The organism is Rhizobium zaerense, assembly GCF_051810725.1.
GTDB lineage: Bacteria > Pseudomonadota > Alphaproteobacteria > Rhizobiales > Rhizobiaceae > Rhizobium > Rhizobium leguminosarum_I.
In genome coordinates this window covers 3,564,673-4,010,460 of record NZ_CM132690.1, presented here as the reverse complement: position 1 = coordinate 4,010,460, position 445,788 = coordinate 3,564,673, and the positions used below count along the sequence as shown (strand labels likewise).

General features: G+C 61.4%; 435 protein-coding genes, 2 tRNA genes and 12 pseudogenes (2 of these 449 cut by a window edge). 228 read left to right on the top strand and 221 right to left on the bottom strand.

Features of this window, described 5'->3' with window-relative positions; genetic code table 11:
- The 7 genes from ACS4RR_RS19645 to ACS4RR_RS19615 form a co-directional block, all read left to right on the top strand.
- On the top strand, positions 1-246 hold the end of the coding sequence (locus ACS4RR_RS19645) for a putative glycosyltransferase family protein (RefSeq protein WP_456189172.1). It extends 1,854 nt beyond the left edge of the window; only the last 246 of its 2,100 coding nucleotides appear in the window; its start codon lies off the left edge, out of view; the stop codon is at positions 244-246.
- Positions 243-1,130 (top strand): DUF6492 family protein, encoded by an 888-nt coding sequence (locus ACS4RR_RS19640; protein ID WP_456189171.1) that lies wholly within the window; start codon positions 243-245, stop codon positions 1,128-1,130. The genes ACS4RR_RS19645 and ACS4RR_RS19640 overlap by 4 nt, the downstream gene beginning before the upstream one ends.
- Positions 1,127-1,957: a hypothetical protein gene (locus ACS4RR_RS19635; RefSeq protein ID WP_260110420.1), complete on the top strand. Its 831-nt coding sequence runs from the start codon at positions 1,127-1,129 to the stop codon at positions 1,955-1,957. The genes ACS4RR_RS19640 and ACS4RR_RS19635 overlap by 4 nt, the downstream gene beginning before the upstream one ends.
- Positions 1,950-2,951: a glycosyltransferase family 2 protein gene (locus tag ACS4RR_RS19630; protein WP_162119573.1), complete on the top strand. Its 1,002-nt coding sequence runs from the start codon at positions 1,950-1,952 to the stop codon at positions 2,949-2,951. The genes ACS4RR_RS19635 and ACS4RR_RS19630 overlap by 8 nt, the downstream gene beginning before the upstream one ends.
- A gap of 2 nt (positions 2,952-2,953) precedes the next feature.
- The gene (locus ACS4RR_RS19625) at positions 2,954-4,333 is read left to right on the top strand and encodes a hypothetical protein (RefSeq protein WP_170263332.1); all 1,380 of its coding nucleotides are present in this window, start codon (positions 2,954-2,956) and stop codon (positions 4,331-4,333) included.
- A gap of 16 nt (positions 4,334-4,349) precedes the next feature.
- On the top strand, positions 4,350-5,531 hold the full coding sequence (locus ACS4RR_RS19620) for a glycoside hydrolase 5 family protein (RefSeq protein ID WP_170263330.1): 1,182 nt from the start codon (positions 4,350-4,352) through the stop codon (positions 5,529-5,531).
- Positions 5,532-5,962: 431 nt separating this feature from the next.
- Complete coding sequence (locus tag ACS4RR_RS19615) at positions 5,963-6,466, top strand: hypothetical protein (RefSeq protein WP_170263328.1); 504 nt, start codon at positions 5,963-5,965, stop codon at positions 6,464-6,466.
- A 14-nt stretch (positions 6,467-6,480) separates the two neighbouring features.
- Here the strand turns inward: ACS4RR_RS19615 and ACS4RR_RS19610 are convergent, their stop codons facing one another.
- Positions 6,481-7,455, bottom strand: coding sequence for a quinone oxidoreductase family protein (locus ACS4RR_RS19610; protein WP_170263327.1), 975 nt, complete (start codon positions 7,453-7,455; stop codon positions 6,481-6,483).
- A gap of 69 nt (positions 7,456-7,524) precedes the next feature.
- Here ACS4RR_RS19610 and ACS4RR_RS19605 point away from each other — a divergent pair, with 69 nt between their 5' ends.
- Complete coding sequence (locus tag ACS4RR_RS19605; protein ID WP_260298884.1) at positions 7,525-8,391, top strand: LysR family transcriptional regulator; 867 nt, start codon at positions 7,525-7,527, stop codon at positions 8,389-8,391.
- Positions 8,392-8,496: 105 nt separating this feature from the next.
- Here ACS4RR_RS19605 and ACS4RR_RS19600 read toward each other — a convergent pair whose 3' ends face one another.
- The gene (locus ACS4RR_RS19600) at positions 8,497-8,910 is read right to left on the bottom strand and encodes a GFA family protein (protein ID WP_456189170.1); all 414 of its coding nucleotides are present in this window, start codon (positions 8,908-8,910) and stop codon (positions 8,497-8,499) included.
- 612 nt (positions 8,911-9,522) lie between these two features.
- Positions 9,523-9,903: a hypothetical protein gene (locus tag ACS4RR_RS19595; protein ID WP_456189169.1), complete on the bottom strand. Its 381-nt coding sequence runs from the start codon at positions 9,901-9,903 to the stop codon at positions 9,523-9,525.
- Between the two features lie 513 nt (positions 9,904-10,416).
- Here ACS4RR_RS19595 and ACS4RR_RS19590 point away from each other — a divergent pair.
- A pseudogene (locus tag ACS4RR_RS19590) lies at positions 10,417-10,798 on the top strand (TetR-like C-terminal domain-containing protein); the annotation flags it as partial.
- Between the two features lie 230 nt (positions 10,799-11,028).
- Here the strand turns inward: ACS4RR_RS19590 and cysN are convergent.
- From cysN to ACS4RR_RS19575, 3 genes are all read right to left on the bottom strand, one after another.
- Positions 11,029-12,525, bottom strand: a complete 1,497-nt coding sequence (gene cysN / locus ACS4RR_RS19585; RefSeq protein ID WP_017963421.1) for a sulfate adenylyltransferase subunit CysN — start codon at positions 12,523-12,525, stop codon at positions 11,029-11,031.
- A gap of 1 nt (position 12,526) precedes the next feature.
- On the bottom strand, positions 12,527-13,480 hold the full coding sequence (gene cysD, locus ACS4RR_RS19580) for a sulfate adenylyltransferase subunit CysD (RefSeq protein ID WP_003546395.1): 954 nt from the start codon (positions 13,478-13,480) through the stop codon (positions 12,527-12,529).
- 151 nt (positions 13,481-13,631) lie between these two features.
- Positions 13,632-14,390 carry a phosphoadenylyl-sulfate reductase gene (locus tag ACS4RR_RS19575; protein WP_222282062.1) on the bottom strand — a complete coding sequence of 253 codons (759 nt, stop codon included), beginning with the start codon at positions 14,388-14,390 and terminating at the stop codon, positions 13,632-13,634.
- Between the two features lie 420 nt (positions 14,391-14,810).
- Here ACS4RR_RS19575 and ACS4RR_RS19570 point away from each other — a divergent pair, with 420 nt between their 5' ends.
- The 3 genes from ACS4RR_RS19570 to ACS4RR_RS19560 all read left to right on the top strand — a co-directional run bounded on the left by ACS4RR_RS19570 (position 14,811) and on the right by ACS4RR_RS19560 (position 16,235).
- Entirely contained in the window at positions 14,811-15,257 is a 447-nt protein-coding gene (locus ACS4RR_RS19570; protein WP_170258683.1) for an RrF2 family transcriptional regulator, read from the top strand.
- A gap of 95 nt (positions 15,258-15,352) precedes the next feature.
- Positions 15,353-15,739 (top strand): DUF6152 family protein, encoded by a 387-nt coding sequence (locus ACS4RR_RS19565; RefSeq protein ID WP_456189168.1) that lies wholly within the window; start codon positions 15,353-15,355, stop codon positions 15,737-15,739.
- A gap of 22 nt (positions 15,740-15,761) precedes the next feature.
- Positions 15,762-16,235 (top strand): DUF6644 family protein, encoded by a 474-nt coding sequence (locus ACS4RR_RS19560; RefSeq protein WP_456189167.1) that lies wholly within the window; start codon positions 15,762-15,764, stop codon positions 16,233-16,235.
- Between the two features lie 15 nt (positions 16,236-16,250).
- Here ACS4RR_RS19560 and betA read toward each other — a convergent pair whose 3' ends face one another.
- From betA to betI, 3 genes and pseudogenes are all read right to left on the bottom strand, one after another.
- Positions 16,251-17,903, bottom strand: coding sequence for a choline dehydrogenase (gene betA, locus ACS4RR_RS19555; protein WP_222282065.1), 1,653 nt, complete (start codon positions 17,901-17,903; stop codon positions 16,251-16,253).
- Between the two features lie 216 nt (positions 17,904-18,119).
- Positions 18,120-19,583 carry a betaine-aldehyde dehydrogenase gene (gene betB / locus ACS4RR_RS19550; protein ID WP_162119596.1) on the bottom strand — a complete coding sequence of 488 codons (1,464 nt, stop codon included), beginning with the start codon at positions 19,581-19,583 and terminating at the stop codon, positions 18,120-18,122.
- 120 nt (positions 19,584-19,703) lie between these two features.
- Positions 19,704-20,207 (bottom strand): annotated as a pseudogene (gene betI, locus ACS4RR_RS19545) (transcriptional regulator BetI); the annotation flags it as partial.
- Positions 20,208-20,361: 154 nt separating this feature from the next.
- Between betI and ACS4RR_RS19540 the strand changes: the two are divergent.
- The 4 genes from ACS4RR_RS19540 to ACS4RR_RS19525 all read left to right on the top strand — a co-directional run bounded on the left by ACS4RR_RS19540 (position 20,362) and on the right by ACS4RR_RS19525 (position 24,420).
- Complete coding sequence (locus ACS4RR_RS19540; RefSeq protein WP_456189166.1) at positions 20,362-20,910, top strand: HdeD family acid-resistance protein; 549 nt, start codon at positions 20,362-20,364, stop codon at positions 20,908-20,910.
- A 218-nt stretch (positions 20,911-21,128) separates the two neighbouring features.
- On the top strand, positions 21,129-21,368 hold the full coding sequence (locus tag ACS4RR_RS19535; RefSeq protein ID WP_017963432.1) for a ribbon-helix-helix domain-containing protein: 240 nt from the start codon (positions 21,129-21,131) through the stop codon (positions 21,366-21,368).
- A 112-nt stretch (positions 21,369-21,480) separates the two neighbouring features.
- Complete coding sequence (locus tag ACS4RR_RS19530) at positions 21,481-23,343, top strand: GGDEF domain-containing protein (protein ID WP_456189165.1); 1,863 nt, start codon at positions 21,481-21,483, stop codon at positions 23,341-23,343.
- A 78-nt stretch (positions 23,344-23,421) separates the two neighbouring features.
- On the top strand, positions 23,422-24,420 hold the full coding sequence (locus tag ACS4RR_RS19525) for an NAD(P)H-quinone oxidoreductase (protein WP_456189164.1): 999 nt from the start codon (positions 23,422-23,424) through the stop codon (positions 24,418-24,420).
- Here the strand turns inward: ACS4RR_RS19525 and ACS4RR_RS19520 are convergent.
- On the bottom strand, positions 24,401-25,828 hold the full coding sequence (locus tag ACS4RR_RS19520; protein WP_456189163.1) for an MFS transporter: 1,428 nt from the start codon (positions 25,826-25,828) through the stop codon (positions 24,401-24,403). The two genes, ACS4RR_RS19525 and ACS4RR_RS19520, sit on opposite strands and share 20 nt — an antisense overlap.
- Before the next feature lie 101 nt (positions 25,829-25,929).
- On the opposite strand from ACS4RR_RS19520, the gene ACS4RR_RS19515 reads away from it, so the two are divergent.
- Positions 25,930-26,553: a helix-turn-helix transcriptional regulator gene (locus ACS4RR_RS19515; RefSeq protein ID WP_260298357.1), complete on the top strand. Its 624-nt coding sequence runs from the start codon at positions 25,930-25,932 to the stop codon at positions 26,551-26,553.
- 320 nt (positions 26,554-26,873) lie between these two features.
- Here the strand turns inward: ACS4RR_RS19515 and ACS4RR_RS19510 are convergent, their stop codons facing one another.
- Positions 26,874-28,085 carry an MFS transporter gene (locus ACS4RR_RS19510; RefSeq protein ID WP_222386143.1) on the bottom strand — a complete coding sequence of 404 codons (1,212 nt, stop codon included), beginning with the start codon at positions 28,083-28,085 and terminating at the stop codon, positions 26,874-26,876.
- 398 nt (positions 28,086-28,483) lie between these two features.
- Between ACS4RR_RS19510 and ACS4RR_RS19505 the strand changes: the two genes are divergently transcribed.
- Together ACS4RR_RS19505 and ACS4RR_RS19500 are read left to right on the top strand one after the other, a co-directional pair.
- Entirely contained in the window at positions 28,484-29,491 is a 1,008-nt protein-coding gene (locus ACS4RR_RS19505) for an asparaginase (RefSeq protein WP_222386144.1), read from the top strand.
- A gap of 129 nt (positions 29,492-29,620) precedes the next feature.
- Positions 29,621-30,361, top strand: a complete 741-nt coding sequence (locus tag ACS4RR_RS19500; protein ID WP_456189162.1) for a hypothetical protein — start codon at positions 29,621-29,623, stop codon at positions 30,359-30,361.
- On the opposite strand, the gene ACS4RR_RS19495 is transcribed toward ACS4RR_RS19500, so the two are convergent.
- Positions 30,336-31,091, bottom strand: a complete 756-nt coding sequence (locus ACS4RR_RS19495; RefSeq protein WP_456189161.1) for a DeoR/GlpR family DNA-binding transcription regulator — start codon at positions 31,089-31,091, stop codon at positions 30,336-30,338. The two genes, ACS4RR_RS19500 and ACS4RR_RS19495, sit on opposite strands and share 26 nt — an antisense overlap.
- Before the next feature lie 140 nt (positions 31,092-31,231).
- Between ACS4RR_RS19495 and ACS4RR_RS19490 the strand changes: the two genes are divergently transcribed.
- Together ACS4RR_RS19490 and ACS4RR_RS19485 are read left to right on the top strand one after the other, a co-directional pair.
- Positions 31,232-31,588 (top strand): hypothetical protein, encoded by a 357-nt coding sequence (locus tag ACS4RR_RS19490; RefSeq protein WP_003546432.1) that lies wholly within the window; start codon positions 31,232-31,234, stop codon positions 31,586-31,588.
- A gap of 374 nt (positions 31,589-31,962) precedes the next feature.
- Positions 31,963-32,583 carry a glutathione S-transferase family protein gene (locus ACS4RR_RS19485; protein ID WP_222386147.1) on the top strand — a complete coding sequence of 207 codons (621 nt, stop codon included), beginning with the start codon at positions 31,963-31,965 and terminating at the stop codon, positions 32,581-32,583.
- On the opposite strand, the gene ACS4RR_RS19480 is transcribed toward ACS4RR_RS19485, so the two are convergent.
- The gene (locus ACS4RR_RS19480) at positions 32,568-32,933 is read right to left on the bottom strand and encodes an MmcQ/YjbR family DNA-binding protein (RefSeq protein WP_222386148.1); all 366 of its coding nucleotides are present in this window, start codon (positions 32,931-32,933) and stop codon (positions 32,568-32,570) included. The genes ACS4RR_RS19485 and ACS4RR_RS19480 overlap by 16 nt on opposite strands.
- Positions 32,934-32,971: 38 nt before the next feature.
- A complete protein-coding gene (locus ACS4RR_RS19475) occupies positions 32,972-33,172 on the bottom strand; it encodes a hypothetical protein (RefSeq protein ID WP_017963445.1) in 201 nt (66 codons plus the stop codon).
- Positions 33,173-33,346: 174 nt separating this feature from the next.
- Between ACS4RR_RS19475 and ACS4RR_RS19470 the strand changes: the two genes are divergently transcribed.
- Positions 33,347-34,243, top strand: coding sequence for a LysR substrate-binding domain-containing protein (locus tag ACS4RR_RS19470; protein WP_456189160.1), 897 nt, complete (start codon positions 33,347-33,349; stop codon positions 34,241-34,243).
- Positions 34,244-34,246: 3 nt separating this feature from the next.
- Here ACS4RR_RS19470 and ACS4RR_RS19465 read toward each other — a convergent pair whose 3' ends face one another.
- Entirely contained in the window at positions 34,247-34,912 is a 666-nt protein-coding gene (locus ACS4RR_RS19465) for a glutathione S-transferase family protein (protein WP_222386150.1), read from the bottom strand.
- A gap of 98 nt (positions 34,913-35,010) precedes the next feature.
- Positions 35,011-36,378 carry a TIGR03808 family TAT-translocated repetitive protein gene (locus tag ACS4RR_RS19460; protein WP_222386151.1) on the bottom strand — a complete coding sequence of 456 codons (1,368 nt, stop codon included), beginning with the start codon at positions 36,376-36,378 and terminating at the stop codon, positions 35,011-35,013.
- Between the two features lie 252 nt (positions 36,379-36,630).
- On the opposite strand from ACS4RR_RS19460, the gene ACS4RR_RS19455 reads away from it, so the two are divergent.
- On the top strand, positions 36,631-38,928 hold the full coding sequence (locus ACS4RR_RS19455) for a sensor domain-containing protein (protein WP_456189159.1): 2,298 nt from the start codon (positions 36,631-36,633) through the stop codon (positions 38,926-38,928).
- A 3-nt stretch (positions 38,929-38,931) separates the two neighbouring features.
- On the opposite strand, the gene ACS4RR_RS19450 is transcribed toward ACS4RR_RS19455, so the two are convergent.
- The gene (locus tag ACS4RR_RS19450) at positions 38,932-39,903 is read right to left on the bottom strand and encodes a glycerophosphodiester phosphodiesterase family protein (RefSeq protein WP_260110439.1); all 972 of its coding nucleotides are present in this window, start codon (positions 39,901-39,903) and stop codon (positions 38,932-38,934) included.
- A 111-nt stretch (positions 39,904-40,014) separates the two neighbouring features.
- On the opposite strand from ACS4RR_RS19450, the gene ACS4RR_RS19445 reads away from it, so the two are divergent.
- The 14 genes from ACS4RR_RS19445 to ACS4RR_RS19380 all read left to right on the top strand — a co-directional run bounded on the left by ACS4RR_RS19445 (position 40,015) and on the right by ACS4RR_RS19380 (position 51,154).
- Positions 40,015-40,845: an alpha/beta fold hydrolase gene (locus ACS4RR_RS19445; protein ID WP_456189158.1), complete on the top strand. Its 831-nt coding sequence runs from the start codon at positions 40,015-40,017 to the stop codon at positions 40,843-40,845.
- Between the two features lie 215 nt (positions 40,846-41,060).
- Entirely contained in the window at positions 41,061-42,419 is a 1,359-nt protein-coding gene (locus tag ACS4RR_RS19440) for a class I SAM-dependent methyltransferase (protein WP_456189157.1), read from the top strand.
- A 197-nt stretch (positions 42,420-42,616) separates the two neighbouring features.
- Positions 42,617-43,627 (top strand): ligase-associated DNA damage response exonuclease, encoded by a 1,011-nt coding sequence (locus ACS4RR_RS19435; RefSeq protein ID WP_222386155.1) that lies wholly within the window; start codon positions 42,617-42,619, stop codon positions 43,625-43,627.
- 229 nt (positions 43,628-43,856) lie between these two features.
- Positions 43,857-45,482, top strand: coding sequence for a cisplatin damage response ATP-dependent DNA ligase (locus tag ACS4RR_RS19430; protein WP_260110442.1), 1,626 nt, complete (start codon positions 43,857-43,859; stop codon positions 45,480-45,482).
- On the top strand, positions 45,479-45,649 hold the full coding sequence (locus ACS4RR_RS19425) for a hypothetical protein (protein ID WP_260111137.1): 171 nt from the start codon (positions 45,479-45,481) through the stop codon (positions 45,647-45,649). The genes ACS4RR_RS19430 and ACS4RR_RS19425 overlap by 4 nt, the downstream gene beginning before the upstream one ends.
- Positions 45,646-46,566, top strand: a complete 921-nt coding sequence (locus ACS4RR_RS19420) for an alpha/beta hydrolase family protein (protein WP_260110443.1) — start codon at positions 45,646-45,648, stop codon at positions 46,564-46,566. The genes ACS4RR_RS19425 and ACS4RR_RS19420 overlap by 4 nt, the downstream gene beginning before the upstream one ends.
- An 80-nt stretch (positions 46,567-46,646) precedes the next feature.
- Positions 46,647-46,850 (top strand): hypothetical protein, encoded by a 204-nt coding sequence (locus ACS4RR_RS19415; RefSeq protein WP_246726254.1) that lies wholly within the window; start codon positions 46,647-46,649, stop codon positions 46,848-46,850.
- Between the two features lie 55 nt (positions 46,851-46,905).
- Entirely contained in the window at positions 46,906-47,706 is an 801-nt protein-coding gene (locus tag ACS4RR_RS19410) for a nucleotidyl transferase AbiEii/AbiGii toxin family protein (protein WP_456189156.1), read from the top strand.
- Entirely contained in the window at positions 47,703-48,509 is an 807-nt protein-coding gene (locus tag ACS4RR_RS19405; RefSeq protein ID WP_260110446.1) for a L,D-transpeptidase, read from the top strand. The genes ACS4RR_RS19410 and ACS4RR_RS19405 overlap by 4 nt, the downstream gene beginning before the upstream one ends.
- A gap of 177 nt (positions 48,510-48,686) precedes the next feature.
- Complete coding sequence (locus tag ACS4RR_RS19400) at positions 48,687-49,421, top strand: L,D-transpeptidase family protein (protein ID WP_456189155.1); 735 nt, start codon at positions 48,687-48,689, stop codon at positions 49,419-49,421.
- Between the two features lie 326 nt (positions 49,422-49,747).
- Complete coding sequence (locus tag ACS4RR_RS19395) at positions 49,748-49,957, top strand: cold-shock protein (RefSeq protein WP_003546468.1); 210 nt, start codon at positions 49,748-49,750, stop codon at positions 49,955-49,957.
- Positions 49,958-50,121: 164 nt separating this feature from the next.
- On the top strand, positions 50,122-50,406 hold the full coding sequence (locus ACS4RR_RS19390; RefSeq protein WP_017963461.1) for a hypothetical protein: 285 nt from the start codon (positions 50,122-50,124) through the stop codon (positions 50,404-50,406).
- Positions 50,407-50,480: 74 nt separating this feature from the next.
- Positions 50,481-50,720 carry a 30S ribosomal protein S21 gene (rpsU, locus tag ACS4RR_RS19385; protein ID WP_003546477.1) on the top strand — a complete coding sequence of 80 codons (240 nt, stop codon included), beginning with the start codon at positions 50,481-50,483 and terminating at the stop codon, positions 50,718-50,720.
- A gap of 209 nt (positions 50,721-50,929) precedes the next feature.
- The gene (locus ACS4RR_RS19380; protein WP_170258767.1) at positions 50,930-51,154 is read left to right on the top strand and encodes a hypothetical protein; all 225 of its coding nucleotides are present in this window, start codon (positions 50,930-50,932) and stop codon (positions 51,152-51,154) included.
- A 38-nt stretch (positions 51,155-51,192) separates the two neighbouring features.
- Here the strand turns inward: ACS4RR_RS19380 and ACS4RR_RS19375 are convergent, their stop codons facing one another.
- Entirely contained in the window at positions 51,193-51,681 is a 489-nt protein-coding gene (locus tag ACS4RR_RS19375) for a MarR family winged helix-turn-helix transcriptional regulator (protein WP_456189154.1), read from the bottom strand.
- 335 nt (positions 51,682-52,016) lie between these two features.
- Here ACS4RR_RS19375 and ACS4RR_RS19370 point away from each other — a divergent pair, with 335 nt between their 5' ends.
- Positions 52,017-52,439 (top strand): organic hydroperoxide resistance protein, encoded by a 423-nt coding sequence (locus ACS4RR_RS19370; protein ID WP_003546481.1) that lies wholly within the window; start codon positions 52,017-52,019, stop codon positions 52,437-52,439.
- Between the two features lie 343 nt (positions 52,440-52,782).
- On the opposite strand, the gene ACS4RR_RS19365 is transcribed toward ACS4RR_RS19370, so the two are convergent.
- The gene (locus ACS4RR_RS19365; RefSeq protein ID WP_170258763.1) at positions 52,783-53,229 is read right to left on the bottom strand and encodes a MarR family winged helix-turn-helix transcriptional regulator; all 447 of its coding nucleotides are present in this window, start codon (positions 53,227-53,229) and stop codon (positions 52,783-52,785) included.
- 88 nt (positions 53,230-53,317) lie between these two features.
- On the opposite strand from ACS4RR_RS19365, the gene ACS4RR_RS19360 reads away from it, so the two are divergent.
- From ACS4RR_RS19360 to ACS4RR_RS19350, 3 genes are all read left to right on the top strand, one after another.
- The gene (locus ACS4RR_RS19360; RefSeq protein ID WP_170279163.1) at positions 53,318-54,046 is read left to right on the top strand and encodes a DUF899 domain-containing protein; all 729 of its coding nucleotides are present in this window, start codon (positions 53,318-53,320) and stop codon (positions 54,044-54,046) included.
- 30 nt (positions 54,047-54,076) lie between these two features.
- Complete coding sequence (locus tag ACS4RR_RS19355) at positions 54,077-54,544, top strand: DUF1579 domain-containing protein (RefSeq protein ID WP_170280350.1); 468 nt, start codon at positions 54,077-54,079, stop codon at positions 54,542-54,544.
- Between the two features lie 77 nt (positions 54,545-54,621).
- Positions 54,622-55,401, top strand: a complete 780-nt coding sequence (locus tag ACS4RR_RS19350) for a VOC family protein (RefSeq protein WP_407766868.1) — start codon at positions 54,622-54,624, stop codon at positions 55,399-55,401.
- Between the two features lie 193 nt (positions 55,402-55,594).
- On the opposite strand, the gene ACS4RR_RS19345 is transcribed toward ACS4RR_RS19350, so the two are convergent.
- Positions 55,595-57,115, bottom strand: coding sequence for an ABC-F family ATP-binding cassette domain-containing protein (locus ACS4RR_RS19345; RefSeq protein ID WP_456189153.1), 1,521 nt, complete (start codon positions 57,113-57,115; stop codon positions 55,595-55,597).
- A gap of 477 nt (positions 57,116-57,592) precedes the next feature.
- On the opposite strand from ACS4RR_RS19345, the gene ACS4RR_RS19340 reads away from it, so the two are divergent.
- Complete coding sequence (locus tag ACS4RR_RS19340) at positions 57,593-58,255, top strand: helix-turn-helix domain-containing protein (RefSeq protein ID WP_312858842.1); 663 nt, start codon at positions 57,593-57,595, stop codon at positions 58,253-58,255.
- A complete protein-coding gene (locus ACS4RR_RS19335) occupies positions 58,248-58,664 on the top strand; it encodes a hypothetical protein (protein ID WP_456189152.1) in 417 nt (138 codons plus the stop codon). The genes ACS4RR_RS19340 and ACS4RR_RS19335 overlap by 8 nt, the downstream gene beginning before the upstream one ends.
- Positions 58,665-58,766: 102 nt before the next feature.
- On the opposite strand, the gene ACS4RR_RS19330 is transcribed toward ACS4RR_RS19335, so the two are convergent.
- The gene (locus ACS4RR_RS19330; RefSeq protein ID WP_456189151.1) at positions 58,767-60,362 is read right to left on the bottom strand and encodes an ABC-F family ATP-binding cassette domain-containing protein; all 1,596 of its coding nucleotides are present in this window, start codon (positions 60,360-60,362) and stop codon (positions 58,767-58,769) included.
- Between the two features lie 313 nt (positions 60,363-60,675).
- Positions 60,676-62,241 carry a helicase HerA-like C-terminal domain-containing protein gene (locus ACS4RR_RS19325; protein WP_456189150.1) on the bottom strand — a complete coding sequence of 522 codons (1,566 nt, stop codon included), beginning with the start codon at positions 62,239-62,241 and terminating at the stop codon, positions 60,676-60,678.
- A gap of 224 nt (positions 62,242-62,465) precedes the next feature.
- On the opposite strand from ACS4RR_RS19325, the gene ACS4RR_RS19320 reads away from it, so the two are divergent.
- From ACS4RR_RS19320 to ACS4RR_RS19310, 3 genes are all read left to right on the top strand, one after another.
- Positions 62,466-62,858 (top strand): hypothetical protein, encoded by a 393-nt coding sequence (locus tag ACS4RR_RS19320; protein WP_003546502.1) that lies wholly within the window; start codon positions 62,466-62,468, stop codon positions 62,856-62,858.
- Between the two features lie 97 nt (positions 62,859-62,955).
- Positions 62,956-63,411 carry an NUDIX hydrolase gene (locus tag ACS4RR_RS19315; RefSeq protein WP_456189149.1) on the top strand — a complete coding sequence of 152 codons (456 nt, stop codon included), beginning with the start codon at positions 62,956-62,958 and terminating at the stop codon, positions 63,409-63,411.
- Between the two features lie 130 nt (positions 63,412-63,541).
- Complete coding sequence (locus tag ACS4RR_RS19310) at positions 63,542-63,829, top strand: hypothetical protein (RefSeq protein WP_456189148.1); 288 nt, start codon at positions 63,542-63,544, stop codon at positions 63,827-63,829.
- 34 nt (positions 63,830-63,863) lie between these two features.
- On the opposite strand, the gene zwf is transcribed toward ACS4RR_RS19310, so the two are convergent.
- From zwf to ACS4RR_RS19295, 3 genes are all read right to left on the bottom strand, one after another.
- The gene (gene zwf / locus ACS4RR_RS19305; RefSeq protein WP_456189147.1) at positions 63,864-65,372 is read right to left on the bottom strand and encodes a glucose-6-phosphate dehydrogenase; all 1,509 of its coding nucleotides are present in this window, start codon (positions 65,370-65,372) and stop codon (positions 63,864-63,866) included.
- A gap of 318 nt (positions 65,373-65,690) precedes the next feature.
- Entirely contained in the window at positions 65,691-66,461 is a 771-nt protein-coding gene (tam, locus tag ACS4RR_RS19300) for a trans-aconitate 2-methyltransferase (RefSeq protein ID WP_260110454.1), read from the bottom strand.
- Positions 66,462-66,574: 113 nt separating this feature from the next.
- Positions 66,575-67,849: a hemolysin family protein gene (locus ACS4RR_RS19295; protein ID WP_260110455.1), complete on the bottom strand. Its 1,275-nt coding sequence runs from the start codon at positions 67,847-67,849 to the stop codon at positions 66,575-66,577.
- Positions 67,850-68,501: 652 nt separating this feature from the next.
- On the opposite strand from ACS4RR_RS19295, the pseudogene ACS4RR_RS19290 reads away from it, so the two are divergent.
- A pseudogene (locus ACS4RR_RS19290) lies at positions 68,502-70,882 on the top strand (methyl-accepting chemotaxis protein).
- A 131-nt stretch (positions 70,883-71,013) separates the two neighbouring features.
- Complete coding sequence (locus ACS4RR_RS19285) at positions 71,014-71,529, top strand: P-loop nucleotide/nucleoside kinase family protein (protein ID WP_456189146.1); 516 nt, start codon at positions 71,014-71,016, stop codon at positions 71,527-71,529.
- 54 nt (positions 71,530-71,583) lie between these two features.
- On the opposite strand, the gene ACS4RR_RS19280 is transcribed toward ACS4RR_RS19285, so the two are convergent.
- Positions 71,584-72,051: a cupin domain-containing protein gene (locus ACS4RR_RS19280; protein ID WP_222386175.1), complete on the bottom strand. Its 468-nt coding sequence runs from the start codon at positions 72,049-72,051 to the stop codon at positions 71,584-71,586.
- 428 nt (positions 72,052-72,479) lie between these two features.
- Here ACS4RR_RS19280 and ACS4RR_RS19275 point away from each other — a divergent pair, with 428 nt between their 5' ends.
- Positions 72,480-73,298 (top strand): sugar phosphate isomerase/epimerase family protein, encoded by an 819-nt coding sequence (locus ACS4RR_RS19275; RefSeq protein ID WP_260057785.1) that lies wholly within the window; start codon positions 72,480-72,482, stop codon positions 73,296-73,298.
- Between the two features lie 250 nt (positions 73,299-73,548).
- Here ACS4RR_RS19275 and ACS4RR_RS19270 read toward each other — a convergent pair whose 3' ends face one another.
- On the bottom strand, positions 73,549-74,592 hold the full coding sequence (locus ACS4RR_RS19270) for a zinc-dependent alcohol dehydrogenase family protein (protein WP_456189145.1): 1,044 nt from the start codon (positions 74,590-74,592) through the stop codon (positions 73,549-73,551).
- 249 nt (positions 74,593-74,841) lie between these two features.
- Here ACS4RR_RS19270 and ACS4RR_RS19265 point away from each other — a divergent pair, with 249 nt between their 5' ends.
- On the top strand, positions 74,842-75,729 hold the full coding sequence (locus tag ACS4RR_RS19265) for a branched-chain amino acid aminotransferase (RefSeq protein ID WP_017963482.1): 888 nt from the start codon (positions 74,842-74,844) through the stop codon (positions 75,727-75,729).
- 280 nt (positions 75,730-76,009) lie between these two features.
- Here ACS4RR_RS19265 and ACS4RR_RS19260 read toward each other — a convergent pair whose 3' ends face one another.
- Positions 76,010-76,912: a LysR family transcriptional regulator gene (locus ACS4RR_RS19260; RefSeq protein ID WP_130661227.1), complete on the bottom strand. Its 903-nt coding sequence runs from the start codon at positions 76,910-76,912 to the stop codon at positions 76,010-76,012.
- Positions 76,913-77,050: 138 nt separating this feature from the next.
- Here ACS4RR_RS19260 and ACS4RR_RS19255 point away from each other — a divergent pair, with 138 nt between their 5' ends.
- The 4 genes from ACS4RR_RS19255 (at position 77,051) to nadE (ending at position 82,446) form a co-directional block, all read left to right on the top strand.
- Positions 77,051-78,325 carry an HlyD family secretion protein gene (locus ACS4RR_RS19255; protein WP_456189144.1) on the top strand — a complete coding sequence of 425 codons (1,275 nt, stop codon included), beginning with the start codon at positions 77,051-77,053 and terminating at the stop codon, positions 78,323-78,325.
- A gap of 98 nt (positions 78,326-78,423) precedes the next feature.
- Entirely contained in the window at positions 78,424-80,043 is a 1,620-nt protein-coding gene (locus tag ACS4RR_RS19250) for an MDR family MFS transporter (protein ID WP_456189143.1), read from the top strand.
- Positions 80,044-80,073: 30 nt separating this feature from the next.
- The gene (locus ACS4RR_RS19245) at positions 80,074-81,279 is read left to right on the top strand and encodes an adenylate/guanylate cyclase domain-containing protein (RefSeq protein WP_456189142.1); all 1,206 of its coding nucleotides are present in this window, start codon (positions 80,074-80,076) and stop codon (positions 81,277-81,279) included.
- A gap of 333 nt (positions 81,280-81,612) precedes the next feature.
- Positions 81,613-82,446, top strand: a complete 834-nt coding sequence (nadE, locus tag ACS4RR_RS19240; RefSeq protein ID WP_017963487.1) for an NAD(+) synthase — start codon at positions 81,613-81,615, stop codon at positions 82,444-82,446.
- Between the two features lie 41 nt (positions 82,447-82,487).
- Here nadE and gstA read toward each other — a convergent pair whose 3' ends face one another.
- Positions 82,488-83,171 carry a glutathione transferase GstA gene (gene gstA / locus ACS4RR_RS19235; RefSeq protein ID WP_260110460.1) on the bottom strand — a complete coding sequence of 228 codons (684 nt, stop codon included), beginning with the start codon at positions 83,169-83,171 and terminating at the stop codon, positions 82,488-82,490.
- A 117-nt stretch (positions 83,172-83,288) separates the two neighbouring features.
- On the opposite strand from gstA, the gene ACS4RR_RS19230 reads away from it, so the two are divergent.
- A complete protein-coding gene (locus ACS4RR_RS19230) occupies positions 83,289-83,903 on the top strand; it encodes a TetR/AcrR family transcriptional regulator (RefSeq protein ID WP_222386179.1) in 615 nt (204 codons plus the stop codon).
- Here the strand turns inward: ACS4RR_RS19230 and ACS4RR_RS19225 are convergent.
- Positions 83,900-85,135, bottom strand: a complete 1,236-nt coding sequence (locus ACS4RR_RS19225) for a multidrug efflux MFS transporter (RefSeq protein WP_222386180.1) — start codon at positions 85,133-85,135, stop codon at positions 83,900-83,902. The genes ACS4RR_RS19230 and ACS4RR_RS19225 overlap by 4 nt on opposite strands.
- Before the next feature lie 427 nt (positions 85,136-85,562).
- Here ACS4RR_RS19225 and ACS4RR_RS19220 point away from each other — a divergent pair, with 427 nt between their 5' ends.
- The gene (locus ACS4RR_RS19220) at positions 85,563-85,907 is read left to right on the top strand and encodes a nuclear transport factor 2 family protein (protein WP_170280373.1); all 345 of its coding nucleotides are present in this window, start codon (positions 85,563-85,565) and stop codon (positions 85,905-85,907) included.
- A gap of 17 nt (positions 85,908-85,924) precedes the next feature.
- Here ACS4RR_RS19220 and ACS4RR_RS19215 read toward each other — a convergent pair whose 3' ends face one another.
- The 3 genes from ACS4RR_RS19215 to ACS4RR_RS19205 all read right to left on the bottom strand — a co-directional run bounded on the left by ACS4RR_RS19215 (position 85,925) and on the right by ACS4RR_RS19205 (position 87,903).
- Positions 85,925-86,656, bottom strand: a complete 732-nt coding sequence (locus ACS4RR_RS19215) for a sulfite exporter TauE/SafE family protein (protein WP_017963492.1) — start codon at positions 86,654-86,656, stop codon at positions 85,925-85,927.
- Between the two features lie 158 nt (positions 86,657-86,814).
- Positions 86,815-87,468 carry a class I SAM-dependent methyltransferase gene (locus tag ACS4RR_RS19210; protein WP_017963493.1) on the bottom strand — a complete coding sequence of 218 codons (654 nt, stop codon included), beginning with the start codon at positions 87,466-87,468 and terminating at the stop codon, positions 86,815-86,817.
- Positions 87,469-87,576: 108 nt separating this feature from the next.
- Entirely contained in the window at positions 87,577-87,903 is a 327-nt protein-coding gene (locus ACS4RR_RS19205) for a hypothetical protein (RefSeq protein WP_260110461.1), read from the bottom strand.
- 226 nt (positions 87,904-88,129) lie between these two features.
- Here ACS4RR_RS19205 and ACS4RR_RS19200 point away from each other — a divergent pair, with 226 nt between their 5' ends.
- Complete coding sequence (locus ACS4RR_RS19200) at positions 88,130-88,732, top strand: superoxide dismutase (protein ID WP_003569477.1); 603 nt, start codon at positions 88,130-88,132, stop codon at positions 88,730-88,732.
- A 251-nt stretch (positions 88,733-88,983) separates the two neighbouring features.
- The gene (locus tag ACS4RR_RS19195; RefSeq protein ID WP_456189141.1) at positions 88,984-89,829 is read left to right on the top strand and encodes a metallophosphoesterase; all 846 of its coding nucleotides are present in this window, start codon (positions 88,984-88,986) and stop codon (positions 89,827-89,829) included.
- Here the strand turns inward: ACS4RR_RS19195 and ACS4RR_RS19190 are convergent.
- A complete protein-coding gene (locus ACS4RR_RS19190) occupies positions 89,826-90,734 on the bottom strand; it encodes an AraC family transcriptional regulator (protein WP_456189140.1) in 909 nt (302 codons plus the stop codon). The genes ACS4RR_RS19195 and ACS4RR_RS19190 overlap by 4 nt on opposite strands.
- Before the next feature lie 177 nt (positions 90,735-90,911).
- On the opposite strand from ACS4RR_RS19190, the gene ACS4RR_RS19185 reads away from it, so the two are divergent.
- Positions 90,912-91,682, top strand: coding sequence for an SDR family NAD(P)-dependent oxidoreductase (locus ACS4RR_RS19185; RefSeq protein ID WP_456189139.1), 771 nt, complete (start codon positions 90,912-90,914; stop codon positions 91,680-91,682).
- A 22-nt stretch (positions 91,683-91,704) separates the two neighbouring features.
- On the opposite strand, the gene ACS4RR_RS19180 is transcribed toward ACS4RR_RS19185, so the two are convergent.
- Positions 91,705-92,397 (bottom strand): helix-turn-helix transcriptional regulator, encoded by a 693-nt coding sequence (locus ACS4RR_RS19180; RefSeq protein WP_017963498.1) that lies wholly within the window; start codon positions 92,395-92,397, stop codon positions 91,705-91,707.
- 129 nt (positions 92,398-92,526) lie between these two features.
- Here ACS4RR_RS19180 and ACS4RR_RS19175 point away from each other — a divergent pair, with 129 nt between their 5' ends.
- From ACS4RR_RS19175 to ACS4RR_RS19165, 3 genes are all read left to right on the top strand, one after another.
- A complete protein-coding gene (locus ACS4RR_RS19175; protein WP_017963499.1) occupies positions 92,527-93,162 on the top strand; it encodes a LysE family translocator in 636 nt (211 codons plus the stop codon).
- A gap of 191 nt (positions 93,163-93,353) precedes the next feature.
- Entirely contained in the window at positions 93,354-93,794 is a 441-nt protein-coding gene (locus ACS4RR_RS19170; protein ID WP_456189138.1) for a c-type cytochrome, read from the top strand.
- 277 nt (positions 93,795-94,071) lie between these two features.
- The gene (locus ACS4RR_RS19165; RefSeq protein WP_260298406.1) at positions 94,072-94,986 is read left to right on the top strand and encodes a cytochrome c; all 915 of its coding nucleotides are present in this window, start codon (positions 94,072-94,074) and stop codon (positions 94,984-94,986) included.
- An 84-nt stretch (positions 94,987-95,070) separates the two neighbouring features.
- Here the strand turns inward: ACS4RR_RS19165 and ACS4RR_RS19160 are convergent, their stop codons facing one another.
- Positions 95,071-95,700: a glutathione S-transferase family protein gene (locus tag ACS4RR_RS19160; RefSeq protein ID WP_260298407.1), complete on the bottom strand. Its 630-nt coding sequence runs from the start codon at positions 95,698-95,700 to the stop codon at positions 95,071-95,073.
- Between the two features lie 67 nt (positions 95,701-95,767).
- Positions 95,768-96,262: a GNAT family N-acetyltransferase gene (locus ACS4RR_RS19155; RefSeq protein WP_260298408.1), complete on the bottom strand. Its 495-nt coding sequence runs from the start codon at positions 96,260-96,262 to the stop codon at positions 95,768-95,770.
- 268 nt (positions 96,263-96,530) lie between these two features.
- Between ACS4RR_RS19155 and dmeR the strand changes: the two genes are divergently transcribed.
- The 3 genes from dmeR to bla all read left to right on the top strand — a co-directional run bounded on the left by dmeR (position 96,531) and on the right by bla (position 98,821).
- Positions 96,531-96,803 carry a Ni(II)/Co(II)-sensing transcriptional repressor DmeR gene (dmeR, locus tag ACS4RR_RS19150; RefSeq protein WP_018446272.1) on the top strand — a complete coding sequence of 91 codons (273 nt, stop codon included), beginning with the start codon at positions 96,531-96,533 and terminating at the stop codon, positions 96,801-96,803.
- Between the two features lie 69 nt (positions 96,804-96,872).
- Positions 96,873-97,820, top strand: coding sequence for a CDF family Co(II)/Ni(II) efflux transporter DmeF (gene dmeF / locus ACS4RR_RS19145; protein ID WP_170258865.1), 948 nt, complete (start codon positions 96,873-96,875; stop codon positions 97,818-97,820).
- A gap of 71 nt (positions 97,821-97,891) precedes the next feature.
- Positions 97,892-98,821: a class A beta-lactamase gene (gene bla, locus ACS4RR_RS19140; RefSeq protein ID WP_260110467.1), complete on the top strand. Its 930-nt coding sequence runs from the start codon at positions 97,892-97,894 to the stop codon at positions 98,819-98,821.
- A gap of 243 nt (positions 98,822-99,064) precedes the next feature.
- Here bla and ACS4RR_RS19135 read toward each other — a convergent pair whose 3' ends face one another.
- The 3 genes from ACS4RR_RS19135 to ACS4RR_RS19125 all read right to left on the bottom strand — a co-directional run bounded on the left by ACS4RR_RS19135 (position 99,065) and on the right by ACS4RR_RS19125 (position 103,640).
- Positions 99,065-99,529 (bottom strand): hypothetical protein, encoded by a 465-nt coding sequence (locus ACS4RR_RS19135; protein ID WP_260110468.1) that lies wholly within the window; start codon positions 99,527-99,529, stop codon positions 99,065-99,067.
- 71 nt (positions 99,530-99,600) lie between these two features.
- Positions 99,601-101,940 (bottom strand): glucose/quinate/shikimate family membrane-bound PQQ-dependent dehydrogenase, encoded by a 2,340-nt coding sequence (locus tag ACS4RR_RS19130; RefSeq protein WP_260110469.1) that lies wholly within the window; start codon positions 101,938-101,940, stop codon positions 99,601-99,603.
- A 197-nt stretch (positions 101,941-102,137) separates the two neighbouring features.
- The gene (locus ACS4RR_RS19125; RefSeq protein ID WP_456189137.1) at positions 102,138-103,640 is read right to left on the bottom strand and encodes a protein adenylyltransferase SelO; all 1,503 of its coding nucleotides are present in this window, start codon (positions 103,638-103,640) and stop codon (positions 102,138-102,140) included.
- Between the two features lie 240 nt (positions 103,641-103,880).
- Here ACS4RR_RS19125 and ACS4RR_RS19120 point away from each other — a divergent pair, with 240 nt between their 5' ends.
- On the top strand, positions 103,881-105,335 hold the full coding sequence (locus ACS4RR_RS19120; protein WP_170280384.1) for an MFS transporter: 1,455 nt from the start codon (positions 103,881-103,883) through the stop codon (positions 105,333-105,335).
- A 158-nt stretch (positions 105,336-105,493) separates the two neighbouring features.
- On the opposite strand, the gene ACS4RR_RS19115 is transcribed toward ACS4RR_RS19120, so the two are convergent.
- Positions 105,494-106,018 carry a DUF1697 domain-containing protein gene (locus tag ACS4RR_RS19115; RefSeq protein WP_162118098.1) on the bottom strand — a complete coding sequence of 175 codons (525 nt, stop codon included), beginning with the start codon at positions 106,016-106,018 and terminating at the stop codon, positions 105,494-105,496.
- A gap of 229 nt (positions 106,019-106,247) precedes the next feature.
- On the bottom strand, positions 106,248-108,356 hold the full coding sequence (locus ACS4RR_RS19110; RefSeq protein WP_260298416.1) for a S9 family peptidase: 2,109 nt from the start codon (positions 108,354-108,356) through the stop codon (positions 106,248-106,250).
- Positions 108,357-108,596: 240 nt separating this feature from the next.
- Between ACS4RR_RS19110 and ACS4RR_RS19105 the strand changes: the two genes are divergently transcribed.
- The 3 genes from ACS4RR_RS19105 to ACS4RR_RS19095 all read left to right on the top strand — a co-directional run bounded on the left by ACS4RR_RS19105 (position 108,597) and on the right by ACS4RR_RS19095 (position 110,544).
- Positions 108,597-108,986, top strand: coding sequence for a DUF930 domain-containing protein (locus ACS4RR_RS19105; RefSeq protein WP_222386191.1), 390 nt, complete (start codon positions 108,597-108,599; stop codon positions 108,984-108,986).
- Positions 108,987-109,088: 102 nt separating this feature from the next.
- Positions 109,089-109,901, top strand: a complete 813-nt coding sequence (locus ACS4RR_RS19100) for a polysaccharide deacetylase family protein (RefSeq protein WP_260298418.1) — start codon at positions 109,089-109,091, stop codon at positions 109,899-109,901.
- Between the two features lie 85 nt (positions 109,902-109,986).
- Positions 109,987-110,544 (top strand): PH domain-containing protein, encoded by a 558-nt coding sequence (locus ACS4RR_RS19095; RefSeq protein ID WP_260298420.1) that lies wholly within the window; start codon positions 109,987-109,989, stop codon positions 110,542-110,544.
- A 12-nt stretch (positions 110,545-110,556) separates the two neighbouring features.
- On the opposite strand, the gene ACS4RR_RS19090 is transcribed toward ACS4RR_RS19095, so the two are convergent.
- Entirely contained in the window at positions 110,557-111,855 is a 1,299-nt protein-coding gene (locus ACS4RR_RS19090; RefSeq protein WP_020486055.1) for an NAD(P)/FAD-dependent oxidoreductase, read from the bottom strand.
- An 18-nt stretch (positions 111,856-111,873) separates the two neighbouring features.
- Positions 111,874-113,040: an AI-2E family transporter gene (locus ACS4RR_RS19085; RefSeq protein WP_017963517.1), complete on the bottom strand. Its 1,167-nt coding sequence runs from the start codon at positions 113,038-113,040 to the stop codon at positions 111,874-111,876.
- A gap of 211 nt (positions 113,041-113,251) precedes the next feature.
- Between ACS4RR_RS19085 and ACS4RR_RS19080 the strand changes: the two genes are divergently transcribed.
- Positions 113,252-113,635, top strand: a complete 384-nt coding sequence (locus ACS4RR_RS19080; RefSeq protein WP_017963518.1) for a hypothetical protein — start codon at positions 113,252-113,254, stop codon at positions 113,633-113,635.
- Positions 113,636-113,645: 10 nt separating this feature from the next.
- Here the strand turns inward: ACS4RR_RS19080 and ACS4RR_RS19075 are convergent, their stop codons facing one another.
- The gene (locus ACS4RR_RS19075; RefSeq protein WP_170257679.1) at positions 113,646-114,506 is read right to left on the bottom strand and encodes a VOC family protein; all 861 of its coding nucleotides are present in this window, start codon (positions 114,504-114,506) and stop codon (positions 113,646-113,648) included.
- Between the two features lie 222 nt (positions 114,507-114,728).
- Between ACS4RR_RS19075 and ACS4RR_RS19070 the strand changes: the two genes are divergently transcribed.
- The 4 genes from ACS4RR_RS19070 (at position 114,729) to ACS4RR_RS19055 (ending at position 117,399) form a co-directional block, all read left to right on the top strand.
- Entirely contained in the window at positions 114,729-115,148 is a 420-nt protein-coding gene (locus ACS4RR_RS19070) for a universal stress protein (protein ID WP_017963520.1), read from the top strand.
- Positions 115,149-115,263: 115 nt separating this feature from the next.
- Positions 115,264-115,932: a PAQR family membrane homeostasis protein TrhA gene (trhA, locus tag ACS4RR_RS19065; protein ID WP_026154070.1), complete on the top strand. Its 669-nt coding sequence runs from the start codon at positions 115,264-115,266 to the stop codon at positions 115,930-115,932.
- Positions 115,933-115,998: 66 nt separating this feature from the next.
- Positions 115,999-116,550, top strand: coding sequence for a GNAT family N-acetyltransferase (locus tag ACS4RR_RS19060; protein ID WP_017963522.1), 552 nt, complete (start codon positions 115,999-116,001; stop codon positions 116,548-116,550).
- 147 nt (positions 116,551-116,697) lie between these two features.
- A complete protein-coding gene (locus ACS4RR_RS19055; protein ID WP_162118090.1) occupies positions 116,698-117,399 on the top strand; it encodes a pentapeptide repeat-containing protein in 702 nt (233 codons plus the stop codon).
- Between the two features lie 93 nt (positions 117,400-117,492).
- Here the strand turns inward: ACS4RR_RS19055 and ACS4RR_RS19050 are convergent, their stop codons facing one another.
- Positions 117,493-117,765 carry an usg protein gene (locus ACS4RR_RS19050; protein ID WP_017963524.1) on the bottom strand — a complete coding sequence of 91 codons (273 nt, stop codon included), beginning with the start codon at positions 117,763-117,765 and terminating at the stop codon, positions 117,493-117,495.
- 277 nt (positions 117,766-118,042) lie between these two features.
- On the opposite strand from ACS4RR_RS19050, the gene groES reads away from it, so the two are divergent.
- From groES to ACS4RR_RS19025, 5 genes are all read left to right on the top strand, one after another.
- Positions 118,043-118,357 carry a co-chaperone GroES gene (gene groES / locus ACS4RR_RS19045; RefSeq protein WP_026154071.1) on the top strand — a complete coding sequence of 105 codons (315 nt, stop codon included), beginning with the start codon at positions 118,043-118,045 and terminating at the stop codon, positions 118,355-118,357.
- Between the two features lie 52 nt (positions 118,358-118,409).
- Complete coding sequence (gene groL, locus ACS4RR_RS19040; protein ID WP_017963526.1) at positions 118,410-120,038, top strand: chaperonin GroEL; 1,629 nt, start codon at positions 118,410-118,412, stop codon at positions 120,036-120,038.
- Positions 120,039-120,132: 94 nt separating this feature from the next.
- On the top strand, positions 120,133-120,555 hold the full coding sequence (locus ACS4RR_RS19035) for a hypothetical protein (RefSeq protein ID WP_456189136.1): 423 nt from the start codon (positions 120,133-120,135) through the stop codon (positions 120,553-120,555).
- Positions 120,556-120,641: 86 nt separating this feature from the next.
- Complete coding sequence (locus ACS4RR_RS19030) at positions 120,642-121,736, top strand: glycosyltransferase family 4 protein (RefSeq protein WP_456189135.1); 1,095 nt, start codon at positions 120,642-120,644, stop codon at positions 121,734-121,736.
- Positions 121,737-121,751: 15 nt separating this feature from the next.
- Positions 121,752-123,962: an amylo-alpha-1,6-glucosidase gene (locus ACS4RR_RS19025; protein WP_456189134.1), complete on the top strand. Its 2,211-nt coding sequence runs from the start codon at positions 121,752-121,754 to the stop codon at positions 123,960-123,962.
- A gap of 34 nt (positions 123,963-123,996) precedes the next feature.
- Here ACS4RR_RS19025 and ACS4RR_RS19020 read toward each other — a convergent pair whose 3' ends face one another.
- Positions 123,997-124,218 carry a hypothetical protein gene (locus ACS4RR_RS19020; protein ID WP_162118085.1) on the bottom strand — a complete coding sequence of 74 codons (222 nt, stop codon included), beginning with the start codon at positions 124,216-124,218 and terminating at the stop codon, positions 123,997-123,999.
- A 209-nt stretch (positions 124,219-124,427) separates the two neighbouring features.
- On the opposite strand from ACS4RR_RS19020, the gene ACS4RR_RS19015 reads away from it, so the two are divergent.
- Together ACS4RR_RS19015 and ACS4RR_RS19010 are read left to right on the top strand one after the other, a co-directional pair.
- Complete coding sequence (locus ACS4RR_RS19015) at positions 124,428-124,904, top strand: Hsp20 family protein (protein WP_162118084.1); 477 nt, start codon at positions 124,428-124,430, stop codon at positions 124,902-124,904.
- Positions 124,905-124,945: 41 nt separating this feature from the next.
- Positions 124,946-125,455: an Hsp20/alpha crystallin family protein gene (locus tag ACS4RR_RS19010; RefSeq protein ID WP_456189133.1), complete on the top strand. Its 510-nt coding sequence runs from the start codon at positions 124,946-124,948 to the stop codon at positions 125,453-125,455.
- 131 nt (positions 125,456-125,586) lie between these two features.
- On the opposite strand, the gene msrB is transcribed toward ACS4RR_RS19010, so the two are convergent.
- On the bottom strand, positions 125,587-126,000 hold the full coding sequence (gene msrB / locus ACS4RR_RS19005; RefSeq protein WP_456189132.1) for a peptide-methionine (R)-S-oxide reductase MsrB: 414 nt from the start codon (positions 125,998-126,000) through the stop codon (positions 125,587-125,589).
- A 187-nt stretch (positions 126,001-126,187) separates the two neighbouring features.
- On the opposite strand from msrB, the gene ACS4RR_RS19000 reads away from it, so the two are divergent.
- The 9 genes and pseudogenes from ACS4RR_RS19000 to ACS4RR_RS18960 all read left to right on the top strand — a co-directional run bounded on the left by ACS4RR_RS19000 (position 126,188) and on the right by ACS4RR_RS18960 (position 133,399).
- A complete protein-coding gene (locus ACS4RR_RS19000; protein WP_017963533.1) occupies positions 126,188-126,403 on the top strand; it encodes a hypothetical protein in 216 nt (71 codons plus the stop codon).
- Positions 126,404-126,591: 188 nt separating this feature from the next.
- Complete coding sequence (locus ACS4RR_RS18995) at positions 126,592-128,949, top strand: putative monovalent cation/H+ antiporter subunit A (protein ID WP_456189131.1); 2,358 nt, start codon at positions 126,592-126,594, stop codon at positions 128,947-128,949.
- Between the two features lie 4 nt (positions 128,950-128,953).
- Positions 128,954-129,373 carry a Na(+)/H(+) antiporter subunit B gene (locus tag ACS4RR_RS18990; protein WP_017963535.1) on the top strand — a complete coding sequence of 140 codons (420 nt, stop codon included), beginning with the start codon at positions 128,954-128,956 and terminating at the stop codon, positions 129,371-129,373.
- Entirely contained in the window at positions 129,373-129,750 is a 378-nt protein-coding gene (locus tag ACS4RR_RS18985) for a Na+/H+ antiporter subunit C (RefSeq protein WP_032985038.1), read from the top strand. Before ACS4RR_RS18990 ends, ACS4RR_RS18985 begins: the two co-directional genes overlap by 1 nt.
- Positions 129,751-129,814: 64 nt before the next feature.
- A complete protein-coding gene (locus ACS4RR_RS18980) occupies positions 129,815-131,383 on the top strand; it encodes a Na+/H+ antiporter subunit D (protein WP_222386203.1) in 1,569 nt (522 codons plus the stop codon).
- Positions 131,380-131,853: a Na+/H+ antiporter subunit E gene (locus ACS4RR_RS18975; RefSeq protein WP_170280396.1), complete on the top strand. Its 474-nt coding sequence runs from the start codon at positions 131,380-131,382 to the stop codon at positions 131,851-131,853. The genes ACS4RR_RS18980 and ACS4RR_RS18975 overlap by 4 nt, the downstream gene beginning before the upstream one ends.
- Positions 131,850-132,198: pseudogene (locus ACS4RR_RS18970) on the top strand (cation:proton antiporter). The gene ACS4RR_RS18975 and the pseudogene ACS4RR_RS18970 overlap by 4 nt, the downstream one beginning before the upstream one ends.
- Positions 132,195-132,527: a monovalent cation/H(+) antiporter subunit G gene (gene mnhG / locus ACS4RR_RS18965; RefSeq protein ID WP_017963540.1), complete on the top strand. Its 333-nt coding sequence runs from the start codon at positions 132,195-132,197 to the stop codon at positions 132,525-132,527. Before ACS4RR_RS18970 ends, mnhG begins: the two are co-directional and overlap by 4 nt.
- 440 nt (positions 132,528-132,967) lie before the next feature.
- Positions 132,968-133,399 (top strand): Ros/MucR family transcriptional regulator, encoded by a 432-nt coding sequence (locus ACS4RR_RS18960; RefSeq protein ID WP_003557810.1) that lies wholly within the window; start codon positions 132,968-132,970, stop codon positions 133,397-133,399.
- Between the two features lie 398 nt (positions 133,400-133,797).
- Here ACS4RR_RS18960 and ACS4RR_RS18955 read toward each other — a convergent pair whose 3' ends face one another.
- A complete protein-coding gene (locus ACS4RR_RS18955; protein WP_017963541.1) occupies positions 133,798-134,220 on the bottom strand; it encodes a SufE family protein in 423 nt (140 codons plus the stop codon).
- A gap of 282 nt (positions 134,221-134,502) precedes the next feature.
- The gene (locus ACS4RR_RS18950; RefSeq protein WP_017963542.1) at positions 134,503-134,997 is read right to left on the bottom strand and encodes a DUF5330 domain-containing protein; all 495 of its coding nucleotides are present in this window, start codon (positions 134,995-134,997) and stop codon (positions 134,503-134,505) included.
- Positions 134,998-135,410: 413 nt separating this feature from the next.
- Here ACS4RR_RS18950 and ACS4RR_RS18945 point away from each other — a divergent pair, with 413 nt between their 5' ends.
- The 4 genes and pseudogenes from ACS4RR_RS18945 to ACS4RR_RS18930 all read left to right on the top strand — a co-directional run bounded on the left by ACS4RR_RS18945 (position 135,411) and on the right by ACS4RR_RS18930 (position 139,135).
- Complete coding sequence (locus tag ACS4RR_RS18945; RefSeq protein WP_206119877.1) at positions 135,411-136,991, top strand: sensor histidine kinase; 1,581 nt, start codon at positions 135,411-135,413, stop codon at positions 136,989-136,991.
- Entirely contained in the window at positions 136,963-137,916 is a 954-nt protein-coding gene (locus tag ACS4RR_RS18940) for a peptidoglycan-binding domain-containing protein (protein WP_260110483.1), read from the top strand. Before ACS4RR_RS18945 ends, ACS4RR_RS18940 begins: the two co-directional genes overlap by 29 nt.
- Positions 137,917-138,173: 257 nt before the next feature.
- Positions 138,174-138,728 (top strand): annotated as a pseudogene (locus ACS4RR_RS18935) (methyl-accepting chemotaxis protein); the annotation flags it as partial.
- Positions 138,729-138,790: 62 nt separating this feature from the next.
- Positions 138,791-139,135: a DUF1491 family protein gene (locus ACS4RR_RS18930; protein WP_017963546.1), complete on the top strand. Its 345-nt coding sequence runs from the start codon at positions 138,791-138,793 to the stop codon at positions 139,133-139,135.
- 70 nt (positions 139,136-139,205) lie between these two features.
- On the opposite strand, the gene ACS4RR_RS18925 is transcribed toward ACS4RR_RS18930, so the two are convergent.
- On the bottom strand, positions 139,206-140,255 hold the full coding sequence (locus tag ACS4RR_RS18925; protein WP_456189130.1) for a DUF2336 domain-containing protein: 1,050 nt from the start codon (positions 140,253-140,255) through the stop codon (positions 139,206-139,208).
- 248 nt (positions 140,256-140,503) lie between these two features.
- The gene (locus tag ACS4RR_RS18920; RefSeq protein WP_033180552.1) at positions 140,504-140,710 is read right to left on the bottom strand and encodes a hypothetical protein; all 207 of its coding nucleotides are present in this window, start codon (positions 140,708-140,710) and stop codon (positions 140,504-140,506) included.
- A 538-nt stretch (positions 140,711-141,248) separates the two neighbouring features.
- Between ACS4RR_RS18920 and ACS4RR_RS18915 the strand changes: the two genes are divergently transcribed.
- Complete coding sequence (locus ACS4RR_RS18915) at positions 141,249-141,416, top strand: hypothetical protein (RefSeq protein ID WP_222386207.1); 168 nt, start codon at positions 141,249-141,251, stop codon at positions 141,414-141,416.
- A gap of 13 nt (positions 141,417-141,429) precedes the next feature.
- On the opposite strand, the gene ACS4RR_RS18910 is transcribed toward ACS4RR_RS18915, so the two are convergent.
- The 3 genes from ACS4RR_RS18910 to ACS4RR_RS18900 all read right to left on the bottom strand — a co-directional run bounded on the left by ACS4RR_RS18910 (position 141,430) and on the right by ACS4RR_RS18900 (position 145,059).
- Positions 141,430-141,978: a DUF1254 domain-containing protein gene (locus ACS4RR_RS18910; RefSeq protein ID WP_162118071.1), complete on the bottom strand. Its 549-nt coding sequence runs from the start codon at positions 141,976-141,978 to the stop codon at positions 141,430-141,432.
- Entirely contained in the window at positions 141,971-142,558 is a 588-nt protein-coding gene (locus ACS4RR_RS18905) for a DUF1214 domain-containing protein (RefSeq protein ID WP_222386208.1), read from the bottom strand. The genes ACS4RR_RS18910 and ACS4RR_RS18905 overlap by 8 nt, the downstream gene beginning before the upstream one ends.
- 302 nt (positions 142,559-142,860) lie before the next feature.
- Positions 142,861-145,059 (bottom strand): transglycosylase domain-containing protein, encoded by a 2,199-nt coding sequence (locus ACS4RR_RS18900; RefSeq protein WP_222386209.1) that lies wholly within the window; start codon positions 145,057-145,059, stop codon positions 142,861-142,863.
- A 204-nt stretch (positions 145,060-145,263) separates the two neighbouring features.
- On the opposite strand from ACS4RR_RS18900, the gene ACS4RR_RS18895 reads away from it, so the two are divergent.
- Complete coding sequence (locus ACS4RR_RS18895; protein WP_222386210.1) at positions 145,264-145,737, top strand: YcgN family cysteine cluster protein; 474 nt, start codon at positions 145,264-145,266, stop codon at positions 145,735-145,737.
- A gap of 6 nt (positions 145,738-145,743) precedes the next feature.
- On the opposite strand, the gene ACS4RR_RS18890 is transcribed toward ACS4RR_RS18895, so the two are convergent.
- Positions 145,744-146,304 carry a TetR family transcriptional regulator gene (locus tag ACS4RR_RS18890; protein ID WP_260110486.1) on the bottom strand — a complete coding sequence of 187 codons (561 nt, stop codon included), beginning with the start codon at positions 146,302-146,304 and terminating at the stop codon, positions 145,744-145,746.
- A 119-nt stretch (positions 146,305-146,423) separates the two neighbouring features.
- Between ACS4RR_RS18890 and ACS4RR_RS18885 the strand changes: the two genes are divergently transcribed.
- Positions 146,424-147,338, top strand: a complete 915-nt coding sequence (locus tag ACS4RR_RS18885) for an SDR family oxidoreductase (RefSeq protein ID WP_260110487.1) — start codon at positions 146,424-146,426, stop codon at positions 147,336-147,338.
- A gap of 86 nt (positions 147,339-147,424) precedes the next feature.
- Here ACS4RR_RS18885 and ACS4RR_RS18880 read toward each other — a convergent pair.
- From ACS4RR_RS18880 to ACS4RR_RS18860, 5 genes are all read right to left on the bottom strand, one after another.
- Positions 147,425-148,373, bottom strand: a protein-coding gene (locus tag ACS4RR_RS18880) for an IS630 family transposase (protein WP_260109160.1) whose coding sequence is annotated in 2 segments (ribosomal slippage) — positions 147,425-148,036 and positions 148,038-148,373 — 948 coding nt in all. Because the reading frame shifts where the segments join, the coding sequence is not laid out codon by codon here.
- A 113-nt stretch (positions 148,374-148,486) separates the two neighbouring features.
- Positions 148,487-149,554: a fatty acid desaturase gene (locus ACS4RR_RS18875; protein ID WP_168724878.1), complete on the bottom strand. Its 1,068-nt coding sequence runs from the start codon at positions 149,552-149,554 to the stop codon at positions 148,487-148,489.
- A 302-nt stretch (positions 149,555-149,856) separates the two neighbouring features.
- On the bottom strand, positions 149,857-150,000 hold the full coding sequence (locus ACS4RR_RS18870; RefSeq protein ID WP_003546677.1) for a hypothetical protein: 144 nt from the start codon (positions 149,998-150,000) through the stop codon (positions 149,857-149,859).
- A 736-nt stretch (positions 150,001-150,736) separates the two neighbouring features.
- Complete coding sequence (locus ACS4RR_RS18865) at positions 150,737-151,150, bottom strand: hypothetical protein (protein WP_260110488.1); 414 nt, start codon at positions 151,148-151,150, stop codon at positions 150,737-150,739.
- A gap of 95 nt (positions 151,151-151,245) precedes the next feature.
- Positions 151,246-152,646, bottom strand: coding sequence for an MFS transporter (locus ACS4RR_RS18860; RefSeq protein ID WP_260110489.1), 1,401 nt, complete (start codon positions 152,644-152,646; stop codon positions 151,246-151,248).
- Between the two features lie 123 nt (positions 152,647-152,769).
- Here ACS4RR_RS18860 and ACS4RR_RS18855 point away from each other — a divergent pair, with 123 nt between their 5' ends.
- Complete coding sequence (locus tag ACS4RR_RS18855) at positions 152,770-153,732, top strand: LysR family transcriptional regulator (RefSeq protein ID WP_260110490.1); 963 nt, start codon at positions 152,770-152,772, stop codon at positions 153,730-153,732.
- 4 nt (positions 153,733-153,736) lie between these two features.
- On the opposite strand, the gene ACS4RR_RS18850 is transcribed toward ACS4RR_RS18855, so the two are convergent.
- The 6 genes from ACS4RR_RS18850 to ACS4RR_RS18825 form a co-directional block, all read right to left on the bottom strand.
- The gene (locus ACS4RR_RS18850; RefSeq protein ID WP_222386215.1) at positions 153,737-154,117 is read right to left on the bottom strand and encodes a VOC family protein; all 381 of its coding nucleotides are present in this window, start codon (positions 154,115-154,117) and stop codon (positions 153,737-153,739) included.
- A 335-nt stretch (positions 154,118-154,452) separates the two neighbouring features.
- Positions 154,453-155,295, bottom strand: coding sequence for a transglutaminase-like domain-containing protein (locus tag ACS4RR_RS18845; RefSeq protein ID WP_260110491.1), 843 nt, complete (start codon positions 155,293-155,295; stop codon positions 154,453-154,455).
- 54 nt (positions 155,296-155,349) lie between these two features.
- Positions 155,350-155,598: a DUF1488 family protein gene (locus tag ACS4RR_RS18840; RefSeq protein ID WP_222386217.1), complete on the bottom strand. Its 249-nt coding sequence runs from the start codon at positions 155,596-155,598 to the stop codon at positions 155,350-155,352.
- Positions 155,589-155,918 (bottom strand): hypothetical protein, encoded by a 330-nt coding sequence (locus ACS4RR_RS18835; protein ID WP_456189129.1) that lies wholly within the window; start codon positions 155,916-155,918, stop codon positions 155,589-155,591. Before ACS4RR_RS18835 ends, ACS4RR_RS18840 begins: the two co-directional genes overlap by 10 nt.
- Positions 155,915-156,250: a hypothetical protein gene (locus ACS4RR_RS18830; RefSeq protein ID WP_456189128.1), complete on the bottom strand. Its 336-nt coding sequence runs from the start codon at positions 156,248-156,250 to the stop codon at positions 155,915-155,917. The genes ACS4RR_RS18835 and ACS4RR_RS18830 overlap by 4 nt, the downstream gene beginning before the upstream one ends.
- Entirely contained in the window at positions 156,247-156,510 is a 264-nt protein-coding gene (locus tag ACS4RR_RS18825; protein WP_170278297.1) for a hypothetical protein, read from the bottom strand. The genes ACS4RR_RS18830 and ACS4RR_RS18825 overlap by 4 nt, the downstream gene beginning before the upstream one ends.
- Positions 156,511-157,020: 510 nt before the next feature.
- Here ACS4RR_RS18825 and ACS4RR_RS18820 point away from each other — a divergent pair.
- The 3 genes from ACS4RR_RS18820 (at position 157,021) to ACS4RR_RS18810 (ending at position 159,281) form a co-directional block, all read left to right on the top strand.
- Positions 157,021-157,260, top strand: coding sequence for a co-chaperone GroES (locus tag ACS4RR_RS18820; RefSeq protein WP_017963568.1), 240 nt, complete (start codon positions 157,021-157,023; stop codon positions 157,258-157,260).
- Positions 157,261-157,309: 49 nt separating this feature from the next.
- Positions 157,310-158,944 (top strand): chaperonin GroEL, encoded by a 1,635-nt coding sequence (groL, locus tag ACS4RR_RS18815; RefSeq protein ID WP_456189127.1) that lies wholly within the window; start codon positions 157,310-157,312, stop codon positions 158,942-158,944.
- 169 nt (positions 158,945-159,113) lie between these two features.
- Positions 159,114-159,281 carry a hypothetical protein gene (locus ACS4RR_RS18810; RefSeq protein WP_456189126.1) on the top strand — a complete coding sequence of 56 codons (168 nt, stop codon included), beginning with the start codon at positions 159,114-159,116 and terminating at the stop codon, positions 159,279-159,281.
- A gap of 27 nt (positions 159,282-159,308) precedes the next feature.
- Here ACS4RR_RS18810 and ACS4RR_RS18805 read toward each other — a convergent pair whose 3' ends face one another.
- Genes ACS4RR_RS18805 through ACS4RR_RS18795 form a run of 3 tightly spaced genes read right to left on the bottom strand, consistent with a single transcriptional unit; the run spans position 159,309 to position 162,364 of the window.
- Positions 159,309-160,472, bottom strand: a complete 1,164-nt coding sequence (locus ACS4RR_RS18805) for a Gfo/Idh/MocA family protein (protein ID WP_222281954.1) — start codon at positions 160,470-160,472, stop codon at positions 159,309-159,311.
- Positions 160,473-160,482: 10 nt separating this feature from the next.
- Positions 160,483-161,406, bottom strand: a complete 924-nt coding sequence (locus ACS4RR_RS18800; RefSeq protein ID WP_222281955.1) for a TIM barrel protein — start codon at positions 161,404-161,406, stop codon at positions 160,483-160,485.
- Positions 161,407-161,449: 43 nt separating this feature from the next.
- Positions 161,450-162,364, bottom strand: a complete 915-nt coding sequence (locus ACS4RR_RS18795) for a sugar phosphate isomerase/epimerase family protein (protein ID WP_222351198.1) — start codon at positions 162,362-162,364, stop codon at positions 161,450-161,452.
- 207 nt (positions 162,365-162,571) lie between these two features.
- On the opposite strand from ACS4RR_RS18795, the gene ACS4RR_RS18790 reads away from it, so the two are divergent.
- The gene (locus tag ACS4RR_RS18790) at positions 162,572-163,573 is read left to right on the top strand and encodes a LacI family DNA-binding transcriptional regulator (RefSeq protein ID WP_260110492.1); all 1,002 of its coding nucleotides are present in this window, start codon (positions 162,572-162,574) and stop codon (positions 163,571-163,573) included.
- A 67-nt stretch (positions 163,574-163,640) separates the two neighbouring features.
- Here the strand turns inward: ACS4RR_RS18790 and ACS4RR_RS18785 are convergent, their stop codons facing one another.
- Together ACS4RR_RS18785 and ACS4RR_RS18780 are read right to left on the bottom strand one after the other, a co-directional pair.
- Positions 163,641-164,546 carry a S1C family serine protease gene (locus tag ACS4RR_RS18785; protein ID WP_026154076.1) on the bottom strand — a complete coding sequence of 302 codons (906 nt, stop codon included), beginning with the start codon at positions 164,544-164,546 and terminating at the stop codon, positions 163,641-163,643.
- 156 nt (positions 164,547-164,702) lie between these two features.
- Positions 164,703-165,647: an AraC family transcriptional regulator gene (locus tag ACS4RR_RS18780; RefSeq protein WP_260110493.1), complete on the bottom strand. Its 945-nt coding sequence runs from the start codon at positions 165,645-165,647 to the stop codon at positions 164,703-164,705.
- 124 nt (positions 165,648-165,771) lie between these two features.
- Between ACS4RR_RS18780 and ACS4RR_RS18775 the strand changes: the two genes are divergently transcribed.
- From ACS4RR_RS18775 to ACS4RR_RS18765, 3 genes are all read left to right on the top strand, one after another.
- Positions 165,772-166,731 (top strand): SDR family NAD(P)-dependent oxidoreductase, encoded by a 960-nt coding sequence (locus tag ACS4RR_RS18775; protein WP_260110494.1) that lies wholly within the window; start codon positions 165,772-165,774, stop codon positions 166,729-166,731.
- Between the two features lie 347 nt (positions 166,732-167,078).
- Positions 167,079-168,482 carry an aminotransferase-like domain-containing protein gene (locus ACS4RR_RS18770; protein ID WP_260110495.1) on the top strand — a complete coding sequence of 468 codons (1,404 nt, stop codon included), beginning with the start codon at positions 167,079-167,081 and terminating at the stop codon, positions 168,480-168,482.
- A gap of 305 nt (positions 168,483-168,787) precedes the next feature.
- Positions 168,788-169,156, top strand: coding sequence for a DUF983 domain-containing protein (locus ACS4RR_RS18765; protein WP_017990843.1), 369 nt, complete (start codon positions 168,788-168,790; stop codon positions 169,154-169,156).
- 99 nt (positions 169,157-169,255) lie between these two features.
- On the opposite strand, the gene ACS4RR_RS18760 is transcribed toward ACS4RR_RS18765, so the two are convergent.
- A complete protein-coding gene (locus ACS4RR_RS18760; RefSeq protein WP_456189125.1) occupies positions 169,256-170,155 on the bottom strand; it encodes a LysR family transcriptional regulator in 900 nt (299 codons plus the stop codon).
- Between the two features lie 143 nt (positions 170,156-170,298).
- Here ACS4RR_RS18760 and ACS4RR_RS18755 point away from each other — a divergent pair, with 143 nt between their 5' ends.
- The 4 genes from ACS4RR_RS18755 (at position 170,299) to ACS4RR_RS18740 (ending at position 173,032) form a co-directional block, all read left to right on the top strand.
- Entirely contained in the window at positions 170,299-170,910 is a 612-nt protein-coding gene (locus ACS4RR_RS18755) for a glutathione S-transferase family protein (RefSeq protein WP_456189124.1), read from the top strand.
- Between the two features lie 60 nt (positions 170,911-170,970).
- Positions 170,971-171,903, top strand: coding sequence for a flavin-nucleotide-binding protein (locus ACS4RR_RS18750; RefSeq protein WP_456189123.1), 933 nt, complete (start codon positions 170,971-170,973; stop codon positions 171,901-171,903).
- Positions 171,904-171,989: 86 nt separating this feature from the next.
- Positions 171,990-172,451: a nuclear transport factor 2 family protein gene (locus tag ACS4RR_RS18745; RefSeq protein WP_017963583.1), complete on the top strand. Its 462-nt coding sequence runs from the start codon at positions 171,990-171,992 to the stop codon at positions 172,449-172,451.
- Between the two features lie 20 nt (positions 172,452-172,471).
- Positions 172,472-173,032, top strand: a complete 561-nt coding sequence (locus ACS4RR_RS18740; RefSeq protein WP_456189122.1) for a TetR/AcrR family transcriptional regulator — start codon at positions 172,472-172,474, stop codon at positions 173,030-173,032.
- A 143-nt stretch (positions 173,033-173,175) separates the two neighbouring features.
- On the opposite strand, the gene ACS4RR_RS18735 is transcribed toward ACS4RR_RS18740, so the two are convergent.
- Complete coding sequence (locus ACS4RR_RS18735; RefSeq protein ID WP_003546730.1) at positions 173,176-173,307, bottom strand: hypothetical protein; 132 nt, start codon at positions 173,305-173,307, stop codon at positions 173,176-173,178.
- Between the two features lie 157 nt (positions 173,308-173,464).
- On the opposite strand from ACS4RR_RS18735, the gene ACS4RR_RS18730 reads away from it, so the two are divergent.
- Entirely contained in the window at positions 173,465-174,169 is a 705-nt protein-coding gene (locus ACS4RR_RS18730; protein ID WP_456189121.1) for a hypothetical protein, read from the top strand.
- A gap of 51 nt (positions 174,170-174,220) precedes the next feature.
- Positions 174,221-174,526: a Dabb family protein gene (locus tag ACS4RR_RS18725; RefSeq protein ID WP_162118052.1), complete on the top strand. Its 306-nt coding sequence runs from the start codon at positions 174,221-174,223 to the stop codon at positions 174,524-174,526.
- Between the two features lie 242 nt (positions 174,527-174,768).
- Here the strand turns inward: ACS4RR_RS18725 and ACS4RR_RS18720 are convergent, their stop codons facing one another.
- Complete coding sequence (locus ACS4RR_RS18720) at positions 174,769-175,995, bottom strand: MFS transporter (RefSeq protein WP_456189120.1); 1,227 nt, start codon at positions 175,993-175,995, stop codon at positions 174,769-174,771.
- 354 nt (positions 175,996-176,349) lie between these two features.
- Between ACS4RR_RS18720 and ACS4RR_RS18715 the strand changes: the two genes are divergently transcribed.
- The 13 genes and pseudogenes from ACS4RR_RS18715 to ACS4RR_RS18655 all read left to right on the top strand — a co-directional run bounded on the left by ACS4RR_RS18715 (position 176,350) and on the right by ACS4RR_RS18655 (position 191,601).
- Positions 176,350-176,598, top strand: coding sequence for a hypothetical protein (locus ACS4RR_RS18715; protein WP_017963587.1), 249 nt, complete (start codon positions 176,350-176,352; stop codon positions 176,596-176,598).
- A gap of 55 nt (positions 176,599-176,653) precedes the next feature.
- Positions 176,654-177,325: a response regulator transcription factor gene (locus tag ACS4RR_RS18710; RefSeq protein ID WP_003546765.1), complete on the top strand. Its 672-nt coding sequence runs from the start codon at positions 176,654-176,656 to the stop codon at positions 177,323-177,325.
- Positions 177,315-178,717 (top strand): annotated as a pseudogene (locus ACS4RR_RS18705) (ATP-binding protein). Before ACS4RR_RS18710 ends, ACS4RR_RS18705 begins: the two are co-directional and overlap by 11 nt.
- Before the next feature lie 118 nt (positions 178,718-178,835).
- On the top strand, positions 178,836-179,258 hold the full coding sequence (locus tag ACS4RR_RS18700) for an RT0821/Lpp0805 family surface protein (protein WP_456189119.1): 423 nt from the start codon (positions 178,836-178,838) through the stop codon (positions 179,256-179,258).
- A 137-nt stretch (positions 179,259-179,395) separates the two neighbouring features.
- A complete protein-coding gene (gene ccmI, locus ACS4RR_RS18695) occupies positions 179,396-180,571 on the top strand; it encodes a c-type cytochrome biogenesis protein CcmI (RefSeq protein WP_441005717.1) in 1,176 nt (391 codons plus the stop codon).
- The gene (gene ccmE / locus ACS4RR_RS18690) at positions 180,568-181,062 is read left to right on the top strand and encodes a cytochrome c maturation protein CcmE (protein ID WP_456189118.1); all 495 of its coding nucleotides are present in this window, start codon (positions 180,568-180,570) and stop codon (positions 181,060-181,062) included. Before ccmI ends, ccmE begins: the two co-directional genes overlap by 4 nt.
- Positions 181,059-183,047 (top strand): heme lyase CcmF/NrfE family subunit, encoded by a 1,989-nt coding sequence (locus ACS4RR_RS18685; protein WP_456189117.1) that lies wholly within the window; start codon positions 181,059-181,061, stop codon positions 183,045-183,047. Before ccmE ends, ACS4RR_RS18685 begins: the two co-directional genes overlap by 4 nt.
- Before the next feature lie 179 nt (positions 183,048-183,226).
- Positions 183,227-183,688, top strand: coding sequence for a cytochrome c-type biogenesis protein (locus ACS4RR_RS18680; protein ID WP_260110507.1), 462 nt, complete (start codon positions 183,227-183,229; stop codon positions 183,686-183,688).
- 246 nt (positions 183,689-183,934) lie between these two features.
- The gene (locus ACS4RR_RS18675) at positions 183,935-185,527 is read left to right on the top strand and encodes a Do family serine endopeptidase (protein WP_456189116.1); all 1,593 of its coding nucleotides are present in this window, start codon (positions 183,935-183,937) and stop codon (positions 185,525-185,527) included.
- Between the two features lie 67 nt (positions 185,528-185,594).
- Complete coding sequence (locus ACS4RR_RS18670) at positions 185,595-186,350, top strand: response regulator transcription factor (protein ID WP_170257657.1); 756 nt, start codon at positions 185,595-185,597, stop codon at positions 186,348-186,350.
- Positions 186,347-187,756, top strand: coding sequence for a sensor histidine kinase (locus ACS4RR_RS18665; RefSeq protein WP_017963596.1), 1,410 nt, complete (start codon positions 186,347-186,349; stop codon positions 187,754-187,756). The genes ACS4RR_RS18670 and ACS4RR_RS18665 overlap by 4 nt, the downstream gene beginning before the upstream one ends.
- Before the next feature lie 133 nt (positions 187,757-187,889).
- Positions 187,890-190,847 (top strand): bifunctional [glutamine synthetase] adenylyltransferase/[glutamine synthetase]-adenylyl-L-tyrosine phosphorylase, encoded by a 2,958-nt coding sequence (locus ACS4RR_RS18660; protein WP_456189115.1) that lies wholly within the window; start codon positions 187,890-187,892, stop codon positions 190,845-190,847.
- Positions 190,848-190,950: 103 nt separating this feature from the next.
- Entirely contained in the window at positions 190,951-191,601 is a 651-nt protein-coding gene (locus tag ACS4RR_RS18655) for a glutathione S-transferase family protein (RefSeq protein WP_222387292.1), read from the top strand.
- Positions 191,602-191,613: 12 nt separating this feature from the next.
- Here ACS4RR_RS18655 and ACS4RR_RS18650 read toward each other — a convergent pair whose 3' ends face one another.
- The 4 genes from ACS4RR_RS18650 to ACS4RR_RS18635 all read right to left on the bottom strand — a co-directional run bounded on the left by ACS4RR_RS18650 (position 191,614) and on the right by ACS4RR_RS18635 (position 198,407).
- The gene (locus ACS4RR_RS18650; protein WP_222293106.1) at positions 191,614-193,923 is read right to left on the bottom strand and encodes a PAS domain-containing sensor histidine kinase; all 2,310 of its coding nucleotides are present in this window, start codon (positions 193,921-193,923) and stop codon (positions 191,614-191,616) included.
- 192 nt (positions 193,924-194,115) lie between these two features.
- Entirely contained in the window at positions 194,116-196,764 is a 2,649-nt protein-coding gene (gene pepN / locus ACS4RR_RS18645) for an aminopeptidase N (protein WP_260298468.1), read from the bottom strand.
- A gap of 188 nt (positions 196,765-196,952) precedes the next feature.
- Entirely contained in the window at positions 196,953-198,059 is a 1,107-nt protein-coding gene (locus ACS4RR_RS18640; RefSeq protein ID WP_222293113.1) for a methyl-accepting chemotaxis protein, read from the bottom strand.
- A gap of 90 nt (positions 198,060-198,149) precedes the next feature.
- Complete coding sequence (locus ACS4RR_RS18635; RefSeq protein ID WP_222293116.1) at positions 198,150-198,407, bottom strand: hypothetical protein; 258 nt, start codon at positions 198,405-198,407, stop codon at positions 198,150-198,152.
- Between ACS4RR_RS18635 and ACS4RR_RS18630 the strand changes: the two genes are divergently transcribed.
- Both ACS4RR_RS18630 and ACS4RR_RS18625 read left to right on the top strand, forming a co-directional pair.
- Positions 198,406-199,344, top strand: coding sequence for a DMT family transporter (locus ACS4RR_RS18630; protein WP_162118969.1), 939 nt, complete (start codon positions 198,406-198,408; stop codon positions 199,342-199,344). The two genes, ACS4RR_RS18635 and ACS4RR_RS18630, sit on opposite strands and share 2 nt — an antisense overlap.
- Before the next feature lie 245 nt (positions 199,345-199,589).
- Positions 199,590-200,462: a hypothetical protein gene (locus ACS4RR_RS18625; protein ID WP_456189114.1), complete on the top strand. Its 873-nt coding sequence runs from the start codon at positions 199,590-199,592 to the stop codon at positions 200,460-200,462.
- Positions 200,463-200,553: 91 nt separating this feature from the next.
- Here ACS4RR_RS18625 and ACS4RR_RS18620 read toward each other — a convergent pair whose 3' ends face one another.
- The 6 genes and pseudogenes from ACS4RR_RS18620 to ACS4RR_RS18595 all read right to left on the bottom strand — a co-directional run bounded on the left by ACS4RR_RS18620 (position 200,554) and on the right by ACS4RR_RS18595 (position 208,048).
- Positions 200,554-200,712, bottom strand: coding sequence for a hypothetical protein (locus ACS4RR_RS18620; protein ID WP_164902133.1), 159 nt, complete (start codon positions 200,710-200,712; stop codon positions 200,554-200,556).
- Positions 200,713-200,811: 99 nt separating this feature from the next.
- Positions 200,812-201,003 carry a hypothetical protein gene (locus ACS4RR_RS18615; protein ID WP_017963605.1) on the bottom strand — a complete coding sequence of 64 codons (192 nt, stop codon included), beginning with the start codon at positions 201,001-201,003 and terminating at the stop codon, positions 200,812-200,814.
- A 131-nt stretch (positions 201,004-201,134) separates the two neighbouring features.
- Positions 201,135-202,035 (bottom strand): annotated as a pseudogene (locus tag ACS4RR_RS18610) (uracil-DNA glycosylase).
- A 68-nt stretch (positions 202,036-202,103) separates the two neighbouring features.
- Positions 202,104-203,396, bottom strand: coding sequence for an Hsp70 family protein (locus ACS4RR_RS18605; RefSeq protein WP_170261272.1), 1,293 nt, complete (start codon positions 203,394-203,396; stop codon positions 202,104-202,106).
- A gap of 228 nt (positions 203,397-203,624) precedes the next feature.
- Positions 203,625-206,741: an efflux RND transporter permease subunit gene (locus ACS4RR_RS18600; protein WP_170261273.1), complete on the bottom strand. Its 3,117-nt coding sequence runs from the start codon at positions 206,739-206,741 to the stop codon at positions 203,625-203,627.
- Positions 206,738-208,048: an efflux RND transporter periplasmic adaptor subunit gene (locus ACS4RR_RS18595; RefSeq protein WP_222293129.1), complete on the bottom strand. Its 1,311-nt coding sequence runs from the start codon at positions 208,046-208,048 to the stop codon at positions 206,738-206,740. Before ACS4RR_RS18595 ends, ACS4RR_RS18600 begins: the two co-directional genes overlap by 4 nt.
- A 304-nt stretch (positions 208,049-208,352) precedes the next feature.
- On the opposite strand from ACS4RR_RS18595, the gene ACS4RR_RS18590 reads away from it, so the two are divergent.
- Complete coding sequence (locus tag ACS4RR_RS18590) at positions 208,353-209,231, top strand: phosphotransferase family protein (RefSeq protein ID WP_222293132.1); 879 nt, start codon at positions 208,353-208,355, stop codon at positions 209,229-209,231.
- A gap of 10 nt (positions 209,232-209,241) precedes the next feature.
- Here the strand turns inward: ACS4RR_RS18590 and ACS4RR_RS18585 are convergent, their stop codons facing one another.
- On the bottom strand, positions 209,242-210,030 hold the full coding sequence (locus ACS4RR_RS18585) for an SDR family oxidoreductase (RefSeq protein ID WP_017963613.1): 789 nt from the start codon (positions 210,028-210,030) through the stop codon (positions 209,242-209,244).
- A 251-nt stretch (positions 210,031-210,281) separates the two neighbouring features.
- Between ACS4RR_RS18585 and ACS4RR_RS18580 the strand changes: the two genes are divergently transcribed.
- Both ACS4RR_RS18580 and ACS4RR_RS18575 read left to right on the top strand, forming a co-directional pair.
- Positions 210,282-211,946, top strand: a complete 1,665-nt coding sequence (locus ACS4RR_RS18580) for an electron transfer flavoprotein-ubiquinone oxidoreductase (protein WP_222293135.1) — start codon at positions 210,282-210,284, stop codon at positions 211,944-211,946.
- Between the two features lie 136 nt (positions 211,947-212,082).
- The gene (locus tag ACS4RR_RS18575) at positions 212,083-212,697 is read left to right on the top strand and encodes a L,D-transpeptidase (RefSeq protein WP_260110512.1); all 615 of its coding nucleotides are present in this window, start codon (positions 212,083-212,085) and stop codon (positions 212,695-212,697) included.
- 201 nt (positions 212,698-212,898) lie between these two features.
- Here the strand turns inward: ACS4RR_RS18575 and ACS4RR_RS18570 are convergent, their stop codons facing one another.
- Positions 212,899-213,804 carry a DMT family transporter gene (locus ACS4RR_RS18570; protein WP_222293137.1) on the bottom strand — a complete coding sequence of 302 codons (906 nt, stop codon included), beginning with the start codon at positions 213,802-213,804 and terminating at the stop codon, positions 212,899-212,901.
- 97 nt (positions 213,805-213,901) lie between these two features.
- Here ACS4RR_RS18570 and ACS4RR_RS18565 point away from each other — a divergent pair, with 97 nt between their 5' ends.
- The gene (locus tag ACS4RR_RS18565; RefSeq protein ID WP_222293140.1) at positions 213,902-214,423 is read left to right on the top strand and encodes an Lrp/AsnC family transcriptional regulator; all 522 of its coding nucleotides are present in this window, start codon (positions 213,902-213,904) and stop codon (positions 214,421-214,423) included.
- A 24-nt stretch (positions 214,424-214,447) separates the two neighbouring features.
- Here ACS4RR_RS18565 and mgtE read toward each other — a convergent pair whose 3' ends face one another.
- The gene (mgtE, locus tag ACS4RR_RS18560) at positions 214,448-215,821 is read right to left on the bottom strand and encodes a magnesium transporter (protein WP_456189113.1); all 1,374 of its coding nucleotides are present in this window, start codon (positions 215,819-215,821) and stop codon (positions 214,448-214,450) included.
- A 327-nt stretch (positions 215,822-216,148) separates the two neighbouring features.
- Positions 216,149-217,162: a zinc-binding alcohol dehydrogenase family protein gene (locus tag ACS4RR_RS18555; RefSeq protein WP_456189112.1), complete on the bottom strand. Its 1,014-nt coding sequence runs from the start codon at positions 217,160-217,162 to the stop codon at positions 216,149-216,151.
- Positions 217,163-217,265: 103 nt separating this feature from the next.
- On the opposite strand from ACS4RR_RS18555, the gene ACS4RR_RS18550 reads away from it, so the two are divergent.
- Positions 217,266-217,670, top strand: a complete 405-nt coding sequence (locus tag ACS4RR_RS18550; protein WP_222293147.1) for a winged helix-turn-helix transcriptional regulator — start codon at positions 217,266-217,268, stop codon at positions 217,668-217,670.
- On the opposite strand, the gene ACS4RR_RS18545 is transcribed toward ACS4RR_RS18550, so the two are convergent.
- Positions 217,629-218,855, bottom strand: coding sequence for an MFS transporter (locus ACS4RR_RS18545; RefSeq protein WP_260057904.1), 1,227 nt, complete (start codon positions 218,853-218,855; stop codon positions 217,629-217,631). The two genes, ACS4RR_RS18550 and ACS4RR_RS18545, sit on opposite strands and share 42 nt — an antisense overlap.
- A gap of 298 nt (positions 218,856-219,153) precedes the next feature.
- Here ACS4RR_RS18545 and ACS4RR_RS18540 point away from each other — a divergent pair, with 298 nt between their 5' ends.
- The gene (locus ACS4RR_RS18540; protein ID WP_017963622.1) at positions 219,154-220,098 is read left to right on the top strand and encodes a diacylglycerol/lipid kinase family protein; all 945 of its coding nucleotides are present in this window, start codon (positions 219,154-219,156) and stop codon (positions 220,096-220,098) included.
- An 18-nt stretch (positions 220,099-220,116) separates the two neighbouring features.
- On the opposite strand, the gene ACS4RR_RS18535 is transcribed toward ACS4RR_RS18540, so the two are convergent.
- Complete coding sequence (locus tag ACS4RR_RS18535) at positions 220,117-221,469, bottom strand: glutamine synthetase family protein (RefSeq protein ID WP_456190154.1); 1,353 nt, start codon at positions 221,467-221,469, stop codon at positions 220,117-220,119.
- 82 nt (positions 221,470-221,551) lie between these two features.
- Here ACS4RR_RS18535 and ACS4RR_RS18530 point away from each other — a divergent pair, with 82 nt between their 5' ends.
- Positions 221,552-222,919 carry an aspartate aminotransferase family protein gene (locus ACS4RR_RS18530; RefSeq protein WP_456189111.1) on the top strand — a complete coding sequence of 456 codons (1,368 nt, stop codon included), beginning with the start codon at positions 221,552-221,554 and terminating at the stop codon, positions 222,917-222,919.
- Positions 222,920-222,925: 6 nt separating this feature from the next.
- Here ACS4RR_RS18530 and ACS4RR_RS18525 read toward each other — a convergent pair whose 3' ends face one another.
- From ACS4RR_RS18525 to ACS4RR_RS18510, 4 genes are all read right to left on the bottom strand, one after another.
- Positions 222,926-224,413: an ArnT family glycosyltransferase gene (locus tag ACS4RR_RS18525; RefSeq protein ID WP_456189110.1), complete on the bottom strand. Its 1,488-nt coding sequence runs from the start codon at positions 224,411-224,413 to the stop codon at positions 222,926-222,928.
- Between the two features lies 1 nt (position 224,414).
- Positions 224,415-225,914 (bottom strand): ArnT family glycosyltransferase, encoded by a 1,500-nt coding sequence (locus ACS4RR_RS18520; protein ID WP_456189109.1) that lies wholly within the window; start codon positions 225,912-225,914, stop codon positions 224,415-224,417.
- A gap of 12 nt (positions 225,915-225,926) precedes the next feature.
- Positions 225,927-226,943, bottom strand: coding sequence for a glycosyltransferase family 2 protein (locus ACS4RR_RS18515; protein ID WP_170257637.1), 1,017 nt, complete (start codon positions 226,941-226,943; stop codon positions 225,927-225,929).
- A 138-nt stretch (positions 226,944-227,081) separates the two neighbouring features.
- Positions 227,082-228,575, bottom strand: a complete 1,494-nt coding sequence (locus tag ACS4RR_RS18510) for an ArnT family glycosyltransferase (protein ID WP_456190153.1) — start codon at positions 228,573-228,575, stop codon at positions 227,082-227,084.
- Positions 228,576-228,747: 172 nt separating this feature from the next.
- Here ACS4RR_RS18510 and ACS4RR_RS18505 point away from each other — a divergent pair, with 172 nt between their 5' ends.
- Positions 228,748-229,716, top strand: a complete 969-nt coding sequence (locus ACS4RR_RS18505; RefSeq protein WP_222293159.1) for a lysylphosphatidylglycerol synthase domain-containing protein — start codon at positions 228,748-228,750, stop codon at positions 229,714-229,716.
- Here ACS4RR_RS18505 and ACS4RR_RS18500 read toward each other — a convergent pair.
- From ACS4RR_RS18500 to ACS4RR_RS18485, 4 genes are read right to left on the bottom strand one after another with little or no spacing between them, the layout of a single operon-like run.
- The gene (locus ACS4RR_RS18500) at positions 229,706-230,941 is read right to left on the bottom strand and encodes an RNA polymerase sigma factor (RefSeq protein WP_456190152.1); all 1,236 of its coding nucleotides are present in this window, start codon (positions 230,939-230,941) and stop codon (positions 229,706-229,708) included. The two genes, ACS4RR_RS18505 and ACS4RR_RS18500, sit on opposite strands and share 11 nt — an antisense overlap.
- Positions 230,942-230,960: 19 nt before the next feature.
- Positions 230,961-231,320 carry a YciI family protein gene (locus ACS4RR_RS18495; RefSeq protein WP_017963631.1) on the bottom strand — a complete coding sequence of 120 codons (360 nt, stop codon included), beginning with the start codon at positions 231,318-231,320 and terminating at the stop codon, positions 230,961-230,963.
- A gap of 2 nt (positions 231,321-231,322) precedes the next feature.
- Positions 231,323-231,682, bottom strand: a complete 360-nt coding sequence (locus tag ACS4RR_RS18490) for a YciI family protein (RefSeq protein WP_170278254.1) — start codon at positions 231,680-231,682, stop codon at positions 231,323-231,325.
- Positions 231,683-231,694: 12 nt separating this feature from the next.
- On the bottom strand, positions 231,695-232,045 hold the full coding sequence (locus ACS4RR_RS18485) for a YciI family protein (RefSeq protein ID WP_170278253.1): 351 nt from the start codon (positions 232,043-232,045) through the stop codon (positions 231,695-231,697).
- Positions 232,046-232,200: 155 nt separating this feature from the next.
- Here ACS4RR_RS18485 and ACS4RR_RS18480 point away from each other — a divergent pair, with 155 nt between their 5' ends.
- The gene (locus ACS4RR_RS18480) at positions 232,201-232,368 is read left to right on the top strand and encodes a hypothetical protein (RefSeq protein WP_170280456.1); all 168 of its coding nucleotides are present in this window, start codon (positions 232,201-232,203) and stop codon (positions 232,366-232,368) included.
- 46 nt (positions 232,369-232,414) lie between these two features.
- On the opposite strand, the gene ACS4RR_RS18475 is transcribed toward ACS4RR_RS18480, so the two are convergent.
- The 5 genes and pseudogenes from ACS4RR_RS18475 to ACS4RR_RS18455 form a co-directional block, all read right to left on the bottom strand.
- Positions 232,415-233,917, bottom strand: coding sequence for an AMP nucleosidase (locus ACS4RR_RS18475; protein WP_456189108.1), 1,503 nt, complete (start codon positions 233,915-233,917; stop codon positions 232,415-232,417).
- 174 nt (positions 233,918-234,091) lie between these two features.
- On the bottom strand, positions 234,092-234,271 hold the full coding sequence (locus tag ACS4RR_RS18470) for a hypothetical protein (RefSeq protein ID WP_017963636.1): 180 nt from the start codon (positions 234,269-234,271) through the stop codon (positions 234,092-234,094).
- Positions 234,272-234,497: 226 nt separating this feature from the next.
- Positions 234,498-234,764 (bottom strand): annotated as a pseudogene (locus ACS4RR_RS18465) (type II toxin-antitoxin system RelE/ParE family toxin).
- Positions 234,761-235,030 carry a CopG family ribbon-helix-helix protein gene (locus ACS4RR_RS18460; RefSeq protein ID WP_260110521.1) on the bottom strand — a complete coding sequence of 90 codons (270 nt, stop codon included), beginning with the start codon at positions 235,028-235,030 and terminating at the stop codon, positions 234,761-234,763. The pseudogene ACS4RR_RS18465 and the gene ACS4RR_RS18460 overlap by 4 nt, the downstream one beginning before the upstream one ends.
- A 70-nt stretch (positions 235,031-235,100) precedes the next feature.
- Positions 235,101-235,439 carry a DUF2147 domain-containing protein gene (locus tag ACS4RR_RS18455; RefSeq protein ID WP_170280458.1) on the bottom strand — a complete coding sequence of 113 codons (339 nt, stop codon included), beginning with the start codon at positions 235,437-235,439 and terminating at the stop codon, positions 235,101-235,103.
- 441 nt (positions 235,440-235,880) lie between these two features.
- On the opposite strand from ACS4RR_RS18455, the gene ACS4RR_RS18450 reads away from it, so the two are divergent.
- A complete protein-coding gene (locus tag ACS4RR_RS18450; protein WP_018071017.1) occupies positions 235,881-236,147 on the top strand; it encodes an SEL1-like repeat protein in 267 nt (88 codons plus the stop codon).
- Positions 236,148-236,400: 253 nt separating this feature from the next.
- On the opposite strand, the gene ACS4RR_RS18445 is transcribed toward ACS4RR_RS18450, so the two are convergent.
- From ACS4RR_RS18445 to ACS4RR_RS18435, 3 genes are all read right to left on the bottom strand, one after another.
- Positions 236,401-237,516, bottom strand: a complete 1,116-nt coding sequence (locus ACS4RR_RS18445; protein WP_260110522.1) for a pyridoxal phosphate-dependent aminotransferase — start codon at positions 237,514-237,516, stop codon at positions 236,401-236,403.
- A gap of 104 nt (positions 237,517-237,620) precedes the next feature.
- Positions 237,621-238,022 carry a PilZ domain-containing protein gene (locus ACS4RR_RS18440; RefSeq protein WP_170257633.1) on the bottom strand — a complete coding sequence of 134 codons (402 nt, stop codon included), beginning with the start codon at positions 238,020-238,022 and terminating at the stop codon, positions 237,621-237,623.
- 319 nt (positions 238,023-238,341) lie between these two features.
- Positions 238,342-238,494 carry a hypothetical protein gene (locus ACS4RR_RS18435; protein ID WP_020486063.1) on the bottom strand — a complete coding sequence of 51 codons (153 nt, stop codon included), beginning with the start codon at positions 238,492-238,494 and terminating at the stop codon, positions 238,342-238,344.
- Here ACS4RR_RS18435 and ACS4RR_RS18430 point away from each other — a divergent pair.
- Positions 238,481-238,927, top strand: a complete 447-nt coding sequence (locus tag ACS4RR_RS18430) for a baeRF12 domain-containing protein (RefSeq protein ID WP_260110524.1) — start codon at positions 238,481-238,483, stop codon at positions 238,925-238,927. The two genes, ACS4RR_RS18435 and ACS4RR_RS18430, sit on opposite strands and share 14 nt — an antisense overlap.
- Positions 238,928-239,060: 133 nt before the next feature.
- Here ACS4RR_RS18430 and ACS4RR_RS18425 read toward each other — a convergent pair whose 3' ends face one another.
- Positions 239,061-239,927 (bottom strand): LysR family transcriptional regulator, encoded by an 867-nt coding sequence (locus ACS4RR_RS18425; protein ID WP_260110525.1) that lies wholly within the window; start codon positions 239,925-239,927, stop codon positions 239,061-239,063.
- Between the two features lie 90 nt (positions 239,928-240,017).
- Between ACS4RR_RS18425 and ACS4RR_RS18420 the strand changes: the two genes are divergently transcribed.
- Positions 240,018-240,281 (top strand): hypothetical protein, encoded by a 264-nt coding sequence (locus ACS4RR_RS18420; protein WP_260110526.1) that lies wholly within the window; start codon positions 240,018-240,020, stop codon positions 240,279-240,281.
- Here ACS4RR_RS18420 and ACS4RR_RS18415 read toward each other — a convergent pair.
- Positions 240,232-240,564: a hypothetical protein gene (locus ACS4RR_RS18415; protein WP_260110527.1), complete on the bottom strand. Its 333-nt coding sequence runs from the start codon at positions 240,562-240,564 to the stop codon at positions 240,232-240,234. The two genes, ACS4RR_RS18420 and ACS4RR_RS18415, sit on opposite strands and share 50 nt — an antisense overlap.
- 354 nt (positions 240,565-240,918) lie before the next feature.
- Between ACS4RR_RS18415 and ACS4RR_RS18410 the strand changes: the two genes are divergently transcribed.
- Both ACS4RR_RS18410 and ACS4RR_RS18405 read left to right on the top strand, forming a co-directional pair.
- Positions 240,919-241,359 (top strand): glyoxalase superfamily protein, encoded by a 441-nt coding sequence (locus ACS4RR_RS18410; protein ID WP_017963646.1) that lies wholly within the window; start codon positions 240,919-240,921, stop codon positions 241,357-241,359.
- Between the two features lie 85 nt (positions 241,360-241,444).
- Complete coding sequence (locus ACS4RR_RS18405) at positions 241,445-242,812, top strand: MATE family efflux transporter (protein ID WP_456189107.1); 1,368 nt, start codon at positions 241,445-241,447, stop codon at positions 242,810-242,812.
- Between the two features lie 44 nt (positions 242,813-242,856).
- Here ACS4RR_RS18405 and ACS4RR_RS18400 read toward each other — a convergent pair whose 3' ends face one another.
- The 8 genes from ACS4RR_RS18400 to ACS4RR_RS18365 form a co-directional block, all read right to left on the bottom strand.
- Entirely contained in the window at positions 242,857-243,018 is a 162-nt protein-coding gene (locus tag ACS4RR_RS18400) for a hypothetical protein (protein ID WP_222387270.1), read from the bottom strand.
- Positions 243,019-243,181: 163 nt separating this feature from the next.
- The gene (locus ACS4RR_RS18395) at positions 243,182-244,018 is read right to left on the bottom strand and encodes a helix-turn-helix transcriptional regulator (protein ID WP_260110529.1); all 837 of its coding nucleotides are present in this window, start codon (positions 244,016-244,018) and stop codon (positions 243,182-243,184) included.
- A 163-nt stretch (positions 244,019-244,181) separates the two neighbouring features.
- Positions 244,182-244,409 (bottom strand): DUF1127 domain-containing protein, encoded by a 228-nt coding sequence (locus ACS4RR_RS18390; RefSeq protein WP_162119002.1) that lies wholly within the window; start codon positions 244,407-244,409, stop codon positions 244,182-244,184.
- 89 nt (positions 244,410-244,498) lie between these two features.
- On the bottom strand, positions 244,499-245,296 hold the full coding sequence (gene iolB, locus ACS4RR_RS18385) for a 5-deoxy-glucuronate isomerase (protein WP_260110530.1): 798 nt from the start codon (positions 245,294-245,296) through the stop codon (positions 244,499-244,501).
- A 190-nt stretch (positions 245,297-245,486) separates the two neighbouring features.
- Positions 245,487-246,404, bottom strand: a complete 918-nt coding sequence (gene iolE, locus ACS4RR_RS18380; protein ID WP_222387269.1) for a myo-inosose-2 dehydratase — start codon at positions 246,402-246,404, stop codon at positions 245,487-245,489.
- Positions 246,405-246,572: 168 nt separating this feature from the next.
- Positions 246,573-248,423 (bottom strand): 3D-(3,5/4)-trihydroxycyclohexane-1,2-dione acylhydrolase (decyclizing), encoded by a 1,851-nt coding sequence (gene iolD / locus ACS4RR_RS18375; protein WP_260110531.1) that lies wholly within the window; start codon positions 248,421-248,423, stop codon positions 246,573-246,575.
- Positions 248,424-248,624: 201 nt separating this feature from the next.
- Positions 248,625-250,559 (bottom strand): bifunctional 5-dehydro-2-deoxygluconokinase/5-dehydro-2-deoxyphosphogluconate aldolase, encoded by a 1,935-nt coding sequence (locus tag ACS4RR_RS18370; RefSeq protein ID WP_456189106.1) that lies wholly within the window; start codon positions 250,557-250,559, stop codon positions 248,625-248,627.
- 92 nt (positions 250,560-250,651) lie between these two features.
- Positions 250,652-251,527, bottom strand: a complete 876-nt coding sequence (locus tag ACS4RR_RS18365; protein ID WP_222387266.1) for a MurR/RpiR family transcriptional regulator — start codon at positions 251,525-251,527, stop codon at positions 250,652-250,654.
- A 206-nt stretch (positions 251,528-251,733) separates the two neighbouring features.
- Here ACS4RR_RS18365 and ACS4RR_RS18360 point away from each other — a divergent pair, with 206 nt between their 5' ends.
- The 3 genes from ACS4RR_RS18360 to ACS4RR_RS18350 all read left to right on the top strand — a co-directional run bounded on the left by ACS4RR_RS18360 (position 251,734) and on the right by ACS4RR_RS18350 (position 254,512).
- Entirely contained in the window at positions 251,734-252,849 is a 1,116-nt protein-coding gene (locus tag ACS4RR_RS18360; protein ID WP_017963655.1) for a Gfo/Idh/MocA family protein, read from the top strand.
- A 185-nt stretch (positions 252,850-253,034) separates the two neighbouring features.
- Positions 253,035-254,252 (top strand): NAD(P)/FAD-dependent oxidoreductase, encoded by a 1,218-nt coding sequence (locus ACS4RR_RS18355; RefSeq protein WP_260110533.1) that lies wholly within the window; start codon positions 253,035-253,037, stop codon positions 254,250-254,252.
- 169 nt (positions 254,253-254,421) lie between these two features.
- A tRNA-Ser gene (locus ACS4RR_RS18350) sits at positions 254,422-254,512 on the top strand.
- A 43-nt stretch (positions 254,513-254,555) separates the two neighbouring features.
- Here ACS4RR_RS18350 and ACS4RR_RS18345 read toward each other — a convergent pair.
- Positions 254,556-255,746, bottom strand: coding sequence for an IS481 family transposase (locus ACS4RR_RS18345; protein WP_260109368.1), 1,191 nt, complete (start codon positions 255,744-255,746; stop codon positions 254,556-254,558).
- Positions 255,747-256,384: 638 nt separating this feature from the next.
- Between ACS4RR_RS18345 and ACS4RR_RS18340 the strand changes: the two genes are divergently transcribed.
- Positions 256,385-257,452 (top strand): porin, encoded by a 1,068-nt coding sequence (locus ACS4RR_RS18340; RefSeq protein WP_260110534.1) that lies wholly within the window; start codon positions 256,385-256,387, stop codon positions 257,450-257,452.
- Positions 257,453-258,064: 612 nt separating this feature from the next.
- Here the strand turns inward: ACS4RR_RS18340 and ACS4RR_RS18335 are convergent.
- Both ACS4RR_RS18335 and ACS4RR_RS18330 read right to left on the bottom strand, forming a co-directional pair.
- Positions 258,065-258,961 carry an alpha/beta fold hydrolase gene (locus tag ACS4RR_RS18335; protein WP_260110535.1) on the bottom strand — a complete coding sequence of 299 codons (897 nt, stop codon included), beginning with the start codon at positions 258,959-258,961 and terminating at the stop codon, positions 258,065-258,067.
- 64 nt (positions 258,962-259,025) lie between these two features.
- Positions 259,026-261,101 carry a lytic transglycosylase domain-containing protein gene (locus tag ACS4RR_RS18330; RefSeq protein WP_260110536.1) on the bottom strand — a complete coding sequence of 692 codons (2,076 nt, stop codon included), beginning with the start codon at positions 261,099-261,101 and terminating at the stop codon, positions 259,026-259,028.
- Positions 261,102-261,315: 214 nt separating this feature from the next.
- Here ACS4RR_RS18330 and dapA point away from each other — a divergent pair.
- Together dapA and smpB are read left to right on the top strand one after the other, a co-directional pair.
- Positions 261,316-262,199: pseudogene (dapA, locus tag ACS4RR_RS18325) on the top strand (4-hydroxy-tetrahydrodipicolinate synthase).
- A gap of 209 nt (positions 262,200-262,408) precedes the next feature.
- The gene (gene smpB / locus ACS4RR_RS18320; protein WP_026154084.1) at positions 262,409-262,888 is read left to right on the top strand and encodes an SsrA-binding protein SmpB; all 480 of its coding nucleotides are present in this window, start codon (positions 262,409-262,411) and stop codon (positions 262,886-262,888) included.
- Between the two features lie 120 nt (positions 262,889-263,008).
- On the opposite strand, the gene ACS4RR_RS18315 is transcribed toward smpB, so the two are convergent.
- Positions 263,009-263,590, bottom strand: coding sequence for a LabA-like NYN domain-containing protein (locus tag ACS4RR_RS18315; RefSeq protein WP_003546927.1), 582 nt, complete (start codon positions 263,588-263,590; stop codon positions 263,009-263,011).
- 297 nt (positions 263,591-263,887) lie between these two features.
- On the opposite strand from ACS4RR_RS18315, the gene rpoZ reads away from it, so the two are divergent.
- The 12 genes from rpoZ to ACS4RR_RS18255 all read left to right on the top strand — a co-directional run bounded on the left by rpoZ (position 263,888) and on the right by ACS4RR_RS18255 (position 274,379).
- Complete coding sequence (rpoZ, locus tag ACS4RR_RS18310; RefSeq protein ID WP_017959757.1) at positions 263,888-264,292, top strand: DNA-directed RNA polymerase subunit omega; 405 nt, start codon at positions 263,888-263,890, stop codon at positions 264,290-264,292.
- 182 nt (positions 264,293-264,474) lie between these two features.
- A complete protein-coding gene (locus ACS4RR_RS18305; protein WP_017963662.1) occupies positions 264,475-266,709 on the top strand; it encodes a RelA/SpoT family protein in 2,235 nt (744 codons plus the stop codon).
- 184 nt (positions 266,710-266,893) lie between these two features.
- Positions 266,894-267,043 (top strand): DUF3563 family protein, encoded by a 150-nt coding sequence (locus ACS4RR_RS18300; RefSeq protein WP_003558084.1) that lies wholly within the window; start codon positions 266,894-266,896, stop codon positions 267,041-267,043.
- A 161-nt stretch (positions 267,044-267,204) separates the two neighbouring features.
- A complete protein-coding gene (locus ACS4RR_RS18295) occupies positions 267,205-267,795 on the top strand; it encodes a DUF2062 domain-containing protein (protein ID WP_222384664.1) in 591 nt (196 codons plus the stop codon).
- A gap of 38 nt (positions 267,796-267,833) precedes the next feature.
- On the top strand, positions 267,834-268,238 hold the full coding sequence (acpS, locus tag ACS4RR_RS18290; RefSeq protein WP_260110537.1) for a holo-ACP synthase: 405 nt from the start codon (positions 267,834-267,836) through the stop codon (positions 268,236-268,238).
- 248 nt (positions 268,239-268,486) lie between these two features.
- Entirely contained in the window at positions 268,487-269,230 is a 744-nt protein-coding gene (lepB, locus tag ACS4RR_RS18285; RefSeq protein WP_131702305.1) for a signal peptidase I, read from the top strand.
- The gene (rnc, locus tag ACS4RR_RS18280) at positions 269,227-269,946 is read left to right on the top strand and encodes a ribonuclease III (RefSeq protein ID WP_260110538.1); all 720 of its coding nucleotides are present in this window, start codon (positions 269,227-269,229) and stop codon (positions 269,944-269,946) included. Before lepB ends, rnc begins: the two co-directional genes overlap by 4 nt.
- 7 nt (positions 269,947-269,953) lie before the next feature.
- Positions 269,954-270,895: a GTPase Era gene (era, locus tag ACS4RR_RS18275; RefSeq protein ID WP_260110539.1), complete on the top strand. Its 942-nt coding sequence runs from the start codon at positions 269,954-269,956 to the stop codon at positions 270,893-270,895.
- Between the two features lie 72 nt (positions 270,896-270,967).
- Complete coding sequence (locus ACS4RR_RS18270) at positions 270,968-271,720, top strand: Crp/Fnr family transcriptional regulator (RefSeq protein WP_260110540.1); 753 nt, start codon at positions 270,968-270,970, stop codon at positions 271,718-271,720.
- 209 nt (positions 271,721-271,929) lie between these two features.
- A complete protein-coding gene (locus ACS4RR_RS18265) occupies positions 271,930-272,415 on the top strand; it encodes a response regulator (RefSeq protein WP_170257620.1) in 486 nt (161 codons plus the stop codon).
- A 96-nt stretch (positions 272,416-272,511) separates the two neighbouring features.
- Positions 272,512-273,282 carry a DNA repair protein RecO gene (gene recO, locus ACS4RR_RS18260; protein ID WP_407768577.1) on the top strand — a complete coding sequence of 257 codons (771 nt, stop codon included), beginning with the start codon at positions 272,512-272,514 and terminating at the stop codon, positions 273,280-273,282.
- A 101-nt stretch (positions 273,283-273,383) separates the two neighbouring features.
- Positions 273,384-274,379, top strand: a complete 996-nt coding sequence (locus ACS4RR_RS18255) for an aldo/keto reductase (protein ID WP_456189105.1) — start codon at positions 273,384-273,386, stop codon at positions 274,377-274,379.
- 68 nt (positions 274,380-274,447) lie between these two features.
- On the opposite strand, the gene ACS4RR_RS18250 is transcribed toward ACS4RR_RS18255, so the two are convergent.
- The 3 genes from ACS4RR_RS18250 to ACS4RR_RS18240 all read right to left on the bottom strand — a co-directional run bounded on the left by ACS4RR_RS18250 (position 274,448) and on the right by ACS4RR_RS18240 (position 278,128).
- Complete coding sequence (locus ACS4RR_RS18250) at positions 274,448-275,305, bottom strand: MOSC domain-containing protein (protein ID WP_222281048.1); 858 nt, start codon at positions 275,303-275,305, stop codon at positions 274,448-274,450.
- 9 nt (positions 275,306-275,314) lie between these two features.
- Positions 275,315-275,959: an HD domain-containing protein gene (locus ACS4RR_RS18245; protein WP_407767257.1), complete on the bottom strand. Its 645-nt coding sequence runs from the start codon at positions 275,957-275,959 to the stop codon at positions 275,315-275,317.
- Between the two features lie 264 nt (positions 275,960-276,223).
- Positions 276,224-278,128, bottom strand: a complete 1,905-nt coding sequence (locus ACS4RR_RS18240; RefSeq protein WP_456189104.1) for a putative bifunctional diguanylate cyclase/phosphodiesterase — start codon at positions 278,126-278,128, stop codon at positions 276,224-276,226.
- Between the two features lie 439 nt (positions 278,129-278,567).
- On the opposite strand from ACS4RR_RS18240, the gene ACS4RR_RS18235 reads away from it, so the two are divergent.
- Both ACS4RR_RS18235 and ACS4RR_RS18230 read left to right on the top strand, forming a co-directional pair.
- Entirely contained in the window at positions 278,568-278,921 is a 354-nt protein-coding gene (locus tag ACS4RR_RS18235) for a hypothetical protein (protein ID WP_170257615.1), read from the top strand.
- A gap of 128 nt (positions 278,922-279,049) precedes the next feature.
- Entirely contained in the window at positions 279,050-279,565 is a 516-nt protein-coding gene (locus tag ACS4RR_RS18230) for a superoxide dismutase family protein (RefSeq protein WP_170256707.1), read from the top strand.
- 8 nt (positions 279,566-279,573) lie between these two features.
- On the opposite strand, the gene ACS4RR_RS18225 is transcribed toward ACS4RR_RS18230, so the two are convergent.
- From ACS4RR_RS18225 to ACS4RR_RS18190, 8 genes and pseudogenes are all read right to left on the bottom strand, one after another.
- Positions 279,574-280,464 carry a mechanosensitive ion channel family protein gene (locus ACS4RR_RS18225; RefSeq protein ID WP_170256708.1) on the bottom strand — a complete coding sequence of 297 codons (891 nt, stop codon included), beginning with the start codon at positions 280,462-280,464 and terminating at the stop codon, positions 279,574-279,576.
- A gap of 58 nt (positions 280,465-280,522) precedes the next feature.
- Positions 280,523-281,053, bottom strand: coding sequence for a tyrosine phosphatase family protein (locus ACS4RR_RS18220; RefSeq protein ID WP_260110545.1), 531 nt, complete (start codon positions 281,051-281,053; stop codon positions 280,523-280,525).
- A complete protein-coding gene (locus ACS4RR_RS18215) occupies positions 281,050-281,658 on the bottom strand; it encodes a YfbR-like 5'-deoxynucleotidase (protein WP_018070590.1) in 609 nt (202 codons plus the stop codon). Before ACS4RR_RS18215 ends, ACS4RR_RS18220 begins: the two co-directional genes overlap by 4 nt.
- Entirely contained in the window at positions 281,655-282,509 is an 855-nt protein-coding gene (gene ygfZ, locus ACS4RR_RS18210) for a CAF17-like 4Fe-4S cluster assembly/insertion protein YgfZ (protein WP_260110546.1), read from the bottom strand. Before ygfZ ends, ACS4RR_RS18215 begins: the two co-directional genes overlap by 4 nt.
- A 98-nt stretch (positions 282,510-282,607) precedes the next feature.
- A pseudogene (locus tag ACS4RR_RS18205) lies at positions 282,608-283,364 on the bottom strand (hypothetical protein).
- Between the two features lie 18 nt (positions 283,365-283,382).
- Complete coding sequence (locus tag ACS4RR_RS18200) at positions 283,383-283,640, bottom strand: hypothetical protein (RefSeq protein ID WP_003546972.1); 258 nt, start codon at positions 283,638-283,640, stop codon at positions 283,383-283,385.
- Between the two features lie 103 nt (positions 283,641-283,743).
- Positions 283,744-284,187 carry a TIGR02301 family protein gene (locus ACS4RR_RS18195; RefSeq protein WP_017963680.1) on the bottom strand — a complete coding sequence of 148 codons (444 nt, stop codon included), beginning with the start codon at positions 284,185-284,187 and terminating at the stop codon, positions 283,744-283,746.
- Positions 284,188-284,221: 34 nt separating this feature from the next.
- Complete coding sequence (locus ACS4RR_RS18190; RefSeq protein WP_162118512.1) at positions 284,222-284,638, bottom strand: NUDIX hydrolase; 417 nt, start codon at positions 284,636-284,638, stop codon at positions 284,222-284,224.
- A gap of 72 nt (positions 284,639-284,710) precedes the next feature.
- Here ACS4RR_RS18190 and ACS4RR_RS18185 point away from each other — a divergent pair, with 72 nt between their 5' ends.
- Together ACS4RR_RS18185 and ACS4RR_RS18180 are read left to right on the top strand one after the other, a co-directional pair.
- Positions 284,711-285,031, top strand: a complete 321-nt coding sequence (locus tag ACS4RR_RS18185; protein ID WP_260110548.1) for a YnfA family protein — start codon at positions 284,711-284,713, stop codon at positions 285,029-285,031.
- Positions 285,032-285,072: 41 nt separating this feature from the next.
- Positions 285,073-285,837, top strand: coding sequence for an SOS response-associated peptidase (locus ACS4RR_RS18180; RefSeq protein ID WP_260110549.1), 765 nt, complete (start codon positions 285,073-285,075; stop codon positions 285,835-285,837).
- Positions 285,838-286,062: 225 nt separating this feature from the next.
- Here the strand turns inward: ACS4RR_RS18180 and ACS4RR_RS18175 are convergent, their stop codons facing one another.
- The 5 genes from ACS4RR_RS18175 to ACS4RR_RS18155 form a co-directional block, all read right to left on the bottom strand.
- Entirely contained in the window at positions 286,063-286,209 is a 147-nt protein-coding gene (locus tag ACS4RR_RS18175; RefSeq protein WP_170280042.1) for a hypothetical protein, read from the bottom strand.
- Between the two features lie 332 nt (positions 286,210-286,541).
- A complete protein-coding gene (gene pssA, locus ACS4RR_RS18170; protein ID WP_026154087.1) occupies positions 286,542-287,387 on the bottom strand; it encodes a CDP-diacylglycerol--serine O-phosphatidyltransferase in 846 nt (281 codons plus the stop codon).
- Positions 287,388-287,466: 79 nt separating this feature from the next.
- A complete protein-coding gene (locus ACS4RR_RS18165; protein WP_222384683.1) occupies positions 287,467-288,165 on the bottom strand; it encodes a phosphatidylserine decarboxylase in 699 nt (232 codons plus the stop codon).
- A 134-nt stretch (positions 288,166-288,299) separates the two neighbouring features.
- Positions 288,300-290,177, bottom strand: a complete 1,878-nt coding sequence (locus ACS4RR_RS18160; RefSeq protein WP_017963686.1) for an ABCB family ABC transporter ATP-binding protein/permease — start codon at positions 290,175-290,177, stop codon at positions 288,300-288,302.
- Positions 290,178-290,389: 212 nt separating this feature from the next.
- Positions 290,390-292,414, bottom strand: coding sequence for a LysM peptidoglycan-binding domain-containing protein (locus tag ACS4RR_RS18155; RefSeq protein WP_260110550.1), 2,025 nt, complete (start codon positions 292,412-292,414; stop codon positions 290,390-290,392).
- Between the two features lie 185 nt (positions 292,415-292,599).
- On the opposite strand from ACS4RR_RS18155, the gene ACS4RR_RS18150 reads away from it, so the two are divergent.
- A complete protein-coding gene (locus tag ACS4RR_RS18150) occupies positions 292,600-293,193 on the top strand; it encodes an LOG family protein (RefSeq protein ID WP_456190151.1) in 594 nt (197 codons plus the stop codon).
- Positions 293,194-293,238: 45 nt separating this feature from the next.
- Here ACS4RR_RS18150 and ACS4RR_RS18145 read toward each other — a convergent pair whose 3' ends face one another.
- Entirely contained in the window at positions 293,239-294,174 is a 936-nt protein-coding gene (locus ACS4RR_RS18145; protein WP_017963688.1) for a LysR family transcriptional regulator, read from the bottom strand.
- An 89-nt stretch (positions 294,175-294,263) separates the two neighbouring features.
- Between ACS4RR_RS18145 and ACS4RR_RS18140 the strand changes: the two genes are divergently transcribed.
- From ACS4RR_RS18140 to ACS4RR_RS18130, 3 genes are all read left to right on the top strand, one after another.
- Complete coding sequence (locus ACS4RR_RS18140) at positions 294,264-295,157, top strand: MBL fold metallo-hydrolase (RefSeq protein WP_260110551.1); 894 nt, start codon at positions 294,264-294,266, stop codon at positions 295,155-295,157.
- A complete protein-coding gene (locus ACS4RR_RS18135) occupies positions 295,150-296,157 on the top strand; it encodes an alpha/beta hydrolase (RefSeq protein WP_456189103.1) in 1,008 nt (335 codons plus the stop codon). The genes ACS4RR_RS18140 and ACS4RR_RS18135 overlap by 8 nt, the downstream gene beginning before the upstream one ends.
- 96 nt (positions 296,158-296,253) lie before the next feature.
- Entirely contained in the window at positions 296,254-297,186 is a 933-nt protein-coding gene (locus ACS4RR_RS18130) for a hypothetical protein (protein WP_456189102.1), read from the top strand.
- A gap of 78 nt (positions 297,187-297,264) precedes the next feature.
- Here the strand turns inward: ACS4RR_RS18130 and rarD are convergent, their stop codons facing one another.
- From rarD to cysS, 7 genes are all read right to left on the bottom strand, one after another.
- Positions 297,265-298,176: an EamA family transporter RarD gene (gene rarD, locus ACS4RR_RS18125; RefSeq protein ID WP_026154088.1), complete on the bottom strand. Its 912-nt coding sequence runs from the start codon at positions 298,174-298,176 to the stop codon at positions 297,265-297,267.
- Positions 298,177-298,378: 202 nt separating this feature from the next.
- Entirely contained in the window at positions 298,379-299,995 is a 1,617-nt protein-coding gene (gene cimA / locus ACS4RR_RS18120) for a citramalate synthase (protein ID WP_162118506.1), read from the bottom strand.
- Positions 299,996-300,182: 187 nt separating this feature from the next.
- A complete protein-coding gene (gene pip, locus ACS4RR_RS18115; RefSeq protein WP_222384688.1) occupies positions 300,183-301,145 on the bottom strand; it encodes a prolyl aminopeptidase in 963 nt (320 codons plus the stop codon).
- Complete coding sequence (locus ACS4RR_RS18110) at positions 301,142-301,618, bottom strand: GFA family protein (protein ID WP_170256720.1); 477 nt, start codon at positions 301,616-301,618, stop codon at positions 301,142-301,144. The genes pip and ACS4RR_RS18110 overlap by 4 nt, the downstream gene beginning before the upstream one ends.
- Positions 301,615-302,103, bottom strand: a complete 489-nt coding sequence (locus ACS4RR_RS18105) for a GFA family protein (protein WP_222384689.1) — start codon at positions 302,101-302,103, stop codon at positions 301,615-301,617. The genes ACS4RR_RS18110 and ACS4RR_RS18105 overlap by 4 nt, the downstream gene beginning before the upstream one ends.
- The gene (locus ACS4RR_RS18100; RefSeq protein WP_162118502.1) at positions 302,100-302,576 is read right to left on the bottom strand and encodes a GFA family protein; all 477 of its coding nucleotides are present in this window, start codon (positions 302,574-302,576) and stop codon (positions 302,100-302,102) included. The genes ACS4RR_RS18105 and ACS4RR_RS18100 overlap by 4 nt, the downstream gene beginning before the upstream one ends.
- A 208-nt stretch (positions 302,577-302,784) precedes the next feature.
- Positions 302,785-304,176, bottom strand: coding sequence for a cysteine--tRNA ligase (gene cysS, locus ACS4RR_RS18095; protein ID WP_260110555.1), 1,392 nt, complete (start codon positions 304,174-304,176; stop codon positions 302,785-302,787).
- Positions 304,177-304,239: 63 nt separating this feature from the next.
- Here cysS and ACS4RR_RS18090 point away from each other — a divergent pair, with 63 nt between their 5' ends.
- Entirely contained in the window at positions 304,240-304,503 is a 264-nt protein-coding gene (locus tag ACS4RR_RS18090) for a hypothetical protein (protein WP_456189101.1), read from the top strand.
- Positions 304,504-304,529: 26 nt separating this feature from the next.
- Positions 304,530-305,279, top strand: coding sequence for a glycoside hydrolase family 25 protein (locus ACS4RR_RS18085; RefSeq protein ID WP_260110556.1), 750 nt, complete (start codon positions 304,530-304,532; stop codon positions 305,277-305,279).
- A 9-nt stretch (positions 305,280-305,288) separates the two neighbouring features.
- Here the strand turns inward: ACS4RR_RS18085 and ACS4RR_RS18080 are convergent, their stop codons facing one another.
- The 4 genes from ACS4RR_RS18080 to radA all read right to left on the bottom strand — a co-directional run bounded on the left by ACS4RR_RS18080 (position 305,289) and on the right by radA (position 309,863).
- On the bottom strand, positions 305,289-306,029 hold the full coding sequence (locus ACS4RR_RS18080; RefSeq protein WP_162118499.1) for an SDR family NAD(P)-dependent oxidoreductase: 741 nt from the start codon (positions 306,027-306,029) through the stop codon (positions 305,289-305,291).
- Positions 306,030-306,107: 78 nt separating this feature from the next.
- Positions 306,108-307,598 (bottom strand): amidophosphoribosyltransferase, encoded by a 1,491-nt coding sequence (gene purF / locus ACS4RR_RS18075; protein ID WP_017963701.1) that lies wholly within the window; start codon positions 307,596-307,598, stop codon positions 306,108-306,110.
- A 148-nt stretch (positions 307,599-307,746) separates the two neighbouring features.
- Entirely contained in the window at positions 307,747-308,373 is a 627-nt protein-coding gene (locus tag ACS4RR_RS18070; RefSeq protein ID WP_456189100.1) for a CvpA family protein, read from the bottom strand.
- A gap of 89 nt (positions 308,374-308,462) precedes the next feature.
- Positions 308,463-309,863, bottom strand: coding sequence for a DNA repair protein RadA (radA, locus tag ACS4RR_RS18065; protein ID WP_026154090.1), 1,401 nt, complete (start codon positions 309,861-309,863; stop codon positions 308,463-308,465).
- 233 nt (positions 309,864-310,096) lie between these two features.
- On the opposite strand from radA, the gene ACS4RR_RS18060 reads away from it, so the two are divergent.
- The gene (locus tag ACS4RR_RS18060; RefSeq protein WP_026154091.1) at positions 310,097-310,732 is read left to right on the top strand and encodes a LysE family translocator; all 636 of its coding nucleotides are present in this window, start codon (positions 310,097-310,099) and stop codon (positions 310,730-310,732) included.
- Positions 310,733-310,741: 9 nt separating this feature from the next.
- Here ACS4RR_RS18060 and alr read toward each other — a convergent pair whose 3' ends face one another.
- Positions 310,742-311,905 carry an alanine racemase gene (alr, locus tag ACS4RR_RS18055; protein WP_260110557.1) on the bottom strand — a complete coding sequence of 388 codons (1,164 nt, stop codon included), beginning with the start codon at positions 311,903-311,905 and terminating at the stop codon, positions 310,742-310,744.
- Between the two features lie 188 nt (positions 311,906-312,093).
- Here alr and ACS4RR_RS18050 point away from each other — a divergent pair, with 188 nt between their 5' ends.
- The 3 genes from ACS4RR_RS18050 (at position 312,094) to ACS4RR_RS18040 (ending at position 313,986) form a co-directional block, all read left to right on the top strand.
- Positions 312,094-312,915 (top strand): AraC family ligand binding domain-containing protein, encoded by an 822-nt coding sequence (locus ACS4RR_RS18050; protein ID WP_456189099.1) that lies wholly within the window; start codon positions 312,094-312,096, stop codon positions 312,913-312,915.
- Positions 312,916-312,982: 67 nt separating this feature from the next.
- Positions 312,983-313,687, top strand: coding sequence for an AzlC family ABC transporter permease (locus tag ACS4RR_RS18045; protein WP_162118497.1), 705 nt, complete (start codon positions 312,983-312,985; stop codon positions 313,685-313,687).
- On the top strand, positions 313,684-313,986 hold the full coding sequence (locus ACS4RR_RS18040) for a branched-chain amino acid transport AzlD family protein (RefSeq protein ID WP_260111116.1): 303 nt from the start codon (positions 313,684-313,686) through the stop codon (positions 313,984-313,986). The genes ACS4RR_RS18045 and ACS4RR_RS18040 overlap by 4 nt, the downstream gene beginning before the upstream one ends.
- 24 nt (positions 313,987-314,010) lie before the next feature.
- Here the strand turns inward: ACS4RR_RS18040 and ACS4RR_RS18035 are convergent, their stop codons facing one another.
- The 6 genes from ACS4RR_RS18035 to ACS4RR_RS18010 form a co-directional block, all read right to left on the bottom strand.
- Complete coding sequence (locus tag ACS4RR_RS18035; RefSeq protein WP_026154092.1) at positions 314,011-315,507, bottom strand: replicative DNA helicase; 1,497 nt, start codon at positions 315,505-315,507, stop codon at positions 314,011-314,013.
- Positions 315,508-315,879: 372 nt separating this feature from the next.
- A complete protein-coding gene (rplI, locus tag ACS4RR_RS18030; protein ID WP_162118496.1) occupies positions 315,880-316,458 on the bottom strand; it encodes a 50S ribosomal protein L9 in 579 nt (192 codons plus the stop codon).
- A gap of 22 nt (positions 316,459-316,480) precedes the next feature.
- Positions 316,481-317,467: a DUF2232 domain-containing protein gene (locus ACS4RR_RS18025; protein WP_456189098.1), complete on the bottom strand. Its 987-nt coding sequence runs from the start codon at positions 317,465-317,467 to the stop codon at positions 316,481-316,483.
- Between the two features lie 156 nt (positions 317,468-317,623).
- Complete coding sequence (rpsR, locus tag ACS4RR_RS18020; protein ID WP_003547038.1) at positions 317,624-317,872, bottom strand: 30S ribosomal protein S18; 249 nt, start codon at positions 317,870-317,872, stop codon at positions 317,624-317,626.
- Positions 317,873-317,886: 14 nt separating this feature from the next.
- Positions 317,887-318,354, bottom strand: a complete 468-nt coding sequence (rpsF, locus tag ACS4RR_RS18015; protein ID WP_003547040.1) for a 30S ribosomal protein S6 — start codon at positions 318,352-318,354, stop codon at positions 317,887-317,889.
- 315 nt (positions 318,355-318,669) lie between these two features.
- Positions 318,670-319,713 carry an aldo/keto reductase gene (locus tag ACS4RR_RS18010; RefSeq protein WP_260110558.1) on the bottom strand — a complete coding sequence of 348 codons (1,044 nt, stop codon included), beginning with the start codon at positions 319,711-319,713 and terminating at the stop codon, positions 318,670-318,672.
- A gap of 214 nt (positions 319,714-319,927) precedes the next feature.
- Between ACS4RR_RS18010 and fabD the strand changes: the two genes are divergently transcribed.
- From fabD to gmk, 7 genes are all read left to right on the top strand, one after another.
- Entirely contained in the window at positions 319,928-320,872 is a 945-nt protein-coding gene (fabD, locus tag ACS4RR_RS18005) for an ACP S-malonyltransferase (protein ID WP_162118494.1), read from the top strand.
- 30 nt (positions 320,873-320,902) lie between these two features.
- Positions 320,903-321,640, top strand: coding sequence for a 3-oxoacyl-[acyl-carrier-protein] reductase (gene fabG, locus ACS4RR_RS18000; protein ID WP_017963715.1), 738 nt, complete (start codon positions 320,903-320,905; stop codon positions 321,638-321,640).
- 286 nt (positions 321,641-321,926) lie between these two features.
- A complete protein-coding gene (locus tag ACS4RR_RS17995) occupies positions 321,927-322,163 on the top strand; it encodes an acyl carrier protein (protein WP_003547058.1) in 237 nt (78 codons plus the stop codon).
- Positions 322,164-322,256: 93 nt separating this feature from the next.
- Positions 322,257-323,519 (top strand): beta-ketoacyl-ACP synthase II, encoded by a 1,263-nt coding sequence (fabF, locus tag ACS4RR_RS17990; RefSeq protein ID WP_222384698.1) that lies wholly within the window; start codon positions 322,257-322,259, stop codon positions 323,517-323,519.
- A 180-nt stretch (positions 323,520-323,699) separates the two neighbouring features.
- Positions 323,700-324,917, top strand: a complete 1,218-nt coding sequence (mltG, locus tag ACS4RR_RS17985) for an endolytic transglycosylase MltG (protein WP_260110559.1) — start codon at positions 323,700-323,702, stop codon at positions 324,915-324,917.
- Between the two features lie 18 nt (positions 324,918-324,935).
- The gene (locus ACS4RR_RS17980) at positions 324,936-325,823 is read left to right on the top strand and encodes a YicC/YloC family endoribonuclease (protein ID WP_222384700.1); all 888 of its coding nucleotides are present in this window, start codon (positions 324,936-324,938) and stop codon (positions 325,821-325,823) included.
- Between the two features lie 3 nt (positions 325,824-325,826).
- Positions 325,827-326,489, top strand: a complete 663-nt coding sequence (gmk, locus tag ACS4RR_RS17975) for a guanylate kinase (protein WP_017963719.1) — start codon at positions 325,827-325,829, stop codon at positions 326,487-326,489.
- A 56-nt stretch (positions 326,490-326,545) separates the two neighbouring features.
- Here the strand turns inward: gmk and rsmA are convergent, their stop codons facing one another.
- The 7 genes from rsmA to ACS4RR_RS17940 all read right to left on the bottom strand — a co-directional run bounded on the left by rsmA (position 326,546) and on the right by ACS4RR_RS17940 (position 335,004).
- A complete protein-coding gene (gene rsmA, locus ACS4RR_RS17970; RefSeq protein WP_222384701.1) occupies positions 326,546-327,373 on the bottom strand; it encodes a 16S rRNA (adenine(1518)-N(6)/adenine(1519)-N(6))-dimethyltransferase RsmA in 828 nt (275 codons plus the stop codon).
- Positions 327,373-328,401 carry a 4-hydroxythreonine-4-phosphate dehydrogenase PdxA gene (gene pdxA / locus ACS4RR_RS17965; RefSeq protein ID WP_170280063.1) on the bottom strand — a complete coding sequence of 343 codons (1,029 nt, stop codon included), beginning with the start codon at positions 328,399-328,401 and terminating at the stop codon, positions 327,373-327,375. Before pdxA ends, rsmA begins: the two co-directional genes overlap by 1 nt.
- A gap of 6 nt (positions 328,402-328,407) precedes the next feature.
- A complete protein-coding gene (locus ACS4RR_RS17960) occupies positions 328,408-329,352 on the bottom strand; it encodes a SurA N-terminal domain-containing protein (protein ID WP_017963722.1) in 945 nt (314 codons plus the stop codon).
- 184 nt (positions 329,353-329,536) lie between these two features.
- Positions 329,537-331,864: an LPS-assembly protein LptD gene (locus ACS4RR_RS17955; protein WP_222384702.1), complete on the bottom strand. Its 2,328-nt coding sequence runs from the start codon at positions 331,862-331,864 to the stop codon at positions 329,537-329,539.
- Complete coding sequence (lptG, locus tag ACS4RR_RS17950; protein ID WP_017963724.1) at positions 331,864-332,952, bottom strand: LPS export ABC transporter permease LptG; 1,089 nt, start codon at positions 332,950-332,952, stop codon at positions 331,864-331,866. The genes ACS4RR_RS17955 and lptG overlap by 1 nt, the downstream gene beginning before the upstream one ends.
- Positions 332,949-334,130 carry an LPS export ABC transporter permease LptF gene (gene lptF, locus ACS4RR_RS17945; protein ID WP_017963725.1) on the bottom strand — a complete coding sequence of 394 codons (1,182 nt, stop codon included), beginning with the start codon at positions 334,128-334,130 and terminating at the stop codon, positions 332,949-332,951. Before lptF ends, lptG begins: the two co-directional genes overlap by 4 nt.
- A gap of 100 nt (positions 334,131-334,230) precedes the next feature.
- Entirely contained in the window at positions 334,231-335,004 is a 774-nt protein-coding gene (locus tag ACS4RR_RS17940; RefSeq protein WP_260110561.1) for a phosphatase PAP2 family protein, read from the bottom strand.
- Positions 335,005-335,148: 144 nt separating this feature from the next.
- Here ACS4RR_RS17940 and ACS4RR_RS17935 point away from each other — a divergent pair, with 144 nt between their 5' ends.
- Positions 335,149-336,639, top strand: coding sequence for a leucyl aminopeptidase (locus ACS4RR_RS17935; protein WP_456189097.1), 1,491 nt, complete (start codon positions 335,149-335,151; stop codon positions 336,637-336,639).
- A complete protein-coding gene (locus ACS4RR_RS17930) occupies positions 336,639-337,088 on the top strand; it encodes a DNA polymerase III subunit chi (RefSeq protein ID WP_017963728.1) in 450 nt (149 codons plus the stop codon). The genes ACS4RR_RS17935 and ACS4RR_RS17930 overlap by 1 nt, the downstream gene beginning before the upstream one ends.
- 122 nt (positions 337,089-337,210) lie before the next feature.
- Here ACS4RR_RS17930 and ACS4RR_RS17925 read toward each other — a convergent pair whose 3' ends face one another.
- From ACS4RR_RS17925 to ACS4RR_RS17895, 7 genes are all read right to left on the bottom strand, one after another.
- On the bottom strand, positions 337,211-337,708 hold the full coding sequence (locus tag ACS4RR_RS17925) for a hypothetical protein (protein ID WP_222384809.1): 498 nt from the start codon (positions 337,706-337,708) through the stop codon (positions 337,211-337,213).
- Between the two features lie 72 nt (positions 337,709-337,780).
- Complete coding sequence (locus ACS4RR_RS17920; protein ID WP_170278208.1) at positions 337,781-338,707, bottom strand: Gfo/Idh/MocA family protein; 927 nt, start codon at positions 338,705-338,707, stop codon at positions 337,781-337,783.
- A gap of 88 nt (positions 338,708-338,795) precedes the next feature.
- Entirely contained in the window at positions 338,796-340,838 is a 2,043-nt protein-coding gene (locus ACS4RR_RS17915) for a prolyl oligopeptidase family serine peptidase (protein WP_260110563.1), read from the bottom strand.
- A 167-nt stretch (positions 340,839-341,005) separates the two neighbouring features.
- Positions 341,006-341,851 (bottom strand): polysaccharide deacetylase family protein, encoded by an 846-nt coding sequence (locus ACS4RR_RS17910; protein WP_222293300.1) that lies wholly within the window; start codon positions 341,849-341,851, stop codon positions 341,006-341,008.
- 128 nt (positions 341,852-341,979) lie between these two features.
- Positions 341,980-343,863 (bottom strand): ABC-F family ATP-binding cassette domain-containing protein, encoded by a 1,884-nt coding sequence (locus tag ACS4RR_RS17905; protein ID WP_456189096.1) that lies wholly within the window; start codon positions 343,861-343,863, stop codon positions 341,980-341,982.
- A 115-nt stretch (positions 343,864-343,978) separates the two neighbouring features.
- Positions 343,979-345,028 (bottom strand): GGDEF domain-containing protein, encoded by a 1,050-nt coding sequence (locus ACS4RR_RS17900; RefSeq protein ID WP_260110565.1) that lies wholly within the window; start codon positions 345,026-345,028, stop codon positions 343,979-343,981.
- Between the two features lie 184 nt (positions 345,029-345,212).
- The gene (locus ACS4RR_RS17895) at positions 345,213-345,722 is read right to left on the bottom strand and encodes a DinB family protein (RefSeq protein ID WP_260298519.1); all 510 of its coding nucleotides are present in this window, start codon (positions 345,720-345,722) and stop codon (positions 345,213-345,215) included.
- Positions 345,723-345,860: 138 nt separating this feature from the next.
- Here ACS4RR_RS17895 and ACS4RR_RS17890 point away from each other — a divergent pair, with 138 nt between their 5' ends.
- Together ACS4RR_RS17890 and ndk are read left to right on the top strand one after the other, a co-directional pair.
- Entirely contained in the window at positions 345,861-346,550 is a 690-nt protein-coding gene (locus tag ACS4RR_RS17890; protein WP_456189095.1) for a glutathione S-transferase family protein, read from the top strand.
- Between the two features lie 81 nt (positions 346,551-346,631).
- Positions 346,632-347,054, top strand: coding sequence for a nucleoside-diphosphate kinase (gene ndk, locus ACS4RR_RS17885; RefSeq protein WP_004680549.1), 423 nt, complete (start codon positions 346,632-346,634; stop codon positions 347,052-347,054).
- An 84-nt stretch (positions 347,055-347,138) separates the two neighbouring features.
- Here the strand turns inward: ndk and ACS4RR_RS17880 are convergent, their stop codons facing one another.
- Together ACS4RR_RS17880 and ACS4RR_RS17875 are read right to left on the bottom strand one after the other, a co-directional pair.
- Positions 347,139-347,642 carry a hypothetical protein gene (locus tag ACS4RR_RS17880; RefSeq protein ID WP_456189094.1) on the bottom strand — a complete coding sequence of 168 codons (504 nt, stop codon included), beginning with the start codon at positions 347,640-347,642 and terminating at the stop codon, positions 347,139-347,141.
- Positions 347,639-348,184, bottom strand: a complete 546-nt coding sequence (locus tag ACS4RR_RS17875) for a CGNR zinc finger domain-containing protein (protein WP_456189093.1) — start codon at positions 348,182-348,184, stop codon at positions 347,639-347,641. Before ACS4RR_RS17875 ends, ACS4RR_RS17880 begins: the two co-directional genes overlap by 4 nt.
- A gap of 65 nt (positions 348,185-348,249) precedes the next feature.
- On the opposite strand from ACS4RR_RS17875, the gene ACS4RR_RS17870 reads away from it, so the two are divergent.
- Positions 348,250-349,146, top strand: coding sequence for a branched-chain amino acid ABC transporter permease (locus ACS4RR_RS17870; protein ID WP_162118479.1), 897 nt, complete (start codon positions 348,250-348,252; stop codon positions 349,144-349,146).
- Between the two features lie 9 nt (positions 349,147-349,155).
- Here ACS4RR_RS17870 and ACS4RR_RS17865 read toward each other — a convergent pair whose 3' ends face one another.
- From ACS4RR_RS17865 to ACS4RR_RS17845, 5 genes are all read right to left on the bottom strand, one after another.
- Positions 349,156-349,626: a molybdenum cofactor biosynthesis protein MoaE gene (locus ACS4RR_RS17865; RefSeq protein ID WP_456189092.1), complete on the bottom strand. Its 471-nt coding sequence runs from the start codon at positions 349,624-349,626 to the stop codon at positions 349,156-349,158.
- Positions 349,627-349,887: 261 nt separating this feature from the next.
- Positions 349,888-350,142 (bottom strand): molybdopterin converting factor subunit 1, encoded by a 255-nt coding sequence (gene moaD, locus ACS4RR_RS17860; protein WP_017963741.1) that lies wholly within the window; start codon positions 350,140-350,142, stop codon positions 349,888-349,890.
- Complete coding sequence (gene pgsA / locus ACS4RR_RS17855; RefSeq protein ID WP_017963742.1) at positions 350,139-350,729, bottom strand: CDP-diacylglycerol--glycerol-3-phosphate 3-phosphatidyltransferase; 591 nt, start codon at positions 350,727-350,729, stop codon at positions 350,139-350,141. The genes moaD and pgsA overlap by 4 nt, the downstream gene beginning before the upstream one ends.
- Before the next feature lie 192 nt (positions 350,730-350,921).
- Positions 350,922-352,964 carry an excinuclease ABC subunit UvrC gene (gene uvrC / locus ACS4RR_RS17850; protein WP_456189091.1) on the bottom strand — a complete coding sequence of 681 codons (2,043 nt, stop codon included), beginning with the start codon at positions 352,962-352,964 and terminating at the stop codon, positions 350,922-350,924.
- Entirely contained in the window at positions 352,961-353,728 is a 768-nt protein-coding gene (locus ACS4RR_RS17845) for an SDR family oxidoreductase (RefSeq protein ID WP_017963744.1), read from the bottom strand. Before ACS4RR_RS17845 ends, uvrC begins: the two co-directional genes overlap by 4 nt.
- 365 nt (positions 353,729-354,093) lie before the next feature.
- On the opposite strand from ACS4RR_RS17845, the gene ACS4RR_RS17840 reads away from it, so the two are divergent.
- Positions 354,094-354,729: an outer membrane protein gene (locus ACS4RR_RS17840; protein ID WP_017963745.1), complete on the top strand. Its 636-nt coding sequence runs from the start codon at positions 354,094-354,096 to the stop codon at positions 354,727-354,729.
- 85 nt (positions 354,730-354,814) lie between these two features.
- Here the strand turns inward: ACS4RR_RS17840 and ACS4RR_RS17835 are convergent, their stop codons facing one another.
- Both ACS4RR_RS17835 and ACS4RR_RS17830 read right to left on the bottom strand, forming a co-directional pair.
- The gene (locus tag ACS4RR_RS17835) at positions 354,815-355,411 is read right to left on the bottom strand and encodes a glutathione S-transferase family protein (RefSeq protein ID WP_456189090.1); all 597 of its coding nucleotides are present in this window, start codon (positions 355,409-355,411) and stop codon (positions 354,815-354,817) included.
- Positions 355,412-355,470: 59 nt separating this feature from the next.
- Positions 355,471-356,340, bottom strand: coding sequence for a 23S rRNA (adenine(2030)-N(6))-methyltransferase RlmJ (locus ACS4RR_RS17830; protein ID WP_456189089.1), 870 nt, complete (start codon positions 356,338-356,340; stop codon positions 355,471-355,473).
- A 16-nt stretch (positions 356,341-356,356) separates the two neighbouring features.
- Between ACS4RR_RS17830 and ACS4RR_RS17825 the strand changes: the two genes are divergently transcribed.
- Both ACS4RR_RS17825 and ACS4RR_RS17820 read left to right on the top strand, forming a co-directional pair.
- Positions 356,357-358,561 (top strand): molybdopterin oxidoreductase family protein, encoded by a 2,205-nt coding sequence (locus ACS4RR_RS17825; RefSeq protein WP_456189088.1) that lies wholly within the window; start codon positions 356,357-356,359, stop codon positions 358,559-358,561.
- A complete protein-coding gene (locus tag ACS4RR_RS17820; protein ID WP_260110575.1) occupies positions 358,558-359,148 on the top strand; it encodes an NUDIX domain-containing protein in 591 nt (196 codons plus the stop codon). Before ACS4RR_RS17825 ends, ACS4RR_RS17820 begins: the two co-directional genes overlap by 4 nt.
- Here the strand turns inward: ACS4RR_RS17820 and ACS4RR_RS17815 are convergent.
- Both ACS4RR_RS17815 and ACS4RR_RS17810 read right to left on the bottom strand, forming a co-directional pair.
- A complete protein-coding gene (locus ACS4RR_RS17815) occupies positions 359,145-359,549 on the bottom strand; it encodes a type II toxin-antitoxin system VapC family toxin (RefSeq protein ID WP_456189087.1) in 405 nt (134 codons plus the stop codon). The genes ACS4RR_RS17820 and ACS4RR_RS17815 overlap by 4 nt on opposite strands.
- Positions 359,549-359,788, bottom strand: a complete 240-nt coding sequence (locus ACS4RR_RS17810; protein ID WP_017963751.1) for a type II toxin-antitoxin system Phd/YefM family antitoxin — start codon at positions 359,786-359,788, stop codon at positions 359,549-359,551. Before ACS4RR_RS17810 ends, ACS4RR_RS17815 begins: the two co-directional genes overlap by 1 nt.
- 180 nt (positions 359,789-359,968) lie before the next feature.
- On the opposite strand from ACS4RR_RS17810, the gene ACS4RR_RS17805 reads away from it, so the two are divergent.
- A complete protein-coding gene (locus tag ACS4RR_RS17805) occupies positions 359,969-361,138 on the top strand; it encodes an alpha-D-ribose 1-methylphosphonate 5-triphosphate diphosphatase (protein ID WP_456189086.1) in 1,170 nt (389 codons plus the stop codon).
- Positions 361,139-361,407: 269 nt separating this feature from the next.
- Here ACS4RR_RS17805 and purN read toward each other — a convergent pair whose 3' ends face one another.
- Both purN and purM read right to left on the bottom strand, forming a co-directional pair.
- Positions 361,408-362,079 (bottom strand): phosphoribosylglycinamide formyltransferase, encoded by a 672-nt coding sequence (gene purN, locus ACS4RR_RS17800; RefSeq protein ID WP_456189085.1) that lies wholly within the window; start codon positions 362,077-362,079, stop codon positions 361,408-361,410.
- A complete protein-coding gene (gene purM, locus ACS4RR_RS17795; RefSeq protein ID WP_407768360.1) occupies positions 362,076-363,149 on the bottom strand; it encodes a phosphoribosylformylglycinamidine cyclo-ligase in 1,074 nt (357 codons plus the stop codon). Before purM ends, purN begins: the two co-directional genes overlap by 4 nt.
- Before the next feature lie 246 nt (positions 363,150-363,395).
- Between purM and ACS4RR_RS17790 the strand changes: the two genes are divergently transcribed.
- The 4 genes from ACS4RR_RS17790 (at position 363,396) to ppx (ending at position 369,030) form a co-directional block, all read left to right on the top strand.
- The gene (locus tag ACS4RR_RS17790; protein ID WP_456189084.1) at positions 363,396-364,520 is read left to right on the top strand and encodes an AI-2E family transporter; all 1,125 of its coding nucleotides are present in this window, start codon (positions 363,396-363,398) and stop codon (positions 364,518-364,520) included.
- Positions 364,513-365,226, top strand: coding sequence for a DnaA regulatory inactivator HdaA (gene hdaA / locus ACS4RR_RS17785; RefSeq protein WP_407768178.1), 714 nt, complete (start codon positions 364,513-364,515; stop codon positions 365,224-365,226). Before ACS4RR_RS17790 ends, hdaA begins: the two co-directional genes overlap by 8 nt.
- Positions 365,227-365,334: 108 nt before the next feature.
- Positions 365,335-367,497: an RNA degradosome polyphosphate kinase gene (locus ACS4RR_RS17780; RefSeq protein ID WP_445944944.1), complete on the top strand. Its 2,163-nt coding sequence runs from the start codon at positions 365,335-365,337 to the stop codon at positions 367,495-367,497.
- A gap of 12 nt (positions 367,498-367,509) precedes the next feature.
- Positions 367,510-369,030, top strand: coding sequence for an exopolyphosphatase (gene ppx / locus ACS4RR_RS17775; protein ID WP_170256750.1), 1,521 nt, complete (start codon positions 367,510-367,512; stop codon positions 369,028-369,030).
- Between the two features lie 317 nt (positions 369,031-369,347).
- Here ppx and ACS4RR_RS17770 read toward each other — a convergent pair whose 3' ends face one another.
- Entirely contained in the window at positions 369,348-370,706 is a 1,359-nt protein-coding gene (locus ACS4RR_RS17770; RefSeq protein ID WP_456189083.1) for an esterase-like activity of phytase family protein, read from the bottom strand.
- Positions 370,707-370,860: 154 nt separating this feature from the next.
- Positions 370,861-371,922 carry an adenylate/guanylate cyclase domain-containing protein gene (locus ACS4RR_RS17765; protein WP_162117181.1) on the bottom strand — a complete coding sequence of 354 codons (1,062 nt, stop codon included), beginning with the start codon at positions 371,920-371,922 and terminating at the stop codon, positions 370,861-370,863.
- A 230-nt stretch (positions 371,923-372,152) separates the two neighbouring features.
- Here ACS4RR_RS17765 and ACS4RR_RS17760 point away from each other — a divergent pair, with 230 nt between their 5' ends.
- Entirely contained in the window at positions 372,153-373,289 is a 1,137-nt protein-coding gene (locus tag ACS4RR_RS17760; RefSeq protein ID WP_456189082.1) for a hypothetical protein, read from the top strand.
- 72 nt (positions 373,290-373,361) lie between these two features.
- Here ACS4RR_RS17760 and rnd read toward each other — a convergent pair whose 3' ends face one another.
- A complete protein-coding gene (gene rnd / locus ACS4RR_RS17755; protein ID WP_456189081.1) occupies positions 373,362-374,507 on the bottom strand; it encodes a ribonuclease D in 1,146 nt (381 codons plus the stop codon).
- 161 nt (positions 374,508-374,668) lie between these two features.
- Positions 374,669-376,060, bottom strand: coding sequence for a multicopper oxidase family protein (locus ACS4RR_RS17750; protein ID WP_456189080.1), 1,392 nt, complete (start codon positions 376,058-376,060; stop codon positions 374,669-374,671).
- Between the two features lie 249 nt (positions 376,061-376,309).
- Between ACS4RR_RS17750 and aspS the strand changes: the two genes are divergently transcribed.
- Together aspS and ACS4RR_RS17740 are read left to right on the top strand one after the other, a co-directional pair.
- Positions 376,310-378,100 (top strand): aspartate--tRNA ligase, encoded by a 1,791-nt coding sequence (gene aspS / locus ACS4RR_RS17745; protein WP_456189079.1) that lies wholly within the window; start codon positions 376,310-376,312, stop codon positions 378,098-378,100.
- 65 nt (positions 378,101-378,165) lie between these two features.
- A pseudogene (locus tag ACS4RR_RS17740) lies at positions 378,166-378,276 on the top strand (TetR/AcrR family transcriptional regulator); the annotation flags it as partial.
- 56 nt (positions 378,277-378,332) lie between these two features.
- On the opposite strand, the gene ACS4RR_RS17735 reads toward ACS4RR_RS17740, so the two are convergent.
- Positions 378,333-379,520, bottom strand: a complete 1,188-nt coding sequence (locus ACS4RR_RS17735) for an aq_1923 C-terminal domain (protein WP_017963766.1) — start codon at positions 379,518-379,520, stop codon at positions 378,333-378,335.
- A gap of 235 nt (positions 379,521-379,755) precedes the next feature.
- Between ACS4RR_RS17735 and parC the strand changes: the two genes are divergently transcribed.
- Together parC and ACS4RR_RS17725 are read left to right on the top strand one after the other, a co-directional pair.
- Entirely contained in the window at positions 379,756-382,011 is a 2,256-nt protein-coding gene (gene parC / locus ACS4RR_RS17730; protein ID WP_260110587.1) for a DNA topoisomerase IV subunit A, read from the top strand.
- A gap of 158 nt (positions 382,012-382,169) precedes the next feature.
- On the top strand, positions 382,170-382,628 hold the full coding sequence (locus ACS4RR_RS17725; RefSeq protein ID WP_017963768.1) for an SRPBCC family protein: 459 nt from the start codon (positions 382,170-382,172) through the stop codon (positions 382,626-382,628).
- Here the strand turns inward: ACS4RR_RS17725 and ACS4RR_RS17720 are convergent.
- From ACS4RR_RS17720 to hemB, 6 genes are all read right to left on the bottom strand, one after another.
- A complete protein-coding gene (locus tag ACS4RR_RS17720) occupies positions 382,612-383,007 on the bottom strand; it encodes a type II toxin-antitoxin system death-on-curing family toxin (RefSeq protein WP_222384727.1) in 396 nt (131 codons plus the stop codon). The genes ACS4RR_RS17725 and ACS4RR_RS17720 overlap by 17 nt on opposite strands.
- On the bottom strand, positions 383,007-383,228 hold the full coding sequence (locus ACS4RR_RS17715; RefSeq protein ID WP_003547144.1) for an AbrB/MazE/SpoVT family DNA-binding domain-containing protein: 222 nt from the start codon (positions 383,226-383,228) through the stop codon (positions 383,007-383,009). Before ACS4RR_RS17715 ends, ACS4RR_RS17720 begins: the two co-directional genes overlap by 1 nt.
- A 57-nt stretch (positions 383,229-383,285) precedes the next feature.
- Entirely contained in the window at positions 383,286-384,173 is an 888-nt protein-coding gene (locus ACS4RR_RS17710) for a DMT family transporter (protein WP_222384728.1), read from the bottom strand.
- Positions 384,174-384,950 carry an arginyltransferase gene (locus tag ACS4RR_RS17705; RefSeq protein WP_456189078.1) on the bottom strand — a complete coding sequence of 259 codons (777 nt, stop codon included), beginning with the start codon at positions 384,948-384,950 and terminating at the stop codon, positions 384,174-384,176.
- Positions 384,951-385,143: 193 nt separating this feature from the next.
- Entirely contained in the window at positions 385,144-385,602 is a 459-nt protein-coding gene (locus tag ACS4RR_RS17700; protein WP_017963772.1) for an RDD family protein, read from the bottom strand.
- 73 nt (positions 385,603-385,675) lie between these two features.
- Positions 385,676-386,689: a porphobilinogen synthase gene (gene hemB / locus ACS4RR_RS17695; protein WP_017963773.1), complete on the bottom strand. Its 1,014-nt coding sequence runs from the start codon at positions 386,687-386,689 to the stop codon at positions 385,676-385,678.
- A 274-nt stretch (positions 386,690-386,963) separates the two neighbouring features.
- Here hemB and ACS4RR_RS17690 point away from each other — a divergent pair, with 274 nt between their 5' ends.
- The 7 genes from ACS4RR_RS17690 to ACS4RR_RS17660 all read left to right on the top strand — a co-directional run bounded on the left by ACS4RR_RS17690 (position 386,964) and on the right by ACS4RR_RS17660 (position 393,714).
- On the top strand, positions 386,964-387,401 hold the full coding sequence (locus ACS4RR_RS17690) for a DUF6163 family protein (protein WP_026154097.1): 438 nt from the start codon (positions 386,964-386,966) through the stop codon (positions 387,399-387,401).
- A 128-nt stretch (positions 387,402-387,529) separates the two neighbouring features.
- Entirely contained in the window at positions 387,530-388,045 is a 516-nt protein-coding gene (gene ldtR / locus ACS4RR_RS17685) for a transcriptional regulator LdtR (protein WP_003547156.1), read from the top strand.
- A 444-nt stretch (positions 388,046-388,489) separates the two neighbouring features.
- Entirely contained in the window at positions 388,490-389,791 is a 1,302-nt protein-coding gene (locus tag ACS4RR_RS17680) for a L,D-transpeptidase family protein (protein WP_222384729.1), read from the top strand.
- Positions 389,792-390,007: 216 nt separating this feature from the next.
- Positions 390,008-391,306 (top strand): serine hydroxymethyltransferase, encoded by a 1,299-nt coding sequence (glyA, locus tag ACS4RR_RS17675; RefSeq protein ID WP_260110589.1) that lies wholly within the window; start codon positions 390,008-390,010, stop codon positions 391,304-391,306.
- A gap of 9 nt (positions 391,307-391,315) precedes the next feature.
- Positions 391,316-391,792, top strand: coding sequence for a transcriptional regulator NrdR (nrdR, locus tag ACS4RR_RS17670; RefSeq protein WP_326889607.1), 477 nt, complete (start codon positions 391,316-391,318; stop codon positions 391,790-391,792).
- 3 nt (positions 391,793-391,795) lie between these two features.
- Positions 391,796-393,103 (top strand): bifunctional diaminohydroxyphosphoribosylaminopyrimidine deaminase/5-amino-6-(5-phosphoribosylamino)uracil reductase RibD, encoded by a 1,308-nt coding sequence (ribD, locus tag ACS4RR_RS17665; protein ID WP_222384731.1) that lies wholly within the window; start codon positions 391,796-391,798, stop codon positions 393,101-393,103.
- The gene (locus tag ACS4RR_RS17660; protein WP_162117191.1) at positions 393,103-393,714 is read left to right on the top strand and encodes a riboflavin synthase; all 612 of its coding nucleotides are present in this window, start codon (positions 393,103-393,105) and stop codon (positions 393,712-393,714) included. Before ribD ends, ACS4RR_RS17660 begins: the two co-directional genes overlap by 1 nt.
- 39 nt (positions 393,715-393,753) lie before the next feature.
- Here ACS4RR_RS17660 and ACS4RR_RS17655 read toward each other — a convergent pair.
- The 9 genes from ACS4RR_RS17655 to ACS4RR_RS17615 all read right to left on the bottom strand — a co-directional run bounded on the left by ACS4RR_RS17655 (position 393,754) and on the right by ACS4RR_RS17615 (position 402,183).
- Positions 393,754-394,702 (bottom strand): IS630 family transposase gene (locus tag ACS4RR_RS17655; protein ID WP_162115351.1). Its coding sequence is split into 2 segments (ribosomal slippage): positions 393,754-394,365 and positions 394,367-394,702, totalling 948 coding nucleotides; the frame shifts between segments, so codons are not numbered across the junction.
- Between the two features lie 141 nt (positions 394,703-394,843).
- Positions 394,844-395,713 carry a glucose-1-phosphate thymidylyltransferase RfbA gene (gene rfbA, locus ACS4RR_RS17650; protein ID WP_026154098.1) on the bottom strand — a complete coding sequence of 290 codons (870 nt, stop codon included), beginning with the start codon at positions 395,711-395,713 and terminating at the stop codon, positions 394,844-394,846.
- A 10-nt stretch (positions 395,714-395,723) separates the two neighbouring features.
- The gene (gene rfbD / locus ACS4RR_RS17645) at positions 395,724-396,611 is read right to left on the bottom strand and encodes a dTDP-4-dehydrorhamnose reductase (protein WP_456189077.1); all 888 of its coding nucleotides are present in this window, start codon (positions 396,609-396,611) and stop codon (positions 395,724-395,726) included.
- Between the two features lie 3 nt (positions 396,612-396,614).
- Positions 396,615-397,670, bottom strand: coding sequence for a dTDP-glucose 4,6-dehydratase (rfbB, locus tag ACS4RR_RS17640; protein ID WP_456189076.1), 1,056 nt, complete (start codon positions 397,668-397,670; stop codon positions 396,615-396,617).
- 6 nt (positions 397,671-397,676) lie between these two features.
- Positions 397,677-398,255 carry a dTDP-4-dehydrorhamnose 3,5-epimerase gene (rfbC, locus tag ACS4RR_RS17635; protein WP_017963782.1) on the bottom strand — a complete coding sequence of 193 codons (579 nt, stop codon included), beginning with the start codon at positions 398,253-398,255 and terminating at the stop codon, positions 397,677-397,679.
- A gap of 24 nt (positions 398,256-398,279) precedes the next feature.
- On the bottom strand, positions 398,280-400,256 hold the full coding sequence (locus tag ACS4RR_RS17630; RefSeq protein WP_456189075.1) for a CgeB family protein: 1,977 nt from the start codon (positions 400,254-400,256) through the stop codon (positions 398,280-398,282).
- A 310-nt stretch (positions 400,257-400,566) separates the two neighbouring features.
- Positions 400,567-401,082 (bottom strand): GNAT family N-acetyltransferase, encoded by a 516-nt coding sequence (locus tag ACS4RR_RS17625; protein ID WP_456189074.1) that lies wholly within the window; start codon positions 401,080-401,082, stop codon positions 400,567-400,569.
- Between the two features lie 26 nt (positions 401,083-401,108).
- Complete coding sequence (locus tag ACS4RR_RS17620; RefSeq protein WP_222281015.1) at positions 401,109-401,609, bottom strand: cupin domain-containing protein; 501 nt, start codon at positions 401,607-401,609, stop codon at positions 401,109-401,111.
- A 214-nt stretch (positions 401,610-401,823) separates the two neighbouring features.
- Positions 401,824-402,183, bottom strand: coding sequence for a hypothetical protein (locus ACS4RR_RS17615; protein ID WP_456189073.1), 360 nt, complete (start codon positions 402,181-402,183; stop codon positions 401,824-401,826).
- A 345-nt stretch (positions 402,184-402,528) separates the two neighbouring features.
- On the opposite strand from ACS4RR_RS17615, the gene ribH reads away from it, so the two are divergent.
- From ribH to ACS4RR_RS17600, 3 genes are all read left to right on the top strand, one after another.
- Positions 402,529-402,984, top strand: coding sequence for a 6,7-dimethyl-8-ribityllumazine synthase (gene ribH / locus ACS4RR_RS17610; protein ID WP_017963787.1), 456 nt, complete (start codon positions 402,529-402,531; stop codon positions 402,982-402,984).
- A gap of 3 nt (positions 402,985-402,987) precedes the next feature.
- Complete coding sequence (gene nusB / locus ACS4RR_RS17605; protein WP_017959878.1) at positions 402,988-403,470, top strand: transcription antitermination factor NusB; 483 nt, start codon at positions 402,988-402,990, stop codon at positions 403,468-403,470.
- Positions 403,471-403,668: 198 nt separating this feature from the next.
- On the top strand, positions 403,669-405,807 hold the full coding sequence (locus tag ACS4RR_RS17600; RefSeq protein ID WP_456189072.1) for a sodium-translocating pyrophosphatase: 2,139 nt from the start codon (positions 403,669-403,671) through the stop codon (positions 405,805-405,807).
- Between the two features lie 95 nt (positions 405,808-405,902).
- On the opposite strand, the gene ACS4RR_RS17595 is transcribed toward ACS4RR_RS17600, so the two are convergent.
- Positions 405,903-406,436: an outer membrane protein assembly factor BamE gene (locus ACS4RR_RS17595; protein ID WP_017963789.1), complete on the bottom strand. Its 534-nt coding sequence runs from the start codon at positions 406,434-406,436 to the stop codon at positions 405,903-405,905.
- 136 nt (positions 406,437-406,572) lie between these two features.
- Between ACS4RR_RS17595 and ACS4RR_RS17590 the strand changes: the two genes are divergently transcribed.
- The 6 genes from ACS4RR_RS17590 to ACS4RR_RS17565 all read left to right on the top strand — a co-directional run bounded on the left by ACS4RR_RS17590 (position 406,573) and on the right by ACS4RR_RS17565 (position 411,049).
- Positions 406,573-407,214 carry a ubiquinol-cytochrome C chaperone family protein gene (locus ACS4RR_RS17590; protein WP_456189071.1) on the top strand — a complete coding sequence of 214 codons (642 nt, stop codon included), beginning with the start codon at positions 406,573-406,575 and terminating at the stop codon, positions 407,212-407,214.
- Between the two features lie 11 nt (positions 407,215-407,225).
- Positions 407,226-407,780 carry a YceD family protein gene (locus ACS4RR_RS17585; RefSeq protein WP_162117201.1) on the top strand — a complete coding sequence of 185 codons (555 nt, stop codon included), beginning with the start codon at positions 407,226-407,228 and terminating at the stop codon, positions 407,778-407,780.
- A gap of 98 nt (positions 407,781-407,878) precedes the next feature.
- On the top strand, positions 407,879-408,925 hold the full coding sequence (plsX, locus tag ACS4RR_RS17580) for a phosphate acyltransferase PlsX (RefSeq protein WP_026154101.1): 1,047 nt from the start codon (positions 407,879-407,881) through the stop codon (positions 408,923-408,925).
- A 20-nt stretch (positions 408,926-408,945) separates the two neighbouring features.
- On the top strand, positions 408,946-409,917 hold the full coding sequence (locus ACS4RR_RS17575) for a beta-ketoacyl-ACP synthase III (protein ID WP_456190150.1): 972 nt from the start codon (positions 408,946-408,948) through the stop codon (positions 409,915-409,917).
- Between the two features lie 105 nt (positions 409,918-410,022).
- Complete coding sequence (locus ACS4RR_RS17570; protein ID WP_018241528.1) at positions 410,023-410,361, top strand: integration host factor subunit alpha; 339 nt, start codon at positions 410,023-410,025, stop codon at positions 410,359-410,361.
- A 148-nt stretch (positions 410,362-410,509) separates the two neighbouring features.
- Positions 410,510-411,049, top strand: a complete 540-nt coding sequence (locus ACS4RR_RS17565) for a MerR family transcriptional regulator (RefSeq protein WP_017963795.1) — start codon at positions 410,510-410,512, stop codon at positions 411,047-411,049.
- A gap of 9 nt (positions 411,050-411,058) precedes the next feature.
- Here ACS4RR_RS17565 and ACS4RR_RS17560 read toward each other — a convergent pair whose 3' ends face one another.
- Positions 411,059-411,406: a response regulator gene (locus ACS4RR_RS17560; protein ID WP_064251550.1), complete on the bottom strand. Its 348-nt coding sequence runs from the start codon at positions 411,404-411,406 to the stop codon at positions 411,059-411,061.
- A gap of 380 nt (positions 411,407-411,786) precedes the next feature.
- Between ACS4RR_RS17560 and ACS4RR_RS17555 the strand changes: the two genes are divergently transcribed.
- Complete coding sequence (locus ACS4RR_RS17555; RefSeq protein WP_456189070.1) at positions 411,787-413,433, top strand: ATP-binding protein; 1,647 nt, start codon at positions 411,787-411,789, stop codon at positions 413,431-413,433.
- Between the two features lie 39 nt (positions 413,434-413,472).
- Here the strand turns inward: ACS4RR_RS17555 and ACS4RR_RS17550 are convergent, their stop codons facing one another.
- The gene (locus ACS4RR_RS17550; RefSeq protein ID WP_222281013.1) at positions 413,473-413,787 is read right to left on the bottom strand and encodes a DUF1236 domain-containing protein; all 315 of its coding nucleotides are present in this window, start codon (positions 413,785-413,787) and stop codon (positions 413,473-413,475) included.
- A 326-nt stretch (positions 413,788-414,113) separates the two neighbouring features.
- Here ACS4RR_RS17550 and bcsN point away from each other — a divergent pair, with 326 nt between their 5' ends.
- The 7 genes from bcsN (at position 414,114) to ACS4RR_RS17515 (ending at position 424,144) form a co-directional block, all read left to right on the top strand.
- On the top strand, positions 414,114-415,097 hold the full coding sequence (gene bcsN, locus ACS4RR_RS17545) for a cellulose biosynthesis protein BcsN (RefSeq protein ID WP_456189069.1): 984 nt from the start codon (positions 414,114-414,116) through the stop codon (positions 415,095-415,097).
- Between the two features lie 55 nt (positions 415,098-415,152).
- On the top strand, positions 415,153-417,345 hold the full coding sequence (bcsA, locus tag ACS4RR_RS17540; protein WP_456189068.1) for a UDP-forming cellulose synthase catalytic subunit: 2,193 nt from the start codon (positions 415,153-415,155) through the stop codon (positions 417,343-417,345).
- Complete coding sequence (locus ACS4RR_RS17535) at positions 417,342-419,831, top strand: cellulose biosynthesis cyclic di-GMP-binding regulatory protein BcsB (RefSeq protein WP_456189067.1); 2,490 nt, start codon at positions 417,342-417,344, stop codon at positions 419,829-419,831. The genes bcsA and ACS4RR_RS17535 overlap by 4 nt, the downstream gene beginning before the upstream one ends.
- On the top strand, positions 419,828-420,874 hold the full coding sequence (locus tag ACS4RR_RS17530; RefSeq protein ID WP_456189066.1) for a family 8 glycosyl hydrolase: 1,047 nt from the start codon (positions 419,828-419,830) through the stop codon (positions 420,872-420,874). The genes ACS4RR_RS17535 and ACS4RR_RS17530 overlap by 4 nt, the downstream gene beginning before the upstream one ends.
- A complete protein-coding gene (locus ACS4RR_RS17525; RefSeq protein ID WP_456189065.1) occupies positions 420,871-423,225 on the top strand; it encodes a cellulose synthase in 2,355 nt (784 codons plus the stop codon). Before ACS4RR_RS17530 ends, ACS4RR_RS17525 begins: the two co-directional genes overlap by 4 nt.
- 75 nt (positions 423,226-423,300) lie before the next feature.
- A complete protein-coding gene (locus ACS4RR_RS17520; protein ID WP_456189064.1) occupies positions 423,301-423,969 on the top strand; it encodes an HAD family hydrolase in 669 nt (222 codons plus the stop codon).
- Positions 423,970-424,067: 98 nt separating this feature from the next.
- Positions 424,068-424,144, top strand: a tRNA-Pro gene (locus ACS4RR_RS17515).
- 185 nt (positions 424,145-424,329) lie between these two features.
- On the opposite strand, the gene ACS4RR_RS17510 is transcribed toward ACS4RR_RS17515, so the two are convergent.
- Positions 424,330-424,962, bottom strand: coding sequence for a class I SAM-dependent methyltransferase (locus tag ACS4RR_RS17510; protein ID WP_017963805.1), 633 nt, complete (start codon positions 424,960-424,962; stop codon positions 424,330-424,332).
- Between the two features lie 540 nt (positions 424,963-425,502).
- On the opposite strand from ACS4RR_RS17510, the gene ACS4RR_RS17505 reads away from it, so the two are divergent.
- Positions 425,503-425,721, top strand: a complete 219-nt coding sequence (locus ACS4RR_RS17505; RefSeq protein ID WP_017963806.1) for a hypothetical protein — start codon at positions 425,503-425,505, stop codon at positions 425,719-425,721.
- A 6-nt stretch (positions 425,722-425,727) separates the two neighbouring features.
- Here the strand turns inward: ACS4RR_RS17505 and ACS4RR_RS17500 are convergent, their stop codons facing one another.
- Entirely contained in the window at positions 425,728-425,961 is a 234-nt protein-coding gene (locus ACS4RR_RS17500) for a DUF982 domain-containing protein (protein WP_026154105.1), read from the bottom strand.
- 196 nt (positions 425,962-426,157) lie between these two features.
- Here ACS4RR_RS17500 and ACS4RR_RS17495 point away from each other — a divergent pair, with 196 nt between their 5' ends.
- Complete coding sequence (locus tag ACS4RR_RS17495) at positions 426,158-426,370, top strand: hypothetical protein (protein WP_032985048.1); 213 nt, start codon at positions 426,158-426,160, stop codon at positions 426,368-426,370.
- An 85-nt stretch (positions 426,371-426,455) separates the two neighbouring features.
- Here ACS4RR_RS17495 and ACS4RR_RS17490 read toward each other — a convergent pair whose 3' ends face one another.
- The 3 genes from ACS4RR_RS17490 to ACS4RR_RS17480 all read right to left on the bottom strand — a co-directional run bounded on the left by ACS4RR_RS17490 (position 426,456) and on the right by ACS4RR_RS17480 (position 429,174).
- Complete coding sequence (locus tag ACS4RR_RS17490; protein WP_017963809.1) at positions 426,456-426,749, bottom strand: helix-turn-helix domain-containing protein; 294 nt, start codon at positions 426,747-426,749, stop codon at positions 426,456-426,458.
- An 85-nt stretch (positions 426,750-426,834) separates the two neighbouring features.
- Positions 426,835-428,016 carry an ROK family transcriptional regulator gene (locus ACS4RR_RS17485; RefSeq protein ID WP_017963810.1) on the bottom strand — a complete coding sequence of 394 codons (1,182 nt, stop codon included), beginning with the start codon at positions 428,014-428,016 and terminating at the stop codon, positions 426,835-426,837.
- Positions 428,017-428,559: 543 nt separating this feature from the next.
- Positions 428,560-429,174 carry a GNAT family N-acetyltransferase gene (locus ACS4RR_RS17480; protein ID WP_020486072.1) on the bottom strand — a complete coding sequence of 205 codons (615 nt, stop codon included), beginning with the start codon at positions 429,172-429,174 and terminating at the stop codon, positions 428,560-428,562.
- Between the two features lie 177 nt (positions 429,175-429,351).
- On the opposite strand from ACS4RR_RS17480, the gene ACS4RR_RS17475 reads away from it, so the two are divergent.
- The 3 genes from ACS4RR_RS17475 (at position 429,352) to ACS4RR_RS17465 (ending at position 432,541) form a co-directional block, all read left to right on the top strand.
- On the top strand, positions 429,352-430,689 hold the full coding sequence (locus tag ACS4RR_RS17475; RefSeq protein ID WP_017963812.1) for an extracellular solute-binding protein: 1,338 nt from the start codon (positions 429,352-429,354) through the stop codon (positions 430,687-430,689).
- A 125-nt stretch (positions 430,690-430,814) separates the two neighbouring features.
- Positions 430,815-431,708, top strand: coding sequence for a carbohydrate ABC transporter permease (locus ACS4RR_RS17470; protein WP_026154106.1), 894 nt, complete (start codon positions 430,815-430,817; stop codon positions 431,706-431,708).
- The gene (locus tag ACS4RR_RS17465) at positions 431,708-432,541 is read left to right on the top strand and encodes a carbohydrate ABC transporter permease (protein ID WP_020486073.1); all 834 of its coding nucleotides are present in this window, start codon (positions 431,708-431,710) and stop codon (positions 432,539-432,541) included. Before ACS4RR_RS17470 ends, ACS4RR_RS17465 begins: the two co-directional genes overlap by 1 nt.
- Positions 432,542-432,598: 57 nt before the next feature.
- On the opposite strand, the gene ACS4RR_RS17460 is transcribed toward ACS4RR_RS17465, so the two are convergent.
- The 4 genes from ACS4RR_RS17460 to ACS4RR_RS17445 all read right to left on the bottom strand — a co-directional run bounded on the left by ACS4RR_RS17460 (position 432,599) and on the right by ACS4RR_RS17445 (position 437,219).
- Complete coding sequence (locus ACS4RR_RS17460) at positions 432,599-433,840, bottom strand: O-antigen ligase family protein (RefSeq protein ID WP_260298544.1); 1,242 nt, start codon at positions 433,838-433,840, stop codon at positions 432,599-432,601.
- Positions 433,837-435,399 carry an undecaprenyl-phosphate glucose phosphotransferase gene (locus ACS4RR_RS17455; RefSeq protein WP_017963816.1) on the bottom strand — a complete coding sequence of 521 codons (1,563 nt, stop codon included), beginning with the start codon at positions 435,397-435,399 and terminating at the stop codon, positions 433,837-433,839. Before ACS4RR_RS17455 ends, ACS4RR_RS17460 begins: the two co-directional genes overlap by 4 nt.
- A gap of 74 nt (positions 435,400-435,473) precedes the next feature.
- On the bottom strand, positions 435,474-436,643 hold the full coding sequence (locus ACS4RR_RS17450) for a glycosyltransferase family 4 protein (RefSeq protein WP_085991515.1): 1,170 nt from the start codon (positions 436,641-436,643) through the stop codon (positions 435,474-435,476).
- Positions 436,644-437,219: a polysaccharide biosynthesis/export family protein gene (locus ACS4RR_RS17445; RefSeq protein WP_017963818.1), complete on the bottom strand. Its 576-nt coding sequence runs from the start codon at positions 437,217-437,219 to the stop codon at positions 436,644-436,646. It lies immediately after the preceding gene.
- Positions 437,220-437,409: 190 nt separating this feature from the next.
- Here ACS4RR_RS17445 and ACS4RR_RS17440 point away from each other — a divergent pair, with 190 nt between their 5' ends.
- Positions 437,410-439,590 carry a GumC family protein gene (locus ACS4RR_RS17440; protein WP_017963819.1) on the top strand — a complete coding sequence of 727 codons (2,181 nt, stop codon included), beginning with the start codon at positions 437,410-437,412 and terminating at the stop codon, positions 439,588-439,590.
- A gap of 4 nt (positions 439,591-439,594) precedes the next feature.
- Here the strand turns inward: ACS4RR_RS17440 and ACS4RR_RS17435 are convergent, their stop codons facing one another.
- Positions 439,595-440,833, bottom strand: a complete 1,239-nt coding sequence (locus tag ACS4RR_RS17435; protein ID WP_017963820.1) for a GNAT family N-acetyltransferase — start codon at positions 440,831-440,833, stop codon at positions 439,595-439,597.
- Between the two features lie 223 nt (positions 440,834-441,056).
- Positions 441,057-441,266: a DUF2842 domain-containing protein gene (locus tag ACS4RR_RS17430; RefSeq protein WP_012756929.1), complete on the bottom strand. Its 210-nt coding sequence runs from the start codon at positions 441,264-441,266 to the stop codon at positions 441,057-441,059.
- Positions 441,267-441,381: 115 nt separating this feature from the next.
- Between ACS4RR_RS17430 and ACS4RR_RS17425 the strand changes: the two genes are divergently transcribed.
- Positions 441,382-442,485 carry a COX15/CtaA family protein gene (locus ACS4RR_RS17425; RefSeq protein ID WP_017963821.1) on the top strand — a complete coding sequence of 368 codons (1,104 nt, stop codon included), beginning with the start codon at positions 441,382-441,384 and terminating at the stop codon, positions 442,483-442,485.
- Between the two features lie 25 nt (positions 442,486-442,510).
- Here the strand turns inward: ACS4RR_RS17425 and ACS4RR_RS17420 are convergent.
- The 4 genes and pseudogenes from ACS4RR_RS17420 to cml form a co-directional block, all read right to left on the bottom strand.
- A pseudogene (locus ACS4RR_RS17420) lies at positions 442,511-443,304 on the bottom strand (TSUP family transporter).
- 183 nt (positions 443,305-443,487) lie between these two features.
- Positions 443,488-444,420 carry an N-acetyl-gamma-glutamyl-phosphate reductase gene (gene argC / locus ACS4RR_RS17415; protein WP_456189063.1) on the bottom strand — a complete coding sequence of 311 codons (933 nt, stop codon included), beginning with the start codon at positions 444,418-444,420 and terminating at the stop codon, positions 443,488-443,490.
- Between the two features lie 60 nt (positions 444,421-444,480).
- On the bottom strand, positions 444,481-445,443 hold the full coding sequence (speB, locus tag ACS4RR_RS17410; protein ID WP_018494132.1) for an agmatinase: 963 nt from the start codon (positions 445,441-445,443) through the stop codon (positions 444,481-444,483).
- A 222-nt stretch (positions 445,444-445,665) separates the two neighbouring features.
- On the bottom strand, positions 445,666-445,788 hold the final stretch of the coding sequence (gene cml / locus ACS4RR_RS17405; RefSeq protein WP_456189062.1) for a CmlA/FloR family chloramphenicol efflux MFS transporter. Its footprint extends 1,065 nt past the window's final position; the window shows 123 of its 1,188 coding nt (coding positions 1,066-1,188); its start codon lies off the right edge, out of view; the stop codon is at positions 445,666-445,668.

The following is a 445,788-nucleotide window of genomic DNA, read 5'->3' as shown; positions in this document are numbered from 1 at the left end:
GGCCTGCCCGGCGTCGGCGTCTATTTCGACGGCGGCGCGCAAGACCGAAACCACATGGTCCCCCTCCAGGCGTCGTCGCTGCTTAAGTTCAATTCCGAGCCCGATGTCGACCGCACCTTCGACAACGGCTTCATGGTCATTTTCGACGTGGGGCGGCTCGGGAAAACACGGCAGCCCGCCGCCTCTCGCAAGCGGACCGGAGAGCCGGTACAATCCTTGGGACGAACTGACGGAGATTTACAATGATCGATAGCCGTATCGACGCTTTCATGTGCGTCCATTCGCGGGACATCGAATATCTACTCGAAGCGTCCCTTCGCTCCTACCAGCAGCATTTCCCCGACAAGGGAAACCTGACCATGGTCACCGACAACCCGGCCGCTTTAAGAGCCTTCCTCGACGCGAAGGGTCTCGTGCCTGGCGCCGCCGTCACCGGCGACAACGATTGGCTTTCGGCCAGCGAACTGGAACTTCCCGGCTGGTTTCGGCAGCAGATCATCAAGCTGCGCGCCTTCGAATTCTGCCGGACCGAGCATTTCTGTAATCTCGGTGCGGATACACTGCTGCTGCGGCCCATTGCGACGACCGATCTGATCGACCGGCGCCAACCGGTTCTCTATTATTCCAGCCACAGGCTTCCCGATCTGCACTACCGTTTCGAGAAGAAACGGTTGCGCAGTGTTGCAAAGATCCTCGGCGTCGAGCCGGCCCGGTCTTTTCGCTACGTCGATTTCATCAACGATTTCTTCTGCTTCAAGCGCGAATGGCTCATCGCGCTGAATGACTATATCGCGTCGAAATACGGCTCGAAACCCTACGTCGAGCTGCTCAAGGGTCTCAGCGCGTCAAAAGACCAGACACGGTTCGGGGAATGGACGCTCTATTCCGTCTTTCTGCTCGATGTGATGCACCAGTCGCCGACGATGCGCGATGCGCGCGGGGCCTATCTGACGCAGATCCATAGCCGCCTCGGCCTCACGCTGAGCCGGCTGGACAGCAAGATCGTTCATCTCGTCCAGAAATCCTTCGACCCAAACGTGATCCGGCAGAAGCTGATGAAGGTGAACCCGGGCGCCGCTCAGATCGTCGGCGCGACGGCATGGGCAGATGCAGGAGCTCGCCCCCGATGATGGCCCGCCGTGTCTTTCTGGGGATCATTCCGCTGTGGATTCTTGCCGCTGTCTTGACCGTAACGTGGCTGCCCGGAACCTTTTCGACCTCGGAGAAGGCGGTTCGCCTGGCGCTCTGCGCGCCGCTGATCCTATATCTCCCGGGCCGCATGCTGGTGGATACCCTGCGCATAGAGGGCGATACGGTCACAAGGGGAACGCTCGCGGTGTTCCTGAGCTTCGCGGCCTGCATTTTTCTGGGGCTTCTGCTGCATGTCGCCGGGCATCTCGATGCGCGCGGCTGGGTCTACGCCCTGGGCCTGACGACCATCGCCCTTCGGTGCCTGAATGTCGTTTTGCCGCTCGCAAGGGCGGTTCCAGCCATTCCCTGGACTTGGCCCGGCCGCCGTTTTTTGATCTTCGCAGTTTCCATGATCCTGGCGACGAGTTCCGTCCTCATGGCGCGCCCGGTCGCGCTTGAACGTAAGCCGTTTCATTTCACCGAGTTTTGGATGGTGCCCAAATGGAACTGGACGAACAATGTGGTAACGGTCGGCGTGCGCAATTCGGAAGACACCAAGACGCTTTACAGTCTTGACCTCGTTCTGGGCGGTACGTTGATTGGACAGATGCCAACCTTCGAGCTGGCACCTTCCTCCAGCCAAACTTTCGAATTCTCCGTACCAACGAAAACGCGCGCCCCCGCACGGCTGGAAGCCTGGCTCTACAAGAGCGGCGACAGGGGAACGATCTACCGCAAGGTCTGGATGACCATCGACACGCTCCAGTCCCCGGCACCGACCGGAATGACCCTTCAGTTCGCTGATCCGGAGACGAAAAATGGATAATTTCCAGCCTCCCGTGCCCGGTAAGCTCACGACGGCAATCGTCATCTGCTGCTATTCCGACAAGCGCTGGGACGTCCTCAACAAGGCAATGGAGGCGGCAACGCGTCAGGTCCCGGCCGCGGACGAGATCGTCGTCATCGTCGATCACAATCCGGCACTGGCGCTGCGTCTGCGCGCCAAGCGCTTCGAAACCCCCGTCAGGATCGTCGAGAATATTCATCCGCCCGGCCTCTCCGGCGCCCGCAACACCGGGATTTCAGCCAGCCGCGGCGAGGTCATCCTGTTTCTCGACGACGACGCCGTGTCAGATCGGGATTTGCTGGCAACCTTGGTGCGGCAACTCGAGGATCCCTCGGTTCTGGGCGCCGTCTCCGCTATCCGCCCGTTGTGGGAAACAGATCGTCCGTCCTGGTTTCCCGACGAATTCCTGTGGACCCTTGGCTGCACCTATCGCGGCCTTCATCCGGGGCCGGTGCGCAACCTCATCGGCGCGTCCATGTGCATCCGCCGCTCCGTCTTCGATCATACGGGCGGCTTCGATTCCGGCTTGGGCCGAACGGCCAAGGCTTTGCCGCTCGGATGCGAGGAAACCGAACTCTGCATCCGTGCAACCAAGGCCTTGCCGCATGGCCGTTTCGTCTTCGAGCCGTCCAGCGGCAGCGATCACGCCATACCCGCTGATCGTGCGACGTGGAAATATTTCCTTCATCGATGCTGGGCCGAAGGGCTTTCAAAGGCCAGCCTATCGTTGATGGCAGGCTCCGGCGAGGCGCTGGCGTCGGAAAAGACCTATATGACGAGGACCTTGCCCCAAGGGCTTATGCGGGGATTTGCTGATGTGCTGCTTGGCCAGCCGAGCGGCCTTCTTCGCGCCGTCGCCCTGGCCGCCGGCCTAGGGGCCACCGCGGCCGGATTCGCTCTCGGCAGGACCCGCGCGGCCCTTACGCGACGGTTCACCTCCGTTCCTGCTCGCGCGCTCGAACGGGTGGAATAGGCATGATGACCGTCAGCGCCGCCATCGCTAACGTCCGCAGCCTCCTGATGAACCAGGCGGTTTTGCTCCTCAATGCAGGCATGCTGGGGCTTGGAACGTTGATGACGGCCATTCTCGGCTTCGTCTACTGGTGGTTCGCAGCGCGTACCTTCTCGGCCGAAGCTGTTGGGCTCGCCGCCGCCGCCATATCGTTGATGAATCTCCTCGCGAATCTCGGTGAAGTCGGTCTCGGACCCTTCCTGATGGGCGAGATGGGCCGTCAGCAAAGAGCAGGCCCGTTTCTGACGGGCGCCCTCCTGGCCTCGTTCAGCGCCTCCATCGTGGTGGGGCTGATCTATCTTGCTATCGCAGCCTGTACATCGACCCAGCTTGGCTCGATCGTCGGTTCCTCCGCGACCGATCTCTTCTTCGTCGCGGCTTGCGCTCTGACGGCTGTGACGCTCGTGCTCGACCAAGCCATGGTCGGCCTCCTGCGGAGCGGCCTTCAACTGGCCCGGAATGTCGTCTTCGCCGCCAGCAAGCTTCTTCTCCTGATCGCTCTCGGCCTGACAATTGGCCGGGCGACCAACGAACTGGCGATCTTCACCACCTGGTTTGCCGGGCAGCTTGTCTCGCTGGTCGTCGTGGCCGGGCTTCTTGTCTATGCCGGCAGGCGCGTCTTCCACCGGCCGGAGATCCGCGCCTTCCGCCCGATGCTCGGACAGGTTTTCGGCCATCACGCGCTCAGCATGGCTGTTCAGGCGCCGGCGCTGCTGCTGCCTTTCGTCGTCACGGTGATGCTGTCTGCTGAGATCAACGCCGCCTTCTATGCCGCCTGGACGGTGCTGAACGTTGCGCTTCTCGTCCCTGCGTCACTCGCCTCGGTGTTGTTTGCCATCGCTGTGCGGGAGCCGGAGCTATTTCCCGCGCGCCTGCGCCTGTCGCTCGGCTTGTCGATGCTGGTCTGCGCGGCGACCGCCTTGGCGTTCCTCTTCCTGTCGCGCTTCATGCTCTGGATATTCAATCCGGCCTATGCTGTGATTGCAGGAAATGGCCTTCAGTTTCTGGGCGTTGCCGCTTTCGGAATGGCGTCGAAGTATCATTATCTGGCGGTTCAACGTGTCCGACGGCGCCTGGGCTTTGCCACGCTCGTTCTGATCGGCGGTGCGGTGTTGGAGATCGTGGCCGCCGCCGGCGGTGCACGATTCGGGATCGCAGCCACAGCCGACTTCTGGGTCATTGCTGTTTCGCTGGAAGGCCTGCTTCTGTGCCCGGCATTGTATTGGGCCACACGGCGCACTGCGACGCCGTCCATCGCCGCGCCATCAACGGCTGGCGGTGTCTCGACATACGGCAATTCCCTCGACCAGACAGACCAAATCGGAATTGCGTCACGGGCTTGAAAGGGAGTTTCTTAGCATGAGGCGTATTCACCGTTTCCGGGATTTCGCTATCGGCGCTGCGGCGCTGGCGCTTTTTTGGTCTGCTCAAGTCGGATCTGCGGACGCGCAGTCATCCGCGCAGCAATCTTTCGTCACGACGAAAGAGGGGGGCTTCCTGCTGGACGGCAAGCCATTTCGCGTGGCCGGCGTGAACAACCATTATCTGACATTTGGCTCGTCAGGCGAAGTCACCCGCGTATTGGACGATGCCACGGCAATGGGCGCCAATGTGGTGCGCACCTTCCTGCAACCGGTTATAGGGTCGCTGGACGGCCAGGTGCCGACGATCTGGAATTCAAAGAGCACGGCCGATTCCGGCAACCTCGGAACCAAGGGCATCTATATGATGAGTTGGGATCCGATAACCAACAAGATGGTTCCCAACGACGGACCTGACGGCCTGCAAAAGGTCGATTACCTCATCGCGGAAGCGGCGAAGCGCAAGCTTAAGCTGATCCTCGCATTCGTCGATTTCTGGGCCTACACGGGCGGTGCCCAGCAGATGAACGCCTGGTACGGGAGTTCGGACAAATACACCTTTTTTGCCGCTGATCCGCGAACCCGACGCGATTACAAGGAATGGGTTCGGCATGTTCTGTCGCGCGTCAACACGATTACCGGTGTGCGCTATTCCGACGACCCCACCATATTTGCCTGGGATCTGGCCAACGAACCTGACATCCATCCCAAACCGCTCCTTTATGAGTGGGTGTCGGAAATGTCAGCCTATGTCAAATCCCTGGCGCCGAAACAGCTCGTCACGACGGGCCATGGGAACATGGATCAGAAGCTGGCGGATATGAATATTCCGAGCGTTGATTTCGGCACGTGGCATGGCTACCCATCCTACGCCAAAATGAGCCATTCCGATTTCGATGCCCGCATTCGCGAATACTGCGCGATCGGGCGAAGCATCGGAAAACCGGTGATCCTGGAGGAGTTTGGAGTTCCGCGATCCGATGCCGATCAGGCAAACGCCTATGGAACTTGGCTGAATACGATCGCCACCTCGGATTGCGGAGGTTGGGTGGTCTGGCGGCTCACCAGCACGCAGGATTCGGGCCTCTATCCCCAGGACGACTACGACAAATTCGACATCCATAACGATGGGAGCCCTGCTTGGCAGGCTCTGCGCGACGCCGCCCTCAAGCTTCAATAATCGGTCCACCGAAGCCATTCCGCCGTCCAGCATTAACGCATGTCGCGGGTACGGCACCGGGTGTTGCCATTCGATTTGATGGCTGCCAACAACATGTGGCATATCGCTCGACGGCGGAAACCGATTTCAAGACGAAAACGGGCGTGACACGACGATCGGAAGCGCGCCCGCGAACCGGGATGGTCGCGCGAACGCACAAGGGATAGCGATCTCAACGGCGTATTGACCTAAATGCTTCCATATTTTCTTGCGATCTAAACTGGGCCTGCAGCTTCGCCAAATATTCGCGGAATATCCGGGATATCGGAGACAAACCGGAGATTTTTCGAAGGTCAGCAGTCGGCAATATGAATAATGCGGACGGCTCGCTCCCAGATGCGATATCGTAAATCATCATCGGGCTAGCCCGAATCGAAATAGGGATTGCGGCAGTGAACTCTTCACGCTTTCTTCAATCAATCGTCGAAGCCGAATCCCAAGATACACGCTTGAATTTCGCCCGCGCCGCGATTTTTCAGCTCTATAGTGCTTGCCTGCCAACCGGATCTGCGCCGGCTCAGTTTTCCGTCGAACTCACCCTATCTGAAAAAGAGGCGGTCACGCTTGTCGTGCGGCCGTTCGTCAATAATATCGAAGCACTTGGCGGGCTTGTGAAATCCCTGTTTTCGACAAACGCGGAGACCGAACTGCGAGCCGTTCCATGCAGGGTGGAGGATAAGGTTGGATCCGGCATTGGATTGATACTTTTCGTCGACGATGAGCCGATGATTACCATCGGATCTCTTGCAGATGATACCGGACTGTTTCTTCGCCAGATCGAACCCGCATCCAGGAACACGCCCGGCGTTGCCACAATCGGTACGGTAGTAGGCCAACGACTTGCCAGTGTGGTTCCTATTCCGACTGGATCTCTCCATCTGCGTAAGCCAAAATAAATATCGCTGACCAATCAGGGTATCAGCAGGATGCTGCCCGCCGAACGTCCGGACTCCATCTCTTCGTGCGCCTTCGCAACATCGGCCAAACGATATTCGGCACCGATCTGCGCGACGATCCCTGTTTCCATCGCGCCGACGGCAGCGAAAGCAGCCTCGCGATACTGTCCGATGTCAGCGCACCAGGCCATGATACTCGGATGGCAGAGCGCCTTGCCCGGGCGCAGTTCCTCGACGGGCACCGGTGGAATAGCACCGGCGGCCTGGCCGATGGTGACGGCCATGCCGAATGGGCGGACAGAGCGTAGGCTCTTGAGAAGCATGTCGCCGCCGATCCCGTCATAGGCGACGTCGACACCAAGCCCGTTCGTCAGCCGCTTCACGTCCGCGACGATATCGGCGCCTCGTCCAACAATGAGGTGATCGGCTCGATAAGATGCGGCGAGTGCGGCCTTTTCGGAAGAGCCGACCGTCCCGATCACCGTGGCATCGAGCGATTTGGCCCAGCGAACGAGGATGCTTCCAAGCCCGCCCGCAGCAGCATGGATCAGAACCTGGGTTCCTGCACGCACATCATAGGTCTTTTTCAACAGCATGTAGGCGGTCATGCCTTTGAGCAGCGAACTCGCTGCCGTTTTCGCCGAAACGGCATCCGGAAGCTTGATCGCCCTTTCGGCGGCAATGTTCCTCGTGGAGCGATAGGCTCCAACCGGAGGCCCGGCATAGGCAACGCGGTCACCCTTTTGGAACATGGAAACGCCAGGACCGACGTCTTCGACGATGCCCGCCGCCTCGGCGCCGATCACCGAGGGGTAGGAAGGCATGGGGTAGATGCCCTTGCGGTGATAGACGTCGAGAAAGTTGGTTCCGATCGCCTGATGACGGATCTTGATCTCACCATCGCCGGGAGGTTCACAATGGTGATGCTCCTCGACATGGAACTGGGTGACGTCACCGGGGGCGCTCAGCCATATGATTTGGTCGGTCATCTCTCGTGCTCCTTCATGGGCGCAAATTAACCGATGGCGTGATGTGTGAAAATTCCCTATAGCTTCACAATGATTGGGAGAGAATTCACACAACTCGACTGGGACGACCTTCGGCATTTCCTGGCGCTCGCGCAGTCGGGAACGTTGCTTGGCGCCGCAAAGCAGCTCGGCGTCGAACATGCGACGATCAGCCGGCGCATTTCGTCGCTTGAAGCCAGTCTCGGACGCAAGCTGGTAGACCGCCGCGGACGGCGCATCATTTTGACCTCGGACGGAGAGCAGGTTGCCAGGCACGCAGCTCTTGTCGCCGCGCAGACTGCGGCAATCGAGCAGCTTGGCCGCAGCAGTGCCACGGAATTGCGTGGCCATGTGAGGATCAGCGCGCCGCCCGCTCTCTCAAGTGTGCTGCTCGCAAAGCCGATCGCCGCCGTCAGGCGAGACCATCCGGGTGTTCAGATTACCCTCGTCGGAGAAAAGCGCCTCGCGTCGCTGAATAGACGAGAGGCGGATATCGCCGTGCGCATGTCGCGTCCCGAGGACGGCGATTACGCCATCGTCAAGCTCGGCGAAATGAGCTTCCATCTCTACGCATCAAGGACCTATCTCGAAACGGTTTCCCCGTCGGACTGGACCTTCATCGGTTACGACGAAACCATGAACGCCTCACCGCAGCAACTGCGGCTGACCGAACTGGCCGCCGGCCGGCCGATCGCGCTGCGGTCGTCCGTTCTGGAGTTCCAGGCCGCAACGGCAAGCCTTGGCGCCGGTGTCGTCATGCTCCCCGATTTCGCCGCCCCGGGGCCCAGCGGTCTCCAGCGCATCGAGACCGAACAGGTTTTGACAAGAGAGGTCTGGCTGGTTGTCCATTCTGATATCAAAGACGTCCCCTCCGTCCGCGTCGTCGTCGATGCGTTGAAGAGCGCTCTCGGCAAGTAGTGCTCAGTTGGCCGGGGCAGCAAAGGGAGAGGCAGTCATTGAACGCGTCGGCAGCGTGGCATCCGGACTGAAAGCCCGTGCGCTCACCGACCTTCCCGCGTCAATTCATTTCAATGGGAGGGTTGGATGGCTTTGAAAGTGCTCTACCGCTTCGTCAAGCTGCACCCAATTATGTTTGGATTGTTCGAAGACTGACATGGCAGGTGGCGCGAAGGCCGGGTCGGCAAGGGAGCCGACCGCCACCCCGATCCAGGACGGCGCAGCATCGGCCTTCCAATAGACGGTCGAGCCGCACGTTGGGCAAAAGTGCATTCGGACCTTGCGACCGCTCTCGGCGGTACGAATGAATTCTGTAGATGTTCCGGATATTTCGACACAGCCGATCGCGTAGAAAGCATTTGCGCTGAACGGCGCGCCAGTTCTCCGCTGGCAAGCCAAACAGTGACACAGCGCAGTCAATTGTGGCGGCTCGCTGAGCATCAGTTTTAGAGCGCCGCAGGCGCATTGGGCATTGGCCATGGAAACTCCTCCCGCTTGCGCGGTGAAATTGCGTTGAATGGGGGGTGAAACGCAGGCCCGAACCGCAAATGGTGAAGGTGGGCGATGCGAAGGGGCTGAGACCTGATATAATTTCAGGCTCACAGAGGCTCAAATGTAGATCGCGGAAATACTAAAGTCTAGAGGAAAGCCATCTGACCGCTTCAGGCCGGAAGCAGATGCGGAGACCTTATCGCACGGTCTCAGGTTCTGATCGGTTCTTTGCGGCAAGCTGGATTTCAATTCCACTGGCGATCTATAGCCAAAGGCGAAGTGCAGTCGCCAGCAAGCGTCAGCAGGTCATAATCAACATAATATCTTAGCATTCATTCGCCTCAAGCTGGTTAGAAAGGGCAGGGGTTCAACTCCTCTCAAGAGCTTAGCAAACGAATATCTAAAGCCTCGCCGAAAACTGGCGGCGATTGCGAGGCCAACACTAGTTCCGACGTGACGAACCGGAGGCGGCGAGTGGGAGTGGGTGCAGACTGTCATGCACAATGAAGGCGCAAGAAATACAATCTCTGCGCCTTCAAAATCGATCTACCGAACGGACTCAGCCTAATCGCAATTCGAGCTGAGTGACCGTTGGCCTCCTCAGCGGGGCTTCACGTTGGCGTGCTCGTTGGCGGCATCTGTGTCAGTGGCCGGCGTCTGGGTGTCGTGTCCGGTGAATGGACTTCCCTGGCCGGGCGCCAATGTACCGCTGTGATCGGCTCTGTTGGTCGTAAAGGCATGCGTCGTGGCAGCTGCCGTGCTGCCGGACTTCAATCCATGCTGTTCCGCCTGGAAAAGGTGGTCGTCCGCCTGGGCAACGCCGCAGGTGGAAATCAGCAAGAACGCTGCGGTAATCAAGGGATGGATTTTCATCGCAAGAACTCCTTCGTTTTCTGCCCTGGACGACAACACGCTGGCCACCACCGATATTCGCCAATTCTTCATCACATTCTCGTGAACCGCCGCCTGCAGAACAATCACGTCGCTTCCCAGGGCCGCGGTCGTCCGATCGCGGCAAGTTCGTTTGCGCAGTCGTGGCTCATAAGATCTACGACCTATAGGCGTGACCATTTCTGGGACTCGCAAACTTTCCTCTTTTGCGATTTCGCTCCGAGTGACGTCTTCTTGTAGGTGGGTTGATGAGAGAGGATTGGACGACACCCGACGCCCTGGCGATGGAGACCTTTTCCGGTCGCACGCCTAGGGTCCCATCTGGGTGCCACTGTTTACCGCGAGATATTCAGACTTGGCCACTGACACTCGCCAGTGCGAGCAGTAACAGGAACACGAGAGGTGGCGGGAGCTCCCGATAGTTCTGGATACGGACAATGGCCGCGATCACGGCGAGCATAATGGAGGAGCCCAACGCGACCCCGATATATCGGGTGCCGGCTGTGACGAAAAGCACCTCAGTTACGAGCCCGAAGGCGGCAGCGACCCAGCACCACCAGAAAGGAAATCCAAGTCGCACGAAACCCACGGGGATTTTCGGATGTCGCGCTCGAAGGCTTCGGCGAATTGGCTGCGATGCTCCGCGCTGCGATCCGGCCATCGTCCACGTCAAAGGAGCGAGTGGAGGACGTCAGCCGCCTATCTCGATTTCGCTTTCGCTTGCCCTGCGATGTACGAGGCGATGTTCGTCCTGCCGACTTGTCTCCGCTTCGCCAGATCCGACACGCCAGCCCAACTTCGCGATGGCTTCGGAGCCATGGCGACGGTGATCGCGCTGTTCTCTCAGGATGTGGATACCGCTACCGAAACTTTCTGGGCGGCACTTCACGGTTTGGCGGAGCTTGAACGTCACGGCAGGATAAGACCCGCTTTCCGGGCTCAGCGTATCACGCTCATCATGAAGATGGTGTCGGGTCAACACTGAGAGCATGGTCGTGCGATTAATCTGATCCCGCCTAGGTGGCTTGGAAAATGCCGGGACTAAACACCTAGGAGTTTGGCCGCTTCGGGCCGAAAGCCGGCGTGCAACGTCCAAGGACCTGATCGATTTCATCACTGAAGTTTGCGACAGTGCCTTTCGCGAGGAATCAGCCAGTCCTTAGCCGCGGGTTCGGCCTCGCATAAGGGGCCAGTCTTGCTGGCCCCTTATCCCTGTCAGATATCGCTTGCGGCACTCGACCAAAGGTCGGCGGCTTCGGCTGCCGTCATGCGCCGTACATCGGCCTCGTGGCTGCGGCTGGCGAAGAGTTCGCTTGCCATGATCTGCTCGGCAAGATCGGCCGGAAGCGAGAGGATGACGCGGGCTTCGCCATTGTGCAGGCCGCCGAGTTCGCTGCGCTTGCCGGTCACCATGCCGCCGGCGACCGTGTTGTTGGTCTCCGGATCGATCAGGATGAAGGAGCCGGAAAGCCGGTTCTGCTCATAGGGGTCGAAGATCGCCGCTTCGTCGAAGACGAGCCGGACTTTGCCGATAGCGTTCATGTAGAGCCGCTGGGCGGAATTCCAGGCGCCGGTCTTCAGCTCCAACTGGCTGAGCGGCTGCACCTGGACACGCTGGCGGCGGCTGCCGCTCTTCAGCCAGTAGCGTTTGCCGGGCTCGATTCCCTCCGGCTGCAGCGCGACGATCTGCGCGTCGAAGGCAAGGCCGACCTGTGGCTGGGCGTCGATTGAGACGATCATGTCGCCGCGCGCCACATCCACCTGGCGGTCGAGCACCAGGGTGATCGCGTCGCCGGCAACGGCCGCGTTGCGGACGAGATCGAAGGTGACGATCTTCGAGACGTTGGCGACCATGCCCGACGGCAGGATCATGACGCTGTCGCCCGGTTTGACCGAGCCGCCGGCAACCGTGCCCTGATAGCCGCGGAAGCTTTCGCCCGGACGCGACACGCGCTGCACGGAAAGGCGGAAGCCGACCGTCTGCGACGAGCGCACGGTGGCAAGTTCCAGCGTCTCCACCAGCGACGGGCCGGTATACCAGGGCATGGCGGCCTGGCCGGAATAAACGACGTTTTCGCCCTTCAGCGCCGACATCGGAATGGCGGTGATCTGCTTGACGCCGAGCGACAGGGCAAATTCCCGGAAGTCATGGCTGATCTTGTCGAAGCCGGCGCGGTCGTAGCCCGTCAGGTCGATCTTGTTGACGGCAAGCACGAACTGTTTGATCCCGAGCAGCGAGGCGATCGTCGCGTGACGGCGCGTTTGCTCCAGAATGCCGAGGCGCGCATCGACGAGCAGGATGGCGAGATCGGCGGTCGAGGCGCCGGTCGCCATGTTGCGGGTATATTGCTCATGGCCGGGCGTGTCGGCGACGATGAAGGAGCGCTTGTCGGTCGAGAAATAGCGATAGGCGACATCGATCGTGATGCCCTGTTCGCGCTCGGCCTGCAGGCCATCGAGCAGCAATGCGAAGTCGGGCAGGCCGAGATCGTTCTGCTTGCCGGTGGAATCGCGCTGCAGGGTGGCGGCCTGGTCTTCCTTGACCGCCTTGGTGTCCCAGAGCAGGCGTCCGATCAAGGTCGACTTGCCGTCATCGACGCTGCCGCAGGTGATGAGGCGCAGCGGCCTGGTATCGCGCTGAGCCTTGAGCGGCTCGGCGGCGGGCAGGCTGACGACGGTTGCGGCCGAGACGGCGGTTTGGGCTGCGGTCATCTCAGAAATATCCTTCACGCTTCTTCTTTTCCATGGAGCCGGACTGGTCGCGATCGATGGCGCGGCCCTGGCGTTCGGACACCGTTGCAATTTCGAGTTCGGCAATCACCTCTTCAAGGGTGGTGGCCTGTGAGCGGATGGCGCCGGTCAGCGGGAAATCGCCGAGGGTGCGGAAGCGGATCATGCCTTCCTGGCGGACTTCGCCGGGCAGCAGTTCGAGGCGCGGATCTTCGGCCAGGATCATCATGCCGTCGCGCTCCACGAAAGGCCGCTTCTTGGCGTAGTAGAGCGGCACCAGCGGAATGTCCTCGGCCTGGATATAGCGCCAGATATCGACTTCGGTCCAGTTCGACAGCGGGAAGGCTCGCACGCTCTCGCCCTTGCGGATCATGCCGTTATAGATGTTCCAGAGTTCCGGCCGCTGGTTGCGCGGATCCCAGCGATGATCGGGCGTGCGGAAGGAATAGATGCGCTCCTTGGCGCGGCTGGCTTCCTCGTCACGCCGCGCACCGCCGAAAGCGGCGTCGAACTGGCCGGCATCAAGCGCCTGGCGCAGCCCCTCGGTCTTCATGATGTCGGTGAAGGCGGCCGATCCATGTGTAAACGGCGTGATGTTTTCGGCTTTGCCGCGCGGATTGATGTGCTCGATCAGATCGAGATCATACTTCTTCGCGGTCTCGTCGCGGAAGGCGATCATCTCGGAGAATTTCCAGCCGGTGTTCACATGCAGCAGCGGGAAGGGCACGCGGCCGGGATAGAAGGCCTTGCGCGCCAGGTGCAGCAGCACCGAGGAGTCCTTGCCGATCGAATAGAGCATGACGGGACGCTCGAATTCGGCCGCAACCTCGCGGAAGATGTGAATGGATTCGTTTTCCAGCGCTTTCAGATGCGGGTCGAGCGGCGCCTTGGCGCTCTGCGGATTGCTGAGTTCCGTATCCGGACGGCTATCGGGCATGTGTTACTCCAGGCTATCGGTCGTTTGCGGGTGCCCGCAAAGCAATTCCTTGATGTCGGCTTTCCCGGGATTGTTGGCTTTCCCAGGGAATGTTGACTTTCCCAAGGCTGCGGCGGTCGCCGCGCCCTGATTGGGAAAGCCGTGGGGTGATTTACTGTGCGGCGATCGCTGCAGCCTCTTCGGCGACATGCAGGCCGCATTCGCGCGTCTCGTCCTGCTCCCACCACCAGCGACCCGCACGTTCCGGCTCGCCGGGTTTGATCGCCCGGGTGCAGGGCTCGCAGCCGATCGAGGGATAACCGCGGGCATGCAGCGGATTGACCGGCACGCCGTTTGCGGAAACGAAGGCCTTGATTGCCTCCAGGTCCCAATCGGCGAGCGGATTGACCTTCAGCAGATGCCGTTCCGCGTCGTATTCGGCAAAGGGCGTTTCGGCACGGTTGGCCGATTGGCCGCGGCGCAGGCCGGTGATCCAGATCGCAGCACCTTCGAGGGCACGCGCGAGCGGCTTCAGCTTGCGCATGCCGCAACAGGCGTGGCGGGCTTCGACGCTCTCGTAGAAACCGTTGAGGCCGTATTGCGCCGCATAGGCGTCGATATCGGCCTTCTCGGGCTCGAAACGATGGATATGGATGTCGTACTGGCTTTCGGTCTCATCGATCAGCGACAGCGTCTCGGCAAACAACCGGCCGGTCTGCAGCGTCGCGATATCGATCGGCAGGCGGTGCGTGCCGATCTCGGCAGTGATCACCTGGTCCTCGATGCCGAGTGACGTCGTGAACACCACGCGGCCGCCAAGGCCGGAGACCAGCGACAGTCGTCCGGCAAGGTCGAGACCCGCCAGTCTGTCGTTCAGCGCCGCAGCTTCCGCAATCGGCCCTTCTTCCGCAATCCTATTGATAGCAGTCATGAGAATCCCGTCCTTTGTTATCAGGAGTATCGCAGTTCACGCATGGATCGGACAGAAAAAGGGATTTCGAAAGCTGTGGCCGGAGGAGCAAATATCTCTCCGAAGCTGCCGCGATGCAGAAAAGCAGCCGCCTGCGGATGAAAATCCACATCGGCAGCTCGAATGTCTATAGAAATAGTAGAGTTACACGCAGCCTGTCAATCGGAAATCTGAAGTGATGCCGAAAATCGTGCAGAAGGCGCGGTTTTGGCATAGATTAAGCGCGCTTGGCCGAGGGCGAAAAACAAGGCCAAAACGCTTGTCTCTCAAGGCTTTCTCCGGTGCGTTCAAATTCCGTTCATGCTGGTTGTGCCATAGAGGTGAAAGTACTTCCGTAGCGGTGCGGGAATTCGCGCCGCCTGTGTGTGTCGATGGTCAAAAATGATTACGCAAAAGGCGAAATATGCGCTGCGCGCGCTCACGGTCTTGGCTGATGCCGATGCCGACGAACCGGTGATGATTTCCGATATCGCGGCGCAGCAAAAGATCCCGAAAAAGTTCCTCGAACAGATCCTGCTCGACCTGAAACATCACGGCGTCGTCGTCAGCCGTCGCGGCAAGCAGGGCGGTTATCTCCTGCTGAAGCCCGCCCACACGATTACCTTCGGCGAGATCCTTCGCATCATCGACGGCCCGATCGCGCCGCTGCCGTGCCTCTCGATCACTGCTTACCGCAGATGCGACGATTGCGACGGCGAACAGAATTGCCAGATCCGCCACGTCTTCGCCAAAGTCGCCGACGCCACCCGCAAGGTGCTGTTCTCGACAACGATCGCTGATGCCATCGCCCCAAAGCACGGCGCCGAAGTCACCCGGCTGCTGGCCTGAGCATACGCCCGCCTCTTTCTTCAAGATTTGGTGAAATGCCTTTTCCTCCGGCTCCGATGCTCCACCTGCCTGCTCATGCTGGTAGGGAGAATATCATGTTTGGAATTTCAGCACAGCGAGTAGTGGCTGCGGCCATATTCTCGGCGGCCCTCGCGACAGGCGCGGCCGCTCATCACGGCTGGTCCTGGGCCGAGGCGGATCAGATCGAACTGCGCGGCACGATCGACAAGATCTCCATGGGCGGCCCGCATCCGACGCTCGATGTCGCCACCGCCGATGACGGCGTCTGGCGCGTCGAACTCGGCAATCCGCGCCAGACGGAACGCTCCGGTTTCGTCGAAGGTGTGGCCAAGCCCGGCGACCAGGTGGTGGCCCTTGGAAACCGTTCGCAGGATGCAAAAGAGAAGCGGCTGAAGGCCGTGCGCCTCACCATCGGCGAGAAGCGCTACGATATCTATCCCGACCGCATCAAGACGAACTGACCTCTGGGCGAACTGACCTGTCGTGATGGACACTCTCGAATGGCTGTCGGCGACCACGCCTGCGCTCGCGCTCCGGCGCTCCGGAACGCTCTACATGTTCGTCAACGCAGCCCATATCCTGGCGATCGGCCTCTTGGTCGGCGCCATCCTGCCGCTTGATCTGAGGCTCGCCGGCTTCTTCCGCAAGGTTCCGGTTGAGATCGTCGCGCCGTTTCTGTCACGCGCCGCCGCTGTCGGCCTTGCCGCGGCTGTTGTCACCGGCTTCTGCCTCTTCAGCGTCCAGGCGGTCGAATATGTCGCCAATCCCGCCTTCCTTGCCAAGCTTTGCCTGATCGCCATCGGCCTTCTCAACCTGTCGATCGTTCATTTCGGGCGGGCCTGGAAAACGGCGGTGTCGACAGGCATCGTCCGGCCCGGTCTGCGCTTCTCCGCCGCCCTGTCGGCCGCGATCTGGATCGCCGCCCTCATAGCCGGACGGTGGATCGGTTTTCTCTGAAACCGGATAACCGGATCAGCGGTCGCTCACCGCCCAGCGCGGGTTGACCCACGGTTCCTGGTTCGAGCGCGCCAGCGGCTGTTTGCCGAGGATATGGTCGGCCGCCTTCTCGCCGGTCATGATAGAGGGTCCGTTCAGGTTGCCATAGGTGACGTGCGGGAAGATCGAGCTGTCGGCGACGCGCAAGGCCTCGACGCCGATCACCCGCGTTTGCGGATCGACCACCGCCATCGGATCGTCCTTGGCGCCCATCCGGCAGGTGCCGCAAGGGTGATAGGCGCTTTCCAGATGTTCGCGCAGGAAGGCGTCGATTTCATCATCGCTCTGCACGCCTTCGCCCGGCTGGATCTCCGGCCCGCGATAGTCGTTGAAGGCGCTCTGCCCGAAGATTTCGCGGGTAAGCCGCACGCAGTGGCGGAATTTCTCCCAATCCTCCGCATGGCTCATATAGTTGAAGCGCAGCACCGGATCGGCCTTGGGGTCGGCGGAGCGCAAGCTCACGCTACCGCGCGATTTCGACAGGTTATAGCCGACATGAACCTGGAAGCCGTGGCTTTTCGCCGCCGCCTTGCCGTCATAGCTGATCGCCACCGGCAGGAAATGGTACTGGATATCGGGTTGCTTCAGCCCTGCTGCAGACCGCAGGAAGGCGCACGCCTCGAATTGATTGGAGGCGCCGAGCCCGCCGCGCGAGAGCAGCCATTGCGCGCCGGCCACGCCCTGCCAGAACCACGGCAGCCAGGAATAGAGCGACACCGGCTTGGTGCTGACCTGCTGGAAGTAGAATTCCATATGATCCTGCAGATTGGCGCCGACCCCCGGCCGGTCGGCCTTCACCGGAATGCCCAAGTCCTGCAGATGTTGGCCGGGACCGATGCCCGACAGCATCAAGAGCTTCGGTGAGTTGAAGGAGGAGGCCGAGACGATCACCTCGCGGTTCGCCTTCACCACCTCCATTCTGCCCTTGCGTTCGATCTCGACGCCTGTGGCACGCCCGTCCTCGATCACGATCCTCTGCGCAAAGCCGTAGATGATCTTGACATTGTCCCGCCTCAGCGCCGGTTTCAGATAGGCGTTGGCGGCAGACCAGCGGCGGCCGCCGAAGATGGTCTGCTCCATCAGGCCGAAGCCTTCTTGCTTGCTGCCGTTATAATCCTCCGTCGCCTCGAAACCCGCCTGTTTGCCGGCCTCGACGAAGGCGCGGAAGAGCGGATTGGTGAAGCCGCCACGCTGGACATGCAGCGGCCCGTCTGTGCCGCGCCAGCCCTCTTCGCCGCCATGCGAATGTTCCATCCGCTTGAAATAGGGAAGCACGTCGGCATAGGCCCAGCCGCTGGCGCCGAGCTCCTCCCAGCGGTTGAAATCCTCGGCATGGCCGCGCACATAGACCATGCCGTTGATCGAGGAGGAGCCGCCGATCACCTTGCCGCGCGGCGCCGTGATACGCCGATTGTTGAGGTTCGCCTCCGGCTCGGACAGATAACCCCAATTATATCGCTTCATGCTCATCGGCCAGGCAAGGGCCGCCGGCATCTGGATGAACGGTCCGAAATCGCTGCCGCCCGCCTCGATGACGATGACACTGTTCTTGCCGTCTTCCGACAAGCGGTAGGCGAGGGCGGAGCCGGCGGAGCCCGAGCCGATGATGACGAAATCTGCTTGTTGCATGACGTTCCCTTAGATTCTTTTGCAACGGTCCCGAAAACCCCGGGCATTAAGACCCCGCCCCAAACCCCTCCCCACAAGGGGGAGGGGCTTAACTTGCTGCACCGCCTCACTCGACAATCAGCGCCACAAGCGATGAGATTGAAGAGGGATAAAACCGGTGCCCCATATTAGTCCCTCCCCCTTGTGGGGAGGGGTTGGGGAGGGGTCTCAATCCCTTCAGTACGGCGCCACCACCGGCCCCATGCCGACATAGACCGTCTTCAGCTCGGAATAATGCTCCAGCGCGGCCAGCGAATTCTCGCGGCCGAAGCCGGATTGTTTCGAGCCGCCGAAGGGGATTTCCACCGGGCAGAGATTATAGGTGTTGATCCACAGCGTGCCCGCTTCCAGCCGGTCGACGACGCGGTGGGCGCGGGTGAGGTCGGCAGTGAAGACGCCGCCGGAAAGACCGAATTCGCTGGCATTGGCGCGGGCAATCACCTCGTCCTCGGCGTCGAAGTCGAGCACACACATGACCGGCCCAAAGATCTCCTCGCGGGCGATGGTCATGTCGTCGGTGACGTCGGCAAACACCGTCGGCTGCACGTAATAGCCTTCGCCGGAGACGTTGTTCGGAATGCCGCCGCCGGCAATCAGGCGCGCGCCCTCGGCCTTGCCCTTCTCGATGTAGGAGATCACTTTCTCGCGCTGCGCCCAGGAGACCATCGGTCCGACCTGCGTCGCCTCGTCCATCGGGTCGCCGATCAGCATCGCCTCGGTGCGGACCTTCAGCCGCTTCAGGAATTCGGCCTTGACGGTCTTCTGCACGAAAACGCGCGTGCCGTTCGAGCAGACCTGGCCGGTCGAATAGAAATTGCCGAGCATCGCGCCGCCGACCGCCGAATCGAGATCGGCATCGTCGAAGACGATGAGCGGCGACTTGCCGCCGAGTTCCATCGTCACGTGCTTGAGGTTGCCGGCGGCAGCCGCCGCCACCCTGCGCCCGGTCGGCACCGAGCCGGTCAGCGACACCTTGGCGACATCGGGATGGTTGACGAGCAGCGGCCCGGTGTCGCGGTCGCCCTGGATCACATTGAAGAGCCCCTTCGGCAGTCCCGCCTCGTGCAGGATCTCGGCGATCTTCAGCGCCCCGAGCGGCGTGTTCTCGGAAGGCTTGAACACCATGGCATTGCCGCAGACAAGCGCCGGCGCCGCTTTCCAGCAGGCGATCTGCTGCGGATAGTTCCAGGCGCCGATGCCGACGCAGACACCGAGCGGCACCCGCTTGGTATAGGCAAAATCCTGACCGAGCGGGATATGCGAACCGTTGAGACCGGCCGGTGCAATGCCGCCGAAGAATTCGAAGGCATCCGCACCCGAGGTCGGGTCGGCGACAACAGTCTCCTGGATCGGCTTGCCGGTGTCGAGCGTTTCGAGTTCGGAAAGTGCCCGGTTTCTCTCGCGCATGATCTCGGCCGCCCGCTTCAGGATGCGCCCGCGCGCCATCGGGCTCATCGCCGCCCATTCCGGCTGGGCGCGTTTGGCCGCGGCGATCGCCCGTTCGACGATCGCGGGCGTTGCGGCATGCAGCCGGGCGATCACCTCGCCGGTTGCGGGATAGAGGCTCTCGATGACGGTGCCGTCGGTATCCTCGACATATTCGCCGTCGATGAAGTGCGAGGCTTTCGGCTGGGCTTTCATGTCATTTGTCCCTTGGTGGTTCGATGTGGTCGTTCCTTCTCCCTCCGGGGAGAGAGGGGAGGCGGTGGCCAAAAGCGCATTCAGATAGTCTTCCGTCAGTGCGATCGAGGCTTCAATGCCGATCGGTGCGGATTTCAGACTTTGCCTGATATAGAGCCCGTCGATCATCGCCGCAGCGCCTTCTGCGATGCGTTCTGCGGCGTCAGCGGGCAGCAGCGCCTTGAGATCGGCCAGCAGATTGGAACGCAGCCGCCTGGCATAGATCACCAGGAAGCGGCGGGTCTCTTCCGAGCGCTGCGCTTCGGCGTAAAAGGCAAGCCAGGCGGCAATCGTGTCCGGCGCGAATTGGTCGGCGTGGAAGCTGACGCGGATGATGGCCGAAAGCCGCGCGCGCGGCGTTCTGGCGGCCTTAAGCGCCGCCAGCGTGTCGCTGCGCAGCTGTCTCAGAAGCGAGCGGATCGTCTCGATCAGCAGTTGCTCTTTGCTGCCGAAATAATGATGCGCCAGGGCTGCCGATACGCCGGCCTGCCGAGCGATATCGGACATCGTGACGGCAAGCGAGCCGTGATCGCCGATCACCCGCAGCGCCGCGTCGACAAGCGCCTTGCGGCGCACCGGCTCCATTCCGACTTTCGGCAACAGACCACTCCTTGAAATCAGGAGCAGGTTATTTTTGATTGACTGATCAATCAATAAAAATCTTTCTTGATTTGATTCAGCGCAGATCTTTTCCTGAAAAATTGCTGCAGCATATGTTGAATCCAACAGGAGGTGCGTCATGGCCGATGTCTTCGAGGGAACACCGACATCTTCGCTGCAGTCGAAATGGATCTGGTTCGCCGGTCTCGGCGTGCTGCTGCTCGTCTGCGGCCTGATCGCGCTCGGCAATCTGATGCTCGCCACCGTCGTCTCGGTCTATTATGTCGGCATGCTGATGCTGTTCGGCGGCGTGATCTATCTCGTCCATGCCTTCCAGGTGCGTGGCTGGGATCATGTTCTGTTCTGGATGCTGAGCGGCCTGCTCTACGTGCTCGCCGGCATCTGCGCCTTCGTCAATCCGATCCTCACTTCGGCGGCGCTGACGCTGTTTCTCTCGCTCGCACTGGTCATCGCCGGCGTCTTCCGCACCTGGGTCGGCATGCGCATGAAGCCGGTCAAGCGTTGGCGCTGGATCGTCGCAAGCGGCGTCATCACCGCCCTTGCGGGTTTCGTCATCGCGCTCGGCTGGCCGGTGAACAGCCTCTGGATCCTCGGTCTGTTCCTGGCCGCCGATCTCATCGTCCAGGGTTCGACGATGATCGCCTTCGGCCTCGGCATCCGCAGTTGAAACTGATGCCGCTGGCCGTTCTTTTTTGACAAGACCCGTTCTTTTTTGACAAGACTAGGACAGGGGATTAGACTTAAGGGGTTATGGGCCGATCCCAGCACGCGGACGGTCCGATGTGCGAATGCACCAAGGCACCGGCGAGATCGCCGAGAATGCTGAAGATGGTCATGCATCCCCCAGAGACAGGGTTCTGCCTGATCAGAAAAGGGAGGAAGTTCATGCCGATGGTCACCGTTTCCATCTCTCCGCAACAGGCAGCGGGCATCCGCGCCGCCGTCGACAATGGCGGCTATGCCTCGAGCAGCGAGGTCGTTCGCGAGGCGCTTCGTCTCTGGGATACCGCCCGCAAGCTCAATGAGTTCCGGGACGATATGCTAGACGACGACGCTCCATCCGGCGGCAGATGCGTCGCCGACATGTTCGCCGATCACGAGGCGGAGCGCCGTCGCTCCGCCTGAGCAAGCATCTGATTGCATTGGAAAAATGAATAAACGCGGAGCGCGTAGGGCGCCCTTGCCCGTTTCATAAAACTTTCACACTGGCGAAAGAGTTCATTGACCCTTCTGCGGCATGTTCCGGACGAAAAAGAACAAGTCACAGTGGAGATCAGCCCCAATGAAAACCGGGATGTCTTTGGCTGCCACCGTCGCGCCGGATGTCCTGCGCCGCTACGCCAGCGATCAGATCGTAACCCTTGCCAAGCTCGTGGTCGAGAACGCCTTCCAGCCGATCGTCGAGGCCGGCACCGGCACGGTCTTCGGCTACGAATCCCTGATGCGCGGGCAGGACCGCATCGGCTATGATACGCCGGTCGAAATCCTTGATGAAGCCCATCAGCTGGGCCAGCTGCTGCAGCTCGAACAGATGGTCGCCAGCCGCGCTCTCGCCAAATTCGCGACGCTGTCGAATTTCTCCACCTCGACGCTGTTCCTCAATCTCGATGTCCGGCTCATCCCGCATGGCGAAAGCCTGGTCGAGACCCTGCTGCAACACCTGCGCAAGGCCAATATTCCGCCATCCTCCGTCTGCTTCGAATTCTCCGAGCGTTTCGACAATACCAGCGTGCCGGAATTTTCCGGCCTGGTTTCCAGGTTGCGCAAGGCTGGTTTCAAGCTGGCGATCGACGATTTCGGCGTCGGCAATGGCGAGATAAAGCTGCTCTGCGACTATCCCGTCGATTATCTCAAAATCGATCGTCATTTCGTCGCCGAGATTGACCGCAGCCCGCGCAAGCGTCATCTCTTGAAAAGCATCGTCAACATTGCCCACGTGCTCGGCACACGCGTCGTCGCCGAAGGCATCGAGACCGAGGCCGAATTCATCGCCTGCCGCGAATATGGCGTCGACCTCGTCCAGGGCTGGTTCATCGCCCGTCCGACAACGCATATATCGGAGCTGGCGCCGTCCTTCCCGCATCTGCAGGAGCTCGGCAAGAGCAAGCGGGGCAGTCAGTCGCTCGACGAAATCCTCATCCGCAAGCAGATCGAGCTGCTGCCGACGGTCTACGAGAATGACAGCATCGACAACGTCTTCGAACTCTTCCGCCGCAATCCGCGCCAGGCCTTCTTTCCTGTCCTCAATGCCAATGACGAGCCGCGCGGCATCATCCACGAGCATCACCTCAAGGAATATATCTACCAGCCTTTCGGCCGCGATCTCCTGAAGAACAAGATGTATGAGCGCAGCATCTCGCATTTCGTCGAGATGGCGCCGATCGTCGGCCTCGACAGCGACGCCGAACAGCTGATGGCGATCTTCGCCAATATGGATGGCAGCAACTGCCTGATCTTGACCGACAATATGCGTTATGCCGGCGTCGTCTCCGCCGCCTCGCTGATCAAGGTCATCAACGAGAAACAGCTGAAGACCGCACAGGACCAGAACCCGCTGACCGGCCTGCCGGGCAATCGCGCCATCCGCGATTTCATGCGTCAGTCCGGCCGCGACGGCGATGAGCTCCGCCACTTTTGCTATTGCGACTTCGACAATTTCAAGCCGTTCAACGATGCCTATGGCTTCCATCTCGGCGACCACGCAATCTCGCTGTTTGCCGCGCTGATGCGCCGCTATTTCTTCGCCGAGCGCCATTTCCTCGGCCATGTCGGCGGCGACGATTTCTTCATCGGCATCGTCGGCTGGACCAAGGAGGAACTGACGGAGATCCTCGACCGGCTGATCAGCGATTTCCACGACGACGTGCGCGATCTCTATTCCGACGAGGACCGCGCCGCCGGCCGCATCCTCGGTCACGACCGCACCGGTGTTGAAGCTTTATTCCCGCTGATGCGCTGCTCGATCGGCGTCATCGAACTGCCGGGAGGCCTCGTCATCGACGATATCAACCGCGTCAGCGCCGAGATCGCCATCATCAAATCGGCCGCCAAGGACAGCGAGGAAGGTCTCGTCTTCCATTTGCTGGGCGAGGCGAATTGACGCCTTTGCCACATCGTGCCTTCCCAAGCCTGCGGGGCTGATTTATTCCGGTTGCTTCCGATTAGGGAGGAGCCGGTCATGCCTTTGCCTCAGGATATGCGTTTCGTCGATCTGCCGTCCTTCGGCGGACCGGAGGTGATGGTAATCGGCAAGAGGCCGCTGCCTGTGCCTCGTGACGGAGAGGTCCTGGTGCGCGCCGAGGCGATCGGCGTCAACCGCCCCGATATTGCCCAGCGCCAGGGCAGCTATCCCGCGCCTAAGGATGCGAGCCCGATCCTCGGCCTGGAATTGTCGGGCGAAATCGTTGCCGTCGGCCCCGGCGTCCGCGGCCATGCCGTCGGCGACAAGGTCTGCGGGCTCGCCAATGGCGGCGCCTATGCCGAATATTGCCTGTTGCCGGCAGGCCAGATCCTGCCCTTTCCCAAGGGTTATGATGCGGTGAAGGCGGCAGCTTTGCCTGAGACCTTCTTTACCGTCTGGGCCAACCTCTTCCAGATGGCCGGGCTGACGGAAGGCGAGACGGTGCTGATCCATGGCGGTTCCAGCGGCATCGGCACGACGGCGATCCAGCTCGCCCGCGCCTTCGGTGCCGAGGTCTACGCGACGGCGGGCTCGAAGGAGAAATGCGAGGCTTGCGAAAAGCTTGGCGCCAAACGCGCGATCAACTACCGGACCGAAGATTTCGCCGAGGTGATCAAGGCCGAGACCGGCCACGGCGTCGATATCATCCTCGACATGATCGGCGCGGCCTATTTCGAGCGCAACATCGCCTCACTGGCGAGGGACGGCTGCCTGTCGATCATCGCCTTCCTTGGCGGCGCGATGGCCGAAAAGGTCGATCTCTCGCCGATCATGGTCAAGCGCCTGACGGTCACCGGCTCCACCATGCGGCCGCGCACGGCGGAAGAAAAACGCGCCATTCGCGACGATCTGCTCTCCGAGGTCTGGCCGCTGCTCGCCGCCGGCACCGTCGCCCCCGTCATTCACAAGGTCTTTGCCTTCGACGAGGTCGTCGAAGCCCACCGGCTGCTGGAAGACGGCAGCCATGTCGGCAAGATCATGCTGCGCGTTGGGTGAGCGTTAGCGAGATGCCGACGGCAAGAACACCGGGCAGCGCCATCAATAGATAAAGCCAGTGCGCCGCCGACAGCGCGCCTGATATGCCGCCGGGCTCGACGAGGCCGGCGCCATTGGCGATGACGCCCGCAAAGGCCGCACCGAAGGCGCCGCCGAGCGAACTCATCGTCGGGATCGCGGCAGAAGCCTTGTCCTTCTCGTTGTCGGCGACGAGTTTCAGCACCATGGCGACGAGATGCGCCCAGCCGAGCCCGATGCCGAAGCCCATCATGAGCATGCCGATCGCCGCCGGCACGATGAGGAGCATATGCCCCTCGGGATTGTCCTTGGCCAGGAAGACGGCGAGGCAAGCGGTCGCCGCCGCTTCGATGAGGGCGCCAATGACGATTGCCCAATAGGCCCGTCTGCCGGTCAGCGAGCCGCTGAGGAAGGCAGCGAATGTCCAGCCGAGGGCAACGAGCGCCACCAAATAGCCCGACAGGAGTGGCGCCACCCTATGCAGGGTCTGCAGGAAATAGGGAATGAAGACGTCGCTGACGAGCACGACGGTCATGGCGAGCATCGTCAGATAGACACGTGCAATCGGCCGGGAAAGGCTGACGGCGCCGGACGGCAAGAGCCGGTTCGGGCTTCGGCCCTCGATGAAGAGCATGCCGGCGACCGCGACGACCGAGGCCGCGATCAAAGCGATTTTCGCGCCCGTCGTCTCGATCGCGCCGGCCGCGCTCACCATCAGCACGGCGGCAAGCAGCAGTCCGATCTGGGCAATCGGGGTCTTCTTCTGCTCGCGGTCGTCCTCGACCTCGGGCAGAAGCCGCGGCGCCAGGAACGCCATCAGAAGGCCGAGCGGCACGAGCACGATGAAAGCATAGCGCCAGGCGTGACCCGAAGAGAAGAATCCACCGAGCGTCGGCCCGATGACGGTCGAGACCCCCCAGATCGCCGCATAGAGCGTCGAGGCCTTCGGCCATAGCGGCTCGGGATAAACGAAGCGGATGAAGGCATAGCCGAGTGCTGCAAGCGCGCCTGTTCCCAGACCCTGCACCGCGCGTCCGATCAGCACCACCGGCATCGACGGTGCGGCTGCGGCAATCAGGCTGCCGACGCCGAAGACCAGTGCTGCGATCACATAGACGGAGCGAAGTCCGATCCCGCGCGGCCGCATGGCGACGAAGATCGAGCCGAGCACCGCGGCGGCGACGAACAGGCTGGTGACCCAGGAAAACAGCGCGAGGCCGCCGATATCGCGCACGATCGAAGGCGCGATCGTCGCCATGATGTAACTCTCCACCGCATAAAGCGTCACGCCGCCGGCCAGCATCAAGGTTGCCGGCAGGTGCTCGGGCAGGAAGAGGCGGAAAACGGAGCTGGGGTTCGGGATGGCTGCTGTCTGGTCGAGATTCGACATGGGAGGACCCCGAGATTTTTGCTGGCGAAGGATTATTTTCCAAGTTATAAATTGGAAAATTACATGCCGCCTCGAATTAAACAAGACTTGACTTGGAAAATATGCGTCAGTCCCCAGCCAACCGGATCCTGATCCTGATAAAGACCGACGGCCCGCAGCTTGCCGCCGCGATCGGCGATGCGCTCGGCATATCAGGCGAAGCTGCCCGCCAGCAGTTGTCGAAGATGGCGGAGGAGGGCCTGGTGGAGCCGGTCACCGTTGCCGCCGCGGGCCGGGGCCGGCCGCGTCAGCTCTGGCACCTCACAGCCAGCGGCAACCACCAGTTCCCGGATGGCCATGCCGAGCTGACGGCAAATCTCCTCGGCACGCTCGTCGAACAGCTCGGCCCCGCAGCCCTCGATACCGTGATCTCCGCCCGCGAGGCCGAGACGCTGCAGCGCTATCGGCAGGAGCTCGGCAAGGCGCATGACCTCGCCTCGCGCGTCGAGGCCCTTGCCGCGATCCGCACCCGCGAGGGCTATATGGCCGATCAGTGGCAGGAGGCCGACGGCTCCTTCATGCTGGTCGAAAACCACTGCCCGATCTGCGCCGCCGCCACCGCCTGCGCCGGCTTCTGCCGCTCCGAACTCGAAACCTTCCGCGCCGTCCTCGGCGCCGATCTCGAGCGCAGCGAACACATCCTCCTCGGCGCCCGCCGCTGCGCCTATCGCATTAAGCCGCATTGAGGCGTCGTGATGCAATGTCGCCCATCCAGTAGCTTCCCACCCTCAGTCATTCTCGGCCTCGAGTTACTGCCGGCTGGTGCCAATGGCTGCCCGTCACCCTAACCCTCTCCCCGTTCTGACGGGGAGAGGCGACGTGCCATGCGAGAGCGAGGTGGGAACGGAGAGGGCGCGACAATGTCCCTTCGCCCCGTTTACGGGGAGAAGGTGCCGGCAGGCGGATGAGGGGCCGGTTTCGGCAATCTCCTGGGCCGAGTTGTGTCTCAAGCGCCGCGGAACACCTCCCCGCCGCGTGACCGTATCGCTCGCAAGCGGCTTGCAGTTCACGCCAGCTGCCGCGCCTGCCGGCGGCTGCTTTCGAGATAGAGCAGCACTCCAATCGATGCGAGACCCGCGGCCGCGCCGACGAAAGCGGTGCCGGAATAATCGGTGATTGCGGTGCCGAAGGCGAAGAGGCCGGCGCTGATGCCAACCCCAATGAACGTGTTCAGCGAGATCAGCGAGGTTCCAAGCCCCGGCCGGTCCGCGATCAGGTCCTGCAGATAGGTGATCGGCACGCTGAGGATCGCTGCCGCCCCGCAGGCATTGAAGAGGAGGAGTGCATAGATGTGCCAGGGCGCGGAAGCAAAACCGAGCAGCAGCAGATAGACGCAATAGATCAACGCGCCAAAGGCGAGCACATGCACCGTTCGGAAGCGGCGCTGCGCAAAGCCCCACGCCATCATGAACGGCATTTCGAGCAAGGCGGTCAAGCCGGCCATGAAGCCGACATCGACCACGGTGCCGCCGGCCGCATGGGTGATGATCAGCGGCAGGAGCATGCTGTTCAGCCGCTGCAGCCCGAACAGCATCGCCATGACGATGACGCGCGACAGCACATGCGGCACGAAAATCCGCTTTAGCGAAGCAAGGAAGCCGGCTGGATCGGGGGCAGGGCCGCCTGAGCCATTTCCGGGTGCGAAGAAAAAATACAGGCAGAAGCAGGTGCAGCTTGCCAATGCCGCGATCCCATAGGCCGGCGTCATCGACGGCGAACTGACGAGATAGAGGCCGATCAACCCCGGCGCCAGCGCCCATGAGCCGGAAAAGAGTGCCCGCACCGTTGCGGTGATCGCCGCCCCCTGGCCGCGGTCCATCTGGTTGGTCCTGGCGCGCAAGCTGGCGAACAGCAGCGAATAGGTAGAATTGCTCATCGGCACCAGCAACAGCGTCGAGAAGATGAAGATCACGGGGCTATGAAAGATCGCGATCGACCCGAAGCCGAGCATGCCGGCGACGGAAAGCCCGAGCACCAGCGGCCGGCGCTCTTTCAGCCTGTCCGACCAGATGCCGAGCGTCAGGCTCGTCGTAACGTTGACGATTGCCGAGAAGAACACCAGCGCCGAATAGGCGCCATTGCTCAAGCCGAGTTCATTGATCCCGATGATCGACTGGTAGGGCGCGGTCGACGCATAGGTGAAGGCGAGCGCGACGAGTGTCACGGTCGGAATACGGATCCTGTTATCGCGAAGGATCAAGGAAAAGGTGGATGGCATGGGGATCGATTCCTGATGCACCACTCTTAGCTGCATCTGACCTATCAGAGAAACGATAGTTTCCGATCGCTTCGGTCAATTTATGTGATGAATATTTGGACGATGTGATTGCCGAACGAGCTCGCAGCGAGGCTCACCCCACCCTCCGTCATCCTCGGGCTTGACCCGAGGATCTACGCTGGCATCCATCAGCACCGGGCATGGATCCTCGGCACAAGGCCGAGGATGACGGAGAGTGGGGTGACGTCCAGCCACATATCGACCCGGTGCTCCATCTGGCGGGCACTCGCGCATGCGCCTAAGCCTAAGCCTAAGCCTTGCAAAACGTCAACCCCGTTGGCTTTCCCCGCGTGACGCGTTATGGCTGCCTCTTCCCGCCAGCATCCGGATAAAAGCTCATGACCAATCCCGTCACCGTCGAAGTCACCCGCGGCCTGCTCGTCGAAAGTCGTCATCGCGGCGCGGTGGCTGTGGTCGATGGCGACGGCAAGCTCGTCTTCTCGCTGGGTGACATCGAGGCCGCCATTTTCCCGCGTTCGTCCTGCAAGGCGATGCAGGCGCTGTCGCTGGTCGAGAGTGGTGCGGCCGATGCCTATGGCTTCGGTGACAAGGAATTGGCGCTGGCCTGCGCCTCGCATAATGGCGAGGACGAGCATGTGGCGCTGGCCCACTCCATGCTGACGCGCGCGGGTCGCGATGCCCAAGCGCTGGAATGCGGCGCCCACTGGTCGATGAGCCAGAAGATCCTGATCCAGCAGGCCCGGACGCTCGAGGCGCCGACCGCGCTGCACAACAATTGCTCGGGAAAACATGCCGGTTTCATCTGCGCCTGCTGCCATCAGGACCTCGATCCGAAGGGTTACGTTGGCTATCAGCACCCGCTGCAGGTCGAGATCCGCGCGGCGATGGAAAGCCTGACAGGCGCCGTGCTTGGCGCCGATAGCTGCGGCACCGACGGCTGTTCTATCCCGACCTATGCCGTGCCGCTGCGCAGCCTTGCCCACGGTTTTGCCAAAATGACGACTGGCATTGGTCTGGAACCCTTGCGCGCCAAGGCATGCCGCCGGCTGATCGAGGCCTGTATGGCCGAGCCCTTCTATGTCGCGGGGTCCGGCCGCGCCTGCACGGCGCTGATGCAGATCGCCCCCGGCCGTATCTTCTGCAAGACAGGTGCCGAAGGCGTCTTCTGCGCCGCGATCCCGGAAAAGGGCATTGCCATCGCTCTCAAATGCGAGGATGGCATGACCCGCGCCGCCGAAGCCATGGTGGCGGCGACACTCGCCCGTTTCTTCGAGATGGACGATGAGGTGCATGCGGGCCTGATGGCCTATGCCTCAACGCCGATGCGCAATTGGAACGGCATCCATGTCGGCGATGTCAGGGTCACCTCCGCCTTGGTCGGGTGAGTGCGAACTGGCATATATAAGTTATTAGAAAAATAAGAATTACCTAATATAAAAGGGTACGTCCTGCGATCGCGGATGCACCCTTTCGCGGCGACGTGAGCACAGTCCTGGAAGCCATGGGGGCAGGGCATGTTTGCAGGCCGCTATCTCTGGTGGATGCTGATAGGCATCGGCATCTTCATGTTCGCCACGTTGAGCCTCGATTATATCACCTGGCTCACGATCCAACTGTCCGGCTGCGGCGATATGGCCGGCACCTGCGAGCCGGTTCTCCGGCTGATATCGGGCGTGCTCAAACCCGCCTGCATCTGGGCTGCGATCGGCATACTCTTCATGGCGACCCTGCTCCGTCTTCACACGCTCTCGCTCATCTGGTTCTGGGGGCCGATCGTCGCCATCTGGTTCATTGCCTCGACGCCGATCCTCTTCTTCCTGGCGGCGGACGCAAGGGTTCTGACGCAACTCGACACGCTGGCGGCGCTGCCCATCGCCTCGTTGTTTCTGGCAGCTTTCGTCGCCTATCTCGTGATTGTCATCGAGGACGGAGACACGCACCCGCTTGCAGCGTCGGTGCCGTTGCGCCTCACACTCCGCCTGACGGCGGTCTACGGCGCGCTTGCCGGCGTGGCCTTCATGCCGGAACTGTCGCGGATCGCCGGGACGCTGCTCGACATGCCGGCACTTTCCGTCGTCATCGCGCTGGCGCAGCCGTATCTGCAGACGGTGCTGACTTTTGGAACCGGCAGCATGGCGCCGACCTATGCCGTATTGGCAACCTTTATCGCGGCCCTTGCCGCTAGCCTTCTGCCGCATGCTGCTGTGCCGCAGCCCTCCCGCAGCACCATCATGCTGCGGCGATCACGCCGTTGAGATCGCGATAGGGTTTCAGCTGTTCGGCCGTCATCTCCGCCGGCACGATCAGCCCCGCCACCTCGGAAATGCCAAGCACGGGGCAGGGCGAGACGAGGTCGAACTTCTCCTCGGTCAGCAGCACGTGCGTTTCGGCCGCGCAGCGCGCGATGTGCCGCTTGATCGCCGCTTCCTCGAAATCGCCAGTGGAAAGCCCGTGCACTGGATGGGCGGCCGTCACCCCGAGGAAGAACAGGTCGGGGCGCAGCTGCGAGATCGCCGCCATAGCCGCTGCCCCCGTTGCCACCATCGAATGTTTGTAAAGCCGTCCGCCGGTGAGGATCACCTCGGCCGTCGGGTGGTGTTCGAGCTCGGCGGCGATCGTCGGGCTGTGGGTCGCAACCGTCAGCGGCATATCGCGCGGCAGTTGCTTGGCGATCTCCGCCGTCGTCGTGCCGCCGTCGAGGAAGATCATCTGACCGGGCTTGACCATCGCCGCCGCCGCTGCCCCGAGCCGCGCCTTGATCTCAGACGAGACACTGCGCCGTGCGGTAAAGTCAGGCAAATCAGGCACCAGCGGCATCGCCCCGCCATGCACCCGTTTCAACAGCCCCTCCGCCGCCATTTCCCTGAGGTCCCGGCGGATCGTGTCCTCCGAAAGGGCGAAATCCTCGGCCACGCGCTTGGCGATCACCTGGCCGTCACGGCGCAGGATGTCGAGGATGAGGGTCTTGCGTTGGGTTGTCAGCATCGGTTCTCTGCACGAAATCAAACATAATAGCCCGATATTGCACGAAATGACTCGACATTCAAGAAATATCGTGCATTTTCACGAAATCCCGTGCATGAGGCCGGGAGTGCTCACGCAGAAGCGGAGCGAAGGAGTGGATCATGTTGATTTTGATTGCCGGGCCCTATCGGTCCGGAACGGGCGACGACCCGGAAAAGATGGCCGCCAACCTGAAGCGGCTGGAAGCGCCTTCGCACGCGCTATTTGAGGCCGGCCATGTGCCGATGATCGGCGAATGGGTGGCGCTGCCGATCTGGCACGCCGCCGGCGGCCGGTCGGTCGGCGACGCGCTCTACGAAGAGATCTTCCACCCGGTCGCCGGCCGGCTGCTGCAGCTCTGCGAGGGTGTGCTGCGCTTACCCGGCGATTCCAAGGGGGCCGACAACGACGTCCGCATCGCCAGGGAACGCGGTATCCCGGTCTGGCACCGGCTGGAAGACGTTCCGGGCTGCGGTTGAGCGGATTGCTGCGCCCGCGCTTTGCCCTTCGCTTACGCTCAGCGCATTCGCGGCTTTGCCGCTCACCCCCTCAACCGACCCTTCGGGCCACCTTCTCCCCGCTGGGGAGAAGAGGGAGCAAGCCGATCGCCCTCGTTTCCGCAACAGACGCTTTCAGAGGAAGTGAGGTGCTGCCACGAATCTCTTCTCCCCAGCGGGGAGAAGGTGCCGGCAGGCGGATGAGGGGGCCACACGCCACACCATTCATTGCCCTTCGCTCGCGCCCAACGCACCCCACTTGTCCTAGTGTGCCATGGACGATCAAAACCCAATCTCCCCAGTTCCGGCGCACCGACCCCTACGCTATAACCCTTGCCGAAAGGGAGTCGAGAACCATGCTGACATTGTACTACGCGCCGGGAACCTGCGCACTCGCAAGCCTTATTGCCCTGGAAGAATCCGGCCTGGCCTTCGAAGTCAAGAAGATCAGCCTCCGCGATGGCGAGCAGCGTTCGCCGGACTATTTGAAGATCAACCCGAAGGGCCGGGTGCCGGCATTGGTCACCGATTATGGCGTGCTGACGGAAACGCCGGCGATCCTGGCCTATATCGCCCAGAGCGCGCCGGCCGCGAAGCTGGCGCCGCTTGACGATCCTTTCGAATTTGCCAGGCTCCAGTCCTTCAACAGTTATATCTGCTCGACCGTGCATGTGAACCATGCCCATCGTCCGCGCGGCTCGCGCTGGGCGGACGAGCCGCTGGCAATCGAGGCGATGAAGTCCAAGGTGCCTGGGAATATGGCCGATTGTTTCACGCTGATCGAGCAGACCATGTTTGAAGGCCCATGGGTGATGGGCGAAGCCTATTCGCTCGCCGATCCCTATCTCTTCGTGATGACCGACTGGCTGCCGTCGGATGGCGTCGATCCCGCCCGGTTCGAAAAGGCAAGCGACCATCACGCCCGCATGCTGCAGCGTCCCGCCGTGCAGCGGGCGCTGGCCTACGATCGGGTCTGATCCTTAAATCCGGCGGCAAGCTTCTTCGGCGCCCGGAACAGCCAGGCGCCGACCAGCCGCAGCCGCAATTCCTCGTCGCCGATCACGGCGGCGCGTACCGGCAGATGCGGCCAGCCGACATAATGATCGGTTTGAAAATAGACGTCGGGCGCCATCTCCAGCAGGTGATCCTTGTCGTCGAGCGAAATCGAGATCACGATCGTCTCGGCATTCTTCACCGCGACAAAGCTCTTGCCGCCGACTTTCAGTGCCGGACTGCCATAGGAGGTGCTCTCCTCGACATCGGGCAACCCGGCTTCCGCCGCCAGCCGCTTCAGACGTTCGAAGATCGCATCGACATCACAGGCCATGGTTCCGCCCTTTCTGCCAGGGCGAACCTACCATATCTTCAGGCGCATTTCGCCAGCGGCGGTTTGGCCTCTTTGGGAAAGCCGGCTGGCATCCCGAGCGGCAGATCGGCGATCTCGCGCAGCGACATGCGTTCGACCTCAGGATGCCGGAGCGGATCGTCCTTCCAGGCGGGAGCATCGCCAATTTCCGCGGTGCCCACAGGAAGAACTGGTCTCAAGAAAAACTTCAGCAACGACATGGCATGCCTCGCTTTCTCAATGGCGCGGAACAGATAGTGCAGTGGCTAACGCCCTCTGAACCATCGCATCTCCCGCAGACTGCATGTTCGAATGGATTGGCTATGCTTGCAATGTCGGCCTCAACAGGCAGATTTTCAATTGAGATTAATGCGGCGGCGCTATAGAAAAACTATATGAAGAACCTGAATATGGTCCATCTCAACGGCCTGCGCGCGCTGGAAGCCGTCGGCCGTCTCGGCTCGCTCCAGGCCGCCGCCGACGAACTCGGCGTCTCGGTCGGCGCCGTCAGTCAGCAGGTTATCAAGGCCGAAGCCCAGCTCGGCCAGGTGATCTTCGAGCGCACCGCCAGGGGCATGATCGCCACCGAAGCCGGCCGGCCGGTGCTGCTCGCGCTCGACGAGGGGTTCGCCCGTCTTTCGGCGGCGGTGTCGATCGCGAGCCGCAGGGACGATTCGATCCTGACGATCTCGGTGGCCCCGGTTTTCGCCGCCCGCTGGCTCGTCTATCGGCTCGATCGCTTCGCCGGGCGCCATCCAGACATCAAGCTGCGGCTGGATGCAACCACCAATCTCGTCAATCCGGCGCTTTGCGACGTCGATATCGGGATCCGCGTCGGCAGCGGCAAATGGCCTGACGTGAAGGCCGAACTGCTGCTGGCACAGGAGGTCTTTCCCGTCTGTTCCCCGGAGATGGCGGCGACATTGAAAGAGCCCGCCGATATCCTTCAACTGCCTGCCATCATCGATGGCCATGCCATGTTCACCTGGGAGGTCTGGATGCGTGAGGTCGGACTATCAGGTGCTACGCTTTCGACCCGTCACGTCTTCAACGATGCCTCGCTCTGCCTCGATGCGGCGATCGCCGGCCAGGGCGTCATGCTCGCCTGGCAGACCCTTGCCGCCTTTGCTCTTGCTGAAGGCCGGCTCGCCGCCCCTTTCGGCATTCGCGCGCCGACCGGCTTCGGTCATTACTTCGTCACTGCTGAAGGCACGCGCGAACCGAAGAAGGTCAAGGATTTCAAGGCCTGGATCCGCGAGGAAATGGCCGGCACGCTCACGCTCTTCCAGTAGCCCTCAAACCTCGATCGGCTCCTTGCCGCGGGTCGCCTGCATCTCCTTGTAGGCCGGGCGGGACTGGCAGCGCTCGATCCAGGCTTTGATATTCGGATGCGTTTGGAAAAGCGCCTCCTCGGTCTGGGCGTAGCGCAACACCTCGGCGAGGTTGAGATCGGCGACGGTGAAGCGGTCGCCGACGATCCATTGCCGGCCGGCAAGATGGCCTTCGAGAACCGCCAGCGGCCTGCGCAGCGAGCGGCAGGAAACCGCGATCGTCTGCTTGCCCTCTTCGCTGTTTTCGAGCCCGTTATCATAGGTCAGCACGATCTTCACCGTAAGCGGCTCGACCTGCGAAGCCGCCCAGACCGTCCACATAGTCAGCAATCCGTCTTCCTCGACGGTTTGGCCGGAAAGCGGTCCGCCATATCGACGCGCGAGATAAAGATTGATCGCCAGCGACTCGTGCATGACGAGATCGCCATCCCGAATGCTGGGGATCTGCGCCATCGGGTTGACGGCGATGAATTCCGACGACTGCGTGTTGAGCGGCGCCCCGGGCGCTAGCGGATCCGCCAGCCGCCGTGCTTGCAGCACCGGCACCGAGCGGAATTCGACCCCAAGCTCCTCCGCCATCCAATAGACGCGGGAGGCGCGCGAGCGATAAACTCCGTAGATTGTCAGCATGCCCATATCCCCTCGATGTGTCCGGGAGAGCGTAAATGGCGGATCGGCGTGGGAAAAGTCCTTGTGGCTGATGGGATGATGAAAGCTTTTGATGGCCTTCAGGAAATGCGGTTTCTCTCGACGGTCAACTGCGCATAGGGCGAACCGCCGCCCGCCATCTCGCCGGAGACCTTCTTCTCCCACTGAAAGCCTAAAACCGCGCCTTCGGCGGTCTCCTGGAAAACATTATCGGTGATGACGGCGGTCCCGGCGCCATCGGCGACCGAGACGGCGCATCCCACAGGCGCCTTGCGCACCACGTTGCCCGTCACAACGACGTTGCGCAGATACGGACCCCAGCCGATCTGCAGGCCCCAGCGCGGCGCGCCTTCGATCACATTTCCCGAAATCAGCGTATCGGCCTCCGCCGCAATGCCGATGCCGAAACCGACTTCGTGCTTGTAAGGTCCCTTCAGCGTCAGGTTGCGCACGACATTGCCGGTGACGCTCGCCAGCCGGCCACCCTCGTCGAAATTGGCGATCGAAATGCCGTTTGCCGCCCCGTCGATCATGTTGGCGGAAACGACGGCGCCTTCGAAGGCGAATTCGACATAGATCGCCGTCTCGCCGGAACGCCGGCACTGGTTGCTGCTGATCTGAATGTCCGAGGCCGAATTGGCGCGGATCGCCGTGAAGGCGCAGTCGGAGATGTGGTTGTTCGCCACCATCACCCCGTCGGAGCGGAAGATGTTGATGCCGTTACCGTTTTGCCCGGTGCCGCCATCATTGGCGCGGATGTTGGTTATCCGGTTGCCGGAGACAACGGTGCCGTCCTCCGCCTTCTTCCAGCGATGTACGAGGATGCCGCCATTGCCGCAATCCGAGACCGTGTTGCCGGTGACCGAGAGGGTGGTGGAGTCCACCGCGTAAAGCCCGGATTGGCCGGCCCCCGAAATGCGGCTGCGCTCGATCCGCCCGCCGCAGCGCTCCAGTTGCAGGCCGTGCTTGCGGCTGCCGCCGATCTCGCAATTGTCGATCAGCACCTCGTCGACGCCGGTAAATTGCAACAGCCCGCCGGCATAGTCGCCAAGCCAGCGGTTGCCGCCGTCGATGACGAGATTGGAAAGCTCGATCCGCCGCACGTTCTCGGCCGCAAACAGATGGCCTTCGCCGGTATAGACGATCCGGGAGGCGCCGGGCACGCCAGTGATACGCGTATTATCCGGCAAAGTGAGATTGGAGACCCGGTAGGTACCGGGCGGCAGGAAGACCGGTACGTTCTCGCGCGCCGCCTGCTCGATCATCTGCTGCAGGTTGCGGGTCTTGCGGTCGCCGCTTTCGGGAATGGCGCGATATTCCACCCCGTCGATTGCCCCGCGCAGATCGGGCTGAGCGGTCGCCGTCAGCGGCGAGGCAAGCGCGCGCGATGCCGCTCCCGCAACGGCCGAGGCGGCAAGAAAGAGAAGCATGTCGCGGCGTGAGGGCATCCCGGGATCTCTTGTTCCAACGCGTCCGTAGCAGGAAACGTGCCAGGCGGGCATGTGTTTTTTCGGCGCAAGCTGGGCAAAGGCCGATGAAATAGCCGTTTATGACCGAGGCTGACAGCAGGATCTCGCCGCTTTTATTGTCCTCTTGTTCACTCTTTCATTTAAGCAAGCCGAAGGAAATGAGGACTACTTTTAAGGGAAATTCTATGGCGAGTGCGGGAAACGGCCTTCGGCCGCAGGGGGAATAGCATCATGCACGAATTGGCTGCCAGGCGATGGGAATCAACCGATGCCCTGACGGCCGAAACGCGACGCATCGTCGCCGCGACGGAGGCAATGATGGCATCGACCGCCCACCAGCTTTCCGAGGGCATCGAGAACCTGCGCCTCAAGGCGATCCTCCACGAACTTCCGGATTTCCTCTACGTCAAGGATCGTGACAGCCGCTTCGTCTTCGCCAACGCCGTCACCGCCAGCAGCCTTGGCTTGGAGAGCGCTGCACTGATCACCGGCAAGCGCGATTTCGACCTGTTCGATTTCGAGACGGCGTGCCGCCATTTCGACATCGAGCAGCAGATCATGGCGACGGGCCAAGCCCGCATCGACATGGAGGAATCCTACGTCCTTCCCGGCAGCAGAAGGCCGATTTGCCGACTGACCTCGAAGATACCACTGCGCAACGATCGCGGCGAGATCCTTGGTCTGATCGGTGTTTCCCGTGATATCACTGAACGCAAGCGCCAGGAGGATCTGCATCGCGGCCAGGCGAGCCTGCTCGAAATGATCGCCCGCAACGAGCCGTTGCCGATGATCCTCGAGGCGCTCGTACTGATGATCGAGGCGCAGCTGGATGGGATTGACGGATCGGTGCTGCTGCTCGACGGCGAGGGCACGAGGCTCTATCACGGTGCCTCTCCCAATCTGCCCGGCGGCTACAGCCGCCTCATCGATGGTGTCACGATCGGGCCCAAGGTCGGCTCCTGCGGCACCGCCGCGTGGCGCGGTCAGACCGTGATCGTCGACGACGTGATGAGCGATCCGCTCTGGGAGGATTTTCGCGCGTTGATCGCGCCGTTCGGCTTCCGCTCCTGCTGGTCGACGCCGATCGCCACATCGCAGAACAATGTGCTCGGCACGTTTGCGCTCTATTCCAGGGAAGTCCGCCGTCCCACCGAGCAAGAAATGACGCTGGTGGCGCTCGCCACCCATATCGCCGGCATCGCCATCGAACGCAAGCGTGTCGATGACCGCATTCATTTCATGGCCCATCATGACGATCTGACGGGCCTGCCGAACCGCGCTTTCCTGAAGGAACGGCTGGCGAGCATTCTCGACCAGGCCCGGCGCAACAACCGCAAGGTGACCGTCGCCTATATCGATCTCGACAATTTCAAGGACATCAACGACGGCCGCGGCCACGCCGCCGGCGACGAGGTTCTCAAAGAGATCGCCGCCCGCATGGCCAACAGCGTCAGGGCGTCCGATATGGTGGTGCGTCTCGGCGGCGACGAATTCCTCGTCGTGCTGGTCCACCAGTCGAGCCACGATGCCGGCATCACGCGCCGCCTTCGCGATCTGCAAAAGGCGATCAACCGGCCGATCCGCGGCGCGGACGGCGAGATCACCGTCACCTCCAGCATTGGCGTTGCCGCCTTCCCCTTCGATGGAGCGACCTCGGAAGAGCTTCTCGCCAATGCCGACCGCGCCATGTACCGCGCCAAGGAGCTCGGTCGCAATACATTGCAACATCACGATGGCGGCGGCACGCCTGTGGGAATGCCACTCGGCGAGCAGGGGGAGCTGCACCAGGCGATCACTGGCCAGCAGTTGTTCCTGCAATACCAGCCGCAGGTCGATGTCTCCACCGGCCGCATCACCGGGCTGGAGGCGCTGGTGCGCTGGAACCATCCGGCAAAGGGCAGGGTGCCGCCGGTTAATTTCATACCGCTTGCCGAAGAGACCGGCCTTATCGTTTCCCTCGGTCTGTGGGTGCTGAACGAGGCCTGCCGCCAGGCACGCCTCTGGCAGGACATGGGCCTGACGCCGCTGACGATCGCCGTCAACGTCTCTGCCAAGCAGTTCGCCGATCCGGATTTCGCAACCCATGTCACTGAAGCGCTGGAGCGCCACCGCCTGCAGTCCCGCTGGCTGGAGCTTGAAGTCACCGAAAGCGTGGTGATGCAGGATGCCGAACGCGCGCTCGCCATGATGGAAACGCTGCGGGGGCTGGGCGTCCGCCTGTCGATCGACGATTTCGGCTCCGGCTATTCCAGTCTGGCGGCGCTGAAGACCTTCCCCTTCGATCGCCTGAAAATGGACCGCTCGCTGGTCGAGGCGCTGCCGGGTGACAAAACCGCCGTCGCCATCGCCTCGGCAGTCATCTCGCTGGCGCGGACGCTGAAGCTCTCGGTTCTCGCCGAAGGCGTCGAGACCGACGCTCAGATGGATTTCCTGCGCCAGGCGCACTGCGAAGAGGCGCAAGGCTACCGCTTCTCTAAACCGGTCTCCCCGGAGGAGATCCCGGCATTGCTGCGGGCGCGGAGCCTCTGAGCTCTATTTTACAAGCTTGCCGATCGCCTCGATCTCGTTCGTCCATATGCCCGCCGCATAGTTTGGCGGCAGCCGCGCCAGTTGCGCGGGGTCGTCGATGCCGGTGGAAAAATCGCTGCCGCGATAGGGGCCGAGCACGAAAACCTCGGTCCCGGCATCTGCCATCCGGTTGAGAAAACGATCCGGCCAGCCCCAGAGCCATGGCGCGATATTGATCGGTACCAGCATCATCGCATGTTTGCACTCGTTCGGCAGCAGGCCGGTCCAGCCATAGCCGATATAGCCGGTGAGGCAGCCCTTCAGGCTCTTGCGCGAGGCGGTCTTGATATCGGGCACGAGCCGGCGGAGCACGTCGATCGGCTCGTCACCGCCATAGACGATGATCTCGGCCCGCCGCTCAGTGGAAAGCCCGTTGAGCACGGTGGCGAGCTTTTTGCCCTCGGAGGGATCGCGGCTCTTGACGTTGATGAGGAAGCGCCGATCCGGAAAGGTCGAGAGTACCTCGGCTAGGGTTGGCATCATGCCGACGCCCCGGCCGCGAAAGGGAAAAGTCTTGCCGTCATCGGCGTTATAACCATAGCCGATGTCGAGCCTCTTCATGTCGGCCATCGAATGCTCGCGGGTGACGCCATGGCCGTCGGTGCGGCAATCGAGCGTCCAGTCGTGAAAAACTGCGAACTGCCCGTCCGTCGTCGGATGCACGTCGATCTCGATGATATCGGCGCCGGCCGCAAAGCCTGCCTGCATCGACGGAAGCGTGTTTTCGAGATAGCCGTGTTTCGGCGCCAGCATGCGGCTCGCCGTGCAGGTGTCGTTCTTGAGATCGGTCTCGTCGAACCGCTGTGCGATGCCGCGATGCGCAAGCAGCACCGGTTTTCCCGGCCGATGTTGCGCCAGCAGGCTGGTATTGTTGAGGTAGATGCCCGCCGCGGCGACGGCGATTGCCGCCGCACAATAGAAGAGCTTCCTGCCCAAAGTTGATCCCCCTCTGGTTGTATCGACGAGCAAGTGCTAGAAAGCGATTCCGGTTGTTCTTGGGCTGTTTTCCGGTTTTTCTATGCTGCGACGCCAATGAGACTGATCGCTATGGAATTTGACGACGGCGAGCTCATCCATTTCGAAGCGCACGGCGCCGCTCCGTTGCCGCCGGCAGCGGTCGACGGTCATGTCGCGCATGACGGTGCCCGTATCTGGTACGCAAGTTACGGCGCCGGCCCTCCTGTCATCCTGCTGCATGGTGGCCTCGGCAACAGCGGCAACTGGGGCTATCAGGTCCCGGCACTCTTGCGCAGCGGCCGCCGCGTCGTGCTGATCGACAGCCGCGGCCATGGAAGAAGCAGCCGCGATGACCGTCCCTATACTTATGAGCTGATGGCTTCAGACGTGCTCGCCGTCATGGATGAGCTGCATCTCGACAAGGCGGCGATCGTCGGCTGGAGCGACGGCGCCTGCATCGCTCTGATTCTCGCCATGACGGCGCCGTCCCGTGTCGAGGGTGTCTTTTTCTTCGCCTGCAACATGGATCCGAGCGGCACGCGGGAATTCGTCCCGACCCCGGTCATCGACCGTTGCTTCAGCCGTCATGCCAGGGATTATGCCGCATTGTCCGCCACTCCGGACGATTTCAATGCCTTCGTCGAGGCGGTCAGCCTGATGATGCGGACGGAGCCGAACTATCAGGCCGCCGACTTGGGCCTGATCCGCGTGCCGGTCGCGATCGTGCTTGGCGAGCACGACGAATTCATCAAGCCCGACCATGCCGAATATCTTGCCCGCAGCATTCCGAACGCCGAGATAATCTATCTCAAAGGCGTCGGCCATTTCGCGCCGCTGCAGCGGCCGGCTGATTTCAACGCCGCGGTGGTCGCCTTCCTGGATGACATCGGCACACGAAAAAATGAAGACTTGCGGCGTTGAGCCGCGGCAGCGCAATTTCATAAGAATTCAGTAACTTTTTCGGAACGGCAAACGTAGGGTCCTGTAGGAAGGATTCGTTTTGTCGTTCGCTCACGAAGACCTTCGAGCCGCCGCCCGCTCAGGTGATTTCCTGTGCATGGGTAGGTTGCGCGGCCGATGGCGTGTGCTCGATCCGCGGCTCCTCCACTTGTCTTGAGAAGGCCCACGGAGCAGGAATGATCAGTATCGATATTGACGAGCGAGTTTCCATCGCGCGAAAATCGCTGAGCGACGCTATGAGTTTTCAGGCCTCGGGCGATCTCGAAAGCGCCGAGAAAGCCTATGTCCGAGTCCTCCACAAGGACTATCGCACGATAGACATCCTACCGCTGCTGGCGAATGTCGTCGCAAAGAGAGGTGATGCAGAAACCGCTCTTTACTACTGGAACAAGCTGCTCGGCCTCAATCCCGGCCATCTCGTCGCCCTGATGGAAAAAGGTGCGCTGCTGCGTCAGCTCGGCCGGTCGGCGGAAGCGGTCGGCTGCTATGAGATGGCACGTGGCCTGTCACCGGAAAATCCTCTCGTGCGCAACAACCTCGCCGTCGCACTGGCCGATTCCGGCCGGCAGCCGGAGGCGCTGGCGGAATTCCGTCATGTTCTGCGGTTGCAGCGGGACAATATCAATGCCCGGCATCAGATAAGACGGATCTCCTCGTTGATCGTGCCCTTCTGGCACATCGCCATGATGAACGACACTCGACGCAACGATGCCTTTGAAGCGGCAATCCGCCTTGCCATAGAGCTGCGCGGGGTCGATGCGCAGATCCTCGATATCGGCGCGGGAAGCGGCCTGTTGTCGATGATGGCGGCGCGCGCCGGCGCCACCAATATCGCGACCTGTGAGAGTGTGCCGGCCATAGCGCAGACGGCGGAGAGGATCATCGCCGCCAATGGTTATCGCGAACAGATCGACATCTTCGAAAAGCCCTCGACCGAACTTTCCGTCGGCAGAGAGATGAAAGCCCGCGCCGACATCCTGATTTCCGAGATTCTTTCGAGCGATCTCCTTGCCGAAGGCGTGCTGAAAACCTTCGAGGACGCCCACGCCCGGCTGGTCCGCGAGGACGCGATCGTCATTCCACGCGCCGCCTCCGCCATCGGCTGCCTGGTTGCCAGCGAAACGCTCTCCAACTATGCCCATGTCGGCGACGTCTCCGGCTTCGACATGTCGCAGTTCAATGCGCTTGCCCCTTTGCGCCTGCCCGTTCACGGCACGATGACCGAGTGGACCAGGCTTTCGGACGATTTCGAGATCGCTGCAGTGGATCTCACCGCCCGCAAACATTCTGCAGCGCTGCGTAAGATAACGGTGCCTGTGCAGGCAAACGGCACCGCCGTCGGGGTCGTCCAGTGGATGAAGGTCGATCTGATCGAGGGTGTGGTTTTCGATAACCACCCCGACGGCTATCATGATGGAGGATGGCTCCAGGTTCTTCACACTTTCCCGCAGCCGGTCGACGTCCATGCAGGTAGCTCGGTGGACATGCTGGTTGGCCACGACGGAACGAGCCTGCTGATGACGCCGATCGCCTGAGCAACGGCCTTCTGTCGCAGCCACGGAGGGTCAGCATGGCCGTCTTCAGGAAAGGCGGCCATGCTCGGTACTGTCCGAGTGTTTTCGACCAACGTCACGACGGAGACGAGCTTGCGCAGTGGTCGCTTCCGGTGCATTCGCCAGTCCCTTCTTCCCGCCCTCTGGCCTCGCGCCCATTTCCCGCTATCTCTCCTTCCATGAGACCTGATGCGCTGCTCTATCCCGCCCCGGAGGGGCTCTATTGCCCGGAAGGCGGCTTTTATGTCGATCCGGTGCGGCCAGTCGAGCAGGCGCTCGTCACCCATGGCCATTCGGACCATGCCCGCCCGGGCCATGTGAACGTGCTTGCCACCCGCCAGACGCTCGACATCATGCGCCTGCGTTACGGCGACGGTTTCTGCGCCAGCGAGCAGGTCGCCGCCTTCGGCGAAGAACTGCTGGCCAACGGCGTCAAGGTGAGCTTTCATCCGGCCGGCCATGTGCTCGGCTCCGCCCAGATCGCCATCGAGAAGAACGGCACCCGCATCGTCGTCTCCGGCGATTACAAACGCCGCCCCGACCCGACCTGCGCGGCCTATGTGCCGGTTGCCTGCGATGTCTTCATCACCGAGGCGACTTTCGGCCTGCCGGTCTTCCATCATCCCGATCCGATGGAGGAGACGGCCAAGCTGCTGGCATCGCTCAGGCAATTTCCCGAGCGCACCCATCTCGTCGGCGCCTATGCGCTCGGCAAGGCCCAGCGCGTCATCCGGCTGCTGCGCGATGCCGGTTATGCCGAACCGATCTATATCCATGGCGCCATGGAAAAACTCTGCGACTATTACATCGAGCAGGGCATCGATCTCGGCGAACTGCTGCCGGCGACGATCGAAAGCCGCGACAAGTCCGCCTTCAAGGGCGCGGTCGTCATCGGCCCGTCATCGGCCTTCGCCGATCGCTGGGCCCGGCGCTTCAACGAGCCGCTGCCGGCCTTCGCCTCCGGCTGGATGATGGTGCGCCAGCGCGCCAAACAACTCGGCGTCGAACTGCCGCTCGTCATATCCGATCATTGCGACTGGCCGGAACTGACGGAAACCATCCGGGAATTGCACCCGGCCGAGGTCTGGGTGACGCATGGCCGCGAGGAGGCCCTGGTGCGCTGGTGCCAATTGCAGGGCATCAAGGCGAAACCGCTGCATCTGGTGGGTTATGAGGACGAGGGCGATTGAGGATGGAGTTTCTTGCTGAAAACCCCTCCCCAACCCCTCCCCACAAGGGGGAGGGGCTTAACACCGGGCCCTCGCTGCATTCATCTTCCAGCGCGGAGCATGCGGTCGGCTTGTTGGTTTGCGAGGCGGTGCCACAGCTTAGTCCCTCCCCCTTGTGGGGAGGGGTTGAGGAGGGGCCTTTTCCATACGCCGTTGGGGAGGGGTCTTCCTCAAGAGTCGGGAGGCGCCCATGAAAGCCTTCGCCGACCTCCTCGACCGCCTGGTGCTCACCCCCAGCCGCAACGGCAAGCTGAAGCTGCTGACCGACTATTTCCGCGACACGCCGGATCCCGACCGCGGCTATGGCCTTGCCGCCATCGCCGGCACGCTGGAGGTGCGCAACGTCAAGCCCGCCATGCTGCGCGAGCTGGTACTCGAGCGTATGGACGAGGTGCTGTTCCGCTATTCCTATGATTATGTCGGTGATCTCGCCGAAACCATCTCGCTCGTCTGGGACAATGAGCGGGATATCGACCGTTCGGCTTTCGCCCAGCCGCGTCTCGGCGAGGTCGTTACCGGCATGAATGCACTCGGCCGCACAGAAGTGCGCAGCTTCGTTCGCGACCTGCTCGACCGGCTGGATTCGTCCGGTCGTTTCGCCTTCATCAAGCTGGCGACCGGCGCCATGCGCATCGGCGTTTCCGCCCGCCTCGCCAAGCAGGCGCTGGCCGATCTCGGCGATAAGGACGTCACCGAGATCGAAACCCTCTGGCACGGCCTGCAGCCGCCTTATCAGACATTGTTCGAATGGCTGGCAGGTGGCGGCGAAAAACCGGTGCTGGCCACACCGGCGATCTTCCATTCCGTCATGCTCGCCAATGCGGTGGAGGAGGGCGACCTTACCGGCCTTGATCCGGCCCACTACGCCGCTGAATGGAAATGGGACGGCATCCGCGTCCAGCTCTCACGCTCCGGAGACACGCGCAAGATCTATTCCCGCTCGGGCGACGACATTTCAGGCGCCTTTCCCGATGTTCTCGACGCGATCAATTTTTCCGGTGTCGTCGACGGCGAATTGCTGGTCGGCGGCACTGCCCGCTCCAACAGCCCGACCCGCACCTTCTCCGACCTGCAGCAGCGCCTGAACCGCAAGACGGTGACGTCGAAGATGCTTGGCGATTACCCAGCCTTCATCCGCGCCTATGATCTGCTCTTCGACGATGAGGAAGATGTTCGCGGCCGCACCTATATCGATCGCCGCGACCGGCTGACCGAGATCATCGACCGCGCCCCCCATGACCGTTTCGATCTCTCGCCGCTCGTGCCGTTCTCGTCGTGGGAAGAACTCGACGCTCTGCGTGCCGCCCCGCCCGATCCGGTCATCGAAGGCGTGATGATCAAACGCCGCGACAGCGTCTATCAGGCCGGCCGCATGAAGGGTCCCTGGTTCAAGTGGAAGCGTAACCCCTATAATGTCGATGCGGTGCTGATGTATGCCCAGCGCGGCCACGGCAAGCGCTCGAGTTACTATTCCGATTTCACCTTCGGCGTCTGGGCTGATGACCAGGACGGCGAACAGCTGGTGCCGGTGGGAAAGGCCTATTTCGGCTTCACCGATGCCGAACTCGAGGTGCTCGACAAGTTCGTGCGTGATAATACCACCGAGCGCTTCGGCCCGGTGCGGGCCGTGCGCGCCGACAAGGATTTCGGATTCGTCGTCGAAGTGGCCTTCGAGGGCATCAACCGCTCGACTCGGCACAAGTCGGGGGTCGCCATGCGCTTCCCCCGCATCGCCCGCCTTCGCCCCGACAAACCCTCCTACGAGGCAGACCGGCTGCGCACGCTGATCGCCATGATCGAGGCCAAGCCGGCGTGATGCTGCGCAAAATGACGCAGGGCAATATTTTCAACACGATGTGTATTGGCGGCAGCGATCTTCCGGTGCAGATTTTCCAGAGCATGATGCCGAAAAGCGTAAGCGGTTTTCGGAAGGCATCATGCTCATTTAGAATGGCCGGGGAAATGATGGATGCTGCGTTATGAGCTCGCGTGAACAAAATTCCTTTTTCCATCAACGCCGTGCCGTTCTGGCGGGTGTTGCCGGTGCACTTGTCCTGCCGCGCATGGCGGCAGCTTTCGATGTCCCGGATGAGCCGCGCCTTGCCAAGCACGACTACGCCAAGGTCCGCCACCATTTCCGCACCAAGCTGTTGCAGAAGGGCCCGGCGCCCGACAAATACGAATCGCTGAATGCGCCTGCCGATGCCGACAAGATCTTCTACCGTTCCGGTTACGGCGAGCTGGAACTGGCGGCCTGGGTCTCGAAATACAAGCGCGAGCGCGCCGCCAAGCCTGCCGTGCTCTTCCTGCACGGCGGCAATGCCATGGGCATCGGCCACTGGCAGCTGATGAAGCCCTATATGGATGCCGGTTATGTCGTGATGATGCCGTCGCTGCGCGGCGAAAACGGCCAGATGGGCAATTTCTCCGGCTTTTACGACGAGGTCGACGACGTGCTCGCTGCCACCGAGCGCCTGGAGCATCTGCCGGGTGTCGATCCCGAACGCCTGTTCATCGCCGGCCATAGCATCGGCGGCACGCTGACCATGCTGACGGCGATGACCACCCACAAATTCCGCGCCGCCGCGCCGATTTCGGGCAACCCCGACGCCTTCCGCTTCTTCAACCGCTATCCGCAGGATATCCGCTTCGACGACAGCAATACGCATGAATTCGAGGTGCGTTCGGCGCTGTGCTACGCCCACAGCTTCAAATGTCCGGTCCGCGTCGTCCACGGTACGGAGGAGCCGCATTTCAACGATCGCGCCGATCTGCTTGCCCGCCGCGCCCGCGGCGCCGGCGTTCAGATCGAGACTGAAACCGTCGCCGGCAACCACACCTCGGCGCTGCCGACCGAGATCGAACAGAGCATCCGCTTTTTCCATGGGGTGGCGGCCTGAATTTCCAGCCGCTTCAAATAGAGGGCCATTGGCCCTATATTGCTGTCATGACGACGAACGCTAAGAGCATGCCAGAGAGCATGATTGTGCCGAACGACTTCCCCGAGCTGAAATCGCTCGCCTGGAATCGTGATCTTGCGCGCGCCATGCCTGCCCGCGAGGCCTTCGCGCTTTATGAACGCAACTGGCGTTTCGTCGATACCGGCAGGCTGACCGAGCGGGAGGTGCAACTGATCCGCGATCTGGCCGCCACCTATGGTAACGGCGTCCTGCTCGTTTCCTAATTTTCCGTTTCTTTATCCTTCGCGTTTAGGCTTGGGCGGAAATTGGGTGGCCACCATGGAATTCAGACGTCCGGAACATCGCATCATCGCCGCGGCCCTTCGGCTGATGGCGACTGATTTTCTTCTGGCCAACAAGTGTTGGTTTGCCGGCGGAACCGCCATTGTCATTCATCTCGACGAATACCGACTGTCGCTCGATGTCCATTTTCTCTGTGCGGATGGCGAGGGATATCGCGCCTTGCGTATGGCGGCGGTCGAAAGCGGAGTAGGAGCCTTTTTCGGAAGGCCGGTTGCCGCGCTCCGAGACTTCAGGACAGACCAATACGGCATCCGCACGGTCCTTACCCTCGACGCGCAGCCGATTCGCTTCGAAATCGTGCGCGAGGCGCGGATTGCTCTTGAAGGCACTGTCGATCCTCGGCTGAGTGTTCCCATGTTGTCGCTGCCTGATATGTTCGCCGAAAAGCTGCTCGCCAATGCCGACCGCTGCCAGGACAGGGCCGTCGCCTATCGTGATGCTATCGATCTCGGCATGCTTCTCACCCGTTACGTGGAAATTCCCGCTGTCGCTGTTCTCAAGGCGACGGAAGCTTATGGGCAAGACATTGAGCGCAAGATCGGTTGGGTCCTCGCCAGACTTGAGGACGACACCGAGTTGAGACATGCCGCAAGCGTCCTGCAGATGGACGGCGACCTTGCCGTGCGGGCGATCGCTGCGCTTCGCGGCGAAGCCCGACGGCTCTGGTCGTCTTGGCCCCCGCCTTCCCACCTCGACGCCAGCCTCGCGCCAGCCGCGGATGCCATCGTTCCGGCAGATATCACTGTCTGCCGATCGTTGATAAGGGTGGTTCCATGAATTTTCTGCGCCGGGTCTTCCCGATTGCCGGGCTCGTGATTGCAGTTGCGTCGCTGAGCGGCTGCAACATCCTCATTCCCGATGTCGCCGCCGATTCGCCCGCCCGCTTCGTCCAGGAAACCTCGCCGGTCTTCTATCAGCCGCCCGGCGTCGATCCGCGCCGGGTGCGGCCGATCCCCGATCAGCCGGTGCCGCAGACGCGCGAGCTCTACAAGACGCAGTTCCATCAGACCTATGGCCTGCCGGTTAGCAATCCCGTGCATATGGCGATGTATGGTGAGCTTCGTGACGAGGATTTCACCCTGCCGGCAATCCCGGTCAGCCGCGTGCAGCCGCAGTTCCTGCGCCAGGAGGTCGATTATCAGACGGCCGAGCGTCCCGGCACCGTGATCGTCGATACCAAGGCGCATTTCCTCTATTTCGTCGAGGGCAACGGCAAGGCGATGCGCTACGGCGTCGGCCTCGGCCGCGACGGTTACGCCTGGTCCGGTCGTGGCGTCATCCAGTGGAAGCAGAAATGGCCGCGCTGGACACCGTCGGTCGAAATGGTATCGCGCCAGCCTGAGGTTCGTCCCTTCGGGGCGGAGAATGGCGGCATGAATCCGGGGCTGATGAACCCGCTCGGCGCGCGCGCCATGTATATCTACAAGGACGGGCAGGATACGCTCTACCGCGTCCATGGCACCCCCGACTGGCAGTCGATCGGAAAGGCCACCTCGTCGGGCTGCGTACGCATGCTAAACCAGGATGTCGTCGATCTTTATAACCGCATTCCTGCCAGGGCCGAGATCGTTGTGATGTAGCGCTGCAACAGCGCAGCCCATATCGTCCGCTGCGGGTCGGACACGTCTGCGTGAAGCTATGGTTTATTTAGCGCAAGCCGATAGATTTCCTATTGTCGTTACCGGCATTGGACGAATCATCGGTTTAGTCGATGTCTCGTCCGGCTTCCCGTATCAAAAGGAAATCAGTCCCGCGTCATGAGCTTCGATAGACATCTTTCCCGCCGTAGCTTTCTTTCCTTTTCGGCGTTGACCGCAGCCTCCGCGCTCACCGGCTGCGCCTCCTCGGCCAACACCGTGACATCAGGCGATCAAACGATCATTTACCGTTCGCCCATGCGCCTGTTCCAGTCGCCGGAAACGTCGAGCGTACCGAGCGGCGCCGAGCTTGCCGTCATGTATGGCCCCGTCGAGGACGGCGGGTTTCTCATTCCCGCTGTTCCCTACGAACAGATCGATCCGCGCTATTATCGCCAGCGCGTCGCCGATCCTACCGGCCAGGCCCCCGGCACCATCGTCGTCGATACGCCGTCACGCTTCCTCTATCTCGTCCAGGGCGACGGCATGGCAATGCGTTACGGCGTCGGCATCGGCCGCGAGGGTTTCGCCTGGCAGGGGTCGGGCGTCATCCAGTGGCGTCAGAGATGGCCGCGCTGGAAGCCGCCGAACGAGATGGTCGCTCGCCAGCCGGAACTCGTCAAATATTCGATCGACAACGGTGGCATGGAGCCGGGCCTGAAGAACCCGCTCGGCGCCCGCGCCCTCTATATCTTCTCGAATGGAGAGGACACGCTCTACCGCCTGCACGGCAATCCGGACTGGCGCTCGATCGGCAAGGCCGTCTCGTCGGGCTGCGTGCGGCTGCTCAACCAGGATATCATCGATCTCTACGACCGCGTTCCGACAAAGGCGCCGATCGTCGTCTGGCAGTAATTTTCACCGAGGCGGTCGCGATCCGGCCGCCTCGGACCAATCCCTTTTCCCCAGGCAAGCAGTGCTTTGCCCCAGGCAAGCAGCTGCTTTGCCCCAGGCAAGCAGTGCTTTGCCTCCCAGGCAAGAGCTTCATTTTGCGCCCGCAAGAGAATTATTTTCCGAAATACCATTGCTTAATTCGGTAAATATCCTACATGGTGCGTATCGAATTGCTTGCGACCTTTGTCCACGCGCTTGAGCGCTCCGTCAGATATCCTCTCAACATCGATACGGCTTGTCGGGGATTGTTCCGCAGGCGAACACAAACGGTTGAAAAGGAGATCGTTATGAATTCAGGCGTCGTCAAGTGGTTCAATGGCACCAAGGGTTTTGGCTTCATTCAGCCCGATGATGGTTCTACGGACGTTTTTGTCCATATCTCAGCGGTTGAACGCGCCGGAATGCGCGAACTCGTTGAAGGTCAGAAGATCCGCTACGATCTCGTCCGCGACAAGAAGTCCGGCAAGAATTCGGCTGACAATCTTCAGGCCGCATAATTTGTCATTCGCCTACGCTGACCACGGATGTACTGGCAGCGGGCTGACCAAACTGGCAGCGGGCTGAGTGACTGGAAGAGGTCGGGTTCGAGCCCGGCCTTTTTGCTTTGCGCAGGCCTTGTGAGCGACAGATTGAGCAGCCGAAGAGTCGAAGGAACGCTGAAATGGGCAGACAAAACTATAAAGTCGGCGACATGATCGTGCTGAAATCCGGCCTCACCCGCACGGCGAAAGCCGATAAGCGGTGCCGGATCTCCAGCATCCTGCCCAACGACCATGGGCATGTGCAATATCGCGTCCAGTTCGACGCAGAGAATTTCGAGCGCCGCATCACTGAGGCCGACATCGATACCGGTGAAACTCCGTCGAGGGCTTCTCCCGAGGCGGCGGCCAAGTCCGACGGCGCCGAGCCCTGGCTGAAGTTTTCGAGCATCAAAATCGGGAAGTAGTCCCGGGTTTTTATTTTGGCCCGGGTTTTTAATTTGGACAGTGCGGCGGCCGCCGCGACAGGAAGGATATCGTTTTGCAGGTACTCGTCAGAGATAATAATGTCGATCAGGCGCTCCGCGTGCTCAAGAAAAAGATGCAGCGGGAAGGCCTGTTCCGGGAAATGAAGGCGCGTAGCGCCTTTGAGAAGCCGTCCGAGAAGCGCGCCCGCGAAAAGGCCGAGGCCATTCGCCGCCAGCGCAAGCTCGCCCGCAAGAAGCTGCAGCGCGAAGGTCTGCTGCCGGCACCGAAGAAGGTTCTCCGCCCGACCCGCTAATCCCGGCCGTGGCATCACGGCCCCACCGTGCAATCACGGTTCAGCCGTGAATCAAGGTTTCTGCCGTCGAGCCATGGCTTACAGCGCCGCGCGTCTTTTCGAGGCGCGCAAAGGACGCCGTAACGCTTTGAATTTTTGCATAATTCCTTGAACCGATTCCGATTTGAGGAATTATGCGACAGAGCCGCCATCACCTGGGAAAGGGGCACATGACCGCCACCAAGGGAGAATTCTTCAATCCTGCCAAGCTGTCGTCTCGCGACAAGGCGGAAGCGACCGATCACACGGCGCGCGCCATCATCGCCGCTGAGGCATCGGCCCGTGACAAGAAGACGGAGAAGCTGAAGGCGCTGCGCTTGCAGCAGGAGGCCGAGGCCGAACCTAAGGCGGCGCCTGCAAAGAAGCGCCGGTCACCGGCTAAGCCGCAGCCCTGATCTCTCGGCGCGCACGCCGGCTCTAACGGGTGATGCGTTCAGCCGTCGCCCGTGCCGGTCCGCCCGAGATTCCCCCGCAGCCGATGCAGCATGTCGCGCATCTCGGCCATTTCCTTAAGCGTGCAGCCTGCGGCTTGCCCGATCGCCGTCATGATCGTATCGATCTCTCCCTTCATCGCCTGGCCTTTTGGGGTCAGCGACACGATCACCTGCCGTTCGTCGCGCAGGTCGCGGATGCGCTTGATCAGCCCGCCCTGTTCCAGCCGCTTCAGCAGCGGTGACAACGTGCCGGAATCGAGGTCGAGTTGCTCGCCGATCATCTTCACCGGCAGCTCGCCGCGTTCCCACAGCACCAGCATCACCAGATATTGAGGATAGGTCAGGCCGACCCTGTCGAGGATCGGCTTGTAGGCGCGGGTGAAGGCATGCGCCGTCGCGTAGACCGCGAAGCACAACTGCTTTTCCAGCCGCTTGTCCTCTTCCGGTATCTCCATCGTCTTCGTCGTTTGCGCTCTCATATCCATCATCCCCAGAGCATTTCCGTTTTTCTTCGAATCACGGAAATCCTCTATCCCTTTGTTTTCACGCCATTCCGGGCGCCAACCGCTGCGCAGTTTTGCTGGAATTGCTCTAGAGCATGATGCCGAAAAGTGTGCGCGGTTTTCCGGCGGCATGCTCTAACTCTTTAATTTAGAACAGGATTCAGATTTTAGGCCGATGCAGCTTAAAATCATCCTGTTCTAAGGCCGGATTGTCCTCCTTTCGAATTCGAAATGCAATTTGCAAAATTCACTTGCGTACAATTTAATTGAGCGATATTAAAAATCCAACCCGATCGAAGGGCCAACCAAAGGAGATCGTCATGCCTATTCTCTATACGACCAAAGCCTCTGCCACCGGCGGCCGCGCAGGCCGCGCTGTTTCCGAAAACGGCGTTCTGGACGTGACCCTGACCGTTCCCAAGGAGCTCGGCGGCGATGGTGCGACCGGCACCAATCCCGAACAGCTCTTCGCTGCCGGTTATTCTGCCTGCTTCCTCGGTGCATTGAAATTTGTCGCGGGTCAGCAGAAGGTCAAGATTCCGGAAGATACGACGGTCTCCGCCAAGGTCGGCATCGGCCCGCGTGAAGATGGCGGCGGCTTCGGCATCGAAGTGGCGCTGACGGTCAACATTCCGGGCCTCGACCGCGAAACCGCTGAAAAGCTCGCAGCCGCAGCCCACATCGTCTGCCCCTACAGCCACGCCATGCGCACCTCGACCGAGGTCCCGGTCACCGTAGCCTGATCCAGGCGTTTCCAGCAAAATGCTGGAGCGGCTTCCGTCTTCAGCCGGAGACCGTCGCGCTTCTGCTCCTGTGACGAACGCAGTATAGCCCGGCCCAGGAGATCGGTGAGGCCAGCCCCTCATCCGGCTGCCGCCACCTTCTCCCCGTAAACGGGGCGAAGGGGATATGCCGCGGCCTCTCCGTTCCTCGCTAACCTCTCGCGGGGCACGTCCCCTCTCCCCGTTTTTACGGGGAGAGGGCTAGGGTGAGGGGCAGCCATCGGCTTGCTCTATTCGGCAGTTACTTGTCCGCTGTGACGAAGTCGGCGTTCAGCCTGGCCGGCTTCGGCGTTTTTATCGTCATTCATGACAGTGCCTGCAGATCCTGCCGCAGTCGGGCGGCGCCGCCTTCCGGCAGCTTCGCGTCGATCATCGCATGCGTGCTTTGCCAGATCGGTAGCGCCATTGCCAGCACCGCCTTGCCCTCAGTGGTGAGGCTCAGCAGCCGGCCGCGCCTGTCCCTCGGGTTCTCCATCACCTTCACCCAACCCTTGCGCTGTAACGGTTTCAGCGCCGCCGTTAGCGTCGTCTGGTCCATGGCGAGCAGGGCGGCGACCGGCCCCATCGGCGGCGGCTCCGGCCGGTTCAGCGACATCATCAGCGAAAACTGGCCGTTGGTCAGGCCGGCCGGCCTCAGCGCGTCGTCGAACAGCCGAGCAAGCGCGCGCGCCGCCCGCTGCACATGCAGGCAGAGGCAGGTGTCGCGCACCATCAGCGTCGTGGAAAAGGGAATCTCGATCGAATTTGACATGCTCCATTTCTATTGATATCAATGTATTTAGTCAAGGAGAAGGAGATTGGCCGGCTTCACCGGCAAGCGCCGGAGGAGGGCGTACTTCATGCAGAATGAGGTTGTTTCCCGCGAAGAATGGCTCGAAGCCCGGCGTGCCCTGCTGGCAAAGGAGAAGGAGGCGACACGGCTGCGCGACAGCGTCAACGCTGCCCGTCTGGCGCTGCCCTGGGTGAAGGTCGACAAGGATTATGTCTTCGAAACGCCGGAGGGCAGGAAGTCTCTCGCCGATCTCTTCGACGGCCGCAGCCAGCTGTTGATCTACCATTTCATGCTCGGTCCGGATTGGGATGCCGGCTGCACCGGCTGCTCCTTCCTGTCGGATCATGTCGATGGCGCCCTGCCGCATCTGAACCATCACGACGTCACCTGGGTCGCCGTTTCGCGCGCGCCGCTCGATAAGATCGTCGCCTATAAACAGCGCATGGGCTGGAAATTTCCCTGGGTCTCCTCCTTCGGCAGCGATTTTAATTTCGATTATCACGTTTCTTTCAGCCCGGAGGACCTTGCCAAAGACAAGGTCTTCTACAATTTCACCCCTATGCAGCCGGCTGATGCCAATGACGAACTGCCCGGCCTCAGCGCTTTCTACCGCAACGACAAGGGCGAGGTCTTCCACACCTATTCGAGTTATGCCCGCGGCCCGGAAGAACTGATCGGAACCCTGATGATCCTCGACCGCGCGCCGAAGGGCCGCAACGAGGACAGCACGATGAATTTCGTGCGCCGCCACGACGAATATGAGGAGGCCCCGAAGGCGCCATCCTGCTGTCACTGACATAGGCCGCCATCACTCAAGGGAGAAGAGATGATGAAGACCGCTGAAGTGCTGAAGGAACATTCCTTCCTGGAGAGACTGCTTGGCGACTGGACCGTCACCGCACCCGACATGACGGGCGGCGAACCCTGGGCCGAGACCGTCCGCTCGCTGCACGGCATCTGGTTCGTCGCCGAAGGAACCGGCCGCATGCCGGACGGTAAGGAGGCCACCAGCATCCTGACGCTTGGCTACAACGCCGCAAAAGGCAAGTACATCGGCAGCTGGATCGGCAGCATGATGGATTATATGTGGGTCTATGAGGGCGAGGTCGACGCGTCGGGCAACGTGCTGGACCTCTATACGAGAGGTCCCGACTTCACTGGCGAGGGCCTTGCCGATTACCGCGAGCAGATCATCTTCGTCGATGCCGATCACCGCAGCTTTATCTCCAGCACCAGGCAGCCGGATGGCTCCTGGAAGCAGTTCATGGAAGCGCAATACGCCCGCAGGATCTGACAATCACGGCGCTCAGCCTCGAAAAAGGGGCCTCATAGGAGGCCTCGGAAGAGGGGCGTCGAAATAGGGAGAGTATGATGTCTGAGACGCATGGAAAGTTCATCTGGTGCGAGTTGATGACCCCCGACACATCAGCTGCCGCGAAATTCTACAGCTCGGTCGTCGGCTGGACCACCTCCGAGATGAAAATGGAGGGCATGCCCACCTACACGATCTTCGAGGCGAACGGCATCGGCGTCGCCGGCCTGATGGAATTTCCGGCCGAACTCGAAGGCAAGGGCATTCCGCCGAACTGGACGGGGTATGTGGACGTCGACGACGTCGACCAGACGGCCAAGGATTTCGCCGCCAATGGCGGTTCGGTCCGCCGTCCGCCGGAAGACATCCCGACCATCGGCCGCTTCGCCGTCGTCGTCGATCCGCATGGCGCAATGCTCTGCATCATGACACCGGCGCCGATGGAGAAGCCCATGCCGGAACTGGCCGTCGACGCTCCCGGCAATATCGGCTGGCGCGAACTCTATGCCGGCAATGGCAAAGAGGCGCTGGCCTTCTATTCCAAGCTGTTCGGCTGGACGAAGGACAGCGAGATGGATATGGGACCGATGGGCGTCTATTATCTCTTCGCCCATAACGGCAAGCAGATCGGCGGCATGATGACCAAGCCGGAAAACATCCAGATGCCGTTCTGGTGTTATTATTTCATAGTGCCGACCCTCGACGCCGCAACCGAACGCCTCACATCAGGCGGCGGCAAGGTGGTCCACGGCCCGATGGAAGTCCCCGGCGGCAGCTGGATCATCCAGGCCACCGACCCCCAAGGCGCCTTCTTCTGCCTGGTGGCACCGAAGCGGTAGTTTTGGCGCCGCGCTGCGGCAGGCGAGCCCCTCATCCGGCTGCCGCCACCTTCTCCCCGTAAACGGGGCGAAGGGGATATGCCGCGACCTCTGCGTTCCCCGCCCACCCCTCGCAGGGCACGTCCCCTCTCCCCGTTTACGGGGAGAGGGTTAGGGTGAGGGGCAATGCCCCACGGCACGCCCCACCATCCGTTCACCCCGCAACCGAAGCAAAAAATCCTTCCGGGCTCTCTACCTCCACCAGCCGCTTCCTCTCGATCAGCCAGAACCGGTTTCCCACCGCCCGCACAAAACTGCGGTCGTGGGAGACCAGCAGGCAGCTCGCTTCATGCGCCATCAACTCACTCTCCAGCGCCTCCTGTCCCTCGATGTCGAGATGGTTGGTCGGCTCGTCGAGCAGGGTGAAGTTCGGTTCCGTCAGCCGCAGCACCAGCATGCCGAGCCGCGCTTTCTGGCCGCCGGAGAGTTGGCCGATCGGTTTTGCTTGCATGTCGATCGTCATGCCGGCACCGGCCAGCAAGGCGCGGGCCCGCTGGTCGCCTACATCGAAGCGGCGGATGATCGTGCCGATCGGCGTATCGGTGTCAGTGAGATCGGCAAGCGCCTGGTCGCCATAGCCGAGCACCAGCGAAGGCGTCGCCTTGATGCTGTCGCGTGCGGAATCCGGTCTTTCGATCGCCAGCTTCAGCATCGACACCAGCCGTGACTTGCCGGCGCCGTTGAGGCCGAGCAGCACGATGCGGTCGCCCTGGCAGATGAATTGCCGGCCGGTTTTGAACAGCAGCGTTCCATCCGGCGTTGTCACCGCCGCATCCTCCAGCGTCACCAGCACCTTGGCATGCGTGCCGCGATTGGCAAGCCGGATGGCGCCGGCCGAGCGCTCCAGATGCGCCGGTTTTGCCGCGTCCTCCAGCTTCTCCGCCCGCTGCTTGAGCTGCTTCGTCTTGACGACGAGCAGATCGCTGCCGGAATTGATGCCGATATTGTTGAGTTTGGCCGCCTGCTTGCGCAACTGCTCCGCCACCTTCATGTCCCGCTCGTAGCGCCGGGCCTCGGAAGCGTCGGCCGCGTCGAGGGCAGCGCGCGCTCGTGTGTAGGGCAGGGCGAAGACCGGCGATTGCTCCGGCCGCAGGAACAGCGTCCGGTTGGTCGTCGCATCGAGAAAGGCGCGGTCGTGGCTGGACAGGATGACCGGCACGTCGCGCGGCAGCGCATTTAGCCAGCCCTCCAGCTGCGTGATCTTTTCGAGGTCGAGATGATTGGTCGGCTCGTCGAGCAGAAGCACGTCGGGTTCGCTCACCCAGGTTCGGGCAAGCATGGCAAGCCGCTGCCATCCGCCGCTCAACTGTTTCAGCGGCCGGCCGCGCATGGCCTCCGGCACATCGAGCGAGTCCAGCACCACGTCGACCCGCCAGCTCTCGCTTTCGGCCTGATCGGCCGGCAGCGCCTGCAGCACCGCATCGTAGAACGGCGTGTCGAAAAGGGCAGGCGGCACATTCTGCGCGACATGGCCGACGGTCAGCCCGCGCGCTTTGGTGATCTCGCCCTCGCTCGGCTCCAGCGCGCCGGTGATGCAGGCAAGCAGCGTTGATTTCCCCCGCCCGTTGGCGGCGACGAGGCCGATGCGGTCGCCGGCATTGACGACGAGATTGAGCTTGGAAAACAAGGGATTGCCCAGCGTCACGCCGAGATTGCGGATATTGATGAGTGTCATGATCGTTCTCTGGTCTTGACCGGGTATCAAGCGCGGTCCGGGGCGTTCAGCCATCACGGGATTGCGCGGTTCGAGCCGGAAAATGAGAGGAATGCGCGCTGTCAGCTACGGCGTCGCATTGGCCACGAAGGGCAGACCAGGAAGAGATGTCGAGAAACGGTCTCTGGTCAGCCCTGCAAACGCATTTGCAGGGCGTTGACGGGACCACGCTGGCGATTAAACCGAAAATAATATTGCATTGCGTGATCCTCCTTTCTCGAAGGGTTGCGAGATTCCAATAACATTGCCCGCAAAAGGAGGCAAGGGAGCTCGGAATCTCCGATATTCACGGCGCCGGACCGGTGCCGATAGTTCTGAGGACGATCCAGACGATTGCCCCTAGTCTTATAATGGTTTAATATCGGATCAAGCAATCTGATATTAAATGATTTGATCGGATATCGGATCAACCGATTTGATACCCGTCTGGAGAAAGATGTGGCACGATCAGAACCACAGAGTGCAATGCGGGCGCCGCTCGACACCGTGTTTGGGGTCGATTCCAACGTTCGCGTTCTGCGTGTCCTCGCTGCCCACGGCGGACCGCTCTCCAGTTCGGACATCACACGGCGAGCGAAGCTCTCGAAGACCGGCACGCGACAGGGTCTGATCTCCCTGGAAGAATGTGGTGCGATCGTCACCGAAGGTTCGGGGCACAGTCGCCTGCACCGGTTCAATCACGATTATTATCTGGCGCCGCAGATCAAGGCGCTGTTCGGCGCCGAATCCGTGAGGTTCGAGAAGATGCTCGATGCCGTACGTCTCAGCGCGGGAGAACAGACGCCGGATCTTTCGAGTCTCTTTGTCTACGGTAGTGTAGCAAGGGGTGAGGATCACCTCGGCAGCGATCTGGATATCGGCCTTGTCGCCCGCCGGGAAGTCCTTGCGGGAATTGTCGAAAAGGTGAGAGAGAATCTGCGGCAGTCGTCAAGGTCGCTCGGATTCACTCCTTCGGTCGTTGGCTTGGACCTCGATGACGTTAGTCGCCTCGACCGCGATGGGGATCCTTGGTGGAACTCGATGCTCGAAGATGCCATCGTCCTGCAGGGAGCACGCCCAGAGGATCTTGCGGCACGGGTCAGGGAGCGCGCGGATGGTTAGAACCGGGTCCACGAAGAAAAAGGACGGCACCTATGTTGCTGGAAGGCTCGCCGTCGCTCGTGGCTTTCTCAAGGATGCTCGCAACAGCAATGCGGTCGCCGATCCCGGCGACATTGGAAACCCCTCGATCTCCACCGTGATCAACTGTGCGATCGCCTATGCAGACGCGGTCACCGCTAAGTTTAAGGGCGAGATCAACCAAGGAGATCATCAGGCGGTCGTCAAACTCCTTCGTGGCGCACTGGGCAACGAACTGCCCAACAGACAGGAAGCGAATCTCAAGACACTTCTCGAACAGAAGGACGAAGTGCAGTACGGTTCGAGGGCGAAGACGCGCGACGACGCGTTACGCGCCCTCGAGCGCCTCGAAGAGTTCGCAGCCTGGGCCGAAGTCGTTCTTTCGAAATAACCGCGGCGGTGCCGGCATCGGCGATGCCAGTGGCCGCACATGGCTGGCCGACAATTGGCATGCGTCCGCCTGTCCTTGGCGCAGTTGCGACCCAATTTCTGATTATCCGGCCGGCTCGCCGCCAAGCAGCTCCAGCCGCCGCGTTATCCCGATACTCCTGAGGAATGTCTCGTCGTGGCTGACCACCAGCAGCGCGCCGTCATAGGCGCGCAGTCCTGCCTCGACCGCTGATATCGATTCGATGTCGAGATGGTTGGTCGGCTCGTCGAGGATCAACAGCGGCGGCGGTGCCGAACCCAAAACGCAGGCAAGGCCCGCCCGCAGCAATTGCCCGCCGCTCAACGTCGATACGGCCTGCAGCGCCGCATCGGCCCTGAACATGAAGCGGGCAAGCGCCGCCCGGCAGGTATTTTCATCGGCCAGCGGATTGATCCGGCGAAAATTGTCGCGGATCGAGGCCGACGGATCGAGAAGGCTCACTTTCTGATCAAGCATCGAGAGGTCGGTCATGACGCTGACCGTGCCGGCCCAGGGTTTCAGCGCGCCGGTGACGAGCGCCAGCAAGGTCGTCTTGCCCGAGCCGTTGCGGCCGGTGACGGCAATCCGTTCCGGTCCCGTCACATCGAAGGAGAGATCGCGGATGACGGGATCGCCCGTCTGATAACCCGATGTCACGCCATCCATCTTCAGCACGATCTTGCCGGCCGGCAGCCCGGTTGGCGGCAGGGTGACCGTCAAGGGCTGGAGGATCTCGATCTTCTCGCGCGCCACCCTTGCCTCTTCCAGCGCCTGGGCGCGCCGGCGTTCGGCGAGGCGGGCATTGTCGCCGCCGGTCGTTTCGCTCCGCTCTTTCATGCCGCCGAGCATGATGCGCGGTATGCCGCCCTTGGCGGCCATCTTCCGTCCAGCGCTGTCCCGCTGCGCCTGGCGCTCCACCGTCGCCTGCGCCTTCCTTGCCACCTCGGCCATGCGTTTGTCAGCTTCAGTGAGATCATGCCGTGCCGCTGCGAGCTCAAGCGCCTTGCGCTCGCGATAATAGCTCCAGTTGCCGCCGTAGCGCGCGGCACCGAGCGACGTCAGTTCGACAATCGCGTCGACACTTTCGAGCAGTTCCCGGTCATGGCTGACGATGATGGCGCCGGCCCGCCAGCCTGACATCAGCGCGATCACCGCGTCGCGGCCCTCGCGGTCGAGATTGTTTGTGGGTTCGTCGAGCAGCAGAAAGTCCGGCTCGGTGAAAACAAGCGCCGCAAGCCCGGCACGGGTGCGCTGCCCGCCGGAGAGCACGGCAAGCGGCGTCTCCGGCAGCGCGTCGAGCCCTGTCCGATTGAGCGCTGCGGCGATGCGCGCCTCCAGCACCCAGTCCGCGGATGCCACCTCGTCGGCCGTTGCCTCGCCGGCTTCGGCACGGCGAAGAATAGCGAGCGCGTCGGTCACGCCGAAGAGATCGGCAACCGTTTCGTCAGACGTCACCTGAACGCTCTGCCGCAGCACGCCGAGACTGCCGCTGACGGATACCGTCCCCGAATGCGACTGGAGTTCCCCGGAGACGAGCTTGAGCAGCGTCGTCTTGCCGACGCCGTTGCGCCCGACGAGACCGGTACGCTCCGCCCCGAAACTCAGGTCAAGATTGGAAAAAAGCGGCCGCCCGTCAGGCGCGGACCATGAAATTTGAGAAAGAATGATGGATGCAGGCATGGATATGGATGTCCCCGTTGGCAAGGCGAACTGGCGTTGCGATCGGGTTGAAATCCATTGCGGCACACATCCTGTTGAAATGGTCGATGGCAGGTAATTTAGGGAATGAAGGCTGAAGGTTCAAGAAGGGGAACGATCAGAGAAGGCGTAGGAAGTTGCCCCTCACCCTAACCCTCTCCCCGTAAACGGGGCGAGGGGACGTGCCTTGCGAGACGTCGGCGAGGAACGGAGAGGTTGCTGCTATTCCCCTTCGCCCCGCGAGCGGGGAGAAGGTGCCGGCAGGCGGATGAGGGGCTTACGGCAGTCAGCAGACCTACCGCTTTAAGCTCCCCAAGATCCCGCGCACCAGAGCCCGGCCGACTTGAGTCGCCACTGTGCGCGCAACGCTCTTCATTGCCGCTTCCACCACCGTTTCGCGCTGATAGCCGGACGCCCGGCCGCGCGATTGGCCGCGGCCCTGGTTGTCATCGTCATTGCCGCCGCCGAAGCCCGGCAGGTTCCAGCCGGAGGTCGAGTTGCCCTGCTGCGGAGGCGCTTCTTCCTGGGCTCGCTTGGCGGCCTCGGCATCGGCCGCCTTCTTCGCTCGTGCGGCCAGCAGCTCGAAGGCGGATTCGCGGTCGACATCCTCGTCGTAGACGCCGAGAACCGGACTCTTGTCCATGATCTGCCGGCGCTCGTCATCGGTCACCGGGCCGACGCGGCCGGAGGGTGGGCGGACCAGCGTGCGCTCGACGATCGAAGGCGCGCCCTTGGCCTCCAGCGTCGAGACCAGCGCCTCGCCGGTGCCGAGATTGGTGATGACGGTGGCGCAATCGAAGGCCGGATCTGCACGGAATGTATCGGCCGCCGTCCTCACCGCCTTCTGCTCGCGCGGCGAATAGGCGCGCAGCGCATGCTGCGCCCGGTTGCCGAGCTGGGCGAGGACCGTTTCCGGCACGTCGAGCGGATTCTGTGTCACGAAATAGACGCCGACGCCCTTGGAACGAATCAGTCGTACGACCTGCTCGACACGTTCGGTCAGCACCTTCGGCGCGTCGTTGAAGAGCAGGTGCGCCTCGTCGAAGAAGAAGACGAGCTTCGGCTTGTCGGGGTCGCCCACCTCGGGCAATTCCTCGAAAAGCTCGGAGAGCAGCCAGAGCAGGAAAGTGGCGTAAAGCCGCGGGTTCATCATCAGCTTGTCGGCAGCCAGCACCGAGATCTGGCCGTAGCCGTTGTTGCTGGTGCGCATGATGTCGGAAATCTTCAGCGCCGGTTCACCGAAGAAATGCTCCGCACCCTGCTGTTCGAGTACGAGCAGCGCCCGCTGGATCGAGCCGACCGAGGCCTTGGAGATCAGCCCGTACTGGCTGGAAAGTTGGCTGGCGTTCTCGCCCATATAGTTGAGCAGCGAGCTGAAATCCTTGAGATCGAGCAGCGGCAGCCCGCCCTGGTCGGCGATTTTGAAGGCGATGTTGATGACGCCTTCCTGCGGTTCGGAGGCATCCATCAGCCGGGCGAGCAGCAGCGGTCCCATCTCGGCGATGGTGGTGCGCACCCGGTGGCCCTTCTCGCCGAACAGATCCCAGAAAATTACCGGAAACTGGTCGAATTCATAGTCGGTGAAGCCGATCTGCTCGGCACGCTTCGTCAGGAAATCCTTGGGCTCGCCCTTGGCGGCGATGCCGGAAAGATCGCCCTTGATATCGGCCGCAAAGACCGGAACACCGGCGCGGGAGAAGCCTTCGGCCAGCACCTGCAGCGTCACCGTCTTGCCAGTGCCGGTAGCGCCGGTGACGAGGCCGTGGCGGTTGCCGAATTTCAGGTCGAGATATTCCGGCTTGTTGATGCTGTCATCGGGATTGCGGCTCGCGCCGATGAAAATCTTGCCTTCCTCGATCATCCGGAATGCTCCCTTGGGGCTCTGCCGCCATTTGTATGAGAAGGCTTGCTTCTGCTGCCTTCATCGAACCATCGTTTCCCTGTTATAAGCAGGCATGCGCATGCGGACAACTGTTTGCATTGAAAGCAAAACCGGACAAAGTGGCGCCCGGCGAGGGGCTGGCTTGAGTTGCTGTCAAATCTCGATTAACGCTGACGTTAACGTCAAAAAACAGGAGGCTGACGATGAATGAAATTGTGACCCAGATCGCCGATCGCGTAGGTATTGCGCCTGATTTGGCCGAAAAGGCGCTCGGCATGATGCTCGGCTTCCTGCAGCGCGAGGCCGCCGATGGCCCGGTTGCCAAGATGATCGAAGCGATCCCCGGCGGCGCCGATCTCGTCGCCCAGTTCAACGGCGCAGGTGCCGGCGGCGGCGGTCTGCTCGGCGGGCTGATGAGCTCGCTCGGCGGCGGCGGCATCATGGGGCTCGGCCAGCAGCTGATGGGCGAAGGCCTCGGCATGGGCGAGATCACCTCGCTTGCCAAGGAAACCATCGCGATCGCCAAGCAATATGCCGGCGAAGAGGTTGTCGACGAGGTCGTCGCTTCCGTTCCGGGCCTCAGCCAATTCGTCTGAGACGAGAGATCTGCAGCAGCCTCGCTTTGTTGCGGGGCTCACTGTTCTCGCCACACCGGGGTGAAAAGCAAGCGCTGTCCCTATGGAAGGAGAGCAGATGGCCATCTGGCGCCCATCGCAGCAGATCAGGGTGAAGGTGATCGGCCTCGCCTGGCGGAAAGATCAGCTCCTTGCGGCTGAAGTGGAGGATGACAGCAGCCGCATCAAGGGCGTTCGCCCGCTCGGCGGCGCGATCGAATTCGGTGAGAGCCGCGAAGAGGCCCTGCACCGCGAATTTGGCGAGGAACTCCAGACCGATATCCGGATCGTCGGCCCCTGGCATCTGCTTGAAAACATCTACGAGCATCATGGCGCGACCGGTCACGAATTCATCTTCGCCGCCGACATCGAACTGGCCAATGCATCGCTCTATGAACGCGACGAAATCCGCTACTGCGAACTCGACGAGACGGCGGCGACAGCGCGCTGGTTCGGCCGCGACAGGCTGCGTAACGCCGGCATCGATCTCTATCCGACAGGCCTCGACAAACTGCTGTCGCGCTGGCGCGATTGAGCCGAGATGACACCATTTCGACGCCGTGTAGTCCGATCGCCAAACTTTGATCGCCTGCGTTCGCTCCTTGGGAACAATGAGGTTATAATGCTGTTTCTGCCGCATCGCTGAAACCATAGGGAATAGCATCATGCGTATGTTTCTCGCAGCAGCCTCGATCATTCTCCTCGGCTTCGCCGCGCCGGCCTTTTCCCAGGCGCTTGCTGATATGGACTATAGCGGCCGCTTCGGCGGCATGCCGCCCGGCACGGTGCCGGGAGCGGAATCCAGCGGCGGACTCACTATTCCGCTCGATTCAGTCGAAACCGGTGATATCAACGTCGTCATTCCGCGGGATCGGCCCACTTGCCCACGGCCCGGAACGCGTCAGTACCGCGCGGCCGAGCGCAACGGTACGCTAAGCGACGCCTGCCGCTGACGGGATAGTCCCGGATTGGAAAGCCGAACCGTCTTTATTTGCCATTTTCGTGCAACACAACGCCGAGTTCATGCCACTGCCGCCTGTCGCGCTGGATCAGTTCGTAGGCGCAAGCCGGTCCCATGCTGCCCGGCGCGTAAGCGTCGGGTACGCTCTGATCCTCAGCCCAGATGTCGAGGAAGGGTTGCACCGCCGCCCATCCGGCCTCGATGCCGTCGGCGCGCTGGAACAGGGTCTGGTCGCCGATGAAGAGATCGTAGAGCAGCGATTCATAGCCGGTCGTCTTGGCGATATCGAATTTGTCGGCATAGCGGAAATCGAGCGAGACCGGCACGGTATCGACGGAAAGCCCCGGCGATTTGATCGAGATTTCCATGCTCATGCCCTCGTCGGGCTGCACCTGGATCACCAGCCGGTTTGGCGGCAGGCGACTATTGACCTCGGTCTCGCGAAACTGCGCAAACGGCACCGGCTGGAAGGTGATGACGATCTCGGTGTCGCGCGCCGTCAGCGCCTTGCCAGTCCTGAGATAGAAGGGCACACCGGCCCAGCGCCAGGTATCGGCATAGAGTTTCAGCGCCACGAAGGTCTCAGTCCTGCTGTCGGGCGAGATGTCCTTTGTGTCGCGATAGGCCGGAAGCTCGGCGCCATTGAGCGGGCCTGCGCCATAGGCGCCGCGCACGCCATGCGTCTTGGCTTCCTCAGGCGTATAGATGCGCAGCGCCTTCAGCACCTTGCTCTTCTCGTTGCGGATTGCTTCGGCATCGAAGCTGTTTGGCGGCTCCATGGCGATCATCGCCAGCAGTTGGAAGAGATGGTTCGGCACCATGTCGCGCAGCGCGCCGGTTGCATCATAGAATTTGCCGCGGCTGCCGACATCGACGATCTCGGCGGCGGTGATCTGCACATGGTCGATATAGCGGTTATTCCACAAGGACTCGATCATCATATTGGCAAAGCGCGCCGTCATCAGGTTCTGCACCGTCTCCTTGCCGAGGAAATGGTCGAGCCGGTAGACTTGGCTTTCTTCGACCTGGGCGAGAATCTGCGCATTGAGCGCCTGTGCCGAGGCGAGATCGGTGCCGAACGGCTTCTCGATCGCGACGCGGCGGAAGACGCCGTCGCTTTCATCGGTCAGCCCGTGGGCGGCGAGCTTCTCGACGATCGTGCCGAAAAAGGATGGCGGCACCGCGAGATAAAAAGCGGCATTGGCATTCGGCCCCAGCCGCTTGCCGATCTCGACGAAAATATCGTCCTTGGTGAAATCCCCGGACGTATAGGAAATGCGCCGGCGCAGGCTCTCCCAGGCCTCGTCCTTCACCGTCGGCTCTTCGCCGCCCAGATGGCTGAGGAATTGGTCGAGCCGCCCGCGCAGAAACTCGTCGTCACCTGGCTCTATGCCGATGCCGAGAATGTGGAGATCCTCGCCGACGAGGCGGCTGCGCGTCAGATTGATGATCGCCGGCACCAGCAGCCGGCGCGTCAGATCTCCCGTGGCGCCGAAGATGACGAGGGTGACCGGCGGGGTAGGGGCAGCGTCCATGTGTCATCTCCTTGGATTTTCCGGCCGACTATACTGCGCGCCGGCTTTGCCGCAACATAGGCGGTGAGGGGTAACAGGCATTTGACATCCTCTGGCGCTCTCGGCCGCCCGCCCCTCATCCGCCTGCCGGCACCTTCTCCCCGCAGGCGGGGCGAAGGGGATATGCCGCGACCTCTCCGTTCCCCGCCAGCCTCTCGCGGGCCACGTCCCCTCGCCCCGTTTTTACGGGGAGAGGGTTAGGGTGAGGGGCAAGCCACACGGTAGGTTTAGGTGAGGGCTACCATCGGCGCGAACCGGACATGCCGGCAGCGGCCGGCTTTACCCCTTCACCGCCACCATGAAAATCCTAGGAAACCGCAGCAGCACCCGTCCGTCCGACATCTTTGGATAGGCCTTTTCCAACCGCTCCAGATAATCCGCCAGGAAGGCGTCGCGATGCTTTTCGCCGGCATTGGCGAGATAGGGCATCAGACCGGTTCCCTTCACCCATTCGACGATCGCCGCGGCATCCGCCATCGGGTGATTGTAGATGGTGTGCCAGATATCGACGCGTGAAGCTTTGGCGATCAGCCTGGAGTAATAGGTGGACGGCGGCGGCAGCGCCCTGCGGCGCACGCTCTTCGCCTCGAAGGCAGTCTTCCACGGGCCGGCATGCGCCGTTTCCTCCATCGCCAGATGCGAGGGTTCGCCGAGATTGTCGGGCATCTGCACGGCCAGCACGCCGCCTTCGGAAAGCCCGTCCATCAACCGATCGAAGATATCGAGATGATCGGGAAGCCATTGGAAGACGGCATTGGCAAACAAAAGGTCGGCGGGTTGGGCCGGCTGCCAGCGGGTGAGATCGGCCTCGACGAAGGCGGTACCTGGAAGCCGCTTGCGCGCTGCCTCCAGCATGTTCATGTCGCTATCGACGCCCGAGACGCCCTCCGCCCCATAGCGCCCGATGATCAGCTCGGTCGAATTGCCCGGGCCGCAGCCGAGATCGATGGCATGACGAATGTTTTGCAGCGGCACCTGTGCCAACAGGTCACGCGCCGGTCGCGTGCGCTCGTCCTCGAATTTCACATACTGGTTGGCGGACCATGCCATGATGCTCGCTCCTACTGTCAGGCCACATCTTCCATGTGGCGGATGCGGATCTTGTCTATGTTGCGGCCATCGAGCTTGACGATCTCATCGGCGAAGTCGGCTGAGACGAAGCTTCACTCAGCCGACACAAGTATTTTGTCCACGCGCCTCCCGTCGAGATCGACGACTTCGAAGCGCCATCCATCTCTCGTGAAGCTCTCGCCCAATTCCGGCAGATGTTTCAACTCTTCCAACACCAGCCCAGCGACAGTCTGATACTCCAGATCGCCATCGAGCTTGAGGTTTAAGAATTCAGCGAACTCGTCAATCGGCGTCCAGCCCGACACGAGATAAGAGCCGTCATCTCGACGAGCGATGGCCTGTTCATCGGCAGGTCCCTCCTGAAGAGCCCCCATGATTGCTTCCAAAATGTCACCCGACGAGACAATCCCCTCGAAATGGCCGTACTCGTCGAAAACCAACACCATGTGAACGGGCGATTTCCGGATGGCTTCAATAACATTGATGGCAGTTGAAAGGTCTGAAACCACCGGGACGTCTTGCGTCAGAGCCTTGATGTCGGCACTGCCGTGTTCGGACATCGAGTCGTAAAAATCCTTGACCGGAAGGATGCCGATCACCTCGTCCGAACTGCCTTTTCGTACGGGCAACCGCGACCGCTTCGTCCTGTGCAACTGGGTCCGAATTTCATCAAGGCTGTCGTCGATATCGATAATTTCGACGTCTCGCCGGGGCGTCATAAGCGCTCGGGCGGTGCGGTCCGCCAGCCGCATGACGCCTGATATCATCGCGGACTCTTCGCTTTCGATCACGCCGGCCGACTGCGCCTCGGCCAGAACAGTTTTGATCTCCGCGTCAGAGACATTGTCGCCACCTTTTCCTGTTTGGCCCAAGAGCTTGAGCACAAGATCTCCGGAGGCGTTGAGAAGCCACACGAGGGGCAGCGCGACTTTTGAAAGGACCGCCATAGCGGGTGCGACCTTAGCCGCAACCGCTTCGGGTTCCCGCAATGCGATCTGCTTGGGAACAAGTTCGCCGACGATCAACGAAAGATATGTGATTGCCACGACGACTGAACCTACGCCCATGGCATCAGCGGCCGTCGATGACATCCCCTGGGCTTCCAGCCATCCGCTCAGGCGGGCGCCGAGCGTAGCCCCTGAGAAAGCGCCGGATAGAACGCCGACCAGCGTAATGCCGATCTGCACCGTAGAGAGAAAACGACCGGGGTTTTCGGCAAGTTTGATCGCTTGAGCTGCACCCTTGCTTCCATCGTCGGAGAGAACCTTCAGGCGGGCCGTTCGAGAAGACACAACGGCCAACTCCGACATGGCGAGCACACCGTTCAGGATGGTGAGAAACGCCACAATTCCAATTTCCAGAAACACAGGGACCCTATTCGTTGAGGTTGGAATGCCGCATTTATCAGGCGAAGCGGCGAGGCATTCGAAGGGACGCTCTATAGACGAATAGACGCATCGCCGATCGTCTTTCCACTATCGTGTTGACATCAGCTGAGGTTCCATCTGACCACTCCTCTGAAGTGAGCCGCGGCCACCCGTCATCGACAATGGTCTGGAAAACGGCTCTCTGCGGGAGCCTTGATATGCCTGAGGCGGGGCGGAGTCATCGCACGGTCTACAGTGGTCGCCTGCTTCCTCGGCCGGGAGATCCCGGTTGGAAGGGGCGGAGGTTGTACTGGATGGGTCGCTGTCAGGCATGGCACAATTTTGACGGTGAAACAGTGCCGACGCAAGAGGTGCCGGGCGAAAATCCTTGTAGCGTCTTGATGTGACAGTTTCGACAACGGCAGCATCACCGCGTTTGCGCGTCTTAAAAAGAGGCGCAGCAGGCTGCCCGGTCATAAGTAAAGCCGGAGCAATACACCGTAAATTAACAGCCTCTTCGTATTTTCTTTAAATTGCGAACGATTTGCGCGACGTGCTGGCACGTCCCGAAATCAGTTCTCGGTCAGGGGGAAGCCGGGACGGAATAGATCGGTGCGCGATCGATGACCTGCCCGCTCGAGGAGGTAAGCGCATGCAGTTCAAATCGGCGACCGGACGCAACATTTTTTCCGTGGCGGCCTGCGGTGTCATCGCCACGATCGCGGCATCGGGCGTTCTTTTTTACATCGCCTATAACGATATGCGCAAATCGAGCCTCGACGAGATGCTCCAGATCGCTGCCGCCAACGCGCTGAACATCGAGAAATCCATGAGCGTGGCGCTCGGCATCGTCAATGCGTTGGAAACGTCGCTGTCGACGATGAAGGACGGCGGAAACGCCAATCGTGCGGCTGCCGACGACCTGCTGAAAAACATGCTGCAGGATAATCCGATGGCGCTTGGTGTTTGGACCGGTTGGGAACCGAATGCTTTCGACGGCAAGGACAAGGATTTCGTCGGCAAGGAAGGCCACGACACGACCGGCCGCTACCTGCCCTACTGGGTCAGGAGTGGCGACAAGATCCAGCACACGCCGCTGGTCGATTATGGCGTGTCGGGCGCCGGCGACTACTACCAGCTTCCCTTTACTCAGAAGAAGACCGTCGTCATCGAGCCCTATGTCTACGCGGTCGACGGCAAGGACGTGCTGATGACCTCGGTCGCCAAGCCGATCATCGTCGCCGGCAAGGCGCTCGGCGTCGCCGGCATGGACATTTCGCTCGACGACGCCAACAAGGCGATCTCGGCAGTCCATCCGATGGAGACCGGCTATCTCAGCCTGGTGACGGGCGCCGGCAGCATCATCAGCCATCCCTCCACCGAACTCGCAGGCAAGAATATCAAGGACGGCGGTGATTTGACCGCCGGCTGGGATCAGTTGATCGCCAAGCCCGGAATAGAGCAGGAGATCGCAGGCCCGGACGGCCAGACCTATTTCTCGGTCGCCTATCCGGTAAAGCTCACGGCTGACCTCAACTGGTATGCCGTCGTTTCGGTGCCTAAATCCACCGTCTTTGCCCAACTGAACAACATGGCCTGGAGCGCCGTTGCGATCACCGCCATCGCTGCCCTCCTGCTCGGTCTCGCAGGCTGGCTCATTGCCCGCAAATTCATCCGCCGCATAGAGGGCGTGATCGCCGAGACCGATCGTATCGCCCATGGCCAGCTCGACGTGCAATTGAACGACAAGAATGCCAAAGACGAAATCGGCGACCTCTCGCGTTCCCTCGCCATCCTGCTCGAAAACAATCGCCAGAAGATCAAGCTCGAAGCCGATGCAGAAACCTTCCGGTCCCGCGAAGAGATTGAACGACAGCAACGTTCCGTCCTCCACGCCGCCCGCGAGGATTCGATCAAGTTCGCGGTGAGCGAACTCGGCAACGGACTGGCCAGCCTTTCCAATGGAGACATGACCATCCGGCTGGAAAAGCCATTCGCCGACTCCCTTGACGAAATACGCGTCGATTTCAACGCGTCTGTCGAAAAGCTCCAGGCGGCGCTGATTTCCTTCTCCGAAAACGCTGCCGTCATCCAGGCCGGTTCGGAAGAAATCCGCTCGGGCGCCGACGATCTCGCCCGCCGCACCGAACAGCAGGCCGCTTCCGTCGAGGAGACTGCCGCCGCGCTCGAGCAGATCACCACCTCGGTCAAGGACTCCACCCTTCGCGCCGAGGAGGCGGGAACGCTCGTCAGCCGCACCAAGGATGGTGCGGAAAAGTCCGGAGAGGTGGTGCGCAATGCCGTCGATGCCATGACCGGCATCGAGCAATCCTCGCAGTCGATCTCCAACATCATCGGCGTGATCGACGATATTGCCTTCCAGACCAACCTGCTGGCCCTCAATGCAGGCGTCGAGGCAGCGCGCGCGGGGAGGCCGGCAAGGGTTTTGCCGTCGTCGCACAGGAAGTGCGTGAGCTCGCGCAGCGCTCGGCGACCGCCGCCAAGGAGATCAAGGCGCTGATCACCTCGTCCGGCGCACGGGTCAAGCGTGGCGTCGATCTCGTCGGCCAGACTGGCAAGGCGCTGCAGGCGATCGTTGCCGAGGTCCAGCAGATCAACAGCAATGTCCAGGCGGTCGTCCAGGCCGCCCGTGAACAGTCGACGGGTCTTCTGGAGATCAACACGGCGGTCAACCAGATGGACCAGTCGACCCAGAAGAATGCCGCAATGGTCGAGGAATCGAATGCCGCCTCGCACACGCTGGTGACGGAGGTGTCTGCCCTCTCGGAGCGTCTGGCACAGTTCAATCTCGGCCAGGCGGCCAACGCGGCTCCTGCCGCGCGGACGACTGCCAGGCCGTTGGCGCGCCCGGTCGCGGCGACGCCTGCGGCGCGCAGATCGGTTCCCGCCTCGGCCACCGACCACGCCAGGCCCGCTCCGTCACCGGCCCGCGCACTCGGCGGCAAGCTCGCAGCCGCCTTCGGCACGTCGGCCGCACCGGCTTCGACCGAGGGCAACTGGGAAGAGTTTTAGTCTTGAGGCTGGTGGTGAAAACCCAATGCTGACGAAGGAATTGCGAACCGGGGCTTAATGGTGAAGTATTGCACGACCGTGAGCTGCTTTGACGTTCTCGGGAAGCTTCTCCAATCAACGCCGAGGTCACGATGCTCATTATCTTTGGCGGTCTGCCTGGCAGTGGAAAGACGACGATTGCCCGCGCTTTGGCCGAGCGGTTGAATGCGGTCCATGTGCGCGTCGATACCATCGAGCAGGCAATCCGTGCCTCCGGAATAGCCGATGATGCCGGGCCTGCCGGCTATATCGCGGCTTGTGGTATTGCCGGAGACAATCTGACCCTCGGCAGGACCGTTATCGCCGACTCCGTCAATCCGCTCTGGATAACCAGGTCAGCATGGCGTTCGGTCGCGCAGGCTGCCGGGGTGGCAGCGGCGGAGGTCGAGATCGTTTGCTCGGACAAAGCCGAGCACCGCAAGCGTGCTGAAACGCGCCTCACCGACGTCGAAGGTCTGGTGAAGCCGACATGGCAGGAGATTTCCGAAAGAGCCTATGACGAATGGCACGATGCAATCGTCATCGATACAGCTTCGAAAACGGTCGACGCCGTTTTGGACGAACTGGTGAGCCGATTGAAATCGGCTCCTGCCAAAAGCCTAGCATAACCGACGAAGGAACGCATGATGCCGTCCGAAAAACGGCATCATGCGCTCACGCCGTCACGCCGCGAGAATAGTAATCCCGTATGCATTGGCCGCCGCCGTCATGCGGGCAATGGTTTCCGCCGAAGGGCTGGCCTTCGGGGGCTCGGTCGCGCCTTCCGCTTCGATGAACTCGGCCATATCTCGATCGACGACCGCGGAAAAGACCACGGGTACGGTTCCGCGGTTGGAATAGCCGTGCACCATGAAGGGCGGGATGGTGACGATGTCGCCGGCGCTGGCCTCGATCTCTTCGGGGCCGCTGTCGCTCAGGCGCCAGATCGTTAGGTTTCCCTCGATGATGCGGAACACTTCCGGGCTCGCATGCGCATGTTTCGGCGTTCGGCTGCCTGATGGCACGGTGACATCGAATATATTGAGCCAGGTTCCGCTGATCCTAAGCCGCCGCTCGACCCGGTCGCCGAGGACGAAAAACCGCTTGGCCTCGTCGCTTGCTGGCATTTTCACAAATGAGTTGGACATCATGTCTCTTTCTTTTTCTTACGGGCTTTTTCTTGCGGGCGCAGCCGTTAGACCTTTGCAACGCCTTTGACAACCCGCCCTGTCGTTGGGGGTAACATCGCCGAGCGCTTTCATAGAAGCGCGCTATATCAGCCGAAGCGCTGAACAAACGGCTCCATTGCCAGGGGTTCAACGCCGCTCGCGCGCCACTGCGTCACGAGACTGTCGGGGCCGATATCGGTACTTCGGGGCGTTTCCGCAAGTCCGCCAATGCCACATCAGCTATGCGGAAATGACTGAGGCCGGAGGGGTTCGAAAGGTTCTGCGCCTGTAATACCGCCGACACAGAAGGGGTGCATAGAACGCGGCGGCTGTTCTTGGCCTTCCCTGCGGCCGTCCTTCCACGCCGTCCCGGCATTTACATTGATCATTCACATTGATGGAGCGCATCCATGTCCTCTCTTCCCGTCGTCGGCGCCGCCATGACGCTCGATGAAGTCGAACTTCACCGTGAGTGGCTCTTCGAAAAGTCCCGCGATCTCGAATTGCAGAGCTTCATCGATGCCGAGGTTCTGAACGGCGATTGGGCGCCGCTTGCCGCCCGCGCCAGGCGGCTTCTCGACGGTCATGGCGGCCGCCTCGGCATTCACGGCCCCTTCTGGGGCTTCACCATCGCCTCGGAAGATCCCGATATCCGCGCCATCGTCACAAAACGCCTGCTGCAGGGCCTCGATGTCTGCGCCGCCATCGGCGCGACTCATATGGTCATCCACAGCCCCTATACGTCCTGGTCCTACAACAATCTCGACGACAATGCCGGCGCCCGTGAAGCGTTGGCCGAGCGCACGCACGTGACCCTGCGCGACGCCGTCAGGCGCGCCGAGGATATCGGCTGCACCATGGTCATCGAGAACATCGAGGACAAGGATCCGCATAGTCGCGTGGCGCTTGCCGAGAGCTTCCAATCGCCTGCCGTCGCCGTCTCGATCGATACCGGCCACGCCCATTATGCCCATGGCTATACCGGTGCGCCGCCGGTCGATTATTACGTCAAGGCCGCCGGCAATCGCCTCCAGCATGTCCACCTGCAGGATGCCGACGGCTATGCCGACCGCCACTGGAGCCTCGGCGAAGGCACGATCCGCTGGCATGCCGTTTTCGCGGCCCTTGCCAAGCTCGAAAGCAACCCGCGCCTCATCATCGAGATCAAGGACAAGTCGAAGATCCCGGCTTCTGCTGCCTATCTCGCCTCGATCGGTCTGGCTGAATAAGGTCTGTTGCAAAGCGGCCTGGCTCCCTCTTCTCCCCTCGGGGAGAAGGTGCCCGTAGGGCGGATGAGGGGGCCGCACGGCAGAACATTTACTATTGCCCTTCGCTTGCGCTCAGCGCATTCGCGGCTTTGCCGCTCACCCCCTCATCGCCTCGCTATCGCTCCGGCACTTCTCCCCGCTGGGGAGAAGAGGACAGTGGCGCCGCTTTGCTCCTCCCCTACTCGCCACGAGCGGGCAGGGCGGAACTCGCTCACGAAAACCGGGTAATCACGCTGATCCCTGTGGCCTCAGCCTTGTCGAGCGCCATCAGTGCCGGCACGGCCTCCTGGAGGCTGACGCGGCGTCCGATCAGCTTCTGCGGTGCGATCTTTCCGGCCGAAAGCATCGACAACATGGCGTCGTAACGCCAGGCCTGCATGCCGTGGCTGCCGTAGATTTCCAGTTCGTGGCCGATCACCTGCGCCATTGGAATCTGCGGCGTAGCGTGCTCGCCGAGCATCAGCCCCACCTGCACATGCCGCCCGCGCCGGCGCAGGTTCTTGATCGAGTTGAAGCAGGTGACGGGATGGCCGAGCGCGTCGATCGAGACATGCGCGCCGCCCTTGGTGATCTCGCGGACTGCCTCCGCCACGTCGGCGACGCCTGACGCATTGACCGTCGCCACCGCCCCGCACTCCCGCGCAAAGGCGAGCTTCTCCTTGGATATATCGATGCCGATCGCATTCGCCCCGAGCGCTGTGGCGATCATGATTGCCGACAGGCCGACACCGCCGCAGCCATGCACGGCGATCCATTCGCCGGGCCCGGTGCGCGCCTGGTCGGCGACGGCGCGAAACGAGGTGGCGAAGCGGCAGCCGAGGCTTGCCGCCGTCGCATCGTCGATCGTATCGGGCAGGTGCACCAGATTGGTGTCGGCATAATCGATCGCCACATATTCGGCAAACGACCCCCAATGGGTAAAGCCCGGCTGGAACTGGTTCGGGCAGACCTGCTGGTTACCGGAATGGCATTCGCTGCAATGGCCGCAGCCGGAAACGAAGGGCACGGTCACCCGGTCGCCGACCTTGAAGCGCATCACGCCGCGGCCGGTGGCGACGATCCGCCCGGCAAGCTCGTGTCCCGGCACATGCGGCAGCCGGATATCGGGGTCGTGGCCCATCCAGCCGTGCCAGTCGCTGCGGCAGAGCCCGCTGGCGCCGACCGCTATGACCACACCGTCCTCGGCCGGCGTCGGATCGGCAACGGTACGGATCTCCGGCGCCTGTTCGAAGGCTTCGTAAAACATGGCTTTCATCGGCGTCTTCCCTTGCTGCTTATTCCGAGATTGCACCCATCATGGCATGCGGCAAGCGGCCATTCCAACATTCCATTCCATCATTTTTGCTGATGGACCCATCGATGAAGCCCGTGTGATAGCGCACGAATATTGCGGCATCGCACCCGCTTCCGGCATTTTCTTGCTTCCGCGTTTCTTGTCCCGATTTGTCCTTGACCCGCCTTGCCGCGGCGGTTTTTCCTTCTCCGCCTTCAGGAGGAAACCATCATGGCCGTCGATACATCACCCCGTTCAACCACTTGGACTCATGTCGACGGGGAGTGGCTGCCCGGCAATCCGCCGCTGATCGGGCCGACCTCGCATGCCATGTGGCTCGGCTCCACGGTCTTCGACGGCGCCCGCTGGTTCGACGGCATCGCGCCGGATCTCGACCTGCACTGCCAGCGCATCAACCGCTCGGCGCTCGCCATGGGCTTGAAGCCGGTGAAATCAGCCGAGGAGATCGTGGCACTTGCCTGGGAAGGTGTTGCGAAATTCGATGGCGACACGCCGATCTACATCAAGCCGATGTATTGGGGCGAACACGGTTCTCCGGGCAGCGTCGTCTCGGTCGATGGGGAATCGACCCGCTTCGCGCTCTGCCTGTTCGAGGCGCCGATGGGCGGCCATGGCGGCACCAGCCTCACCGTCTCGCCCTATCGCCGCCCGTCGCCGGAAACGGCGATGACCGAGGCGAAGACCGGCTCGCTCTATCCCAACAGCGGCCGCATGATCGCCGAGGCGCGCAGCCGCGGTTTCGACAACGCGCTGGTGCGCGACCTCAACGGCAACGTCGTCGAGACCGCCTCGTCGAACGTCTTCATGGTCAAGGACGGCGTGGTGATGACACCCGCCGCCAATCGCACTTTCCTCGCCGGCATTACGCGTTCCCGCGTCATCGGCCTGCTGCGCAAGGCCGGCTTCGACGTGCATGAAGCAACGCTCTCCGTTGAAGATTTCATGCAAGCCGACGAGATCTTCACCACCGGCAACTATTCCAAAGTCGTCGGCGTCATCCGCCTCGACGACCGCGACCTCCAGGAAGGTCCAGTCACCCGCAAGGCGCTGGAACTCTACATGGACTGGGCCTTCGGCCGCAGCGAGAGTGAAGAGTGAGGAGAGGTCCCGCAGAGCGGGAGCAATCGATCCAGTGAATCGATTGCAACGACGAACGCCCGGAGCGCAAGCGCAGGGCAGGGGCGGTTCGGCGAAGCCGAAGCAATCGATCCAGTGAATCGATTGCAGCGACGAACGCCCGAAGCGCAAGCGCAGGGCCGGGGCGGCCGCCTCTCGCAGAACTGAGATCCGCATCCACCCCCCTCTGCCCTGCCGGGCAGAGGGGGTGCCACCTTACACCGAGCCCGACGCCAAGAGCAGGCCTACCCACACGCACCCTTCACGTCATCCACTTCCGATGCTCCGCAAATCTCTCCGCCAAGAGGTCGATGAACAGCCGCACCTTCGTCGGCAGATGGCTGCGGTTGGGATAAACCGCGTTGATATTGAATTCCACCGGCCGGTAGTCCGGCATGATCTTCACCAGCCGCCCCTCGGCGATGTCGTCGAACACCACGAAACTCGGCGCCAGGAAGATGCCGCGCCCGGTCAGCGTCAGGAAACGCAGCATCTCGGCGCTGTTTGAGACGACATTGCCGCTGATCTTGACGCTCTCCTTGTTGCCCTCGCCATCCTCGAAGCGCCATTCGTCGCCATATGGGTAATAGGCATATTGCAGGCAATTGTGATCGGCGACTTCGGCCGGCGTCTTCGGCATCGGATGGCTCTCGAAATAGGCCGGCGAGCAGACGAGCATATGGCGCCAGGGCGTCAGCTTGCGGGCGACGAGCGATGAATCCGGCGGTGGTACCGTGCGCATCACCAGGTCGTATCCATCCTCGATCATGTCGACCATCCGCTCGCCGACGCTGAAATCGAGTGCGATCGACGGATAGAGCTCCATAAATTCGCTGACGACAGGCAGCAGGAAACGCACGATGGCGCTACTGGTGTAGACCTTCAGCGTGCCGCGCGGCGTCGTGCTCAGCGCGCCCGCCGTCCGGTCCGCCTCATCGAGTTCGGCCAGGATCTGTGACGAACGCTCATAATAATATTTGCCGGTTTCCGTCAGGCTGACCTTGCGCGTCGTGCGGTTAAGCAGCCGCACACCGAGCCGGTCCTCCAGCGATTGCACGTGGTTGCCGACCATCGTGACGGACATGTTGAGCCGGCGCGCGGCGGCGGAAAAACCGCCGCATTCGACCACGCGGCCAAAGACTGTGAGGCTTGTCAGCCGATCCATATTGCCCTCGGATTATCCGCTGAGAGTTGATGATCCTTCCCGATTTAAGCAGATTATCAAAATGAATGTCAGGGTGCATTTTCCTTCGCATCGAACGGGGCCTCTCACAGAGGAGGCCAACGCTGAAGGAGAGTTAGGATGGTCGAGTTACCCCACAGGCAAGTTTTCGAAAGTGCGAGGCAAGCCGAGCAGATGCTGGCCGAGGAAGCCGCCAGGGCGCCTTCCGCCGAGGCGGCTCCTGTCTCCGAAGCGCCGGCTGCTGCACCACCGGCCACCGAAGCACCGGTTGCGGAAACTCCCAAAAAGACCGGCCGCCGCATCGTCAAGCGCGCCGTCCTTGCCGCCGCCCTGCTTGTCGGCGTCGCTTTCGCAGGCGATTTCGGCTACCGCTACTGGACGGTCGGCCGCTTCATCGAATCCACCAACGATGCCTATGTGAAGGCCGATTACACCACCGCCGCCCCGAAGATCGCCGGCTATGTCAGCCAAGTGCTGGTCAACGACAATGACGCTGTCAAGGCCGGCCAGGTTCTCGCTCGCATCGATGATCGCGACTTCCAGGCCGCACTGTCGCAGGCGAAGGCCGATGTGAAGGCAGCCGAAGCCGCCATCACCAATATCGACGCCCAGATCGCCCTGCAGCAGTCGGTGATCGAGCAGGCCAAGGCGACGATCGATGCCTCGCAGGCCTCGCTGGATTTCGCCGTGTCCGATGCCGCCCGCTCGGCCCGCCTGATCACCAACGGCGCCGGCACCCAGTCTCGCGCCGAGCAGACCCAGTCAGCCCGAGACCAGGCCGCTGCCGCCCTCGAGCGCGACCGGGCGGCCCTCGTCACGGCTCAGAATAGGGTGCCGGTGCTTCAGACTGAGCGCGAACAGACGGTTGCCCAGCGTGACCGTGCGGTGGCGGCCGCCCATCAGGCAGAACTCAACCTCTCCTATACCGACATCGTCGCCGCCGTCGACGGCACGGTCGGCGCCCGCTCGATCCGAGTCGGCCAATATGTCACCTCGGGCACGCAGCTGATGGCGGTCGTGCCGCTGCACGCGGTCTATATCGTCGCCAATTTCAAGGAGACGCAGCTGACCTATATCAGCCCCGGCCAGTCGGTCGAGATCAAGGTCGACAGCTTTCCCGATATCTCGATCAGGGGTCATGTCGACAGCGTTTCGCCGGCAAGCGGGCTGGAATTCTCGCTGCTGCCGCCGGACAATGCCACCGGCAACTTCACCAAGATCGTCCAACGCATCCCGGTCAAGATCGTCATTGATGATGAGGCTCTGAGCGGCCTGTTGCGCTCGGGCATGTCGGTCGAGCCCGAAATCGACACCAAGGCTGCCCAGACCGAAGCTGCCGAGACCAAGCCTGCCCAAGCCCCTGGAACAGCCGGATTACCCAGCCACGCTGGATGATCCTACCCTTGTTCGCCCAATTATCCCGATCATTCCCGAATGATCACCCGAACCCCGTCATGAGAAAGTTTTCCGCAAGAGCCGGAAGGAGATAGGTCATGGCCGCTCTTCAGATCGCCGCAAACGGCAATGCGCTGGCGCGCCCCGCCGCCGCAGCGCCCGCGACACCTGCCGCGCTGAGCCCGCTGCGCATGTGGGCAGCCGTTGTCGGCTCGACGCTCGGCGCCTTCATGGCGGTCCTCAACATTCAGATCGTCAATGCTTCGCTGGCCGATATCCAGGGAGCGATCGGCGCCGGCACGGATGACGGTGGTTGGATTTCCACCTCCTATCTGATCGCCGAAATCGTCGTCATTCCCTTGAGCGCTTGGCTGGCGCGCGTCTTCTCGGTCCGCAATTATCTGCTTGCTAACGCCATCCTCTTCCTGATCTTTTCCGTTGCCTGCGCCTTCGCGGCCAATCTGCAGCAGATGATCATCCTGCGCGCCATTCAGGGCTTTTCCGGCGGCGTGCTGATCCCGATGGCCTTTACCATCATCATCACGCTGCTGCCCAAGGCCAAGCAGCCGATCGGCCTTGCCCTCTTTGCCCTGTCGGCCACCTTCGCACCGGCCATCGGCCCGACGATCGGCGGTTACCTCACCGAGAATTTGGGCTGGGAATATATCTTCTATGTCAACTTGGTGCCCGGCGCGCTGATGGTCGGCATGCTCTGGGCTTCGCTCGATCGCGGGCCGATGAACCTGAAGCTGCTCGCCAAGGGCGACTGGCCGGGCATCGTCACCATGGCGATCGGCCTGGCGGCCCTGCAGACGGTGTTGGAAGAAGGCAACAAGGAAGACTGGTTCGGCTCCGATTTCATCGTCCGCCTTTCGGTCATTGCTGCCGTCTCGCTGACGCTGTTCCTGATCATCGAACTGCATGCCGCCCATCCGCTCTTGAACCTCCGCCTGTTGGTGCGCCGCAACTTCGGCTTCGGCATCGTCGCCAATTTCCTGCTCGGCATTGCGCTTTACGGCTCGGTCTTCGTGCTGCCGATCTATCTGACCCGCATCCAGGGCTATAATTCCGAGCAGATCGGCATGGTTCTCGCCTGGACCGGTATTCCGCAGCTGCTGCTGATTCCGCTGGTGCCACGGCTGATGAAGCGTTTCGATGTGCGCCTGCTGATCATCATCGGCTTTGCACTTTTCGCCGCCTCGAACTTCATGAACGTGCACATGACCGGCGATTATGCGAGCGACCAGCTGTTCTGGCCGAACATTGTCCGAGCTATCGGCCAGGCGCTCGTCTTCACGCCCCTCTCGGCGATCGCCACCGCAGGCATCGAGCAGGAGAATGCCGGCTCGGCTTCGGCGCTTTTCAACATGATGCGCAATCTCGGCGGCGCCGTCGGCATCGCCTCGCTGCAGACCTTCCTGTCGAAACGCGAACAGTTCCACTCGAATATCCTGACCAATTCGGTCTCGGTCTTCGAGGAAGCCACCCGCGATCGCATTGCCAGGCTCACCGGCTATTTCATGAGCCACGGCGTCAGCGATCAGGCGCTTGCCAGCCACAAGGCCGTCGTCGCCATCGCGCTCAAAATACGTAAGCAGGCCAATATCATGGCCTTCAGCGACACGTTCTTCCTGCTCGGCGTGGCCCTGGTCGTCGCCCTGCTTGCAAGCCTGCTTCTGAGGAAACCCGGTCAACTCTCCGGCGGCGGCGCTCACTAGCGCCTTGCGGCCCTCAAGGAGGAGAAAGCCATGACGCCAGCGATCCATGCCCCCGATATCGACAGGCTCCAGCCCAAGGCCGCCGGCTATGCCGTCAGTGTCGGCGCACTGCTCTCCATCATCGAATGGCTCTCCGGCGACGAATGCCACGCGCTCGACGAAGTCGGCCTCGTCTCCGGCCTTGGCCGCCGGCTTCAGGCGCTTGGCCTTCCGATCGACCGGTTGACGCTGCATCTGATGACCCTGCATCCCGAGTTCATCGGCCGCACCATCGCCTGGGCGCCGGGTGAACCGGTCGAGATCCATGATCGGGAACACGGCGCGCGCGTCGCCATATCAAATACGCCGCTGCGCAAGGTCATGGAAACTCGCGAGCCGCTGGTCGTCGATACCGGCGAAAGCGTGCATGGCCGCTGGCAGCATATCGATGTCTTCGCCGATCGCGGCCTGATGCAGCTCGTCATCGCGCCGCTCTGCAATGTCGACGGCCCGGTCAGCGCCGCCGTCTTCGGCACGAAGCGGCCGGGCGGCTTCACCGCCTCCGAGCGTCAGGTGATCGAGCAGATCTTGCCGGCGCTGCGCAACACCAGCGAACTGCGCATCCTTCGCCAGGTCGAGCTCAGCCTGCTCGATACCTATATCGGCCCGCTGACGGCAAGCCGCATCCTGGCCGGCCGCATCCGCCGCGACGAGATCGAATCGATGGAGGCAGCGCTGCTGCTCTGCGATCTGCGCGGCTTCACCGAGCTGTCGAACCGGCTGCCCGGCAGCACCGTGCTCGGGCTGCTGAACGCCTATTTCGACAGGATCGTACCGGCCATCACCCGCGAGGGCGGCGAAGTGCTGAAATTCATGGGCGACGCCGTGCTTGCCTTCTTCCCGGGTTATGATGCCGCCCATTCCTGCGGTGCGGCCCTGGCATCGGCCCGCGCCATCCTCGATGAGATCGACCATTTCCAATACGAGGGCATCGGCGTGAAGGCCGGAATCGCTCTGCACTACGGCGAGGTCAGCTACGGCAACGTCGGCTCCGGCCGCCGCCTCGACTTCACCCTGATCGGCGGCGACGTCAACCTGGTCAGCCGCATCCAGACCGCCTGCAGCGAACTCGGAGAAGCCTTGCTGATGTCGGCGCCGTTCCGTGAGGAAGCGCGGGCAGGGGATGTGGTGTCGGTCGGGTCGCACAGGCTGAAGGGTTTTGCCGATGCGGTCGAGCTGTTCACGATTGTGCGGTAGGTGCAAGCCCACCCAGCTGGCAGAATCCAGATTTCTGGTCCGCCCCTCATCCGCCTGCCGGCACCTTCTCCCCGCTCGCGGGGAGAAGGGATATGCCGCGACGTCTCTACTGCCTTCCACCGTTGCTTGAGGCACGTCCCCTCTCCCCGTCAGAACGGGGAGAGGGTTAGGGTGAGGGGCAGCTTTATTGCTGTGAGGTCAGGCAGTTCATTCCCAAACCCCCAACGCCCACTTGCATAAAATGCATGGCAGGTTTGCCCAAAACGGCTTCGTCCTCCCCCATCTTTTCGCCATAGTGACACCGAAATTCCGTAAGCGGGGAGGAAGAGGCCTATGACTGTGCTGTTCGACGAACAAGGCGAGATCATCCGTGAACTGGGTGTTGCCGCCGATATCGACCCTGAGCGGGAGATCGAACGGCGAACCGCTTTCCTCAAGGATTATCTCGTCGCCTCCGGCATGCGCGGCTACGTCCTCGGCATCAGCGGCGGCGTCGATTCGCTGACGGCGGCGCTGCTGGCTCAAAAGGCGGTGCGCGAGCTGCGGGAAGGCGGCCATGCGGCCGAATTCATCGCCGTGCGCCTTCCCTATGCTGTCCAGGCGGATGAGGCCGATGCGGTGAGGGCGCTGGAAACGATCGGCGCCGACCGCTCTATGGTGGTCAACATCAAGGCGCCGGCGGATGCGATGCTTGCCGCTGCGCTAAACGGCGGCCTCGCCTTTGCCGATGCTGGCCGTCAGGATTTCATCCTCGGCAATATCAAGGCGCGCCAGCGGATGATTGCCCAGTTCGCCCTTGCCGGGGCGCTTGGCAGCCTCGTCATCGGCACCGATCATGCGGCCGAGGCGGTCATGGGTTTCTTCACCAAGTTCGGCGACGGCGCCGCCGATATCCTGCCGCTCGCCGGCCTCAACAAGCGCCGCGTCCGCCTGCTGGCAAAACGGCTCGGCGCCCCGGACGAACTGGTGTTCAAGGTGCCCACAGCCGATCTCGAGGACCAGCGGCCGCTGCGCCCCGACGAGGAGGCCTATGGCGTCAGCTATGACGAGATCGACGATTTCCTCGAAGGCAAGCCGGTCGGCGAGATCGCCCGCCGCCGCATCCTCGCCGCCTATCGGGCGACAGCCCACAAGCGCGCTTTGCCGGTGGCTGTGAGCGCCCTCTGACGGTCGCCCAAGCGCGGGATGCGCGCGGACGCGACCTGGATTTACGGCCTGACCGGCTCGCCCGTCCGTCCTGACGAAGCGAGATAGGCATGCGGCGCGAAATAGACGCCGTCGGCATCGAAGGCCTCGAGGTCTTCGGCCTGCAGCGCCTCGCGCACCTTCGGCCGTGCCGCAACACGGGCCATGAAGCCGTGCAGCGCCGGCCATTGCTTGAGATCGATATCGGTCCAGGGCGACCAGTTCAGGCAGACGAAGAGATAGGCATCCGCGACTGTGAATGCATCGCCGGTGAGATAGGGTTCGGCAAGACGACCGTTCAGCCATGTCAGCCGCTTCGATATCAGCGCGCGGACCTCCCTATGAACGCTGGAATAAATCGGATTGAAGAGCAGCACCATCGGCTTGTGCAGCTCGGCGGTGATGAAGTTGAGATAGGATTGCACCTCGTTGCGGCGGATATTGCCGAGCTCAGGCAAAAGGGCTGCTCCTTCGGGCACACTGTCGGCGAGGAACTGCACGATCGCCGGCCCCTCGGTCAGCACTTTGCCATCGTCGAGCATCAGCGCCGGCACATATCCGTTGCCGTTGATCGCGAGATAATCCTCGCCGGTGCTCGTCCTGTGGGTCTGCCGGTCGACCGGAACGAGCTCGATATCGAGCCCGAGCTCCCGGCAGATGATGTGCGGCGAAAGCGAACAGGCGGCTGCGTGCATATAAAGTTTCATTGCGGTTTCCTCTCCTTATGGAGGCGGTCGATGCCGACTCCGTCGATAGCGTTGAACATTTGTACTGTTTCGTATAAAATAACCCTCGTCAAGAATTTAATGCGAAACGGTACAAATATGAAGGACGAGAAGAAGCGCGGCCGCCCGCGGGCCTTCGATGCCAAGGCGGCGCTCGGCAAGGCACGGGATGTCTTCTGGGACAGGGGGTTTGCCGCCGCCTCGCTCGATAATCTGAGTGCGGCGACCAACCTCAACCGCCCGAGCCTTTACGGCGCCTTCGGCGACAAGGAGGATCTCTATCTCGATACGCTGGAGGGCTATCGGCAGGACGGCATGAATACGCTCGCCGAGGCGCTCGACCCGTCACTGCCGCTGCGCGACAATATCGCCCGCGTCTATGCCGGTGCGCTGGCGATCTATCTGCATGGCGAAACCGCGGCCCGCGGCTGTCTGCTGATCGGCACGGCATCGGCCGAGGCGGTCCAGCATGAGCGGGTCCGCGAGGTGCTCGGCCGCAGTCTCAACGATTTCGACGACGAGATTGAAAAGCGCATGCGCCTTGGCATGGAAAGAGGCGAGCTTCCCCAAAGCGCCGATCCGCAGATGCTTGCCAGGCTTGCCTCCGCCGTCATGCATTCGCTCGCCGTCCGCGCCCGTGCCGGCGACAGCCGCGAGACGCTGGAAGCGATTGCCCGCTCGGGCGTCGAGCTGATCTGTGGGAAAGCCCTTTAGCCGGATGTCTTAGGATCCCGCGGCCGTACCATCCAGGCATAGGCCGCGCCGACGACAAGCAGCACGGAGGTGCCGAGGAAAACCGCCCGCATGCCGATATGGCCGCCGACAAAGCCGCCAAGGATGGGGCCGGCCACCTGGCCGACATATTGCGAGGAAATCGAAAGCCCGAGAATGCTGCCGGCCGCACTATCCGGCACGCTGTGCCGGATGACCGCGGCGATGCAGGGCAGCAGCCCGCCGAGCGCCACACCCATCAGGAAACGCAGGATGATCAGCTGCCAGGAACTGGTGACGAAGGCCTGCGGTATCAGCAGCAGCCCGGCGACGGCGAGCGCGCCTGCAATCACCGGCCAATGGCCGATCCTGTCGGCGAGCTTGCCGAGCCATGAGGCCGACAGAATGCTGCCAAGGGCAGCCGCCGACATGACGATGCCCGATATCATCGTCACCTGGGATTCGACGGGCACGAGCTGCGCGACATAGACCGTGATGATCGGCTCGATCGACATATTGGCGAACATCAGCAGCATGCCTGTCGCCAGCATGGCGATGACAGGCCGCTTGTCGGCGATCGATTTCCAGCCGCCGCTGGCCTTAGCCGCCTGCTTGCGGGCTGGCGACTTCTCCTCTTTGATCAGCAAGGATGTGGCGAGAAAAGCAAGGAAGATCATGCCGCCGGCGGCAAGAAACGTGCCGCGGATGCCGATGACGGGCGGCAGCGCCCCGCCGATCAGCGGCCCGACGAGATTGCCCGCCATGATGCCGGAGGAGAGCACGCCGAGCGCCCAGGCCGAACGGTCCTTCGGCGTCTGCGTCGCCACCAGCACCATCGAGCCGGAGGCATAACCGCCGGCAAGCCCGACGAAAAGGCGCAGCGCCACCAGCTGCCAGACGTTGCCGGCCATGCCCATCAGCGAGATCGCCAGCGTCATGCCGAGGCTGGCGCGCACCAGCATCAGCTTGCGGCCGTAAATATCGCCGAGCCGGCCCCAGAGCGGCGCGACGAGAGCCGCGGCGAAGAAGGTGGCGCCATAGGCGATGCCCGACCATTGCACGATGTCAGCATGGTCGCTGACGCCGAGTTCCTCGACATAAAGCGGCAGGAAGGGAAGCAGCAGCGTCATCGCCACGATCGTGGTGAAGGAGCCGATCAGCGAGATGGTAAGGTTGCGCTTCCAGAAGACCGAGCCCGGCCTGGCGCTAGCGGCGTCCAATTGCGTATCGGTCATTCTCTCGGCCTCGGCATTGATTCTACAGCGCCGCGCGTCTTTTAAGGCGCGCAAAGGACGCTGTAACACATTGAAATCTGCATATTTCCTCAAATCGGTTCCGATTTGAGGAAATATGCGGCAGGCGAAGTTCCGCCGCGCCTAATGAAACGATGTGTTCTTTACCGCGGCGAGGAGATCGGCGCAGTGAATCTGTCCTGAGATCGAGCTTTCGATGTCGAGCGCATGGGCCTTAGCGGCGGATGCGCCCGTCGTTCCAGGGCGGGCACGCGCTGATATAGCCGCGCTGTGGCCCGTCCTTCAAGACGGCGCTTCCGGGATCGGCGGCCTGTTTTTGGAAATTGCCGCTGCAATCTGGACCTTCTCAGGCAAAAGTGCTGAAGAAGACCGATTGCATTACGCAATCGGTTAATCCGAGGACATTGCCATGAGCGACATGCGCACATCCCGAGAACAGACCGTCCGTCATCTCTACGCCGCCTATCTCGACGACCGCAAGGATATCGTCGGCGCCATGTTGACCGAGGATTTCACCTTCTCCAGTCCGCGTGACGACCACATCGACCGGGCGACTTATTTCGAACGCTGCTGGCCGAAGGAGCCGGTCTTCCGCGGTTTTGACATCGAATTCCTGGCGATCCACGGCGACGAGGCGGTTGTCCGCTACCGCGCCGAAAAACGGGATGGCGGCAGCTTCCGCAATATCGAGAGCCTTCGCTTCCGCGGCGACAAGATCGAATCCGTGGATGTCTATTTCGGCCGGAATCTGTGACCCTAAAACGCAGATCTTCACAGGATCCGCATCGCCGAAGTGCCGATGATGATCATCGACACCGCCACCATCAGCGGCCGCACCGGCAGCCGCTTGACGAGGATCGCGCCGAAGGGGGCAGCGATGACGCCGCCGATGATCAGGCCGATCGCCGAATTGAGCTCCGACCAGCCAAGCGTCAGCAGGAAGGTCAGGGAAATCGTCAGTGTCACGGCGAATTCGGTGAAGTTGGTCGAGCCGATCACCCGCTTCAGGTCATGGCCGCGGCTGACGAGCGAACTAGTGACGATCGGCCCCCATCCGCCGCCGCCGATCGCATCGAGCACGCCGCCGCAGAAGCCGACGGGCGGCACCATCCAGTCGCGAACATCCCGCTTCGGCGGCGGCCGAAAGGCCTTGTAGAGGATCACCAGTCCGATCGCGATCAGATAGGCCGACACGAAGGGCTCGATCACCTTGCCGTCGATATTGGCAAGCAGATAGGCGCCGATTGCGCCGCCGATCATGCCGGCCGGTGCAAGCCGCGCCACCAGGCGCCAGTCCACGTTGCGATGATAGGCATGCGACAGGCCCGAAGCGGCGGTCGTGAACATTTCCGCCACATGCGTCATGGCGCTGGCATTGGCGGCCGGCACCCCGAAAGCGAGAAGGCTCGTCGTCGACAGCACGCCGAAGGCCATGCCGAGTGCGCCGTCGACGATCTGCGCGCAGAAACCCACGACGATGAAGACGAAGAAATCCAATGTCATGCATTCCCCTCAGACAAACGGTAGCATTACAGCGCCGCGCGTCTTTAGACGCGCAAAGGACGTTGTAACACTTTGAATTGCCGCATAACTCCTTAAGTCGATTCCGGTTTACGGAATTATGCGGCAGAACCCGCGACGCCGGGAAAAAGTTTCCGTTCTCAGCCGGCAATTCCGTGCTGCTTCAGCCGGATAATCTTGAAGAAGCCGTTCGGAAAGACCGGCAGAATACCGGCAGGAGCGAAATCACCGCGGCGCTCGGCCCAGGCGACGATGCGGTGAATACGGAAGGCGGAGGACCAGCCGATGTGACGCACCAGCGGCGCCACCGCCGTCTCGATCACGCCCTGCAGGCCGGCGCCGTCGCCAAGTTTGCTGGCAAGGATGATCTCGCCGCCCGGCCTGAGCACTCTTGCGCATTCGTCGAGCGCGCGTTCGGGCTCGGGGATCAGCGTGATGACGAAGGGCAGGCAGACAGCATCGAAAGACTGGTCGGCAAAGGTGAGCGCATGCGCATCCATCACATCAAGCGCCTGCACATGCTGCAGCTTCTCGCGTCTCGCCTTTTCGCGCGCCCGCGCGATCATGTGTTCGGAAATATCGATGCCGGTTACGCGGCAGTGGCGTGGGTAATGCCCGAGCGTCAGGCCGGTGCCGACGCCGATCTCCAGAATATCGGTGCCGGCCGCGGCGGCGAGGGCAGCAAGCTTGCGGTGGCCGTCGCGCAGGATGCCGCGATAGACCCGGTCATAGACCGGCGCCCAGCGCTGATAGATTTTCTGCTGATCTTCCGCCCTGCTGCGAAGCTCCGACATGCCTGCACCTCCCTAAAGCCCAGGCTTTCAACTCCTGAGCGTAGGCTTCGGTTCCCCAGAAATGTGACGCAAGGCACAAACCAGCACGGTGAGTAACCTCATAGCGGCCTATTTCGCCGGCGTGAGCCCGAGCTTTGTGACATCCAGCTCGCTGCCGATCTCGACGGTTTTCTTTTGCTTGTCGTAGACGCAGATCTGGGCGATCAGCCCCTTGGCGCCCTTCGGCTTGCCTGTCACCAGGGCAAGCCCGTAATGCGAGCTGCCGAAGGGATCGACGGTGGCGCTGGGCTTTTCGATCGCGACGGCCGCCTTCTTGCATTTGGCCTCGACGTCGGCGGCGAGCTGCTTCCAGGCGTCATCGGAGGAGGCATGCGCCGCACCTGCCAGCGAAAGCAAGGCGACCGCGGCGAGAGGCTGGATTATATTCCTGTTCATATCGGGGCTCCGTTGATCTCCATAACAGGCAAAGTGGTTTTCGGGGTGGGTATTCCCAATGATTTGCCCAGGCGATTTCTACGCACGACTCCAACCCTGCAACTGAGGCAAATTTTCCTCCGGCCGGGTCGTTTTTTGATAATTCGCCGGTTGCCTCTCCCCCTTTCCCCTCCTATGTTCCGCCTCACCTGCCGAGACGCAATCTATTGCCAAGAGGAGATCTGACATGGCTTTCGAATTGCCTGAACTTCCCTATGATTACGAAGCGCTTGCTCCCTTCATGTCGAAGGAAACGCTGGAGTTCCACCACGACAAGCACCACAAGGCCTATGTCGACAACGGCAACAAGCTCGCCGCCGAAGCCGGTCTTTCGGACCTTTCGCTCGAAGACGTCGTCAAGAAGTCCTTCGGCACCAATGCCGGCCTCTTCAACAACGCGGCCCAGCATTACAACCACATCCATTTCTGGAAGTGGATGAAGAAGGGCGGCGGCGGCAACAAGCTGCCGGGCAAGCTCGAAGCGGCCTTTGCCTCCGATCTCGGCGGCTACGACAAGTTCAAGGCCGATTTCGCCAATGCCGGCGCCACCCAGTTCGGCTCCGGCTGGGCCTGGGTTTCCGTCAAGAACGGCAAGCTCGAAATTTCCAAGACCCCGAACGGCGAAAACCCGCTCGTTCACGGCGCCACCCCGATCCTCGGCGTCGACGTTTGGGAACACTCCTACTACATCGACTATCGCAACGCCCGCCCGAAATATCTCGAGGCCTTCGTCGATAGCCTGATCAACTGGGACTACGTCCTGGAACGCTACGAAGAAGCCACGAAGTAAGCGGGATCAGACTCGCCGCCATGGCGGCGATGTCGTCAGCCTGTTTGAATTTCACACCCGGCGCTCCGAAAGCGCCGGGTGTTTTGTTTTCACGCGAAGCCGTCACATGCCTGTCATCGGCCGCTCCTAGAACAGGATGATTTTAGGCCGGGTCGGCCTAAAGTCTGAATCCTGTTCTAATTAAATGGTTAGAGCATGATGTCGTCCGAAAACCGCGCACACTTTTCGGCATCATGCTCTGGTCACGCCCCATGTCTTCTTCTGTTTCTCCCCTGTTCCGCTTCGGCATCATCGCCGACCCACAATATGCGGCCATCGCGCCGCACGTGGCGATGGACCGCTATTACGCCAACAGCCTCGCCAAGGTCGCCGCGGCGATCGAGGTCTTCAACGGCTGGGAATTGAGCTTCGTGATGACGCTCGGCGACGTCATCGACCGGAGCTTTTCAAGTTTCGACGATATCCTGCCGGTCTACGAGAAGCTCAGGCACGAGGCGCTCTTCCTGCTCGGCAACCACGATTTCTCGGTCTCTGCAGGACACTTGTCCGACGTCGCTGCGCGCCTCGGCATGCCGGCGCCCTATTACAGCTTCTCCCGCCATGGCTGGCGCTTTATCGTCCTTGACGGCAATGAGGTCAGCATCTTCGCGCCGCCCGAAGGCCATCCTCATCGTGCGCTTGCCGCTGAGATGCTGGCGGAGCTGCAGGCCAAGGGTGCCAGGAATGCCCATCGCTGGAATGCAGCGCTGAGCGACGAGCAGTTTGCCTGGCTCCGCGATGAACTCGCAAAAGCGGCCGAGGTCGGCGAGAGGGTGATCGTCATGAATCACTATCCGGTGCATCCGCCCAGTGAGCACGGCATGTGGGACAGCGAGCGCATCGTCGCGCTGCTCGCCTCTGAGCGCAATGTCGTCGCCTATCTCAACGGCCACGACCACGTCGGCAATTACGGCATCGCCGGCGCCTGCCACTTCGTCAATTTCAAGGGCGTGGTCGACACCGAGACGGAAAATGCCTTCGCGATCGTCGAGGTCCATGCCTCCAGCATCGAAATCCGGGGCTTCGGCCGGGAGCCGAGCCGCACGCTTTCCATTTAGCTGATTGCCGGCTCAGCCGGCATCGCCTTCATTTCACTGATGTCGCGCTTCGGTGGTGTCCCGAACATGCGGGCATATTCGCGGCTGAACTGGGAGGCGCTCTCGTAACCCACCTGATAGGCCGCGTTTGCGGCGTTGAACCCATCGGTCACCATCAGCCGCCGGGCCTCGAGTAGCCGCAACTGCTTCTGATACTGCAGCGGCGTCATCGCGGTTAGCATTTTGAAATGCTGGTGGAAGGAGGAAGGGCTCATCCTGGCTGCCGCCGCAAGCTTTTCCACCCGAACGGCGTGCGCAAAATTACCGCGCAACAGGTAGATGGCCTCGGCCACGCGGCGCGTATGGCTGTCGGGCAATGCAAGCTTGCAGATCTCATCGCCATTTTTTCCGGAAAGCAACCAGAAACTGATCTCTCGCATGATTGCCGGATGAAGGATTGGGATCGCTTTGGGCGCCGCGAGCGTCCGGATCAGTCTCAGTATGCAGTCCTGCAACTCCGGGCCGAATTCTTGTACGAAAACACCCGGCCCGCCGTCGCCTGCCGGCTTCGGCGGTGCATCCATCTCCTCCAGCACCTCGCGCAGGATAGTGACGTCGAGTTCCAGGTTGATGGCGATCATCGGCCGTTCGGCACTGGCTTTCGTCACCTGTCCGAAGGCCGGCATCTCGACGCTGATGATCAGCGCTTGCATCGCTTCGTAATCGAAAAGGCGTTCTCCGAACATGAGCTGCTTGGCGCCATCGACGATGATGCAGAGCGCCGGTCGGTAGATCGCCGGTTCCGGCATGGAGAGAGTGCTGGAACGCATCAGGAAAAAACCGTCGATCGCGGTGGCAAAGAGCCCGTCACCTCCGCCATGTGCATCCATGTACCCATTGAGCTCCTGCTTCAGATCTGCGGACATCTTCGCCTCCAGTGAACGCGGGGTCTGTCTGCCGCGCCGGTGAGGATGATCTTAATCCCTCAGCCCGCCTGGGCAAGGCGTTTGGAGGAATAGGCAAGAAATTGCGGGATTTCGGCATTCAGGATTCCAGGCTTGCGGCGCATAAACTGGCCTGTCAAAACATCAGGAGTACCTGAAATGCCTAACCAGAACTCAACCTCGAAAGTCGCAATCGTTACCGGCGGAAGCCGCGGCCTGGGCCGCAACACGGTCGTCAATCTGGCAAGGAGCGGCGTCGACGTGATCTTGACCTACAACTCGAACCGCGACGAGGCGGAGAAGGTCGTCGCCGAGATCGAGGCGCTCGGCCGCAAGGCCGCCGCACTTCAACTCGATGCCGGCAATGTGGCGGCGTTCGATGCCTTTGTCGAAAGTGTACGCGAGATCCTCAAGGGTTGGGGGCGTGAGCATTTCGACTTTCTCGTCAACAATGCCGGCACCAGCTACCACGCCTCGATATTGGAGACGACCGAAGCGGAGATGGACAAGCTTTACAACCTGCATTTCAAGGGGGTTTTCTTCCTCACGCAGAAGCTCCTGCCGCTGATCGACGACGGCGGCCGCATCGTCAACCTCTCCAGCGGTCTCGCCCGAATGACCATGGTTGGCGCCTCGGCCTATGGCTCGATAAAGGGTGCAGTCGAGGTGCTGACGCGCTACATGGCCAAGGAGCTTGGCCCGCGCGGCATTGCAGTCAATACCGTCGCCCCGGGCGCCATCGAAACCGATTTCAGCGGCGGCATGGTGCGGGACAATCCGGAGATCAACCGTGCAGTCGCTTCTATGACCGCACTCGGCCGCGCCGGTGTGCCCGACGATATCGGGCCGATGATCGCTTCCCTGTTGAGCGATGCCAACCGTTGGGTCAACGCCCAGCGCATCGAGGTTTCGGGCGGCATGTCGCTCTGAATAATCGCGATTGGGCGAATGGCTAGACGGCGATCGGTTTCTCCGTCCAACCGCTGGTCCAGAGTTCCCGCAACCGGTCGCCGTCGCCTTTGAAGAAATCCTCAGCCGTCGCGCAGTGCTCCACCCGGTCGCTGCGGAAATTGCGGATCGCCTGGCGCAACTCGCACCAGGCGACGATATTGGCGGTCTGCGAATAATAGATCAGCGCGATCGGTCGGATCGTCCGCTCGCTGGCGCGGCCGAGTTCGTCGCGGTAGCCGAGCATCAGCTTGCGTTCGTCGCGGATCGCGCGGCGCACGATAGCAAGGTCGAAGCCTGCCGGCTGCGCAATCGAGCCCCAGGCATAAAGCGCCTTGTTGTCCATCGCCTGGCGCAGCGGCGCCGGCACGGCGCCTGATATCTTCCGGTTGACCCGGCGCGCGGCCTGCTTCAGCTCCTCGTCCGCAGTGCGTTCGAGCAGCGCCAGCGACAGCACGATCGCCTCCATCTCCTCGATCGAGAACATCAGCGGCGGCAGGTCGAAGCCCGGCCGCATGATGTAGCCGATGCCGCGCTCGCCCTCGATCGGCACCCGCATCGCCTGAAGCGCGGCGATGTCGCGATAGATCGAGCGCACGGTCACTTCGAGCGTCTCGGCCATCGCCGCCGCCGTCATCGGCTTTCTTGCCAGCCTGAGGATCTGAATGATCTCGAAAAGCCTGGAGGCCTTGCGCATTTTACCTCTCCCATCCGCAATGCTCCTGACAATACACTGTCAGTTGGGTTTGCGTATAGACCCGCCTATCAGATTGAAATCAATCAGGGTCTTTGAAAACGGCCTGCAGAACCGAAGGCGGTAACTGACATGAACTACCATGAAAACCTCTGGCTCTTCTTCACCCTTCTCTTCGGCATCATCATCGTGCCGGGTATGGACATGCTCTTCGTGCTCGCCAATTCGCTGACCGGCGGCGTCAAACGCGGGCTGGCGGCGACCGGCGGCATCATGGCCGGCGGCGCGGTGCATTCGGCCTATGGCGCGGCCGGCGTCGGCGTGCTCGTCACCATGCTGCCGCAGCTTTTCAACGTGCTGCTCTTTGCCGGCGTTGCCTACATGATCTGGATCGGCATCTCGCTGATCCGCAGTTCGATCACCGTCGAGGCGGTCGGGCCGGGAACGGCACGCTCCGGCTGGCGCGCTTTTCGCCAGGGCGCTGTCACCTGTCTGGTCAATCCGAAGGCCTATATCTTCATGTTTGCCGTCTATCCGCAGTTCCTGAGACCGGAATATGGCCCGATCTGGATGCAGGGGCTGATCATGGGCGTCATGACTGTCGTCACCCAGTTTGCCATCTACGGCACCCTGGCGATGACGGCCGGCCGCAGCCGCGACCTGCTCGTCGCCAACCCTGACGTCACGGCCTTTGTCGGCCGCTTCGCCGGACTGCTGCTGGTTGCGGTCTCCGCCTTCAGCCTCTGGCAGGGGTGGAAAAGCGCTTGAGCGCCACTGCATGTCGCCCGGAAGTGTGCAGCGGTTTCGGGATAACGACATGCATAAAAGCAGAGAACTGCCTATCACATTGTTTTTATGATGATCCGGCAAAACGTGACTGCCCGGAGGCATGGATTTTGTCATGCTCCCGGTGCAGATTGGCCATCGGCCATCTTGGCCGAGGAAAAATGGAGAGGAATATGAATTGGAAAGCAATAGCTGCGGCTGTAGCGATGGCCGGCATGGCCTTCGGTTCGGTGACCGCCGCCGACGGCACCCATGATCTGCGCATTGCCTTGATGAAGCAGATCGGCGGTTCGGCTGGCGCGCTGGCGGACATCGCCAAGGGCACGAAGCCTTACGACGCCGAGGCGGTGAAGGCGGCGCTGACGAAGATTGCCGCAACGGCCAAGGTTTTTCCCGATCAGTTCAAGCCGGGCACGGAGACCGGCGACAAAGAGGCGAGCCCGAAGATCTGGGAAAACATGGATGACTTCAAGGCGCGCGCCGCCAAGCTCTCCACTGACGCCGAAACTGCGCTCGCCCAGCTTCCGGCCGATCCTGCCGCCGTCGGCGCCACGATCAACACGCTTGGCGCCAACTGCGCGGGCTGTCACAAGGCCTATCGTATCAAGGAGTGATAGGCCGACCTGAGCAATTCCAGCAAAAGTGTGCAGCGGTTTTGCGCCCGGAATTGCTCAACAAACGACAGCAATTCCAGCAAAAGTGTGCAGCGGTTTTGCGCCCGGAATTGCTCAACAAACGACAGCAACTCCAGCAAAGGTGCGCGGCTTGCTTCCGCGTGACGCGGGGGAAATGGAATGCTGGGGATCCACGATCCGTGCCCGGCTTGCCGCCGGCGCGGATCGCTTTATGTGGGACCGACGGCGGCAACATTGGCAAAAGGGGAGGCGGCGCATGGTCCGCAGGTTCATCCGGTTACTGCTCTGTCTGATCGGCGTCGCCGTGCTCGGCGGCGGCGCCTTCTATCTCGTCACTGCGCCCGACCCGCTGCCGGAGAGCCATTGGGCGGGTCTCGGCGCGCCGGACCTGGCCAACGGCCAGATGGTGTTCTGGGCAGGCGGCTGCGTCAGCTGTCATGCGGCACCCGGTTCCGAAGGCGATGCAAAGCTGACGCTGTCAGGCGGGCTGGCGCTGAAGAGCCCCTTCGGGACCTTCCACGTGCCGAACATCTCACCGGATGAAAAGGCCGGCATCGGCGGCTGGACGCTTGCCGAGTTCGGCAACGCGATGAAACGCGGCGTCGGCCCGGGTGGTGAGCATCTCTACCCATCTTTTCCCTATGGCTCTTATTCCCGCATAAGCGACAAGGACGTCAACGATCTCTTCGCCTTCCTGAAAACCCTGCCGAAAAGCACAGACGTCGCGCCACCGCATGAGCTGCCGTTCCCCTTCAACATCCGGCTGGCGCTCGGCGGCTGGAAATTCCTCTATCTCAACGATCAGCCGCGCGTGGCTCTCGCCAAGGGCAACGACAAGATCAAGCGCGGGCAGTATCTCGTCGAAGGCCCGGGTCATTGCGGCGAATGCCATACGCCGCGTGATGCGCTCGGCGGCTTCAAGGCCGATATGTGGCTTGCCGGCGCGCCCAATCCGGAAGGCAAGGGCCGCATACCCGATATCACGCCGGCCTCCAAGAGTATCGGCTCCTGGAGCGAGGCCGATATCGTGAGCTACCTCGAAACCGGCTTCACCCCCGATTTCGATTCCGTCGGCGGCTCGATGGTTGATGTGCAACGGAACATCGCCCGCCTGCCTGCCTCCGACCGCGAGGCGATCGCCGCCTATCTGAAGGCCGTGCCCAGCCGTTAGCGATGGAAGTAACGATGCCAGTCGCGCGAGGGTTCCTGCACGGTCACTTGATTGCTTGGCACCTTCGCAAGGTCCCACGCCTGTTTATAGGGAGGTGGGACCCGGCATCAGGTCATAGGGGTGGCGCCAGCCGGGCATGTTGCTGATACGATCTTTCCAGGCTGCGATTGCCGGAAAGGCGCTGTGATCGATCCCGGTTTCCTCCGGCATGAAGACGTAGCCCGCCAGAGAGAGGTCTGCGATCGTCACCCGGTCGCCAATCATGAAGGCCCGATCGGCGAGGTGTTCGTCAACAATTGCATAGGCAGCTTTGGCCCTCAGTCTTAAAAACTCGACGACTGGCGTCTCGCCGCTCTTCTGGAGGCCATAGATGAACCGCAGCGTCGCATAATAGCTCGTGAACTTGTGATTGTCGAAAAGGATCCAGCGCATGACGTCGCGCCGTTCTTCGGCCGTCTGCGCCCCGAAATGGCCTGTCACCTCTGACAAGTAGTCCAGGATAATCCCCGATTGGCTGATCTTGGTTTGCCCATGTTCGAGCACAGGCGCCTCGCCCTGTTCGTTGATGGTTTTTCGCCATTCTTCAGTACGCGTTTCGCCGCCCAGATAATCAACGAAAATGCTTTCCCACTTGATGCCGGAAAGCGCAAAGAAGAGTGCGACCTTGTAACAGTTCCCGGAAAGAGCGAAGCAATGAAGTTTGAAATCAGGCATGAAAGCTCCTAACAAAAATAAAGACTTAAAGCGCCGATCAAGCGATTCTGAAAGATCGCGGCGCGCTTTAGGCGATCGACTGCATGTAGCGCATGCCGGTCACCGGACGCGGGGTGAAATCCAGCTGTTCGTAGAAGCGGTGCGCCAGCAGGTTTCCGGTCGCGGCGCTGACGGAGAGGTAGCCGCAGCCGGCATTGCGGGCGGTCTCGCGCGCCCGGTCGACGAGCAGCTGGCCGGTGCCGTGGCCGCGATGGCCGTCACGCACGAAGAGATGGTGCAGGTCCATGCCGCGCTTGCCTTCCTGCGCCCTGTAGAGCGGCACGAGAATGGCGTAGCCGATCAGCCCTTCGTCGGTCTCGGCGACGAGCGCATTGATCCAGGGCAAAGGCCCGAAGAGGTCGCGCTCCAGCTGCTCTGCCGTTGTCGCAGCAGCATCGCCGTGATGGGCGGCAAGCAGGGCGATCATCTCGCCGAGTTCGGGCAGGTCGCGCGGCTTGGCTGCGCGGATGGTTACCACCGATGGGCGCATCAGTGAAATTTCGCTGTCTTCGATTTCGGTCATGGTCTTCGCGTCCTTTGATAGTCTGCCGTCAGGACGCTGCTGGTACAACAAAGCCGCCTGACGGCGGCTTGTTGACAATATGATCTTGTCCGGCCGCCCTTTACAGGTACAGCCAAAAATACGAGCGGCTCTGGTGCGCGTTCTTGATCATGGATGATAGATCGTCGGAAACGCGGGCTTTGTCAATGGCGGATCAAGCCCATCACAGGCGTTGAGCTCGGGCTTCACTCTTGATACTATACCCCCCTATGCTATATGCAGGTCCATCATGTCCCACACCACCCTGCAGAAAAAGAAGCTCGTCGCCCGCATCAGCCGCCTGAAGGGGCAGATGGAGGCGGTCGAGCGCGCGCTCGAGGCCGAGCGCCCCTGCGGCGAGATCCTGCAACTGCTCGCCTCCGTCCGCGGCGCGCTGACCGGGCTGACCGGCGAGGTTCTCGACGACCATCTGCGTGAGCATGTGCTGAATGCCGCCGACGATGCGGCGAGGGCGGAGGCGGTTGAGGAAATATCGGAAGTGTTGAGAACCTATATGCGCTAGAGCAATTCCAGGAAAAGTGTGAAGCGATTTTGCCGAGAATTGCGTATAGCGGTGGCGAAGGAGCCTGTCATGAGTGCCGGAATCGAGAAGGCTGGAATTGATGCCCTGGAACATGATCATGTCTTCCTCGGCGCCGATCATAGGCGCAACGAGCGGCGCATCTGGCTGGTGATCGCGCTGACAGCGGTGATGATGGTGGCGGAAATCGCCGCCGGCACCGTCTACGGCTCCATGGCGCTGGTCGCCGATGGCTGGCACATGTCGACCCATGCCAGCGCTCTGCTGATTTCAGCGCTCGCCTATCTCTTTGCCCGCCGGCAGGCGCGCAATCCGCGTTTCACCTTCGGTACAGGCAAGCTCGGCGATCTCGCCGGCTTCGCCAGCGCCATCATCCTTGCGCTGATCGCCCTGCTGATGGCCTGGGAAAGCCTGCTGCGCCTTTCCAATCCCGTGCCGATCGGTTTTGCCCAGGCGATCGCCGTCGCGGTCGTCGGCCTTGCGGTCAATCTGGTGAGCGCCTGGCTGCTGGCCGGTGAAGGCCACGTCGCGCATGGCGATCATGCGCATCACGGACATGGCCACCACGCAAAGACCAGCGACAACAATATCCGCGCTGCTTATCTGCATGTCATCGCCGATGCCCTGACCTCGGTGCTCGCCATCGCGGCGCTGACGCTCGGCAGTCTTTACGGCTGGCTCTGGCTCGATCCCCTGATGGGCTTCGTCGGCGGGTTGGTGATCGCCAATTGGTCCTGGAGCCTGATGAAATCTTCCGGCGGCGTCCTGCTCGATGTCATTTCCGAAGGCGAGACGCTGCCGGCCGAGATCCGTGGCGCCATCGAGACGGAGGACGACCGGATCACCGATCTGCATGTCTGGCAGGTCGGCCCTGGCCATCATGCCGCAATCGTCGCCGTCCTCACCTCGCAGCCCCGCGATCCGGCTTTCTACAAGGGCAGGCTCTCGGCGCTGGAGGAATTGTCGCACGTGACGGTCGAGGTCACGCGTGCCGCATGATCGAGGCGCGCGGACGACAAGTCGCCGCAATCGCTGCTTAGCTCTGTCCTCCTGATTCGCCGGAGGATTTCATGGATCTCAGTTTGACTCGCCGCATGCTGATGGGCTCGGCATTGTGTCTGGCTTCAATGGGCTTGGCCGCGCTGGCGCTTCCCGCCAATGCCGAGGAGGGGCCCAAGGAGAGTGCCAAAGAGAGTGCGGGCGAGGGCGAAGACAATATTGAACATCGCCTTGCCGCTTTGGAAAAACGCACCGGCGGTCGCCTCGGGGTCTCGGTGCTCGACACCGAGACGAGCATCTCCTTCGGCTATCGCGGCAGCGAGGCCTTTCCGATGTGCAGCACCTTCAAGGCGCTGGCGGCCGCTTTCGTGCTTGCCCGGACTGACAAGGGCGAGGAGAACCTCGACCGGCGCGTGAGCTACGGCAAGGACAAGCTCGTCGACTATTCGCCGATCAGCGAAAAACACGCCGGAACCGATGGCATGACCCTTGCCGAACTCTGCGAGGCGGCGGTAACCGTCAGCGACAATACGGCCGGTAATCTGCTGCTCGAAAGTTTCGGCGGTCCGGCGGGGCTGACCGATTGGCTGCGCTCGATCGGTGATGGTACGACGCGTCTCGACCGCAACGAGCCGACGTTGAACGAGGGCAGGAAGGGTGATCCGCGCGACACGACGACCCCCGATGCGATGCTCGACACGCTCGGCAACCTGACGCTCGGCTCGGTCCTGACCGAGGCCTCCTCAGACAGGCTGATCGCTTGGCTGGTAGCGAGCACGACAGGCAAGGAGCGACTCAGGGCCGGCCTGCCGGCGGATTGGAAGGTCGGCGACAAGACCGGAACCGGACCGAATGGCTCTCTCGGCGATATCGCGGTGATCTGGCCGCCGGATCGCGGCCCGATCGTCGCCGCCGTCTATATCAGCGAGGCGACTGTGCCGGTGAAGGAACTCAACCCGCTCTTTGCGGAGGTCGGTCGGATGATCGTCGAGATGGTGTGAATCAGGAAATGGCGAACGGCGTGATCGACAGTTGTCCGGTTCGCGTCGGAAAACCCCTCCCCAACCCCTCCCCACAAGGGGGAGGGACTAACCTGAGGCGAGATCCTGCCACCAAAATACGCTACCACACGTTGCATCGTCAGGAACGAAATGCAACGGGCGCTACACGGCAGTCCCTCCCCCTTGTGGGGAGGGGTTGGGGAGGGGTCTTTCTCAAACGCGGGCAATTCGAAATGCTCCCGCTCAAGCAGCCGGAACGTCGTCCGCCGTATCGGTGCCGTCATCCTCGATGCCGGCCATCTCGCGCTTGATTTGGTCAGCGATTTCCTTCTCGATCGCGGCGCGCTGGTCCGCCGGCATGGCGGCCAGATCGGCTTCGGACAGATCGTGCTGCTCGAGATAGCGAGCCCGGATATATTCCGCCGGCGTCATGTTGCCCCATTTGGAGAATTCGTCGACCACGGAATCATGCGCCGTCCTTGCCGCCACTTCTTCCTCGGAAGGCGGGTTGATATAGGGGCCTTCGCTGCTTTGAAGAGCCCACATGGTATTGGCGATCGACGGCGGCGTGCTGCTGGTCTGGAGACCGGGCGCGGTATTGGGCGCAGTGCTGTCGAAGTCCGTCGTCTGCTGATTCTTGGATTTGGCCGACCGATCGAAAAGACTGCCGATGCCGTAATAATTGCGAATATTACTGGAAATTTCCATAAAAACTCACCCCGAAAAACAGGGAGAGAATGGCGCGGCAATCCTGCGCAGAGCTTGCGAGAAGCTTCGCGTCACGGCAACGTATAGGCGATCACATAATCGCCGGCCTTGGTGCCGACCGAGCCGTGGCCGCCGGCGACCATGACGACATATTGCTTGTTGTCATCAGTGGTATAGGTCATCGGCGTCGCCTGGCCGCCGGCGGGAAGCCGTCCCTGCCAGAGCTCCCGGCCATTCGTCACGTCATAGGCGCGCAGGTAGTTGTCGACCGCAGCCCCCAGGAAGGCGACGCCACCCTTGGTCAGCATCGGTCCGCCGATGCCAGGCACGCCCACCTTGAAGGGCAGGGGCAATGGCGTCATGTCGCGCACGGTGCCGTTCTTGTGCATATAGGCGATCTTACCGGTGCGCAGGTCGACGCCGGCGACATAACCCCATGGCGGCGCCTGGCAGGGGATCTTGAGCAGTCCGAGGAAGGGACCCATGAAGACGCCGTAGGGCGCACCGTCATTGCGGTTGAGCCCCTGTTCGCTGCCCTTCTCGTCCTGGCCTCTCGGCGGAATATCGGCGGCCGGCACCAGTCGCGAGGTGAAGGCGAGATAGGTCGGCATGCCGAACATGATCTGCCGCTCCGGGTCCACCGCCACCGAGCCCCAGTTGAAGGTGCCGAAATTGCCGGGATAGACGATCGTCCCTTTAAGCGAAGGCGGCGTGTAGCGGCCCTCATAGTTGTAACGGTGGAAGTCGATGCGGCAGGCCATCTGGTCGAACAGCGACACGCCCCACATGTCCTTTTCTTGGAGCGGTTCGGGCGAGAAGGTAAGGTCCGAGATCGGCTGCGTTGGCGAGGTATGATCGCCGGAGACTGCTCCGTCAGGCGCCGGGATTTCCTTGACTGGGATGATCGGCTCGCCGCTGCGCCGGTCGAGCACATAGATATCGCCCTGCTTCGTCGGGCCGACCAAGGCAGGAATCACGGTGCCGTCCTGCTTCGTCAGGTCGATCAGCGCCGGCTGCGCCGGCACGTCCATGTCCCAGAGATCGTGGTGCACCGTCTGGCGCACCCAGCGCAGCTGGCCTGTGGCGATATCGAGCGCGACGATCGACGACGAGAATTTCTCGACATTGTCGCTGCGGTTGATGCCGATCTGGTCGGGCACCTGGTTCCCGAGCGGGATGTAGACCATGCCGAGCGCCTCGTCGACGCTGAAGACCGACCAGCTGTTCGGCGAGTTGGTCGTGTAGGTCTGGTCCCCGGTGATCGGCGTCGTCACATCGGGATTGCCGGAATCCCAGTTCCAGACCAGCGCGCCGGTGTTGATGTCGAAGGCGCGGATGACGCCGGATTGTTCCTCGGTCGAATAATTGTCGTTCACCGCCCCGCCGACGATGATCTTGCCCGCCACCGCGACCGGCGGCGAGGTGGAATAATAATAGCCGGCCGGGTTGTAGCGCATGCCGGTTTCCAAATGCAGCACGCCCTGGTCGGCAAAGCTGGTGCAGACCTTCCCGTTCGCCGCATCGAGCGCGATCAGCCGGGCATCGGAGGTCGGCAGGTAGACGCGCTCGGCGCAGGGCTGGCCGGCCGCCACGGTTGGATCGGCATAATAGGTGACGCCGCGGCAGGTCTGATGCTGCCGGTCGGGATTCATGCCGGAGTTGGCATCGTATTTCCATTTCTCCTTGCCGGTCTTGGCGTCGAGCGCGATCGCCCAGTTATGCGGCGTGCAGAGATAGAGCGTGTCCTTCACCTTGAGCGGCGTCACCTGATAGGTCGTCTCGCCGACATCGTCCGGCCGCTTGACGTCGCCGGTCTGGTATCGCCACGCTTCCTTGAGGGTGGAGACGTTCTCGGCGGTGATCTGGTCGAGCGGCGAGTAGCGCTGGCCGAAGGCCGTGCGGCCATATTGATGCCATTCGCCATCCGGCACGCTGCCGCCGAAGGCGAGATTGGCGGCAACCGTATCCTTGGGCAGCTCGCCGGCAAGATCATGCGGGTCAGTCGTCATCGAATAAAGGGCGACGAGGATGGCGAGGATGACAGGCACGGCGAGCGGCCAGGGGTTCGCGGCATAGGTGATGCCCGTCGGACTGCGCAGGCCGAGTGGCCGGCGGATCCATGGCGTCAGCAACCAGAGCCCGAGCAGGATGATCATGCCGCCGCGCGGACCCAGCTGCCACCAGTCGAAGCCAACCTCCCAGATCGCCCAGGCGAGTGCTGCGACGACGAGTACCGCATAGACCCAGAGCGCCACCGCCTTGCGCATCAACAGCAGCCCGGCGGTAATTAGGAACATCAGCCCGGCGAACAAATAGAAGACGCTGCCGCCGAGCGTGACGAGCCACAGGCCGCCGCCGCCGAGTGCCAGCCCGATGATGATGAAGAAGATGGAGGTGATGGCGATCGCCATATGGCTGTCTCCCGCTGAGGTTAGCCGGGGTGAAGGATCGGCGGAAAAGTCCCGCCGATCAGCCAGATAGCGCGAAGGAGATGCCTTTCAACGGCCACAATTGCCGCAGGGTGCCGATGCACCGAACGGGGCGTCGGGCCGGATGGAAGCGGATCGCTATGGCATAACTGCTGCACCAAAACGGGCGAGAGCGCCCGTCAGGTTCCGCAGAAGGTCGCAAGCACCCGTTCGTCGGGCTTCGGCGGTTCCCGATAGGCGGCAAAGCCTGGCTGGTCCTCATAGGGTTTTGAAAGCACGGTCAGCAGCGCCTCGAATAGCGAGAAATCGCCGTGTTCGACGGCAGCCTTGATCGCCTGTTCGACCCGGTGGTTGCGCGGAATGAAGGCCGGATTGACGCTGCGCATGGCAGTCAAGCGCTCCGTGGCCGTCTGCGGATCGCGGGACAGTCTCTCGCGCCACTGCGTGAGCCACGCGCCGCAGGCATCCGGCTCGCGGAAACTCGCCGCAAATTCAGGCTCTGCGGCGTCATCGCCGACAAGATCGGACAGCCGCCGGAAGGTGAGGGTGAAATCGGCACCCTGCGCCTGCATCAGCGACAGCAGCGCCTGCACCAGGTCGAGGTCGCCGTCCTCTTCGCCGGAGAGTCCGATCTTTTGGCGCATGCCGGCCAGCCAATGCGCCTGGAAGCGTTCACCGTAACTCTTTATCACGACATTTGCCTTGTCGACCGCGCTGTCGGGCTCGGCGTCGATCAGCGGCAGCAGCGTTTCGCCGAGCCTTGCGAGGTTCCATTGGCCGATGCCGGGCTGGTTGGCATAGGCGTAACGCCCATGCTGGTCGATCGACGAAAAGACGGTGGCGGGATCATAGGTATCCATGAAGGCGCAGGGGCCGAAATCGATCGTCTCGCCGGAGACGGTCATATTATCCGTGTTCATCACGCCATGGATAAAGCCGATATGCAGCCAGCAGGCAATCAGCGCCGCCTGGCGGTCTGCGACCGCTTCGAACAACGCGAGATAGGGGTTCTCGGCCTCTTTCAGCGCGGGATAATGTCGGTCGATCACATAATCGGCCAGAGCCCGCACGCCGTCGGTGTCGCCCCTGGCCGCGAAGTACTGGAAGGTGCCGACGCGGATATGGCTGGCCGCGACGCGGGTGAAGACCGCGCCAGGCAGCACCTCTTCGCGATAGACCGGCTCGCCTGTCGTCACCGCCGCCAGCGCCCGTGTGGCCGGAATGCCGAGCGCAAACATCGCCTCGCTGATGATATATTCGCGCAAGACCGGCCCGACTGCCGCCCGCCCGTCGCCGCGGCGCGAAAACGGTGTTGGTCCGGCGCCCTTCAGCTGAATATCGTAGCGCTTGCCGCTGCGGTCGACCACTTCGCCGAGCAGGATCGCCCGCCCGTCGCCGAGCTGCGGCGAGAAGCCGCCGAACTGATGCCCGGCATAGGCCATCGCCAGCGGTTCGGCCCCTTCGGGAAGAAGATTGCCGGAAAAGATCGCAGCGCCGTCGCGGCGCAAGGCCTCGACGTCGAGCCCGAGTTCGGCGGCGAGCGGCTCGTTGAGCTTGATCAGCCGGGGTTCCGCCACCGCGGTCGGCGCTTGCGCCGCAAAGAAGCGCTGGGGCAAGCCGACATAGCTGTTGTCGAACGGAAAGGCCGCGCCGGGCCGGTTTTTCTGCAGGGCGGAGGTCATGGTTCATAGGTAGGGCCGGGGTGCCCGCGGCGCAAGCCGGACCTTCACGAAGGTCGAGCCGATGCAAGGAATCGTGACCTGCCTTTACCTCTCGTCAAAGCAGCTTTGCCATAAAGGACATAGCGCCGCCATGATCGCGGGCGTATAGCAAATCGTCTCCCCTTGGCTTCGCGCCATGTCATCCCCCGCGGCCTTGCTGCCTTGTGTGCTCCGCCGCGCCACCGCGAGTGATCCCGGACGATGTCGGATCAGATTTACCAGGCGCCGATGGTTCGGCGCGCCACGCCCAATTTCCGGGTGATCGCGATGATTGTCGCCAGTGCGATGCTGATGGAAAACATCGATGCGACCGTGCTCGCGACCGCGCTGCCCACCATGGCGCACGATTTCGGCGTCGGCGCCCCGGCGATGTCGATCGCCCTGACCTCCTATCTCCTGAGCCTTGCGATCTTCATTCCCGCAAGCGGCCGGATGGCCGACAGTTTCGGCTCCCGCACCGTTTTCCGCTCGGCCATCGCGGTCTTCGTCGTCGGCTCCATCCTCTGCGCGCTGGCGCCGACGCTGTCCTTCCTGGTGCTGGCGCGGCTGCTTCAGGGCATCGGCGGTGCGATGATGATGCCGGTCGGGCGCCTGGTGCTGATGCGCAGCGTCGACCGCAAGGATATGGTCAGCGCCATGTCCTGGCTGCTCGTGCCGGCGCTGATCGGCCCGATCGTCGGCCCGCCGCTCGGCGGCTTCATCGTCACCTATCTCGACTGGCGCTGGATCTTTTATATCAACGTGCCGATCGGCATCATCGGCGTGATCCTCGTCTCGACCTACATCGACGAGATAAAGGGCAAGGCAAGCGGTCCGTTCGATACGATCGGCTTCGTCCTCTCGGGCATCTCACTCGGTTCGCTGCTCTTCGGCTTCGAAATGTCGAGCCATGAAGGCGAGGGTGCGTTCTCGATCTTTCTGATCGCCATCGGCCTGCTCTTCGGCATCGCCTATCTCAGACATGCCCGCAAGCATCCGTCGCCGATCATGGATTTCTCGCTGATGAAGGTGCCGAGCTTCGGCACGTCTGTTATCGCCGGTTCGCTGACCCGCATCACGCAAGGCGCGCAGCCCTTCCTGCTGCCGCTGCTCTTCCAGATCGGCTTCGGCCTGTCTGCCGCTGCGGCCGGCCAGATCATCATCGCGACCGCGCTTGGCGCTCTCGCCATGAAGCCGATGGCGAAGTTCGTCTTTCGCCGGCTGGGCTTCCGCAGAAGTCTCGTCCTCAACGGCATCCTCGGCACGATCGGCTATGGCTTCTGTGCCGCCTTCCGGCCGGACTGGCCGATGCCGCTGGTCTTTATCGTCCTGGTGCTCAGCGCCTTCTTCCTATCGTTCCAGTTCACGGCCTATAACACCATTGCCTATGACGAGATCAGCAGGGAGCGGATGAGCTCGGCCACCAGCTTCTACACCACCTTCCAGCAGCTCATGCTGTCACTCGGCATCTGCATCGGCGCCTTGGCGCTGCACGGCTCCATGGCCCTGTCAGGCACTGAGACGCCGGCCCTCGGCGATTTCTCGGCGGCCTTCGTCGTCGTCACGATCATCTCGATCACCGCCACCTTCTGGAACCTGCGCTTTTCGCCGACCGCAGGCGAGGAGATCACCGGCTACAAGGCCAAACAGACGAAAGGCGCCGTCGCCAAAGGCTGACGCCGCCTTTCCCGGCAGCCCGGAGAGATGCTGGCGACCTGATGAATACGACCACGGATGCGCAGCGGTCGTGCGGCGAGGATATGCATGAAAACAAGGAGATGAAGCACGTCGCTTGAATCAAATTCTATACGACGTCATGGTCCCACGACTTGCCCTCAGTCCCCGTCTTCCATCGCCGCCGCCATGTCCGCGAGCTTGCGCACGGTGTTGAGGTTGCGCGACGTTCCAGGCTTCAACGCCGACAGCTTCAGCTTCGAGCCGCCGGAACCATTGGGATAATGCACATAGATTTCGCGGCCGGCGAGCTTCGCCTCCTCGCCGCCGGGCGCCACCATCGTCTCCAGTGCATCGCCGGGCGCCTTTTCAGGCAGGAAATAGACGAGCAGGAAGTTCGGCTTAGCATCGGGAAAGGGTACGTCGGCAACGATCCCGTCGAGTTCTTTGCGGGTGCGCACCATCACGCCTGGCCGCTTGCCCATCGTCCTGCCGAGCGCCTCGTCGAGCCGCTCCTCCACGGTCTTTTCCGCTTCATCCGAACGGAAAAGCACGTTGCCGCTCTGGATGTAGGTCTTGACGTCGGAAAAGCCCAGGCCTTCGCAGATCGCCTTCAACTCGGCCATCGGCAAAGAGCCGGTGCCGCCGACGTTTACGGCGCGGAGGAGCGCAATATAGACGGGCATTTCGGTGTCTCCCTAGGCGTGTGTGCCGAGCCCGCCCCCCTCTGCCCTGCCGGGCATCTCCCCCACAGGTGGGGAGATTGGCTGGGCGCATCGGCTTCCCCAAACAATCAGCATCCAGCACTGCGAAACAATAGATGGGCAGGAAGTTCAAGCCACTTGTGATCTCCCCACCTGTGGGGGAGATGCCCGGCAGGGCAGAGGGGGGTGCCACACGGCATGCCCCAACCCTTCACATCTTCCCAGCCACCTTGATCGCAAACGCATATTCAAACGCGATCTCTTCCAGCCGCTGGAAGCGGCCCGAGGCGCCGCCGTGGCCGGCATCCATATTGGTCTTGAGCAGGATCGGCGCGTCGCCCGTCGTCTTGTCGCGCAGCTTCGCCACCCATTTGGCCGGCTCCCAATAGGTGACGCGAGGGTCCGTCAGGCCGCCGAGCGCCAGGATCGGCGGATAGGCTTCTGCACCGACATTGTCATAGGGCGAGTAGGATGCGATCTGCTCGTATTCTTCCCTGCTGTCGATCGGGTTGCCCCATTCCGGCCATTCCGGCGGGGTGAGCGGCAAAGTGTCGTCGAGCATGGTGTTGAGCACGTCGACGAAAGGAACGGCGGCGATGAGACCGGCGAACTTCTCCGGCGCCATGTTGGCAACCGCACCCATCAGCATGCCGCCGGCCGATCCGCCCTCGGCGATGATCTTCGCGTAAGATGTGAACTTCTGTTGATTCAGATAATCGGCCGCGGCGACGAAGTCCTTGAAGGTATTCGTCTTCTTGTCCATCTTGCCGTCTTCGTACCAGGAAAATCCCTTGTCCTTGCCGCCACGGATATGGGCGATGGCATAGACGAAGCCCCGGTCGGCGAGCGACAGGCAGTTGGTGTTGAAGCCGGCCGGAATGGTGATGCCGTAGGCGCCGTAGCCATAGAGCAAGCAGGGCGCGCTGCCGTCGAGTGGGGTATCCCTGCGATAGAGCAGGGTGACCGGCACCTTCTCGCCATCCCATGCCGGGGCAAAGACGCGGCGGGTGACGTAGTCGTCGGGATTGTGACCGGACGGCACCTCCTGCGTCTTCAGCAGCGTGCGCTCGCGCGTCACCATGTTGTAGTCGTAGAGCTGCGACGGCGTCGTCATCGACGAATAGGAGAAGCGGATGATATCCGTGTCGTATTCCGCCGCACCCTGCAGTCCCAGCGAATAGGCTTCCTCGGCAAAGGCGATCGCATGCTCCTCGCCGGTCGCCCGATCGCGGATCATGATCTGCGGCAGCCCATCCTTGCGCTCCAGCCACAGAAGATGGCGGGCATAGGCCATGTGGCTGATAACAAGCGTGCCGGGCTTGTGAGCGACCACTTCGCGCCAGTTTTCCTTGACCGGATTATCGACCGGCGCTTCCATGATCTTGAAATCCTTGGCGCCGCCGTCATTGGTGAGGATGTAGAAGACGTCGCCACCCTCGGTCATCGAATATTCGATGCCTTCCTCGCGTGCCGCCACCAGCTTCGGCTCGGCTGTCAGGTTCTTGGTCGATAGCAGCCGGTATTCGCTGGTCTCGTGGTCGTGAATGTCGATATAGATGAAATCGTCGAGCAGCGAGCCGCCGACGCCCATGAAGAAGCCGGCATCCGCTTCCTCATAGACCAGCCGGTCTTCCGACTGGGGCTGGCCGAGAATATGGTGGAACACCTTCGACGGCCGGTGGTTCTCGTCGAGCGCCGAATAGAAGAAGCTCCTGCCGTCGGGCGCCCAGACGCCGCCGCCGCCGGTATTCTCGATCCGGTCGGCAAGATCCTGCCCGGTCTGGAGGTCGCGCACCTGCAGCGTGAAGAATTCCGAGCCCTTGTCGTCATAACCCCAGATGCCGCGACTGTGGTCGCTGGTATGGTCGAGGCCGGCGAGACGGAAATAGGCCTTACCGGCAGCCTCCTTGTCGCCGTCGAGCAGCACGGTGCGGATCGTTTCGTCGGCGACATTGCCGTCGCGGGCGATGCGGAAATAACGCGGCTGTTCGCCGCCGGTGACATAGAAGGTGCCGTAGGCATAGGCGCCGTCCTTCATCGGCACCGAGCTGTCGTCTTCCTTGATGCGGCCGCGCATCTCGGCAAACAGCACCTTCTGCAGCGGCTTGGTATCCTCCATCGCCGCATTCATATAGGTGTTTTCGGCTTCGAGATGGCGGCGGATCTCAGGGTCGAGGATCGACGGATCCTTGAACATCGCCTGCCAGTTGTCGGCGCGCAGCCAGGCATAGTCGTCCGTGCGGGTGATGCCGTGGCGCGTATCGGAGACGGGCTTCTTCGGTGCGGCAGGCGGTGTCGGCAGGCTCTTGAAAACGGACAAGGAATGGCTCCGGGTGGGAATGTCGGGTTGGCAAGAGATAGAGGCGCGCCGCCGCCGGATCAAGCGGCAAGGACACGGATGACCTTCCACAGACAAGGAGGACGCCCAGCCCACCTTGCCTTGATGTCACCACAATATTTAACAAAGTCCGCTATCTCAGTGAATTTGCACGTGCCAAGCTCCCGGCAAGCTGTCGGCGGTAGGGTAGAAATTGCAGAACAGTAAGGGATTCTCTCCGCAATGCCGAAACGTCTGATCCTGTTTGTATCCCTCGCAAGCCTTGCTGCCCCCGCCTTTGCCGTCGATCCCGCCATCAAGAAGCAGCTGGAAAAACTCGATCCCTCGACCCGCCTGGAACAGAGCTGCGACACCGAGGCGATGAGCCGCATCAACAAGGACAGCACCGGCTTCAAGCCCGACAAGGTGATCGCCTATACCTTCAAGGACCCGATCCCCGGCGACGATTCGCTGGATGCGCCGGGTGCGGTCTTCCGCAGCAAGGGCGACTGGTACCATCTCTCCTACAATTGCATCACCGGTCCGCAGCATATCAACGTGCGCGAGCTCGATTACGAGATCGGCGAGAAGGTGCCGCGCGAGAAGTGGGACAAGTATTATCTCTATGACTGATACGACCCTGTCCGCCCAAGCGGCTGCGGTGACATCCGGCCGCATGGCGCCAGGAGAGAGCTACCGCTAAAATCGGCAGTTCGAACCATAGAAACCCATTATATGAACCGCATCCTGCTCGCTTCGGCGTTCCTTGTCGTCAGCATCTCCGCTGCATTCGCGGACGGAATTCCGTCAGCCGTGCCGACCGCAATTGGTCTGGTCCCGGCTGCGGTTAGCCCGGCCCCGAAGGCGCCGGCGCCAAAGCTCGTCGAGCCGCATCTGCACATCGCCCGTTCCAACATCGCAGACCATGCCCGCATTGCGCTGACCTTCGATGCCTGCGTGGGGCAGGCGGACGAGCGCATCCTTTCGACGCTGGTGCGTGAACGCATCCCGGCAACGATCTTCGTCACTGCCCGCTGGCTGAAGCGCAATCCCGCAGCACTTGCCGTGTTCCTGCAAAATCCCGATCTCTTCGAACTCGAAAACCACGGCCAGAACCATGTTCCGGCCGTCGACACGCCGACGCTGGTCTATGGCATCGCCTCTGCCGGCTCGCCGCAGGCGGTGCGGCAGGAAGTCGAAGGCGGCGCTGCCGCCATGGTCACGGCCGGCATTCCGGCGCCGCACTGGTTCCGCGGCTCGACCGCCAAATACGATCTTTCCGCCATCGGCGAGATCCGCGCCATGGGCTATCGCATTGCCGGTTATTCGGTAAACGGCGACGGCGGCTCGCTGCTTGGGGCTGTCATCACCGAAAAACGCATCGCCTCCGCCAGGGACGGCGATGTCGTCATCTCCCACATCAACCAGCCGACCCATGCGGCCGGCGAGGGGGTGGCGAAGGCGCTGGTCGATCTCAAGGCCAAGGGCACACAGTTCGTCCGCCTCGAGGATGTCGAGGATACCGGTGACGACAAGACGACCGAATAGAGCGTCCGAATCTCTTGCTTGTTTACCCCCGGAAAACGAATAATGCTGTTTTTGTTTGTTCGGTTGCGGGAACGTAGGGGAGCGCATGGCTCGTGCGATTTGGAATGTCGAAGGCGAAATTCAAAATGAGCTTCATCCCTCCGAAATTGTTGTTTGGACAGGGCAGCCAGGTGCCTGGGGAACTTTCGTTTCCAAGTGTCCTGAATTAATTATCGGCCTCATTTGTGTGATCTCCGGGTGCGTTGGCTTTCTGCCGGCTGACAATGCGCTTGCCGTCGTCGAAAAGGCGGATGGAATAATGGGCATCATATTCCCCGGAGTCTTTTTACTGGCCGGTGTCGCGGCCATAGCGGGCGCGGTTTTCGATATGATCGCTACGGGCCGAACCGCTTACGCCGCCACCGATCGCAGGCTTCTCATCGTTCGAAATCTAATCAGACGACAAGCGACGACGATAGCACCAACGGCCATCAACGTCGTGGAGGTACGGGAAAAATGGGACCGCTCGGGAACCCTCACTTTCCGTCGGGAGGGAGAAGGGGATAGCGTCAAAAAATTCGCCTTTATCGGCATCTCAAACGTTCGCGAAGTGGCTAAACATGTTGAAGAATTGCGAATGAGTGCAAGAAAGCAAGCCAGCTAGACGACTGAAATTTTAGCGCCTTTGGCTTTCCGTCTCGTTTCTATACATTCCAGAATGAAAGCGTGCTAAACCCGGCCCATCCCTGTCGAGCGCGAAATCCTCGAACCAGTCGCGATGCATGCCGGCGAGCATGGCGCCGATCATCTGTGCGGCGAGGTAGGAAAAGGTGATGCCGTTGCCGCCGTAGCCACAGGCTGCGAACACATGCGGTATCTCCGGCACCGGGCCGATCAGCGGCAGGCCATCGGCCGTCTCGCCGAAGGTTCCGCACCAGGCATGAGCAACGCGCGTATCCGCCTTCGGCCACAGCCGCTTCATTTTCTCCTGGATTGCGATGATCTTGGCCGGCAGCTTGCGATCGCGCGCCGCCGCATCGCTCGTCTCGTCGTCCTCGCCGCCGGCGACGATGCGATTGTCCGCCGTCGTTCGCATGTAGAGATAGGGGTGGCTGTTCTCCCAGATCAGTGCCCTGTCGCGCCAGAAATTTGCCGGGTCCTGCGGCACTGTGGCGAGCGCCCAACTCGAACTGACGCGGTGCAGCTTCGGCATGTCGACACCCGGCAACGAATAGCCGGTCGCAAGCACGACATGACGCGCGTCGATGAGATGACCGCTGTCCGTCTCCGCCGTCACGCGATCGCCTTCGCTGTTGAGCGCGGTCACGGAGGCGCTCACCAGTCGCGCGCCGCGCCGCACCGCCATCTCGATCAAGGCCCATGTCAGAAGCAGCGGATCGGCCTCCGCCGAACCCGGCGAATAGATCGCGCCATCCCTGTCGAGTTCGAACTGCGTGAAGAGATCGGGATGTTCGAGATAGACGCCGGGCAGACCCGCCCGGCGACGGAGCTGGCGCTCCTCCAAGAGGTCCCGCGCGCCTTCGCGATTGGCGGCGAGATAGAGCGTGTTGCGCGGCCGGAAACCGCAGGCGATGCCGTTTGCGGCGATCAGCTTGGCAAGGCCGGCGACTGCTGCGCCGCTGCGGCGATAGATGCCGGCGGCGCGCTCGAAGCCATAATAATCCTCGAGTTCGATGAGCGTGCTGTCGGTTTCCCATTGCAGCATCGCCGTGCTCGCCGCGGTGCTGCTGAAACCGGGCTCCTCCCGGTCGATGACAACAACGGAAAAACCGCGCGCCGTCAAATGTTCGGCAACCAATGCGCCGGTGATGCCGCCGCCAATGACGGCGATGTCGGTGGTAAAACTCTGACCGATCGGCCGCCATTGCGGCCCTATGCCGCTTTTGCCCCAGAGAGAGCGGCCACTCACCATCTGGTCGTGATCGGATTCGGCAAGATCGATATCAGATGCCACTGACGGCTCCACGGTTGATCACTTCGGTAACTGCGGCTGCGGCTTTTCCTCGATCAGCAATTCTTCGATAACAGTCATGACGATCAGCGAGAGCGGCAGCGCCAGCATGGCGCCGACGGCACCCCACATCCACGTCCAGAACAGGATGGCGAGGAAAACGACGAAGGGATTGATTTCCAGCCGCCGTCCCATCACCGCCGGGAAGATCAGGTTCTCCATGAGGAGATGGACGGTGAAGAAGGCCGCGGCCGGCATCAGGCCGATGATGAAGTCATCGTAGGTGATGATCCCGGCGACCGCGACGGCAAGTGTCATCAGCGTGATGCCAAGATAGGGGATGAAGCTCGACAGGAAGGCAAAGAAGCCCCAGAGCACCGGCGCCGATAGCCCGCCGGCATAGGCGATGACAGTCATGACCACGCCGAGCCCGACATAGATCAGCGAGGCCGTGGCGAAATAGAAGCCGAGCACCTGCTCGACGGCATTGATGACACGGATGGCCGCCAGGCGCTGCGTGCGGGTGCGGAAGGTCATGATGATCGTCTTGCGCAGGTTGACCCGACCAGCGAGGAAGAAAAGCAGCGCCGCAAAGAAGATCATCCCCTGCACCAGCGCCGGCGTCAGGCTGGTGGTCACCACGTGCAGCACGTTGCCGGTGTTCTCGAGCAGCGCACCGATCGACATCGACCCGCTTTCGAATGTCGCCGGCGTGATATGCAGCCATCTGATACGCTCCAGATAAGGCATGACGCGGTTGATGGTTCGCTCGGCAAAGGCCGGGCCCTCATTGGCAAGCGTCGTCAGTGGGTCGGCGAGCGAGTTGATCAGCAGGAAGATCACCAGCGCCACGCTGCTTGACAGGATGAAGGCATTGGCAAGCCGCGGAACCCCCATCCTGCTGAGCTTTTCTGCCGCCATGCCGAGGATCATGCCGACGACGACGGCAAGTGTGATCGGAATGAGGATCAGCGACATCAGATAGACGGCGGCAAGGAAGAGAATGCCGAAGATACCGATGATCGCCCAGGCCATGCTGACATCGAGCCCGTCCTTTTCCAGCCGGTGCAGCGGTGGCGGCGGCAGCTCCTCGGCCGCCTCCTTCAATGACTGTGCCCAGGCGCTGGTATGGCGCTCGCCGATGGCGATCTTCTTTGCGTGTTTGCGGATGCCATTGGCGATGCCCATGCGGTGAGGTCCCCGAAGCCCCATTGCTTCGTGACGGAAACGCGCCGGTGCGGTTCCGGTTCCGCCGTCAATCGAACCGCTGTGTCCGCTATCGCACAATTGTCGCACCCGGAGCCTGCGACCGCACGAGCGGTCATCATGTGAATGTGAGGCTTTCGCGCCGGAACAAGTTTTCGGTCACGGGAGTTCGGGCTCGGAAGGAGTTACAGCCATGACTGCAGATCGAGATCAGATCAATGCCACCGAGACTTACCGCACCGAGCCGCCCTATGCGGACAAGGCGACGCTTGACGCCTCCGACCAGCGGCGATGGTGGGTCTGGGGGATCATCGCGGCCGGCTTGGCAGTCCTCATCATCGCCGGCGTCAGTGTCGCGATCTGGCCCAACCCCAGCAATAATGATCCAACGGCGACAGCCTCGACCAAGCCGGATCCGATCAATGCGCAACCATCGGGCCCTGGCACCTTCAACAACGATCCTGCCTCCGGCCCGGTAAGGCCTCCGGAAGCTGTGGACCGTTCACCATCGCCGAGTGGAAACGGGGGTGGACCGACGCAGGTGACGACACCATCCGGTGCCGAGAAGGTCCGATAGCCTCTTCGGATCAGGCCGACAGCGTTAGGCCGATGCCCCACGGATCTTTCAAGAAGACGCCGCCGTCGCGCTTCTCGCTGTTGATCTCCAGCGCGTCGAGCTTGGAGACCGCCGTATCCAGCGTCGCCTTGTCGTTGAAACGGATCTTATAGTCCGAAAGCCCGGTCATGTTGCCGGCGCGAGCCATGGCGCCGCGGCTGTTCCAGATATTGGCGCCGAGATGGTGGTGGTAACCGCCGCTCGCAAAGAAGCTCGCGCCGGGATAACGCGCCATCAGCTTGAGGCCGAGCACGTCGCGGTAAAAGGCGTCTGCCTGCGGGATGTCCCCGACCTGCAGATGCAAGTGGCCGATCGCCGTCCCCGCAGCCATGCCGTCCCAGCGCTCACCAGGCGCGCTGTTATAGAGCGCCTGCAGGTCGAGACGCAGGGTCGCCATCTCCATCATGCCGTCCTGATGAAATTTCCACTGTTCGTGCGGCCGGTCGGCATAGATCTCGATGCCGTTGCCTTCGGGATCGGACAGATAGATCGCCTCGCTGACGAGATGATCCGAAGCGCCGTCGAGGACGACGTTGTTCTGCGCCGCATGGCGCAGCCAGTGGGCGAGCTCCGTCCGATTCGGCATCAGGAAAGCGGTGTGGAAAAGGCCGGCGGCATTGCGCGGCGCGATCATGGCATTCTTTGCAGTGGTCAGCGTCAGCAAAGGGAGATCGCCGACACCCAGCACTTCGCCGCTCGCCGTCTTCTCGATCACCTTCAGGCCGAGCATCGATTGATAGAAGCCGGAAACCAGACCGAGGTCGGTCACGACGAGATGCGACTGGTCGATATAAGCGGGCCGCGTCAGCGCATAGGAAGTTTCGGTCGTCATGGATTGTTCTCCTGCCTCTGAATTGGCCTGTAAGATAAAAGGCGCACCTCGGCCGCCGTACTTGATCCCTATATGGCGCATTCCGATTGTTCACAGTAGATCCGCTTTTGAGGATGAAGCGTTGAGCAGCTGTTGACGATGACTTGTGTCCACTTGATCGCGATCAATGCGCCCATATCTTCTTAAGAGGAAACTTATGCATCTCAGTCGTGGAGGGAAGCCATGTACCGGAAGATCATCGTAGCGATCGCGCTCGGCGGCATCGACAAGGGAGAAAAAATCCTTCGCAAGGCCGCGTCTTTGCTCGACGCAGGCGGCGAGATCATCGCACTCAACGTCGTCGAGGATGTGCCGAGTTATGTCGCGATCGAACTGCCGGCCAATATGGTCGAGGACGCCATGAAGGACAGCCGCGAGCAACTGGAAGCGCTGATCGCCGCAGCCGGTGTTGCGGCAACCGTCGAGATCCGCAACGGCCCGCCCGCCAAAGCCATCATCTCGGCGGCTGAAAGCCACGGCGCCGACCTGATTATCGTCGCCTCTCACGTTCCCGACTTTTCCAATTACTTCATCGGCGCCACCGCCGACCGGGTCGTGCGCCATGCCAAATGCTCGGTGCTGGTCGACCGGCAGAAGGTTTGATCTTGCGCAACTGCAGCCTGTCACGAAGATTTACCGCCCGTGCGCTTTGCCGCAGTTGCGCGCCTGCCGGTTCGATGCGACGATTGCAATCGGGGTATGAAACGGATTGGCGTGCATGGCCGAGTTCAACGGCATTCGCTGGGCTTATGACAGATACGAATTGATCGCCGACGGTATCGTCCATGGCGTCGGTCTCGTGCTGGCGTTGATCGGCGCCACTGTGCTGATCTTCTACGCCACGGTCTGGAGTTCCTACGGCGCGCTCGCCGCCGCCTGGATCTATGGCGTCGGGCTGGTGCTGACGCTTGCCATTTCCTTTTCCTACAATGCCTGGCCGGTCTCGCGCACCAAATGGTATCTGCGCCGCTTCGATCATTCGGCGATCTTCCTGCTGATCGCTGCCACCTACACGCCCTTCCTTGAACGCGGCGCCGACGATCCGCTGCTCTTGTTCATGCTGGTCGCGATCTGGCTGTTCGCCGCCATCGGCATTATCCTGAAATGCGTCTTTCCCGGGCGTTACGACCGCTTTGCCATCCTGCTTTATCTCGCTATGGGCTGGAGCGGCGTACTGGTGGCCGAGCCCGTCGCCTCGCGCATTCCCGCCGCCTCGATGCTGCTGATCGTCATCGGCGGCGTCATCTATTCGCTCGGCGTCATCTTCCATGTCTGGGAGAAGCTGCGGTTCCAGAACGCCATCTGGCACGGCTTCGTCGTCACCGCCGCGGCGGTGCATTATTCGGCCGTCTTCACCTGTTTCAGCCTGTCGCCACCAGGCCTCTGAACGACTGATGTGCCCGAAGTCGTTCCTGTTTCGCGTCCGTCGTTTACATCTCTCGAGGCGGGGCGTATGCCCGCCTTCGCACACAATATGAACCCGAGCATCATGACAGACGCTGTCTTCCTCCGCGACGCCACCGAAGCCGATCTTTCCGCCATTCGCGATATTTACAATCACGCCGTCGAGCACACGACGGCGATCTGGAACGACACGCTGGTCGATCTCGAAAATCGGTTGGAATGGTTCAGGGCGCGCAAGGCGCGCGGCTTTCCTGTCATTGTCGCCGAACTATCGGGCAAGGTCGCAGGTTACGCCTCCTATGGTGATTGGCGGGCCTTCGACGGCTACCGCCACACGGTCGAGCATTCCGTCTATGTCGACAAGGATTGCCGCGGTGCGGGCATCGGAGAGCGGTTGATGCGGGAACTGATCGCGCGTGCTGCAGCTGCGAACGTCCATGTGATGATCGCCGGCATCGAGGCTGAGAACACCGCCTCGATCAGGCTGCACGAAAAGCTCGGTTTCCGTATCGCCGGCAGATTTTCCGAGGTCGGCATCAAATTCGGCCGCTGGCTGGACCTCACCTGTATGGAACTTCGCCTGCCCGGCAAGGTGGATTGATCCACCTGCCTGGCAATCGTCCGGACTGATCAGCAAGCCATTGTGAACGGCGCGTGCCATCTTTTTATTGTAGTCTGAGCTGTGTAAGAAAGTGGACGGCCTGCTTCGCCGGAGGCGGCCTGAAAGCATCATGGGGGTGAACAGTTCATGGCAATGCAAAGATCGTCGTTCGGTCTCCTTGCCCTCGTCCTTCTAGCATTTCCGCCAGTTGCCGCACGGGCCGCCGATTGCAGCAGTCTGGCCGAGCCGAAGCTCGACTGGCAGGAATGCACCAAGAAAAACCTGATGCTGCAGGGCAGTGATCTCGAGGGCGCCAATCTCGTCGGCACCGATTTTTCGCTGACCGATCTCGCCGGCGCCAATGTCAAATCCGCCAATCTGGAGAAAGCGACGCTGGTGCGTGCCTCATTGGAGGGCGCACATGCTGAAGGCGCCAACTTCGCCAAGATCGAGGCCTATCGCTCCAGCTTCGCCAATATCGCCGCCGAGGGCGCGTCCTTTGCCGGCGCCGAGCTGCAGCGTGCCAATTTCGCCGGCGCCCAGCTCGCCGGCGCGAGCTTCGAAAAGGCCGAACTCGGCCGCGCCGATTTCGACAAGGCGGTGCTGACGGGGGTGAAATTCTCTTTCGCCAACCTCTCCCGCGCCGATCTCTCCAAGGCCACCTTCGAAGGCCCGGCGAACTTCGAGCGCGCCTTCATGTTCCTGACCCGCATCGAAGGCCTCGACCTCTCGGGCGCCGCCGGGCTCGAACAGACGCAGATCGACCTTGCCTGCGGCGATGCCTCGACTAAGCTGCCGGCCGGCCTTTCGGCACCCTCGACCTGGCCATGCCCTGCCGATCACGATTGATTGGGCTTCGCGCGATACCGGCTGGTAAGGCCCTAGGGGGCAACAATGGCTGGCGGGCACACAACCATCTGGCTGGGGACTGTCGGATTCGATTTAGTGCAATCGGAACTCGCCCGCGACGCGACGCCATTCGTTCGGTCCGATCAGCCGCTGGTGGCTATAGCGAACGGAATGCAGCGGCCCGTCAAGCTTGGACTGCCAGAAATCCAGGAATCTGTGCATTTCCGGAAAGTCCGGGGCGAGATCGTAATCCTGCCAGACATAGGTCTGCAGGACCGACTCGAAATCCGGCATGCGGTAGAGGATGTGCGCAGTGGTAAGACCGTAACCGTTGAGCTGGCGCTCTATGTCCGATGAAAATTCCATGCTTCATCTCCGTTTCACGACAACGAGAAGGTGGCGCAAATCTTTGCGTCCATCAACTGATTCTCAACGCAGGAACAGTGTTTGTTGTTCCTTCTCAGTGTGTTAGCAGCCATCCATTGCGAGTGCTATTTTTTTTCGCCAGCCCCTTGAAATGGAAAAACCGCAAAACCAGATCATTCCGCGCAAAACGCTCGACAGAGGTTTGCACCCGCCCGGACCGGTCATCCGGTCCGGCCGCGGGAACAACGTCATCATTGTTTGTCCATTGGAGGAAAACATGTCGTTCCGACCGCTTCATGATCGCATTCTTGTCCGCCGAGTCGATTCCGAGGAAAAGACCAAGGGCGGCATCATCATCCCTGATACCGCCAAGGAAAAGCCGCAGGAAGGCGAGGTTATCGCCGTCGGCCCCGGCGCGCGCAACGATGCAGGCCAGATCCAGGCGCTCGACGTCAAGGTCGGCGATCGCATCCTGTTCGGCAAGTGGTCCGGCACCGAGATCAAGATCAATGGCGAAGATCTGCTGATCATGAAGGAAAGCGATGTCATGGGCATTATCGTGGCCCAGGCCGCCGAAAAGATCGCCGCCTGAGGCGTTCTCAGCGCATTAGTCAAGAAAAGCTGCCTATCGAAGGAGTGAAAGAATGGCTGCGAAAGAAGTCAAATTCCATACCGATGCCCGTGAACGCATGTTGCGTGGCGTCGACATCCTGGCCAATGCCGTGAAGGTGACGCTCGGTCCGAAGGGCCGTAACGTCGTGATCGATAAGTCCTTCGGCGCTCCGCGCATTACCAAGGACGGCGTTTCGGTCGCCAAGGAAATCGAACTCGAAGACAAGTTCGAAAACATGGGCGCTCAGATGCTGCGTGAAGTTGCATCCAAGACGAACGATCTCGCCGGCGACGGCACGACGACTGCGACCGTGCTCGCCCAGGCGATCGTCAAGGAAGGCGCTAAAGCGGTCGCCTCGGGCATGAACCCGATGGACCTGAAGCGCGGCATCGATCTGGCCGTCGACGCTGTCGTCAAAGAACTGAAAACCAACGCCCGCAAGATCTCCAACAATTCCGAAATTGCCCAGGTCGGCACGATCTCCGCCAACGGTGATTCCGAGATCGGTCGTTACCTCGCCGAAGCGATGGAAAAGGTCGGCAATGAAGGTGTCATCACCGTCGAGGAAGCCAAGACCGCCGAAACCGAACTCGAAGTCGTTGAAGGCATGCAGTTCGACCGCGGCTATTTGAGCCCGTATTTTGTTACCAACCAGGACAAGATGCGGGTCGAACTCGAGGACCCCTACATTCTCATCCACGAGAAGAAGCTCTCCAACCTGCAGTCGATGCTGCCGGTTCTCGAAGCCGTCGTCCAATCCAGCAAGCCGCTCCTCATCATCGCTGAAGACGTCGAAGGCGAAGCGCTTGCTACCCTCGTCGTCAACAAGCTGCGCGGCGGCCTGAAGATTGCCGCCGTCAAGGCGCCTGGCTTCGGCGACCGCCGCAAGGCCATGCTCGAAGACATCGCCATCCTGACCGGCGGCACCGTCATCTCCGAAGACCTCGGCATCAAGCTCGAGAACGTGACGCTCAATATGCTCGGCCGTGCCAAGAAGGTGTCGATCGAGAAGGAAAACACCACAATCATCGACGGTGCTGGCTCGAAGACGGAGCTTGACGGTCGCACGGCTCAGATCCGCGCCCAGATCGAAGAAACCACCTCCGACTACGACCGCGAGAAGCTGCAGGAACGGCTTGCCAAGCTCGCCGGCGGCGTTGCCGTCATCCGCGTCGGCGGCTCGACCGAAGTCGAAGTGAAGGAGAAAAAGGATCGCGTCGACGACGCGCTTCATGCAACCCGTGCCGCAGTCGAAGAGGGCATCTTGCCCGGCGGTGGCGTTGCCCTTCTGCGCGCCGTCAAGGCGCTCGATAATCTCAGCGTGGCCAACCAGGACCAGCGCGTCGGCATCGAGATTGTGCGCCGCGCAATCGAAGCCCCGGTACGGCAGATCGCCGAAAACGCCGGTGCAGAAGGCTCGATCGTGGTCGGCAAGCTGCGGGAGAAGAGCGAATTCTCCTATGGCTGGAACGCTCAGACCGGCGAATATGGCGATCTCTATGCGCAGGGCGTCATCGATCCGGCGAAAGTGGTGCGCGCGGCGCTTCAGGACGCAGCCTCCGTTGCCGGTCTGCTGGTGACGACGGAAGCGATGATCGCCGAGAAGCCCAAGAAGGAGGCCGCTCCGGCCATGCCCGCCGGCCCCGGCATGGACTTCTAAGCGATCGCCGGCCCGCCCTGCTCTTAAGGGCGGGCCTCCCCACGCACGAGCGAATGAACCAAGTTCCATCGGTCAACATCAGTGGAGCCAAGCTATGAGAAAGGAAAGCATCAGCAATTCCATACAGCAGGAAGCGACGGCGGCTATCAGCGCGGCGCATCTGCTTTATCCGGCCAAACATTTCGGTCACCCGCGTGACGTGCTCACCGCCGACGACATCGGCAATGACGAGAAGCGCGCCATTCTCGCGTCATGGGCATCGGATATTTTCGCGATCGATTCCGCACCTGCCCTTCGCCTTTATCCCGGTGCGGAAAGAGCCGTCTCCTATGACGAGATTGTTGAAGCGCTGAAAACGTTGGACAAGGGCGACCAGCAATCTGGCAACCAAGATTCGCCCGCTTCCTCGCGTGCCCACAGGATCCGCCGTCGAAAGCTGCCGCCACGCCGGCTCCCCGGCCTTGGCTTGTGCAGCTACTGGAAAGGAGAACGCCGCCGACAGCTATTCGAAACCTGATCCTCTCGCTACCTGCCGCGTGCCTCTTGAGGACGCAGGCATGATTTTTGCCGACGACTCTTTGCTCAACAGAGGAGGTTTTGCCGATGAAGATCGCTCAGATTGCACCGCTCGCCGAAAGCGTTCCGCCGAAGCTCTACGGCGGAACCGAGCGGATCGTTTCCTATCTTACTGAAGAACTCGTCGCACAGGGACATGACGTCACGCTCTTTGCCAGCGGCGATTCCGTCACCCAGGCGAAGCTGGTGGCGTGTGCGGACGTCGCCCTGCGGCTCAACCCGGCGGTCAAGGACCATCTGCCGCATCAGGTCGTGATGCTGGAGGAGATCCGTCGGCGGGCGGATGAGTTCGATGTGCTACATTTCCACATCGATCTTCTGCATTTTCCGCTGATCCGCGATTTCGCCGATCGCACGGTCACGACGCTGCACGGGCGGCTGGACCTGCCGGATCTCAAGCCATTCTACACGGCGTTCCCGGATATTCCGCTCGTGTCGATCTCCAACGACCAGCGGCGTCCGATGCCACCGGTCGATTGGCGCGGAACGGTCTATCACGGTTTGCCGGCCGATATTCTTCCCTTCACCGAGAACCCTAGGGGCAATTACCTCGCCTTCCTTGGGCGTGTTTCCCCGGAAAAGCGCCCCGACCGCGCTATCCAAATCGCGGCAAAGGTCGGAATGCCGCTGAAGATCGCCGCCAAGATCGATAATGCCGACAAGGCCTATTGGGAAGCTGTTATCGAGCCCATGGTGAGGAGGCACCCGCAGGTTGAATTCATCGGTGAGATCAATGAACAACAGAAAGCTGACTTCCTCGGAAATGCGGGCGCTCTGCTGTTCCCGATCGACTGGCCGGAGCCCTTTGGGCTGGTGATGATCGAGGCGATGGCCTGCGGCACGCCGGTGATCGCTTTCGGCTGTGGCTCCGTCCCGGAGGTGATTGACAACGGCATCTCCGGCATCCTGGTCGACAGCGTCACCGAAGCGGCCGAGAACGTCGAATGGGCGCTCCGCCTCGATCGGCGCAGGGTGCGAGCCACATTCGAAAAGCGCTTCACCGCGCAACGGATGGCGCGCGGCTATCTCGACATCTATCGCAACTTGCCGGGCGTTCGTACCAAAGCCGCGCCTATCCGTCGGTCGAATGGTCAAGCGCGCGACCTGCAGGCTGTCGCCTGACGTCAAGGAGGAGACATGTCGAACATTTCTGCGGACAGCAACCCCGCCGCAGCATTGCCAGGCCCGGCGGCACCGGTCGCGCAGTTTTTCATTCCGGCGGCCGCGTCGCTGCAGGAGCGACGGCCGCGTACCCTCAAGCACGGCGATACTTTCGCCGTCTTCGATTACAATGGCGACGCTCTTTCCGGTCCCGGCAGCCCGGAAGGTCTTTTCCATCGCGATACCCGTTATCTCTCGCATTTCTACCTGACGATCAATGGGCAACGGCCGATGCTCCTGTCGTCGACGCTGCGAGACGACAACGCCACGCTGACCTGCGATCTCACCAATCCTGATCTATTCGATAAGAATGGAAAGCTGGCTCTGGCTCATGACCTGATTCATTTGCGCAGGTCACGGTTTCTCTGGAATGCTCGCTGTTATGAGCGGGTGGCCGTGAGGAATTACGACGACCGGCGGCAACATGTCCGAATCCAAATCGCCTTCGAAGCCGATTTCGCCGACCTTTTCGAAGTCCGTGGAACCGTAAGAGCAAGGAGAGGGCGCCATCTTCCCGCCATCATAGAGCAGGATTGCGTCCTGCTTTCCTATGTCGGCCTGGACGGCCGCAAGCGGTCGACGCGGTTTTCCTTCGTACCGGAACCGGCGGAAATCCGCAGTAATCTCCTCACCTATGATCTCCATCTTGAGCCACAGCAGACAAAATCGCTCTTCTTCAAGATCGGCTGCGATCAGACCTCCGCCGACCCACCGAGCAACCGATCCTTCTTCTTGGCCCTGCGGGATGCCCGGCGCGCGTTGCGAGCCTCTTCCTCGCGCGCGGCGTCGATCGCAACGTCCAACGAGATCTTCAACGAAGCCGCGCGGCGCAGCGTCTCCGACCTCTACATGCTGATGACCGACAAGGCGGAAGGTCCTTATCCCTACGCCGGCATTCCTTGGTTCAGCACCGTCTTCGGCCGCGACGCCCTGATCACGGCGCTTCAGACACTTTGGCTCGATCCGGAGATCGCCCGCGGGGTTCTTGGCCACCTGGCAGCCAACCAGGCGACGGACATCGATCCTACCTCGGACGCCGAGCCGGGCAAGATCCTGCACGAAGTCCGTTATGGCGAAATGGCCGAACTTGGCGAGGTTCCGTTCCGGCGCTATTACGGCAGCATCGATTCGACGCCGCTGTTTGTGATACTGGCCGGCGAATATCTCAAACGAACCGGTGATCTTGCGACGATCGACCGTCTCCTGCCACATCTGGAAGCGGCACTGACATGGGTCGACGAACATGGCGATCGTGACGGCGACGGCTTCATTGAATATGGACGGCTGACGGAAGAAGGATTGATCAATCAAGCATGGAAAGATAGCCACGATTCGGTCTTCCATGCCGACGGCACATTGGCCAAGGGGCCGATCGCAATCGTTGAGGTCCAGGCTTATGTCTACGCCGCATGGCAAAGTGCTGCCGAAATCTTCCGGCGGACCGGCAGGCCGGAACGAGCGGCGAGCTTTCTCGCGCGGGCGGAGGGACTGCGCCGTGCCTTTGACATCAGCTTCTTCGACGAGGAACTTGGCACATATGTGTTGGCCCTCGACGGAGACAAGCGGCCCTGCCGGGTTCGATCTTCCAATGCTGGCCATGCTCTGTTCGCCGGCATTGCTTATCCTGAACGGGTCGCACAGATTACCCGCACTCTGATGAGTGCCTCGTCCTTCTGTGGCTGGGGCATCCGCACCATTCCCTCCACGGAACCGCGTTACAATCCGATGAGCTACCACAACGGCTCGATCTGGCCACATGACAATGCCTTGATCGCCAGCGGCCTTACCCGCTATGGCTATCGCGCCGAAGCCGCGCGGATATTCGAGGGATTGTTTGCCGCCTCGACCTATATCGACCTGCGGCGGCTCCCCGAACTCCTCTGCGGCCTGCCGCGCCAGCGGGCACGGGGGCCGACCTTCTATCCGGTCGCCTGCTCGCCTCAAGCATGGGCGGCAGCCGCTCCTTTGTCGCTGCTGCAATCCTGTCTCGGCCTCGACTTCGACCCGAATGGCTTGCGCATCAGCTTCAACGTGCCGCAACTTCCCCCGTTCCTGGACGAAGTGATCTTACGACGCCTGTTGATCGGCAATGGCTCGGCTGACGTCGCCATTCGCCGATCGGGACGCCAGGTCGTGGTGGATGTGATGGATCGCCACGGCAATGTTCAGGTGCTCACGACAGCATGACGGATCAGTGGGGGAGGCGGGTCATCCGCCTCTCCTATTCCGGCTCCTCTTCATCGGAACTCAGCAGATCAACAAGCGCAGCAACCCTACCTGTTGGCAGGGGCCGGCCTTCGCTCATCAAGGCTTCGTCGTTGCTGGCCCACGCAAATGCCTCGGCGAGTTCAGCCTGGGTGGCACCTGTCGCGATAACCTCGGCCACGAGCGTTTCATCGGCGGGCCCGAGGACGGCGATGACGTCCTTTGAAGTCATTGTCATAACCATTGCTCCTCTCTCAAGCTACGCCCAGATATGGTGGCGCCTTCGAAGAAAGCAATTTTTCGTTGAGAAATTCCGTCCTCTTGAGACAGTAAACTGCTGAATTATATCAGTATTGTCGATCGCCGAGCAGGGATCGACAGGTCCAGGAGACGCCTGTCGCTCTTGGCGTTTCCTGTATCCATGTTGCTTGTAAGGAGGATATGGCTATGAGGACAAACCTCGATTTCTCTCCCCTGATCCGGTCGAGCGTCGGCTTCGAGCGGATGTTGAACGCGCTCGAGGCTGCAAGCCGCGCCGAGACAATCGACAACTGGCCGCCTTACGATATCGTCAAAACCGGCGAGGACGAATACCGCATCGCCATGGCGGTGGCGGGCTTCTCGCAGGACGAGCTGGCGATCATCCACGAGCAGAACATGCTCGTCGTCTCAGGGCAGAAGGCCAACGGCGAAGATGTTCAATACCTGCATCGCGGCATTGCTGGTCGAAGCTTCCAGCGTCGGTTCGAATTGGCTGACCACGTCAAGGTCGTGGATGCCCGCCTCGTCAACGGTCTGCTGACCATCGATCTCAAGCGTGAAATTCCTGAAGAGATGAAGCCGCGCCAGATCGAGATCGGAACTGGGAATGCAATGCCGAAGGCCGAGACTCGGCAGATCGAGGCCGAGACGCAGGCAGCCTGAACCGTCAGGAATGCCCAAGAACCACCAGAAAGGAGTAAGCCATGAGTGTTCGTGATTTGATTCCCTGGGGCCGCAGCAACGGCCACCAAGTTCCGAGTCTCCTCCGCGAGGACGACCATGATCCTTTCCTGTCGCTCCATCGCGAGGTAAACCGCCTGTTCGACGATGCTTTCCGCAGCTTCGGCGCTGGCCTGCCGTCACTGCGTGGCGCCAGCGGTTTCGGTGCCGGCTGGCCGAGTGTCGAGATCTCCGACACCGATAAGAATATCAAGGTGACCGCCGAAGTCCCCGGCCTTGAGGAAAAGGACATCGATGTCCTCCTCGATGATGGCGTTCTGACGCTGAAGGGTGAAAAGCGTTCGGAGACTGAAGACAAGGAGAAGCAGTTGTCGGAGCGCTACTATGGCCGCTTCGAGCGACGCATCCCGCTCGGCACCGAGGTCAAGGAAGATCAGGTCGAGGCCACCTTCAAGAATGGCGTCCTGACTGTCACCTTGCCGAAGACCGAAAAGGCGCTCTCACAGGTCAAGCGCATCGCCATCAGAAGTTGATCGAAACGAGTGCGGCGGCCGACCATCTGGCGGCCGCCGCTACCATGTCGTCCATGGCGGCACGGAAATTTCCGTCGCGCTTAGTCTCCTCACGGCCGCGGGATCGGCAGATGCCGATCGCAGGTTCAGGCCTATTTCCCGGGCTCGAACACCATGGAGTGGCCGTTGATGCAGTAGCGCAGGCCAGTCGGTGGCGGACCATCCGGAAAGACGTGGCCGAGATGGGCTTCGCAGCTGCCGCAACGGATTTCGGTGCGCACCATGCCAAAGGCCGTGTCGCGATGTTCGGTCACCGCACCGGGCGATACCGCTTCGAAATAGCTCGGCCAGCCGCAGCCGGCATCGAATTTCGTGTCGGAGCGGAAAAGCGGCGCGTTGCAGCCGACGCAGCGGTAAAGCCCCGTCTCGAACAGATCCCAGTAAGGGCCGGTGAAGGCGCGTTCGGTGCCGTGCTGGCGCGTGATGCGGTATTGCTCGGGGATGAGCTGCTCTTTCCATTCGGCATCGGTCTTATGAATCTTGGCGGTGGTCGCAGTTTCGGACATGAGGTGCTCCTTTCGCCGAGGGGCGTTTCCGTTTGCGCAAAATGTGGTGCGCCGCGTTCACTTCATCAAGTCTCCAGCGCCGCGCCATGAGATCGGCGGCATACCGCAATTGGAGTAAGACGCTTGCTTTTACATCCGTTAGGGGTTTTCTGTTAGGGTTAATGTTACGTGCATTGGAGAATCACTGGTGTTTGAGGCAGCAATCGTCCTGCTTTACGGCCTGGTGGCCGTGGCCGCCATGGCGGTCACGCTGTTGGAAGGCTGGGCCAACCATGACGGCTTGACGCTCCATCGTCTCGCCGGGCTCTTCGCCTGCCTGCTCTGGCCGCTGACGCTTCTGGTCTTTATCCTGCATGGTTGCATCACCCGGCTGCTGACGCGCCTTTCTCGACCGATGGCCTGATCGGCTTCGAACATCGTCATGCAGTGCGGCCTGCGGCCGAAATCGCTTGAGACGCTCCCCCATTTCGCCTAAGCCAGAAGACGGGCCGGTTTTCTTCGGCTTTTCGTCTGTTGCCTTTACAGCGCCGCGTGTCTTGTCGGACGTGCAAAGGACTGTAATATTTTGAATTATGCAGTAGAGGAGGAGACATGGCCGATGTCACGGCTCTGACATTTCTGGCCCTGTGTCTGCCGCTCGTCGGCGCTCTTGCCGCTCCCTTCGTCATCCGCATTTTCGGCGCAAACGGTGCCTGGCTCCTGGCGATCGCTCCCTTGCTTGCCTTCCTGCATTTTCTGCGTTTCGTTCCCAAGATCGCGCTCGGCGAGGTCGTCACCGGCGGGTATTCCTGGGTGCCGAGCTTTCATCTCTCCTTTTCCTGGTTCCTCGACGGCCTATCGCTGGCTTTCGCGCTGTTGATCACCGGCATCGGCACCCTGATCGTGCTTTATGCCGGCGGCTATCTCAAGGGACACAAGGATCAGGGGCGCTTCTTCTCCTTCATCTTCCTCTTCATGGGCGCGATGCTCGGCGTCGTCGTTTCCGACAGTTTCCTGATGCTCTTCATCTTCTGGGAGCTGACGTCGATCACGTCCTTCCTGCTGATCGGCTTCGATCACGAGCGTGCGGCGGCTCGCCGCGCTGCCCTGCAGGCACTTGTTGTGACCGGCGGGGGGGGGCTCTGCCTGTTGGCCGGCCTGCTGATCCTCTGGAATATCTCAGGCGTCACAGAGATGTCGCGGCTCGTCGGAGCGGGCGATGTCGTGCGCGAAAGCCCGTTCTATCTCGCAGCCCTCCTTCTGGTCCTGGGCGGCGCCTTCACCAAGTCGGCGCAATTTCCCTTTCATTTCTGGCTGCCGAACGCCATGGAGGCGCCGACGCCGGTTTCGGCCTATCTGCATTCGGCCACCATGGTGAAAGCAGGCGTCTATCTGCTGATGCGGCTCAATCCCGTCATGGGGGCAACGCCTGCCTGGGAAATCCTTCTGCCCTTTTTCGGCGGACTGACGCTGGTGGTCGGCACCGCACTCGCCATCCGCCAGACCGACCTGAAGCTCAAGCTTGCCTATACTACTGTCTCCTCGCTCGGCCTGCTCGTCCTGCTGATCGGCTTCGGCTCGGACCATGCGGTCGAGGCGGCGGCGCTTTATCTGGTGGCGCATTCTCTCTTCAAGGGCGCGCTCTTCATGGTCGCCGGCATCATCGATCATGAGACCGGCACGCGCGATATCACCAGGCTCAGTGGCCTGATGCGGGCGATGCCGCTCACCTGGATGATCGCGCTTGCGGCGGCCTTCTCCATGGCCGGCCTGCCGCCCTTCTTCGGTTTCCTCGCCAAGGAGGAGATCTACACGGCACTCGTCGGTGCCGATGTCCGCGCGATCACATTTATCGCGATAACCGTCTTCGGCAATGCGCTGATGTTCGCCGTCGCCTTCGCCGTGGCGCTGAAACCCTTTCTCGGACGGCCGGTGGAGACTCCGAAACCTCCGCACGAAGCACCCGTCCTGCTTTGGCTCGGCCCGGCCGTTCTCGCCGTCCTCGGCCTGCTCGCGGCGATCTTCTCGACCTTCACCCATACAGTGCTGTCCTCCCCGCTCGCAGCCGCCATCCGCCAGACATCCGTCGACATCGACATTTCGCTGACGCCGCATATCGGCCTGCCCTTGGCGCTCTCCGCCCTGACCATACTGCTCGGTGTCGGCGTTTACTGGCAGCTGGCGCGCGCCCGTTTCCTGATGGCCATCTTCTTGCGCGCGGCCGGACCCGGGCCGGACCATGGCTTTGATGTCGCTATATCGGGCCTTGTCCGCCTCTCGGGCCGCCTCATGCGTGTCCTCCAGCCGGGGCGGCTGGAGATCTATGTCACCTGCAGCTTCCTTTGCGTTGCCGCCATCCTCATCATCCCCCGAGTCGTCTATGGTGAACTGCCGCGCCTTCCGGCCTGGCCGGCCGATGTCAGGCTCTATGAATGGGCGGTCTTTCTGATCGCCGCCTTCGGCCTTGCCGCCGTGCTCGTCGCCCGCGACCGGTTGACGGCGATCGTCTCGCTCGGCATCCAGGGTTTCGCCGTCGCTATCATCTTCCTGCTGTTCGGCGCGCCGGATCTCTCGTTTACCCAGTTCATGGTGGAAACGCTCTCGGTGGTCATCCTCGCGCTGGTCATGACCAGGCTCCGCCTTTCTCCCGCCGATCGGCGGCCGCTCGGCCGCAAGCTCTTCGATGGTGCGCTGGCGCTTGTCTGCGGCCTCGGCTTCATGCTTTTGCTGATGCGGGCGACCGAGGCGCCGTTCGACGATGCGCTGACGGCTTTCTTCAACGCCTATTCCAAATCGATCGCCCACGGCGCCAACGTCGTCAACGTCATCATCGTCGATTTCCGCGGCACCGACACCCTCGGCGAAATTGCCGTTGTCGCGGTCACCGGCCTTGCCATTCTGGCGTTGATCCGCATCCGCGCCGGCAGCGAGCGCAAGCTTGCCGCCAATGATCCCACGGCGGAGGGCTGATCGCATGAACACCCTCATTTTCCGCACCGTCGCCCCGTTTCTCACCGCGCTGATGCTGCTTTTTTCAGTCTTCGTGCTGCTGCGCGGCCATAACGAGCCGGGCGGCGGCTTCATCGGCGGGCTGATCGCTGCCTCCGGACTGGCAATTTACGGCATTGCCCGCGGTGTTGGCGCCGTTCGCCGCGCGCTGTACTTCCATCCGCTGTCGATTGCCGGCTTCGGCCTGCTCCTGTCGACCATGGCGGGTCTTCTCTCCATCCTCTTTGCCGTTCCCTTCATGACCGGCCTCTGGATTTATCCGAAGCTTTTCGGCGCCGAGATGCCGCTGTCGAGCGTCATGCTCTTCGATGTCGGCGTCTATCTCGTCGTGCTCGGCGCCATCACCTCGATCGCGCTGGCATTGGAAGAAAAGGAGGTGGAATGATGGAGCCGCTTCTCGCGATCCTCGTCGGCCTGTTCTTTGCCGCCGCCATCTATCTGATGCTGTCGAAATTCTCGATCCGCATCATGCTCGGCATCGCCATCCTCGGCAATGCCGTCAACCTGCTGCTCTTTACCGGCGGCCGGCTGACGCGCGAGGTGCCGCCGATCATCCCGGTGGGTCTCGACAGCTTGCCCGCAGGCACGGCCAACCCGTTGCCGCAGGCCCTCATCCTGACGGCGATCGTCATCTCCTTCTCCTTCCTTGCCTTCCTGCTGGTGCTGACCTACCGCGCCTATCAGGACCTCGGCACCGACAACACCAGCGACATGCGCGCCGCCGAGCCCGACGACCGGCCGCTGCCGCCATTGGGGTATTAAGGATGTTGGTGCGGATGCTCACCCCATGGCAAACCCTCTCGTGCGATAGCGGAGGCGCCATCTAATGGCCGCCCCAACCTCTACCGTCGATCTCTCCGCCGCCCTGATCACCGTCCCGGTGCCGATCGGTCATTGGCTTGCCATCCTGCCGGTCGCCCATTGCATTACGCTGGGTGCCGTCCTGCTGATGCTGCGCGCCTATCCCCGCCTGCAGGCCTGGCTCGCCATCCCAGGCCTTGCCGCGCTGGCGCTGATCGATGCGGCACTGCTCGCCAAGGTCGCCGCCGAAGGGCCGCTCACCATGGTCATGGGCCGCTGGCTGCCGCCCTTCGGCATCGCCTTCACCGTCGATCTCTTCGGTGCGCTGATGGCCTTCACCGCAGCCCTTGCCGCGCTCGCCGGCGGCATCTATGCGCTGGCCGATATTGGTGAGAGCGGCCGGCGATATGGTTTCTTCCCGCTGCTGATGCTGCTGATGGCCGGCGTCACCGGCGCCTTTCTTACCGGCGATGTCTTCAATCTCTATGTCTGGTTCGAGGTGCTGCTGATCTCCTCCTTCGGGCTGATCATCCTTGGCTCCGAGCGCCAACAGATCGACGGCGCCCTGAAATATGCGGTACTCAATCTCATCGCCACGACGTTGTTCCTGATAGGCGTCGGCATCCTCTATGCCGCCTTCGGCACCCTCAACATGGCCGATATAGCTGCAAAAGCCGCGGATTTGCGCGGCACGGCGCCTCTGATGACGCTGGCAAGCCTCTTCCTGCTCGCCTTCGGCATGAAAGCGGCGGCCTTTCCGGTCAATTTCTGGCTGCCGGCCGCCTACCATACGCCGCGCATCACCGTGTCGGCGCTGTTTGCCGGCCTGCTGACCAAGGTCGGCATCTACGCGCTGATCCGGGTGATGGTCATGCTGCTGCCGATGGAGCGGCAGGAATTGAGCCTGGTGATCGCACTCGCCGCCGCCGCGACCATTCTCGTCGGCGCTCTCGGCGCGCTTGCCGAAAACGATATCCGCAGGCTGTTCGGCTATGTCGTCATATCGGGCATCGGCAACATGCTTGCGGGCGTCGCGCTTGGCGGCCTTGGCGGCATCAGCGGCTCGGTCTTCTATGCGCTCCATTCCATGGTGCTGATGACGGCGCTTTATCTTGCCGCCGGCGAGATCGCCCGCCGCGGCGGCGGCTTTTCGCTATCGGCCCTCGGCGGGCTCTACAGGCAAAGCGGTGGCTTCACCGCGCTCTCCCTCGTGCTCTTCCTTGCCGCCTGTGGCCTGCCGCCCTTTTCCGGCTTCTGGCCGAAGGTCATCCTCGTCAAGGCCTCGCTCGATCTCGGCGCCTGGTGGCTGGCGGCCTCGATCCTGGTTGGCGGTTTTCTGACGACGATTGCCTTCGGCCGCCTCTTCCTGCTCGCCTATTGGCGCCCGGCGGCGATAGCCCTGACGCCGACAGTCCTGACACCGTCCGGATCGAGGTGGCGCACCGGTCTGCCGCTCGCCGCGCTGACAGCGCTGGTCGTCGGCTTCGGCATCCTGCCGGAACACTTGCTGGCGCTGTCGCAATCGGCAGCTGCCGGCCTTGCCGATCCCCAGGCCTATCTTCACTCGGTCTTCCCGGAAGGAGGCGCGCCGTGATCTTCGTTCTCTTCAACCTGCTGCTGGCCGTTGCCTGGATCGCCGTCACCGGCAGTGCCTCACCGCACAACCTCATCTTCGGCTTGCTGCTTGGCGCCCTGGCGCTGGTCATCATCCGCGAATCCTTCGGCGGCAAGGGACATATCCCCCGCGTCCTCCCGGTGCTCTCGCTTGCCATTCTGTTCCTGAAGGAATTGTCGCTGTCGGCCTGGAAGGTCACGGTCACCGTCCTCTCGCCCGATATGAAGCTGAAGCCCGGCATCTTCGCCTTCCCGCTGACGCTGACGAGCGATTTCGAGATCACTTTGCTCGCAAACCTGATCACGCTGACACCCGGCACGCTTTCGGTCGACGTCTCGACAGATCGCCGCATGCTCTATGTCCATGCGCTCGATTGTTCCGATCCTGAGGCCACCAAGCGTGATATCGCCAACGGTTTCGAACGCAAGATCATGGAGGCTTTCCGGTGATCACGCCTGCCGCCATTATCGCGGTCGCATCTTCGACCGCACTCGTCATTCTCGGCCTGGCGTTGATCCTCACCGTCTGGCGCGTCGTTGCCGGCCCGACATTGCCGGATCGTATTCTTGCCCTCGACATGCTGACCGGTATCGCCATCGGTTTCATTGCGGTCATCGCGGTCAAAACCAGCTTTTCGCTCTATATCGATATCGCCATCTCGCTCGGCCTCGTCGGTTTCCTGGCGACTGTCGCCTTCGCCCGCTTTGTGCTGTCGCGCGGCAACATCAAATCGAAGCCCTGCATCTGCGGCAAATGGCAACACGCAAAAGCGGGCAGGGGGCAAGAAGCGATGATCGATTATATCGTGGCTGCCATCACCGCCCTGCTGCTGATCGTCGGAGCGCTCTTTGCTCTTGCAGCGGCAATCGGCCTTGTCAGGCTGCCCGATCTCTACACGCGCATGCACTCGGCCTCGAAGGCGGGGACAGTCGGCTCCGGCCTATTGCTCCTCGCCGCCGGCCTCTATTCGCAAGATCTGGCGATTCTCGCCCGCGCCATCGCCGGCTTTATCTTTTTCCTGCTGACGGCGCCGGTGTCTGCCCATCTCCTTGCCAGAACTGCCCACCGTTCAGGATATGATCTCGGTGAACTCTCGGTCCGTGACGATATCAGAGATCTTTGAGCCTATGCTGTTCGCCGACATTACCAGATTTATGCAAAACTTATGCACAGGAAGCTGTGAGTAAAGCTTGGCGGAAAGTCCTTCAATTCTTCATCTGTCACATTTTCTCAAGAAAAACGACAAATAATAATTGGCCTTTTGGTCAAACGATGGTATTTGAAAATGCAAGTAGAGTTCTGATTGTGAATTGCAATCGTACTGCTTCCAAGTCCCTCAGTTTTGATTTTCAATGTCTAAACTGAGGCCATAGCCCGGAGCATGACGTAGTGGTTTCCAATCAGGCAGTATAAGGACAGGTCTCGCTCTTCGGAATCTAGGGGTGGATTTCGCGTTTTTCGAAACAGAAGATCGCTTCCGGTGCTTTTGCTGTTCGCTTCTACGAGGCGGGTCTTTGACGTGTCGGTCAAAGACCGTTTGTGCATGCTAACAGGAGAAAAAATATGACGGATATAGCGACCGGCAATGCGCCGGAGCTGCTTGTGGAACTGACGGCCGACATCGTTGCGGCCTATGTCAGCAACCATGTTGTACCGGTCAGCGACCTGGCCAATCTGATTTCCGACGTGCATTCGGCACTGAGCAACACGTCCGTACCGCAGCCTGCTGCGGCGATCGTCGAAAAGCAGAAGCCTGCAGTTTCTGTCCGCAAGTCCGTACAGGACGAGCAGATCACGTGTTTGGAATGCGGCGGCAACTTCAAGTCCCTCAAGCGTCACCTGATGACGCATCACAGCCTCTCGCCGGAAGAATACCGCGAGAAGTGGGACCTGCCGACCGATTACCCGATGGTAGCGCCCGCTTATGCCGAAGCGCGTTCGCGCTTGGCAAAGGAGATGGGCCTCGGGCAACGCCGCAAGCGCGGCCGCGGCTGAGCTTTTTCGAAAGCATCGACGACAAAAAGCCGGGTCTTGTGCCCGGCTTTTTTGTGTGCCTTTTCAAGGCATGGAAAATAATCTCGATGGGGCTATTCCAGGAAGTGCGAAATGGTTTTCCCAGGCAAAGCGCGAAGCGGTTTTGCCGGGAGTTGGGTAAAACGAAAGGTTGGAGCGGTTCTGCGCTTCTATCAAAAGCTGAATCGCGCCGGTGATCCAACCTTTCGCAGATGATTCGGACGGGCGCCAAGATAGTCTGAGCGACCCCGTCTTATGCTTCGCCGACAGGCTTAGAATGTATTCCTATACTATCAGCAAGTGTTAATGTATTCGATGTGCCAAGGCAGGCGCTGTCCAGCTCGATCGGCTGTGGCCCTTCCGATCAGCAATCATCCCAGTCAAGCCGCGGCGCGGACTCTTGCCTCTTCGCGAATCCTGTTCACCATCGAGCGCAGTCCGTTCGAGCGCTGCGATGACAGATTCTCCACCAGGCCGATCTTCGAGAATATCTCGAAGGCATCGAGCCCGGCGATGTCGGATGCGGTCTTGCCGGAATAGGTGGCAAGCACGATGGCGACGAGGCCGCGCACGATATGGGCGTCGGAATCACCCTCGAAGCTCATGACCGGGTTGTCGGGATCGCCTGTCGTATGCGTCACCAGCCAGACCTGGCTGGCGCAGCCCATCACCTTGTTCTCCGAGGTGCGCTTCTCCTCGGCTAAGTCGGGCAGCGCCTTGCCGAGTTCGATGACATAGCGGTAGCGGTCTTCCCAATCGTCCAGGAAAGCGAAGTCGTCGATGATCTGGTCGAGGGATGCCATGGTGAAGCCTTTCACTATTAAAGCAGTTCCAGCAAAAGTGCGCAGCGGTTTTGCGTCCGGAATGCGTCAGGAAGTGCTCTAACACTGCATATAGGTGAAAGACCGGCGGATTTGAACCGCTAAAAGAAACGCCGTGAGGGATGAGCATCCTCACGGCGCAGCAACATGCTGAATTAAACAGGGCAGGCACGTCAGGCATGGGGCCTCTCCGCGTCATGCGGACGGCCGATGCAAGCTATAAAACCGAAAGGCATTGCGGACGAATGCCCGCGAAAAATTTCGTCAGGTCGCCGGCTTCGGCGTCGGCAGCGGGATCGCGCCGGTCACCACCGTCTCAGGGGCGGCATCATCCTCGACCGGCGGACGGTAAGGCATCGGCTGGTTGAGCGCAGCCTTGGCCTCGCGCACCTTTTCCTGGATAGCAGGTGCTGCCAGCGAAGGCATGTTGAGCGCCACCGGCATCTGCGGTTCGGCAAGCTTTGCGGTCGCCGGCGCCTCGTCCTTGAACTGGCTGTCGAGAAGTTCGTAGGCGACGCGGGCGCCCTCGCGGGCCCGGTAGCCGAGCGCGGTGAAGGTTTCGGCGCCCTTGGCACAAACCTCGGGCTTTTCCGAGCACATGCCTGTGAGATAGTCATAGGCGCCGCTTGCCGCCGTGAACGCGTCGGAAAGCTGCAATTGCGGGCCGTTGGCCAACTTGTCGGAACTCTCCGTGCTGAAGACGGAAAGAAGCACGAGCACGAGGCCAAACCAGAAGGATCCTTTGATCAGAAACCACATTGTCGTCGCCCATCCTGTTTTCCCCGTCCGGTTCTTGTCGCCGAATCAGGCCGGTTGTCCGGTGTGTTTTCACCCTACCGCCAAGTTGCGAATGCCGCTTTTCGAAACTCACGCGCATTTGCGGCAAATTTAGTTCAAATTTTAGCGAACGGTATTTGAGCCGCATTTTAGTCGAATGCGAGCGATCGCCGTTAAGCATCAGGGCAACACCTGCTTGCAATTGCAGGGCTTTTGCTAGCTCGCCTTGCCACAAGAGTTAACGCAATGCTGAAATATGAGGAAAATCCGTCGCTTACCTGCTATTAACCACAAAAGGCAAAGAGCCTTCCAGATGCTTCAAAACGGGAATTTCGGCCGTTTCAGCCTGTGAACAGCGCTTTTGCCTTATCCTTTCTTTAAGTCGCCAAGGCCTATTGTCCGGATCGATCGACAGCCTTTCGGGCGGGTATTGCGTGCGTGTATTGAGTAACATTGGCGGCTGGATGACGGCCCTCGTAGACCGGGCAGCGACAAGCTGGCTCTCCCGGACGGGCGGCGGCGAAGCCGTACGCCAACGCGAGCTCGCGATCCTGCGCCGCCTCGTGCTGTTCTCGTCGGCCGCTCTCGTTGCCGCTCCTATCGGCCTTTCGGCAGTCACAAGTCCGGCCGTCGCGCTGCCGGCGGGTGTCGCCGTGGTCTGCGCCGCCTTTCTCTTTTCCGCCGTCGGCAGCATCGCGCTCGCCCGTCAGGGTTCGTCTTCCGGTATCGCCACGCAGTCGGCCGAGGATTTCTTCCTTGCAGCCACCCCCGGCCTCGTCTTCTTCCTGGACCCGCACGGCAGTGTGGCGACGGTCGGCGGCCGCGACCGGCGCGATTTCCTTGCCTGGATGCGCGATCCCAAGGGCAGGGGCTTCCTCGAGCAGGTGCATGTCTCCGACCGCATCCTTTTCCTGCAGGCGCTTGATGACCTGCGCCGGGGCGAGGATGCTCAGAGCGTCGATCTGCGCCTCGATCGGCCCTCGGTCTCGCGCGATCAACGCCAGTTCGCCTATCTCAGAATGGACATGACCGCCCGGCGCGATGCCGATGGCGAGCTTGCCGCCATCATTGCCCAGCTGCGCGATGTCTCCGTCGAGCAGCAGCTGCGTGACGAGGCCCAGAACCGCGCGGCCGATGCCGAATCCGCAAACGACGCCAAGTCGCGCTTCCTCGCCGCCGTCAGCCATGAACTGCGCACGCCGCTGAACGCCATTCTCGGTTTTTCCGATATCCTGATCGGTGAATATTTCGGCAAGTTCGAAAACGACCGCCAGCGCGAATATGTCGGCCTGGTCCGCGAATCCGGCGCGCATCTGCTCTCCGTCGTCAACACCATGCTCGACATGAGCAAGATCGAAGCGGGCCGCTACGAGTTGATCCTCGAAGCCTTCGATATATCAAGCTCCGTCAAATCCTGCGAATCAATGCTGGCATTGCAGGCCAAGACCAAGGGCCTCACCCTGACGAGCCGTATCCAGCGCGATCTCGGCGAGGTCGTCGCCGATCAGCGGGCCATCCAGCAGATCCTCATCAACCTCGTCGGCAATGCCATAAAATTCACCGAGGCTGGCGGCGTTGTCTCGGTCGATGCGGCAGCGCGCGACGGCATCCTCAAGCTGACGGTCAGCGATACCGGCATCGGCATCCCGGCCGACAAGCTGGCGTTGCTCGGCCAGCCCTTCGTCCAGATCCAGAACGACTATACCCGCCGCTTCGAAGGCTCCGGCCTCGGCCTCTCCCTGGTTAAGGGGCTGGTGGCGCTGCATGGCGGGTATTTCGCCATCGCCAGCCAGCCGGGCGAGGGCACGATCATCACCATTGAGATCGCGGTGGACGGCTCGGGCGCCCAGCACGCCGAAGACGCCGGTCATGGCGCGACTGTCGAGTTTCCGCCGCGGCTGAAGGGCGCGGTCAATAGTGGTGCAGAATTGGAAGAGGGGCGTTTCGATGGCCGCGCGCAAGCGAAAATCGCCTAAGGGAAAAAGGGGACGGCAGCAGCCGGGCCTTCTGATGTCAGGCGCTGCCGCCCTCGGCGGGCTCGGCCTGCAAGGCGCCTCCGTGCTCGGCGGGCTCGGCCTGCAGGGCGCATCCGTGCTCGGCGGCGTCATCGGCCGCAATCCGTCGGTCGCCGGCGGCACGATCACCTTCGTCGTCATCTTCTCCTTCGTCGCCGCCAATGCGCTCTGGTATCAGCCGGGCCTGCATCCGCATCCGATTTTCCGCACCCGCGATCCGCAGTCTCCGACCGTGCTCGGTGCCCGCCGCCCGGCTGAGGAGCAGCAGGGCGAGGTCACCACATTCCGGATCGAACGGCCGCAGGATACAGCCACCACCAATGCGACGCCGGCGCCTGCCGCGCCTGGCCAGCAGCCGAGCCAACTCGTCATGGACATCCAGCAGCAGCTGGTGCGCCGCGGCCTCTATAACGGCATACCCGACGGCATCATCGGCCCGCGCACCAGTGCGGCTATTCTCTTCTTCGAGGAGACCGTCGGCATGACCCAAACCGGCGATCCGACGCCGGAGGTACTGGCGGCGCTGAAGACCGATGCCGCCGGCCCCTCGACCGTGCCCGCCGAAAAGCCGCCCGAGGATGTGAGCTCGAAGGCGGCGGCGGAAGATCCGGTGGCGGCCGCGATCCGGAGCGCTGAAAAGACGGTCAAAACGGCTTCGTCAGCTGCAAAGCAGGTTCCATCAAGCGAAATCACCAATGTCGACCTGGTGTTGAAGATCCAGAAGGGCCTTTCCAACATGGCCTATGCCAATGTGGGCATCGACGGCGTCGCCGGCGAGCAGACCCGCGCGGCTATCCGCCATTTTCAAAAGCACTACAACCTGCCCGAAGACGGCGAGCCGAACCAGGCGGTGCTGAAGAAACTCAAGGAAATCGGCGCGATATAGAACATAATGCCGAAAAGTGTGAGCGGTTTTCGGACGACATCCTGTTCTAAATCGGCAAAAAGCCTTTTTACCCGATTGAATAAGTTGAAGCGGAGCGCACGATCAGCGAACAGGCTGAGGATGAAGGGCGGCGGCAGCGGTATCTTGAAACCGGCGCATCGGTGCCGTTTGAAACGATCCGGGCCAGACTGCGGGGCTTTGCCGCCGAAGCCGCCCGCAAAGCGGACCCGCAATGAAATTTGTTTTCTTGCCGGATCCTCTCGGAAACCCTGATCCAGCTGACGGCGAGCGCCGGCGTCAAGACCGCCGACAGCCGTTGGATCGAGGAAGCGCAGTCGGCGGCAAGGCAGATTTCCGGCGCCTTCGAGCGCGCCGTCGCTGAAGGGCAGATCGGGCTCGATGCTCTCTTCGACCGACGCTATCGGCCGATACCGGGCACAGATCCGGCAGCCTTCACCGAACTCGCCGACCGCCTGCTGCCGCCGATCCAGGAACCCGTCACAGCCTTGGACGAGCGCATCGCCTTCTGCACGGCGATCGACGAGAACGGCTATCTGCCGACCCACAACCGGAAATTCTCGCAAGCCCAGCGGCCTGGCGACACCGTCTGGAACACCGCCAATTGCCGCAATCGCCGCATCTTCGCCGATCGCGTCGGCCTTGCAGCTGGCCGCGGCACCGCGCCCTTCCTCGTCCAGACCTACAGGCGCGACATGGGCGGCGGCAATTTCGTGATGATGAAGGATATCTCCGCCCCGATCACCGTCCGGGGACGGCATTGGGGAGGATTGCGGCTGGCAGTCAAGGTCTGACCGCTGGAGTCAAACTCAGACCGTGCATTGCCGCCACCGGCGCGCCGGTCTATACCGCGCCGATGAGATTACGCGCCGACATCTTCGTTTCCGCCCTCCTGCGCCGCGTCTTCGCCAGCGGCGATTTCGCCGCCGTCGAGAAGAAGGGTGCGGAGGAGGCGGGTGCGATCTTCATCCGTCAGCACTGCCGCGACGGCCTGGAAACTCTCTATGCGCCGGCGCCGCAGACCGCTTTCGACGAAGGCCAGGCCGGCGACCGCCTGTTCGAGATCCGCCTGTTGCGCAGCGAACCGGAAGCGGTGCGCGCGATGCTGGAGCGCGAACGCAAATTCGATCCCGATCTCTGGATCGTCGAACTGGAGGCGGATGAACTCGGAGATATGATCCCACTTGCGAAGGGCGGCTGAGAGCCGAGGCGCTCGTCAGTTCAGCGCCATTTCGGGCAGTTCATATGTGGCAAGGCCGCTAAACCGCGGTTCAGCGAGACCGCCGTCCCATGATGCGCATGTCGCGCTGCGGCGGCGCCTGGCGGATGAAGCGGTGGTTGGGCGTTTCCTGAGGTGCGGGCACATTGGGCACGTCGTGCCTATAGGTGTAGCGATCGGCACGCCGCCAGGCTTCGACGCGTTCGTGGCATTCTTCCGGGTCGAGTGCATCGAGCACCATCCAGCCGCGAGTGACGTTGTGCTGCTGTTCGGCCAGGTGCGGATAGAGCCTTTCGAGCACGAAAACGGCATCAAGAAAGCCCATGTCGAGGCTCGTCAGTGTCGTGGCGAGCTGCTGGCCGGAAAGATCGAGCATGATGCGCTCGGCAAGCCAGCGGCTGGCGGAAAGCGCATCGGCAAGTGCTGTTGCGAAATGCGTCGCCTCGCGTGAGCGCGCGAAGCGCACCAGCAGCGCCTCTTGAATGTCGCTGAGCGTGCGCAGACCGAGCCTGTCTTCGTCGGCACGGCCGAGATGACCGGCAAGCCCGAGGATACGCTCGCGCAACGCCTCTTCATTGGCAACCCGCTGTTCCTCCAACGCATCGGCCTCGTTGGTCTCGGCCGGCACCGGCGAAAGCGGGACCGCCGGCGATTCCATGATCGGCGCCGAGGCGCCCACGGCCCGAGGCTGGCTCTGGCGCAGCGCCACTAGCGCATCGATGACCTTCGGCGAGAGTGAATCGCGGCTGACGATCGCCTTGACATGCGCAGCACCCTGCATGCGCGCGATGGTAATCAGCGTATCGTCGGCGATCGCCTTGGAGGCGGCAAGAAAAGGGGCCGCGATCTCGATCGGCTGGTTGCCGATAAACAGTGCCACTGCGGCCGGCATGTTCTCGCATTGGGACAGCGCTGCGACCGCCTGCCGCTTGGCCTCGTCGGACGAGGCTTGGAACAGCGGCATGAAAAGTTCGGCGAATTGGCGCAGTTCGGACCGTGTCGGATGAGACAGGTTCTCGAAACTGCTGACAGTCGCCATCAACACCACGTCCTTTTTCCTGACGGCCAAGGGGCCTTCTAGGTCTCGAAACCGGTCACGCACAAAAACACCCCGAAAACGCAGAACAACGGGACCATGGGCCGATATGCGCTGGCGGAACGCATGTCAGGCCATACGGTGATGAACAAATCCTAGACCGGTAGGGTTAATGCATGCTGAAGATTTTATTAAAAAGCAACAGAAATATACACGCTCAGCGTGTTGTTGCATAGTTAGCCGGCGATATAAAAATGCGCGGTTTGGAACGGCGCTATGAGGATTCCTCACCGCCGAAGTGATGGTTGAAAAGTTCAGGCAATCCTGTGATCTCGCAACGCGTGCAGCAGCTTTTCGCGGCTGTCATAACCGGCCTGATAAAGGTCGAGGGCCGCGGATGCCGCGAACTGCGCGTCGACGCTTTTGATGTCGATGCGCCGTTCCGAGCACCAGGCATCAAGCGCACTGCGCAGCACGTCGAGATCGTCAGGCGAGAAGGATGAATTGACCAGCAAAGACACCGCTTACCCTCCGCATTCCGGCAAGAGCGTAGAAAATCCCCGATCGATCGGTGCCCGGGAACTGTGATCGACCGAACGAAACATACGCGCATCTGAGCGCCTCGCAATTAAATATTTTCATGACGCATTTTTGCAACACTGCCTTTTTCGAGGTAGAGAGATTGCCGCGCCAATGCCAACTATATGAATTATTTCTAATTTTAGCGGCGATGCCAAGCCAGGCCCTTGCGCAGGCGGCGTGAAACCAAATCGACTCTTCGAGCGTTAAAGGGAAGGCGAGTCGAACGGTGTTTGGCATCGCCGAACATTAGTAAACTGTTAACTGTCATGTGTCTCAATTCGGATAGGAACGACGCGATTTGAGTAGTTGGATCGTCGAAACTCCGCATCACGGTATTTCAATCAGGTGCCGTGGGAAAGGCGCGAATGCCCTCGGTCCGGTCATTCCGGCACCGCAGGACGCGCCGGCCCGCACATTGGCGGGCAGGGTGAAATCCATCGCAAGTTCATCCGTCTCGGGCAGTGCATGGAGACGAGAATGGCAATAGTAGTCGCATTGGCGGATCGGCAGCCGCGGGCGCCGCATCGCCCGGACAAAGAGCCCCGCGAAGCCAAGATCCTCTGGTTCACCGGCGTCCGCTACGAGCGGTTGGCCGAGAGCCCTAGACCTAGTCCGGCGCCCGCGCCGCGCGTCAACAAGAAGTAACCGCTCTTCAACCTTAGCGAGCGGCGAATTGCTCGCAGCCGGCTTCCGTCAGGAAGTTGCGCGCAGCCTCATTGAAGCTCGCCTGCGGCGCCAGCGTCCGCAGCACGGCATAACCGTCCGGCCGTGCCATTTCCACCAGGATCGCCTGCTGCAGCTCCTGCGGCAGATTTTTGCGCAGGTCGGTCAGCTGGATCGGACTGCCGGCCAGCACATCGAGCGCACCGCCGACCGATGTCCTGTCGTTCATGCTGAAGACCTCGTTGGAGGCGCTGTCGTAGATCGCGATCGACCAGAAGGGCACATTGCCCTTGGCGGTGAAATGCACCGGAGCATCCTCGACATCGAAGGAGCAGACGGCGGTGCGCAGGAAGGGGTCGCCATTGGCAAGGCCGGCCTCGTCATACTGGTCGCCGAGCAGGTAGAAATTGTTGAGATCGCCCTCCGCCTCCACGCGGGTTGCCGCATCCCTGCCGGTGAAATGCGGCAGCGACAGGATGATGACGAGATGCAGCAGGGCTGCGCCGAAAAGGCCGGTCAGGACGGCGAAGAATATCCTAAGCATTGCCGCATCCGGTCTTGGTGAGTTTCGGCATGGCGAGGTCGATCACGCCGGAACTGCCGGCGGTCGGGGTGTCGAACAGCGTCAGCACCAGCCGGAAGGAGCCGGCCTGTGGTAAGGCCAGCCAATTGCCCGGCTGGGCGACGGCGGAGATCTCGATCGAGAAGCTGCTGTCTTGCTGGCGCAGCACCGTCCAAGAATTGAGCGCAGAGGGATGCCCGGTCGTCACCGCCGCCGGATTGCCGCCATTGTCGGCGGTAAAGAGCGTCCAGAGCCGGGCAGGCGGCGTCTGCCCGCTGATGCGGTAGCGGCAGCCGGCATTCAGCCGCGCGCCCTCGTCGTCGACGCTCGCCGTGAAGGTCAGGCCCTCGGCGCTGCCGTAGAGCAGCTTGCCGGCGCGCGCCCGGTGCGACTTGGCATAGGGATCGGCCTCGACCGTCTGCAACGCCGGAAAGGCCTCCCAGGCGCCGAGCTTGATCGCCCCAAAACCCTGCGTCGCATCCAGCGCATAAAGCGAAATCATGATCCCGCCGCCAAAGGCGACGATCAGCGTGATCGCGATAAAAAGGGGAAATCGAAACACGTCATGACCTTGGAAACCATATCGGATGAAAGGGTTACCACTGATTCTGGCAGGGTGGAATGCCAAGCCGTGCCATAGAGGCCGATTGATCCACGTTATGCAAGGTGCGGCAACAGGGCTGTCCGGTTTGCGCGAATGGCTGCCCCTCACCCTAACCCTCTCCCCGTAAACGGGGCGAGGGGACGTGGCCTACGAGAGGTGTGCGGGGAACGGAGAGGTGGCGACATGGTCCCTTCGCCCCGTTTACGGGGAGAAGGTGGCGGCAGCCGGATGAGGGGCAGTCCGGCAATCTCCTGGGCCAACTACTCCGCGCTCGCCACCTTCGCCGGCGCGAGCGGGGCGGCATCCTTCAGCTTTTCGCCGAGTGTCTTGAGGATGTCAGTCGATTGAACCGAGAGCATGCGCGGCCGGACAAGCTGCGGCAATCCGTCCTGCGGCTTGGCGGCAGACGTCTTGGCGAGGTCCTTTTCCGAGGGCAGGGGGTTTTCGACGCCGGGGATGGCGCGCAGCGTGACGCCCTGATGGGCGTAGTCCATGGCACGCTTGAAGGTCATCGCCGGCAGCGAGCCGCCGGTCATGTTGTTGGTCGAGGTGTAGTCGTCATTGCCGAACCAGACGGCGCAGGTGTAATTGCCGGTGAACCCCACGAACCAGGCGTCGCGATAGGCCTGGGTCGTGCCGGTCTTGCCGGCCGTCAGGATGCCGTTGTCGAGTGCGGCCTTGCGCGCCGTGCCGACATAGGGAACGCGCGACAACATCTGGTTCATATAGGCGTCGGCCTGTTCGGACAGCACGCGTTTCGGCGCCGGTTCGTCATGGTCGAAATCGTAAAGCACGTCGCCGTCGTAATCGAGGATCTGAGTGATGCCGTGGCGGCGCGACTGGTAGCCGCCGGCCGGGAAGGTGGCATAGGCCGTTGCTTGGTCGAGCACCGTTACCTCGGACGTGCCGATCGGGATGGTGACGTCGTCGCGGATCGGCGTTTCGACGCCGAGATTCTTCGCCATCGCTCGGATCGGCTGAATTCCGAGTTTTTCCTTGGCAAGCCGCACCGGCACGGTGTTGATCGACTGGGCGATCGCGGTCTCAAGCGTTATGCGGCCGGCATAGTGATTGGCATAATTATGCGGGCTCCAATTGCCCCAGGAGATCGGGGCGTCGACGATAGTCGTCTTCGGTGTCATCCCGCTCTCCATCGCCACCGAATAGGTGTACACCTTGAAGGAGGACCCCGGCTGGCGCAGCGCTCTGGTGGCGCGGTTGAACTGGCTTTCGCCGTAATCTCGGCCGCCGACCATGGCGCGCACGGCGCCGCCGTTTTCGATCATCACCATCGCGCCCTGCTTGGCGTGATAGGCTTCGCCATATTCGCGCAGCGACGTCTCGACCGAATCCTCGGCCGCCTGCTGGATGCCCATGTCGATCGTCGTGCGCACGATCAGCGAATGCTGGTGGAAACGCGGTGAAAGCCGCTGCACCTCGTCGAAGGCCCAGTCGAGGAAGAAATCGGGCGATTCCACCTCGTTGCGATCGACGACGGTGGCGGGGTTGCGCCTGGCGGCGATCACCTGACCCTCGGTCATCAGCCCGCTTTGGACGAGATTGGTCAGCACCTCGTTGGCGCGTGCACGCGCCGCCGGCAAGTTGACATGCGGCGCATATTTGGCCGGCGCCTTGAACAGGCCGGCGAGCATGGCGGATTCGGCAAGGTTCACATCGGTGATATTCTTGCCGAAATAGAACTGCGCCGCTGCGGCTGCGCCAAAAGTGCCGCCGCCCATATAGGCGCGGTCGAGATAGGTGGAGAGGATTTCCTTCTTGGAAAGGTTCGCCTCTAGCCACAATGCCAGGAACGCCTCGGTGACCTTGCGGTCGATCGAACGTTCATTGGACAGGAACAGGTTCTTGGCGAGCTGCTGCGTCAGCGTCGAGCCGCCCTGCACGACTTCGCCGGCGCGCGCATTCTCGCTCATGGCGCGGAAGAGACCGATGAAATCGATACCGAAATGGTCGAAGAACCGCCGGTCCTCGGTGGCGATCACCGATTTGATCAGCGAATCCGGCAGCTCATCGATCGGCACGGAATTCTGGTGGATCACGCCGCGATGGCCGATAACGTTGCCGTAGCGGTCGGTGAAGGTGACGGCGAAATCGCCGCGATTGCGCCAGTCCTCCTTGGTCGCCTCGAAGGCGGGCTGGGCAAGCAGCAAAATCAGCACGGAGCCGGCCGCCCCGAGCGTCAGCCCTTCGCCGGCAAGTTCGAAGACCATGCGCTTCCAGCCGCGCACGCGAAAGCGGCGGAAGAAGATGGTGATGTCTTCCCAGATCTCGGCGGCGCGGAAGCCGGCGTTCCAGACGGTCGAATCGATCCAGGAATCGATGCGCAGCAGAATGTGACGGCTCTTCGCCGGCCGCTTTTCCGCCGCCTCGTTCGCCGCTTTTCCGGGCCTGTTTTCTGGCCCGTTTTCTGGCCCATTTCCTGGGTTGTCCGGATCCTGCACGTCCTGTATTCCCGCCTGATCGCGCTTCGGTCATATCCGACGAAAGCGCGAGGCCCGCATATGGCCGCAAATCTCTCCGATATCAGGAGAGAATTCTCCGAGTACCAGGAGTATACTGAAGGATTGATTGATTTTGCGGCCGATAACAAGAGAGATGCATGAGGGTCACGCGAATTTGCGGGCCGCTGTTGCAAGAAACGAACGATGAACGATCTGCCCTTCTGGAAGAGCAAGACGCTTGCCGAAATGACCGTCGCCGAATGGGAAAGCCTCTGCGACGGCTGCGGCCTCTGTTGTCTCAACAAGATCGAGGAATGGGATAGCGGCGATATCTATTTCACCTCGGTCAGCTGCAAGCTGCTCGACGGCGAAAGCTGTCGCTGCTCAAGCTATGAGAACCGCTGGGATTTCGTGCCGGACTGTGTTCAGCTGACGAAGGAGAACGTGCCCGATATCGCCTGGCTGCCGCCGACCTGCGGCTATCGGCTGGTCAATGAAGGCCACGACCTCTACTGGTGGCACCCGCTCGTCTCCGGCGACCCGGAGACCGTCCATGCCGCCGGTATTTCTGCGCGAGGCCGCACGATCAACGAAAGTGAAATCGATATCGACGATCTCGAAGATTACGTCGTCGACTGGCCGCTGACCGTGGGCGAGAAGGACGATGAGGAAGCATAAGCGGGCTCAGGGCTTTATTGCCGCGAGGAAGCACCGCAGCTCCGTCTCCACATAGGCGGCCACCGGCCCCTCCGCGCCAAAACCCCACCAGATGAGCGAACCCTGCCATTGCGAAAGCAACAGCCGGGCGATCGTCTCCGGCGCAGTCGCCGATCCGAAACATCGCGCGATCGCCGCCGTCAGGGCCGTTCCCCACGCGGCCCCTCGGGCGCGCAGCACCGGATCGCGGAAATCCTCGCGAAGCACCAGCAGTCCCTCACCATAGGCAGCGGCATTGTCGCCGTAGTCCTGCGACAGGCCGACGAGCAGCGTGATGGCGCCTTTCGGCGTTTTCGGGACGGTCTCGGCAAGCCGCGCCGTTTCCGCATCCAGCCTGTCCCAGGCATAAAGCAGCGCGGTGCGCAGCATCGCCGCTTTCGTGGCGAAACGCTGCACCAGCGTCGAACCGGAAAGTCCGCTGGCTTTCGCCACCGCCGCAAAGGTCGCCGCGTCCGGGCCCTCGGCCTGGATCAGCGCCAGCACCATGGCGAGAAGCTGTTCGTCGGACAGTGTGCGGCGTCGCGGCATGAAATTCCTCTTGCATTCACGTCATATGTAAACGATCATTCGTTTATAAACAAGGAGCGCCGGGTAATTCCTGGTGCAACCATTGCAGCATGAGGCGCTTTAGCGTGGAGGATGGAGAAGTGACAGCGAACTTGCGGGAGAAAGTGGCATTGGTGGCGGGTGCTACGCGCGGCGCCGGCCGAGGCATCGCGGTGGAACTCGGTGCTGCCGGCGCCACCGTCTATGTAACGGGACGCACGACGCGCGCTCAGCAATCCGAATATTCCAGGCCGGAGACGATCGAAGAGACGGCTGAACTTGTAACCGCCGCAGGCGGCAAGGGTATCGCCGTGCAGGTGGATCATCTCGTCGAGCAACAGGTCGAGGCGCTGGTCGCCCGCATCCGCGTTGAGGCCGGCCGGCTCGATATTCTCGTCAACGACATCTGGGGCTGCGAGAAACTGTTCGAATGGGACAAGGCCGTCTGGGAGCATTCGCTGGACAAGGGCCTGCGCATGCTGCAGCTCGGCATCGAGACACATCTGATCACCGCCCATTACGCCCTGCCGCTGATGATCGAGCGGCCCGGCGGGCTGCTGGTGGAGATGACGGACGGCACGGCTGATTACAATGCCACGCATTACCGGCTTTCGCCCTTTTACGACCTCGTCAAAACGGGTGTCACCCGCATGGCCTGGGCGCATGCGCAAGATTTGGAAAAACACGGCGCCACCGCTGTTTCGATCACGCCTGGCTGGCTGCGCTCCGAAATGATGCTGGATGCTTACGGTGTCCGTGAGGAGAACTGGCGCGAGGCGACCAATGTGCAGCCGCATTTCGCCATTTCCGAAACCCCCCGCTTTGTCGGCCGCGCCGTTGCCGCCATCGCCGCCGATCCCGACCGCGCCCGCTGGAACGGCCAGTCGCTGTCGAGCGGCGGAGTGGCCAAGACCTACGGCTTCGACGATATCGACGGTTCGCGGCCGGATTGCTGGCGCTACATGGTGGAAGTGCAGGAGCCGGGCAGACCGGCTGACGTGACGGGTTATCGCTAAATAACTCCAGGAAAACAGCTTTCCCTGGAATTGGATGCAAGCAAAAGGTTAGGTCGGCTCTGCGCTCCCGTGAAAACTAGAGCGTTTCAGGTTTTGACGGAAGCGTATCCGGCATTGTCGAAGTAGTTGCTGCATTCGCTGGGCTCGATGGTTGTGACGAGGTGTCCGATGTGGCGCCAGGTGTCATCGATGGTTCGCTTCTGAGCCAGGCGCATCCAGTGCTTGATTTTGGCGAAAGCCTGTTCGATCGGATTGAGGTCGGGGGAGTATGGCGGCAAGTACCAGAGCCGAGCACCAGCGTTGCGGATCATCTGACGGATGGCGGCCGACTTGTGGGAGCCGAGATTATCCATCACGACGATGTCGCCGGGTTTGAGCACCGGTACGAGTTGCTGCTCGACATAGGCGCGAAAGCACTCACCGTTGATCGGTCCATCGAAGACACAGGGTGCGGTAAGCCGATCGCAGCGCAACGCGCCGAGGAAAGTCAGGGTGCGCCAATGTCCGTGCGGCGCGAAGCTGCGCAGGCGTTTGCCCTTCGGCCCCCACCCTCGAAGCGGCGCCATGTTGGTCTTGATCCAGGTTTCATCGATGAAGACCAGCCGTCTTGGATCGAGGCCAGCCTGCCAGGATCGCCAGCGCTGTCGCCGTCGCGCGACGTCAGCGCGCGCCTGCTCAAGGGCGAACAGTGTTTTTTTTGAACCGCAATCCCTCACGCCGCAGGAACTGCCATACCGTATCGTGGGATACCTTCACCCCTCGCGCGGCCAGCTCTTCCTTCAACCTGTGCAGTGACACATGCGGCGTCTGGTTGATCCGCTCCACGATAAACGCCCGATGCGGCTCCAGAACCCGCTTGCGGTGGCCGCCCATCTTCCCAGGCGCGACAGATCCGCTCGAACGATAACGCTGCGACCACTTTACCGCTGAAGACACGGCAATACCGAACCGCGCCGCAACCGACCGGCAGCTCTCACCGGCTTCGATTGCAGCAACAACACGCTCACGAAGATCATTGGAAAGAGGTCGCGTCATTCGATGCTGGCCTCCACTCCAGCCAGCATCTTGAATCACAAAACACACAAAAACGGAATCCCTTCCGATTCAACTAAATCCGGATACGCTCTAAACCGCTCTAACGCCCGCTATCATGCTGCGGCAAGCCGCGCTGCCTCGCGAAACGAGACCAGCCGCTTCGTCTGTTCGTCCCATAGCACCAGCTTGACGCAACGCAGGCTTTCCATGAGCGTGATGCGGCCGATATCGGCAAGCTCAGGATGGTCCCGCAGCACCTCCGGCAGCCGGTAGTAGGGCACCCGGCTCGACAGGTGATGCACATGGTGGATGCCGATATTGCCGGTGATCCAGCGCAGCACCGGCGGCAGGTCGTAATGCGAGGCACCGTGCAGGGCCGCATGCTGGAACTGCCAGTCCGGCTTCTTCGACCAGTGCGTTTCCTCGAACTGATGCTGGACGTAGAACAACCAGACGCCGGCAGCACCTGCCAGAAGCACGATCGGCAAATGCACCAAAAGAAAGGGAATGATCCCGATCGCCCAGATCAACAGCGCGGCGGCCACTGCGACGGCAAGGTTGGTCGCCATGGTCGAGACCCAGGGCAGGGCGCCGGAGCGCATCATGCCGAAAGGCAGGCGCTGCTTGAAGAGGAACAGCCATGCCGGTCCGATCCCGAACATCACGATCGGGTTCCGGTAGAGCCGATAGCCGAGCCGGCCCCAGCGTGACAGCGCGTTATATTCGGCAATCGTCAGCGTTTCGATATCGCCAACGCCGCGTTCGTCCAGGTTCCCGGCCGAAGCATGGTGTTCCGCATGCGCCCGGCGCCAATAGTCGTAGGGCGTCAGCGTCAGGATGCCGATCGTGCGACCGACCCAGTCGTCGACGCGGCGACGGGCGAAAAACGAGCCGTGGCCGCAATCATGCTGGATCATGAACAGTCGGAGCAGGAAAGCGGCGGCGGGAAAGACGAGGATCAGGCCGGGCCAGAAGCTGTAATGAACCGCTGCCCATGCGGCAGCCCAGAACAGCGCGAAGGGGACGACGGTAACGGCAAGCTCGAAGGCGCTGCGTCCGGCCCGCGGCTGGCGATATCCGGCAAGGATCTTCAGCCAGCGCTTTTCAGCGAAAAGCGCGGCTTGCTCGGCGGATCGATCCGGGTTTTCGGATCGCTCCGAGTTGTCGTCGGGCTCGCCCAAAGGGGCCACTTGGATTTCCTCGCACTCGCTGCGGCGCGCAGATCTGATCACAGAGTGACGCCGTGAAAGGCGGCGATCGCCGAAAGGCCGAGTGCAATCACCACGGCCGAGCGAATGAGGAAGAGCGGATAGTCGAAGTGGTACATGGTATGAAGAGTGGTCATAGTTGCAGCAATTCCTGTTTTTCTGAGAACATGTCAATGGGTGATGGTGTCACGCCGGAGCGCGGCGCGTTCGACAAGACGCGCTAGCACTTGCGCTGTTATGCGCACGGGGGCGGAGCGGGGGCTCGATAAGAAGTTCTATTTCTTTGGAGCACTGCCCTGCGGGGCGGTCTTGGTCGCCGTCTTCATCTGATTGGCGAATGTGCTTTCCACCTTCGCTGCCTGCTTGTCCTTCTTCGGCTTCCGGACCTCACGATTGCTTCTTACTTGTCCTTTTGCCATCGATAAAATCTCCCTTTAGATCGAAATTGAAAGCCGCAGCCTGCGTGGTATTCGCCCCGCTTATCGGTCGCGATCAGAGATCGCGGGATCGTCATGAGGGGCAACCCGACAACACCGGGCCGCAGGGATGGAATGAAAATGATGCCTGCTGAAACCGCATCGCAGTCTGGAGGCGGATGACCGGAGAGGTCACCGAAAGCCAAACCCGACGTTGAGACGGGACGTCACCATGCTTTCGCGATCGGGAAAATGGCGAGGCCGGAAACCCGGCCACCGCAAATGCCGCATCGGCCAAATCAGCGAGCCCTCCTTATAGAATAAAATTGAGGTGCCATTAAGGCCGCTGCCGCAGGAAAGCCATATTTCCACAGGGATTAAACATGCCGCGCAAAACTATGATGCAGCTTTGCGATAACGACATGCGTAAAAACAGGACCCGAAGCGCGAGGGTGAATCTTGCGACGCGCTCAGTCATTTACGGGAAACAGGCGGATCAGCTTCGTTCTTTCCATCTCCGCTCGGCCCGATGCCGACATGATACCGCGGGCCAAACAGAGTTCTATGTCCCGTCCGATATCGAGCGGTACCAGCATCGACAAAAGCAAATCCACTTGCGTACAAAGCAAGAGGGTTTTCCGCACAATAATTCTTCGGGCCGAGCGGCTCGCTTGCCGCTAGCGCATAACCCCGAAATCGGAATCGATTTTCCGAAAGGATTACGCGCAAACTCAAAGTGTTAGAGCGTCCTTAGTGCGTCTGAAAAGACGCGCGGCGCCCTTGCCGGCGCGTCGTGGCGGGGCAATCCCTGTATCGCATATCGGTTAAAGATGGGGGTTACCGGTTTCGGCGGCGTCTTCAGCTTGCCGAAATGATGTTCGAGCGCCAGCGAGAGCATGGCCGGCGAGGTGACGCCCTCCTCGAACAGCCTGATCAGCAGCACGGCCGCGACGTTGAAGACCCTTTCGTCGTCGATCAGGATTCTGGCGTCGTAACCGGCGTCGTCGAGCACGCCTTGAAGCATGTCGAGATCGGATGAGGTCAGATGCGATTTTTCGGAAGTGGAAGACATCGGTCCTCCTTTCATCGGGGCGAGGATACGAAGATCCTCAGTCGGCAGCGCCCGTTCAATGGCTGCCGAAGTTGCGACCATGCGCCTTTCGCCGAGGCAACGCAACGGGATTCTTGCCGCAGATCTAGCTCCGGTTCATGAGCAGCCCGCACCGGTCAGAGTGCGGGCTGTGAGGATCATTCCGCCGCTTGATAGGCAGGCCTCCGGGCGGCCGATGTCCGCGGACCGGCGGCGGCAAGCAGGGTGATCGCCACCGCAAGCGTTGCCACGAAGGCTATGCCGGCGACGTAGGGGTTCCAGCCGAAATGCGGTGCGGCGCCGAAGACCGCCGAGGCGGCCGCAAGCACGATGCCGCCGCCGATCTGGAAGGAGGCGAAGAGCAGCCCGGAGGCGAGCCCCGCCTTGTCATCCTCCACATCGGAAAGGGCCGCAACCTGCACCGAGGGGTAGGTCAGGGCGTAACCCAGGCCGAGCGGGATCTGCGAGAACACGACCAGCAGGATCGGATCGACATGTCCGAGTGCGGTAACCCAGAAGACGTAGCTGAAGGCCTGCAGGCCGACACCCACTGCCATCAGCCGGGTAGCGCCGCGATTTTGCGCGACCGTCGCAAAACGTGGCGCCAGGAACATCACGAAGACACCGCCAAGCGCGAAGCAGAAGCCCGTCGTGAAGGCCGACCAGCCGATGACGTTCTGATAGTAGAGCGTCGCCAGAAACTGGAAGCCGACATAGGCACCCTGGAAGAGGGCGGCGATCGCATTGGCATGCCGGAGTTTGGCGCGGCGGAACATGCCGAGCGGCACCATCGGATCGGCATGGCGCGCTTCGACCAGGAGGAAGAGCAGGATCAGCACCAGCGACGCGGCGAGCGAACCCCAGGTCGGGAACGCCTGCCAGCCGGCGGCCGCGGCGTTGGTGATGCCGAAAACGAAGAGCAGCAGCCCGGGCGTGATCGTCAGCGCGCCGGCCCAGTCGAAGGCAGGTCTCGGTCCCGCCCTTTTCGGGTCGGCGGGCAGCACCAGCGGCGCCAGAACGAGCGTCAGGATGGCGACGGGCGCGCCCATGACGAGCGTCGCCCGCCAGCTGAAGATCGTCGCGGCACCGCCGAGCACCATGCCGAGCACGAAGCCGGCGGCGCCGGTGGAGGAGAAGACACCGAGCGCCTTTGCCCGTGCGGTTCCCTCGCCGAAGACGGAGAGAAGCAGCGCTAGGGCTGCAGGCGCCGTGAAGGCGGCGGCAATGCCTTTGATCAATCGGGCGGCGATCAGCGTCGGCCCGCTATCGACGAAGCCGCCGGCGATGCTGGCGGCGGCAAAGATCGCCAGCGACCAGAGGAAGACGCGGCGATGGCCAAAGACGTCGGCGACCCGGCCGCCGAGCAGCAGGAAGCCGCCATAGCCGAGCACATAGGCGCTGACGGCCCATTGCAGCGATGTCGCCTCCATGCCGAGTTCGGCCTGGATGGCGGGAAGCGCAACGCCGATGGTGGAGACGTCCATGGCGTCGAGAAAATTGGCGGCGCAGAGCAGCAGCAATGCCAGCCCCGCCCCGCTTGGCGATTTGGAAAGAGTCATCGAAATCGTTCCTTCTTCGCTGCCGCCTCATCGGGGGAGGTTGCCGGACGGCAGGGAACGAGAAAATGTACAGCTTCCTTTCCTATTGCAAATTGATAGTAGCCATGCCAGGTATTGCTGACGATGATGAATGATGCCACTCTTCGCAAGATCGACCTCAATCTCCTGCTGGCCTTTTCAGTGCTGATGCAGGAGCGCAACGTCAGTCGTGCCGCCGAACGGCTGCTGCTTGGCCAACCCGGCCTGTCGGCCGCTTTGCGGCGCCTGCGCGAGGCCCTGGACGACGAATTGTTCGTACGTGTCGGCCGCGGCCTGCAGCCGACGCCGCGCGCCCTTTCCATCGCCCCGGCGATCGAGGATGCACTGTCGGGCATCGAGCGCGCCATCCGCCCGCAGGCCGAATTCGATCCGGCAAGCTGGCAGGGCGAGTTCCGCATCGGCATGTGCGACAATCTCGAATCGGCCTTCTTCGGCCCGCTTGCCGCCCGTCTTCTCCAGCTTTCACCCGGCGCCCGGCTGATCGGCGTCGCCTCCGAGAAACGCGATGCCGCGCGCCGGTTGGACGAGGGCGTCTTCGACTTCAGCGTCTCCGTGCACGACGAACCGGCCTCTTGGCACATTCGCGCGCCCTTGTTCGACCAGGCCTCAATCTGTATTTACGACGAAGCTCAACTCCGGCTAAAGGCGCCGCTGAGCCTCAAGGACTTTGCCAATGTCGCCCATGTCACGGTCTCGTTCGAAGGCAATGCCGCGACCAGCATCGACATCGCGCTGAGCCGCACCGGGCACGTCAGACAGGTGGTGGCGACAGTGCCGCGCTTTTCCGCCCTGCCGACTGCGCTGCGGGCCATGCCCGCCATCGCCACCGTGCCGGAATCGATCGGCCGCTGCATGGCGCAATTGCATGGGTTGACGATCTGTCAGCCGCCGCTTCCTCTCCCCGCCGATCCGGTGACGATGCTCTATCGCCGTATCGACCAGGCCGACGGCCGGGCGCGCTGGTTCCGTCGCCTGTTCCTCGAGGTCGCCAGCCAGGCGCTCGAAGCCTCCGGCTGCCGCGTATCGATCTCGAGAGTTGCCGCCTGACCCCTTAAAGTTCGCCTTTGTGAAAATACGCTTCGAGGCGGTAGCCGTCCGGGTCGATGATGAAGGCGGCATAATAGAATTGCCCGTAATCCGGCCGCACACCCGGTTCACCATTATCCGTGCCGCCGGATGCGACGGCCGCCGAGTGAAAGGCATCGACCGCGGCCTCATTAGGCGCGACGAAGCAGAAATGCAGCCCGGATCGCATGTCGGCAACCACGGGCTGTTCGACCTGCATCACCCAGAGCCCGACCCTTTCAGGGCCGTAGCCAATCATGGTGTCGGAATTGGACAGGCGCTCATATCCGAGCGGCGCCAGCGCCGCATCGTAGAAACGGCGAGCTCTTTCGAGGTCTTTTACGCCGATGGAGATATGATCGAACATCAACTGCGAACTCCCTATCTTCCGCTAATCCCCGAGGGACTGCTCACACCCAAGATGGCTCGACGCCAACAACTTTCAACCAAAGCATGTCATGCAAAAGTCTACAGCGGATTTGCGACAACGACATGCGTAAAACAAAGACTTAAAGCGCGAGGAGTGAATCTGAAAGATTGCGATGCGCTTTAAATCAACGAAGGGGCCTGTATCGTGGGTGTGGATCATTCATGGCCGGCGATCCTGTCCAGCGCCTTGGCGAAAAACGCAGTCCTCCGACTGCAGCTGCCTGCGGCAATGCCTGAGGCTGGACATTGCCGCGCATCCGCCCAGGTCTCGTTCTAAACAGCGCCCCCGGCGACGCTTTGCATCGGCTGCAGGTTCGTCACCTCATAGGTCCAGACGCGAAACGCCTTCAGCATGTGCGGCCCGAAGGAATTGATGAGCGGTATGTCGGCGGCGTCGCGCCCGCGTGCGACGATGATACGACCGATCCGCCGCGTGTTGTTGCGTGGATCAAATGTGTGCCATGCACCGTCCAGGAAGACCTCGATCCAGGCGCTGAAGTCCATCGGATCGACGACCGGAATACCGATGTCGCCGAGATGGCCATTGATATATCGGGCAGGAATGTTGAGGCAACGGCACAACGCCACTGCGAGATGCGCAAAGTCGCGACAGACGCCGACACGTTCGTGAAACGCCTCGAAGGCTGTCCGCGTCGATCGCGCCTGCATGTAGTCGAATTGGACGTGGCGGTGGACGAAGTCGCAGATCGCCTGAACGCGGCCCCAACCCGGTGAGACTGTGCCGAACATATCCCACGCAATTTGACTGAGACGATCCGTCTCGCAATAGCGGCTGCCCATCAGGTAGACGAGGCAATCATCCGGCAATTCCGAAACCGGGAGTTCCCTGGCGCCTGGCAGCGACCTGTCCGGTTTGCCGTCGTCTTCGATCGTCGCATCGCCCCATATGGTCAGGTCGCCCGCTGGGGCAACCAGCCGGAGACAGCGGTTGCCGAAGAGATCACGGTAAGTCGAAGTGCGAACATCCGGCGTGGTGAAGACCGTTTCCGGAATTCTGATGTCGGCCGCACGATCATCATGAACCGACAACAGGCATACCAATGCGGTCGGCTGCGGGCAGGTCAGTGTCATTTCATAGCCGTAACGGATCAACATAGAGCGTTCTCTCGCGTCCGGATCCGCCTAGCGGAAATCCGCCGCAGTTAGAGTTTAGAAGGCGCGGCGGCGGTAGGAGTAGGCTTTGCGTGCCACGTCCTGAATGGAGTTGCGCAGGACGTCGAATAACGAAAGCCAATTCGTTTCCGAAGGCTCGGTTCTTTGCAATGCGGTGTCGGATTTCGCCAGAGCGCCAACCTCGATGAAGAACAACACCTGGAACATGCCGTCATGGCCGACGAAGCGCACAGCATTTCGCGCCGCATCGAAGCTACGGCTTTGGTTCAGGAAGGCTAGCGCCACGGTTGAGCCGGCGGGGTCTCACGAGCACTCCGAGCGGCGTCCGACAGCCTGAGCCATTCCTTCCGGTATCCTATGTTGAGAAGATTGAAGGACATCACGTCTTTTCCGGCGTCCGAACGGCTCTTGCCGGTCAGGGCATGGTCGGCGTGCACTGGAACGCCTGCGGATACACGATAGACGGTCCACGAACGGGCGGATCTGATCCGGCGGTCGTGTTCGATCTCCATGGAGTAGCGGCCGGACGCGCCACATTTGTTTTCCCATGTGCCGACGGCAAAGGCATTCCGTCTTCGTTCGGCTTCGTCTTCATGGCTGTTCACGATGTCAACCTTTCGTCATTCGGGCGGTGGCCAAGGCCAAACGTCCTCTCGATCAGTGTTGCGCCGCTGCCGGCGGGCGAAAGGTTTACCAGTTCCAGACTGTCTTCCGTCGCGACCCGCTCATGACGTTCATCGTCACTGCGGATGCGGTATTGCAGCACATTTCCTCTCAGAGGCAGTGTGGCGGTAATGCGATATGTCTCGGGGAGCTTGGAGGGAACGACCAGGAACCCGTCCTTCACCCGGACGGTTTGCCCCACCTTGAAGATATGTGTTGCCGCCTCGCGTCGGATCGAGCGTCCATTGCGTTGCGGGATGCGCGTAGCGGTCATGATGGTTTGTGGTCCTTTTCGAGCGCGGTTTGGAGATCTGAAAGGTGGACAGGCATCATCTGCTGCGTCGAACTCTGCGCGGCGATCGCCGGCAGGTGGATGAAGGCGCCGACCCGTCGCCAGGCAAGCCTGGAAACGCTGTCGATCGATTCCTCGTCATAGTCGACGCGGTATTCTCCGGCTGGCTGCGCCCCGTCGAAACCGGGCAGGCGGAATGGAGATGAAAAACGGACGACGGTTTCTGTGGTGCGACTTGTCACGGCTGAGGCCTCCGCAGGAATACACTGATGCGTTCCTGTATCGTTGAGATCCGAGCCGGACGAACTCGAGGCTGCCGGTACATCCGCGGTCAGCGCCAAGCTCATTCCGGATCGGAACAGGCGAAATGAACGCCGGAACGACGTCATACATTCGCTATCGAGAATTCAGTGGTGATGGCGGGTCGTAGGTCTCTGACACCGCGAAGCCAAGTCGGCCAAATCGACGAGGCCCATCATTACGCCTTGATTGAGTTTAAATCAAGATAATTCGGATTTATCTATAAAAAACGCCAAATTAACGCGACGACATGCTAAATAAAGTTGAGCGCTGCGGCGAAAAAATTCTATTCATTTCCAGATTAATACAAAATATCCGCTCAAATTGATTTCCTGAATTTTTCAAGAAATTCCCTGGGTGAACAATATTTCTTGGCACTCCTAACAATCGAGTGCCACGGATGCTATTTATGTACTGCAGCCGCCATACGCGCCGGCAGCAGAAAGACCTCTATGAAATTCCGCTCACTTCACGACCGCGTCGTCATTCGACGTGCGGAAGGCGATGTCAAATCCAAGGGTGGGATCATCATTCCAGACACCGCCAGGGAGAAGCCGCAGCAAGGTGAAGTGGTCGCAGTCGGCCCGGGCTTGCGCGACAAAGGCGGCACTCTGGTCCCGCGCGATGTCGAGGTCGGCGACATCATGGGCATCGTCGAAAAGACCGAAACGGCTGCCGACAAAGCCGCCTGAGGGTCGAATTTCCGACCCGCATCTCAAGACCGAACTGGGAAGAAATATCATGTCTGCCAAGGAAATCAGATTCTCCACCGACGCGCGCGACCGCCTGCTGCGCGGCGTCGAATTGCTCAACAACGCCGTCAAGGTGACGCTTGGCCCGAAGGGTCGCAACGTCGTCATTGACAAGGCCTATGGCGCACCGCGCATTACCAAGGACGGCGTTAGCGTCGCCAAGGAGATCGAACTCGAAGACAAGTTCGAGAACATGGGCGCGCAAATGGTGCGCGAGGTGGCTTCGAAGACCAATGATCTTGCCGGCGACGGCACGACGACGGCAACGGTGCTCGCCGCCTCCATCTTCCGCGAAGGCGCAAAGCTTGTCGCTGCCGGCATGAACCCTATGGATCTCAGGCGCGGCATCGATCTCGGCGTTACCGCCGTCGTCAAGGAAATCCAGGCGAGGGCGATGAAGGTCAAATCGTCAGGCGAGATCGCGCAGGTCGGCACCATTGCCGCCAATGGCGACGCCACCATCGGCGAGATGATCGCCAGGGCGATGGACAAGGTCGGCAATGAGGGCGTCATAACAGTCGAAGAGGCGCGAACCGCCGAAACCGAACTCGATGTCGTCGAGGGCATGCAGTTCGATCGCGGCTATCTCTCGCCCTATTTCGTCACCAATGCCGAGAAGATGCGCGTGGAACTGGAGGAGCCCTATATCCTCGTTCACGAGAAGAAACTCGGCAGCCTGCAGGCGATGCTGCCGATCCTGGAAGCCGTCGTACAGACCGGCAAACCGCTGCTCCTCATCTCGGAAGACGTCGAAGGCGAGGCGCTGGCGACGCTTGTCGTCAATAAGCTGCGTGGCGGCCTGAAGGTCGCAGCCGTCAAGGCGCCGGGCTTTGGTGATCGCCGCAAGGCCATGCTGGAAGACATTGCCGTGCTAACCGCCGGCCAGATGATTTCCGAGGATCTCGGCATCAAGCTCGAGAACGTCACGCTCGATATGCTCGGCCACGCCAAGCGTGTGCTGATCGACGAGGAGACCACCACGATCATCGACGGCTCCGGCGAGAAAGCGGCCATCCAGGCGCGCATCCAGCAGATCAAGGCGCAGATCGAAGACACCACCTCCGACTACGACAAGGAAAAGCTGCAGGAACGCCTGGCGAAACTCGCAGGCGGCGTCGCGGTCATCCGCGTCGGCGGCGCGACCGAGACGGAGGTCAAGGAAAAGAAGGACCGCATCGACGACGCGCTGAACGCCACCCGTGCGGCGGTCGAAGAGGGCATCGTGCCCGGCGGCGGCGTGGCACTGTTGCGCGCGAAGTCGGCGCTCACGGGACTGACCGGGGAGAACGCCGACGTGACGGCGGGCATCTCGATCGTGCTCAGGGCGCTCGAAGCCCCGATCCGGCAGATCGTCGACAATGCCGGGTTCGAGGGCTCGATCGTCGTCGGAAAACTCGCCGGCAGCAATGATCACAATCAGGGCTTCGATGCACAGACGGAGACCTATGTCGATATGATCGAGGCCGGCATCGTCGATCCTGCCAAGGTCGTGCGCACCGCTCTGCAGGACGCCGGTTCGATCGCGGCGCTGCTGATCACCGCCGAGGTAATGATCGCCAACATTCCCGCAAGGGACACTGCGTCTGCTGCCGGAAATGGCGGCATGGGCGGCATGGGGTACTGAGGACGAACAGAACCGTTCCGGGGCGGCCGATTGGGCGATCATGCCTGGGCAGACTTCAGCCGATAACCGAAGTGTTCAAGGCTGCGCCACTGCACTTGCCGTCTGACACCGTTTTTCCAGGGCGCTCCGCTGTGTGGAGCGCTCCCACTGTCGAAGCAGGAAATGACCCATGATCCGTTTCGTGAAAAAGAGCGACCCGCAGCCAGCCGCACACGACGCCGGCGAAAGCGCTAAGAAAATCCGCGAGGCAGCCGCCGAGGGGCCTAAGAAAGGCGCCAACGACAGCACCCGTCGCCGCGCGCCGCAGGCGGCGGAAGATGACGACGCGCTTATCTGAACACAGCGCCGCACAGCAGTTCACGACCTAGCGATAGTCCAGCCAGATCCCGCCGGCGTCGGCGGACCGTACGCAGTTTTCCACCCAGCGCACCCCTTCCAGTCCGGCATCGACATCGGGAAAGACCAGGTCTTCGATCCCCGCAGGGGCGAGGCCGCGCTCATTGTTGATGGCAAAGCCGAAGCGGCGATAGAGGTTCGCCCAGGCTTCGAAGAGACCTTCCGGGTGGCCGCTGCCGATCCGGTCGTCGATCCTGGCCTGGGGATAGAGATAGTCCATGCCGCGCTCGAGGATGCGGGCCGGTTCGTCCTGGATTTCGTAGGAGAGCTGGTTCGGCCGCTCGTCCCACCATTCGATGCTGGCCTTCGAGCCGACGATGCGGATCTTCTGGCCATGCATGGAGCCGGCATTGACTGCGCTCGACCAGATGGTGGCGATCGCGCCATTGTCATATTCCATCAGGGTCACCGCATTGTCTTCCAGCGGCGCGCGGCTTTTGACGAAGCTCTGACGGGTGCACAAGAGCCGCCTGATCTTAAGGTGCGGCAGGATGACCTTGGCGATATAATGCGGGTGAGTCCCGACATCGCCGAGGACATAGCTGGGGCCCGCGAATTTCGGATCGACGCGCCAGCGTGTCGCGGGGTTCTGCTCCTCCACCGCAGCGCTATGGAAACCATGGGCAAATTGCAGGTTGACGATGCGGATCTCGCCAAGATCGCCATTCTTGACCATGGCACGCGCCTGTTCGATCATTTGGTGACCGGCATAGCCATAGGTCACGCCGACGATACGGCCTCGCGCCTCAGAAAGCGCCTTCAGCTCCTCGGCCTCGGTAGTCGTAAAGCAGAGCGGCTTTTCGCAGATCACATGCAGATCATGGTCGAGCGCTGCCTTGCAGATCGCGAAATGGGTATTGTTGGGTGTTGCGATCGACACCGCCTCGATGCCGTCGGCCCGCCTGGCCTCAGTCGCAAACATTGTCGCATAGTCCCGGTAGCTTCTGGCTTCGTCGAGCCCGAGATCGACGCCGAAGGCGCGGCCTCGTTCCGGATCGATATCGAAAGCACCCGCCGCAAGGGCAAAGACGTCGTCGCGATGCGCTGCCGAGCGATGAATATAGCCGATCTGGCTGCCTCTGCCGCCGCCGACCATGCCCCAGCGGATCGGCTTTCTCCTGTCGTTCGTCATTGTCTTTTCCCTAAAAACCAGCTGACCTGAGGTAATCGCGGCTTTGCCTCACATCTTCGAGGCTGCCGGCGACATTGAGCGGATCGCGCTCCTGCTCGACGGTGATGAAGCCGTGATAGCCGATCTCCTCGAGCGTCCGCCTGACAGCGGGATAATCGATGACGCCGCGGCCGATCGGGCACATCACACCCTGTCCGCAGGCATCGAAGAAGCGGATCTTCCAGCCGAGCACACGGTCGAAGACGGTCTGGTCGATGTCCTTGAAGTGGACGTAGTCGAGCCTGTCGGCATAGCGGCGAAGCATCTCCACCGGATCCATGCCGGCATAATAGCTATGGCCGGTGTCGAGGCAGAAGCCGGCGATCTCCTGCGGAATGTCAGCGGCCACCCGCTCGATGTCATCGGCGAATTCGATATAGCCGCCCGCATGCGGGTGGATGACGGCGCGCACGCCATATTTGCGCTCGGCGAGTTCGGCGATCGCCGTAATATTGGCGACCATCCCGTCCCAGGCCTTGTCGTCGAGACGCGGCGCACGATCCGAATGGCCGGCGGCATAGTCCCGCTCGTCGTGCCCCCAGTCCATGACCGTGAGATAAGGGGTCCTGAACCGCTGGCCCGCCACCTGTTCCGGCTGCGGCAGCCTGGTGATGACGGCGCAGATTTCGTCCGTCTGTCGCAGCAATGCCTCCCGATTTTGAGAAGAGACGAGATCGTCGAAGATCGTGCCGGCGACGATGAAGAGATTGCGCTCGGAGAGCGCCTTGGCGACGAGCGCATCATCGAGCGGCACGTAACCATAAGGCCCGAGTTCGAGGCCGCCATAGCCGGCCGCTGCCGCCTCGTCGAAGACGCGTTCCCAGGCGGGAAGGTTTGGATTGTTGACGTCATCAACGCCCCAGCAGCAGGGGGCGGTCGTAATCGTGATGGTCACGGTTTTGTTCCTGATAGTGGGGTGCCGGGGCGGATGTTGACGATCAGCCAAGTTTCCCGGGCCAGTATTTGTCGACATATTTCTGGATTTCAGAGCGCATGAAGCGGCCGGAATCGTCGGCGCGCTCCTCCCAGCCGAAGACGCAGGCGGTGATGATGCCGTCGAACCCGACAGCGGCGAGCGACGAGAAAAAGACATCCCAATCGATCTCGCCCTGGTACATATCCATGTGCTGATGGATGGTGACCTTGGCGCCCGGCGGATTGATGATATAGCGCAGCCCGGACGACGCCTTGTGATTATAGGTATCGGCCACATGCACATGGGCGATCAGCGGGCCGGCATCGCGGATCATCCGCGCCATGTCGTCACCGAAATAGAAGGTATGCGGCGCGCAGTAGAGGAATTTGACGTTGTTCGAGCCGATGGTCTTCAGCATGTCGATCGCCGGATGCAGCGTCTCGCACCAGTCTTCCGGATGCGGTTCCATATTGAGGGTGACGCCCTCGCGTTCGAACACCGGGACGAGCTCTTCGATCGAGCGCCACCAGGCGGCCTCGCTGTGCTCGTGGGTATGTATGCCGCCGCAGCAGCTGGCGCGGTGGCTGCGATCCGGCGACGGCCCGCGGCCAAATTCCGAATTCATCGTATCGCAGCCCATCTCGGCCGCGATCGCGATTGCTTCCTTCCAGTAGCGCAGTGCCGCCTGCCGCTCGTCCTCATGCGGGCTCGCCCAGCGGTACATCGGCAGGATCGAGGCGAGCTGGACGCCGTGATCCTTCAGGGCCGACTTGAATTCCGCGATGCGTTCCTTGTGTGCTCGCGGGCGCACCCACCAAGGCAGAAAGTCGTCACGCGGTGACAGCTCGATATGCGCGTAGCCGAGCTCCGCCGCCTTGCGGCAGAGGTCGCGCAGGTTGAGGTGACGGTGCATATGCGGGTCGAGTGCGATCTTCATCTGGCTCCTCCGTCATCCCCCGGCCGCATCGGGCCAGCGGATAATCCTTGATCTCGTTTGTTTCGGACGTCCGGTGCTCCTCCCGGATTGCTGGCACGATACGGCTGCGGCGCCCCCATGCTCCAATGCTTCCTTGATCAAATTTGATCATTGACCTCACCGCAGGCCGATGCTCTGCTGTGTCAGCTTTGGGAGTGAGTGAGCCTGATGAAGGTGACTTTGAAAGATGTTGCGACGCAAGCCGGCGTCGGCACCGCGACCGTCGAGCGCGTCCTCAACGGCCGCGGCGGCGTGCGGCCTGAAACGGTGGAGAAGGTCTTCTTGGCGGCAAGACGGCTTGAATACCGGCAGAGCCTGCCGGTCGCCCATCGCGGCCTGATCCGGATAGAGGTGATCCTCGTTCGCCCTGAGACCAGCTTCTATTCGCGTCTGAACCGGGCATTCGAGCGCATCGCCGCCTCGCTCGACGACAGCATCGTCGTTCACCGCACCTTCGTCCGCGAGAACGAGCCGGCGCAATTCGCCCGCTACATCGCCAACCCGACGGCACGCCGGTCGGCGTTAATCGTGGTTGCCCCCGACCATGCCGATGTCGTCACCAGTGTGCGCAAGGCGGCCGGTCTCGGCATTCCCGTCGTCCAGATCATGACCCGTCCGGCCCCCGAACTGCCCTATGTCGGCATCGACAATTATGCTGCCGGACGCACCGCGGCTCACTATATGTCGGGCATGCTGGCGCAGCGCCCCGGTTCGTTCGTCGCTCTCTGCCACAGCGGCGCCTATGAGAACCATAAGGAGCGGATCCGCGGCTTCTCCAGCTATCTCTCGGAGAAGGGTTCAAACGAGCATCGTTTCATCGAGGTCATGTTCGACCTTGATGACGAGCACAATGCCATGGAGCTGCTGCAAGCGGCACTTCGGCGCGAACCGGGCATCATCGGCGTCTATAGTGCAGGCGGCGACAACAAGGGTGTTGCGAGCGTGCTCGCGGCCAACAGGGCTGGGCGGCCGTTCTGGGTCGGCCACGAATTGACGCGAGAGACGCAGGACTATCTCAGCCGCGGCATCATGTCGATCGTGCTCGACCAGGCGCCGGAGGTGCAGGCGAGACGCTCGATAGACCTTGCGCTGAACAGGCTTGGTCTCATCGAGGTGGAGGTCAGCGCCGAGCCGGTGCGCTTCCTGACGATCACATCGGAAAATCTCTGAGGCGGGATAGGATGCACGGACATCCGCTCGAACGAGCGCCCGTGTCTGTCACGACGCCGGCGCGACCTTACTGCAGCTGCGGCTTCTTGAGAAAGCTGTTGCGGTCGGCGGACTTGATGCGCAGCCAGGCTTCCCGGCCGTTCCTCAGTATCCGCATGGGGATTTCCGCCCCGGCCGGGCCGCTGCTCCAGAGCTTGCGGTAGAAATCGGCCAGGCCATCGACCTCTTCGTCGCGGATCTCCGAAATGATATCGCCTTGACGCAGGCCCGCCTCGGCGGCCGGGCCGCCTTCGGCCACGCTCATGACCACCACGCCGCCATTGCTCTCGGCGGAGAAGGCGCCGAGCCAGGGCCGCGGCGGTCTGTTGACCTGACCCCGGTTCAAGAGATCGTCGAGGATCGGCGGCAAAAGGTCGATCGGCACGACCATATTGATATCGGCGACCTCGTCGCCCTGGCTCATCTGCAGGCGAAGCGAACCGATGCCGAGAAGCTTGCCGTCCGAGCCGATCAGCGCCGCACCGCCCCATGAGGGATGGGCCGGTGCCGTGAAAATCGCCTCGTCGAGCAGATATTCCCAATAGCCGGCGAATTCCTGCCGGGCGACGATATTTGCCTCGACGAATTCTCCGATGCCATCGGCCAGAACGACGGGATCGCCGGCCTTGGCCGTCGCCGCGTCGCCGAGATCCACCGCAGGCGCATTCAGAGAGCCAAGCGCCTGCACCAGACCGAAACCGCTTTCCTGATCATAGGCGAGCGCATGCGCGGGAACCACGCGCCCGTCATGGGTCGTCAGCCAGACCTCTTCGGCCTCGGTGATGAGATAACCGATGGTCAGCACCAGCCCGTTGTCGCGAATGACCACGCCGCTGCCTTCCCGGACGGTGCCCAGCGTCTCCGCCGTGAAGGCATCTTCCGGAATGGAGGAACGGACGGCCACGACTGACCGCAAAATCGGATCGATATTCATGCTTTCATCCCGATAGGCGCCGGCGCGAAAGGCCGAAAGCCGGCGCATTCCTCCTTGAATAGGTAAGAGAATGGACGGCGGGTGCAAGACCGTATCGGAGGGAATTTCAGCAGGCCAACGCGCGACCTCCCTCCGATGCCTGCACCAATCAAGGTTTCACTGAACGCCGAGACTATTGCGCATGGCACCGGCAGGCGGCTGAGCGCGACCATATTGCCGCGGCGAGCATCCCATCACTCTCTTGAAAGCGGTGCTGAATGCGCTTTCGGATTCATAACCGAGAGACAGGGCGACACCGGCAATTGCTTCGGCTGAGTTTGTCAATCGGTCACCTGCGAGAAGCATGCGCCAGCGCGTCAGATAATCCATCGGCGCAAGCCCGACCTTTTCCTTGAAGTGGAGAGCAAAACTGGACCGGGACATCGAGGCCTGTTCAGCCAGCGACTGCAACGTCCACTTGCGGGCTGGATCGGCATGCAGGGCACCGATAGCCGCACCGATCCGCCGGTCGGTAAGCGCGAAAAGCCAGCCGACGCCGCGCGCATTCGGCGATGCGATATGGAGACGCAACACCTGTATGAGCATGACATGAGCAAAATGCTCCGCCATCAGAAAGCCGCCCGGCTGCTGGTCGCGCAATTCGCGCGTCATCCGATCGAGGCACCAGCGCAGCACGGCGGCGTGATCGGAATCCCTCTTCACATGGACGATCGGTGGCAGGATTCCGAGAAGGATGTCCGAATTTCCTTCCGAAAAGGAAAAACGGCTGCCGATCAGGAAGAAATCGCCGCCGCCGTTGCACGTCGCAATGCCGTCGCGGGCGATCGAATAGATCGCATCGGACGGGATCGCTTCGAGCGCCGGATCGCTGGCGAGACGAAAAGCTCGGCGGCTCGTCAGCAGAAAGCAGTCGCTTTCCTCCAGGCGGACAGCTTCGGCAACGCCATCGACGCTCAGCCAGCAGGCGCCTGAAATCACTGCGTTGAACTTGATGCCATCCGGAGGCGGAAAATCGATCGCCCAAGCGCCGCCAGCGTCAAGCCCCGCGGAAACATAACTGCGCGGTTTGAGCAATGCGAGAACATCGGATAACGGGTCCATGTAAAATTCCGGACGATGGCGAAGAGATGTTGGACTTTAGCGCATGGATCGTCTGGAGACCACGCCTTATTCTCGCGACCGTCATCCCGAGCGACGGAAACGTCGCAGAACAAAGGTAATTATCATGAGTGATAAACAAGTCCCCATCGGTTCCGGATTTGGACCCCACACGACGGCCGGCGAGGTTCTGGCCGGTCTCGATCTTTCCGGCAAGCGCGTCATCGTCACCGGCGGCCATTCCGGCCTCGGGCTCGAAACCACACGCGCTCTGGCGGGCGCCGGCGCCAAGGTGACCATCGGCGCAAGGAGCATCGAGGCGGCGCGCAGCGCGGTCGCCGGTATCGATGGCGTAGAGATTGATCGGCTCGACCTTTCCGACCTCGAAAGCGTTCGCGTCTTTGCCGAGCGGTTCGTCGCGTCTGGCCGCAGCATCGACATCCTGATCAACAGCGCCGGCATCATGGCCTGCCCGGAAACGCGTGTCGGCGACGGGTGGGAGGCACAGTTCGCGACCAATCATCTCGGCCATTTCGCCTTGGTCAACCGCCTTTGGCCGGCGCTCTCGCGCGGCGCTCGCATCGTTTCGGTTTCCTCCGGTGGCCATCGCAACTCCGCCATGCGATGGGAGGATGTGCAATTCGAGACCGGTTACGACAAATGGCAGGCTTACGGCCAGTCGAAGACCGCCAACGCACTTTTCGCCGTGCATCTGGACAGGCTCGGGCGCGACACCGGCATCCGCGCCTTCTCGCTGCACCCGGGCAAGATCCTCACCCCCTTGCAGCGCCATCTCGCAAAGGAGGAAATGGTCAGTGCTAGCTGGATCGATGCGGACGGCAATCCGATTGACCCGACATTCAAGACCCCATCCCAGGGTGCCGCCACGCAGGTTTGGGCGGCGACCTCGCCGCAACTCGACGGTATGGGAGGCCTCTATTGCGAGGACTGCGATATCGCCATCCGCGCAACCGATGGAGAACCCGGCGGCGTCAGCGACCATGCGGCCGATCCCGAGGAGGCGGCACGCCTGTGGATCTTGTCGGCAAGGCTGACCGGCATTGATGCTTTCGCGGCGCATGCCTGAACCCATAGCGCGCGGCAAACCCTCGTCAATGTGCGCCGAAGACACAGCCGATTGTCTTGCCGTCCTCGCGCCTCACCCGGGCCTTCTCGGGTGAAGGCGTCATTGGCGCGCACGCTGCCGAAATCGGCCTGCAACAGCGCGGTCGCCGTGCCAGATTGTATTTGCGCAAATAGCAGTCAAATCCGGCGACAATCCGTCTTTAAACGTATCAAACTGTACGCAAAAACTGTGGCATTCCGTCCTGCGTCGCTCTGCGGACCCGGAGGCGCGACATTTTTCGTGACAGCGACATTGTGCAACAATATACGGTCAATCTCATCAGGAATCAGACTGACACGGATCACGACATGAAAGACTGGCATCCAGATCTCAGCCGCAGCAGCAGCCCCCGCTATATGGCGATCGCCGATGTGATTGAAATGGATCTGCGCAGCGGACATCTGGTGGCTGGGGATCGGCTGCCGCCGCAGCGCGAACTCGCCAAGCGGCTGAATGTCGATTTCACGACGGTAGCCAGAGGGTATGTCGAGGCGCAGAAGCGCGGGCTTGTGGATTCGCATGTCGGCCGAGGCACCTTCGTTACCGGTGGCGCGGACAAGGAGCGCCGGGGATTCGCGCCCGACGCCGCGCCCGATCCCCGCCGCGCCTCCATCGTCGATTTCTCGATGAACATGCCCCCGGAACCTGATGATCCCGAGTTGATCGCCCGCATGCGCGAGGGCATGTCGGCGGTAGCGGCGAGCCTCATTCCGCTTTTGCGCTATCAGGGTTTCGGCGGCTCCAGCATGGACAAGGCGGCTGCTGCCTCCTGGCTCAGCCGTCGCGGGCTGGTGCCCTCGCAGGAGCGCATCTTCGTCACACCCGGCGCCCATCCGGCCCTGCTGGCGATCTTCGGCCTGCTGGCAAAACCGGGCGAAACGGTGCTTTCGGAAATCATCACCTATCCCGGCATGCGCTCGATCGCCGCCCAGCTGCGGCTCAATCTGGCCGGCTTGCCGATGGACGAGGACGGTATCCTGCCGGATGCCTTTGCAGACGCCTGTGAGAGATTGAAGCCGAAGGCGCTCTATCTCAATCCGACGCTGCAGAACCCAACGACGCTGACCATCCCGGCCAGGCGCCGCGAGGAAATCTCAGCCGTCGCCCGCAAATATCATGTGCCGATCGTCGAAGACGATGCCTACGGCTTCATTCCCCAGCAAGGCCCGGCGCCGCTCGCCGCAACAGCACCCGATCTGACCTGGCATATCGGCGGGCTGGCGAAATGCATCGGCGCGGGTCTGCGCCTTGCCTATGTCGTGGCGCCTGACAGTAAGGCAGTGTGGCCCTTCGTCAGCGCCATGCGCGCCAACAATGTCATGGCCTCGCCACTGACCGTGGCACTCGCCACCCGCTGGATCGAGGACGGCACCGCCGATACGATCCTGCGTTTCATCCGCGCTGAGGCCGCCGCCCGCCAGCAAATGCTTGCCGCTATCCTGCCGGCCGGCAGTTACCGCGCCGATCCGATCAGCTTCAACATCTGGCTGCCGCTCTCCAACGGCTGGACCCGCTCTACCTTCGGCAGCCATACCCGTTCTTCCGGCATCGGCGTCGTCGCAAGCGATGCCTTCACGGTCGAGGGCACGGCACCCGAGACGGTGCGCGTCTGCCTTGGCGGACCGATCACCCGGGAGAAACTGCGCGGCGCACTGGAATTCATGGCCCATGCGCTCGAAGGCCCGCCTGAGATGGCGGCGTCGTTCTTCTGACGCAGAACCCCGCCTCGGGCTGATCAGGCCCGGGCGAAAGCCGGAAGCGGTGGGGATCAGATCGGCCGCACTCTAAGCTGTCCGGGCATGGCGAAGCATATCCGTCACGTTCACGTTTGATCCGCCCAGGCTGCCAAGCCTGGCTGCGGCCCCAAATGCTGTTTCAGAAATCTGCAGTCAGCTAGGACATCTGCGGCATTCTGACGAATTGACTGGCAATCTCCTCGCAATGTAATTATATTGCATGCATACATTAAAAGGCATTGATGGTATCAATGTTCGCGGTACAGCAAAGCGAGATCGTCATGGACACGGAATATCCCCCACTTCCTCCGATACAGACCGGCATCAGGGGACGCTGCCCGCGATGCGGCCAGGGCCATATGTTCAAGGGCTTCCTGACGCTGCAGCCGGAATGCGAAGTCTGCGGCCTCGATTATTCCTTCGCCGATCCGGCCGACGGTCCGGCCTTCTTCGTCATCTGCTTCGCCTGCATCCCGAGCGTGCTGCTCGGCGTGTGGCTGGAGGTGGCCTTTTCGGCGCCGATCTGGGTGCAGCTTCTGGTCACCGGTCCCTTCATGCTCGCCACCTGCATTCCGCCGCTCCGGCCGCTGAAGGGCTGGCTGGTCGCCAGCCAGTATTTCTACAAGGCGGAAGAGGGTAAGCTTGCCTAAAGCATGTCGCGCAAAAGTGTGCAGCGGTTTTGCGCGAACGACATGCGTAAAAACAAAGACCTGAAGCGCGAGGGCGAATCTGAAAGATCGCCACGCGCTTTAGGACCTGTTCAGCGTCGCGCGCAGGCGCGGCGTCGCGAAATCGAGCAGTGCTCGCAGCTTCAGGGGCACCAGGCCTTGCGCGGGATAGACGAGATGCACCGGCGCCGGCGGCGGTTCGAAATCTTCGAGCAGCGGCACCAGCAACCCGGCCATCTCGGCGCGTGCGGCCTGGTAGGAGAGCACGCGGCTCATGCCGAGGCCGGCGACAGCCGCATCGACCGCGGCCTCGGCGGTGTTGACGGCCAGCCGCGAGCGGATCGGCACCGCGAGATCATGTTTGCCCTCGGTGAATGTCCAGCTCAGCATCGAGGCCATACCCTCGAAGGTAACGCAGGCATGCCCAGCGAGATCGCCTGGATGCCGGGGCAGGGCGTGCCGTGTCAGATAATCCGGGCTGGCATAGACCGTACGGCGGATCGCGCCGAGCCTTGTGGCGATCAGGTTGCTGTCCGGCAGGTTGCCGATCCTGAGCGCTACGTCGATATGATCCTCGACGAGGTTCGATATCCGGTCGCCAAGCATCAGCCTCAGATTGATATCGGAATAGGCTTTCAGGAAATCCACCACGACAGGCAAGACGTGTAGCCGCCCGAAGACGATCGGCGCGGTCATCGTCAACTCGCCCTTCGGCGCGCTGTATTCACCGGCTGCCGTCCGTTCCGCCTCTTCCACTCGATCGAGAATCTCCCGCGCCGCCTCGACATAGGAGCGGCCGGCTTCCGTCAGCGTGATCTTCCGGTTGCTCCGTTGCAGCAGCTGGGCGTTGAGATGGGCTTCCAGTTCTGAAACCTTGCGGCTGACGGTTGCGAGCGGGGATCGCAGATGCCGTGAGGCGGCCGACAGGCTGCCCTGTTCGACGACGGCAAGGAGCACGGTCATGGCGTCGAGGCGGTCCATTTTATCCTTCCATGAATTGGTAGCATGCCTTCCAGATTAGCATTCTACTGCAGCCAGATGGAAGGCAGTAAATTACGCAACAGATGGTTCGAAGCGGCCATCGCCAACCGCATCCCGTCAATCGGAAGACCAAAGGAACCATCATGAAACTCTATCATCACCCGCTTTCCGGCCATTCGCACCGGGCTCACCTGTTCCTGTCGCTGCTTGGCGTGCCCTATGAACTGGTCGAGGTCGACATGGCGGCAGGTGCCCACAAGGCGCCGGACTTTCTGAAGCTCAATCCCTTTGGCCAGGTGCCGGTGCTCGACGACAATGGCACGGTCATTGCCGATTCCTCTGCCATTCTCGTCTATCTCGCGCGCAAATACGGCCGCACCGACTGGCTGCCGGAAGAGGCGGTGGCCGCGGCGCGGATACAGAAATGGCTCTCGGTTGCGTCAGGCGAGATCGCCTACGGACCATGTGCCGCGCGGCTGGTCACCGTCTTCGGCGCCGATTTCCGCACTGACGAGGTGATCGCCCGGGCGCACCGCATTCTCGCGCTGATCGAGGCGGAGCTCCACGGCCGCAGCTTCCTGATCGGCGACAATCCTGTGGTCGCCGACGTGGCGCTCTACAGCTACATCGCCAACGCACCGGAGGGCAATGTCGATATCTCAGCCTATCCAAGCGTTCGTGCCTGGCTTGCGCGCATTGAGGCGCTGCCGGGTTTCGTCGGTTTTCGCAAGACCAAGATCGGCCTTGCCGCGTGACAAGCCGCCGGGGCAGGCCGCTGTCCCGGTTCCCTAAATGCTGTCCAAAAGGAGGCCGTGATGCTGGAGCAGACAAGACAGGACGCCACATCGCCCTGGCATGTGGGTGAACTCGCCATGCAGCGCAGTGTCGGTGTCGCCGAACGCATGGACGGGCCGGGACGGAATTTCGTCCGCAAGGCCATGCCGGAGCAGCACCGCGCCTTCTTTCCGATGCTGCCTTTCGTCGTGCTCGGCGCCGTCGATTCCATGGGCGATGTCTGGGCGACGGTCAGGGCTGAGCGCCCTGGTTTCATGGCCTCGCCGGAGCCGGAGATTCTCGAGGTTCGCCTGCCGCGCGACGCAGCCGATCCTGCCGATGCCGGCATGGAGGATGGCGACGCGATCGGAATGCTCGGCATCCAACTCGAGACCCGGCGGCGCAACCGGCTGAACGGCGTGATCCGCAGGGCGGATGCTGGAGCTTTCCAAGTGCGCGTCGGCCAGAGCTTCGGCAATTGCCCGCAATATATCCAGCTTCGCTCTTCCGCCTTCGTCCGCGATCCGGATATGCTGACCGCAATGCCGCCCGCTCATTCCGGCCAACTCGACGATCGGGCGCTAGGGATGATTGAGGGCGCCGATACATTTTTCGTCGCCTCCTATGTCGACCGCGACAATGGCGAGCGACAGGTGGACGTGTCTCATCGCGGTGGCAATGCCGGCTTCGTCCGGATCGGCGCCGATGGCGTGCTGACCATTCCCGACTTTCCCGGCAATCGGTTCTTCAACACGCTCGGTAATTTCCTCGTCAACCCGAAGGCGGGTCTGGTGTTCATCGATTTCGAAAGCGGCGACACGCTGCAGATGACGGGCAGGGTCGAGGTGCTGCTGGATTCGCCTGAGATCGCCTCCTTTCAACGGGCGGAACGGCTGTGGCGTTTCACGCCCGAAGCGATCGTGCTTCGCCCGGATGCCCTGCCGCTGCGGTGGAGCCTGCATTCCAACCTCTGAGGGGAAACGCCGCCTCGAATCGGCTTGTCAATCATTGTACCGATCAGCACAATGATAACCGTTCAGTACAGGAGCCCGGAGAACCTATGTCCAGCCTCGTCCCGCCTTTCACCCTTGAGACCGCCACCCAGAAAGTCCGTCTTGCCGAGGATGGCTGGAACAGCCGTGATCCCGAGCGCGTCTCGCTCGTCTATACGCCGGACAGCCGCTGGCGGAACCGTGCCGAATTCATCACCGGCCGCGCCGAGATCGTCGCCTTCCTCACCCGCAAATGGGCAAAGGAGCTGGATTACCGGCTGATCAAGGAGATCTGGGCCTTCACCGATCATCGCATCGCCGTGCGCTTCGCCTATGAATGGCACGACGACAGCGGCAACTGGTTCCGCTCCTATGGCAACGAGAACTGGGAGTTCGACGCCGCCGGCTTGATGCAACGCCGCTTCGCCTGCATCAACGACCTGCCGATCCGGGAATCGGAGCGCAAGTACCATTGGCCGCTCGGCCGGCGGCCGGACGACCATCCCGGTCTGACCGAACTCGGCCTCTGAACAAGCCAAGGAAGCCGCGGGTGAAGACCGTCTACGAACGCGCCGACATCGTGCCGCTGCTGGCGGAAATCTTCCGCGAGTTCGGCTATGAGGGCACGTCGCTCAGCCGGATCACCGAACGCACCGGCATCGGCAAGGGCAGCCTTTACCACTTCTTTCCCGACGGCAAGGAGGAGATGGCGGGTGCCGTGCTCGCCGATGTCGATGCCTGGTTCGAACATGCGATCTATCAGCCGCTGAGAAAGGACGACGCCGGTCAGGCGATCGCCGCGATGTGGACGAATGTGAGCGATTATTTCCGCTCCGGTCGTCGCATCTGCCTCGTCGGCGCCTTTGCGCTTGACAAGACCCGCGAGCGGTTTCCAGCAGCGATCGGCGATTATTTCATCCGCTGGATCGACGCCTTGCGGTCGGCGCTGATGCGGGCAGGCTGCCCCGAGGGGGAGGCGCAAACGCTCGCCGAGGAGGGCGTCGCGGGCATTCAAGGCGCGCTGGTGCTGTCACGCGCGCTTGATGATAGAATGGTTTTCACCCGATCGTTGGACACGTTGGCGAAGCGGCTCGATGCTGTGATGAGATGAGGGGCGGTAATGTGATGAGGGGGCAAACCGCTGGACGTTGATTGCAATTGGGAAAAATTCACCCGGCCACGAGTGACTGGCCGGGGCATTGATCGGGCGCTGGCAGGCGCTCGAGCTTACATTGGTAGCGTTTTGCGTCTATTTCAGCGTTGCTGTTGAGGCTGCTGGGCCGGGCGCGTATTTTCGCGTTCAGGGCGAACCTGGCGCCATTCGTTTTCCATCTGATCGACGACATGCTGGGGAATGGTGGTTTGGCTATTGGCGGGCGTCTGCATCGGAAGTCTCCTCTGTTCGTGGTAAGGCTTCGGGGCAAGAAGATGCATTGCATAAGACAAAAGGCGTGTAAATCAGTGGCTTAAACACTTTAAACGATTAAATTGAATTTAATCGATTAAGACGGTTTTAACCATGATATTTCGAGGGAAGCGCGGAATGGTTGTCCACATGGACCGGACATTCTTTTTCGATACGGTACGGCACCGACTCTTCAAAGGAAACCTGACTCAGCCTCAGGTAGTGGGCATCACGGCGATTCTCGACGCTTGGGAAGAACGCTTTGCCGATGCCGACCGTCGGTGGCTCGCCTATATCCTCGCAACCGCTTATCACGAGACTGCCTATACGATGCAGCCGGTGCGTGAGACGCTGGCGGAAAGCGATGCGCGCGCGGTCGAGATTCTGGAGACGGCCTTTGCCGCGGGCCGGCTCTCCTGGGTGAAGACGCCCTACTGGCGGCCGGATGAGGATGGCTGCAGCTGGCTCGGCCGCGGCCTGGTGCAGCTCACCCATAAGCGGAACTATGAGGCGATGAGCGTGCTGACGGGGATCGACCTCGTTGCCGGACCCGACCGGGCGATGGAGATGGATGCGGCGGTGACGATCCTGATCGAGGGCATGCTGCAGGGCAGCTTTACCGGCCACAAGCTCGCCGATCATCTGAATGCAACGACCGCGGACTGGGTGAATGCGCGCCGCATCGTCAACGGCACCGACCGGGCGGAAAAGCTCGCAGTCTATGCCATGGTCTTCGATGCGGCGATACGTCCCGATGCGGCCCATGGCATGCTCGCTCGGTTGAAGGCCTGGGGCGCGCATGTTATCGCCCGGCTGACAGCCGGAGTGCCGCGCGTCCGATAGGATGCGCCAAGGCCGCTCCATCATTTTGACAAATCCGACAGGAGCTTCCGCGTGATCCGTCATATCGTCTTCTTCACCGTGCAGGAGGAACATCTGCAGGAGGTGAGGGCCGGGCTTTCGATCCTGACCGGCATTCCGCATGCGCGGCTGCTGGAAATTGGCAGCAACGTGAAGACCGATCAGTTGGGCACCGAGATCGATCTCGTGGTCTACGGCGAATTCGACGATGAGGCGGCCCTTGCCGCCTACAAGGCGCATCCCGATTACCAGCTCTCGATCGAGCGCGTACGGCCGCTCCGGGAAAAACGCATCGCCGCCGATTACGACAGCCGCACGGCGGTGACGCGGCCGCTCTGAATTGCCCAAGCATTTAACTGGGAAGCTACATTCCATTGAAATTTCAAATGGATGACTGATTGTCCGGATTCGGATCGTCGCCAAGCTGACTCAGCTTCTGAGCCACAGAACTCAACTTTCGAAAAAGCGGCGGCAAGCGATTCGAAAGATTCGTCAAAAGGGGCTGCTGCTTCATGGTCTGGCTGCCGCAGCGGTTGCGGCGCGCGGGCGAAAAGCCTCTCTCGTTCATGCGTGGATGATAATCAGGAGACATTAAGAATGGCTGACTCCGATGCGCGGGCGCCGCGCACCAGCGCCATCAGCGTCAGCACGAAGATGAGCGACAATGCCGCGAGAACGGCGCAGGCGACGAGCGCCGGGCCGGTGCCGGCGCGGTCGAGGATGGCGGTGAAGACGACCGGGGCGATGGCGTTGGCGAGATTTTGCGGCAGCGACAGCCTGGCCGATTGCAGGCCGAATTCGCGCGGTGAAAACAGTGCCAGCGGCAGCAGCGCGCGGGCGACGGTCATGACGCCGGCACCGAAGCCGTAGAGCAGGATGAAGGTGACGAGCAGCGGTGTCGACGGACTGGCGAAGAGCATCATCAGGAAACTCATTGCCATGAGGCTGATACCCATCGCCGCGCTGAGCATGGGGTTGCCGCGCCGGCCGAGCAGCATGTCGAGGAAACGCGCCGAGATGCCGAGGACGCCGCGCGTCGAGCCGAGCTGCAGCGCAAAGGCCGGCGAGGCGCCGGATTGGCGGAAGATCTCGAGTAGAGATGGGGAGATGCCGAAGGTGATGAAGGTCGAGATCGTCGTCGCCGCGGCAATCAGCAAGAAGGCCTTGCGCTGCGCCGCTTTCGATAGTGGCACCGGGGCGATTTCAGCCGTGCCGCCTTCGACATGCGTTGCGATCGGTTTCGGCAGGGCGAAAAGATGCAGCGGCAGGCAGACGAAGAAATGCAGCGCCGCGCACACGAGAAAGGTCAGGCGCCAGCCGACCGTCTCGTTGAGCAGGCTGAGGATCGGCCAGAAGATGGCGCTCGATAGGCCGGTGAACAGCATCAGGATGGCGATGACGCGTTTGCCGTTCGCGCCCTCGCGCTCGACGACGGCGGTATAGGCTGGTGCCGAGAGGCCAAGTGCGCCGCCGAGGCCGATGATGACCCAGGCGCTGGCATAGAGCACGATGCCGTTTGCGGCGGCAAGCAGAAGCAGGCCAAGCGCAAAGGTCAGCGAGGCGGCCGAAAGTACTCGGGCAGCACCATAGCGGCCGAGCCATCGGCCGGTCGCGGGACCGACAATGGCGCTAACCACCATCATGATCGTCAGGCCGGCAAATGCCACCTCGTTCGCCAAGCCGAGATCCGGCGCTACGACGCGGCCCATGACCCCGAGCATGTCGAAAGTCGTGCCCCAGCCGATCAGCTGGGTAACGGCAAGGACGGTGACCGTCTGCGCCGAGCGGAAGCGGGAGGATTTTGGCATTGGTGCTGAAACGGTCTGAAATGCGGGGGCTGCAAGGACATAACAGTTTCAACCGGCCGGCGAAAGCTGCGGTCGGCAGGAATGCGATGAGCGCGGACGACTCGCAGACAAAGACTATGGTGTCGGTCCCGCCGGCTCCCCACCTTTACGGGAGGTGATAAAGAACGCGCGGATTCCAAGGCTGGAGGGCATCGTTTGGGGACGCTATGGCGGCAGTTTCCAGGCGCTGAAACAGGCTGTCCCGAACAGTCGAGAGCAGTTCTAGACACCCTGCATTACAGCGCATTCATTTGCCATTCAGGTCGCGTGAGTACATATTCGGGGCAAGTTGGCATTACCTTGAAAGCATAACACATGGCCTTTCCTCTGAGCGTCGCAGCATTGGCCGCCGGACTGGTGGTATCGGCGCCCTCACCGGACGCCACGAGCACTTTTGTCGTGCGTGTCGGAGGCGATTGCAGCGCCGCCGCCGCCCAGGTCGTCGAGCAGACCGGCGGCCAGTTGCTGTCCGTGCAACCGGTGGGCGATACCTGCATCATCACCGTTCTTGTGCAGGGCAATGGCCAGCGCCCACGCAAAGTCACGGTAAAGGTTCCGATGTAGGCGGAATCGGCTTATTCAGGACATTGATCGATTTGAAGCGGACGAAAGTGGACCGATGCGCATCCTGGTAGTCGAAGACGACGTTAATCTGAACCGGCAGCTGGCCGACACGCTGAAGGAGGCGGGCTATGTCGTCGACCAGGCGTTCGACGGCGAGGAAGGCCATTTCCTCGGCGACACCGAACCCTATGACGCCATCATCCTCGATATCGGCCTGCCGGAGATGGACGGGGTCACCGTTCTTGAAAAATGGCGCGGCGCCGGCCGCGGCGTGCCGGTGCTGATCCTGACGGCGCGCGACCGCTGGAGCGACAAGGTCGCCGGCATCGATGCCGGTGCCGACGACTACGTCACCAAGCCCTTCCATGTCGAGGAAGTGCTGGCCCGCATTCGGGCGCTGATCCGGCGTGCGGCCGGGCATTCCTCATCCGAGATCATCTGCGGGCCGGTACGCCTCGATACCAAATCCTCGAAGGCGACGGTCAACGGCACGACGCTGAAGTTGACCTCGCACGAATATCGACTGCTTTCCTATCTCATGCATCACATGGGCGAGGTCGTCTCGCGCACGGAACTGGTCGAGCATATGTACGACCAGGATTTCGACCGTGATTCCAACACGATCGAAGTCTTCGTCGGCCGCCTGCGCAAGAAAATGGGCGTCGACCTGATCGAAACGGTGCGCGGTCTCGGTTACCGCATCCAAGCGCCGAAACATGCGAATTAAGTCGCTCACCGCACGTGTGTTGCTGCTGACCACGGTCTGGTCGACGGTGGCGCTGGTGGTGATCGGCCTCTTGATCTCCACCCTCTACCGCAAGAGCGCCGAACGCGGTTTCCAGGATCTGTTGAGGGCGCAGCTCTACAATGTCATCAATTCGGTGACGATCGGCGATCAGGGCGCACTCAGCGGCAGCCCGCAGCTCGGCGACCTGCGCTTTGCCCAGCCGAAGACCGGCTGGTACTGGGTGGTGGAACCGCTCGGCACCTATACGACAGCTCCGCTGGTGTCGCCTTCGCTCGGCTCGGCGCTCATCCCGGTTCCCTCCGTCGTCGAGGCGCCTTTCGACAAGAATTACGAGCGGTACTATCAGGTGACGGATGCCTCCGGGAACCGTGTGCAGGTGGCCGAGACCGAAGTGGTGCTTGATACCGACGGGCGCGCGGCGCGCGTCCGCGTCACCGGCAATGTCGATGTCGTCGAGGACGACGTGCGCACCTTTTCCCACAGCCTCTATCTGGCGCTTGCCGGTTTCGGCGTCGGCAGCCTGATCGTCAACGCCCTGGCGATTCTCTATGGCCTGAAGCCGCTCGACAAGGCCCGCGCCGCACTGGAGCGCATCCGCGCCGGCGAGAGCGAGCAGCTGAAAGGCGACTTCCCGCGCGAAATCCTGCCGCTTGCCAACGAGGTGAACGCGCTGATCGATAGCAACCGCCGCATCGTCGAGCGGGCCCGCATGCAGGTTGGCAATCTCGCGCATTCGCTGAAGACGCCGATCGCCGTGCTGCTCAACGAGGCGCGCGTCCTCGAAAAATCCCATGGTGAGCTGGTCCGCAGCCAGGCGGAATCGATGCAGGGGCAGGTGCAGTCCTATCTCAATCGGGCGCGCATCGCCGCGCAGCGCGAATCCGTGCTCGCCCGCACCGATGCCGAGCCGGCGCTCGAGCGACTGGTGCGCGTCATGCGCCGGCTGAACGTCGATACTGAATTCGATCTCGTCGTCTCGCCGCCGCATCTGGCCGTTGCCATGGAGCAGCAGGATCTCGAGGAGACCGTTGGCAATCTCCTGGAAAATGCAGCGCGCTTTGCCAAGAGCCGGGTGCGGCTTTCGGCCGTCGAGGCCGGCGAGGATGTGAAGGGGGTGAGGCGAGCGCGCGCCGCCACTGGGTGGAGCTCGCCGTCGAGGATGACGGGCCGGGCCTGGAGCCGGATCAGATCCGCGAGGCGCTGAAGCGCGGCCGCAGGCTCGACGAAAGCAAGCCGGGAACCGGGCTCGGCCTCTCGATCGTCACCGAGATTTCCAATGAGTACCAGGGACGGCTCGAGCTTTCCCGCGGTGAATGGGGCGGGCTGAAGGCGAAGCTTATCCTGCCTGGCGTCACAAAGGATGTTGCATGAGCAACTGCTTGATGTCACAAAGATACTAGCAAATGTATAGCATGCTTTGCCTTAATGCTGACACGGGGACGCTGCACTTCGATCGGCTGAAATTGACCCCTGATCGTGGTTCGACGCAATGATTTTACGCTCGCAAGGCATGATCGTTTCTGCTCTTCTCGTCGCCGTCGCGCTGTCCGGCTGCACGACGACGAAGGGTGCCGCCTCACGCGGCATTTTTTCGAGCAAGCCCTCGGCATCGGCCGCCTTCATCACCGCGCTGCACGGCGGCATTGTCGGCCGCAGCGATGTGAGCTTGAACGACAGCGACAAGCAGCGGGCGCTAGAGGCGGAATATCGGGCACTGGAAGGGGCCGCCGTCGGCCAGCCCGTGCTCTGGACCGGCAAGGACGTGACCGGCAAGGTCGTCGCGGCTGCACCCTATCAGGTCGGTTCGCAGAACTGCCGGCAATATACCCATACGCTGACCGTCGACGGCAAGGACACGGTGGCGCGGGGCGCTGCCTGCCGCAACGACGACGGCAGCTGGTCGCCGCTCTGAATTGCGGCCAATAGAGCGCGCGCTAAGGACGATCTATCGCTTTAAACCAGCACATGGGAATTATGTGCTAACCTCAAATCTTCGTCATTCCGGCTTTGGCAGTTGGAATGAAGGCGCGCTTCACGTATTTGGGCGACATGCTGTTCTGGATTCTCGTTGCCGCTTTGACGGCAGCCCTCGCCGTCATCCTGCTCTACCCCCTTCTGCGCGGAGCGAAGGCGGCGGATAATATCCGTGCGGGCGAGACGGCTGTCTATCGCGACCAGTTGCGCGAGCTCGACCGCGATCTCGATGGCGGGCTGATCACCCCGGAGGAGGCTGATTATGCCAGGGCGGAAATCGGCCGGCGGCTGATCGCCGTCTCTGCCGACGAGCCGGCGCAGACACTGAAACCCGCGCGGCATCACCGTTTCACCGAGGCCTTCGTCCTCCTGCTCCTGCCGGTTCTCGGCCTCTGTCTTTATTTGACGACGGGCAGGCCGGACCTGCCCTCGCAGCCGCTGGAAGCGCGGCTGGAAAACCCTGGCAATGACGTAGCGGTGCTGATCACCAAAGCGGAACGGCACCTGGCTGAGAAACCTGATGACGGCAAGGGCTGGGACGTGCTGGCGCCGATCTATTTCCGCACGATGCGCATCAACGACGCGCAAGTGGCCTACCGCCACGCCATCCGGCTTCTCGGCCCGAGCCCGGTCCGGCTCGATGGCCTTGCCGAGACGCTGATCGCTGTCTCCGACGGGGTGGTGACGGAGGAGGCGCGGCAAGTGCTGGAGCAATCGCTGACGCTGGAGCCTGACAATCCGCGCGCCCGTTTCTATATCGCCCTCAGCATGGAGCAGGCGGGACGGCCCGATGAGGCGCGGCAGGCCTTCGAGGCACTGGCAAAACAATCGCCGGCCGATGCGCCGTGGCTGCCGCTGGTCAACCAGCATATCGCCATGAACGGCGGCGCGCCGGCAGGCCCTGGTTCGGCTGCCCAGGGCGCCAATCCATCTGCCTCGGGCGCCAATCCGGCTCCCGGCAATCCCACGCAGCAGGATGTGACGGCGGCCGAGACCATGAACGCCGGCGACCGGCAGCAGATGATCCGCGGCATGGTCGAAAGCCTCGATGCCAAGCTCAGCGAGGATCCGAACAATTTCGAGGGCTGGATGCGGCTCGTCCGCTCTTACGCCGTATTGAACGACAAGGATCGCGCCGCCGGCGCCCTGAAGCGCGGGCTGGCGGCCTTTCCGCCGCCCGGCGAACAGGGCAGGCAATTGCTGGCGCTGGCCAGGGAACTCGGCATAGCCCCGGAGGGAGCGACGCAATGACGCGCAAGCAGAAGCGCCTGGCGGTGATTGCAGGCGGCATGGGCTTCATCCTCGCCGCCGTGCTGCTGGTGATGTTCGCCTTCAGCCAGTCGGTCGCCTATTTCTACATGCCGGCCGATCTCGCCAAGACGCCGGTGGCGCCGGAAACCCGCATCCGCCTCGGCGGCCTGGTCGGTGAGGGCAGTGTCGTGCGCGGCACCGGCTCGACGGTGGAATTTGCCGTCACCGACGGCAGCGCCAATGCCGTCAAGGTCCAATATACCGGCATCCTCCCCGATCTCTTCCGCGAGGGCCAGGGCGTCGTCACCGAAGGCATGTTCACTGCCGGCACGAACATCTTCGTCGCCGACACCGTGCTTGCCAAGCATGACGAGACCTATATGCCGAAGGAGGTGGCCGACAAGCTGAAAGCCCAGGGGCTGTGGAAGGAAGGCCAAGGCCAGGAAGGTCAGGGCCAGGAAGAGGAACAGCAAGTGAAGGCGACGCCATGATCATCGAGATCGGCCATTACGCGCTGGTGCTGGCGCTGGCCACGGCGCTCATCCTTTCCATCGTGCCGGTGATCGGAGCCCGTCGTCACGACCGGGCGATGATGGATGTGGCGACGGTCGGCTCGCTGGCGATGTTTGCGCTTGTGGCCTTCTCCTTCGCCGTGCTGACCTATGCCCATGTCGTCTCGGATTTCTCGGTCGAAAACGTCTGGGAGAATTCGCATTCGCTGGTGCCGCTGATCTACAAATACTCCGGCGTCTGGGGCAATCACGAGGGATCGATGATGCTCTGGCTGTTGATCCTGACGCTGTTCAGCGCGCTGGTCGCCGTCTTCGGCCGCAATCTGCCGGAGACGCTGAAAGCCAATGTATTGGCCGTGCAGGCCTGGATTTCGGTCGCCTTCACGCTGTTCATCCTGCTGACCTCCAATCCCTTCCTGCGGCTCGATCCGGCGCCGGCCGAGGGCCGCGATCTCAACCCGGTGCTTCAGGATGTTGGTCTGGCGATCCATCCGCCGCTGCTCTATCTCGGCTATGTCGGCTTCTCCGTCTGCTTCTCCTTTGCCGTTGCTGCGCTCATGGAAGGGCGCATCGACGCTGCCTGGGCACGCTGGGTGCGGCCCTGGACGCTGGCGGCCTGGACCTTCCTGACGCTCGGCATCGCCATGGGCTCCTACTGGGCCTATTACGAGCTCGGCTGGGGCGGCTGGTGGTTCTGGGACCCGGTGGAAAACGCCTCCTTCATGCCGTGGCTCGCCGGCACTGCGCTGCTGCATTCGGCGCTTGTCATGGAAAAGCGCGAGGCGCTGAAGATCTGGACGGTGCTGCTCGCCATCCTCACCTTCTCGCTGTCGCTGATGGGCACCTTCCTGGTGCGCTCCGGCGTGCTGACCTCGGTGCATGCCTTTGCCAGCGACCCATCCCGCGGCGTCTTCATTCTGTGCATCCTGCTGATCTTCATCGGCGGGGCGCTGTCGCTGTTTGCCTTCCGCGCGCCGAAGCTTTCGGCCGGCGGGCTGTTTGCGCCGATCTCGCGCGAGGGCGCGCTCGTCGTCAACAATCTGATCCTGACGGTCGCCTGCGGCACGGTGCTCACAGGCACGCTCTATCCGCTGCTGCTGGAAACGCTGACCGGCGACAAGATCTCCGTCGGACCACCCTTCTTCAACCTGACCTTCGGCCTGCTGATGGCACCGCTGATCGTCATCGTACCCTTCGGGCCGATGCTGGCCTGGAAGCGCGGCGATCTGCTGGGTGCCCTGCAGCGGCTCTATGTCGTCGCAGGTCTCGCCTTCCTTGCCGCGCTGATCTTCTTCTATATCGAACATGGCGGGCCGGTGCTTGCCGTCCTCGGCCTGGCCGCCGGGCTGTTCCTCATCCTCGGCGCGGTCGCCGATCTCTGGTATCGCGCCGGCATCGGCAAGGTGGCGGGCAGCCTTGCCTGGCGGCGGCTTTCCGGCCTGCCGCGTTCCGCCTTCGGCACGGCGCTAGCCCATGCCGGGCTCGGCGTCACCGTGCTCGGCATCGTCGCGGTCACGACCTTCCAGAGCGAGCATGTCATCGAGATGAAGCCCGGCGAGGTGACGAAGGCCGGCGGTTACAGCCTGCATTTCGACGGCATGCAGCCGGGGACCGGGCCGAACTATACCGAGGAGCGCGGCCACTTCACCATCCGCCGCGCCGGTGTCGCGGTTGCCGATACCTGGTCGGCCAAGCGGCTCTATACCGCCCGGCAGATGCCGACGACGGAGGCTGGTATTCTGACCTTCGGCCTCAGCCAGCTCTACGTCTCTTTGGGTGACGCCACCAAGGACGGCGGCATCGTCGTGCGCATCTGGTGGAAGCCGTTCATTCTCTGCATCTGGGGCGGCGCGGTGATCATGGCCTTCGGCGGCCTGGTCTCGCTCAGCGACCGGCGCCTGCGTGTCGGCGCCCCGCGCCGCAAGGCGAAGCCGGCAGCTCCTGCCATGGAGCCTGCGGAATGACGCGCTCACGGCTTTCTTCCCCTTCTCCCCATCGGGGAGAAGATGCCCGAAGGGCAGATGAGGGGGCCGAGCGGCGGAGCTGCGAGGAGCTTGAGCGCAAGCGAAAGGTCGCCTGTGCTGCGAAGGGTGGCCCCCTCATCCGCCCTGTCGGGCACCTTCTCCCCGAGGGGCGAAGGGGAATGCGGCTTCTCTCCCGGCTCCTCATCGTCCTTTTCGTCCTCTTCACGCCCGTCTCCGCCTTCGCCGTCAATCCCGACGAGGTGCTGGCCGATCCAGCTTTGGAAGCCCGCGCTCGCGCTCTCTCGGCCGAGCTGCGCTGCATGGTCTGCCAGAACCAGTCGATCGACGATTCCAACGCCGATCTGGCCAAGGACCTGCGGCTGCTGGTGCGCGAGCGCATCAGCGATGGCGACAGCGACGAGGCGGTGCTGAACTACATCGTCTCGCGCTACGGTGAATTCGTGCTTTTGAAACCGCGTCTCAGCCTGAAGACGGGGCTGCTCTGGGGTGCACCGCTGCTGCTGGTGCTTGTGGGCGGGCTGTCACTGCTGGTCTTTGCCCGCAACAGGGCCGGCAAACCGACCGGCAGCAAGCTGACGGCAGACGAGCAGGCGAAGCTGAGCGAGCTTCTGAAAAAGTAAACGGTTAGCCGCTAATCCTCCATCATGACCGGCGGCAGCGAAAAGGCGGGCGCGCAGCGCAGGATCCCTGACGAGAAGCTGTTGCGGGTGAAATCCATATGAGTTTGCCGTAGACAAACATTGCAAACATTACGAACTTTTCATTGGCCGGACAGTTCGCAGTAAGGTGCGGCGTTCTATATCTTCAGTCATCGACTGATCCGGCGTCGCCGGTCTGAAGATCCAAGAACAAGAGAAGGTGCTCCAATGCTCAAGAATTTCAACGGACGTCCGTCCCTCGCCACCGTGCTCAAGGCTTCTACCGTCGCCGGTATCGCAGCCGCTGTGCTCGCAACCGGCGTTCCGCTCGAAATCACCCGGTCCTATGCCGAAGCTGTCAAGGTTCAGGCGCCTGCCGTTCCGAGCTTCGCCAATGTCGTCGATGCCGTTTCGCCGGCCGTCGTTTCTGTCCGGGTCGAAAACCGCGTCAATCCCGTCGCTGACAACAATGAAGGCTTCTCCTTCGATTTCAACGGTCGCGGCTTCGATGACCTTCCCGACGATCATCCGCTGAAGCGGTTTTTCAAGCAGTTCGGCCAGGATCCGAATGATCAGCAGGGTCATCAACGGCGCTTCGGCCAGAACGGCCCGAATGGCGGCCCGAATGGTCCGGGCGGCAAGGGTCGCCTCCGCCCCGTCGCCCAGGGCTCCGGCTTCTTCATCTCCGAGGATGGTTACATCGTCACCAATAACCACGTCGTTTCCGATGGCCAAGCCTTCGTCGCGGTCATGAATGACGGCACCGAGCTCGATGCCAAGCTGATCGGCAAGGATCCGCGCACCGACCTCGCCGTGCTGAAGGTTGACGGCAAGGGCAAGAAGTTCACCTACGTCAATTGGGCCAACGACAATAACGTCCGCGTCGGCGACTGGGTCGTCGCCGTCGGCAACCCCTTCGGCCTCGGCGGCACGGTCACGGCAGGCATTATCTCGGCCCGCGGCCGCGATATCGGCTCCGGTCCCTATGATGATTACCTGCAGGTGGATGCCGCCGTGAACCGCGGCAACTCTGGCGGCCCGACCTTCAACCTCAACGGCGAAGTCGTCGGCATCAACACCGCGATCTTCTCACCGTCGGGCGGCAGCGTCGGCATCGCCTTCGCCATTCCCGCCTCGACCGCCAAGGACGTCGTCGCCGATCTGATGAAGGACGGCCAGGTCTCGCGCGGCTGGCTCGGTGTCCAGATCCAGCCGGTAACCAAGGACATCGCCGAATCCATCGGCCTTTCCGAGCCGAGCGGCGCCCTTGTCGTCGCCCCGCAGGCCGGATCGCCGGGTGAGAAGGCCGGCATGAAGGCCGGCGACGTCGTCACCGCGCTGAACGGTGAAACGATCAAGGATGCCCGCGATCTCAGCCGCCGCATCGGCGCGATGCAGCCGGGCAGCAAGGTCGAGCTTTCAGTCTGGCGCGCCGGCAAGGCCCAGCCTCTCACCGTCGAACTCGGCACGCTGCCGGCCGACCAGAAGGATGCGTCTGCCGATGACAACAACCAGCCACAGCAGCCTGAGGCACCGGCTTCCGAGAAGGCGCTTGCCGATCTCGGCCTGACGGTCGGTCCTTCCGACGACGGCAAGGGCCTGGCGATAACCGGCATCGACCCGGATTCCGAGGCTGCCGACAAGGGCATCAAGGAAGGCGAGAAGATCACCTCGGTCAACAACCAGGAAGTCTCCAGCCCCGACGATGTCGTCAAGGCACTGAACCAGGCCAAGAAGGACGGCCGCACTCGGGCGCTCTTCCAGATCCAGTCCAGTGAAGGAAGCCGTTTCGTCGCGCTTCCGATCAACGGACAGGGCTGATCCCTAAGATAGCTTGGAGCCGTGCGGACGAAACTCCGCGCGGCTCGATTCTTCTGATCTTTGAAGGATGATCCCCATGACCGCCGCTCCCCAGGAAGATGCTTTGAGCCTTGCCGAAACGCAGCCGGTGGGTAATGTCGGCCGCATGAAGATTCTCATCATCGAAGATGATCTCGAAGCCGCGGTCTACCTCACCAAAGCCTTTCGCGAAGCGGGCATCGTTGCCGATCACGCCAGCGACGGCGAGAGCGGCCTGTTCATGGGGTCGGAAAATACCTATGACGTCATCGTCATCGACCGCATGCTGCCGCGCCGCGACGGGCTTTCCGTCATCAGCGAGTTGCGCCGCAAGGCCATCCATACGCCGGTCCTCATCCTCTCCGCGCTCGGCCAGGTCGATGACCGCGTGACCGGTCTTCGTGCCGGCGGCGACGACTACCTGCCGAAGCCTTATGCCTTCAGCGAATTGCTGGCGCGCGTCGAGGTGCTCGGCCGCCGCAAGGGCACGCCGGATCAGGATGTCGTCTATCGCGTCGGCGATCTCGAGCTCGACCGGCTATCCCACGAGGTGCGCCGCGGCGGCAAGGAGATCCCGCTGCAGCCGCGCGAATTCCGCCTGCTCGAATATCTGATGAAGAATGCCGGCCAGGTGGTGACCCGCACCATGCTGCTCGAAAACGTCTGGGACTATCACTTCGACCCGCAGACCAACGTCATCGACGTTCATGTCTCGCGCCTGCGCTCGAAGATCGAAAAGGACTACAGCCAGCCGCTCCTGAAGACCATTCGCGGCGCGGGGTATATGATCAAGGATGAGGGATGAGCCGTTTCAGGGTTCTCTTCAAGTCCACCGCAGTCCGCCTTTCGGCACTCTATATCCTGCTTTTCGCCATCTGCGCCGCGACGCTCGTCTTCTATGTGACGGCCATGTCGGAACGGTTGCTGACGGGCCAGATCCGCGACGCCGTCAGGCAAGAGGTGGAGCAGGTGCAACGGGCCTATGACACCGGCGGCATGAACCTCCTGCTGCGCACCATGGAGCGGCGTGCCCGCCAGCCCGGCGCCAACCTCTACATCATTGCCGGCCCCTCGGGCGATATTCTCGCCGGCAACGTCGCCTCGGTGCAGCCGGGTGTCTTCGAGGAGGTCGGCTGGACCTCCGCGCCCTTCATCTATCAGCGTTATACCGACAGCGGCATCGAGCGCCGCCACAGGGCGATCGCCAATATTTTCGTGCTCGACAACGGCCTGAGAATCCTGATCGGCCGCGATCTCGGCGACCCAGAGCGTTTCCGTCTGCTGGTGCGCCAGGCGCTGATGGTGGCTTTGGCGATCATGGGACTTGGCGCCATCATCATCTGGTTCGCCATCGGCCGCAACGCGCTGAAACGCATCGACCGCATGTCGGATGCCAGCAAGAAGATCATGGCCGGAGACCTGTCGCAACGCCTGCCGGTGGGCGGATCGGGCGATGAATTCGACCGCTTGTCGATGTCTTTGAATACCATGCTGGAGCGCATCGAGAAGCTGGACGAGGGCCTGCGGCAGGTCTCCGACAACATCGCCCATGATCTCAAGACGCCGCTGACGCGGCTGCGCAACAAGGCAGCCGATGCGCTCGATATCTCCGACGGCGAGACGCGGCGCACCGCGCTCGAAGGCATTATTTCCGAATCGGACCAACTGATCCGCACCTTCAACGCGCTGTTGATGATCTCCCGCGTCGAGGCCGGATCGGTCGCCGCCGAGATGACGCCGGTGGAGCTTTCGGCCATCGTCTCCGATAGCGCCGAGCTTTACGAACCGGCGGCGGAGGAGGCGGGGCTTGGCTTGAGCTCCAGCATCGAGCCGGATGTCGAAGTGCAGGGCAATCGCGAGCTGATCGGCCAGGCGATCTTCAATCTGCTCGACAATGCCATCAAATATTCCTCTGATACCGAAGGCGCGGGCAAAGTGTCGCTGAAACTTTCCCGCCGCCCGGACGGCATCTGCCTTTCCGTGGCCGATCACGGACCGGGCGTTCCCGCCGACCGGCGAGACGACGTGGTGAAGCGCTTCGTCCGCCTCGATGAAAGCCGGTCGAAGCCGGGGACGGGGCTCGGGCTTTCGCTGGTGGAAGCGGTGATGGAGCTGCACAATGGCCGGTTGGAACTCTCCGATACCGATCCTGATAAGCCCGAACAGCGCGGATTGACCGTCAGCATGATCTTCCCCGCCAAGGCTGCCTGATGACTCGATGCCGATGATCGGCTGAATCGCGTATTGGCGGTTTTCCGCCAAGACCCTAGTTTAATGCCGGTCGAAGGAGATGTTCCCGCGATTCTGCGGGACCGTTTCCTAGGCGCTAAAGCAGGGAGAGCGCATGCTGACGAAATCGACGCATGGCCTGGAGGATGTCGCCGAAGGCCTGCTGCGTCCGCTGAACCAGACGGAGTTGAAGCTGGCGCTGGCCGACCTTCAGGAGGCCGGCAGACACGAGCCGTCGGTGGCGGCGATGCTGAAGACGGAAGGCCCGCTTCGTGATTTCATCGCGGCCGTGCTGACGCTGTCCCCTTATTTGCGCGAAATCGTCAATCTCGATCCCGGCATCCTCGCCGGCGCCATCACTCAACCGCTGGAGCCGCAGATCGAGGCGCTGGTCGCCGAGGCGCGGCGCTGCTGGCAACGGGACGGCGAGGGGGCGGCGCCTTCGGAATCGGTGGTGATGAGCAGGCTGCGCGTCATCAAGCGCAAGGTGGCTTTCCTCGTCGCACTCGCCGATCTCGCGCGCATCTTCGACGGCCGGGCGACGACGGCCTGGCTGAGCGAGCTTGCCGAAGCGTCGGTTGCCGCGGCGATCGACCATCTGCTGCTGGCGGCGCATGAGGGTGGAAAGCTGCGGCTGCGGGATCTGGCAGCACCGAGCGACGGCTCCGGGCTGATCGTGCTCGGCATGGGCAAACTCGGCGCATCTGAACTCAACTATTCCTCCGATATCGACCTCGTCGTCGTCTTCGACGAGGAGGCCGGTATCGTGCCCGACCCGGATGACGCGATCGAGGTCTTCCCGAGAATGATGCGACGCTTGGTCCGCATCCTGCAGGAGCGGACAGCCGACGGCTACGTCTTCCGCACCGATCTCAGATTGCGCCCCGATCCCGGTTCGACGCCGCTGGCGATCCCGGTCGATGCGGCGATGATCTATTACGAGGGCAGGGGCCAGAATTGGGAGCGGGCGGCCTTCATCAAGGCGCGCGCCGTTGCCGGCGACCTCACGGCGGGCGGCGATTTCTTGCGTGGCCTTGCCCCTTTCGTCTTCCGCAAATATCTCGATTACGCGGCGATTGCCGATATCCATTCGATCAAGCGGCAGATCCATGCGCATAAGGGCCACGGTGCCATCGCGGTCAAGGGTCATAACGTCAAGCTCGGCCGCGGCGGCATCCGCGAGATCGAGTTCTTTGTCCAGACCCAGCAGCTGATCGCCGGCGGTCGCATGCCGGCCTTGCGCGGACGGGCGACGGAGGAGACGCTCGGTGAACTCACCAAGGCGAAATGGATCGACGCGGAGACCCGTGACGAATTGACGGAGGCTTACTGGTTCCTGCGCGATGTCGAGCATCGCATCCAGATGGTACGCGACGAGCAGACCCACCTGTTGCCGGAGACCGATGCCGACCTGAAGCGCATCGCCTTCATGATGGGCTTTTCCGACACGCCGAGCTTCTCCGAACGACTGGTCGGCGTGCTGAAGACGGTCGAACGGCGTTATGCTCACCTCTTCGAACAGGAGAGCAGGCTTTCCACCGACACCGGAAACCTCGTCTTCACCGGCCAGGGCGACGACCCGGATACGCTGGAGACGCTGAAGAGGCTCGGTTTTACCAGGCCGTCCGACATTTCCCGCATCATCCGCACCTGGCACTACGGCCGCTACCGGGCGACGCAATCGGTCGAGGCGCGTGAAAGGCTGACCGAACTGGCGCCGGAGCTCTTGCGGGTCTTCGGCGAAAGCAAGCGCGCCGACGAAGCGCTGCTGCGCTTCGACAGCTTCATCTCCGGCCTTCCCTCCGGCATCCAGCTGTTCTCGCTGCTCGGCAGCAATCCGGCGCTGCTGTCGCTGATCGTCAACATCATGTCCTCGGCACCCCGGCTTGCCGAGGTGATTGCCGCCAAGCCGCATGTCTTCGACGGGATGCTCGATCCCGGCCTGATGGCCGAGCTGCCGACGCGTGATTATCTCGGCGAGCGGCTGAAAGGCTCGCTTGCCCAGGCCCGCCACTATGAAGAGGTGCTCGACCGGCTACGCATCTTCGCCGCCGAGCAGCGCTTCCTGATCGGCATCCGCCTGCTCACCGGTGCGATCAACGGCGTGATGGCCGCACGCGCCTTCACGCATCTCGCCGACCTCGTCATTGCAGCAGCACTTGATGCCGTGGTGAGCGAGATGCGGGCAGCACACGGCGATTATCCCGGCGGGCGCATCGCGGTCGCCGGCATGGGCAAGCTCGGCAGTTTCGAGCTGACGGCCGGTTCCGACATCGATCTGATCCTGCTCTATGATTATGACAACGCGGCCTCCGAATCCGATGGGCCGAAGCCGCTCGACGCGACGCGTTACTTCACCCGCATCACCCAGAGGCTGATGGCCGCTTTGTCGGCGCCGACCGCCGAAGGTGTGCTCTATGAGGTCGATATGCGGCTGCGCCCATCCGGCAACAAGGGGCCGGTCGCCACCCGTATCAATGCATTCGGCAAGTATCAGCGCGAAGAGGCATGGACCTGGGAACATATGGCGCTCAGCCGCGCCCGGCTGATCTGCGGCAATGAGAGCCTCGTCGCCGAGGCGGAACTGATCGTCCGGGAGGTGCTGTCGGCCGATCGCGATATCGCCAAGGTGGCGCGTGACGTCGCCGAAATGCGCGAACTGATCGACAAGGAAAAGCCGCCATCCGGCCCGTGGCACCTGAAGCTGATCGCCGGAGGCGTCATCGATCTCGAATTCATCGCCCAGTACCTGGCGCTGATCGCGCCGACCAGCGGCGTCGGCAGTGCCGTCAATGGGATGAGCACCGGCGAGGCCCTGAAGGTGCTTGGCGACCGGCTGATGGCAACCGTCGATCTCGACTTATGCCTGGAGGCCTTCACGCTTTATACCGGCCTTTCGCAACTGATCCGCCTCTCCATCGACGGCCTGTTCGATCCGAAGGATGCGCCGGCGGGCCTCGTCGAACTCGTCTGCCGCGCCGGCGACTGCCCTGATATCAAAACGCTGGAAGGGGAGGTAAAGCGGCTGTCGAAAGCGGTTCGGAAAATATTCTTGAATGTCGTGAAAGCCTGATCTCACACCAGGCGGAACGATCGCGAGGATTATCGCGAGCATCGCCTGTCGGAATCTCGCTTAGCCAATCGTCTTCAGGATAGGCAAGCGATGGAGAACACCAATGACGATTACCATTACCGCTTTTGAACGGTCGCCCGATCGCGGCAGGGGTCTGGCGCGCGACATGCGCGTTCGCTGGGCGCTCGAAGAAGTGGGCCAGCCTTACGAGGTTCGTCTTGTCTCATTCAAAGAGATGAAGGAGCCCGCGCATCTGGCGCTGCAGCCTTTCGGGCAGATTCCGACCTATGAAGAAGGCGATCTCGCACTGTTCGAGTCCGGCGCCATCGTCTTCCATATCGGCGAGCGCTATGCGGGCCTGCTGCCGGACGATGCGAATGCCCGGGCGCGCGCGCTCACATGGATGTTTGCCGCGCTCAACACGGTGGAAACACCGATCTTCGACCGCGCTCTCCTCATGATCCTCGAGCGCGACAAGCCTTGGTACGACCAGCGCCTTGCTGCCCTCGAGGACAGCATCCGCAAACGGCTGATCGGCCTCTCCCGCCGCCTTGGCGATGCCGACTGGCTCGATGGTGCGTTCAGCGCCGGTGACCTGCTGATGGTGTCGGTGCTGCTCAGGTTGAAGGGATCTGACATATTGGAAGAATATCCGAACCTCGCCGCCTATGTCGCCCGCGGCGAGTCGCGGCCGGCATACAAGCGTGCTTTCGCCGCTCAATTGGCTGTTTTCACCACCGCATCAGCAGGCTGAAGAGGGTCGGCTCTAGATATCGTCGGGAATGCGCAGCGAGATCACCGTGCCGACCGCTTCGCGTGAGCGGATCTTCATGCGGCCGCCATGCAGCAAGGTCAGCGAGCGGGAAATGGCGAGCCCGAGGCCGGAGCCGCCCTTGCTCTTCGCATATTGGCTCTGCACCTGCTCGAAGGGCTGGCCGATCTTCGACAGCGCCGAGCGTGGAATGCCGATGCCGGTGTCGGCGATGGTGACGACGACGGCGCCGTCGACGCGGCGGGTGCGCACCGCGATGCGTCCGCCATTGTCGGTGAACTTCACCGCATTGGAGAGCAGGTTGAGCAGCACCTGTTTCATCGCCCGGCGGTCCGCCATCAGCGTCAGGCCGGAGCAGATGCGCTGTTCGATGACGATGTTCTTTTCAGCCGCGGGCATGGCGGTGAAGCGCAGGCTTTCCTCGATCAGCGGCACGAGGTCGATGCTCTCGCAATGCAACCTGACATGGCCGGCCTCGATTTTCGACATGTCGAGAATGTCGTTGATGACGTTGAGCAGATGTTTGCCGCTGTCATGGATATCGCGGGCATATTCGTCGTATTTCAGCGAGCCGAGCGGCCCGAACATCTGGTTCTGCAGGATTTCGGAGAAGCCGAGGATGGCGTTGAGCGGCGTGCGCAGCTCATGCGACATGTTGGCGAGGAATTCCGATTTCGCCTTGTTGGCAGCCTCGGCGCGTTCCTTCTCCGCCTGGTAGTTGGCGTTGGCCGTCGACAGCTCGGATTTCTGGATCTCCAGCGTCTGGCGTGAGGCGGAAAGATCGCCGATTGTCGCCATCAGCCGGCGTTCGGATTCGCGCAGCCGCTCCTGATGACGTTTCATCAGCGTGATGTCTGTTCCGACCGAGACCTTGCCGCCGTCGCGGGTGCGCCGTTCGTTGATCTGCAGCCAGCGCTCGTCGGCAAGCTGCACCTCCGTCGTACGCGAATAGCCGGAGCCGTCGGCATCGGAAATCCGCCGCTCGATGACAGGACGAGCGGCGGCCGCATTGACGGTCGAGCGCTCGGTGCCGGGCACAAGCACGCTGTCCGGCAGGCCATAAGCCTGCTGGAAATGCGTGTTGCACATGACGAGGCGATCGTTCTTGTCCCAGAGCACGAAGGCTTCCGAGGTGCATTCGATCGCGTCGGCCAGGCGCTGGTCGGCTTCTGCGTAGCGCTGGGCGAGCCGATGCTGTTCGGTCACGTCCATGGCGATGCCGATCAGGTGCATGCGGCCGGAATTGCTGCGGATCACCTGGGCACGCGCCCGCATCCAGACATAGTGGCCGCCGGCATGGCGCATGCGGAAGATCTGATCGACCTGGCCGGAAGCGCCCTTGCCGATGGCGCGCGCGATCTCGTAGAGCCCGCCGTCATCGGGATGCATCAGCCGGGCGGCTTCGCCGAAGCCCATCGTCTTGTCCGAACCCGGCAGGCCGAGCATGTCGTACATCGAGCGCGACCAGAAGAATTCGCGGGTTTCGAAATCGAAATCCCAGAGGCCGCAGCGGCCGCGCGACAGCGCCGTCTCGACGCGCAGGTTCGATTCCACGAAGATGTCGTCGGCATCGCGGGCGCGCTTTACCTGTGTGTAATAGGCATAGAGGATGACCAGCAGGATCGAGGAGATACCGGCAAACAGCGTCACGTTAAGCGCCAGTTCCTCGCGCCAGAGCCGGCCGACCTCGTCGAGCGAGGTGGCGGCGACGATAAAACCGCCAGCATTGCCCATCAGCGTGATCTCGGCATAGTGCGGCACGCCGCCGATCGTCGTTTCGATGACACCGGCGCGATCGCCGAAGCGCCGGATCGCCGAGACCTCGGGGAAGAAATCGCCGACATTGCTGCCGACATGCGAAAGCCCGGCGGTGGTCGCCGCAAAAACCTTGCCGCTTGCCTGCACGAGCAGCACGAAGGCGCCGCTGTCCAGCCGGTCCTGCGGCAGGTATTTGGCGAGACGGGCCTGCGCCTCAGTGATATCGCCGCTGTCGAAAACATCGGCCGTATCGGCAAACACCGCAGAGGCGGTCGCCGCCGAAAGTGCAGTGGCATGGCGCGCCGAGGCCTCCAGACGCCCGTATTCGCTCATCATGCCGAAGAAATGCGAGGCGGCGACAACCGAGAGGAAGGCGACGATCAGCGCCGGAATGGCCCGCTTCAAGACCAGCTCGGCCTTCGGCAGATAACGCAGAAGTGGTTCCGATGTCGCATGGCCGGAAAGGCTGTCGCGCCAGGCTTTCAACCCGCCAAAATCGACACGCAGCCGTCCTCCGGCCACGGTTGCCCGTCGCACGTCCATCATCTCTTCGCCTTGTCCCTCATGTGATTCGCGCGCCGCTCGCTCGAACCTGACCTAGAGAATCATGGGTGATTCGCCTTGTCCAGAGGCAAAGGTAAAAATCCGTTAACTATTTATAATTTCGGGTTTTTCCAGGTGATTCGGGGCGCTGGGCGACCGGCCGTCGAATTTTTCGGGACGGCCGGTCGAATCAAATTACCCTTTAAGCGTGCGTTCGACGATATCGCGCACGTCGGTCGAAAGATCGGCGGCTCGCTCGATCTCGATCAGCGCCGAGCGGGCGTGATCGGCGCGTATTGGTTCGAGCGACCGCCAGGAGCGCATCGAGGTGAGGATGCGGGCGGCAAGCTGCGGGTTACGCTCGTCGATATCGAGAATTTGACCGGCGAGGAAGCGATAGCCTTCGCCGTCGGCGCGGCCGAAGCCGGTCGGGTTGGCAAAGGCGAAGGTGCCGACCAGCGCCCGCATTCGGTTCGGATTGGTTCGCTTGAAGAGCGGATTATCCATCAGGGTGCGAATCCGTTCCAGGGTTTTGGCGCCCGGAATGCCGGCCTGGATCGCGAACCATTTGTCGATGACGAGCGCGTTCTCCGCGAAGCGGTCGCGGAAGCTTGCCAGCGCCTCGCTCGTCTCCGCGCTGTCGGGAAAACGATGAGCGAGAATCGTCAGCGCATGGCTGAGATCGGTCATGTTGTTGGCCACATCGAAGGCGGCCTTGGCGCGCGCCGGCGTCTGTTCGGCATACGAGAGGTAGGTGAGGGCGCTATTGCGCAGCGCCCGCAGGCCGGCACTTTTTGCATCCGGGCTGAAATCGCCTGATGTCGTCATCGCGGCGTAGAGGCCGGCAAAGACGTCCTTTCCGGCATCGGCGATCTGTTTCAGGATCGCCTGCCGGCCGGCATGGATGGCATCGGGATCGTTGTTGCTACCAAGTTCGCGGGCGATATCGGATTCGCTCGGCAGAGCCAGCGCCTGGGCACGGAAGGCAGGCTCAAGGTTGTCATCGTCGGCGGCCGTGATCAGCGTCTCGATGAAGGTCGCCTCGCAGACGACAGGCTTGCCCTCGCGGGCGTCGCGTGCCGCTTTCAAGAGGTTCGGCAGCGCCAGATCGGTCAGCGCCTGCCAGCGGGCGAAATGATCGGTCTCATGGCGGGCGAGATGGGCAAGATCGGCCGGGCTCTGATCGAAATGCAGGTTGATCGGCGCCGAGAAGCTGCGGTTGATCGAAACGACCGGCCGCGAGCCGATGCCATGGAACACGGCCGTCTGGGTGCGGCCCGTGAGATGCAGCACCCCGCCGGCATATTCCGCGCCATCGACCGAAGTCGGTTCGATCTTGCCGCCGTTTTCGCCAAACAGCGCGAGGCTGAGCGGAATATGCATCGGCTCCTTGCTCGGCTGGCCGGGCGTTGCCGGGATCATCTGTTCGAGCGACAGTGTGAAGCTGCCGGCCGCCGCATCATAGCTGCCCGATGCGCTGACGAGCGGCGTGCCGGCCTGATGGTACCAGAGCGAAAATTGCGAGAGGTCGCGTCCGCTTGCATCCTCAAAACATTTGACGAAATCCTCGATCGTTACGGCCTGACCGTCATGGCGGTCGAAATAGAGGTCCATACCTTTCTTGAAGCCGTCCTTGCCGAGCAGCGTCGCGATCATGCGCGTGATTTCGCTACCCTTTTCGTAGACCGTCGTCGTGTAGAAATTATTGATCTCGCGATATGTCGTCGGCCGCACCGGATGGGCGAGCGGGCCGCCGTCCTCCGGGAACTGCTCCGATTTCAGGTGGCGCACTTCGGCGATGCGCTTGACCGGGCGCGAGCGCTGGTCGGAAGAGAATTCGTGGTCGCGATAGACCGTCAGGCCTTCCTTGAGGCACAGCTGGAACCAGTCGCGGCAGGTGATGCGGTTGCCGGTCCAGTTGTGGAAATATTCATGCGCGATGATCGCTTCGATATTGGCATAGTCGGCATCCGTCGCGATTTCCGGATCGGCTAGGACGTATTTGTCATTGAAGACGTTGAGGCCCTTGTTCTCCATTGCGCCCATGTTGAAGTCGGAGACGGCGACGATCATGAAAATATCGAGATCGTATTCGCGTCCGAACCTCTCTTCGTCCCATTTCATCGAGCGTTTCAGCGCGTCCATGGCATAGGCTGCGCGCGGTTCCTTGCCGTGCTCGACATAGATTTTCAGAACCACCTCGCGGCCGGACATGGTCGTGAACGTGTCTTCGACGACACCGAGATCGCCGGCGACGAGCGCGAAGAGGTAGCTCGGCTTCGGATGTGGGTCGAACCAGGCGGCGAAATGCTTGCCGGGGCCGTAGCCGGCGCCGCCGAGGAAGTTGCCGTTCGACAAAAGCAGCGGGTTGGCGTCTTTGTCGGCGATGATGTTGACCGTGAAGGGCGCAAGCACGTCGGGCCGGTCCGGGAAATAGGTGATGCGGCGGAAACCCTCCGCCTCGCACTGCGTGCAGTAGATGCCACTGGTGCGGTAAAGGCCCATCAGTTCGGTATTGGCCTCGGGGTTGATAATCGTGGTGATCGTCAACTCGAAGGGCGCGCTCTCCGGCAGGTCGCGCACCGTCAGGCTTTCCGGTGTTGCATCGTAACGCGAAGGGTCCAGCTCCACCTGGTCTAACAGCAGCCCCGACAGCGTCAGTTCGTCGCCGTCGAGAACGATCGGCGCCGCCGGATCGGCGCCCGGGCGACGATGAAAGATCAGGCGCGCCTCGACCTTGGTCTCTGTCGGGTCGAGTTCAAAAGTGAGGTCCACGCGTTCCAGCACGAAGTCGGTGGGACGGTAATCTGCCAGATGAATGACCTGGCCGGTATCTGTTCGCATGGTGTTTCCTGAAGACCGTTATTTGACAACCGCGGAATACAGAGGCGGGCGCACTCTGCCTTAAATTTTGCCGGGGATGATTACATTAAAGTCTGAACTAAACTTAAAGCAAATTGCCCGCGAACACCAAGTTTGCGGGCAAAATATCTTATTGGCAACGGATGAACGCAGCAGACGGGAAAATGCCGCTACTTCAGATTGAGTGCGGCCTTGATCGTCGCGTCGTTTTCGGTCTGCTGGACGACGACGCCGTACCAGCCGAGCCCGTCGTAATCTTCGTAGCCAAGAGTGTGCGCGAAGGCGACGATCGAGTCGTTATTGTCGTAGTAGCTGCCTTTCGCCTGGCCGGACGGATTGGCGAGCGCGAAATGGGAAAACAACAAGGCGGGATTGGTGGTGGCGATGACCCGGCTCTTGCCGTCGAGCAGCATGACCGTCGTTCTTTCCGCCAGCTGCGGCGGCAGGTTCGCCTCTTTCTCGACGATCGCCTGGCCCTGGTTCTGCCAGTCGAAATAGACGCCGAGCGTGCCGACCAGCCGCCCGTCGAGCTTGCCCTCTTCGCGGATGCCTGTGGCATAAACGAGCGCATGCCGGTTATCGTGCAGCGGGCTCGCTTTGACGTCGTCGACAATGTACGCGTCGCCGGAGGAGCAGGCCGACGCTGCGCGGAACCACGGATCGCTGGCAAGGCTCATGCCTGCGAGCTTGCGCTGGAACTTGGGATTGGCGGATGCGACCACTTTGCCCGAGAGATCGGTCATGACGAGATCGAGATAGACGGTGTAGAAGCGGTTGATGGCGCCGAGACGCTCCGCTGCAAAGGCGGCGGTTTCCCGGCTCTGGTTCTGCAGCGCCTGCCAGAGTGATGGGTCCGTCGCCCACCAGCGCACATCGGCCGTGCGCTCGAAGAGATTGCGGACGATGAGCTGCACCAGCGTCTGCGCCAGATCGGTGAGGCGAACGCCCTCCATCTCTTCGACCAGCGAATCGGCCATGGCGCGGCTGAGGCCGATGCGGCCGAGCACGTTGCTCTCGAACCTGCCGGTGATGTCGGTCGCGATCTGCGCCAGCCGCTGCACTTCGTTGGCAACGACGGCAAAACCCTTTCCAGTCTCGCCGGCTCTGGCCGCCTCGATCAGCGCATTGATTGCCAGCAGCTTGATCTGCTTGACGATATGGGTGTTGTCGGCGCTGAAGCGCTCGAGGTCGGTGCTGATGCCGTCGGTGACGACGCGCATGGACCGCGGTGTCGCATTCTGCGACTGGGCAATGGTTTCGGCGCTAAGCGGCTTCATCAAACATGATCCTGGAAGGAGCGGGGAATTGTTTGTGCGGTGAAGAAAATTTCGAGATCAGCGATAAAAAACGATGCTTGCCTATGGTTTTCAATTGGTTAACGCTGAGCAGTCAGAGGCGAACATTTTAGGGGGAATGGCTAAAAAGAGGGTGATTTCGGAGCTATGGCGCAGATACGGCACGATTGAGCCCGAGGCTGAAAGGCGATTTGCGATTCTCCCGCCTTGCTCGCGATTTTTTCGCCAATCGGGTTTTTCTTTCGCTACGATGGAAGCCGTCACCCGTTGCGTTCCCGAGTCGAACGCGTCCCCCGTTCCGGTTAAGTCAGTATCAAGAGCCAGGATCATGCACTCGGTTCTCAGAAACCCGATGAGAGGCATTGCGCTGAAAGTCTCGTCGGTCGTGGTCTTCCTGGCCATGCAGACCTTCATCAAGCTGGCGGGCTCGGACATTCCGCCGGGTCAGGTCACCTTCTGCAGGTCCTTCTTCGCGCTCTTCCCGATCATGGCCTATCTGGCCTATAACAGGCAGTTGCGCGCCGCCTTCTACACGGCCAATCCAATCGGTCACCTCAAGCGCGGCACGATCGGCATCTTGTCGATGGCTTTCGGTTTCTACGGCCTCCTGCATCTGCCGCTGCCGGAGGCGATCGCGCTTGGCTACGCGTTGCCGCTCGTCGCCGTCATCTTCGCCGCCGTTTTCCTCGGCGAGACCGTGCGCATCTATCGCTGGAGCGCCGTCTTGGTCGGCATCGTCGGCGTCGCCATCGTTTCCTGGCCGAAACTCACGCTGTTTCGCGACGGCGGCATGGAAGCCGAACAGGCCGTCGGCGCGCTCTGCGTGCTGTTCTCGGCCGTTCTTGGCGGCATGGCGATGATCCAGGTGCGCCGCCTCGTCGAAGAGGAGAAAACGGCGACGATCGTGCTGTATTTCTCGATCACCGCCTCGGTCTTCTCGCTGGCTTCTCTTCCCTTCGGCTGGCTCATCCTGCCATGGCCGACAGCGCTCTATCTGATCGCCGCCGGTTTTTGCGGCGGCGTCGCGCAGATCCTGTTGACGGAAAGTTATCGCCATGCCGATGTCTCCACCATCGCACCGTTCGAATATACGTCGATCCTGCTCGGCGGCATCGTCGCCTATTTCGTCTTCGGCGACGTGCCGAGCGTGACCATGCTGATCGGCACCGTCATCGTTATCGCCGCCGGCATCTTCATCATCTATCGCGAGCATCAGCTGGGCATCGAGCAGAGAGAGGCGCGCAAGGCCACGACGCCGCAAGCCTGAGAGCGACAGGCGCATGTTTATCAAGGTTTTAACGCGGGGATTGCGGTGGCTTGAAACTTGCTCTCAACGACTGAAAAGAGTGGTGAATTCTTGGGATACCGTCGGCCTGTGGAATATGATTGTTGAAGATGAGAGAGTATCATTTATTCCAAGCTGTGCATGTCTGAATGGCCGCTGATGCCGGATGAGCTCTCGGTATCGTTGCTCCGAACGCTGGCCAGCGAGCGGAGGTGGAGAAAAGCAGAATGGCATTCACAGCGGAGCAATTGGTGGGGAACTCTTCCTTTCTGATGAGCATTCGCTTTTTGGCTGGGCAGATGCGCGGCATGTTCGATGCCGGTCCGCGGCTGGCGCGATTGCTCGCTTCTCATCAACGCTGGGTTCTGACCCAGACTGCCTATGCCCTCCACCTGGAATATGATCCGCGCGACCCGACGTCGGGTTTCACCGCCGTGCGGCTGACCGGGCGCATCACCGCACACAAGGTCGCGAGCCGCAACACGGTGCTCGCCTTCATCGAAGAACTCTATACCTACCGCTTCATAACCCACACGCCCGGCGACGAGCGGCGGCGGCCACGTCATTTCGAACCGGCCGATGTCAGCCATCAGGGGATGTTTGCCTGGCTTTTCTCCAATCTCGGTGCGCTCGACCTGCTCGACGGCGGTCAAAGGGCAGCCTTTTTCCAGGCAAATCCATCAGTGATGCGGCTCATTCAGCCGCGCATTGCCCGCCATTGCCTCGAAGATGCCGCCTGGCGCGAACCGCCGGAACAGGTGGCGCTGTTCCTCTGGACGGAAGCCGGCGGCCTCGTCGTCGATAATTTCATCGCCCGGATGGATATGGAAGGCAGCGAGCCGAGGAGATTGTCGGTCGGCCGCGTCGAAACCCGTGCGCTCGCCGCCGATTTCATGATGTCGCGCACCCATCTGCAACGGCTATTGGCAAAGGCGGCGCAACGCGGCTGCGTCGGCTGGTATGACGAACCGCGCAAGACGCATCTTTGGATATCGCGGGAATTTGTCGAGGAATATTGCGCCTGGCAGGCGGTCAAGTTCGCCTATGTCGACGAAGCCTTCGAATGGGCGAAGGCCCAGATCGAGGAAATGGCGATCTGACCAGAGCACTTCCAGCAAAAGTGCGCAGCGGTTTTACGTCCGGAATGCGTGAAAACAAAGAGATAGAGCATTTCCATGACTCGGAAATGTTCTAGAGAACGATCGCCGCTGTACCTGCGCCAATGCGGGATCCGGCATCGGCCGGCTTGACCGAGAGTTCGCGCTCATATTCCCGCGCGGCGCAGACGGCAACGCGGATATGCTCGAATGTTTCGATGTTGCGCAGAAGCGATATCAGGATCGTCGACATGTCGGGGTACTCTTGACACGAAAGGGCAGGCGATGCGCCTACAGCGCTGCGCGTCTTTTTAAGAGGCGCAAAGGACGCTGCAACACTTTGAGTCTCTGCTCAATACTGCTGGAAGTCCGAAAAAATGGCGTTCGGACGCGCCGTGCGGCTGTTGATGCCGGTGCCGCGGGCAATCATCTGTTCGTTCGTGGCAAAGCCGAAACGGCTGTAGCCTTGAGTGGAACGAACCTGGTCGCCGGCGAGGCGAAGGGTTTCAAACCCGCTATGGATAGGACGAAAACGTTTGCTCATGGCCTTGGTTCCTGTGATTCCTCCCAAGACACAGCTCATATTGCAATGCAGCATTAATTCCGCAATGCGTCATGACGGGATGCAGCCATGCGAGCAATGCATAGATTGATTCATAAATTATTCAACTTTGGCTAATTTCTAAGCAAAGAGAGGGACTTAAGCTTCGCCTGAAAGGCCAGCAGGTCGTTCCAGGCCAGCCGCTTGTTTACAGGTGCGGTTAACAGATCCTGCGGATGCAGGCTGGCTATGGCAGGAATGACACAGTCCGCAACGGCAATCTCCTTCCAGCGGCCGCGCAGGCCGTGAATCGTATCGTTTTCGCCGAAGAAGAAACGCGCCGAAAAATTGCCGAGAAGCAGGATCGCCTTCGGTTCGGCAAGTGCGATCTGCCGCTCGATGAAGGGTCGGCAGATGTCCATTTCCGCCGCCGAGGGCGCACGATTGCCAGGCGGGCGCCAGGGGATGACCTGCGTCAGCAATATGGCTGAGCGCTTCAGCCCGATCGCCGCCAGCATCTTGTCGAACAGCTGGCCGGATTTCCCCGAGAAGGGCATGCCCTCGCGATCGTCTTCGGCGCTCGGCGCCGAGCCGATCACCATGATCCCACTTTCGGCATCGCCGCTGGCAAAGATCGTCGAGCGGGCGCTGTGCTTGAGGTTGCAGCTGTTGAAGGCTTCGATCGCGGTCTTGAGTTCGACAAGCGATCGCGCGGTTTCGGCGACGAACCGCGCCTGCTGCACCGCCTCGCCGTCAGGGATCGCAGGTTGTGGGCCGGGCGCTGCGCGTTCGGCAGGCGCTGGGCGGGCCGCTGCATTCGGACGCGGCGGTGCCTGACCCGGGGCAGGGCGTTCCCCAGCGGCAGGATGTTGCTGCTGCGCCCGCCGCCGCCGGGCGGCGGGCGGCCTTCATCGCCTCGAACTCGGCGAAGCGGTCGATCGCCTCTTCCTCCAGCAGCCATTCCACGCCGGCATCCGCATGGAAATGCAGAAGCGCTGCAAGCTCGGCGGGGGAAAGGTCGTTGGCGGAGATCATGCGGCAAGTCTAGCGGAGTGACAGGGGCATTGAAAGGGCGGGTGGCAGATTGCCCGCCCTTGTCTTCGCTATTGCACAGTCCATTGCGCGATGTCGTCGCGTTCGCCGATCAGCGCCAGACCATGGGCGATCGACAACAGTTCGCCGCCGCTTTCGATCCGGTCGCGCTCGAAGCGTTCGGTGAAGATGCGGCGCACCGCCGGCACGAAGGAAGTGCCGCCGGTCAAGAACACCTTGTCGATCTCCGCAGGCTTCGTTTCGGTCTTGTCGAGCACGTCGTCGAGCGCGCCTTCGATGCGGGCGAGATCGTCGGCGATCCAGCCTTCGAAATCGCTCCTCTTGATGCTGCGATGTCCACCGCGACCGAGTGGCGCGAAATCGAAAGGCGCTTCCTCCGAGGCCGACAGCGCCATCTTCGTCGCCGACACAGCCTGATAAAGCGGGTAGCCCTCGTCATGGTCGATGAGGTCGATGAAGATTTCGAGCTTTTCCGGCTCCAGGCTGGTGCGCACCAGCTTCTTCAGATCCTCGAATTCGCGCGTCGTCTTGAAGATCGACAGCTGGTTCCAGCGGCCGAAGCTGGAATAGTAGTTGGACGGCACTTCGAGGATCTTGTCGAAGCTTTTGAAATGGCTGCCCTTGCCGATCATCGGCGCGACGATGTTGTCGATCATCCTGTAGTCGAAATGGTCGCCGGCGACGCCGACGCCGGAATGGCCGATCGGCGTTGCCGTCAGCTTGCCGGCGACGGTTTCGAAGCGGATCAGCGAATAGTCGGTCGTGCCGCCGCCGAAATCGGCGACCAGCACGGTGGCATCCCGCTTTAGGTTCTGCGCGAAGTAGAAGGCGGCGGCGACCGGCTCATAGACATAGTGGATCTCGGGAAAACCGAAGCGCGACAACGCCTCAGTGTAGCGTTCGGTCGCCAGCGCCGGATCGGGGCTGGCGCCGGCAAAATGCACCGGTCGGCCGGTGACGATGCGGCTGACGTCTGAAGGCCAGTTGTCGCCGGCATAGTTGCGCAGGCGCCGCACGAAGACCTCCATCAGATCCTCGAAATTATGCCGCTTGGCAAAGATCAGCGTGCCCTGGAACAGCGCGCTCGCCGCAAAGGTCTTGATCGACTGCAGAAAGCGACACTCGCCGGGATTGTCGATGAATTGGCGGATCGCCGCATGGCCGGCCTCCACCTTCAATGCGGAAGCGCCGAGCTGGGCATCCTTCATGAAGGAAAGCGCCGTGCGCATGCTGTCTGCCGTACCCTCCGTGCTCGTGAACGCCATCGAGCGCGTCGTCCCGCCGTCCGCCATGGCGAGAACCGTATTCGTCGTGCCGAAGTCGAAACCCAGCGCCTGAGCCATGCTCGCACCTCTTCATGCCGATTGTTATTGGAGACGGAGCATCGCTCCGCGAAAGGGCGTGAGACGCCCGGATTCAGGAGGGCGGGTGATGCCACAGGGGCGTGACACATTCAAGGGGATTTAAGAGCCTATATGTTTCGTAGCTACGCTGCCTTCCTTTCTTCTCCCTGGCGGGCGAAGAGGGTCGTCGCAAGGCAAGTCAGCACTGCCGAGGCTTGCAGACCGCCGTTACTCGGCGGCCATCGCCCTTGCCTCTTGCAACTCCGGCTCCTCGACCTTCTTCTGGCCAGTCAGCCGGCCGAGGAAGTTTCCGAAGCGGTCCATCTCGACGAAGATGACGGGGGTGATGAAGAGCGTCAGCATCTGCGAGACGATCAGGCCGCCGACGACGGCGATGCCGAGCGGCTGGCGCAGTTCCGAGCTTGCGCCGGTGCCGAGCGCGATCGGCAGGGCGCCGAGCAGGGCGCAGAAGGTCGTCATCATGATCGGCCGGAAGCGTCGCACGCAGGCTTCGTGGATCGCAGGCGTCGCCTTTTCGCCCCTCGTGCGCATGGTCTCCACCGCCACGTCGATCATCATGATCGCGTTCTTCTTGACGATGCCGATCAGCATCAGCAGGCCGATGAGGGCGATGATCGACAGGTCGAAGCCCACGATCTTAAGGGCCAGCAGTGCGCCGAATGCTGCGGCCGGCAGGCCGGAAAGGATGGTGAGCGGATGGATGAAGCTTTCATAGAGCACGCCGAGCACGACATAGATAGTCAGCACCGCCGCCAGGATCAGATAGGGCGTATTGCCCTGCGACTGCTGGAAGATCTCGGCCGTACCGCCATAGGACGTGAAGACGTCTGCCGGCACGCTGATGTCCTTCTTGATCTGGTCGATTGCCGCCGTCGCATCGCTGAGCGAGACGCCTTCCGGCAGGTTGAAGGAAACGGTGGTCGAAACCAGCTGGCCCGTCTGGTTGATGGTGACTGGCCCGGTGGTGCGTTGGACATGCGCGAAGTTCGAAAGCGGCACCAGGCTGCCATTGGCAGAGGCGACACGGATCTCCGAGAGCTTCTGATCGTCCCAGGGTTTGCTGGTATCGTATTCGACGATGACGTCGTAGCTGTCGCCGGTCGACTGGATTTCCGCGGCAGGATATCCGCTGAAGGATTCCTGCAGCGTCGTGCGTAGCGTGTCGTTGTCGATCCCGTAGGCGGCTGCCCGCTCGGTATCGATGACGATATTGGCCTGCAGGGCGTTGTTTTGGGCATCCGATGTCACGTCGGTGAACAGCCGCTCCTTGCGCATCGCCGCCTGAATCTTGCCGGCCCAGAGGTTGGTCTGATCCGCACTCAGCGCCTGCACCACCAGCTGATACTGGCTCGCGGTCTGGCGGCCGCCGAAGCGCAAGCTCTGGTTCGGCGTCACGAAGGCCTGGACGCCTGGGATCTTGTTGATCGCCGTGCGCAGCTCGCGCAGTGTCTGATCTAGCGGCGGACGCTCTTTCTTGTCCTTGAGTTCGACGAACATCGAGCCGTTGTTCTGTGGTTTGTTGGGATTGCCGCCGATCGTCGACATCACGTGGTTGACCGCCGGGTTCGCCTTGACGGCGGCTGCCGCCTGCTGCTGCAGCGCCTCCATGGCGGAATAGGAAATGTCCTGCCGGGCCTGTGTGCTGATCGTCAGGCGGCCGATATCTTCCTGCGGGAAGAAGCTCGTCGGCAGCGCCATGAAGAAATAGATCGTTAGCGCCACCGAGCCGAGGAAAACCCCGAGGATCGTCAGGCGATGCTGAAGGCACCAGCCGACAGCCCTGTCATAGCCGCGCAGCGTCCGTTCAAAGCCGGCATCGAAGATGCGGATGAGGAGCGGCGGGCGGCTCTGGTGGTTGGACAGACGTGAGGCGAGCATCGGCGTCACGGTTAGCGAGACGATGGCCGAGGAGATGATGGCGATGGCAACCACCATGCCGAATTCGTTGAACACGCGGCCGACGACGCCGCCCATCAGCAGGATCGGGATGAACACCGCAATCAGCGACACCGACATGGAAATGATGGTGTAGCTGACTTCGCCCGCACCCTTGATCGCCGCTTCCCGCACCGGCATGCCTTCTTCGACATGGCGCAGGATGTTTTCGAGCATGACGATCGCGTCGTCCACCACGAGCCCCACCGCGAGCGTCAGCCCGAGCAGCGAGATGTTGTCGATGCTGTAGCCCAGCACATACATCATGCCGAAGGTCGAGATCAGCGACAGCGGAACGGCGAGCCCCGGGATGATGGTTGCTGTGGCATGGCCGGTGAAGAGGTAGATGACGAGAACGACGAGGCCGATCGTCAGCAGCAGCGTGAACTTCACGTCGGAGATGGCATCGCGAATCGGTTTTGCGGCATCGTTCATGACGACGGTGTTGACCGAAGGCGGAATTTCGGCGTGAAGCTGCGGCAGCTTGGCGTTGATCGCATCGACGACATCGACCGTGTTGGCATCTGGCTGACGCTGGATGGCGAGGATGATGCCGCGTTGGCCGTCATACCAGCTGCCCGTATACTGGTTCTGAACGCTGTCCTGCACATCGGCGATATCGCCAAGGTGGACGGGTGCACCGTTCGGATTGGCAATGACGAGCGAGCGGAATTGTTCGGCATTGGTGCGCTGGGTATTCGCCGTGATCGTCATGCTCTGTGAATTATTCTGCAGCGTTCCCACAGGCTGCTGGCTGTTGGCGGCAGCGAGCGCCTTGTTGACGGTATCGATGCCGATGCCGCGGGTTAAAAGCTTGTTGGGATCGACCTCGACGCGCACGGCATAGGTCTGCGCACCGTAGACGCTGACCTGGGCAACGCCGGGAAGTGTCGATAGCGACGGCGAGATGATGTTCTCGGCGATCTCGTCAAGCTTGCTGCGCGGCATAGTGTTGCTCTGTACGGAGAGCAGCATGACAGGCGCATCGGCGGGGTTGGTCTTGCGATAGCTCGGCGGCGTCGTCAGATTGTCGGGCAGTTGCCGGGTGGCATGCGAAATCGCGGCCTGCACGTCGGCTGCGGCCGCATCGATATTACGACTGAGGTCGAACTGAAGCACGATGCTGGTGCTGCCGAGCGAACTGGAGGCGCTGATTTCAGTGATCCCGGGAATGGTCTCGAACTGCTTGATCAGCGGTGTCGAAACCGAGGTCGCCATCGTCTGCGGCGAGGCGCCGCTCAACTGCGCCGAAACGTTGATGGTGGGAAAATCGACCTGCGGCAGCGCCGCGACAGGTACGAGCTGATAACCGGCAAGACCGGCCAGAATGACGCCGATGGCAAGCAGCGTCGTTGCGACGGGGCGCTGGATACAGAAATTCGGGATCATTGCTGAGCTCCCACCGCGATCGTCTCGGAGGGCTGCTGTTGCCGAGGCGCTTCGGCGGAGGCGACATCCAGCGCCTTTTCGTCGAACTGCTCGTTGATCGCCTGCTGGTCGCTGAGCTGGCCCTGGCCCTCGACGACGACATGATCGCCTGCCTGAAGACCTGATTCTATGGCGGTGAAGCCGCCATTTGCGCGGGCAATGGTGACGGGCGTCAGATGCGATTTGCCGTCTTTGGCGACGAAGGCGAAGAAACCCTCCGGGCCGGGGCTGACGGCAACCGTCGGCACCACCACCTGCTGTTCGTCATTGTTGAAATGCACGACGATGTTGACCGACTGGCCGGGCCAGAGCGCGCCGGAGGCATTTTCGAATTTCGCCTTGGCGAGGATCGTGCCCGAGGCCGTATCGACCGTATTGTCGTAGAAGCTGATCTCGCCCTTTCGGATTTTGCCCTTGGTGGAATTGGGAGCCGTGCTGACCTTGACCGGACCGCTTGCCAAAGCACTCTTCAGCTCCCGCAGATAGCGCTCCTGCAGGTGGAATTTCACATAGATCGGATCGTATTTGGCAATGGTGACGATTGCCGCACCGGCACTGAGGAATGCACCCTTGCTGACAGCGATATCGCCGAGCCGGCCGTCGAAGGGCGCGCGGATATCGGTGTGCTCGAGTAAGATCTGATCGGAGGCAAGCGACGCCTTGTCGGCGTCAACAGTGGCTGCAGCGGTGTCGCGGGCGGCAACCGCCTGGTCGAGGCTCTGCTGGGTGCCGGCCTTTTGATTGAAGAGATCCTGCGCGCGCGTCAATGCGGTTTCGGCTTCCGAAAGCGTTGCCGCGTCGCGCACGATCATCGCATTGTCCTTGTCGACGGTCGCCTTGGCCGTCCGGTCGTCGAGCTTGGCGATCAGGTCGCCGGCTTTCACGGTCGCCCCATCCGGCGCATCGATGCTGACGACCAGACCCTGCTCCTGCGCGGCGATGGTCGTGTTGTCATCGGCATCGGCCCAGCCGGTCGCCGTCACATCCATCGGCAGCGTCGTTTTCACGGCCGCAACCGTCTTGACGACGGTCGGGCCCCCGCCGCCGCGTCTGCGCCCGCCGCCCTGATGTTGCCCACCGTCCTGCGCCTGATTGGCCTGCCCCTGATCGGCCTGCGCCTGCTGCCCGCCGACATTGCCGGCTTCCGGCTGCTTGATGAACTGCGAGAGGTAGGGAATGCGGGAGGCATAAGGGACCAGATTCCCGAATTGCCAGACGCCGACGGCGGCAACTGCGATAACGCTGACGGTGATCCAAAATTTCTTCATGGGCGAGACCGGTGTTTGGGCAAGGTTGCGGGGAGCAAGGTTGCGAATATTATACCCCGATTAAGCCACTTATATTGCGGCTCAAAAAAGACATAATTCCCGGGGTGTGATCACTAAGTGGTTATAACGGCTTAAATTTTTGTAATGAATATTCCGTAATATTCAAACTGTACTAATATAGCCTCAGTGTTACCCAATGCCGTTTGGCGGAAGCGACGCAAGCGGTTCGGCAGAAGGCGATGTCGATCCGCCTGCCGTTCAGCGCACGGGAAGAACATGGGAAAAACCAAGAAGGCAGGTCGTCATGACCGAGTTGGACACCAGCGAATTTCGCTCTCTCATAATAAGCGTGTTTCCTGAACTGACGGCCTCCGTCTTTAAGCTGGCGGCCAGGGGCTGGGATTCGCTTGCCGTCGACGTCGATGACACGCTGATCTTCAAATTTCCCCGCAATCTCGGCGCGGAAAGAGCGCTTGTGAAAGAAGCCGCCTTGCTCGACATTGTTCGACCGTCGCTGTCGATGGCGGTTCCCGACATGCGCATTCACGACGGGCCGCCGATCTTCTCCAGCCATACCAAGATCGAGGGCGAACATCTCATTGCCGAAGATTACGATGCGCTTGGCGCAAGCGATCGTCAGCGCCTCGCGGAAGATCTCGCGCGTTTTTACGCCGAGCTGCATGTGCTCGATGCCGATCGCATACGCTCGGCGGGTGCCGGGGCAATCCAGCCATGGCAATTGCCCGAGACGGTGCGAATAAAGGCTTTGCCGTTGCTGCCGCCTGACATCAGGAGTTTTGCGCAGGCCATTATTTCGGATTTCGAAGCCTTGCCTCCCGATCCCTACGGCAACATCTACGGCTTCTTCGACGGTCACGGCTGGAACATGGCCTTCGATCATGCGCAAAGGAGGCTGAACGGCATTTACGATTTCGCCGATTCCGGCTTTGGCCCGCTGCACCAGGAATTCATTTACTCGAACTTCATCTCGCCCGATCTGACCGCGCGCATCATATCGGCCTATGAAATGCTGACCGGACGCAGGCTCGACCGGCGGCGCATTGCGATCCTGACCGGCTTCCATCGTCTGTCCGAGCTCGCCGAACTTGCGGACGATCCGGCGAACGTCGAACAGATGATCCGAAGTGTGGCGACATGGGCGACGGCGGTCCGCGTCGGCTGAGAGGGAATGGTCAGACGGATCGTGCCGCGCCGCCGTCGCAGCGGATGAGCGAGCCGGTGATGTAGCTTGCCGGTTGGCTGCACAGGAAGGCAGCCGTTGCGGCGAATTCCTCGACCTTGCCGTAGCGGCCGACCGGAATACGCGCCTCCTTGTCGGTACGGATCTCGTCGAGGCTCTTGCCGGTCCGCTTTGCCGCCGCTCCGTCGAGATCGTCGAGCCGCGCCGTCAGGATGCTGCCGGGCAAGAGCAGGTTGGTGGTGACGCCGAAGCCCGCCACTTCGGAGGCAAGCGTCTTGCTCCAGCCGGCAAGGGCCGGGCGCAGCGTATTCGACAGCGCCAGGTTGGCGATCGGTTCGATCACGCCGGATGAGGCAACCGTCAGGATGCGGCCCCAGCCCTGCGCCTTCATGCCGGGCAGCAGCGCATTGGTGAGCGTGATCACCCGCACGACCATGGAGAGGAAATAGCTTTCGAGCTTTTCGCCCGTCATCTCCTCCGTGGTGCCGGGCGTCGGCCCGCCGGTATTGTTGACGAGGATATCGAGCCCGCCCAACTTCTCCTTCACCGCCGTCGTCGTCATCTCGACGAAGCGTTCGTCCCCGAGATCGGCCCAGATCCAGTTGGCCCGGCCGTTGCCTTCATCATTGATCGCCTTGCAATTGGCCTCCAGCTGTTCGCCGCTGCGCCCGCAGAGCAGCACGTTTGCGCCCTCCCGCGCCAGCGCCACGGCGATGCCGAGGCCGAGGCCGCGCGAAGAGGCGAGGACGAGTGCCCGTTTGCCTTTGATGCCGAGATCCATGATTGTCCTCCGATAGTGTCGAGCGATGTATAAGGCGCAAGCGGCGGAAAAGGAAAGGGGATGTGACCGGACTGGGGATGTTTGATAATTGATGTTGACGTAAGCGTTATGCAATTCTGCCTCACGAGGCGTCATCATTGTGCGAATTGGAAGATTGGCTGTCGTATCCCGGCTCGACAATGCTTTCTCGTTTTGACAAGAAAGTGCCATGACGGGATGACGGCCGCGTGCCGCCAAGCGGAGACGAGTGAATGACCGAGACGACTGAGCTGCCAGAACGCGAGAGCATGGAATTCGACGTGGTGATCGTCGGCGCAGGTCCTGCCGGTCTTGCGGCGGCGATCCGGTTGAAGCAGGTCAATCCGGAGCTCTCCGTCGTCGTGCTGGAGAAGGGTGCGGAAGTGGGCGCGCATATCCTGTCTGGCGCCGTCGTCGATCCGATCGGTATCGATCGGCTGCTGCCCGGCTGGCGCGACGAGGCCGATCATCCCTTTAAGACCGAGGTCAGCGCCGATCACTTCCTGCTGCTTGGCCCGGCCGGCTCTGTTCGCCTGCCGAATGTGCTGATGCCGCCGCTGATGAACAACCACGGCAACTACATCGTCTCGCTTGGGCTCGTCTGTCGCTGGCTGGCGGTGAAGGCCGAAGAACTCGGCGTCGAGATCTATCCAGGCTTTGCTGCAACCGAAGTGCTCTACAACGACGAGGGCGCCGTCATCGGTGTTGCGACCGGTGATATGGGCATCGAGAAGAACGGCGAGCCCGGCCCGAACTATACCCGCGGCATGGAACTGCTCGGCAAATATGTGCTGATCGGCGAGGGGGTGCGCGGCTCGCTCGCAAAGCAGTTGATCGCCAAGTTCGATCTGCAGAAAGACCGTGAGCCGCAAAAATTCGGCATTGGCATCAAGGAGCTCTGGCAGGTCAAGCCGGAAAACCACAGGCCGGGCCTGGTGCAGCACTCCTTCGGCTGGCCGCTCGGCATGAAGACTGGCGGCGGCTCCTTCCTCTATCATCTGGAAGACAATCTGGTGGCCGTCGGCTTCGTCGTCCACCTCAATTACAAGAACCCCTATCTCAATCCCTTCGAGGAATTCCAGCGCTTCAAGACGCATCCGGCGATCCGCACCACCTTCGAGGGCGGCAAGCGGCTGTCCTACGGCGCTCGCGCCATTACCGAGGGCGGCTACCAGTCGGTGCCGAAGCTCTCCTTCCCCGGCGGGGCGCTGATCGGCTGTTCGGCCGGTCTGGTCAACGTGCCGCGCATCAAGGGCAGCCACAATGCGGTGCTGTCGGGCATGCTGGCGGCCGAAAAGATCGCCGCGGCGATCGTATCAGGCCGCAGCCATGACGACGTGATCGAGATCGAGAATGAATGGCGCAAGGGCGACATCGGCAAGGATTTGAAGCGTGTACGCAACGTCAAGCCGCTGTGGTCGAAGTTCGGCACGGCACTCGGCGTAGCGCTCGGCGGGCTCGACATGTGGACGAACCAGCTCCTCGGTTTCTCCTTCTTCGGCACGCTGAAGCACGGCAAGACCGATGCCCAATCGCTTGAGCCCGCCTCGCAGCACAAGCCGATCGCCTATCCGAAACCCGATGGCGTCTTGACCTTCGATCGCCTGTCCTCGGTGTTCCTGTCGAACACCAATCACGAGGAAGACCAGCCGGTTCATCTGCAGGTCAAGGACATGGCGCTGCAGAAGAGTTCGGAACACGACATCTATGCCGGCCCGTCGACGCGTTACTGTCCGGCCGGCGTCTATGAATGGGTGGAGAAAGACGGCAAAGACGTCTTCGTCATCAACGCCCAGAACTGCGTGCACTGCAAGACCTGCGACATCAAGGACCCCAACCAGAACATCAACTGGGTGCCGCCACAGGGCGGCGAGGGGCCGGTCTATCCGAATATGTGAGGCGGATTGTCCTCGCGGTCGACAATTCTTGCGTGCTGACGCCTTCGTGATCGCCTCCTGCCGGAGGCTGTTAGCCGTTCGTTAACCATAATTTCCTTAGCTTGCGACATCATGTTGACGCACTAAGGACACATTCATGACGATCTCGCGCCGGGGCTTCCTGATCGCTCTACCGCTTTTCGTGGCCGGCTGTTCTTCGACCGGCCTGAACAGCCAGACGAATTACGCCGCACTTCCGGATGAAAAATTCCCCTTGGGGCAGGTGCCGATCGACAAGATCAAGCCGGAACTTCGCCGCCAGGAAGTGGCCTACGAAACCACGCATGCTGCCGGCACCGTGATCGTCGACACGCCTGCGCGCCGCGCCTATTACGTCCTCGGCGACGGCAGGGCGATGCGTTATGGCGTCGGTGTCGGCCGCGAGGGGCTGGCATTTGCCGGTAACGCCTATATCGGCCGCAAGGCCGAGTGGCCGAGCTGGACGCCGACGGAAAACATGCAGCGCCGCGAAGAGCGCTATCGCAAGCTTGCCGGCGGCATGCCGGGCGGCCCGAACAGCCCGCTCGGTGCGCGGGCGATATATCTCTACCGCGGCGGCAACGATACGCATTTTCGCATTCATGGCACCAACCAGCCGCAATCGATCGGTCTTGCCATGTCGAGCGGCTGTATCCGCATGATGAACCACGACGTGATCGACCTCTATAGCCGCGTCGAAGTCGGCGCCAGGGTCGTCGTCATCCAGGCCTGACGTGTCCGTTCCAAGCTCGGTTAGAGGAATTCCAGGAAAAGTGCGAAGCGGTTTTCCGTCCGGAATTGCGGGAAAACAAAGAGATAGAGCATTTCCGTGATTCGAAGAAAAACGGAAAAGTGTCTAGGACGCCCTCTCCATTGAAAAAGCCGCCGCAGCGATGGCTGCAGCCGGCTTTCCATCTGCTGTTGGTGTTGGATTTCAGCGGCGCGGTGCGGCGATACCCGTCGAAAGCGCCACACCGATGCCGGTGATCACGGCGGCGCTGATTTCCGTCATGCCGATCGCTTCGCCAAGCAGCAAGCCGCCGCCGAGGGTTGCAAGCACGGGCGTCAGCGCCGTGAAGGCGGCAGCCTGTGTTCCGCCGAGTGTTCTGACGGCGGTGCCGTAGGCGACCATGGCGACGAGACCGGAAAGAACGCCCTGGCTCAGCACCTGCAGGCCGATCTCGTGAAGCGGAGCCTGCGGCAGCGAGATGCCGAAGCTGAGGGCAAGCGTGCCCATAATCAGAAAGGACCAGACGGCGATCAGGGCGCTCGCTTGCACGGAGGTCAGGCCGGAGCGGCGGAAGGCATGCGTATAGCTCGCCCAGAGAATGGCGCCGGCCGGCAGCAGCACGAAGCTCGTCCAAGGCAGCGAGGCGTCCGCAAGGCTCTGCGTGAGGAGGATCAGCACGCCGGCGACGATCGCAACGAGCCCAGCAATGCGTGTGCCGTCGGGTCTTTCGCGAAACAGCGCGATTCCGATCAGCGCCGCGGCGAGCGGCATCGAGCCGCCGAGCAGAATCCCCGAGGAGGCGGCCGGCGTCGAATGGATTGCCAGCGTGGTCAGCAGGAAGAAGACGGCGCCGGAACCGGACACCATGATCGCCAGTAGGTGAAGCGGCAGGCCCTTCGGCAGCAGCCCCGTCTTCAGCCAGACAGGCGAAAGCACCAGAGCCGGAATTCCGAAGCGGATCAGCCCGATGTCGATCGAGCCGAGCGGTGTTGCTGCGCTGTGGCGGGTGACGAGAAACCATGTCGCCCAGATCAGCACGGTAATGGTGCCGCCGGCATAACCCAGTACCTGCGACGGCGACTTGTCGTTGGAAAATGCAATGGTGGTCATCGTCTTAGTCCTTTCCTTCATCCGGAGCCTGTCCGGTTGAAGAAAAGATTAGCGCCAGAGCCCAAGGCATGTCCTTGCTATCTCTAGCTCTAAAATCATGCTATGCGCAATCTTCTGCCAATCGAGGCCAATGGGGATCGCGAAAATGCCAAATCTCGATAAATTCGATATCGCCATCCTGAAGTGCCTGCAGGAGGATGCGCGGGCCACCAATGTCGAGATCGCCGAGACGGTGAACCTTTCACCGTCGCCCTGCCTGCGCCGCATCCGCAATCTCGAACGCTCCGGTATCATCCGCGGCTACACGGCGGATATCGACCGCAAGGAGGTCGGTCTCGGCCTCACCGTCTTCGTCGAATTCAAGGTCGTCCAGCACAGCCGCGAAAATTCCGAGGCGCAGCAGAAGGCGCTGCTCGCCATCCCCGAGATCGTCTCCTGCTTCCTGATCTCGGGCACGGCCGATTTCCTCGCCGAAGTGGTGGTGGAGGATCTCGCCGCCTACGAACGGCTTCTGACCGAAACGCTGCTGACCCTGCCGAATGTCAGCGACATCCGCTCGAACTTCGCCATCCGCAGCATGAAGACGCATGGGCCGTTGAAGCTGCCCGAGGGGAAATAATTCCCCTCGGGGCTTGCGTGCGGGTTAGAGCAGCGTCCCGCTGAGGATGAGCAGCGCCACCGAGAAGTAGATGACGAGCCCGGTGACGTCGACCAGCGTGGCGACGAAGGGGGCCGAGGCGCTGGCGGGATCGAGCCTGAGCTTCTGCAGCACGAAGGGCAGCATCGAACCGCAGATCGAGCCGAAGGTGACGATCCCGATCAGGGCGGCAAAGACCGTGACGGCGACCATCTGCCAGTGCGGGCCGTAATCGTAAAGCCCGGCCGACTGCCAGAAGACGATGCGGATGAAGCCGACTAGGCCGAGGATCGCGCCGAGGACGACGCCGGTCGGCAGTTCGCGCAAAAGCACCTTCCACCAGTCCGAAAGCTTCAGTTCGCCGAGTGCCAGCGCCCGGATGATCAGCGACGTCGCCTGTGAACCCGAGTTGCCGCCCGAGCTCATGATCAGCGGGATGAACAGCGTCAGCACCACGGCCTTTTCCAGCTCGCCTTCGAAATGCTGCATGGCGCTTGCTGTCAGCATTTCGCCGAGGAACAGGGCGGCGAGCCAGCCGGCGCGCTTGCGGATCATGCCGGGGAAGCCGATTTTCATGTAGGGCTGGCCGAGCGCCTCCATCCCGCCGAACTTCTGGGCCGCTTCCGTCGTGTCTGCGATCATCGTGTCGATCACGTCGTCGACGGTGACGATGCCGAGCATCTGCCCATGTTCGTCGGTGACGGGCAGGGCGAGCAGGTCGTGCTTGCGGATCAGCCGGGCGACATCCTCCTGCTTCATCAGCGGATCGGCCGAAACCGGCACGCCCTTCTGAGCCACGGACAGAATGGAGGCGTCGGGCTCGCCGGTGATGAGGCGGCGTAGCGTCACCACATGCATCAGTGCATGGCTTACGTCGTCGAGCACATAAATGGCGTAGATGGTCTCGCGCGAGCGTTCGACCTGGCGCACATGATCGAGCGTCCGGGCGACGGTCCAGCTATCAGGCACGCTGACGAACTCCGTCGTCATGATGCCGCCGGCCGTGCGCGGCGGATAGCCCATCAGGTGCTGGATCGCGATGCGCACCGGTTCGTCGAGGCTGGAGAACAGCCGGGCGCGGGTCTCGCCGTCGAGTTCGAGCAGCACGTCGGCGACGCGGTCGTTGGACATGCCGTGCAGCAGCCGCGCGGCGTCCTCGGCGCTGATCAGCGCAAGGATGTGCGCAGCATTGCGAAGCTCCGGCCGGTCGAGAATGTTGACCGCATAGTCGAGCGGCATGCTGGTCAGCACCCGCCCGGCGTCCTGGACGCTCAGCGTATTCAACGATTCGACGCGTTCGGCGGTCGTTGCGCCGCGGCTGTTGTTGATGAAGGCGCGGGCGGCATGGCCTGCCCTAAGAGGGAAGCGATTGATGTTCATTTGAGGCTCGCCTTTCCGTCGATCCGCCGTAGCGTCCGATCGGGCGAGCCGACAGGAGTCGGTCAGCGCACGAGGGCCGCGTACGGCAAAGGCAATCGACTGCTACTGTCGCTTGGCATCGTTATGATGGCTCCGTTGAAATCCGTGGCCGACGAGTGTCATCCACGTGAATGCTAGGTGGTCCCGGACGCGGAAAAAGTCAAGCGGGATAAATGCTTAACGCCAGAATGCCGCACCCCCGCGATGCGGCATTCCAGGCGGGTATGGCCAGGCGGGTGGCTTGTAGACCTTGCGGGTCCGAAAACACCGGCCCCGCCGGCTGCGATCTCAGAACCCTGCAAGCACCGCCTTGCCCTTCATCCTGCCGCTTTCGACCATGGCATGCGCCGTCTTGAGGTTTACCGCATTGATCGGCCCGACGATCTCTGAAAGCGTGGTGCGGATCTTTCCGGCGTCGACGAGCTCGGAAATCCTGTTCAGCAGCTTGTGCTGCTCGATCATGTCAGGCGTGCCGTAGAGCGGGCGGGTGAACATCAGCTCCCAATGAACGGAGACGGCCTTGCGCTTGAAGGGCACGATGTCGAGCGTCTTCGGATCGTCGATCAGCGCGAAGCGGCCCTGCGGCGCAATCGCTTCGACGATGTCGCCGATATGGCTGTCGGTATTGGTGGTCGAGAATATGAATCCCGGCGCGCCGATGCCAAGCGCTGCCACCTGCGGTGCGATCGGCCTGGAATGGTCGACGACGTGATGCGCGCCGAGTTCCTTCACCCAGTCCTGCGTTTCCGGCCGCGAGGCCGTGGCGATCACGGTCAGGTCGGTCAATGCCCGGGCGATCTGGATGGCGATCGAGCCGACGCCGCCGGCGCCGCCGATGATCAGGATGGATCGTCCCGCTCCCGAAACCGCGTCCTGTACTTTCAGCCGGTCGAACAGCGCTTCGTAGGCCGTAATTGAGGTCAATGGCAGGGCGGCCGCGGCCGCAAAGTCGAGGCTCTTCGGTTTGGCGCCGACGATACGCTCGTCGACGAGATGGAATTCGGCATTGCTGCCCGGGCGGCTGATGACCCCGGAATAGAACACCTCGTCGCCGGGCTTGAACAGGGTGACATCAGCGCCGATGGCGTTGACGATGCCGGCGGCATCCCAGCCGAGCACCTTGAACTCGCCCGCGGGCGGTGCGGAATGGGCGCGCACCTTCACATCGACGGGATTGACCGAAACGGCTTTGATTTCGACGAGCAGATCGTGGCCCTTGGCCTCCGGCATCGGCAGCTCGACATCGATCAGCGAGGTCTCGGCGGAAATCGGCTGGGGCGTTTTATAGGCGACGGCGCGCATGGGAAACTCCTGTGTTCGTTGCACGGAAGCTAGATGCGCACTATGGTCCGACAACGCAAGAATGCACAAATTCTGTACGTAGTACCCAAAAGGATACTGTAAAATGTCATTGCCGCGCGCCAAGCTCGTCAAGAATTTTCCCGGCTGCCCGGTCGAAGCGACGCTGACTTACCTCGACGGGAAGTGGAAGGGTGTGATCCTCTTTCATCTGATGGAGGGAACCCTGCGCTTCAACGAATTGCGGCGTAAGCTGCCGGCCGTGACCCAGCGCATGCTGACCAAGCAGTTGCGGGAACTGGAAGAATCCGGTCTGGTATCACGCACCGTCTATCCGGTTGTGCCGCCGAGGGTCGAATATGCAATGACGCCGCTCGGCATGACGCTGAAGCCGGTCATCCAGGCGTTGGCCGTCTGGGGAGACGATTATGTCTTTTGCAGCCCGGAAGGCCGCGAACTGCGCCTGGCCTCAGACGGCCTGCGCGCTCCGGTCGCGGCGCTCGAGGCGTAGCGAGGCTGCAAAGACGAAGAGGCCGAGGAAGGATAGTACTGCACCGACATAACCGGTTGCCGCAAAACCGTAACCCCCGGCGATGACGAGGCCGCCGAGCCAGGCGCCGATCGCATTGGCGATGTTGAAGGCGGAATGGTTGGAAGCGGCAGCTAACGTCTGCGCGTCGGCGGCGACATCCATCAGCCGCGTCTGCAGCGCCGGGCCGGCGGCAAAACCGCAGCCGACGAGGAAAACGGAAAGCCCCAGCATATAGGGATTGGCGGCGGTCAGCGAGAAGGTGGTCAGCACGACGATATTATAGACGAGCGACCCGCCGATCGTGCCGAGCAGCGATTTGTCGGCGAGCCACGAGCCGATGAAATTGCCCGCATTCATGCCGACACCGAAGAGGACCAGCATGATCGGGACGGCCGTTTCCGGCAGCAACGCCACCTCAGTCGTCGTCGAGGCGATATAGCTGAACATCGCGAACATACCGCCGTAACCGACGGCGGCGATGCCGAGCGTCAGCCACACCTGCGGCCGGCGGAAGGCGCCGAGTTCGCGGAGGAACCCCGCCTCCTCGGAAACCCTGTCCTTCGGAACGTAGAACCAGATCAGCGCCACCGTCAGCAGGCCGAGCACGCCGACCGAGAAAAACGCCACCTGCCAGTCGAGCGACTGGCCGAAGAACGTGGTCAACGGCGTGCCGAGAAGTGTCGCAACGGTCAGGCCGAGCATGACGCGCCCGACGGCACGGGCGCGGCGATGCACCGGCACCATCGAGGCGGCGACAAGGGCCGCGACACCGAAATAAGCGCCATGCGGCAGGCCGCTGACGAAGCGCAGCAGCGTGAAGCTTTCGAAGGTCGGCGCCATGGCGCTTGATATATTGCCGGCGGCAAAGATCAGCATCAGCATCAAAAGCAGCGTGCGGCGCGCCATCTTCGCGGCGAGCACGGCAATGACCGGCGCGCCGACGACGACGCCGAGCGCATAGGCGCTGATGACGTAACCGGCTTGCGGCGTGGTGACCGAGAAGGTGTCGGCAACGTTGGGCAGCAGCCCCATGATCGCGAATTCGCCGGTGCCGATGCCGAAGCCGCCGCAGGCGAGCGCCAGCTGAACCAGCGCCACGGTCATTGCCGACGGCAGCGCTTCATCCTGGCTATCGATGGAAATATTGGCGGCAATCTCACTCACGAGAGCTCCTCGAGGCGGTTTCTGCTTGGCAATGGCCCCTGGCGCAGGCGCGGCCGCGAGCCGATCGGTGGATGGCGGGAGGTGGAGACGATGTCTCCGATAGGCCATCTATCCGTGAGGTCTCGGCTGCCGTCGAGTGCATTTTTTGCAGTGCAGCGTCCTGCTATCTGCATACGTCTATTGCAATTTTTGCATTTCTGTCCTTTGCCGGGAAAGATGGCTGCGCTTGAAATAGCCGGTATCGCAACCATCTCAGGGGCGAGGCAGGAGCATTTCCACGCCCGAGACGGGAGCTCTTATGAAGCTTGTAGGCTTTTTCAATCGCGACGGCGGGACCTTCAAGACCACCGACATGCCGGCCTATGAGAAGAGGGCGGAGGCGGCTTTCCGCGAAGCGGGGCACGATTTCGACGCCATCGTCTTCTCCGGAAAGGAAATCATTCCTGCCATGGAGCGGGCGGCCAAGCGCGATGATATCGACGGCATCGTCGCCGGCGGCGGCGACGGCACGATTTCGGCGGCGGCATCGATCGCCTGGAAAAACGGCATTGCGCTCGGCGTCGTGCCGGCCGGCACGATGAACCTCTTTGCCCGCTCGCTACGTGTGCCGCTCGATATCTGGCAGGCGCTCGATGTGCTTGCCTCCGGCGAGATCGACAATGTCGATATCGCCAGCGCCAACGGCCGGCCCTTCATCCACCAGTTTTCCGCCGGCCTGCATGCCCGCATGGTGCGCTACCGCAACGCCTACAGCTATCGTTCCCGGCTGGGCAAGATGCGGGCGAGCACAAAGGCGGCTTTAGGCGTCATCTTCAATCCCCCGGAGTTCGAGGTCGAGTTCGAGGCTGCCGGCATGCGCGAGCGCCGCAGAGTGTCGGCGATCTCAGTCTCCAACAATCCCTTTGGCGAGAACGCGTTGCTTTACGCCGATAATTTGACGAGCGGCGAACTCGGCTTCTACACGGCAAATCCGCTGAAGCCTCTCGGCGTCGCTCGTCTCGCCATCGACATGCTGCGCGGCAAGGTCCGCGAGAATGCCGATGTCATGGTGATGCACCCGGCCGAAGTGCACCTGCATTTCCCCAAACTGCGCTCCAAGGCCAATTGCGTCATGGACGGCGAGCTGCTGCCGCTCGAACGTGACGTCTCGATCCGGTTGCATCCGGGCGAATTGAAGGTTCTCGTCAAACAGGGGCTCGCCGCTCAAGTGAATGCGGACGAACGCCGCGAGCCCGCCGCGTAAGTCGGCCGCCGCGTAATTTCAGAGCCGCGGCAAATAGGTGCGGTAGTCGAAATCCGAAACGGTGCGCAGATGCGCGAGCGCCTCCTTGCGCTTGGTGTCGCCATAGAGCGCCTGATAACGCGCGCCGAAGATATCGGCGATGAAGGGCGAGGTGCGGAAGGTGTCGACGGCGCTCAGGAAATCATGCGTCAGTCGCGCCGTATTCGCCGGTGTGTGCGAGGGCGTCGTCTCTTCGCCGGGGTCGAGATCGCCGTCGAGACCGGTGAGCATGCCGCCGAGGATCGCCGCCAGCAGCAGATAGGGATTGGCGTCGGCGCCGGCGAGGCGGTGTTCGATGCGTGCGGCCGGTCCATCCTTGTCAGGTATGCGGATCGCCGTGCCGCGATGGCCGCTGCCCCAGGTCAGATCGACAGGCGCGAACGAGCCGGGCTGGAAGCGCCGGTAGGAATTGGCGAAGGGGGCGAAGATCAGCTGCGCCGCGCGCATGGTGTCGAGCAGGCCTGATATCACCGATTTGATCAGCTTCGGCTCGCCGCCTTTGGCATCGAGGATGTTGCGGCCTTGCCCGTCGATGATGCTCGCATGCACATGCAGACCGGAGCCGGCATGTTCGGAATAGGGCTTGGCCATGCAGGTCGATTTCAGCCCGTGGCGGCGCGCCGCCTGTTCGGCGATGCGCTTGAGATAGAGGCAATCGTCGGCGGCAGCCAGCGCATCCGCACGATGCAGCAGGTTGACCTCGAACTGGCCCGGACCGAACTCCGCCGTCGTTGCATCCCCCGGCAGCCCCTGCGCCCTCGCATAGGCCCTGAGAGTCCCCAGGAAGTCGTCGAGTGCATCGACGGCGCTCATGTCGTAGAGCTGGAAACCGTTCGCTTCGCCGCGATAGGTGAGGCTTTCCGGCGGGGCAGGGCGTCCGGTCTCGCGCCAGTCTCCCGACATCACGTAGAATTCAAGCTCGGTGGCGACGACGGGCGTCAGCCCGCGCGCCGCATAGCGCTCCAGCACGGAAGCGAGGATGGCGCGCGGATCCATGAAGCTCGGGCTGCCGTCGAATTCGTGCATGGTGGCGAGCACCTGCATCGAGCCCTCGGGCGCCCAGGGCATCGGCGCCAGGCTGCGCCGATCGGGGATAACCTTGCCGTCAGGATCGCCGATCGTCAGCGACAGGCCGGTGATGTCGTCATTGTCGTCGCCCCAGATGTCGAGCGATTGCGTCGAGGTCGGCAGGCGGATGTCGCCGGCCCAGACCTTGTCTTCGGCGCCGGGCGGAAGCTGCTTGCCGCGCAGGTCGCCATTCATGCCGACGATCAAGATCTCGAAACGCGGATCGCCGCCGTCGGCCTTGCCGTCCATCCTGTCGCTCGCCATGACCTTGAAAATCCTCCGGGACAAGGCCAAGCTCCTATCTCATCGATATCAGCCTTTCAATCCGCGAGGGTCTTTACCAGTCATGCCCGATACTTACCCACCCTCGAACCTTGCCGCGATCGACGCCGCGCACCACCTGCACCCTTTCGCCGACATGAAGAAGCTGAATGCCGAGGGCACGCGTATCATCCAGCGCGGCGAGGGCGTCTACATCTTCGACAATCACGGCAGGAAATATCTTGATGGCTTCGCCGGCCTCTGGTGCGTCAATATTGGCTATGGCCGCCGGGAGATTGCCGACGCCGCCACCAGGCAGATGAATGAGCTGCCCTATTACAACACCTTCTTCGGCACGACCTCGACGCCGGCGACGCTGCTTGCGCAGAAGGTCACTTCCCATGCCGGCGAGCGGTTCAATCACATCTTCTTCACCGGCTCCGGCTCGGAGGCGAACGACACCTGGTTCCGCATGGCGCGCGTCTATTGGAGCGCTGTCGGCAAGCCGGCGAAGAAGATCGTCATATCGAGAAAGAACGGCTATCACGGATCGACCGTCGCCGGCGCCAGCCTCGGAGGCATGAAATACATGCATGAGCAGGGCGACCTGCCGATCCCGGGCATTGTTCATATCGGCCAGCCCTATTGGTACGGAGAGGGCGGCGATCTCTCACCCGCCGAATTCGGCCTCAAGGTCGCCCGCGAGCTCGAAGCGAAAATCGACGAACTCGGCGAGGAGAACGTTGCTGCCTTCGTCGCCGAGCCGGTGCAGGGCGCTGCCGGCGTCATCATCCCGCCCGAGACCTACTGGCCGGAGATCGACCGCATCTGCAAGGCGTGCAATATCCTACTGGTGACCGACGAGGTGATCTGCGGTTTCGGCCGGCTGGGCGCCTGGTTCGGCCACCAGTATTTCGGCGTCGAGCCCGATCTGGCGCCGATCGCCAAGGGGCTTTCCTCCGGCTACCTGCCGATTGGCGGCGTCCTCGTCAGCGACCGCATCGCCGACGTGCTGATCAACGAGGTCGGCGACTTCAACCACGGCTTCACCTATTCCGGCCACCCGGTCTGCGCCGCCGCCGCCCTCGAAAACCTGCGCATCATCGAGGAGGAAAGACTGGTCGAACGCGTGCGCAACGATATCGGTCCCTATTTCGGCAGGGCCTGGGCAGCGCTGGTAGACCATGATCTGGTCGGCGAGGCCGATAGTATCGGCCTGATGGGCGGCCTGCAGCTTGCCGCCGAGAAGAGCACGCGCACCCGTTATGCCAAGCCCGATCAGGTCGGTGCGCTGGTGCGCAACTACGCGCTGGCGAACGGCCTCGTGCTGCGCGCCACCGGCGACCGCATGCTCGCCTCGCCGCCGCTCGTCATCAGCCATGCCGAGGTGGACGAGATGGCGAGGATTACCAGGCTGGCGCTGGATTTGGCCTGGAAGGAACTGAAATCCTGATGCCGCTCAGCCCGGCTGGTTGATCCAGGCATAGCCGAAACGATAGCGGTCGTCGCCGCGCCCATAGAAATAAGGCACGTCGATCACCGATGCCTCGGGTGCGGATGAGCCGAGATTGGCCTGCAGCCACTGAGCCATATCAGGCGGAAGCGCTTCGCTTCCCCCCTTCTGCGGGAGGAGCCAAACCAGGAGAAGTGGCCGCCGGCCGGAGAGATCCGGGTTGAAACCGGGATAATCCACCGAAAGGACCGGCACGCCGGGAATATCCTGCCTGAGATTACCGGCAAGCAGGCTGTCCCCGGCCAGGATTGCCGCCGGTTCGGCCTGTTTGCGCAGGATGTCCAGCATGCCGGCATAGGGCCTGTTCAGCCGCTCGTAATGGCCGGTGAAGCGTGCGGCTGCGACGCTGCCGTAGAGGGCCGCCGGCACGCCGATCATGATGACGGCGACGATGGGTATGAAACGCCGGAACGGCCTGTCTGTCGCGACGCCTGAGGCCTCGATCTTCAGGCAGAAATAGAGCGGCAGGATGAAGAGCATCGGCACCAGCCAGCGATCCTTGATGCCGGCCGCGCCGCCGAAGACGATCAGAAGCAGAATGCCGGCCAAGAAGACGAGCATCATCCGCTCGAGCAGCCGCGTCCATTCCGAACTGGCCACCAATGCCGGACGAAGGCTCTTGCCGAAGACGAGCGCGAACACCGCCACGGTCAATGCGGCAAAGCTGATGATGGCGAGAGCCAGCGAACTGACGCCCATGGCGACCTGCGCGAGGTAACTCGCATGGCCGCTCGCAGTCATCTTCTCCAGCGTGCGGGCGGTGGCGAAATCGAGATTGTCCTTCAGCCAGAAGAGATGCGGCAGGGTGATGACGAGCGCCACTGCCGCCGTTAGCCCCAGCCGCCAGTCGAAGATCCGCGGCCGCAGGCGCACATCCGAAAGCGCCGCGATCAGCGCTGCCGCCGGCAGGATCGCAAAATTATACTTGGCAAGCAGACCGAAACCGATGCCGATGCCTGCGATGAGATAGGAGCCAAGGCTCGGCTGCTTCAGGCTGCGAATAAAGCCGTAGAAGAAGATGCTGGCCGAGAAGAACACCGCGACCGTGTGCGTCAGGTCGCGCTGCATCTCGAAAGCCATCTGCGGGATGGTCAGCAGCCCGAGTGTGGCGATCGCCACCAGCGCCTTGTCGCGCAGCACGAGCCGCGCGGTCAGGCCATACAGCAGATAGGAGATGAAGAGCAGCAGGTTCTTCACGATAGAAAGCGCGGTTAGCGAGACGCCGGCAAACTGGAAGACGGTGTATTGCAGCCAATTGTAGAAGGGCGGCTGCGGGCCGTAGCCGGCGGCAAGCCATTGCGAGCGGAAGGCCTGTTCGGCCTCGTCGAGATCGAGCGAATGCGAGGTTGCGAGCCGCACGCCGACCTGAAGCACGAAATAGGCCGCCAGCAGGACGAAAACCCAACTGATGTCGCGACGGTTGGTCTCGGTCATCCTATTTGGTCTCCGGCCGAACCCAGGCGTAGCCGAGCGCGAAATTATCGCCCTGACGGCCGAAATAATAGGGAAGCGAGAGCGAGCCGATCTCTTGCAGAGCGATGCCGGCCGCCGTCAGCGCTGATGAAAACCGCTCCGGCATGACCGCATCCGCAGCGGTCGCCGTCTTCTTGCCGCGCCAGACGATCAGCACCGGCCCCTTGGCCTCGGCATAGGCCGGAATGCCCGGTGTCGGAAAATCCGGGATCACCACGGGCACATCGGGAAATTGCAGCCGCATGTTTCCGCCAATATAGGTGTCGGAAGCGATCACCAGCGCCGGTTCTGCCTGTCGCGTCATCTCGCGCGAAAAACCCGCCATCGGTACATTCGGCCTGCTGTATGCACCGATCAGCCCGGCGCCGACGACACGAAAGCCGAGCGCGATCAGCACGCAGGCCATCAGCACCGGCGCGATCAGCCGGAAGCGGCGCAACCCGGCGGAAAGGTCGAGCCCGGCCGCCTGCATCTTCGCCAGGAAATAGATCGGCAGCACCAGCAGGAACGGGTCGAGCCAGCGCTCGCGCACCGTGGTGGAGCCGGTGAACAACACGATCAGAACGATGCCGGCGAGGCTTGCGAGCATCATCCGCTCCATCATCCCAGTCCAGCGATTGCCCGCAGAAAGTGCCCGGACAAAATCCCGGCGGAAGGTGGCGGCGAAGATCACAACCGGCAGCGCCGCAAAGGCGATGATGGCGACGAGAAAGGCCAGAAGGCCTTTGCCGATCCGTACGGCGCCGGCGGGTTCACTGCCGGCAGCCATCTTGACCAGAGTGTCCGACGAGGCGAATGCGAGATTGCCCTGCAGCCAGATCGCGTGCGGCAGGACGATGACGAGCGCGACAGCGGCTGCTGCCAGCATGCGCCAGTCGAGCGCCCTGCGCCGCCATTCGGCATCGGGCAGGATGGCGATCAAGGCGACGACAGGCATCAGCGCGAAATTATATTTCGAGATCAGCCCGATGCCGGTCGCAAGCCCGAGCAGGAGATAGCTGCCGATATCCGGCCGGTCGAGCGTGCGGAAGAAGCCGTAGAGAAACAGCGAGCTGGCAAAGAGCAGCGCCGTCGTGTGGGTCAGATCCTGCTGGGCCATGTAGGAGACTTGGGGCAGGGTGAGCAGCGCCAGCATGCCGACGGCGGCAAGCGCCTCGTCCTTCAGCGCGCGTCGCCCGGCAAGGCCGTAGAAGAGATAGGATAGGAACAGCAGAATGTTCTTCGGAACGATCAGCGCACCGATCGACATGCCCGTTACCGAAACGACGGCATATTGCATCCAGTTGTAGAAGGGCGGCTGCGGGCCGTAGCCTGCCAGCAGATATTGCGAGAAGAAAGACTGCTCAGCTTCATCGAGCTCCAGCGAATGCGGAAGCGCGATGCGCAGCGCGATGTTGAGCACGAAATAGGCCGCAAGTAGCAGGCCCGCGGTTCTGATCGTACTCGTCGCGCGCTCCAGCATCGTGCTGCCGGCTTAGGCTTGGCTTTGATCGTCGAAGATCTGCCGGACGATATAATTCGGAGAAGCGTCGTCGCGGTAGTAGGTACGCGCGATCATTTCTGCCAGGATGCCGGTGGTGATCATCTGCACCGACGACAGCAGCAGCACGACGCCGACCATCAGCATCGGGCGCGTGCCGATATCGTTGCCCAAGATGAACTTGTCGAAGCCGAGATAGAGCAGGATCAGCATGGCGAGCGCGCCGAGGCCGAGACCGAGCGAGCCGAAGAAATGCCCCGGCCGCGCCTTGTAGCGCATGAAGAACATCACCGACAGCAGATCGAGGATGACGCGAAAGGTGCGCGAAATGCCGTATTTCGAAACGCCGTGCTCGCGAGCATGGTGGGTGACGGCCATCTCGCCGATGCGCGAGCTCGGGACGACACCGGCGACCCAGGCGGGAATGAAGCGGTGCATTTCGCCCATCAGCTTTACCTGTCTGATGATCGAGGCACGGTAGATCTTCAGGCTGCAGCCGTAATCATGCAGCTTGACGCCCGTGATGCGGCCGATCAGGTAGTTGGCGCACCAGGAGGGGATCTTGCGCAGGAACAGACCGTCCTTGCGATTCTTGCGCCAGCCGACCAAGAGGTCGAGTTCACGCCGTTCCAGCTCGGAGACCATCGAGGGAATGTCCTTCGGGTCGTTCTGCAGGTCGCCGTCCATCGTCGCGATCAGACGGCCTCGGGCGGTATCGATGCCTGCCTGCATGGCGGCAGTCTGGCCAAAGTTGCGCTGGAGTTCGACGATCCTGAGCGCCAGCCCCTCGCCTCCGACGTACTTGCGGGCGTTGACGAGCGTCGCATCCGTGCTGCCGTCATCGACGAGGATCAGCTCCCAGGGATGGGTATAGCCTGCCATCGCAGCCACGACACGCTCGACAAGCGGGCCGACGCTTTCCTCTTCGTTGAAAATGGGTACGACCAGCGACAGCTCGAGCGATTGTACCGGATCATTCGTACCGCGAATGGGCTCTACCGTTGTCTGCAACTTTCATCTCCAAAAGGCCGGACGGCCGAGCAAGCTTTACTGCTGCCGCCGCACTTGCGGAAGGCTACTACATGAAGTGTCCGCCCGTTGCCAGCGGGCAATGGCGGTTTCCCCGCAATCGGCTGATCTGCCTGGGCGCTATTTGGCGCCGCCCTCCACCCAGGAGTAGCCAATGGAGAAGCTACGTTTGCCGTCACCGAAGAGATAAGGCAGCGTCAGCGTGTTCAACTCTTGCAGATGAATGCCCGATCTCACGAGATCGTTGGCGAAGCTGGGGGAAATTGTCGGGTCATCTGCAGTCTCGCCGCGCCAGATAACGAGCACCGGTCCCTTCGCGTCCGCATATTCGGGAACTCCGGGACCGGGAAAGAATGGGATCACGACGGGGATGTCGGGAAACTCCAGCCTCATGTTGCCGGCCACGAACTTGGTTCCCGCCACTATGAGAACCGGCTTGCGGGTCGCGGTCAATTCGGCCACGTAACCGGAAAAGGGAACGTTCGTTCTCGTATACGTGCCGATGTATTGAATGCCGACGATCCGGAAGAGAAGGATCGACAGGATGACGACCATGAAGACCGGCACCACGGGCCGGAAGCGCGCAAGACCGGCGGAAAGATCAAGGCCTGCGGTTTTCAATTTCAGGAACAGGTAGATCGGCAGGACGAGCAGCCATGGGTCGAGCCAGCGCTCGTGGATATCGCTGGCGCCGGCGAAGAGGACCACGCCGACGAAGGCGAGCAGGCTGATGACCATCATCCGCTCGATTGCCCGGATCATCGGGCTGGAAGAGGAGAGCGCGCGAAAGAAGTCGCGCCGGAAGGCGGCCGCCATGAGAACGATCGGCAATGCGACGAAGCCGAGGACGGCGATGACGAGAGACAGCAGGCCTTGCCCGATGCGGGGGAGGCCGGCAGGGGCCAGGTGTTCGGCGGTCATCCGCTCCAGCGTCGGCGCAGAGGCGCTGACGAGATTGTCAGGCAGCCAGAGCGCATGCGGCAGCACGATCAGAATGGCAAGGACGGCCGCCGGCAGCAAGCGCCAGTCGATGAGACGGCTGCGCCACTCCCGCTCCGGCAGCACGGCGATCAGGGCGGCAAATGGCAGGATGGCAAAATTATACTTCGAGATGAGCCCGATGCCGGTGGCGATGCCGATGATGAGATAGCTCCCGATCGTCGGCTGGCGCAGCGTGCGGAAAAAGCCGAAGAGGAAGAGCGACGTTGCAAACAGCAGCGCGACGGTATGCGTCAATTCGCGCTGCGCCATCAAACCGACCTGCGGCAGGGTAATCAGGCTCAGCATGGCGACGGCTGCGAGCGATCGGCTCTTCAGCACCTCGCGGGCAGCAAGCCCGTAGAAGAGATAGCAGCCGAAGAGAATGATGTTTTTGGGCACCGAGAGCACCCACATCGATATGCCGGTCACCGAAACGATGGCATATTGGATCCAGTTGTAGAAGGGCGGCTGCGAGCCGTAGCCGGCAAGCAGGTATTGCGAGTAGAAGGATTGCTCCGCCTCGTCGAGATCGAGCGTATGCGGCAAGGCGATGCGAAGCGCGATGTTCAGCAGGAAATAGCATGCCAGAAAAATGCTTGCGCTCGTAATGCTTTTGGTAATCCGCTCCAACATCGTCTCCACGTCAAGCCGGCAAGGCGCCATCACCGCCGCTGGGATCGTCGACGTGCAAGCGTGTCCCGCCGCCGCCATCAACTCCGCCGTTGTGCGCAACCTTCATTTCTCCTAAAAGGCCTGGCGACTGAACCGATGCCTGTGGCGACGCCAAGCGAGGAATGCCTACTACATGAAGAGTTCGATCGTTGAAAGCCGGCAATCCTGGTTTATGCGCAATCGCATGACCGTTCTGACGGTCGTCATCGTCGCAGCCTATGGCCTCTTCATCCAATGGTTCTGGGGTTGGCCTGTCATTATCAGGCAGTGGGCTGATGTCGGAGCAGGTCCCGTCGTCAGCGCGCTTGTGCTCCTGACCAGCACCTATTTCCTCCGCACCTGGCGCATCTACGATTATTTCCCGAAGGAAACGGCCGGCCGGTTCGCGGTGCTCTTCCGTGTCACGCAGATCCACAACCTGCTGAACATCATGCTGCCCTTCCGCACCGGCGAGACCAGCTTTCCGCTGTTGATGCGCACCGAATTCGGCATTCCGCTGACGCGTGGAACCTCGGCGCTCTTCGTCATGCGGCTGCTCGACCTGCACGCCCTCCTGGCGGCTGCCGGCATCGGCTTTGCCATCGCGTCAGCCGATGCGGCTGTTGCCTGGTCGCTCTGGGCGGTCTTCCTGCTGCTGCCGGTCGCAGCTTTCGCTGCCCGCAAGCCGTTGCTGCGCCTTGCCGCCAGGCTGGTGCCGGAGAAGGCGCAGAAGTTCGTCGCCGAGATCGAAAACGGTTTGCCGCTCGATGCTATCGCCTTTGCGCGCGCCTGGGCGATGACCATCGTCAACTGGCTGGTGAAGGTGATGGTGCTGGCATGGGCACTCGGCCTGATGGGGGTGCTGCCGATGGCGGCAAGTTTCGGCGGCGCGCTCGGCGGCGAGCTCTCCTCCGTGCTGCCGATGCATGCGCCGGGCGGCGTCGGCACCTATCCGGCCGGCATCACTGCCGGAGCCATTGCCTTGGGCGCATCGAGCGAGCGGCTGGCCCTGGCCGCGCTGGCGCAGGCGAGCGTCAACGCCCACCTGCTGATCATTGTCTCGGCCCTGACTGGAACGGCCATCTCGCTTCCCCTCGGCCGCCGCGGCAAGGCTAGGTCGTAAGCTCCAGGATGCGCTTGCGCAAAAAGACCTGTTCCGGCTCCTGCCGGCAGAATGTCAGCGCCGTCTCATAAGCTTGAATCGCCTCGGCCCGGCGTCCGAGCCGGCGCAGAAAATCCGCCCGCGCCGAATGGGCGAGGTGATAGGTCGTCAGTTCCCCCTTGCCGAGAATGGCGTCGACAAGCGCCAGTCCTTTTCCCGGCCCCTCGGACATGGCGATTGCCACGGCGCGGTTGAGCTCGGCAATTGCTGAAGGGTGGGCGGCAATCAGCAGGTCGTAATAGAAGGCGATGCGCCGCCAGTCCGTCTCCTCGGGGCTGCCGGTCTTCGCGTGTTCCGCCGCGATCGCCGCCTGGACCGTATAGATGCCGATATCAGGCGCGCGCATGGCGCTTGCGAGCAGCGAAAGCCCTTCTGAAATCTTGCTTCTGTCCCAGCGCGAGCGATCCTGATCGGCAAGCAGCACCAGCGCGCCATCGGCATCCTGCCGGGCAGCACGGCGCGACTCCTGCAGGAGCAGCAGTGACAGCAGGCCTGCGACATCCGGATGCGGCAGCAGGGTTGCCAGCAGCCGCGCTAGCCGGATCGCCTCGGCTGTCAGGTCGGCGCGGACGATCGTGTTGCCTGAGGATGCCGAATAGCCCTCGTTGAAGACGAGGTAGATGACGTGCAGCACCCGGTCGAGACGCTCCGGAAGCTCCGCTCCGACGGGCACTTCATAAGGGATATTCTCCGTCCTGATGCGGTTCTTGGCGCGCACGATGCGCTGCGCGACGGTCGGCGCCGGCACCAGGAAGGCATGGGCAATCTCTTCCGTCGTTAATCCGCAGACCTCGCGCAGCGCCATCGCGGTCTGTGCATCGGCGGCAAGAGCCGGATGGCAGCAGATGAAGATCAGCCGCAGCATGTCGTCCTCGATCGGTTCCATGTCGCCGATCTCCGCTTCTGTGCCATCAGGATAAAGGCCGTCTTCGATATGCTGCAGCGAGGCGTTGAAGCGCGCCCGCCGCCTGAGGTGATCGATCGCCTTGAAGCGGCCGGTCGAAACCAGCCAGGCAACGGGATTGTTGGGCATGCCGTCAACCGGCCATGCCCGCGCCGCCGCCGCAAAGGCATCGTGCAGCGCTTCCTCTGCCCGGTCGAAATCGCCGAGCAGGCGGATCAGCGTCGCCAGAACCCGGCGCGAATGTTGCCGGTAGATATCCTCGATCACCTGTTCCCCAATCACCTGTCTCAAGGGCCGACCCTCACTGCGGCAGGGTGAGCAGTCTCACCGGGCGCAATTCGATCGACCCGACCCGGACGCTCGGAATGCCCGCAACGACCTTGCGTGCATCTTCCAGATCGGCCGCCTCGATGATGTAGATGCCGGCCAGATGTTCCTTGGTCTCGACATAGGGCCCGTCGGTCGAAGACAGAGTGCCATCTCGCACCCTCAACACAGAGGCACAGTCAGGACCTTCCAATGCATCGGAATGGATCATGATGCCTTTGCGCTGAAGTTCCTCGTCATACTGGAAATGCGCCCTGACGAGCTCGTCGCCCTCGGCCTGGCTGAGTGTGCCGTCCGTATCGGCGGAATTATAGATGAGGCAGACGAAGCGCATGGCTATCTCCCATCCTTGATCGAATAGGCGGGCCGAATTTCGACCGATGCATATTTGAGGATCGGGAAGGTGGAAATGATCGCCTTCGCTTCCTCCATATCCCCGGCCTCGATCACAACGAAGCCGCCGAGATGCTCCTTGATTTCGGCGAAAGGACCGTCCGTCGCGGCAACGATGCCATTGCGAACCCTGAGCGTCACGGCCTGCTCCGGCTCGTAGAGCGCCAGCGCGCTCAACATATGGCCGCTTTCGCGCCAGCTGTCGTCGCTGACGATGCATTCTTGGGTGACGGCCTCCCATTCCTCTGGCGTAACTTGGCTGCTCTTTTCGGTATCGAACCAGATCTGGCCCAGAAACTTCATGGCGTCACCTCCTCAGCCGAATTCATGGATGGGGCGAACCTCGATCGCGCCAAGCTTTGCCAGCGGAATGCCGGCCGCAACACGGATCGCGTCATTGAGGTCCTTGGCGTCGATCAGAATGAAGCCGCCAAGCGCCTCCTTCGTCTCGATAAAGGGACCGTCAGTGATCGACATCTCGCCACCGCGCATACGAACCGTGACGGCCGATTGCGGCGATTGCAGCGCCTGGGCAACGATCATATGACCGCTGTCGGCAAGATCGCGGTCATAGGCGAGCGAATCCCGGCCGAGCTTGTTCTTCTCTTCCTGCGACATGGCCGACAGCACCGTGCCGTCGAACCAGACCTGGCAAAGATATTTCATTCCTTGTCCTCCGTGCTGTGTTTTCACAGCCCTTGGACGAACAGCCTAGGCGCTTTTCGACAGCGAAGAAAAATATCTTTTCGTCGATCGCAATGTCGAAAGGCCGAGGCAGCGCTCGACAAAGCTTCGTCTGACGACATCGAGGAGATGGAGCAATGAGCATGTTTGAAATCGGAATAGCACATCTGATCGTCACACGTGGCGCACGCACGATGCCGCCTGTTGAGAATGCCGAGGTGATAAAGGTGCTGGTGAGGACTGTGATCGTGCTGGCGGCGTTTGCCAGCCTGATCGAAGCGCTGCAGCTTGCCGCAAGCGCTTGAGAACAGTGCGCGGCCGGGCGGATAAGGCCGGGCCGCGCCTGATATCTTATTGAAACGCTGTTTCGAAGAAGCTGCGAAGCTTGCGCGAATGCAGCGCTTCCTTCGGCATGGCGGCAAGCTTCTGGACGGCGCGGATGCCGATCTGCAGATGCTGGTTGACCTGCGTGCGGTAGAAGGCCGTTGCCATGCCCGGCAGCTTCAATTCGCCGTGCAGCGGCTTGTCGGAGACGCAGAGCAGCGTGCCATAGGGCACGCGGAAGCGAAAACCGTTGGCGGCGATCGTCGCCGATTCCATGTCGAGCGCGATTGCGCGCGCCTGGGAAAGCCGCTTCACCGGCCCGCGCTGGTCGCGCAGTTCCCAGTTGCGATTGTCGATCGTGCCGACAGTTCCGGTGCGCATGATGCGCTTCAGCTCGAAACCCTCATAGCCGGTGATTTCGGCAACGGCCGCTTCGAGCGCCACCTGCACCTCAGCCAGCGCCGGGATCGGCACCCAGATCGGCAGGTCGTCGTCGAGAACATGATCCTCGCGCATATAGGCATGGGCGAGAACATAGTCGCCGAGCCGCTGGCTGTTGCGAAGACCGGCGCAATGGCCGAGCATCAGCCAGGCATGCGGGCGCAGCACGGCGACGTGATCGGTGATCGTCTTGGCGTTGGAGGGGCCGACGCCGATATTGATCATGGTGATCCCGGCATGGCCCTTCTTCTTGAGATGATAGGCCGGCATTTGCGGCAGGCGGGTGAGGGCGGCATCCGTTTCCGGCGCGTTCGAACCGGGCAGTGTGACGACATTGCCGGGCTCGACGAAGGCGGTATAGCCGTCGCCGCCTTCCGCCATCAGCTTGCGCGCCCAGCTGCAGAATTCGTCGATATAGAACTGGTAGTTCGTGAACAGCACGAAATTCTGAAAATGCTCGGCATGCGTCGCCGTATAATGCGACAGGCGGGCGAGGGAATAGTCGATGCGTTGCGCGGTGAACGGCGCAAGCGGCGACGGCTCTCCCGGCGGCGGGATATATTCGCCGTTGGCGATCTCGTCGTCGGTGGTGTTGAGATCGGGCGTGTCGAAGATATCGCGCATCGGAACGTCGACGAATGCTGTCGTCGATGCTTCCACATGCGCACCCTCGCCGAAGGCGAAGTGCAAGGGGATCGGCGTCGCCGATTCCGAGACGATGACAGGAACATTGTGGCTCTTCATCAAAAGCGCCAGCTGCTCCTTCAGATAATGCTTGAAGAGCTTCGGCCGGGTGACGGTCGTCGTATAGATGCCGGGTGCCGTGACATGGCCGTAGGAAAGGCGGGAATCGACATGGCCGAAGCTTGTCGTCTCGATGCTGACCTGCGGATAAAAAGCGCGGTAGCGCGAGGAGATCGGAGCACCCTGTGCAAGTTCGGTGAAGCTCTCGATCAGGAACGCCGTATTGCGCTCGTAAAGCGCCGTCAGCGTCTCGACCGCCTTGGCAGGATCATCGAAACTCTCAGGCTGGAAAGGGGGTGGAGAGGATATGTCGAGGGGCGACAAAGGGGAGATCTGTTTGTTCATGACGCATTATAGAGAGTTGTTTTTGACAAGCAAACGACGCGCGCCGACGGATTCCGATTTTTTATCCTCTTGCCGGTCTGGTGCGAATGCCTGTCGCCCAAAAGTGCGCAGCGGTTTCGGGACAACGACATGCATAAACCAAAGACCTAAAGCGCATCGCACGATGCGCTTTTGTTACCGCACCGTGGGCGCGCAGAAGGTACCGTTTCTCTCCAGGCAGGTATAGCTTGCCCCGAAATGCGACTGCGTACCGCCGCCGCCATTATGCACCACAACCGCCGAAAACGTAATCGCGAAGATCGCCGCAAACAGCGTAATGATGCTAAAGCGTCTTGCCAGAATATAGATGTTCATCCCCTTGTCCCCGATACGCAACTCTATCGTGAGAAGAGTTTTGGCATGCGACGGCTGAACCAGTGCTGAGATGCCGGTTCATCAGCCGTTCAGCTTGCTGGGCAGGGTCGGCCGACCGCCAAGGGCTTGGAGGCATGTCGGCGTCGACATGCTTGGTGTTTTGGATGATGGCTGCGCATGTGCGTTACGATATGCTTATAAGTTGGTTCGGCCATTCTTCCGCCGGTCAATCCCGCGCGGTATGGATCACACGCAAGATAACGACGCTTTCACGTCCCGCGACAACTGCAGCTCATAGGAATTATGTAGGGGAACGGGCTGAGGGATTTTTCGTAAGTGCCGGTTACTCGCCCTGGTCGACCGGTTGCAAATTCGCCAAGTCCTCGATGGCGTCCACGACCCTTTCGGCCGCATCGGGGCTGTCCTTCGCGATGCAACGCAGAATTTCGAGATTATCCTCGTGTGCTTCCTTCGACCAAAGAACCGGCCTCATCCGCGCGAGGGCTTCCTGCGCTTGGCATCCTCGACGACCTCACGCATTTCGGCGACAGCCTGCTCGTGCCGTACAACGCGCCCAGCTTCCGCATCGGCCATACCGCGCTTGATGCCCTCGATGATTTCAAGCTCGCGCTCCACATAGGCCGCTACGGCCTCGCCGGCGAGGAACGATTTGCTGCGTTGCGAATCGGCGGCAATCCTGTCGAGCTTTTCTTTTACGTCGGGGCGGATCCGAATTATCATGGTCGTGCTGCCGGCCATTTCGAAACTCCTGTGTTGAATTGTGTACAATTTAACACATGTCGGCCTTGCCTGTTATCCCCGCGTTCTCTCAGAGCCGGGTCCAGGTCTGCGACTTGCAGAGGACCTTCGTCACGCAGCCCTGCATCCTCAGCGAATTGCCTGAAACCTTGCCTGCGCCGCTATAGGTCTTCTCGGCGGCGGGGTCGATGATCTCACCGGCATAGCTGCCACCGGTTCCCGCAAGCGTGCCGATCTTTCGGCCGGCATATTTGCCGGTCTTCAGCGTCACGCAATAACTGCCGCCGCAGGATGCGATCACCGCCGTATCGCCGGCAGCCGTCTTCCAGTTGCCGACGATCGGCTCCTCGGCATGCGCGACACCCGCGATCACTGCAATCATGCTGGAGAGAACGAAACTGCGGATCATCTTTTCCTCCATGATGTCCTTCATCGTCGCGAAAATAACTGACGCGAACGTAGAGATAAATAGGGCCGATCGCTGTTCCGCGGATCGGGTGAATCGGGAGAAAAAAGCCTGCGGCGAGCTTGTAAAGATATCGTCTGCTGATTTTATGATGAATGATCCATTTATTTTCAAATCTGAATCTTTCGTAAAATTCAAACGAAAATCCTTAATTCGCAAGGAATCTGATGTTTAACAAAAATCCAAATTTACCAAGCATTTGTACTTTGTTTGTCTAGAATTAATCATGCATTTTAGGCGTTTTTTGAAGGCCGCTTGGCATAGTGAAGCCATCAAACGAGCGGGGCAAACCCGCCGAACCGGAAGGGCCGCAAGCCGCGATAGACGGCGAGGCCCAGAGGTAAAACAGGGTAAGTCATAAACAGGCTAACAGGGATAAAACCGATGGCACGCTTTGAAATGCACAATGCTGAAACGGCCACCATGGGTGGCGACAACAGCGCCGATGTCTTCTGTGAAATGGGTCTGATGTATGCGACCGGGCGCGGCTGCGAAGTCGATCTCGTCGCAGCCCACAAATGGCTGAACATCGCCGCAATCAAGGGCAACGATCGCGCCGCCGAGCTTCGTGCCGACGTGGCCGCCGCCATGGACAAGATGCAGCTCGTGGCAGCGCTGCGCGCCGCCCGCGAGTGGATGACGGTTCACTAGAACAGGATGATTTTAGGCCGCTTCGGCCTAAAGTTTGAATCCTGTTCTAAATTAAAGAGTTAGAGCATGAGGTCATCCGAAAACCGCTTACGCTTTTCGGCATCTTGCTCTGAGGCCGTCTCCGATCAGGAATTCGACAAGAGCAGCAATAACAACCTCAAAAAGAGGGGGCTGGCGGGCGCTTTGGACAGGGCCGACGCCGGGAGAAGAGAACCGCGACCGGATTTCCTCCACCGGCCGCGGTTCTTCTGTTTTATCCGCCGATCTTTTTCAGAACCTGCGGCAGAGCCTGTTCGAGTAGCGCCATGTCCGCCTCCGGCCCGACGCTGATGCGGATGCAGCGGTTGAGGGGCGCCACACCGGGCATGCGGATGAAGACGCCGTGCTCTATCAGGCCGTCGACGATCGACCGCGCATATGAGCCGTCGCGCCCTGTGTCGATTGCCACGAAATTTGTTGCCGAGGGCAGGGGGATGAGGCCGTTCGCCCGGGCGATGCCGCCGATCCGCTCCCGCGCCGCATGGATTTTCCCGACCACCTCGACGAGATAGGCCTGGTCCCTCAGCGCCGCGAGCGCCGCCGCGGTCGCCAGCCGGTTCATGCCGAAATGATTGCGGATCTTGTCGAAGGCCTGCGCCGTGCCTGCCGTCGAGATCGCGTAGCCGGTGCGTGAGCCGGCAAGTCCGTAGGCCTTGGAGAAGGTGCGGGTGCGAACGACGTTTGGCATCTCGATGAGCGAGGAGATCGACGGCAGCGACCCTGCCGGCCCCGTCTCGCTATAGGCCTCGTCGAGCACCATCAGTGTCGTCTCTGGCAGCGCCCGGGCGAAGGCGACGATGCTGTCGGCATCCCACCAGCTTCCCATCGGATTGTCAGGATTGGCGAAATAGACGAGCGGCGCATTCTCGCGCTTCACGGCATCGAGCAGACCATCGAGATCCTCGCGGTCGTTTGCGTAGGCAACGGTCACCAGCCGGCCGCCGACACCGGCGACATGGAAGTTGAAGGTCGGATAGGCGCCGAGCGAGGTGACGACGGGCCCGCCCGGTTCGATCACCAGCCGGACGATCTGGCCGAGCAATTCGTCGATGCCGCTGCCGATAGCGATATTGGCGGCCGAGACGCCGAGATGGGCGGCAAGCGCTTCCCTGAGCGCGAAATTCTCCGGATCATTGTATTTCCAGATATTGCCGGCCTCCTCGCGCATCGCGGCAAACACGGAAGGCGCGGGGCCGAAGCCGTTCTCATTGGCGCCGATGCGCGCCAGGACGGCAAGCCCGCGCTGGCGCTCGATGGCCTCGGGACCGACGAAGGGAACTGTGGAGGGCAGGGCGCTGGCAAGAGGTGTGAAGCGCGAAAAGGCGGACATGCGAAGGCGGTTTCCCGGACATGTTGACAGTCGGGGCAACAATAGGCCCGGGCACGGCCAACGCAAGCAAGATTATTTCTGCAACAAGCTTGTTATGGGCCGGTTCACGCGCGGAAGATCGGCGCGCGTCGGGCGGCGATTGCTTCCATGTTGCCGACGAGGAAATCGGTGCGCACGACGCGGCGCAGAACCTCGGGATCCATGATGTTGATGAACCGCACCCCGATGCGTTCCTTGTGGCGATAGACCTCGGCACATCCGATGCGATAGGCGAGGCCGAGAATGTTGAGATAATAATGCTTCGGCAGACCGGCCGTGGTCGAGACGACGAAGGTGGCGCCGCCCTGGGAGATATCGATGATCTCGGCGCTTCTCATCGAGACGCCAGTCAGGCACGGCCGCACGGCGACGATGCGGGCTGGCCGCTTGACGATGAATTCTTCCCAGCGCAGGTCGTAGACAGCGGACTTGACCGTGGCAAGGTGTGTAGCGCGGAGCATAGTCATTCACATTCTCCGTCAGTCAGGACGCATTTGGGGTCTGTGATCTCAATCAGGCGGTCAATTGAGCAAGCTGGTCTTCATCCCGAGCAAGCTGGTCTTGCTCCGAACCAAGGTCACATGAATCTTTTGCGCATTCGTCAAATATAAAATTACAAATTTAACGAGCTCAAACTTTGTTCTTGTGCGGGACGCCCTCCTGTCCATTATCGGGACGCAGGCTTCCCTGCCGAATTGCCGTTTCGGCCCAAAAATCTGACGGTGAATCAGCGCACCCCGCCGGTTGCGACAGATGCTGTGGGCAAGAAAGGCCGAGCAGTATCCGTCACACAAGAGCAAAGGCCGAGCGGATCGCCAGCCGTTCGATTTCGGCGCAATTTTCCCGAACTCTTTCAATGGCCGAGCGTTGTGCCTTGATCGATGAAGCACGGCGCGCTTCAAATGACGACAGCGAGGAGTTGAAGATGACCGACGTCAAAATCCCTTCGAAATCATGGGTCGTGGTCTGCAACGGAGCCAAGGCTCTGATCATGCAGAATGCTGGCGACGCCCAATTGATGGATCTGAAGGTGCTGGAAACTCTAACGCAGCCGAGTGAGCCCGATCGCGAGATCGGCGCCGACAAGCCCGGCCGCAGCCATGCAGCCGATGGCTTCAGCCGCAGTGCTGTCGAGGAGACCAACTGGCAGGATCAGGCCGAAGCCGAATTTCTGAAACAGGTCGCGGAAAGGCTGGACGAACTGGCGACGGAGCGGGATGCCCACCGCATCATCCTCGTTGCGCCCCCGAAGGCGCTCGGCGCTCTGCGGCCCGCCCTCAGCGCCGATGCGCAGGCGGTGATCACCGCGGAAGTGGCAAAGGACTATACCAATATGCCGGTCGACGAGATCGAGCGGCATCTCGCCGCCTGAGCCGTTAGAGCAATTCCAGGAAATGTGTGAAGCGATTTTCCGTCCGGAATTGCGTAGAAACAGAAGGGTAGGGCGGTTACCCGCTCTAGCGGCACCCTGAGGAATCGCTTGTCGAGAGGCCCGCGTTTTGGTGTCATGCCGATGGTCTCTGCCCGGCAAACAGCTCTTCATGATTGGCAAAGAGCGCCGCTAGGCGGTCGATGACGGTCCTGACCTCCGGCCGTTGCCGTTCGTCGTCATGCGCAACGATCCACATCTCGTAGGTCAGTTCGTCGATGACAGGGCCGGCGCGGACAAGCTTGCGCTCCTGATCGCCGATGAAACAGGGAAGCACCCCGCGGCCGGCACCGCCGCGGATCAGATAAAAGAGCATATGCGGCGTGTTCGTCCAGCTGGTGATCCAGGAATCCGGCTGTTCGAACGTCCATTTGTCCGCCGGCGTGATGGCGGTATCGGTGCCGAGCGAGATCCAATTGCAGTTGGCCGGGTCATAGCTGGCCGCCTGATAAGCCGCATGCACCACCTTGACCGAACGGCGGATCGCGACGTTGCCGCTCTCCGGCCGGCTGTGGCGAATGGCGATATGCGCCTCGCGATAGGTGAAATCGACGCTCGCATCGCATGTCTTGTAGCACATGCGGAAGCTGTCCTTCGGCGTCCATACGCTAGACAGATGGTCGGCGACGAAGCGTGAGGTCCAGCTGTCGGCGGCCGTCGAGACGATCGGCAGTGTCAGCACCTCGCCGCGCCAGTCGGAAATCGCACGCGCCGCATCCTGCATCAGCCGGACGCGATCGAGCAGCTCCTGCCCGTCCTTCGCCAGCAGATAACCGGTGGGGCCGCGGCTGAACAGCGATCGGCCCGTCACCCGTTCGAGCGCCAGCATGCGCCGGCCGATCGTCGGCGCGCTGAGCCCGGTACGCACTGCCGCCGCAGAAAGCCCGCCGCCGGTGGCAACATGGAAGAAAAGTTGCAGGTCGTCCCAGCTCGCATCTTTCATGGACGAAAACCCCCTTTCCCCAGCGCCTCTACATCGAGAGGGCGCGAAGGCTTAGCTCAAATGCTCCAGCAATAGATGGAGGATGAAGCAATGCTTCTCAACTGGGTTGTTCTCTTCAGGGAGATCGAAATCCGCAATCGCCGGATCCGCCGTGGTCCCTTGGCCGATCCGCTTGCCGATCCGCTAGATAGGCCGGAGTGGCGCGGATTTCTCTGGGCCGTTCCGGCAATCGCGCGTCTCGCCGCAAGACGGGGCGGCGAAACGAAGGCGACGCGCCGTGATGATTCACGGATCGGAAAAAGCCTCAGCTTTCGAAGTTCAATCGCAACACGTGGTGCAGGAATTCCGGATTGATCAGCATGTTGAAGCTGATCGTCACCAATTCGCCCTCGCGCTTGACCACGGTCGCACCGATCTCGTCATGGATGCCGAGGATTTCGAGGAAGAAATGGCTCGGCATTTCCAGGTTCGGGCTGACTTCGAGCAATGCGCCGGCAAGCGTGATCGTGCGGATCAGGCAGCGCAGCTGCGTTCCGGTGCTGAGGTGATGGCCGACGAAGATGATGTTGCCGGGCCTGTCGAGATCGAATTCCCTGTAAGCACGTTCCGGCTTGGGGTGTTCTGTGTCGAGGTGCATCTGAAAGGCCCTTTTAGCCTCCGCTTGTAATACGACAGGATATTAGCTGAAGAATGCTGACATTTGCTGAAGAACACCGTTAAGATTGGATGCTTATGTAAAAGCCGCGGGAAAATCGCACCGATTTCGTGCAGATTTGCCCCAAAGTTGCGCATTCCCAAGGCAGATGCGCCATTCTTGACATGTCGGCGGCGTTCGCGCATACAAAGACCGGTTCGAGGCACCGGCCGCTCGCGGATGAAAATCCATGGTGAAGCCCTCGCGATCATGGTCACGGCCCTTTGTGCATGCTGACTGGCGGCAATGCGAGCTCCCATCCGCAGTCGAAGAGCATGCCTTCCGAAGGCTCAGTCCATGACGACGACCTATCCTGCCATTGACGAATTGAAGGCTCAGGCCAAGCGCCTGCGCCAGGCGATGAACGATCGCGGCACCCCGCTGACCCACAGTGCGGCCCTGGAAATGATTGCCCGCCAGCATGGCGCGCGCGATTGGAATACGCTTGCAGCCCTTGCGGCAAAGCCCAATGCTAGCCCGAAGACGCCGCTCTTCGTCGGCGCGCATATTCGCGGCCGTTATCTCAATCAGCCGTTCACCGGCGAAGTTTTGGCGCTTTCGGCCCTGCCGGGCGGCGATCTGCACAGGATCACCATCCATTTCGACGAGCCGGTGGATGTCGTTACCTTCGAGAGCTTCTCGGCCTTTCGCCGGCGTGTGAACGCGCAGATCGATGCTGACGGCGTCTCGCCGAGGAAGACCTCGAACGGCGTGCCGCATCTGGTGCTCGATCTCTAGATTGTTTTTATCCTTTTGAGGCCCTCCGGATCCGCATGACTTTTAAGCCGGATCGGACCCTGCCTCCTATCGCACGGATTTCTCCATGACCGATCTTTCTGAAGGCAATACCTTTCTCACCGGCTGGCTGCCGGGCGTCTTCATCAAAACGGCGGCACCGATCGTCGCGATCACCACCGTCAACGGCCTGTTCACCGTCGTCGACGCCTGTTTCCTCGGCGCCTATATCGGCCCGGACGCGCTCTCTGCTGTCAGCCTGATTTTCCCCGGGCTGATGCTGCTGGTCGCCCTGCAATCGCTGGTCTCCAACGGCATGGCGAGCATCCTCGCCCGCCGGCTCGGCGCCGGCAATCGCGATGGGGCGCGTCGGGTGTTTGCCGGTGCGCATGCGCTGGCGCTTGCCGTCACCCTCATCCTCAATCTGGTCTACTGGACGGTGGGCCGGCAGGTCATCGATGCCGGTGCTGCCGGCAATACCACTGTTGCCCATAGCGCCATGCTGTTCATGGGCGCGTTGATCGCTTGTGCGCCGGTCAGCTTCTTCTTGTCGCTGCATCTCGACGGATTGCGCTGCGAAGGCAAGATCGGTTTCATGACCTTGGTGACGCTATCGGCCTCGCTGCTCAACATCCTCGCCAATTGGCTGTTCATGGCGGTGATGCATTGGGGTGTGCTCGGTTCGGCAGCCGGCTCCATCGCATCGCAATTCCTCTGTCTCGCAGCCGTGCTCGCCTATCGCTGGCGCCGGCCGGCGGCACTCAGGCCTTCCCCGGGGTTGGCTCTTGCCGAATGGCACGGCATCGTCGCCTTCGGCGCGCCGATGAGCCTCGGCTTCATCGGCATATCGCTGGCCTCGGCCGCGATTCTGATCAACGTCTCGCTCTGGAGCACGCATGATTACGTCGCGACGGTGGCCGCCTATGGGATCATCACCCGGATCATGACATTCACCTACCTGCCGCTGCTTGGCCTCTCCATCGCGCTGCAGACCATCGCCGGCAACAATCACGGTGCCGGCCTCGGGCTCCGCGTCGGCCGCAGTCTGCAGATCGCCATGCTCGCGGCACTCGTCTATTGCACTCTGGTGGAGATCACCGTCGAGGTGTTGGCTGGCCGCCTCGGCGCCGTCTTCGTTGCCGATCCGGCGATCATTGCCGAGGTCAGGCGAATTCTTCCGTGGACGATCGGCGCCTATTTTCTCTTTGGGCAGATGCTGATCCTGTCGTCCTATTTCCAGTCGATCGGTGATGCGCCGCGCGCGGCGATCTTCGGCCTATCGCGGCCCTATCTGCTCACCCTGCCGCTCACCTTCCTGCTGCCCTTCGTCTTCGGCGAACAGGGAATTTGGATGGTGCCGGTCGTTGCCGAGGCAGGCATGTTCATCCTTGCCTTCCCGGTGCTGTCGCAGAATGCGAAACGCCGTGGCTGGCGCTACGGGCTTTTACCAACCTGAGATGGAAAAGCCGCACTCACCAGCGCGGCTTTTCCTGCCATTGTCTATTTCTTGCCGCTCAAAGCGGCCGAAGTCGCGGCTTCCGCCTCGTTCAGCGCCTCGGCGCATTCCTGGCAGCAGACTTCGACAGTCTTGCCGCCGAGCTTGACGGTAATGGTCTCTGCGCCGAGTTCGCAGTCGCAGGCGGCGCATGTGGTCTTCTTCATCTGGTGATCCTCCGGTTGATCGTCCCGCGATCGGGACAGGCTCATAAGACATCGAACACTGCATTGCCGCTGTCGAAATCTTTAGCGATCGACCTCCTGCATAATTCAAAGTGCTGCAGTGTCCCTTACAGTTCTTGAAAAGACATGACGGCGCTGTAGGCTTTCACCTGCGCCGCAGTTGCGCCGCTCGCTGGAATTCGGCCGGAGTCTGCCCGAAGGACTGCTTGAAGGAAGCGCTGAAATGGCTGTGGCTGGAAAATCCGAGATCAAGCCCGAGCGCCGTCAGATCCTTATACTGGCCGAGCAGATCAAGCGCGCGGGCAAGCCGCAGCCGCAGCTGGTAGCGATAGAGCGGTGTGGCCTCGACCTGCTGGAAGACCTGGGTGAGATAAACGGGTGAGACGCCCACTTCGGAGGCGATTTCCCCGAGCGTCCAGCGCCGCGCGAGCTCGGAGGAAAGCACCAGCTTTGCCCGGTCGACGAGTTTCTGCCGGCCGGCGCTGGCGCCCGCGGCATGCGATGTGCGCTCGCCGAGCGAACGGCGCACGAGCGTCAGCGCCAATATTTCCGCTTCCAGCGTTTCGGCGACGTTGCGGCTGAGACCATGACGCAGGAGAGCGACCAGGGCCTGCGCGCGCGGATCGATCCGTCGGCGCTGGCGGCGGAAGGCAAAAGGCGGGCCGGGCTGCACTTGCTCCTTCGGCGTAAGCTCTTCGAGCATGGATTCGTCGATCGCCAGATCGATGCAGGCGTCACCTCCCTCGATGGGATGGCTGATCCGATATCCCTGGCCGGCATTGAAGAACAAGACCTGATTGGCTTCGGCCACCGTATCATTGCGGCCGACATGCCGCATGAAGACCCCGCGATAGGGATAGACGAGGCTCGTCCTGTGGGCGCATTCCTCGTCGCTTTTGTGCCGGCACTCGCCATTGCAGACGATGTCACGAATGGTAACCGTCTTCGTTTTCAGGAGCGGCGCTGTTGAAAACTGCGACATTGCCTGTTCCGGGTCAGACGGCCGCCCGACGAGGCGACCGACTGCATAATTCCCTAAATCGGGATTGATTGAAAGAATTATGCAGCGGTTCAAAATGCTACGGCGTTCTTTGCGCGTCTGAAAAGACGGGCTACGCTGTAGGGCATGGTATCACCCTGACGTTTCAGTAACGACTATAGACGTGAACGTCGCTTTCCGTTTGCCCCCTGGAAAGGCCGATATCCTTCAGCTGCTCATCGGAAAGTTCCATCAACGCATTCAGGTTGCGTCGTTCGCTCACCTTGCGTGCCAGCCAGTGGGCAGCGGTGATGATCGCAAGAAAAAGGCCGGGCCGTATAGAGCGCGAAGAGCGAGTATTTCGGGCCGGTATCGTAAAATTCGAGCTGTGCATGGTGATCCTCCATCCGTGTTTGGATGGAGGCAGTGAACCATCAGCGGCGGTTTCGCGCTGTCAGATTATTTAGCGATCGGAGGCGACGCTTACGCTTTCAGCAGCCACTCATGCTCGGCGGCATTGTGGAATTTCCAGATCCGCTGCGGTCCGGCCATGACGTTGAGGTAGTAGAGATCGTAGCCATGGCAGGCGGCGCAGGGGTGATAGCCCTTCGGCACCAGCGTCACATCGCCGTCCTCGATCGCCATCGCTTCGTCGAGCGAACGATCGTCGGTATAGACGCGCTGGAAAGCGAAGCCCTGCGGCGGGTTGAGCCGATGGTAATAGGTCTCTTCCAGGAAACTCTCGTTCGGCAGGTCATCCCGGTCATGTTTGTGCGGCGGGTAGGAGGAGGTGTGTCCACCCGGCGTGATCACCTCGACGACCAGCAGCGAATGCGCCGAACTGTCGTCCTCCGGCATGATATTGTTGACGTAGCGCACATTCGTGCCCTTGCCGCGCGTCACCTGCGGATGCGTGCCGGGCGGGATAGCCTTTGCCTGATAGGTACCGCCGCCAGGTGCCGAGCAGACCGCGAGCTCCAGATCGGTCTCCGCCGTCACCGACCATGTCGATTCCCTAGGGATATAGAGCGCATGCGGAGCGCCTTCGAACGGGTTCATCCGGCCGCCGAGCGTGCCGAAATCCTTGGTGCCGGCAGACGCCTTGCCCTTGCCTGTCACCCAGACAAGGCAGACTTCCCGATCGCCCGTCTCTCCCGAAACGGTCTCGCCCGGCTTCATTCGATGCAGATCGAAGCCGACATAGGTCCAACCGGCATTTTCCGGGGTGACATGCGTGACGCGGCCGTGGGTGCCGGACGGTTTCACCTTGAGATTTGGCATTGGTGTTTTTCCTCTTGAGTTGGAAAATTCCCCTCCCAACCCTCCCCGCAAGGGGGAGGGGCTAACCTCCCGTGCTGTCTCGCCCATATTACGGTGTTCCTTTTGCAAGGTGGCCGTTGTCTGGTGTGGGCGGTGCCAAGTTAAGTCCCTCCCCCTTGTGGGGAGCGGTTGGGGAGGGGCCTTGTACTCGCTATCCCTTGGGGAAGCCTTCCGTTTCGACGGTATAACCAGCAGCCGTCATGACGCGCATCAGCTCGGCGTGGCCGATCTCGGCCATTTTCTGCGGCGGGGCCTTGCGCGGATCCTGTTCGGCCTCGACAACGAACCAGCCTTCATAGCCGTGATCGGCCAGCCGCTGGACGATGGCGGCGAAATCGAGCGAGCCGTCGCCCGGCACCGTGAAGGCGCCAAGCGCCACCGCATCGAGGAAGGACTGCCGGCTGCGATCCAGCCCATCCACCACCGGCTTGCGGATATCCTTGACGTGAACATGGTTGATCCGGGCGTGGTGGTTTTCGATGGCGCGCAGCACATCGCCGCCGGCAAAGGCCAAATGCCCAGCATCGAGCAGCAGCGGGATGCCTTCGCCCGAATGGCGCATGAAGGCGTCGAGTTCCGGCTCGGTTTCGACCACGGCGGCCATGTGATGGTGGTAGGAGAGCGGCATGCCCCACTCGGCGCACCATTCTCCAAACTGGGTGACGCGGTGCGCATAGGCCTTCATCTCGTCATCGGAAAGACGGGGCTTGGTCGCGAGCGGCTTGGAGCGGTCGCCCTGGATGGAGCGGCCGACTTCGCCATAAACGATGCAAGGTGCGGCGACGGCCTTGAACAGTTCGATCATCGGCGCGATACGGTCCTTGTTGGCGGCAAGCTCCTCGTCAACAAGCGTGCCCGAGAACCAACCGCCGCACAGCGTGACGTCGGCGGCGCGAAGGATGGGCAGCATCACCTCGGGATCGTCGGGGAAGCGGCGGCCCTTTTCCATGCCGGTAAAGCCGGCACTGCGTGATTGCCGCAGGCATTCCTCCAGGGACACATCGTCGCTGAGCTCAGGAAGATCGTCGTTCCACCAGGCGATGGGCGACATGCCGAGTTTGGCCTTCATCAACATTCTCCTTAAAAGCATTGCGGAAGGGCCGGGACGCTCTTCCGAGAAATGATAGCACCACAGTGCCGCGCGCCTTTTCAGACGCGCAAAGGACGCTGTAGCACCTCGAATTGCTGCATAATTTTGTCCTTAAATCGGTCCCGATTTAAGGAATTATGCAGTAGATTAGCCGATGCGCTGGGCAGCACGTGCTTCGACATAGCCCTTGCGCGCTTCGTTGACCTGTTCGCGCGGGCTGACCTCAGGCACCGCGACATCCCACCAATGGCCGCCGGCCTCCGTGGTAATGAGCGGATCGGTGTCGATGACGAAGACCGAGGTGCGGTCGTTTTTCTTCGAGTCGGCGATCGCCTGCTCGAGTTCGGCGATCGAGGCGACCTTGACGGCGATGGCGCCCATGCTTTCGGCATGCGCGCGGAAATCGATCTCCGGCATCACCTCGTGGTAGGAGTCCTTCAGCAGATTGTTGAAGTTGGCACCGCCGGTTCCCATTTGCAGCCGGTTGATGCAGCCATAACCGCGATTGTCGAGCAAGACGATATTGAGCTTGAGGCCAAGCATGACCGAGGTGGCAATCTCGGAATTCATCATCATGTAAGAACCGTCGCCGACCATGACGACGACATCCCGTTCGGGATGTGCCATCTTGGCGCCCAGCCCGCCGGCAATCTCATAGCCCATGCAGGAAAAGCCGTATTCCATGTGATAGCTGCCCGGCGCCGTCGCCGGCCAAAGCTTGTGCAATTCGCCGGGAAGGCCGCCTGCAGCACAAAGCACCGTCGTATTTTCGCCGCCGAGCGTGCGCGCCACCGCGCCGATCACCTGCGCATCGGAGGGCAGGGCGGCATTGGTCGTCGCCATCGCCCTGTCCGCTGCCTCCATCCAGACCTTCTTCTCCGCAGCCGCCTTCTCGACGAGGGCTGCCGGCGCCTTCCAGCCCGAAAGCCCTGCCGACAGTGCCTTCAGCCCTTCGCGGGCGTCAGTCACCAGTGGATAACTGTCGTGCTTCACCGCGTCATAGGCGGCGATGTTGAGCCCGATCATCCTGAGGCTGTCGTTCTTGAACAGTGCCCAGGAGCCGGTGGTGAAATCCTGGCAGCGCGTGCCGACGGCGATGACCAGGTCCGTCTCCTCCGCGATCACATTCGCCGCCGACGTGCCGGTGACGCCGACCGAGCCGAGCGCCAGCGGATGGGTTTCGTTGATCGACGACTTGCCGGCCTGGGTGACGACGACGGGAAGGTCGTGAGCCTCGGCAAAGGCGGCAAGCTCCTTCGTCGCCTGCGAATAGAGCACGCCGCCGCCGGCAACGATCACCGGCTTCTGCGACGCCTTGATCAGCGCGATGGCATTCGCCAACTCGTCTGCATCCGGCTGCGGCCGGCGGGTCGTCCAGACTTTTTCATCGAACAGGCTTTCCGGATAATCGAAGGCTTCTGCCTGAACGTCCTGGCAGAGCGACAATGTTACCGGACCGCAATCGAGGGGATCGGTCAGGACCTGCATGGCGCGCTTCAGCGCTATGATGATCTGCTCGGGCCGGGTAATGCGGTCGAAATAGCGCGAAACCGAACGGAAGGCATCATTGGCCGAAACCGTGCCGTCGCTGAAATCCTCGATTTGCTGCAGCACCGGATCCGGCGCGCGGTTGGCGAAGACGTCACCCGGCAGGAAGAGAACGGGAATACGATTGACGTGCGCCACGCCGGCGGCCGTCACCATGTTCAGCGCCCCGGGGCCGATCGAACTCGTGCAGGCCATGAAGCGCGTTCGGAAATTCGCCTTGGCATAGGCGATTGCGGCATGCGCCATGCCCTGTTCGTTGTGAGCGCGATAGGTGGTCAATTCCTCGCGCACCTGATAGAGTGCCTCGCCGATGCCGGCGACGTTGCCGTGACCGAAGATCGCCCAGACGCCGCCGAAGATCGGCACTTTCTTGCCGTCGACGATCGTCATCTGTGCTTTCAGGAAATGCGCGACGGCCTGCGCCATCGTCAACCGTATCGTCTTGCCCATCGGGTCCTCCCGCAATCTTTCTTTTCGCGTTTTCCCCTCCTCAACCCCTCCCCACAAGAGGAGGGCTAACCTGCCGGGCTCTCTAAATTCTCGCCGCAACGTCTCCTCCAAAGGGAAGCTTGCTGATGGCGTGAGGCGGTGCTCCGGGTTAAGTCCCTCCCCCTTGTGGGGAGGGGTTGGGGAGGGGTCTTAATTCTCAGTCTACTGAGGTCCGCGCGTCTTCAACCACGCCTCTGTCAGGTGCCGGAAGCGGCCGGCCATATCGGCGATCGCTTCCTCGTCGTTCATTTCGCCTGAAAGCCAGGCGCGCGCCGGATCGGCAAAGATCGTCCGCCCGACGGCGAAACCCTTCACGGAGGGAGCCGCCAGCGTCGCCTCGAAGCAGGAGATCAGCTCGTCGGCGGGCGCCTCGAGCCCCAGGAGCACGATACCGCGGCACCATGGATCATTTTTGGCGATCACTGCATCGATCTTCTTCCAAGCTCCACGGGATGCTTGCGGCTCCAGTTTCCACCAGTCCGGCTTGATGCCGAGCGCATAGAGCTCCTCCAGCGCGGTCGCGATCGTATCGTCGGTGAGCGGCCCGTTCTTGCCGGCGATGATCTCCACCAGCAGCTCGCGGCCGACCTTGCGGGCGGCCTCGAACAGCGTCCGCAGCTTCTCCTGCTGCTCCGTCTTCAATTCAGCCGGATCATCGGGATGATAGAAACACAGGCACTTGATGCAATGGCCGAGCGGCCATTCCACAAGCTGCGAGCCGATATCCTGGCTGAATTCGAAGCGGAGCGGCTTCGAGCCCGGCAATTCCACCGGCCGGCCGATCCAAGAGAAATTCTTCGTCGCCGCATCGAAGAAAGCGTCGCGGCCGAAGCGTTCGTCGATCAGCATGCCGTAGCCGTCGCGGCCGTTCGAAACCCGCGCCGCTGCCGCCACCGCCAGCCGTTTGAAGGCGACGATCTTCTCATGGCCGACGCCGAGCTCATCGGCGACGCTGACGAGCTGCGAACGGTGGTCGATCGCCAGCGCCATCAAAAGCGGGATTTCGCCGCGCCGGGTCGATGCCCAGTGAATATGGTTGAGCGCCTCGTCCTTGCGCAGCGCCCGGTGCTTGCTGCCGGTCGTCAGGAAGAAGTCGAGTTCCGCCCAGGTCGGATATTCCGGCGAGCAGAGCAGACGAGAGACGGCGAAGGCGCCGCAGGCATTGGCCCAGGTGGCGCAGGTCTTCAGCGGCTCGTCGCGCAGGAAGCCGCGCAGGAAGCCGGACATGAAGGCATCGCCGGCGCCCAGCACGTTGAAGACCTCGATCGGGAAACCCTGGCCGATGATGCCGGCTTCGAGATCGTCGGCGATCGGCCCGTCATAGACGATGCAGCCCATGGCGCCGCGCTTGAGCACGATCGTCGCCGGCGACAGCCGGCGGATCTCCTTCAGTGCGCCGAGCACGTCGTCGGCGCCGGAAGCGATCAGGATTTCCTCTTCGGTGCCGACGATGAGGTCGCAATCCGGCAGCGTCTCCTTCATCTTCGAGGAGACCCGGTCGGATTTTACGTAGCGTTCGAAGCCTTCCGCATGGCCGGCAAGGCCCCAGAGGTTCGGCCGGTAATCGATGTCGAAGATCACCTTGCGGCCGTTCGCCTTGGCGATGCGGATAGCTTTGCGTTGTGCGGCCTCCGTATTCGGCCGGGAGAAATGCGTGCCGGAAACGAGAACGGCGCGCGACGATCTGATGAAATCTTCGTCGATATCACCTTCATCGAGCGCCATGTCGGCGCAGTCCGACCGATAGAAGATCATCGGCGACACGCCCTCGGCCTCGACCGCCAGCAGCACCAGCGCCGTCAGCCGCTCCTTGTCGGTGACGATGCCGTCTGTCGCCACGCCTTCGCGTGCCGACTGCTCGCGGATGAAACGTCCCATCTGCTCGTCACCGACGCGGGTGATGAGGCCGGATTTGAGGCCGAGCCGCGCCGTGCCGATGGCGATATTGGCCGGGCAGCCACCTACGGACTTGGCGAAGGAACCGATATCCTCCAGCCACGAACCGATCTGCTGACCGTAAAGATCGACCGAGGAACGGCCGATGGTGATCACATCAAGCGCCGGCTCCGGCTGTGAACCCGGATCTGATTGTACCATGATGTCCTCCCGCTAGATTTTGCGCGGCTTCCAGTGCCTGCGAATTTTCAATAATGAAACATCGGTTCCGATATTTTGTCAATTCGGAATGTTTATTCCATTTTGCCTTTTACAGGTTTTGACTGCTGATCCTTGCGCCGCCGCTCAGCGATTGCAACCGGCAATGCCATAGTGAGCGCCATCGAGGCCGAAAGCGAGCGGAAGCCGGCAAAATCGGCCTCCGCCACCTCGAACCAGTGCGTGGCGCAGGCGGCAAGCGGCGAGAAGGCCGAATCGGTGATCGCGATGACGGGGACGCCGCGGTCGGCAAGATCCTGGCTCTGGCTGAGGCTGTCGGCCGCATAGGGCGAGAAGCTCGCCGCGATCGCTGCATCCTTCGGTGTTGCGAACTGCACCATTTCAGGGTCGACGCCGTTTGGCGAGGCGACGATCTGATGACGGATGTTGAGCTTGGAAAAAGCGTAGGTCATATGCGCCGTCAAAGGGTAAGAGCGCCGTTTGGCGATCAGATAGATCGTCTCGGCGTTAGCAAGGATATTCACCGCTTTGGTGAAAGTATCGCTCTGCACCGTCGCCGCCAGCCGGTTGACCGACTGGTTTGCCGCGGCAATGAAGCCGGAGAGCAGATTGGCGTCCTCATCGTCGCCGTTCGATTGCTCGAGCGTGACGAGGCGCTCTTCGTAGCTCAGCGTCCGGTCCCGCAATCTTTCGCGAAAGATGCTCTGCAGGTCGGAAAAGCCTCCATAACCCAGATGATGCGCCAAGCGCACCAGCGTCGAGGGCTGGACGTCGGAGGCTGCCGCGATGCTTGCCGTCGTTCCGAAGGCGATTTCGTCGGGATTGCCGAGCGCGAAGGCGGCGACCTGCGCCAGCCGCTTTGGCATGCTCGCCTTGCGCTCGATGATGGCGCTACGCAGGCTTTCGAAATCGCGCGGCACACGCGCGTGCCTCTGGGGATCGTTATCCATGCTTACGGCTCACGAGATGAAACAAATATTCCATATTATCGAACATAAACGATTTCAAACGACACCGCTAATTGTTTTTAATCCCCTGTAATTGAAGGCTTTTAAACAATCTGCTCGGGAAGAGCGTAGAAATGCCTGCGAGCAGGTCCTTGTCAAAATGATCCAAATATTCCAAAAATCCGCGCACAGCTCTGGAGGAGACGGAAATGAAGCCACTCGGCATCGGTTTGATCGGCACTGGTTATATGGGCAAGTGCCATGCGCTGGCGTGGAATGCGGTAAAGACGGTGTTCGGCGATGTCGAGCGTCCGCGTCTTGTGCATCTCGCGGAAGCCAATGCCGAGCTTGCTAAGACTCGTGCCGGTGAATTCGGTTTCGAGAAGGCGACGGCCGACTGGCGGGCGCTGATCGCCGACCCCGAGGTCGACGTGGTCTCCGTCACCACGCCCAATCAGTTTCACCCCGAGATGGCGATTGCAGCCATCGAGGCCGGCAAGCATGTCTGGTGCGAAAAACCAATGGCGCCGGCCTATGCCGATGCCGAGCGCATGCTGGAAACGGCGAAGCGATCGGGCAAGGTTGCCGCCCTTGGCTATAATTATATTCAGAATCCCGTCATGCGGCATATCAGGACGCTGATTGGCGAAGGCGCCATCGGCACGGTCAATCATATCCGCGTCGAGATGGATGAGGATTTCATGGCCGATGCCGATGTCTTTTTTTATTGGAAGAGCGAGCTTTCCGCCGGCTACGGCGCGCTCGACGACTTCGCCGTCCACCCGCTGTCACTGCTCTGGTATCTCTTCGGCCATGTCGAGGCCGTCATAACGGATATGGTAAAACCCTATGCCGACCGCCCGCTGAGCGAGGGTGGCCGCCGTGCCGTCGAAAACCACGATGGCGCCAACGTGCTGATGCGGCTTGGCGGCGGCATTTCCGCCGTGTTGATGGCGAATCGCGCCGCCTGGGGCCGTAAGGGCCGCATCGCCCTGCAGATTTTCGGCTCGAAAGGCTCGATCGTCTACGACCAGGAGCGCATGAACGAATTCGAACTCTATCAGGCCGACGGCCGCGGCTCCGAACAGGGCTTCCGCAAGATACTGGCGGCACCTGCCCATCGGCCTTATGATCGGTTCATTCCGGCACCAGGCCACGGCCTCGGCTTCAACGATCTGAAGATCATCGAATGCCGCGAGCTGATCCGGGCAATATCAGGCGAGCCGTCGTCGATCGTGACATTCGAAGACGGTCTCAGGATAGAGAAGTCGGTGCATGCCATGGCACAGTCCTTCCACGAGCGCCGCTGGATCGAGATCGGCTGAATGTAAGAGGCCGCTTTCCGTTGACGGCGCACGGGCTACTGCATAATCCCTGAAATCGGGATCGATTTCAGGGATTATGCAGAAACTCAAAATGCGACAGCGTCCTTTGCGTGTCTGAAAGATGCGCGGCGCTTTACAGGACAGGCCTTGGCGTGGGTGTCGGGCGCAGCTTCAGGAGTGAGATCGTGACGGATAGACTGGTGATCATCGGCGCTGGACAGGCCGGTTTCGCATTGGCGGCCAAGCTGCGTGCGTTGAAGGATGCGCGCCCGATCACCCTCCTCGGCGCCGAGGACGTAGCTCCCTATCAGCGTCCGCCACTGTCAAAGAAATACCTGCTCGGTGAAATGGCCTTCGACCGCCTGCTGTTCCGCGCCGAGCACTGGTATGCAGACAATGACGTCGATCTTCGCCGTTCAACCTGGGCCGAGCAGATCAAACCGGACAGCAAGCAGGTCCTGCTGCAGGACGGCTCTGTTCTCGATTACGGCACGCTGGCGCTGACCACCGGTTCGACGCCGCGCCGGCTGCCGGCCGCGATCGGCGGCGATCTCGAAGGCGTCTATGTCGCCCGCGACAAGCGCGATGCCGACCTGCTTGCCGACGAGATGCGTCCCGGTCGCCGCGTCCTCATCATCGGCGGCGGTTATATCGGTCTCGAGGCGGCGGCCGTTGCCCGCCATCGCGGCCTGGAAGTCACCGTCATCGAGATGGCCGACCGCATCCTGCAGCGCGTCGCGGCGAAGGAGACGGCCGACATCATGCGCGCGATCCACGAGACACATGAGGTGGTGATCCGCGAGAAAACAGGGCTCAAGCATTTGATCGGCAAGGATGGCCGCGTCACCGGCGCCGCACTTTCCGACGGATCGGTCATCGACCTCGATTTCGCCGTCGTCGGCATCGGCGTCGCGCCGAACGACCAGCTTGCCAAGGAAGCCGGCCTCGAAGTCGCCAACGGCATTGTCGTCGATGAATTCGCCCGCACCTCCGATCCGGCGATCTTTGCGGCCGGCGATTGCGCCGCACTTCCCTGGCAGGGCGGCCGCATCAGGCTCGAATCGGTGCAGAACGCCGTCGACCAGGCCGAAGCAGCGGCAGCCGTCATCGCCGGCGGCAATGAGCCTTATGCGCCGAAGCCGTGGTTCTGGTCCGACCAGTATGACGTCAAGCTGCAGATTGCCGGCTTCAATCTCGGTTATGACGAGACGTTGCTGCGTCCCGGCACCCGTGAAGGCGCCCATTCGGTTTGGTACTTCAGGGAAGGCATGCTGATCGCCGTCGATGCCATCAACGACGCGAAAGCCTATGTGACCGGCAAAAAACTGCTGGAATCCGGGACTAACCCCGACAAATCGATTCTCGCCGACCCTTCTGCTGACCTTAAGAGCCTGCTCGTCTGAGATCGGCCTCTTCATCGAAGAGAACGAAGCGCGATCAAACTCCGCGGATCTCGGCAGGTGGCGAGGTCTGTTTGCGCAACCAGCCGAATTGCCGCTCGCTGCATTTCTTCTGGTGAAAGCTCAAAAAACCCTTGCAATCCCAGACCGGTCGCCATAGTTAGGCCGCACCGGAGAGGTGGCCGAGTGGTCGAAGGCGCTCCCCTGCTAAGGGAGTATACGTCAAAAGCGTATCGTGGGTTCGAATCCCATCTTCTCCGCCATTCTGATTTTGTCCATTCCCGACACATAGGTAACGGAACGTACCTAAGACATGGGTGACAACCTCGTGCCGAACGGGTTGTCGATGGTTTGCAAGGTTCTCTGCTCCAGGTCGATATATCCCAGATCATAGTGCATGAAGCTGACGAGCCAAATGCCGTTGTCGACTTCTTTGATGCCGAGTTTCTGTCCGGCCATGACGGTTGAGATATTGATCTTCTTGCGGTGCATACAGATGCGTCCACAATGGGTGACCAGCACGTCGCGGTCATGGAAGGGGTATTCGATCTCGGGCAGGCCGGTATAGAGGCGGTCTGACGGCCGATAAATCTCTGCCGGATGCCGCATGTTCAGCGCCTCATGTGGGCGTTCCTCGTTGAATTCGCGGATGAAGTCATCGAAGCGTGCCTGCTGTTGGAGGATCGTCCTGCCGGGCGGGCGGGTGGCCTCCTTCTTCAGCGTCAGATGCATGCGCTCGTGGCGGCCGTTCTGCTGCGGGTGACCGGGTTTGATGCGCTCGATGCCGATGCCGAGCCTCAGCCACCAGACCGACAGCTTCGACAGATTGTAGAGCCCATTGGGGCTGGCGAAGGGCAGACCGTTGTCGGAGCGGATGGCGGTGGGCAGCCCGCGTTCGGCAAAGAGCCTGCGGAAGGCTTCGAAGACGCCCTGCTCGCGGGTCGATTCGAAGGCCTCGCAGCAGAGAAGGTAGCGTGATGCCTGGTCGGTGACCGTCAAGGGGTAACAGTAGCGTCCGTTGCCGAGCTTGAACTCTCCCTTGAAATCGGCGCACCAGAGGTCATTGGGAGCAAGCGCTTCACCAAGCACCGTTCCCACGGCCTTGTTCGCCCGGTTCCTCTTGCGGGCCTGGCTCACAAGGCCGTGTCGGTCGAGCACGGCATGCACGGTGCTTGTGGCGGGAATGCGCACATCGCCTGCAAGCCGCTTGACCAGAAGCTCCCGGATTTTGCGTGCTCCCCAATATGGTTTTTCCTTCTTCAGTCGCACGATCATCGCCGTGACTGGCTCGGGCAACTGGTTGGCATAACGGACCGGTCGGCGCGACCGGTCCGTCAGGGCATCAAGCCCTTCGTCCTTGTAACGGTTGAAGATCTTGTAGCCGGTCTTGCGCGAGATGCCGAATTCCCGGCAAACATCGCTCATACCCTCGCCCTCAAGCAGCCGGGCGACAAATCGAAGACGTTCCTCCATGACCGAAATCTCTCTCCACGGCATCAACACCTCCCGCTTCAAAACGGAAAGTGTTACCCATGTCTCCGGTACAAAACGTCACCTATCTCTCAGGTCGGGCATTTCCTGAGCATGCGTCGATCTTTAATTTCCGGCAGGGAATCATGTTCGCTTGGTCGACTATGCCTTTGGCCGGACGAACGAGAAAAATCTCTCTGCGTCGAGTGAGAGAATCGTCTGCGGGAATCAGTTCCCGCGCTCACGCCCGGCAAGTGGCGAAAGCTGGATCCGTGCACGTTCGGTTACGCTTCCTGTAATCACGAATCCCCCGCAAGAGCTGCATTTTGTCAAAAAAGTGTCACGAATGTGTCGCAAAGCGCATGTCCAATTCTTTGTTGACCGGACCTAAGCCTCCGCAAAATCAGGGTTTTCTTAACAAAACATAAAGGAAATCGAGGCTGGCTGCCCGACTTGTGTCCTTTCAGCAACAGAATGTCGGGAAGGCTCCCTCAAATCCCCCATCCGAGCAAGTTGGTGATTGCGCGACGGCCTGCGTCTTGTATTTTCAGCGTCGGAAGCAAGGGCGACTGATCGTCCACTTCTTGAAACACGGGGATGGGGCAGGGAACGCTGCTCAGCGAAAGATCCCAAACCCGATCGAAACTTTGAATTGGAGGTCATTTATGAACATCAAGAGCCTTCTTCTCGGCTCCGCTGCTGCTCTCGCAGTAGTTTCCGGTGCTCAGGCTGCTGACGCTATCGTTGCTGCCGAGCCGGAACCGGTTGAATATGTTCGCGTCTGCGACGCTTACGGCACCGGCTACTTCTACATCCCGGGCACCGAAACCTGCCTCAAGATCGAAGGCTACATCCGTTTCCAGGTCAACGTTGGCGAAGATGTCGGCGGCGATTCGGATTGGGATGCCGTCACCCGCGGTCAGGTTCAGTTCACGGCCAAGAGCGACACCGAATATGGTCCGCTGACCGGCGTCATCGTCATGCAGTTCAATGCTGACAATGCCACCGATCAGGAAGCCATCCTCGACTCCGCTTACCTCGACGTCGCGGGCTTCCGCGCCGGTCTGTTCTACAGCTGGTGGGACGATGGTCTCTCTGGCGAAACCGACGACATCGGTTCGGTCGTAACGCTGCACAACTCGATCCGCTATCAGTATGAAAGCGGCACCTTCTACGCCGGCCTCAGCGTCGATGAACTGGAAGACGGCGTTTACCAGGGTACCTTTGCTCCCGGCGTCATTCCCGGCACCACCGTCTTTACTGCGGACGATGGTCCGAACAATGTCGGCGTTGCCTTCGGCGTTGGCGGCAAGGCTGGTGCGTTCAGCTACCAGGTCACTGGCGGCTGGGACGTCGACAACGAAGACGGCGCTATCCGTGCAATGGGTACGGTTGACATCGGTCCCGGCACGCTCGGCCTCGCCGGCGTATACTCTTCCGGCCCGAACTCGTACTACTCCTCGGCTGAATGGGCTATCGCTGCCGAATACGCTATCAAGGCAACCGACAAGCTCAAAATCACCCCGGGCGTTCAGTACTACGGCAACTACTTCGGCGGTGGCACGGAAGTTCCGGAAAACTTCGACGGTCTCGGCGATGCTTGGAAGGCTGGTCTGACGGTTGATTACCAGATCGTCGACAACTTCTACGCCAAGGCTTCGGTTCAGTGGCTCGATCCGGAAGACGGCGACGACACCACGACGGGCTACTTCCGTCTGCAGCGTTCGTTCTAATTTGATCTGACTTCGGTCAGTCAGGAAAGCCCGGCTCTCGAGCCGGGCTTTTTGTATTGGTGCGCCCAGCATGGGCGCACTCTTGTGGGTGGAAGTCTCATCGTAAGCTGGTCATAGCGAGCGAAGAGAAGCGCAACTGCGGAAGGGCGACCGACCGTGGGGAGGAAGCGTGAATCGAAACTGCGGGCCGATGAACAAGAACCGGATATGAGGCGGTGCCGACCAGGGCGAGCGGGCAATGAACCGCAAAGCTCTTGTGACCAAGGGGCGGTGGCGTAAATCCGGCGGTCGTGCAGGGAAGGAGTGCGTTCTTACCTGGGGAGATCTCGCCTCATGCCTGAAAGGGCGACGGTGTCGAGCCGGAGCGAGAAGTCAGCAGAGGCCGTAGTAGGGAGCGCACTGGCGCGCGAACGAAGGGCCGAAGGAGTGGAAGGGAGAGCCGCTGGTTATCCGATTTGAACGGTCTCAGATGGTCGCGCCAGCGAAGCTCGCCGATCTGGCAGGTAGGGTGAAGCCCGAAGGGCCACGGCAGCGAGAAATCAAATCCGCCGAGGCTCCCCCTATGCCGATTGGACGAAGGCACATTGTGCCCGCTGACCGGTTTCGATGAGGTTACCGGCAGGCGGCGAGAAAAGCTCGTATTGCTGTGGGGATGTTATCAAGATGCAGGAGCGGGGCATGTCCTTGCCCTTCGGCAGTATGTCGGATCAACCCCGAATGCCGCCGCGCCATTTCGCCTGCGCTTTCCAGTGAAAGCAGCGAAGTGTTTTCACCGCGGATCAGCATGAGCGGCAACCGGCCCAGGCTTTCGAATTGCTCCCAGAGATCAGGCAGCGGCTGGCTGAAATCGATCGATTTCAGCGCCTCCGCAATCGCTGGATCGTAATCGGCAACAGGCCTTCCATCGATATCCCGACAAAGGGCAAGCGCCATCTCGTGCCAATCTTCTTCTGCAAGCGCGGTAAATGACGCGCCATGATTTTCCTTCAGTATAACGGCCGCCTCGTTCCAGTCCCCCGGCTTCCTGCCGCTGTTGAGGTAGTCGCGGATCCGCGCCAGACCCTCAGCCTCGAGCACCGGCCCGATATCGTTGAGGATGACGGCTTCGAGAAGATCCGGTCTCGTCGCTGCGATCAGATGCAGGATCAGCCCGCCCCGCGACGTGCCGATGAAGATCGCCCGCTCGATGCCGAGTGTCGTGCAAGCGGCAATGACGTCGCCGGCCTCGATGGCGAGATTGTAGTTCGCCTTGTTCTCGTCCCAAGCCGAATTTCCCCGCCCGCGCGAATCGAGTGCAATCACCCTGCGTGGCGCCGTCGTGTCGCGGGAAAGAAGCAGCGCAAGCGGATGAAAATCCCGCGTATTGCGGGTCAGGCCGGGCAGGCAGACGATCGGCAGTCGTCCCGCGGTTGCCACCTCGCCGGGCCGATAGTCGCGGGCATAAAGCTTCAGCCCATCCGAAGACGCGTAAAATCGTTCCTGGAAACCACTTGCATCCGTGTCCGGCATCGCATCCCTCGAGAGTTGTTGATCCCGCAGATGTAGCTTGCTTTTCGAGCCGCGCCAAACGGCTTCAGGAGGCGCTGCGTCCGCCGACAAGGTCGCGCTCGATGTCGGTCGGCTGTCCGAGACGGGCTTTGTAGACCTCGTAATTCTCCATCACCCGCTGCACATAGTTGCGCGTTTCGGGGAAGGGGATGCGCTCGATCCAGTCGACGATTTCGTCGATCGGCCTACCGCGCGGATCGCCGTAACGGCCGATCCATTCCGGTACCCGCTTCGGCCCAGCATTGTAGGCAATGAAGGTGAGGATATAGGAACCGCCGAAGGCGTCGATTTGCTCGCCGAGATAGTGCGCACCGAGTGTGGCGTTATAACCGGCATCGGCCGTCAGCTTGTCCTTCGAATAGGCGATGTTGTGGCGCTTTGCCACCGCCTGGGCTGTTCCCGGCAGAAGCTGCAGCAGTCCGCGTGCATTGGCCGCCGATACGGCGGCCGGATTGAAGGCGCTTTCTTGCCGGGCGATGGCATAGGCGAGCGCCTTGCCGGAGCCTGATATATTGGCGTTCGCCGGGATAACGCCGACCGGAAAGGCGAGCGCCGCGACATCGATGCCGCGTCCATAAGCGATCTTGCCAATCTGCAGCGAAAGATGATGATCGCCGGATTGCTCTGCCTGTGCCGCGAGGACAGCCAGTTCACCCGGGCTCTGCAACTGATCGGCAAGCGCGAGATAGAGAATATCGGCCCGCCACCCATGGCCGGCGGCCTCCAGCCGGGTGATTGCCTGCACGGCTTCGCGTGCCTGGTAGCGTTGCCGGTCGGCAGTGCTCGGCGACGGATAGGTGACATTAAGCGTCTTTCGCCCCAGCCTTTCGGCCGCGAGCTGGCCATAGAAGGTGCCTGGAAAATCCGCGGCCTTTGTATAGAATTCGCTGGATTTTCCGGGGCCGCCGGCTTCGGCTGCCCGTCCCAGCCAGTACCAGGCGCGTGAAACCGAGATCGGCCCGTTCGATGTCTCGAGGATCTTGCGGAAATGTCTTTCCGCCGTTGCCGGGTCCTGCAGGCCGCGAAGCGCGTACCATCCGGCATGGAATTCAGCCTCGACGATATCCGTCGGGCTCGTTGCGGCGTAGTTTGCGACGATGCGATAGGCAGGCTTGAATTGTCCCTGGTCGACGAGACCACGGCTGACGATGCGTTGCTCGTTCCACCATTCGCCGGAGTTGACGAGTTCGCTGCGCTCCGGCGGCATTTGCTCCAGAAGTCCTGCCGCCTCGGCATATTTGTCCTGCTTGCGTAGATATTCGATCCGCGCAAACAGCAGGCCGGCATCGGTGCGCCACTTCGCATCGACTCCGTTGAGCAAAGCGCCGGCATTGGCCGCTTTGGCGTCGACCGCAGCCCAGGCCTTGTAGAGCGATTGCGCCTGGCCCATGTCTCCGAAGCGCTTGGCCTGTGCCACCCGGCCGCGATACATCAGATAGTCCATCCGCGCCTTGTGGTCGGCGGGTGTCAACAGCGCGGAAAACTCGATGAGGATCTTGTCCTCGGTCGCCTTGTCGAGAGCCTCTCCACGCCAAACCTTGCGGATGTATTTTGCCGCTTGCGCTTGGCCGCCTGATGCAACCAGCGCCCGGCCGAGGACGACCGCACCCTGCATCGTCTCAGGCGCGGTATCTCCGAAGGCGGCAAGTATGGCGGGAGGGGCGGGATTTTCGTCATAGAGCGCGCGCTCGGAATAGGCGCGCAGCCGCGAAACGCCCGGCCAGCCCTTGAGCTCCTGCGCGGCACTGGCGATTTCATAGGAGGGAACGCCCTTCAATCCGGAAACGGCAATCGCCCAGGTGAGGATATGGCGGTCGAGCGTAGCGTCGCGCATGCCGTCGCGGATCGAAAGCGCCAGCTGCGGGTCCTTGTCGGAAAGCGCATCGAGGCCGGCTTTCAGGTCGCCGTTGACAGGCGCGATTGCCGGGTTGTGCGGAATGGCACCCGTTGTGATCGATTCCGGTATGGATGTCTCGGGAATGAAGCCGAGCGGCTTGACCTCAGGCATCGAAGGGCTCTCGCCGGGAAGCGGCGACGCAACGCTGCCCCACGCAGCGGCAATGAAGCCGAAGGCGGACAGAATCAGGACAGCTTTCTTCATCCGGGATCTCGCAACGAAAACACGCCCTGCCATTAGGCTAGAGGCATCTTAACGAAACCTTACCGTACCAGGTAAAATTCGTTCACATCTGCTATCGGAATTTGCCCTAAACCGAACTCTACGCGCTTGTCGCGATGATTTCGGCGCTCTATGGTGCGCAATTCTTATTCATGGAATGCGGCCGAAGCAAGGATTTGGTCGTGAGGAGCTTTGCATGTTCAATGGGTCCATTCCCGCCCTCGTCACCCCCTTCACCGATGCCGGACTGATCGACGAAGACAGCTTCGCCGCTCATGTCGACTGGCAGATCAAGGAAGGCAGCGGTGGTCTCGTTCCGGTCGGCACGACGGGCAGATCCCCGACGCTGTCGCATGCCGAACACAAACGGGTCGTGGAACTCTGCATCGAGGTTGCCGCAAAACGCGTTCCCGTCATGGCTGGCGCCGGCTCGAACAATACGCGGGAGGCGATCGAGCTTGCCCAGCATGCCGAAAAGGTCGGTGCGAACGCCGTTCTGGTCGTCACTCCCTATTACAACAAGCCGACGCAGAAGGGTTTGATCGCGCATTTTTCGGCCATCGCCGATGCCGTCGATCTGCCGATCTATATCTATAACATCCCCGGCCGCTCGGTGGTCGATATGACGCCGGAAACGATGGGTGCGCTCGCCAAGGCGCACAGGAATATCGTTGGCGTCAAGGATGCGACGGGCAAGATCGAGCGCGTTTCGGAACAGCGCATCACCTGCGGGACGGATTTCCGGCAACTGTCTGGCGAGGATGCGACGGCGCTGGGCTTCAACGCCCATGGCGGTGTCGGCTGTATTTCGGTAACGGCCAATGTCGCCCCACGCCTCTGCGCCGATTTCCAGGCGGCGACACTGGCAGGCGATTATGCCCGCGCCTTGAATATCAGGATCGGCTGATGCCGTTGCACAAGGCGATTTTCCTTGAGCCGGGTCTTTGCGGCGCCAAATACGGGCTCTCCAGGCTTGGCCGGATGAGCCGTAACGTCCGCTCGCCGCTGCTTTCGACGCTGGAACCGGCAACGGAATCGGCCATCGACGCCGCCATGCGCCATGCCGGCCTGTTGAACTGACGAGACCGGCCTTCTTCACAAGACAGGGTCTCTCCCTTACATAAAGGGCAAGGAATGAGGGCGCGGCTTTTCGCGCCCTAGTTCCGAATGATTTTAGGCTGGACCGGCCTAAAGCCATCCAGACGTACATCAAAGAAATAGAGCATGATGGCACCCGAAAACCGCTCACACTTTTCGGCATCATGCTCGGAAGCAATTGGAATATCGTCATGGCCCCCAAAGGCAGCCAGCGTGTAGTGAACAAGGTTGTGGCGGAAAACCGCAAGGCCCGCTTCAACTACGAGATCATCGATACCTACGAGGCCGGCCTCGTGCTGATGGGCACGGAGGTCAAGTCGCTGCGCGAAGGCAAGGCCAATATCGCCGAATCCTACGCCTCGGATGAGGGCGGTGAGATCTGGCTGATCAATTCCTACCTGCCGGAATATCTGCAGGCCAACCGCTTCAATCACGAACCGCGCCGGCGCCGCAAGCTGCTGTTGTCGGGCCGTGAAATCCATCGCCTGCGCTCCGCCATCAACCGCGAAGGCATGACGCTGATCCCGCTGAAGATCTATTTCAACGACCGTGGTCGGGCGAAGATGGAACTGGCGCTCGCCAAGGGTAAGAAATTGCACGACAAGCGCGAGTCGGAGAAGGAACGCGATTGGAATCGGCAGAAGAGCCGCCTGCTGAAGGATAGAGGCTGACAGTATGACGATGGCTGGCAATGGTCGCCATCCGCCAGGTTTTCATCACTTGTTTCGAACGGCGCGCCAGAAGCCCGCGGCGCTTTGACGAGCCAGTCGGCTTCGAAGTGTAAAACCCGCTTAGTCCTCGAAATCGCTGGCCGGGGCGACTTCGGCCGGGCGTGGCGCCCGCTCCGAGGGATCGCGACCGATTTCAGCCTTCAGAGACAAGAGGTCGATAAAATGATCGGCCTGACGGCGCAGGTCGTCGGCGATCATCGGCGGCTGCGTCGCCATGGTTGAGATCACCGAGACCTTGCGGCCTCTGCGCTGCAACGCCTCGACCAGGTTCGTGAAGTCGCCGTCGCCCGAGAAGATGACGAGGTGATCGACCGTTTCGGACTGTTCCATCGCGTCGATCGCAAGCTCGATGTCCATGTTGCCCTTGATCTTTCGGCGACCCATGGAATCCGTGAATTCCTTGGCAGGCTTGGTGACGACTTTGTAGCCGTTATAGTCGAGCCAGTCGATCAGCGGCCGGATTGATGAATATTCCTGATCCTCGATCAGCGCGGTATAATAATAGGCACGCAGCAGATATCCGCGTTTTTGGAATGCCTTCAGGAGCTTGCGGTAATCTATATCAAAGCCGAGGCTCTTGGATGCAGCGTAGAGGTTGGCGCCGTCAATGAAGAGTGCAATTTTCTCGCGTGGGTCAAACATCGCTTACCAATCCAATGAGAGCAATCGAAATCAGAAGGCATCAAACCTCAATAAAAACAATAGCTTGTGTTTCAATTTCGACCTGATCCTTACTTTATGAATTATTCATATATGAAAGATTTAGGGCACGATTCGACATATTCCAAGCAACCTTCGGTGGAAATATGACATTCTCCATGGAAATTTAGCTCAGCCACGGATAAAGGCGAGGGGAGGCGGAATGAAAAACTTGTATTTGCCCGGTTTTAATTGTATCGGGCGTGTTAATCCCGAAATGACGACCGTAAAGGACAGGCAATGGCCCGTGTCACAGTTGAAGATTGCATCGACAAGGTGGAGAACCGCTTCGAGCTGGTTCTGCTCGCCAGCCACCGCGCCCGGCTGATTTCCCAGGGTGCCTCGATCACCATCGATCGCGACAACGACAAGAATCCTGTGGTGGCCCTGCGCGAAATCGCCGACGAGACGCTTTCGCCCGACGACCTCAAGGAAGATCTGATCCATTCGCTGCAGAAGCATGTCGAAGTCGACGAGCCCGAGCCCGATCCGGCAAGCATGATCGCCGCCGGCGGTGCCACTGCGGCCGACAGCGAAGAGCAGGACGACGTGCCGGAGACGATCACTTTCGACCAGATGTCGGAAGAAGAGCTGCTTGCCGGCATCGAAGGCCTCGTGCCGCCGGAAAAGAGCGACGACTACTAAGCGCGCAGGCGGGACCTCCGGTCGCATCGGTCAGATGCAGACCTGAAAAAGCGGCATGCGGCGCAAAAGAGCGATGATTACCAATCGTCAATCTTGCACCTTTATTGCTTAGGCATATTATTGCCCATGTGTGCGCCAATCGTTGATTGGCGCGCTTTTATTTTTATCGGAGTGGCTTTGGAATGATGCGGCAGTACGAGCTCGTGGAGCGGGTTCAGCAATACAAGCCCGATGCCAATGAAGCACTGCTGAACAAAGCCTATGTCTATGCCATGCAGAAGCATGGCCAGCAAAAGCGCGCGAGCGGCGATCCCTATATTTCCCATCCGCTCGAGGTCGCCGCGATCCTCACCGACATGCATCTCGATGAATCGACGATCGCGGTCGCCCTTCTGCACGATACGATCGAGGATACGACGGCGACGCGCGCCGAGATCGACGAGCTGTTCGGCGAGGATATCGGCCGGCTGGTCGAGGGTCTGACGAAGATCAAGAAGCTCGATCTCGTCACCAAAAAGGCCAAGCAGGCGGAAAACCTGCGCAAGCTGCTGCTCGCCATATCAGACGATGTGCGCGTGCTGCTCGTCAAGCTTGCCGATCGCCTGCACAATATGCGCACCCTCGATCACATGTCGGCCGACAAGCGTGCCCGCATCTCCGAGGAGACGATGGAAATCTATGCGCCGCTCGCCGGCCGCATGGGCATGCAGGACATGCGCGAGGAACTCGAGGAACTCTCCTTCCGCCATATGAACCCGGAAGCCTACGAGACCGTCACCAAAAGGCTGGAAGAGCTTTCGAAGCGCAACGAGGGCATCGTCAAGAAGATCGAGGCCGAACTGCGCGACCTTCTGGTCGCAAGCGGCCTGACGAGCGCCTATGTCACGGGCCGGCAGAAGAAGCCCTATTCGGTCTTCCGCAAGATGCAGTCGAAGTCGCTTTCCTTCGAGCAGCTTTCCGATGTCTACGGCTTCCGCCTGATCGTCGAGGACATCCCGTCCTGTTACCGGGCGCTCGGCATCGTCCACACGCGCTGGCGCGTCGTGCCCGGCCGCTTCAAGGACTATATCTCGACGCCGAAGCAGAACGATTACCGGTCGCTGCACACCACCATCGTCGGCCCCTCCAGCCAGCGCATCGAACTGCAGATCCGCACCAAGCGCATGCACGAAATCGCCGAATTCGGCATCGCCGCCCACACGCTCTATAAGGACGGCGCCACCAATGCCGATGGCGACATCCTGTCCCGCGAATCCAATGCCTATTCTTGGCTGCGTCATACGATCGAGGCCCTGGCCGAGGGCGACAGCCCGGAAGAGTTCCTCGAACACACCAAGCTCGAGCTCTTCCAGGACCAGGTTTTCTGCTTCACGCCGAAGGGCAAGTTGATTGCCCTGCCGCGCGGCGCCACCCCGATCGATTTCGCTTATGCAGTGCACACCAATATCGGCGACACCACGGTGGGCGCCAAGATCAACGGCCGTATCATGCCGCTGGTGACGCGGCTTGCAAATGGCGACGAGGTCGAGATCATCCGCTCCGGCGTGCAGGTTCCGCCCGCTGCTTGGGAGGAGATCGTCGTGACCGGCAAGGCGCGCGCCGCCATCCGCCGCGCCACCCGCATGGCGATCCGCAAGCAATATGCCGGCCTCGGCCACCGCATTCTCGAGCGCACCTTCAACAGGGCCGGCAAGATCTTCTCGCGCGAGGCGATGAAGCCGGCGCTGCCCCGTCTCGGCCAGAAGGATGTCGAGGATGCGATCGCCGCCGTCGGCCGCGGCGAGATGTCCTCGCTCGACGTGTTGCGCGCCGTCTATCCCGATCATCAAGATGAGCGCGTCACCGTGAAGCCGTCGGGCGATGACGGCTGGTTCAACGTTCGCAGCGCCGCCGGCATGATCTTCAAGATCCCCGGCAAGACCAAGACAGGGCACGACGGCGGCCATTCGGAAATCGACGCCGATGCCGATATCGGGCCGATCCGCGGCCTGTCCGGCAATGTCGACGTCAAGTTCGCGCCGACCGGCGCCGTGCCCGGTGATCGCATCGTCGGCATCATGGATCAGGGCAAGGGTATCACCATCTATCCGATCCAGTCGCCGAGCCTGCAGCGCTTCGACGATCAGCCCGACCGCTGGATCGACGTGCGCTGGGACCTCGACGAAGCCAACAAGTCGCGTTTCATGGCGCGCATCATGGTGAATGGGTTGAATGAACCCGGTACGCTTGCCAAGGTCGCCCAGACGGTTGCAGGCCTCGACGTCAATATCCGCTTGCTGAATACGGTGCGGGTGGCCGCCGATTTCACCGAAATGATGATCGAGGTCGAGGTCTGGGACCTGCGTCAGCTCAACCAGTTGCTCGCCCAGATGAAGGAACTGGATTGTATCGCCACGGTCCGGCGCCTCTACGAGTAAGCTTTTGTTAAGCCGCCCCAGAGGGTTGGCCGAAAAATTGCACATTTTATAATCGGAGCGGCGCATCAACGGGGCAAGAGATGCGTTGAGTGCATGGCTGCGTCCATGTTGCGGCGGTGGTAATTAACCTCTTTCGGCCCTATCTTCTGGTCATCGAAACGTAAACAGAAGATGAGACAAGATAATGTTTGACCCTATCAAGAAATTCGCACGTGCCTTCCGCGCTCCGACCACACAGGAACGTGAAATGGCTTATTTGAACGGCTCGCTCGATCGTATTGATCTCGAGTTTCGTCAGCGCCAGGTCGACCGCGGTCTGTTCCGCAATCGCTGATACCGAACTTTATACTTGAGACGAGTGAGGGACGTTATGCATAACGGATGCCCCTGGGCATGAAGAAGCTCCTCTTCGCAGAGAGAAATGAGGGGTGGTTTTTTGAGCGGTATCATTTGCCGCTCTTGTCATGGTGGTGTGCGCTGCACTAAATACCGGCCATGTTGTTTCGCCGTCGCAAGCCTGCGGGATTCAAGGAAAAGATGCGGGAGCTTTTATGGCCTCGCAAAGGTTTCCTTCGCCCGATCCGTTACCTGACAATGCGCATCCTGCGCCTGAGCGCTTCGCCGCATGCGGTTGCCGCCGGCGTCGCTGCGGGTGTCTTCGTCTCGTGGACGCCTTTCATCGGCGTGCATTTTGTCATGGCTTTCGTCATCACCTATTTCCTCTCCGGCAGCATGGTGGCCGCCGCCCTCGGTTGCGCCGCTTTCGGCAATCCGCTGACCTATCCCTTCATCTGGGGCATCACCTGGGAAATCGGGCATTTGCTGTTGAACCGCGAGGATCATCTGGCCGGTCAGACGGTGGATCTCGCTGCCCTTTTTCACAAGCTGAACTTCGCTGAGCTGTGGAAGCCCGTGCTGGAGCCGATGCTGGTTGGCGCCATTCCGCCGGCGGCCGTCACCTCCGTTGCGCTCTATGCGCTGACGTTCTACACCGTGAAGGGTTTTCAGACGCGCCGCCACATACGGCTGATGGAGCGGGCGCGCCTGCGTCTTGCCAGTCTGGCCGGCGATATGCCGAGCGTATGAACCTGATCGAGAATTCTTAAGGGACGGAAGGTTCCGGCATGATCATCGGCATTGGCAGCGATTTGATCGACATTCGCCGTGTCGAGAAATCCATCGAGCGCTTTGGCGAGCGCTTCACCCATCGCTGCTTTACCGAGATCGAGCGCGCGCGTTCCGACCGCCGGGCAAACCGTGCCGAATCTTATGCCAAGCGTTTCGCCGCCAAGGAGGCCTGTTCCAAGGCGCTCGGCACCGGCATGGCGCAGGGCGTCTTCTGGAAGGACATGGGCGTCGTCAACCTGCCGAGCGGCAAGCCGACCATGGTATTATCAGGCGGCGCCGCCCTGATCCTCGAATCGCTGCTGCCCGCGGGCCACAGGCCCGCCATTCATTTGACAATAACGGATGATTATCCCTTGGCGCAGGCCTTCGTCATTATCGAGGCGTTGCCCGAGAGCCTTTGATCGCGACCTCGGGAGCTGTTGATCGCGACCTCTCGTCGCTTTTGGTGTTGTCGCCATTGCCGCAACCGACCGAAGCCGCTAGAACAGGATGATTTCAGGCCAATCGGCCTAAAATCTGAATCCTGTTCTAGATTAAAGAATTAGAGCATGATGTCGTCCGAAAACCGCTCACACTTTTCGGCATCATGCTCTAGAGAGAACGACAGAAAGAACTGCGCCGCCGCGGCGTCTTGAAGGAATAAGACTGCGTGTCCGAAAAAGTCGAAGCCAAGCCGAATGCCCTCTGGGAAAATATCAAAGTCATCATCCAGGCGCTGATTTTGGCGATGGTGATCCGTACGGTGCTGTTCCAGCCCTTTACCATTCCCTCCGGTTCGATGATGCCGACGCTGCTCGTCGGCGACTACATCTTCGTCAACAAGTTCGCTTACGGCTATTCGAAATATTCGCTGCCCTTCTCGCCTGACGTCTTCAGCGGCCGCCTGTTCGGCGCCGATCCGAAGCGTGGCGACATCGTCGTCTTCCGCTTCCCGCCAAACCCCGAGATCGATTACATCAAGCGCTGCATCGGCCTGCCGGGTGACCATATCCAGGTTACCGACGGCGTGCTCTACGTTAACGGCAAGCCGGTTCCGAAGGTGGCGGACGGCAGCTTCACCTCGGATTACAAGCTTGATCCGGGTGCAGATGTGCCGGTGTTCCGCGAAACGCTCGACAACGGCAAGACCTATGACACGCTTGATCAGTCTCCGGTATCGCGCGGCGACAATACCCGCGAGTTCATCGTGCCGGAAGGCCACTATTTCATGATGGGCGATAACCGCGACAACTCGCTCGACAGCCGCTTTGACGTCGGCTTCGTGCCTGCGGAAAATCTTGTCGGCCGCGCCAGCGTCATCTTCTTCTCGCTCGGCAACGATACCTCCTTCCGCGAAATCTGGAAGTGGCCGACGAACATGCGTTGGGACCGCCTCTTCAAGGTTGTTGAATGAGTAAGGCGCAGACGCTTTCTGCGGCGGAACGCGCAAAGCTTGAAGGCCTGATCGGTCATGACTTCGCTGATAAGGAACGCCTGGATCGCGCGCTGACCCATGCCAGCGCCCGCATCGAAAAGGGCAGCAATTACGAACGGCTGGAATTCCTCGGCGACAGGGTCCTCGGGCTCTGCATCGCCGAGCTTCTGTTCCGCACTTTCGGCACGGCGGGAGAAGGCGAGCTCTCGGTTCGCCTCAACCAGCTCGTTAGTGCTGAAACCTGTGCGGCGGTCGCCGACGAGCTCAATCTTCACCTCTATATCCGCACAGGCGCCGATGTGAAGAAATTGACCGGCAAGCGCATGATGAACGTGCGCGCCGACGTCGTCGAAAGCCTGATCGCCGCGATCTATCTCGACGGCGGCCTCGAAGTTGCCCGCCGGTTCATTCTGCGTTACTGGCAGGGCAGGGCGGTGCGGGCCGATGGCGCCAAGCGCGACGCCAAGACCGAGCTGCAGGAATGGTCGCACGCGAAATTCGGCGTCACGCCAATCTACCGGGTTGATGAACGCAGCGGACCGGATCATGATCCGCGCTTCAAGGTGACGGTGGAAGTTGCTGGCATTAAGCCCGAAACCGGCGTAGAGCGGTCGAAGCGTGCCGCCGAACAGGTCGCGGCAACGAAGATGCTTGAGCGCGAAGGCATTTGGCAGCAATCGCCTGCCGGAAACTGACGGGACAATGACACAAGAAGAAGATATCGCGGCCGAAGCTGCCGCAGAAACCAATGGTCCGACGCATTCGGGCTTCGTCGCGCTGATCGGGGCGACCAATGCCGGCAAGTCGACGCTGGTGAACCGCCTCGTCGGCGCCAAGGTCTCGATCGTCAGCCATAAGGTGCAGACGACGCGGGCCATCGTTCGCGGCATCGCGATCCACGACAATGCCCAGATCGTCTTCATGGATACGCCTGGTATCTTCAAGCCGCGCCGCCGGCTTGACCGTGCCATGGTGACCTCGGCCTGGGGCGGTGCGAGGGATGCCGATCTGATCGTACTGCTGATCGACAGCGAGCGCGGCCTGCGCGGCGATGCCGAAGCCATCCTCGAAGGCCTCAAGGAAGTCCGGCAGCCGAAGATCCTGCTGCTCAACAAGATCGACCGCGTCAACCGTGAGGATCTGCTGGCACTGGCCGCCGCCGCCAACGAGAAGATCGCTTTCGAGCGCACTTTCATGGTCTCCGCCGAAAACGGCTCCGGCTGCGACGACGTCATGGACTATCTGGCGAAAACGCTCCCGGAGGGGCCGTGGTATTATCCGGAAGACCAGATCTCCGATCTGCCGATGCGCCAGCTCGCTGCCGAGATCACCCGCGAGAAGCTGTTTCTGCGCCTGCATCAGGAGCTTCCCTACGCCTCGCATGTCGAAACGGAGAAGTGGGAAGAGCGCAAGGACGGCTCGGTGCGGATCGAGCAGGTGATCTATCTTGAGCGCGACAGCCAGAAGAAGATTGCGCTCGGCAAGGGTGGTGAAACGATCAAGGCGATCTCGACTGCGTCCCGCAAGGAATTGTCGGAGATCCTCGAACAGCCGGTCCATCTCTTTCTGTTCGTCAAGGTTCGCGAGAATTGGGGTGATGATCCCGAGCGGTTCCGTGAAATGGGTCTCGATTTTCCGAAATAAGCATGGCAAGGATGTCATCGGGTAGACGCTGGCCCCTGCTGGCGCGCCGGTTTTGCGACGGCAAGGGTACGTATGGCGACGTCGAGACCCATCAATTCGTTCAAGACGCCATGCGAGCAATGTCCTTTGCGGCCGCTGCCGCATTTCAGAGAGTTCAGCCGCGACGAGCTGGAATTCGTCTCGAGCTTCAAAAGGGGTGAGCTTGCCGTCGATGCCGGCTCCACCATTCTCGTCGAGGGAGCCCATAGCGCTCATCTCTTCACGGTGCTCTCCGGCTGGGGCTTCCGCTACAAGATGCTGGAGGACGGGCGTCGCCAGATTCTGAACTATATCATGCCGGGCGACCTGATCGGACTGCAGGGAACCATCGGCGGCGAGATGCAGCATTCCGTTGAAGCGCTTTCACCCGTTTCGCTCTGTGTCTTCGAAAGAGACAGGCTGATGACGCTCTACAACAAGCACGCCTCGCTCGCCTTCGACATTACCTGGATCGCCGCGCGCGAGGAGCGCATCCTGGATGAGCATCTCTTGAGCATCGGCCGCCGCACGGCGCTGGAAAGAGCAGCCTACCTGATCGCTTTCCTGTTTGAGCGCGGCCGGAAGCTCAATATTTTCAACGGCCGCAAATTTATCCCCATCACCCAGCAGCACATTGCCGACACGCTCGGTCTCTCCATCGTTCACACCAACAAAACCTTGAAAAAGCTCAGCGAACGTGGGTTGATCCGCTGGCAGGAGCGCGGCTGCGAGGTGCTGAACGGCGAGGAATTGATGGTCATCGCCAGCTGGGAAGGGCTTGGAGAGGGCAAACGCCCGTTCATCTAAAGCGCGTCGCGATCTTTCAGATTCGCTCCTGGCGCTTCAGGTCTTTGTTTTACGCATGTCGTTGTCGCAAGACCGCTGCACAGTTTTGCCCGACATGCTTTAGCCAAGCGGTCTGGTTATGTCTTTTTTAAATGCAGATTAGCAGCAGGGAAAATAAGGTCAGTCGACATCTTTCCTCCGATTTTGATTCTTATCGACCGGGCAGAAAAATGGTTTATTCAGAAAAGGTGGCGGAATTCACCGATAGCGTGCCATGCGGGGCACCGGAGGGCAATGATGTTGGCGAAATGGCCGGGGCGCTGCGACAGGTGCCCGACGAGGGGCATGGAATCATGAGCGCAATCCGTGTTCTGGTTCTTGAAGACAGTCTGATCATCGCGATGGAGGCGGAAGATATTTTGCGCCTGGCAGGCGTCGAGAGCATCGATATCGTCGGCAGTTTGGACCAGGCGAGGGCTGCCATCGCTGCGGAGAAATATGATTTTGCCCTCCTCGACGTCAATCTCGGCGAGGGCATGAGCTTCGGATTTGCCCGCCATCTTGTCGATCTCGGCATCCCCTTCGGCTTCGTCAGCGGCTATTCCGATACCGGCGATTTCCCGTCCGACCTGCAGCACATACCGCTTCTGGTGAAACCTTTCGACGAAACGGCGATGCGTGAATTCCTGCAGAGGCTTTTCCCGACTGTAGCCTGACCCCATCCATGACAGGTGGTCCATGACAGAAGTGGTCCATGACAGAAACCGGGCCTTGGATTAAGATGGATTCGTCAGCCGCAGGGACTTCTTTCGATGCAATGGCAGGATCAGGCGATCATTCTGGGCGTCAAGCGCCACGGCGAGACGAGTGTCATTGCCGAGGTGATGACGCGTGATCGCGGCCGCCATCTCGGCCTGGTGCGTTCCGGCCGCTCGCGCGCCATGCAGCCGGTGCTGCAGGCGGGCAATGCCGTCGAGGTCATCTGGCGTGCCCGGCTTGATGAGCATCTCGGCGAATTCCGCGTCGAGCCGGTGACGCTCCGCGCCGCCCGCCTGATGGAAACCGCGACTGCCGTCTACGGTGTCCAGGCGATGGGCGCGCTGCTGCGGCTGCTGCCGGAGCGTGACCCGCATCCGCACCTCTTCGATGCGCTGGAGGTCATCCTCGATCACTTGCACAACCCGGCCGATGCCGGCGAACTCTTCGTACGCTTCGAACTTGCGGTGCTGAATGATCTCGGCTTCGGCCTCGATCTTGCCGAATGCGCCGCGACCGGCACCCGTTCCGATCTCGTCTATGTCTCGCCGAAATCCGGCCGCGCCGTCAGCCGCGCGGCGGGTGCGCCCTGGGCGGACAAAATGCTGCTCCTGCCGCCGTTCCTCAGCGTCGAAGGCAATCATGCGGCCGACTTCGATAGTCTTTCAGCCGCATTCCGTCTGACAGGGTTCTTTCTGCATCGCCATGTCTACGAGCCGCGCGGCATCGAGGCCGCAGCGGCCCGCGACGGCTTCGTTCAGGCGGCGCTCAAGGCGCTTAATCCAGCCTTGCGGACGCTTTCCGGCCCGAAAGGTATTTCAGCCTGACCTCGTTTTTTGCGGGTGCAAAACATCCTCCAGATTTGGCGGTTTACCTGCCCATGCGCGCTTCCTATGTCTTCAAAGGATTGCCAATCAAGGAGGACCTCATGCTGACCAAGACCGCATCACCGACGACGATCACGCTCTGGAACGGCCGCGAAATTCCGCGCCTCGGCATGGGATGCTGGGCGATCGGCGGTCCCTTCTTCGCCGGCAACACCCCGCTCGGCTGGGGCGATGTCGACGACGATGAATCCGTGGAAGCGATCAACCGTGCCATCGAACGCGGCATCCGCTTCTTCGATACGGCCTCGAACTACGGCGCCGGCCACTCGGAGGAAGTGCTCGGCCGGGCGATCGGCAATCGCGACGATATCGTCGTCGCCACCAAGTTCGGCTTCGCCACCGATCCGGAAACCAAGCAGGCAACCGGCGCCTTCGCCGATGAGGCCTTCATCCGCCGTTCGGTCGAGACCTCGTTGCGCCGCCTTAAGCGCGATCGTCTCGATCTCCTGCAGTTCCATCTCAATGATTTTCGGCTGGATCAATCGGATGCCGTCTTCGATACGCTGGAGGCGCTGCGCGCCGAAGGCAAGATCGACGCGTTCGGCTGGAGCACCGATTTTCCCGATCGCGCCGCCCGTCATACCGGCCGCCAGGGCTACGTCTCGGTCCAGCATACGATGAACGTCTTCGAGCCGGTGCCGGAGATGATCGCGGTGATCGAGGGGAAGGGGCTTATCTCTATCAATCGCGGTCCGCTGGCCATGGGTCTGCTGACCGGCAAGTTCACCGCTGACAAGGCAGTGGGCGCCAAGGACGTCCGCGGTGCAGCCCTCGACTGGATGGTCTATTTCAAGGATGGCCGCATGGCCCCGGAATTCGCGGCAAGGCTCGATGCCGTCCGCGATCTCCTGACATCGGGCGGTCGCACGCTGACGCAGGGCGCGCTTGCCTGGCTCTGGGCACGCTCGCCGCGCACCCTTCCCATCCCGGGTTTCCGCACCGTCGCCCAGGTGGAGGAAAATGCCGGCGCGCTGGAGAAGGGACCCCTGCCGGCCGATGTCATGGCAGGCATCGACACCGCACTCGGGCGCGTGTGACGCTCTAACTCTTTGTTTTTACGCAATTCCGGACGGAAAACCGCTTCGCACTTTTCCTGGAATTGTTTTTATGCCGCGACGCGACGCTTGAGCGCCCAGCCTTCCGGCCTCTCTTCAATGATGCTGACGGTGTCACCGATCGTGATCCTGCCACCGCCGCGTGGCGTGACATTCCAGCCGAAGAGCGGGCCGGGCACGCGCCGGTCGGCCGACATGCGGATGCGGCCTATGGCCGGCATCGGGTTTGGTCCCTCGCGTGAACCGGTCATCTGGTCCTGCGTCGTCATGATGCAGCGGGAGCAGGGTTTGACGAGATCGAAGCGGATACCGGCGATCTCGATCGCCGCCCAGCGGTCCTCCGGCCAGGCTTCGTCGGTATCGATGACGATGTTCGGACGGAAGCGTTCCATGCCGACACTGCCTTCGCCATGGGCGGCGAGGTCGGCATTCAATGCCTTCAGCGAGCCCGTCGTCGTCACCAGGATCTGATAGCCGTCGGTAAAGGTGACGGGCGTGCCTTTGCCGGCCCATTCGGCATTCGCCGTCCGCCGCGCCTGGCCGTCGAAAAAGACTAGGCGCACCTCGCGACCGAGCCATTCGGAAAGCTGCCGGTTGCTCTCTGGATCGGCGGCGGCGGCGCTGACGGCGGATTTCCACACGATCACATCCATGCGGGTTTCAGGCTGAGGCGCTGCTACCGATATGTCCGCTTTCCCCTGCATCAGCAGCCGAAAGGCGCTTGCCTCCGGTCGCACCTCGATGCGTGCGAGATCCGGCAGTTCGCGTTGGGTGATGAAGTGACCCTGCGCATCGGTGATCATCGCCCGCCGGTCGCCGGGAAGCCCATAGGCGTCGATGTCGGCGGCCGGCAGCGCAATGCCGCGGGCGCTCTTGAGCGGGTAGATGAAGAGGTCGCTGACACGCATGTTATGCTCCTAGATCTCATCCATGAAGGCCGAGAGGAAGTCGCGCAAGCTTTTGTCACGCGCAGCCGCCAGCCTGCGGCCGGTCTCGGTCTGGAATCCTTCCGCCAGTTTGAACAGCTTCGTCTGGAAATGGTCAATGGCATAACGCTTGTCATCGAGCGGGCGGTCTGCCGCCGTGGGGTCGATCGGATCGTAGAGCCCAGATCCCAGTCGGCCGGCAATATAGAAGCAGCGGGCGACGCCGATCATGCCGATCGCATCCAGCCGGTCGGCATCCTGCAGGATCTTCGCCTCCAGCGTCTGCGGCGCCACCCCGGCCGAGAAACTGTGCGCGGTGATTGCGTGTGCCACGGCTTCGATATCCGTGGCGCTCCAGCCGAGTTTCGCCAGGATCGCCGAAGCCTTCTGCGCCGCCAAAGCCGATGCTTTTGCCCGCAGCGGCGAATTCTTCTCGACGGCGACGCAGTCGTGCAGCAGCACGGAAGCGGCAAGCACCCGCCCGTCGCCGCCTTCTCCCTCATGGATGCGCATGGCATTCCTGAAGACGCGCAGGATGTGGGCAAGGTCGTGCGAGCCGTCGTCGCCGTCGGCCGCATGCGCAATCAACGCCGCGGCAAGCGTTTCATGTGGAGAGAAGGCTTCAGTCTCGAACATTGCGCCACCTGTCATGAGGAAGATCGTTTTCCGCCGACAGGGCATCGGCGCGGAAGTGGATGCGGGCGGGTAAAAGAATGCGACAACCAGATCTCGGAATCACAGCCGATTTTCTGGAGCATGATGCCGAAAAGTGTGAGCGGTTTTCGGGCGACATCATGCTCTAACTATATATTGTAGAACAGGATTCAGATTGTAGGCCGACTCGGCCTGAAATCATCCTGTTCTAACGGCTTGCCGTGCGAGTCGCAATCGAGGGGGATCTCAGTGCTTGGCTTCAGGAAGACGCATCATGCCGCCGTTCTTCGGCGACAGGGAGAGAAGATGAGGCACGTCATGCGCCGGTCTCGGCGGACTGATGTGATAGCCCTGGATCTCGTCGCATTCCTCGCATTCGAGCAGCGCCAGCTGCGCGGCCGTCTCGACGCCCTCGACGGTGACGCGCATGCCGAGCGCATCGCCAAGCAGGATGATCGCGTGCATGATCGCATGCGCTTCCCTGTTGTCGACGATATCGTTGACGAAGGATTTATCGATCTTGATCTTGTCGAAGGGGAAGCTCGAGAGGTAACTCAATGAGGAATAGCCGGTTCCGAAATCGTCCATCGAGATGCGGATGCCGCGCTCCTTCAGCGCATGCAGGATCGGCAGCACTTCGCTCAGATTTTCCATCAACACGCTCTCGGTGATTTCGAGTTCAAGCCGCGACGGCGACAGCGCGGAGGCGGCAAGCGCCTCGCCGACATCTCGCGTCAGGTCGCTGCTACTGAATTGGATTGCCGAAACGTTGACGGCGACCTTGATGTCCTGCGGCCATTGCGCTGCATCGTTGCAGGCCCGGCGCAAAACCCAACGGCCGATATCGACGATGAGGCCGACTTCTTCGGCAAGCGGAATGAAATCCATCGGCGGAACGCGGCCTCGAACCGGGTGGTTCCAGCGGATCAAAGCTTCGAAGCCGCAAATGCGCCGCTGCGAGAGGTCATAAAGCGGCTGGTAATGCAGCTCGAATTCCTCGTTCCCTACGGCTGCTCTGAGGTCCGCCTCCAGCGCGTGGCTCAGTTGCATCTGCGCTTCCATCTCGCTGGCGAAGAAACGCTCTTGTTTGCGCCCGTCGGCCTTGGCATGTGACAGCGCCACGCTGGCATTCTTCAGCAGGATATCGGTTTCCTCGCCATCATCAGGGGCGATTGCGATGCCCATGGAAACGCTGAGCTCCACCCGTCTTTCGCCGTGGAGGAATGGTTCGGAAAGCTCACGGCGGATCCGTTCGACAAGCGCCGTCACGTTCCACGGCTGCTGCTTGCCCGCCTGCAAGATGGCGAATTCGTCCGAGCCGAGGCGCGCCAGGGTGTTTTCCGAACCGGCGGAGGCGCGGATGCGCTCGGTGACCTGCTGCAGGATCTTGTCGCCGACCGACACGCCCATCGTGTTGTTGATCGATTTGAACCGGTCGAGATTGAGGTGAACAAGGGCGATCTGCTGATCTGGCCTGCGCTCTGTGAGCGTCGCATCGACCTGCTCGCGGAAATGGATGCGGTTCGGAAGGCCGGTCAGCGGGTCGTGGTGGGCGAGATAGGTGATACGCTCGGCCGCCCTTCGATCCTCGGTAATATCGGCATGAATGGAAATGTTGCTGCCGTCGGAAAGGATGGTCACCATGCTCTGGATGATGCGGCCATCGTCCATCAACCATTCGCGCCGACGGAGACGACTGCTTCTTGCTGTTGCGGAGGAATGTCGCCCGGTCCGTCGGCGGAGCTTGGCGCTGGCGCTCTCAGTGCCGCGCATTTTGGCCGTGAGATCGGCGATTGTCGCGCCGGCAGTGACATCTTCGTCTGTCAGGTCGAAGAGCTGACGGAAACGGATGTTGGAAAGCGTCAGCCGTTGTTCGGCGTCGAAGACGCTGAGACCGAGCGGCAGGTTGTTGAGAATGATTTCGAAGAGTTTTTTCTGTCCGTCGAATGCCTGACTGAGGGCTGATATATTGCCTCTCAGCACATGGTTTTCCCGCAGCAGCGTTTCCGCGCTTCTCTCGATTTCGTCATAGTCGCTTTCATGGACGCGATAGGTCGCGATCACAAAATCCATCAGGCGCTGCGCATCGATCGATCCATCGTCGGTGACGGCCTGGGTGCATTGCTGCCAGAAAAGCGCCTCAGCTTTCATGTGCACGCATCTTGCGCAGCAATCGCGATCGCAATGACCAAAAGCGTCTTTAGTTGATGCACGTGCCTCACTGCGCCGGACATGAAAGACCTTTCTAAAAGAACACAGAAATTGCTTTTTTATAAGCCGGGACCGTCTGGTGGTAGTTGTGTGACGCCCATTTTCTATGGGCCGAATTAATATTCGGTTGCAGTGCAGCAGCGACTTCACTTCGTCAGACAATTGGTTTGTATGTGAAAAATCGCTGAAATATGTGGGAAATCGGCCGGCTGGCGCAAGCGGAAGGTCACTCTCACGGCGCCGCGTTAACTTTTGTCAATCATCGTTAATGAGAAGTTAACAGCTTATTGACGCACTGCGCAAATCAGTTTAACCACCGAGTCAGCACTGATTTTCCACGTTCGTATTGCGTACAAACACCACCGGCAAAAGGCGGTGAATGGAGGTTTGTATGACCAGCACCACATCCGTTTCAGAGACGTCATATGCATATCTGGCGACGCTTTCGCGGCTCGACGCCAACGGCGATGGCGTCCTCAGCCGCGGCGAACGTGCCGCCGATGAGAAGCCCGGCATCATCAAAGAAATCTTGGAAGACGACACCAGCAGCGACACGCAGCCGAAATTTTCCGGCAGCTTGATTGCTCTGATGATGGACACGCACGATAGCGGCACGGCAAACAGCATCGCCGTTTCCTATCCGTTGCAACAGATCGCGCCGACATCAGGCAATCGGTCCGACGATCTCTACCGCAACACTTACGGCCAGTTCGATTTCGACGCCGTCGCCTGAGCTGCGATTCAATTCGGGTGATCTGCAAGCCGGCCGTTTGGCCGGCTTTTCTTGTTCGATGGTCTCTAATCAGGAACACCTTCCAAGCTGACACGTTCAGAAAGACAATCGAACGGAAGGAGATCTCCATGAAAGCCATGTGCACCATCGCCGCCTTGAGCCTGCTTGCGGTTGCATTGCCGGCAGGCGCTCAGGACAAGCAGACGGCGGTCGCCAATTTCGTCGACAAGGACGGCAAGGAAGATGGCCGCGCGCAGCTGACAGCTGCTGCCAATGGCGGCGTCCTGATCGAAGTCGAGATATCGGGACTGCCGGCGAACAAATGGGTGGCCTTCCACGTTCATGAGACCGGCCGCTGCGACGCCGCGACCCACCTCGAATCGGCGGGCGGTCATTTCAATCCCGGGAAGGCGGAGCATGGCCTCCTTGCCGCTAACGGTCCGCACGCAGGCGATATGCCCAATCAATATGTCGGGCAGGACGGCGTGCTGCGGGCACAGATCTTCAATACCATGGTGACACTCGACGGCAAGACCGACGGCATTCGCGGCCGCGCATTGATGGTGCATGCCAATTCGGATGACTATCGCAGCCAGCCGTCAGGAGATGCTGGTGAACGGCTTGCCTGCGGCGTTGTTCAATAGCTGCCGTCTCACTGCCGCGCCGATGTCGGTTTTTCTGCCGCCGCTCTGCCGTTGTGCTTTTTTTCTGGAGTTGCGTCTGATGCATCCGGCACAGCGGCGGGATTGTCCTTCTCATCGAAGGCGAGTTTCACGCGCTTCACCATGTCACGGCTGACCAGCCACCAATCGCCGGTCTTTGCCCAGTAGCGCAGCGTTACGGAGATCGCGCCGTCACCGAGGCTGTCGATGAAGACGCTGGGTGCCGGTGACATCAGCACTCTGGAATCGGCTTTGGCAAGGCCCATCAGCCTCTCCATCGCCAGATCGATGTCATCCTCATGGGCGACGCTGATTTTCAGCTCGTCCCGCCGCGTGGGCTCGCGGCTGAAGTTGGTAATCGGTGTGTTCCAGAGCGTCGAATTCGGCGCCAACCGATAAAGCCCGTCGCCGGTTCTGAGCTCGGTTGCAAACAATCCGATTTCGCGCACCGTGCCGGCCACGCTGCTGGTCTCGATATATTCGCCGACGCGGAAAGGCCTGAGGATCAGCAGCATGATGCCGGCGGCGATATTCTGCAGTGTCCCTTGCAGCGCCAGTCCGATCGCCAGGCCTGCTGCGCCGAGGGCTGCGATGATCGAAGCGGTCTGGACGCCGAATTGACCGAGCACGGTGATGAACACCAGGATGAGCAGGGCGTAGCGCAGCACATTGGTGAAGAATCGCGCCAGCGTCTCGTCGATGCCATGAACGCGCGACAGGCCTTCATAGGCCCAGCGGCTGGTAAAACCGGCGAGCGCCCAACCAAGGACGAGCAGGATCACCGCCCCGAGGACGGAGAAGGAATACTGCACCGCAAGCGCACTTGCCTGGCTGAGTGCCGTTTGCGTGGCGAGGAGGACATCGGCTGCCTGTTGTTCCATGATCTGGCCCTGTCGACTGTGCGTGGTCGGGGCCTAACTGGAGCGGCTGGCGGCAGCGTCAACCGCAGGCGGCGTCCCGGATCGCAAGCACGAAGGGCGCGTTGCCGTCGGCATCGGCGCCACGCCCGATTGCCCGTACTGCTGCGACCAGCCGGCCGCTGCGGCCGAGCAGCACGTCACCGAGCTCGATCAGCCGGGCATTCGGCGTCGCGAACGGTGAGGCGGCCCGGAGCCGGCGGGCAAGCGCTTCCTCGCTCTGATCGGGTGCTAGCGACAGCGCGGCGATGAGGGCTGCGGCCGGCGATCGCGACACGCCCATCCAGCAATGGATGAGCAACGGCGTCTCCTGTCGCCACGAGGCAGCAAAGTCGATAATTGCTCGCACATGCGTCTCGTCAGGCGCCACGAGATCGCCGGTGCCCTTGAAGACGATGTCGTTCATGCCAAGTGTCAGATGACGTTCGGCCGCGATCACGCCCGGTCGGTGAAAGGCCTGCTCCTTGGCGATCAGGCTGATCATATCACGCGCCTTATGGCGCACTGCCATTTCGGCAATGCTCGACAGCGGCGAGACGACGACAAAGGTCACGACACCATCTCCCGCTCGGCCTCGATCGCCGCGAAACGCTCGCAGAACAATCGCTGCGCCTCGATCGCCGGCAGGGGCTCGATCATCAACATGTCCTTGCTGATGCCGCGCGGCTGGCCGAAGAATTTCTGCGCCTCGGCTGGGGTGAAGCCGGCAAGCACCGTCGCCTCGAAATAGGCGGCGATCGTGTCGGCCTTCTTGATCCGGTCCTTGAGATCGCGCGAGGGATGCGGCGGCAGGCCGAAGCGCAGGTGCACGGCAGCTTCCAACCGCTTTTCCACCGTTTTATAGCCGCCGCCGACCACTGATTTGAACGGCGAGATCATGTCGCCGATCACATATTCGGGTGCATCGTGCAGCAGCGCCATCAGGCATTCCTGCGGCCGCGCGTCGTTGAAGCGGCGAAAAATATCCTCGACGACGAGACTGTGCTGGGCCACCGAAAAAGCATGATCTCCGGAGGTCTGGCCGTTCCAGCGGGCGACGCGCGCAAGCCCATGAGCGATATCGGCGAGTTCGACATCGAGCGGCGAGGGGTCGAGCAGGTCGAGCCTGCGCCCGGACAGCATGCGTTGCCAGGCACGCGGCGCTTTCGTCGTTGTCACGCGCTGGCCTCGTCGGCGCTGGCGGGAAAGACAAGGCCGGACCATGCCGGCAGGGTGAGAGAAACGGGCGTTTCTCCGGCCAGCAGAGGCGTGCCTGCGGCCATCGCCGCGCCGGCGCGGTCGATGCGCACGATCGCAAGTCCACTGCCGCCTTCGACCGAACCGAGCGTTCCCACAGGCTTGCCGCCAGCGGTAATCTCTGTCCCTGTCGCCGGCAAGGCTGTTGCGGCGGACACCGTGACGACGCGCCGGCGCGCGGTGCCGCGGTGCTGCATGCGCGAGACGACCTCCTGGCCGACATAGCAGCCTTTCCTGAAGGAGAGCCCACCGTTGAAATCCATCAGCACGTCATGCGGGAAGGCGTCCTGCAGGGCAAAGTCCGATCCTGACGTGACGATGCCGTGGCTGATGCGCAGCGCGTCGTAGAGTGCTTCTTTGCCATCACCATGTTTGCCGGGCCGGCGGATCAGCGTGACGCCCGCCTTGGCGAAACGGCTGTCTCGGGCGCCCTGCCTATCCCGGACGCCCTCGGCATCCTCGCCCCAGCAAACGGTGACGCCCTCTTTGGTGCTTGGGGCAAGTGTGACGGCGGCGCGCAGCTTGTACATCGTCAACCGCTTCAGCAGGCTGTCGCGCTGGCCGGCATCGGTTTCGATCATGTAACCGTCGCCGTCCTGCCAGATCATGAAATCGAACAGGATCTTGCCCTGCGGCGTCAAGAGTGCCCCGGGCCGCGCCTCGTCGGGCCCAAGCGAGCTGATATCGGTGGTGATCAGGTTTTGCAGGAAGGATTGGGCGTCCGCGCCGCTGACGAAGAGCAATGAGCGGTCTTTCAGGAATACGGCTGGCATGGCAGAACCTGTCGCGTTGATCATCGCTCAGAGGTATGTCTTCATGAGCTGGATCGCAAGCGCCATGCGAGACGTGAAAGGCGCAGCCAAGATGAGTGTCAGTCGCCCGCCGTGAAGAATTTCCATTTGCCCTCAGGCGTAATGCCGAGGCGATAGAAATTGTATCCGCCGAATTCCTGCATGTCGGAGAGATCGCCGGCCGTGACGATGCGCAGCAGCTCGACGCGCTCCGGCGGTGTCAGCGACTTCAGGTCTTTCTCGGCAAAATAAGGCCAGACATACATGTCTTCTGCTGTGCCCTGGCCGACATGCACGAAGCCGGTCGAGACAATGTCGAGCATGATGGCAAGGATCTCGTCTCCGTCGGGATCGCCCGAAAGGTCCTTCAGCGTGCCGATAGGATCGTCGGTCGGCTCGCCCACAGTCACCTGCGTCTGGTCGGCGCCGGTGCCCATCAGCGGCCGCAGCCGTTCGAGATCGCCGGAGGCGGCCGCCTCGACGATCTGCTCGCGCAACTTTCGAACCGGCTCTGGCACCTTGCTGATGTCGTAGATCACCTCGACGGGCTTGGAGCTGTCCTGAGCGCCCGGCGTCTTGTCGGCACCCTGATTGTTCTGGCTGTTGACCAGCGGATCGGCCATGGGAACGCCGGGAGTGGTCCCCCTGCGGCTGGCTCTGTCCCTGAGCGCTTCCCTGCGCGGGCGGCGTGTCGTTGGCCGCCTGGCCGGGGATCTTGTGCAGTTCGGAAAGCGCATAGGCTGCCGGCGCAAGGAAAATATTGCCGGCGGCGAGGCTGAACGCAAGCAGCACCGGCGCGAGGGGAATTCGCGAAACTTTCTCTTTACCGGTGTGCATCAAGCTCTCTGATAACAATTATTGCAGGGTGCGGTTTGCGGAGAATTCGCCGGCAAGCATGCGCTCGCGCAGCGAATCGAGCAGGGCTTCCGCGCTCTTTTCCCCATGCAACCTGATCGTCTCGCGCAACGCATGCGCAATGGCGGCATCAGCGATGATTTCAGGCTCGATACCGTCGGCCATGCCATCGGCCCAAGCCTCGTTCTGGTACTCCAGAGCCGCCTGCATCTTTTCGTGGACGATCATGTCGTCGATGTCGTTGAGGCTTGCTTCCATTGTCTTTTCCTCAGAACTTCTCATGTCTTACTGCACCGTTAACAACACTAACAGCCTTTTCCCAAAACGACACGTCCGCATGCGAAAACAGGTTAATTAAACGTCAATTTCCAAAGCGCGAGGTAATTTCTGTGGCAAGTGTTGCACCTTCGTTACGGTAGCGCTCTTCTGCCACGATGGCCGCCGGGGTGCAATCCGTATAGACCGAGGCGAAGGCGCGATAGCCGCGATTGAAGGCCGCTGTGAGCCTTTCCTTGCGCTGCGGCTCGTTGCCGGTCTCCGAATCGAGCAGCTGCTGCATGCCGTTTCGCCACTCGTCGCCGCCGGGCGCCTTGCAGAGCGTTCTCAGATAATGCACCGAACCCAGCACCTCGGCGAACCGCGCCAGCTTGTCGTCATAGGGCACGCTCACGATCGGCGGCGCAATCTCCTCCTCCTGTGGAGGCGGCGTATTCTTGCCCTGCGCCATCGTAGGGCCGGCGAGCACGAGCAGGGACAGGAAAACGCGCCGAACGGGAATCATGCTCCCAGTTGATACGCTCAGCATGACAGCAACAAGGCGTGCTTCAAAGTTTCCACGTCTATTCGCCGCTCGCCAGCCGCTCTGCGCATTCGAGCACGCTCTGCGGCACGGGCAGTTGCCGGATTTCCTCCACCGTGAACCAGCCGAGGGCGACCGCGTCGTCGGCGGCTTCCGCCACCGCGTCTTCATCGGCATCAACCCGAAAAACCGACAGCAGGAAATGGCTGTTGACGCTGCCGTCGGCCGCATGCGTCTTCAGCTCGTAGGTCGAAAACAGCCGCGGATTGCGTGCCGAAATGCCGGTCTCTTCATGAAATTCGCGCAATGCCGTTTGCTCCGGCGCTTCGCCGGGCTCGGCCCGCCCGCCGGGAAAGGCGTACATGTCGGCGGAAGGCGGATTGCGCCGCAACACGAGGAGGAATCGCTCGTCTCGTTTGAGAATGGCGGAGGAGGCGGCTCTGGCGGTGGAGGTCATCGGGGCCTGCTCTTGCTGTGATCGCCCATCTTATCGGATGAAGAGTGCGGCGGAGATCTGAAAGGTGCTTCCATGACCTACATCATATTTGCTTTTGCCGCTCTCTTCGAGATCGCCGGCTGCTTTGCCTTCTGGGCATGGCTGAAGCTCGAAAAGCCCGTCTGGTGGCTGGCGCCGGGCATGGTCTCCCTGGCGCTTTTCCCCTGGGCTCTGACGCTGGTGCCGAGCGAGGCTGCCGGTCGTACCTTCGCGGCTTATGGCGGCATTTATATCCTCGCCTCGCTGCTCTGGCTGTGGCTGGTCGAGAGCCGCGTGCCTGATCGTTACGATATCGGCGGCGCGCTGATCTGCCTTGCCGGCGCAAGCCTCATCCTCTTCGCGCCGAGAGGCTGAGGCGTCTTGACCGGATACGAGCCGGGTGCAAAGACAGGCCGATGTGTGGACGTCTCGCCCTGACAAGCTCCAGCGCCGACCTGAGCGACTTCTTCTCCGGTCTCGATCTCGACAATTTTCCGGCGCGCTACAACATCGCGCCGACGCAACCGATCCTAGTCGTCATATCCGGCGAGGGCAGGGAGCAGGGCAGCAACTTGGCCGACCGGCGCGCCGTGCTCGTGCGCTGGGGCCTCACGCCGGGCTGGGTCAAGGATCCGAGAGATTTCCCGCTGCTGATCAACGCGCGCTCTGAAACTGCGATTGGCAAGGCCTCTTTCCGCGCCGCCATGCGTCATCGCCGCGTGCTCATTCCTGCCTCCGGTTTCTATGAATGGCATCGCCCGTCGAAGGAAAGCGGCGAGCGGCCGCAGGCCCACTGGATCAGGCCGCGCCAGGGTGGGGTCATCGCCTTTGCAGGGCTGATGGAGACATGGTCCTCGGCCGACGGCTCCGAGGTCGATACCGGCGCGATCCTGACGACATCCGCCAATTCAGCCATATCGGCGATCCACGATCGCATGCCTGTCGTCGTCAGACCTGAGGATTTCTCGCGCTGGCTCGATTGCAAGACACAGGAGCCGCGCGACGTAGTCGACCTGATGCAGCCCGTTCAGGACGATTTCTTCGAGGCCGTCCCGGTCTCCGACAAGGTCAACAAGGTCGCCAATATGGGTCCCGACCTGCAGGAGCGGGTCGTCGTCGAAAAGCCGCTGAAGGCGCCCGAAAAGCAAAAGCCTGACGACGGCCAGCTCAGCTTCTTCTGAACACCATCCGCCGCACCAGCAGGCCCGTCGGCGACCTATCGGCGCCGACGTCTCACATAAGCGGTGGCGATGCGCCGCTTCGTCCATCAGGTTTTTCGGGTTGTGCTGATGTCGCCAGAGCGTTGTCAGGAGATTTCCGGCAATTGCCTCGTCATTCACTTCGTCAGCGGTGCCTAACGCATGTAACCCGAAAGCACGCATGATTCCAATGTGAAGCCTTCCGCCTCAAGCGGATTTCTTGACGCTGGCCGGCTTATGCTTCGCCATCAGCGATGCTGCGGCAACAGCCTTCAGGCCGACGGGGCGATAGTTGGCGGCGAGATCTGGCTTGGCCGCCTGCTGTTCGCCGGTACTGCTCTTCTTCGAAGTCACGATACTCTCCTTACGTGGTTCTTCCCTGGGTATTTTATGGTTTGATGTTTCGTCACGAATAGCGACAAAATGGGGGCGCAGGTGATCAGGATTTGTAAACGCGCACCATAATTCGCGAGGCTTAACTGAAGCCTACGTTGGTTAAAACTTACTGAAGAGAGTGGTTCCAATAAAAGTGCGAAAGCGGTTTTCTGGGGAAAAGCGCGGAACAGTTTTCACCCGGATAAGCGCACGGTTTCTCCGGGGAAAACGCATGCTTTTCCCGGGGATCCGTCAGAACGAAGGGAAAGAAGCATTTCCGTCATTTGGAGAAATCCGGAAATGCTGGCAGATCAGATGTGCCGGCCGATATCGTCGTCGCCGACGCCGGGTTCCTCGATCGTCAGCGTCCCATATTTCCGCTGCCATTTCCGCGCGCCGAAGGGAAGCGATACGAGGTAGGCGGCAACGGTGAAGACCATCACCTCCCAGGTGTAGCTCATCAGCAGAGCCACATAGAGCACGACGCCGAGCATCATCGGCAGCACGAGATCGCGCCGCAAGCGGTTGCCTTCCGATTTGCCCGACCAGACCGGCAGCCGGCTGATCAGCAGGAAGGCGATAAGCACGGTATAGATCGACGAGAGATAGGCGAAGGTGCGGTCCGTCGCCAGCCCGAGGAAGCCGAGATAGACCGGCAGCAGCACCAGCATGGCGCCAGCCGGCGCCGGCACGCCGACGAAATATTCGGATTGCCAGCTCGCCTTGTTTTCGCGTTCGGCCATGACGTTGAAACGGGCAAGGCGAAGCCCGGCGGCGATCGCATAGATCAGGGCGGCGATCCAGCCGAGCGAGCGCGCCTGGTCGAGCGCGAACACATAAACGACGAGGGCGGGTGCGACGCCGAAATTGACGATGTCGGCAAGCGAATCCATCTGCGCGCCGAATTTGGAAGTCGCCTTCATCAGCCGCGCCACGCGCCCGTCGATACCGTCGAGGAAGGCGGCGAGCAGCACCATGGAGACGGCGAGCTCGTAACGATTCTCGAAAGCCAGCCGGATGCCGGTCAGCCCGGCGCAGATCGCCAGAATGGTGATGAGGTTCGGAAAGACGAGCCGGAGCGGGATTTCGCGCAGACGTGGGCCGCGGGCGGAATCATCCGGCCCATTGGGCTCGAAAGGCGGAAAAGGCGTTTCCATATCGCGTTCCAATCGTTCCTAAGGCAATTCCAGCAACAGTGCGTAGCGCTTCTGCACTTCCGTGAAAAGCTGAACCGCTCTAGCTGCGGCGGCTGATGACGGGACCCTTGACGGAGGCGAATTCGGCGATGACGGTTTCTCCCGCAACCGCCGTCTGGCCGAGCGAGACACGTGGCGCGGCACCGGCGGGCAGGAATACGTCGAGCCGCGAGCCGAAACGGATCAGCCCGAAGCGCTCGCCGGCATCCACAGGCTCGTTGGGGTTTGCCCAGCAGAGGATACGCCGCGCCACGAGGCCGGCGATCTGCACGACGCCGATCTGGCCGTGGCGGGTTTCGATCACCAGTCCATTGCGCTCATTGTCCTCGCTCGCCTTGTCGAGCTCGGCGTTGACGAAGCTGCCGGAGCGGTAGTTGATGCTGACGATGCGCCCGCGCATCGGCGCCCGGTTCACATGGCAATTGAAGACGTTCATGAAGACCGAGATGCGCAGCATCGGCTCGGAGCCCAGATTGAGCTCTGCCGGAGGGGTCACCATCTGGATCGCCGAGACCTTGCCATCGGCGGGAGAGATCACCAGATCGTCGTCCTGCGGGGTCACGCGCTCGGGATCGCGGAAGAAATAGGCGCACCAGAGCGTGAAGATCATGCCGATCCAGAAGAGCGGCTTGAAGATCCAGCCCAAGACAAGCGACGCGACGAAGAAGGCGGCAACGAAGGGATAACCCTCCTTGTGCACGGGGACGATCGTGTTGCGAACCGTGTTGAACAGGCTCATGGCTGCCGGTCTCCTTGCGTTTTCATTTTTGCTGGTTAGCGAAAAACGGTCTCCGGGGCAATGCTGCGGCCTCGGCCCTGGTTTCCACGCCGGGGTTCTGAACAACAAAAGCCGGCCGGCGTCGGTTTCCCGGCTCAGCTTGCCGGAGCAAGCCGACTTATGACCCCCAGCTCGTCGCTTTCGCGCACCTGCTTCAGATGTTCTTCGGCCTGCGTCGCCTCGCGCTGGCGGTTCCACATCGAGGCATAAAGGCCGTTTCTTTCGAGGAGGGCGGCATGTGTTCCGCGCTCGGCAATCTCGCCGCTTTTGAGTACGATGATTTCATCGGCGTTGATGACAGTCGAAAGCCGGTGGGCGATGACCAGCGTCGTGCGGTTCTTCGAAACCAGGTCGAGTGCCTCCTGGATTTCCCGCTCCGTCGTCGTGTCGAGCGCAGACGTCGCCTCGTCGAGGATCAGGATCGGCGGCGCTTTAAGGATGGTGCGGGCGATCGCCACCCGCTGCTTCTCGCCGCCCGAAAGCTTCAACCCGCGCTCGCCGACCTTGGTTTCGAACCCCTCGGGCAGCATTTCGATGAAATGCGCAATCTGCGCCACCTCAGCCGCCGCAAAGACCTCGCCCTCGCTGGCCGATGTGCGGCCGTAGCGAATGTTGTAGGCGACGGTATCGTTGAAGAGCACGGTATCCTGCGGCACCATGCCGATGAGAGAGCGCAGGCTCTTCTGCGTCACCGTGCGGATATCCTGACCGTCGACGGTGATCGCGCCGCTCTGGATATCGTAGAAACGATAGAGCAGGCGCGACAGCGTCGATTTGCCCGCACCCGATGGACCGACGACGGCGACCGTCTTGCCTGCCGGCACCTCAAAGGAAATGCCCTTCAGGATCGGGCGGGCCGGATCGTAGGCGAAGTGCACGTCCTTGAAGGAGATCGCGCCTTGGCCGATCCGAAGTTCTGTCGCATCGGGCGCATCGTTGACCTCGGCCTTCACTTCAAGCAGGTCGAACATCTGCTCGATATCGGTCAGCCCCTGGCGGATTTCGCGGTAGACGAAGCCGATGAAGTTCAGCGGTGCGGAAAGCTGCAGCAGCATCGAATTGACGAAAACGAAATCGCCGACCGTCTGCTCCCCGCGCTGCACGGCCAGCGCCGACAGTACCAGCATGATCGTCGTGCCGATGCCGAAGATGACGCCCTGGCCGAAGTTCAGCCAGCCGAGCGAAGTCCAGACGTCGGTCGCCGCCTTCTCATAACGTTCCATCGATTTGTCGAAGCGCTTTGCCTCCATCTCCTCATTGCCGAAATATTTGACTGTCTCGAAATTGAGGAGGGAGTCGATCGCCTTGGTGTTGGCGTCGGTATCGCTGTCGTTCATCGAGCGGCGGATGGCGATGCGCCAGTCGGAGGCGCGGATCGTGAACCAGATATAGGCCCAGACGGTAAAAGCGGTAACGGCGAGATAGGAGAAGCCGTAGCCCCACCAGAAGATCACTGCCGTCAGCAGGAATTCGATGACGGTCGGGACCGAATTGAGGATCGTGAAGCGCACGATCGTCTCGATGCCCTTGGTGCCGCGCTCGATAATGCGCGAGAGCCCGCCGGTCTTGCGCTCCAGATGGAAGCGCAGCGACAGCTCGTGCATGTGCACGAAGGTTCTGTAGGCAAGCTGGCGCACCGCATGTTGTCCGACGCTGGCAAAGAGCGCGTCGCGCAACTGGTTGAGGCCAAGCTGGATCAGCCGGGTGATGTTATAAGCAATCACCAGCGCGATGGCGCCGGCCAGCAGCGGCGGCACGGAGCCTGCAAGATCCATCCTGCCGTTCAGCGCATCGGTCGACCATTTGAAGAAATAAGGAACGAGCAGCAATACGAACTTGGAGATCAGCAGAAAGACCGAGGCCCAGACGACGCGCATCCTGAGGTCGGGCCGGCCGGCCGGCCACATATAGGGCCAGAGGTTGAGAAGCGTCTGCAGCAGGTTGGATTCCGAGACTGTCTTGCCGTTTGCCATGCTTGTCTCCAGCCCGGATGGGCTTGCCGCGATTGCGGCGCTTCGATGCCGGCAAAAGCAGGGAACCGGGACGTGCCTGAAAGCGCTTCCCACAACCCGCAGCCGCCACCGCCAGATAGGGTGCCAGGCGGACGAATACAACAAATGCAGGGGTAAGGAAACGACGAGGCCGGGCGTTTATCCCACCCGGCCTCGTCGTGTCGTTTTGCAGCTTAGAGATGCTGGCCGGACATCCGCTTGCGGTGCAGCTCTTCGGCATTCGGCAACACATCCTTCGGCAGACCGAAGATCTGACCGGGGCGGATGCGATCGGGATCGACGATCTTGTCCTCGTTGGCGATGTAGATCGTCGTGTAACGAACACCGAGGCCATAGGTGCGGCGCGAGATCTGCCACAGCGTGTCGCCGCGGCGAATGATGACTGCCGCGTTGTTTGCCGTCAGCGGCGCCTGTTCGATCGTCTTCGGCTGGCCGCTTCCGACATCGTTTGCGGACGGCGCTGCCGGCGCGGGTGCCACGGAGAGTTCGGCGATCATCGCGCCGAGCCTGTCGAGTGCGCTGCCCACGGATTTCGCATCCTTCGGCAGGCCCTGCAGCAGTTTCAGCGCGTTGCCGGCGATCTGAGAGGCGGTGCCTGACGTGTGCTTGAAGGCGTCCGGCGCATCGGCCGCAGGCCGGAAATCGGCGACGGAGCGCAGAGCGAATTCCGTTCCCGAGCGCGCCGCGGCGAGCTGCTCGGGGCCTGGAAGCTTGCCATCGGCAAACAGCCGCTTCAGCAGGCCGAAGGCCTTGCCGACTTCGGCTTTGAGTTTGTCGAGCTCGCCTTCATCGAGCGGCACCATCGAGGGAGCGCTGTTCGTGTCGGCGGGTACCGATTGCGCGGCGACCCTCACCTGGTCGCCGGCAGGCCGATTGAAGTTGACCGCCGCGCGCACGATCACCTTGCCTGTGGGATCAACGACATCGACGCGGATCTTGTGGTCGCCGACCGAGAGCGCCACCACGCCGTCGATGACGAAGTGGCCGTCGGAGCCGGCGGTATCCTGGCCGACGAGGCTGTCGTCGGCATAACCGATAACCTTGGCGTTGGGGCGCGTCGTGCCGGCAATAAAGATCTTGCTGCCCTCGATTTCGACGGCATTGACCATCACATCGGGCACATTCGTCTTATCCGATGGCGTAGCTGCGCCGCCGGAGGAGGTGTCGGTGAGGTTCGGCGCCTGCAGCGCCAGCTCGCCGGTTGGTGCAGCTGTTGCAGCAGGCGCAGCCGAGCTTTCGTCCGTTGCCGGCTTGTTCGCAGGCGGAGCCATCGGATTGGAGGCATCGGCAACTTCGGTTCCGGCCTTCGGCGCAGTGATGATACGGCTCGCCGCGCCGGGTTTGGAGACCATGGCGAGCAGATTGGCGCCATTGCCGTCCTTCGGCACGGAAATGGTCGCGACTTCTTCGGAAAGCGTGCTCTTGCCGTCCTTTCCCGTGAACTTGAGCACGAGTTGGTGGTCGCCGGCCGGAAGCGGATCGTCGAGAACGGCAGCAAAATCGCCGCTCGCATCGACATTGGCCGTCGTCACCACCTTCTCGCCGTCGAGCACCTCGAGCTTGCCGTTCGGTTCGGCGGAACCGGCAATCACCGTCGATCCGTCGGGCTCGACGCGCAATACGTCGAAGGCCGGAAGTTTCGGGCCGGTATTCTCCACTGCCGTGTTCGCCGCAGGGGCGGTCTCCGGCGCACCGGTCAGAGCAGCCTCTGCCTTGGCGATCGCGGCAAGCGCATCGGCAATGTTCTCAGGCAGCGCCTGGACGATGGCGAGCGCCTTCGCGCCGCCGTCCTTGGCCTTTGCGGCAAGGGTCTGGGTCGCGGGATCGAGGCCCTCGGGGATTGTAAAATCAGCAAGCGCGGTCAGCGCGCTGACGGCCTTGGTCTTGGCGGCGGTGAAGACATCGATGGCAGGGCCCTTGCCGTCGGCAAACAGCGCCTTGAGCTCGCTGAGCGACACGCCGGCATCGGCCGATAGGCGGCCCACCTGGTCGGCGACCGCAGCCGCGTCGCCCACAGCGGAGCGCGATGTCTTTGCCGCCTCGTTAACCGTGTTCTTGAGCTCCGTGCTCGCTTGGTTGATGGCGTCGCCGACCTTGGCTGCATCGCCGCCGATGCGCGGCATGACGAAAAACACCATCAGTATGATTGCGATTGCGAGGACTGCAAGAGCCAGCAAGCCGGCACGGTTCTTCATCATTATGTCTCCCAGAGCGGCAATTTGCCGTAATACCCAAAATTGCTAGCGATTCCCGTTGCTTTCCACAAGCATTCAAAGCAATTAGGCAAGCTAGGCATGCTGCTTTTCAGTCAATTTTCTTGACTGCATTGAAATGGAATAGTTGTTTTGCCCTCATGACCGAACAATCTGTATCGATTTGATCCATCTGCGTTTACTGCGGCTCAAGGCCGGGACGCGATCCTTCCCACATGGCGGCCGGGCGTGCTCTCGGAAGAGAGATCGCCGAATACGGCCTGCGCCTCGTCTATGGTGGGGGTACCAAAGGCATCATGGGCGCGGTTGCCAGCGGCGTGCTTTCCGGCGGCGGTCAGGTCACGGGCATCATTCCCGAATTCCTGATCGATATGGAAGCGACTCGCCACTCGCTCGGTCAGCTGAACGAACTCATTGTAACCCCTGACATGCATGCGCGCAAACACACCATGTTCGAGCGCTCCGATGCCTTCGTGGCGCTGCCCGGCGGCATCGGTACGCTGGAGGAGATCGTCGAGATCATGACGTGGGCGCAGCTCGGCCGCCACGAGAAGCCGATGGTCTTTGCCAACGTCAACGGTTTCTGGGATCCGATGATGGAACTGATGCGCCATATGACCGAAGAAGGTTTCCTGCATACCGCCCATCGGGTGCAACCGCTCGTCGTCGACGAGATCTCCGGCATCATTCCGGCGATCATGGCCCAGGCAGCCCAGCTCGCCGCCGATCGTGACGGCGAGGACGAGGTGATTTCGAAGATGTAGGCGGGCAGGCGGCCCTCGCGCGGTCAAGCTATTTTGCAAGCAAATTCAGCTATAAGCCGAAACAAGCTGCGTCACCTGAGATCGTATCCATCTATTGGCGGGATCATTGTCGCTTGCTGCCGACCAGACCATCGATATCGGGCTTACCGTTAAATCGAGGGGAACGTCGGCGACTGCCAAGCCAAACAGGCCGGCATACCGCTTCACAATTCTGGTCGGCAGCGTCGCGATCAAGGGCGCTTCCAGGACAGCCGTCAGCACAGTCAGGAATTCCGGCGCTGCCACCGACACGTCGAGCCGCACGTTGATCCGCTTCAACGCATCATCAATGCAGCCTTCGATGGCATCCTTCTGTGAAACCAGTGCATGCTTCAGCCCGACATAGCTGTCGCGGTCCAATGCTTGGGGAAGATCGAGAAGCTTCGGATTGTAGCAGCACATCAGTGATTGTTCGAACAGCAGGCTGCGCCGATGTCTATTGTTGCCGTCATCGTAGCAGCCGACGCCGAGATCGATGACGTTGTCGTCCAGAAGCTTGTGGACCATCTCGGGATTGACCGCACGGGCGAGCACTCTAATGCCGGGCGCCGTCTCGTTCAACATAGCGGCGAGACGCGGCACGAGCAGCACCTCAAGCTCGCTGGAAAAGCCGATACGGAATATCTGCTCGGCCTTGCCGGGCTCAAAGGCATTAGGCGTTACGATCGCCTGCTGCGTACGGCTGAGTATCTGCTCCACCGCCTCGGCGAAACGCAGCGCGCGATGGGTCGGCTGCATGACCTGGCCGACACGCACGAACAGCTCATCCTGAAGCAGTGTGCGAAGAGTTCCGAGATTGTGGCTCATGGCAGGCTGCTGGATTTTCAGACGAACAGCAGCTTTCGTCACGCTCCGCTCCTTCATGAGCGCATCGAATGCGACGAGCAGGTTCAGGTCAAAGGACCACAAATTGAAATGATCGATGGAGACAATTTCATTCATCGATTTGATCGTTGCACGAAATCTCCCTATTGTCCATAGGCATCAGACAGCGCTGTCCCCGGTTCCAGTTCAACTCGAAAGGAAATTCCATGAGCGATCTTGGAAAGGAATATCGTATTGCCGGCGTGACGGTGAGGAAGGTGCAAGAGCAGTATCTGCACAACGTCCCGCCCTCGTTTCTCTATCCGGCTGCCGCTTCTGAGGAACTTAGGGCGGTCGAGCCGCGGCTTTCCGCTGTCGATATGGAAGAGGGCCGCGATGCCCTTGTGGTGAGTATACATACTTGGCTTGTAAGGACGCCCGACCACATCATCCTCATCGATACCGGCTCGGGCAACGACAAGGAAAGACCGCGTAATCCCAGCTTCCACCATCAGACCATCCCGTTTCTCGACAGGCTGCGCCAGGCGGGTGTCGGGCCGGAAGACGTCGACTTCGTCATCAATACCCATCTCCACGTCGATCATTCCGGCTGGAATACCGTGCTTGAGGACGGAAGATGGATTCCCACCTTCAAAAATGCGCGCTACATCTTCCCCCGCGCCGAGCAGGAATATTACTCGTCAACGGCAAGCCACAACGACGTCAACATTCCCAGTGCCGGCGTCTATGAAGACAGCGTGCGGCCCGTGATCGAGGCGGGGCTTGCTGATTTCATCGACAGCGCAGGCGGTCCTTTCCTGGATCGATTCACCTTCTTGCCGACACCTGGCCACAGCATCGGCCATATGTCCGTTCTGCTGGAATCGGGCAAGGAAGCGGCGATTTTTGCTGGCGATGTCATGCACCATCCGATCCAGGTGGAGCGTCCTGACCTCAACACGGTGTTCTGCGAATTCCGGGATCAGGCTGCCCAGTCCAGACGGCGTGTCCTCGAGTTCGCAGCCGATAATCGTGCCATTTACTTCTCCACGCATTTCCCCGGCTCGTCTGCTGGTTATGTGACCCGCGACGGCGAAAAATTCAGGTGGTCCTATGTCTGAGAACAAGCTCGCATCTTCAGCTTTTGACGCAGGCGAGATCGTATTCGACGAGCATTACGTCGATAGCGGAACCGATGGCATCAAGCTCTATCTCCGCAATAAGCGAAGGAGAGATCACAAAGCCTTTCTCGCGGAGAAAACAATCGTAATGGTGCACGGGGCGACCTTCTCGTCCGGAAGTCTTTACGATGTTCCCTTCAACGGGATGTCTTTCATCGACTTCCTCGCCAATCAAGGCTTCGATGTCTTTGCGGTTGATGTCCGGGGCTATGGAAAGTCGACCCGCCCGCCGGAAATGCAGGCGCAGCCCGATCTCAACCCGCCGCTTGTCGGCACCGACACTGGCGTCGAGGACTTCGCAACGGCTGTCGATTTCGTCCTTCGGCTTCGCGGTCTCAACGCCGTCAGCGTCTTCGCAATGTCCTGGGGCGGCACCGTGGCCGGTGCATATGCTGCGCGCAACGGCGACAAGATCGTCAAGCTGGCACTGCTCGCGCCGCAATGGCTGAGCGACGTTCCCATCCCGATCGATCAGGGTGGGATCCTCGGTTCCTATCGGCTTGTCCCAGTCCATGCGGCCTTGCCGCGTTGGCTGAGCACCGCACCCGAATACGCGCGTGACCGACTTGTGCCGGAGGGCTGGTTCGACCTCTGGGCTAAACTGACCCTTTCGGAAGAGACGTCGCAGGCTGACAGGGAGCAAGGCAAACTTCGGGCCACGAATGGGCCGATCCAGGACATCCGCACCTACTGGCGATCTGGAAATCCCTACTATCGTCCGAGCGAGATCTGCGCCCCGGTGCTGCTGTTGCATGGTGAATGGGACATCGACGTTCCGCCTGATCTGGCGCGGACCTATTTCGAGCAGCTGACCGGCGCCTCCTACAGGCGATGGGTGGAAATCGGGGAGGCGACGCACCTCGCTCTCATGGAGACCAATCGCATGCAGGCCTATTCCGAGGTTCAGCGCTTTTTCGATGAATCCTTCCAACCGGAATAGAATTTGAACGAACGGGCTCCGGGATCGGATTTCGGAGCCCGCTTCCTCCGTTAAGTCCGCTGCAAGTCCGGCGCCGCCACCAAGCCACTCGTTCCCATGACAATTCTGATCACCGCCATTCTGGATGCCGGGCGAAGTGCCGTCGACATCGCGATATTCACCTTTCTGCCGTTGATGATCGTGACCTTCTCGCTGATGCGCTATCTCGAAGGCATTAGCGCATTGCGATGGATCGCCGGCAAGGCCAATCCGCTCTTCGGATTGTTTGGTCTGGACGGTTTCGGAGCCTTGGCGATTATCCAGCTCAGCCTCGTCAGTTCGGCTGCCCCGGTCTCGGCCCTGTCGCTCATGGCGCACAAGGGGACGTCGGAGAGATGTCGGGCCGCTGCCTTTGCCGCGGTGCTTGCGGCCGCGCCGGCAAATGCCAGTTTTCCGCTCGCAAGTCTCGGTGTCGATCCCGGCTTGATCATCGTGAACGGTATTTGCGGAGCGCTTGTGGCCTCCACTCTTGCCTGCTGGCTGGTTGGGCTCCGTTTCCAGTCTGGACAGATCTGTTCCTGTTACAAGGCGGATGAGCCCGTCGCCGCAAGGCTCGATCTGCTGACGGCGATCAACCGCGGTGGCGCAGACGCCGTTCGGGCCATTTCTGCAATCCTGCCGGTGCTGGTGATCTCACTTCTAATGGTCAGGCTTATCCAAATCACAGGCGCACTTTCGGCCTTCACGTCCGTCGCGCTGCCATTGCTTCAGTTGCTCAGCGCTTCGCAGCAGGATGTCCTGTTCTTCCTCACAAAGTGCCTGGCAGGATCAAGTGCAGCGGTCACCCTGTTACTCGACGTCCACAAGGAGCTACGTCTTCAGCCTGAGAAAATAATTCGCGGATCCGCATTTCTGGTAAACGCTCTCGACCTTCCTGGTCTTTCCATCCTTATCGCTTCGGTGCCAGCGCTCCGGTCGGTGGCAGGCGTTGCCATCGTGAGCGCATTGGCGGGAATCCTTGTCCGCACGGCGCTGGTGTCCTGGCTTTGAGCCAACACGCTCCTGCTTTGATGGATCGTTACGGAGCACCGACTACATGCTTTGGGTGTGGCCAGGAAAAGCCCGCAGCTAACGCCCGCGGCTTCCCTTCAGCATCGACCAGCTATAGAGGAACAACCCCGCCCAGATCAGCGGGAAGGCGATCATGCGCGCCGTGCCGAATGGCTCGTGGAAGACGAAGACCGCGATCAGGAAGATCATCGTCGGCGCGATATACTGCATGATGCCGATCGTCGAGAGTTTCAACAGCTTGGCGCCGTTCGCATAGATCATCAGCGGCACGGCGGTGATGACGCCGCAGCCGAGCAGCAGGGTCGTGTCGGCAAGACCGGTGCGGTAGAGGTGGCCCTGGCCGCCGAATTCGAGATAGAGAATGTAGAGGAGGGCCGGTCCGCTGAGGATCAGCACTTCGAGGAAGAAGCCCTGGTTCGGCCCGAGCGGCAGCGTCTTGCGCAACAGGGCGTAGAACCCCCAGCTGATCGCCAGCGTCAGCGCCACCCACGGGATGCCGCCGCTGTCCAGCGCGAGAATGGCGACGGCAAGCGCCGCAAGCGCGATCGCCGCGATCTGCAGCGGCTGCAGCTTTTCCTTGAGGAACATAGCGCCGAGGAAGATGCTGAACAGCGGATTGATGAAATAGCCGAGTGCTGCATCGAGCGAATGGCCGGCGCCGATCGCCCAGACATAGGTGCCCCAGTTGACGGTGATCAGCGACGCCGTCAGCGCCGCCATCGCCAGCATGCGCGGCGAGCCGAGTGCCGTTCGGATGTCTTGCGTGCGACCGAGCACGATCAGCACAATGCCCGCCAGCGGCAGCGACCAGACGATCCGATGGGCGATCACCTCGGCCGGCGAGATATGCGCCACCGCCTTCATGTAGATTGGCAGGAAGCCCCAGAGCAGGTAGGCCGTCAGCGCGAAGGCGAACCCGCGCGGACTGTCTTCGTTCTTGGCCAAAGGAACGGATGCATCGGTCGACATCGGTGTTTCCATCTTTGTTCTTCTTCTGATCCGGCCTAGCTTAAGCGCCGTGAATAGGCCAATTCATTTCGTTGAATGAAGGGTGAGAGGATTTGAAGCGGGAGACGACGCGATGATCCGGCGCCCTGCGGTGGAGGGCGGCGTCCGAAGGAAGCGAATGGTATTCGGGCTGGGGTTTTTACGCCGGGCCGGCGGAATAGATTTATTCCGCCGCGATCTTGCCCGCCAGCTGCCGGTTCTTCATCAGCTTGTAAATGACCGAATCCATCAAAGCCTGGAACGAAGCGTCGATGATGTTCTCGGAGACGCCGACCGTCCACCAGCGCACGCCGTCGCTGTCGGTGGATTCGATCAGCACGCGGGTGATCGCCTCGGTGCCGCCATTGAGGATACGCACCTTGAAATCGGCGAGCACCAGATCGTCGATCTCGTGCTGGTACTTGCCGAAATCCTTGCGTAGCGCGAGGTCGAGCGCGTTGACCGGGCCTTCGGCATCGGCAACCGACATCAGCGTCTGGCCGTCGATGGTGATCTTGACCACCGCCTCCGAGACGATCTTCACGCGGCCGAGACTGTCGAAGCGGCGCTCGATCATCACGCGGAAGCCTTCGATGGTGAAGAATTCCGGGATCGTGCCGAGCGTGCGGCGGGCCAGCAGTTCGAAGCTCGCATCCGCGCCCTCATAGGCATAGCCGATGGATTCACGTTCCTTGACGATGGAGATCAGCAGGTCGAGCTTCGGATCGTCCTTGGCGACCGCGATACCGCGCCGTTTCAGCGCATTGATGAAGTTCGCCTTGCCGCCCTGGTCGGAGACCATGACCTTGCGGAAGTTGCCGACGGTTTCCGGCGGCACATGTTCGTAGGTCCGTGGGTCCTTGATCAGCGCCGATGCATGGATGCCGGCCTTGGTGGCGAAGGCGGAGGCGCCGACATAGGGCATCTGGTGGTCGGGCGAGCGGTTGAGCAGCTCGTCGAAGGCATGCGAGAGCCGGGTGAGGTTGAGCAGCCGCTCCTCATCGATCGCCGTTTCGAAACGTGTGTTGTAGGCGCTCTTCAGCGCCAGCGTCGGGATCAGCGTCACCAGATTGGCATTGCCGCAGCGCTCGCCGATGCCGTTCAGCGTACCCTGGATCTGCCGGACGCCGGCTTCGACTGCGGCAAGCGAATTGGCAACTGCCTGTCCGGTGTCGTTATGCGCATGGATGCCAAGACAGTGGCCGGGAACGCCTGAGGCGATCACCGCCTCGACGATGGCCCGCACCTCCGGCGGCTGTGTGCCGCCATTGGTGTCGCAGAGCACGACCCAGCGGGCGCCGCTCTCATAGGCCGTCTTGGCGCAGGCGAGCGCATAGGCCGGATTGGCCTTGAAGCCGTCGAAGAAATGCTCGCAATCGACGATCGCCTCCTTGGCCGCGCCAACCGCTGCCTTGACGCTTTCGGCGATGCATTCGAGGTTTTCCTCATTGGTGCAGCCAAGCGCTACCGCGACATGATAATCCCAGCTCTTGGCGACGAAACAGATGGCGTCGGATTTCGCCTGCAGCAGCCCGGCAATGCCGGGATCGTTGGAGACCGAAACGCCCGCCCGCTTCGTCATGCCGAAGGCGACGAAACTGGCTTGGCTGGTGCGTTTCTCGCTGAAGAAGGCGGTATCCGTCGGATTGGCGCCGGGATATCCGCCCTCGACGTAATCGATGCCGAATTCGTCCAGCATGGCGGCGATCGCGATCTTGTCCTCGACGGAAAAATCGATGCCGGGCGTCTGCTGCCCGTCCCGGAGCGTCGTGTCGAAGAGGTAGATTTTTTCCTTAGTCACCACGATGCCTCCCAGGCATTGACTGCTTTTATTCGGGACTTACCCTCCACAAGGGGGGAGATCGGAAATCCGCTGAGCTGTGGTGCAGACCATCGAGGCTCTGGCAAGGAGCTTGCGCCCAGCCGATCTCCCTCCTTGTGGGGGAGATGCCCGGCAGGGCAGAGGGGGTTAGCCACAGCGTGCGACATCAGTCTTTCTTCCCCGCAAACCTATCCGTCGCCCGGATCAGCCGATCGAGAATCCCAGGCTCCGAATAGGCATGGCCCGCGCCCTCGATCAGGTGGAACTCCGCCGTCGGCCAGGCCTTGTGCAGCAGCCAGGCATATTTGGCCGGGCAGGGCATGTCGTAGCGGCCATGCACGATCACGCCGGGAATGTCCCTGAGCCTGCCAGCATCGCGGATCAACTGTCCCTCGTCCATCCAGCCGGCATGGACGAAGAAATGGTTCTCGATGCGAGCAAATGCATAGGCGAATTCCGGCTCCTCGAATTTGAAGCTCGTCGAAGGTTCCGGCAGCAGCGTGATCGTTTCGCCTTCCCAGATGCTCCAGGCCTGCGCGGCCGCGAGGCGCACATTCTTGTCCTCATGCGTCAGGCGACGATGATAGGCATGCATCATCTCATGCCGCTCTTCCCTAGGAATGAGAGCGATGAACCGCTCCCACTTGTCAGGGAACATTTCCGAGACGCCGAATTGGTAGTACCAGTCGAGCTCGGCCTTGGTCAGCGTATAGATGCCACGCAGGATGAGTTCGGAGACATGCTCCGGATGCGTCTCGGCATAGGCGAGCGCCAGCGTCGAGCCCCAGGAGCCGCCGAACACTTGCCAGCTGTCGACGCCTATCATCTCGCGCAGCCGCTCGATATCGGCGACGAGGTGCCAGGTCGTATTGGCACGGAGTTCCGCATGCGGCGTCGACCTGCCGCAACCGCGCTGGTCGAACAGCATGACGTCGTAGAGAGCGGGATCGAAAAGCCGGCGATGGGCGGGCGAGATGCCGCCGCCCGGGCCGCCATGCAGGAAGACGGCGGGCTTGGCGCCAGGCGTTCCCGAGCGCTCCCAATAGATCACATGGCCGTCGCCGACATCGAGATGGCCGGAAGCATAAGGTTCGATTTCGGGATAGAGCGTGCGCAGTATCTCGGTCATATCTTCACGCCTTTCGTGGGCCAGACTTCGGTGTCGTGATCGGGATGCTGGAAGGAGATGATCGCCTCCTGTCGTGAGTAGAAATCCTGATCCTTCAGCACCGGCGCCTCGAAGATTTCCTCGACCCAGGGCAGGCGGGCCTCGTAATTGACCTGGATCAGCGGTGCGAGGTCACTGCGGTCGTCGAAAGTGCCGATCGCAAGCTCCAGCCCGCCCGGATGACGATAGGTCATCGGCGTGCCGCAATTGCTGCAGAAGCCGCGGTCGATATTGACCGAGGACTGGAAGTAGCTCGGCTCGCCACGTGTCCACTCCATCCCTTCCTCAGGCGCGGTGACGAGCGCCGAGAAGAAGCCGCCGAACTGTTTCTGGCACATGCGGCAATGGCAGATCGAGGGTCGCCCCAGTCTGCCCGAGATGCGGAAGCGCACGGCACCGCACTGGCATCCGCCTGTTTTTATCGTGTCCGTCATGAGGTTTCTCCGAGGGGCCAGCTTTTCGTGTCGTGGTCGGGGTGCTGATGGTTGCTTGCCGCGATCGCGTTCCCGCGATCGCGCGTTTCAGCCTCTGGTTCCAGCGGCAGGCCGTCGAGCGTATGAAACCAGGACATCTTGCGGCCGGTGTTCGATTGCATCACCGGCTTGATCGCATCGGGATCATCCAGTGAGCCGAGCGTGATATTGATGAATTCCGCTTCCGGAATGTCATAAAACAGCGGCGTGCCGCAATCGCCGCAGAAGCCGCGCCGCACCAGATCCGAGGACTGAAACCATTTCGGTGCGCCGCGCGTCAGGGTAAAATCGCTCCGCATCGCGGCGGCAAGCGGCATGAAATAATTACCGGCCGCCTTCTGGCACATGCGGCAATGGCAAAGATGGGGATAGCCGAGTTCGCCTTTGGCGCGGTAGCGCACCGCGCCGCACTGGCACCCGCCGCTTCTGTCTGATTCCGCCGTCATCCGAGCTCCTTGGGTGGCCATACCTGCGTCTCGTGATCGGGATGCTGTTGGGAGACGAGCTCAAGCAGGAAGGGAGCAGCCTGCGCATCCTCCTCCGTTCGGTGCCCCGGCAATTCGTGCAGATGATCGACGAAACCGATCTTGCCTTCGATCCCGAATTGGACCACCGGCGGAAATGCCGAGGGATCGTCGAAGGCGCCCGCGGCAATCGCTATTCCATCCGGCGCCTCATAGGTGAGTGGCGTGCCGCAATCGCCGCAAAAGCCGCGCTCGACAAAGTTGGAAGAGCGGAATTTTTTCCGCTCTCCACGTATCCATTCGAAATCGGCGCCGCGCACCGAGACCAGCGGTGCATAATAAGCCCCGAACGCCTTCTGGCACATGCGGCAATGACAGATCGACGAATCCTTGATGTCGCCGCTGACGCGAAAACGGATCGCTCCGCATTGGCAGCCGCCTGTATAGGTCGTCATCGAGTATGTCTCCCTTGGGATTTCAGCCTAGGCGCCAAGACCCCTCCCAACCCTCCCCACAAGGGGGAGGGCTCTCTCGTGGCACCGCCTTCGCTTCCGCCTCGAATGTTTGCGGTCGTGGTGATCTCGCATCGGAGCAGCGCGGCACCGTAGCCCCTCCCCCTTGTGGGGAGGGGTTGGGGAGGGGTCTTATCCCAACACGCCACTCTCACCGCTTGACCTCCCAGGTCGTCACCCGCTCGCCGGTCACCGGATCCTTGCCATCCTTCAACTGGATGCCCTTCGCCGTCAGTTCGTCGCGGATCTTGTCAGCCTCGGGGAAGTTCTTCGCCTTCAGCATTTCGAGCCGCATCGCGACCAGCGCATCGACCGCCGATGCGACGGCTTCGTCGATCTCCATCTTTTTCGGCAGCAGGCCCAGAAGGTCGGCCGTTGCGGCAAAGACGGCGCGGGCTGCGGAATCCGCATGGGCAGCCTGCGCCAGCGCATGCAATGCCTGCACCGCCGCGACGGTGTTGAGGTCGTCGGAAAGCGCGTTCAGCACGGTTTCATCGGGCGGCGCATCGCCGGCTTCTGCCGCCGGCCATTTGGCGAGCAGACGTTCGGCTTCTTCCAGTCGCTTGATCGAAAAATCGATCGGCTCGCGGTAATGCGTCATCAGTATGGCAAGGCGCAGCACCTGACCCGGCCATCTGCGGCCGCCGAAGATTTCCGTCTGAAGCAACTCGTTGATGGTGATGAAATTGCCTTCGGATTTCGACATCTTGCGGCCTTCGACCTGCAGGAAGCCGTTATGCATCCAGACATTCGCCATCACCTCGGTGCCGTGCGCGCAGCGCGACTGGGCGATCTCGTTTTCATGATGCGGGAAGATCAGGTCCAGCCCGCCGCCATGAATGTCGAAGATATCGCCGAGATAACGCTTGCTCATCGCCGAGCATTCGATGTGCCAACCGGGCCGGCCGCGGCCCCATGGGCTCTCCCAGCCGGGTTCGCTGTGGCTCGACAGCTTCCAGAGCACGAAATCACCTGGGTTCCTCTTGTGCGCGTCGACGGCGACGCGGGCGCCGGCCTGCTGCTCGTCGAGCGGACGTTTCGAAAGCTGACCGTAATCCGCCATGGATTTGGTGTCGAACAGCACTTCCCCTGATGCGACATAGGCATGGCCGTTGCCGATCAGCTTCTCGATGATCTCGGTCATCTCGACGATATTGTCGGTGGCGCGCGGCTCGAAGCCCGGCTCCAGGCAGCCGAGTTCGGCGACATCGGCGTGATATTGCGTCTCCGTCTTTTCGGTGACCGCGCGGATCGCTTCATTGAGCGGCAGGCCCGGATGGTCTCGAAGCGCCCGCGCATTGATCTTGTCGTCGACGTCGGTGATGTTGCGGACATAAGTGACGTGGTCTTCGCCATAGACATGGCGCAGCAGCCGGAACAGCATATCGAAGACGATGGCTGGCCGGGCATTGCCGATATGAGCGAAGTCATAGACGGTCGGGCCGCAGACATACATGCGGACATTGTTGGGATCGATCGGCGAAAAGACAGATTTTTCCCGTGTCAGCGTGTTGTACAGCTTCAGTTCCGGCGTCGCGTCCATTTCACTCTCCCAAATGCACGATCAGAAAAATAGTGCGACCGGCGGACCGGGGCGTTTCGCATCTTGACTATTTGGGAGACGAAAACGGCCGGGCCAGCGCTCGCGCTAGCGAATAATCTTCCGGCAGATAATGCAGATAACCGTTTTCATGGCGCGTTTTATGGCCCGGTTCGTGCTTCCGGTCAAGGGGGCGAAGAGCGATCCAGCGGCAACGGGATCCATCTATCCGGTGAATCGATTTCAGCAACCAACGTCTTTGAAACCGATCAGCGCGCTCTTGAAATTCGTCCGCCATTTTCGGAGCACAAATCTCGCATAGCCAGTTGAGAAGCTGTTGAAAATAGGGGGAAGGGATGCGGAGACTTGCGCGATCGACGATCGGAGCGACTGCGGTTCTGGTGGTCGCATTCGCTGCATATTTCGCATACGATTTCGGGATGCTTCGCTTCAACAACCCCTCTCTTAGCAACTATCCAATCCAAGGCATCGATGTCAGCCATCACCAGGGCGATATCGATTGGAAGGTTGTTGCCGCGCAGCCGAATGTCCGTTTCGCCTTCATGAAGGCGACCGAAGGCGGAGACCATTGGGATTCCAAGTTCGCCGACAACTGGCAGCGCGCTGGAGATGCTGGAGTGGTCAGGGGCGCCTATCATTTCTTCACCTTCTGCCGCCCGGGCAAGGATCAGGCGCAGAATGTCCTGGCGACCGTGCCGAAGGAGCAGGGAACTCTGCCGATCGCCGTCGATCTGGAGTTTGTCGGCAATTGCAACAAGATCCCGACGCTCGAGGAAATGGTTGCCGAGGTGAACGCCTTTTTCACCGAGCTGAACGGCACTTTTCCGGAAAAGCCTATTTTCTACGTCACGCAGGAGTTCTTCGATCAATATCTGAAAGGCAATGAATCACGCTTCCCCGACCACTATCTGTGGCTGCGCAGCGTGTTCAGAGAGCCGAGGCAGGAAGAGTGCAGTCGTTGGTCGATCTGGCAATTTGCCGATAACGGCACCTTGGACGGCATCCAGGGACCGGTTGACCTGAATGCGCTATGCCCGTCGGAAACGGGCCTGGCGCAGCTGTTTCCAGCCGTTGCAGCGAACTGAACGTCAAGCTTATTCCGGTAGGCGATAATCGACGAGCTTGTTCTCCCGGATGATGAACAGCTTGCCCGTCTCCGTCACACCAGGCCCGAGCAACGGCAGGATTGCCTTTGCGACCTCGGAGGGATGCGGCAGCGTCTGCGGATCTTCGCCCGGCACTGCCTGCGCCCGCATCGCCGTGCGTGTCGCCCCCGGATCGACGCTGGTGACCCGCAGCGGTGTGCTTTGGCTCTCGCCGGCCCATGTGCGTGCCAGCGCTTCGACCGCAGCCTTGGAAGCGGAATAGGCGCCCCAGAAGGGGCGGCACTTGTGGGCAGCACCCGACGAGATGATCACCGCGCGGCCGGCATCCGAGCGGGCCAACAACGGGTCGACCGAGCGGATCAGCCGCCATGTCGCGGTGACGTTGATGGTCATCACCTTCTCGAACACTTTCGCTTCGATATGGCCGATCGGCGAAATGACGCCGAGCACGCCGGCATTGGCAACGAGGATGTCGAGCTTGCCCCAGCGCTCGAAGATCGAGCCGCCGAGCGCATCGATCGCATTCATGTCGGCAAGGTCGAAGGGCACGAGTGTTGCCGTGCCCCCGACAGCCTTGATCGCATCGTCGAGGTCCTCGAGCCCGCCGACCGTGCGGGCGCAGGCAATCACATGGGCGCCGGCTTTGGCAAGTTCCAGCGCCGTGAAATAGCCGATGCCGCGCGACGCACCGGTGACGAGTGCGATCTTGCCTTCAAGATTGATATTCATGATGCCGTGTTCCCTCACGAAGGGAGAGGGGTTCGATGAACCCCTCGGGATGGACAATGGAAAAGCCGGCGCGCCGTGTCAGCCGTTGCTGGCAAGCATCGAAATCTTGTTGCCCATGGACTCGCCGTTCTTGTCGAGCAGGCGGGTCGGATAGTCGCCGGTAAAATAATGGTCGGTGAACTGCGGCCGGGCCGGGTTGCGGTCCTCGCCGCCAACGGCGCGATAGAGGCCGTCGATCGACAGGAAGGCGAGCGAATCGGCGCCGATGTATTTGGCCATGGCTTTGACATCGGCATATTGGTTTGCCAGCAGCTTATCTGCGTCAGGCGTGTCGATGCCGTAGAAATCCGGGAAGAAGATCATCGGGCTTGCGACGCGGACATGGACTTCGCGCGCGCCGGCTTCCCGGATCATCTGGACGATCTTGAGAGACGTCGTGCCGCGCACGATGGAATCGTCAACCAGCACCACGCGCTTGCCTTCGATCATCGCCCGGTTGGCCGAATGCTTCAGCTTTACGCCGAAGGCGCGGATCTGCTGCGTCGGCTCGATGAAGGTGCGCCCGACATAATGGTTGCGGATGATGCCGTATTCGAACGGAATGCCGCTCTGTTGGGCATAGCCGAGCGCTGCCGGCGTCCCACCATCCGGCACCGGCACGATCACGTCGCCATCGACGGGCGATTCCTTGGCGAGGTTCATGCCCATGCTCTTGCGCGTCGTATAGACGTTGCGGCCGCCGACCACCGAGTCCGGGCGAGCGAAATAGACATATTCGAACAGGCAGAGGCGTTCCGGCTGCGGCTTGCTGGGCTTGCGCGCATCGATGCTGATCGAGCCGTCGGGCTGGATTTCACAGATGATGACCTCGCCGTTCTCAACGTCACGGATGAACTTGGCGCCGATGATGTCGAGTGCGCAGGTCTCCGAGCAGAAGATCGGCTTGCCGTCGAATTCCCCCATGACGAGTGGGCGGATGCCGGTCGGATCGCGCGCGGCAATCAGCTTGGTGCGCGTCATGGCGAGCATCGAATAGCCGCCTTCCATCTGGCGAATGGCGTCGATGAAGCGGTCGGATGTCGAAGCGTGACGGGAGCGGGCGATGAGGTGAAGGACGACCTCGGTGTCGGAGGTCGACTGACAGATGGCGCCGGTCGCGATGATCTGGCGGCGCAGCGTCAGGCCGTTGGTGAAATTGCCGTTATGGGCGATGGCGATGCCGCCTTCTTCCAATTCGGCAAAGAGCGGCTGGACGTTGCGCATGGCCACTTCGCCGGTTGTCGAGTAGCGGGTATGACCGATCGTAATGCTGCCGGGCAGGCGGGCAAGCGTCATCGGATTGGTATAGTGGTCACCGACGAGGCCCATGTGGCGCTCTTGATAAAAGCGCTTGCCGTCGAAGGAGACGATGCCGGCCGCTTCCTGTCCACGGTGCTGCAAGGCATGCAGGCCGAGAGCTGTCAGCGCGGCGGCATCGGGATGTCCCAGAATTCCGAAAACCCCGCATTCTTCATGCAGCGTATCTCCGTCGAGCGGATCGTCGGTCGGGAAGGAATGGGACTGGTTCATTTCTGCGGGCCTCTGCTCTCACAAGAATGGATCGGCATTTCCAGAAACAGCTGAGCCCGGCGGAGCTGGAATGCCCGGCCGGACCCTCATTTCATGTTCCGCTCAAATGGCAACTGCCGGAAGGCGGGTCAAGCTCTTGAACACTGTGTCAATTCGCCGGCTGCTGTGCGCCGCCTGCCGGCGCGGTCGGTGCGTCTTCCGCCGGAGCCTGGTCGCCCGTCGGCGGAGTGGTGCCTCCAGCGCCCTGTGCCGGTGGCTGCAGCTTATCACGGATGCTTTCCGGTATCATCTGGGCAAATTGCTCCGGCAGAACCGATTTCAGCTTCACGACCATCGAATCCAGGAAGGGCTTTGACTTCGCCTCATTGACCCAGGCCGGACGGTGGTCGACATCGACGAGCCAATTCCAGAAGGCGACGGCAACGACCAGGAGCAGCACGCCACGCGCCGCCCCGAACAGGAAGCCGAGCGTGCGGTCGAGCGCGCCGATACGGCTGTCGATGATGAAATCGGCGATCTTCATCGTGATGAAGGAGATGACGATCAGCGCGATCAGGAAGACGACCGCTGCCGAACCGACGATCGCGATACGGTCGTCATCCGTATATTTCTTCGCATAAGGCAGCAGGTACGGATAAAGGTAATAGGCAGCCGCGGCCGAACCGCCCCAGCTTGCGATCGAAAGAATCTCGCGCGAAAAGCCGCGGACCATCGCCAGCACGGCGGAGAAGAGCACGACGCCGATGACAATACCGTCGAAAATCGTAATGGGCATGTAAATTCAACTCCAGGACTGCCGCTTGGCGGCCGTGTCGTGCCTTATCGTGTGCTCCTATATCATCACCACTCTCGGCAATGAAAGGATCAAACCTCGTCTTCCACACGCAGCGCTCCCTTCGATCCGGCGATGCGCGCGACCAGATCCGGCAGGCTTCCGACTTCGCTCCAGCGCCCGCCGGAGCCTTTCGGCAGTTCGGCGGAGGCGGATGGAAGCAGTGCTGCAGAAAAACCCAGCTTCTCGGCTTCCTTGAGGCGCTGGGCGGTGTGCGCAACCGGCCGGATGGCGCCCGACAGGCTGACTTCGCCGAAATAGACGCAATCGGCGGGAAGGGCAATACCGGCAAGCGAGGAAACGAGCGCCGAGGCGACGGCAAGATCGGCCGCCGGTTCGGAGATGCGGTAACCGCCGGCGACGTTGAGGTAGACGTCGTGCTGGCCGAGCCTGACGCCGCAATGGGCTTCCAGCACCGCCAGGATCATTGACAGCCGTGCCGAGTCCCAACCGACCACGGCGCGCCGCGGCGTGCCGAGTGAGGTCGGCGCTACCAGCGCCTGCACCTCGACGAGAATGGGACGCGTGCCCTCCATACCGGCGAATACGGCAGCGCCCGGCGATTTCTCGTTGCGTTCGCCAAGGAAGAGTTCCGAGGGGTTGGCGACTTCGCGCAAGCCTTTGTCTGACATTTCGAAGACGCCGATCTCGTCGGTCGGGCCGAAGCGGTTCTTGACAGTGCGCAGAATTCGGTAGTGATGGCCGCGATCGCCTTCGAAATAGAGCACGGCATCGACCATGTGCTCGACGACGCGTGGCCCGGCGATCTGCCCGTCCTTGGTCACGTGGCCGACGAGCACCATGGCTGCCCCCGTCTGCTTGGCGAAACGGATCATTGCCTGGACGCCGGTGCGCACCTGCGTCACCGTTCCCGGCGCGGATTCGGCAAGTTCGCTCCACAGCGTCTGGATGGAATCGATGATGACGAGGTCCGGCCGCTTGCCCTCGGCGAGCGTCGCCAGAATATCCTCGACATTGGTTTCGGCCGCCAGCATCACGTCGGTATCGGCCGCCGCAAGGCGTTGCGCCCGCAGCCGGACCTGCGCCACGGCTTCTTCGCCTGAGACGTAGATGATCTTGTGGCCGCGCCGCGCAAGGGCGGCGGCTGCCTGCATCAACAACGTCGATTTGCCGATGCCGGGATCGCCGCCGATTAGCACCGCCGACCCGCGCACGAAGCCGCCGCCGAGCGCCCGGTCGAGCTCCGGCATGGCGGTATGGATGCGTGGCGCCTCCTCGATTTCGCCGGAGAGCGCCGTCAGCGCCACCGGCCGGCCCTTCTTCGGCGTCTTGCCGGGACCGGAGCCGATCCCACCCATAGGGTCTTCCTCGACGATGGTGTTCCACTCGCCGCAGTTCTCGCATTTGCCAGCCCAGCGGTTATGAACCGTGCCGCAACTCTGGCAAATGAATTGTGTCCTGGCCTTCGCCATCAATTACTCTTTCAGTCCGGGTTTCCAAGTGAAGCGACGCGCCGCCTCATCGAATCAATATCGCGCTTGAGATAATGGCTGTCGCGACGGATCAAAACTAATGATTTCCCCATCAGCGCACCCGTGCCTATCCTTTGCCTCTGGCGCATCGGGCCGATGCGAGATTGAAAGTATTGCGGCGCCCTTTGCGCGTCTCAAAAGACACGCGGCGCTGTAGTCCGGGAATGGTGAAGATGTTCGATTATTCGTTTGCGCACTGGTTTGCATTTCTGTCGGCGGCAGTTCTGCTCAATCTCTCGCCCGGTCCCGACATCGCCTTCATCCTCGGTCACACGATGAGAAGCGGAAAACGCGCCGGTTTTTCGGCGCTGTTCGGCGTCTGGTCCGGCGCCTGCCTGCATGTTCTGATGGCGGCACTCGGCCTCTCGGCCATACTTGCGGCTTCCGCAGTCGCCTTCTCGACAGTCAAATGGATCGGCGCCGCCTATCTCGTCTGGCTCGGAATTCAGGCTTTGCGCTCCGGTGGCGGCGATGGCCTGATAAAGGCCGTCGGTGAAAGGTTGCCGGTGGCAAGGATCTACCGACAGGGAATTCTGGTGTCGCTGCTCAATCCGAAAGTGGCGATATTCTTCCTGGCCTTCCTGCCGCAATTCGTGGTAGAAGGGGCAGGGCCGGCATGGGCCCAACTCCTGCTGCATGGCGGGCTCATCATCGTCGTTGCCGCCTTCATCGAACCACCGCTCGTCCTTCTCGGAGGGCGCCTTGCTGACGCGATCAGGCATAATCAAAAAATCGGACTCTGGCTCGATCGCGGCCTCGGTGCGCTTTTCCTCGCGCTCGGCGTCCGTCTCGCCCTCAGCAGCCGCTGAACATGGCGGCTATTCCTCGGCCACGTAGCGCCGCTCGTGGCGGAGCCCCATGCTGGTCAGGATCTCGTATCCGATCGTGCCGGATGCCCGCGCCACATCGTCCACCGGCATGTTCTTCCCGAACAGTTCGACATAATCCCCGGCGCGCACGGCATTGTCAGGCAGGTCGGTGATATCGAAGATCGTCAGGTCCATGGTGATCCGGCCGGCAACCGGCACCTTCTGTCCGGCGATGAAACCTTGCCCGCCTTGCGGCACCACATGGCGCAGCGGCACGCCGCCGCTCGACTGGCTGCGCATGTAGCCGTCTGCATAGCCGGCCGAGGCGATCGCCAGCCGGCTTTCGCGGCGAAGCTGCAGCGCCCGGCCATAGCTGACGGTCTCGCCGGCCTTGACGCTGCGCACCTGAATGATGCGCGCTTCCGCTGTCGCGACCGGCCGCATCGGGTTTGCCATGCCGCTGACCGCTTCGCCGCCATAGAGCGCGATCCCGGGGCGGGTCAGGTCGAAGTGATAATCCTCACCGAGAAAGATGCCGGCCGAGGCGGCAAGACTTGAATCGATGCCTTCATAGGCGGCGCTAACCCTGTGGAATGATTCGAGCTGCTGCCGGTTCATCGCATGGGCGGGATCGTCGGCGCAGGCGAGGTGGCTCATGACAAGCACGGGCGCGAAGCTCGCCGGCCGCGAGACGTCGTCGGCGAGCGCGATCGCATCGTCGATATGCAGTCCGAGCCGATTGAAGCCGGTATCGACATGCAGCGCGCAGGGGTAGTCGCCGTAATCTGCAAGCACCGCCATCCAGAAGGCGAGCTGTTCGTCGGAGGAAATCACCGGCACCAGATCATTGTCGAAGAAGCGCCGCTCGGTGCCCGGCCAGATGCCGGAAAGCACGAAGATGCGCGCCTCGGGCGCATAGAGGCGAAGTGTTACGCCCTCGTCGACGGTCGCGACGAAGAAGTCGCGGGCGCCGGCCATATACAGCGCTTCGCCGGCATCCTCGATGCCCATGCCGTAAGCATCGGCCTTGACGACCGCCGAGGCGCGCGCCGCGCCGGAGCGGCGCGCCATGTCGCGCCAGTTCTCCGTCAGGGCGGTCAGGTCGACGGTCAGCCGCAGGCCTGCGGAAGCGAAAAGATCGTCGTCTTCGAAGGGGATAGGAAAATCTGTCATGAATCGCCGTAGAGAATCGAAGGAAACCACCTCGCCCAGTCTAGAGAGCATTGTGGCCAAGAAAAAGCGGAAGCGGGCACATACCATCCTTTGCCTGTTGCACGATCACTTTTGTTCAAGACGCATGCAGGCTTCCGCGCTAATCTCGCTGGATGCAGAACGTATCGCAGAGAGGGGCGGCGGAGGCCATGCCGCTTGCCAATGTTGAATCGGCCCGCTTCTGGCGGGACAGCCGCTTCCGCGACATGGAGTGCCTGAGCGCCACCTTCCTGACGCATGAATATGCGCCGCATGCGCATGATACCTTCAGCATCGGCACGATAGAAAGCGGCAGCCAGATCGCCACCCTCAGCGGCAGGCGGGAGGAAACCGGGCCTGGCGACCTTTATCTGATCGATCCCGGCGTCGTCCATGACGGTGCTCCCGGCGGCGAGGGCTACCGCTACCGCATGATCTATCCCGACATGAAGCTGTTCGTCGATATTCTGGAGGATGTCACCGGCAAGGCCTTTCATGCAACGCCGTCCTTCGCCGGCGGGCTTCCACGCGATCCGCAACTCGCCAATGCCTTTCACGCCGCTCATCGAACGCTCGAGAGTGGCGCAGGCGCGCTGGAATCCGATGAGAGCATGTTCTCGGTGCTGGCGGCGATCTTTGCGCGCCACGGCAGCGCCATCATCGTTCCTATCGATACGCAGGAGCGTAGCGCGGTCGCTCGCGCCCGCGACTACCTGATCGAGAATTTCGACAGCGATGTCGGCCTCGATGAACTGGCCGGCGTGGCGAGGTTGAGTCGCGCGCACCTCATCCGCGCTTTCAGCAAGGAATATCACATCACGCCGCACGCCTTCCTGACAGATCGGCGCGTGCAGGTGGCGCGCCGGCTGCTGCGGCAGGGGCGTGCGCCGGCCGACATCGCGCTCGAATGCGGGTTTGCCGACCAGGCGCATTTCACACGGCACTTCAAAGCACGCACGGGCGTGACACCCGGCCAATTCCGCACGGGCTGATCACTTTTGTTCAATACTGCCGTTTCGGGCTGGGCTAAGCCTGCGCGATCCCAATCAGGAGGTTGCCATGTTGCAGCACAGCCGGCGATCCGGCGAATTTATTGCCGGAACGCGTGCCATTTTTCCTCTTGTTGTCGCCGTCCTGCCGATCGGTCTGGTCTTCGGCGCGGTCGCCGCCACCAAGGGCCTTTCACCGCTGGAAACGACGCTGATGAGCGCGCTTGTCTTCGCAGGAGGTTCGCAATTCGTCGCCATGGACATCTGGACGCATCCGGTAAGCTGGGTCGGCGTCGGCTTCGCGGCCCTTCTGGTCAATATCCGCCACGTGCTGATGAGCGCGTCGATCGGCACGAAGATGCAGTCCTTCTCCGGCGTCAAACGCTATATCGCCATGCTCTTCCTTGCCGATGAACTCTGGGCCATGGCGGAATTCCGCGCCGGCAGCACGCGGCTGACGCCCGCCTGGTATGCCGGTATCGTCACGCCCTTCTATCTCACCTGGGTCGGCTCGTCGCTGACAGGCGCACTGCTCGGCGCCTTTCTCGGCAACCCTGCCGTTATCGGCCTCGACTTCGCCTTTCCGGCTGTCTTCGTCGTGCTCGTCATGGGCTTCTGGAAGGGGCCGGAAACCGGCGCGGTCCTTGCTGCAAGCGGTGTCGCATCCGTGGCGGTCCACCACTTGGTGCCCGGCGTCTGGTATATCGCCGCCGGTGCGCTGGCCGGGCTGGCAACGGCCCTCTGGCAGGGCAGGGCGCGGGAGCAGGCGGCATGACGCTCGATCTCAACACATTGATCGCCATCCTCGCAATGACCGCCGCAACGGTCCTCACCCGTGTCAGCGGCCTGGTATTGATCCGCCATGTCGAGATGGATGAGCGCCGGAGAACGGCGATCGAGGCCATTCCGCCGGCCGTGCTGATGGCCGTCATCGCCCCGACCGCCTTTGCGACCGGCTGGGCGGAGACGCTGGCCTGCGCGATAACGGCGATCGCAGCACCCCGCCTGCCGATGCTCGCGAGCGTCGTGGTTGGCATCGCAACGGTCACCCTATTGAGGGCTGTGGGTCTCTAAAGAAATTGACGCGGCAATACCGCGTCAATGTTCCTCATATTGGGTGAAGGAGGGATCGGCGAGATCGGCAAAGCGCGTGAATTCCGCCTGGAAGGCGAGCTTCACCGTGCCCGTCGGCCCGTGGCGCTGCTTGGCGATGATGACGTCGGCCGTGCCCTTCACCTTGTCGAACAGCGCTTCCCATTCCGGATATTTCGGATCGTGGATGTCGCGCGGCTCCGAATTCTTGACGTAATATTCCTCGCGGAACACGAAGAGCACGACGTCGGCGTCCTGCTCGATCGAGCCGGATTCGCGAAGGTCAGACAGCTGCGGCCGCTTGTCGTCGCGGCTTTCGACCTGACGCGAGAGCTGCGACAGCGCGATGATCGGAACGTTCAGCTCCTTGCCGAGCGCCTTGAGGCCGGTGGTGATCTGGGTGATTTCCTGCACGCGGTTGTCGCTGGATTTGCCCGAGCCGGTCATCAGCTGAATGTAGTCGACGACAAGCACGTCGAGGCCGCGCTGGCGCTTCAGACGGCGCGCGCGGGCCGAAAGCTGGGCGATCGAGATACCGCCAGTCTGGTCGATATAGAGCGGCACCTTCTGCATCATCATCGAGCAGGCGACGAGCTTTTCGAAATCGGCATCGTTGATGTCGCCGCGGCGGATCTTCGAGGAGGAGACCTCCGTCTGCTCGGAGATGATACGGGTGGCAAGCTGTTCGGACGACATTTCGAGCGAATAGAAGCCGACAACGCCGCCGTTCTTCGCCTTCATGCTGCCGTCCGACTGGACTTCGCCTTCGTAGGCGGCGGCGATATTGTAGGCGATGTTGGTGGCAAGCGAGGTCTTGCCCATGCCGGGGCGTCCGGCAAGCACGATCAAGTCCGACCGCTGCAAGCCGCCCATCTTGGAATCCAGCGAATGGATGCCGGTGGAAATGCCGGAAAGCCCGCCGTCACGTTCTTTGGCGACGGCCGCCATGTCGATCGCCAGCGCAACCGCATCGTTGAAGGCCTGGAAGCCGCCATCGTAGCGGCCGTTTTCCGCCAGTTCGAAGAGGCGGCGTTCGGTATCCTCGATCTGCGACTGCGGCGGCATGTCGAGCGGCGCGTCATAAGCAATGTTGACGACGTCCTCGCCAATGGTGATCAGCGCCCGGCGCAGTGCCAGATCGTAGATCGCCCGGCCGTAATCCTCGGCATTGATGACGGTGACGGCATTGCTGACGAGGCTCGCCAGATATTGCGAAACCGTCATGTCGCCGACCTTCTCGTCGGCCTTCAGGAAGGTCTTGATCGTCACCGGATTGGCGATCTTGCCCATGCGGATGATATCGCCGGCAACCTCGAAGATCTTCCGGTGCAGCGGTTCATAGAGATGGATCGGCTTCAGGAAGTCCGACACCCGGTAATAGGCGTCGTTGTTCATCAGGATCGCACCCAGAAGCGCTTGCTCGGCTTCGATATTGTTGGGTGCTTCGCGATAATGCTGCTCCGCCGGAGCAACGGCTGCAATCTTTCGAGCGGCGTCGTTCATCATCATCCGTTCTGTCTTTTTCCAGCTCCGGAGTTGCAATTCCGGACGCGAAAATCAAGAGGCTACGAAAGGAGCGGGGGCTCGCTTCGCCTAAATCCTGAACGCTGTGCACGTTGTTCGACTTCTCCACAGTCTCGGGCGACACAAAGGAGAAATACTGGCAGTGTCACCCGCACGACACGGTATGGCGGCGACTCAGCCCATCCGTTTCGGAGAATGTTATTTTAGCGTGATGCGATAAGGCACGCAGCAAAAACATCCGGAAAATCCCCTTAAAAAAGCGACCCGATCGGCTGCTCATATCGAGGGGGTGAAAACGAAAAAGCCCGGCGCGGTGGCCGGGCTTTCCTCTCGCGGATCGCTCCGGCGAAATTATGCTTCGTCTTCGTCGACGCCGTCAGCTTCCGGATCGAAGAAGTCTTCCGGACGCAGCGCGTCTTCGTCGACGCCGTAGATCGCGTCGACCGAGGTGAGTTCTTCGCCCTTGGACTGGCGCTCTGCCTCTTCGGCAGAACGGGCAACGTTCAGCTCGACGTGGATTTCGACTTCGGCATGCAGCTGCAGTTCGACCTTGTGCAGGCCGATCGACTTGATCGGCGTGTTGAGGTGAACCTGGTTGCGGCCGATGTTGAAGCCTTCGGCGCCGAGAATCTCGACGACGTCACGGGCAGCAACCGAACCGTAGAGCTGGCCGGTTTCGCCGGCGGAACGCACGACGATGAAGGACTTGCCGTCGAGAACGTCGGCGATCTTCTGGGCTTCCGATTTGCGCTCGAGGTTGCGGGCTTCGAGCGTCGCGCGCTCGGCTTCGAAGCGGGTCTTGTTGGCGGCGTTGGCGCGCAGCGCCTTGCCGAGCGGCAGCAGGTAGTTACGGGCAAAGCCGTCGCGAACCTTTACGGTTTCGCCCATCTGGCCGAGCTTGGAGATGCGTTCGAGAAGGATGACTTCCATTTTCTTTTTCCTTTCTTGTGTCTCAGATTTTCGTATCGGATTGGTTGGGGGCATCAGCATCTTTCGTCGGGGTCAGCGCGATCGCCTTCCGCGTATCGCTGAGACCGAGGACGAGGATGAGGAGAGCTGGCAGCAGCATGAGCATCGAGGCCAGGTAGCTGAGGATGAGAGCCGGTATGCGCCAGTCCTTGCCGCGCGTGCGGAAATGCAGCGAGGCGAAACCGGAGAGCATGAAGCCGGCACCGAAGGTGCCGATCAAGGTCGCACCGACCAGCGCCGGAACGCCGCCGAAAAAGCAGGCGGCAAGCCCGGCCAGGAAGATGAAGATCGAGTTGCGGTTCATCCGCAGCGACGAGGGAATGTCCTCGCGCGGACGAAGGCCGCGGCCGGACGCGGCAACGATGCGCACGGCGAAATAATAGGCGGCAAACAGCATGCTGACCCACATGCCGCCCTGCAAAGCCGGCAGCATCAGCAGGATTAGCGACTTGGTCTGTGCGGTCGCTGCCGGATCGGGCATGAACTCCGGCTGCTGCTGCTTGACCGAGGTGATCAGCAAGTCGACGATCGGATCGGTGATCTCAGGCCCGTAGCCGATGATCACACCGATGACGATGACGGCGAGCGTCACCAGCCCGCAGAGATGCAGCAGGATATCGGAGAGCGGATACCAGGCAAGCAGATGGTCGGGGCCGCCGAGTTCGACGGCCGGACGCGCCAGATTGGCGAGATGGCTGAGCCAACCGGCCGGCAGAAGCGTCACCAGCGTCATAATCAGCGCGAAGGACGGCGAGATCAAGATCGCGCCGAGTGCTGCAGCGGTGACGACGGCCGAGACCGCGGCGGCATTGCCCCAGCCGAGCCCGACAATCAGGATCGGCAGCGCCGATGCCGTATAGAGGAGCGCGCTGAAAAACGACGGCTGCATGCTCGCGCCCAGCACCAGCAGGGCGGCGGTCAATCCGGCGAGTGCGCCGATCAGCAGCGTTCTAATGTTCGGTCGTTTCAAGGTCGCTGTCCTGCTTCATCAAGCAGTTAGAGGATGTTGCTGAATCAAATTCAGAAACGTCTCAACATGGGTTTTAAGAGTTCCGATCCGCGCCCATCGCGGAAGGGAGAAGGGAAGGCACGAATGCCTTCCCTCAAAGGTGTTGGCGTCGACCGATTAGGCGACGACGTAGGGAAGCAGGCCGAGGAAACGGGCGCGCTTGATCGCCTGGGCGAGTTCGCGCTGCTTCTTCTGGGAAACGGCCGTGATGCGGGACGGAACGATCTTGCCGCGCTCGGAAATGTAGCGCTGCAGCAGGCGTACGTCCTTGTAGTCGATCCGCGGCGCGTTGGCGCCGGAGAACGGGCAGGTCTTGCGCCGGCGATGGAACGGGCGGCGGACCGGAGCTGAGGAAGTTTCAGACATATCTCAGATCTCCCTTATACACGGTCTTCGCGCGGACGGCGCGGACGGTCGTCACGGTCGCCGAAGCCACCTTCACGCGGCGGGCGCGGGCCGCGGTCGCGATCACCGAAGCCGCCTTCACGCGGGCCACGGCCGCCTTCACGCGGACGGTCGTCACGGTCGCGCTTCTGCATCATGGCAGACGGACCTTCTTCATGCTTCTCGACGGCGATCGTCATGTAGCGAAGAACGTCTTCGCTGATGCGCATCTGACGTTCCATTTCCTGGACGGCAGCAGCCGGTGCATCGATGTCCATCAGGGCGTAGTGCGCCTTGCGGTTCTTCTTGATGCGGTAGGTGAGGGACTTGAGGCCCCAGTTCTCGATACGCCCGACTTTGCCGCCATTCGCTTCGATCACACCCTTGTACTGTTCTACGAGGGCATCGACCTGCTGAGCGGAAATATCCTGCCGGGCAAGGAATACATGTTCATAAAGAGCCATGACAGCTTTGCCTTTCTTGCGTTTGGTTCAACCCGATATTCGGCGGCTAAGCCTCAACGACTGCTCCTGATTGGGCGGACCCAGGCAAGAAAGCGTTTCCGAGACGGTCGAGAGCGGAGACACGGGAGGCTGGAACGCTTCCGTTCCGAACGATTTCCATGAGGAAACCGGCCCTCCGTTCAGCCACCAGCCAGAAGACCGGGTTAACGAACAGGGCGGCTTATACGGATTTTTTGGGCAAAGGCAAGCGCAATCGAACACCCGAACCCGTTGCCGGCCAATGGTCGGCATCGGGCCGGCGCAAAACAAATAGGATCAAAGCGTCAGCGGATACTGCCGGTGCACCTTGGCGATTTCCGCCAGGATCTCGTTCGAAAGCGTAATGTCGGCCGCGCCGATATCGATTTTCAACTGCTCCATCGACGTCGCACCGATGATGACCGAGGCCATGAAGGGACGTGACAGACAGAAGGCGAGCGCCATGGCTGCCGGGTCGAGACCGAAGGTTGCCGCGATCTCCAGATAGGCTTTGGTCGCCGGCTCCTGCAGCGGCTGCAGGCGGCCGCCGATATCGTGGTTGATCGAACCGCGCGAACCCTTCGGCCTGCCGCCGTCGATATATTTGCCGGAGAGGATGCCGCCGGCGAGCGGCGAATAGGCGAGCAGCCCGACATCCTCGTGATGCGAGAGCTCGGCGAGATCGAGGTCGAAATGACGGTAGAGCAGATTATATTCGTTCTGGACGCTGGCAACGCGCGGCAGGCTCTTCTGTTCGGAAAGCGTCAGGTATTTCTGTATGCCCCAGGTGGTTTCGTTGGAAAGGCCGATCGCGCGGATCTTGCCCTCCTTCACCAGCGCGCCGAACGTTTCCAGGATGTCGAGCATATTGGCGACGGCCTTGTCGCGATCCTGGTTGAAGGGATTGTAGCTCCAGTTCTGGCGGAAATGGAAATGGCCGCGGTTCGGCCAGTGGATCTGGTAGAGGTCGACGTAATCGGTCTTTAGCCGCGCCAGGCTGGCCTCGAGCGCTAGGCGGATATTTTTCGCATCGGCACCTTCGCCGCCGCGTATATAGTCGCGGCCGCGGCCTGCGACCTTGGTGGCGAGCACGATATCCCCACGCTTGCCGGTCTTCTTGAACCAACTGCCGATATAGTCTTCGGTCCAGCCCTGTGTCGCGGCCGAAACCGGGGTGGTTGGATAAAGCTCGGCCGTATCGAAGAAATTGACGCCCTTGTCGACGGCGTAGTCCATCTGCGCATGCGCATCGGCTTCGCTGTTCTGCGAGCCCCAGGTCATGGTGCCAAGGCAAATCTCTGAAACGGAAATATCGGTGCGGCCTAGTGAATTGTACTTCATGGAAAAACCTTGGGAGAGAGGTGAAAGCCTTGGGGAGGTCCGGGCAAATCTAGGCTGGATTTGGCCGAGCGCAAGAGCAAAAACTGGGCCTTTGCGCCGCTGCGAAAGGCTTTGCGGAGAATGGGCCGCCACTTGACTCTGTCGGAAAGAATGTCAATTGGAGGCAAAACAGCCTTAAGGGGCGCAATCAGGGGCAGGAGCCAGGGACACGAGAATGACCATTGCTTTCACTTTTCCCGGCCAGGGCAGTCAGGTCGTCGGCATGGGCAAGGATCTCGCCGAGAATTTTGCCGAAGCCCGAGCCGTCTTCGAAGAGGTCGATGAGGCGCTCGGTGAAAAGCTTTCGGACGTCATGTTCAACGGTCCCGATGATAGGTTGACATTGACGGCGAACGCCCAGCCGGCGCTGATGGCCGTCTCGATCGCCGTTGTCCGCGTTCTGGAGGCCAAAGGGCTGGATCTGAAGTCGAAGGTCGCTTACGTCGCCGGCCACTCGCTCGGCGAATATTCGGCACTTTGCGCCGCCGGCACCTTTTCGCTCACCGATACCGCGCGGCTGCTGCGCATTCGCGGCAATGCCATGCAGGCGGCTGTTCCTGTCGGCGTCGGCGCCATGGCCGCGATCATCGGCCTCGAACATGCCGACGTCGTTGCCGTCTGCGAGGCAGCCACCGCTGTCGGCGCCTGCCAGATCGCCAACGATAATGGCGGTGGCCAGATCGTCATCTCGGGCGAGAAGGCAGCCGTCGAAAAGGCCGCGGGGCTTGCGACCGATAAGGGCGCCAAGCGTGCCATTCTGCTGCCGGTCTCCGCTCCGTTCCATTCGACACTGATGGCGCCGGCCGCCGACGCCATGCGTGAAGCGCTGGCAACGGTTTCGAAATCCGATCCTATCGTGCCCCTCATTGCAAATGTCCGTGCCGCTCCCGTGACCGGCGCCGACGAGATCGCCAGCCTCCTGGTCGAGCAGGTGACCGGTCAGGTCCGCTGGCGCGAGACGGTGGAGTGGTTCGCTGGAAATGGCGTCACGACGCTTTATGAAGTCGGTTCCGGGAAGGTGCTGACCGGCCTTGCCCGCCGCATCGACAAGACGATCAACGGCATCTCCGTCAACGGTCCGGCGGATATCGACGCGGCCGTCGCCGCCCTCATGGCCTGATTGGTATTTCCAGATATAAGGAACGTTTCCATGCTCGATCTCTCCGGCCGCAAGGCTCTCGTCACAGGCGCATCGGGCGGTATTGGCGAGGAAATCGCCCGCCTTCTTCATAAGCAGGGCGCCATCGTCGGCCTGCACGGCACCCGTGTCGAGAAGCTGGAAGCCCTGGCGGCCGAGCTCGGCGAGCGTGTCAAGATCTTCCCGGCCAACCTCTCCGACCGCGATGAGGTCAAGGCGCTCGGCCAGAAGGCCGAGGCCGACCTTGAAGGCGTCGACATCCTCGTCAACAATGCCGGCATCACCCGCGACGGCCTGTTCGTGCGCATGAGCGACGAGGACTGGGACAGCGTCCTCGAAGTGAACCTGACGGCGACCTTCCGCCTGACGCGCGAATTGACGCATCCGATGATGCGCCGCCGCTATGGCCGCATCATCAACATCACCTCCATCGTCGGCGTCACCGGCAATCCGGGCCAGGCCAATTACTGCGCCTCCAAGGCCGGTATGATCGGCTTCACCAAGTCCCTGGCGCAGGAAATTGCCACCCGCAACGTGACGGTCAACTGCGTCGCGCCGGGCTTCATCGAGAGCGCCATGACCGGCAAGCTGAACGACAAGCAGAAGGAAGCGATCATGGGAGCGATCCCGATGAAGCGCATGGGCACGGGCGGCGAGGTCGCTTCGGCGGTTGCTTACCTCGCGTCCTCCGAGGCTGCCTATATGACCGGCCAGACACTGCACGTAAACGGCGGCATGGCGATGATCTGAAACGACAAACCGCTGGCATGGGAATATTTCCGCCAATAGCATGTTGAGCAATCACGAACCGTTGATTTTCTGGCTTTGCGGCAGACTTAAAGCATGTTAAGCGGGCCATGACTGTGAACAGTCGTCCCGAGAAAGCAGACGGACCGGCGGGCTTTTTGCAAGCCTGGAACATCTCTGAAGCCGGGTAAACGAGTTTGCCGAGGATGTCTGAAAACATCGCAGGCTGAAACAGGGTAGGGGTGCCGCAACGGCATTCCGATCAGGACATAAGGTCGAGGAAACCGACATGAGCGATATCGCAGAACGCGTAAAGAAAATTGTTATTGATCATCTTGGCGTCGATGCCGACAAGGTCGTCGAGAGCGCCAGCTTTATCGACGATCTGGGCGCCGACTCGCTCGACACGGTCGAACTTGTCATGGCTTTCGAAGAAGAATTCGGCGTTGAAATTCCTGACGACGCTGCCGACTCGATCCTGACGGTTGGCGATGCCGTGAAGTTCATTGAGAAGGCCCAGGCCTGATCCTGTGAAATTGAGAAAGGGCGGGCCTGGAGTCCGCCCTTTTCTTTTCGGCATATTTCTCCATAGAACATAAGAGACGGGGGAAAGCACGCGATGAGACGTGTCGTCATCACCGGTACCGGCATGGTATCACCCTTGGGATGCGGAACAGAGGTGACGTGGTCGCGGCTGCTTGCCGGCCAGAACGGCGCCCGCCTCGTCACCGAATTCGAGGTCGATGACCTTCCCGCCAAGATCGCCTGCCGTATCCCTGTCGGTGACGGCACTGACGGCACCTTCAATGTCGATCAGTGGATGGAGCCGAAGGAGCAACGCAAGGTCGATCCCTTCATCATCTACGGCATGGCCGCCGCCGACATGGCGCTCGCCGATGCCGGCTGGCATCCCGAAACCGATGAGGACCAGATCGCCACCGGTGTGCTGATCGGCTCCGGCATCGGCGGCATCGAAGGCATTGTCGAGGCGGGTTATACCCTGCGCGACAAAGGCCCGCGCCGCATATCACCCTTCTTCATTCCTGGCCGCCTGATCAACCTCGTCTCCGGCCAGGTCTCGATCCGCCACAAGCTGCGCGGACCCAATCATTCGGTCGTCACCGCCTGCTCGACGGGTGCGCATGCGATCGGCGATGCCGCGCGGATGATCGCGCTCGGCGACGCCGACGTCATGGTCGCCGGCGGCACGGAATCCCCGGTCAGCCGCATTTCGCTGGCAGGTTTTGCCGCCTGCAAGGCGCTGTCGACCCAGCACAATGACGACCCGAAAAAAGCGTCGCGTCCTTATGACCGCGACCGCGACGGCTTCGTCATGGGCGAGGGCGCCGGCATTGTCGTGATCGAAGAACTGGAGCACGCCAAGGCGCGGGGCGCCAGGATCTATGCCGAAGTCGTCGGCTACGGCCTGTCGGGCGATGCTTATCACATCACCGCACCCTCCGAAGACGGCGAGGGTGCTGGCCGCTGCATGGCGATGGCGCTGAAGCGCGCCGGGCTGACGCCGGCCGATATCGATTATATCAACGCCCATGGTACCTCGACCATGGCCGATACGATCGAACTCGGCGCCGTCGAGCGGCTGGTCGGCAATGCGGCGTCGAAGATCTCCATGTCCTCGACCAAGTCGGCGACAGGACATCTTCTCGGTGCTGCCGGCGCCATCGAGGCAATCTTCACCACGCTCGCCATCCGCGACAATATCGCGCCGCCGACGCTCAACCTTGACAATCCCGAACGTGAGACGGCGATCGATCTTGTTCCGCACAAGGCTCGTGAGCGAGACATCAATGTGGCGCTGTCCAACTCGTTCGGATTCGGCGGCACGAACGCGTCTCTCGTGCTGCGCCGTTACGCGCAATAAAAGCCCTGTGCGGTGTAGCGGGTCTCCCTTACATCGCAACCGGCCGTGCCCTACCTTGCGTAGGAGGGCGTGCGAAAGCATAACGACCGGCAACGGCGTCGTTGAACGGCGGCAGAACCTGCTTTTGCCGCATTGCTTCGCGAAATAGCGAAGTGAGGGTCAAGTTTTAGAGGATTGCCGGTGAGCGATACGACGAACCAGAGCAACGATACCCAGGCGCAGAAGGGACCGATCATCCCGAAGTCGCCGAGCGAAGCCCTACGTCCTGAGCGCGTTCCGGAGCCGCCGAAGCGGTCCAAGAAAGCCCGCGGCCAGATCGTTCTTTTCCTGAATTTCATCATGACGATGGCGGTTCTGGTCTGCGTCGTTGCGGTCATCGGCTTCTACTACGCCACATCGACCTATCGGAACCCCGGTCCGCTGCAGACCAACACCAATTTCATCGTCCGCAACGGCGCTGGGCTGGCCGAAATCGCCTCGAACCTCGAGCGCAACGCGATCATCAGCGATGCCCGCATCTTCCGCTATCTCACGGCAACGCATCTGTCTGCCGGTGAAAGCCTGAAGGCGGGTGAATACGAGATCAAGGCGAGGGCCTCCATGAGCGATATCATGGAGCTTCTGAAATCGGGCAAGTCCATTCTCTATTCCGTTTCCTTCCCCGAGGGTCTGACGGTCCGCCAGATGTTCGACCGCATGCTGCAGGATACCGTGCTGGAAGGCGACTTGCCGGCCGCATTGCCGACCGAGGGCAGCCTGCGTCCGGATACCTACAAATTCTCGCGCGGCACCAAACGCTCGGAAGTCATCGACCAGATGGCGGCTGCGCAGCAGAAACTCGTCGATCAGATCTGGGACAAGCGCGATTCCTCGCTGCCGCTGCGATCCAAGGAGGAATTCGTGACACTCGCCTCGATCGTCGAAAAGGAAACTGGCGTTCCCGACGAGCGTGCGCATGTCGCCTCCGTTTTTTTGAACCGGCTCGGCAAGGGCATGCGCCTGCAGTCTGATCCGACGATCATTTACGGCCTCTTCGGCGGCGAAGGCAAACCGGCCGACCGGCCGATCTACCAGTCGGATCTGAAGCGGGACACACCTTACAACACCTATGTCATCAAGGGTCTGCCGCCGACGCCGATCGCCAATCCCGGCAAGGATGCGCTGGAAGCCGTCGCCAATCCCTGGAAGACGCAGGACCTCTATTTCGTCGCCGACGGCTCCGGTGGCCATGTTTTCGCCGCCACGCTCGAGGAGCACAATGCCAACGTCAAGCGCTGGCGCAAGCTCGAAGCCGACAAGGGCTCGGATCCGAACATCGCAGTCGACGGCCAGCCGGAAGAGCAGCCGGCGGATAGTGGCGCGACCGTCGCGCCGCAGAAGAAAAAGAAGATCAACTGAGACTTTCGGGAGACTCGCATGGCTTTGCAGTCCATGACTGGTTTTGCGCGGCGCGAGGGAACGAGCGGCCGCTGGCGCTGGGCATGGGAACTGCGCTCGGTCAACGGCAAGGGCCTCGACCTGCGCCTGCGTCTGCCGCCCGGGCTTGAACGCATGGAGGCGGACGTCCGCCGCCTCGCCGGCGAAAGCTTCAGCCGCGGCAACCTGCAGGCATCGCTGTCTGTGACGGCCGACGAGAACCGCTTCGAGGCGGTGCTGAACAAGCAAGCGCTCGCGGCCGTGCTGGCCATGCGCGAGCAACTGGACGGCGTCATCGATCCGTCGCCGCTGAAGCTCGATACGCTGCTTCTGGTGCGCGGCATCGTCGAATTCCGCGAAAGTGAGGATGGCGAGGAGGCGCTTGCCGCCCGCGACGCAGATATTGCTGCCGGCCTGCTGGCCGCGCTTGCCGATCTGAGAGTAATGCGCGAACAGGAAGGGGCAGCGCTCGCCCGTATTCTTCATGACCATGTCACGATGATCGAAGGCCTGACACGGACGATCGAGCTTGATCCCTCGCGCTCGCCGCAGGAGATTGCTGCGCGGCTTGCCGCGCAGGTCGCCTTGTTGATGGACGGCATGGCCGCACTTGACCGCGACAGGCTGCATGCCGAAGCCGCACTGTTGGCAACCAAGGCGGATTTGCGCGAGGAAATCGATCGTCTGAAGGCTCATATCGCTGCAGCGCGCGATCTTCTGGTGAAAGGTGGCCCTGCCGGGCGCCGCCTGGACTTCCTTGCACAGGAATTTAACCGCGAATCGAATACCATTTGCTCGAAGTCGAATGCTTCGGCAGTTACCGCTGCGGGCATCGAGTTGAAAGTCGTGATCGACCAGTTCCGCGAGCAGGTCCAGAATTTGGAGTAAGACATGAAACCGGCGAAATCCTCGCCCGTGCAGATCGCCCGCCGCGGTCTGATGCTTGTGATATCGTCGCCGTCGGGCGCCGGCAAATCCACCATCGCGCGCACGCTTCTGGAGACAGACAGGCAAATCGGCCTTTCCGTCAGCGTCACCACGCGCCAGCGCCGCCCAAGCGAGGTCGAGGCTGTGCATTACCACTTCAAGAGTGTACGCGAGTTCGAGCGGCTGCGCGATAGCGACGCGTTGCTCGAATGGGCCGAGGTGCACGGCAATTTCTACGGCACGCCGCGTGAGCCAGTCGAGCAGGCCATGGCGGAAGGTCGCGATATGCTCTTCGATATCGACTGGCAGGGTGCCCAGCAATTGCAGGAGAAGATGTCGGCCGACGTCGTGTCGATCTTCGTGCTGCCGCCGACCATGACCGAGCTGCAGTCGCGGCTGCACCGCCGCGCAGAGGATTCCGAAGAGGTCATCCAGACGCGCCTCGCCAACAGCCGTGCCGAGATCGCCCACTGGCGCGAATACGACTACGTCATCATCAATGATGACCTCAACGCTGCCTTCGACGCTGTCCAGTCGATCGTCAAGGCCGAACGCCTGCGCCGCGATCGCCGCCATGGCATGTTCGACTTTGTCCGCGAACTCTTGGAAGAGACGCCGTCGCTTTAAAACGCGATACCGGAACGTGTGCGGTTTCGGATGACGTCATCCTGGATCTAACCGCTCTAAAGGCTGTTCGCCAACAGGCAGAATTCCTCGACGGAAAGGGTCTCAGCCCGTCGCGCCGGGTCAATCCCGGCCTTGACGAGCAGGCTCTCGCCGCCGAGCGGTTTCAGGCTTTGGCGCAGCATCTTGCGACGCTGGCCGAAAGCGGCCTGCGTCACTTTTTCCAGATTGGCGACAGCGCAGGGGATGGGGTTTTCGCGGGGGACCAGATGCACGACCGTCGACGTCACTTTCGGCGGCGGTGTGAAGGCTTGTGGCGGCACGTCGAACGCCATGCGTGCCTCCGTTCGCCAACCGCAGAGCACGCCGAGACGGCCGTAATTGTCGTCGTCTTCGTTGGCGACGATGCGTTCGCCGACCTCCTTCTGAAACATCAGCGTCAGCGACTGCCAGAACGGCGGCCAGGCTTTCGGCAGCAACCAGTTGACCAAGAGCTGCGTGCCGACATTGTAGGGGAGGTTGGCAATGATCTTGATCGGGCCTTCCGGCGCCAATGTCTCGAAATCCGTCTTCAACGCATCGCCTTCGATCACTTCCAACCTGCCGGGATAATGATCGGCGATCTCGGCCAGCGCCGGCAGGCAGCGTGTATCCCGCTCGATGGCAATAACCTTCCTGGCGCCGAGCGCCAGGATCGCGCGCGTCAGTCCGCCGGGGCCGGGGCCGACCTCGAAAACGGTCGCGTCATCGAGTGCCCCCGCTGTGCGGGCGATTTTCTGGGTGAGGTTGAGGTCGAGCAGGAAATTCTGCCCGAGCGCCTTGCGCGCATCAAGGCCGTGACGCTGGATGACGTCACGAAGCGGCGGCAGGCCATCGAGTGCTGCCATCAGCGGCGGCTTTCCGCACTGCGCCCGAGCTGGGCGGCGAGCTTCAGCGCCGCAACGAGGCTCTGTTCGCGCGCCAGTCCCTTGCCGGCGATGCCGAAAGCGGTGCCGTGATCCGGCGAGGTGCGTACGAAGGGAAGCCCAAGCGTCACGTTGACGCTGTCGTCGAAACCGAGTGCCTTGGCTGGGATCAATGCCTGATCATGATACATGCAGACGGCAACGTCGTATCGCGCCCGCGCCTCGTCATGAAACATCGTGTCGGCGGGCAGGGGACCGATCGCATCGACGCCCTCGTCGCGCAGGCGCTCGATCGCCGGACGGATGACGTCTTCGTCCTCCTTGCCGATCGCCCCGCCTTCACCTGCATGCGGGTTGAGACCGGCAACTGCAAGCCGCGGCGCCTCGATGCCGAAGCGATGCCTCAGGTCTTCATGAGCGATCCGGCAGGTTTCCATGATCAGTTCGCCCGTCAGCGCCTGCGGCACATCCCGGACCGGAATGTGGATGGTGACGGGAATGGCCCTGAGTTTCGGTCCGGACAGCATCATGACAGGTGTCACCGGCCGGCCGGTCGCCCTGGCGGCGAGATCGGCGAGAAATTCGGTATGGCCGGGAAACCGGAAACCCGCCTCGTAGAGTACGGCCTTGGCGATCGGGTTGGTAACGACCGCGAGCGCCTCGCCGTTGATGACAAGCGACACGGCTTTTTCGATCGCCGTGATCGTACCTTTCGCCGTTGCCGCATGCGGCTCGCCAGCCACGACCTCGATGCCGGCCGGTATAGTCATGACCGGCAGTGCGTCAGCAAACATACCGGCAGCCTCGCTGGCGCTATCGGTCTCGCGGATCGACACCGCCAGATTAAGCTCCCGGGCTCTCAGCGCCAAGACATCGGGATCGCCGATCAGGAAGAAAGGCGGCAGCCCGAGTTCACGCCGCCGGAGCCAGGCCATCAGAGTAATGTCCGGCCCGATGCCGGCGGGGTCGCCCTGGCTTAGCGCAAGCGGTCGAGAAAACGGTATCGCCATTGTCGGTCAGCGATAGGCGATCTGCGCCTTTTTGCGCAGTTCATCCAGGTATTTCTTGCTGTTTTCGTTTTCCGGGCTGGCGTCCTTGCCGCCCTTGGACTTATCGAGATCTTCCTGGCGGAAGACCATTTCGGCTGCCTGGTCGTCGGAGACCTGCCGCTGGCTGCAGATTGCCAGATATTCGACACCCTTGTCGGTAACGCGGGTCCCTGTCGTGTTGCCCTTGGTCTGCTCGACCAGCGGCTTCCAATCCGGCGGGATTTCGGGGGCGAGCATGCGGCCGAGATCGCGCACCGAAACGTCGCGCATCGTCGCAGCAAACACCTTTGCCTGATCGCAGCCCGGAAATTTGGAGCGCGACGCCTCGGCCTCGCCCTTGCGCTTGCCGGTGATGGCCCCGCGCTTGGCTTGCGGAATGACGAAGATGATCTGCTGCAGCATATATTCCGTCGTCACCGGCTTCTGCTTGTTGTTTTGCATCATGCGCGAGACGAGATCATAGTTCGACAGCCGCGAGGTCGAGCCGTAGCGGGCGTTGACGACACGCGGCCAGCTCATCTGCACGGCGATGAAACCCTTGAAATGGTCGACGCCGACGCCGGCGCGATCGAGGATCTGCGACATCTGCTCGGGGGAAAGCTTATTGCCGCTCGAAAAGCGCGCGAAAGACGCATCGACGTCCTGCTGCGACACCGACATATGGACGCGGGAGACTTCCTGCCGCTTGAGCGCCTCGTCGATCAATTGCTCCTCGGCGGTCTTGGCGTCGGCCTTCGTATGCTGCAGGCGCAGGAAGGCTTGGCGCTTGGCGACATCGCCGCTGGTGATGGCGGTGCCGTTGACCACGGCCTTGACTTCACTGACCGCGAGCGCTGGTCCGGCAAGGCCTGTCAGCAACGCAAGCGCTGCCCCGGCGAGGAACTTGGTTATGGCTTTTTTCGCGTCAATCATCTGTTGACCTCCCGATAGCGTCGCGAGCCGTTGTTCGCGGCGTTCTTACCACAGTACGAGACACGCAGAAATCGCTTCCCTCACGGCGCGAAACCCCTATGCCTCAGATACCGACTGGCGGCAATGTCCTGCACAGGCTTACGGCGAAAGAATGGCTTCAGGCCCTGTTTGCGCCGATCGCCCGTCATTCGAGGGTGTCGGAACCGATCTTGATGTCGCCGAGCGTGCGGAAGGTCAGCCGTGCGCCGATCGTCCAGTCGCTTCCCGACTCGTCTTCGGAATCTCTGCTGTCCGTATAGGCGATCGTGAAGATCGTGCATTCGTCGTCATAAGAGAGGCCGATCGTCCGCCGGCTGATCACATCATTGTTCAGATCCCAGGCAATGCCGCCGAAGATCGACCAGTAATCCTTGAATTTGACGCTGCTGTTGGTCTGGATCTCGTCATTGTCCTCGGCAAAGCCATATGCCGGCTGGGCGCTGAGATGGGTGTAGGTCAACTGCGTCGCGAAGGTGTCGTTCTGGTAGGCCGTCGTCAGATCGCCGCGGCGGAATTCGAAATCTTTTTCGTCGAGCCGGTAGGAGGCTGCGACGGAAACGCCGTACGGTGTCTCGACGCCGCCAAGGCCGACATAATCGGAGCGGTCGGTTTCAAGGCCTGAATCCGCACCGACATTGACGAGGTCATCGGTCGCAAACGAGTTCTGGCCGGCGATCTGATAGGATTGGCCGAAGATGCCATGCAGCTTGTAGCCGCTGTCGAATGAACCGGTGTACTGGATGCCGAGATTGGCGCGGGTCCCGCCTTCGACGCGGTCGTAGCCCGAGAACTTGTCGCGGTCGAACAGCGAGGTGGCGTCGAAGACGAAGCTCTGCGCATCCTCATTCGGCAGGCGGCCTGCCAACTGCTCGTCGGGGCGGGCATAGATCTGTGCGATCGGCTCGAGGATATGGGTGCTATTGTCAGTCGTCATCAGGATCGGATAACGCATCTCCAGCCCGGCGGTGAACATCGAGCGGGTGGCAGAATTGCCGTCGTCGTAGTTGCCGGCGTAACCTGTGGGGTCGTCCATGTTCAGCGCGAAGGCATCGCCGCGCGCGGCCAGCAGTGGCGTGATCACCAGGCCGGTCGGCGTGACATAAGTGCGCTTCCACTGCAGCTCGGCAGTCAGCCGCGAGGTTTGTCCCTTCAGGCCGCGGAAGCGGTCGAAGCCGTCGACGGTATAGAAGTCGTCATGGGTGCGCGAAATATTCGTCAGGTTGACATCAGCCGAAAGCTCGCCGCCTGCAAGCGGTTGCGGCGCCACGTAATGATAGTCAAGCGACGGATAGACGATCGCCTGCTGTTTTTCGGCTGTGTTCGTCCGGTCGGCATCCTGGACGTCGAAATAGAACGCCCGCATGTCGAAATAATTACGTTTCCCAAGTCCCGTCAAATAAATCTGATTGGTCCGATCCGTACTGGCCAGGCCCCGCAGCTTATACGTTTTCGAGAAATTGTTGTCGCTCTGCATCATGACATCCCAGCCGAACGTCCAGCGCGGATTGATGCGGAATTCGGCCTTCGATGCCACCATGCCACGCTGGCCGGCTTCGGCATCGCTGGTGCCGGAGCTGAAGTTGCCCGGCTTTGCCTGGTCGATGCCGGCGACGCGCAGAATATGCGTGCCATTTTCGAAGCGTTGGCGAAATTCGCCTTCGATGAGGAAGCCCTGGGCGGTGTAGCCCGTGGCGGTGACCGTCGCATCCATGCTCGGCGAGATCACATAGTAATAAGGAACGGAAAGACCGAAGCCGAGATTCTGCGACAGGCTCATCGTCGGAAACAGAAAGCCGGACTTGCGTTTCACCGTATTGTCGGGAACTTCGATGAACGGCAGGAAGGCGATCGGATGGCCGAGCAACTCGAAGCGCGCTCTCTCCAGACGGATCGTATGCGTCTCTCCATTCTGGATCACCCGCTGGGCCTTGACCTGCCAGAAAGGGGCGCGCTTCGGATCTTCGGCGCAGGGAAGGCAGGCCGTGTAGACGCCCTTGTTGAGAATCATCTTGGTGCCGCCGACGCGCTCGCCGGTTTCGGCGGCAATACGCGTATTGTCGGCGGTTTCGATCCGCAGCGAGTTTATGAACCCGTCGGCGAAATTGTCCGTCACGTCAAGGTTGTCGGCATAGATACGGTTGCCGTCGGGACTGACCAGCTCGATATTGCCGATCGCCATCATCCGGCCGGTCTTCTGATTGTACTCGACCTTCTGCGCGACCATCTTGTAGCCGGCATAATTGATCTGCACGCCACCGACCGCCGACACCAGATCGGCGTCACGGTTATAGACCAGTTCATTGGCCGAAAGCAGAAGCTTGGCCCCTTCGGGAATCTTCTTCTCTATATTTTGTTCGGGCGCGCTGGCCTGGCCGAAAGAGGCCGGGGCGCTGCCGAAATAGGAACATAAAGCCGCGCCGACAAGCAGGGCAACCAACTGTTTACTAAAATACTTGCGGTCGCCTGCCGCCACTAGCCGTCCTCCTGATGAAGCAGAATAGTCGCACCCAAGGCCAGCGCGACGACCACCGGTATCCACGTCGCCACGAAGGGGGGCACGACTCCACTGCTTCCGAATGCCTTTACAAGCACGGTGATGACATAAAGCATGAAGCCCGAAAGGATGCCACCCAGAATCACGGAGCGGGATTGGTTGAACCGGCTAAATTTTAGGGACACTGTTGCAGCAATAAAAGTCATGGCTACCAGCAGCAATGGCTGGGACAACAAGGAGTTGAATTGAGTCTCCAATGCCTTGGTCGAGATGCCGAAGGATTTGGCCGCCGCGATCCGATTGGAAAGGTCAAAGAAACCAATTGTTTCCGGCGCTGTCAGCCGCTCCTGGACGAAGTCTTGTTTCAGATTGGTGCGAAGTTGAACCGAAGCTTTGCGCACGGGGATTTCGCCAGGCTTGCGCTCGACAACATTGTTAAGTTGCCAGTAACCATCTTCCAATTTTGCCGTCGCGGCGTCCTGTCTCAGAATGACCTGACCACTTGAATCGAAATGGATCAGCACGGCGTCGATCAGCTTGGTTCCGTTCTCCTGGACCGTATGCGCGCCGATGATGACATCGTCGCGGCCGCTGATCTGGCGCAGCCACGGAATCTGCGGCGCCTTGCGCAAAACCGCGTTCTCGCCGCGCCAGTCGGATTCGACCAGCAGCGCCTGGCGCTGTCCCCAGGCGGCAAGCGGGTTCAACGCCGCCATCGTCAACAGGCCGAGCGCCAGCGAGCCGGCGATGAAGGGGAACATGAACTGCCAGACCGAAATGCCGGCTGCGCGCGTGACGACGAGTTCATATTTGCGGTTGAGCCCGATCAGCACCGTCATGCCGACGAAGAGAGCGATGAACGGCACTGTCTGCTGCAGGATGAGCGGCAGGCGCACCGCAGTCATCAGGACGCCGCCGCCGATCGTGTAGCCGGGAAGGCCGGACATGCGGCCCGCCGTCTCGCTGAAATCGAGGAGGAAGGAAATCGCCGAGACGCCGATCAGGAACCAGCCCGTCGTCACCAGGTAGCGGCGAAAGAAATAACGCGACAATGTCCCGAACATCATTGGGCAGCGCCCCCGCCGGTCCTGCCGGTCACGGCAAGCAGCCTTTCCTGCATCCCTCTCCAGAAGGACGAAATCCGGTCCCGAATGAACGAAGGCATGACCAGTCGCTTATGCAGGCCGAGGAAGGCGATCGAGACGACGCTGCTGACGATCGGAATGGCGTAGAGGACGGCGATATATTCAGGGTCGGTGTCGATCTGATTGGCCGCGTAGAAGGCCGCCCACCGCATCGCGAAGGCATAGGCAAGCGCGCTGACCATCGGATGCAGCCGCGCTTCGCGGTGTGAGCGCGCATCGCCGGCGATCGCCAGTGAAAACAGCGCAAAGACGACGGGCAGGATCCAGTCCGTCAGCCGGCGGTGCAGTTCGGCGCGGTAGCTCTGCGGCCGGATCGTATAGTCCTTGTCGGCCGGATCTGGATTGAACAGGAACCACAGGTCACGGTCGCTGGCGCGCAGCGTCGCCTGACCGCGATTCTCCGTCATGTCCGAAAGGTCGAAGGAATAGGAATCGAAGTTGATGACCGAGACGTTGCCATCGGGCGTTTTGCGGTGCACTTCGCCCTCATGCATGATCAGCGTCGTGCCGGTATCGTCGACGGCGCCTTCCTTTGCATAATAGATCAGTTCGTAGGCCGGATCGCGCTCGTCGGCGACGAAAAGGCCTTTCAGCATGCGGCCGGCCATCCGCTTCGAGATCTGCACGTAAAGGCCTTCATCAAGCTTGCGGAAGGTCTTTTCCTCGATCACCGAAGAGAGAAGGTCAGCATAGGTCTCGGCGATCATCTGCCGCACGACGGTCTTTGCGCGCGGCTCGACGACGTTGTCGACGAAGAAGGAAAGGGCACTGATGACGGCGGCAAGCAGCAGGATCGGTCGGATCAGCACGCTTCGCCGCGCCCCGGCCGCGTCGATGACGGTGAGCTCGGAATCGTTGTTCATCGTTGTCAGTGTCTGGGTGATCGCGATAACGAGGGCGAAGGGCAGCACGACGGGAATGATCGACGGCAGGATCATCGTTGCCAGCTTGGCGAACGAGCCGATCGACTGGCCGCTGTCGGTGACCAGATTGATGCGCTGCAAAACCTGTGTCGTCCAAATGATCGCCAGAACGGGCAGGAGCGCCACGAGAAACATCTGGCCGACGCGCCGCAATATGTATGTCTCGAGTAGTTTCATGCCTGCCCTTGAAAGCACCTACACGCCCAAACGGCTTTGCAGGAGAATCCCTCTACGCTCTTTGTCGCGCTTTTGCGACAAGCTGGTGTCAAAAATTCATTCAAATTTCAGAATTTTTTTGATGCTGTTGCGACTCAGTTAACGCCAGCAACGCGGCGAAGACGACAAGCGACGAAAGCCATCCAAGGACAACGTCGGAAATGTAGTGCGCGCCGAAGGATAGCCGCATCGCCGGGGTGAGGATCGAGATCGCCGCCACAGGCGCCGCCAGCGCATAACGCAGCCGTTTGGGAACGAAGAGCAGAAGGCAGATGAGCCAGCCGGCGCTTGCTGCCTCGCCCGAGATAAACGAACAGTTCGAAACGCATTTGCCGGCAAGCGAACCGGCCTCGACGAAATGCAGTGCACCGCCGAATATGTCCGTCTGTATCGGCCGCGGCCGGCCCCAATGTTCCTTCAGGATGACATTGACCAGCAGCACCGGCCCGATCAGCAGCGTTCCGAGCGCGACTTTGAGCTTTTGCGCCCGCTCGGCGTTGAAGGTCGCACCGTGCTGCTGATAGCATTCGACGAGTTTCCACAGCATCACGATTGCCACCACATAGGGCAGCCGGAAGAAGACGGTACGCAGCAGGTCGAAGGTCGCGACGTCGCGATAGGGAAAGCCGCCGCAGATGCTCCCAGTGGCGGCCGTCGCGTCGCAATCTGCACCCACGAAAAAAAGCTGGGAAAAATAGATGTCTATTCCGGGGAAGGCGCGGAACACCACAAGCAGCGCCCACCACGTCCAAAACAGCAGCATGAAGGCACCGAAAGTCGTTTTCGGCAGGCGGATTGCCACGTCCGGCCATCGATTTTTCGAAAAAACTGTCAACGCGAATATCTACGAAACTGACGAAAACATGAGGGCCATGATGGCCGCGGGCGACCATAACAATTGTCGCAAGCCATTGACAGACCCGCCAAACGCGAAATTATCCGCGAGGGGCGGATTTCAAAGAATCCCAGCGGAGAAGACATGTCAGTAAAGTTGGAAATTTCATTCTCGAAGTCGGCAAAGCTCAATGGCGGCCTGGCGATCCTGTTGAAGACTGCGGAGGCCGACGGCGCTGCCGGCGCCGAAGCGGTCGATCCGGCAGGCGTGATCGCCAAGGCTGCCAGGATCGCCCGGTTCTCCGCGAAATCCATGGCCGCGCTCGATATCGTTGCCCCCGAAGGCGCGCCCGTCGAGCGCATCGTGGTCGTCGGACTTGGCAAGGCCGCCGAACTCACTGCCCATGACTGGCTGAAGGCCGGTGGTGCTGTGGCATCGAGAATCAAGAACACCGACAAGGCTGCTGCCTTCATCGACGTGCCTGGGCTTGAGACGAACGCGCGGGCAGCCGCCGATTTCGCGCTCGGCATGCTGCTGCGCGCCTATAGCTTCGATACCTACAAGACGAAGAAGGGCGACGAGGAGGAGAAGCCGGCGAAATCCGTCAAGGTGACGATCGTCACCGCCGATCCGGCTGGTGCCAAGAAGGCGTTTTCCGATTCCGAAGCGATTGCCGGCGGCGTCAATCTTGCCCGCGACCTCGTCAACGAACCGCCGAACGTGCTCGGCCCCGTCGAGTTCGCCGCCAAGGCGAAGGAGCTGGAAAAGCTCGGCGTCGAAGTGGAAATCCTGACGGAGCGGGAGATGCGACGCCTTGGGATGGGCGCCCTTCTCGGCGTAGCCCAGGGCTCCGTGCGCCCGCCGCGCCTGGCGGTCATGCAGTGGAAGGGCGGCAAGGGCAAGGATCGTCCCGTGGCTTTCATCGGCAAGGGCGTCGTCTTCGATACAGGCGGCATTTCGATCAAGCCGGCCGCCGGCATGGAGGACATGAAGGGCGATATGGGCGGTGCGGCAGCCGTCACCGGCCTCATGCATGTGCTCGCCTCCCGCAAGGCCGCCGTTAACGCGGTCGGCATCATCGGCCTGGTCGAGAACATGCCCGACGGTAACGCCCAGCGTCCGGGCGACATCGTCACGTCAATGTCGGGCCAGACGATCGAGGTGATCAACACCGATGCCGAGGGCCGCCTCGTGCTTTGCGATGCGCTCTGGTATTGCAACGACCGCTTCAAGCCGCAGTTCATGATCAATCTCGCCACGCTGACCGGGGCAATCGTCGTCGCGCTCGGCAATGTCCATGCCGGCCTGTTCTCCAATGACGACCAGCTTTCCGCCCAACTGACGGCCGCCGGCCTTTCGAGCAATGAGAAGCTCTGGCGGATGCCGCTCGGCAGGGACTACGACAAGTTGATCGACAGCAAATTCGCCGATATGAAGAACACCGGCGGCCGACAGGCCGGCTCGATTACGGCCGCGCATTTCCTCAAGCGCTTCGCGCAGGAGACGCCGTGGGCGCATCTCGATATTGCCGGCACGGCGATGGGCTCGCCGCAGGACGAGATCAACCAGTCCTGGGGTTCCGGTTTCGGCGTGCGCCTGCTCGACGAACTCGTTCGCGCCCATTATGAATCCTGATGACGGACGTTCTCTTCTATCATCTGACCGAAACCAGGCTGGAGGACGCGCTTCCGCCGCTCATCGACAAAAGCGTCGAGCGCGGCTGGCGCGTTGTCGTCCAGACGCGCGAGCCGACGCGGCGCGATGCTCTCGACCAGCATCTCTGGACTTTCCGCGAGGAGAGTTTCCTGCCGCATGGTACCGACGAGGCCGATTTTGCCGAAAGCCAGCCGGTGCTTTTGACGGTGACGCCAGACAATGCCAATGCAGCGACCGTGCGTTTCATCGTCGACGGCGCCGAGCCGCCGCCGGCCGACGCCTATGAGCGCATCGTCTTCATGTTCGACGGTCACGATCAGGAGCAACTGGAAGCCGCCCGTGCGCAGTGGAAGAAGCTGAAAGGCGAGGGGCATAACCTTACCTATTGGCAGCAGACGTCAGAAGGGCGGTGGGAGAAGAAGGCCTGACCGTTTTGCCACGATACTACAGCATGGCGCGTCTTTTCAGACGCGCCAGGACGCCGTAACGCTTCGAATGCCGCTTGAAACCTTCCAGCTTCGTTCTCGCGCGCCGGCGGAAGCCGTTATCCCTACGACCCTTTGTCCTCGTCGAGGTTCGTCAGGATGTTGAGGGGGACGATCCCTCCCGCACCTTCCGACGGATTAAGCGCTTCCACTGCCAAAACCCGCTTTCCATTCGGACTGACAAAAGCGAAGGACCACGCCTTGTCGGCAAAGGTGCTGACCGGCATTTCCGCCCAGCCGGCTTGATGGACAAGGCGGTCGGCATAATAGGCCTTGATGGTCTGCGGGTCGGTGGTGCTGGCGAGATTGCGGGCCAGTATCCGCACGGACTTCTCTCCGAACCGCCCTTCCAGTTGGCCCAGCACTTTTCGGGTGGCCTGCCAATCCTGAGCCTGGGTCGCCGATCCGAAGGAATATTCCTCGGATCGGGAAACGCCCGGTGCATCAGGAGGCATGACGTCCAGTTCGCTCGAACATACTGCAAGGCCGAGAAGCGGCACCACAAGGATGCCAATCTTCAACACGCGGAAAAATCGGCCCTTGCGGCGGATTTTGTTGCTCATGAGCGGCTGCCCCCGAACATAATTGCCATAGGCCGGCAAATCTTGCCGGTTTCTATGACGTTATTGCGACGCTCAGTCGTGGAACGCGTCGACGAATTTCCGCTTGCCGAGCATGAAGGCATCGGCGACGTGGCGCAGCGGTGCGAGGTCGACATCCGATTTGCCGGCCTTGATGATTTCGGCGAATCGACGGTAGAGCGACGGATATTCCTGCTCCGGCTCGGCGAATGTCAGCGCGCCGTCGATCAGAAGCTTGGCGCCGCCCTCGGCGAGCACCATCTGGCCGGCTGCCGTCTCCGCGACGATATCCCAGCTTTGCTTGCCGGTCTGGCGCCAGTCGAATTCGGCGTGAACCGGCAGGCCGTCGGCATTGCGGAAGCGAATGTCGGCCGCGATCGGCGCATCGCGATTCTCAGGAAATTCGAGCACGGCCTCGGTGATGAAGATCGGCCGCGGCAGGATATGGGTGACGATCGACAGCGCGTTGATACCGGGATCGAAAACACCGAGGCCGCCAGCCTGCCAGATCCAATCCTGGTTCGGATGCCAGTGGCGGACATCCTCCTTCCAGATCACATGCGCGCTTTTGATCGTCGTCGAAGCAAGAAATGCCTTGGCGGCCTCGACGGCCGGCGCATATCGCGAATGCCAGCTGGCAAAGAGCGACGCACCCTGCTTGCTCGCCAGTGCTTCGAGATCGGCCACTTCGCTCAGCGTCGCGCCAGGCGGCTTTTCCAGGAAGACGTGCTTGCCGGCGACGAGCGCCTTATAGGCGGCCTCGTAGCGATATTGCGGCGGCATGCAGAGCGAAACGGCATCGATCGAGGGCTCGGCGTCGAGCATCGCCTCGATCGTCGTATAACTCTTGACGCCTTCGACCGTGCCGTGGCGGCTTGCCGTGGCGACGAGTTCGAAATCCGGGTTCTTGGCGATGGAGGGAAGGTGCTGGTCGCGGACGATCTTGCCGACGCCGACGATGGCGAGGTTGATTGGAGACATGGTGTTTCGCTCGAGCCTGTATGAAAAGTATGATTATTGACTTGTTTGTATCAGAAAGAGGAGCGCCGACAAGCTCTCCTGCTCCATTCTATCGCATGATGGTTTGGCGAAGGAAGCTGTAGCCCATTGCTGCGCGGGCGGCGCGCTCTTCGGAATTGCCGTCGCCGCCATGCCCGCCCGAACCGAATTCATGGAAGAGCGGCCGGTGTCCTTTCTCCTCCAGCAGCGCGGCAAAGCGGCGCGCATGCGAGGGATGCACGCGGTCGTCATTGGCCGAGCTTTCGACGTAGATCGGCGGATAGCTGACCTCGGTCGCCGGCTTGACATTGTGAAGCGGCGAATAGCCGAGCATGAAATCCCGGTCCACGGGCGTCTCCGGGTCGCCGTACTCGTCCATCCAGGCTTGCCCTGCGCTGAACAGGTGGAAGCGTGTCATGTCGAGAACCGGCACCTGGCACCAGACGGCACCGAAATCGTCGGGATAACGCGTCAGCATCACGCCGGTCAGCAGGCCGCCGTTGCTGCCGCCCTGGCAGGCAATCCGCGACGGTACGGTGTAGCCGCGGGCGACGAGATCGCGAGCGATGGCGACGAAATCGGCAAACGCCCGGTCTCGCCCCTGCCGCTTGGCGCTGCGATACCAGTCCGGCCCGAATTCGCCGCCGCCGCGGATATAGGCCTGCACATAGGCACCGCCTTGCTCCAGCCAGCGTCCTGTCACGCCTGAATAGCTCGGCGACAGCGAAACATCGAATCCGCCATAGCCGTACAACAGGACCGGCAGCGCGCCCTTGGTCCACTGCTTCGGCAGGACCAGCCGGTAGGCAACCCTCGTTCCATCCTCGGAAACAGCCTCCAGCAGTTCGGATGACATGTCGGTCGCATCGAAATAGCTTGGCGCCGCGGCGACGAAAATCAGTTCGGCCTGCTTGCTGCGATCCGACAGCTCGAGGCGATAACAGGCGGGAGGCTGCAGGAAGCCCTGGCCGACGATGTGGAGCGTATCGTCGCCAAGATGCAGATCCGCATGGAGCGGCCTGAAGTGAGCCGTCTGCATGTCCGCCGGTAGCGCGATCTCGCGCTGTTCGGCATCGGGCCTCGTCAGGTCGAGCACCATGAGACGCGGACGCAGCCGATCGGAGATGAGGAAGACGCACCATTCGCGCATCAGCATCATTTGCGAAATGGACTGGCCCTCGGCAGGCTGAAACAGGATCCGTTCCGGCCCGAGCAGGGCCGTCTCAGAGCCGGGATCGAAGCGTTGCAGCACGAGGCTGCCGGTCGCAACGCGCTCATCGGTCTTTGCCCGCCAAAGGCAATGATCGCGATTGAACTGGAAATCGGCCTCGGCGGGCAGATCGATGCGCCGCCGCGTCCCGTCGCTGGCGATCAGGAAAGCGCTGGCGACGCCGATCTCGTGGGCGGCGACGAAAATGTCGATCAATTCGTGACCCGCCGAAGCGCCTGACAGGGCAGGGTCGATGACGAGATTGAAGCCGTAGACGTCCTCATCTGCTGCTTCGAACATGACGGCGGCATCTTCCGGCCGCTGCCCGCGCTTCAATCGCCGCCCGACCCGCGGCCACCCGGAACGGGTCGCCGAAAACCGGTCGATGGAACCGAAATAGCAGATTTCGTCGCGGCTCAGCCAAGTGGCATGCGATCGTGCGGCCGGGGTGTCGAAGCCGCCCTCGACGATCTGTCTCCGCTCGGCATCGAATTCGAGCAGCCGGAGAAGGTCGGAGCCGCCGTCCGAAAGTGTGAGCAGCACCCGCGTGGGTTCCCACGGGCAGGTGACGGCACCGCGCCAGTTCCAGCGCTTGCCTTCCCTCACGCAGAAGGCGTCGAGATCGAAGGCCGGCTCCCAGGCGGCGTCCGGCAGCGGCTCCTGGTCCGCCGGCAGGCGGAGCCAGACGCCGAGAGGATTGTCCTTGCTCTGGCGGAAATCGAACAGCCACTCGCCTCGGCGCATCGGAACGGTCAGCCTGTCTTGCCGCTCGATCAGCGCCTTGATCGCGTCGCGATCGCCAGCGAATTCCGGAGTTTTCAACGCCGCGTCGGAAAGCGCGTTGTGTTCGTCGATGAACTGGCGGGTGCGCGGATCGTCGTCCGTTTCGAGATGAAGGTTCATGTCCGGCCTGCCAGCTTCCGTTGATGTCGGACAGATCTAGGCAGCCGACCCCGAATTGGCAACCCGCCTTACTGCGCCGCGCGTCTCTTCAGATGCGCGAAGGACGCCGTAACACTTTGAATCTTAGCATAGGCCCGAAGATCGATTTCGATTTTCGGGCTCATGCGCTAGCGGGTCGTCACGAAATCGGCCGAGGCGACGACGGTGTTCGGCACCTCGGTCTTCTTGAATTTCAGCGTCACCACCTTGTAACCTTCGGCTTCGAGTTTCGAGAGCAGGGTCGGTAGCATCGTCGCCGTGCGTTTGTGGATGTCATGCATCAGGATGATGCCGCGGCCGCGCTTGTGCAAGAGGTTCATCGTCCGCTGGGTTATGGAGACCGGCGTCGTGGTGAAGTAGTCCTTGCTGTCGATATCGACATCCATGACCACCATGTCGCGCATGGCGATCGCGGCGCGCAGCCTGTGGCTCTCGGCAAGATAAGGGAAGCGGAAGAAGGAGACGTCGGTTCCGGTCGCCTTGGTCACCGCCAATTCGCCCTTGATCACCTCGGCCATCGCCGCGTCGAAACTCAGCGAACTCAGGTTGGCGTGGTCATAGGTGTGGCTGCCGATCGTGTTGCCATCCTGGGCGACCTTGCGGGCGAGCGCCGGATGCATATCGGCCATCTCGCCGACCATCATGAAGGCACCCTTGACGCCGAACTGGTCGAGGATTGCCAGCACCTTGTCGGTCCGGCCAGGGATCGGGCCGTCGTCGAAGCTGAGGATCACTTCCTTGTCCTGCAGCTTGAGATCTGCGAGCGAGGAGACCTCCAGTATCCGTCCGGCCAGATGATGCGGGCCGGCAAGGCGCGGGGTCGCATCGTCGCCGGCATAGGCAAGTTTCCGCTCTTCGGGCGCGATCACCGACGAGGTCTTGATCGTGGTATCGGGAGCGGCTTGTCTGGCGGTGCTGCAGGCGGAGAGGGCGGCCGTGAGGGCCATGCAGGACAGAACGAAAAAACGATACATGGAAAGGGCTCAACAAATCGGTAATGAATGTTGAGACAACCTTTCGGATTATGGTTAACGATCGGTTGAGATCGGCAAAAATTGTGTTGTAGCGCGGCACTTCGCCACGCTTTCCTTAAGACTTGTGACTATCCCGCCATCGCTTCTTCGTATTCGGCAGACAGCATCAGCCAGTCTTCCTCGGCAGCCGCCAGTTTTGCCGCAGCTTCGCCGCGCTGCTTTGCCTTCTCGGCCGCTTTAGTGGGCGTCTTCTCGTAAAGGGCCGGGTCCGCAAGTTCCGCGTCAAGCGCCTGAATCTGTTTCTCCAGCTTCGCCGTCAAGGATCTGATTTCATTGATCTTTTTCCTGAGCGGCGTCAGCGAGGCGCGACGTTCGGCATTGAGCTTGCGCTGGTCGGCCTTCGACGTCGCGTCTTCAGCTAGCTGCGGCCTTTCTTCTTTTTTTTTACCGGAAGTGACGATGAGGTCGCGGTACTCGTCCATATCGCCTTCGAAGGTCGTCACCGTACCGCCATTGACCAGCCACAGCCGATCGACCGTCGCCTCGATCAGATGGCGATCGTGCGAGATCAGGATGACGGCGCCTTCGTAGTCGTTCAGCGCCTCGATCAGCGCGCGGCGGCTGTCGATGTCGAGGTGGTTGGTCGGCTCGTCGAGGATCAGCAGGTTGGGCGCGTTGAAGGCGGCAAGCCCCATCAGCAAGCGGGCTTTTTCGCCGCCGGAAAGATCCTTGGCGGCCGTCGCCATCTTCTCGGTCGCAAGCCCCATCTGGGCGACGCGGGCGCGCACCTTGGCTTCCGGCGCGCCGGGCATCAGGCGGCGCACATGCTCCACCGACGATTGCTCGGGGATGAGGTCGTCGAGCTGGTGCTGCGCGAAGAAGCCGATCTTCAGGCTCGGCGCGATCTTCACTTCGCCGCTCTCCGGCGCCAGCCGGCCGGAGATGAATTTGGCGAAGGTCGATTTGCCGTTGCCGTTCGAGCCGAGCAGGGCGATGCGGTCGTCATTGTCGATGCGCAGATTGAGGTTCTTCAGGATCGGATTGCCGGGCTCGTAGCCGACGGCGCCGCTCTGGATCGCGACGATCGGCGAAGCCGGCTGCTTTTCCGGCTCGGGAAACGTGATCGGCTGCACATGGTCCTCGATGACAGCGGCGACCGTTCCCATGCGCTCCAGCGCCTTGACGCGCGATTGCGCCTGCCGGGCCTTCGAAGCCTTGGCCTTGAAGCGATCGATGAAGCCCTGCAGATGTTTGCGCGCCGCGTCGTTCTTGGCTTTGGCTTTCGTCTGCAGCTCGTCGGCTTCCGCCTTCTGCCGCTCGAACTGATCGTAACCGCCGCGATAGAAGGTGAGCTTCTTCTGGTCGAGATGGACGATCGCATTGACCGCGTTGTTCAACAGGTCGCGATCGTGGCTGATGATGATGACGGTATGCGGGTAGCGCCTGACATAGTCTTCCAGCCACAGCGTGCCTTCGAGGTCGAGATAGTTGGTCGGCTCGTCGAGCAGAAGTAGATCCGGCTCGGAAAACAGCACGGCGGCAAGGGCGACGCGCATGCGCCAGCCGCCGGAGAAGGAGGAGGCGGGGCGAGCCTGCGCCTCTTTGTCGAAGCCGAGGCCGGCAAGAATGCTCGCCGCACGCGCTTCGGCCGAATGCGCGTCGATATCGACGAGGCGCATCTGGATTTCGGCGATGCGGTGCGGATCGGTTGCCGTTTCCGCCTCGGCAACGAGGGCGGTACGTTCCTTGTCCGCGGCAAGCACGATCTCGATCAGCGCGTCTTCGGTCGCCGGCGCTTCCTGCGCCACCTGGCCGATGCGTGCGGCCTTCGGGATCGACACCGTTCCGCTCTCCGAGCCGAGATCGCCGGTGATGACGCGAAAAAGCGTGGACTTGCCGGCGCCGTTGCGCCCGACGAGCCCAGCCTTCGTGCCTGAAGGCAGCGAAACGCTGGCATTGTCGAGAAGCAGGCGCCCGGCAATGCGGGCGGAAATATCGGTGAGCGTGATCATGGCCGGCGTTTTGGCTGAAAGCGCTCGCCAAGGCAAGAGCGCTTATCCCCGCGCCAAGCTTGCTTGTGCGCCGGCAAGTTTGCTTGTCCCGCGGCCAGAACACGTGTCCGCCGCCTCAGCGGCCGAAAGCCTGCACCGGCAGTCGGGGGTTCGATTGCGCGGCGAGAAGCGCCACGCGAGCATTGGCCTGCAACTGCCCTGGCGTTGCCGCATCGGTGCTGAGCGCCACGCCGATCGAGATGGTGAGCCTGCCGCGATCGGTCTTGTCGGATGTCGCGAAGACCAGATTGTCTTCGACGGAGGCGCGCAGGCGCTCGGCAATCGCCATCGCATCCTGCATGCCGACATTGGAAAACAACAGGGCGAATTCATCACCCTGGGTGCGGGCAATGAAATCGTTTTTCTTGATCGACTTCTGGAGGAGGCCGGCGAGCTTCTTCAGGAGCTTGTTGCCTGCCTGCGTGCCGTATTTGTCGTTGAGATCGGTGAATTTGTCGATATCGATCATGATCAGTGCGCTGCCGGCGGCACCTTCTTCCCGCTCGTAGAGATCGGCGATCGTCCGGTTCAGCGCAATGCGGTTCGGAAGTCCGGTGATCCTGTCGGCGATGGCGGCCGATTGCATTGCCGAAATGCCGCGCTCCAGCGTTTCCAGCGTCTTGATATCGTCCTGCAGCTTCGCGCCGATTTCCATCTCGGCCGCAAGAACGGTCGAAAGCGACGCAGTGAGATAATCGACCTCGCTGAGGAAAGCGGCAAGGCTCTGGTCGCTCTGGCCGGAAACGGATTTCAGGATAGCGCTGCAGGCGCGCGCAAAGGTATTCTTGTGCTTCAGCCCTTCGGCAAGCCTTTCCGCCACATCGCGCAGCATTCGGCTCGCCTCATTCCGTGAGGTCTCGCCTGCCAGCCCGCAATGGCCGACGAGGCGGTATCTCAGGCCGAGCTCGTCGAGCATGGGCTGTTGCGGCTGCGGTCCGAGTGCTGCGATATCCTGCGCAAGGCCGGCATTCAGCCCGACGATCACCTCGTGAAAGAGCTCGTAATTGCGCGGCAGCGCGGCGACGTTGAGGCGCGCCATGTGCTGGGCGATCTTCTGAATATCCCCCTTCGGCGCCGGGCGCACAGCCTCGCGCGGCAACAATGCGTTTGCGCTTGCATTCTGCATGACGATCCCTCGCGACCCAGCCTCATCTCTCACATCACGTTATGCCCGTAAGCTTTTAAGAGAGGCTGAACTTTCGCCGGGATAGCCCAGGATTGGCGGCAGAACCGGCAATGGCGGTTAATTCAGTCTTGATGGCCAGACCATGACTCCGAAAAGTGGGAGGCTTCTTAATTTAGATCGTGCCTCACATCCACTCGCAACCCTCGCTGCGCAGGAAGTAGATGAGATCAAGCGTAAGGCTCGGCTTGGCGAGCGCGGTCAGCGTCATGTGGCACTGGCCGCGATGATGGGTCTGGTGGTTGAAGAGATGCGCAAGCGCTGGAGCCAGCGGCTGGGTGAATTCGCCCGGCTGCGTCACCGGCACATAGGTGAAGTCGGCGGCAAGAGCTGCCTCGTCCAGCGTGTCCATCCAGGCAATGATACGCTCGTCCTCGATTTTGCGTACGGCGGCAAGCGCATCCAGATCTTCGAAGAGCACGGCATTCAGCGTCGTCGGTGCCTCGCCGGTACCGGTGAAGCGCTTCATCCATATCCGGTCTGCGACGAGCAGATGATTGAGCGTGCGATGCAGCGAGCCGAAGAAGGCGCCGCGGTCGCTGCGGAATTCTGCATCGCTGAGTTCGGCCGCGACCGCATAGACTTGGCGGTTGGCCCAGCGATTATAGGCGGCGAACATCTTGTAATGTCTGAGCATCCTGCCCCTCCCGTGTCGTATCGGCAGTCTAGCCGGTTTCCCCAGAAAGCCGAGTGATGACGCCATGAAATTTCCTGATTTGATCGCAGGCGCTTTCTGTCGTGGAATGGATAGAGCTGCGATCTCGAAAGGACTGTCATGACCAGAGCCCTCTATTCCCTCTGCGGCGCCGACGAGCGGCGCTTCTTTTCGCCCCATTGCTGGAAGGCTGTCATGGCGCTCGCGCACAAGGGGCTCGATTTCGAGGAGATCCTGACCACCTATGCCCGCATCAGCGCGATCGGCGGCGGCGTCTCGTCGATCGTGCCGGTTCTCGACGACAATGGCCGGCTGGTCTCCGACAGCTTCGACATTGCGCTCTATCTGGAGGAGGCCTATCCCGAGCGGCCGTCACTGTTCAACGGCGAAGGCGGCAAGGCGTTGTCGCGGATGGTGGAAGGCTATTCGCAGATGATCATCCATCCGGCGATCATGCGCATCGCCCTTCTCGACATCCATGCGAACCTCGACGAGGGAGACAAGGCTTATTTCCGCGAAAGCCGGGAGGCTCGGCTCGGCAAGCCGTTGGAAATGGTTGCCGCCGATAGCGAGGTGGAGAAGGCCGCCTTCGGCGCCAAGCTGGAGCCGCTCCGGCACATGCTGAAATTCCAACCCTTCATCGGCGGGCAGACACCGCTCTTTGCCGACTATATCGTCTTCGGCGCGCTGCAATGGCTGCGTGTCTCCGCCGGTCTCGCCATGCTGGCTGCCGACGATCCCGTCATGGCCTGGTTCGAACGCTGCCTCGATCTTCACCAAAACCGCGGCAGGACTGTGACAGCGGCGTGAAATTGCCGCCTACCTCTTGTTTTCGGGCGTTGGGGCGGGTAAAGACCGCCCACTTTTCCCGAGAAAACAGAGGATTTGACTATGGCGATTGAACGCACCTTCTCGATGATCAAGCCTGATGCAACGAAGCGCAACCTGACAGGCGCTATCACCAAGATGCTCGAAGATGCCGGTCTGCGTGTCGTCGCTTCCAAGCGCGTCTGGATGAGCCGTCGCGAAGCCGAAGGCTTCTACGCCGTTCACAAGGACCGTCCCTTCTTCGGTGAGCTGGTCGAAGGCATGACCTCCGGCCCGACCGTCGTCCAGGTGCTGGAAGGCGAAGGCGCAATCCTCAAGAACCGCGAGATCATGGGCGCGACCAACCCGGCAAACGCTGACGAAGGCACGATCCGCAAGGTTCACGCTCTGTCGATCGGCGAGAATTCCGTTCACGGCTCGGATGCTCCTGAAACAGCTGCCCAGGAAATCAAGTACTGGTTCTCCGATACCGAAATCGTCGGCTGAGGCCACGCTTCGGCATTCGCCGGCAATGCCTTGAATTGACTCTCGAAAGCCGGGGCCTTGCTCCGGCTTTTTCTATACATTTCTCTATGCCGGGCATTTGTCGGTATTCGAGAAATCGACACTGCCATCAGGCTTGAAGACCTCCGGGTTCTTGTCATAAAGCGCGCCGACGACGAGCGGCTTGCTCGGCAGGACGGTCTGGTCGAGGTCGGACCGGAACTGCGTCTTCAATTCCTGCAGCACCTTGCCGTCCTTGTCGACCAGCCGGACACTGACGGAATAGGGGCGGTCCTTGCGCACGCAGTGCAGTTTTTCGCTCTGCAGAGCGATCTTGTCGTCGATCGGGTAGATCTTCTGGTTCAGCACCAACGGATCGCCTCCTTGCGGATTTTCGAATTCGGCGATGATGACCGAGCCGTCGGGGATGGGGCCTGTCTTCTTCAGCGTCAGCAGATAGGTGGCGCTCGCCACCCGATAGTTGAAGACGAAGAGATGGCCGGTGACCTCGACCAGGTTTTCCGCCTGTCGCTGGCAGGCGGAAAGCAGAAGGGCGGTTGCTGCGACCACTACGATCATATATTTCTTCATGGCGTCTCCTCCTTCTTGCGGCGATAGTGACGGTTCGCCTTGGCGCGGTTGCCGCAGACCGCCATGTCGCACCAGGCCCGGCTCCTGTTCTTGCTGCGGTCTATGAACAGCCAGCCGCAATTGCCGCAGATCTTCATGCGCTCCAGATCGGGCATGGCGATCAGCCGCAGTGCCGAATGGGCGGTCGCCGCGGCTAGGCTGTTGGGGCCCGCGTCGCGCAATGTCTTCGCCAGCGCTTCCAGCAGCCCGGCCAGCAATTGGTCGTCGCCGCCATTCAGTATACGCTCGCGGAAATAGACGTCGATCGCTTCCCGCAGCGCGATGAAATCCGCTTCGCTTTCCGCCGCCACCGGCGCGATATCGCCGAAAAGGGCACGCTCGGCGCAGTATTCGGCGGCGGCGCGCGGAAAGCTCCGCATCTGATCCCTGACCGCGAAGCGGTCGATCCGCCGCGTTGCATCGTGGCGCAGAACGACGCTGTTGACGACATCGAGCGCCAGTGCGCCGCCGGCAAAGCGGTGAGGGGTCCAGGAAAAGCTCATGATGAAATTATAACTAGCGAAATAGGTTTTACCAGTTATAATTTTAATGACGCGGAGTGTCTCGAATGGCCTATCTTCTGCAGCAGCTGGCGAATGCGGTTCCACTTGCTGCCCTCTATGCCGCGCTTGCCTTCGGTTATGCCGTCGCCTTCGGCGTGACGAAGCGGGCCGACATCACCTATGGGGCGATCTTTGCCTTCGCGGGCCAGATCCTGCTGCTCTTCACCGAACTTGCTTTCAACCGCTTCTGGTTGGTGCTGCCGGCCGCCCTTGCCGTCGGCGCCTGCGCTTCCATCGTCTATTCGCTGGGGGCGGGCCTATGGATCGGCCGCTCGATCATGCTGCCGCTGGTCAGCAAATCGCCGAATACGGTCATCGTCGCCGCCCTCGGCATGATGATCGTGCTGATGGAGACTGCCCGGCTTGCCGCCAATACCCGCGCCATCTGGCTGCCGCCATTCCTGAACGACACGGTCGTCTTCTGGAGCGACGGCCCCTTCAAGGTGACGCTCACCCATATCCAGTTGATCGACACGGCGCTGATGTGCGCCATCGTCGCGATCGGTACGCTGATCCTCAGGCGCACGGCCTGGGGCCGCATCTGGCGCGCCGTCACCGATGACCCGCTGGCAGCCGAACTCTGCGGCACCAGCGCCGACCGCGTCTTTCTCGTCGCCTATGCGGCAGCCGCTCTCGTCGCCACGATCTGCGGCATCCTCGCCACCTTCTATTACGGCTCGATGGATTTCGGCTCCGGCCTGATGTTCGGACTGAAGGTGCTGTTGATCGCAGCCGTCGGCGGCTACTCCGATCCGCTGCGCTCGGCCGGCGGCGCGGCCGCGCTTGCCGTCGTCGAAACCATGTGGGGCGCCTATGGCCCCTTCGTCTGGCGGGATCTGGTTATCTTCTCGCTGCTCGTCCTGCTCTTGGTCATGAGCCGCAGGGAGCGCGTGGTGCTCTAATTTACTAATTTACTTCCACTTGTCGCGCGCTGCGTCGTCGGAGTCCTTCGCCGCGACCCAGTCTCCGGTGGCACCATCCCTGGCGTGCTCTTTCTTCCAGAAGGGGGCAGCAGTCTTCAGGAAATCCATGACGAAATTGGCGCCGTCGAACGCCGCCTGCCGGTGCGGTGCGGCCGCGACGACGAGCACGATATTCTCGCCGGCAGCGATCTTCCCGTAGCGGTGGATGGCGGTGAGGCCGAGAAGTCCGAACCGCGCGATGGCCAGATCGCCGATGCGCCGCATCTCCGCTTCAGCCATGCCAGGATAATGCTCGAGTTCGAGGGCTGCCAGCGTCCCGCCTTCATCGCGGCAGAGGCCGGAAAAGGTGACGACGGCGCCGATGCCGGGTTTGCCCTTGGAGAGGCGATCGACCTCGGCCCGCAGGTCGAAGTCCTCATGCTGGACGCGGATGGTGGGGGTGATGGGGGTGATGGTCATGATAACATCCCCAACTGCTTTGATACCGTAGCGAAGGTTATGGAGAGGGCGTGCCGTGCCAACCCCCCTCTGCCCTGCCGGGCATCTCCCCCACAAGGAGGGAGATTACGCGTGGCTTGACCATCGTGCCCATCTACAGTTTTGCCGGGCTGAAACGTCGACTGTTTGAGGAAACCCGTGCTCCCAGCCAATCTCCCCCCTTGTGGGGGAGATGCCCGGCAGGGCAGAGGGGGGTAGCGACACGGCACCACGGTCACCGCCCTATCCCCCCGTCATCGGCGGAAATATCCCGATCTCTTTCGCCCCTGATATCGGCTCGTCATGCTCGACATGCTCCATGTCGAGCGCCACGCGGATCACGTCGGGATATTGAAGTGCGGTCTCATATTCTTCGCCCAGCGTCTTCAAATGAGTGAGGAGATCGGCAACGGTGACGACGGAGGAGGGGAGGTCGATCTCCTCCTCGCCCTTGCCGATGCGCTCGCGCACCCAAGCGAAGTAGATAAGCCGCGTCATTCCTCGTCATCCACGATATGTTTCAGTCCGGCGCGGAAATAATCATAGCCGGTGTAGATGGTCAGCAGCGCCGCGATCCACAGCAGCGCGATGCCCATCTGCGTCGTATAGGGGAAAATCTCGTCGCCGGCCGGGCCGGCGAGCAGGAAGGCGATGGCGACAAGCTGCAGCGTCGTCTTCCACTTGGCGATCCGCGTCACGGGTACGCTGACCTTCAGCGCCGCCAGATATTCGCGCAAGCCCGAAACCAGGATCTCGCGGCAGAGAATGGTGATCGCCGCCCAGATCGACCAGCCGGCGATCGTCTGGTCGGCCGCGACCAGCAGAAGAATCGAGGCGACCAGCAGCTTGTCGGCGATCGGGTCGAGCATGCGGCCGATATTCGACGTCTGGTTCCAGATGCGCGCGAGATAGCCGTCGAGGAAATCGGTGAGCGAGGCGATGACGAAGATCCACAGCGCCACCCAGCGCGCCGTGTTGCTGATCGACAGCCTGCCCTCGATGAAGAAGCAGAGAACGATCAGCGGCACGGCGAGGATACGACCGTAGGTCAGAAGATTGGGAATGCTGTACGCACGCGATGCCATGGGATCGTTTCTCTGAATTGATGCGCTGCTACAGCGCCGCGCCTTTTTTCTGACGCGCCAAGGACGCTGTAACACTTTAGGACCTCCGCATCGTGCTCGGGTCGTTGCGGTAGATGACGGCTTTGGCCGCGGACCGTCAACATTCTTTCTGTCTTTTCACCGCCTTTGCGTGGAATTTGCGACGGACGCCGGTTATTTCGCGGCGTCGTCGTGGAAATGGTTATAGACCTGCCTGGCGACGGCTTCCGATATGCCTTCCACCGCCATCAGGTCGGACAGGGCGGCGCGCGAAACCGCCTTTGCCGTGCCGAAATGCTGGAGCAGCGCGCGTTTGCGCGATGGGCCGATGCCGCCGATCTCGTCGAGCGGGTTCTTGATCATTTCCTTCTTGCGCCGAGTCCGGTGGGAGCCGATCGCGAAACGATGCGCCTCGTCGCGCATGCGCTGAATGAAATAGAGCACCGGATCGCGCGGCGGCAGCGTGAAGCTTTCTCGTCCCGGCGGGAAGAAGCGTTCGCGCCCGGCATCGCGGTCGACGCCCTTGGCGATGCCGATCGCCGTCACGCTCTCGGTGATGCCGAGTTCCGCAAGGATGGCGCGCACTGCCGTCATCTGCCCCTGGCCGCCGTCGATGAGGATCACATCGGGCCAGGTCGGGAAGGGCATGTCGGCAGCGTCGGGGGTCGCCGCCTGCGCCGTCCGGTCAGGAATGCCTTCCTCCTTGATCAGCCGCGAGAAACGCCGCGTCATCACCTCCTTCATCATGCCGAAGTCGTCGCCGGGCGTGATGTCGGTCGATTTGATGTTGAACTTGCGGTACTGGTTCTTGACGAAACCTTCCGGCCCCGCGACCACCATGCCGCCGACGGCATTGGTGCCCATGATATGCGAATTGTCGTAGATCTCGATGCGCTGCGGCGTATAGGCAAGCTTGAACGTTTCCTTGAAACCTTCGAGCAGCCGCGACTGCGATGCCGTCTCCGCGAGCTTTCGCCCATGCGCCTCGCGCGCATTGCCGACGACATGGTCGACGAGATCGCGCTTCTCGCCGCGCTGCGGCACGAGGATGGAAACCTTGTGGCCGGCCTTTTCACCGAGTGCTGCGGCGAGCAGTTCCAGTTCCTCGACCGTCTGCGACAGCATGATCTGCTTCGGCACCGGCTTATCGTCGTAGAACTGTGCGAGGAAGGAATTCAGCACTTCGGCGCTCGAAAGCTGCGGATCGGCCTTCGGGAAATAGGCGCGGTTGCCCCAGTTCTGGCCGGTGCGGAAGAAGAACACCTGGATGCAGGAGATGCCGCCCTCATGATGGATGGCGAAAACGTCAGCCTCCTCGACGCCGGCCGGATTGATGCCCTGATGGCTCTGCACATGCGACAGTGCCGCCAGGCGATCGCGATAGATCGCCGCTCGTTCGAAATCGAGGTCCTCGGCCGCCTGGTTCATCGCCTCGGCCATATGCGACTTCACCTTCTGGCTCTTGCCGGACAGGAAGTCCTTCGCCTCCTGCACCAGTTCGTCGTAACCCTCGTCGCTGACCTCATGCGTGCACGGACCGGAACAGCGCTTGATCTGGTAGAGCAGGCAGGGCCGCGTGCGCGTTTCGAAGACGCTGTCGGTGCAGGTGCGGATCAGGAAGGCGCGCTGCAGCGAGTTGATCGTCCGCCCGACTGCGCCGGCCGAAGCGAAAGGTCCGAAATAGTCGCCCTTTCGCGCTCTCGCACCGCGATGCTTGAAGATCGCCGGCGCCCGGTGATCGCCGGTGATGAGGATATAGGGAAACGACTTGTCGTCGCGCAAAAGCACGTTAAAGCGCGGCCGCAAGCGCTTGATCAGATCTGCTTCCAGCAGCAGCGCTTCGGTTTCCGTGCGCGTCGTCACGAATTCCATGTTGGCCGTCTGGCGCACCATCTGGGCGATGCGGTTGGAATGCACGCGGCCGACGGCGTAATTGTTGACGCGCTTCTTCAGACTGCGCGCCTTGCCGACATAGAGCACGTCACCCTCGGCGTTGAACATACGGTAGACGCCGGGGCTGTTGGGGAGCCGCTTGACGAATTCGGCGATCAGTTCCGCGCCGATAAGCCCGGTCTCGTTGAGGCTGCCCGCGTTCCAGTCGACCGCAGCCGCAAGCGGGGCGGCGGCGGAAACGTCGCCTTCCACTTCGATATCGTCTTCGCTCTCATCCGTCTCGTCGTAGAGAACGCCGCCATCCGGCAGCTTTCGTCCATTCATTCCGTAATCTCCGCCACATCGGGCGTCTGCCAGGCGAGGTGCTGGCCGCCGTCGAGGGCAATCATCTGGCCGGTGATCGAGGGCGTGTCGTAAAGGAAGCGAATCGTTTGTCCGAATTCCTCCAGCGCCGGCCCTCGCTGCAAGATAAGGGCTGAGACCTGCGCTTGGAAGTCCTCCATCGCCTGCCGCTCGCTCGGCATCGAGGGGCCGGGGCCGATGGCATTGACGCGGATGCGTGGCGCCAATGCCTGTGCAAGCGTCTGCGTCGCCGTCCACAGCGCGGATTTGGAGAGGGTATAGGAATAGAAGCTGGGCCTCAGCGCCCAGACCCGCTGGTCGATGATATTGACGATCAGCCCTGCTGCCTCAGCGGGCATCTGCTGCGCGAAGGCCGCCGCAAGGATAGAGGGCGCGCGGACATGCAGGTCGAAGTGCAATGCCCATGTGGCGGCATTGAAACTACGCGCGGAATCATGCTGGAAGACCGACGCATTATTGACGAGCAGATCGAGCGGTCCGAGCGCTTCCGACGCCTTCGCGACCAATGCGCCCGTCTCGCCAAGATCGCTAAGGTCGGCCTGCAGCGCGATCGCCCTTTGTCCCTTTTGCCGCAATTCCGCCACCAGCTCTTCGGCCTCACCGATGGAGCCGTTCGCGTGGATCGCAACGGAAAAGCCATTTGCGGCAAGGTCTTCGGCGATTGCCCGGCCTATTCTTTTTGCAGCCCCTGTTATAAGGGCCGAGCGAAGTCTTTTGTGGTTCAAAATCTTGCCTTCTGATCCCGCGAGTCTGTCAGCAGACTATATAGGGGCGGGCGGAGATTATATAAATAGGCCGTTGCGGTTGCGTCGGAGAGCCGGATATTCTATGTATTATTTAAGAATGCGATTTCCTAAAATAGGTATTTTAAGTTTAACTCTTCGGTAGGGTTAACAAAGTGCATGTTGCGCCAAAGCAACATCGAATTTCAGCCATGCGGCAGCCACAATGATATCACAATTTGGCTCTTTCAAATCCGCATTTCAGTTCCAATTTCAATCTCGATCCGGAAGGGACATCTGGCAATATCCCGCCAATGCTTCACTGATAGACAGATGGTAAGCGGCGCGGGACTGAAAGGAGACTAAGTATGCGTGTACTCATTGCTGGCCTCATGGCCTCCGTTTTTGCAATTGCGGGCGTCTCGGCAGCTCAGGCGGCCGATGCCGTCGACCAGGTTCCGGAAGCACCGGTCGCCCAGGAAGCTCCGGTCAAGCCGGCTGGCAACTGGGAAGGCTTCTACCTCGGCGGCGCCGGCACCTACAACATGGGTGACTTCGGTTCCGACCGTCACACCTACGGTTTCGGTGGCCAGGTCTTCACCGGCTACAACTGGCAGCAGGGCCAGATCGTTTACGGCGTTGAATCCGATCTCGGCTACAGCGGCGACGATGTCTCCTCAGGCGGCGTCAAGAACAAGTATGGCTGGAACGGCTCCGTCCGTGGCCGCGTCGGTTACGACATGAATCCCTTCCTGCTCTACGGCACAGCTGGTCTTGCCATCGGCGACGTCAAGGTTTCCGACGGTACCTCGGACGAAAGCAAGACGAATTACGGCTATACGGTCGGCGCTGGTGTCGAAGCCTTCGTGACCAACAACATCACGACGCGCTTGGAATATCGCTACACCGACTACCAGAGCAAGGATTACGACCTCGACTCCGGCAGCTTCTCGCGCGGTTACGACGAGAACAGCGTCAAGCTCGGCATCGGCGTCAAGTTCTAAGCGAGTTGAATATTCGAACATGGAAAAGCCGGGCACGTCGCCCGGCTTTTTGCTGTGTGCTCGTTGCTCCAGACGCTGAGCCCGCTCAGCCCTCAGACTTGAGCTCGCTGTGGGCAGGGAATTTCTTGTCGAACTGCCGCTGCCAGTCGATCAGAGGCGCATGATCGGCTTCCCATTGGTCCTTGAAGCGCAGCTCGAGATAATCGAGCGTCGCGGCCAGCGCGAAATGTCCGCCATTGAGCTTCTTGCCTGTTTTCGGTGGATTGGCGCTGAGATGAGCGAGCCCGCTCGTCGCCTTCTTCCATTGCCGGTCGATCCACGGCTGGTGAATTTTTTCCTCGTCGCGGAAGCGCCGCTCGTAGACGATCGCCAGCAGGCAGTCGCAGATGCCGTCGCACAGCGCCTCGAGGATTTCCGCATCCGTGCGCTTGCCCTTCTTCGAAGGGTAGAGCCCACCCTTCGTCAGCCGGTCGAAATAATGCATGATCGCTACGCTGTCATATATCGAGATCCCGTCATCGGTCAGCAGCGTCGGGATCTTGCCGAGCGGATTGTTATCCACCAGGATCGCCGGTCCGGTATTGGTGTCGACCCGGATAGCGTTCAAATCCAGGCCCAGAAAATATGCGGCCATCCGCACCTTGTTGGAATAGGGCGAGGCGGGCGAACAAAGGAGCTTCATGGGACACCTGATGAGGTTGTAGACTGCGGCGCGGACTATTCCGTAAGGCGATTGGCTGGTCAATCGTCCTTGACGGCCTTGTTTTCGCCGCGCAGCCAGAAGGCACGGTGCGAGGCGAAACGGTCTTGCGCCAGATGGTCCTTCAATGCGGGCAGCAATTGGTGCAACTCGTCCTTCAGTGTGAAGGGCGGGTTGACGATGACGAGTCCGGAGCCCGTCAGTCCGGTAATGCCGCGGTCGCTGCGAACGGCAAGTTCGGCGCAGAGCATTTTCGGGATATCGAGCGCCTGCAGCCTCTCGTGGAATTCCTTGATCGGCGCACCCTTCTTCAGCGGATACCACAGGCAGTAGGTGCCGCCGGGAAAGCGCCGATAGGCCTTTTCCAGCCCCTCGGCCAGCCGCTGATATTCGTCCTCCTCCTCGAAGGGCGGATCGACGAGCACGATGCCGCGCTTCTCCTTCGGCGGCAGATGTGCGCCGAGCGCCAGCCAGCCGTCGAGCTCGGTGATGCGGGCGTGGTGATCGCCCTCGAACAGCCGGTACAGCCTGACGTAGTCCTCGGGATGCAGTTCCATCGCCGACAGGCGGTCCTGCGGCCGGAACAGCATGCGCGCAAGTTTCGGCGAGCCGGGATAGAAGCGGATGCCGCCTTCAGGATTGAGTTCGCGGATTGCCGAGAGGTAGGGCTCCAGCAGTTCAGAGACCTGAGGGCCGAGCTCTGCCTCCATCAGCTTGCCGATGCCATCGAGCCATTCGCCGGTTTTCTGCGCTTCTTCTAAGGAGAGGTCGTAGAGCCCGATGCCGGCATGCGTGTCGAGCACGCGGAAGCCGCCATCCTTCTTCTGCATGTAGCGGATCAGCCGCGTCAGCACGACATGTTTCAGCACATCGGCAAAGTTGCCCGCGTGATAGATGTGGCGGTAGTTCATTTTTGCTGATGTCCGTATGAATTCGCGTCATGGGGAATTTTTGTGGCTTTTGGCCGTGCAAGCCTTGGAATATACAAATGCCATGAACATTGCGACCCCCATCCACGCCAAATCAGAAAAGCCGGAAAACAGGGTGGGCCACACGGCCTGCCCGCATGACTGTCCCTCCACCTGTGCGCTGGAGGTCGAGATATCGGAAGATGGCCGCATCGGCCGTGTCCGTGGCGCCAATGACCATTCCTACACGTCGGGCGTCATCTGCGCCAAAGTCGCCCGTTATGCCGAGCGGCTCTACCATCCCGACCGCCTGATGCGTCCTCTACGCCGCGCCGGCGCCAAGGGGGCAGGGCGGTGGCAGCAGATTTCCTGGGACGATGCGCTGGATGAGATCGCCGAGGCTTTTGTGAAGGCCGAGGCAAGGGACGGCAGCGAAGCGGTCTGGCCCTATTTCTACGCCGGTACCATGGGCTGGGTGCAGCGCGATTCCATCGATCGTCTGCGTCATGCCAAGCGTTACTCCGGCTTCTTCTCCTCGATCTGCACCAACCCCGCCTGGACCGGCTTCACCATGGCGACCGGCACGCTGCGCGGTCCCGATCCGCGGGAGATGGGCCGCACCGATTGCGTCGTCATCTGGGGCACCAACGCGGTGTCGACGCAGGTCAACGTGATGACCCACGCCATCAAGTCGCGCAAGGAGCGCGGCGCGAAGATCGTTGTCATCGACATTTACGACAATCCGACGATGAAGCAGGCCGACATGGCGCTGATCGTCAGGCCAGGCACCGACGCCGCACTCGCCTGCGCCGTCATGCACATCGCCTTCCGCGACGGTTACGCCGACCGTGACTATATGGCGAGATATGCCGATGATCCCGCCGGTCTCGAGGCGCATCTGAAAACCAAGACGCCGCAATGGGCCGCTGCCATCACCGGCCTTTCGGTAGAGGAGATCGAAGCCTTCGCCAGCCTCGTCGGCACGACGAAGAAGACCTTTTTCCGCCTGGGTTATGGCTTCACCCGCCAGCGCAACGGCGCGGTCGCCATGCATGCGGCCGCCTCGATCGCCACCGTTCTCGGCTCCTGGAAATATGAGGGCGGCGGCGCCTTCCATTCAAACAGCGACATCTTCCGCATGAACAATGCGGAACTGACCGGCCGGTCGATGAAGGATGCGGATGTCCGCATGCTCGATCAATCCCAGATCGGCCGGGTGCTGACCGGCGATCCGGTGGCGCTGCGCCATCGCGGTCCGGTGACGGCGATGCTGGTCCAGAACACCAATCCCGCCAACATCGCGCCCGAGCAGCGCCTCGTCAGACGCGGCTTCGCCCGCGACGATCTCTTCGTCGCGGTCCATGAACAGTTCATGACCGAAACGGCTGAGATCGCCGATATCGTCATTCCCGCGACGATGTTCGTCGAGCACGACGACATCTACCGCGCCGGCGGCCAGAACCATATCCTGCTGGGGCCGAAGCTGGTCGAGCCGCCGCCAACCGTGCGCACCAATCTCTTCGTCATCGAGGAACTGGCAAAACGCCTCGGCGTCGCCGATCGCCCCGGCTTCGGCTTCACCGCCCGCGAGATGGTCGACCGCATTCTGGAATCGAGCGGCCTGCCGGATTACGACCATTTCCTCGAACACAAATGGTTCGATCGTCAGCCCGCTTTCGAGGAGGCGCATTATCTGAACGGCTTTGCCCATCCGGATGGCAAGTTCCATTTCCGCCCGGACTGGATCGATCAGCCGGCGCCGAACAAGCCCCCGGCTTCTATCGGCGCGCTCGGTCCGCATGCCGCGCTTCCGGCCTTCCCCGATCAGGTCGATGTCATCGAAGTCGCCGATTACGAACATCCCTTCCGGCTCGCCACCTCGCCGGCGCGCAACTTCCTGAATTCGAGCTTCTCCGAGACCAAGACCTCTCGCCAGAAGGAAGGTCGTCCTGAAGTGATGATCAATCCGGCCGACGCCGAAGCCAATGGCATCGGCCATGGCGATCTCGTCCGTATTGGCAACAGCCGCGGCGATCTGCGCCTCCATGCCCGCATCACCACCGAAGTCAAATCCGGCGTGCTGATCGGCGAGGGGCTCTGGCCGAACAAAGCGCATGTCGACGGCGAGGGCATCAACGTCTTGACCGGTGCCGACCCCGTCGCGCCCTATGGCGGGGCGGCTGTACACGACAACAAGGTCTGGCTTCGCAGGGACGCAGCATGATGCAGCCGAAATCACGCGTGAAGATCGTCAGCGAAGAAATCCTGTCGAATGGGTGGACGCGGCTGAGCAGCTACCTACTCGACTATATCGACCGCAAGGGCGCGACCCAGCGGTTGAAGCGGGAAGTCTATCACCGCACGCCGGCCGCCTGCATCCTGCTTTACGATCCCAAGCGCGACCTCGTCGTTCTCGTCCGCCAATTCCGCCTCGCCGTTCATCTCAACGGCGATCCCAGCTGGATCATCGAGGTGCCTGCCGGCCTTCTCGACGACGACCATCCCGAGGCGGCGATCCGTCGCGAGGCGATGGAGGAGACCGGCTATCGCCTACGCGATGCGCGCTTCCTGTTCAAATCCTATCCCTCGCCGGGCGCCGTCACCGAAGTCGTGCATTTCTTCGCAGCCCTCATCGACATCGCCGACCGCGTGGCGGAAGGCGGCGGCCTGGATGAGGAGCACGAGGATATAGAGGTCCTCGAAATCCCGCTCGACGAAGCGGCGGCGATGATCGAAACCGGCGAGATCTTCGACGTCAAAACGATCGTGCTTCTGCAATGGGCGCTGTTGAACAGGGGAACGCTTTTCTAACCCAGCCCGAAGGTGAGACTTTCCGCTGACGCGGCACGTTCCAGTCTGGCGTCCAGCGTCGCAAGCGATACGTTCTCTGCGACCGCAAGCGCCAGATAAGCGGCGTCATAGACCGATAGTTGATATTTTCGGGCAAGTCGCAAGATCGGAAGATGGTCTTCGCTTGAGACAGTGCGCAGCGGCAGGCTGGTGAGTCGCATGAGACAAGCGAGCACATCCTCGTTGGAGATGCGTTTCCGCCGTTCCGCGGTCAACAGGATGTTGCGTATCTCATGCCAGAAGAGATCGGGCACCAAGGCGTCTTCCGTTTCGAGAAACGACAAGGCTTCTTCGGCAGTCCGGCTTTCCTCATCGACAAGCAACCAAGCCGCCGCAACCGAAGCATCAACCACGAACGGCATCAGCGTTGGCCTTCGCGCCGCCAGGCTTGAATTTCGGCCGCGGTTGCTCCGGCGCGTTCTGCCCGTTCGCTGCGGAGTGCACGGATGGCGTCGAGCCTCTGGCGATGGTCATCGATCTTGATCATGCGGGCGACCGCGTTGTTGCCGCGTGATATCACCACATCTTCGCCTGCTTCCACCTTTGTCAGAAGCTCCGAGAGATGCGTTTTTGCCTCTGCCACTTTCACTTTGATCGTCATAGCCACCGTCCACTTTGTGTTTAATGTAATGTCACGTCAAAACTTGGTCAACTGATTGGTCAAGTATGGCGAAGCAAGAACGGAAAGAGTAAGAAGTTTGGAAGTTCTTCATGCAGTTGTCACGAAGCAGTTCTATGCGCTGCGGTTTGTCAATCATCGGATGCGGTCAGGAGAAAGCCCATGTGGCTCAGCAATTTCACCCTCGTTCTCCCAAGCGAGGTGGTGAGTGAAGGTTCCGTGCGTGTAGAGGATGGTCTCATCGCCGAGATCAGGGAGGAGCCGGTCGCCGGTGCTGCCATTGATGGCGGCGGGCGTTTGCTGATGCCCGGATTCGTCGATCTCCACGGCGACATGATCGAGCGCGAAATCGCCCCGCGGCCGAACGCGACGATGCCGATCGATTTCGGCATCCACGAACTTGACAAGAAGCTTGCCGCCGCCGGCGTCACGACGGCGTTCGCCGCCGTCTCCTTCGCGACAGAGAGCGTCTACGGCCACGTCCGCTCGCTGGAGACGACATCGGCGGTGATCGAGGGCATCAACCGCCTGCGTGACGATCTGCTGATCGACCACCGCGTCCACGCCCGCTACGAGATCACCAACGTCGGCGCAGCCGCGGCACTCGAGCGCCTGCTGAATGCCGATCAGATCGACATGGTTTCGCTCACCGACCACACGCCGGGCCAGGGCCAGTACAACAACCTGCAGAGCTACATTCTCAGCATTTCCGAGCGCCGCGCCGTCTCCGAGGAAATGGCGGCGGAGATCGTCGCCAAGCGCATCGCCATGCGCAGCAATCCTGACATCGAAGCCAAGCTGAAGGAGATCGTAGCGCTGTCGCTGAAGCACAAGCTGTCGCTTGCCTCGCATGACGACGACAGTGTTGAAAAAGTCGCCGAAATGCACGATCTCGGTGTCACCATCAGCGAGTTTCCGGTCACCGCACCTGCGGCCGAAGAGGCGCGACGTCGCGGTCTCTGGACGTTGATGGGCGCGCCGAACGCACTCCGCGGCCAGTCGATGTCGGGCAATCTCAGCGCGCTCGATGCTGCGAGGGCCGGTCTGCTGAGCGTCATTGCCGCCGATTATCATCCGGCTGCCTTCGTGTCCGGTATCTTCAAGCTTGCCGACATGGTGGAGGGCGGCCTGCCAGCCGCCGTTGCCATGGCGACCGGCAACGCGGCCCGTTCCGCCGGCCTCCTGGACCGCGGCGAGATCGCCATCGGCCAGCGCGCCGATCTGGTCGTGGTCGAGCGGGGCGAGATCAACCGCATCCGCGCCACCTTCCGCGCCGGCCGCTTCGTCTATAGCGACGGCACGCTGCATCCGCTGCGGGCGCTGGCGGCTTAATGCATGTCGCCCAAAACCGCAGTTTTGGGACGACGACATGCATAAAGCAATGAAAGATGGCTGCCCCTCACCCTAGCCCTCTCCCCGTAAACGGGGCGAGGGGACGTGCCATACGACAGGTTGCGGGGAACGGAGAGGTTGCGACATGGTCCCTTCGCCCCGTTTACGGGGAGAAGGTGGCGGCAGCCGGATGAGGGGCGGCCATTCGAACCAGGCGGCAAGCTGGCCGACTTTGTCACCAGTCTGAAGCGCGTCGTGTGGCGATGCGCTTAGGCGCGGTCGCCGATCAGCGAGATCAGCTGAGCCTTGGGTGCTGCGGTCGAGGCCTCAGCGCCGACGGCCTTGCCACCTTCCATCGTCACGCGACCTTCGGCAAACAGCCGCAAGGCTTGCGGATAGATCCGGTGTTCGACGGTGAGCACACGCGCGGCAAGGCTTTCGGCCGTGTCGCCGGAAAGAACCGGGACGGCGGCCTGGCCGATCACCGGTCCCTCGTCCATACCTTCGGTGACGAAATGCACCGTGCAGCCGGCGATCCGCATGCCGGCGTCGATTGCCCGCTGATGGGTGTGCAGGCCGGGAAATAGCGGCAGCAGGGAAGGGTGGATGTTGAGCATCCGGCCTTCGTAACGCTGGATGAAGGTCGGCGTCAGCAGCCGCATGTAGCCTGCCAGGCAGAGAATGTCGGGCGAAAGCTCGTCGAGCGCCGAAAATATCGCCGCCTCATGCGCGTCCTTGCTGGCATAGTCCTTGCGGGCAAAGGCGAAGGTGGCGATGCCTTCGGCGGCGGCCTTGGCAAGCCCGCCGGCATCCGCCTTGTCGGAGATGACGCCGACGATCTCGGCCGGGTAGTCGGCTGCCTTTGCAGCCGCAACCAGCGCCATCATGTTGGAGCCGCCGCCGGATATGAAGACGACGGCGCGTTTGCGCGGCGAGCTCATATGGCAAGCGTGCCCTTGTAGACCGTGCCGGCAGCGCCCTCGTCGCGGGCGATCATGCGGCCGAGCGTGACGACAGTCTCGCCCTCGGCTTCGAGTGCGGCGGAAACCGCCGCAACATTCTCGCTGGCGACAACGGCGATCATGCCCACACCGCAGTTGAAGGTGCGCAGCATTTCCCTGGATTCGACGCCGCCCGTCTTGGCGAGCCATGAAAACACCGGCGGCACCTGGACGGCGGCAAGATCGATCTCGGCCGCCAGGTGCTTCGGCAGCACGCGCGGAATATTTTCCGGGAAGCCGCCGCCGGTGATGTGCGCCAGCGCCTTGATGGCGCCGGTTTCGCGGATCGCCTTCAGAAGCGGCTTCACATAGATGCGGGTCGGCTCGAGCAGCGCTTCGCCGAGCTTCTTGCCTTCAGCGAACGGCGCCGGTGCATCCCAATCGAGACCGGACAATTCGACAATCTTACGCACCAGCGAGAAACCGTTGGAATGGACGCCGGAGGAGGCAAGACCGAGGATTACGTCACCCTCGGCAATATCGCCTGATGGCAGGAGCTTGCCGCGTTCGGCAGCACCGACGGCAAAGCCGGCGAGGTCGTAGTCGCCGGAGGAATACATGCCGGGCATTTCGGCCGTCTCGCCGCCGATCAGCGCGCAGCCGGCCTCGCGGCAGCCGGCGGCAATGCCACCGACGATGGCCGCACCCTGGTCGGGGTCGAGCTTGCCGGTCGCGAAATAATCGAGGAAGAACAGCGGCTCGGCGCCCTGCACCACAAGATCGTTGACGCACATGGCGACGAGGTCGATGCCGACGGTGTCGTGATAGTCAGCGTCGATCGCAATCTTCAGCTTGGTGCCGACACCATCATTGGCGGCGACGAGAACCGGATCGGTAAAGCCTGCCGCCTTGAGATCGAAAAGCCCGCCGAAGCCGCCGATCTCGCCGTCGGCGCCGGGACGGCGGGTCGAGCGCACCGCCGGCTTGATCTTCTCGACGAGGAGGTTGCCGGCATCGATGTCGACGCCCGCATCGCTATATGTCAGGCCGTTTTTCCCAGACTGGCTCATGCTGGTCTCCGATGGCTATTTCAGGCGGCAAACGTGCCGCGTCATCTGCCGGTCGCAATTGCATGACAGGGGCGTTTATGCAAGCGTTGCATGGCAAAAGCCCCCAATTTCCCGCGTCTTTCCTGAGCCTTTGCGGGATTCGCCGCGGCAGGGTTGACCATCTTTGCGCCTGCATCCTATGTGCTGAATGGCCGCTTCGGATCGGATGCGGCGCCAGGCGGCGGCGAGCGACCAACGGGGAAGGCAATGCCACAGCAAGTCAGTGGAAACATTCTCAAGCGTCAGATATTCTTCTGGCTGGCGGTGCTCGTCTTTTTCATCGTCTTTCTCTATGTCTTCAGCTCGATCCTGCTACCCTTCATCGCCGGCATGGCGATCGCCTATTTCCTCGATCCGGTGGCCGACCGGCTGGAGCGCCTGGGTCTGAGCCGCATGATGGCGACCATCGGCATTCTCGTCGCCTTCGTCATCGTCTTCGCGCTGGCGCTGATGATCCTCATTCCAGTGCTGATCAGCCAGTTCAACGATTTCGCTCAGCGTCTGCCGGGTTATATCAGCCAATTACAGCAGTTCATCGCGCAGGCGCAAAATTCGCTGCTGCCGGACTGGGTCGAGAACCAGATGGGCACGATCAAGGACAATCTCTCCGGCATCCTGTCGGAGGGCATGGGTTTCCTCACCGGGCTCTTTGCGCAGATCTGGAATTCCGGCAAGGCGATCGTCGACGTCATATCGCTGCTCGTGGTCACCCCCGTCGTCGCCTTCTACATCCTGCTCGATTGGGACCGCATGGTTGCCAAGGTCGACCAATGGGTCCCGCGCGATTACGTCCGCGATGTCCGCCAGATCGCCAAGGAAATCGACCAGGCGATTGCCGGTTTCATCCGCGGCCAGGGCTCGCTCTGCCTCATCCTCGGCATCTATTATGCCGCCGGCCTCTCCCTCGTCGGGCTGAATTTCGGCCTGCTGATCGGTCTCTTCGCCGGCATGATCAGCTTCATTCCCTATGTCGGCTCGTTGGTTGGGCTCGTGCTGGCCGTCGGCGTCGCGCTTGTGCAGTTCTGGCCGGATTATCCGTGGATCGGCCTGGTGCTCGTCGTCTTCTTCAGTGGCCAGTTCCTCGAAGGCAACATTCTGCAGCCGAAGCTGGTCGGCTCGAGCGTCGGCCTGCATCCGGTCTGGCTGATGTTTGCGCTCTTTGCCTTTGGCGCGCTCTTCGGTTTCGTCGGGCTTCTGGTCGCCGTGCCGGCGGCGGCGGCCGTCGGCGTCCTTGTCCGCTTCGCACTTTCACGCTACCTTCAGAGCGATCTTTACTTTGGCGGGTCGCCCAGTAACCGCGCCCGGAAGACGAAATCAGTTCCTAATGAATGACGTGAAGAACGTTGATCCGAAGCGCAAGGCCGGAGAGCAGCTGCCGCTGGTCTTTTCGCACGATGCCGCAAGCGGGCGTGACGACCTCCTGATCTCGGAGCGTCTCGCCGCCGCCGTTTCGATCGTCGACGCCTGGCCGGCATGGCCATCGCCTGTCGTCGTGCTTGCCGGCCCCGTCGGCTCGGGAAAATCGCATCTCGCCCGCATCTGGCGGGAATTGAGCGACGCGGTGAGCATCCATCCCGAGCTTGGCTCGGATGCCGCGGTTGCCGCCGCCGCCGGGCCGGTGCTGTTCGAGGACGCCGACCGTCTTGGTTTCGACGACAACGCGCTCTTTCACGTCATTAACAGCGTCCGCGAAAATGGCACCAGCCTGTTGATCACCAGCCGTCTCTGGCCGATGTCGTGGCCAGTTTTGCTGCCCGATCTGCGCTCGCGCCTGAAAGCAGCGACCGTCGTCGAGATCGGCGAACCCGATGAGGCGCTGTTGTCGCAGGTGATCGTCAAGCTCTTCGCCGACCGGCAGCTTTATATAGATGACAAACTCGTGCTCTATATCGTCAACCGGATGGAGCGGTCGCTGAACGCGGCCCAGACGATCGTCGAAAGGCTTGACCGGCTGGCCCTGTCGCGGGGCACGAAAATCACCCGGTCTCTTGCTGCCGAAGTATTGAATGAATTGGGAAATTCGGAACCAGCCGATTGACTGTCACAGTTCCGTCGTCAAACTGATATAATTGCCTTTGGCGATTGAAAACGGGGTAAGCGGACCATGGACAGCGCAGTCGCAGAACATCAGGAACTCACTCCGGAAATCAACGACAACACCCCCCCGCTGGAAGAGCTGCTCAAGAGCCCCGAGCGCTTCATCAATCGAGAATTCTCCTGGCTGCAGTTCAATCGCCGTGTCCTGGAAGAAACGTTGAATACCGAGCATCCGCTGCTCGAGCGCGTCCGTTTCCTGTCGATTTCGGCCGCCAACCTCGATGAATTCTTCATGGTGCGTGTCGCCGGCCTCGAGGGCCAGGTACGCCAGAATATCGCCATCCGCAGCCCCGACGGCAAGACGCCGGCCGAGCAGCTCGATTCGATCCTGCAGGAGATCGACCATCTGCAGATGGAGCAGCAGGCCTCGCTCGCGGTGCTGCAACAATATCTCGCCAAGGAAGACATCTTGATCGTGCGCCCCGGCGCCTTGAGCGATGGCGACCGCCAGTGGCTGGCCGCCGAATTCGAACAGGCGATCTTTCCTGTTTTGACGCCGCTATCGATCGATCCGGCCCATCCGTTCCCCTTCATCCCGAATCTCGGCTTCTCGATCGGTCTGCAGCTCGTCAGCAAGAATGGCCGCGAACCGATGACCGCACTGCTGCGCCTGCCGGTGGCGCTCGACCGCTTCGTCCGCCTGCCGGATGATGGAAACACGATCCGCTACATCACGCTGGAAGATGTCGCCAACATCTTCATCCACCGGCTCTACCCGGGTTACGAGGTGCAGGGCTCCGGTACGTTCCGCGTCATCCGCGACAGCGATATCGAAGTCGAGGAAGAGGCCGAGGATCTCGTCCGCTTCTTCGAAACGGCGCTGAAGCGCCGCCGTCGCGGCAAGGTCATCCGCATCGAGACCGACTCGGAAATGCCGGCCTCGCTGCGCCAGTTCGTCGTCCAGGCGCTGAGTATCCCCGACAACCGCGTCGCCGTTCTGCCGGGTCTTCTGGCGCTGAACACGCTGTCGGAGATTACCAAAGCGCCGCGCGACGATCTCAGGTTTGCCCCCTACAATGCGCGATTTCCCGAGCGCGTCCGCGAGCACGCCGGCGACTGCTTCGCAGCCATCCGGGAAAAGGACATGGTTGTCCATCACCCCTACGAATCTTTCGACGTGGTGGTCCAGTTTCTTCTCCAGGCTGCGCGCGATCCTGACGTCCTGGCGATAAAGCAGACGCTTTACCGCACCTCCAACGACAGCCCGATCGTTCGCGCGCTGATCGATGCCGCCGAAGCCGGCAAGTCGGTGACGGCGCTGGTCGAGCTCAAGGCCCGCTTCGACGAAGAGGCGAACATCCGTTGGGCGCGCGACCTCGAACGTGCCGGCGTCCAGGTCGTCTTCGGTTTCATCGAGCTCAAGACCCACGCCAAGATGTCGCTGGTCGTCCGTCGCGAGGATGGCAAACTGCGCACCTATTGCCATCTTGGCACCGGCAACTATCACCCGATCACCGCGAAGATCTATACCGATCTATCCTACTTCACCTGCAATCCCGTCATCGCCCACGATATGGCGAACATCTTCAACTTCATCACCGGCTACGGTGAGCCGGAACAGGGTATGCAGCTCGCGATCTCGCCCTATACGATGCGCTCGCGCATCCTGCGTCACATCGAGGAAGAGGTCCAGCATGCCAGGAACGGCGCGCCGGCAGCGATCTGGATGAAGATGAATTCGCTTGTCGATCCTGACATCATCGATGCGCTCTATCGCGCCAGCCATGCCGGCGTCGAGATCGATCTCGTCGTGCGCGGCATCTGCTGCCTGCGTCCGCAGGTGCCCGGCCTTTCGGAAAAGATCCGCGTTAAGTCGATTGTCGGCCGCTTCCTCGAACACAGCCGCATCTTCTGCTTCGGCAACGGCCACGGCCTGCCGTCCGACAAGGCGCTGGTTTACATCGGCTCGGCCGACATGATGCCGCGAAACCTCGATCGCCGTGTGGAAACGATGGTTCCATTGACGAATCCGACGGTTCACGAGCAGGTCTTGTCACAGATTATGCTCGGCAACGTGATTGACAATCAACAAAGCTACGAGATATTGCCCGACGGTACGTCGCGACGCATGGAAGTGCGCAGGGGCGAAGAACCGTTCAATGCGCAGCAATATTTCATGACCAATCCGAGCCTGTCAGGCCGTGGTGAAGCTCTGAAGTCCAGTGCGCCGAAGCTGATCGCCGGCCTGCTCGAAGGCCGCAACAACAAGTAAAACTGGACCTAAATGGTTGAATCTGAAGCCCAGGGGCGCCTTCCGGGGATCGCCCCGGTCTCCGTCGTCGATATTGGATCGAATTCCATTCGTCTTGTCGTCTACGAAGGCATGTCCCGTTCGCCAACCGTCCTCTTCAACGAAAAGGTCCTCTGCGGCCTGGGCAAAGGCGTCGCCCTTACCGGCAAGATGGACGAAGACAGTGTCGGCCGGGCTCTGGCGGCGCTGCACCGTTTCAAGGCTCTGTCAGATCAGGCGCGCGCCGCCACCATGTATGTGCTGGCGACGGCGGCCGCGCGCGAGGCGAGCAACGGTCCTGATTTCATCCATCAGGCGGAAACCATCCTGAACCGCAAGGTCCGCGTGCTCTCGGGCGAGGAGGAGGCAAAATTCGCCTCGCTCGGCATCATCAGCGGTTTCTATAATCCTGACGGCATTGCCGGCGATCTCGGCGGCGGCTCGCTGGAGTTGATCGATATCAAGGGCAAAGAGGTCGGCAAGGGCATCACGCTGCCGCTCGGTGGCCTGCGCCTGTCGGAATATGCCGGCGGCTCGCTTTCCAAGGCCCAGACCTTTGCCCGCAAGCAGCTGAAGACGGCAAAACTGTTGTCGAAAGGCGAGGGGCGCACCTTCTACGCCGTCGGCGGCACCTGGCGAAACATCGCCAAGCTGCACATGGAAATCACCCATTATCCGCTGCACATGATGCAGGGTTATGAAGTGCCGCTCGAAGGAATGATGCAGTTCCTCGACCAGGTGGTTGCCGCGCGCGACTCCAGGGAGCCGGCGCTGCAGGCCGTTTCCAAGCACCGCCGGTCACTGCTGCCCTTCGGCGCCGTCGCCATGAAGGAAGTGCTGAGCGCGATGATGCCGTCGGTGATTTCCTTCTCGGCGCAGGGTGTGCGCGAGGGATATCTTTATTCGCTGCTGTCGGAGGCCGAGCGCCGCCTGGATCCGCTGCTTGCCGCCGCCGGCGAACTGGCGATCCTGCGTGCCCGTTCGCCGGAGCATGCGCGCGAGCTCGCGGAATGGACCGGCCGCATGATGCCCCTCTTCGGCATCCAGGAAACCGAAGAGGAAAGCCGCTACCGTCAGGCCGCCTGTCTGCTTGCCGATATCAGCTGGCGCGCTCATCCTGACTATCGCGGCCTGCAGGCGCTGAACGTCATCGCCCACTCTTCCTTCGTCGGCATCAGTCACCCCGGCCGCGCCTTCATCGCGCTTTCCAACTATTACCGTTTTGAAGGCCTGCATGACGACGGCGCCACCGGTCCGCTGGCGCAGATCGCTACGCCCCAGCTCGTCGAGCGCGCCAAGCTGCTCGGCGGCATGCTGCGCGTCGTCTACCTCTTCTCGGCTTCGATGCCCGGCATCGTCAAGAACCTGACCTTCCGCAAATCATCGAGCCCAGACCTCGACCTCGAATTCGTCGTGCCTCCCGAATATCGCGATTTCGCCGGCGAACGCCTGGACGGCCGCCTGCAGCAGCTGTCGAGGCTGACGAACAAGCGGTTGGCATTTCGGTTCGAATAGGTTTGATTTACAACTCGACTCGTGCCGAGCAGGCCCCCCTGTGGCCTGCCGGCCATCTCCCCCACAGGTGGGGAGATCACAAGTGGCATGACCTTCCCGCATCTTGAACGTCAAGCCGAGCTGAGCCGCTGTTGTTTTGGGCGAGTCGTTGCGCCCAGCCAATCTCCCCACCTGTGGGGGGTCCGAAGGACGGGTCGAGACGCGTGGCTCGACCCGGGCCCGGCAGGGCAGAGAGGGGCACACACGGCATTCCGCCAAATATCAACCACCAAAAAGGGCGGCGCCCACGCACCGCCCTCTATCTATATCAACCCAAACTACTTCGCGTTCAGGAACTCCCCGACTTCCAGCAGGCTGAACTCGTTATTGTCGGCCTTGTCGACGGCGCGGCCGGCCGAGAAGGGCAGGTTGTTGTCGTTGCCGATGATGATGTGCGTGGCGTCGACGCGGTCGACGTTTTCGATCGTCACGAACGGCATGTCGTAGACGGCGTCCTTGCCGCCGGCCTTCTTCTTGTTGTCGGGGTCCTGGATGTTCAGCAGGTCGATATAGCCGATCTTGCGGACGGCCTTGTCGACATTGGCGTCGTTGAATTCGATCTTATAGATCCGCTTCAGCACGGCCGGAGCTTCGAAGCAGTCCGGCTTCGGCTGCTTCGGATCGGCGCAGGCCTTGTCCGTTGTGCCGGCACCGTTATCGCGCTCGATGACGAGAGCGGTCGTCTCGTCGAGCATGTTGAAGTCGCCGATCGAGACACCCTTGTCTTCGAACGGATAGAGCCAGCTGCGGCCGGTCCACTTCTTGGAGGCGACGTCGAACTCGATGACGCGGACGGCGGTGTGGCCATCGATGGTTTCCACCGTGCCGTCATCCTTGTAGATGGCGCCTTCGAGCAGGCCGTATAGCTTGGCGCCGTCCTTCGACATGGCGAGGCCTTCGAAGCCGCCGGACCGCTTCAGATTGAAGACCGGCATCTTGGCGGCCGGGTTTGATGGAACCGAGAGAAGCGGATTGTCGGGCGAAAGCACCGGTTTGCCGTCGAGCGTCGTCGGAATGACGTCGGTCAGGCGGCCTGATGTGTCGAACTTCAGGATGTAGGGACCGAATTCGTCTCCGAGCCAGAAGCCGTCGGCAACCGGCTGGATCGATTCGATGTCGAAGTCGGCGCCGGTGAGATAACGCGTGTCGCTGCCTTCAAGCACGATCGGGAACGGGGCGATCTTATTGGGGTCGGAAAGGAATAGGTTCTTGACGACTTCAGCCTTGTTGCCGGCCCAGTCGAACTTCATCTGGTGCAGGAAGAGCATGGAATCTGACGAGTTGGACTTCGAGCCGAAGCCGTTGTCGGAGAGTGTCCAGAAGGTGCCGTCGGCCATCGTCTTAACGCCCGAGAAACCCTGGATCGGCTGGCCGTCGAAGGGAAGCTTCAGATCGGTGATGCGGGCGCCGTCCTTGCCGGGAACCGTGCCGAGCGCTTCGGTGCGCTTGCGGTCCGGCGTCGTAAACTTGCCGGAATGCTTGACGAATTCGGGGGCATCGGCCGGTGCCGGAACCATGGTGTTGGCAGGCAGGATCGCCTGGCCGGCGAGCTTGGCCGGGAACTGCTGCTGGTCGGCCGATGCGGAGCCTGCGACCAGGATGAAAAGCGATACGGAAGCAAAAAGGACGTTCTTCATAATATCCCCGTGGAACGGATTGCAAAGGTCTTCCGCTTAGCAGGGCTTCCGTGTCAGCGAATTGACGGTTGGGTGAAGCTTTGGTGACGTACTTACAGCGCCGCGCGTCTTTCTCAGACGCACAAAGGACGCTGTAACACTTTGAATTTACGCATCAGCCGTGCAGAACGACCGCCGGCGTGTTCAGCACGGTGACCGCGCGCGAGGTAAGCGCCATGACGCCGAGCGCCTGGCCGCGTCCCTTCACAGCATGGGTGCCGAGATCCTCGCAGGTGATGTCGTCGGGAAAATTCATGCGCCGGGCAAGCTCGCTGGAGATCAGAACCGATCGGTTCAGACTGCGGCAGAGTGTCTCCAGCCGGGCGGTGGTGTTCACCGTATCGCCGAAATAGCTGATCTTGTGATGATCGACGCCGATTTCGGCGGTGATGATCTCGCCGCCGTGAAGGGCGGCGCGGAGCTTTGGCACCTGCCCGTAATTTTTCCGCCAGCCGGCGGCATTGGCTTCGATGTCGGCAAGGATATCGAAGATGCAGCGCACACAACGTGCATCCTTGACGCCGCGGGCAAGCGGCCAGGTGATGATCGCCGCATCGCCGACATAGTCGTTGATCATGCCCTTGTGGCGCCTGACGGGCTCGGCGAAGGCCGCAAACAGCGAGTTCAGCAGTTGTTGCGCCCTGAGGTCGCCGTGCTTCTCGGCAAAAGCCGTCGAATCGACGAGGTCGATGAACAGGAAGACGCGCTCTTCCTTGACCGGATTGCGGTAGCGGCTGATGAGCATGCTGAGGAAGACTTCACGACCAAGCAGTTCTCGCACGCGCAAGACGAAGATCAGCATCGTGCAGACCGCAAGCGCATACAGGAACACCTCGAACGGCATGATGACGAGGTCGAGGAGCGACGCCGGCTTCAGCATGCCGAGCGACCAGAGCAACAGGCCGGCGCAGGCAAAGCCGATGCTCATCAGGATTTCGTAGATCACCAGTTCGGTGATGATGAAGGCGAAGGTCGGCAGCTTTTGGATGCGTCTATAGAGCGCCCGAAATAGCACCTTGCGCTCGAAGGCGAGAATCGGCATGCCGATGAACAGCGCGAAGATCGCCCCAATAACCGGCGTCTGATTGGAGTAGAACATCAGATCATAGACGACGCCGCTGGCCGCGAGGACGATCGCGATGAGGATCCAATTCTGTGTCGGAGATATTTCCTGCATGCCGCCTCTGCGCCGTGAGTTTTCCCCGGCCATTGTTTCAGGCCGGAAAAAACCGTCAAGCGAATTCGAAATTACAGCGCAGCGCGTCTTTTAGAGGCGGCGGCGCTTGTTCCGAAGCCAATTCGCCGACTTTGTTGGGCCACGTGATTGCCTCTGCAACATCTTGTCAATCTCAAGTCGCCGCCGTATTGCTATCAATAGTTGTGGGCGCCTTCCTGCACAGGAGTATCATGTACAGATTGATAGTTTTCTCAGTGATCACGATCGCGGCTGGCTCCGCACATGCGAGCGGGGTTCCGTTTTTCACCAGTCCTGATGTGCCCGATTATTCCGCAAAGATGATCGTGCGTGATACCTATAATGACGAAGGGGGCCGCCAACGGGTCGTCCAACATCACAACGGCTGGACGCATGTTGAAGAGGACAGACGCGAAGAAACGAACATTTATTACGGACACTTCTTCAAGAACGTTGTTCTGACGGCAACCAGGAAGAATGGTGAGATCTCGTCAATCGAGGTCAGACAGGTCGAACCGTCTCAGGACTATAACGGCATCACGGAGGTCAAGGAAACCGATGATGTCGAGGCCATCGGCGGTGAGCAGTGTCGTTGGCGGGAGATTGTTCGGAAAATGAATAAGGACGGGTCCGGGCCTGTTTGGTTAACTTGCCTGACCGGCGACGGAATAGAGGTCGCGACGAAGGTACTTTTCTCCAGTCGAGAGGTGATGTCCGAGACGCGGTTGGTTGAACTGCAGCGCGGGCCTGTGCCGGGGGCGGCGGTACGACCACCTATGCAGCTTTTTGAAGCCGGTACCTGGCTCAAACCATTGCCAAGCTATGACGATTACACTCCAAATGCTGGAGACTTTGAGGCGAAGCTGGTCAGCCACAGATCCAAAGAGAGGCTGTTGCGTCATTATCCCTGGTGGCTCCGACAGCGTGACCGCGAGGATGGATCAATCCTGATCACCGTCTGGAACGAACTCGAAGACCAAGGGCTCCAATATTCCGAATCCAAGGGTGAGCGCAGGTTCGAAGCTATCCGCTCCTCCTCCAATCCCGGGCCGTTCTCCAAGAGATTCGACATGGTGTCCGGGATGGTCGACATGAGAAAACAGGATCGGCTGCTCGGCGAAGACTGCGCATGGTATAACCGGACACCGGATTCCGCTGATGCAGGTCTGATGCAATGTCTGACTTCGGACGGTATACCGCTGATTGATGAACACTGGTCCGGCTGGGGTGACGGCGAGATATTCAAAATAGTGGCGTTAACGCGCCGGCCTGTGAGCATGGATGAAATGCAACCGCCTCGTGATTACCTCGAGCCTGCTGCCTGGGGATTTATCAAGCCCCAATACTAGAGATATAAGGTAGTAGCCTAAAACAAGGCAATGGCTTAGCCGTGAATGGCTAAGCTTTGATATGCAGCCGTCTCAGAGGCTGACGGTCTCGACCTTCCGCCCGACGAAGCGCAGGGCGATCGCGCCCTGGATCAGCTGCAGTGCCGGCTCGCCGAAAAGATCGCGCCGCCAGCCGTGCAGGGCAGCGACTTCCGCCTTCTCGCCCTCGGCTGCGATCTTGTCGAGATCCTCGCTGTTGGCGATCACCTTCGGCGCCACGCCGTGTTTTTCCGAAATCAGCTTCAGCAGCACCTTCAACAATTCGACGGCAGCAGCGGCCCCTTCGGGCGCCTGCGCCTGGCGCGGCACATGCGGCATATCGGCCTTCGGAAGATCAAGAGCGGTGTTGACGGCCTCAACGACCGCAGCGCCGGAGACCGAGCGCTCCCAGCCCTTCGGAATGGTGCGCAGCCGGCCGAGCGCCTCGGTATCCTTGGGCTGCTGCTGGGCGATTTCGTAGATCGCATCGTCCTTCAGCACCCGCGAACGCGGCACGTTGCGGGCCCGCGCCTCGCGTTCGCGCCAGGCGGCGACATATTTGAGGATCGCCAGCTCCTGCGGCTTGCGCAGGCGCATCTTCAGCCGCTGCCATGCATCGTCGGGATGCATGTCGTAGGTTTCGCGCGACTCGAGAATGTCCATTTCCTCGGAGAGCCAGGAGGTGCGGCCTTCGCGATCAAGTTCCGCCTTCAGCGACAGGTAGACGTCGCGCAGGTGGGTGACGTCGGCCAGTGCATAATCCAGCTGTTTGTCCGATAGCGGCCGGCGGCTCCAGTCGGTGAAGCGCGACGACTTGTCGATATGCACGTTCTTGATACGGCTGACCAACTGGTCATAGGAGACGCTGTCGCCGAAGCCGCAGACCATGGCGGCGACCTGCGTGTCGAAGATCGGATGCGGAATGAGATTGCCGCGATTGAAGATGATTTCGATGTCTTGGCGGGCCGCATGAAAGACCTTCAGCACCTTCGTATCGGCCATCAGCTCGAAGAAGGGGGCGAGATCGATGCCCTTGGCCAGCGGATCGACGAGAACTTCCGTCGTTGGGCTTGCCATCTGAATCAGGCAGAGCTCCGGCCAGAAGGTCGTTTCGCGCAGGAATTCGGTGTCGATGGTGATGAAGTCGGACTTGGCCAGCTCTTTGCAGGCGGCCGCCAAATCGGCGGTGGTTTCGATCATATCATTTCATTCGCAAGGAAAAGGTCGGTTAAACCTTCCTTCTCCTTTCGGTTCGATATGTCAATACAACAGCATACGCTTCGAGCATTGCTGGCTAAGAATCACGTCCAAACTGAGGCAAGGCGCCAAGCACAGCCCAACCTCAGTGAAAGCGCACTGCCTCAGCTTACCCTGAGATAGCTCGTCATCCCCGTCTTCTGATGCTCGATGATATGGCAATGCAGCAGCCAGTCGCCGGGATTGTCGGCGACGAAGGCAAGCTGCACCTTCTCGTCCGGCTGGATGAGATAGGTATCTGACACCAGCGGCATCACCTGCCGCGTCGAGGAGGAGATCACCGTGAAGCTCACCCCGTGCAGATGGATCGGATGCGCATGCGGGGTGGTATTTTCGAGATTGAAGACATAGCTCTTGCCGAGCTTCAATTCCGCAAGCGGCGCTGTCGGATCGGGCGTGTCGCCTGGCCACGGCACCTTGTTGATTGCCCAGAAACTGTAGCCGAGCGTGCCGCAGATGCTTTCGACGCTAGCATTCTCGGCAGTGGCGCTCAGTATCAGCGGGATCTGCTCGGCGGCGGTTAGATCGGCCTTCTGGACGGGGTTGTCGACAAGCGGCCCGAGATCGCCGATGGCGCGCTTCAATGATGATCCGACCGCGCGCAGGCTGGCGATCGTCTTCGGCGTCGTGCCGCGGATATCTTCCAGCGTCGCGATCGCGCCTTCGCCGTCGGGCATGCGCACGGCAAGATCGAGCCGCTGGCCCGGTCCGATCTGCAGCAGGTCGAGGGAAAAACGCTTCGGCACCGGATTGCCGTCGATCGCAATCACGGTGGCGTCGGCGCCTTCCATCTTCAGGGAGAAGATCCGCGTTACGTCGGTGACCGCGATGCGCAGCCGAACCAGCCCGCCGGCTGGCGCGTCGTATCGCGGTTCCTGATGCCAGTTGGCGGTGCGCACCGTGCCGTAGGTGCCGGTCTTGGCCGCATCGCGCGGGCGGAAGGGGGCGATGAATTGGCCGTCGCCGCCGAGCCGCCAGTCGCGCAGGTTCAGCACCACCTCCGCATCGAACTCCGGATCGGCCGGGTTCTCGACGACGATGACGCCGGTCATGCCGTGTCCCATCTGCGTCAGCGTGTTACAATGCGGATGATACCAGAAGGTGCCGGCGTCGGGCGGCGTGAAGGCATAATCGAAGCTGTCGCCGGTATAGACGTAGGGCTGCGTCATGAAGGGCACGCCGTCCATTCGGTTGTCGATGCGAAGCCCGTGCCAATGGATCGTTGTCGGCTCGTCGAGCCCGTTGGTCAGCCGTGCCGCATAGGGCCGGCCCTTGGTCATTCTGAGAACCGGCGGCATGCCGTCATTGCCCCAGCTCATGATATCTTTGGTCGGGCCCGCTTCCGTCAGCATGGCCTCGGTTTTCAAGGCTTTCAGCAGCTGCGGCTCCGGTGCCGCCTCCGCAAGCCCGAATCTGCCGGCGATGCCGATGCCCACTCCATAAGCGCCGGCGACGGCGGACGCCTTCAGGAGATTGCGGCGGGTGAGAAGAGGCATGGGATGCTCCGCGGTGACGATGCCGACCCTTTTAAAGTTGACTGGAGCCTTCAGCAATACGCGAAGCGCAGCCAAACTGCCGCAGTGCTCTCCGCCGCAGCCTCGCCATAAACGCCTGCCAAACGTCCGGCCGCGTGCGCCAAGCCTTGACAAATCGGAGCGTCCATGCGCTTTTCCGCCCGATTTTCTTGTCGGCGCTTGAGGGTTCTTGGAACCCTTGCTGCCGTCTCAAGCCCAGGATTTGAGATCATGCATCGCTACCGCAGCCACACATGTGCCGCCCTCCGCAAGTCGGATGTCGGCTCGACCGTCCGTATTTCAGGCTGGGTCCACCGCGTTCGCGACCATGGCGGCGTTCTCTTCATCGACCTTCGCGACCATTACGGCATCACCCAGGTCGTTGCCGATCCCGACAGCCCGGCCTTCAAGCTGGCGGAAACTGTGCGTGGCGAATGGGTCATCCGTATCGACGGCCTCGTCAAGGCCCGCACCGAAGATACCGTCAACAAGACCATGGCAACAGGCGAGATCGAGCTCTACGCGCAGGAGATCGAAATCCTCTCCGCCGCCAAGGAATTGCCGCTGCCGGTCTTCGGCGAGCCGGACTATCCCGAAGACGTCCGCCTCAAATATCGCTTCCTCGACCTTCGCCGCGAAACGCTGCATCGGAACATCGTCAAGCGCACCCAGGTCATCTCGGCCATGCGCCGCGAAATGAGCAATGTCGGCTTCACCGAATATACGACGCCGATCCTGACGGCTTCCTCGCCGGAAGGCGCGCGCGACTTCCTGGTGCCGAGCCGCATCCATCCCGGCACCTTCTACGCGCTGCCGCAGGCGCCGCAGCAGTATAAGCAGCTGCTGATGGTGGCGGGTTTCGACCGCTACTTCCAGATTGCGCCGTGCTTCCGCGATGAAGACCCGCGCGCCGACCGCCTGCCGGGCGAATTCTACCAGCTCGACCTTGAAATGAGCTTCGTCACCCAGGAAGACGTCTGGAACACGATCGGTCCGTTGATGACCAACATTTTCGAAGAGTTCGCCGACGGCAAGCCGGTCACCAAGGAATGGCCGCGCATCCCCTATGACGAGGCGATCCGTAAATATGGTTCGGACAAGCCGGACCTGCGCAATCCCATCGTCATGGAAGCTGTGACCGAACATTTCGCCGGCTCCGGCTTCAAGGTCTTCGCCGGCATGATCGCCTCGAACCCGAAGGTCGAGATCTGGGCGATCCCGGCAAAGACCGGCGGTTCCAGAGCGTTCTGCGATCGTATGAATGCCTGGGCGCAGTCGACTGGTCAGCCTGGTCTCGGTTACATCTTCTGGCGCAAGGAAGGTGACAAGCTCGAGGGCGCCGGCCCGCTTGCAAAGAACATCGGTGAGGAGCGCACCGACGCGATCCGTACCCAGCTCGGCCTCGATGACGGTGACGCCTGCTTCTTCGTTGCCGGCGATCCGGCCAAGTTCTACAAGTTTGCCGGTGAAGCCCGCACCAAGGCCGGCGAAGAGCTGAACCTTGTCGACCGCGACCGTTTCGAACTCTGCTGGATCGTCGACTTCCCGTTCTTCGAATGGAGCGAGGAAGAAAAGAAGGTCGATTTCGCCCACAATCCGTTCTCGATGCCGCAGGGCGGCCTCGATGCGCTTCAGAACCAGGATCCGCTGACCATCAAGGCGTTCCAGTATGACGCCGTCTGCAACGGCTTCGAAATCGCCTCGGGGTCGATCCGTAACCAATCGCCGGAAACCATGGTCGCCGCCTTCGAGAAGGTCGGCCTCAGCCAGCAGGATGTCGAGGATCGTTTCGGCGGCCTCTACCGTGCCTTCCAGTATGGCGCGCCCCCGCATGGCGGTGCTGCCTTCGGTATCGACCGTATCATCATGCTGCTCGTCGGCGCGAAGAACCTGCGCGAAATCTCGCTGTTCCCGATGAACCAGCAGGCCCAGGACCTTCTGATGGGCGCGCCGAGCCCGGCAACGCCGACGCAGCTGCGCGAGCTCTCGATCCGGCCGATCCCGCCGGTCAAGAAGGACTGAGATCGCCTGATCCCGAGTGCAAACGCCCGACAATCGCCGGGCTTTTCTTTTGGTTCGGTCGCTCAGGCGCCATCATTCAGGGAATGTCGGTGCAGGCGAGGGACGGAGCATCCCGCGGGCAATTGCTTGATATCGCAGCCCTTGCCATTTCTGAAGTCGCCCGGCACCGCGCCTGAATACGAAAAGGCCCGGCAGAAGGACTGCCGGGCCTTTCATCGCAAGATCGAAGCGATCAGTCGTTGGCGGTCACCTTGACGCCAAGCACCTGCGGCAGCGTATTCGGAGCGCCCATGGCGGCGCCCACGATCGTCGGGAACGGCACCGGCTTTTCAGGAGCGGCCTTGACGGTCAGGCTCTTCGGGTCGTCGAGGAAGGTGTTGACGGCAGCCGAAACGGCGTTCTGCAGTTCCGGGATATTGAGCTGCGCCAGCATGATCGGCGTCATCGCCTTCAGCGAATCCGCCATCTGCTTGCCCGATATGTTCTGCTGCGAACCGGCATAATCGAGCGCGCGCTTGGTGATCGAGGCATCTTCGAAGCGCACCTGCGCCGCCTCGAAGGACAGCTGCTGCATCAGGCCGAGCATGGCAAGGCCAAGCGCCTGCTGCGACTGTTCCTTGTTCGCACCGGCTTCGGATTGCTTCATCGCATCCTGCATCGATTTCATGAAGGCCATCGTGTAGCCGGAGAATTTGAAGCCGAGGTTCAGCTTGCCGATGTTGGTGAAGTCGAACGCCAACTCAGAAATGTCGATCGTGCCGGGGGCGAGTTCCCAGGCGCCCTTCATGGTGATGTCGCCCTGGATGTGCTGCAGGGCGAGCTTCTCGATCGCGTCCTTGCTCTGCGGATCTTCGGCTTTGCTGAGATCGGCCTTCATGCTTTTGAAGGCGCCGTCAAAATCGAAGCCGGATTCGTCTTCACGCAGTGTCAGATTGACGTCGCTTTCGAGCAGCGAGAACATTTCCTCGCCGTCCTTGACCACCTTCAGCGGGCCGGTATGGGCGGTCTCGTAAAGCATCATGGTATCGAGCGTATCGCCGCCCGCCGTTGCCGGGACCGAGATGCCGCCAAGCGTCAGTCCTTCCGCCGTCACCGTGACGCCGTCTTCCGTCTTGTTGATGTCGGGGAAGGCGGCTTCTTCGATGTAATAGCCGCCATCCTCGTCTTCTTCGACGCCCGATAGGGTGACCTCGCCGATGGGCAGGCTTTCGCCGTTGGCCGGTTTGACGCTGACATTCTTCAATGTCACGGTCGTGCCATCGATATCGACGCCGTCGGCCGAAATCGTTCCGCCCTGCGCGGCATAGGCAGCGTTGATCTTTTTCAGCAGGTCGGCGCTGTCGAGAGCGAAAGCCGAGCCGGCAAGTGAGAAAAAGGCGGCGCCCGACAGCATCAGCCGCGTTGTCCGGTAAAAATTCATGGGGTGATTCCTCTGGTGGCGTGGTGGCGGTTGGAAATCTGCAGTGACGCTACTACGGATTGGGCCCACTTTATATTTGCGGATCTCTAAATTTCTATTGAGAGGAACGGCAAACGAAGTCCAAATTGCGGCGGAGCGTTTGTCTCATCCTTTGATGTCAGTCCCAAGACTTCATCCACAGCTGCAACGGCCCGGTTTCCTTGCCCACCGGCCGCTTCTGAGCTAGTCAGAACCTATGGGACAAGAGATTTTGCCGCCTTCAGGCGGAGACGACGATCACATCCAACCGGTCGACCTCAAGGCGGCGCTCGAGCAGCGTTACCTTGCTTATGCGCTGTCGACCATCATGCACCGCGCCCTGCCTGATGTGCGCGACGGGCTGAAGCCTGTCCATCGCCGCATCGTCTATGCGATGAACGAGATGGGGCTGAGGCCGAACTCGGCCTTCAGAAAATGCGCCAAGATCGTCGGCGAAGTGATGGGTAATTACCATCCGCACGGCGACCAGTCGATCTACGATGCGCTTGCCCGTCTCGCCCAGGACTTCTCGCAGCGCTACACGCTGGTCAACGGCCAGGGCAATTTCGGCAATATCGACGGCGATAGCCCGGCCGCCATGCGTTACACCGAATCGAAGATGACGGCGGTCTCCGAACTGCTGCTCGAAGGCATCGACCAGGATGCCGTCGATTTCCGCGACACTTACGACGAATCGAATTCCGAGCCGGTTGTCCTTCCCGGCGCCTTCCCGAACCTGCTCGCCAACGGCTCCTCCGGCATTGCCGTCGGCATGGCGACCTCGATCCCGTCGCACAATGCCCACGAGCTTTGCGATGCCGCCCTGCATCTGATCAAGCATCCCGATGCGACCGTCGAAAAGCTCGTCGAATTCATTCCCGGCCCGGATTTCCCCACCGGCGGCATCATTATCGACAGCCGCGACAGCATCATCGAGAGCTACCGCACGGGGCGCGGCGGTTTCCGCGTGCGGGCGAAATGGCAGACGGAAGATCTCGGCCGCGGCGGCTATCAGATCGTCATCACCGAAATTCCCTTCCAGGTGCAGAAATCGCGGCTGATCGAGAAGATCGCCGAGCTGCTGATCGCCCGCAAGCTGCCGCTGCTGGAAGATATCCGCGACGAATCGGCCGAAGATATTCGTGTCGTGCTGGTGCCGAAGACCCGCAGCGTCGATCCGACGATCCTGATGGAATCGATGTTCAAGCTGACGGAACTCGAAAGCCGCTTCCCGCTCAACATGAACGTGCTCTCCATGGGCCGCATCCCGCGGGTCATGGCGCTGAACGAGGTGTTGAAGGAGTGGCTGGACCACCGCCGCGAAGTTCTGCAGCGCCGTTCGCGCTTCCGTCTGGCGGCGATCGATAGGCGCCTCGAAATCCTCAGCGGCCTGCTGGTCGCCTACCTCAACATCGATGAGGTCATCCGCATCATCCGCGAGGAGGACGAGCCGAAGCCGGTCATGATGGCGCGCTGGGATCTCACCGACAATCAGGTCGAGGCGATCCTCAATATGCGGTTGCGCGCCTTGCGCAAGCTCGAAGAGTTCGAGATCCGCAAGGAATTCGACGAACTCACCAAGGAGAAGGGCGAGATCGAAGCGTTGCTTTCCTCCGACGACAAGCAGTGGCAGACGGTCGCCTGGGAAATTGGCGAAGTGAAGAAGAAATTCGCCAAGGCGACCGAGGTCGGCCGCCGCCGCACCCAGTTTGCCGACGCGCCCGAGACCGACGAGGAAGCAATCCAGCAGGCGATGATCGAGAAGGAACCGATCACCGTCGTCATTTCCGAGAAGGGCTGGATCCGTGCGCTCAAGGGCCATATCGCCGATACGGCGACGCTGACCTTCAAGGAAGGTGACGGCTTGAAGATCGCCTTCCCGGCGCAGACGACGGACAAGATCCTGATCGTCACCACCGGTGGCAAGGCCTTCACGCTCGGCGGCGACAAGCTGCCGGGCGGTCGCGGTCACGGCGAGCCGCTGCGCATCATCGTCGATATGGACAACGACCAGGCGGTGCTGACCGCTTTCGTCCATGAGCCCTCGCGCAAGCAGCTGATCGTCTCGACCGCCGGCAACGGCTTCGTCGTACCGGAGGCCGAGCTGGTCGCCAATACGCGCAAGGGCAAGCAGATCATGAACGTCGCGCTGCCCGAGGAAACGCAGCTGCTCGTGCCCGTCAGCGGCGACCATGTCGCCGTCGTCGGCGAAAACCGCAAGCTGCTGGTCTTCCCGCTGGTGCAGGTGCCGGAAATGTCGCGCGGCAAGGGCGTGCGTCTGCAGCGTTACAAGGATGGCGGCATTTCCGACGTCCGCTGCTTTGCGATATCGGACGGTCTCGTCTGGGAAGACAGCGCCGGCCGCACGTTCACGAAGAACAAGGACGAGCTCGCCGAATGGCTGGCCGACCGCGCCACCGCCGGCCGCACCGTGCCGAAGGGCTTCCCGCGCAGCGGCAAATTCGCCGGCTGAGGCTTAAAAATTCCGCGCCCGACTCTTGGCGGGCGCGGCAATGCCTCTATTTCTCTCCTGTTACCAAAAATACAAACAGGCCGGCTCCGAGGGCGGACGGAATGGCCGCGGCCCGTGCGCTTGGGGAAAGTGCGCGCGCCCTTAACGGAGGAAAATCGATGCCCGCCAGCACCATCAAATTGCATGTCACGCACACCTATAAAGCGCCGCCTGCCGTTGTCTATGACGCCTGGCTCAACCCCGAAATAGCCCGCCGCTTCCTGTTTGCTACTGACGAGGGTCATGTCATCCGCGCCGATATCGATCCCCATGTCGGCGGCCGTTTCTTCGTCGTCGATCGCCGCCCGACCGGCGACGCCTTTCACCAGGGCGTCTTCCTGGAGCTGAAGCGCCCGCGACGCATGGTCTTCAGCCTTTCCGTCGAGGAGCACGATCACAATTGCGACCGCGTCGAGATCGACATCGAACCTCTCGGCAGCGGCAGCCGTCTGACGCTGACCCATGAAATGTGCGCCGAATGGGCTGAACACGAGGAAAAGACCCGGAAGGGCTGGGCGCATGTGGTCGAGGGGCTTGGCAGGGAACTGGAGCAGCAGCAGTTCAAGGCGACGGGTTGAGCGGTATGCAGAAATCCCGCAGGAAGCGGGTCGCACCTTCTTCGTCGATCTCGCGGGCGGCGACGGCAAGAACGAAAGCGTAGAGATTGGCATCGGTCGTTTCGATCTCGTAGCCGTTTTCGAGAAGGAACACACCGGCGGTTACGATTGCGATTCGCTTGTTGCCGTCAGCGAATGCGTGGTTGCGGGCGAGGCCGAAAAGATAGGCGGCGGCGAGCTCAATGACGTCGTCGCAGCCATAGTTTGCCTTGTGGATCGGCCGGCCGAGCGCCGAATCCAGCGCGCCTTCGTTACGCAGTCCTGCGAGACCGCCGAAGCGCTCGATCTGCATTTTCTGCAGGCTCGCCACCAATGGTCTCGTCAGGAATTTGAAGGCCATTATTCGGCCAGCTTTTTCAAGGCGACCTTATATTTGTCCATGAAATATCGCGCCGCCTCGAGTTGACGAGACAAATCCTCATCGGCCGGCTTCAAAGTGATGCCGCCGTTTTCCATCTGCAATTCCAATGAATCGCCGGTCTTCAACCCAAGACGGTCGAGGGTTTCCTTAGGGATGATAATACCCTCTGAATTGCCGATCTTGCGGATTGTGACGTTCATCGCTTTGTCCTCTGTGGTAACGGAGTTATAACATGAGGCCGAGCGGGCAACAACGTCCTATCCTGCCATTTGCCTGATGCTTTTCCTCCGCACCATCCAGACCGAGTGCGCCGCGATCGCCGTCACCAGGATACCGCCGCCGACCAGCGTCATCGGCGTCGGCGTTTCCGCAAAGATCAGCCACACCCAGATCGGTGCGAGTACGGTTTCGAGCAGGTAGAACATGCCGACCTCAGGCGCGGAGAGGTAACGCGGCCCGGTCGCCAGGCACCAGAAGGCAAGCGGCATCATCACCGCGCCGTTGAAGAGGATCCAGACAGGATGCTCGATCGAAAGACCGCCTGCCGGCATGACCGAGATCAGGCCGACCGCCGCCGGCAGAACCGTCGAAAGCAGCGAGACGAAGCCCATCTCCCGGCGTGAGGCGCGGCTGACGGTGATGGCGGCGGCGATGATGAACGCGGTAAGCAGCGCCATGATATCGCCGAAGACATGGCCGCCCGAAAGCCCGTCCCGCACGATCAGGCCGACGCCGAAAATCATCGCCGCCATGGCGATCAGCGTTGCTGGCGCCGGCCGCTCCTTGAGGAAAATCCAGGAAAGCAGCGCGGCGAACATCGGATTGAAGGCGACGATGAAAACGACATTGGCCGTCGACGTGTTGAAAACGGCGAGAATGAAGATCACCGTCGTCAGCCCGTAGAGCAGACCGGTAAAGAGGCCCGGCCAGCCCGGCACCAGCATTGGCCATCGCCCCTTGGCAATCCTGAGCGCGGTTGCGACCAGAAGCGTCACGCCAAGGGTCGCTATGCTTCTTACGGCAAGGATCGACCACAGCTCGCCGTCGGCGAGCCTCATCAGCGGGATATCCACGGAAAGCGCCAGCCCGCCGATTGTCGTCAGCAGCAGGCCCTTCCGGTGGTCGGAAAGAGCGGTGGGGAACATTCAGCCGTGGGTGCTCTCGGGCATGGACGAGGGATCGAAGCGTTCCCAGCCGCGCGGGGTCAGGTGCTCCTGCGGCTGAAAGCGCGTCTTGTAATCCATTTTTCGCGACCCTTGAACCCAGTAGCCGAGGTAGACATGCGGCAGTCCCAGCGCTTTCGTGCGCCTGACATGATCGAGAATCATGAAGGTGCCGAGCGAACGGCGCTCGAGTGCCGGATTGAAATAGGAATAGACCATCGACAGCCCGTCGCTCATCGTGTCGGTCAGCGCAGCGCCAAGCAGCTCGCCCTTCGGGCGCTGCTCCAGTCCTGAGCCTTCCTCACGCAGGCGATATTCGATGATTCTCGTATTCACATGCGTGTCTTCCACCATGATTGCATAGTCGAGCACGGTCATGTCGGACATGCCGCCCTGCTGGTGGCGAAAATCGAGATAGCGCCGGAAGAGCGAATATTGCTCGCTGGAAGGCTGGGCCGCGAATTCGGTGGCGATGACGTCGGAATTGGCGGCAAGCACCCGTTTCATCGATTTGGTCGGTTCGAATTCCTGGGCGAGAATTCGCACGGAAACGCACGCGCGACAGGATCTGCAGGCCGGGCGATAAGCGATGTTCTGCGAGCGGCGGAAACCGCCCTGTGTCAGGATGTCGTTCATCTCGGCGGCGCGCGGGCCGACCAGATGGGTGAACACCTTGCGTTCCATCTCATGCGGCAGGTACGGACACGCAGCCGGAGCCGTCAGATAAAACTGCGGGGATGGCGTCGTCTGCGTATTCATTTGTCGCGGAAATTTCCCTGTCGAGACCGTGCCGTTTCCTGACAGCATGACCTAAGAATAAAAAACGTCAACAGCGGGGCGCGTTTCGCCCTTCATATCAGTCTTCTAATTTCAGATATGGAGCGCCTGCACCCATCGGCAAAGGGAAGGCGGAGACTTTATTTGGTCTCCGCCCGGGGTCACAGTTAGGGTCTCAGGCCGTGCGCACCGTCGCGGTGCCCACAAGCAGGTCGTGAACGAGACGGCTGCGTTCAATGAACAGGCCGGCAAGCAGGATGAGCGGCGTCAGCACCGAGTTGAGGATCCAGAACAGTGCGAGATGCACGATCGCTGTCATGAAATCCATCGGCCGTCCGTCGACGCGCACGATCGCAATTCCCATGGCCCGCATGCCGAGCGAGGCCTGGCTCGGCCCGCCCACCGTCAGGCCGAAGTAAATGCCGGCGACGATGACGAAAAGAGCAGGGTAGAGAAAGAAGCCGAGCCCCAGCGTGACGATCGACACGAAGAACAGCACGATCGCCGCGGGAATGCAGAGCAGCGCCACGATGACGTAGTCGAGGATGAAGGCGAAGACCCGGCGGCTCAACACGCCGCTATAGGCGCGCCAGTCCTCCGGTGCGGCATAAAGCGGATTGGGGTTGTAGCTCATCTCAATCTCCTCAGGAAAAGCGATGCCGCTGATATGGTATCGGCAGGGCCAAATGCAATAATCTGCCCCAAAATCACCGCTTTGCGAGAATTTTCGCCACTTCGACCGCGAAATAGGTGAGGACACCGTCGCATCCCGCCCGCTTGAACGACAGCAGCGTTTCGAGCATCGCCCGCTCGCCGTCGATCCAGCCATTCATCGCCGCCGCCTTGATCTGCGTATACTCGCCTGACACCTGGTAGGCGAAGGTCGGCAGGCCAAAGGCCTCCTTCATCCGCCAGCAGATATCGAGATAGGGCAGGCCGGGCTTGACCATCAGCATGTCGGCGCCTTCCTCGACGTCGAGGGCAGCGTCGCGGATCGCCTCGGTGCCGTTGGCGGGGTCGATATAGTAGGTCTTCTTGTCGCCTTTCAGCAGCCCGCCGGTCGAGATCGCCTCGCGATAGGGACCGTAGAAGGCGGAGGCGAATTTCGTCGCATAGCTCATGATGCCGACGCTCTGGTGACCGGCTGCATCGAGCGCCATGCGGATCGCGCCGATGCGTCCGTCCATCATCTCTGACGGCGCGATGATGTCGGCGCCCGCATCCGCCTGCATCACGGCGGCGCGTGCCACCTGGTCGACCGTCTCGTCATTGACGATCTCGCCGCCTCTGAGGATGCCGTCATGGCCGTGGCTGGTGAAGGGATCGAGCGCGACGTCGGTGATGATGCCGATATTAGGTACCGCCTTCTTGATCGCCGCCGTCGCCCGATTGATCAGGTTGTTGGCTTCGAGGCTGTTCGAGCCGGTCTCGTCACGCAGTTCCATCTCGATATTCGGAAAGGTGGCGAGGGCCGGAATGCCGAGGCCGGCCGCTTCCCGCGCGGCTTCGACAGCCTTGTCGATGCTCATGCGGTTGACGCCGGGCATGGCCGCGATCGGATCGACGATGCCGGAACCCGGCACGATGAAGATCGGCCAGATCAGGTCATCGACGGTCAGCCGGTTCTCCTGCACCAGCCGACGTGTCCAATCCGCCTTGCGGTTGCGCCGCATACGGCGATGACCAGTGATGTCGTCGACGAGATGCGTCCTGTCCTGCATGATATCTGTCCTCGGCCCATTCCATTTATCGGAGCGCTCATTATCATGGCGCCTGGAAAATCCAAACCGGACGATTGGCCGCGGCTGAAAACCCATTCATGTCGCCCAGGATAACGACATGCATAAAAACAAGGTGCTTTTATTGCATAATCCCAAAAATCGGAGCGGATTTTCAGCGTTATGCGCCAACGCAATGTTATAGAGCGTCCTTGGTGCGTCTTGTCCGACGCGCGGCGCTTTTGCGAAGATGCAACCCCGAACCGATGTCTGCGCTATGGAAACCGACTCTCCGACGATACCGAAACACACACTGGCGGATATTCTCTTCATTCTCTTCTTGAGACTGGTTGCCGTATCCTGCTTCTGGTTCGGCCTGCAATATTGGGCGATGCTCGTCGGTTATTCGCTGGTCGGCGCCGGCCGCTTCGATCTTTTGAGCCTGCCATGGAAGGTGGCGAGCACCAGCCTCGCCGTGCTCTTCCCCGTCGCCTCCCTCGGCCTTTGGCTCACCGTCTCCTGGGGACCGGTCATCTGGGTGCTGGCCGCCGGCGGACAAATCCTCATGTATGGCCTGCTGCCGGATATTTTCGGCCCCAACCAGCTGATCATCCTGCTGCATGTCATGGTCGCCGTCGTCTACTTGATTTTCCGCCTGCTGCTGTGGCTGGAAAAACGCCGGCACCGCCGCCAGGTAAGTGTTGATTTACCCTGAGACAACGTGGGGTTACCGGTAAGGCTCCGTTAAGCCTGCGGTTTAAGTCGAATTTTATATGTATTCGATAGGGTCTCACTCAAGGCGGGAAGAGAACACACCGCCAAACAAACAGTGAGGCAGTCAATATGAACACGAAAATCAAGCCGCAGGCGGTATCGACCTTCCGTGACCAGCAGGACCACGACATCCGTGATCTTTACATGGAATCCCTTCATCTCGTTGAACGTCTGCACCGTCGTCTTCTCGACGTCATCAAGGACGAATTCGACCGTCAGGGTCGCAGCGACGTCAACGCCATCCAGGCGCTGCTCCTTTTCAACATCGGCAATTCCGAGCTGACCGCGGGCGAGCTGCGCTCGCGTGGCTACTATCTCGGCTCCAACGTTTCCTACAACGTCAAGAAGCTGGTCGATCTCGGCTTCATCAACCATCAGCGCTCGCGCATCGACCGTCGCTCGGTCCGCATCAGCCTGACCGAAACCGGCCAGGACATCGCCGAAACAGTGGCCAAGCTCTACGAACGCCACATCGCCTCGATCGACAAGGTCGGCGGGATCGGCACGGACGAGTTCACCCAGATGAACAAGCTGCTCCAGCGTCTGGACCGTTTCTGGAACGACCAGATCTTGTACCGTCTCTAAGACCCCTGACCTCCTTCCAGGGTTGCAGAAAATCGGACGTGTTCCCTGCACGTCCGATTTGCCGTTTATATCTGCGTGGCATCTTTGCAACGCATGGCAGGCAAGCGCAAAGGCCTGTATTCAAGCCGTTTTTTAGCCGTTATTAACCGGCACGCTTTACCCCGTCATATGGTTCGTTGCGTCGTGTTTCCGGTAGCCGGCAGTCCTTCTACCCAACCGGCAACACGAATTGGCCATATTGGTGTGGCAGCGGAAGGCTTAACAACCGGCGCTTTCAATAGACCGATCAGGAATGTTCAGGCTGCCGCATCGCAATCTTGTGATGGGGCAAGCGGAATTTTTCGGTGCGCCGGGACAACTAATGGACTGGGATCTGCGTTGAAGCGCAGTGATATCGCAAAGAGCCGCAGATTCTCTTTATAGCGGCATTCAGTGGTTGGGACTATGTCGAAGAAAAACGGAATTGAAGCTCTCTCGCGCCGCGCTTTCCTGGCGTCCGCGGCAACGATTGGCGCCGGCGCGCTTGCCGCGCCGGCATTCGCGCAATCGGCGCTCGATACGCTGATCAATGCGCCGCGCCGCGGCAACTGGGACGACCAGTTCGACGCCAAGGCGGCGTCGCGCACGGCGACCGCCATGGTTTCCAACACGCCGATTCTCGGACCCCAATCGGTCGCAAGCGCGCAGCAGGCGATTATGCAGTATCAGCAGATTGCCGCAGCCGGTGGCTGGCCTGAGGTCAATCCCGGTGACCAGCGCCTGCAGCTCGGCGTCAGCTCTCCCACCGTCCAGGCGCTGCGCCAGCGCCTTGCGATCACCGGCGACCTGCCGCGCGAGGCCGGCCTGTCCAACGCCTTTGATTCCTATGTCGATGGTGCGGTCAAGCGCTTCCAGGCGCGTCACGGCCTGCCGGCCGATGGCGTTCTCGGCGAATTCACGCTGAAGGCGATGAACATTCCTGCCGATGTCCGCCTGCAGCAGCTGAACACCAATCTGATTCGCCTGCAGACCTTCCCCGAAGACATGGGCCGCCGTCACCTGATGGTCAACATCCCGGCCGCCTATGTGGAGGCTGTTGAAGATGGCAGTGTCGCGACGCGCCACACGGCGGTTGTCGGCCGTCTCAGCCGCCCGACGCATCTCGTCAATTCGAAGATTTACGAGGTCATCCTCAATCCTTACTGGACTGCGCCGCGCTCGATCGTCGAGAAGGACATCATGCCGCTGATGCGCAAGGATCCGACCTATCTCGAAAAGAACGCCATCCGCCTGATCGACGGCAAGGGCAACGAAGTCGCCCCCGAGACCATCGACTGGAACGGCGAGGCGCCGAACCTGATGTTCCGTCAGGACCCCGGCAAGACCAACGCCATGGCCTCGACGAAGATCAACTTCTACAACAAGAATGGCGAGTATATGCACGACACGCCGCAGCAGGGCCTGTTTAACAAGCTGATGCGCTTTGAATCGTCGGGCTGCGTCCGCGTCCAGAACGTCCGCGACTTGTCGAACTGGCTGTTGCGCGAGACCCCCGGCTGGAGCCGCCAGCAGATGGAGCAGGTGATCGCAACCGGCGTCAACACACCGGTCAAGCTCGCCACGGAAGTTCCGGTTTATTTCGTCTATATCTCTGCCTGGGGCATGCCCGACGGCATCGTCCAGTTCCGCGACGACATCTATCAGATGGACGGCAATGCCGAGCTGGCGCTCGACACCACGGCCGGTATGGAACAGCCGGTCCAGTAAGCGGCCGCCCCTGCATCGTGATTTGAGAACCGCGCCTTCGGGCGCGGTTTTTTTAAGTCCGAGGAGACACTCCTCGATGTGGTCGCCAAGGATCAGCGCGGCGCGACCGCAAAAGAGCGTGAGCGCGCGCTTTGCTCAGCAAATGTCGTTCTTCGTATTGCCCTCGCCCCGGCGGAAGGCTAATACCTCAGCGCATTCCAGTTGAGGAGCCCGCCCATGACCAATGCTTCCACCGAATCCTTCTTCAATCGCTCGCTTGCGGACGTCGATCCGGACATTTTCGGCGCGATCGGAAAGGAACTCGGTCGCCAACGGCACGAGATCGAACTGATCGCTTCTGAGAACATCGTCTCCCGCGCCGTGCTGGAAGCCCAGGGCTCCATCATGACCAACAAATATGCCGAGGGTTATCCCGGCAAGCGTTATTACGGCGGCTGCCAGTTCGTCGATATCGCCGAAGAACTGGCAATCGAGCGCGCCAAGAAGCTGTTCGGCGTCAATTTCGCCAACGTCCAGCCGAATTCCGGTTCGCAGATGAACCAGGCCGTGTTCCTGGCGCTGCTACAGCCCGGCGACACCTTCATGGGTCTCGACCTGAATTCGGGCGGCCACCTCACGCATGGTTCGCCGGTCAACATGTCCGGCAAGTGGTTCAACGTCGTCTCCTACGGCGTGCGCGAAGGCGACAACTTGCTCGACATGGATGAAGTTGCCCGCAAGGCCGAAGAAACCAAGCCGAAGCTCATCATCGCCGGCGGCACTGCCTATTCCCGTATCTGGGACTGGAAGCGCTTCCGCGAGATCGCCGACAGCGTCGGCGCCTATCTGATGGTCGACATGGCCCACATCGCCGGCCTTGTCGCCGGTGGCGTTCATCCGTCCCCGTTCCCGCATTGCCATGTCGCGACGACGACGACCCACAAGTCATTGCGCGGTCCGCGCGGCGGCGTCATCCTCACCAATGACGAGGATCTGGCGAAGAAGTTCAATTCGGCCGTTTTCCCGGGTCTTCAGGGCGGCCCGCTGATGCATATCATCGCTGCCAAGGCTGTGGCCTTCGGCGAGGCGCTGCAGCCGGAATTTAAAGACTACGCCGCCCAGGTCGTCAAGAACGCCAAGGCGCTTGCTGAAACGTTAATGGAGGGCGGCCTCGACGTCGTCTCCGGCGGCACCGACAACCACCTGATGCTGGTCGACCTGCGCAAGAAGAACGCCACCGGCAAGCGCGCCGAGGCAGCTCTCGGCCGCGCCTACGTCACCTGCAACAAGAACGGCATTCCCTTCGATCCGGAAAAGCCCTTCGTCACCTCCGGCGTGCGCTTGGGCGCACCGGCCGGCACGACCCGCGGCTTCAAGGAAGCCGAATTCCGCGAGATCGGCAATCTGATCGTCGAGGTTCTCGACGGCCTGAAGGTCGCCAATTCCGATGAAGGCAACGCTGCCGTCGAAGCCGCGGTGCGCGGCAAGGTGGTCAACCTCACCGACCGCTTCCCCATGTATGATTACTTGGGATAAGGAGTAGGGATGCGCTGCCCCTATTGCGGTTCGGAAGATACTCAGGTCAAGGATCTGCGCCCGGCGGAGGACAACACGTCCATCCGCCGGCGGCGCATCTGTCCGGATTGCGGCGGCCGCTTCACGACGTTCGAGCGCGTGCAGTTGCGCGAGCTGATGGTCATCAAGAAGACCGGCCGCAAAGTGCCCTTCGACCGCGACAAGCTGGTGCGCTCCTTCGAAGTGGCGTTGCGCAAGCGCCCCGTCGAGCGGGACCGCATAGAGCGCGCCGTCTCAGGCATCGTCCGCCGGCTTGAAAGCTCCGGCGAGACCGAGATCTCCTCCGAGCAGATCGGCCTGCAGGTGCTGGAAGCCATGAAGAGCCTCGATGATGTCGGCTTCGTGCGCTACGCCTCGGTCTACCGGGATTTCTCGCTTGCCGAGGATTTCGAGAAGGTCATTTCCGAGATCAACGCCAAGATTGCCCGCGACCCGCTGGACAGGTGAGCCATGAGCATCACGCCGCATGACGAACGTTTCATGGCGGCGGCGATCCGCCTGTCGCGCTGGCATCTCGGCCGCACCGCCACCAATCCTTCCGTCGGCTGCCTGATCGTCAGGGATGGCGTCATCGTCGGCCGTGCGGTGACGGCGCTCAGTGGCCGCCCGCATGCCGAGACGCAGGCACTCGCTGAAGCCGGCGCGCTTGCCCGCGGCGCCACCGCCTATGTGACGCTCGAACCCTGCTCGCATCACGGCAGGACGCCGCCGTGTTCCGAGGCGCTGATCGACTATGGCGTTGCCCGCGTCGTCATCAGCGTCACCGATCCCGATCCGCGGGTTTCAGGCCGCGGTATCGCCATGCTGCGCGAAGCCGGCATAGAGGTGGATGCCGGCGTGCTGGAGGCGGAGGGCCGGCAGTCGCTTGCCGCCTATCTCACCCGCCAGACGAAGAACCGGCCCTATGTGACTCTCAAACTTGCCGTTTCCGCCGATGGCATGATCGGCCGCGAGGGGGAGGGGCAGGTGGCGATAACAGGCCCGGAGGCCCGCGCCCAGGTGCAGGCGCTGCGCGCCGAAACCGATGCCATCCTGGTCGGCATCGGTACCGCGATTGCGGATGATCCGCTGCTGACTGTGCGTTTGCCAGGTCTTCAATCGCAATCGCCGATCCGCATCGTGCTCGATCCCTCGCTGGCATTGCCGTTGACCAGCAAGCTTGTGGAGACAGCGCGGGAAGTGCCTGTTATCGTGGTGGCGAGGGAGGAAGTGTGGCCGTTGTCATCGGATGCGGAGGGATTACCCCCCTCTGCCCTGCCGGGCATCTCCCCCACAAGGGGGGAGATCGGCAAGAGGCGCGATCCGAATTCCCCTGTTTCCGATGGTGATGGTTTCGCCTTGAGGCAAGACGTGGGGCAAGGGGCTAACCCCGATCCGATCTCCCCCCTTGTCGGGGAGATGCCCGGCAGGGCAGAGGGGGGTGCCGCACCCACCGACTTGGACTCCCGCCGTGCAGCCCTCGAGGCCGCCGGCGTTGAGGTCGTCCATTGCAATCCCTATCATCCGGAAGTCTTGCTGCCGGCACTCGCGACGCGCGGTATTTCCTCGCTTCTGGTCGAGGGCGGCGCAAAGACGGCGCGGCTTTTCCTCGAGGCTGGCCTCGTTGACCGCATCCAGCTTTATCAGGCGCCTGTCGTCATCGGCGAGCGCGGTATTGAATCGCCGCTGACGAGATCCGACATACCATCGGGTTTTGCCCATACGGGCACGCTGATGTTCGGCGGCGATCGCCTGGACGAATACGAAAGAGGGCTTTGATGTTCACTGGAATAGTCACCGATGTCGGCACGGTTGAATCCGTTTCTCCCCTGAAGGAAGGCATCCGCCTGCGGGTCGCGACCGCCTATGATCCCTCAACCATCGACATGGGTGCCTCGATCTCCCATGCCGGCATCTGCCTCACCGTCACCGGCCTGCCGCAGCAAGGCAGCAATGGCCGCTGGTTCGAGGTTGAGGCCTGGGAAGAGGCGCTGCGGCTGACGACGATCGCCACCTGGCAGGAAGGCAGCCGCATCAATCTCGAACGGTCGCTGAAGATCGGTGATGAACTCGGTGGCCACATCGTTTCCGGCCATGTCGACGGCAAGGCGGAAATCCTCTCGGTGACAGCAGAGGGCGACGCCACCCGCTACCGCCTGCGCGCGCCCGAACATCTGGCGAAATTCGTCGCCCCCAAGGGTTCGATCGCACTCGACGGTACTTCGTTGACGGTCAATGCGGTCGACGGCACGGATTTCGACGTGCTGCTCATCCGCCACACGCTCGAAGTCACCACCTGGGGCGAGCGCAAGGCCGGCGATTTCGTCAATTTCGAAGTCGACACCATGGCGCGCTACGCCGCCCGGCTGGCGGAATTCCCTGCTGGATAACGCCGCCAACCGGAATTGGACGCGGCGCTCTAGAGCGTTTCAGGTTTTGACGGAAGCGTATCCGGCATTGTCGAAGTAGTTGCTGCATTCGCTGGGCTCGATGGTTGTGACGAGGTGTCCGATGTGGCGCCAGGTGTCATCGATGGTTCGCTTCTGAGCCAGGCGCATCCAGTGCTTGATTTTGGCGAAAGCCTGTTCGATCGGATTGAGGTCGGGGGAGTATGGCGGCAAGTACCAGAGCCGAGCACCAGCGTTGCGGATCATCTGACGGATGGCGACCGACTTGTGGGAGCCGAGATTATCCATCACGACGATGTCGCCGGGTTTGAGCACCGGTACGAGTTGCTGCTCGACATAGGCGCGAAAGCACTCACCGTTGATCGGTCCATCGAAGACACAGGGTGCGGTAAGCCGATCGCAGCGCAACGCGCCGAGGAAAGTCAGGGTGCGCCAATGTCCGTGCGGCGCGAAGCTGCGCAGGCGTTTGCCCTTCGGCCCCCACCCTCGAAGCGGCGCCATGTTGGTCTTGATCCAGGTTTCATCGATGAAGACCAGCCGTCTTGGATCGAGGCCAGCCTGCCAGGATCGCCAGCGCTGTCGCCGTCGCGCGACGTCAGCGCGCGCCTGCTCAAGGGCGAACAGTGTTTTTTTTGAACCGCAATCCCTCACGTCGCAGGAACTGCCATACCGTATCGTGGGATACCTTCACCCCTCGCGCGGCCAGCTCTTCCTTCAACCTGTGCAGTGACACATGCGGCGTCTGGTTGATCCGCTCCACGATAAACGCCCGATGCGGCTCCAGAACCCGCTTGCGGTGGCCGCCCATCTTCCCAGGCGCGACAGATCCGCTCGAACGATAACGCTGCGACCACTTTACCGCTGAAGACACGGCAATACCGAACCGCGCCGCAACCGACCGGCAGCTCTCACCGGCTTCGATTGCAGCAACAACACGCTCACGAAGATCATTGGAAAGAGGTCGCGTCATTCGATGCTGGCCTCCACTCCAGCCAGCATCTTGAATCACAAAACACACAAAAACGGAATCCCTTCCGATTCAACTAAATCCGGATACGCTCTAACACGTAAATCGAATGATCTCGCCGTTGTACTGCGCCGGCCGGATAGCTCACCAATCCGGGGACAGCTTCGTCAGATACTGGCCGTAGGCGCTCTTGCCGAGCTTCTCGGCGAGCTTGGCGAGGTCGTCCTGCGAGATGTAGCCCATGCGCCAGGCGACTTCTTCAGGACAGGCGATCTTGAAGCCCTGGCGTTTCTCCAGCGTGCTGACGAAGCCTGCGGCATCGAGCAGGCTGTCCGGCGTGCCGGTATCGAGCCAGGCATAGCCCCGGCCCATCAGCTCCACAAAAAGCTGGCCGCGCTCGAGATAGGTGCGGTTGACGTCGGTGATTTCCAATTCGCCGCGCGGTGATGGCTTCAGGTTGGCGGCGATATCGACCACCTGCTGGTCGTAGAAATAGAGGCCGGTCACCGCCCAGTTCGATTTTGGCTCCTTCGGTTTCTCCTCGATCGACAGCGCATTCATTTTTTCGTCAAAGCCGACAACGCCATAGCGTTCCGGATCGGTGACGTGATAGGCGAATACCGTCGCGCCTTCCCGCCGGCTCGTGCCGGATTTCATGATTTCCGGCAGTCCGTGCCCGTAGAAGATGTTGTCGCCGAGAACGAGTGCCGAGCTGTCGCCGTGCAAGAAGTCGGCGCCGATGATGAAGGCCTGGGCGAGGCCGTCCGGGCTCGGCTGTACGGCATAGGTCAGCGAAATTCCCCATTGCGAGCCGTCGCCGAGAAGGCGCTTGAAGGCTTCGATGTCGTGAGGCGTAGTGATGATCAGCAACTCCCTGATGCCGGCGAGCATCAGCGTCGTCAGCGGATAGTAGATCATCGGCTTGTCGTAGACCGGCATCAACTGTTTCGAGACGGCCTGCGTGATCGGATGCAGACGCGTGCCCGTGCCGCCGGCGAGAATAATCCCCTTCATGCCCATCTCCCTAAAGACCTTTATTCAAGAGGTCTTGCATGACAATCTTCATAGACTGCTTCCACTCCGGCAGCCGGATACCATATGTTCTGGCGAGCTTGTCACCGTTGAGACGTGAATTGGCGGGACGCTTGGCCGGTGTCGGATAGTCCGCGGTCGGGATGCGCTCGACGCCGACGTTTCTGCCGCCGGATTGGGAAAGCTCCGTGAATATCTCTTCGGCGAAATCAGCCCAGCTTGCTTCGCCGCTGCCGGTCAGGTGAAAAGTGCCGCGGAGCGATGGCTCAGGGTCCGCTACAACTCGGGTTGCGATCGCAACAATCGCATCGGCGATGTCGAGTGCCGAGGTCGGGCATCCTGTCTGATCGGCGACAACGCGAAGATGATCGCGCGTCTCGGAAAGCCGCAGCATTGTTTTCAGGAAATTAGTGCCAAAGGGCGAATAGACCCAGGCGGTGCGCAAGATGACGTGGTTCGGGTTCGCCGCCGCGACGGCCTTCTCGCCTGCGAGCTTCGAACGCCCATAGACGGAGATCGGCGCCGTCGCATCCTCTTCGGAATAGGCTGAGGCCTTGTCGCCGCTGAAGACGTAGTCGGTCGAACTGTGGATGACCGGGGCCCCGATCCGCGCGGCAGCCTCGGCAACCGCCCCGGCGCCTGCTGCGTTGACGGAAAAAGCAAGCTCGGGTTCGCTCTCGGCCTTGTCGACCGCCGTATAGGCGGCGGCGGAGACGATCACATCCGGCCGCAGAGCCGAGAAGGCGGCTGCGATGCTTGCAGGATCCGCGAGGTCCATTTCCGGGCGCCCGACCGCGCTGATTTCGACGCCCATTTCGGCGCCACGTCTGAGCAGCGACTGAACGACCTGGCCCTGTTTGCCGGTGACGGCAATGCGCATCGCTTATCGTCCCTTGAAAACGCCGAGGCGTTCGCCGGAGTAGACGTTTTCGCGCAGCGGCCTCCACCACCATTCGTTTTCCAAGTACCAGTGCACGGTCTTCTCGATGCCAGTTTCGAAGGTCTCTTGCGCCTTCCAGCCGAGTTCGCTTTCGAGTTTGGAGGCATCGATCGCATAGCGTGCGTCGTGTCCGGGACGATCGGTGACGTTGTTGATCAGACGTTTATGCCGTCTCTTGTCACTGTAGACGTCGTCGAGAATAGCGCAGATGCGATGAACGACATCGATGTTCCTGCGCTCATTGCGACCGCCCACATTGTATTTTTCGCCGGGGCGCCCTCTGGATGCGATCGTGAAGAGCGCGCGGGCGTGGTCTTCGACATAGAGCCAGTCGCGGACATTCGCGCCATTGCCGTAAACCGGAAGAGGCTTGCCCTCCAGTGCGTTCAGGATCATCAGCGGAATGAGCTTTTCGGGGAAGTGGAACGGGCCGTAGTTGTTGGAGCAATTGGAGACGACGACGGGCATGCCGTAGGTTCGGTGCCAAGCGATCGCCAGATGGTCGCTCGCGGCCTTGGAGGCGGAATAGGGCGAGGAGGGATCGTAAGGCGTCGTTTCCTCGAAGAGGCCCTCGTCGCCGAGCGAGCCGTAGACCTCATCGGTCGACACCTGCAGAAAGCGGAAGGCACTCTTGCGGCGAGCCTCAAGCCCATCCCAATAGTGCCGTGCGGCATCCAGCAGACTGAATGTGCCGACGATGTTGGTCTGAATGAAATCGTCCGCACCCGAGATCGAGCGGTCGACATGGCTCTCGGCCGCGAGATGCATGACGGTATCAGGGCGGAAGGACGCGAATGCTTCCTGCATCCTGGCGCGGTCGCAGATGTCGGCGTGCAGGAATTGATAGTTCGGCGCCGATTCGACGGATTTCAGCGATGCCAGATTGCCGGCATAGGTCAGCGCGTCGACATTCAGCACCTCGGCGCCGATCCCGCTGACGAGATGGCGCACCAATGCCGATCCGATGAAGCCGGCTCCGCCGGTGACGAGTATGCGCATCGGCGATCAATCCTCGGCTTGCTGTGCTGAATAGGAAAAAGGACTTGGCAGATCGGCGAGCCGCGGCAGCGTCTTGTCCTTGTCGGACGATACCATATCTCGCTCATTGAAGGGCCAGCGAATGCCGATCATCGGATCGTTCCACGCGATGCCCCGATCATGCTGCGGGCTGTAGGGTGCGGTTACCTTGTAGCTGATGACGCTGTTCGGCTCGATCGTTGCGAACCCGTGTGCGAAACCGGCCGGTATCCAGAGCTGTTTGCCGGTTTCCGGCGAGAGCTCCTGAGAGAGCCATTTGCCGAAGCTCGGCGATCCCTCGCGAATATCGACGACGACATCCATGATCCGGCCGGCAAGGCAGCGCACCAGCTTGCCCTGTGCGAAGGGCGGTATCTGGAAATGCAGCCCCCGAACGGTGCCCGCCTGCGCCGAAAGCGATTCATTGTCCTGGATGAACGTGACGTCAGCCACATTTTTCCGGAACCAAGCATCCTTGAATACCTCGGAGAAGTAGCCGCGGTGATCGCCGAAGCGTGGCGGCGTGATCGAAATGATGCCCTCGATGACCGTGGTCTCAATACGCATGATTTACCTTTTCTGCGGCCTTCATCAAGCGCCCGCCCTCATGACGCTCATCAGCATGTCCGCCTGCGAGCGGCTCTGCATAGCCGCAAGGCCCTTCGCGGCAATGGCATCGCGCTCGTCGGCATCTGCGATCAGCTTGTAGCAGCGCTCGATCATGTCGTCATAGGGCTCAATTGCCAAGCCGCCGATGAATGGCTGAAGGTCCTGATCGCGGATGTTGCCTTCCGTCAGCACGCAAACGCGATTGGCGAGCAGATAGGAAATGCGCACGATCTCGAAGACGCCGCTCGCATAATGATGGATGTTGATCACGATCTTGGCGCGGGCAATCGCCGCATCGCGTTCCGCGCCATAGATGTTGAAGAGATGCGCGACCTCGAGCCCGCCGTCCTTCAGCGTCTTCAGGATATGGTGGCGGCGTTCGTTCATCGAGCCGTAGAAGAGCACGTCGATATCTTTAACGGCGGCGTGCTGTATCTGGCTGAGGCAGCGGCTATAGCCGATTTCGAGCACGCCGGCGTGATCAATGCCCCTGGCGGCGAGATTTTCCCGGTTGCGCGGGCTGTAGTCGAGAACCGGAAACGACTTCAGGATCGAGGTGTAGCGCGAATTGATCCAGATGCTTTCCTCGGACACCTGCTCGAGATTGATGACGACACTGTCCTTCGGCAGATGGCCGACGATTTCGGCCGGGAGAAGATTGCCGCCATAGATGATCGGCGCACGACCGGCGAATGCGTTCATGTCCCGGGTGATCGGTGCCGAGCCGCCGAGTTCCTCGAAGGCGCCCTGTAGGCCAAGCGCGACTTCGTCGAAGGCGTGGCTGTGATTGTAGTTGTCGGGCGTCACGATCCAGATGCAATGACGGTCCCTGTGTGCCTGCCATCCGCCGGCAAAGGGCTGCAAAAGGTTGCGGAGCGGCTGCTCGATCTTCGGCGCGGCTGGTATCGCGGGCCTTTCCGTCCGCACCGGCTGCTGCGGTATCGGGGAAGCGCCTGACGCCTGCCGGGCATAGGCGCGCATCAATTCTCGGCCGCCGATAAATTGGCCGCGCGGCATCCAGCCGGGCGGATCATCAGCCCCCCAGATCAGGTGCGGCTGCTTGATGAGCGGCTGGCGGCCTTGCTGCCACGAGGTCAGGAGAGCCTCGTCACGGCTCCGCAGAAAAGCTTCCTTGGCGGCGAAGAGGCCATGTAGCATCCGGCCGAGACGGACACCGAACTTCCATTCGAAATCGGCAACGGTCGGTACGAAGGCGGCGATCTTCAGTCCGGATGCGATAGCCTGCTGGACATAAAGTCCGAGCAGACGCTCGATCACGAAGGGGCGCATCTGCGCGCTGGCATCGCGGGAATAGTGAGCTGAACCGGCATAGGCGGCGCCCGCCGCCGTGCCGGCGCGCGCTTGGTTTTCCAGCGATTCCAGAATGCGTTCGCAAAAGGCGAAATACCCCGACCAGAATTTCCGGTTGCCGCAGAAATAGTTACAGAACATGAAGGCAGTCTTGTCCTGCGGCGGTGCGATCGGATAGCCCAGCTCCTGGATATGCAGAAAAATCGGCTCCATGCCGGGGTGGCCGCCAAGCAGTGAATGTTCCCAGACGTTGCTGTAGATCGCCGCGTGGCCGATCAGCGGATTGTAAAGATACGCGTCCGCACCTTCTGCCCTGGCCTTTTCCGCCTCCGTGACAAAAGATGGAAAGCTCGTCACCGACTTCATCTCGAATTTGCTGGAGAGCAGCCCCCAAAACACGTCGTCACCGAGGCCGATCGCCTCGTGATGCTGATGCAGGGTGAGGAAGAGTTCATATTCGCGGGTCGTAGCCTGCGTATTGAACGAGATGTCGAGCGGCATGGCAGCCGCATCGAGCTGGCTGCGCTGCGAAAGATCGAGATAAGGCTGATAGATAATGACGGATCCCGTGCCCGCAGCCTTCTCCGTGAGAAGCGCCAGGTCGGGAAGACCGGCCGGCAAAGAAGAAATGGGCTGATTGATCGTCAAGGTATGTCCTTTGCGAAGAGCGGCCGTCTGCATGGGAAATCCGCAGAACGGCAATTCGAGCCTGTTTGATGCCTACTATTTGAGATGAAGCTTGCGCCACACTGTTCGCAGAACTTTCGCTGGTCAGCATGGAGCGGGTGTGGGCGCTCGACTTCCGTGCTCAGTTTTCTCTAGCCAGCGTTATTGGCTCAGCCGCTTCTGCTGCCAGTATCGCAAAGAACTGCGATGGCACGTTTGGAATTGGGCCGCCTCGGATTATACGCCGCTTTTGTAGACCCCATCATTCGACACGGTAGCCAATTCTCATTCCCTACCGCGAAAACTGGATGATCTCGCCGTTGTACTGCGTGCGCGCCGTCTCGCGGAATCCGAGCTTGGTTGCGACCCGTAGCGACGCCTGGTTCTCGGGACTGATGATGCAGCTCATTTGTTTTTCGGGAAAATGCGTTTCCGCCCAGCCGATCAGGACTTTCAGCGCCTCAGTGGCATAACCGCGGCCGTGCGCCGAGGGCATCAGCGCCCAGCCGACCTCCATCGTCCCCTCGATAGACGGTTCCAGCTCGCGCCGGGATTCCTGGAAGCCCGCTTCACCGATGAACCGGCCGCTCTCCTTTTCGACGATCGCGAGAAAGCCGAAGCCCATGTGATGCCACATGCCGGCGACGCGTAGCATGCGGCTCCAGCTCTGCTCGCGCGTCGATGGCACGCCGGTGATGAAGCGCACAACATCCTCGTCCGCCCATAGTGCCGCATGTGCGTCGAAATCGTCGAGGCGGTGAGGGCGAAGCGTCAGCCGCTCCGTTTCGAGGATTGGAATGTCGGTCACATCGGTCCTTGTAAAAAAACACGTCCTCAGGCGCCGGGCTCCCCGTCCCAATAGTCGAGATCGCCTTCCGGCCGTCCGATATGACGAAAGCGCTTGTTTTCTGCACCGTCCCTATTCGTCTTGGCAAGGAATTTTCCGGAATCGGGATATTCGACGATCTCGGTCTTCGCCATCGTCGAAATGCCGAGATAGACGAGTGTGGCCATGCCGGTATTGATGATCTGGTGCGCCGTTTCAGGCCCGCCGGCCGGCGCGCCGAGTACGTCGCCCGCCTTGATCGCATGGCGCGCATCGCCGAAGCGGTATTCGCCGGTACCCGCGATCACATAGAAGAGCTCGTCTTCGACGTGGTGGTTGTGGAAGGGGCAGCCCGATTTGCCCGGCGGCACCTCGTTGTAGCTGACGCCGAGGCCGACAAGGCCGATAAGCGTGCTGAAAGAGGTGTCGGTGCTTTCATAGAGCTCGCCCTGTTTCCAGTGGTCGAGCTTGAGATCGGCGGTATTGATCACCGCCTTCGATTCCGTCATGACGTCCTCCTGTTTCAGCAAGAGAAGCCGTCATCCCAGGAAAATTCAATGATTATCTGGGCCTATCTCCGATATCCCCAGCATGGGCGGAGAGGAGACCGCGCCCATGCTTTGAGAGCCGTGCGTCGAATGGAAACGCTAGGGACGCTCGATCACTCAACCCGCGCATACCGCCGACGATCGATTCCGGCCTCGGGTGGTATGCGCTGGCGCGTCAGCGGACGTAGAAGGTCAAGCTTCCGTCGGCTGCCTGCTCGGCGTTGACGATGTTGCGGACGTCGACGCCTTCGTTGTTAAGCCGGTGGGCAAGCGACCTGTTGGCGTCGATCGAGGCCTGGATGCCGTGGACGGCCTGGCTGGAACGTTCCGGTGCCGAGCGCGGACCGGTCGTCTCGTCATCGAGATTGCGCCAGTTATGGACCTGCTCGACATTGAAGTCATTGCCCTGGAAGGTCCTGAGTGTCCGCTCGATGCCCTGGGCCGTGTTCATCCCAAGGCTTTCGGCCCGGCTGACGCCGGCAAATGCGAGAGAGGAGAGGGCTGCAGCGATAGCAATGGTGACAACGCGGTTCATGATGGTATCCTTTCATCTGCTTAGACGGTCGGCTGTCGTTGCAGGGATCGTCTGCGTCACGACATGGAATTGGCTCTCTCCGTTCCGTGATTCAATGGGTTAAGCCACTGAAAACCCATTAAGAATTATTCATGAAAGCCGCCTTCGAATTGTCGCTTTCGAGGCGTCGGAGAAAGCTGATTTCAGAGGCTTGCCCAGCTGTGCATCTGTGGTGCTGCTATCCCCTCGCAGATATTTCCTCTTTCCTGTTGCGGCATCGGGCGAAATTGCTTGCCATTCGGACGAAGGCATGTTTTGACCGCGGGCTGCCGCGTGGGTAAATGTCCCGCCAACCGAAGGTGAACCATGCCGAGAGAGACCGCTCCCCATATTTTGATCGTTGAGGCCCGCTTCTACGACGACATGGCCGACGCCCTGCTCGAAGGCGCGACCTTCGCATTGACAGAGGCCGGCGCTACATTCGAGGTCGTCACCGTTCCCGGCGCACTGGAAATTCCGGCGGCGATTGCCATGTCGCTCGATGGAGAGGACAATGGCGGAACGCATTATGACGGCTACGTCGCCCTCGGCATGGTCATTCGCGGCGAGACCTATCACTTCGATATCGTCTCGAACGAATCCTCGCGCGCCTTGATGGATCTCGCGATCAGCGAGTCCCTTGCCATCGGCAATGGTATCTTGACCGTCGAAAACGACGAACAGGCTTGGGTGCGCGTGCGCCGCTCGGAAAAGGACAAGGGCGGATTTGCCGCTCGTGCAGCTTTGACCATGATCGAGCTGAAGCAGAAACTGGGTGCATAACGAATGAACGACGACAAGACGGAACGGCCGGTCAAGACTGCGAACCAGCGGGGCGCTGCCCGTCTTGCTGCCGTTCAGGCCCTGTATCAGATGGATGTCGGCGGTACCGGCGTTCTGGAGATCGTGGCTGAATACGAGGCGCATCGGCTTGGTCAGGAAATCGATGGCGCGACCTATCTGAAGGCCGATGCCGCCTGGTTCCGTTCCATCGTCTCCGGTGTCGTGCGCGATCAGGTTCGTCTCGATCCGCTGATTGCCGCAGCCCTGCAGGATGATTGGGCCTTGTCACGCCTCGACAGCACCGTGCGCGCCATCCTGCGTGCCGGCGTCTTCGAGATCACCGACCGCAAGGACGTTCCGGTGGCGGTCATCGTCACCGAATATGTCGAGATTGCCCAGGCCTTCTTCGATGACGATGAGCCGAAGCTCGTCAACGCCGTGCTCGACCGCATCGCAAAGCAGGTCCGCGGCGAGGCGAAGAAATAAGTCTTTAGTCGCCAAACAATCCGCCTGCGTCTTTCTTCGCACCGCAATAGTTTTCGCCCGTTGCGGTCTTGACGCCACGTGATCGACCACGCAATCTCCGCAGCGCTTAGCTGTGGCATTTCTGTGGAGAGGAAGGCGATTCGGCGGCGTATCTGCCGGAGAAGGAGTGAGCTCCGGCCTTTGGGAGGAAAGAGCGAAATGACGATTCTTTTATGCGTAATCGCATGCGGTCTGCTCTCGGTGGTTTATGCCGCCTGGGCAACCCGGTCGGTGCTTGCTGCCGATCAGGGCAATAGCCGCATGCAGGAGATCGCGGGCTATATCCGCGAAGGCGCTCAAGCCTATCTGACGCGCCAGTACAGAACCATTGCCATTGTCGGCGTTGTCGTTTTCATCTTAGCCTGGCTGCTTCTTTCCGCCGAGGCCGCGATCGGCTTCCTGATCGGTGCCCTGCTTTCCGGTGCTGCCGGTTTCATCGGCATGCACGTCTCCGTCCGCGCCAATGTGCGCACCGCCCAGGCGGCTTCCGTCAGCCTTTCCGCCGGCCTCGACATCGCCTTCAAGTCGGGTGCGATCACCGGCATGCTGGTGGCCGGCTTGGCGCTGCTCGGCGTCTCCATCTACTATACGGTATTGACCGTCGGGCTCGGCCATGAGAGCGGCTCGCGCGAAGTCATCGATGCGCTGGTGGCGCTCGGCTTCGGCGCTTCGCTGATTTCGATCTTCGCCCGTCTCGGCGGCGGCATCTTCACCAAGGGCGCCGATGTCGGCGGCGATCTCGTCGGCAAGGTGGAAGCCGGCATTCCCGAAGACGATCCGCGCAACCCCGCAACCATCGCCGATAACGTCGGCGACAACGTCGGCGACTGTGCCGGCATGGCCGCCGACCTTTTCGAGACCTATGCGGTTTCGGTCGTCGCCACCATGGTTCTCGCCTCGATCTTTTTTGCCGGCGCGCCGATCCTCCAGTCTGCGATGGTCTATCCGCTGGCGATCTGCGGTGCCTGCATCATCACCTCGATCATCGGCACCTTCTTCGTCAAGCTTGGCGCGAACGGCTCGATCATGGGCGCTCTCTACAAAGGCCTCATCGTCACCGGACTGCTGTCGATCGTCGGCCTTGGCGCTGCTACCTCGCTCACCATCGGCTGGGGATCGATCGGCTCCGTCGGAGGCGCCGATATATCAGGCGCGCACCTCTTCTTCTGCGGCATCATCGGCCTCGTCGTCACCGCGCTGATCGTGGTGATCACTGAATATTATACCAGCACAGGCAAGCGCCCGGTCGTCTCGATCGCCCAGGCATCGGTCACCGGTCATGGCACCAATGTCATCCAGGGTCTCGCCGTCTCACTGGAATCGACGGCACTGCCGGCGATTGTCATCGTTGGTGGCATTCTCGCCACCTACCAGCTCGGCGGCCTGTTCGGCACCGGCATTGCGGTCACGGCGATGCTCGGCATCGCCGGAATGATCGTCGCGCTCGACGCGTTCGGACCCGTGACGGACAATGCCGGCGGTATCGCTGAAATGTCGCATCTGCCGCCGGAGGTGCGCAAATCCACCGATGCGCTCGATGCGGTCGGCAACACGACCAAGGCTGTTACCAAGGGCTATGCCATCGGTTCCGCCGGTCTCGGCGCACTGGTTCTCTTCGCGGCCTACTCCTACGACCTCAAATATTTTGCGGCGAATGGCGACAAGTTCCCTTATTTTGCCGGCATCGGCGAAATTTCCTTCGATCTTTCCAACCCTTACGTGGTGGCTGGATTGATTTTCGGAGGTCTCATTCCCTACCTCTTCGGCGGCATCGCCATGACCGCCGTCGGCCGGGCGGCCGGCGCGATCGTCGAGGAAGTACGTCGTCAGTTCAAGGAAAAACCGGGCATCATGCAGGGCACGGAAAAGCCGGATTACGGCAGGGCGGTCGACCTTCTGACCAAGGCCGCCATCCGCGAGATGATCGTGCCGTCGCTGTTGCCGGTGCTGGCGCCCATCGTCGTCTATTTCGGCGTGCTGCTCATCTCCGGCTCCAAGGCCTCCGCCTTTGCCGCCCTCGGCGCATCGCTGCTCGGCGTCATTATCAACGGCCTCTTCGTCGCCATCTCGATGACGTCGGGCGGCGGTGCCTGGGACAACGCCAAGAAGAGTTTCGAGGACGGTTTCGTCGACAAGGACGGCTTGCGCCACATGAAGGGTTCGGATGCGCACAAGGCTTCCGTCACCGGCGATACCGTCGGCGATCCCTACAAGGATACTGCCGGCCCGGCCGTCAACCCGGCGATCAAGATCACCAACATCGTCGCGCTGCTGCTGCTCGCCGTTCTCGCCGGATGAGGCATGCCGCCCGGCTCGGCGCGGCAAACGAACAGCGACCATCAAAAAACCCCGCCGGAGCGATCCGGCGGGGTTTTCGTATGAGGCTTATCCTATCAGCGCAGGCTGCTTGGGTTCTGCGGCGTGCCGCCGGCACCACCGCCGAACAGGCTGCGGGCAGCACTCGCGGCGCTGCCGCCGGAAAGCATCTGCTGCAGGAAGGTGAGTTCCTTGCCGCCGGTCGGCGTGACCCGCCCGATCGTGTCGAACACCTTGCCGTCCTGCAGCGTATAGTTGGCGCGGCGGCTGACGACGCCGTCCTTGTCGAAATAGATGGCCAGAACGCTCTGATCGACGACCTTCAGTTTCTGGAAGGCGACGGCACGCGTGCGCCGCTGCGAGATGTAATAGAAGACTTCGCCGTCGAAGGTCGCCGTCGTCGACGGGGTGCCGAGCGAAAGCAGCACCTGCTCGCGGCTGGAGCCTTCCGGAACGAGGTTCAGCGACTGCTGGTCGGCGACGTAGCCGCCATTGAGCACGGTGCTGGTCTGGCAACCGGAAAGAGCTGATGTGGAGGCGATTATGAAGGCAATGGCCGCACTGCTGAAGAATTTCACGTCAGACTTGAAATACCGTTTATTCAACGACATCTACTCCCTTGAGTGTCGATAGCAGCCATTTGGGGCCTTGCACGCTTTCCTCCTGCAAAACCATTGTGGCCATTCCGGGTCGAATGTCCCGAATTCGCTTCGCTGACGCATCGAAGGCGTCGTCCCGAAACTGGCCATGATCGGCATTGCAATTCGCGCCTGCTTCGGTAAACCAGCTTTCGAAATCATGCAACAAGGCCAGGCGCCAGCCGGCATGAAGAATGAGGCATTTCCGGAAAAAACAATGATCTTCGGGCTCTTCCGCAAGAAAAACAACAATCAGGCGATCGTCGATCGGCAATATGCGGCGTTAGCGGCGGCTGCGCGCATGCCGGAACTCTACGAGTGGCTCAATGTGCCGGATACGGTCATGGGCCGTTTCGAGATGCTGTCGATCGCCATGATTCTGTTTTTTCGCCGCACACGTGCTTCGACCACCAGCGGCCAGGAGATCGCCCAGGAGATCGTCGATGCTTTCTTCCAGGATATCGACTATTCGATCCGCGAACTCGGCATCGGCGACAACAGCGTGCCGAAGCGTATGAAGAAGCTCGCCGGTATGTTTTACGGCCGGCTTGAAGCCTATTCGAAGGCGATGGACACAGGCGATGCCGAAGCGCTCGCTCTCGCTCTTCAGCGCAATATCTACCCCGAAACCTCGGCGCCTGCCGATATGTCCGGCCTCGCCGGATGGATGATGGCCGCAGAATCGCATCTGTCCGCCGTCCCCGAAGAGGTGATCGCTACCGGTTCGGCGACGCTCCCGCCGGTCGCCTGAAGGAGGAAACGATGAAGAACGATCGGGACGGTGTTCCCTTCTCCTATCACGTCAAGGTCGGCCACATCTCGGCCAACCCCGTCGAGGTCCATGTCGAGGCCGACACCAGCGAACTGAAGGCGCTTGCCGAGACCTGGAACGTCGTCTCCGTGGATGATTTGCGCGCCGATCTGCAGATTGCCCGCTGGAAGCGCGACGGCGTGCGCATCAAGGGCCGCGTGCAGGCGAAGATCGTCCAGTCCTGCGTCGTGACGCTGGAACCGGTCGAATCCGCCATCGACGAGAGCTTCGAGCAGATCTTCGTGCCGGAGGGCTCCAAGCTTGCCCGCCAGGCGGGCAACGACGCCGGCGAGATGTTGCTCGATCCGGATGGCCCCGATCTGCCCGAGACCTTCGTCGGCGATACGATCGACGCCGGCGAGGTGGTTGCCGAATTCGCCGCTCTCGCGATCGATCCCTATCCGCGCAAGGAGGGCATCGAATTCGCCGGCCATGTCGAGGACAGCGGCGAGGACGACAAAAAGCCCTCCGCTTTCGCAGCCCTCAAGGACTGGAAAAAGGACTGAAGCCCCTCTGGCATTTGACACAATTCAGTTGTAAGCGACGCCAAAACCGGTATTTTGGCCGAAATTTCGCCCTCGGCGAAAAGAAGGATCAGGGACGCGTGATCAGAATATCTCTCGACCTCATGGGTGGCGACTTTGGTCCCCAGGTTGTCATCCCCGGGGCCGCCAAGGCGCTGGATCGGCATCCTGATATGTCCTTCGTTCTCTATGGTCTCAAGGAACAGTGCGATCCGGTTCTCGCCAAGTTTCCGAAGCTCAAGGAAAAGTCGCTCTTTCACGACTGCGAGCTTGCCGTCGCCATGGATGAGAAGCCGAGCCAGGCGCTGCGCCGTGGCCGTTATATCTCCACCATGTGGCGTTCAATCGAGGCGGTGAAGACGGGTGACGCCGATGTCGCCGTCTCGGCAGGCAATACCGGAGCGCTGATGGCAATGGCGAAGTTCTGTCTGCGCACCATGGCCAATATCGAGCGTCCGGCGATTGCTGCGATCTGGCCGACGCTGAAGGGTGAGAGCATCGTGCTCGATGTCGGCGCGACGATCGGCGCCGATGCACAGCAGCTGATGGATTTTGCCCTGATGGGCGGCGCCATGGCGCGTGCGCTTTTCGAGGTCGAACGTCCGACGGTCGGCCTTCTGAACGTCGGCGTCGAGGAGATGAAAGGCCAGGAGGAAGTCAAGGAGGCCGGCCGGCTGTTGCGCGAGGCGAACATCGATTCGCTCGAATATTCCGGCTTCGTCGAGGGCAACGACCTTGGCAAGGGCACGGTCGACGTCGTCGTCACCGAAGGATTTTCCGGCAATATCGCCCTCAAGACGGCCGAAGGCACCGCCAAGCAGATCGGCGAATATCTGCGTGCCGCCATGTCGCGCACGCTGCTGGCCCGCATCGGCTATCTCTTTGCTAAAAGCGCCTTCGATATGCTTCGCGAGAAGCTCGATCCGAGCAAGGTCAATGGCGGCGTGTTTCTCGGCCTGAACGGCATCGTCATCAAGAGCCATGGCGGGGCGAATGCCGAAGGCATCGCAGCCGCCATCGAAGTCGGCTACGACATGGCCAAGAACGGCCTCAATCAGAAAATAGAAAACGATCTTAAGAAATACCATGCCAAGCGGCTGCCCCCGATGGGCCCGGAAGCGGCATGAGCGATAGGGTTCAATCAAAGATGATCCGTTCAGTGGTTCGCGGGTTCGGAGCCGCACTCCCGAAGCGCGTGATGACCAATCGTGACATGGAGGCCATCGTCGACACATCCGACGAATGGATCGTCCAGCGCACCGGCATCCGCCAGCGTTATGTTGCCGGTGATGACGAAACGACGGCGTCGCTGGGTGAGGCCGCCGCGCGCGCAGCCCTTGCCAATGGCGGCCTGACGCCAGCCGATATCGATCTTGTCATCTGCGCCACCTCGACGCCGGATAACACCTTTCCGGCCACGTCGGTCAACATCCAGAACCGCCTCGGCATGAGCCACGGCTTCGCCTTCGACGTCCAGGCCGTCTGCACCGGTTTCGTCTACGCGGTGACGACCGCCGATGCCTATATCCGCGGCGGGCTTGCCAAGCGCGTTCTCGTCATCGGCGCCGAAACTTTTTCGCGCATTCTCGACTGGAACGACCGCACCACCTGCGTGCTTTTCGGCGACGGCGCCGGCGCGATCATACTCGAAGCGAGCGAAGGCGAGGGCACAGTTGCCGATCGCGGTGTGCTGACCGCGCATCTGCGCTCCGACGGCTCGCACAAGGACAAGCTCTATGTCGATGGCGGACCGTCGACGACGGGCACTGTCGGAAAGCTGCGCATGGAAGGCCGCGAGGTCTTCAAATACGCCGTGGGCATGATCACCGATGTCATTCAGGCGGCTTTCAATGCGACCGGGACCACCGCCGATGACCTCGACTGGTTGGTACCGCATCAGGCCAATCGCCGCATCATCGACGGTTCGGCGAAAAAGCTGAACATCGATGCGGCGAAGGTCGTCATCACCGTTGACCTGCACGGCAATACGTCGGCCGCCTCGATCCCGCTGGCACTTGCCACCGCTGCCGGCGACGGCCGCATCAAGAAGGGCGACCTGGTGATGCTCGAAGCGATGGGCGGCGGTTTTACCTGGGGTGCGGTTCTGCTGCGCTGGTAGGCACAAATCCTAAAAAACTGGCGGCGAACAAGAGCTTGACCGTAAGGCGCAAGACAAATACTCTTCGTGCGATTTCACAAAATATTTTGTATGGGCGGGGAAACCATGACCGGAAAAACAGTGACGCGAGCAGACCTGGCGGAATCCGTTTTCCGAAAGGTTGGGCTGTCCCGGACCGAATCTGCCGAACTGGTCGAAACTGTCATCGACGAGATCTGCAACGCCATAGTGCGTGGTGAAACCGTCAAGCTTTCCTCCTTCGCCACCTTCCAGGTGCGCGACAAGAACGAACGAATCGGCCGCAACCCGAAGACTGGCGAGGAGGTTCCGATTTCCCCCCGCCGGGTCATGACCTTCAAAGCGTCGAACGTGCTGAAGACGCGCATCCTCAAGGCGCATGTCGCTCGCAAGATCAAGCTGAAGCCGCTGAATCCGGCTCCTTGATAATCGGCTTCCCGTTTCGAAACGGCTTTTTCTCTCTCGCACTGACCATCCTTGTGCGCAACGTCGAGACATGACTTGAATTGTCGGCGCCAAACCGTTGAAATATGATGAGTCGCCGTAGGATCGAGCCGCGAGGTCGCGTAGCAGTATGACGTTGGACAAGAGCCCCGATGCCTTTCGCACCATCAGCGAAGTCGCAGACGATCTTGATCTGCCGCAGCATGTGCTGCGCTTCTGGGAGACGCGTTTTCCCCAGATAAAGCCGATGAAGCGCGGCGGCGGCCGTCGCTACTACCGGCCGGAGGATGTGGATCTCCTCAAGGGCATCCGGCATCTGCTCTATGATCACGGCTATACGATCAAGGGTGTGCAGAAGCTTCTGAAGACCAACGGCAACAAGTTTGTCATATCGGTCGGCCACGGCGATCTCGCCAGCGTCGAGGCGCTTGCGTCGGGCGTGCAGGAGGTGGGTGCCGGGGAACCGCGCGTCGGCATGGCTGATGAAGACCAGATTGTCGGCCGCGCCAAACCGCCGATCACCCGCAGGTTCTTCAACTTCGTCGCTGGAGACGACGAGCAGGAAGTCTCGATCGGCAAATCGAGCGTTGGCAAGGAAGACCGAGCGCTGCTGCAGGAGGCGCTCTACGACCTCCTGGAATGCAAGCGTCTGCTTGATCAGGTGCGTTGAACAGGAACGTCAGGTTTCAGTCAGCCGCTTCATCGCCTGTTCGAGTTCGCTGAGCTGGAAGGGTTTTTGCAGCACGGGCAGCATGCTGGGGCTGCTGCCATCAGGCGGCGCGCCATATCCCGTTGCATAGAGATAGGGTTTTCCGCGTTCGTCGAGCAGCTTTGCGACCGGCAGCGAGCTCTGCCCGGCAAGCGAGACGTCGAGGATGGCAGCGTCGAACTCCGTATCCCTGGCGGTTGCAAGCGCCCGTTCCAGATCGGGCGCGCTTGCGCAGACCCGGTAACCCAAATCGGCGAGCATGTCCTCAAGCAGCATGGCAATCAGCGTGTCGTCTTCGACGATGAATATGTCTTTCATGATCCCGTCCACCCATTGCCCCCTTGCTAAAGCATGTCGCGCAAAAGTGTGCCGCGGTTTTGCGCTAACGACATGCGTAAAAACAAAGACCTAAAGCGCGAGGAGCGAATCTGAAAGATCGCGACGCGCTTTAGGCACGGAGATTTATGTGGACTGCCTGCACGGCTCGTCAAGACGTTGTGCCCGCCAGTACGAGAAACAGCATATTGCCGGTTGAAATTCGATGTGCAAAAGCTGGGATGCCGTTTTCCGCAACGGCTCCTGCATAATTCCTTAAACCGGCATCGATTCGAGGAATAAAATTATGCAGCAATTCAAAGCGTTACAGCGTCATTTGCGCGTCTGAAAAGACATGGCGGCGCCGTAAGAAGGGGTGTCGAATGGATTTGCTGAGTGCCACGGATTGGCTGCGTCACAGGCCGGGTTATACATATCCGCTGGCCATTGCCTTCGTTGGCCTGACGTTTCTTCTAAGGCTTGCCGCCAGCGAAACTCTCTCCGGCTTTCCCTTCCTAAGCTTTCTTCCGGCGATATTGCTCGCCAGTTTCTTAGGTGGCGTGGGGCCGGGCCTTGTCGCGGCCTTGGTTGCCGGTTTCATAGTCCAGCAGTTTTTGGTCGAGCCGCACAATGTCTTCTGGCCGGTCAGCGCCAGCCAATGGGTCGGCCTTTCCACTTATTTCATCAATGCCGCGATCATCGTCGGCCTGATGGAGATGATCATTATCGCACATGAGCGACAGAGCCGCCTTCGCAGCGAACTCAACAGCTTCAACACGCGCCTCGAAGAGACAGTGGTTCAGCGCACTGCTGAGCTCAGGCATGAGATGGAAGAGAATGCGGCCGCTCAGGCGCAGGTCCGCCAGTTGCAGAAGATGGAGACGATCGGCCAGCTGACCGGCGGCGTCGCCCATGATTTTAACAACATGCTGGCGATCATCATCGGCAACCTCGATCTCGCGCAGCGGCGCCTGAGCGGCAGCGAGGATCCCCGCCTGCCATACTCCATCCAGAATGCCAAAGACGGTGCGCAGAGGGCGGCGGTACTGACCGCGCGTCTTCTTGCTTTCTCGCGCCAGCAGCCGCTCGCCCCAGAGGTGATCGACCTCAACAAGCTGGTCGGCGGCATGTCTGAGCTCTTGCGGCGCACGCTCGGCGAGCAGATCCGGATCGAGACCGTGCTTGCCGGGGGTCTCTGGCCGAGCTTTGCCGATTTGAGCCAGCTCGAAAATGCCATCTTGAACCTTGCCGTCAACGCCCGCGATGCTATGCCGGGCGGCGGAAATCTAACGATCGAGACAGCCAATACCGAACTCGACGAGCGATATTCGCGCATGCATTCGGAAGTCGAGGCAGGCCAATATGTAATGATCAGCATGACCGACACTGGCACCGGCATGTCGCCGGAGGTGATCGAGCGCGCCTTCGACCCATTCTATACAACCAAGGGACCCGGCAAGGGCACCGGCCTCGGCCTCAGCCAGGTTTACGGCTACGTCAAGCAGAGCGGCGGCCACATCAAGATCTATTCGGAGATCGACAGGGGCACGACGGTGAAGATCTATCTCCCCCGTCGTGTCGGCGTGACGGACGCCCGGTCGGGCGCAGCCGGCGCCCAGCCGATCCCTCACGGCAGTGTTAGCGATACGATCCTGGTGGTGGAGGACGATGAGAACGTCCGCACCATGACCGCCGAAAGCCTGCATGAACTCGGCTACACCGTGTTGCAGGCTGCAAGCGGCATAGAGGCGCTTGTGTTGCTCGAACAAAATCCGGCAGTCGACCTGATCTTCACCGATATCGTCATGCCGCAGATGAGCGGACGCCAGCTTGCCGATGTCGTCCAGGAAAAATGGCCGACGATCCGGATCCTCTACACGACGGGTTACACCCGCAATGCCATCGTCCACAATGGTGTGCTTGATCACGGCGTTTCCCTGCTCGCCAAGCCCTTCAGTCTGGAGCAGCTCGCCCATAAGATCCGCGAACTTCTGAATGTACCGGCGAGAGTGGGAGACGAGTGGACGTGAAGCCGGAATACGGCCGCACGTCCACAATTCCCGATCGCGTTATTCCAGGACCTGGATAATGCGGTGCGTCTTCGGCTCGACAATCACCCGCCGCTCATTGACGACGGTATACCCATAGCCGTCCATGTTCGGTACAGTGTGCACTTCGACGGTATCGGGAAGTGTGGTTCCAACCGTGATGTCGCCGTCATAGGCGATGGACGGTGTGTTTTGCTCCATCACATAAGTGCGCACTTCGCCGGGCAATACGACGGAGCCGGTCGGTGCGGGATCAGTGACAATGACGGTGCTCTGTGCGAAGGCGGCGGAGCTGATGGTCAGTATGGCGGCCGCAGCCAGCATGGTCTTGCGCATGGGATGTTCTCCTTTTCTACCCCAGACCTCAAGGCAACGCCGGCCATGCGGCATGGTTCCCCGCGAGCTTTTCGCCGCAGCGGAAGACAGGCGCAATGAGAGTAATTAAGTTGTTACTAAATTAATTTATGCGTCATACGGTTGAGCTGTCTGAACAAAGTTCGAAAAGACTCCAGCCGATGATGTTAGAGCCCGCTTGTTTACTTTTCGCTAACCATGTTGGACGTTTATTCTGAACGGACGACCAGCCGGTCGTTGATTCGACGATCCGTCGCGTTTCGGCTTGCGAATGGATCTCTAGAGAGACGATTGCGGCGGCTCGAGACATGCGCTTGCGGAAGACCATATTGCTGTTGGCCGTGGCGGGCATGATGGCCAGCTGCACGTCGACAGGCGGCGTACGCCAGCTTTCCGGGCCGGAGACGGTAGCGCCTGAAAAGGCGCTGGTCCTGCCGCCGCCGGGCGGCCCGTCGATCGTCAGCGTCATCGAGCGCAAGCGCGGCAACGGCGTCGAGCAGACGATCTCGCTGTTTACCTCATCCTCCGTGCCCGGCCAGAATTTCCTGAAGGTCCAGTTCTTAGGCGCTTCCGGAGCCAATCCCGGTACCGGCAATGCCGGCTTCAGCATGATCAACGAGAGCGGTATTGGCCGCGAGGTGGCCCGTTCGGCCCCCGGCGTGCCGATGGCGACGTCGGCGACCTTCTTGCAGAACGCCTATGGCCCCTTCGGTTATGCCTCCGGCCGCAGCCGTGCCGGCGACACCTGCGTCTATGCCTGGCAGCAGATCCGCTCCAGCACCGCTGCCAATACCCAGGCGCGCAATTTCGGCATGATCCAGCTGCGCCTGCGCCTTTGCGATGCGAGAGCGAGCGAGCGCCAGCTGCTCGGCATCGTCTATGGCTACACCGTCACCGGCACCTTCGAGGGCGAGGTCTGGAACCCTTACGCCAATCCGCCGCCCGCCGACGCAGCACTTGGGCGAACCGGCGCGCCGATCTATCCCGACGAAGGCGGTTATCGCGCCAGCCCGATTCTGATCGGTTACGAGCCGGCGCCTGCCATTGTCAGCCGGCCGCGGGCATCTGCCGTTCGCAGCGCTGCGACCTCGCAACCGGCTCAAGGCGCCGCATCGGTGCCTGCACCTATCGGCCCGCGGGTGCCGCTGCCGGGCGAGGCGCCGCAGACGAGCGCAAAGCCAGATGCGGCCGCCGCGCCAATCGAACAATCGGTAAGGGCAATCGGCGTCACCGTGCCTTCGCCGGACTGCATAGGCGACGCGGCCATGACGGCCGCCTGCCGGAGACAATGAGCATGCCCGAGGGCGCCAGTTGGTGCCCCGGTTGAGCAATTTCGAAGGAACGCCGATGCGCAAAGCCCGCAGTGTCATCATATGGGCAGTGGTTTCGCTCTGCATGATCGTGCTGATCACGCTGCCGGTCAACCTGCAGACCCAGCTCATCACTAGCATCACGGTCGTGACCGTCATGGCGCTGATCAAAGTTTTGAAGGGTGAGGGGACGTGGCGCCTGGTGGCGCTCGCCTTCGGCACGTCGATCGTGCTGCGCTATGTCTACTGGCGCACCACCAATACGCTGCCGCCTCTGAATCAGTTGGAAAACTTCATTCCCGGCCTGCTGCTCTATCTGGCCGAAATGTATAGCGTCGCGATGCTGGCGCTCAGCCTGTTCATCGTCGCCACCCCGCTGCCGTCGCGCCCCTCGCGTGCCGCCAATCCCGGGCGCCTTCCTCATGTCGACGTCTTCGTGCCATCGTACAATGAGGATGCCGGTCTTCTCGGAAACACGCTGGCCGCCGCCAAGGCCATGGACTATCCGGCCGAGAAACTGCATGTCTGGCTGCTCGACGACGGCGGCACCCTGCAGAAGCGCAATTCCGGCAAGCTGCTCGAAGCCCAGGCGGCGGCTGCCCGACATATCGAGCTGAAGCAGCTCTGCGACGATCTCGATGTCCACTACCTCACGCGCGACCGTAACGAGCACGCCAAGGCGGGCAATCTCAACAACGGCATGAAACATTCGACCGGCGAACTTATCGCCGTCTTCGATGCCGACCACGCGCCGGCCCGCGATTTCCTGCTCGAGACCGTCGGTTACTTCGAAGACGATCCGAAGCTCTTCCTCGTCCAGACCCCGCACTTCTTCATCAATCCCGATCCGCTGGAGCGCAACCTTCGCACCTTCGACAAGATGCCGAGCGAGAATGAGATGTTCTACGGCATCATCCAGCGCGGCCTCGATAAATGGAACGCGGCCTTCTTTTGCGGCTCGGCTGCGGTTTTGAGCCGTAAGGCGCTCAGATCCCAGAATGGGTTTTCCGGAATCAGCATCACCGAGGATTGCGAGACGGCGCTGGCGCTCCATGGCAGCGGCTGGAACAGCATCTATGTCGACAAGCCGCTGATCGCCGGCCTGCAGCCAGCCACCTTCGCAAGCTTCATCGGCCAGCGCAGTCGCTGGGCGCAGGGCATGATGCAGATCCTGCGCTTCCGCTTTCCGCTTCTGAAGCGCGGCCTGACGATCCCGCAGCGCTTCTGCTACATGTCCTCCACGCTGTTCTGGCTCTTCCCGTTCCCTCGCACGATCTTTCTGTTTGCGCCGCTCTTCTATCTGTTCTTCGATCTGGAAATCTTCACCGCCTCGGGCGGCGAGTTCCTCGCCTATACGCTTGCCTATATGCTCGTGAATCTGATGATGCAGAACTACCTCTATGGGTCATTCCGCTGGCCCTGGATTTCCGAGCTCTACGAATATGTCCAGACCGTACATCTGCTGCCGGCTGTCGTCTCCGTCATGCTCAATCCGAGGAAGCCGACCTTCAAGGTCACCGCCAAGGACGAATCGATCGCCGTCAGCCGTCTGTCGGAGATCAGCCGCCCGTTCTTCGTCATCTTTGCGGTGCAGATCGTCGCGCTCGTCATCACCATCTACAAGATCTATGCCGAGCCCTATAAGGCCGACGTCACGCTCGTCGTCGGCGGATGGAATGTCATCAACCTGATCATGGCCGGCTGCGCGCTTGGAGTCGTATCGGAGCGCGGCGAGCGCGCCTCGTCCCGTCGCGTCCGCGTCAACCGGCGCTGCGAATTCGGCGCCAACGGCAAGTGGTACACGGCCTCGATCGAGGACGTCTCCGTGCATGGCGCGAGGCTGCACATCTTCAACAAGCATCTCGACGAGATGCTGGTCGGCGCCGTCGGCGAAATCCGCTTCCGGCCCTATAGCGGCGCGGATCTGGAAACCCTGCCGCTCATCGTCCGCAACATCGAGCCGTCAGGCGACATCAGCAATGTCGGCTGCCAATACGTGCCGAAAAGCGCGCTCGACCATCGCCTGATCGCCGATCTGATGTTTGCCAATTCCGACCAGTGGACCCAGTTTCAGGCCTCGCGCCGCCGCAATCCGGGCCTGATCCGCGGCACCATCTGGTTTCTCGGCATGGCGTTCTACCAGACGAGCCGAGGCCTCGTTTACTTCTTCCGCAGCATGCGGCCGGAGCGGGAAGCCCAGCAGCAGGCGGCAAAGGTCAACGCCGGATGAGAAGGATCGTCGTCGCCTCGCTTTTCCTGCTGAATGCCTCCGCCTTCGCGCAGGCGCAGACGGCGCCCTTCGACATGTCCGGCGAGCGGCCGCCCGGTGCGTCCGTTACCCCGAGGTTGATGCCGCCCACACAGGCCGCGCCGCCTGCGGTCATTGCGCCCGTTCCCCTCACGCCTCCAGTTCCCGTCGTACCCGCGCCTGCAACCCCGGGTGCTCCCCCTCCTGCAACCCCCGCTGCTCCCCCTCCTGTTGCTTCGCCGGTTGCCACTCAGGCGCAGCCGGCGATGCCTGCGCCCCGGCCTGCCGCAGCCGCAAACAGCGTTGCGCCGCTGCATACAGGCGATGTCCGTCGCTTTGTCGTGCCCTTTTCGAAACTCGGCCTTGACGGCGAATACGATCGCCGGTCATGGACTGTTTATCTGACACCGGAGCAGGCGAGGGCCAAGGCAAGCTTCACCTTCGCCTACCAGAATTCGATCGTCGTTGCGCCCGAGGCCTCCGCCCTGACCGTCTATCTCAACAATCGCCCGATCGGCCAGCAGCGCGTCGGCTCGCCGGATGGCTCTTCGGCCGTCACCTTCGAGGTTCCGCCCGGTTTGCTGCAGCCGGGCGCCAACCTCGTCACGTTCGAAGCCGATCAGCGGCATCGCACCGATTGCAGCATCCAGTCCACTTATGAACTGTGGTCGAATATCGATCCGGCCGGAACCTATCTGAGCTTTGCCGGCAGGGACGCCGCCCAGCTATCGAGCGCCGATGCAATCCGCGCCATCGGCGTCAACGGCGCTGGCAAGACGGAGTTCGACTTCGTTGTCCCGGCACTGGAGCAGCCGGGAACCACCAAGCCGCTGCTACGGCTGGCGCAGGGCCTGTCGGTGCTGAGCAGTATGCCGAACCAGATTTTTGCCTTCAGCACCGCGTCGCTTCCGGCCGCCGGGCCTGGTACGCTCAGCGTGCTCGTCGGCACCGCGGCAGAACTGCGGCCGCTCTTTCCCGACCTGCCACCCGGCGCCGAAAGTGCGGCACTCGCCGCTTTCGTCACCGACCCGCGCAGCGGCTCGCCGATCCTTCTGATCAGCGGCCCCTCCTGGCAGGCGGTCTCCTCGGCGATCGACACCATCGTTTCACCGACAGACCGGTCCTCGGATGTTCGCCGCGACGTGCTGACCACCGAGCGCTGGAGCGCGCCGAACGCGCCGCTGGTCTTTTCCGATACAAACATCGCCTTGTCTCAGCTCGGTGTGAAGACCACCGAATTCTCCGGCCGGCGGTTGCGGACGAGTTTCAATATCGCTGTGCCGGCCGATTTTTATGCCAATGCCTATGGCGAGGCGAAGGTGCTGCTCGACGCCGCCTATACCGATAACGTGATGCCCGGCAGCCACATCGATATCTACGTCAACGACAACATCGCCTCCACCGTCCCGATCACCACGACATCAGGCGGCATTCTGCGTCATCTGCCGATCCGCGTGACGATGCGGCACTTCAAGCCAGGTCTCAATTCGGTGGCGATCGAAGCGATCCTGATGACCAAGGACGATGCCGTCTGCGCGCCGGGCGCGGCTACCGGCACCACCCCGCGTTTTGCCCTGTTCGATACCTCTGAGCTGCAGATTCCGGATTTCGCCCGCGTCGGTCAGCGTCCGAATCTGGCGGCAATGGCCGGCACTGCCTATCCCTATGGTCGGGTCACGGAACCGACGCCGCTCTTCATCGACCGCGTCGATGCCGATACGCTTTCGGCCGCCGCCACGCTGCTCGGCCAGATGGCGATCACCGCCGGCCATCCGATCGTCGTCGAAACCGTCGCCTCGCCGAATGCGATCGGCGATCGTGACGCAATCTTCATCGGCTCCATCTCGCAGATGCCGACAACGGCGCTGTCACAGACCAACATCTCCACGGCGAGCCAAGCCTCGTGGCGTTCGGTGGTGGATACGCAGGTGGGCGTCGTCGATACCGGTACGGCCTTCGAGGAATGGAATTCCAAGGTCAGCGGCGGTGTCTTGCGCAGCCGGATCACGGCTATCCGCGAGTGGCTGTCGCGCAATTTCGATATCTCCCGCAGTTCGCTGCAATTCATCCCGGGCGCCGAGCAGATTTTCACGCCGGCCAACGCCGACACGCTGCTGGTTGCCCAGGGCTCCAGCCCCGCAGGGTCCGGCGCCTGGACCGTGGTGGCGGCGCCGTCGGCAAAGGACCTGCGCGAAGGGCTCGAGGTTTTGACCGCGCAACTGAACTGGCCGCAGATATCGGGCCACATCACCACCTATTCGAGCAAGACAGGCAAGATCGAAACCCTGCCCGTTTCCCGTTTCGATTTCGTGCCGTCCACCCCCTGGTCGATCGCCAATTACCGTCTGATCGCCGCCAACTGGCTATCGACGAATATCCTCTCCTACTCCTTCCTGCTGGTCGTCTTCGTGCTGCTTATCGGGATCACCACCTCGAGCATGCTCAGAAAACTGGGCCGGTCCAAATGAGGCAGTGGCGCGCGCTCCTGATGGCGGCAACGGTCGCGCTTGCCCCGGCAGGCCCGCCCGCTGTTGCGCAGCAAGCGATGATCAATGCCGGCGCATGGTCGGCCTACAAGGCGAAGTTTCTCGATGCGACCGGCCGCATCATCGATAACGGCAACGGCAATATCAGCCACAGCGAAGGGCAGGGCTATGGCATGCTGCTCGCCTATCTCTCAGCCAGCCCCGCCGATTTCGAACAGATCTGGTATTTTACCCGCACGGAGCTGCTGCTGCGCGACGATGGCCTGGCCGCGTGGAAATGGGATCCGAACGGCAAGCCGCACGTCACCGACGCTAACAACGCCTCGGACGGCGACATGCTGATCGCCTATGCGCTTGCGCTTGCCGGCACGGCGTGGAAACGCAACGACTATATCCTCGCCGCCTCCCGAATGGCGCAGGCGCTGCTTGCCGAAACCGTCGTGCGCTCGGCCGGCCACACACTCCTGTTGCCGGGGAGCCAGGGTTTTGCCGCTACCGACCGTGAGGATGGCCCCGTCGTCAACCCGTCCTACTGGATTTACGAGGCGATCCCGGTGATGGCGGTGCTCGCTCCGTCGGACGCCTGGCAAAAACTGTCGGATGGTGGCCTAACGCTGTTGAAGACGATGCAGTTCGGCCCGCGCAAACTTCCCGCCGAATGGGTGAGTCTCAGCGGTCAGCCGCAGCCGGCGCAGGGTTTCGACGCCGAATTTGGCTATAACGCCATTCGCATCCCGCTCTATCTTGTTCGTGGCGGCGTCACCGACAAGGCGCTGTTGACCCGTCTGCAGCAGGGGATGTCGCAAGACGGCGTTCCCGCCACCATCGATCTGACCACCGGCCGGACGAAGACCGTGTTGCCGGACCCAGGTTATCGAATTGTTAATGATGTTGTGGCCTGTGTGGTCGATGGGACCAAGTTGCCGGTCTCGGCCCTGCAATTTGCGCCCGCACTCTATTATCCGTCCACGCTTCAACTGCTGGGGCTGGCCTATATTGGGGAGAAGCATCCGGAGTGTCTGTGAAGTCTTCTCTCGTGGCGGTTTCAGCGGCAGTCGTGGTGGCAACCCTCGTCACCGGATTGAAAGATCGTGTCGCTCTGCAGGAAAAGTTCGGCCTTGAGTCTGCCGGCAAGCCGGCACCGGAGCTGATGATGATGGGCCGCATCAAGCCGACTGATGCTTCCGCCGGCAATCCTGAATTCAATGCGCAGCTGGTGGCCGACAAGATCGAGGCGATCACATCTCCGTCGCCGCCAGCACCGGGCGTGCGCGAGCCGGATGCCGCAGCACCGCAACCGGCGGCACCGCCCGCGACACCTCAGACGGTCGCCCAGCCGGCGCCGGTGACGCCGCCCATCGTTTCCGCGCCGCCAGCACCGCAACAGGCGGCCGCGCCTGCGCAGCCTGCCGTCGATGAAAGTGCGCTTCGTTATTTCGCCAGCCGCGGCGACAAGGTGCGCCTGCAGGCCGAAATCTCCCGCCTTCAGGCGCTCTACCCAAACTGGGTTCCGCCGGCCGATCCGCTCGCCGTGCCGCAGAATGGCGACAAAAGGCTTGAGGCCATGTGGCAGCTCTATTCCGACGGCCGCTATGCGGAGTTGCGCAAGGCCGTCGCCGACCGCCAGGCAGCCGATGCCGGATGGCAGCCGCCGGCCGATCTGCTCGACCGGCTCGACGTCGCCGAGGCCCGTGCCCGTCTCGTCAATGCCTCGGACCTCAAGCAACATGCGACGGTCGTCGATATCGCTGCTGTAACACCGAGCCTGCTCACCTGTAGCGAGATCGATGTCCTCTGGCGTGTCGCCGAAGCCTTCATCCGGACGGAGAGGGTGCAGCGCGGCCAGGATGCCTACGCTTATATCCTGAAGAACTGCACCAATCCCGCCGAGCGGCAGGCGACGGTCGAAAAAGCCTCGACGCTGCTTGGCTACCAGCCGATGCAGGCATTGCTCACGCTGGAGAGGCCTGCTGCCGACGGCAGCAAGGAATTCGATGCGATCCGCGGCAATCTCACCCGACGCTTCGTGGCCGAGGGCAATGACGATCTGAAGCTTGTTATCGCACCCGACTACATCGCCCGTCTCGAAAAACTCGCCGAGACCGAGGGGCTCGCCTCCGACGCGCTGCTGCTCGGCTGGTATCAGCTTCGCCGCAACAACGATGCCGATGCCGAGAAGTGGTTCCGCGCTGCCCGAGCCAAGCAAGATTCGGCGGCCGCTTCGCAGGGGCTGGCGCTGGCGCTGATTGCCCGCAAGGCGCCTGAGGAAGCCGAGGACGTGATGTTCCGCTGGCGCGCCGATTCCGAGGATGCGACATCAACCTATCTCGCCGCCACCGCCAACCTGATGGCGTTACAGCCGCCGGCCGATCTGGCCGAAGACGTGCTGCACCGCATCGCCACCGAGGTCATCGCCCGGAAATATGTGCCGACGGCGCAGCAGTTCGGCTGGTATGCCCGCTCCCTCAACCAGTTCCAGACCGCCGCGCGCTGGTTCGAGACGGCGCTTGCCTGGAAACCTGATGACGAACCGTCCGCCTATGGCCTTGTCGTCACCCGCGAGCAACTGAGCGATCGCAAGGGCGTGCTCGACCTTCAGCGCGCCTGGGCCGGCCGGTCGAGCCGGATCACCAATCTCGAAGACACATCCTCCCTAATGCCGAATGCCGTCACGCCGCCGCCGGAGAAGGGCGGGCTTGCCGCACAGCAACCGGCGCAGCCGACGCAGCGTCCCCCGACCGAGCCGCTTCCGGCCGATCGCCGCATCACTCTGCAGCCGGGGTCGGAAGTGGTCGTTCGCGCGGCGAGGCCGGCGATGGAGACGGTGACCGTCCCGCGCGGTCCGCGCCAGACGCGCGGCTGCTCGACGACAATCGATGCGGCGCAGCTTGAGCCGGCCGATGCGCTGTCGCGCGGCTGGTGCCTGATGGATATCAACCGGCCGATGGAGGCAATCTCGGCGTTCGAGGCGGCATTGCACAGCCCTGCGCGCAAGGTCCGCGAAGACGCAGCCTACGGCCAGAGCCTTGCCTATTTGCGCGCCGGCCTTTCCACCAATGCGGCCGTCGCGGCCACCAAGGCGCCGCAGAACCGGCAGCGCGCCGCCGAACTCCAGGTGGCGATCCTCGCCGACCGTGCGCTTTCAGCCTTCGACGCCGGGCGTTACCGGGAAACCCTCATCTATCTCGATCAGCGCGCCCAGCTGCAGCAGGAACGCATCGACCTGATGGTTCTGCGCGGCTACTGCTACCTCAATCTCAAACTGTACGGCGATGCGACTCGCATTTTCGAGGCCGCTGCCGCGACCGGCAGCCGCGATGCTGCCCGCGGTCTTGCCGACGTCAGAAACGTTACACACCCCGACGTCAACGACTGACGTTGACGCCACCGCCGCTCTCCGCTACTCGCCTGCGCAGGGGCTGCCCCGGCCTCATGCTGGAAGGAAACACCCGTGCCCGCTCTCCATGACATCCTCGATAGGTCCTACGACGCTTTCCTTTTCGACATGGACGGAACGTTGCTGAATTCTATCGCCGTCGTCGAACGCGTCTGGAGCGAATGGGCAAGACGCCACGGCTTCGAGCCCGAGGTATTCCTGAAGACGATCCATGGCATCCGCGCCTCCGACGTGATCCGCGGGCTCGGCCTGGCCAGTGTCGATCCGGCCCATGAGGCGGATCTGCTGCTCGTCGAGGAAATGGAGGATGTCTCCGGCATCGTCGAGATCCCCGGCGCAGTCCGCTTCCTCTCCGCCATCGCTGAGGGCAGATGGGCAATCGTCACTTCGGCGCCGATCGAGCTCGCCAAGCGCCGCATGGCCGCCGCCGGCATCCCGATGCCGAAGGTCATCGTCAGCGGCCAGGAGGTCAAATCAGGCAAGCCCAGCCCCGAAGGTTATCTGCTCGGCGCAAGCCGCCTCGGCGTCGATCCGAAAAAATGCCTGGTCTTCGAAGATGCCGTCGCCGGCATCCTTGCCGGCGAGGCCGCCGGCGCCGATGTCACCGTGATCACCGAAACCCACGCCACGCCGTTCGAAACACCGCATTTTTCGATCGTCAACTACCAGGCATGGCAGCCCCGCCAGACCGCCGAAGGCCAGTTGGCGCTGGCTGCGATCTGACCATTCGGGCAAACCGCTGCCTTTTTGTTGGAGGCAAGATTTTTCCGCTTGCATTGCACGCGCTGAAAAACTAAACGAAGCAAGCCGTTTCGGCAGGTCGGGGCGTAGCGCAGCCCGGTAGCGCACTTGACTGGGGGTCAAGGGGTCGCTGGTTCGAGTCCAGTCGCCCCGACCATTTATCCCCTTGAAGTCCCAGTCAGAATGTCACTTTCTTCGTCCCGCTGGCAGCGGAAAACGGAACGAGACATCGGCGGAAATGTTGAAACGGGAACTGAGAGTCCCGAACGAAAATGTCATTGTTCATGTTGCAAGTCAGCTGTAGCATCGTCCTTGCAAAGAGTGGTGGCCCCCCGACCGCCTTCAGTGCGGTTTCTGAGCGATCGCGATCATCGATTTCGCCAGCAGTGGAATTCTCCCGACATATTCGAAGTCGACGTCTTCGAAGCCTGTTTCAACCAGGAGCGTACTGAGCGTTCCGGGAGACCAGAATTTGATATGGCCATGGTCCTTCAGAGGCATAAAATGGTCGTCCATCTTTCCGCTCACGGCCAGAGCCAGATTTTTCCAGTAGCCGTGGAAAGGCGTCGATACGACCGCGATGCCGCCAGGCTTCACCAGATCGTAAATGGTCGTCGAGAAGGCCTTGGGATCATAGACATGTTCCACCACTTCAAGACTGATCACCGCGTCGAAGGTCCCATACCGGCTGGAAAGATCCTCGTAGCCGGAACCGATTTCCAGCGGAAGATCGGGGTGGGCCGTTCTCGCTTTCGCGATGCCGTCCTTCGACGGATCGACACCGACGACGTCATAGCCTTTTTCTGCAAGCACAGCTGCAGCACCGCCGGTGCCGCAACCGAGGTCGAAGACAGCCGTTTCATTTGCCTCCTGGAAACTGTTCTCGAGAACATCGACAACGGCCGGCAAAATATAGGAATGGGCGGTCGCCGGCTTGGCGTGTACATAGGTAGTAGCGTCTAGTTCGATAGACATTTTACCTCCTGAAAAGCTGAAGAAGTGAGCTGCCGCAATGGTACGGCGGACTTTGACCGGAGTGTGGTGCCGTTGTGGTATTAAGGTGATTAAGGCCGAAGGTATTCGCGGGAGGCCAGCCGCCGACTGGCTGTATCGACCATGCGCGAGACATCCTCCAGTGTGCCCAACGCTCGCCCTAGAGAAGATCCCGAAGCTGATTGACAGGGTGCCAAGAAGATGCTGAAAACGGGCCGCGTCCGGGTCTACCGTATTCTCGTCAGTCAATGGGCCGCTGCATCGGCTCCGGGCGCTTCGACCATTTAAACTAAATAAGGCGATGAAATACCATTTGAAGGTGCGTCGCAAATAAATCCTTTAGTTCTTTTTGGTGCTCCCTTAGTTGGGATAGACGGTATTTGTCGATTTTTGTTAAGGTTATACAAAGATTAGAAGTGAATAAACTAATTTTGAATTGAAGCAAATCCGAAACCTCTTCGCATTCTCGCGAACTTGTGTAGATTAACATTATCCCTGTCACAGATAGCCTAGTGCGAGCGCATGGCGGATATGAAGCACAATCTAACTTGCAGACAGAGTCTCGCCTACGCGTTCCAGGCTCTGTCGGACGAGGCCGTCAAAGCCGGCTGGTCGGAGGGCGATGTCGCCCTCGCGCTCGCCGAACTCGCCGAGGAGCGGGTGATCGAAGTGACCGCCAAGGTGATCATGGAAGGTTTCATCCATCCCCAGCGCATCGCCGCCGGCGGTCGTAACGGCTAACCGATCTTAAACCAGCAATCCTGCGGTTTTCGCTGCCGTGACGAAGGAAGCCTGCGCTGCGCGCGGGCTGCGCAGTCCGTCGAGCGCATCCAGGCAGTGCTGGCGCGCAATGCGATAGTCGCGCCCACGCTTGCTCGGCCACCTTTTCAGATATTCGACGGCCTCCCAGACAGTCGAAACGATCAGGCTGCTGTTTGGAGAAAGGACCCGGACGGGGGAGGGAAAGCGTTTTTCACTCACGTCTGCACTCACCGATTCCTGCCACAAAACGCGCTCACAACGCGCAGGACAAAATTTTGTTCCATAATTTTGTCCTGCTGAAATTTGCGCGGTTGCTAAAGTTCAGGCCCTCGCGCATAATGGCTTTATGACGGTTGCGGAGGGCGGCCGGCGATGCAAGCGTGGATGCGTTTGCCCTCGGAGGATATGCGGCGTGATGTTACGATCATCAATTCATCCGCATGATTTACCGCTATTTTCGGAAGATCTCGATCTGCTTTCGCAGGTGCTCGACAAGGTCTGCTACGAACGCGGCCTCGTCAAAACGACGCCGGAGGCCGAGCGGATCGGTGCGGTCATCATTCAGCTCTACAGGCAGGGCGTGAAGGATGGCGGCAAACTCGCGGATCTTGCAAAAACTTATCTTTAGTTCTGCTCGATCGAGACACCGTTCTTGCCGATGACCCCCGATAAATTATGGGACAGCGAAACGCCCGGGCGCCCGATTAGCTCCGTCAATCGTCGTTGGCGGCGTTGAGGTTTTCGGGCCGGATGCCGTCATCGCTGAAGGTGCGGGCGCGTAAGCGGATGCCGGGTCCGCCTTCATCCTGATTACCGCTCGACAGGAAGATGATGCCGTTCGCCTCGAGCGTGCTGCGCACATCGAACAGCGCATGTGGCTCGCCGGCGAATTCGCCGTTTTCCAGCGCTCTCACAGTCTCGACCGGCAGGCCGCTGGCGGCCGCGAGCTCTTCGATGCTCATTCCGATCATGGCGCGCGCGCCGCGTATCTGCGTTGCTGTTATCATAATGGAAAATCTAGCGCATTTCCAGCACTTCTCAAGTGGCCGCGCTCTCACGTTGGGCGGTTTCGGTGCCGAAGGCACTCGCTCTTCAAACTTCCCTCAATTTTACACCAAAAAGATCGTCATGCATGCGTTCGACCGCGATCCCCATTCCTCCCATCAGGGCGGCCCGGTTCCCAAAGCGACTGATCTCGATGCGCGGCGGATAAGGCGTACAGCGCGGCAGGAAACCACGGATGGCGTTTACGAGTTCCGGTCTTGCTCCGATGCTGCCACCGGTGATCACCAGTTCAGGATCGAGAGCCGCTCCGATTGCCGCAATGGCGACCGCGACCAGCCTTGCCGTCTCTTCGATTGCAGCCGCGGCGCTTGTCTCTCCTGCACTAAACGCGGCGAAGAGATCGGCCACGGTGGATGCGTTGCGCCCGCCGAAACCGACGTAGCGGCGCAACATCGCGGCGCTGCCGACCGCACTCTCAAAGGTTCCAAGCGTAAATCCGCCAGGATCAAAAACGTCTCCGCCGATCGGAAGATAGGCGATTTCGCCGGCCGCCCCACGCGCGCCGCGCAACAGAGTTCCGTTGGCGATGATGCCCATGCCGACGCCCGTGCCGAGAGCAACGAATGCAAAATTGCTGGTTTCGATACCGTGTCCCCGCCATCTCTCCCCTTGCGCGGCCAGGTTGACATCATTTTCAACGATCACGGGTATACCCATTCGGTCGCTGAAGACTTGCCGCAGATTGATTGCGTCGATGCCTGGGATGCTTGGCGCTACGTTGATATGTCCGGTGGCCGGATCGAGCACACCGGGACTGCCTAGAACGATGAGGCGCAGTTTGTCGGCACTCGTCCCGGCCGCAGACGCGAGTTCCACGATAAGATCGCTGAACTGATTGACGAGATGCATTCCGCCGCGCGGGTCGGTGGATACTTTGGTTTCAGCAACCACATTCCCCAACAGATCGCAAATAGCCGCAGCAATCTTGGTGCTCCCGAGATCTATAGAGACGGCCAGTCCCGCCCTGGCATTGATTTCATAGGTGATCGCATTCCGGCCCGGGCGGCCATCAGTCTGCCCGACTGGTTTCAGCCAGCCGTCATCCTCAAGGTCGCGAACGACATCGGAAATCGTCTGCTTTGATAAGCCGGTTAGCTTGGCAATATCGGCGCGAGAGATCGACCCGTTCGCGAACACGGTTCGGATGACGGCATTGGTTGAAATTTTTCGTGCGATCGGAGTCTGTGCGACAGAAGATGTCATTGCCATCCGGCTAGCTCAGTCCAATTAGTTCGGAGCACATACTTATTGGGGCGATATCGAGTTCACAACTATCGCGGCCAACCGGATTTCAATACATCGAAGCAGGCAATTTGTCTATGTCCTTGACAAATGGGAGGCCAGCTGTAGGCTTTGGATTAACGTGCGATGAAAATGCGCGATGAAATAAAGAGGGTCGAGTAGAAGTATGCGCCATACGTATCGTCTGGTTAGCCGTGCGCCCGTCAAGATAGCTCGAAGAGGAACTGGCCTAGGCCTACCTGGCTATTTCCTTATTTGCGTTCCGCCGACTCCTTGAACCTAGCTGCCGAGGATTTGCTCATGATGAAGCCCTCGATTGATAGAGCCGAGAAACCTGTTTTACTGCCGATAACGGCGCCACGCCTTCCGGCGGACGTTCATCCAGACGGGTCCGCTGATCTCGCCTTGTGCGGGGCAAGCAGCTTTGGGCGTGTGAGATTTTCGCCAATCAAGGGTTCTCGTACCTACGAGATAGGGCCTTTCCATGCCTCGGAGAAACCAGGAAATGCTTCAACCCAATCCCTGATCAATCCGCATAGCAAAGGCGACGGAGCCGTCCCGCTCGAATTCGGAAAAGCCAAGGTGACGGTAAAAACCCTTGGCGCGTTCGTTGTTTGGGTCGACCCCGAGATGCACGGCTCCGACCCCGTGATTCCGAAGCGCTTGAAGCTCCGTGTCGATCATCCTGCGCCCCCAACCGCTTGCCTGAAGTCCGGGAAGAATGTTGATGTGAAGATGCGCCGGGTACTGGTCTTGAAGCCACGCCGTTCCGCTGCGCGGATTTTGAATTCGTTCCATCACGTCGGCGTCGCGCGGACGGGTGGGTGCCAGTCCCGCAATCTGCTGGCGGACGAACGGCCACCAGTTTGTTTGCAAGTCTCTGTCGAACCCACCTGTGTCCGGCACCCCTACAACGTAGCCGACCGGCCGACCGTCCTGAACGAGAACAAAGGCAAAGTCTTTGGCGAATTTCAGGTAGGGTACCGACCAGATGTAGCCGGGCAGATGCGGGTCGCTATAAAGCGCGCTGGCATCCTGACCGCCATTCGCGGTTTTCAGGCAGATGTCGAAAAGAGCGTCGATATCCGCTTCAATCGCGGGGCGGATGAAGCAGCTGGTGTCCATCACTTTGCCACCTCCTGCGTGGCGCTTGGTCATTTTAGGTCGCGAGAGGAGCCGATGCATTGACGATTACCTCAGATTCGCCAGCCAGGCAAAGCTCTGGGGGAAGAAAACGTTCGGCCGGTGCCTAGCACAAGGCCTGGGCGGAGAGTGGAGAATAAACCAGATGAGGTGGAGCAGATGAACAGAACCGTGAAATCGATCAGCATACTGCCGGCATACCGATTGAAAGCAGCTGTCGCGCTTGCTGGCGCGGCGCTTTTGAGTTTTGGCCTTTCGGCAGCCGCGCGTGCTGACGACCTGGCTGTGTGGGATGACCAAACCTATGAAGGCCAGAGTGCGGTCATAGAGCAACTTAACAAGGAGTTCGAAGCTGCCCACCCCGGCGTCACGATCAAACGCACCGCCCGCACCTTTGATGACATGAAGTTGACGTTGAAGCTTGCGGTTTCGGCGGGTGATGGCCCGGTCATCACGAAGGTCAACCAGGGCGCCGGTGACATGGGGGCAATGGTCAAGGAGGGATTGCTCCTGCCGGTCGACGACTACATCAAACAATATGGCTGGGATAAACTCCAGTCGGATTCCGTGCTTGCTCGAGACCGCTGGGGAGATGGAAAATTTGGGGTCGGTAAGACCTACGGCATATCAGGCCTCGGCGAGATCGTTGGCCTCTACTACAATAAAAAGATCCTCGGCGATGCGGGAGTAGCGCTGCCGCAAACCTTCGAGGAGCTTCTAACCGATCTCGACAAGCTGAAGGAAAAGGGCATTCCGCCCTTCATGATGGGCTCGGCAAAGCAGCATCTGGCCTTGCACATGATCGGCGCCATCGACCAAGCGCATATCGACGCGAGCAATCGCGCCGAGCTTGACGACCTGATTTACGGCCGTGGCGGCTCCTGGAACACCAAGGGAAACATCGAATCCGCCAAACTCGTGCAGCAGTGGGCACAGGGCGGTTATTTTTTCCCCGGTTTCGAAGGCATCTCAGGTGACGACGCCGTCCAGCTTTTCATTTCCGGGCAGGGCGCGTTCCTGATCTCCGGGACCTGGTATTTCGGTGACATGCAGCACAATCCGGATATCGGCTTTATGGCCATTCCCGCCCCGAAAGGCATTTCCAAGCCCATGAGTGTCGGGGGCGTGGATCTTGCCTGGGCGATAACGAGCCTTGCCAAAACGAAGCCGACACAGGACCTAGCCGGCGCATATATCGACTATATGGTCTCAGAAAAGGCTGCTGAAACCTGGGCCAATGCTGGCTATCTCCCGGCAACTTCGCTCGCGGCTGACGCAAAGCCAAAGCTCACGCCGCTCCTCAGCTCCGGCATCGAAATGTGGAAGACACTCAACGCAAACGACGCTCTCGGCCATTACCCCGATTGGTCGAGCCCAACGATGCTGAAGACAATAGACGACAACACGCCGCTTCTCCTGTCCGGCAATATCACGCCCGAAGCCTTTGTCGATGCTATGGACAAGGATTATCAGGCCTACCTGAAGGATAAGAAATAAAGATTGCGAGCGCAGGTCACGGCCGTCCCCTGCGGTCGTGACCTCAGTCTCGTCGATCGAGATAAATGAACATTGCGATCGGCTTGCTGCGCGATGACCACAGCTTTGGCTTTATGGAGTACTGGATGAAACGCTCCGCACTTGATGGCTCGCAACATACCAATTTTATCTATTTATTGCCTGGATTGCTGTTCTACGCGGCTTTTGTCTTTGGACCGATCCTCGCGGCTTTGGGTTTGAGCCTGACCAGCTGGGACGGCTTGGCCATGCCCAAATGGGTTGGTTTGGGCAATTACGCCGATCTCTTTTCTGACAGTCGTTTTTATACTGCCTTGCGTAACAATGCCGAGCTTATGATCTTCTACTGTGTCCTGCCGCTCGTGCTCGGTATCGCTCTTGCTGCTTGCGTCTGGAATCTGAAGCAACGCGAACAACTCGCCCTGCGCACATTCTTGTTCCTGCCTTATATCATGCCGACTGCCGTGTTGGGCATCATCTGGGCATGGCTCTACAATCCTGCATTCGGCCCATTCAATCAGTTTCTCAGAGCAGTCGGGTTGGGCGCCTTCGCACTCCCGTGGCTGGGAGATTTCAATTTTGTTCTTCCCGCGGTCGGGATCGTTGCCACTTGGTATTTCTTTGGTTTTTGCATGGTCATTTTCCTGACCGGAATCCAGCGCATCGACCCGTCGCTTTTCGACGCTGCCAAGGTCGATGGTGCTTCGGCGCGAAAAACCTTTTTCTGGATAACGCTGCCGCTTCTATTGCCTGAAATAAGGGTGGTTTTGCTTTTGACGGTCATAGCGTCGATCAAAAGCTTCGACCTGATTTTTACAATGACCCGGGGCGGACCCGCCAACGCTACGCTCGTGCCGAACATATACATGTATCAGCTCGGCTTCGAGCTCAATCGGTTCGGCGCTGCGGCGGCCATCGCCATTGTCGGCGCGATACTCACATTCGTCATCAACTATGCAATTCACCGATTTGTGGGATCGCGGCATAAGGGATTGGCTTGATGAGCCGTTCATTTAACATTTCCTCCGGCCCGCTATTCCTCCGCATTGTCCTCTGGCTTCTTGCTTTCGTCACGATCATCCCCTTCCTGCTCCTGCTTCTAACCTCAATAAAGAGCAAGGCCGACGTTCTGCAGGGTGCATTCGCGTTGCCGGCATATCCACATTTCGAAAATTACGTCGATGCTTGGAATGCCGGACATTTCAACATCTACTTCTGGAATTCGATCATCGTTGTCATACCCGTCGTTGCTGCAAGCGTCATTTTAGGCCTGCTGACCGGCTTTGCCTTCGCATACCTGTCATTTCCGCTGCGGCGTACGCTGTTCGCTATCCTGACGCTCGGCATGATGGTGCCGGCGGAAGCCTTCATCATCCCGCTTTATTATGAAATGCGGTATCTCGGACTGATCAATACCTATGCGGCTCTCATTGTGCCGCAGATCGCGATGTCGATACCATTCTCGACGATCTTCCTCGCCAGCGCGATGCAGCAACTGCCGGAAGAAGTTCTCGAAGCGGCGGTTCTCGATGGCGCCGGACGCTTCTATATCCTGCGCAAGATCGTTATCCCGCTCATGGTGCCGGCAATGTCGACGCTGGCGCTGTTTCTGTTCATATGGACCTGGAATGAGTTTCTCATTCCGTTCATTCTGGTCAACGACGACGCTTATCGGACGCTGCCCCTCGGCATGCTGTTTTTCCAGGGGCGTTATACCGTCAACACACCGGTTCTGACCGCCGGTGCGGTGATCGTGATTTTCCCGCTCATCCTGACTTATCTGGTTTTCCAGCGACGGTTCATTGCCGGCCTGACGGCAGGAGCGACAAAATAAACAGCCATATGCGAAGGTGTCGTTTCGGAGCCACACGCTTACTTGGACAGCAAGAGGTCACGCTGCCCTTCGTCTTTGATCGCGCTTGTGGCGCACTTCCAGCGCCGCGCAGCCCCAGACGGTTCCAAGCAGCAGATAGACATGGCGCCAGTGGTCGATATCGATGACGTTGCCGATTGTCGCATGGCCGAGAACCGAGATCCAGGCGATCATCAGGAAGGGCTGCCATGGCCGGTCGAGCAGCAGGTTTCGGAAGCCGAGAGCCAGCGTCCAGAGAAGCATGCCGACATAGCTGACGAAGCCGAGCCAGCCATAAGAAGTGAGCGATTTCAGCCAGATATTATGCTCGTCCTCGGGAAACATCGTGCCGAACACCAGCGGCCCGATACCGAGCGGGCGCTCCATCATCATGGTGAAGCCGATCCGGTGGCGCTCGAAGCGGCCGAGATGTTCGCCATCATATTGCTGCACCAGCTGGGCGCGCGCCGAAAACAGTTCGGCGACCTTGGGGATCTGCAGTGCTACCAGCAGCGAGGCGACCAACATGATGATCGCCGCCAGCGACAGGACCAGGACTCGCAGGCGAAAAGCGCCACTGCGCTCTTTCAGCAGCATGATGAAGATCAGCAGCACCACGCCAAGCGCGAAGAGCCCCCAGGCGGCGCGGGAGAAAGAGAGGAAGATGCCGAGCGCAAGCACGAGCAGGGCGGCGGCCTTCAACGGCGATTTCTTCAAATCGCCGGCCAGGATACCGTGGACGAGATAGAGCGATGGCGGCACCAGGAAGGGCCCGAAGACGTTGGGATCCTGGAAGGCGCCCTTGGCGCGGTCGTAGAGCGTGAAAATTTCCGCGCCCGGAAAGGCATGGAAATAGCCGAGTATGCCGAGCGCGGAGGTGGCGACAGCGGCAAAGGTCCAGGCGTTGAAGATCAGCGGCAGCCGCTTATGGCTGTCCTCGATGATTGCCGCGTAGAAGACCGCCGTCAGCGCCAGAAAGGTCGACACTGCGATATACATCGGCGCCGTTGCCAGGTCCTTCATCTGCGTCAGCGACAGCATGCCGCCGATATTGAAGGTCAGCAGCAGGGCGAGCAGTGGTGCTACGCCGCGCGAAATCCGGAGGCCCAGGATGAACCAGAGGCCGATCAGCCCGGCCATCCAGAGTTCATAGGGCGCCGGCTCGTCGATCACGAAACCGGAGAGGAAGACGCCGAAGGCGACGAAGGCCGAGCCGATCAGGCGCAGCGTCATACGCTGCGGTTGGGCGACACGGGGATATGTCGCCTCGATCGCGCTCAATAGGCGTTTTCCGTGTTGAGCAGCCGGATCGGCGTCAGGAACAGGATCTTGAGATCGAACCAGAGCGACCAGTTCTCGATGTAATAGAGGTCGTAGGCCGTGCGGAACTTGATCTTCTCGTCATTGTCCACTTCGCCGCGCCAGCCGTTGATCTGGGCCCAGCCGGTGACGCCGGGCTTGACGCGGTGGCGGGCGAAATAACCCTCGACGACATCGCCGAAGGCGCGGTCGCGCGCCTGGGCGAGAACGGCATGCGGACGTGGGCCGACGAGCGAGAGATCGCCCCTCAGTACGTTGAAAAGCTGCGGTAGTTCATCGATCGAGGTCTTGCGGATGAAGCGGCCGACGCGAGTGACGCGCGGATCGCCCTTGGTCACCGCGGCCTTGCCCGTGGGGTCGGCCATGTTGGTGTACATCGACCGAAACTTGAAGACATTGATGATTTCGTTGTTGAAGCCGTGGCGCTTCTGCATGAAGAAGACCGGTCCCGCGGAGGTCGCCTTGATGGCGATCGCGGTTGCGACCATGATCGGCCAGAGCAGCGCCAGTGCGACGATCGTGAAGAAGATGTCGAAGCCGCGCTTGGCAACGGAATCCCAGTCGCGGATCGGCTTCTTGAAAATGTCGAGCATCGGCACCGAGCCGACATGCGAATAGGCGCGCGGCCGGAAGCGCAGCCGGTTGGCATGCGCGGCAAGGCGGATATCGACCGGCAGAACCCAGAGCTTTTTCAAAAGGTCGTAGATACGGGCCTCGGCCGACAGCGGTAGGGCAATGATCAGCATGTCGATGCGTGTCAGCCGTACGAATTCGACGAGTTCGGCGACAGTGCCGAGTTTCGGATAACCGGCGACCATGATCGGCGAGCGCTTCTCGCCGCGGTCGTCGAAGATGCCGCAGACGCGGATGTCGTTGTCGGCCTGCTGTTCGAGGACGCGGATCAGGTCCTTGGCCGGCTCGCCGCCACCGACGATGACGGCGCGGCGTTCCATGATGCCGTTGCGCGCCCAGTTGCGGATGGCGTAGGCGACAACAAAGCGTTCGGCTGCAAGGAAGAGCGCGCCTGCAACGAACCAAGGGATGTAGGCGTCGACCATCGCCCACGTGGTTCCGCGAATGAGCCCGAACAGGCCGACGGTCAGGAGAAGCGCGATCGTCCAAGCGGCGACGATGCGCGGCATCAGCCGCAGCTTCGCCCGAAGTGCGGGAATGGTGTAGGTGTCGGCAAGCTGCAGGCCGACAACGGTCAAGACCGAAGCGATCACCGCCATGCCCGCCAGCACCAGCGTGGAATCGTTGCCCTCGTCGGGCCAGAAATAGTGAACCGTCAGCGCAATCGCAAAGAGTGCCAGGAATTCCAGCAGCCGCAATTGCCCGATGACGATCGCAGGCGAATGAGTTCCGTCGCGGAACTGTTCGGCGATCTGGCGGGCATAGGGATTAATTTCGGTCGGGTCGGAGGAATTCTCCTGAACCGCGTCGCCGCGAACCTCGATGTCGGAGACCTGCTTGCGCAGTGCTTCCACGTCGAATTGATCGCCTTTTTCCAGCTTGTTCATGGGGCCCAGTTTGTTCATGGGGCATTGTCGCTCGTTGTCACCCTGCGAAATACCAGAAAGCCCCTAAGAAATATTTACGAGGCGGCGGGCATAGCTTGGCCGGCAGCCGGGTTGACGAGCTCATGGTACAATTTCAGGACATCACGCGCCATGACGGCGGACGAAAACACCGCCTTCACCGCCTCGGGTTTCGGCATCGTCCTGGCGTGCCAATCGGGTGTGCTCAGCGTTTCCGCCATGACGCGGGCGAGATCGTCGGAATTGCCAGGCTCCACCAGCGCCGCGCTGTCGGCGCCGAGCACCTCGGGAATGCCGCCGACACGGCTTGCGATGATCGTCTTGCCGGCGCCGAGCCCCTCGAGCACGATATAGGGCATGGCTTCGGCGCGCGAGGGAACGACGAGGTTCTGCGCCATGGAGAAGGCTTCGTGGACCCGCATTGCCGGCAGCATGCCGATGCGTTTGCCAAGGCCGCGTTCGACCATCATCTCGCGGTAGCGGTCGCGATCCGGCCCGTCGCCGATCATCAGCGCCGATAGTGGCCTGCCGAGCAGCCGCTCGGTCTTGGCGAAGGCATCGACAAACAGATCGGGACCCTTGAGGTCCCGCAGCATTCCCACATAGATGAAATGCACGGCATCCGAGCGGGTCGGGATCGTCTCGAAATCGCGCTCGCTGATACCGTTGTAGATCAGCCTCGTCTTCGTCCGCGGTCGACCGACCTTGCGCGCATAGGTATCGCGCTCATATTCGCAGATGAAGACCAGCGCATCGGTGAAATATTCCTGCAGGCGCTCCATCCTGAGGACGAACTGTCCGCTGAGCGAGGAGCGCGAATAATGCAGGCTTCCACCATGCGCGGTATAGAGGCGGGCTACGCGATACCTGTTCACCCGCAACGCTGAGCCGGCAAGTCGCGCGAGCACGCCGCCCTTGGCGCCGTGTCCGTGCAGCACATCCGGCCGCAAACTTTTGATTTTCTTGTATGTATCCCACATCGTCGCAATATCGGACGGACTGATCGAGCGCCGGATCGGCACGCGTGTCAGGCCGAGCGAGAGATACGGACGGATATCGTCGAACAGGCTGTCCTCGTACTCGCCGCCGGTCGAGCTGTCGCAGAGGATGCCGATGTCGTGGCCGGCCTTGCTATGCTCCTCGACGAGATCGCGGACATGGCGGAAAATTCCGCCGACCGGCGACCTGAAGCAATGGAGGATGCGGAGCGGCTGCTGTGCCATCACTCAGAAAAGCCGTTCGCGAACGTAGATCGTGTCACCTGCGATGATCGGCCCTGATATGTTGATGCGGCCAGTCAGCACCTGTCCATTGATCTTGCGGGTGACATCGACCACGCGCTGGTTGGCGCGGCTGGTGAAGCCGCCGGCAACCGCGATGGCATTCTGCACTGTCATGCCGGGAACATAGGCATACTGGCCGGGCTGGCCCACTTCACCCATGATGAAGACCGAACGGTAGCGATCGACATCGATCGTGACGTCGGGATCGCGAAGATAGCCCTGCTGCAGTTTTTGGGCGATCTGCCCCGAGAGTTGCTGCAGGGTTCGTCCGCGGGCAGGGACCTGGCCGATGAGCGGGAAGGCGACATAGCCGGCCTGATCTACCGTATAGGTGTTGGTCAGGCTCTGCTGGTCGAAGACGGTGATGCGCAGTCGATCGCCGCTGTCCAGCGTATAAGGCTGAATGGTCGCCTCGTTGAAGGCCTTCGGCGCAGGCTTGTACGTCGTGCAGCCGCCCAATGCTGCGGTCATGGCTGCAAGGCTCAGGGCCAAAAGGATCTTGGGCTGGACGACAGACATCCGCTTGTGCTCACAAAAATGAACTCGGTGCAGTCGTTATCGATCCGTTAGGGTTAATGCCCGGTAAAGGGCGCTTGCAATTTCCCGGTTTCCTTCATCGATCATCGGCCATTTCTTGGCGAGCTTGTCATTAACCGTTGAGTTACCATGGTCGTTTACGCTTGCGGCACCTTTGTTGTGGAGTAAGAGCATGTCCGGCGTAGCTCGTGATCAGGATGTGGACATAGACCTTGGCCAGTTGGTCCGTGCGGTCTGGGCGCGCCGTCTGCGGATTCTGACAATCACCCTCGTGGGGGCGGGCGTCGCCTTTGCCGGCGCCAAGATCATGTCGCCGCAATATCGCAGCGAAACACGCATCCTCATCGAACCCCGTGCGCCGGCCTTCGCCAGCACCCAGCAGATCAATGACGCCAGCGCCGGTCCGCTGATGGACGAACTGAACATCGCCAGCCAGGTGCAGCTTCTGCAATCGGCCGATCTCCTCAAGAAGGTCATCAACGACCTGAAGCTTTATAACCTGCCGGAATTCGACGATGCCGCCAGCGGCTCGGTGATGGGCAGTATCCTGGTGAAGCTGCATCTGAAGAAGAACCCGCTGGAGAACCCGCCGGAAGAGCGCGTCATCGACGCCTTCGTCGAACGCCTGCAGGTCTATCAGGTGCCGGGTTCGCGCGTCATCGGCATCAATTTCACCTCCAAGGACCCGAAGCTCGCGGCCGCCATCCCGAACGCCATGGCGAATGTCTACCTCTCGACCCAAAGCGGCGCCAAGCTCGATTCCAACTCCGAGGCGACCCGCTGGCTGGAGCCGGAGATCGAGGGCTTGCGCCAGAAGGTCAGCGAAGCCGAGAAGAAGGTCGCCGAATATCGCACGTCGCACGGACTGTTGCAGACGAACGGCACGACCACTTTTCCGGCCCAACAATTGAACGATATCTCCGCCGAGTTGACCCGCGTGCGGGGCGATAAGGCCAATGCCGAGGCGCGGGCGCAGGCGGTTCGAAATGCACTGTCCTCGGGCGAGGCCTTCGATACGCTGCCGGACATCATGTCCTCACAGGCGATCCAGCGGCTGAAGGGGACGGAATCCGGCCTGCAGTCGCAGATCTCCGATCTGCAGACCAGCCTTCTCAACAACCATCCGCGGCTGAAAAGCCTGCGCGCTCAGCTCTCCGATATCCGCACCCAGATCCGCCAGGAGACGCAGAAGATACTGGCGAGCATCGAGAATGAATCCAAGGTTGCGGATCTGAGGGCGAACGAACTGGAGCGCCAGTCCGACACTGCGCAAGCCAACAGCGCCCGTGCCGGCGAGGACGAGGTCGGCCTGAATGCGCTGGAGCGCGAGGCGAACGCCCAGCGCCAGTTGCTCGAAACCTATCTGGTGCGCTACCGTGAGGCCGCCTCCCGCGCCGACAGCAATTCGAGCCCGGCGGATGCCCGTATCGTTTCCAGGGCCATCGAGCCGGTCGATCCCTATTTCCCGAAAGTGGTGCCGATCGTCGTCGTCGCTGCCGTCGCGACGCTGATCATCAGCGCCATCGCCATCATGCTGTCCGAACTCTTCAGCGGCCGGGCACTCCGCCCGACAGATGCGGCTCCGGAGACAATCGAGGCAGAAGCGTTCGTCGAGGAGAAGCATGTGCCGCAGGCCGTTGCGGCCGTCGCTGCCGCCAAAAAGCCCGTCCAGCCGAGCATGCTTGCCGTGGTCGCGGACGAAGAGGATGTGATCGAGCACGTGAAGGCCGCCGAGGAGGCGCCAGAGGACGAGCCGGAGGACGAGAATGAATTCTCCGTCGCCTCAGTTGCAGACTATCTCACTGGCAGCCGCGCATCACTTGCTATCGCGATATCTCCGACCGGTGACAATGGCTCGGCGGCGACGGTTTCGCTGACCCGCATGCTCGCCGACGCCGGCCGTCGCGTCATCCTGATCGACATGACAGGTTCCGGCTACCCCACAGAACTGATGGCCGAGGACCGGGCCGCTCTCGGTGTCACCGATCTGCTTTGCGGCGAGGCCGCCTTCGGCGATACGATCCACGGCGACCGCCTTTCCGATGCCCATCTCATCCCTCAAGGCCAGAGCGATGTGCGCCGCGCCATGCGCGGCGTCGACCGGCTGTCGTTGCTGCTCGATGCACTCGCCGCCGCCTACGACCTCGTGGTCGTCGAATGCGGTTCGGCCGATGTCGCCGGCGTCTCGCGGCTGACGCGCAGCCGGGACGTCGAGATCATCCTCTCGCTGCCTGAGGTCGAGGAAACCGTCTTTGTGGCTCTGATGACGGAATTCCAGGCTGCAGGCTATGAGCGCGTCGTGCTGATGTCCGGCGGCGAAGGGGCCGAGCAGACGCTCGGCCGGGCTGCTTGAACGGTTAGCCGATCCGTGCCCGAATGCCTTGGGCGAATTTGTAGAGTTTCGGGCGCGCCTTGATGTGTGCCTTGCCGCGGGTGACGATCCGGTGTGCGGCGCCGGCGATCACACCGAACGGCGATACCGGCAGCACCACGTCGTAGTGTGCGGTCTCGACCGGCGCCCAGGAACGCTTGTAGGTCTGGTCGCCGAGGCCGAAATCGAACAGCGCCACACCCTTGCCATGCAATCCCGAGATAGTCTGCCAATAGAGGAATTCGCCGGGGCTCGTATCCGGCACGAGCTCTTCATCGATCGCCCCGAACTGGCAGATGATATGGTCACCCTTGCGCGAAATGCCTGAAATCGCGGCGATCTTACCCTCAAGCTCGCCCTTGAGCCGGAGCATATGCATCTGCAGCCCGAAGTACTGCCTGGTGTCATCCCGCTTGTCGATGAGACCGTGCAGGAAGGCCTGCGTTTCCCTGTCGGCAAAGACGTCGGGCAGGCCGAGGCTGGCGAAGCGGGCGCTCTTCAGCCGGAAGAAGATATCGAGCTGGCTATGCTGTTCTTCTGGTGTCTCGGGAATGACGTATTCGAAGCCGCCGGCCGCCTCGAAGCGCTTCGACTGAACGCGGAATTTCTTGCGCCGGTTCTTGGCATTGAGCTGCTTCAGCGTGTCCTCGAATGCGGAAAGGAACGGCAGCTGATAGGCGTGGTTCTGGTTGTGCACCATCGGCAGCCCCGCGAGCGGGCTCTCGCGCCCGCGCCATTCCAGCGGAATGTTCTGCAGCAGCAGGAGATCGGCGCGGCCCTTCAGTGCGTGCTGGAGTTGGGCGGCGAACTCATGGGGGTCGATGGTTCTGCCGGCTTCGGCAAAGCTTTCCGCGAACAGGCCGGTATTGATATTGCTGTGATCGGCGGCGATGAATTTCGCTGTCGTGAGCCCGCGAGACTTGACGATCTCGACTGGCAAAATGAAGGCGGTCTGACCCGCATGGATGCCTTTGAGGATCGCAAGCGGCCGCTGGAAAGCGCTCACCCAGGCGGCGCACCAGTCGTAGCTCTGATGGAGTGATTGGAGATTGTCGCGCTCCAGCGCCCGCCAGTCACCTTCTAGCGGCTGCATCGTGTCGAAGACTTCGATGTCGATTCCAGCCATGGCGAGTTTCATGCTCAGCTGGCGCAGGCGCGAAATGGCCGTATCGGCCAGCGCCTTATCGGATGGCTGTTCATGGACGTCGAGCTTTTGCGTCTGCACGGTTTTCTCCGGTCAAGAATGCTGAACGGGAAGGTAAGTATGGCAGACGTATATTAGGTTTAACCGCACGCGATGGGCGAGGTTTTCCGCGGATCACGGTTATTCGGCCGTTAATGGCCCTAAAGCATGTCGCGCAAAAGCGTGCAGCGGTTTTGCGACAACGACATGCGTAAAAGCAAAGACCTGAAGCGCAACAAGCAGATCTGAAAGATCGCGACGCGCTTTAGCGCAGCGGGGGGCCGGCCATCCATTTGATGATCACCATCGCCGGCAACACCCATAGCAGTCCGGTGAGCAGGAAGTAGAGGAGATGTCCCCACCACGGCGCGTTGCCGAGCGTTGCCACCGCGATCGTATTCGCCACCAGCGCATAGACGAGCACGAGCACGATGATGAGGATCGTGCCGATGAATTTGCGGAGGCGGACGGGCATCGGTTATCTCTCGGCATGGACGGGTCGAACCGGCGCGACGGCATGCCGCAAAGGTTCGGGGCTTGTTTTGCATGAGCCGGTGGGGCAAATCAACTGCCGGATAGAAGGAGACATCATGGCCGTCGCAAACCCGACCACGGAACAGGCGATCCTGAGCGAAGTGCGCAAGCAGAACCGCGACCGCCGCGCCTTGCGCCTCTGGCTCGGTTTCGTGATTTTGGCGCTGTTCTGTCTCGTGCTCGTCGGCGGTGCCACGCGGCTGACCAATTCCGGCCTGTCGATCACGGAATGGAAGCCGATCCACGGCGTCATCCCGCCGCTGTCGGCTGCCGAATGGGAGGAGGAATTCCGTCTCTACCAGCGCATTCCCGAATTTCAGCAGCTGAACAACTCCATGACCGTCGATGAGTTCAAAGGCATCTTCTGGTGGGAATGGGCGCACCGGCTGATCGCCCGCGGTATCGGCGTGATCTTCGCGCTGCCGCTCATCTATTTCTGGCTGACGGGGCGGATCGAAAAACGTCTGCGGTGGCCGCTCGTCGGCATCCTGGCGCTCGGCGGCCTGCAGGGTTTTGTCGGTTGGTGGATGGTGTCCTCGGGCCTGTCCGTCCGCACCGACGTCAGCCAGTACAGGCTGGCGACGCATCTCGTGATGGCCTGCCTGATCTTTGCCGGCTGCATGTGGATCATGCGTGGTCTCTCCAGACATTCCGACGATCCGGCGCCGGCACGAAGCTCGCGCGGATTTGCCGCCGCGATCGCCATTTTTGCGCTGTTCCAGATCTATCTCGGCGCGCTGGTGGCGGGCCTCGACGCCGGTTTTTCCTACAATACCTGGCCGCTGATGGATGGCGCCGTCATTCCCTCCGATCTGCTGATCCAGCAGCCCTTCTGGATCAATGCCTTCGAGAACCCGAAGACGGTGCAGTTCATCCACCGCATCGGCGCCTATACGCTGTTCGCACTGACGCTGATCAACATGGTAATCGCCCTTCGCGCAGCACCTTGGACCACCCATGCACGCCGCGCCGTCCTGCTTTTCGTGCTGGTGACGCTGCAGGCAGCGATCGGCATCGCGACGCTGCTGATGCAGGTGCCGCTTCACTGGGGCCTGCTGCATCAGGCCGGCGCGCTTGTGGTTTTCGGCTTCGCCGTCGCCAACTGGCGCGGCTTTTACGGCGAATATCCGCACGGGACGATGATCGCCGAACGCGACTGAGGCGAGCGGCCCTCTCGGGGCGGATCTATCGCAGCACGCCGTCGAGCAGCGGCATGCCGATGATCGCGGCGGCGGCGATCAGGATGTAGCAGGCGATGCGGAAGGTCCGCTCTTCGGCAAGCCCGAACAGTTTCGAGCCGCCGTAAAGCCCGACCGCATAACTCGGCAGGATGACGGCGGTGAGCGCAAAGACGGCAGGCACGAACAGTCCGCCGACATAATAGCTGATGGCGCTGAAAACGGACGAGATCGAGAAGTAGAGCACGACATTCGCCCTGACGCGCGGGTAAAGTCGCTTTTGCCGCCGAGCCAGTAGGCGACGACCGGCGGTCCGCCGAGCTGCGCGGTGCCGCTGAAAAGCCCCGCGATCAAGCCGATGCCGCAGGTCAGCGGCGCGGATGGCTCCCCATGATAGCGCCATCCCGATACCAGTAGCGCAAGCAGGCAGATGGCGATGATCGTGATACTCCAGCGCAAGAGCAGCGGGTCGAGCAACGCCAGTATCGCCGTGCCGGCCGGCACGCCGAGGGCGGCCCCCGCCGCCATGACGAAGACCTCGGGTCGGTTGGCGCCGCGCCAGGCGGAAGGGATCATCCCAAGCGCCGCAATGCCGTCGATGACGAGCAGGATCGGCGAGATCAGCTTCGGCCCAACGATCGCGCCACCGAGCGGAATGAAGATCAATGCGGCGCCGAAGCCCGAAAAGCCGCGGGCAAGCCCGGCGATGAAGGCAAACGCCATCAGCGCATAGATGCCATGATCGGGCAGGGCGGTGGCAAACCATGCGCCTACGCCAGCGATAAGCGCATCGAGCGTCATGACGTCAGGCTCCGTGATTCGGGATTGGTAGCGAGGAAGGGTCCGTTTTCATAACCCAATCGTCATCGGCGATCGAGCGCGAAAGCGATGCTGCGACCGCCGAGGCGAGCGGCCGCAGGAAAGATCATGATGAAGAGATCGACACAAAGCTCGAGCGGCATCCATGTCGCCGCCGATCGCGCTCTACGAGGCGAGCATCAGGTCCATGTTCTGCACAGCAGCGCCCGAGGCACCCTTGCCGAGATTGTCGAGCAGCGCCACGAGGTTCACCTGCGAAGCACCTGGCGTGCCGAAGATGAAGAGCTTCATCGTATCCTTGCCTTCGAGTTCGACGGCGTTGACCCGGGGCAGGGCCTTGCTTTCGGCCAGCGGCACGACACTGACGATATCCTGGCCGGCATAATGGGCGACGAGTGCGGTATGAATGCTTTCCATCGTCGTGCCCTCGGCGAGATCGTCGAGATGCAGCGGCACCTGCACGATCATGCCCTGGGCGAACTTGCCGACCGACGGCGAGAAGATCGGTGCGCGATCGAGCAAGCCGTGCACGGTCATCTCGGGCACGTGTTTATGGGTGAGCGGCAGGCCGTAGAGGAAATGCGGCGCGGTGATCGCATCCGGGTGATCCGGGTTTTCCATCTGCGCGATCATCTGCTTGCCGCCGCCGGTATAGCCGGAAACCGCGTTGACCGTAACCGGATAGCCGTCCGGCAGAATGCCGGCGACGCGCAGCGGCCGAATGAGGCCGATCGCTCCGGTGGGATAACAGCCGGGATTGGCGACGAAACGGGCGGCTCTGATTCTGTCGGCCTGTGCGCCGTCCATTTCGGCAAAGCCATAGGCCCAGCCGGGATTGACGCGAAAGGCGGTCGAGGTGTCGATGACGCGCACATTGTTGTTGGCCGAAACCATCTGCACGGCTTCCTTCGACGCGTCGTCGGGCAGGCAGAGGATGGCGATATCGGCGCTGTTCAGCATGTCCTCGCGCATCGCGGCGTTGCGCCGCTCTGCTTCGGGAATTGACAGAAGCTCGACATCGCGGCGGCCGGCCATACGGGTGCGGATCTGCAGACCCGTCGTGCCGTGTTCGCCGTCGATGAAGATTTTCGGTGCCATGTTAAACCTGCGCTTTCAATGGGTTCTGAAGGTTTCCGGATTCAGTTTGAGGATGATAAGTCAGCCTTGTGACACGGCGATGGCGCGTCGCTCGGCATGAAGCCCCAGCATATACATCGCCACCGTTGCCCCCGCAATGGCGGTAATATCGGCATGATCATAGGGCGGCGACACCTCGACGACATCGGCGCCGCGGATATCGAGCTGGTGCAGACGCTGCAGCACCGAGAGGATCTTGGCGCTCGACGGCCCGCCTGAAACCGGCGTGCCGGTGCCCGGCGCAAAGGCAGGATCGAGGCAATCGATATCGAAGGTGAGATAGGCCGGCGCCCCGCGCGTATGGGAGATGATCGCCGAGGCGATATCGCTGGCGCTCATCTCCTCGACCTGATGACCGTAGAGAATATTGACGCCGCAATCCTCCGGCGCGTGGGTGCGGATGCCGATCTGAATGGAGCGGTCGGGATCGATGATGCCTTCGCGGGCGGCCCGCGCCACGAAAGAGCCATGGTCGATGCGCCGTTCCTCGTCGAACCACGTGTCCTGATGCGCGTCGAACTGCACGAGCGCCAGCGGCCCATGTTTTGCTACATGGGCTTTCAGCAGCGGCCAGGTGACGTAATGATCGCCGCCGAGCGTCAGCAGGAAGGCGCCGCTGTCGAGGATGACATTTGCCTGGCGTTCGATAGCGGCTGGCGTGTCTTGATGATTGCCATAATCGAGCAGGCAGTCGCCATAGTCGATCACGGCCATTTCGGCGAAGAGGTCGCGGTTGAAGGGATATTGCGCATCATTGTCGAAGATCGCCGAGGCGCGCCGGATCGCCTGCGGCCCGAAACGTGTGCCCGGCCTGTTCGATGTCGCGGCATCGAAGGGAATGCCCCAGACGGCGACGTCGACGCCGGCGAGCTCCTTGGTGAAGCGGCGGCGCATGAAGGACAGCGCGCCGGCAAAGGTCGGGTCGCTGGCAGCGGAGGTGAGGCTGGTCGCCGTGAAGGCGTGGTCAATCGATCTGTTCGCCAAGTCATGCTCCTTTTTCGGCCGCAAAACCATAGTCGCGTTCGATGCGGACTCTGCATTGCAGGATTGCCGTTCGACGCGAGGTGTCGGGCGGCGGGTCTCTCGCGAAGGAATTGGCCGATCCTTCGCGCGCAGAAAGGGGTAGGCGAGGTGCGGACGGATTTCAAGCAATCGTTCGGACGACGGCCGCTCGTGATCGTCGAGCGACCGTCATTCGCCCGCTGCCTATCGGGCCGGCTCCCACAGGCACCACAATCCAGCCATCGTCGTCAGCGCGGTCGCTGAGATATAGCCCGCGAGCGGCCAGGCATTGTCGCCGCCGAGCAGAATCACAAAGAAGGTTCCGGC

Coding starts and splice junctions, on each gene's coding strand:
- ACS4RR_RS18980 (WP_222386203.1), top strand. CDS start 129,815: ATGGCCGCCCCAACCTCTACCGTCGATCTCTCCGCCGCCCTGATCACC.
- ACS4RR_RS18045 (WP_162118497.1), top strand. CDS start 312,983: ATGTTGCAGCACAGCCGGCGATCCGGCGAATTTATTGCCGGAACGCGT.
- ACS4RR_RS17585 (WP_162117201.1), top strand. CDS start 407,226: ATGAAGAACGATCGGGACGGTGTTCCCTTCTCCTATCACGTCAAGGTC.
- ACS4RR_RS17980 (WP_222384700.1), top strand. CDS start 324,936: ATGGCTTTGCAGTCCATGACTGGTTTTGCGCGGCGCGAGGGAACGAGC.
- rarD (WP_026154088.1), bottom strand. CDS start 298,176: ATGTCGACCGATGCATCCGTTCCTTTGGCCAAGAACGAAGACAGTCCG.
- ACS4RR_RS18420 (WP_260110526.1), top strand. CDS start 240,018: ATGCTTCTCAACTGGGTTGTTCTCTTCAGGGAGATCGAAATCCGCAAT.
- ACS4RR_RS19280 (WP_222386175.1), bottom strand. CDS start 72,051: ATGATGTCCAACTCATTTGTGAAAATGCCAGCAAGCGACGAGGCCAAG.
- ACS4RR_RS18810 (WP_456189126.1), top strand. CDS start 159,114: ATGATCCGTTTCGTGAAAAAGAGCGACCCGCAGCCAGCCGCACACGAC.
- lptF (WP_017963725.1), bottom strand. CDS start 334,130: ATGAAACTACTCGAGACATACATATTGCGGCGCGTCGGCCAGATGTTT.
- ACS4RR_RS19320 (WP_003546502.1), top strand. CDS start 62,466: ATGAATGAAATTGTGACCCAGATCGCCGATCGCGTAGGTATTGCGCCT.
- ACS4RR_RS18400 (WP_222387270.1), bottom strand. CDS start 243,018: ATGAAGAAGACCACATGCGCCGCCTGCGACTGCGAACTCGGCGCAGAG.
- purF (WP_017963701.1), bottom strand. CDS start 307,598: ATGAACCAGTCCCATTCCTTCCCGACCGACGATCCGCTCGACGGAGAT.
- ACS4RR_RS18915 (WP_222386207.1), top strand. CDS start 141,249: ATGGCAATAGTAGTCGCATTGGCGGATCGGCAGCCGCGGGCGCCGCAT.
- ACS4RR_RS17910 (WP_222293300.1), bottom strand. CDS start 341,851: ATGTATCGTTTTTTCGTTCTGTCCTGCATGGCCCTCACGGCCGCCCTC.
- ACS4RR_RS18585 (WP_017963613.1), bottom strand. CDS start 210,030: ATGGATCTCGGCATCAAAGGCAAACGGGCACTCGTCCTCGCCTCTTCG.
- ACS4RR_RS19010 (WP_456189133.1), top strand. CDS start 124,946: ATGAGTGTTCGTGATTTGATTCCCTGGGGCCGCAGCAACGGCCACCAA.
- ACS4RR_RS17705 (WP_456189078.1), bottom strand. CDS start 384,950: ATGAATACGCAGACGACGCCATCCCCGCAGTTTTATCTGACGGCTCCG.
- ACS4RR_RS19170 (WP_456189138.1), top strand. CDS start 93,354: ATGAATTGGAAAGCAATAGCTGCGGCTGTAGCGATGGCCGGCATGGCC.
- ACS4RR_RS19535 (WP_017963432.1), top strand. CDS start 21,129: ATGCCGATGGTCACCGTTTCCATCTCTCCGCAACAGGCAGCGGGCATC.
- ACS4RR_RS19050 (WP_017963524.1), bottom strand. CDS start 117,765: ATGGAATTTTCATCGGACATAGAGCGCCAGCTCAACGGTTACGGTCTT.
- ACS4RR_RS18865 (WP_260110488.1), bottom strand. CDS start 151,150: ATGGTCGCAACTTCGGCAGCCATTGAACGGGCGCTGCCGACTGAGGAT.
- argC (WP_456189063.1), bottom strand. CDS start 444,420: ATGGCACCGAAAATCTTCATCGACGGCGAACACGGCACGACGGGTCTG.
- ACS4RR_RS18790 (WP_260110492.1), top strand. CDS start 162,572: ATGAAGGTGACTTTGAAAGATGTTGCGACGCAAGCCGGCGTCGGCACC.
- ACS4RR_RS18670 (WP_170257657.1), top strand. CDS start 185,595: ATGATCCCCATGACCGCCGCTCCCCAGGAAGATGCTTTGAGCCTTGCC.
- ACS4RR_RS19310 (WP_456189148.1), top strand. CDS start 63,542: ATGCGTATGTTTCTCGCAGCAGCCTCGATCATTCTCCTCGGCTTCGCC.
- ACS4RR_RS18650 (WP_222293106.1), bottom strand. CDS start 193,923: ATGATGGACGTGCGACGGGCAACCGTGGCCGGAGGACGGCTGCGTGTC.
- ACS4RR_RS17960 (WP_017963722.1), bottom strand. CDS start 329,352: ATGATTGACGCGAAAAAAGCCATAACCAAGTTCCTCGCCGGGGCAGCG.
- ACS4RR_RS19055 (WP_162118090.1), top strand. CDS start 116,698: ATGGCAATGCAAAGATCGTCGTTCGGTCTCCTTGCCCTCGTCCTTCTA.
- ACS4RR_RS18110 (WP_170256720.1), bottom strand. CDS start 301,618: ATGACGGACACGATAAAAACAGGCGGATGCCAGTGCGGTGCCGTGCGC.
- ACS4RR_RS17875 (WP_456189093.1), bottom strand. CDS start 348,184: ATGAGCTTTTCCTGGACCCCTCACCGCTTTGCCGGCGGCGCACTGGCG.
- ACS4RR_RS18080 (WP_162118499.1), bottom strand. CDS start 306,029: ATGAATATCAATCTTGAAGGCAAGATCGCACTCGTCACCGGTGCGTCG.
- ACS4RR_RS18780 (WP_260110493.1), bottom strand. CDS start 165,647: ATGGACCCGTTATCCGATGTTCTCGCATTGCTCAAACCGCGCAGTTAT.
- ACS4RR_RS17900 (WP_260110565.1), bottom strand. CDS start 345,028: ATGCAGAATGCAAGCGCAAACGCATTGTTGCCGCGCGAGGCTGTGCGC.
- ACS4RR_RS17810 (WP_017963751.1), bottom strand. CDS start 359,788: ATGACGATCAAAGTGAAAGTGGCAGAGGCAAAAACGCATCTCTCGGAG.
- ACS4RR_RS19515 (WP_260298357.1), top strand. CDS start 25,930: ATGCGTCAGTCCCCAGCCAACCGGATCCTGATCCTGATAAAGACCGAC.
- ACS4RR_RS19620 (WP_170263330.1), top strand. CDS start 4,350: ATGAGGCGTATTCACCGTTTCCGGGATTTCGCTATCGGCGCTGCGGCG.
- ACS4RR_RS18130 (WP_456189102.1), top strand. CDS start 296,254: ATGACAATTCTGATCACCGCCATTCTGGATGCCGGGCGAAGTGCCGTC.
- ACS4RR_RS17445 (WP_017963818.1), bottom strand. CDS start 437,219: ATGTCTGTCGTCCAGCCCAAGATCCTTTTGGCCCTGAGCCTTGCAGCC.
- ACS4RR_RS19335 (WP_456189152.1), top strand. CDS start 58,248: ATGGTTAGAACCGGGTCCACGAAGAAAAAGGACGGCACCTATGTTGCT.
- ACS4RR_RS19635 (WP_260110420.1), top strand. CDS start 1,127: ATGATGGCCCGCCGTGTCTTTCTGGGGATCATTCCGCTGTGGATTCTT.
- ACS4RR_RS17570 (WP_018241528.1), top strand. CDS start 410,023: ATGACCGGAAAAACAGTGACGCGAGCAGACCTGGCGGAATCCGTTTTC.
- ACS4RR_RS19455 (WP_456189159.1), top strand. CDS start 36,631: ATGCACGAATTGGCTGCCAGGCGATGGGAATCAACCGATGCCCTGACG.
- ACS4RR_RS18010 (WP_260110558.1), bottom strand. CDS start 319,713: ATGAAGTACAATTCACTAGGCCGCACCGATATTTCCGTTTCAGAGATT.
- ACS4RR_RS19370 (WP_003546481.1), top strand. CDS start 52,017: ATGCCTATTCTCTATACGACCAAAGCCTCTGCCACCGGCGGCCGCGCA.
- zwf (WP_456189147.1), bottom strand. CDS start 65,372: ATGGACGCTGCCCCTACCCCGCCGGTCACCCTCGTCATCTTCGGCGCC.
- rpsF (WP_003547040.1), bottom strand. CDS start 318,354: ATGGCTCTTTATGAACATGTATTCCTTGCCCGGCAGGATATTTCCGCT.
- ACS4RR_RS19570 (WP_170258683.1), top strand. CDS start 14,811: ATGATTACGCAAAAGGCGAAATATGCGCTGCGCGCGCTCACGGTCTTG.
- ACS4RR_RS17905 (WP_456189096.1), bottom strand. CDS start 343,863: ATGATCACGCTCACCGATATTTCCGCCCGCATTGCCGGGCGCCTGCTT.
- ACS4RR_RS18665 (WP_017963596.1), top strand. CDS start 186,347: ATGAGCCGTTTCAGGGTTCTCTTCAAGTCCACCGCAGTCCGCCTTTCG.
- ACS4RR_RS19355 (WP_170280350.1), top strand. CDS start 54,077: ATGATGAAGACCGCTGAAGTGCTGAAGGAACATTCCTTCCTGGAGAGA.
- ACS4RR_RS17835 (WP_456189090.1), bottom strand. CDS start 355,411: ATGAAGCTCCTTTGTTCGCCCGCCTCGCCCTATTCCAACAAGGTGCGG.
- ACS4RR_RS19315 (WP_456189149.1), top strand. CDS start 62,956: ATGGCCATCTGGCGCCCATCGCAGCAGATCAGGGTGAAGGTGATCGGC.
- ACS4RR_RS17870 (WP_162118479.1), top strand. CDS start 348,250: ATGGCCTATCTTCTGCAGCAGCTGGCGAATGCGGTTCCACTTGCTGCC.
- uvrC (WP_456189091.1), bottom strand. CDS start 352,964: ATGAATGGACGAAAGCTGCCGGATGGCGGCGTTCTCTACGACGAGACG.
- ACS4RR_RS18235 (WP_170257615.1), top strand. CDS start 278,568: ATGGAGGTTTGTATGACCAGCACCACATCCGTTTCAGAGACGTCATAT.
- fabG (WP_017963715.1), top strand. CDS start 320,903: ATGCTCGATCTCTCCGGCCGCAAGGCTCTCGTCACAGGCGCATCGGGC.
- ACS4RR_RS18370 (WP_456189106.1), bottom strand. CDS start 250,559: ATGGTACAATCAGATCCGGGTTCACAGCCGGAGCCGGCGCTTGATGTG.
- ACS4RR_RS19415 (WP_246726254.1), top strand. CDS start 46,647: ATGATTGTGCCGAACGACTTCCCCGAGCTGAAATCGCTCGCCTGGAAT.
- ACS4RR_RS19520 (WP_456189163.1), bottom strand. CDS start 25,828: ATGTCGAATCTCGACCAGACAGCAGCCATCCCGAACCCCAGCTCCGTT.
- ACS4RR_RS17565 (WP_017963795.1), top strand. CDS start 410,510: ATGACGTTGGACAAGAGCCCCGATGCCTTTCGCACCATCAGCGAAGTC.
- ACS4RR_RS17490 (WP_017963809.1), bottom strand. CDS start 426,749: ATGATAACAGCAACGCAGATACGCGGCGCGCGCGCCATGATCGGAATG.
- tam (WP_260110454.1), bottom strand. CDS start 66,461: ATGGCATGGTCCGCCAACCAGTATGTGAAATTCGAGGACGAGCGCACG.
- ACS4RR_RS18410 (WP_017963646.1), top strand. CDS start 240,919: ATGACGACGACCTATCCTGCCATTGACGAATTGAAGGCTCAGGCCAAG.
- ACS4RR_RS18750 (WP_456189123.1), top strand. CDS start 170,971: ATGCTGGAGCAGACAAGACAGGACGCCACATCGCCCTGGCATGTGGGT.
- ACS4RR_RS19505 (WP_222386144.1), top strand. CDS start 28,484: ATGACCAATCCCGTCACCGTCGAAGTCACCCGCGGCCTGCTCGTCGAA.
- ACS4RR_RS17915 (WP_260110563.1), bottom strand. CDS start 340,838: ATGAACCTTCATCTCGAAACGGACGACGATCCGCGCACCCGCCAGTTC.
- ACS4RR_RS18345 (WP_260109368.1), bottom strand. CDS start 255,746: ATGCCGTGGAGAGAGATTTCGGTCATGGAGGAACGTCTTCGATTTGTC.
- ACS4RR_RS18910 (WP_162118071.1), bottom strand. CDS start 141,978: ATGCTTAGGATATTCTTCGCCGTCCTGACCGGCCTTTTCGGCGCAGCC.
- ACS4RR_RS18895 (WP_222386210.1), top strand. CDS start 145,264: ATGAACGATCTGCCCTTCTGGAAGAGCAAGACGCTTGCCGAAATGACC.
- ACS4RR_RS18890 (WP_260110486.1), bottom strand. CDS start 146,304: ATGCCGCGACGCCGCACACTGTCCGACGAACAGCTTCTCGCCATGGTG.
- ACS4RR_RS17770 (WP_456189083.1), bottom strand. CDS start 370,706: ATGAAGAACGTCCTTTTTGCTTCCGTATCGCTTTTCATCCTGGTCGCA.
- ACS4RR_RS17690 (WP_026154097.1), top strand. CDS start 386,964: ATGGAAACCGACTCTCCGACGATACCGAAACACACACTGGCGGATATT.
- ACS4RR_RS19330 (WP_456189151.1), bottom strand. CDS start 60,362: ATGCCTGCATCCATCATTCTTTCTCAAATTTCATGGTCCGCGCCTGAC.
- ACS4RR_RS19490 (WP_003546432.1), top strand. CDS start 31,232: ATGTTGATTTTGATTGCCGGGCCCTATCGGTCCGGAACGGGCGACGAC.
- ACS4RR_RS19015 (WP_162118084.1), top strand. CDS start 124,428: ATGAGGACAAACCTCGATTTCTCTCCCCTGATCCGGTCGAGCGTCGGC.
- ACS4RR_RS19495 (WP_456189161.1), bottom strand. CDS start 31,091: ATGCTGACAACCCAACGCAAGACCCTCATCCTCGACATCCTGCGCCGT.
- ACS4RR_RS18100 (WP_162118502.1), bottom strand. CDS start 302,576: ATGACGACCTATACAGGCGGCTGCCAATGCGGAGCGATCCGTTTTCGC.
- ACS4RR_RS17735 (WP_017963766.1), bottom strand. CDS start 379,520: ATGAATTTTTACCGGACAACGCGGCTGATGCTGTCGGGCGCCGCCTTT.
- ACS4RR_RS18035 (WP_026154092.1), bottom strand. CDS start 315,507: ATGAACGACGCCGCTCGAAAGATTGCAGCCGTTGCTCCGGCGGAGCAG.
- ACS4RR_RS18985 (WP_032985038.1), top strand. CDS start 129,373: ATGGAGCCGCTTCTCGCGATCCTCGTCGGCCTGTTCTTTGCCGCCGCC.
- ACS4RR_RS19420 (WP_260110443.1), top strand. CDS start 45,646: ATGAGCTCGCGTGAACAAAATTCCTTTTTCCATCAACGCCGTGCCGTT.
- ACS4RR_RS17830 (WP_456189089.1), bottom strand. CDS start 356,340: ATGAACTACCGCCACATCTATCACGCGGGCAACTTTGCCGATGTGCTG.
- rfbD (WP_456189077.1), bottom strand. CDS start 396,611: ATGCGCATTGCCGTCACCGGCAAACAGGGCCAGGTCGTTCAGTCGCTG.
- ACS4RR_RS19230 (WP_222386179.1), top strand. CDS start 83,289: ATGAAGGACGAGAAGAAGCGCGGCCGCCCGCGGGCCTTCGATGCCAAG.
- ACS4RR_RS18715 (WP_017963587.1), top strand. CDS start 176,350: ATGGCCTTTCCTCTGAGCGTCGCAGCATTGGCCGCCGGACTGGTGGTA.
- iolB (WP_260110530.1), bottom strand. CDS start 245,296: ATGCCAAATCTCAAGGTGAAACCGTCCGGCACCCACGGCCGCGTCACG.
- rpsR (WP_003547038.1), bottom strand. CDS start 317,872: ATGTCTGAAACTTCCTCAGCTCCGGTCCGCCGCCCGTTCCATCGCCGG.
- ACS4RR_RS18830 (WP_456189128.1), bottom strand. CDS start 156,250: ATGACCGCTACGCGCATCCCGCAACGCAATGGACGCTCGATCCGACGC.
- ACS4RR_RS17560 (WP_064251550.1), bottom strand. CDS start 411,406: ATGAAAGACATATTCATCGTCGAAGACGACACGCTGATTGCCATGCTG.
- ACS4RR_RS19260 (WP_130661227.1), bottom strand. CDS start 76,912: ATGGATCGGCTGACAAGCCTCACAGTCTTTGGCCGCGTGGTCGAATGC.
- mnhG (WP_017963540.1), top strand. CDS start 132,195: ATGATCGATTATATCGTGGCTGCCATCACCGCCCTGCTGCTGATCGTC.
- ACS4RR_RS17485 (WP_017963810.1), bottom strand. CDS start 428,016: ATGGCAATGACATCTTCTGTCGCACAGACTCCGATCGCACGAAAAATT.
- ACS4RR_RS18930 (WP_017963546.1), top strand. CDS start 138,791: ATGAGATTACGCGCCGACATCTTCGTTTCCGCCCTCCTGCGCCGCGTC.
- ACS4RR_RS17865 (WP_456189092.1), bottom strand. CDS start 349,626: ATGACCATCACCCCCATCACCCCCACCATCCGCGTCCAGCATGAGGAC.
- ACS4RR_RS19345 (WP_456189153.1), bottom strand. CDS start 57,115: ATGACACTCATCAATATCCGCAATCTCGGCGTGACGCTGGGCAATCCC.
- ACS4RR_RS18340 (WP_260110534.1), top strand. CDS start 256,385: ATGAACATCAAGAGCCTTCTTCTCGGCTCCGCTGCTGCTCTCGCAGTA.
- pip (WP_222384688.1), bottom strand. CDS start 301,145: ATGACCGAGATACTGCGCACGCTCTATCCCGAAATCGAACCTTATGCT.
- pssA (WP_026154087.1), bottom strand. CDS start 287,387: ATGGAAACGCCTTTTCCGCCTTTCGAGCCCAATGGGCCGGATGATTCC.
- ACS4RR_RS19205 (WP_260110461.1), bottom strand. CDS start 87,903: ATGAACAGGAATATAATCCAGCCTCTCGCCGCGGTCGCCTTGCTTTCG.
- ACS4RR_RS19475 (WP_017963445.1), bottom strand. CDS start 33,172: ATGTCGTTGCTGAAGTTTTTCTTGAGACCAGTTCTTCCTGTGGGCACC.
- ACS4RR_RS17550 (WP_222281013.1), bottom strand. CDS start 413,787: ATGCGCAAGACCATGCTGGCTGCGGCCGCCATACTGACCATCAGCTCC.
- ACS4RR_RS18635 (WP_222293116.1), bottom strand. CDS start 198,407: ATGATCCTGGCTCTTGATACTGACTTAACCGGAACGGGGGACGCGTTC.
- betA (WP_222282065.1), bottom strand. CDS start 17,903: ATGCAACAAGCAGATTTCGTCATCATCGGCTCGGGCTCCGCCGGCTCC.
- ACS4RR_RS18270 (WP_260110540.1), top strand. CDS start 270,968: ATGGCGACGTCGAGACCCATCAATTCGTTCAAGACGCCATGCGAGCAA.
- ACS4RR_RS17575 (WP_456190150.1), top strand. CDS start 408,946: ATGATCCGTTCAGTGGTTCGCGGGTTCGGAGCCGCACTCCCGAAGCGC.
- ACS4RR_RS17590 (WP_456189071.1), top strand. CDS start 406,573: ATGATCGGCATTGCAATTCGCGCCTGCTTCGGTAAACCAGCTTTCGAA.
- ACS4RR_RS18845 (WP_260110491.1), bottom strand. CDS start 155,295: ATGTTGATCCGTTACGGCTATGAAATGACACTGACCTGCCCGCAGCCG.
- ACS4RR_RS17895 (WP_260298519.1), bottom strand. CDS start 345,722: ATGCTCAGACATTACAAGATGTTCGCCGCCTATAATCGCTGGGCCAAC.
- ACS4RR_RS17805 (WP_456189086.1), top strand. CDS start 359,969: ATGTGGCTCAGCAATTTCACCCTCGTTCTCCCAAGCGAGGTGGTGAGT.
- ACS4RR_RS18990 (WP_017963535.1), top strand. CDS start 128,954: ATGAACACCCTCATTTTCCGCACCGTCGCCCCGTTTCTCACCGCGCTG.
- ACS4RR_RS17820 (WP_260110575.1), top strand. CDS start 358,558: ATGATGCAGCCGAAATCACGCGTGAAGATCGTCAGCGAAGAAATCCTG.
- bcsA (WP_456189068.1), top strand. CDS start 415,153: ATGCGCAAAGCCCGCAGTGTCATCATATGGGCAGTGGTTTCGCTCTGC.
- ACS4RR_RS18330 (WP_260110536.1), bottom strand. CDS start 261,101: ATGAAGAAAGCTGTCCTGATTCTGTCCGCCTTCGGCTTCATTGCCGCT.
- cysN (WP_017963421.1), bottom strand. CDS start 12,525: ATGACCGCAGCCCAAACCGCCGTCTCGGCCGCAACCGTCGTCAGCCTG.
- rnd (WP_456189081.1), bottom strand. CDS start 374,507: ATGATCGAAACCACCGCCGATTTGGCGGCCGCCTGCAAAGAGCTGGCC.
- ACS4RR_RS17925 (WP_222384809.1), bottom strand. CDS start 337,708: ATGAGCAACAAAATCCGCCGCAAGGGCCGATTTTTCCGCGTGTTGAAG.
- ACS4RR_RS18955 (WP_017963541.1), bottom strand. CDS start 134,220: ATGGCATCCCTCGACCAGATCATCGACGACTTCGCTTTCCTGGACGAT.
- ACS4RR_RS18805 (WP_222281954.1), bottom strand. CDS start 160,472: ATGACGAACGACAGGAGAAAGCCGATCCGCTGGGGCATGGTCGGCGGC.
- ACS4RR_RS18770 (WP_260110495.1), top strand. CDS start 167,079: ATGAAAGACTGGCATCCAGATCTCAGCCGCAGCAGCAGCCCCCGCTAT.
- ACS4RR_RS19075 (WP_170257679.1), bottom strand. CDS start 114,506: ATGACGACCGAAACTTCCTATGCGCTGACGCGGCCCGCTTATATCGAC.
- purN (WP_456189085.1), bottom strand. CDS start 362,079: ATGAGCTCGCCGCGCAAACGCGCCGTCGTCTTCATATCCGGCGGCGGC.
- ACS4RR_RS17495 (WP_032985048.1), top strand. CDS start 426,158: ATGTTACGATCATCAATTCATCCGCATGATTTACCGCTATTTTCGGAA.
- ACS4RR_RS18660 (WP_456189115.1), top strand. CDS start 187,890: ATGCTGACGAAATCGACGCATGGCCTGGAGGATGTCGCCGAAGGCCTG.
- pepN (WP_260298468.1), bottom strand. CDS start 196,764: ATGCGAACAGATACCGGCCAGGTCATTCATCTGGCAGATTACCGTCCC.
- ACS4RR_RS18495 (WP_017963631.1), bottom strand. CDS start 231,320: ATGCGCTTCGTCTGCCTCATCTATAATTCCGCCGATACGGACGGCACA.
- ACS4RR_RS19155 (WP_260298408.1), bottom strand. CDS start 96,262: ATGACCGAAATCGAAGACAGCGAAATTTCACTGATGCGCCCATCGGTG.
- ACS4RR_RS19100 (WP_260298418.1), top strand. CDS start 109,089: ATGAACCGCATCCTGCTCGCTTCGGCGTTCCTTGTCGTCAGCATCTCC.
- hdaA (WP_407768178.1), top strand. CDS start 364,513: ATGAATGACGTGAAGAACGTTGATCCGAAGCGCAAGGCCGGAGAGCAG.
- ACS4RR_RS19470 (WP_456189160.1), top strand. CDS start 33,347: ATGAAGAACCTGAATATGGTCCATCTCAACGGCCTGCGCGCGCTGGAA.
- ACS4RR_RS17790 (WP_456189084.1), top strand. CDS start 363,396: ATGCCACAGCAAGTCAGTGGAAACATTCTCAAGCGTCAGATATTCTTC.
- ACS4RR_RS18820 (WP_017963568.1), top strand. CDS start 157,021: ATGAAATTCCGCTCACTTCACGACCGCGTCGTCATTCGACGTGCGGAA.
- ACS4RR_RS19250 (WP_456189143.1), top strand. CDS start 78,424: ATGGCCGCTCTTCAGATCGCCGCAAACGGCAATGCGCTGGCGCGCCCC.
- ndk (WP_004680549.1), top strand. CDS start 346,632: ATGGCGATTGAACGCACCTTCTCGATGATCAAGCCTGATGCAACGAAG.
- ACS4RR_RS18580 (WP_222293135.1), top strand. CDS start 210,282: ATGACCGAGACGACTGAGCTGCCAGAACGCGAGAGCATGGAATTCGAC.
- groL (WP_017963526.1), top strand. CDS start 118,410: ATGGCTGCGAAAGAAGTCAAATTCCATACCGATGCCCGTGAACGCATG.
- ACS4RR_RS19435 (WP_222386155.1), top strand. CDS start 42,617: ATGAGACCTGATGCGCTGCTCTATCCCGCCCCGGAGGGGCTCTATTGC.
- ACS4RR_RS18050 (WP_456189099.1), top strand. CDS start 312,094: ATGCCGCTTGCCAATGTTGAATCGGCCCGCTTCTGGCGGGACAGCCGC.
- ACS4RR_RS19485 (WP_222386147.1), top strand. CDS start 31,963: ATGCTGACATTGTACTACGCGCCGGGAACCTGCGCACTCGCAAGCCTT.
- ACS4RR_RS19020 (WP_162118085.1), bottom strand. CDS start 124,218: ATGACAATGACTTCAAAGGACGTCATCGCCGTCCTCGGGCCCGCCGAT.
- ACS4RR_RS19185 (WP_456189139.1), top strand. CDS start 90,912: ATGCCTAACCAGAACTCAACCTCGAAAGTCGCAATCGTTACCGGCGGA.
- ACS4RR_RS17880 (WP_456189094.1), bottom strand. CDS start 347,642: ATGAAGAAATATATGATCGTAGTGGTCGCAGCAACCGCCCTTCTGCTT.
- cysD (WP_003546395.1), bottom strand. CDS start 13,480: ATGCCCGATAGCCGTCCGGATACGGAACTCAGCAATCCGCAGAGCGCC.
- ldtR (WP_003547156.1), top strand. CDS start 387,530: ATGAACACGAAAATCAAGCCGCAGGCGGTATCGACCTTCCGTGACCAG.
- ACS4RR_RS17765 (WP_162117181.1), bottom strand. CDS start 371,922: ATGCAGGAAATATCTCCGACACAGAATTGGATCCTCATCGCGATCGTC.
- ACS4RR_RS18190 (WP_162118512.1), bottom strand. CDS start 284,638: ATGACCTCCACCGCCAGAGCCGCCTCCTCCGCCATTCTCAAACGAGAC.
- ACS4RR_RS17480 (WP_020486072.1), bottom strand. CDS start 429,174: ATGGACACCAGCTGCTTCATCCGCCCCGCGATTGAAGCGGATATCGAC.
- ACS4RR_RS18525 (WP_456189110.1), bottom strand. CDS start 224,413: ATGACCGAGACCAACCGTCGCGACATCAGTTGGGTTTTCGTCCTGCTG.
- ACS4RR_RS18615 (WP_017963605.1), bottom strand. CDS start 201,003: ATGAGCAAACGTTTTCGTCCTATCCATAGCGGGTTTGAAACCCTTCGC.
- ACS4RR_RS17615 (WP_456189073.1), bottom strand. CDS start 402,183: ATGAACCGCGTTGTCACCATTGCTATCGCTGCAGCCCTCTCCTCTCTC.
- ACS4RR_RS18305 (WP_017963662.1), top strand. CDS start 264,475: ATGATGCGGCAGTACGAGCTCGTGGAGCGGGTTCAGCAATACAAGCCC.
- purM (WP_407768360.1), bottom strand. CDS start 363,149: ATGAGCCAGTCTGGGAAAAACGGCCTGACATATAGCGATGCGGGCGTC.
- ribH (WP_017963787.1), top strand. CDS start 402,529: ATGCCGAGAGAGACCGCTCCCCATATTTTGATCGTTGAGGCCCGCTTC.
- ACS4RR_RS18455 (WP_170280458.1), bottom strand. CDS start 235,439: ATGATCCGCAGTTTCGTTCTCTCCAGCATGATTGCAGTGATCGCGGGT.
- ACS4RR_RS17930 (WP_017963728.1), top strand. CDS start 336,639: ATGACGGACGTTCTCTTCTATCATCTGACCGAAACCAGGCTGGAGGAC.
- ACS4RR_RS19245 (WP_456189142.1), top strand. CDS start 80,074: ATGACGCCAGCGATCCATGCCCCCGATATCGACAGGCTCCAGCCCAAG.
- ACS4RR_RS19135 (WP_260110468.1), bottom strand. CDS start 99,529: ATGGAAATTTCCAGTAATATTCGCAATTATTACGGCATCGGCAGTCTT.
- ACS4RR_RS19375 (WP_456189154.1), bottom strand. CDS start 51,681: ATGATGGATATGAGAGCGCAAACGACGAAGACGATGGAGATACCGGAA.
- ACS4RR_RS18365 (WP_222387266.1), bottom strand. CDS start 251,527: ATGGATAACGATCCCCAGAGGCACGCGCGTGTGCCGCGCGATTTCGAA.
- ACS4RR_RS19480 (WP_222386148.1), bottom strand. CDS start 32,933: ATGGCCTGTGATGTCGATGCGATCTTCGAACGTCTGAAGCGGCTGGCG.
- dmeR (WP_018446272.1), top strand. CDS start 96,531: ATGTCCCACACCACCCTGCAGAAAAAGAAGCTCGTCGCCCGCATCAGC.
- ACS4RR_RS19035 (WP_456189136.1), top strand. CDS start 120,133: ATGAGAAAGGAAAGCATCAGCAATTCCATACAGCAGGAAGCGACGGCG.
- ACS4RR_RS18995 (WP_456189131.1), top strand. CDS start 126,592: ATGGCCGATGTCACGGCTCTGACATTTCTGGCCCTGTGTCTGCCGCTC.
- ACS4RR_RS18575 (WP_260110512.1), top strand. CDS start 212,083: ATGACGATCTCGCGCCGGGGCTTCCTGATCGCTCTACCGCTTTTCGTG.
- ACS4RR_RS18785 (WP_026154076.1), bottom strand. CDS start 164,546: ATGAATATCGATCCGATTTTGCGGTCAGTCGTGGCCGTCCGTTCCTCC.
- ccmI (WP_441005717.1), top strand. CDS start 179,396: ATGCTGTTCTGGATTCTCGTTGCCGCTTTGACGGCAGCCCTCGCCGTC.
- ACS4RR_RS18600 (WP_170261273.1), bottom strand. CDS start 206,741: ATGATCCCGAATTTCTGTATCCAGCGCCCCGTCGCAACGACGCTGCTT.
- ACS4RR_RS17760 (WP_456189082.1), top strand. CDS start 372,153: ATGTACAGATTGATAGTTTTCTCAGTGATCACGATCGCGGCTGGCTCC.
- ACS4RR_RS18735 (WP_003546730.1), bottom strand. CDS start 173,307: ATGCAGACGCCCGCCAATAGCCAAACCACCATTCCCCAGCATGTCGTC.
- ACS4RR_RS18445 (WP_260110522.1), bottom strand. CDS start 237,516: ATGTCCGCCTTTTCGCGCTTCACACCTCTTGCCAGCGCCCTGCCCTCC.
- ACS4RR_RS18240 (WP_456189104.1), bottom strand. CDS start 278,128: ATGAAAGCTGAGGCGCTTTTCTGGCAGCAATGCACCCAGGCCGTCACC.
- ACS4RR_RS19445 (WP_456189158.1), top strand. CDS start 40,015: ATGGAATTTGACGACGGCGAGCTCATCCATTTCGAAGCGCACGGCGCC.
- ppx (WP_170256750.1), top strand. CDS start 367,510: ATGGTTGAATCTGAAGCCCAGGGGCGCCTTCCGGGGATCGCCCCGGTC.
- ACS4RR_RS18430 (WP_260110524.1), top strand. CDS start 238,481: ATGACCGACGTCAAAATCCCTTCGAAATCATGGGTCGTGGTCTGCAAC.
- ACS4RR_RS19525 (WP_456189164.1), top strand. CDS start 23,422: ATGCCTTTGCCTCAGGATATGCGTTTCGTCGATCTGCCGTCCTTCGGC.
- ACS4RR_RS19275 (WP_260057785.1), top strand. CDS start 72,480: ATGTCCTCTCTTCCCGTCGTCGGCGCCGCCATGACGCTCGATGAAGTC.
- ACS4RR_RS19165 (WP_260298406.1), top strand. CDS start 94,072: ATGGTCCGCAGGTTCATCCGGTTACTGCTCTGTCTGATCGGCGTCGCC.
- ACS4RR_RS18530 (WP_456189111.1), top strand. CDS start 221,552: ATGCCCGATACTTACCCACCCTCGAACCTTGCCGCGATCGACGCCGCG.
- ACS4RR_RS18535 (WP_456190154.1), bottom strand. CDS start 221,469: ATGGCGAGCGACAGGATGGACGGCAAGGCCGACGGCGGCGATCCGCGT.
- ACS4RR_RS17840 (WP_017963745.1), top strand. CDS start 354,094: ATGCGTGTACTCATTGCTGGCCTCATGGCCTCCGTTTTTGCAATTGCG.
- ACS4RR_RS19125 (WP_456189137.1), bottom strand. CDS start 103,640: ATGACCTCCGCCCTGCAGAAAAACCGGCCCGGCGCGGCCTTTCCGTTC.
- ACS4RR_RS19085 (WP_017963517.1), bottom strand. CDS start 113,040: ATGGGCATCGCCAATGGCATCCGCAAACACGCAAAGAAGATCGCCATC.
- ACS4RR_RS18760 (WP_456189125.1), bottom strand. CDS start 170,155: ATGGACCGCCTCGACGCCATGACCGTGCTCCTTGCCGTCGTCGAACAG.
- rfbC (WP_017963782.1), bottom strand. CDS start 398,255: ATGCGTATTGAGACCACGGTCATCGAGGGCATCATTTCGATCACGCCG.
- ACS4RR_RS18940 (WP_260110483.1), top strand. CDS start 136,963: ATGGCCGCGCGCAAGCGAAAATCGCCTAAGGGAAAAAGGGGACGGCAG.
- ACS4RR_RS17700 (WP_017963772.1), bottom strand. CDS start 385,602: ATGAGCTACAACCCCAATCCGCTTTATGCCGCACCGGAGGACTGGCGC.
- ACS4RR_RS18230 (WP_170256707.1), top strand. CDS start 279,050: ATGAAAGCCATGTGCACCATCGCCGCCTTGAGCCTGCTTGCGGTTGCA.
- ACS4RR_RS19610 (WP_170263327.1), bottom strand. CDS start 7,455: ATGACCGACCAAATCATATGGCTGAGCGCCCCCGGTGACGTCACCCAG.
- ACS4RR_RS19120 (WP_170280384.1), top strand. CDS start 103,881: ATGTCGGATCAGATTTACCAGGCGCCGATGGTTCGGCGCGCCACGCCC.
- ACS4RR_RS18490 (WP_170278254.1), bottom strand. CDS start 231,682: ATGAAGTTTCTGGGCCAGATCTGGTTCGATACCGAAAAGAGCAGCCAA.
- ACS4RR_RS18070 (WP_456189100.1), bottom strand. CDS start 308,373: ATGCCCATTACGATTTTCGACGGTATTGTCATCGGCGTCGTGCTCTTC.
- aspS (WP_456189079.1), top strand. CDS start 376,310: ATGCATCGCTACCGCAGCCACACATGTGCCGCCCTCCGCAAGTCGGAT.
- ACS4RR_RS18855 (WP_260110490.1), top strand. CDS start 152,770: ATGATGAATGATGCCACTCTTCGCAAGATCGACCTCAATCTCCTGCTG.
- ACS4RR_RS19030 (WP_456189135.1), top strand. CDS start 120,642: ATGAAGATCGCTCAGATTGCACCGCTCGCCGAAAGCGTTCCGCCGAAG.
- ACS4RR_RS17920 (WP_170278208.1), bottom strand. CDS start 338,707: ATGTCTCCAATCAACCTCGCCATCGTCGGCGTCGGCAAGATCGTCCGC.
- ACS4RR_RS19115 (WP_162118098.1), bottom strand. CDS start 106,018: ATGCCCGTCTATATTGCGCTCCTCCGCGCCGTAAACGTCGGCGGCACC.
- ACS4RR_RS18255 (WP_456189105.1), top strand. CDS start 273,384: ATGCTGACCAAGACCGCATCACCGACGACGATCACGCTCTGGAACGGC.
- ACS4RR_RS18470 (WP_017963636.1), bottom strand. CDS start 234,271: ATGAACATCTATATTCTGGCAAGACGCTTTAGCATCATTACGCTGTTT.
- groL (WP_456189127.1), top strand. CDS start 157,310: ATGTCTGCCAAGGAAATCAGATTCTCCACCGACGCGCGCGACCGCCTG.
- ACS4RR_RS17510 (WP_017963805.1), bottom strand. CDS start 424,962: ATGTCTATCGAACTAGACGCTACTACCTATGTACACGCCAAGCCGGCG.
- ACS4RR_RS18590 (WP_222293132.1), top strand. CDS start 208,353: ATGACCGAGTTGGACACCAGCGAATTTCGCTCTCTCATAATAAGCGTG.
- ACS4RR_RS19130 (WP_260110469.1), bottom strand. CDS start 101,940: ATGGCGATCGCCATCACCTCCATCTTCTTCATCATCATCGGGCTGGCA.
- gmk (WP_017963719.1), top strand. CDS start 325,827: ATGAAACCGGCGAAATCCTCGCCCGTGCAGATCGCCCGCCGCGGTCTG.
- ACS4RR_RS18745 (WP_017963583.1), top strand. CDS start 171,990: ATGTCCAGCCTCGTCCCGCCTTTCACCCTTGAGACCGCCACCCAGAAA.
- ACS4RR_RS18245 (WP_407767257.1), bottom strand. CDS start 275,959: ATGTTCGAGACTGAAGCCTTCTCTCCACATGAAACGCTTGCCGCGGCG.
- ACS4RR_RS19255 (WP_456189144.1), top strand. CDS start 77,051: ATGGTCGAGTTACCCCACAGGCAAGTTTTCGAAAGTGCGAGGCAAGCC.
- acpS (WP_260110537.1), top strand. CDS start 267,834: ATGATCATCGGCATTGGCAGCGATTTGATCGACATTCGCCGTGTCGAG.
- ACS4RR_RS18155 (WP_260110550.1), bottom strand. CDS start 292,414: ATGATGAAGAACCGTGCCGGCTTGCTGGCTCTTGCAGTCCTCGCAATC.
- ACS4RR_RS18440 (WP_170257633.1), bottom strand. CDS start 238,022: ATGACTATGCTCCGCGCTACACACCTTGCCACGGTCAAGTCCGCTGTC.
- ACS4RR_RS18680 (WP_260110507.1), top strand. CDS start 183,227: ATGCGGCTTCTCTCCCGGCTCCTCATCGTCCTTTTCGTCCTCTTCACG.
- smpB (WP_026154084.1), top strand. CDS start 262,409: ATGGCCCCCAAAGGCAGCCAGCGTGTAGTGAACAAGGTTGTGGCGGAA.
- betB (WP_162119596.1), bottom strand. CDS start 19,583: ATGAAAGCCCAGCCGAAAGCCTCGCACTTCATCGACGGCGAATATGTC.
- ACS4RR_RS17995 (WP_003547058.1), top strand. CDS start 321,927: ATGAGCGATATCGCAGAACGCGTAAAGAAAATTGTTATTGATCATCTT.
- ACS4RR_RS19440 (WP_456189157.1), top strand. CDS start 41,061: ATGATCAGTATCGATATTGACGAGCGAGTTTCCATCGCGCGAAAATCG.
- ACS4RR_RS19215 (WP_017963492.1), bottom strand. CDS start 86,656: ATGACATTGGATTTCTTCGTCTTCATCGTCGTGGGTTTCTGCGCGCAG.
- ACS4RR_RS17720 (WP_222384727.1), bottom strand. CDS start 383,007: ATGGCCTTCAAATTCCTGACGAGACCATTGGTGGCGAGCCTGCAGAAA.
- ACS4RR_RS19395 (WP_003546468.1), top strand. CDS start 49,748: ATGAATTCAGGCGTCGTCAAGTGGTTCAATGGCACCAAGGGTTTTGGC.
- ACS4RR_RS17600 (WP_456189072.1), top strand. CDS start 403,669: ATGACGATTCTTTTATGCGTAATCGCATGCGGTCTGCTCTCGGTGGTT.
- ACS4RR_RS18335 (WP_260110535.1), bottom strand. CDS start 258,961: ATGCCGGACACGGATGCAAGTGGTTTCCAGGAACGATTTTACGCGTCT.
- ACS4RR_RS17715 (WP_003547144.1), bottom strand. CDS start 383,228: ATGAACGTCACAATCCGCAAGATCGGCAATTCAGAGGGTATTATCATC.
- ACS4RR_RS18250 (WP_222281048.1), bottom strand. CDS start 275,305: ATGCGTGTCAGCGACCTCTTCATCTACCCGCTCAAGAGCGCCCGCGGC.
- iolE (WP_222387269.1), bottom strand. CDS start 246,404: ATGAAGGCCAAACTCGGCATGTCGCCCATCGCCTGGTGGAACGACGAT.
- ACS4RR_RS18405 (WP_456189107.1), top strand. CDS start 241,445: ATGACCGATCTTTCTGAAGGCAATACCTTTCTCACCGGCTGGCTGCCG.
- ACS4RR_RS18655 (WP_222387292.1), top strand. CDS start 190,951: ATGACGATTACCATTACCGCTTTTGAACGGTCGCCCGATCGCGGCAGG.
- ACS4RR_RS17750 (WP_456189080.1), bottom strand. CDS start 376,060: ATGCCTCTTCTCACCCGCCGCAATCTCCTGAAGGCGTCCGCCGTCGCC.
- ACS4RR_RS18460 (WP_260110521.1), bottom strand. CDS start 235,030: ATGGCCGGCAGCACGACCATGATAATTCGGATCCGCCCCGACGTAAAA.
- ACS4RR_RS19460 (WP_222386151.1), bottom strand. CDS start 36,378: ATGCCCTCACGCCGCGACATGCTTCTCTTTCTTGCCGCCTCGGCCGTT.
- parC (WP_260110587.1), top strand. CDS start 379,756: ATGGGACAAGAGATTTTGCCGCCTTCAGGCGGAGACGACGATCACATC.
- ACS4RR_RS19410 (WP_456189156.1), top strand. CDS start 46,906: ATGGAATTCAGACGTCCGGAACATCGCATCATCGCCGCGGCCCTTCGG.
- moaD (WP_017963741.1), bottom strand. CDS start 350,142: ATGACGCGGCTTATCTACTTCGCTTGGGTGCGCGAGCGCATCGGCAAG.
- radA (WP_026154090.1), bottom strand. CDS start 309,863: ATGGCGAAGGCCAGGACACAATTCATTTGCCAGAGTTGCGGCACGGTT.
- ACS4RR_RS19285 (WP_456189146.1), top strand. CDS start 71,014: ATGCTCATTATCTTTGGCGGTCTGCCTGGCAGTGGAAAGACGACGATT.
- ACS4RR_RS19270 (WP_456189145.1), bottom strand. CDS start 74,592: ATGAAAGCCATGTTTTACGAAGCCTTCGAACAGGCGCCGGAGATCCGT.
- ACS4RR_RS19025 (WP_456189134.1), top strand. CDS start 121,752: ATGTCGAACATTTCTGCGGACAGCAACCCCGCCGCAGCATTGCCAGGC.
- rnc (WP_260110538.1), top strand. CDS start 269,227: ATGAGTAAGGCGCAGACGCTTTCTGCGGCGGAACGCGCAAAGCTTGAA.
- ACS4RR_RS17595 (WP_017963789.1), bottom strand. CDS start 406,436: ATGTCGTTGAATAAACGGTATTTCAAGTCTGACGTGAAATTCTTCAGC.
- ACS4RR_RS17505 (WP_017963806.1), top strand. CDS start 425,503: ATGGCGGATATGAAGCACAATCTAACTTGCAGACAGAGTCTCGCCTAC.
- ACS4RR_RS18520 (WP_456189109.1), bottom strand. CDS start 225,914: ATGCTGGAGCGCGCGACGAGTACGATCAGAACCGCGGGCCTGCTACTT.
- fabF (WP_222384698.1), top strand. CDS start 322,257: ATGAGACGTGTCGTCATCACCGGTACCGGCATGGTATCACCCTTGGGA.
- ACS4RR_RS18200 (WP_003546972.1), bottom strand. CDS start 283,640: ATGGAAGCAAGCCTCAACGACATCGACGACATGATCGTCCACGAAAAG.
- recO (WP_407768577.1), top strand. CDS start 272,512: ATGCAATGGCAGGATCAGGCGATCATTCTGGGCGTCAAGCGCCACGGC.
- ACS4RR_RS17825 (WP_456189088.1), top strand. CDS start 356,357: ATGAATTCGCGTCATGGGGAATTTTTGTGGCTTTTGGCCGTGCAAGCC.
- ACS4RR_RS17935 (WP_456189097.1), top strand. CDS start 335,149: ATGTCAGTAAAGTTGGAAATTTCATTCTCGAAGTCGGCAAAGCTCAAT.
- hemB (WP_017963773.1), bottom strand. CDS start 386,689: ATGCAGGACAGGACGCATCTCGTCGACGACATCACTGGTCATCGCCGT.
- ACS4RR_RS17455 (WP_017963816.1), bottom strand. CDS start 435,399: ATGAACAAGCTGGAAAAAGGCGATCAATTCGACGTGGAAGCACTGCGC.
- ACS4RR_RS17660 (WP_162117191.1), top strand. CDS start 393,103: ATGTTCACTGGAATAGTCACCGATGTCGGCACGGTTGAATCCGTTTCT.
- ACS4RR_RS19210 (WP_017963493.1), bottom strand. CDS start 87,468: ATGTCGGAGCTTCGCAGCAGGGCGGAAGATCAGCAGAAAATCTATCAG.
- bcsN (WP_456189069.1), top strand. CDS start 414,114: ATGCGCTTGCGGAAGACCATATTGCTGTTGGCCGTGGCGGGCATGATG.
- ACS4RR_RS18730 (WP_456189121.1), top strand. CDS start 173,465: ATGGTTGTCCACATGGACCGGACATTCTTTTTCGATACGGTACGGCAC.
- era (WP_260110539.1), top strand. CDS start 269,954: ATGACACAAGAAGAAGATATCGCGGCCGAAGCTGCCGCAGAAACCAAT.
- ACS4RR_RS19625 (WP_170263332.1), top strand. CDS start 2,954: ATGATGACCGTCAGCGCCGCCATCGCTAACGTCCGCAGCCTCCTGATG.
- ACS4RR_RS17680 (WP_222384729.1), top strand. CDS start 388,490: ATGTCGAAGAAAAACGGAATTGAAGCTCTCTCGCGCCGCGCTTTCCTG.
- ACS4RR_RS19530 (WP_456189165.1), top strand. CDS start 21,481: ATGTTCCGGACGAAAAAGAACAAGTCACAGTGGAGATCAGCCCCAATG.
- ACS4RR_RS18720 (WP_456189120.1), bottom strand. CDS start 175,995: ATGCCAAAATCCTCCCGCTTCCGCTCGGCGCAGACGGTCACCGTCCTT.
- ACS4RR_RS19605 (WP_260298884.1), top strand. CDS start 7,525: ATGATTGGGAGAGAATTCACACAACTCGACTGGGACGACCTTCGGCAT.
- ACS4RR_RS17475 (WP_017963812.1), top strand. CDS start 429,352: ATGAACAGAACCGTGAAATCGATCAGCATACTGCCGGCATACCGATTG.
- ACS4RR_RS18475 (WP_456189108.1), bottom strand. CDS start 233,917: ATGAACAAACAGATCTCCCCTTTGTCGCCCCTCGACATATCCTCTCCA.
- ACS4RR_RS18135 (WP_456189103.1), top strand. CDS start 295,150: ATGTCTGAGAACAAGCTCGCATCTTCAGCTTTTGACGCAGGCGAGATC.
- lptG (WP_017963724.1), bottom strand. CDS start 332,952: ATGATGTTCGGGACATTGTCGCGTTATTTCTTTCGCCGCTACCTGGTG.
- fabD (WP_162118494.1), top strand. CDS start 319,928: ATGACCATTGCTTTCACTTTTCCCGGCCAGGGCAGTCAGGTCGTCGGC.
- ACS4RR_RS18145 (WP_017963688.1), bottom strand. CDS start 294,174: ATGAATGAAATTGTCTCCATCGATCATTTCAATTTGTGGTCCTTTGAC.
- nadE (WP_017963487.1), top strand. CDS start 81,613: ATGACTGTGCTGTTCGACGAACAAGGCGAGATCATCCGTGAACTGGGT.
- ACS4RR_RS19640 (WP_456189171.1), top strand. CDS start 243: ATGATCGATAGCCGTATCGACGCTTTCATGTGCGTCCATTCGCGGGAC.
- ACS4RR_RS19325 (WP_456189150.1), bottom strand. CDS start 62,241: ATGATCGAGGAAGGCAAGATTTTCATCGGCGCGAGCCGCAATCCCGAT.
- ACS4RR_RS19510 (WP_222386143.1), bottom strand. CDS start 28,085: ATGCCATCCACCTTTTCCTTGATCCTTCGCGATAACAGGATCCGTATT.
- ACS4RR_RS19350 (WP_407766868.1), top strand. CDS start 54,622: ATGTCTGAGACGCATGGAAAGTTCATCTGGTGCGAGTTGATGACCCCC.
- ACS4RR_RS18105 (WP_222384689.1), bottom strand. CDS start 302,103: ATGACGGCGGAATCAGACAGAAGCGGCGGGTGCCAGTGCGGCGCGGTG.
- ACS4RR_RS17710 (WP_222384728.1), bottom strand. CDS start 384,173: ATGTTCCCCACCGCTCTTTCCGACCACCGGAAGGGCCTGCTGCTGACG.
- rfbB (WP_456189076.1), bottom strand. CDS start 397,670: ATGCGCATACTCGTCACCGGCGGAGCCGGCTTCATCGGATCGGCATTG.
- ACS4RR_RS18395 (WP_260110529.1), bottom strand. CDS start 244,018: ATGTCGCAGTTTTCAACAGCGCCGCTCCTGAAAACGAAGACGGTTACC.
- ACS4RR_RS19400 (WP_456189155.1), top strand. CDS start 48,687: ATGAGCTTCGATAGACATCTTTCCCGCCGTAGCTTTCTTTCCTTTTCG.
- ACS4RR_RS19225 (WP_222386180.1), bottom strand. CDS start 85,135: ATGACCGATACGCAATTGGACGCCGCTAGCGCCAGGCCGGGCTCGGTC.
- ACS4RR_RS19540 (WP_456189166.1), top strand. CDS start 20,362: ATGGCCGATGTCTTCGAGGGAACACCGACATCTTCGCTGCAGTCGAAA.
- ACS4RR_RS17890 (WP_456189095.1), top strand. CDS start 345,861: ATGACCAGAGCCCTCTATTCCCTCTGCGGCGCCGACGAGCGGCGCTTC.
- ccmE (WP_456189118.1), top strand. CDS start 180,568: ATGACGCGCAAGCAGAAGCGCCTGGCGGTGATTGCAGGCGGCATGGGC.
- ACS4RR_RS18595 (WP_222293129.1), bottom strand. CDS start 208,048: ATGAAGAAATTTTGGATCACCGTCAGCGTTATCGCAGTTGCCGCCGTC.
- ACS4RR_RS19160 (WP_260298407.1), bottom strand. CDS start 95,700: ATGCCTGATTTCAAACTTCATTGCTTCGCTCTTTCCGGGAACTGTTAC.
- gstA (WP_260110460.1), bottom strand. CDS start 83,171: ATGAAACTTTATATGCACGCAGCCGCCTGTTCGCTTTCGCCGCACATC.
- ACS4RR_RS18870 (WP_003546677.1), bottom strand. CDS start 150,000: ATGGCAAAAGGACAAGTAAGAAGCAATCGTGAGGTCCGGAAGCCGAAG.
- ACS4RR_RS18710 (WP_003546765.1), top strand. CDS start 176,654: ATGCGCATCCTGGTAGTCGAAGACGACGTTAATCTGAACCGGCAGCTG.
- ACS4RR_RS19175 (WP_017963499.1), top strand. CDS start 92,527: ATGAACTACCATGAAAACCTCTGGCTCTTCTTCACCCTTCTCTTCGGC.
- ACS4RR_RS18850 (WP_222386215.1), bottom strand. CDS start 154,117: ATGTTCGATCATATCTCCATCGGCGTAAAAGACCTCGAAAGAGCTCGC.
- ACS4RR_RS19080 (WP_017963518.1), top strand. CDS start 113,252: ATGACTGCAGATCGAGATCAGATCAATGCCACCGAGACTTACCGCACC.
- ACS4RR_RS18180 (WP_260110549.1), top strand. CDS start 285,073: ATGTGTGGACGTCTCGCCCTGACAAGCTCCAGCGCCGACCTGAGCGAC.
- ACS4RR_RS19105 (WP_222386191.1), top strand. CDS start 108,597: ATGCCGAAACGTCTGATCCTGTTTGTATCCCTCGCAAGCCTTGCTGCC.
- ACS4RR_RS18480 (WP_170280456.1), top strand. CDS start 232,201: ATGAGCATGTTTGAAATCGGAATAGCACATCTGATCGTCACACGTGGC.
- rpoZ (WP_017959757.1), top strand. CDS start 263,888: ATGGCCCGTGTCACAGTTGAAGATTGCATCGACAAGGTGGAGAACCGC.
- ACS4RR_RS18605 (WP_170261272.1), bottom strand. CDS start 203,396: ATGGCTCAGGCGCTGGGTTTCGACTTCGGCACGACGAATACGGTTCTC.
- ACS4RR_RS18300 (WP_003558084.1), top strand. CDS start 266,894: ATGTTTGACCCTATCAAGAAATTCGCACGTGCCTTCCGCGCTCCGACC.
- ACS4RR_RS18675 (WP_456189116.1), top strand. CDS start 183,935: ATGCTCAAGAATTTCAACGGACGTCCGTCCCTCGCCACCGTGCTCAAG.
- ACS4RR_RS19180 (WP_017963498.1), bottom strand. CDS start 92,397: ATGCGCAAGGCCTCCAGGCTTTTCGAGATCATTCAGATCCTCAGGCTG.
- ACS4RR_RS19465 (WP_222386150.1), bottom strand. CDS start 34,912: ATGCTGACAATCTACGGAGTTTATCGCTCGCGCGCCTCCCGCGTCTAT.
- ACS4RR_RS18140 (WP_260110551.1), top strand. CDS start 294,264: ATGAGCGATCTTGGAAAGGAATATCGTATTGCCGGCGTGACGGTGAGG.
- ACS4RR_RS17555 (WP_456189070.1), top strand. CDS start 411,787: ATGGATTTGCTGAGTGCCACGGATTGGCTGCGTCACAGGCCGGGTTAT.
- ACS4RR_RS19600 (WP_456189170.1), bottom strand. CDS start 8,910: ATGGCCAATGCCCAATGCGCCTGCGGCGCTCTAAAACTGATGCTCAGC.
- ACS4RR_RS18765 (WP_017990843.1), top strand. CDS start 168,788: ATGGACACGGAATATCCCCCACTTCCTCCGATACAGACCGGCATCAGG.
- ACS4RR_RS19360 (WP_170279163.1), top strand. CDS start 53,318: ATGCAGAATGAGGTTGTTTCCCGCGAAGAATGGCTCGAAGCCCGGCGT.
- ACS4RR_RS18700 (WP_456189119.1), top strand. CDS start 178,836: ATGATTTTACGCTCGCAAGGCATGATCGTTTCTGCTCTTCTCGTCGCC.
- msrB (WP_456189132.1), bottom strand. CDS start 126,000: ATGTCCGAAACTGCGACCACCGCCAAGATTCATAAGACCGATGCCGAA.
- ACS4RR_RS17535 (WP_456189067.1), top strand. CDS start 417,342: ATGAGAAGGATCGTCGTCGCCTCGCTTTTCCTGCTGAATGCCTCCGCC.
- ACS4RR_RS18185 (WP_260110548.1), top strand. CDS start 284,711: ATGACCTACATCATATTTGCTTTTGCCGCTCTCTTCGAGATCGCCGGC.
- ACS4RR_RS18085 (WP_260110556.1), top strand. CDS start 304,530: ATGCGGAGACTTGCGCGATCGACGATCGGAGCGACTGCGGTTCTGGTG.
- ACS4RR_RS19565 (WP_456189168.1), top strand. CDS start 15,353: ATGTTTGGAATTTCAGCACAGCGAGTAGTGGCTGCGGCCATATTCTCG.
- cysS (WP_260110555.1), bottom strand. CDS start 304,176: ATGGACGCGACGCCGGAACTGAAGCTGTACAACACGCTGACACGGGAA.
- ACS4RR_RS19060 (WP_017963522.1), top strand. CDS start 115,999: ATGCCCGCCTTCGCACACAATATGAACCCGAGCATCATGACAGACGCT.
- ACS4RR_RS19430 (WP_260110442.1), top strand. CDS start 43,857: ATGAAAGCCTTCGCCGACCTCCTCGACCGCCTGGTGCTCACCCCCAGC.
- nusB (WP_017959878.1), top strand. CDS start 402,988: ATGAACGACGACAAGACGGAACGGCCGGTCAAGACTGCGAACCAGCGG.
- ACS4RR_RS18860 (WP_260110489.1), bottom strand. CDS start 152,646: ATGACTCTTTCCAAATCGCCAAGCGGGGCGGGGCTGGCATTGCTGCTG.
- ACS4RR_RS18510 (WP_456190153.1), bottom strand. CDS start 228,575: ATGTTGGAGCGGATTACCAAAAGCATTACGAGCGCAAGCATTTTTCTG.
- ACS4RR_RS18040 (WP_260111116.1), top strand. CDS start 313,684: ATGACGCTCGATCTCAACACATTGATCGCCATCCTCGCAATGACCGCC.
- ACS4RR_RS18550 (WP_222293147.1), top strand. CDS start 217,266: ATGTCATTGCCGCGCGCCAAGCTCGTCAAGAATTTTCCCGGCTGCCCG.
- ACS4RR_RS18555 (WP_456189112.1), bottom strand. CDS start 217,162: ATGCGCGCCGTCGCCTATAAAACGCCCCAGCCGATTTCCGCCGAGACC.
- ACS4RR_RS18640 (WP_222293113.1), bottom strand. CDS start 198,059: ATGAAGCCGCTTAGCGCCGAAACCATTGCCCAGTCGCAGAATGCGACA.
- ACS4RR_RS18195 (WP_017963680.1), bottom strand. CDS start 284,187: ATGCTGAGCGTATCAACTGGGAGCATGATTCCCGTTCGGCGCGTTTTC.
- ACS4RR_RS18540 (WP_017963622.1), top strand. CDS start 219,154: ATGAAGCTTGTAGGCTTTTTCAATCGCGACGGCGGGACCTTCAAGACC.
- ACS4RR_RS19380 (WP_170258767.1), top strand. CDS start 50,930: ATGACCGCCACCAAGGGAGAATTCTTCAATCCTGCCAAGCTGTCGTCT.
- ACS4RR_RS18570 (WP_222293137.1), bottom strand. CDS start 213,804: ATGACCACCATTGCATTTTCCAACGACAAGTCGCCGTCGCAGGTACTG.
- ACS4RR_RS18360 (WP_017963655.1), top strand. CDS start 251,734: ATGAAGCCACTCGGCATCGGTTTGATCGGCACTGGTTATATGGGCAAG.
- ACS4RR_RS17465 (WP_020486073.1), top strand. CDS start 431,708: ATGAGCCGTTCATTTAACATTTCCTCCGGCCCGCTATTCCTCCGCATT.
- trhA (WP_026154070.1), top strand. CDS start 115,264: ATGGCCGAGTTCAACGGCATTCGCTGGGCTTATGACAGATACGAATTG.
- ACS4RR_RS19200 (WP_003569477.1), top strand. CDS start 88,130: ATGGCTTTCGAATTGCCTGAACTTCCCTATGATTACGAAGCGCTTGCT.
- ACS4RR_RS18795 (WP_222351198.1), bottom strand. CDS start 162,364: ATGAAGATCGCACTCGACCCGCATATGCACCGTCACCTCAACCTGCGC.
- rsmA (WP_222384701.1), bottom strand. CDS start 327,373: ATGGCAGCACTCGATGGCCTGCCGCCGCTTCGTGACGTCATCCAGCGT.
- ACS4RR_RS17620 (WP_222281015.1), bottom strand. CDS start 401,609: ATGACGGAATCGAAGGCGGTGATCAATACCGCCGATCTCAAGCTCGAC.
- ACS4RR_RS18415 (WP_260110527.1), bottom strand. CDS start 240,564: ATGCACCTCGACACAGAACACCCCAAGCCGGAACGTGCTTACAGGGAA.
- dmeF (WP_170258865.1), top strand. CDS start 96,873: ATGAGTGCCGGAATCGAGAAGGCTGGAATTGATGCCCTGGAACATGAT.
- ACS4RR_RS19195 (WP_456189141.1), top strand. CDS start 88,984: ATGTCTTCTTCTGTTTCTCCCCTGTTCCGCTTCGGCATCATCGCCGAC.
- rplI (WP_162118496.1), bottom strand. CDS start 316,458: ATGGAAGTCATCCTTCTCGAACGCATCTCCAAGCTCGGCCAGATGGGC.
- ACS4RR_RS17725 (WP_017963768.1), top strand. CDS start 382,170: ATGCCCGCCAGCACCATCAAATTGCATGTCACGCACACCTATAAAGCG.
- ribD (WP_222384731.1), top strand. CDS start 391,796: ATGAGCATCACGCCGCATGACGAACGTTTCATGGCGGCGGCGATCCGC.
- glyA (WP_260110589.1), top strand. CDS start 390,008: ATGACCAATGCTTCCACCGAATCCTTCTTCAATCGCTCGCTTGCGGAC.
- ACS4RR_RS17530 (WP_456189066.1), top strand. CDS start 419,828: ATGAGGCAGTGGCGCGCGCTCCTGATGGCGGCAACGGTCGCGCTTGCC.
- ACS4RR_RS19575 (WP_222282062.1), bottom strand. CDS start 14,390: ATGACTGCTATCAATAGGATTGCGGAAGAAGGGCCGATTGCGGAAGCT.
- ACS4RR_RS17440 (WP_017963819.1), top strand. CDS start 437,410: ATGTCCGGCGTAGCTCGTGATCAGGATGTGGACATAGACCTTGGCCAG.
- ygfZ (WP_260110546.1), bottom strand. CDS start 282,509: ATGCCAGCCGTATTCCTGAAAGACCGCTCATTGCTCTTCGTCAGCGGC.
- groES (WP_026154071.1), top strand. CDS start 118,043: ATGTCGTTCCGACCGCTTCATGATCGCATTCTTGTCCGCCGAGTCGAT.
- ACS4RR_RS18630 (WP_162118969.1), top strand. CDS start 198,406: ATGCACTCGGTTCTCAGAAACCCGATGAGAGGCATTGCGCTGAAAGTC.
- ACS4RR_RS19390 (WP_017963461.1), top strand. CDS start 50,122: ATGGGCAGACAAAACTATAAAGTCGGCGACATGATCGTGCTGAAATCC.
- ACS4RR_RS19265 (WP_017963482.1), top strand. CDS start 74,842: ATGGCCGTCGATACATCACCCCGTTCAACCACTTGGACTCATGTCGAC.
- pdxA (WP_170280063.1), bottom strand. CDS start 328,401: ATGGCGATACCGTTTTCTCGACCGCTTGCGCTAAGCCAGGGCGACCCC.
- ACS4RR_RS18225 (WP_170256708.1), bottom strand. CDS start 280,464: ATGGAACAACAGGCAGCCGATGTCCTCCTCGCCACGCAAACGGCACTC.
- ACS4RR_RS18425 (WP_260110525.1), bottom strand. CDS start 239,927: ATGAAAGATGCGAGCTGGGACGACCTGCAACTTTTCTTCCATGTTGCC.
- ACS4RR_RS17430 (WP_012756929.1), bottom strand. CDS start 441,266: ATGCCCGTCCGCCTCCGCAAATTCATCGGCACGATCCTCATCATCGTG.
- ACS4RR_RS18960 (WP_003557810.1), top strand. CDS start 132,968: ATGACGGATATAGCGACCGGCAATGCGCCGGAGCTGCTTGTGGAACTG.
- ACS4RR_RS18950 (WP_017963542.1), bottom strand. CDS start 134,997: ATGTGGTTTCTGATCAAAGGATCCTTCTGGTTTGGCCTCGTGCTCGTG.
- ACS4RR_RS18625 (WP_456189114.1), top strand. CDS start 199,590: ATGGCATTCACAGCGGAGCAATTGGTGGGGAACTCTTCCTTTCTGATG.
- ACS4RR_RS19070 (WP_017963520.1), top strand. CDS start 114,729: ATGTACCGGAAGATCATCGTAGCGATCGCGCTCGGCGGCATCGACAAG.
- ACS4RR_RS18775 (WP_260110494.1), top strand. CDS start 165,772: ATGAGTGATAAACAAGTCCCCATCGGTTCCGGATTTGGACCCCACACG.
- ACS4RR_RS17815 (WP_456189087.1), bottom strand. CDS start 359,549: ATGCCGTTCGTGGTTGATGCTTCGGTTGCGGCGGCTTGGTTGCTTGTC.
- ACS4RR_RS18060 (WP_026154091.1), top strand. CDS start 310,097: ATGTTCGATTATTCGTTTGCGCACTGGTTTGCATTTCTGTCGGCGGCA.
- ACS4RR_RS19220 (WP_170280373.1), top strand. CDS start 85,563: ATGAGCGACATGCGCACATCCCGAGAACAGACCGTCCGTCATCTCTAC.
- ACS4RR_RS18160 (WP_017963686.1), bottom strand. CDS start 290,177: ATGGCAAACGGCAAGACAGTCTCGGAATCCAACCTGCTGCAGACGCTT.
- nrdR (WP_326889607.1), top strand. CDS start 391,316: ATGCGCTGCCCCTATTGCGGTTCGGAAGATACTCAGGTCAAGGATCTG.
- ACS4RR_RS17470 (WP_026154106.1), top strand. CDS start 430,815: ATGAAACGCTCCGCACTTGATGGCTCGCAACATACCAATTTTATCTAT.
- ACS4RR_RS18505 (WP_222293159.1), top strand. CDS start 228,748: ATGAAGAGTTCGATCGTTGAAAGCCGGCAATCCTGGTTTATGCGCAAT.
- mgtE (WP_456189113.1), bottom strand. CDS start 215,821: ATGAACATCAATCGCTTCCCTCTTAGGGCAGGCCATGCCGCCCGCGCC.
- ACS4RR_RS18315 (WP_003546927.1), bottom strand. CDS start 263,590: ATGTTTGACCCACGCGAGAAAATTGCACTCTTCATTGACGGCGCCAAC.
- ACS4RR_RS18565 (WP_222293140.1), top strand. CDS start 213,902: ATGCTATGCGCAATCTTCTGCCAATCGAGGCCAATGGGGATCGCGAAA.
- bla (WP_260110467.1), top strand. CDS start 97,892: ATGGATCTCAGTTTGACTCGCCGCATGCTGATGGGCTCGGCATTGTGT.
- iolD (WP_260110531.1), bottom strand. CDS start 248,423: ATGGGCAAGACGATACGGTTGACGATGGCGCAGGCCGTCGCGCATTTC.
- ACS4RR_RS17425 (WP_017963821.1), top strand. CDS start 441,382: ATGGCCGTCGCAAACCCGACCACGGAACAGGCGATCCTGAGCGAAGTG.
- ACS4RR_RS18295 (WP_222384664.1), top strand. CDS start 267,205: ATGTTGTTTCGCCGTCGCAAGCCTGCGGGATTCAAGGAAAAGATGCGG.
- rfbA (WP_026154098.1), bottom strand. CDS start 395,713: ATGAAGGGGATTATTCTCGCCGGCGGCACGGGCACGCGTCTGCATCCG.
- ACS4RR_RS18485 (WP_170278253.1), bottom strand. CDS start 232,045: ATGAAATATCTTTGCCAGGTCTGGTTCGACGGCACGGTGCTGTCGGCC.
- ACS4RR_RS19630 (WP_162119573.1), top strand. CDS start 1,950: ATGGATAATTTCCAGCCTCCCGTGCCCGGTAAGCTCACGACGGCAATC.
- ACS4RR_RS18755 (WP_456189124.1), top strand. CDS start 170,299: ATGAAACTCTATCATCACCCGCTTTCCGGCCATTCGCACCGGGCTCAC.
- ACS4RR_RS18390 (WP_162119002.1), bottom strand. CDS start 244,409: ATGCACAGCTCGAATTTTACGATACCGGCCCGAAATACTCGCTCTTCG.
- ACS4RR_RS19500 (WP_456189162.1), top strand. CDS start 29,621: ATGTTTGCAGGCCGCTATCTCTGGTGGATGCTGATAGGCATCGGCATC.
- ACS4RR_RS18685 (WP_456189117.1), top strand. CDS start 181,059: ATGATCATCGAGATCGGCCATTACGCGCTGGTGCTGGCGCTGGCCACG.
- ACS4RR_RS18450 (WP_018071017.1), top strand. CDS start 235,881: ATGGCACGCTTTGAAATGCACAATGCTGAAACGGCCACCATGGGTGGC.
- ACS4RR_RS18165 (WP_222384683.1), bottom strand. CDS start 288,165: ATGAGCCTGTTCAACACGGTTCGCAACACGATCGTCCCCGTGCACAAG.
- ACS4RR_RS19365 (WP_170258763.1), bottom strand. CDS start 53,229: ATGTCAAATTCGATCGAGATTCCCTTTTCCACGACGCTGATGGTGCGC.
- ACS4RR_RS19095 (WP_260298420.1), top strand. CDS start 109,987: ATGGCTCGTGCGATTTGGAATGTCGAAGGCGAAATTCAAAATGAGCTT.
- alr (WP_260110557.1), bottom strand. CDS start 311,905: ATGACAGATTTTCCTATCCCCTTCGAAGACGACGATCTTTTCGCTTCC.
- ACS4RR_RS19405 (WP_260110446.1), top strand. CDS start 47,703: ATGAATTTTCTGCGCCGGGTCTTCCCGATTGCCGGGCTCGTGATTGCA.
- ACS4RR_RS18620 (WP_164902133.1), bottom strand. CDS start 200,712: ATGTCGACGATCCTGATATCGCTTCTGCGCAACATCGAAACATTCGAG.
- ACS4RR_RS19190 (WP_456189140.1), bottom strand. CDS start 90,734: ATGTCCGCAGATCTGAAGCAGGAGCTCAATGGGTACATGGATGCACAT.
- ACS4RR_RS18265 (WP_170257620.1), top strand. CDS start 271,930: ATGGTTTATTCAGAAAAGGTGGCGGAATTCACCGATAGCGTGCCATGC.
- pgsA (WP_017963742.1), bottom strand. CDS start 350,729: ATGGCATCGCGTGCGTACAGCATTCCCAATCTTCTGACCTACGGTCGT.